Origin of the sequence: Microbacterium sp. Y-01 (genome assembly GCF_003856715.1) — a bacterium.
Taxonomy (GTDB): domain Bacteria; phylum Actinomycetota; class Actinomycetes; order Actinomycetales; family Microbacteriaceae; genus Microbacterium; species Microbacterium algeriense.
The window spans coordinates 395,548-852,229 of the sequence record NZ_CP024170.1 but is presented as its reverse complement, the minus strand read 5'-3'; the positions used below and the strand labels follow the sequence as shown (position 1 = coordinate 852,229).

414 protein-coding genes, 6 tRNA genes and 1 pseudogene (2 of these 421 running past the window's edge) are annotated in these 456,682 nt (G+C 69.9%); 150 read left to right on the top strand and 271 right to left on the bottom strand.

All coding sequences use genetic code 11. The annotated features are described in order from the left end of the window. Both CSX12_RS03960 and CSX12_RS03955 read right to left on the bottom strand, forming a co-directional pair. Nucleotides 1-103 carry the 5' portion of a sugar ABC transporter permease gene (locus CSX12_RS03960; protein ID WP_124894924.1) on the bottom strand. The gene continues 872 nt to the left of window position 1, outside the view, so 103 of the gene's 975 nt are visible here — the first part of the coding sequence; the start codon lies at nt 101-103; its stop codon lies off the left edge, out of view. Nucleotides 104-118: 15 nt separating this feature from the next. Next, nucleotides 119-1,408 (bottom strand): sugar ABC transporter substrate-binding protein, encoded by a 1,290-nt coding sequence (locus tag CSX12_RS03955; protein WP_124894923.1) that lies wholly within the window; start codon nt 1,406-1,408, stop codon nt 119-121. A gap of 150 nt (nt 1,409-1,558) precedes the next feature. Between CSX12_RS03955 and CSX12_RS03950 the strand changes: the two genes are divergently transcribed. The 4 genes from CSX12_RS03950 (at nt 1,559) to CSX12_RS03935 (ending at nt 4,887) form a co-directional block, all read left to right on the top strand. Then, nucleotides 1,559-2,815: an LCP family protein gene (locus CSX12_RS03950; RefSeq protein ID WP_124894922.1), complete on the top strand. Its 1,257-nt coding sequence runs from the start codon at nt 1,559-1,561 to the stop codon at nt 2,813-2,815. A gap of 30 nt (nt 2,816-2,845) precedes the next feature. Beyond that, nucleotides 2,846-3,706 carry a fused MFS/spermidine synthase gene (locus CSX12_RS03945; protein WP_124894921.1) on the top strand — a complete coding sequence of 287 codons (861 nt, stop codon included), beginning with the start codon at nt 2,846-2,848 and terminating at the stop codon, nt 3,704-3,706. Between the two features lie 118 nt (nt 3,707-3,824). After that, nucleotides 3,825-4,352, top strand: coding sequence for a hypothetical protein (locus CSX12_RS03940; RefSeq protein WP_017203741.1), 528 nt, complete (start codon nt 3,825-3,827; stop codon nt 4,350-4,352). 46 nt (nt 4,353-4,398) lie between these two features. Next, nucleotides 4,399-4,887 (top strand): SprT-like domain-containing protein, encoded by a 489-nt coding sequence (locus CSX12_RS03935; RefSeq protein ID WP_026049918.1) that lies wholly within the window; start codon nt 4,399-4,401, stop codon nt 4,885-4,887. A 7-nt stretch (nt 4,888-4,894) separates the two neighbouring features. Here CSX12_RS03935 and CSX12_RS03930 read toward each other — a convergent pair whose 3' ends face one another. Further along, entirely contained in the window at nt 4,895-5,359 is a 465-nt protein-coding gene (locus CSX12_RS03930) for a DUF3054 domain-containing protein (RefSeq protein ID WP_124894920.1), read from the bottom strand. On the opposite strand from CSX12_RS03930, the gene CSX12_RS18830 reads away from it, so the two are divergent. Beyond that, nucleotides 5,358-5,489, top strand: coding sequence for a hypothetical protein (locus CSX12_RS18830; RefSeq protein WP_263971443.1), 132 nt, complete (start codon nt 5,358-5,360; stop codon nt 5,487-5,489). The genes CSX12_RS03930 and CSX12_RS18830 overlap by 2 nt on opposite strands. Here CSX12_RS18830 and CSX12_RS03925 read toward each other — a convergent pair. From CSX12_RS03925 to CSX12_RS03875, 11 genes are all read right to left on the bottom strand, one after another. Then, nucleotides 5,473-6,132 carry a 2-phosphosulfolactate phosphatase gene (locus CSX12_RS03925; protein WP_124894919.1) on the bottom strand — a complete coding sequence of 220 codons (660 nt, stop codon included), beginning with the start codon at nt 6,130-6,132 and terminating at the stop codon, nt 5,473-5,475. The genes CSX12_RS18830 and CSX12_RS03925 overlap by 17 nt on opposite strands. 18 nt (nt 6,133-6,150) lie before the next feature. Further along, the gene (locus CSX12_RS03920; protein ID WP_124894918.1) at nt 6,151-7,611 is read right to left on the bottom strand and encodes an ABC transporter permease; all 1,461 of its coding nucleotides are present in this window, start codon (nt 7,609-7,611) and stop codon (nt 6,151-6,153) included. Further along, entirely contained in the window at nt 7,608-8,369 is a 762-nt protein-coding gene (locus tag CSX12_RS03915; RefSeq protein ID WP_017203744.1) for an ABC transporter ATP-binding protein, read from the bottom strand. The genes CSX12_RS03920 and CSX12_RS03915 overlap by 4 nt, the downstream gene beginning before the upstream one ends. An 83-nt stretch (nt 8,370-8,452) precedes the next feature. Further along, nucleotides 8,453-8,926, bottom strand: a complete 474-nt coding sequence (locus CSX12_RS03910; protein ID WP_124894917.1) for a carboxymuconolactone decarboxylase family protein — start codon at nt 8,924-8,926, stop codon at nt 8,453-8,455. A gap of 39 nt (nt 8,927-8,965) precedes the next feature. Further along, nucleotides 8,966-9,601: a response regulator transcription factor gene (locus tag CSX12_RS03905; RefSeq protein WP_017203746.1), complete on the bottom strand. Its 636-nt coding sequence runs from the start codon at nt 9,599-9,601 to the stop codon at nt 8,966-8,968. Beyond that, entirely contained in the window at nt 9,598-10,773 is a 1,176-nt protein-coding gene (locus CSX12_RS03900) for a histidine kinase (RefSeq protein WP_124894916.1), read from the bottom strand. Before CSX12_RS03900 ends, CSX12_RS03905 begins: the two co-directional genes overlap by 4 nt. Nucleotides 10,774-10,834: 61 nt before the next feature. After that, on the bottom strand, nt 10,835-11,626 hold the full coding sequence (locus CSX12_RS03895; RefSeq protein WP_124894915.1) for a class I SAM-dependent methyltransferase: 792 nt from the start codon (nt 11,624-11,626) through the stop codon (nt 10,835-10,837). A gap of 5 nt (nt 11,627-11,631) precedes the next feature. Beyond that, the gene (locus CSX12_RS03890; RefSeq protein ID WP_017203748.1) at nt 11,632-12,810 is read right to left on the bottom strand and encodes an AMP-binding protein; all 1,179 of its coding nucleotides are present in this window, start codon (nt 12,808-12,810) and stop codon (nt 11,632-11,634) included. A gap of 29 nt (nt 12,811-12,839) precedes the next feature. After that, entirely contained in the window at nt 12,840-13,760 is a 921-nt protein-coding gene (locus CSX12_RS03885; RefSeq protein WP_026049921.1) for a 1,4-dihydroxy-2-naphthoyl-CoA synthase, read from the bottom strand. A gap of 100 nt (nt 13,761-13,860) precedes the next feature. After that, nucleotides 13,861-14,853 (bottom strand): permease prefix domain 1-containing protein, encoded by a 993-nt coding sequence (locus CSX12_RS03880; protein WP_124894914.1) that lies wholly within the window; start codon nt 14,851-14,853, stop codon nt 13,861-13,863. A gap of 1 nt (nt 14,854) precedes the next feature. Next, nucleotides 14,855-15,187, bottom strand: a complete 333-nt coding sequence (locus CSX12_RS03875) for a helix-turn-helix transcriptional regulator (RefSeq protein WP_040568751.1) — start codon at nt 15,185-15,187, stop codon at nt 14,855-14,857. Between the two features lie 143 nt (nt 15,188-15,330). Between CSX12_RS03875 and CSX12_RS03870 the strand changes: the two genes are divergently transcribed. Further along, nucleotides 15,331-16,317, top strand: a complete 987-nt coding sequence (locus tag CSX12_RS03870; protein WP_124894913.1) for an o-succinylbenzoate synthase — start codon at nt 15,331-15,333, stop codon at nt 16,315-16,317. 22 nt (nt 16,318-16,339) lie between these two features. Here the strand turns inward: CSX12_RS03870 and CSX12_RS03865 are convergent, their stop codons facing one another. Further along, complete coding sequence (locus CSX12_RS03865) at nt 16,340-16,963, bottom strand: TetR/AcrR family transcriptional regulator (RefSeq protein ID WP_017203753.1); 624 nt, start codon at nt 16,961-16,963, stop codon at nt 16,340-16,342. 132 nt (nt 16,964-17,095) lie between these two features. Between CSX12_RS03865 and CSX12_RS03860 the strand changes: the two genes are divergently transcribed. The 3 genes from CSX12_RS03860 to CSX12_RS03850 all read left to right on the top strand — a co-directional run bounded on the left by CSX12_RS03860 (nt 17,096) and on the right by CSX12_RS03850 (nt 22,627). Continuing rightward, nucleotides 17,096-19,900 (top strand): MMPL family transporter, encoded by a 2,805-nt coding sequence (locus tag CSX12_RS03860; RefSeq protein ID WP_124894912.1) that lies wholly within the window; start codon nt 17,096-17,098, stop codon nt 19,898-19,900. Beyond that, nucleotides 19,897-21,870: a YhgE/Pip family protein gene (locus CSX12_RS03855; protein ID WP_124894911.1), complete on the top strand. Its 1,974-nt coding sequence runs from the start codon at nt 19,897-19,899 to the stop codon at nt 21,868-21,870. The genes CSX12_RS03860 and CSX12_RS03855 overlap by 4 nt, the downstream gene beginning before the upstream one ends. A 160-nt stretch (nt 21,871-22,030) precedes the next feature. Beyond that, entirely contained in the window at nt 22,031-22,627 is a 597-nt protein-coding gene (locus CSX12_RS03850) for a 2'-5' RNA ligase family protein (protein ID WP_241160559.1), read from the top strand. Between the two features lie 172 nt (nt 22,628-22,799). On the opposite strand, the gene ccsB is transcribed toward CSX12_RS03850, so the two are convergent. The 5 genes from ccsB to CSX12_RS03825 are packed head-to-tail and all read right to left on the bottom strand — an operon-like array spanning nt 22,800 to nt 27,512. Further along, nucleotides 22,800-23,774 (bottom strand): c-type cytochrome biogenesis protein CcsB, encoded by a 975-nt coding sequence (ccsB, locus tag CSX12_RS03845; RefSeq protein ID WP_017203758.1) that lies wholly within the window; start codon nt 23,772-23,774, stop codon nt 22,800-22,802. 9 nt (nt 23,775-23,783) lie between these two features. Next, nucleotides 23,784-25,562: a cytochrome c biogenesis protein ResB gene (locus CSX12_RS03840; RefSeq protein ID WP_100248801.1), complete on the bottom strand. Its 1,779-nt coding sequence runs from the start codon at nt 25,560-25,562 to the stop codon at nt 23,784-23,786. A 34-nt stretch (nt 25,563-25,596) separates the two neighbouring features. Continuing rightward, nucleotides 25,597-26,385 (bottom strand): cytochrome c biogenesis protein CcdA, encoded by a 789-nt coding sequence (locus CSX12_RS03835; protein ID WP_124894910.1) that lies wholly within the window; start codon nt 26,383-26,385, stop codon nt 25,597-25,599. Nucleotides 26,386-26,401: 16 nt separating this feature from the next. After that, nucleotides 26,402-27,052, bottom strand: coding sequence for a TlpA disulfide reductase family protein (locus CSX12_RS03830; RefSeq protein ID WP_124894909.1), 651 nt, complete (start codon nt 27,050-27,052; stop codon nt 26,402-26,404). 55 nt (nt 27,053-27,107) lie between these two features. Next, nucleotides 27,108-27,512: a MerR family transcriptional regulator gene (locus CSX12_RS03825; protein WP_124894908.1), complete on the bottom strand. Its 405-nt coding sequence runs from the start codon at nt 27,510-27,512 to the stop codon at nt 27,108-27,110. A gap of 56 nt (nt 27,513-27,568) precedes the next feature. On the opposite strand from CSX12_RS03825, the gene CSX12_RS03820 reads away from it, so the two are divergent. After that, nucleotides 27,569-28,459, top strand: coding sequence for an NAD(P)/FAD-dependent oxidoreductase (locus CSX12_RS03820; RefSeq protein ID WP_124894907.1), 891 nt, complete (start codon nt 27,569-27,571; stop codon nt 28,457-28,459). A gap of 31 nt (nt 28,460-28,490) precedes the next feature. Here CSX12_RS03820 and CSX12_RS03815 read toward each other — a convergent pair whose 3' ends face one another. Continuing rightward, nucleotides 28,491-29,120: a histidine phosphatase family protein gene (locus tag CSX12_RS03815; protein ID WP_124894906.1), complete on the bottom strand. Its 630-nt coding sequence runs from the start codon at nt 29,118-29,120 to the stop codon at nt 28,491-28,493. 1 nt (nt 29,121) lies between these two features. Beyond that, nucleotides 29,122-29,496, bottom strand: coding sequence for a DUF5684 domain-containing protein (locus CSX12_RS03810; protein ID WP_017203765.1), 375 nt, complete (start codon nt 29,494-29,496; stop codon nt 29,122-29,124). Nucleotides 29,497-29,610: 114 nt separating this feature from the next. Between CSX12_RS03810 and aspS the strand changes: the two genes are divergently transcribed. Continuing rightward, complete coding sequence (gene aspS, locus CSX12_RS03805; protein WP_017203766.1) at nt 29,611-31,392, top strand: aspartate--tRNA ligase; 1,782 nt, start codon at nt 29,611-29,613, stop codon at nt 31,390-31,392. Between the two features lie 117 nt (nt 31,393-31,509). On the opposite strand, the gene CSX12_RS03800 is transcribed toward aspS, so the two are convergent. Beyond that, nucleotides 31,510-32,328, bottom strand: a complete 819-nt coding sequence (locus CSX12_RS03800) for a TSUP family transporter (RefSeq protein ID WP_017203767.1) — start codon at nt 32,326-32,328, stop codon at nt 31,510-31,512. Between the two features lie 66 nt (nt 32,329-32,394). Here CSX12_RS03800 and CSX12_RS03795 point away from each other — a divergent pair, with 66 nt between their 5' ends. From CSX12_RS03795 to CSX12_RS03775, 5 genes are all read left to right on the top strand, one after another. Further along, on the top strand, nt 32,395-32,910 hold the full coding sequence (locus CSX12_RS03795) for a GNAT family N-acetyltransferase (protein ID WP_124894905.1): 516 nt from the start codon (nt 32,395-32,397) through the stop codon (nt 32,908-32,910). A 135-nt stretch (nt 32,911-33,045) separates the two neighbouring features. Continuing rightward, nucleotides 33,046-34,185 (top strand): ABC transporter substrate-binding protein, encoded by a 1,140-nt coding sequence (locus CSX12_RS03790; RefSeq protein ID WP_017203769.1) that lies wholly within the window; start codon nt 33,046-33,048, stop codon nt 34,183-34,185. Further along, on the top strand, nt 34,182-35,120 hold the full coding sequence (locus CSX12_RS03785) for an ABC transporter permease (protein WP_164479531.1): 939 nt from the start codon (nt 34,182-34,184) through the stop codon (nt 35,118-35,120). Before CSX12_RS03790 ends, CSX12_RS03785 begins: the two co-directional genes overlap by 4 nt. Then, a complete protein-coding gene (locus tag CSX12_RS03780) occupies nt 35,117-35,911 on the top strand; it encodes an ABC transporter permease subunit (RefSeq protein ID WP_124894903.1) in 795 nt (264 codons plus the stop codon). The genes CSX12_RS03785 and CSX12_RS03780 overlap by 4 nt, the downstream gene beginning before the upstream one ends. Next, nucleotides 35,908-36,999 (top strand): ABC transporter ATP-binding protein, encoded by a 1,092-nt coding sequence (locus CSX12_RS03775; protein WP_017204633.1) that lies wholly within the window; start codon nt 35,908-35,910, stop codon nt 36,997-36,999. The genes CSX12_RS03780 and CSX12_RS03775 overlap by 4 nt, the downstream gene beginning before the upstream one ends. Nucleotides 37,000-37,121: 122 nt before the next feature. On the opposite strand, the gene CSX12_RS03770 is transcribed toward CSX12_RS03775, so the two are convergent. The 10 genes from CSX12_RS03770 to CSX12_RS03720 form a co-directional block, all read right to left on the bottom strand. After that, complete coding sequence (locus tag CSX12_RS03770) at nt 37,122-37,877, bottom strand: amino acid ABC transporter ATP-binding protein (RefSeq protein WP_017204632.1); 756 nt, start codon at nt 37,875-37,877, stop codon at nt 37,122-37,124. Further along, nucleotides 37,874-38,671 (bottom strand): amino acid ABC transporter permease, encoded by a 798-nt coding sequence (locus tag CSX12_RS03765; RefSeq protein ID WP_017204631.1) that lies wholly within the window; start codon nt 38,669-38,671, stop codon nt 37,874-37,876. Before CSX12_RS03765 ends, CSX12_RS03770 begins: the two co-directional genes overlap by 4 nt. 31 nt (nt 38,672-38,702) lie before the next feature. Continuing rightward, nucleotides 38,703-39,521, bottom strand: a complete 819-nt coding sequence (locus CSX12_RS03760; RefSeq protein ID WP_124894902.1) for a basic amino acid ABC transporter substrate-binding protein — start codon at nt 39,519-39,521, stop codon at nt 38,703-38,705. Nucleotides 39,522-39,693: 172 nt separating this feature from the next. Then, nucleotides 39,694-39,996 (bottom strand): Dabb family protein, encoded by a 303-nt coding sequence (locus tag CSX12_RS03750; RefSeq protein ID WP_124894901.1) that lies wholly within the window; start codon nt 39,994-39,996, stop codon nt 39,694-39,696. Further along, nucleotides 39,993-40,289 carry a glutaredoxin family protein gene (locus tag CSX12_RS03745; RefSeq protein ID WP_124894900.1) on the bottom strand — a complete coding sequence of 99 codons (297 nt, stop codon included), beginning with the start codon at nt 40,287-40,289 and terminating at the stop codon, nt 39,993-39,995. The genes CSX12_RS03750 and CSX12_RS03745 overlap by 4 nt, the downstream gene beginning before the upstream one ends. Next, nucleotides 40,277-40,588 (bottom strand): rhodanese-like domain-containing protein, encoded by a 312-nt coding sequence (locus CSX12_RS03740; RefSeq protein WP_124894899.1) that lies wholly within the window; start codon nt 40,586-40,588, stop codon nt 40,277-40,279. Before CSX12_RS03740 ends, CSX12_RS03745 begins: the two co-directional genes overlap by 13 nt. Before the next feature lie 78 nt (nt 40,589-40,666). Continuing rightward, complete coding sequence (locus tag CSX12_RS03735; RefSeq protein ID WP_003792170.1) at nt 40,667-40,765, bottom strand: AURKAIP1/COX24 domain-containing protein; 99 nt, start codon at nt 40,763-40,765, stop codon at nt 40,667-40,669. Nucleotides 40,766-40,919: 154 nt separating this feature from the next. Then, nucleotides 40,920-41,111, bottom strand: a complete 192-nt coding sequence (locus CSX12_RS03730) for a helix-turn-helix domain-containing protein (protein WP_017204627.1) — start codon at nt 41,109-41,111, stop codon at nt 40,920-40,922. Between the two features lie 75 nt (nt 41,112-41,186). Then, a complete protein-coding gene (locus tag CSX12_RS03725; protein WP_124894898.1) occupies nt 41,187-42,110 on the bottom strand; it encodes a cyclase family protein in 924 nt (307 codons plus the stop codon). A 38-nt stretch (nt 42,111-42,148) separates the two neighbouring features. After that, nucleotides 42,149-43,081 carry a TetR/AcrR family transcriptional regulator gene (locus tag CSX12_RS03720; protein WP_017204625.1) on the bottom strand — a complete coding sequence of 311 codons (933 nt, stop codon included), beginning with the start codon at nt 43,079-43,081 and terminating at the stop codon, nt 42,149-42,151. 101 nt (nt 43,082-43,182) lie between these two features. Between CSX12_RS03720 and CSX12_RS03715 the strand changes: the two genes are divergently transcribed. Further along, on the top strand, nt 43,183-44,076 hold the full coding sequence (locus CSX12_RS03715; RefSeq protein WP_124894897.1) for an ATP-binding cassette domain-containing protein: 894 nt from the start codon (nt 43,183-43,185) through the stop codon (nt 44,074-44,076). Beyond that, a complete protein-coding gene (locus CSX12_RS03710) occupies nt 44,073-44,891 on the top strand; it encodes an ABC transporter permease (protein WP_124894896.1) in 819 nt (272 codons plus the stop codon). The genes CSX12_RS03715 and CSX12_RS03710 overlap by 4 nt, the downstream gene beginning before the upstream one ends. A gap of 12 nt (nt 44,892-44,903) precedes the next feature. Here the strand turns inward: CSX12_RS03710 and CSX12_RS03705 are convergent, their stop codons facing one another. Beyond that, the gene (locus CSX12_RS03705) at nt 44,904-45,320 is read right to left on the bottom strand and encodes a metalloregulator ArsR/SmtB family transcription factor (protein ID WP_017204622.1); all 417 of its coding nucleotides are present in this window, start codon (nt 45,318-45,320) and stop codon (nt 44,904-44,906) included. 105 nt (nt 45,321-45,425) lie between these two features. Here CSX12_RS03705 and CSX12_RS03700 point away from each other — a divergent pair, with 105 nt between their 5' ends. From CSX12_RS03700 to CSX12_RS03685, 4 genes are all read left to right on the top strand, one after another. Further along, complete coding sequence (locus CSX12_RS03700; protein WP_026050012.1) at nt 45,426-46,856, top strand: potassium transporter TrkG; 1,431 nt, start codon at nt 45,426-45,428, stop codon at nt 46,854-46,856. Beyond that, a complete protein-coding gene (locus CSX12_RS03695; RefSeq protein WP_017204620.1) occupies nt 46,849-47,520 on the top strand; it encodes a TrkA family potassium uptake protein in 672 nt (223 codons plus the stop codon). The genes CSX12_RS03700 and CSX12_RS03695 overlap by 8 nt, the downstream gene beginning before the upstream one ends. Nucleotides 47,521-47,592: 72 nt before the next feature. After that, on the top strand, nt 47,593-48,369 hold the full coding sequence (locus tag CSX12_RS03690; RefSeq protein ID WP_124894895.1) for an ABC transporter ATP-binding protein: 777 nt from the start codon (nt 47,593-47,595) through the stop codon (nt 48,367-48,369). Beyond that, nucleotides 48,351-49,943, top strand: coding sequence for a hypothetical protein (locus CSX12_RS03685; RefSeq protein ID WP_124894894.1), 1,593 nt, complete (start codon nt 48,351-48,353; stop codon nt 49,941-49,943). Before CSX12_RS03690 ends, CSX12_RS03685 begins: the two co-directional genes overlap by 19 nt. 282 nt (nt 49,944-50,225) lie before the next feature. Here the strand turns inward: CSX12_RS03685 and CSX12_RS03680 are convergent, their stop codons facing one another. Further along, nucleotides 50,226-50,513 carry a DUF1905 domain-containing protein gene (locus CSX12_RS03680; RefSeq protein ID WP_026050011.1) on the bottom strand — a complete coding sequence of 96 codons (288 nt, stop codon included), beginning with the start codon at nt 50,511-50,513 and terminating at the stop codon, nt 50,226-50,228. Nucleotides 50,514-50,515: 2 nt separating this feature from the next. Then, entirely contained in the window at nt 50,516-51,355 is an 840-nt protein-coding gene (gene proC, locus CSX12_RS03675; protein ID WP_124894893.1) for a pyrroline-5-carboxylate reductase, read from the bottom strand. 59 nt (nt 51,356-51,414) lie between these two features. Between proC and CSX12_RS03670 the strand changes: the two genes are divergently transcribed. After that, nucleotides 51,415-52,386: a cation diffusion facilitator family transporter gene (locus CSX12_RS03670; RefSeq protein ID WP_017204615.1), complete on the top strand. Its 972-nt coding sequence runs from the start codon at nt 51,415-51,417 to the stop codon at nt 52,384-52,386. A 2-nt stretch (nt 52,387-52,388) separates the two neighbouring features. Then, the gene (locus CSX12_RS03665) at nt 52,389-52,808 is read left to right on the top strand and encodes a hypothetical protein (RefSeq protein WP_241160558.1); all 420 of its coding nucleotides are present in this window, start codon (nt 52,389-52,391) and stop codon (nt 52,806-52,808) included. A 19-nt stretch (nt 52,809-52,827) separates the two neighbouring features. On the opposite strand, the gene tadA is transcribed toward CSX12_RS03665, so the two are convergent. Next, complete coding sequence (tadA, locus tag CSX12_RS03660) at nt 52,828-53,283, bottom strand: tRNA adenosine(34) deaminase TadA (protein ID WP_124894892.1); 456 nt, start codon at nt 53,281-53,283, stop codon at nt 52,828-52,830. A gap of 80 nt (nt 53,284-53,363) precedes the next feature. Between tadA and upp the strand changes: the two genes are divergently transcribed. After that, nucleotides 53,364-53,996, top strand: a complete 633-nt coding sequence (gene upp, locus CSX12_RS03655; protein ID WP_017204612.1) for a uracil phosphoribosyltransferase — start codon at nt 53,364-53,366, stop codon at nt 53,994-53,996. Between the two features lie 18 nt (nt 53,997-54,014). On the opposite strand, the gene CSX12_RS03650 is transcribed toward upp, so the two are convergent. The 3 genes from CSX12_RS03650 to nadE form a co-directional block, all read right to left on the bottom strand. Beyond that, nucleotides 54,015-54,821, bottom strand: coding sequence for a hypothetical protein (locus tag CSX12_RS03650; protein ID WP_124894891.1), 807 nt, complete (start codon nt 54,819-54,821; stop codon nt 54,015-54,017). Further along, entirely contained in the window at nt 54,808-58,341 is a 3,534-nt protein-coding gene (locus tag CSX12_RS03645) for a bifunctional RecB family nuclease/DEAD/DEAH box helicase (RefSeq protein WP_124894890.1), read from the bottom strand. Before CSX12_RS03645 ends, CSX12_RS03650 begins: the two co-directional genes overlap by 14 nt. A gap of 86 nt (nt 58,342-58,427) precedes the next feature. After that, nucleotides 58,428-59,246: an ammonia-dependent NAD(+) synthetase gene (nadE, locus tag CSX12_RS03640; RefSeq protein ID WP_017204609.1), complete on the bottom strand. Its 819-nt coding sequence runs from the start codon at nt 59,244-59,246 to the stop codon at nt 58,428-58,430. Between the two features lie 110 nt (nt 59,247-59,356). On the opposite strand from nadE, the gene CSX12_RS03635 reads away from it, so the two are divergent. Beyond that, on the top strand, nt 59,357-59,914 hold the full coding sequence (locus CSX12_RS03635; protein WP_017204608.1) for a hypothetical protein: 558 nt from the start codon (nt 59,357-59,359) through the stop codon (nt 59,912-59,914). 24 nt (nt 59,915-59,938) lie between these two features. Here the strand turns inward: CSX12_RS03635 and CSX12_RS03630 are convergent, their stop codons facing one another. The 4 genes from CSX12_RS03630 to CSX12_RS03615 form a co-directional block, all read right to left on the bottom strand. Beyond that, nucleotides 59,939-62,935 (bottom strand): SMC family ATPase, encoded by a 2,997-nt coding sequence (locus CSX12_RS03630; protein ID WP_124894889.1) that lies wholly within the window; start codon nt 62,933-62,935, stop codon nt 59,939-59,941. Beyond that, complete coding sequence (locus CSX12_RS03625) at nt 62,936-64,105, bottom strand: exonuclease SbcCD subunit D (RefSeq protein WP_124894888.1); 1,170 nt, start codon at nt 64,103-64,105, stop codon at nt 62,936-62,938. A gap of 254 nt (nt 64,106-64,359) precedes the next feature. Next, nucleotides 64,360-64,842 (bottom strand): DIP1984 family protein, encoded by a 483-nt coding sequence (locus CSX12_RS03620; RefSeq protein ID WP_017204605.1) that lies wholly within the window; start codon nt 64,840-64,842, stop codon nt 64,360-64,362. Nucleotides 64,843-64,893: 51 nt separating this feature from the next. Beyond that, complete coding sequence (locus CSX12_RS03615) at nt 64,894-65,202, bottom strand: GNAT family N-acetyltransferase (protein WP_017204604.1); 309 nt, start codon at nt 65,200-65,202, stop codon at nt 64,894-64,896. Nucleotides 65,203-65,535: 333 nt separating this feature from the next. Between CSX12_RS03615 and CSX12_RS03610 the strand changes: the two genes are divergently transcribed. From CSX12_RS03610 to CSX12_RS03600, 3 genes are read left to right on the top strand one after another with little or no spacing between them, the layout of a single operon-like run. Then, complete coding sequence (locus CSX12_RS03610; RefSeq protein ID WP_124894887.1) at nt 65,536-66,234, top strand: winged helix-turn-helix domain-containing protein; 699 nt, start codon at nt 65,536-65,538, stop codon at nt 66,232-66,234. A gap of 50 nt (nt 66,235-66,284) precedes the next feature. Further along, a complete protein-coding gene (locus CSX12_RS03605; RefSeq protein ID WP_124894886.1) occupies nt 66,285-67,244 on the top strand; it encodes a DNA-3-methyladenine glycosylase 2 family protein in 960 nt (319 codons plus the stop codon). Nucleotides 67,245-67,266: 22 nt separating this feature from the next. Further along, on the top strand, nt 67,267-67,464 hold the full coding sequence (locus CSX12_RS03600; protein ID WP_124894885.1) for a hypothetical protein: 198 nt from the start codon (nt 67,267-67,269) through the stop codon (nt 67,462-67,464). A 188-nt stretch (nt 67,465-67,652) separates the two neighbouring features. Here the strand turns inward: CSX12_RS03600 and CSX12_RS03595 are convergent, their stop codons facing one another. From CSX12_RS03595 to CSX12_RS03580, 4 genes are read right to left on the bottom strand one after another with little or no spacing between them, the layout of a single operon-like run. Further along, nucleotides 67,653-68,408, bottom strand: a complete 756-nt coding sequence (locus CSX12_RS03595) for an ATP-binding cassette domain-containing protein (RefSeq protein ID WP_124894884.1) — start codon at nt 68,406-68,408, stop codon at nt 67,653-67,655. Then, the gene (locus CSX12_RS03590) at nt 68,405-69,448 is read right to left on the bottom strand and encodes an iron chelate uptake ABC transporter family permease subunit (RefSeq protein ID WP_241160557.1); all 1,044 of its coding nucleotides are present in this window, start codon (nt 69,446-69,448) and stop codon (nt 68,405-68,407) included. The genes CSX12_RS03595 and CSX12_RS03590 overlap by 4 nt, the downstream gene beginning before the upstream one ends. Continuing rightward, nucleotides 69,441-70,427, bottom strand: coding sequence for an iron chelate uptake ABC transporter family permease subunit (locus tag CSX12_RS03585; protein WP_026050005.1), 987 nt, complete (start codon nt 70,425-70,427; stop codon nt 69,441-69,443). Before CSX12_RS03585 ends, CSX12_RS03590 begins: the two co-directional genes overlap by 8 nt. 49 nt (nt 70,428-70,476) lie before the next feature. Then, nucleotides 70,477-71,472: an ABC transporter substrate-binding protein gene (locus CSX12_RS03580; RefSeq protein WP_124894883.1), complete on the bottom strand. Its 996-nt coding sequence runs from the start codon at nt 71,470-71,472 to the stop codon at nt 70,477-70,479. A 102-nt stretch (nt 71,473-71,574) separates the two neighbouring features. Here CSX12_RS03580 and CSX12_RS03575 point away from each other — a divergent pair, with 102 nt between their 5' ends. From CSX12_RS03575 to CSX12_RS03555, 5 genes are all read left to right on the top strand, one after another. Continuing rightward, a complete protein-coding gene (locus CSX12_RS03575; protein WP_124894882.1) occupies nt 71,575-72,342 on the top strand; it encodes a siderophore-interacting protein in 768 nt (255 codons plus the stop codon). Nucleotides 72,343-72,373: 31 nt separating this feature from the next. Continuing rightward, on the top strand, nt 72,374-72,778 hold the full coding sequence (locus CSX12_RS03570) for a VOC family protein (protein ID WP_017204595.1): 405 nt from the start codon (nt 72,374-72,376) through the stop codon (nt 72,776-72,778). Nucleotides 72,779-73,051: 273 nt separating this feature from the next. After that, nucleotides 73,052-74,221 (top strand): RtcB family protein, encoded by a 1,170-nt coding sequence (locus tag CSX12_RS03565; protein WP_124894881.1) that lies wholly within the window; start codon nt 73,052-73,054, stop codon nt 74,219-74,221. 156 nt (nt 74,222-74,377) lie between these two features. After that, nucleotides 74,378-74,701, top strand: a complete 324-nt coding sequence (locus CSX12_RS03560) for a hypothetical protein (RefSeq protein ID WP_040568871.1) — start codon at nt 74,378-74,380, stop codon at nt 74,699-74,701. 20 nt (nt 74,702-74,721) lie between these two features. Next, entirely contained in the window at nt 74,722-75,525 is an 804-nt protein-coding gene (locus tag CSX12_RS03555; RefSeq protein ID WP_164479530.1) for an acyl-CoA thioester hydrolase/BAAT C-terminal domain-containing protein, read from the top strand. Nucleotides 75,526-75,528: 3 nt separating this feature from the next. On the opposite strand, the gene CSX12_RS03550 is transcribed toward CSX12_RS03555, so the two are convergent. Together CSX12_RS03550 and CSX12_RS03545 are read right to left on the bottom strand one after the other, a co-directional pair. Further along, nucleotides 75,529-76,989: an MFS transporter gene (locus CSX12_RS03550; protein WP_124894879.1), complete on the bottom strand. Its 1,461-nt coding sequence runs from the start codon at nt 76,987-76,989 to the stop codon at nt 75,529-75,531. 55 nt (nt 76,990-77,044) lie between these two features. Continuing rightward, nucleotides 77,045-78,394 carry a M20/M25/M40 family metallo-hydrolase gene (locus tag CSX12_RS03545; protein ID WP_164479529.1) on the bottom strand — a complete coding sequence of 450 codons (1,350 nt, stop codon included), beginning with the start codon at nt 78,392-78,394 and terminating at the stop codon, nt 77,045-77,047. 106 nt (nt 78,395-78,500) lie between these two features. On the opposite strand from CSX12_RS03545, the gene CSX12_RS03540 reads away from it, so the two are divergent. The 4 genes from CSX12_RS03540 (at nt 78,501) to CSX12_RS03525 (ending at nt 81,161) form a co-directional block, all read left to right on the top strand. Further along, the gene (locus tag CSX12_RS03540) at nt 78,501-79,241 is read left to right on the top strand and encodes an NAD(P)H-binding protein (RefSeq protein ID WP_124894877.1); all 741 of its coding nucleotides are present in this window, start codon (nt 78,501-78,503) and stop codon (nt 79,239-79,241) included. 52 nt (nt 79,242-79,293) lie between these two features. Then, complete coding sequence (locus CSX12_RS03535; RefSeq protein ID WP_241160556.1) at nt 79,294-80,304, top strand: FUSC family protein; 1,011 nt, start codon at nt 79,294-79,296, stop codon at nt 80,302-80,304. An 84-nt stretch (nt 80,305-80,388) separates the two neighbouring features. Continuing rightward, the gene (locus tag CSX12_RS03530; protein ID WP_124894876.1) at nt 80,389-80,655 is read left to right on the top strand and encodes a thioredoxin family protein; all 267 of its coding nucleotides are present in this window, start codon (nt 80,389-80,391) and stop codon (nt 80,653-80,655) included. Between the two features lie 95 nt (nt 80,656-80,750). Then, nucleotides 80,751-81,161, top strand: a complete 411-nt coding sequence (locus CSX12_RS03525) for a VOC family protein (protein WP_124894875.1) — start codon at nt 80,751-80,753, stop codon at nt 81,159-81,161. A gap of 4 nt (nt 81,162-81,165) precedes the next feature. On the opposite strand, the gene CSX12_RS03520 is transcribed toward CSX12_RS03525, so the two are convergent. The 11 genes from CSX12_RS03520 to CSX12_RS03470 form a co-directional block, all read right to left on the bottom strand. After that, nucleotides 81,166-82,677 (bottom strand): helix-turn-helix domain-containing protein, encoded by a 1,512-nt coding sequence (locus CSX12_RS03520; RefSeq protein ID WP_124894874.1) that lies wholly within the window; start codon nt 82,675-82,677, stop codon nt 81,166-81,168. Beyond that, nucleotides 82,674-83,702, bottom strand: coding sequence for a DUF917 family protein (locus CSX12_RS03515; RefSeq protein WP_124894873.1), 1,029 nt, complete (start codon nt 83,700-83,702; stop codon nt 82,674-82,676). Before CSX12_RS03515 ends, CSX12_RS03520 begins: the two co-directional genes overlap by 4 nt. Before the next feature lie 10 nt (nt 83,703-83,712). Continuing rightward, entirely contained in the window at nt 83,713-84,816 is a 1,104-nt protein-coding gene (locus CSX12_RS03510; protein ID WP_124894872.1) for a DUF917 domain-containing protein, read from the bottom strand. Continuing rightward, nucleotides 84,813-85,913 (bottom strand): DUF917 domain-containing protein, encoded by a 1,101-nt coding sequence (locus tag CSX12_RS03505; protein WP_124894871.1) that lies wholly within the window; start codon nt 85,911-85,913, stop codon nt 84,813-84,815. The genes CSX12_RS03510 and CSX12_RS03505 overlap by 4 nt, the downstream gene beginning before the upstream one ends. Before the next feature lies 1 nt (nt 85,914). After that, nucleotides 85,915-87,462: a hydantoinase/oxoprolinase family protein gene (locus CSX12_RS03500; RefSeq protein ID WP_124894870.1), complete on the bottom strand. Its 1,548-nt coding sequence runs from the start codon at nt 87,460-87,462 to the stop codon at nt 85,915-85,917. A 43-nt stretch (nt 87,463-87,505) separates the two neighbouring features. After that, nucleotides 87,506-88,846: a cytosine permease gene (locus CSX12_RS03495; protein WP_017204579.1), complete on the bottom strand. Its 1,341-nt coding sequence runs from the start codon at nt 88,844-88,846 to the stop codon at nt 87,506-87,508. Between the two features lie 232 nt (nt 88,847-89,078). After that, the gene (gene thrC, locus CSX12_RS03490) at nt 89,079-90,482 is read right to left on the bottom strand and encodes a threonine synthase (protein WP_124894869.1); all 1,404 of its coding nucleotides are present in this window, start codon (nt 90,480-90,482) and stop codon (nt 89,079-89,081) included. A gap of 81 nt (nt 90,483-90,563) precedes the next feature. Continuing rightward, nucleotides 90,564-91,070, bottom strand: coding sequence for a methylated-DNA--[protein]-cysteine S-methyltransferase (locus tag CSX12_RS03485; protein WP_124894868.1), 507 nt, complete (start codon nt 91,068-91,070; stop codon nt 90,564-90,566). Between the two features lie 146 nt (nt 91,071-91,216). Beyond that, on the bottom strand, nt 91,217-91,981 hold the full coding sequence (gene erm, locus CSX12_RS03480; protein ID WP_124894867.1) for a 23S ribosomal RNA methyltransferase Erm: 765 nt from the start codon (nt 91,979-91,981) through the stop codon (nt 91,217-91,219). 225 nt (nt 91,982-92,206) lie between these two features. Further along, nucleotides 92,207-92,809, bottom strand: coding sequence for a response regulator transcription factor (locus tag CSX12_RS03475; RefSeq protein WP_017204577.1), 603 nt, complete (start codon nt 92,807-92,809; stop codon nt 92,207-92,209). After that, nucleotides 92,806-94,002: a histidine kinase gene (locus CSX12_RS03470; RefSeq protein WP_124894866.1), complete on the bottom strand. Its 1,197-nt coding sequence runs from the start codon at nt 94,000-94,002 to the stop codon at nt 92,806-92,808. Before CSX12_RS03470 ends, CSX12_RS03475 begins: the two co-directional genes overlap by 4 nt. Before the next feature lie 156 nt (nt 94,003-94,158). On the opposite strand from CSX12_RS03470, the gene CSX12_RS03465 reads away from it, so the two are divergent. Beyond that, nucleotides 94,159-94,698 carry a small multidrug efflux protein gene (locus CSX12_RS03465; protein WP_124894865.1) on the top strand — a complete coding sequence of 180 codons (540 nt, stop codon included), beginning with the start codon at nt 94,159-94,161 and terminating at the stop codon, nt 94,696-94,698. A 113-nt stretch (nt 94,699-94,811) separates the two neighbouring features. Next, nucleotides 94,812-95,735: an arginase family protein gene (locus CSX12_RS03460; protein WP_124894864.1), complete on the top strand. Its 924-nt coding sequence runs from the start codon at nt 94,812-94,814 to the stop codon at nt 95,733-95,735. Nucleotides 95,736-95,741: 6 nt separating this feature from the next. Here CSX12_RS03460 and CSX12_RS03455 read toward each other — a convergent pair whose 3' ends face one another. The 4 genes from CSX12_RS03455 to CSX12_RS03440 form a co-directional block, all read right to left on the bottom strand. Further along, entirely contained in the window at nt 95,742-97,034 is a 1,293-nt protein-coding gene (locus CSX12_RS03455; protein WP_124894863.1) for a hemolysin family protein, read from the bottom strand. Nucleotides 97,035-97,128: 94 nt separating this feature from the next. Then, nucleotides 97,129-98,145 (bottom strand): TerC family protein, encoded by a 1,017-nt coding sequence (locus CSX12_RS03450; protein WP_017204572.1) that lies wholly within the window; start codon nt 98,143-98,145, stop codon nt 97,129-97,131. 203 nt (nt 98,146-98,348) lie between these two features. Further along, nucleotides 98,349-98,999 carry a GntR family transcriptional regulator gene (locus tag CSX12_RS03445; RefSeq protein WP_051000936.1) on the bottom strand — a complete coding sequence of 217 codons (651 nt, stop codon included), beginning with the start codon at nt 98,997-98,999 and terminating at the stop codon, nt 98,349-98,351. 150 nt (nt 99,000-99,149) lie between these two features. Then, nucleotides 99,150-99,716 (bottom strand): dihydrofolate reductase family protein, encoded by a 567-nt coding sequence (locus CSX12_RS03440; RefSeq protein WP_124894862.1) that lies wholly within the window; start codon nt 99,714-99,716, stop codon nt 99,150-99,152. A 367-nt stretch (nt 99,717-100,083) separates the two neighbouring features. Here CSX12_RS03440 and CSX12_RS03435 point away from each other — a divergent pair, with 367 nt between their 5' ends. The 3 genes from CSX12_RS03435 to hrpB all read left to right on the top strand — a co-directional run bounded on the left by CSX12_RS03435 (nt 100,084) and on the right by hrpB (nt 105,015). After that, nucleotides 100,084-100,512: a MarR family transcriptional regulator gene (locus CSX12_RS03435; protein ID WP_017204569.1), complete on the top strand. Its 429-nt coding sequence runs from the start codon at nt 100,084-100,086 to the stop codon at nt 100,510-100,512. 172 nt (nt 100,513-100,684) lie between these two features. Then, nucleotides 100,685-102,289: a flotillin family protein gene (locus CSX12_RS03430; protein WP_124894861.1), complete on the top strand. Its 1,605-nt coding sequence runs from the start codon at nt 100,685-100,687 to the stop codon at nt 102,287-102,289. 173 nt (nt 102,290-102,462) lie between these two features. After that, complete coding sequence (gene hrpB, locus CSX12_RS03425; RefSeq protein ID WP_241160555.1) at nt 102,463-105,015, top strand: ATP-dependent helicase HrpB; 2,553 nt, start codon at nt 102,463-102,465, stop codon at nt 105,013-105,015. 18 nt (nt 105,016-105,033) lie between these two features. Here hrpB and CSX12_RS03420 read toward each other — a convergent pair whose 3' ends face one another. The 5 genes from CSX12_RS03420 to CSX12_RS03400 form a co-directional block, all read right to left on the bottom strand. After that, the gene (locus tag CSX12_RS03420) at nt 105,034-105,768 is read right to left on the bottom strand and encodes an ABC transporter permease (protein WP_124894859.1); all 735 of its coding nucleotides are present in this window, start codon (nt 105,766-105,768) and stop codon (nt 105,034-105,036) included. Further along, nucleotides 105,765-106,553 (bottom strand): ABC transporter ATP-binding protein, encoded by a 789-nt coding sequence (locus tag CSX12_RS03415; protein WP_124894858.1) that lies wholly within the window; start codon nt 106,551-106,553, stop codon nt 105,765-105,767. The genes CSX12_RS03420 and CSX12_RS03415 overlap by 4 nt, the downstream gene beginning before the upstream one ends. 252 nt (nt 106,554-106,805) lie before the next feature. Further along, nucleotides 106,806-107,402: a TetR family transcriptional regulator gene (locus tag CSX12_RS03410; RefSeq protein ID WP_124894857.1), complete on the bottom strand. Its 597-nt coding sequence runs from the start codon at nt 107,400-107,402 to the stop codon at nt 106,806-106,808. A 31-nt stretch (nt 107,403-107,433) separates the two neighbouring features. Next, nucleotides 107,434-108,192, bottom strand: coding sequence for an AAA family ATPase (locus CSX12_RS03405; RefSeq protein WP_124894856.1), 759 nt, complete (start codon nt 108,190-108,192; stop codon nt 107,434-107,436). A gap of 67 nt (nt 108,193-108,259) precedes the next feature. Then, nucleotides 108,260-109,762 (bottom strand): L-serine ammonia-lyase, iron-sulfur-dependent, subunit alpha, encoded by a 1,503-nt coding sequence (locus CSX12_RS03400; RefSeq protein ID WP_124894855.1) that lies wholly within the window; start codon nt 109,760-109,762, stop codon nt 108,260-108,262. Nucleotides 109,763-109,888: 126 nt separating this feature from the next. Here CSX12_RS03400 and CSX12_RS03395 point away from each other — a divergent pair, with 126 nt between their 5' ends. Further along, nucleotides 109,889-110,194 (top strand): hypothetical protein, encoded by a 306-nt coding sequence (locus CSX12_RS03395; protein ID WP_124894854.1) that lies wholly within the window; start codon nt 109,889-109,891, stop codon nt 110,192-110,194. An 86-nt stretch (nt 110,195-110,280) separates the two neighbouring features. On the opposite strand, the gene CSX12_RS03390 is transcribed toward CSX12_RS03395, so the two are convergent. Then, the gene (locus CSX12_RS03390; RefSeq protein ID WP_124894853.1) at nt 110,281-112,011 is read right to left on the bottom strand and encodes an FAD-dependent oxidoreductase; all 1,731 of its coding nucleotides are present in this window, start codon (nt 112,009-112,011) and stop codon (nt 110,281-110,283) included. 77 nt (nt 112,012-112,088) lie between these two features. On the opposite strand from CSX12_RS03390, the gene CSX12_RS03385 reads away from it, so the two are divergent. After that, nucleotides 112,089-113,018: a LysR family transcriptional regulator gene (locus tag CSX12_RS03385; RefSeq protein WP_124894852.1), complete on the top strand. Its 930-nt coding sequence runs from the start codon at nt 112,089-112,091 to the stop codon at nt 113,016-113,018. Between the two features lie 84 nt (nt 113,019-113,102). Here the strand turns inward: CSX12_RS03385 and CSX12_RS03380 are convergent. Both CSX12_RS03380 and CSX12_RS03375 read right to left on the bottom strand, forming a co-directional pair. Then, nucleotides 113,103-113,175 (bottom strand) — tRNA-Arg (locus tag CSX12_RS03380). A 64-nt stretch (nt 113,176-113,239) separates the two neighbouring features. Next, on the bottom strand, nt 113,240-113,824 hold the full coding sequence (locus tag CSX12_RS03375; RefSeq protein ID WP_017204558.1) for a hypothetical protein: 585 nt from the start codon (nt 113,822-113,824) through the stop codon (nt 113,240-113,242). 130 nt (nt 113,825-113,954) lie between these two features. Between CSX12_RS03375 and CSX12_RS03370 the strand changes: the two genes are divergently transcribed. Continuing rightward, nucleotides 113,955-114,794: an SDR family NAD(P)-dependent oxidoreductase gene (locus CSX12_RS03370; RefSeq protein ID WP_017204557.1), complete on the top strand. Its 840-nt coding sequence runs from the start codon at nt 113,955-113,957 to the stop codon at nt 114,792-114,794. Between the two features lie 14 nt (nt 114,795-114,808). Here the strand turns inward: CSX12_RS03370 and CSX12_RS03365 are convergent, their stop codons facing one another. The 12 genes from CSX12_RS03365 to CSX12_RS03310 all read right to left on the bottom strand — a co-directional run bounded on the left by CSX12_RS03365 (nt 114,809) and on the right by CSX12_RS03310 (nt 123,800). Beyond that, on the bottom strand, nt 114,809-115,669 hold the full coding sequence (locus tag CSX12_RS03365) for a hypothetical protein (protein ID WP_124894851.1): 861 nt from the start codon (nt 115,667-115,669) through the stop codon (nt 114,809-114,811). Then, complete coding sequence (locus CSX12_RS03360) at nt 115,669-115,914, bottom strand: hypothetical protein (protein ID WP_040568865.1); 246 nt, start codon at nt 115,912-115,914, stop codon at nt 115,669-115,671. The genes CSX12_RS03365 and CSX12_RS03360 overlap by 1 nt, the downstream gene beginning before the upstream one ends. Before the next feature lie 100 nt (nt 115,915-116,014). Continuing rightward, nucleotides 116,015-116,680: a GntR family transcriptional regulator gene (locus CSX12_RS03355; RefSeq protein ID WP_124894850.1), complete on the bottom strand. Its 666-nt coding sequence runs from the start codon at nt 116,678-116,680 to the stop codon at nt 116,015-116,017. Between the two features lie 104 nt (nt 116,681-116,784). Next, nucleotides 116,785-117,423, bottom strand: coding sequence for an NAD(P)-binding domain-containing protein (locus tag CSX12_RS03350; RefSeq protein WP_124894849.1), 639 nt, complete (start codon nt 117,421-117,423; stop codon nt 116,785-116,787). Between the two features lie 67 nt (nt 117,424-117,490). Continuing rightward, complete coding sequence (gene sufU, locus CSX12_RS03345; protein ID WP_017204552.1) at nt 117,491-117,925, bottom strand: Fe-S cluster assembly sulfur transfer protein SufU; 435 nt, start codon at nt 117,923-117,925, stop codon at nt 117,491-117,493. Next, the gene (locus CSX12_RS03340; RefSeq protein ID WP_124894848.1) at nt 117,922-119,229 is read right to left on the bottom strand and encodes a SufS family cysteine desulfurase; all 1,308 of its coding nucleotides are present in this window, start codon (nt 119,227-119,229) and stop codon (nt 117,922-117,924) included. Before CSX12_RS03340 ends, sufU begins: the two co-directional genes overlap by 4 nt. A gap of 50 nt (nt 119,230-119,279) precedes the next feature. Beyond that, nucleotides 119,280-120,080, bottom strand: coding sequence for a DUF1206 domain-containing protein (locus CSX12_RS03335; protein ID WP_017204550.1), 801 nt, complete (start codon nt 120,078-120,080; stop codon nt 119,280-119,282). 69 nt (nt 120,081-120,149) lie between these two features. After that, entirely contained in the window at nt 120,150-120,785 is a 636-nt protein-coding gene (locus CSX12_RS03330) for a GyrI-like domain-containing protein (RefSeq protein WP_124894847.1), read from the bottom strand. 97 nt (nt 120,786-120,882) lie between these two features. After that, a complete protein-coding gene (locus tag CSX12_RS03325) occupies nt 120,883-121,746 on the bottom strand; it encodes an AraC family transcriptional regulator (RefSeq protein WP_124894846.1) in 864 nt (287 codons plus the stop codon). Nucleotides 121,747-121,832: 86 nt separating this feature from the next. Continuing rightward, nucleotides 121,833-121,967, bottom strand: a complete 135-nt coding sequence (locus CSX12_RS03320; RefSeq protein WP_017204547.1) for a methionine/alanine import family NSS transporter small subunit — start codon at nt 121,965-121,967, stop codon at nt 121,833-121,835. Beyond that, a complete protein-coding gene (locus tag CSX12_RS03315) occupies nt 121,964-123,586 on the bottom strand; it encodes a sodium-dependent transporter (protein WP_017204546.1) in 1,623 nt (540 codons plus the stop codon). Before CSX12_RS03315 ends, CSX12_RS03320 begins: the two co-directional genes overlap by 4 nt. A gap of 125 nt (nt 123,587-123,711) precedes the next feature. After that, nucleotides 123,712-123,800, bottom strand: a tRNA-Ser gene (locus CSX12_RS03310). Nucleotides 123,801-123,919: 119 nt separating this feature from the next. On the opposite strand from CSX12_RS03310, the gene CSX12_RS03305 reads away from it, so the two are divergent. After that, the gene (locus CSX12_RS03305) at nt 123,920-124,630 is read left to right on the top strand and encodes a potassium channel family protein (RefSeq protein WP_124894845.1); all 711 of its coding nucleotides are present in this window, start codon (nt 123,920-123,922) and stop codon (nt 124,628-124,630) included. A 32-nt stretch (nt 124,631-124,662) separates the two neighbouring features. Next, on the top strand, nt 124,663-127,257 hold the full coding sequence (locus tag CSX12_RS03300; RefSeq protein WP_124894844.1) for an alpha-L-rhamnosidase: 2,595 nt from the start codon (nt 124,663-124,665) through the stop codon (nt 127,255-127,257). Between the two features lie 31 nt (nt 127,258-127,288). Here the strand turns inward: CSX12_RS03300 and CSX12_RS03295 are convergent, their stop codons facing one another. Beyond that, nucleotides 127,289-128,296 (bottom strand): LacI family DNA-binding transcriptional regulator, encoded by a 1,008-nt coding sequence (locus tag CSX12_RS03295; RefSeq protein WP_124894843.1) that lies wholly within the window; start codon nt 128,294-128,296, stop codon nt 127,289-127,291. A 144-nt stretch (nt 128,297-128,440) separates the two neighbouring features. On the opposite strand from CSX12_RS03295, the gene CSX12_RS03290 reads away from it, so the two are divergent. From CSX12_RS03290 to CSX12_RS03270, 5 genes are all read left to right on the top strand, one after another. Beyond that, nucleotides 128,441-128,821 carry an L-rhamnose mutarotase gene (locus CSX12_RS03290; RefSeq protein ID WP_124894842.1) on the top strand — a complete coding sequence of 127 codons (381 nt, stop codon included), beginning with the start codon at nt 128,441-128,443 and terminating at the stop codon, nt 128,819-128,821. After that, a complete protein-coding gene (rhaI, locus tag CSX12_RS03285) occupies nt 128,818-129,984 on the top strand; it encodes an L-rhamnose isomerase (protein ID WP_017204541.1) in 1,167 nt (388 codons plus the stop codon). Before CSX12_RS03290 ends, rhaI begins: the two co-directional genes overlap by 4 nt. A gap of 4 nt (nt 129,985-129,988) precedes the next feature. Next, entirely contained in the window at nt 129,989-130,837 is an 849-nt protein-coding gene (locus CSX12_RS03280) for an alpha/beta hydrolase fold domain-containing protein (protein WP_241160554.1), read from the top strand. 46 nt (nt 130,838-130,883) lie between these two features. Then, nucleotides 130,884-132,920, top strand: coding sequence for a bifunctional aldolase/short-chain dehydrogenase (locus CSX12_RS03275; RefSeq protein WP_124894840.1), 2,037 nt, complete (start codon nt 130,884-130,886; stop codon nt 132,918-132,920). A gap of 160 nt (nt 132,921-133,080) precedes the next feature. Then, a complete protein-coding gene (locus tag CSX12_RS03270) occupies nt 133,081-134,427 on the top strand; it encodes a rhamnulokinase family protein (protein WP_241160599.1) in 1,347 nt (448 codons plus the stop codon). Between the two features lie 77 nt (nt 134,428-134,504). On the opposite strand, the gene rhaS is transcribed toward CSX12_RS03270, so the two are convergent. The 4 genes from rhaS to CSX12_RS03250 are packed head-to-tail and all read right to left on the bottom strand — an operon-like array spanning nt 134,505 to nt 139,210. Continuing rightward, on the bottom strand, nt 134,505-135,548 hold the full coding sequence (gene rhaS, locus CSX12_RS03265) for a rhamnose ABC transporter substrate-binding protein (RefSeq protein ID WP_124894838.1): 1,044 nt from the start codon (nt 135,546-135,548) through the stop codon (nt 134,505-134,507). A 55-nt stretch (nt 135,549-135,603) separates the two neighbouring features. Continuing rightward, on the bottom strand, nt 135,604-136,656 hold the full coding sequence (locus tag CSX12_RS03260) for an ABC transporter permease (RefSeq protein ID WP_124894837.1): 1,053 nt from the start codon (nt 136,654-136,656) through the stop codon (nt 135,604-135,606). Beyond that, entirely contained in the window at nt 136,653-137,684 is a 1,032-nt protein-coding gene (locus CSX12_RS03255; protein WP_017204535.1) for an ABC transporter permease, read from the bottom strand. The genes CSX12_RS03260 and CSX12_RS03255 overlap by 4 nt, the downstream gene beginning before the upstream one ends. Further along, nucleotides 137,681-139,210: a sugar ABC transporter ATP-binding protein gene (locus CSX12_RS03250; RefSeq protein ID WP_017204534.1), complete on the bottom strand. Its 1,530-nt coding sequence runs from the start codon at nt 139,208-139,210 to the stop codon at nt 137,681-137,683. The genes CSX12_RS03255 and CSX12_RS03250 overlap by 4 nt, the downstream gene beginning before the upstream one ends. A gap of 149 nt (nt 139,211-139,359) precedes the next feature. Between CSX12_RS03250 and CSX12_RS03245 the strand changes: the two genes are divergently transcribed. Next, nucleotides 139,360-140,367 (top strand): LacI family DNA-binding transcriptional regulator, encoded by a 1,008-nt coding sequence (locus CSX12_RS03245; protein WP_124894836.1) that lies wholly within the window; start codon nt 139,360-139,362, stop codon nt 140,365-140,367. 76 nt (nt 140,368-140,443) lie between these two features. Here CSX12_RS03245 and CSX12_RS03240 read toward each other — a convergent pair whose 3' ends face one another. After that, the gene (locus tag CSX12_RS03240; RefSeq protein ID WP_124894835.1) at nt 140,444-142,729 is read right to left on the bottom strand and encodes a glycoside hydrolase family 3 C-terminal domain-containing protein; all 2,286 of its coding nucleotides are present in this window, start codon (nt 142,727-142,729) and stop codon (nt 140,444-140,446) included. 94 nt (nt 142,730-142,823) lie between these two features. Here CSX12_RS03240 and CSX12_RS03235 point away from each other — a divergent pair, with 94 nt between their 5' ends. Continuing rightward, a complete protein-coding gene (locus CSX12_RS03235; RefSeq protein ID WP_124894834.1) occupies nt 142,824-143,405 on the top strand; it encodes a TetR/AcrR family transcriptional regulator in 582 nt (193 codons plus the stop codon). Between the two features lie 134 nt (nt 143,406-143,539). On the opposite strand, the gene CSX12_RS03230 is transcribed toward CSX12_RS03235, so the two are convergent. The 9 genes from CSX12_RS03230 to serS all read right to left on the bottom strand — a co-directional run bounded on the left by CSX12_RS03230 (nt 143,540) and on the right by serS (nt 153,329). Continuing rightward, on the bottom strand, nt 143,540-144,487 hold the full coding sequence (locus tag CSX12_RS03230; protein ID WP_017204530.1) for a carbohydrate ABC transporter permease: 948 nt from the start codon (nt 144,485-144,487) through the stop codon (nt 143,540-143,542). Next, nucleotides 144,484-145,449 (bottom strand): sugar ABC transporter permease, encoded by a 966-nt coding sequence (locus CSX12_RS03225; RefSeq protein WP_192576794.1) that lies wholly within the window; start codon nt 145,447-145,449, stop codon nt 144,484-144,486. Before CSX12_RS03225 ends, CSX12_RS03230 begins: the two co-directional genes overlap by 4 nt. A gap of 6 nt (nt 145,450-145,455) precedes the next feature. Continuing rightward, the gene (locus CSX12_RS03220) at nt 145,456-146,826 is read right to left on the bottom strand and encodes an extracellular solute-binding protein (protein WP_124894833.1); all 1,371 of its coding nucleotides are present in this window, start codon (nt 146,824-146,826) and stop codon (nt 145,456-145,458) included. A 52-nt stretch (nt 146,827-146,878) separates the two neighbouring features. Then, nucleotides 146,879-148,510, bottom strand: a complete 1,632-nt coding sequence (locus CSX12_RS03215) for a glycoside hydrolase family 13 protein (protein ID WP_206427151.1) — start codon at nt 148,508-148,510, stop codon at nt 146,879-146,881. Nucleotides 148,511-148,691: 181 nt separating this feature from the next. Further along, the gene (locus CSX12_RS03210; protein WP_124894831.1) at nt 148,692-149,699 is read right to left on the bottom strand and encodes a LacI family DNA-binding transcriptional regulator; all 1,008 of its coding nucleotides are present in this window, start codon (nt 149,697-149,699) and stop codon (nt 148,692-148,694) included. Between the two features lie 63 nt (nt 149,700-149,762). Continuing rightward, nucleotides 149,763-151,019 carry an LCP family protein gene (locus tag CSX12_RS03205; protein ID WP_124894830.1) on the bottom strand — a complete coding sequence of 419 codons (1,257 nt, stop codon included), beginning with the start codon at nt 151,017-151,019 and terminating at the stop codon, nt 149,763-149,765. A gap of 50 nt (nt 151,020-151,069) precedes the next feature. Continuing rightward, a tRNA-Ser gene (locus CSX12_RS03200) sits at nt 151,070-151,154 on the bottom strand. Nucleotides 151,155-151,197: 43 nt separating this feature from the next. Beyond that, a complete protein-coding gene (locus tag CSX12_RS03195; RefSeq protein WP_017204692.1) occupies nt 151,198-152,019 on the bottom strand; it encodes an HAD hydrolase family protein in 822 nt (273 codons plus the stop codon). Beyond that, the gene (gene serS / locus CSX12_RS03190; protein WP_124894829.1) at nt 152,016-153,329 is read right to left on the bottom strand and encodes a serine--tRNA ligase; all 1,314 of its coding nucleotides are present in this window, start codon (nt 153,327-153,329) and stop codon (nt 152,016-152,018) included. Before serS ends, CSX12_RS03195 begins: the two co-directional genes overlap by 4 nt. Nucleotides 153,330-153,403: 74 nt before the next feature. Here serS and CSX12_RS03185 point away from each other — a divergent pair, with 74 nt between their 5' ends. After that, a complete protein-coding gene (locus CSX12_RS03185) occupies nt 153,404-154,402 on the top strand; it encodes a diacylglycerol kinase family protein (RefSeq protein WP_124894828.1) in 999 nt (332 codons plus the stop codon). A gap of 19 nt (nt 154,403-154,421) precedes the next feature. Here CSX12_RS03185 and CSX12_RS03180 read toward each other — a convergent pair whose 3' ends face one another. The 3 genes from CSX12_RS03180 to CSX12_RS18445 form a co-directional block, all read right to left on the bottom strand. Further along, the gene (locus tag CSX12_RS03180; RefSeq protein ID WP_017204689.1) at nt 154,422-155,168 is read right to left on the bottom strand and encodes a hypothetical protein; all 747 of its coding nucleotides are present in this window, start codon (nt 155,166-155,168) and stop codon (nt 154,422-154,424) included. A 49-nt stretch (nt 155,169-155,217) separates the two neighbouring features. Continuing rightward, nucleotides 155,218-156,678 (bottom strand): cardiolipin synthase, encoded by a 1,461-nt coding sequence (gene cls, locus CSX12_RS03175; RefSeq protein WP_017204688.1) that lies wholly within the window; start codon nt 156,676-156,678, stop codon nt 155,218-155,220. Between the two features lie 86 nt (nt 156,679-156,764). Beyond that, on the bottom strand, nt 156,765-156,938 hold the full coding sequence (locus tag CSX12_RS18445; RefSeq protein WP_017204687.1) for a hypothetical protein: 174 nt from the start codon (nt 156,936-156,938) through the stop codon (nt 156,765-156,767). A 112-nt stretch (nt 156,939-157,050) separates the two neighbouring features. Here CSX12_RS18445 and CSX12_RS03170 point away from each other — a divergent pair, with 112 nt between their 5' ends. After that, the gene (locus tag CSX12_RS03170; protein WP_124894827.1) at nt 157,051-158,166 is read left to right on the top strand and encodes a DUF4192 family protein; all 1,116 of its coding nucleotides are present in this window, start codon (nt 157,051-157,053) and stop codon (nt 158,164-158,166) included. Between the two features lie 17 nt (nt 158,167-158,183). On the opposite strand, the gene lysS is transcribed toward CSX12_RS03170, so the two are convergent. Next, nucleotides 158,184-159,716 (bottom strand): lysine--tRNA ligase, encoded by a 1,533-nt coding sequence (gene lysS / locus CSX12_RS03165; RefSeq protein ID WP_124894826.1) that lies wholly within the window; start codon nt 159,714-159,716, stop codon nt 158,184-158,186. An 80-nt stretch (nt 159,717-159,796) separates the two neighbouring features. Between lysS and CSX12_RS03160 the strand changes: the two genes are divergently transcribed. Beyond that, nucleotides 159,797-161,668, top strand: coding sequence for a DUF2207 domain-containing protein (locus CSX12_RS03160; RefSeq protein WP_124894825.1), 1,872 nt, complete (start codon nt 159,797-159,799; stop codon nt 161,666-161,668). Nucleotides 161,669-161,713: 45 nt separating this feature from the next. Here the strand turns inward: CSX12_RS03160 and CSX12_RS03155 are convergent, their stop codons facing one another. The 13 genes from CSX12_RS03155 to CSX12_RS03095 form a co-directional block, all read right to left on the bottom strand. Beyond that, a complete protein-coding gene (locus tag CSX12_RS03155; RefSeq protein ID WP_124894824.1) occupies nt 161,714-162,406 on the bottom strand; it encodes a DUF2520 domain-containing protein in 693 nt (230 codons plus the stop codon). Nucleotides 162,407-162,408: 2 nt separating this feature from the next. Then, entirely contained in the window at nt 162,409-164,271 is a 1,863-nt protein-coding gene (locus tag CSX12_RS03150; protein ID WP_241160553.1) for a PH domain-containing protein, read from the bottom strand. Continuing rightward, nucleotides 164,268-164,849 carry a PH domain-containing protein gene (locus tag CSX12_RS03145; RefSeq protein WP_124894823.1) on the bottom strand — a complete coding sequence of 194 codons (582 nt, stop codon included), beginning with the start codon at nt 164,847-164,849 and terminating at the stop codon, nt 164,268-164,270. Before CSX12_RS03145 ends, CSX12_RS03150 begins: the two co-directional genes overlap by 4 nt. Next, complete coding sequence (locus CSX12_RS03140; RefSeq protein ID WP_017204680.1) at nt 164,800-165,282, bottom strand: DUF3180 domain-containing protein; 483 nt, start codon at nt 165,280-165,282, stop codon at nt 164,800-164,802. The genes CSX12_RS03145 and CSX12_RS03140 overlap by 50 nt, the downstream gene beginning before the upstream one ends. Continuing rightward, a complete protein-coding gene (gene folK / locus CSX12_RS03135) occupies nt 165,279-165,818 on the bottom strand; it encodes a 2-amino-4-hydroxy-6-hydroxymethyldihydropteridine diphosphokinase (protein WP_124894822.1) in 540 nt (179 codons plus the stop codon). Before folK ends, CSX12_RS03140 begins: the two co-directional genes overlap by 4 nt. Then, on the bottom strand, nt 165,815-166,210 hold the full coding sequence (gene folB, locus CSX12_RS03130; RefSeq protein ID WP_017204678.1) for a dihydroneopterin aldolase: 396 nt from the start codon (nt 166,208-166,210) through the stop codon (nt 165,815-165,817). Before folB ends, folK begins: the two co-directional genes overlap by 4 nt. A 38-nt stretch (nt 166,211-166,248) precedes the next feature. After that, nucleotides 166,249-167,058: a dihydropteroate synthase gene (folP, locus tag CSX12_RS03125; RefSeq protein WP_124894821.1), complete on the bottom strand. Its 810-nt coding sequence runs from the start codon at nt 167,056-167,058 to the stop codon at nt 166,249-166,251. Next, nucleotides 167,058-167,678 carry a GTP cyclohydrolase I gene (gene folE / locus CSX12_RS03120; RefSeq protein ID WP_124894820.1) on the bottom strand — a complete coding sequence of 207 codons (621 nt, stop codon included), beginning with the start codon at nt 167,676-167,678 and terminating at the stop codon, nt 167,058-167,060. Before folE ends, folP begins: the two co-directional genes overlap by 1 nt. Nucleotide 167,679: 1 nt before the next feature. Then, nucleotides 167,680-169,680: an ATP-dependent zinc metalloprotease FtsH gene (gene ftsH, locus CSX12_RS03115; protein WP_017204675.1), complete on the bottom strand. Its 2,001-nt coding sequence runs from the start codon at nt 169,678-169,680 to the stop codon at nt 167,680-167,682. Nucleotides 169,681-169,900: 220 nt separating this feature from the next. Continuing rightward, nucleotides 169,901-170,452, bottom strand: coding sequence for a hypoxanthine phosphoribosyltransferase (hpt, locus tag CSX12_RS03110; protein WP_017204674.1), 552 nt, complete (start codon nt 170,450-170,452; stop codon nt 169,901-169,903). Between the two features lie 56 nt (nt 170,453-170,508). Further along, on the bottom strand, nt 170,509-171,039 hold the full coding sequence (locus CSX12_RS03105) for a hypothetical protein (protein ID WP_124894819.1): 531 nt from the start codon (nt 171,037-171,039) through the stop codon (nt 170,509-170,511). Beyond that, entirely contained in the window at nt 171,039-172,973 is a 1,935-nt protein-coding gene (locus CSX12_RS03100) for an alpha/beta hydrolase (RefSeq protein WP_124894818.1), read from the bottom strand. The genes CSX12_RS03105 and CSX12_RS03100 overlap by 1 nt, the downstream gene beginning before the upstream one ends. Then, nucleotides 172,970-173,236, bottom strand: coding sequence for a hypothetical protein (locus CSX12_RS03095; protein WP_017204670.1), 267 nt, complete (start codon nt 173,234-173,236; stop codon nt 172,970-172,972). Before CSX12_RS03095 ends, CSX12_RS03100 begins: the two co-directional genes overlap by 4 nt. Nucleotides 173,237-173,374: 138 nt before the next feature. Here CSX12_RS03095 and CSX12_RS03090 point away from each other — a divergent pair, with 138 nt between their 5' ends. Continuing rightward, nucleotides 173,375-173,968 (top strand): DUF937 domain-containing protein, encoded by a 594-nt coding sequence (locus CSX12_RS03090; protein ID WP_124894817.1) that lies wholly within the window; start codon nt 173,375-173,377, stop codon nt 173,966-173,968. Between the two features lie 36 nt (nt 173,969-174,004). Here the strand turns inward: CSX12_RS03090 and tilS are convergent, their stop codons facing one another. After that, nucleotides 174,005-174,997, bottom strand: a complete 993-nt coding sequence (tilS, locus tag CSX12_RS03085) for a tRNA lysidine(34) synthetase TilS (protein WP_124894816.1) — start codon at nt 174,995-174,997, stop codon at nt 174,005-174,007. A 74-nt stretch (nt 174,998-175,071) separates the two neighbouring features. On the opposite strand from tilS, the gene CSX12_RS03080 reads away from it, so the two are divergent. After that, nucleotides 175,072-175,734: a TMEM175 family protein gene (locus CSX12_RS03080; RefSeq protein WP_124894815.1), complete on the top strand. Its 663-nt coding sequence runs from the start codon at nt 175,072-175,074 to the stop codon at nt 175,732-175,734. Nucleotides 175,735-175,772: 38 nt separating this feature from the next. Then, a complete protein-coding gene (locus CSX12_RS03075) occupies nt 175,773-176,264 on the top strand; it encodes an inorganic diphosphatase (protein WP_017204665.1) in 492 nt (163 codons plus the stop codon). A gap of 263 nt (nt 176,265-176,527) precedes the next feature. Here the strand turns inward: CSX12_RS03075 and CSX12_RS03070 are convergent, their stop codons facing one another. Further along, the gene (locus tag CSX12_RS03070) at nt 176,528-177,892 is read right to left on the bottom strand and encodes a M23 family metallopeptidase (protein ID WP_017204664.1); all 1,365 of its coding nucleotides are present in this window, start codon (nt 177,890-177,892) and stop codon (nt 176,528-176,530) included. A gap of 209 nt (nt 177,893-178,101) precedes the next feature. Here CSX12_RS03070 and CSX12_RS03065 point away from each other — a divergent pair. The 3 genes from CSX12_RS03065 to CSX12_RS03055 all read left to right on the top strand — a co-directional run bounded on the left by CSX12_RS03065 (nt 178,102) and on the right by CSX12_RS03055 (nt 178,419). After that, nucleotides 178,102-178,174, top strand: a tRNA-Glu gene (locus CSX12_RS03065). Between the two features lie 29 nt (nt 178,175-178,203). Beyond that, a tRNA-Asp gene (locus tag CSX12_RS03060) sits at nt 178,204-178,277 on the top strand. A gap of 69 nt (nt 178,278-178,346) precedes the next feature. Next, nucleotides 178,347-178,419 (top strand) — tRNA-Phe (locus CSX12_RS03055). Between the two features lie 165 nt (nt 178,420-178,584). On the opposite strand, the gene CSX12_RS03050 is transcribed toward CSX12_RS03055, so the two are convergent. Then, nucleotides 178,585-179,802: a Fic family protein gene (locus CSX12_RS03050; protein ID WP_241160552.1), complete on the bottom strand. Its 1,218-nt coding sequence runs from the start codon at nt 179,800-179,802 to the stop codon at nt 178,585-178,587. Between the two features lie 224 nt (nt 179,803-180,026). On the opposite strand from CSX12_RS03050, the gene CSX12_RS03045 reads away from it, so the two are divergent. Beyond that, entirely contained in the window at nt 180,027-182,414 is a 2,388-nt protein-coding gene (locus CSX12_RS03045; RefSeq protein ID WP_124894814.1) for a glycosyl hydrolase family 65 protein, read from the top strand. A 37-nt stretch (nt 182,415-182,451) separates the two neighbouring features. On the opposite strand, the gene CSX12_RS03040 is transcribed toward CSX12_RS03045, so the two are convergent. The 3 genes from CSX12_RS03040 to CSX12_RS03030 form a co-directional block, all read right to left on the bottom strand. Beyond that, nucleotides 182,452-183,294, bottom strand: coding sequence for a transposase (locus CSX12_RS03040; protein WP_124894813.1), 843 nt, complete (start codon nt 183,292-183,294; stop codon nt 182,452-182,454). A 38-nt stretch (nt 183,295-183,332) separates the two neighbouring features. Next, complete coding sequence (locus CSX12_RS03035; protein WP_124894812.1) at nt 183,333-184,667, bottom strand: VCBS repeat domain-containing M23 family metallopeptidase; 1,335 nt, start codon at nt 184,665-184,667, stop codon at nt 183,333-183,335. Between the two features lie 129 nt (nt 184,668-184,796). Next, nucleotides 184,797-185,072: a hypothetical protein gene (locus tag CSX12_RS03030; RefSeq protein ID WP_124894811.1), complete on the bottom strand. Its 276-nt coding sequence runs from the start codon at nt 185,070-185,072 to the stop codon at nt 184,797-184,799. A 124-nt stretch (nt 185,073-185,196) separates the two neighbouring features. Here CSX12_RS03030 and CSX12_RS03025 point away from each other — a divergent pair, with 124 nt between their 5' ends. The 3 genes from CSX12_RS03025 (at nt 185,197) to CSX12_RS03015 (ending at nt 187,695) form a co-directional block, all read left to right on the top strand. Next, nucleotides 185,197-185,502 carry a hypothetical protein gene (locus CSX12_RS03025; protein ID WP_124894810.1) on the top strand — a complete coding sequence of 102 codons (306 nt, stop codon included), beginning with the start codon at nt 185,197-185,199 and terminating at the stop codon, nt 185,500-185,502. Nucleotides 185,503-185,541: 39 nt separating this feature from the next. Continuing rightward, on the top strand, nt 185,542-186,102 hold the full coding sequence (locus CSX12_RS03020) for a hypothetical protein (protein ID WP_124894809.1): 561 nt from the start codon (nt 185,542-185,544) through the stop codon (nt 186,100-186,102). Between the two features lie 195 nt (nt 186,103-186,297). Next, nucleotides 186,298-187,695, top strand: a complete 1,398-nt coding sequence (locus CSX12_RS03015; RefSeq protein WP_124894808.1) for a cell division initiation protein — start codon at nt 186,298-186,300, stop codon at nt 187,693-187,695. A gap of 390 nt (nt 187,696-188,085) precedes the next feature. Here the strand turns inward: CSX12_RS03015 and CSX12_RS03010 are convergent, their stop codons facing one another. The 5 genes from CSX12_RS03010 to CSX12_RS02990 form a co-directional block, all read right to left on the bottom strand. Beyond that, entirely contained in the window at nt 188,086-189,243 is a 1,158-nt protein-coding gene (locus tag CSX12_RS03010; RefSeq protein ID WP_124894807.1) for a hypothetical protein, read from the bottom strand. 158 nt (nt 189,244-189,401) lie between these two features. Beyond that, complete coding sequence (locus CSX12_RS03005) at nt 189,402-190,520, bottom strand: acyl-CoA desaturase (protein WP_206427150.1); 1,119 nt, start codon at nt 190,518-190,520, stop codon at nt 189,402-189,404. Nucleotides 190,521-190,688: 168 nt separating this feature from the next. Further along, nucleotides 190,689-190,973, bottom strand: coding sequence for a hypothetical protein (locus tag CSX12_RS03000; protein ID WP_124894806.1), 285 nt, complete (start codon nt 190,971-190,973; stop codon nt 190,689-190,691). A 201-nt stretch (nt 190,974-191,174) separates the two neighbouring features. Continuing rightward, nucleotides 191,175-192,134: an intradiol ring-cleavage dioxygenase gene (locus tag CSX12_RS02995; RefSeq protein WP_124894805.1), complete on the bottom strand. Its 960-nt coding sequence runs from the start codon at nt 192,132-192,134 to the stop codon at nt 191,175-191,177. A 76-nt stretch (nt 192,135-192,210) separates the two neighbouring features. Then, on the bottom strand, nt 192,211-193,395 hold the full coding sequence (locus CSX12_RS02990) for a low temperature requirement protein A (protein ID WP_241160551.1): 1,185 nt from the start codon (nt 193,393-193,395) through the stop codon (nt 192,211-192,213). A 311-nt stretch (nt 193,396-193,706) separates the two neighbouring features. Between CSX12_RS02990 and CSX12_RS02985 the strand changes: the two genes are divergently transcribed. Both CSX12_RS02985 and CSX12_RS02980 read left to right on the top strand, forming a co-directional pair. Continuing rightward, nucleotides 193,707-195,233, top strand: a complete 1,527-nt coding sequence (locus tag CSX12_RS02985; RefSeq protein WP_124894804.1) for a sugar transferase — start codon at nt 193,707-193,709, stop codon at nt 195,231-195,233. Between the two features lie 4 nt (nt 195,234-195,237). Next, on the top strand, nt 195,238-196,173 hold the full coding sequence (locus tag CSX12_RS02980) for a glycosyltransferase family A protein (RefSeq protein ID WP_124894803.1): 936 nt from the start codon (nt 195,238-195,240) through the stop codon (nt 196,171-196,173). A gap of 67 nt (nt 196,174-196,240) precedes the next feature. On the opposite strand, the gene CSX12_RS18825 is transcribed toward CSX12_RS02980, so the two are convergent. Further along, on the bottom strand, nt 196,241-201,691 hold the full coding sequence (locus CSX12_RS18825) for a PKD domain-containing protein (protein ID WP_164479528.1): 5,451 nt from the start codon (nt 201,689-201,691) through the stop codon (nt 196,241-196,243). Between the two features lie 139 nt (nt 201,692-201,830). Beyond that, nucleotides 201,831-202,850 (bottom strand): glycosyltransferase family 4 protein, encoded by a 1,020-nt coding sequence (locus CSX12_RS02970; RefSeq protein WP_241160550.1) that lies wholly within the window; start codon nt 202,848-202,850, stop codon nt 201,831-201,833. Nucleotides 202,851-202,902: 52 nt separating this feature from the next. Between CSX12_RS02970 and CSX12_RS02965 the strand changes: the two genes are divergently transcribed. Continuing rightward, nucleotides 202,903-204,090: a DUF1972 domain-containing protein gene (locus CSX12_RS02965; RefSeq protein WP_017204648.1), complete on the top strand. Its 1,188-nt coding sequence runs from the start codon at nt 202,903-202,905 to the stop codon at nt 204,088-204,090. Here CSX12_RS02965 and CSX12_RS02960 read toward each other — a convergent pair. Then, on the bottom strand, nt 204,087-205,421 hold the full coding sequence (locus CSX12_RS02960; RefSeq protein ID WP_124894802.1) for a hypothetical protein: 1,335 nt from the start codon (nt 205,419-205,421) through the stop codon (nt 204,087-204,089). The genes CSX12_RS02965 and CSX12_RS02960 overlap by 4 nt on opposite strands. 5 nt (nt 205,422-205,426) lie before the next feature. Beyond that, a complete protein-coding gene (locus CSX12_RS02955; protein ID WP_164479527.1) occupies nt 205,427-206,812 on the bottom strand; it encodes a polysaccharide biosynthesis tyrosine autokinase in 1,386 nt (461 codons plus the stop codon). A gap of 117 nt (nt 206,813-206,929) precedes the next feature. On the opposite strand from CSX12_RS02955, the gene CSX12_RS02950 reads away from it, so the two are divergent. Then, on the top strand, nt 206,930-207,577 hold the full coding sequence (locus CSX12_RS02950; RefSeq protein ID WP_017204646.1) for a hypothetical protein: 648 nt from the start codon (nt 206,930-206,932) through the stop codon (nt 207,575-207,577). A 12-nt stretch (nt 207,578-207,589) separates the two neighbouring features. Here the strand turns inward: CSX12_RS02950 and CSX12_RS02945 are convergent, their stop codons facing one another. The 5 genes from CSX12_RS02945 to CSX12_RS02925 form a co-directional block, all read right to left on the bottom strand. Further along, on the bottom strand, nt 207,590-208,738 hold the full coding sequence (locus tag CSX12_RS02945) for a glycosyltransferase (protein ID WP_124894800.1): 1,149 nt from the start codon (nt 208,736-208,738) through the stop codon (nt 207,590-207,592). 78 nt (nt 208,739-208,816) lie between these two features. Beyond that, the gene (locus tag CSX12_RS02940) at nt 208,817-211,375 is read right to left on the bottom strand and encodes a right-handed parallel beta-helix repeat-containing protein (protein ID WP_124894799.1); all 2,559 of its coding nucleotides are present in this window, start codon (nt 211,373-211,375) and stop codon (nt 208,817-208,819) included. 164 nt (nt 211,376-211,539) lie between these two features. Further along, nucleotides 211,540-212,883 (bottom strand): phenylacetate--CoA ligase family protein, encoded by a 1,344-nt coding sequence (locus CSX12_RS02935; RefSeq protein WP_124894798.1) that lies wholly within the window; start codon nt 212,881-212,883, stop codon nt 211,540-211,542. Next, complete coding sequence (locus tag CSX12_RS02930; protein ID WP_124894797.1) at nt 212,883-213,938, bottom strand: glycosyl transferase; 1,056 nt, start codon at nt 213,936-213,938, stop codon at nt 212,883-212,885. Before CSX12_RS02930 ends, CSX12_RS02935 begins: the two co-directional genes overlap by 1 nt. Then, nucleotides 213,931-214,653, bottom strand: coding sequence for a CDP-alcohol phosphatidyltransferase family protein (locus tag CSX12_RS02925; RefSeq protein ID WP_051000939.1), 723 nt, complete (start codon nt 214,651-214,653; stop codon nt 213,931-213,933). Before CSX12_RS02925 ends, CSX12_RS02930 begins: the two co-directional genes overlap by 8 nt. 114 nt (nt 214,654-214,767) lie before the next feature. Between CSX12_RS02925 and CSX12_RS02920 the strand changes: the two genes are divergently transcribed. From CSX12_RS02920 to CSX12_RS02910, 3 genes are read left to right on the top strand one after another with little or no spacing between them, the layout of a single operon-like run. Further along, the gene (locus CSX12_RS02920; protein ID WP_124894796.1) at nt 214,768-215,697 is read left to right on the top strand and encodes a glycosyltransferase family 2 protein; all 930 of its coding nucleotides are present in this window, start codon (nt 214,768-214,770) and stop codon (nt 215,695-215,697) included. A 54-nt stretch (nt 215,698-215,751) separates the two neighbouring features. Beyond that, nucleotides 215,752-216,408 carry a hypothetical protein gene (locus tag CSX12_RS02915; RefSeq protein WP_124894795.1) on the top strand — a complete coding sequence of 219 codons (657 nt, stop codon included), beginning with the start codon at nt 215,752-215,754 and terminating at the stop codon, nt 216,406-216,408. A gap of 13 nt (nt 216,409-216,421) precedes the next feature. Continuing rightward, complete coding sequence (locus tag CSX12_RS02910; RefSeq protein ID WP_017204638.1) at nt 216,422-217,684, top strand: hypothetical protein; 1,263 nt, start codon at nt 216,422-216,424, stop codon at nt 217,682-217,684. A gap of 21 nt (nt 217,685-217,705) precedes the next feature. Here CSX12_RS02910 and CSX12_RS02905 read toward each other — a convergent pair whose 3' ends face one another. Continuing rightward, nucleotides 217,706-218,926 carry a glycosyltransferase gene (locus tag CSX12_RS02905; protein ID WP_124894794.1) on the bottom strand — a complete coding sequence of 407 codons (1,221 nt, stop codon included), beginning with the start codon at nt 218,924-218,926 and terminating at the stop codon, nt 217,706-217,708. Nucleotides 218,927-219,045: 119 nt separating this feature from the next. Between CSX12_RS02905 and CSX12_RS02900 the strand changes: the two genes are divergently transcribed. Beyond that, nucleotides 219,046-219,498: an adenylyltransferase/cytidyltransferase family protein gene (locus tag CSX12_RS02900; protein ID WP_124894793.1), complete on the top strand. Its 453-nt coding sequence runs from the start codon at nt 219,046-219,048 to the stop codon at nt 219,496-219,498. A 7-nt stretch (nt 219,499-219,505) separates the two neighbouring features. Here the strand turns inward: CSX12_RS02900 and CSX12_RS02895 are convergent, their stop codons facing one another. After that, nucleotides 219,506-219,898 carry an SIP domain-containing protein gene (locus CSX12_RS02895; RefSeq protein ID WP_124894792.1) on the bottom strand — a complete coding sequence of 131 codons (393 nt, stop codon included), beginning with the start codon at nt 219,896-219,898 and terminating at the stop codon, nt 219,506-219,508. 115 nt (nt 219,899-220,013) lie between these two features. Here CSX12_RS02895 and CSX12_RS02890 point away from each other — a divergent pair, with 115 nt between their 5' ends. From CSX12_RS02890 to CSX12_RS02865, 6 genes are all read left to right on the top strand, one after another. Further along, nucleotides 220,014-220,514: a transporter substrate-binding domain-containing protein gene (locus tag CSX12_RS02890; protein WP_241160549.1), complete on the top strand. Its 501-nt coding sequence runs from the start codon at nt 220,014-220,016 to the stop codon at nt 220,512-220,514. Beyond that, nucleotides 220,511-221,488, top strand: a complete 978-nt coding sequence (locus CSX12_RS02885; protein WP_124894791.1) for a cation transporter — start codon at nt 220,511-220,513, stop codon at nt 221,486-221,488. The genes CSX12_RS02890 and CSX12_RS02885 overlap by 4 nt, the downstream gene beginning before the upstream one ends. Beyond that, nucleotides 221,485-222,366, top strand: coding sequence for an alpha/beta hydrolase (locus CSX12_RS02880; RefSeq protein WP_124894790.1), 882 nt, complete (start codon nt 221,485-221,487; stop codon nt 222,364-222,366). Before CSX12_RS02885 ends, CSX12_RS02880 begins: the two co-directional genes overlap by 4 nt. Before the next feature lie 61 nt (nt 222,367-222,427). Next, a complete protein-coding gene (locus CSX12_RS02875; protein WP_124894789.1) occupies nt 222,428-222,691 on the top strand; it encodes a glutaredoxin domain-containing protein in 264 nt (87 codons plus the stop codon). Between the two features lie 29 nt (nt 222,692-222,720). Beyond that, entirely contained in the window at nt 222,721-224,115 is a 1,395-nt protein-coding gene (locus tag CSX12_RS02870) for an MFS transporter (RefSeq protein WP_124894788.1), read from the top strand. A 28-nt stretch (nt 224,116-224,143) separates the two neighbouring features. Continuing rightward, nucleotides 224,144-225,937, top strand: a complete 1,794-nt coding sequence (locus tag CSX12_RS02865) for an aldehyde dehydrogenase family protein (RefSeq protein WP_124894787.1) — start codon at nt 224,144-224,146, stop codon at nt 225,935-225,937. A gap of 6 nt (nt 225,938-225,943) precedes the next feature. On the opposite strand, the gene pip is transcribed toward CSX12_RS02865, so the two are convergent. Further along, entirely contained in the window at nt 225,944-226,918 is a 975-nt protein-coding gene (gene pip / locus CSX12_RS02860; protein ID WP_124894786.1) for a prolyl aminopeptidase, read from the bottom strand. 66 nt (nt 226,919-226,984) lie between these two features. Further along, the gene (locus CSX12_RS02855) at nt 226,985-227,863 is read right to left on the bottom strand and encodes a neutral zinc metallopeptidase (protein WP_124894785.1); all 879 of its coding nucleotides are present in this window, start codon (nt 227,861-227,863) and stop codon (nt 226,985-226,987) included. Between the two features lie 43 nt (nt 227,864-227,906). Between CSX12_RS02855 and CSX12_RS02850 the strand changes: the two genes are divergently transcribed. The 5 genes from CSX12_RS02850 to CSX12_RS02830 all read left to right on the top strand — a co-directional run bounded on the left by CSX12_RS02850 (nt 227,907) and on the right by CSX12_RS02830 (nt 232,857). Continuing rightward, a complete protein-coding gene (locus CSX12_RS02850) occupies nt 227,907-228,896 on the top strand; it encodes a malate dehydrogenase (RefSeq protein WP_124894784.1) in 990 nt (329 codons plus the stop codon). Nucleotides 228,897-228,995: 99 nt separating this feature from the next. Beyond that, a complete protein-coding gene (locus tag CSX12_RS02845) occupies nt 228,996-231,287 on the top strand; it encodes a hypothetical protein (RefSeq protein ID WP_017204359.1) in 2,292 nt (763 codons plus the stop codon). Continuing rightward, nucleotides 231,284-231,877 (top strand): hypothetical protein, encoded by a 594-nt coding sequence (locus CSX12_RS02840; protein ID WP_124894783.1) that lies wholly within the window; start codon nt 231,284-231,286, stop codon nt 231,875-231,877. Before CSX12_RS02845 ends, CSX12_RS02840 begins: the two co-directional genes overlap by 4 nt. Next, nucleotides 231,874-232,155 (top strand): hypothetical protein, encoded by a 282-nt coding sequence (locus CSX12_RS02835; RefSeq protein WP_017204357.1) that lies wholly within the window; start codon nt 231,874-231,876, stop codon nt 232,153-232,155. The genes CSX12_RS02840 and CSX12_RS02835 overlap by 4 nt, the downstream gene beginning before the upstream one ends. Before the next feature lie 225 nt (nt 232,156-232,380). Further along, nucleotides 232,381-232,857, top strand: coding sequence for a recombinase family protein (locus CSX12_RS02830; RefSeq protein ID WP_017204356.1), 477 nt, complete (start codon nt 232,381-232,383; stop codon nt 232,855-232,857). A 60-nt stretch (nt 232,858-232,917) separates the two neighbouring features. Here CSX12_RS02830 and CSX12_RS02825 read toward each other — a convergent pair whose 3' ends face one another. The 12 genes from CSX12_RS02825 to CSX12_RS02770 form a co-directional block, all read right to left on the bottom strand. Further along, a complete protein-coding gene (locus CSX12_RS02825; RefSeq protein ID WP_124894782.1) occupies nt 232,918-233,214 on the bottom strand; it encodes a WXG100 family type VII secretion target in 297 nt (98 codons plus the stop codon). A gap of 115 nt (nt 233,215-233,329) precedes the next feature. Then, on the bottom strand, nt 233,330-237,802 hold the full coding sequence (locus CSX12_RS02820; protein WP_124894781.1) for an FtsK/SpoIIIE domain-containing protein: 4,473 nt from the start codon (nt 237,800-237,802) through the stop codon (nt 233,330-233,332). Next, on the bottom strand, nt 237,799-238,524 hold the full coding sequence (locus tag CSX12_RS02815) for a hypothetical protein (protein ID WP_040568851.1): 726 nt from the start codon (nt 238,522-238,524) through the stop codon (nt 237,799-237,801). The genes CSX12_RS02820 and CSX12_RS02815 overlap by 4 nt, the downstream gene beginning before the upstream one ends. After that, the gene (locus CSX12_RS02810; protein ID WP_124894780.1) at nt 238,521-240,200 is read right to left on the bottom strand and encodes a serine/threonine-protein kinase; all 1,680 of its coding nucleotides are present in this window, start codon (nt 240,198-240,200) and stop codon (nt 238,521-238,523) included. The genes CSX12_RS02815 and CSX12_RS02810 overlap by 4 nt, the downstream gene beginning before the upstream one ends. Next, nucleotides 240,197-241,483 (bottom strand): FHA domain-containing protein, encoded by a 1,287-nt coding sequence (locus CSX12_RS02805; RefSeq protein WP_124894779.1) that lies wholly within the window; start codon nt 241,481-241,483, stop codon nt 240,197-240,199. Before CSX12_RS02805 ends, CSX12_RS02810 begins: the two co-directional genes overlap by 4 nt. Then, complete coding sequence (locus tag CSX12_RS02800; protein WP_017204351.1) at nt 241,483-242,295, bottom strand: protein phosphatase 2C domain-containing protein; 813 nt, start codon at nt 242,293-242,295, stop codon at nt 241,483-241,485. Before CSX12_RS02800 ends, CSX12_RS02805 begins: the two co-directional genes overlap by 1 nt. Next, a complete protein-coding gene (locus CSX12_RS18820) occupies nt 242,292-243,608 on the bottom strand; it encodes an RDD family protein (protein WP_124894778.1) in 1,317 nt (438 codons plus the stop codon). The genes CSX12_RS02800 and CSX12_RS18820 overlap by 4 nt, the downstream gene beginning before the upstream one ends. Then, the gene (locus tag CSX12_RS02790) at nt 243,605-246,001 is read right to left on the bottom strand and encodes a transglutaminase domain-containing protein (protein ID WP_124894777.1); all 2,397 of its coding nucleotides are present in this window, start codon (nt 245,999-246,001) and stop codon (nt 243,605-243,607) included. The genes CSX12_RS18820 and CSX12_RS02790 overlap by 4 nt, the downstream gene beginning before the upstream one ends. Next, nucleotides 245,998-247,260 (bottom strand): DUF58 domain-containing protein, encoded by a 1,263-nt coding sequence (locus tag CSX12_RS02785; RefSeq protein WP_124894776.1) that lies wholly within the window; start codon nt 247,258-247,260, stop codon nt 245,998-246,000. Before CSX12_RS02785 ends, CSX12_RS02790 begins: the two co-directional genes overlap by 4 nt. Further along, nucleotides 247,260-248,231: a MoxR family ATPase gene (locus tag CSX12_RS02780; RefSeq protein ID WP_124894775.1), complete on the bottom strand. Its 972-nt coding sequence runs from the start codon at nt 248,229-248,231 to the stop codon at nt 247,260-247,262. The genes CSX12_RS02785 and CSX12_RS02780 overlap by 1 nt, the downstream gene beginning before the upstream one ends. 52 nt (nt 248,232-248,283) lie before the next feature. Then, nucleotides 248,284-254,340, bottom strand: a complete 6,057-nt coding sequence (locus tag CSX12_RS02775) for an Ig-like domain-containing protein (RefSeq protein ID WP_124894774.1) — start codon at nt 254,338-254,340, stop codon at nt 248,284-248,286. A gap of 146 nt (nt 254,341-254,486) precedes the next feature. Next, nucleotides 254,487-255,056: a DNA-3-methyladenine glycosylase I gene (locus tag CSX12_RS02770; protein ID WP_017204346.1), complete on the bottom strand. Its 570-nt coding sequence runs from the start codon at nt 255,054-255,056 to the stop codon at nt 254,487-254,489. Between the two features lie 40 nt (nt 255,057-255,096). On the opposite strand from CSX12_RS02770, the gene CSX12_RS02765 reads away from it, so the two are divergent. Further along, a complete protein-coding gene (locus tag CSX12_RS02765) occupies nt 255,097-255,699 on the top strand; it encodes a hypothetical protein (protein WP_124894773.1) in 603 nt (200 codons plus the stop codon). Between the two features lie 34 nt (nt 255,700-255,733). Here CSX12_RS02765 and CSX12_RS02760 read toward each other — a convergent pair whose 3' ends face one another. The 7 genes from CSX12_RS02760 to CSX12_RS02730 form a co-directional block, all read right to left on the bottom strand. Further along, nucleotides 255,734-256,777 (bottom strand): NAD(P)-dependent alcohol dehydrogenase, encoded by a 1,044-nt coding sequence (locus tag CSX12_RS02760; protein WP_124894772.1) that lies wholly within the window; start codon nt 256,775-256,777, stop codon nt 255,734-255,736. A gap of 89 nt (nt 256,778-256,866) precedes the next feature. Next, entirely contained in the window at nt 256,867-258,921 is a 2,055-nt protein-coding gene (locus CSX12_RS02755; protein WP_017204343.1) for an acyl-CoA dehydrogenase, read from the bottom strand. 147 nt (nt 258,922-259,068) lie between these two features. Then, a complete protein-coding gene (locus CSX12_RS02750; RefSeq protein ID WP_124894771.1) occupies nt 259,069-260,277 on the bottom strand; it encodes an HTTM domain-containing protein in 1,209 nt (402 codons plus the stop codon). Further along, entirely contained in the window at nt 260,274-261,092 is an 819-nt protein-coding gene (locus tag CSX12_RS02745; RefSeq protein ID WP_124894770.1) for a DUF5819 family protein, read from the bottom strand. Before CSX12_RS02745 ends, CSX12_RS02750 begins: the two co-directional genes overlap by 4 nt. A gap of 80 nt (nt 261,093-261,172) precedes the next feature. Continuing rightward, entirely contained in the window at nt 261,173-265,486 is a 4,314-nt protein-coding gene (locus CSX12_RS02740; RefSeq protein WP_124894769.1) for a choice-of-anchor G family protein, read from the bottom strand. A gap of 281 nt (nt 265,487-265,767) precedes the next feature. Then, nucleotides 265,768-267,522, bottom strand: coding sequence for a glycoside hydrolase family 3 N-terminal domain-containing protein (locus CSX12_RS02735; protein ID WP_124894768.1), 1,755 nt, complete (start codon nt 267,520-267,522; stop codon nt 265,768-265,770). 2 nt (nt 267,523-267,524) lie between these two features. Continuing rightward, nucleotides 267,525-268,823, bottom strand: a complete 1,299-nt coding sequence (locus CSX12_RS02730) for an MFS transporter (protein ID WP_124894767.1) — start codon at nt 268,821-268,823, stop codon at nt 267,525-267,527. A 134-nt stretch (nt 268,824-268,957) separates the two neighbouring features. On the opposite strand from CSX12_RS02730, the gene CSX12_RS02725 reads away from it, so the two are divergent. Then, nucleotides 268,958-270,238 carry a TetR/AcrR family transcriptional regulator gene (locus tag CSX12_RS02725; RefSeq protein WP_124894766.1) on the top strand — a complete coding sequence of 427 codons (1,281 nt, stop codon included), beginning with the start codon at nt 268,958-268,960 and terminating at the stop codon, nt 270,236-270,238. A gap of 15 nt (nt 270,239-270,253) precedes the next feature. Here the strand turns inward: CSX12_RS02725 and CSX12_RS02720 are convergent, their stop codons facing one another. The 4 genes from CSX12_RS02720 to recQ form a co-directional block, all read right to left on the bottom strand. Then, a complete protein-coding gene (locus CSX12_RS02720; protein WP_124894765.1) occupies nt 270,254-270,874 on the bottom strand; it encodes a dihydrofolate reductase family protein in 621 nt (206 codons plus the stop codon). Further along, entirely contained in the window at nt 270,874-271,350 is a 477-nt protein-coding gene (locus tag CSX12_RS02715) for an SRPBCC family protein (RefSeq protein WP_124894764.1), read from the bottom strand. Before CSX12_RS02715 ends, CSX12_RS02720 begins: the two co-directional genes overlap by 1 nt. Before the next feature lie 5 nt (nt 271,351-271,355). After that, complete coding sequence (locus CSX12_RS02710; protein ID WP_124894763.1) at nt 271,356-271,697, bottom strand: metalloregulator ArsR/SmtB family transcription factor; 342 nt, start codon at nt 271,695-271,697, stop codon at nt 271,356-271,358. An 85-nt stretch (nt 271,698-271,782) separates the two neighbouring features. After that, on the bottom strand, nt 271,783-273,834 hold the full coding sequence (gene recQ, locus CSX12_RS02705) for a DNA helicase RecQ (protein WP_124894762.1): 2,052 nt from the start codon (nt 273,832-273,834) through the stop codon (nt 271,783-271,785). A gap of 123 nt (nt 273,835-273,957) precedes the next feature. Here recQ and CSX12_RS02700 point away from each other — a divergent pair, with 123 nt between their 5' ends. Both CSX12_RS02700 and CSX12_RS02695 read left to right on the top strand, forming a co-directional pair. After that, nucleotides 273,958-274,302 carry a GNAT family N-acetyltransferase gene (locus CSX12_RS02700; RefSeq protein WP_124894761.1) on the top strand — a complete coding sequence of 115 codons (345 nt, stop codon included), beginning with the start codon at nt 273,958-273,960 and terminating at the stop codon, nt 274,300-274,302. Then, nucleotides 274,299-275,216, top strand: coding sequence for a pirin family protein (locus tag CSX12_RS02695; RefSeq protein ID WP_124894760.1), 918 nt, complete (start codon nt 274,299-274,301; stop codon nt 275,214-275,216). The genes CSX12_RS02700 and CSX12_RS02695 overlap by 4 nt, the downstream gene beginning before the upstream one ends. Nucleotides 275,217-275,277: 61 nt before the next feature. Here the strand turns inward: CSX12_RS02695 and CSX12_RS02690 are convergent, their stop codons facing one another. From CSX12_RS02690 to CSX12_RS02660, 7 genes are all read right to left on the bottom strand, one after another. Further along, complete coding sequence (locus tag CSX12_RS02690) at nt 275,278-276,735, bottom strand: cation acetate symporter (RefSeq protein WP_124894759.1); 1,458 nt, start codon at nt 276,733-276,735, stop codon at nt 275,278-275,280. Then, nucleotides 276,732-277,106, bottom strand: a complete 375-nt coding sequence (locus tag CSX12_RS02685; RefSeq protein WP_017204331.1) for a hypothetical protein — start codon at nt 277,104-277,106, stop codon at nt 276,732-276,734. Before CSX12_RS02685 ends, CSX12_RS02690 begins: the two co-directional genes overlap by 4 nt. Beyond that, nucleotides 277,103-277,870, bottom strand: a complete 768-nt coding sequence (locus tag CSX12_RS02680; RefSeq protein WP_124894758.1) for a LytTR family DNA-binding domain-containing protein — start codon at nt 277,868-277,870, stop codon at nt 277,103-277,105. The genes CSX12_RS02685 and CSX12_RS02680 overlap by 4 nt, the downstream gene beginning before the upstream one ends. After that, nucleotides 277,842-279,032: a histidine kinase gene (locus CSX12_RS02675; RefSeq protein ID WP_124894757.1), complete on the bottom strand. Its 1,191-nt coding sequence runs from the start codon at nt 279,030-279,032 to the stop codon at nt 277,842-277,844. The genes CSX12_RS02680 and CSX12_RS02675 overlap by 29 nt, the downstream gene beginning before the upstream one ends. A gap of 174 nt (nt 279,033-279,206) precedes the next feature. Further along, nucleotides 279,207-279,452: a YbdD/YjiX family protein gene (locus CSX12_RS02670; protein WP_017204328.1), complete on the bottom strand. Its 246-nt coding sequence runs from the start codon at nt 279,450-279,452 to the stop codon at nt 279,207-279,209. A 1-nt stretch (nt 279,453) separates the two neighbouring features. Then, the gene (locus tag CSX12_RS02665) at nt 279,454-281,739 is read right to left on the bottom strand and encodes a carbon starvation CstA family protein (protein ID WP_017204327.1); all 2,286 of its coding nucleotides are present in this window, start codon (nt 281,737-281,739) and stop codon (nt 279,454-279,456) included. Nucleotides 281,740-282,014: 275 nt separating this feature from the next. Next, a complete protein-coding gene (locus CSX12_RS02660) occupies nt 282,015-285,203 on the bottom strand; it encodes a S8 family serine peptidase (RefSeq protein ID WP_124894756.1) in 3,189 nt (1,062 codons plus the stop codon). A 167-nt stretch (nt 285,204-285,370) separates the two neighbouring features. Here CSX12_RS02660 and CSX12_RS02655 point away from each other — a divergent pair, with 167 nt between their 5' ends. The 4 genes from CSX12_RS02655 (at nt 285,371) to CSX12_RS02640 (ending at nt 289,395) form a co-directional block, all read left to right on the top strand. Further along, on the top strand, nt 285,371-285,916 hold the full coding sequence (locus CSX12_RS02655; protein ID WP_124894755.1) for an ECF transporter S component: 546 nt from the start codon (nt 285,371-285,373) through the stop codon (nt 285,914-285,916). Nucleotides 285,917-285,987: 71 nt separating this feature from the next. Next, nucleotides 285,988-287,673, top strand: a complete 1,686-nt coding sequence (locus CSX12_RS02650; RefSeq protein WP_124894754.1) for an ABC transporter ATP-binding protein — start codon at nt 285,988-285,990, stop codon at nt 287,671-287,673. Between the two features lie 50 nt (nt 287,674-287,723). After that, entirely contained in the window at nt 287,724-288,509 is a 786-nt protein-coding gene (locus tag CSX12_RS02645) for an energy-coupling factor transporter transmembrane component T (RefSeq protein ID WP_124896793.1), read from the top strand. Nucleotides 288,510-288,519: 10 nt separating this feature from the next. After that, nucleotides 288,520-289,395, top strand: coding sequence for a siderophore-interacting protein (locus CSX12_RS02640; RefSeq protein WP_124894753.1), 876 nt, complete (start codon nt 288,520-288,522; stop codon nt 289,393-289,395). A gap of 249 nt (nt 289,396-289,644) precedes the next feature. Here the strand turns inward: CSX12_RS02640 and CSX12_RS02635 are convergent, their stop codons facing one another. From CSX12_RS02635 to CSX12_RS02620, 4 genes are all read right to left on the bottom strand, one after another. Further along, nucleotides 289,645-290,016: a type II toxin-antitoxin system PemK/MazF family toxin gene (locus CSX12_RS02635; protein ID WP_124894752.1), complete on the bottom strand. Its 372-nt coding sequence runs from the start codon at nt 290,014-290,016 to the stop codon at nt 289,645-289,647. Continuing rightward, entirely contained in the window at nt 290,013-290,234 is a 222-nt protein-coding gene (locus CSX12_RS02630; RefSeq protein WP_124894751.1) for a type II toxin-antitoxin system ParD family antitoxin, read from the bottom strand. Before CSX12_RS02630 ends, CSX12_RS02635 begins: the two co-directional genes overlap by 4 nt. 102 nt (nt 290,235-290,336) lie before the next feature. Further along, nucleotides 290,337-291,500 carry an acyl-CoA dehydrogenase family protein gene (locus CSX12_RS02625; protein WP_017204320.1) on the bottom strand — a complete coding sequence of 388 codons (1,164 nt, stop codon included), beginning with the start codon at nt 291,498-291,500 and terminating at the stop codon, nt 290,337-290,339. 151 nt (nt 291,501-291,651) lie between these two features. Further along, on the bottom strand, nt 291,652-292,581 hold the full coding sequence (locus tag CSX12_RS02620) for a M15 family metallopeptidase (protein WP_124894750.1): 930 nt from the start codon (nt 292,579-292,581) through the stop codon (nt 291,652-291,654). Nucleotides 292,582-292,655: 74 nt separating this feature from the next. On the opposite strand from CSX12_RS02620, the gene CSX12_RS02615 reads away from it, so the two are divergent. After that, the gene (locus CSX12_RS02615; protein ID WP_124894749.1) at nt 292,656-293,747 is read left to right on the top strand and encodes an Rv2578c family radical SAM protein; all 1,092 of its coding nucleotides are present in this window, start codon (nt 292,656-292,658) and stop codon (nt 293,745-293,747) included. Nucleotides 293,748-293,789: 42 nt separating this feature from the next. Then, complete coding sequence (locus tag CSX12_RS02610) at nt 293,790-294,329, top strand: YaeQ family protein (protein WP_124894748.1); 540 nt, start codon at nt 293,790-293,792, stop codon at nt 294,327-294,329. 181 nt (nt 294,330-294,510) lie between these two features. On the opposite strand, the gene CSX12_RS02605 is transcribed toward CSX12_RS02610, so the two are convergent. Then, nucleotides 294,511-296,742: a DEAD/DEAH box helicase gene (locus CSX12_RS02605; RefSeq protein WP_124894747.1), complete on the bottom strand. Its 2,232-nt coding sequence runs from the start codon at nt 296,740-296,742 to the stop codon at nt 294,511-294,513. Nucleotides 296,743-297,026: 284 nt separating this feature from the next. Here CSX12_RS02605 and CSX12_RS02600 point away from each other — a divergent pair, with 284 nt between their 5' ends. Continuing rightward, nucleotides 297,027-297,923 (top strand): aldose 1-epimerase family protein, encoded by an 897-nt coding sequence (locus CSX12_RS02600; protein WP_017204315.1) that lies wholly within the window; start codon nt 297,027-297,029, stop codon nt 297,921-297,923. Between the two features lie 130 nt (nt 297,924-298,053). On the opposite strand, the gene CSX12_RS02595 is transcribed toward CSX12_RS02600, so the two are convergent. Next, entirely contained in the window at nt 298,054-301,254 is a 3,201-nt protein-coding gene (locus tag CSX12_RS02595) for an efflux RND transporter permease subunit (protein ID WP_124894746.1), read from the bottom strand. A 16-nt stretch (nt 301,255-301,270) separates the two neighbouring features. Beyond that, nucleotides 301,271-301,858, bottom strand: a complete 588-nt coding sequence (locus CSX12_RS02590; RefSeq protein WP_124894745.1) for a TetR family transcriptional regulator — start codon at nt 301,856-301,858, stop codon at nt 301,271-301,273. A 155-nt stretch (nt 301,859-302,013) separates the two neighbouring features. On the opposite strand from CSX12_RS02590, the gene CSX12_RS02585 reads away from it, so the two are divergent. Beyond that, nucleotides 302,014-302,265, top strand: coding sequence for a hypothetical protein (locus tag CSX12_RS02585; RefSeq protein WP_124894744.1), 252 nt, complete (start codon nt 302,014-302,016; stop codon nt 302,263-302,265). Nucleotides 302,266-302,312: 47 nt separating this feature from the next. On the opposite strand, the gene CSX12_RS02580 is transcribed toward CSX12_RS02585, so the two are convergent. The 7 genes from CSX12_RS02580 to CSX12_RS02550 form a co-directional block, all read right to left on the bottom strand. After that, nucleotides 302,313-303,494 (bottom strand): Gfo/Idh/MocA family oxidoreductase, encoded by a 1,182-nt coding sequence (locus tag CSX12_RS02580; protein WP_206427133.1) that lies wholly within the window; start codon nt 303,492-303,494, stop codon nt 302,313-302,315. 41 nt (nt 303,495-303,535) lie between these two features. Then, on the bottom strand, nt 303,536-304,591 hold the full coding sequence (locus tag CSX12_RS02575) for a LacI family DNA-binding transcriptional regulator (RefSeq protein ID WP_124894743.1): 1,056 nt from the start codon (nt 304,589-304,591) through the stop codon (nt 303,536-303,538). Nucleotides 304,592-304,594: 3 nt separating this feature from the next. Then, nucleotides 304,595-305,482: a carbohydrate ABC transporter permease gene (locus tag CSX12_RS02570; RefSeq protein ID WP_017204308.1), complete on the bottom strand. Its 888-nt coding sequence runs from the start codon at nt 305,480-305,482 to the stop codon at nt 304,595-304,597. Next, nucleotides 305,475-306,434 (bottom strand): sugar ABC transporter permease, encoded by a 960-nt coding sequence (locus CSX12_RS02565; RefSeq protein ID WP_124894742.1) that lies wholly within the window; start codon nt 306,432-306,434, stop codon nt 305,475-305,477. The genes CSX12_RS02570 and CSX12_RS02565 overlap by 8 nt, the downstream gene beginning before the upstream one ends. Nucleotides 306,435-306,438: 4 nt before the next feature. Continuing rightward, nucleotides 306,439-307,707 (bottom strand): sugar ABC transporter substrate-binding protein, encoded by a 1,269-nt coding sequence (locus CSX12_RS02560; RefSeq protein WP_124894741.1) that lies wholly within the window; start codon nt 307,705-307,707, stop codon nt 306,439-306,441. A 112-nt stretch (nt 307,708-307,819) separates the two neighbouring features. Continuing rightward, entirely contained in the window at nt 307,820-308,179 is a 360-nt protein-coding gene (locus tag CSX12_RS02555; RefSeq protein WP_124894740.1) for a CrcB family protein, read from the bottom strand. After that, a complete protein-coding gene (locus tag CSX12_RS02550; protein ID WP_241160548.1) occupies nt 308,176-308,550 on the bottom strand; it encodes a CrcB family protein in 375 nt (124 codons plus the stop codon). Before CSX12_RS02550 ends, CSX12_RS02555 begins: the two co-directional genes overlap by 4 nt. An 86-nt stretch (nt 308,551-308,636) precedes the next feature. Between CSX12_RS02550 and CSX12_RS02545 the strand changes: the two genes are divergently transcribed. Further along, a complete protein-coding gene (locus CSX12_RS02545; protein WP_124894738.1) occupies nt 308,637-310,163 on the top strand; it encodes an FAD-dependent oxidoreductase in 1,527 nt (508 codons plus the stop codon). A 17-nt stretch (nt 310,164-310,180) separates the two neighbouring features. Here the strand turns inward: CSX12_RS02545 and CSX12_RS02540 are convergent, their stop codons facing one another. From CSX12_RS02540 to CSX12_RS02530, 3 genes are all read right to left on the bottom strand, one after another. Beyond that, nucleotides 310,181-310,981, bottom strand: coding sequence for a nitroreductase family protein (locus CSX12_RS02540; RefSeq protein ID WP_124894737.1), 801 nt, complete (start codon nt 310,979-310,981; stop codon nt 310,181-310,183). Nucleotides 310,982-310,985: 4 nt separating this feature from the next. Further along, on the bottom strand, nt 310,986-311,357 hold the full coding sequence (locus CSX12_RS02535; protein ID WP_241160547.1) for a hypothetical protein: 372 nt from the start codon (nt 311,355-311,357) through the stop codon (nt 310,986-310,988). Between the two features lie 142 nt (nt 311,358-311,499). Next, nucleotides 311,500-312,321, bottom strand: coding sequence for a MerR family transcriptional regulator (locus tag CSX12_RS02530; RefSeq protein WP_124894736.1), 822 nt, complete (start codon nt 312,319-312,321; stop codon nt 311,500-311,502). 234 nt (nt 312,322-312,555) lie between these two features. On the opposite strand from CSX12_RS02530, the gene CSX12_RS02525 reads away from it, so the two are divergent. After that, on the top strand, nt 312,556-313,395 hold the full coding sequence (locus CSX12_RS02525; RefSeq protein WP_124894735.1) for a DUF4097 family beta strand repeat-containing protein: 840 nt from the start codon (nt 312,556-312,558) through the stop codon (nt 313,393-313,395). After that, nucleotides 313,392-314,018, top strand: a complete 627-nt coding sequence (locus CSX12_RS02520; RefSeq protein WP_124894734.1) for a PadR family transcriptional regulator — start codon at nt 313,392-313,394, stop codon at nt 314,016-314,018. Before CSX12_RS02525 ends, CSX12_RS02520 begins: the two co-directional genes overlap by 4 nt. 88 nt (nt 314,019-314,106) lie before the next feature. Here CSX12_RS02520 and CSX12_RS02515 read toward each other — a convergent pair whose 3' ends face one another. Next, entirely contained in the window at nt 314,107-314,649 is a 543-nt protein-coding gene (locus CSX12_RS02515) for a universal stress protein (protein WP_017204297.1), read from the bottom strand. Nucleotides 314,650-314,800: 151 nt separating this feature from the next. On the opposite strand from CSX12_RS02515, the gene CSX12_RS02510 reads away from it, so the two are divergent. From CSX12_RS02510 to CSX12_RS02495, 4 genes are all read left to right on the top strand, one after another. Then, entirely contained in the window at nt 314,801-314,986 is a 186-nt protein-coding gene (locus tag CSX12_RS02510; RefSeq protein ID WP_017204296.1) for a DUF3073 domain-containing protein, read from the top strand. Between the two features lie 336 nt (nt 314,987-315,322). Beyond that, on the top strand, nt 315,323-316,636 hold the full coding sequence (locus CSX12_RS02505) for an extracellular solute-binding protein (protein WP_017204295.1): 1,314 nt from the start codon (nt 315,323-315,325) through the stop codon (nt 316,634-316,636). 90 nt (nt 316,637-316,726) lie between these two features. Continuing rightward, entirely contained in the window at nt 316,727-317,701 is a 975-nt protein-coding gene (locus tag CSX12_RS02500) for a sugar ABC transporter permease (RefSeq protein WP_124894733.1), read from the top strand. Next, complete coding sequence (locus tag CSX12_RS02495) at nt 317,698-318,621, top strand: carbohydrate ABC transporter permease (RefSeq protein ID WP_017204293.1); 924 nt, start codon at nt 317,698-317,700, stop codon at nt 318,619-318,621. Before CSX12_RS02500 ends, CSX12_RS02495 begins: the two co-directional genes overlap by 4 nt. Nucleotides 318,622-318,876: 255 nt before the next feature. Here CSX12_RS02495 and CSX12_RS02490 read toward each other — a convergent pair whose 3' ends face one another. Together CSX12_RS02490 and CSX12_RS02485 are read right to left on the bottom strand one after the other, a co-directional pair. Then, complete coding sequence (locus CSX12_RS02490) at nt 318,877-324,078, bottom strand: endo-alpha-N-acetylgalactosaminidase family protein (protein ID WP_124894732.1); 5,202 nt, start codon at nt 324,076-324,078, stop codon at nt 318,877-318,879. 227 nt (nt 324,079-324,305) lie between these two features. Next, nucleotides 324,306-326,117, bottom strand: a complete 1,812-nt coding sequence (locus tag CSX12_RS02485) for a beta-galactosidase family protein (RefSeq protein WP_124894731.1) — start codon at nt 326,115-326,117, stop codon at nt 324,306-324,308. A 94-nt stretch (nt 326,118-326,211) separates the two neighbouring features. Here CSX12_RS02485 and CSX12_RS02480 point away from each other — a divergent pair, with 94 nt between their 5' ends. After that, entirely contained in the window at nt 326,212-327,246 is a 1,035-nt protein-coding gene (locus tag CSX12_RS02480) for a LacI family DNA-binding transcriptional regulator (RefSeq protein ID WP_017204290.1), read from the top strand. A 6-nt stretch (nt 327,247-327,252) separates the two neighbouring features. On the opposite strand, the gene CSX12_RS02475 is transcribed toward CSX12_RS02480, so the two are convergent. The 3 genes from CSX12_RS02475 to purM are packed head-to-tail and all read right to left on the bottom strand — an operon-like array spanning nt 327,253 to nt 331,244. Further along, nucleotides 327,253-328,578 carry an MFS transporter gene (locus CSX12_RS02475; RefSeq protein ID WP_124894730.1) on the bottom strand — a complete coding sequence of 442 codons (1,326 nt, stop codon included), beginning with the start codon at nt 328,576-328,578 and terminating at the stop codon, nt 327,253-327,255. Then, entirely contained in the window at nt 328,578-330,050 is a 1,473-nt protein-coding gene (gene purF, locus CSX12_RS02470; protein ID WP_017204288.1) for an amidophosphoribosyltransferase, read from the bottom strand. The genes CSX12_RS02475 and purF overlap by 1 nt, the downstream gene beginning before the upstream one ends. Nucleotides 330,051-330,056: 6 nt before the next feature. After that, the gene (gene purM / locus CSX12_RS02465) at nt 330,057-331,244 is read right to left on the bottom strand and encodes a phosphoribosylformylglycinamidine cyclo-ligase (RefSeq protein WP_206427132.1); all 1,188 of its coding nucleotides are present in this window, start codon (nt 331,242-331,244) and stop codon (nt 330,057-330,059) included. A gap of 86 nt (nt 331,245-331,330) precedes the next feature. Between purM and CSX12_RS02460 the strand changes: the two genes are divergently transcribed. Continuing rightward, a complete protein-coding gene (locus tag CSX12_RS02460; protein WP_017204287.1) occupies nt 331,331-331,936 on the top strand; it encodes a hypothetical protein in 606 nt (201 codons plus the stop codon). Nucleotides 331,937-332,059: 123 nt separating this feature from the next. Here CSX12_RS02460 and CSX12_RS18440 read toward each other — a convergent pair whose 3' ends face one another. After that, nucleotides 332,060-332,335, bottom strand: a complete 276-nt coding sequence (locus tag CSX12_RS18440) for a potassium transporter Trk (protein ID WP_164479502.1) — start codon at nt 332,333-332,335, stop codon at nt 332,060-332,062. Here CSX12_RS18440 and CSX12_RS18815 point away from each other — a divergent pair. Continuing rightward, nucleotides 332,318-332,485 (top strand): annotated as a pseudogene (locus CSX12_RS18815) (zinc-binding alcohol dehydrogenase); the annotation flags it as partial. The gene CSX12_RS18440 and the pseudogene CSX12_RS18815 overlap by 18 nt on opposite strands. Before the next feature lie 132 nt (nt 332,486-332,617). Here CSX12_RS18815 and CSX12_RS02450 read toward each other — a convergent pair. Continuing rightward, complete coding sequence (locus tag CSX12_RS02450) at nt 332,618-332,929, bottom strand: potassium transporter Trk (RefSeq protein WP_124894728.1); 312 nt, start codon at nt 332,927-332,929, stop codon at nt 332,618-332,620. A gap of 289 nt (nt 332,930-333,218) precedes the next feature. Further along, entirely contained in the window at nt 333,219-336,683 is a 3,465-nt protein-coding gene (locus CSX12_RS18810; RefSeq protein ID WP_124894727.1) for an HtaA domain-containing protein, read from the bottom strand. Nucleotides 336,684-336,889: 206 nt separating this feature from the next. Between CSX12_RS18810 and CSX12_RS02440 the strand changes: the two genes are divergently transcribed. Genes CSX12_RS02440 through CSX12_RS02430 form a run of 3 tightly spaced genes read left to right on the top strand, consistent with a single transcriptional unit; the run spans nt 336,890 to nt 339,842 of the window. Further along, on the top strand, nt 336,890-338,002 hold the full coding sequence (locus CSX12_RS02440) for an ABC transporter substrate-binding protein (protein ID WP_124894726.1): 1,113 nt from the start codon (nt 336,890-336,892) through the stop codon (nt 338,000-338,002). Then, nucleotides 337,999-339,072, top strand: coding sequence for an iron ABC transporter permease (locus tag CSX12_RS02435; RefSeq protein WP_124894725.1), 1,074 nt, complete (start codon nt 337,999-338,001; stop codon nt 339,070-339,072). Before CSX12_RS02440 ends, CSX12_RS02435 begins: the two co-directional genes overlap by 4 nt. After that, nucleotides 339,069-339,842 (top strand): heme ABC transporter ATP-binding protein, encoded by a 774-nt coding sequence (locus CSX12_RS02430; RefSeq protein WP_124894724.1) that lies wholly within the window; start codon nt 339,069-339,071, stop codon nt 339,840-339,842. Before CSX12_RS02435 ends, CSX12_RS02430 begins: the two co-directional genes overlap by 4 nt. A gap of 25 nt (nt 339,843-339,867) precedes the next feature. On the opposite strand, the gene CSX12_RS02425 is transcribed toward CSX12_RS02430, so the two are convergent. Next, a complete protein-coding gene (locus CSX12_RS02425) occupies nt 339,868-340,320 on the bottom strand; it encodes a MarR family transcriptional regulator (RefSeq protein ID WP_124894723.1) in 453 nt (150 codons plus the stop codon). Between the two features lie 63 nt (nt 340,321-340,383). Here CSX12_RS02425 and CSX12_RS02420 point away from each other — a divergent pair, with 63 nt between their 5' ends. Further along, nucleotides 340,384-340,752 carry a VOC family protein gene (locus tag CSX12_RS02420; protein WP_017204282.1) on the top strand — a complete coding sequence of 123 codons (369 nt, stop codon included), beginning with the start codon at nt 340,384-340,386 and terminating at the stop codon, nt 340,750-340,752. A gap of 18 nt (nt 340,753-340,770) precedes the next feature. On the opposite strand, the gene CSX12_RS02415 is transcribed toward CSX12_RS02420, so the two are convergent. Then, nucleotides 340,771-341,139 carry a sterol carrier family protein gene (locus tag CSX12_RS02415; RefSeq protein WP_017204281.1) on the bottom strand — a complete coding sequence of 123 codons (369 nt, stop codon included), beginning with the start codon at nt 341,137-341,139 and terminating at the stop codon, nt 340,771-340,773. Nucleotides 341,140-341,189: 50 nt separating this feature from the next. Between CSX12_RS02415 and CSX12_RS02410 the strand changes: the two genes are divergently transcribed. Beyond that, entirely contained in the window at nt 341,190-341,864 is a 675-nt protein-coding gene (locus CSX12_RS02410) for a CoA pyrophosphatase (RefSeq protein ID WP_017204280.1), read from the top strand. A 46-nt stretch (nt 341,865-341,910) separates the two neighbouring features. After that, complete coding sequence (gene purD / locus CSX12_RS02405) at nt 341,911-343,188, top strand: phosphoribosylamine--glycine ligase (protein ID WP_124894722.1); 1,278 nt, start codon at nt 341,911-341,913, stop codon at nt 343,186-343,188. Nucleotides 343,189-343,460: 272 nt separating this feature from the next. Here the strand turns inward: purD and CSX12_RS02400 are convergent, their stop codons facing one another. From CSX12_RS02400 to CSX12_RS02375, 6 genes are all read right to left on the bottom strand, one after another. After that, on the bottom strand, nt 343,461-344,189 hold the full coding sequence (locus CSX12_RS02400; RefSeq protein WP_124894721.1) for an amino acid ABC transporter ATP-binding protein: 729 nt from the start codon (nt 344,187-344,189) through the stop codon (nt 343,461-343,463). Continuing rightward, complete coding sequence (locus CSX12_RS02395) at nt 344,186-345,670, bottom strand: amino acid ABC transporter substrate-binding protein/permease (protein ID WP_124894720.1); 1,485 nt, start codon at nt 345,668-345,670, stop codon at nt 344,186-344,188. Before CSX12_RS02395 ends, CSX12_RS02400 begins: the two co-directional genes overlap by 4 nt. 135 nt (nt 345,671-345,805) lie before the next feature. Further along, nucleotides 345,806-346,345 (bottom strand): GNAT family N-acetyltransferase, encoded by a 540-nt coding sequence (locus CSX12_RS02390; RefSeq protein ID WP_124894719.1) that lies wholly within the window; start codon nt 346,343-346,345, stop codon nt 345,806-345,808. A gap of 124 nt (nt 346,346-346,469) precedes the next feature. Further along, a complete protein-coding gene (locus CSX12_RS02385) occupies nt 346,470-348,050 on the bottom strand; it encodes an MFS transporter (RefSeq protein WP_277425109.1) in 1,581 nt (526 codons plus the stop codon). Then, a complete protein-coding gene (locus CSX12_RS02380) occupies nt 348,047-348,694 on the bottom strand; it encodes a helix-turn-helix transcriptional regulator (RefSeq protein WP_241160546.1) in 648 nt (215 codons plus the stop codon). The genes CSX12_RS02385 and CSX12_RS02380 overlap by 4 nt, the downstream gene beginning before the upstream one ends. 47 nt (nt 348,695-348,741) lie before the next feature. Beyond that, nucleotides 348,742-349,290 (bottom strand): GNAT family N-acetyltransferase, encoded by a 549-nt coding sequence (locus CSX12_RS02375; protein ID WP_124894718.1) that lies wholly within the window; start codon nt 349,288-349,290, stop codon nt 348,742-348,744. Nucleotides 349,291-349,377: 87 nt separating this feature from the next. Here CSX12_RS02375 and CSX12_RS02370 point away from each other — a divergent pair, with 87 nt between their 5' ends. After that, nucleotides 349,378-350,256, top strand: coding sequence for a phosphoribosylaminoimidazolesuccinocarboxamide synthase (locus CSX12_RS02370; RefSeq protein WP_017204272.1), 879 nt, complete (start codon nt 349,378-349,380; stop codon nt 350,254-350,256). A gap of 193 nt (nt 350,257-350,449) precedes the next feature. After that, nucleotides 350,450-351,805: a solute carrier family 23 protein gene (locus CSX12_RS02365; protein WP_124894717.1), complete on the top strand. Its 1,356-nt coding sequence runs from the start codon at nt 350,450-350,452 to the stop codon at nt 351,803-351,805. 83 nt (nt 351,806-351,888) lie between these two features. On the opposite strand, the gene CSX12_RS02360 is transcribed toward CSX12_RS02365, so the two are convergent. The 5 genes from CSX12_RS02360 to CSX12_RS02340 are packed head-to-tail and all read right to left on the bottom strand — an operon-like array spanning nt 351,889 to nt 358,035. Next, nucleotides 351,889-353,601: a biotin carboxylase N-terminal domain-containing protein gene (locus CSX12_RS02360; RefSeq protein WP_124894716.1), complete on the bottom strand. Its 1,713-nt coding sequence runs from the start codon at nt 353,599-353,601 to the stop codon at nt 351,889-351,891. Next, nucleotides 353,598-355,187, bottom strand: coding sequence for an urea amidolyase family protein (locus CSX12_RS02355; RefSeq protein WP_124894715.1), 1,590 nt, complete (start codon nt 355,185-355,187; stop codon nt 353,598-353,600). The genes CSX12_RS02360 and CSX12_RS02355 overlap by 4 nt, the downstream gene beginning before the upstream one ends. Next, a complete protein-coding gene (locus CSX12_RS02350) occupies nt 355,187-355,987 on the bottom strand; it encodes a putative hydro-lyase (RefSeq protein ID WP_124894714.1) in 801 nt (266 codons plus the stop codon). Before CSX12_RS02350 ends, CSX12_RS02355 begins: the two co-directional genes overlap by 1 nt. Before the next feature lies 1 nt (nt 355,988). Beyond that, entirely contained in the window at nt 355,989-356,753 is a 765-nt protein-coding gene (locus CSX12_RS02345) for a 5-oxoprolinase subunit PxpA (protein WP_124894713.1), read from the bottom strand. Between the two features lie 4 nt (nt 356,754-356,757). Further along, nucleotides 356,758-358,035, bottom strand: a complete 1,278-nt coding sequence (locus tag CSX12_RS02340) for an NRAMP family divalent metal transporter (RefSeq protein ID WP_017204265.1) — start codon at nt 358,033-358,035, stop codon at nt 356,758-356,760. A gap of 173 nt (nt 358,036-358,208) precedes the next feature. Here CSX12_RS02340 and CSX12_RS02335 point away from each other — a divergent pair, with 173 nt between their 5' ends. Continuing rightward, on the top strand, nt 358,209-358,847 hold the full coding sequence (locus CSX12_RS02335; RefSeq protein WP_017204264.1) for a GntR family transcriptional regulator: 639 nt from the start codon (nt 358,209-358,211) through the stop codon (nt 358,845-358,847). 258 nt (nt 358,848-359,105) lie between these two features. Here the strand turns inward: CSX12_RS02335 and CSX12_RS02330 are convergent, their stop codons facing one another. From CSX12_RS02330 to CSX12_RS02305, 6 genes are all read right to left on the bottom strand, one after another. Then, nucleotides 359,106-359,792 carry a TetR family transcriptional regulator gene (locus CSX12_RS02330; RefSeq protein WP_241160545.1) on the bottom strand — a complete coding sequence of 229 codons (687 nt, stop codon included), beginning with the start codon at nt 359,790-359,792 and terminating at the stop codon, nt 359,106-359,108. Between the two features lie 351 nt (nt 359,793-360,143). After that, on the bottom strand, nt 360,144-361,139 hold the full coding sequence (locus tag CSX12_RS02325) for a LacI family DNA-binding transcriptional regulator (protein WP_124896789.1): 996 nt from the start codon (nt 361,137-361,139) through the stop codon (nt 360,144-360,146). A 121-nt stretch (nt 361,140-361,260) separates the two neighbouring features. After that, nucleotides 361,261-362,691, bottom strand: coding sequence for a GH1 family beta-glucosidase (locus tag CSX12_RS02320; RefSeq protein ID WP_206427131.1), 1,431 nt, complete (start codon nt 362,689-362,691; stop codon nt 361,261-361,263). A 5-nt stretch (nt 362,692-362,696) separates the two neighbouring features. Next, the gene (locus CSX12_RS02315) at nt 362,697-363,587 is read right to left on the bottom strand and encodes a carbohydrate ABC transporter permease (protein WP_017204259.1); all 891 of its coding nucleotides are present in this window, start codon (nt 363,585-363,587) and stop codon (nt 362,697-362,699) included. Then, nucleotides 363,584-364,675 carry a sugar ABC transporter permease gene (locus CSX12_RS02310; protein WP_124894711.1) on the bottom strand — a complete coding sequence of 364 codons (1,092 nt, stop codon included), beginning with the start codon at nt 364,673-364,675 and terminating at the stop codon, nt 363,584-363,586. Before CSX12_RS02310 ends, CSX12_RS02315 begins: the two co-directional genes overlap by 4 nt. Before the next feature lie 106 nt (nt 364,676-364,781). Next, a complete protein-coding gene (locus CSX12_RS02305) occupies nt 364,782-366,092 on the bottom strand; it encodes an ABC transporter substrate-binding protein (RefSeq protein WP_124894710.1) in 1,311 nt (436 codons plus the stop codon). Nucleotides 366,093-366,325: 233 nt separating this feature from the next. Between CSX12_RS02305 and CSX12_RS02300 the strand changes: the two genes are divergently transcribed. From CSX12_RS02300 to purQ, 3 genes are all read left to right on the top strand, one after another. Next, entirely contained in the window at nt 366,326-366,859 is a 534-nt protein-coding gene (locus CSX12_RS02300; protein ID WP_124894709.1) for an adenine phosphoribosyltransferase, read from the top strand. A gap of 187 nt (nt 366,860-367,046) precedes the next feature. Beyond that, complete coding sequence (purS, locus tag CSX12_RS02295; protein WP_017204254.1) at nt 367,047-367,295, top strand: phosphoribosylformylglycinamidine synthase subunit PurS; 249 nt, start codon at nt 367,047-367,049, stop codon at nt 367,293-367,295. Next, nucleotides 367,292-367,999, top strand: coding sequence for a phosphoribosylformylglycinamidine synthase subunit PurQ (gene purQ, locus CSX12_RS02290; protein ID WP_124894708.1), 708 nt, complete (start codon nt 367,292-367,294; stop codon nt 367,997-367,999). The genes purS and purQ overlap by 4 nt, the downstream gene beginning before the upstream one ends. Here purQ and CSX12_RS02285 read toward each other — a convergent pair. Beyond that, complete coding sequence (locus CSX12_RS02285) at nt 367,996-369,264, bottom strand: hypothetical protein (protein WP_124894707.1); 1,269 nt, start codon at nt 369,262-369,264, stop codon at nt 367,996-367,998. The two genes, purQ and CSX12_RS02285, sit on opposite strands and share 4 nt — an antisense overlap. 237 nt (nt 369,265-369,501) lie before the next feature. On the opposite strand from CSX12_RS02285, the gene CSX12_RS02280 reads away from it, so the two are divergent. From CSX12_RS02280 to CSX12_RS02270, 3 genes are all read left to right on the top strand, one after another. Next, nucleotides 369,502-370,398, top strand: a complete 897-nt coding sequence (locus CSX12_RS02280; RefSeq protein WP_017204251.1) for an SDR family oxidoreductase — start codon at nt 369,502-369,504, stop codon at nt 370,396-370,398. A gap of 156 nt (nt 370,399-370,554) precedes the next feature. Beyond that, a complete protein-coding gene (locus CSX12_RS02275; protein ID WP_124894706.1) occupies nt 370,555-372,216 on the top strand; it encodes a glycoside hydrolase family 13 protein in 1,662 nt (553 codons plus the stop codon). A gap of 92 nt (nt 372,217-372,308) precedes the next feature. After that, nucleotides 372,309-373,316, top strand: coding sequence for a LacI family DNA-binding transcriptional regulator (locus tag CSX12_RS02270; RefSeq protein WP_124894705.1), 1,008 nt, complete (start codon nt 372,309-372,311; stop codon nt 373,314-373,316). Nucleotides 373,317-373,328: 12 nt separating this feature from the next. Here CSX12_RS02270 and CSX12_RS18895 read toward each other — a convergent pair whose 3' ends face one another. The 3 genes from CSX12_RS18895 to CSX12_RS18435 are packed head-to-tail and all read right to left on the bottom strand — an operon-like array spanning nt 373,329 to nt 375,135. Next, nucleotides 373,329-374,039 (bottom strand): rhodanese-like domain-containing protein, encoded by a 711-nt coding sequence (locus CSX12_RS18895; RefSeq protein WP_346773346.1) that lies wholly within the window; start codon nt 374,037-374,039, stop codon nt 373,329-373,331. Next, nucleotides 374,036-374,974, bottom strand: a complete 939-nt coding sequence (locus tag CSX12_RS18890) for an FAD-dependent oxidoreductase (RefSeq protein WP_346773345.1) — start codon at nt 374,972-374,974, stop codon at nt 374,036-374,038. The genes CSX12_RS18895 and CSX12_RS18890 overlap by 4 nt, the downstream gene beginning before the upstream one ends. After that, a complete protein-coding gene (locus tag CSX12_RS18435) occupies nt 374,971-375,135 on the bottom strand; it encodes a hypothetical protein (RefSeq protein WP_100248813.1) in 165 nt (54 codons plus the stop codon). The genes CSX12_RS18890 and CSX12_RS18435 overlap by 4 nt, the downstream gene beginning before the upstream one ends. 95 nt (nt 375,136-375,230) lie before the next feature. Here CSX12_RS18435 and CSX12_RS02260 point away from each other — a divergent pair, with 95 nt between their 5' ends. Beyond that, a complete protein-coding gene (locus tag CSX12_RS02260) occupies nt 375,231-375,512 on the top strand; it encodes a metal-sensitive transcriptional regulator (RefSeq protein ID WP_124894704.1) in 282 nt (93 codons plus the stop codon). A 12-nt stretch (nt 375,513-375,524) separates the two neighbouring features. On the opposite strand, the gene nhaA is transcribed toward CSX12_RS02260, so the two are convergent. The 5 genes from nhaA to fdxA form a co-directional block, all read right to left on the bottom strand. After that, nucleotides 375,525-376,841 carry a Na+/H+ antiporter NhaA gene (gene nhaA, locus CSX12_RS02255; protein WP_124894703.1) on the bottom strand — a complete coding sequence of 439 codons (1,317 nt, stop codon included), beginning with the start codon at nt 376,839-376,841 and terminating at the stop codon, nt 375,525-375,527. Nucleotides 376,842-376,957: 116 nt separating this feature from the next. Continuing rightward, complete coding sequence (locus tag CSX12_RS02250) at nt 376,958-377,587, bottom strand: superoxide dismutase (RefSeq protein WP_124894702.1); 630 nt, start codon at nt 377,585-377,587, stop codon at nt 376,958-376,960. Nucleotides 377,588-377,614: 27 nt separating this feature from the next. Then, nucleotides 377,615-378,154, bottom strand: a complete 540-nt coding sequence (locus CSX12_RS02245) for a flavin reductase family protein (protein WP_017204244.1) — start codon at nt 378,152-378,154, stop codon at nt 377,615-377,617. Beyond that, nucleotides 378,151-379,497 carry an FAD-dependent oxidoreductase gene (locus tag CSX12_RS02240; RefSeq protein WP_124894701.1) on the bottom strand — a complete coding sequence of 449 codons (1,347 nt, stop codon included), beginning with the start codon at nt 379,495-379,497 and terminating at the stop codon, nt 378,151-378,153. The genes CSX12_RS02245 and CSX12_RS02240 overlap by 4 nt, the downstream gene beginning before the upstream one ends. After that, on the bottom strand, nt 379,494-379,820 hold the full coding sequence (gene fdxA / locus CSX12_RS02235; RefSeq protein WP_017204241.1) for a ferredoxin: 327 nt from the start codon (nt 379,818-379,820) through the stop codon (nt 379,494-379,496). Before fdxA ends, CSX12_RS02240 begins: the two co-directional genes overlap by 4 nt. Before the next feature lie 80 nt (nt 379,821-379,900). Between fdxA and soxR the strand changes: the two genes are divergently transcribed. Next, entirely contained in the window at nt 379,901-380,344 is a 444-nt protein-coding gene (soxR, locus tag CSX12_RS02230; RefSeq protein WP_017204240.1) for a redox-sensitive transcriptional activator SoxR, read from the top strand. 69 nt (nt 380,345-380,413) lie between these two features. On the opposite strand, the gene CSX12_RS02225 is transcribed toward soxR, so the two are convergent. The 6 genes from CSX12_RS02225 to CSX12_RS02200 form a co-directional block, all read right to left on the bottom strand. Beyond that, on the bottom strand, nt 380,414-382,660 hold the full coding sequence (locus tag CSX12_RS02225) for a glycoside hydrolase family 3 N-terminal domain-containing protein (RefSeq protein ID WP_206427130.1): 2,247 nt from the start codon (nt 382,658-382,660) through the stop codon (nt 380,414-380,416). Further along, nucleotides 382,660-383,778, bottom strand: coding sequence for an ABC transporter permease (locus CSX12_RS02220; RefSeq protein ID WP_124894700.1), 1,119 nt, complete (start codon nt 383,776-383,778; stop codon nt 382,660-382,662). The genes CSX12_RS02225 and CSX12_RS02220 overlap by 1 nt, the downstream gene beginning before the upstream one ends. Before the next feature lies 1 nt (nt 383,779). Further along, complete coding sequence (locus tag CSX12_RS02215; protein WP_017204232.1) at nt 383,780-384,868, bottom strand: ABC transporter permease; 1,089 nt, start codon at nt 384,866-384,868, stop codon at nt 383,780-383,782. Beyond that, nucleotides 384,865-385,671: an ATP-binding cassette domain-containing protein gene (locus CSX12_RS02210; protein ID WP_124894699.1), complete on the bottom strand. Its 807-nt coding sequence runs from the start codon at nt 385,669-385,671 to the stop codon at nt 384,865-384,867. Before CSX12_RS02210 ends, CSX12_RS02215 begins: the two co-directional genes overlap by 4 nt. Beyond that, nucleotides 385,668-386,492, bottom strand: a complete 825-nt coding sequence (locus CSX12_RS02205; protein ID WP_017204230.1) for an ABC transporter ATP-binding protein — start codon at nt 386,490-386,492, stop codon at nt 385,668-385,670. The genes CSX12_RS02210 and CSX12_RS02205 overlap by 4 nt, the downstream gene beginning before the upstream one ends. A 285-nt stretch (nt 386,493-386,777) precedes the next feature. Next, nucleotides 386,778-388,448 (bottom strand): ABC transporter substrate-binding protein, encoded by a 1,671-nt coding sequence (locus CSX12_RS02200; RefSeq protein ID WP_017204229.1) that lies wholly within the window; start codon nt 388,446-388,448, stop codon nt 386,778-386,780. Nucleotides 388,449-388,605: 157 nt separating this feature from the next. On the opposite strand from CSX12_RS02200, the gene CSX12_RS02195 reads away from it, so the two are divergent. Beyond that, a complete protein-coding gene (locus CSX12_RS02195; RefSeq protein ID WP_017204228.1) occupies nt 388,606-389,250 on the top strand; it encodes a TetR/AcrR family transcriptional regulator in 645 nt (214 codons plus the stop codon). 20 nt (nt 389,251-389,270) lie between these two features. Beyond that, nucleotides 389,271-390,485 (top strand): amidohydrolase, encoded by a 1,215-nt coding sequence (locus CSX12_RS02190; protein ID WP_124894698.1) that lies wholly within the window; start codon nt 389,271-389,273, stop codon nt 390,483-390,485. Nucleotides 390,486-390,608: 123 nt separating this feature from the next. Here CSX12_RS02190 and CSX12_RS02185 read toward each other — a convergent pair whose 3' ends face one another. Next, on the bottom strand, nt 390,609-391,112 hold the full coding sequence (locus CSX12_RS02185) for a MarR family transcriptional regulator (RefSeq protein WP_124894697.1): 504 nt from the start codon (nt 391,110-391,112) through the stop codon (nt 390,609-390,611). 89 nt (nt 391,113-391,201) lie between these two features. On the opposite strand from CSX12_RS02185, the gene CSX12_RS02180 reads away from it, so the two are divergent. After that, a complete protein-coding gene (locus tag CSX12_RS02180; RefSeq protein ID WP_124894696.1) occupies nt 391,202-391,993 on the top strand; it encodes an SDR family oxidoreductase in 792 nt (263 codons plus the stop codon). Nucleotides 391,994-392,041: 48 nt separating this feature from the next. Here CSX12_RS02180 and CSX12_RS02175 read toward each other — a convergent pair whose 3' ends face one another. Then, the gene (locus CSX12_RS02175) at nt 392,042-392,773 is read right to left on the bottom strand and encodes a GTP pyrophosphokinase family protein (RefSeq protein ID WP_124894695.1); all 732 of its coding nucleotides are present in this window, start codon (nt 392,771-392,773) and stop codon (nt 392,042-392,044) included. Nucleotides 392,774-392,845: 72 nt separating this feature from the next. Beyond that, nucleotides 392,846-393,919 (bottom strand): VanZ family protein, encoded by a 1,074-nt coding sequence (locus CSX12_RS02170; RefSeq protein ID WP_124894694.1) that lies wholly within the window; start codon nt 393,917-393,919, stop codon nt 392,846-392,848. An 82-nt stretch (nt 393,920-394,001) separates the two neighbouring features. Between CSX12_RS02170 and CSX12_RS02165 the strand changes: the two genes are divergently transcribed. Next, complete coding sequence (locus CSX12_RS02165; protein ID WP_241160544.1) at nt 394,002-396,122, top strand: APC family permease; 2,121 nt, start codon at nt 394,002-394,004, stop codon at nt 396,120-396,122. A 96-nt stretch (nt 396,123-396,218) separates the two neighbouring features. Here CSX12_RS02165 and CSX12_RS02160 read toward each other — a convergent pair whose 3' ends face one another. After that, on the bottom strand, nt 396,219-397,625 hold the full coding sequence (locus CSX12_RS02160; RefSeq protein ID WP_124894693.1) for a PLP-dependent aminotransferase family protein: 1,407 nt from the start codon (nt 397,623-397,625) through the stop codon (nt 396,219-396,221). Between the two features lie 22 nt (nt 397,626-397,647). Here CSX12_RS02160 and CSX12_RS02155 point away from each other — a divergent pair, with 22 nt between their 5' ends. Continuing rightward, a complete protein-coding gene (locus CSX12_RS02155; protein ID WP_241160543.1) occupies nt 397,648-398,571 on the top strand; it encodes a DMT family transporter in 924 nt (307 codons plus the stop codon). Further along, on the top strand, nt 398,571-399,170 hold the full coding sequence (locus tag CSX12_RS02150) for an FMN-binding negative transcriptional regulator (protein WP_124894691.1): 600 nt from the start codon (nt 398,571-398,573) through the stop codon (nt 399,168-399,170). The genes CSX12_RS02155 and CSX12_RS02150 overlap by 1 nt, the downstream gene beginning before the upstream one ends. A 31-nt stretch (nt 399,171-399,201) precedes the next feature. Here CSX12_RS02150 and CSX12_RS02145 read toward each other — a convergent pair whose 3' ends face one another. Next, the gene (locus CSX12_RS02145) at nt 399,202-400,365 is read right to left on the bottom strand and encodes an SLC13 family permease (RefSeq protein ID WP_124896786.1); all 1,164 of its coding nucleotides are present in this window, start codon (nt 400,363-400,365) and stop codon (nt 399,202-399,204) included. Nucleotides 400,366-400,525: 160 nt separating this feature from the next. Between CSX12_RS02145 and CSX12_RS02140 the strand changes: the two genes are divergently transcribed. From CSX12_RS02140 to CSX12_RS02110, 7 genes are all read left to right on the top strand, one after another. Then, nucleotides 400,526-400,987, top strand: a complete 462-nt coding sequence (locus CSX12_RS02140) for a DoxX family membrane protein (protein ID WP_164479523.1) — start codon at nt 400,526-400,528, stop codon at nt 400,985-400,987. A 198-nt stretch (nt 400,988-401,185) separates the two neighbouring features. Further along, entirely contained in the window at nt 401,186-401,275 is a 90-nt protein-coding gene (locus tag CSX12_RS02135) for a potassium-transporting ATPase subunit F (protein WP_017201862.1), read from the top strand. After that, nucleotides 401,275-402,954 (top strand): potassium-transporting ATPase subunit KdpA, encoded by a 1,680-nt coding sequence (gene kdpA, locus CSX12_RS02130; RefSeq protein WP_124894689.1) that lies wholly within the window; start codon nt 401,275-401,277, stop codon nt 402,952-402,954. The genes CSX12_RS02135 and kdpA overlap by 1 nt, the downstream gene beginning before the upstream one ends. A gap of 2 nt (nt 402,955-402,956) precedes the next feature. Continuing rightward, the gene (gene kdpB, locus CSX12_RS02125; protein WP_206427128.1) at nt 402,957-405,326 is read left to right on the top strand and encodes a potassium-transporting ATPase subunit KdpB; all 2,370 of its coding nucleotides are present in this window, start codon (nt 402,957-402,959) and stop codon (nt 405,324-405,326) included. A gap of 25 nt (nt 405,327-405,351) precedes the next feature. Next, nucleotides 405,352-405,954 carry a K(+)-transporting ATPase subunit C gene (gene kdpC / locus CSX12_RS02120; RefSeq protein ID WP_124894688.1) on the top strand — a complete coding sequence of 201 codons (603 nt, stop codon included), beginning with the start codon at nt 405,352-405,354 and terminating at the stop codon, nt 405,952-405,954. After that, on the top strand, nt 405,951-408,503 hold the full coding sequence (locus CSX12_RS02115; protein ID WP_124894687.1) for an ATP-binding protein: 2,553 nt from the start codon (nt 405,951-405,953) through the stop codon (nt 408,501-408,503). Before kdpC ends, CSX12_RS02115 begins: the two co-directional genes overlap by 4 nt. Next, complete coding sequence (locus tag CSX12_RS02110; protein ID WP_017201866.1) at nt 408,500-409,171, top strand: response regulator transcription factor; 672 nt, start codon at nt 408,500-408,502, stop codon at nt 409,169-409,171. The genes CSX12_RS02115 and CSX12_RS02110 overlap by 4 nt, the downstream gene beginning before the upstream one ends. Here the strand turns inward: CSX12_RS02110 and CSX12_RS02105 are convergent. Together CSX12_RS02105 and CSX12_RS02100 are read right to left on the bottom strand one after the other, a co-directional pair. Next, nucleotides 409,168-409,983 carry a tryptophan-rich sensory protein gene (locus CSX12_RS02105; RefSeq protein WP_124894686.1) on the bottom strand — a complete coding sequence of 272 codons (816 nt, stop codon included), beginning with the start codon at nt 409,981-409,983 and terminating at the stop codon, nt 409,168-409,170. The two genes, CSX12_RS02110 and CSX12_RS02105, sit on opposite strands and share 4 nt — an antisense overlap. 214 nt (nt 409,984-410,197) lie before the next feature. Further along, nucleotides 410,198-410,764, bottom strand: a complete 567-nt coding sequence (locus CSX12_RS02100; RefSeq protein ID WP_124894685.1) for a TetR/AcrR family transcriptional regulator — start codon at nt 410,762-410,764, stop codon at nt 410,198-410,200. Between the two features lie 95 nt (nt 410,765-410,859). Between CSX12_RS02100 and CSX12_RS02095 the strand changes: the two genes are divergently transcribed. Continuing rightward, a complete protein-coding gene (locus CSX12_RS02095) occupies nt 410,860-411,702 on the top strand; it encodes an alpha/beta hydrolase (protein WP_124894684.1) in 843 nt (280 codons plus the stop codon). Nucleotides 411,703-411,772: 70 nt separating this feature from the next. On the opposite strand, the gene CSX12_RS02090 is transcribed toward CSX12_RS02095, so the two are convergent. From CSX12_RS02090 to CSX12_RS02025, 14 genes are all read right to left on the bottom strand, one after another. Next, complete coding sequence (locus CSX12_RS02090; protein WP_124894683.1) at nt 411,773-413,851, bottom strand: iron ABC transporter permease; 2,079 nt, start codon at nt 413,849-413,851, stop codon at nt 411,773-411,775. Beyond that, the gene (locus CSX12_RS02085) at nt 413,848-414,879 is read right to left on the bottom strand and encodes an iron-siderophore ABC transporter substrate-binding protein (RefSeq protein WP_124894682.1); all 1,032 of its coding nucleotides are present in this window, start codon (nt 414,877-414,879) and stop codon (nt 413,848-413,850) included. The genes CSX12_RS02090 and CSX12_RS02085 overlap by 4 nt, the downstream gene beginning before the upstream one ends. A gap of 24 nt (nt 414,880-414,903) precedes the next feature. Continuing rightward, nucleotides 414,904-415,743, bottom strand: coding sequence for an ABC transporter ATP-binding protein (locus tag CSX12_RS02080; RefSeq protein ID WP_124894681.1), 840 nt, complete (start codon nt 415,741-415,743; stop codon nt 414,904-414,906). Nucleotide 415,744: 1 nt separating this feature from the next. Continuing rightward, entirely contained in the window at nt 415,745-416,707 is a 963-nt protein-coding gene (locus tag CSX12_RS02075; protein WP_124894680.1) for a siderophore-interacting protein, read from the bottom strand. Further along, complete coding sequence (locus CSX12_RS02070; RefSeq protein ID WP_017201874.1) at nt 416,697-417,497, bottom strand: ABC transporter ATP-binding protein; 801 nt, start codon at nt 417,495-417,497, stop codon at nt 416,697-416,699. The genes CSX12_RS02075 and CSX12_RS02070 overlap by 11 nt, the downstream gene beginning before the upstream one ends. Beyond that, a complete protein-coding gene (locus tag CSX12_RS02065) occupies nt 417,494-418,579 on the bottom strand; it encodes an iron chelate uptake ABC transporter family permease subunit (protein ID WP_124894679.1) in 1,086 nt (361 codons plus the stop codon). The genes CSX12_RS02070 and CSX12_RS02065 overlap by 4 nt, the downstream gene beginning before the upstream one ends. 2 nt (nt 418,580-418,581) lie before the next feature. Next, nucleotides 418,582-419,625: an iron ABC transporter permease gene (locus tag CSX12_RS02060; RefSeq protein WP_124894678.1), complete on the bottom strand. Its 1,044-nt coding sequence runs from the start codon at nt 419,623-419,625 to the stop codon at nt 418,582-418,584. A 30-nt stretch (nt 419,626-419,655) separates the two neighbouring features. Then, on the bottom strand, nt 419,656-420,681 hold the full coding sequence (locus CSX12_RS02055; protein ID WP_124894677.1) for an iron-siderophore ABC transporter substrate-binding protein: 1,026 nt from the start codon (nt 420,679-420,681) through the stop codon (nt 419,656-419,658). Nucleotides 420,682-420,849: 168 nt separating this feature from the next. Continuing rightward, a complete protein-coding gene (locus CSX12_RS02050; protein ID WP_017201878.1) occupies nt 420,850-421,053 on the bottom strand; it encodes a cold-shock protein in 204 nt (67 codons plus the stop codon). 74 nt (nt 421,054-421,127) lie between these two features. Further along, the gene (locus CSX12_RS18805; protein WP_124894676.1) at nt 421,128-424,022 is read right to left on the bottom strand and encodes a helix-turn-helix transcriptional regulator; all 2,895 of its coding nucleotides are present in this window, start codon (nt 424,020-424,022) and stop codon (nt 421,128-421,130) included. A gap of 65 nt (nt 424,023-424,087) precedes the next feature. Next, nucleotides 424,088-424,354 (bottom strand): hypothetical protein, encoded by a 267-nt coding sequence (locus tag CSX12_RS02040; protein WP_124894675.1) that lies wholly within the window; start codon nt 424,352-424,354, stop codon nt 424,088-424,090. A gap of 179 nt (nt 424,355-424,533) precedes the next feature. Beyond that, entirely contained in the window at nt 424,534-425,583 is a 1,050-nt protein-coding gene (locus CSX12_RS02035; protein WP_241160542.1) for a hypothetical protein, read from the bottom strand. Nucleotides 425,584-425,699: 116 nt separating this feature from the next. Continuing rightward, the gene (locus tag CSX12_RS02030; RefSeq protein WP_017201881.1) at nt 425,700-426,155 is read right to left on the bottom strand and encodes an SRPBCC family protein; all 456 of its coding nucleotides are present in this window, start codon (nt 426,153-426,155) and stop codon (nt 425,700-425,702) included. 101 nt (nt 426,156-426,256) lie between these two features. Further along, on the bottom strand, nt 426,257-427,213 hold the full coding sequence (locus tag CSX12_RS02025) for a manganese catalase family protein (protein ID WP_124894674.1): 957 nt from the start codon (nt 427,211-427,213) through the stop codon (nt 426,257-426,259). Nucleotides 427,214-427,374: 161 nt separating this feature from the next. Here CSX12_RS02025 and CSX12_RS02020 point away from each other — a divergent pair, with 161 nt between their 5' ends. The 3 genes from CSX12_RS02020 (at nt 427,375) to deoD (ending at nt 429,932) form a co-directional block, all read left to right on the top strand. After that, nucleotides 427,375-428,412 (top strand): FUSC family protein, encoded by a 1,038-nt coding sequence (locus CSX12_RS02020; RefSeq protein WP_124894673.1) that lies wholly within the window; start codon nt 427,375-427,377, stop codon nt 428,410-428,412. Between the two features lie 18 nt (nt 428,413-428,430). Beyond that, nucleotides 428,431-429,099, top strand: a complete 669-nt coding sequence (locus CSX12_RS02015; protein WP_124894672.1) for a DNA alkylation repair protein — start codon at nt 428,431-428,433, stop codon at nt 429,097-429,099. 122 nt (nt 429,100-429,221) lie between these two features. Further along, nucleotides 429,222-429,932, top strand: a complete 711-nt coding sequence (deoD, locus tag CSX12_RS02010; protein WP_124894671.1) for a purine-nucleoside phosphorylase — start codon at nt 429,222-429,224, stop codon at nt 429,930-429,932. Between the two features lie 121 nt (nt 429,933-430,053). On the opposite strand, the gene putP is transcribed toward deoD, so the two are convergent. Then, nucleotides 430,054-431,565, bottom strand: coding sequence for a sodium/proline symporter PutP (putP, locus tag CSX12_RS02005; protein ID WP_124894670.1), 1,512 nt, complete (start codon nt 431,563-431,565; stop codon nt 430,054-430,056). Between the two features lie 155 nt (nt 431,566-431,720). Here putP and CSX12_RS02000 point away from each other — a divergent pair, with 155 nt between their 5' ends. Continuing rightward, nucleotides 431,721-434,303, top strand: coding sequence for a DUF3516 domain-containing protein (locus tag CSX12_RS02000; RefSeq protein WP_124894669.1), 2,583 nt, complete (start codon nt 431,721-431,723; stop codon nt 434,301-434,303). A 1-nt stretch (nt 434,304) separates the two neighbouring features. Here CSX12_RS02000 and CSX12_RS01995 read toward each other — a convergent pair whose 3' ends face one another. From CSX12_RS01995 to CSX12_RS01980, 4 genes are read right to left on the bottom strand one after another with little or no spacing between them, the layout of a single operon-like run. Further along, nucleotides 434,305-434,694 carry a VOC family protein gene (locus CSX12_RS01995; RefSeq protein WP_124894668.1) on the bottom strand — a complete coding sequence of 130 codons (390 nt, stop codon included), beginning with the start codon at nt 434,692-434,694 and terminating at the stop codon, nt 434,305-434,307. Between the two features lie 42 nt (nt 434,695-434,736). Then, entirely contained in the window at nt 434,737-435,687 is a 951-nt protein-coding gene (locus tag CSX12_RS01990; protein WP_124894667.1) for a D-alanine--D-alanine ligase, read from the bottom strand. Then, nucleotides 435,684-436,808 carry an alanine racemase gene (alr, locus tag CSX12_RS01985; RefSeq protein WP_241160541.1) on the bottom strand — a complete coding sequence of 375 codons (1,125 nt, stop codon included), beginning with the start codon at nt 436,806-436,808 and terminating at the stop codon, nt 435,684-435,686. The genes CSX12_RS01990 and alr overlap by 4 nt, the downstream gene beginning before the upstream one ends. Then, entirely contained in the window at nt 436,805-437,470 is a 666-nt protein-coding gene (locus tag CSX12_RS01980) for a M15 family metallopeptidase (protein WP_124894666.1), read from the bottom strand. Before CSX12_RS01980 ends, alr begins: the two co-directional genes overlap by 4 nt. A gap of 87 nt (nt 437,471-437,557) precedes the next feature. Here CSX12_RS01980 and CSX12_RS01975 point away from each other — a divergent pair, with 87 nt between their 5' ends. Both CSX12_RS01975 and CSX12_RS01970 read left to right on the top strand, forming a co-directional pair. Then, nucleotides 437,558-438,229 (top strand): response regulator transcription factor, encoded by a 672-nt coding sequence (locus tag CSX12_RS01975; protein WP_017201892.1) that lies wholly within the window; start codon nt 437,558-437,560, stop codon nt 438,227-438,229. A 13-nt stretch (nt 438,230-438,242) separates the two neighbouring features. Then, nucleotides 438,243-439,307 (top strand): HAMP domain-containing sensor histidine kinase, encoded by a 1,065-nt coding sequence (locus CSX12_RS01970; RefSeq protein WP_124894665.1) that lies wholly within the window; start codon nt 438,243-438,245, stop codon nt 439,305-439,307. 149 nt (nt 439,308-439,456) lie between these two features. Here the strand turns inward: CSX12_RS01970 and CSX12_RS01965 are convergent, their stop codons facing one another. Continuing rightward, the gene (locus CSX12_RS01965; RefSeq protein ID WP_124894664.1) at nt 439,457-440,113 is read right to left on the bottom strand and encodes an NAD(P)H-dependent oxidoreductase; all 657 of its coding nucleotides are present in this window, start codon (nt 440,111-440,113) and stop codon (nt 439,457-439,459) included. Between the two features lie 77 nt (nt 440,114-440,190). Between CSX12_RS01965 and CSX12_RS01960 the strand changes: the two genes are divergently transcribed. Beyond that, nucleotides 440,191-440,529: a helix-turn-helix domain-containing protein gene (locus CSX12_RS01960; protein WP_124894663.1), complete on the top strand. Its 339-nt coding sequence runs from the start codon at nt 440,191-440,193 to the stop codon at nt 440,527-440,529. A 10-nt stretch (nt 440,530-440,539) separates the two neighbouring features. Here the strand turns inward: CSX12_RS01960 and CSX12_RS01955 are convergent, their stop codons facing one another. From CSX12_RS01955 to CSX12_RS01930, 6 genes are all read right to left on the bottom strand, one after another. Continuing rightward, entirely contained in the window at nt 440,540-442,060 is a 1,521-nt protein-coding gene (locus CSX12_RS01955; RefSeq protein ID WP_124894662.1) for an SDR family NAD(P)-dependent oxidoreductase, read from the bottom strand. 180 nt (nt 442,061-442,240) lie between these two features. Beyond that, on the bottom strand, nt 442,241-442,999 hold the full coding sequence (locus CSX12_RS01950) for a glucose 1-dehydrogenase (RefSeq protein WP_124894661.1): 759 nt from the start codon (nt 442,997-442,999) through the stop codon (nt 442,241-442,243). Between the two features lie 33 nt (nt 443,000-443,032). Next, nucleotides 443,033-444,283 (bottom strand): NAD(+)/NADH kinase, encoded by a 1,251-nt coding sequence (locus CSX12_RS01945; protein ID WP_206427126.1) that lies wholly within the window; start codon nt 444,281-444,283, stop codon nt 443,033-443,035. Then, on the bottom strand, nt 444,280-445,863 hold the full coding sequence (gcvPB, locus tag CSX12_RS01940; RefSeq protein WP_124894659.1) for an aminomethyl-transferring glycine dehydrogenase subunit GcvPB: 1,584 nt from the start codon (nt 445,861-445,863) through the stop codon (nt 444,280-444,282). The genes CSX12_RS01945 and gcvPB overlap by 4 nt, the downstream gene beginning before the upstream one ends. Next, complete coding sequence (gene gcvPA / locus CSX12_RS01935; RefSeq protein WP_124894658.1) at nt 445,860-447,239, bottom strand: aminomethyl-transferring glycine dehydrogenase subunit GcvPA; 1,380 nt, start codon at nt 447,237-447,239, stop codon at nt 445,860-445,862. Before gcvPA ends, gcvPB begins: the two co-directional genes overlap by 4 nt. Next, nucleotides 447,236-449,317 (bottom strand): beta-galactosidase, encoded by a 2,082-nt coding sequence (locus CSX12_RS01930; RefSeq protein ID WP_124894657.1) that lies wholly within the window; start codon nt 449,315-449,317, stop codon nt 447,236-447,238. The genes gcvPA and CSX12_RS01930 overlap by 4 nt, the downstream gene beginning before the upstream one ends. A 149-nt stretch (nt 449,318-449,466) precedes the next feature. On the opposite strand from CSX12_RS01930, the gene CSX12_RS01925 reads away from it, so the two are divergent. Together CSX12_RS01925 and CSX12_RS01920 are read left to right on the top strand one after the other, a co-directional pair. Next, nucleotides 449,467-450,123, top strand: a complete 657-nt coding sequence (locus CSX12_RS01925) for a GntR family transcriptional regulator (protein WP_124894656.1) — start codon at nt 449,467-449,469, stop codon at nt 450,121-450,123. 247 nt (nt 450,124-450,370) lie between these two features. Next, nucleotides 450,371-450,565, top strand: coding sequence for a hypothetical protein (locus CSX12_RS01920; RefSeq protein WP_124894655.1), 195 nt, complete (start codon nt 450,371-450,373; stop codon nt 450,563-450,565). Here the strand turns inward: CSX12_RS01920 and CSX12_RS01915 are convergent. The 6 genes from CSX12_RS01915 to CSX12_RS18795 form a co-directional block, all read right to left on the bottom strand. After that, entirely contained in the window at nt 450,562-452,085 is a 1,524-nt protein-coding gene (locus CSX12_RS01915) for a glycogen debranching protein (RefSeq protein ID WP_124894654.1), read from the bottom strand. The genes CSX12_RS01920 and CSX12_RS01915 overlap by 4 nt on opposite strands. 111 nt (nt 452,086-452,196) lie before the next feature. Beyond that, nucleotides 452,197-452,589, bottom strand: coding sequence for a hypothetical protein (locus tag CSX12_RS18645; protein ID WP_241160540.1), 393 nt, complete (start codon nt 452,587-452,589; stop codon nt 452,197-452,199). A gap of 542 nt (nt 452,590-453,131) precedes the next feature. Beyond that, nucleotides 453,132-453,434, bottom strand: coding sequence for an ABC transporter permease subunit (locus CSX12_RS18585; RefSeq protein ID WP_206427124.1), 303 nt, complete (start codon nt 453,432-453,434; stop codon nt 453,132-453,134). 360 nt (nt 453,435-453,794) lie between these two features. Further along, nucleotides 453,795-453,977, bottom strand: coding sequence for a sugar ABC transporter permease (locus CSX12_RS18575; RefSeq protein WP_206427122.1), 183 nt, complete (start codon nt 453,975-453,977; stop codon nt 453,795-453,797). A 425-nt stretch (nt 453,978-454,402) separates the two neighbouring features. Continuing rightward, nucleotides 454,403-454,918, bottom strand: a complete 516-nt coding sequence (locus tag CSX12_RS18800) for a hypothetical protein (protein ID WP_124894653.1) — start codon at nt 454,916-454,918, stop codon at nt 454,403-454,405. Next, complete coding sequence (locus tag CSX12_RS18795) at nt 454,813-455,385, bottom strand: extracellular solute-binding protein (protein WP_164479522.1); 573 nt, start codon at nt 455,383-455,385, stop codon at nt 454,813-454,815. The genes CSX12_RS18800 and CSX12_RS18795 overlap by 106 nt, the downstream gene beginning before the upstream one ends. A gap of 250 nt (nt 455,386-455,635) precedes the next feature. Between CSX12_RS18795 and CSX12_RS01890 the strand changes: the two genes are divergently transcribed. Further along, the gene (locus CSX12_RS01890; RefSeq protein WP_241160538.1) at nt 455,636-455,989 is read left to right on the top strand and encodes a hypothetical protein; all 354 of its coding nucleotides are present in this window, start codon (nt 455,636-455,638) and stop codon (nt 455,987-455,989) included. Between the two features lie 290 nt (nt 455,990-456,279). Here the strand turns inward: CSX12_RS01890 and CSX12_RS01885 are convergent, their stop codons facing one another. Beyond that, on the bottom strand, nt 456,280-456,682 hold the end of the coding sequence (locus tag CSX12_RS01885; protein WP_206427121.1) for a hypothetical protein. 560 nt of this gene lie beyond the right edge of the window; only the last 403 of its 963 coding nucleotides appear in the window; its start codon lies beyond the right edge, outside the window — the gene reads right to left on this strand; its stop codon occupies nt 456,280-456,282.

Here is a 456,682-nt window from a genome sequence, read left to right as displayed (position 1 = left end):
GGGCCGCGACGATCGAGAGACCGCGTCGCTTCCGGCCGCCGGCCACGGAGGCGGAGGGGGACTCCGCCTTCGTGGCCGGCAGTGGCGCTTGCACCATCGACATGGAAGAGCTGCTTCCTTACTTCTGGTTGAGCAGTTCGGTCATCTCGGCGGTGGCGTCCTTCGTCGCGGTCGCGACGTCCCTCTGCCCGCTGAGGATGGCCTGGATCATGGAGTTGGTCGTCTTCTTCGCCTGCACGGCGCCGAAGTTCGGGGTGACCGGGACGGATGCCCCGCCGTCGACCATCTGCTCGGCGAACGGCGCGACCAGCGGGTCGGTCGAGGCGAGGGCCTCTTCCATCGCGGACTGGACGCCGGGGAAGTAGCCGGTCTCGTCCGACCACTGCTCGGCGAACTCGCCGGTGGTCATGAGCTCGACGAACTTCCATGCGAGGTCGGCGTTCTTGGTCGTGTTGAACACCGACAGGTGCGATCCACCGAGCACGGACGGGGCGATGCCGCCGTCCTGGCCGGGGATGACCGCGGCGCCGATCTTGCCCTCGAGGTCGGGGTTCGCCTCGATGAGCGACTTCGGCGTCCACGAGCCGGAGAGCATCATGGCGACGTTGCCCTGCGTGAACGCGTCACGGAGGTCGGTCTCCTTCCAGGTGGTCGCACCCGCGGAGGAGAAGCCGTGCTCGGTCGCGAGACCGGTGTAGAACTCGATGCCCGCCTGCGACTCCGCGCTGTCGAGCTCGCTGGTCCAGGTGTCGCCGTCCTTCGTGGCGATCTCGCCGCCGGCACCCCAGACCCAGGGGTAGACCTGGAACTCGGCGTCACCGGGGACCGGGAAGGGGAGCATGTCGGGCTTGGCGGCCTTGATGGCCTCGCCCGCGGCGACGATGTCGTCCCAGGTCTTGGGAGCCTCGAGGCCGAGCTCTTCGAACACGTCGGCGCGGTAGACGAGCGAACGCACGCCCGCGTACCACGGCATGCCGTACAGCTCGCCGTCGTAGGTGCCGGCGACCTCCAGGCCCTCGACGAGGTCGTCGCGGAGGCCGTCCTCGGCGTCGACGTACTCATCGAGCGGCTCGAGCGCGCCGGCGTCGGCGAACTCGGCGGTCCAGGTCGTGCCGGTCTCGGCAACATCGGGGGTCGTGCCACCGGCGATGGAGGTCACGAAACGGTCGTGGGCGTCCGCCCACTGGATCTCCTCGATGGTGACCGTCGCGCCGGTCTCCTTCTCGAAGGCGTCCGAGACCTTGTCGTAGAAGGCGGTGGCGTCCGGGTTGGTGCCCTTCATGATCCAGACGGTGAGCTCCTGGCCCTCGCCGTCGGCGGAACCGTTGTCGCTGCCGCCGGCGCAGCCGGCAAGGGCGAGCGTGGCCACGGCGCCGAGCGCCACGGCCGGAAGAATGCGCTTGTGCATTGCGGGGATCTCCTCTTTGAAAGTCCTGGCGGGCATCGGGTACTCACCGGGGGTTAGGAAAAAGTATCCACGACTAACTAATTCCCTGCAAGTTCCTCCCACAATCGTCATATCCCCGTAACATCAGGCGTCACGGGTAGGCTCCGGACCATGATTCGACGCGGAGAACACGCCGATCGCCCCACGGTCGCACGCCATGCGACCCTGCCGACACCGAGCGCGGGGGCCACCCTGCTCAAGTTCCTCGGCATCGCCGTCGCGGTCGTCACCGTGTCGGCGGTCGCGGTCGCCGGCTTCCTGGCCGTCGACGTGTTCAACCGCGTCGGCGACGGTGCGGTCGCTCTCGAGGGGGCGCCGGAGGTGGACCCTCCGACGCTGGGCGCCTACCCCGCGGACAAGGCGTTCAACATCCTCGTCATCGGCACGGACGAGTGCGGCGAGAGGGCCACGGCGCTGTTCGCCGAGCGATGCGAGGAAGCGGATGGGCTCAGCCGCAACGACGTGACGCTCCTCGTGCACGTCTCGGCCGCACCCCGCAACGTCACGGTCATCTCCCTCCCCCGCGACCTCGGCGTGCCCGTCCCCGAGTGCACACGGGAGGACGGCTCGGTGGCCTCGGCGATGTGGAAGGCCTCGATCAACTCCGTGTTCGAGCATGCGGGACTCTCCTGCGTCGCGAAGACCGTGAGCGAGCTGGGCGACATCCCGATCGAGTTCGCCGCGAAGATCAGCTTCGACGGCGTGATGGCCGTCACCGACGCGATCGGCGGGGTCGAAGTGTGCGTGGCCGGTGACGGCATCCGCGACCGCCACACCGGCCTGAACCTCACACCCGGCACGCACACCGTCTCCGGCGTCGAAGCCCTCCAGTTCATCCGCACGCGCCACGGCGTCGGCGACGAGAGCGACCTCGCGCGCATCTCCAACCAGCAGCAGTACATGTCCCGGCTGGCCAAGAAGGTGCTCAGCGAGGAGACGCTCACGGATGTGCCGAAGGTCCTGCGCATCGCCAACGCCATCGCCGACAACATCGACCCGAGCGAGTCGCTGAACGACCCCCTCCGCCTCGCACAGTTGGCGCTCGCCCTCAAGGATGTGCGCTTCAGCGACTTCGCGTTCGTGCAGTACCCGAACGTCGAAGACCCGGACGACGACGACAAGGTGGTGCCGAACGAGGCGGCGGCCGAGGCCCTGTGGACGGCCGTGAAGTCGGGCCAGCCGCTGCAGCTGACGGGAGGCGTCACCACGCACCGCGGTGTCGAGCTCGTGACCCCGGCGCCGGGGACCGCACCGGAGACCTCGGAGCCGCCGGCCACCGCGGAGCCCGAGGTGCGGACGACGCTGCCGCCGGACATCTCGGGGCAGACGCTGGAGCAGGAGACCTGCGCGGTGGGCAACCAGCGCTGACGCTCCGAGGCGCGGCGTAGGCTCGATCCCATGGGACGGACGCGCGCACGGGACACGGAGCATCCCGAGGCGCGCCTGGATCACGGCGGGATCGCGCGCATCGTGCCGTCCGAGTTCACGAGCGGCTTCGAGCTCATCGTCGACGGCACTCCGCAGTCGCACGTCGATCTCGACGACCCGACGCACCTCCACTTCGAGTACATCGTGCGCATGGGAGCGGTGATCGATCAGCTGCCCCCGGGGCCGCTGACCGCGGTGCATCTCGGCGCGGGCGCGCTCACGATCCCGCGCTACATCGAGGCGACGCGTCCCGGGTCCCGACAGCAGGTCATCGAGCTGGAGGCACCGCTCGCCCACCTCGTCCGCGAGCACCTGCCACTGCCGAAGGGCGCGGCCATCCGCATCCGGATCGGGGATGCCCGCGAGGGCGTCGGACGGCTGCCCGGCGCTCTGCAGTCGAGCTGCGACCTCGTCGTCTCCGACGTCTACTCCGGAGCCCAGACCCCGGCGCATCTGACCAGCGTCGAGTTCTACCGCGAGCTCAGCGGACTCCTCGCCCCCGGAGGCGTGCTGCTCGTCAACGTCGCCGACGGCCCTGGACTCGCGTTCGCGCGACGACAGGCCGCCACCATCGCCGAGGTGCTCCCCGAGGTGGGCGTGCTCGCCGACACCCAGGTCCTCAAGGGCCGTCGATTCGGGAACCTCGTGATCGCCGCCTCGGCCGCTCCCCTGCCGACCGAGTGGCTGCCGCGGATGCTCGCCGCCGGCCCCCACCCCGCCAAGATCGCCCAGGGCGCCGAGGTGCACTCGTTCATCCAGGGCGCACGGGTCGTGACGGATGCCGACGCCGTGGCCTCGCCCCGACCGGACGCCTCGCTCTTCCTCCGCTGAGTCGCGGGGCCACCCGACCGCGGCGTGTCGCGGACCGGATACGGCGACCAGGGCGCGCCGCCGGGACGACCGCGGAACCGGAAGGCACACTGGACGGGGACGCTGCGGAAGGAGAGCAATGAGTTTCATCCGGGGATACGACCAGGAGACCCTCCGCGAGGTGGTCGATCTCGACGAGTGCGCGACGCGTCTCGCCGAGATCGAGTCGCAGCGCAGCCTGCCTGCGCTGCTGGAGCGGGTCTGGTTGTTGAAGGTTCTCGACCGCCTGGACGAGGCGCTGGCGCTGGCCGACGAGGCCGTCCGCCAGGCGCGCATGGCCGGCACCCGCAAGGACGTCCTCCGCGCGCGTGTGCTCCACGCGACGATCCTCCAGTACCGCGGCGCGCATGCCGCGGCCGAACAGGAGCTGGCGACCTGCGCCGCGGAGGCCGAGGGGCAGCGGTGGCTGTCGATCGCCGCCTTCGCCTACCAGCATCACGGCAAGAACGCCTACGACGCCGGCGACTACGAGACGGCACGCGACAGCTTCAAGCAGTCCCTGTTCCTGCGTCGCGAATCCGGTGCCCAGGACAGCGAGCTCGAGACCGCGCTGCTCGCGATCGAGGCGGCAGAGCGCCGTCGCCCGTCGCAGCTCATCGCCGGCTGAGCCGCGCTGCGAGCCGGTTGTCGGATGCATGGCTTAGCCTGATCGCATGGCGGAACTTGACCGGGTGCGCGTCTGGGGCGAAGCACTGATCACACTGCATCTCGATGACAGCTGGTCCTTCGGCTTCGACCATGCCAAGCGTCGGGCCGGGCAATGCGACTACACGAAGAAGCGCATCACGGTCTCCCGCTACCTCGCCGCACGATTCGACGACGACGAGATCCATCAGGTGCTGCTGCACGAGGTCGCCCATGCGCTCGCCGGGCACGCCGCAGCGCACGGTCCGGCATGGAAGCGGATCGCGCACGACCTGGGCTACGTCGGCGGCACGACCCATCACGGGGAGACCGCCGTCGAGCTCGCTCCCTGGGTCGGCAGCTGCCCTGCCGGGCACGTGACCTACCGACACCGCCGCCCCACGAGACCCACCTCGTGCGCGCGCTGCTCACGCACGTTCGATCCCCGGCACCTGTTCGCATGGACGCGCCGAGAGATCTCGACCGATGCGCGACTCGCCGCGCAGATGCCGCGCTGAGACCGCCTCAGCGGATCGCATCCCCGGAATCGTCAGCATCCGAGACAGCAGCGGCCCCGGTGCCCGTGCTGGGCCCGGCGTCCTCCTCGACGGCGGCGCCCGCTGCACCGGATGCGGCTCGACGACGACGCAGCAGAGCGGCGATCGCGCGCCATCCGACGAGGAACACCCCCAGCACGATCGTCGCCACGACGATGAACGGCACCTCGGCGGTGTCTCCGCTGAGGACGCGGATCAGCATGCCTCCGGCGACCGTCACGACCCAGACCACGGTGCCCCACAGCATCGACCACGGCCGACGGGGTCGGCCGGGCAGGAGCGCCGCGAGCAGATGCCCGATGACCAGCGCGATCAGGAAGGGCCAGGCGGTGAGGAGGAACCCAGCCGGGTCCTCCTCATGGGAAGCGCGACCGATAGCGGCGAAGATCAGCACGAGCACGACGTCGACGATGACAGCGGGAAGGTACCTCATGCCACGACCCTACGTGCCCGGAGCCACGACGGCGCCTCCCTCGCGGCGGACACCGGAGATCGGCTTCTCCGCGGCGATCCGCGCCCCCGGCATCGGCGAGACGGCGGCGGACGTCACTCGAATCGTGTGAAGACCCCTTCGCGCAGCACCGGCACGGCGTCGACCGCGTCCACCACCGCCGCATCGGCCACCGTGGTCGGCGTCAGGCCGACTGCCTCGATCCGCGCGGTCGCCGCGACGCCGCTCGCGAGTTCGCGACCCGACCCGCTCGCGCCGACCATGTGCCGGAGGGCTCCGCGAAGAGCGCGGAAACCCTCGGCGGCGACGGCCGCATCGGGGGCCGTGTGGTCGATGCCGCGGTCGGACAGAGCGAGCACGATCGCCCCGGCCCCGAGCTGGTCCTCGACCGCGAACCGCAGCGCCCCGGACGGCTCGAGCTCGCCTGCGGCGATCACCGCGACCGACGTGCGCGCCTGCCGGCGCTCCTGAATCGTCTGCACCGCGCGGGCGACCGCCGAGGCGTTGCGCAGCCCGCCGATCAGCACGGTCGCCTCCGGGGATGCGGCCGCCGCCAGGGCCGCGCCGTTCCGGGACCACTGCTCGGCTTCCGCGAGGTCGACGTCGACACCGGAGGCGACCGTGTCGATCACGATGGACGAGAAGCGCAGCACGTCGACGACCACGACGACATCCGCAGCGGCGAGTCGGGCGAGGCCCGCGCCGCCCCAGTCGAGGCGGACCTGGTACGTGGACTGATCGAACGGAGACGGCACCCGACCAGCCTAGAGCCGTCAGTCCGCGGCGAGCGCCTCGACCGGTGCCACCCGGGTCGCCAGCCGCGTCGGAGTGGCGGCGGCGACGAGCGTCAGAACCGCCGTGGCGAGGACGATGATCGCCACGGGGACCCACGGGATCTGCGGCGCCACGAGGCCGGCCGGGACGAAGTCGGGCAGCGTGGGCACGGAGCCGAGCAGCGACTGGGCCGCGATCCAGCCGTAGACCACACCCAGGACGAGTCCGGTGAGGGTCGCCGCGACCGTGATGTGCGTGGCCTCCAGGAGCACCATCCGACGCACCTGTCGGTTGGACAGGCCGATCGACCGCAGCAGGCCCAGCTCCCGACGCCGCTGCACCACGCCGATCGTCAGCAGGTTCACCAGGCCGACCGCTGCGATCACCGCGGAGACGGCGACGAGCACCATCATGACCGCGGCGAAGGCGTCCATCGGCGCGAAGAACTCCTCGGGCACCTCACCGGTGACCTGGCTCAGCATGAGGCGCTTGGCGGACTCCAGCGCCACCGCGAACATCGTCACCAGGGTCACGCCCATCACGACGCCGATCGCCATGCGGGACGAGCGCTCCGGGTAGCGCAAAGCGTTCTCCGCCGCCAGACGGGCCGTCGCGCTCGAACCGAACATCTTGCCGACCAGGCGCAGGACCGGCGGCATGAACAGCACCGATCCGAGTGCCAGGCCCGTGAACGAGAGCACGCCGCCGAAGAAGGCGACGACCACGCCGAGCGGCGTGAGGAGTCCGATCAGCACGCCGCCCACGAGCAGCGCGGCGCCGGTGACGAGGAGCACCCAGGCCGCGACGTGCCTGCTCGGCTTGCCCGACACCTCGTCGTGGGTGCGCTCGACCGAGCCGCCCAGCGCCTGCAGCGGGGTCACGGAGAGGACCCGTCGGGAACCGGCCCAGGCTGCCGCCCAGGTGGTGAGCGCGACGCCGACGGCCGGCAGCACGACGAAGGGCTGCGCGAGGGAGAAGTCCGCGGGGGCGTTGTCCATCAGCTGCGCACCCACCTGCACGCCGACGGCCGCCAGCAGGAGTCCGACGACCAGCCCGATGGCGGCGCCCAGCAGGCCCACCACGAGTCCCTGGCTCCCGACCTGCGCGCGCTGCGAGCGAGCGGTGGCCCCGATCAGGCGCAGCAGCGCGATGCGGCGGGTGCGACCGGCGATGATGGTCGAGAACGTGTTCGCGGTGACGATCGCGGCCACGTACATCGCGACGACGGTCAGCAGCACCGACAGCAGGGCGACGACGAATGCGAGCGTCTCGCTGTCGCCGATGAACGGATCCGCCTGCAGCACCGTGCCGATGTAGGCCGTGACCTCGACGAGCAGGACTCCGAAGGCAGCCGACAGCGCGGCGACCAGGATGCTCGCGCCCATTCCGCGATCCCGCAGCCAGGAGAGCCGCGGGCCGGTCGCCCTCGTCTCGGGGACGACGGTGGCGACGGCGGTCATGCCGCCACCTCCGCGGCGAGCATGTAGGCGGAGATCTGCTCGGCCGTCTGGCGCGGGTGATCGGCGACGATACGGCCGTCGCCGAGGTAGAGCACGCGGTCGGCGTGGCTCGCGGCGATCGCGTCGTGCGTGACCATCGCGATCGACTGCCCGTGCTCACGACTCGCGGTCGCCAGCAGGTTCAGCACCTCTCGTCCTGTCTTCGAGTCGAGATTGCCCGTGGGCTCGTCGGCGAAGACGAGGTCGGGCGCCGTCGCCAGAGCACGGGCGATCGCCACGCGCTGCTGTTGTCCCCCGGAGAGCTGATGCGGCCGGTGGCCCAGCCGCGAGCCGAGGCCGAGCGTCTCGATGAGCCCGTCGATGCGCGCACGCTCGATCGCGCTCGGACGGCGACCGTCGAGCTCGAAGGGCAGCAGGATGTTGCCCAGGGCGTCGAGCGTGGGCACGAGGTTGAACGCCTGGAAGATGAAGCCGACCCGGCGGCGCCGCAGGATCGTGAGGTCGATGTCCCCCAGGCCCGTGATCTCGGTGTCGCCGATCCAGGCGCGGCCCTCGGTCGGGCTGTCGAGCCCGGCCATGATGTGCATCAGGGTGGACTTGCCGGAGCCGGACGGCCCCATGATGGCGGTGAACTGGCCGCGACGGATGCCCACGCTCACGTCATCGAGCGCTCGCACCGTCCCCTCGCCGGAGCCGTAGGTCTTCTTCAGATGCTGGACGCGGGCGGCGAGCCCCAGGTCGGTGGTCGTGATCTCCATGGCTTCGACGCTATTTCGGCCACTCCCCACCGGTCATCGCCCTGCGGGCTCATCCGCGTACATCGCAAGGATGATCCGTGCCCTCACACCCACGCGTGCGTGGACACGCCGACCCCGTTCCACGCATTGATCGTGACGATCAGCGCCACGAGCGCGCCGAGCTCGGCCGGGGAGAACTCCGCCGCCGCCGCCTCCCAATCCGCATCGGGGACGTGCGTCTCGGACGCACGGGTGATGCTCTCGGTCAGCGTGAACGCCGCTCGCTCGCGCGCCGTGAACAGGGCGGACTGCCGCCACACCGCCAGCGCGTTGATCCGCTGTGTCGTGTCACCGGCCTTCAGGGCGTCGGTGGCGTGCATGTCGACGCAGTAGCTGCATCCGTTCAGCTGCGACGCCCGCAGTCGGACGAGCTCACGGAGCCGATGGTCGAAATCCACCGCATCGAGCTCGCGCACCATCGCCGTGTCGAGGTGGGCGAGGGCGCGTGAGAAGTGCGGCGCGATGGTGTCGATGTCGAGGCGGACCGGGATGGGCACGGTGGGGGCGATGTTCTCCATGCACGGATCCTGCACCAGGCCACGGACACCGCGCGAGGGTCAGACCAGTCCGTGCTCGAAGGCGAAGACGACGAGCTGCACCCGGTCGCGCAGCCCGAGCTTGGTGAGGATGCGGCTGATGTGCGTCTTCACCGTCGCCTCGCTCAGGTACTCCCGGCCGGCGATCTCGGCGTTCGACAGACCGCGCGCGGCGAGCGCGAAGATCTCCTTCTCGCGATCGGTGAGCGTCGCGTACTGGGGCGGAACCGGCTTCGGCGCCTCGGCGAAGTGCGCGAACAGGTCGAGGGTCGCCGACGCGGCGATCACGCTCGATCCCGCGTGGACGGTGCGGATCGCGGCGAGCAGGAACTCCGGGTCGGCGTCCTTGAGCAGGAAGCCGCTCGCGCCCTGGCGGATCGCCCTGGCCGCGGCCTCGTCGAGATCGAACGTGGTGAGCATGACAACGCGGGGCGGCTCCGGCCTGGCGAGGATCTCCGCGGTCGCGGTGAGTCCGTCCATGACCGGCATGCGGATGTCCATCAGCACCACGTCGGGTCGGGTCGTGCGCACGACCTCGAGCGCCTCCCTGCCGTCGCCTGCTTCTCCGACCACCTCGAGGTCGGGCTGCGAGGCGACGAGCATCCGGATGCCGGCGCGGAACAGCGCTTGGTCGTCGACGAGCACGACTCTGATCATTCGGACACTCCGATCGGAAGCGAGGCATGGACGACGAACTGCGTCCCCCGACGCTCGGCTTGCAGACTACCGCCGGCGAGCTGGGCGCGCTCGCGCATCCCGATGACCCCGTGGCCGCCCTGTCCGACCACCGCCTCGCGCGAGACCGTGTTGCGCACGTCGATGTCCACGCGATCCGGCAGCCAGGCCAGGTGCACGTCGACGGCGCCGTCACCGTGACGGATGGCGTTGGTGAGCGCCTCCTGGAGGATCCGGTAGACGGCGAGCTGGATCGCCCCGGGCGGCTCGCCCGGCGGCATCGGGTCGACGGTCACGCGCGGTTCGATCCCCGCCTGTCGCACCTGGGCGAACAGCGCCTCGAGGTCGGCGAGCGTGGGCTGCGGACCGTCGCCCTGACGATGGCGCAGCTGGGTCAGCAGCATCCGCACATCGCTGAGCGCCCCGCGCGCGGTCTGTGCGATCGTGCCGAGCGCCTCGGTGGCCATCTCCGGCTTGACGGCCGCGGCGTAGCGCGCGCCGTCCGCCTGCGCGATCACGACGGCCAGCGAGTGCGCGACGATGTCGTGCATGTCGCGGGCGATGCGCACCCTCTCCTGCTCCTCGACAGCCAGGGACTCCGCCTGGAGCTGTGCGGCACGGGTGCGGCGTGCCCGCAGGATGACGCGCCAGAGGAGCCCGCACACCCAGGCGAATCCGAGCGCCATCGCCGAGAGCGCGAGCAGCAGCGTACCGGTGGTGACCTGCTCCCACCCCGATCCGGAGCCGAAGCTGACGCCGCTGACGAACACCATGAACAGGGCCGCCACGAGTCCGCCGAGGAGCGCGGAGCCGAAGCCCCACCAGAGCACGCGCCGGGTGCCCCATGCGGACGTGGCGTACAGCACCATCAGGATCGCGAAGTCGATGGGCAGCGGGCCGAAGCCGGCGAGCATCTGCACGATCGCGCCCGCCCACGCCGCGGCGAGCGCGAGCCCGGGAGCGAGCCGGCCGATCGCGACGCCGCCGAACATCAGCACGCTCGCCACGACCATCGCGGCGGCGGCGATCCCGAACGACCCGCCGCCGGGGACCGGCGCGTAGAACACCAGCGACATCGGCGTGAGGACGACGAAGAGCAGCGCCGCCCCGACGATGTCGAGGACCAGCGCCGTACGGGAGAGCGGGCGGATCACTCCCCCACGCTACGCGAGCGCACGGCGTCGGACATCCGTCTGCGGATGTACGCGTTCCGCCTCAGGCGCGCGCGAGGATCTCGCCGTGCGGCACGAGGAACCAGCCGTCGCCGTCCTCAGCCCAGCGCTTCCACGCTTCGCTGATGTCCTCCAGATCGCTCCGGCTCGCCATGCCCTCGTCGACGAGCTGCCGGGCGAGCGCGGACTCGAGGATGCGGTCGGCCCACATCCCGCCCCACCAGGCGCGCTCGGCCGGGGTGGCATAGCACCACGTGGAGGCGGTCGCCGTGACGTCCTGGAACCCGGCGGCGCGTGCCCAGGCGAGCAGTCGGCGTCCCGCGTCGGGCTCTCCCCCGTTCGCCCTGGCGGCCGCGCGATACAGCGCGAGCCAGCGATCGAGCTCCGGGAGCACCGGGAACCAGAGGAATCCCGCGTAATCGGCATCGCGCGCCGCGACGATCCCACCCGGCACGGCGACGCGACGCATCTCCCGCAGCGCCTGCACCGGGTCGGCCACGTGCTGGAGCACCTGGTGCGCGTGCACGACGTCGAAGGAGTCGTCGGGGAAGCCGAGCGCGTGCACGTCCTCGACGGAGAAGTCGAGATTGGTCAGGCCCCGCTCGGCGGCCAGGCGGCGCGACAGCGACAGGGCGCCCTCATCGATCTCGGTGGCCGTGACGTGCGCGACGACACCTGCGAAGTCGACTGTGATGCTGCCCGGGCCGGCGCCCACGTCGAGAAGACGCGTGGCGGCCGTGAGATGCGGGCGGAGGTACTGCGCCGAGTTCGCGATGTCGCGCACGTTGTGCGACCGGAGGACGGATTCGTGGTGTCCGTGCGTGTACGAGGCCATGCGGTTCATTCTGGCAGTCCCCGTCCGGCTCGGTGCAGCGCGGCGACCGCCCTCCTGATCGCCTCGCGGTCGGGCTTGCCGGACGCCAGGACATCGAGTTCGTCCACGACGATGAGACGGGACGGACGGGCGTGCTTGCCGACCTCGTCCGCGACGGCGTCGCGCGCCTGCGCCAGCTGCTCCGACTCGCTGCGCCGCAGCACCTCCCCGCGCGCCGCGACGATGACCGACGCCTCCCCCCAGCGCTCGTCCTCGACACCGATCACGACCGCCTCGTGCAGGCCGGGGATCCGACGGACGACCCGTTCCACCCGGTCGAGCGAGATGTTGACGCCTCCCGAGACGATCACGTTGTCCGCGCGCCCGTGCACACGTACGACGCCGTCCTCCACGAGCCCGAGGTCGCCGGTGCGGTACCAGCGGATTCCGAGCTCGTCGCGCACGAACGCCCGGGCGGTCAGCTCTCCGTCTCCCAGGTACCCCTCCGCGAGCATGGGACCTGCGATGCGCAGCTCCCCGTCGACCGTGCGCACCGCGACCGTGTCGAGGGGCACCCCGTCGTACACGCAGCCACCGCTGGTCTCGGTCGACCCGTAGGTGCGCACCAGGTGCACCCCCTGTGCCGCCGCGCGTTCGCGCAGCGGCTCCGGAAGCGACTGCCCTCCGACGAGGATCGCGCGATAGGCCCGCAGCGCGGAGAGGACCGCCGGGTCGTCCGCCGCGTCGAGCAGGGTCGCGACCTGCGCGGGGACCAGTGACGTGTACAGATCAGGGAGATCGGCACCCGGTGTCCGGCGCTGCAGCGAGCGGGTCGCCTCCGCGAACGACAGCGGCGAGAAGCGCCCCTCGACCGATTCCGGCCGCGTGCCGGCGAGAAGCGATCGCACCAGCACCTGCAGACCCGCCACATAGCCGGCCGGGAGCGCGAGCAGCCACCGCCCGCTCCCGATCCGTGCGGCCGTCGCCTCGGCGCTGGCCCGCAGCGCTTCACCGCTCAGGGCGACGCGCTTCGGAACGCCGCTCGACCCCGAGGTGGCGATCACGGCCGCGATCCCCTCCGCGACGTTCTCCGGTGCGCCCGCGACCATGCCGAGTCCGAGCGCCGGGCCTCCCTCGAGCGCGCTGCGCAGCGCCTCCCACAGCTGCTGCGGGTCCTCGGCATCCGTCGGGATCAGCGCGGTCATCCGGGTCTCCGCTTCCGTCGTGCCAGGGGTCAGTAGTGCCAGGGGAACGACGACCAGTCGGCGTCGCGCTTCTCGAGGAACGAATCGCGCCCCTCCACGGCTTCGTCGGTGCCGTACGCGAGACGCGTGGCCTCCCCGGCGAACACCTGCTGGCCGACGAGCCCGTCGTCGACCGCGTTGAAGGCGAACTTCAGCATGCGGATCGCCGTGGGCGACTTGGTCAGCACGGTGCGCGCCATCTTCAGCGCCTCCCGCTCGAGGTCGGCATGCGGGACGACGCGGTTAACCGCTCCCATCTCGTAGGCGCGCTGCGCGGAGTACTCCTCGGCGAGGAAGAACACCTCGCGGGCGAGCTTCTGCCCGGTCTGGCGCGCCATGTACGCCGAGCCGTATCCGGCGTCGAAGCTGCCGACGTCGGCATCGGTCTGCTTGAAGCGCGCTTCCTCCGCGGAGGCGATGGTGAGGTCGCACACGACGTGCAGGGAGTGTCCGCCACCGGCCGCCCATCCCGGCACCACCGCGATGACGACCTTGGGCATGAAGCGGATCAGACGCTGCACCTCGAGGATGTGCAGACGCCCGACGGCGGCTCGGCTCGCACCGTCGACGATCGCCGTCTCCGCATCCGAGTACTTGTACCCATCGCGACCGCGGATGCGCTGGTCGCCGCCGGAGCAGAACGCCCAGCCGCCGTCCTTCGGGCTCGGGCCGTTGCCCGTCAGCAGCACGGCGCCGATGCGCGCATCCTGTCGGGCGATGTCGAGCGCGCGGTACAGCTCGTCCACGGTGTGCGGGCGGAAGGCGTTGCGCACCTCCGGCCGGTTGAACGCGATGCGGGCGACGCCGCCGTCGCGCGAGACGTGCGCGGTGATGTCGGTGTAGTCCTCGGCACCGGGCGCAAGCACCCATTCGGCCGGGTCGAACAGGTCGGAGACGAAGGCATCGGTCACGGCATCCACCCTATTCCCCGGTTCCCGTCGCCCTTGCTGTCGGTTTGGATGCGCCATGCCGACAGCCGGTGCGACGGGAGGAGGTGATCGTGTCGGACGATCAGCCGCGACGCGCGCGGGCCGCCTTGCGCCAGCCGTCCACGATGTCCCATCCGACCCCCGCCGCGACCCCGAACCCGAGCAGGACAGCGAGGATGCGGAACACTCCACCCTCATCGGCGGCACCCGCCTGTCCCGCAGCGAACCCCTCGCCCCCGGCGGCCTCGACGTGGGCAAGGAAGTCCGGGTTGACGAGCTCACCCGTGAACAGCAGCACGAGGGCCCACGCGAGGAAGGCGACGGCGAGGATCGTGTTCACCACCGCCAACCGCGGGCTCCACCGCCCCGCGCGGAAGAGCACGACGGCGAACACCGCTTCCGCCACGATGATCAGCAGCAGCACGCCGATCCCCCAGGGCCACAGGTCCGGATCGAGGATCGGCAGGGCCTGGCCGTCGACCTGGACGAAACCGCGGAACCGATCCCAGAGGAGCGCGCCGACGGAGATCCCGAGGAACACCAGCGACGCGATCAGCTCGCTCCTGCCCGCGCCGTCCTGCGCGGGCTCCGGCAGCTGGTCCACGTTCCACTCGGTCAGGGCCGCCGTGCTCCCCGGCCGCTCCAGGATCACGAACACCAGGGTCGTCCAGAAGCAGATGTGGAGGATCGCGCCACCTGTCGCGAGGATCGACGTCGAGATGACCTCCCCGACCGGTGCGGCCGAGATCACCTGCCCCAGAGCGACCGCACCGAACACGCACACCGGGACGATGAGGAGGAGGAGCTTCAGCAGTCGCCACCACATCAGGTAGTACCGCGGACCGATCAGGTACAGCGGGCGATCCGCGTACCCGGCGGCGAGAGCGCCGGGATCGCCGAGCTCGGTCAGCACAGCGCGCTCCGCGGCTTCGGGCGCCTCGCCCTGCTCGAGCCTCGCCTCGACGGCGTCGGCGATGGAGGCTTCGAGTTCTGCGCGCACGTCGCCCTGAGCCTCGGGAGGGAGGCTGCGGATCGTCGCGCTGATGTATCGCTCGGTGAGCGTGGTCGTCGTCATTTCAGTGCTCCTCTGCGGTGAGGGATGCGATCGCCGCCGTGAGCGACCGCCATTCGTCGGTGAGGGTGTCGGCCAGGCGGATGCCGGCCTCCGAGGTGCGGTAGAACTTGCGCGGCCTGGCCTCGTCGGTGTTCCACTCGCTCGTCAAGTACTCCTGCTTCTCGAGGCGGCGCAGCAGCGGGTACAGCGTGTTGGCGTCGGTCGCGAAGCCCCGCTGTTCGAGCTGCTCCAGCAGGGAGTAGCCGTACCCGGGGGTGCGCAGCAGCTGCAGGCAGGCGAGCACCACGGTGCCGCGCCGGAGTTCCTGCAGATGCGTGTCCAGCGTCTCGTTCATGCCGATCACATTACTGTGCGTCACACACCATTGTCAACGACACACTGCTGTCGGACACGTCGGTGGATGGGATGTTCTCGCGGAATCGACGCACCCGAGGGGCGAAGCGCGGCCCGACCGACGACACGGAGCAGAATGGGCACATGATCCCGCCCCTCGCAGACCTGCTCGACTCGGCCAGGGTCGTCGCCCTCCCAATGCACAGCCGCTTCCGCGGCGTCGACACCAGGGAGGCCCTCCTCTTCCAGGGGCCGGAGGGCTGGGCCGAGTTCTCGCCGTTCGTCGAGTACGACGACGTGGAAGCGGCGACGTGGCTGGCGGCGGCGATCGACTTCGCGTGGCGCGAGCAGCCGACGCCACTGCGCGAGCGGATCGGCGTGAACGCCACGGTCCCGGCGATCGACGCCGCACAGGTGCCGGAACTGCTGTCGCGGTTCGCGGGGTGCCGCACGGCGAAGGTCAAGGTGGCCGAGCCCGGTCAGACGCTCGCCGATGACGCGGCGCGGGTGCGTGCGGTGCGCGAGGCGATGGGCCCCGAGGGCCGGATCCGGGTGGATGCCAACGGGCTGTGGAACGTGGACGAAGCCGAGCACGCCGTGCACGTGCTCGGCGAGTACGACCTCGAGTACGTCGAGCAGCCGTGCGCCACGGTCCCCGAGCTGGCGGACCTGCGTCGGCGGGTGAAGTACATGGGCATCCCCGTGGCCGCCGATGAGAGCGTGCGGAAATCCTCGGACCCTCTCGCGGTCGCGCGCGCCGGCGCCGCGGACCTCCTCGTCATCAAGGCGCAGCCGCTGGGCGGGATCACGCACGCGCTGCAGATCGTCACCGCAGCCGGACTGCCGGTCGTGGTCTCGAGCGCCTTGGACACGGCGATCGGCCTGTCGCAGGGGGCCGCGCTGGCCGCCGCCCTCCCGACGCTGGATTACGACTGCGGACTCGGCACGGCCTCGCTGTTCCTCGACGACGTGGCCGACCTGCGCCCCGTCGACGGCGAGATCCCGGTGGGACGCCTGACACCGGACGCCGACGCCCTCACCCGGCTCGCGGCGTCCGACGAGCGACGCGAATGGTGGCTCGCGCGTCTCGCCCGCTGTCACTACGAGCTGGCGTCGGCAGAGAGGGATTGATCGGCTGATCCGTCGGCGGTGCTCAGGGGTCGACGAGCAGCTGAACGAGGTGACCGAGCTCCTCGCTCCCGGACTGGCGCAGCTGCGCATCGTCCTGACCGGCCATGGCCCCGCGAACGGTCATGCCCTCCCAGACGATCATGAGCATCCGCGCCGCGACCGCGGCAGGCAGCCGCAACCGAAGGGGGACGGCGGCGGCGATGTCGTCGACGATCTGCGCGATGCTCGCGACCATCTCCCGCTCCTGCGCCAGGTAGGCCTCGCCGAAACGGGCATCACGCAGCGCCCGGATGCGGATCTCGCTCATCAGCATCACCCCGAGGCGATCATCGCCACCGAGTTCCATCACCTGCTGCACGAGCTCGATCGGATCGCACCCCTCGGCGAGCGCGCCCTCCGCCGTCATCTCCTCCACGCGCTGACGCACGGCGCGCACACGCGCGTCGGCGACGCTCGCGGTGAGCATCAGGAACAGCTCGTCCTTCGACTCGAAGTTGGAGTAGAAAGCACCACGGGTGAAACCGGCCCGTTCGCAGACGGCCTCGACGGAGGCGCCGTCCAGACCGGCTTCGGCGAAGACCTGGGCGGCCGCCTCGAGGAGACGGGCGCGCGTGTTCTCGCGACTGCGGGTTGCGGGTGTCGACATCGAAACCTCCTGACCCTTCACTCTCGCATGATTCACACCCTGCACACAGACTCCGCGCGCCGGGTCACCTTACGATACATCTATGTATCGGATACACCTGTGTATCCACCCCGCACCCCCTCGGAGGAACGCGTGTCCACACTCCTGTCGTCGCTCGGACGCTGGTCCTTCCGCCACCCCTGGCGGGTCCTGGTGTCGTGGCTCCTGGCGCTCGGCATCGCGGGCGCTGGTGCCCTGGTGCTCGGCGCCGGCACGGACAACACGTTCTCCATCCCGGGCACCGAGTCCCAGGCCGGCCTCGAGCAGCTCTCGCGCTCCTTCCCGCAGGTGAGCGGAACGAACGCGCAGTTCATCGTGGTCGCGGCCGACGGCGACAAGATCACGGATGCCGAGTACCAGGACGACATCGAGGGCGCGGTCGATGAGCTGGACGACCTCGACGGCGTGCTCGCTGCCACCTCCCCGTACGACGAGATGGTCAAGGGCATGATCAACGACGACGACACCGCCGCCATCGTGCGCGTGCAGTTCGACGGCGAGTCCACCGATGTCTCCGAGGAGACGAAGGATGCGCTGCGCACAGTCGTCGCCGACCTGGGCGCGGATCTCCCCTCAGGCTCGCAGACCTCCCTCGGCGGCGATCTGTTCGCGATCTCCATCCCCGGCGTCACCCTGACCGAGGCCGTCGGACTGCTGATCGCCCTGCTGGTGCTGATCGTGACCTTCCGCTCCTTCGTGGTCGCCGGACTCCCCCTGCTCACGGCCATCCTGGGCGTCGGGATCTCGATGGCCGGCATCTTCACCGCCACCGCCTTCGCCACCGTGTCCTCGACCACCCCGCTGCTGGCGCTCATGCTCGGGCTCGCGGTGGGCATCGACTACGCGCTGTTCATCATGGCGCGCCACCAGGATCAAGTTCGCGCCGGCGTCGACCCGGAGGAATCCGCCTCCCGCGCCGTCGGCACGGCGGGATCGGCCGTGGTGTTCGCCGGTGTCACGGTGCTCATCGCCCTGATCGGCCTCGGCTTCGCCGGCATCCCGTTCCTCACGACCATGGGTATCGCCGCCTCCGCCGCGGTCGCCGTCGCCGTCGCGATCGCGGTCACCCTCACTCCCGCCCTGCTCGGCTTCATGAAGGGCAGGGTCGTCGGTCGCCCGAAGAAGGCCAGGGCGCCGAAGACGAAGGGGAACGCCGACGACTCGGCCGATGACACCGCGCCCTCGAAGCCGGTCGTCCCGGTGAAGGGCAGCGCCCGATGGGTCGGCGGCGTCATGAAGCACCCCGCGCTGGTGTCGATCGCGGTGGTGCTCGGGCTCGGCATCGTCGCCGTCCCCGCGCTCAGCCTCGACCTCGCACTGCCCAACGCCGGCGTGCTCCCGAAGGACAACGAGGCGCGGCAGACCTACGACCTCGTCGGCGAGGAGTTCGGTCCCGGCTTCAACGGTCCGATGATCCTGACCGGAACGATCGTCACCTCCACCGATCCGCTGACGCTGATGGAGGACCTCGGGGACGCGGTCGCGAAGGTCCCCGGCGTCAAGGAGGTCGCCCTCGCGACCCCGAACGAGACCGCAGACACCGGGATCGTGCAGATCGTGCCGGAGACCGCGCCCGACGACCCCGCGACCGCCGACCTCGTGCGCGAGCTGCGCAGCCACCACGATGAATGGCTGGACGAGTTCGGCATCGACCTCAAGGTCACCGGCTTCACGGCCGTCGGCATCGACATCTCCGACCAGCTCGGCAACGCACTGCTGCCGTTCGGCATCTTCGTGATCGGCCTGTCGCTGATCCTGCTGACCATCGTGTTCCGCTCGCTCTGGGTGCCGATCACCGCCGCGGTCGGCTACCTGCTGTCGATCGTCGCCGCTTTCGGTGTGGTCGGGGCCGTGTTCGAGTGGGGCTGGTTCGCGGATCTGCTGCATGTCGCCAAGGTCGGACCGATCATCAGCTTCATGCCGATCATCCTGATGGGCGTGCTGTTCGGCCTCGCCATGGACTACCAGGTGTTCCTCGTCTCCCGCATGCGCGAGGACTTCGTGCACGACAAGGACGCGACGAGCCCGAACCGCGCCACCCGCAGGGCCGCCGCGCTCCGCGCCGTGCGCAGCGGCTTCACCGGGTCGGCGAAGGTCGTCACGGCGGCCGGACTCATCATGTTCGCGGTGTTCGTGGCCTTCGTCCCCGAAGGCGACTCTTCGCTCAAGCCGATCGCCCTCGGCCTCGCCGCCGGCATCGCGTTCGACGCGTTCCTCGTGCGGATGACGCTGATCCCGGCGCTGATGGCGATCCTCGGCGAGCGCGCCTGGGAGCTGCCCCGCTGGCTGGAGAAGGTCCTCCCCCGCGTCGACGTGGAGGGCGAGGCCGTCGAACGCGAGCGGCACCTGGCCGCATGGCCCGGCGACGACTCGGTGGTGGCGGCCGACGACCTCGTGATCACCGCGGACTCGCCGCTCATCGACGACTTCTCCGTCCGCCTGCCGGCCGGAGGCGCCGTGATCGCGACCGGCGGCGATCCCGGGGCGCGCCGCGCTCTCGCGCTCACGATCGCGGGCCGTCTGACGCCGTCCGACGGGCGGCTGCGCGTCGGAGGCCACCTGCTGCCCGGCCGAGCGGCATGGGTGCGATCGCACGTCGGATGCGTCCTCGTGGACGGCGAGGATGCCGCGCTCGACGACCTGACCGAAGCCCTGCGCGGCAGATCCCGCGTCGTCGTGATCGACGGTATCGACCGCCTCACCGATCCCCAGCGCGACCAGGCGACGGCGATGCTGCGCGATGCCGCAGCCGCACGTCCGCTCGCCGTCTTCGCCACCGCCGCCGACCCCGGTACGGCGCGCGCCACCCTTGCCGAGGCCGGATGGCCCGACGTCCAGACTCTCGACACGCGCGCCTCACGACGGGGCGTCGCCGAATCCACCGAGGTGACCGCATGACCCTCCCCATCGAGCGCGCGCGCTCCCGCAAGCCCATCACCTGGCTGACCATCCTCGGCGTGCTGCTGCTGCCCGCGGCCGTCGGCGGCATCCTCGTCACGGCGCTGCAGAATCCGACCGAGAGGCTCGAGTCCATGACCGCGGCCATCGTGAACCTCGACGAGCCCGTGACCATCGACGGCCAGACGACCCCGCTCGGACGCCAGCTCGCGGCAGGCCTCGTCGACGGCTCGGACGACCTCGACTCGAACCTGACGTGGGTGATCTCCAACGAGGACGACGCCGCGGACGGCCTGGCCGACGGCTCCTACCAGGCCGTCATCACGATCCCCGAGGACTTCTCCGCTGCGGCGACCTCGGCCGGGACGGCGATCTCCGACGGCGGGGGAAAGGCCGAGCAGGCCACCATCACCGTGACCACCCCCGACGACGGCCTCGTGGCCGACGACCTCATCACCGGTCAGATCGCCGACGTCGCGGCCTCGACCATGGGCACGATGCTCTCCGAGGCGACGACGGAGAACATCCTGGTCGGTTTCACCACGATCGGCGATCAGATCGGCGATGCGGCCGACGGTGCGCTGAAGCTCGCGAACGGTGCGCGCGATGCCGCCACCGGGGCCGCCGCGATCCCCGACGGTGCGACCCAGCTCGCCTCGGGCGCGGGCGAGCTCAGCTCCGGAGCGTCGTCGCTGGCCTCGGGCCTCGACACGATCGCCGGCAAGACGCGGGAGGCGGCGGCCGGCGCGGCGCAGATCGGATCGGGACTCACCGGTGGCGGTGCGACGCTGCAGCAGAACGTGGGAGGCACCCAGCAGCTCGTCGGCGCGATTCAGAGCGCCTCCGCATCGGCGCAGTCCGCCGCCGCCGGCTCCGCCGGGCTCGCCCAGCAGCTCGGCGGTCTCGCGGCCGCGGCGTGCACCCCGCCGGTCGCTGATCAGGCTCAATGCGACCTGTACTCCGGCCTCGCCACCCAGGCGGGGGCCGTGGCCACCGACGCCGGCACCGCCTCCGGCGTGCTCAACAGCGACCAGGTCGCCGGCGGCGTCGCCGCGCTCCCCGGCACGTTGAGCACTCTCGCCTCGAGCATGACCCAGGCCGGCACCGGTGCGACACAGCTCGCGGGCGGCCTCACCCAGCTCGCCGACCAGGGCATCGCCGCATCCGCCACAGGCGCACGGGGCCTCGCTTCCGGCGCGACACAGCTGTCCGAGGGAGCGACCGCGCTCGCCGACGGTTCAACGGAACTCGCCACCGGACTCGACACCCTCGCGACCGGGACGGGCGACCTCGCGGGCGGACTGCGCACGGCATCCGACTCCCTCCCTTCGTTCAGCGACAGCGAGTCGACGTCGCTCGCCTCCGTGATCGCCGACCCCGTGTCGTCGAACTCTTCGACGAACACGATCTTCGGCCCGACGGCGATCCCGCTGCTCGCCGCGGTCGTGCTCTGGTTCGGGGGACTGGCGACGTTCGTGGTGATGCGCGCCCACACGGCTCGCACCCTCACCTCACGCCGTTCCTCCGCGTCTCTGACCCTGCGAGCGTTCGCTCCCGCCGCGCTGATCGGCGCAGGGCAGGGTCTGCTGGTGTCGCTGATCGTGCAGATCGTGGCGAGCTACGATGCCGGCACTTGGTGGGCTTTCGCCGGCACGGCCGTGCTCGCCGGTGTGGTGTTCGCCGCGGTGAACCAGGCGCTCGTCGCGCTGTTCGGCGGCGTCGGCCGCTGGATCTCCGCGCTCGTCGGAGTGCTCGCCGTCGCGACCGGGCTCATCTCGACCGTGCCCGACTGGCTCGCCGGGATCGGCGCCGCCCTCCCGACGGCTCCCGCGTTCGCCGGCCTGATCACCGCCAGCGGCTCCGCGGTCGCGGCTCTCGTGGTCTGGGGCGTGCTGTCGCTCGTGGCCACCACGCTCGCCGTGACCCTCCGCCGCACGACCTCCGCCAAGGCCCTCCTCGCCCCCGCCTGACCCCTCCCACCCGCACCGCCTCACTCCACCGCCCCACTCCCCCGCACAACTTCGGAGATCGCGCCGGACACGCCGCGCCTCGCCCGGCGAGCCCGGCGTGTCGTCGTCACACTCCGAAGTTGTGCGCGGCACCCGGGGCACAGGTTTGTAACCTCGTTCCATGCGCCGACCGTTCATGGACACCCCGGAACAGCTCGCGAGCCTGGAGGGGCAGCAGTACCTCGTGCTCCGACCCACGGCGGGCGTGCGCGAGACCTATCGGGGCGTGCAGGACGCCGCGCTCGCGCGTCTCGGCATCCCGGTGCGACGTCCACACACCGGGCACGTCACGCTCCGTGGGTTCTCCGAGCTGGAGAGGCGCGAGGAACTCGCCGCCCTCATCCGCGCGTGGGCCGCGCAGCAGCGCCCGATCGAGATCATCGCAGACGCAGTGGACGAGTTCCCCGCGCCGTGGCAGATCCTGATCGTACGCCTGGCCCGGAGCGCCTCGCTCGTCACGGCGTATTCAACCCTGACCGCCGCATTGGATGCCACGGACTTCCGCCGCCTCGGCGAACTGCCGCTGGCGGACTGGACCTTTCATCTGTCGGTGCTCTACGGCAATAGTCTCGACGCCAAGGAGTGGTCTCGATTCGCGCAGGCCGAGTCCCGCGCGTTCGGGTCGGTGCCGGCGGAGGTCATCTCCGAGGCGGAGTTCGTCTGGTACCAGGACGGCCGCGAGCATGCCGAGATCCTGCCCCTCCGCAGCCGAGCCTGAGACGCATCCGCAGAACTTCGGAGACCCGATGACGACACGCCGCGCCTCGGGGGTGAGGGACGGCGTGTCGGCCCGGATCTCCGAAGTTGTGCGGACGGAGGTCTGACGGGGGGGACGGCGGCGCGGGCCGGCGGGCCGGGACGGCGGGACGGCGGCGGGGCGGGGCGGGGACTCAGCTCAGGCCGGAGTAGGCGTGCAGGCCCTTGAAGAAGACGTTCACGATCGTGAAGTTGAAGATCACGGCCGAGAAGCCGACGATCGCGAGCCACGCGGAAGGGTTGCCGCGCCAGCCGCGGGTCGCGCGTGCGTGGATGTACCCGGCGTAGATGACCCAGATCACGAAGGTCCAGGTCTCCTTGACGTCGAAGCCCCAGAAGCGGCTCCAGGCGTAGTACGCCCAGATGGATCCCGCGATGAGCGTGAAGGTCCAGAGGATGAAGCCGATGATCGTGAACAGGTAGGCGAGGCTCTCCAGGCGCACCGACGTCGGGAAGGTGCGGAGGAACCCGGGCCCGGTCTTCGCGGCCCCCTCTCCGACCAGACGCTCTCGGCGCGACTGCATGAGCTGGATCACCGAGAGGGCGAACGCGAGAGCGAAGAAAGCGGTCGCGAGCGACGCGACGAACACGTGGATGATGAGCCACACGCTCTTGAGCGGGTCCATCAGCGGTGAGACCTCGACGTAGAAGTTCGTCGCTCCGAGGCCGAGGAGCACGACGACCAGGCCCGTGATGAACGTGCCGAGGAAGCGCAGGTCGAGGCGGGTGAGCACCACGAGGTACACCGCGATGATGAGCAGCGTGCCGATCATCGCGAACTCGTAGAGGTTGGCCCACGGCACGCGTCCGGCCGCGATACCGCGGGTGACGGTCGCGGCGAGATGGAACAGGAATCCCAGCACGGTGAGCGAGGTGCCGATCCGCGCCATCACGAAGCGCTGCGGTGCTGCGGCCGCCCCGGACGGGAGGGACGAGGCCGTCGTGCTCGCTCCGGCCGCCCCGACGAGCACGGATTCCTTCACGGTCTGCGCATCGGCCGTGGCCTGCGAGCGGCGCGCGAGATCGAAGGCGTAGGCCACGAAGGCTGCCGCGTAGATCGCGATCGCCGTCCACAGCAGGACCGGCGAGATCACGTTGAGCTCGAGCATGGTGTCAGTCTACTTTCGGGTGTCGGTCGCCGGGGCCTCCGGCTCAGCGGGCTGATCCGCCGTCTCGTCAGGGGTCGGCTGCGCCTTCGTGCCGCCTGCTGCGTCGAGCAGTCGCGCGTGCCCGGCGACGAGGTCGTCCACCGCGGCGGCGAGCGTGGGGTCTTCTCCGCGGGCGAGCGCGGCGTACTCCAGCGCCACGGCGCCGTCCTTCGCCGTGGCTTTGACCCAGACGCGGCGGCGCGGCACGAACAGGGCGACCATGAGTCCACCCAGCGCGAGCAGCGCGAAGCCGAGCACCCAGACGCCGGACTCGTCGCGGTGGATCTGCAGCGAGGCGAAGCGCTTCACGGATTCGGACGCGTCCGTGGCGCCGGCGGGCGAGTCGTCCTCGAACGTCACCGATCCGAGACCGTCCGGCAGCTGGGCCGTCTGGCCGGGCGTCAGCTCGATGGACTCCACGTCGGTGCTGCGGCCGGTGAGCTTGGTCATCCCGGTCGTGTCGAGCACGTACACGGACCGAGGAACGCCCTCGTTGATGCCGAGGTCGCCGGTGTACACGTCGAGCGTCAGGGTCGGGTTCGTGAGGTCGCCGTACGCCGAGAAGAAGGCGCCCGTGTCGAGCACGCCCGTCGTCGGGTAGAAGAAGCCGACGAGTCCGACCTGCTCCGCGAGTCCGTCCGGAACCTTGAGCACCCCGAGCGAGGTCATGTTGTTGTCCTGCGGGAGGAACGGCGTGCTGCCCGTGAAGACGACCTTGCCGTCCGGGTCTCGCACGGTCACGGTCGGGGCGTAGCCGTTGCCGAGCAGGAACACATCGTCGTCCGCGACCGCGAGAGGCTCGTTGACCTTGACGGCGCCGGTGCGCTCCTCGCCGTTCTCCTGCACCGTGACGTTCGCGGAGAAGTCGCCCGCCTGCCCGGAGCCGGGTTCTCCGAACGGCTGGTACGTCACGTCGAACGAGTCGAGGCGCATCGAGTACGGAGCGAAGGCGTCGTCGCCGACGAACCGGCCGCGGTTCATGGAGTCGTAGTCGAGCAGCGTGTTCGCGAAGGTCTCGCCTTCGACCAGCACCCGCTGTCCGGTGTAGGAGAATCCGCCGCCGATACCGACCGTGACCAGCACGCCGACCAGCGCGAGGTGGAAGAGCAGGTTGCCGGTCTCGCGCCAGTAGCCGCGCTCGGCGGAGACGGAGAAGGTGCGGCCGCGGTCGTAGCGTTCCACGCGGTAGCCGAGCGCTTTGAGCTGCTTCGTCGCGACGTCGATCGACGCGGCGGCCTCCGCCTCGGCATCGCCCGTCCTGGTGCCGGAGTCCGCAGCGGGGTCGCGTGTGACCGCGCGGTAGTCCTCGAGGCGCTGCAGTCGTGCCGGGGTGCGCGGCGGCCGAGCCCGCAGGGCCTTCGCGTGGTGCTTGATGCGCGGGATCACGCAGCCGACGAGCGACGCGAACAGCAGGAGGTAGATCGCCGAGAACCACGGCGACAGGTAGACGTCGAACATCTTCATCGCGTCGAGCACGGGGAAGAGGTCGGGGTTGTCGCGTTCCCATTGCGTGACGCCGTTCGGGTCGGCCATCCGCTGCGGGAAGATCGAGCCGGGGATCGCCGCGATCGCGAGCACGAGCAGCAGGATCAGCGCGGTGCGCATTGAGGTCAGCTGACGCCATCCCCAGCGCAGCCAGCCGACGAAGCCGAGCCGTGGCTGTGTGATCGAGTCGTCGCCGTCGACATGGTCGGACGGGCGGAGCGGATCGCTGGAGTCGCCGTTCACGGCACCCTTGTTCTTCGTCATGGCCTTCTCAGTGCGGGTGTTCTTCTCGGGACGATCAGAGCGGGAGGATGACACTGCCGATCACCGCCGTCAGCCGGGACATGATGTCGGTCCAGAGACCGGTGACCATCAACACCCCGAGCAGGATCAGCATCACGCCGCCGACGATGTTGACCACGCGGATGTGGCGGCGGAGGAAGCCGATCGCCTTGGTGGCCCAGCCGAAGCCGAGCGCGACGAGCAGGAACGGGATGCCGAGTCCAAGCGAGTACGCCAGGCCCAGGAAACCCGCGCGGACCGGGTCGCCCGCGTTGAACGAGAGCGCGAGGATCGCGGCGAGCGTCGGCCCCATGCACGGTGCCCAGCCGATGCCGAGCGCGACGCCGAGGAGGGGGGCTCCGATGATGCCGGCCTTCGAATCGACGTGGAAGCGGAGCTCCTTCTGCGCGAAGCCGAAGAGTCCGAGGAACACCAGTCCCATCGCGATGATGACGACGCCGAGGATGCGGGTGATCAGGTCGCCCCACTGCAGCAGGAACACGCCGACGGTTCCGCCGAGCACGGTGTAGAGGATGAAGACGATGGTGAAGCCGAGGATGAACAGCAGCACGCCGAGCACGAGCCGGCCGCGGGTCGTGGGCTGCACGGTCGAGGTCGCCTGGCCCTGTCCGCCGGCTGCGGCCGAGGAGGTCGATCGTGGCGCGACGGCGCCGCCGAGGAAGCCGAGGTAGCCGGGCACGAGCGGCAGCACGCACGGGGAGAGGAACGAGACGAGTCCCGCGAGCATCGCGACCGGGATCGCGATCCAGAGGGCCCCGGAGCCGATGATCGCTTCGGGGTTCACAGCACTCCCCTGGTGCTCACGAGTCCTCCGCGAGCGCGTCCTTGACGAGCGTGGAGAGGATGGACGTGCCGTCGATCGGGCCGATGATGCGTGCCGCGACGCGACCCTGCTTGTCGAGCACGAGGGTGGTCGGCGTCGCCGCGATCGGGGTCGCCTTCGCGAAGGCGAGCTTCGCCTCGGCGGTGTCCACGTCGATCAGGCTCGGGTAGGTGACGCCGTACTCCTCGGAGAACGCGGTGGCGGTGTCGGCCTGGTCGCGCGTGTTGATGCCGATGAACGACACGTCGTCGTCGCTGTACTCCTGCCACACGGCCTCGAGGTCGGCGGCTTCGAGGCGGCACGGCGCGCAACCGGCGTACCAGAAGTTCACGACGGCCACCTGTCCCGCGATGTCGGCGCTGTCGAACTTCTCGCCGTCCTCGGTGACGCCGCCGAAGGCGACGGGCTCGCCGCGCTCGGCGACGGGGATCTCGACGATCGCGCCGTCGGCCGCCACGTAGCCGGTGTTCTCGCCGTTCAGGAACGACTCGCTGACCGGATCGGGAGCGCAGGCGCTCAAGCCGATGGCGAGCACCGCAGCGAGCGCGGCACCGACCGCACGGCGCGAGGGCCGGATGCGGGAGGGGCGGCCGCTGCGGATCGGACGAACCGTCGAGTCGAGTGGCACGACTCCGAGTTTACGCAGAGGATCCTATGCACGAGCCGGGTACCCCCGGGGGGATTCAGAAGCGGGCGAGCACGTCGTCCACCCCGGCCCGGAAGCGGGGACACGTGGCGATGTCGTGCGCCCGGCACCCCATCGCGTGCTCGGTCATGGCGCGTGAGAGGCGCATCTCCTCCATCCGCCGATCGATGTCGTCCATGTGCTGCTGCAGAACCTGGTGCCGACCCGCGCTGCCGTCGTCGAGCAGCACCGCGATCTGCTCGAGGCTCATCCCCGCCGCCTTGCTCCGCTGGATCACGGCGATGCGCACGATCTCGTCCTCGCCGTAGCGGCGTCGTCCTGCCGGGTCGCGCGGCGGGCGCAGCAGGCCTACCGACTCCCAGTGCCGCAGCACGTTGGTCGGCAGGTCGAACCGCTCGGCGACCTCGCCGACGGACCACGGATGATCAGCACTTGACTTCATGTTGACATGAACTCACAGACTGGCCTCGAAGGCAACACCCACCCGAAAGGACCACCATGTACGACGCGATCGTGATCGGCGCAGGACCGGCAGGACTCCAGGCCGCGCTGACCCTCGGACGGATGCATCGCTCGACGCTGCTGCTCGACTCCGGCGAGTACCGCAACGGGACCGTCCTGCACATGCACAACATGATCGGCGAGGACGGCACCCCGCCGGCGGAGTTCCGGGCGACCGGTCGGAGCGAGCTCGCCGCCTACGACGACGTGGAGGTCCGGGATGCCCGCGTCGACCGTGTCGAAGCGCGCGAGGACGCGTTCGGCGTGCACCTCGCCGACGGGTCCGAGGTCGACGGCCGCCGCGTGATCCTCGCCACCGGCGTCGCCGACGACCTGCCCGCGCTCCCGGGGCTGCAGCAGCTCTGGGGCGCGGCGGCGTTCAGCTGCCCCTTCTGCGACGGGCACGAGCATGCGGGGAAGCCGATCGCGATCCTGGGCGCCGCACCCCGTGCCGAGCACCTGATCGGACTGCTGGGACGCATCGTGGGCGAGATCACGGTCTTCCCCGTCGACACCGCGTTCTCCGAGGAGGAGCAGCGTGCCCTCGAGGCGCGGGGCGCGCGGGTGGTCGACGCTCCGGCCACCGCCGTCGACGCGCACCCGGACGGCGTCCGCGTCCGCACGGATCAGGAGGAACTCGTCGTCGCCGGGGTCTTCGTGGCGTCGGGAACGATGAGGCAGCGCGCCCCTTTCGCCGAGCAGCTCGGTCTGCGGATGCTCGAGTCGGGCTCGGTCGAGATCGACGACTTCGGTCGCACCTCTGTCCCCGGGGTCTTCGCCGCCGGCGACCTCGCCCACCGCGCGAGCCTCCCCGGGCCGATGGCATCCGTGCTGCTCTCGGCCGCCGCCGGTCAGCTCGCGGCGGTCGGCGTCATCCAGTCGCTCTGACCGTCGTCGGGGTCACCTGGCCGAGAGCGGGTCAGACCGCCCCGACGTCGACCGCACCACCGGTCGCGGCGGGCTCCGCGTAGGCGACCTCGCGCCAGACGTCGCCGACGCGCTCGAAGGAGGTCACGCTCGACAGGGCGCAGCGTCGGGTCCGCGGGTCGTGTCGCAGCGGCAGGCCGGCGACCCGGAGGTGTGTGATCCAGATCGGCGCCTGGTGCGACACCATCACCACGTCTCCGTCCGGTGCGGCATCCCAGGCCTCGTCCATGACGCTCAGCATCCGCTCCGCGATGGACGAGTACGGCTCGCCCCAGCTCGGCAGGGACGGCTGCCGCAGGTGCCACCAGTTGAAGGGGTTCAGCAGGGAGCGTCGCATCTGCGTGCCCTCGAACACGTTGGTCGGCTCGATCAGGCGGATGTCGATCTCCGGCACCAGATCGAAGCCTTCGGCGAACGGCTCCGCGGACTCCTGCGCCCGCTCCAGCGGCGACGAGTACAGCGCCGTCACCGGACGCCCGCCCGACGCGACGTGCGTCGCGGCGGCCGCGGCCATCTCCCGACCTGCGGCGCTCAGGTGGTAGTCGGGCAGCCGCCCGTAGAGCACGCGGGCGGGATTGTGCACCTCACCGTGCCGGACCAGATGCAGGCGCGAAGCCGTCATGTCACGCCCTGCGGTAGCGGGACTCGCCGAACCCGAGGATCAGATAGCCGATGTACGGGAAGACGAACAGCAGGAAGAACGAGAACAGCCCGCCCTTGCCGAAGCGCTCCCCCAGCTTCACCGCGACGATGATGCCGAAGATGAAGCCCACGATCGGGATCAGGTACAGCAGCGCGAGCCACCCGGACATGCCAGCGATCTTGACGAGGAAGACCACGTTCACGATCGGGATGATCGCGAGGATGCCGGGGTATCCGGCCTTGGTGAAGACCTTCCAGAGACCGATGACGACGAGGACGTAGAAGACGAGGGCGATCAGACCCGTCGTACCGGAGAAGATCGCGGCGAAGAGGTCGGAGATGCCGTTGGAGTCCATGATGGGCCTTTCTGTCCTGGCGATCTTACTGAGAGCCGGCACGGGCGGAGGAGGCGACGCGCTCCCCCGTAGAATGGGCGGGTTCCCCATTTCCCAGATCAGAAGGAATACTCCGTGCTTCGCACCCACTCGGCAGGCTCTCTGCGAGCCGAGCACATCGGTCAGACCGTCACCCTCGCGGGGTGGGTCGATCGCCGTCGTGACCACGGAGGAGTCGCCTTCATCGATCTGCGGGACGCCTCCGGCATCGCCCAGGTCGTCATCCGCGACGAGGAGATCGCGCACCCGCTGCGCAACGAGTTCGTCCTGAAGGTGACCGGCGAGGTCTCGCAGCGCCCCGAGGGCAACGCGAACCCGAACCTGCCCACCGGCGAGATCGAGCTCATCGCGACCGAGGTCGAGGTGCTGAACGAATCCGCTCCGCTCCCCTTCCAGGTCTCCACGGCCCTCGCCGACACCGAGACGGTGGGAGAGGAGGCACGCCTCAAGTACCGCTACCTCGACCTGCGCCGCCCGGCCCCGGCTTCCGCCCTGCGTCTGCGCTCGAACGTCTACAAGGCGATCCGCGACGTGCTGCACGCCGACGACTTCACCGAGGTCGAGACGCCCACCCTCACCCGCTCCACGCCCGAGGGCGCCCGTGACTTCCTGGTGCCCGCTCGCCTGAGCCCCGGCAGCTGGTACGCGCTGCCCCAGTCCCCGCAGCTGTTCAAGCAGCTGCTCATGGTGGGCGGCGTCGAGAAGTACTTCCAGATCGCCCGCTGCTACCGCGACGAGGACTTCCGCGCCGACCGTCAGCCCGAGTTCACCCAGCTCGACATCGAGATGAGCTTCGTCGACCAGGAGGACGTGATCGCCCTCATGGAGTCGCTCATCGTCGCGATGTGGGCGACGATCGGTGTCGAGGTGCAGACCCCGCTGCCGCGCATGACCTACGCCGAGGCGATGGCCAAGTACGGCTCGGACAAGCCCGACCTGCGCTTCGGCCTCGAGCTCGTCGACGCGACCGAGTACTTCAAGGACACCCCGTTCCGGGTCTTCCAGGCCGAGTACGTCGGCGCCGTGCGCATGCCCGGCGGCGCCTCGCAGCCCCGCAAGCAGCTCGACGCGTGGCAGGACTGGGCCAAGCAGCGCGGTGCACGTGGCCTCGCCTACGTCCTGTTCAACGAGGACGGCACGCTGGGCGGCCCCGCCGCCAAGAACCTGTCCGAGGCCGAGCAGGCCGGGCTCGCCGAGCTCGTCGGTGCAGAGCCGGGCGACTGCGTGTTCTTCGCGGCAGGCGCGACCAAGGAGAGCCGCGCGCTGCTCGGTGCCGCCCGCGTCGAGATCGGCCGTCGCCTGGGCTATCTGAACCCCGACGAGTTCGCCTTCACCTGGGTCGTGGACGCCCCGATGTTCGAGCCGGCCGCCGACGCGGTGGCCTCCGGCGACGTGGCAGTGGGCGCCGGTGCCTGGACGGCCGTGCACCACGCGTTCACCGGCCCGAAGCCCGAGTTCGAGGACACGTTCGACACCGACCCCGGATCGGCCCTCGCCTACGCGTACGACATCGTGTGCAACGGCTCGGAGCTCGGCGGCGGCTCGATCCGCATCCACCGCGAGGACATCCAGAAGCGCGTGTTCGAGGTCATGGGCATCAGCGACGAGCAGGCCGACGAGCAGTTCGGCTTCCTGCTCGACGCGTTCAAGTTCGGCGCACCGCCCCACGGTGGGATCGCGCTCGGCATGGACCGCGTGCTGCAGCACCTGACCAAGACCGAGTCGATCCGCGAGGTCATCGCGTTCCCGAAGTCCGGCAACGGCTTCGACCCGCTCACCTCCGCTCCCGCTCCGATCACTCCGGAGCAGCGCGCCGAGGCCGGCGTCGACTACGAGCCCGACGACGACGAGGCCTGAGCCGCCGAGACCCCGTCGTGCCGCCGAGACCCCGGGACACTGCCGCTGGCAGCCCGGGGTCTCGTCGCGTATCCGGGGTCTCGGCAAAAGAGGGAAGAGGGAGAAGGAAAAGGGGGGCTACGCGAATGCGGGGACGATGTTCTCGTTCCAGACGTCGACGCCCAGCTTCGCGATCAGAGCGACCACCACCACCAGGAACACCACGCGGATGAAGGTGGTCCCGCGCGAGATGGCCATCCGCGAACCGAGGTAGCTGCCCGCGACGTTCGCGACCGCGAGGATGCCGCCCAGCAGCCACAGCACCGAGCCGTGCGGGATGAACAGCATCAGGGCTCCGGCGTTCGTGGCGAGGTTGACGATCTTCGCCTTGGCGCTCGCCTGCAGGAAGTCGTAGCCGAGCAGCGCCACCAGCGTGATCACGAGGAACGTGCCCGTGCCGGGGCCGATCATCCCGTCGTAGAAACCGATCCCCAGACCGGCGGCGCCCGCCATGATGTGGTGCTTGTGTCCGTGGAAGCGCAGCTGCGTGGCCGCGCCCATCTGCGGTCGGAACGCGGTGAACAGGGCCACGGCGAGCAGCGCGATCACGATGATGGGTTTGAATGCGGCGGGAGGCAGCACGGTCGCGACGGCCGCTCCCCCGAAGGATCCGATCAAGGCGATGATCGCCATCGGCAGCGCCGTGCGGAGGTCGGGCTTCGCGCGTCGGTAGTAGGTGACGCTGCTGGTTGCCGTGCCGAAGACGGAGGCGAGCTTGTTCGTGGCGAGCGCCTGTACCGGCGCGATGCCCGGGATGAGCAGCAGCGCCGGCAGCTGCAGCAGCCCTCCTCCCCCCACGACCGCATCGATCCAGCCCGCGCAGAAGGCCGCCACCACGACGAGCAGCAGGATCCCCCAGGTGAGCTGCTCCAGTCCGAGCACGGCGCCGATATCCACCTCGCCATGATTCCAGAGCCGCAGGGCTGCACTCGAATCCGCCCCCCGCGCTGGCAGACTGGGGCCATGCTCGATGCCCTGCCCCTGCCCCACACGATCGATTCGCGCGCCGGCACCGCACTCCTGCGACGGGCGACAGTTGAGGACACGGATGCGGTGATCGCGTTGCTGGCGGATGATCCGATCAGTGCGGCCCGTGGCGATGTGGCCTCGGCCGAGGACCGGCCGGCGTATGCGCAGGGCCTCCTCGAGATCCTGGCCGAACCCTCGAACGACCTGCTGGTGGTCGAACTCGACGGCGCGGTGGTCGGCACGCTGCAGCTCACCTCCATCCCCGGGATGGCGCGTCGCGGCGCACGGCGGCTGCTGGTCGAGGCGGTGCGCGTGCAGAGCAGTCTGCGTTCCTCGGGCATCGGATCCGCCGTGATGCGCTGGGTCGGAGATGTCGCCGCCCCCGCGGTCGGCGCGTCGATGGTGCAGCTCACCTCCGACGCCGCCCGCACCGACGCCCACCGCTTCTACGAGCGCCTCGGCTACGTGGGCTCGCACCGCGGCTTCAAGTACACCGTGCCGCAGGACTGAGCACCGCCGCACCCGAGCGTCCACCCCCTCGCCACCGTCCGTTCACCGGACCCGCGACGGGCGGCAACCTGCGCCTCATAGTGTCCTCTCGCAACCCGACACCGGCTCACAGCGCCGGACACCGAGAGGACACTCATGGCTCGCTTCACCCGCCGCGCGCGCATCGGCGCCGGTATCGCCCTGGCCACCACGGCCGCACTCGCACTCACGGCCTGCTCCGGAGCGGCCGACGCCTCGGGCTCCGGCGACTCCGACGTGGACGCCGCGGCGGCGACCTCGGTCGCCGACTTCGGCACGTTCGCCGACCTCGAGGCCGCCGCCAAGGCCGAGGGATCGCTCAACGTCATCGCCCTTCCCCGCGACTGGGCGAACTACGGCGAGATCCTTGACCTGTTCGCCGAGAAGTACCCCGAGATCACGATCAACGAAGCCTCGCCGGACGTGTCCAGCGCCGAGGAGATCCAGGCCGCCGAGACGAACAAGGGACTCGACACCGCCCCGGACGTGTTCGATCTCGGTCTGACGGTCGCCCTCCAGAACACCGACACCTTCGCCCCCTACAAGGTGGAGACGTGGGACGACATCCCCGACGAGTTGAAGGAGCCGACCGGTCTCTTCGTCGGCGACTACGGCGGATACATGTCGATCGGCTACGACTCCTCGAAGTTCGATGCTCCCGCCGAGCTGTCCGACCTGCTCTCGGCCGACTACAAGGGCGCCGTCGCGATCAACGGCGACCCGACCCAGGCCGGTGCCGCGTTCGCCGCGGTGGGCCTCGCGACCGTGCAGTCCGACGGAACGCTGGACGATTTCCAGCCGGGCATCGACTTCTTCTCCGAGCTGCAGAAGGCCGGCAACCTGCTCAAGGTCGACGTGACCACCGCGACCATCGCGAGCGGCGAGACGCCCGTCGTGTTCGACTGGGACTACCTGAACGCCTCGCACACGGCTGACAACAAGGACTGGAAGGTCGTCGTCTTCGACGGCACCGGTTACGCCGGGTACTACAACCAGGCCATCAACGCCGACGCCCCGCACCCGGCCGCTGCTCGCCTGTGGCAGGAGTTCCTCTACAGCGACGAGGTGCAGAACCTGTGGCTGAAGGGCGGCGCCCGTCCGGTGCGCATGGAGGCGATGACCGAGGCGGGCACGATCGACGCCGACCTCGCCGCTGCGCTCCCTGAGGCTCCGGAGGAGACCGTGGTCCCGACCGAGGAGCAGTCGACGAACGCCGGCACGCTGCTCGGCGAGAAGTGGGCCGCGGCGGTCCAGTGACCACCCTCACCGCACCGGGGGCGGATGCCACGGCATCCGCCCCCGCCACGGCCGCCGGGCCCTCGCCACGCGCGAGGGCCCGGCGGCCCGCTCCGTCCCTCGCCTGGCTCGGCCTCGTCCCCTTCGCCGCCTACGTCGTGCTGTTCCTCGCGGTGCCGACGATCCTCGCGATCGGCTCGGGCTTCTTCACCAAGGACGGCTCGTTCACCTGGACGAACGTGGCGGCGCTCGCCGATCCGGTCGTGCTGAACACCTTCGCCAACTCCGCCGGCCTGTCACTGCTCACCGCCGTGGTCGGGGCGCTCGTCGGCGCGCTCGTCTGCTACGCGCTGCTCGGCATGGACCCCGAAGGCCGGACCCGCTCGGCGGTGGATGCCGCCGCCGGTGTGCTCGCGCAGTTCGGCGGCGTCATGCTCGCCTTCGCCTTCATCGCGACCATCGGCATCCAGGGCGTCGTCACCGTGTTCCTGAAGGACACGTTCGGCGTGAACATCTTCGAGAACGGCACCTGGCTCTACGAGCTGCCCGGCCTCGTGCTCCCCTACTTCTACTTCCAGATCCCCCTCATGGTCATCACCTTCATGCCCGCCCTCGCCGCTCTCAAGCCGCAGTGGGCCGAGGCGAACCTCACGCTCGGCGGCACCCGCACGAGCTTCTGGCTGCGCATCGGCATCCCCGTGCTCGCGCCCTCGTTCCTCGCCAGCCTGCTGCTGCTGTTCGCGAACGCGTTCTCGTCGTATGCCACCGCCGCCGCTCTCGCCAGCCAGGGTGCCCAGATCGTGCCGCTGCAGATCCGCACGGCGCTCACGAGCGAGACGGTGCTCGGCCGGGAGAACCTCGCCGGCGCCCTGGCGCTCGGCATGATCGTGATCGTCGGCGTCGTGATGGCCCTGTACTCCCTCGTGCAGCGACGTGCGGCGAGGTGGCAGTCGTGAACCGGCTCGCGCCCTCCCGCACGACCAGGTGGATCATCGGCGTGCTCGTGGGCGCGTTCTTCGCGGTGCCCCTGGTGTCCACGTTCCTGTTCACCCTGCGCGACCCCGCCGGCGGACTGTCCTTCGCACGCTGGATCGCGTTGTTCGATCCGGCGGCCGCAGCCACCCTCAAGCCGATCTGGACCGGTCTCGGCAACTCGCTGGTGCTGGCCGTGGTGACGGTCGCCATCGTGCTGCTGCTGCTCGCCCCGACCATGATCCTCGTCAACCTGCGCTTCCCGAACCTCAAGCCCGCTTTCGAGTTCGCGGTGCTGCTGCCGATCTCGATCCCGGCGATCGTCCTCGTGGTGGGCCTCGCACCGATCTATCTGCAGATCGGTCGCACGCTGGGCACCGGCACGTGGACACTCGCCTTCGCCTACGGCATCACCGTGCTGCCGTTCGCGTTCCGGTCCATCCAGGCGTCGATCGACGCGGCCGACCTCCGGACGCTCTCCGAGGCAGCGCGGTCGCTCGGCGCGAGCTGGCCGACCGTGGTGCTGAAGGTGCTCGCCCCGAACCTGCGTCAGGGTCTGCTCGCGGCGTCGCTGATCTCCATCGCCGTGGTGCTCGGAGAGTTCACGATCGCCTCGCTCCTGAACCGCCAGGTGTTCCAGACGGCCATGGTCGTCGTGAACAAACAGGACCCCTACGCGCCGGCCATCTTCACTCTGCTCGCGCTGGTGTTCGTCTTCCTCCTGCTCCTCGTCATCGGCCGCGTCGCCCGCGGCTCCGGAAAGGCCCGCCCATGACCCTCGACCACGCGCTGCCGCGCACCAAGGACAACCTGCTGCTCGCTCAGGCGGGCGAAGGCACCCGTGTCGAGCTGCAGGGCATCGTCAAGAGCTACGCCGGCAATCGGGTGCTGCACGGGGTCGACCTCGACATCGCGCCCGGTGAGTTCGTCTCCCTCCTGGGGCCTTCGGGCTGCGGCAAGACCACGTTGCTGCGCGTGCTCGCCGGCCTCGAAGGCGCGGACGAGGGCGCCGTGCTCCTGGGCGGCGGCGATGTGTCTCGTGTGCCGACGAACAAGCGCGACATCGGCATGGTCTTCCAGTCGTATTCGCTCTTCCCGCACCTGCGGGTCGCCGAGAACACCGCATTCGGTCTACGGCGACGCGGCGTCGGCAAGGCGGAGGCCTCGCGGCGCGCGGTCGACGCTCTGGCGCTGGTCGGGCTGGCCGACTTCGCCGATCGGTTCCCGCACCAGCTCTCCGGAGGGCAGCAGCAGCGTGTGGCACTCGCACGAGCGCTGGTCACCGAACCCAAGGTGCTGCTGCTCGACGAACCGCTCTCGGCGCTCGATGCGAAGGTGCGCGTGCAGCTGCGCGATGAGATCCGCCGCATCCAGCTGAGGCTCGGCATCACGACCGTGTTCGTCACGCACGACCAGGAGGAGGCGCTGGCCGTCTCGGATCGGATCGCGGTGATGAACGCCGGTCGCATCGAGCAGATTGGGTCCCCGGAACAGCTGTACACGAAGCCGTCGACAGCCGGAGTGGCTGCATTCGTGGGTCTGTCGAGCGTCGTGTCGGGCGTCGCCGAGGGCGATCACGTCATGGTGTGGGGACAGCGGCTTCCGCTGCAGTCTCCCGCCGACGGTCCCGTCGACGTGTACCTGCGTCCGGAGAACGTCTACTTCGCGTCCGAGGCCGACGCCGCCGCCGATGCGCTGGTCGAGGAGAGCACCTTCCTCGGAAGCATGCGTCGCACCCTCGTCCGCACGGAGTCGGGAGAGCTCGTCCGCGTGCAGCACGCCCCCGGCATCCACCCGTCCTTCGGCGACCGGGTCCGCATCGCGATCGCTCCCGAGCCCGTCGCCGTGCATCCGCGCGGCTGAGTCGAGACCCCCGCGCGGCTGAGTCGAGACCCCGGGTTCACGTCGAGACCCCCGGCTGCAGACGTCTGCAGCCGGGGGTCTCGACGAATGCCCGGGGTCTCGGCGACACCAGGCGGGGAAACTCAGAGCACGCGCGAGAGGAAGTCCTTCGTGCGCTGATGCTGCGGATTCGCCAGCACCTCACGGGGGTCGCCCTCCTCGACGATGTTCCCACCGTCCATGAAGATCAGCCGGGATCCGACCTCACGCGCGAAGCCCATCTCGTGCGTGACGACGAGCATCGTCATCCCCTCATCCGCCAGCGAGCGCATCACCTGCAGCACCTCGCCGACCAGTTCGGGGTCGAGCGCCGAGGTCGGCTCGTCGAACAGCATCATGTCGGGGTTCATGCACAGCGCCCTGGCGATCGCCACGCGCTGCTGCTGCCCGCCGGACAGGTGCCCCGGATAGGCGTCGGCCTTCTCCGCCAGTCCGACCCGATCGAGCATGGCATGCGCGATCTGCTCGGCTTCCTTCTTGGAGCGCTTCTTCACGCGCTGCTGCGCGATCGTGAGGTTGCCGAGCACGCTCAGATGGGGGAACAGGTTGAAGCTCTGGAACACCATCCCGATGCGAGTGCGCACGCGGTCGATGTCGACGTCCGGATCGGTGATGTCGATGCCCTCGATCAACACCTTCCCGCCGGTCGGCTCCTCGAGGAGGTTCACCGAACGCAGCAGCGTCGACTTCCCCGAACCCGACGGCCCGATCACGCAGACGACCTCGCCCTTGGTGACCCGGAGGTCGATGCCCTTGAGCACTTCGTTGTCGCCGAAGGACTTCACGAGCCCCTGCACGTCGATCGCGGGGGCGTGCACATCAATCAGTTCGGTGATCATCGCTGCCTCGACATCCGTCGCTCCAGCCACGCGCTGAAACGCGTGAGCGGGATCGTCACGATCAGGTACAGGATCGCCGCCATGATGAGCGGCGTTCCGTTCGCGTTCTGCGTGCTCGCATCACGGGCGAAGGTCGTGAGCTCCTTCGACCAGATGAAGGAGCCGGCGACGAAGAGCAGCGACGTGTCCTTCAGCAGCAGCACGAACTCGTTCGTCAGCGGCGGGATGATGATGCGGAAGCCCTGCGGCACGACGATCCAGAAGGTGGTCTTCATCGGGGACATGCCCAGAGATCGTGCCGCCTCGGTCTGTCCCTTCGGCACGGCCTGCAAACCAGCACGGATCGTCTCGGCCATATAGGCGGAGGCGACGAGGATGAGTCCGATGAGCCCCAGGACCACGGGACCCCCGAGTTTCGTCGCGGGCACGCCGAGTCCGATCGGCAGGATGTAGGCGATGGCGAAGATCGTCAGGATCGCGGGGAGTCCACGGAACAGCTCGATCCAGCACGTCGCGATCCATCGGAAAGGGGCGATCTCCGACAGCTTCATCAGGGCGAGCACGACGCCGAGGAGAAGTCCGCCGAGGAACGCCACCGCGGTGAACCACAGCGTGTTCACCAGTGCGGTCGTGATGATGCCCGGAAGCATCTTCGCCGCGACCTCGGGGTTGAAGTACAGCTGCGCGATCCTCGCCCAATCCGTGCTGACCACGGCCCAGATGAGGATCGCGATCAGCACCGCGTAGACGGTGTACCGGTACAGCTTGCTCTTGGTGGTGCGCCTCAACGCCATCGTCGAGGTCCTCCCGCTCTCCCGCCGCCGGTCACTTGGCCGCGAGGTACTCGTCGTAGATCTTCTGATATCCGCCGTCGTCCTGAAGCTCCTTGAGAGCCTTGTTCACGGCCTCACGCAGCTCGTCCTTCTCGCCCTTGGCGAAGGCGAAGCCGTAAGACTCGTCCGTCGGGTAGGTCTCGACGATCTTGTAGGCGGGGTCGTCCTGTTCGTGGACGTAGTTGACGGGCTGGTCCTGCAGGATCGCGTCGATCTGACCCGCCTGCATCGCCGGCCAGAGCTCCCCGTCCGAGGGGTACTGCACGAGCTGCGCACCCGGGGCGTTCTCGCCCGCGTAGGTCTCACCGGTCGTGCCCTGCTGGACACCCACGTTCTTGCCGTCGAGGTCGTCGATGGAGGTGATGTCGGAGTCGGCACGCACGAGAAGCGACTGGAGCGAGTCGACGTAGGGGTCGGAGAAGTCGATGTTCGCCTTGCGCTCGTCCGTGATCGTCATCGCGGAGGCGCCGATGTCACACTGTCCGGCCGCGAGAGTCGTGCCGGACTGCAGCGCGTCGAAGCCCACATCCTGCACGGCGAGCTTCAGGTCGATCTTCTCGGCGATCGCGCTGAGCAGATCGATGTCGAAGCCCGAGTAGCCGGTTTCGGAGTCGGGGTCCTCCACCTCGAACGGCGGGTAGGGCACGTCCGAGCAGACGGTCAGAGTCCCGGCCTCGATCAGGCCGTACTCGTCGCCGGCGGCGGGCTCACCGCTGCTGCCCGCATCGGAGGAGCCGGTGGCGCAGCCGGCGAGGGCGAGCGTGGCCGTCGCCACGAGGGCGAGACCGGCGAAGAGGTTGCGACGAGGCATGTCGGCTCCTGTGAGTCGAGGGCGGTGACGCCCGGTGACGGGTAGGAGAACATCTAAACATGCGGCTCGTCGCGTGACCAATGACATCCGGCTCACGCGTATCACGTTTGTGTTTCGAGTGCGGCGCGATCGACCGGACGAAACCCGGTACCCGCTTCGACGGAACGGCGTCTCAGACTTCGAAATCGACGGCGACGCGGGAGGCGACGACCGAGCGGATGTAGCCGGCCACCTCCTCATGCGCCGGATGCACCTGGTACTCCTCGATCGCCGCGACCGAGGCGAAATCGGCGACGAGGGTGACGTCCCAATTGGCGTCGGGGTAGGCGATGTTCGCGCCGGCGGAGATCGAGAGGAGCTGCGGCACGACGCCGTCCAGGGCGTTCAGGCGACGGGCGACCTCGGCAGCCTGCGCAGCGCGCTCGGTCGCATCCTCGGCGGCCAGCTTCCAGGTCACGACGTGACGGATCGTCATCGGGTCTCCTCCTGCAGGGTCGACTCATCGGCCCGGATGGCCTCTTCGAGGGCGTGCCGAAGCCGGTCCGGCGACAGGCGCCAGTGGGCGTGCAGCTCGCCGTCGATCAGCACGACCGGGATCTTCTCCCACCACAGTTCGTAGAGCGCGGGATCGTCCTGGATGGAGGACTCGACGATCTCGATGCGCTCGGCGGCCGCGTCGGGAAGCTCGGCGACCACGGCGTCGATGATCTCGGATGCCACGTCGCACAGGTGGCAGTCGGGCTTGCCGATCAGGGTCAGCGTGGCCACGCCGAAGGCACCTCCACCGCGCGGCCCTGCGCGATCCACTCCCCCGTGCCACCCTCGACGTTCGTCGCGTCATAGCCACGAGCCTCGAGCGCTTCGACGACACGCGCGGAGCGACCGCCGGCCTGGCAGATCACATCGAACGACTCCGCGGGGAGTTCGTCGAGGCGGTTTCCGATCTCCGACATCGGGATGTTCACGGCGCCGGGGACGTGACCGGCGGCGTACTCGTGCACCTCCCGCACGTCGATGAGCGGGGTGCCGGAGCGCTCGGCGAGTTCGGCGACGGTGATCGACTTCATGACATCCTCTCGGCGGTGGGACACGCGGGCAGAGACACAAAGCGCCCGTCCGAAGACAGGCGCTCGGTGTCTGGCCGCTTACTTCTTGTTGCGGCGCTGGTGGCGAGTCTTGCGAAGCAGCTTGCGGTGCTTCTTCTTCGCCATGCGCTTGCGGCGCTTCTTGATGACAGAACCCACGGAAACCTCACTAAGTCAGTGGCTGGATGTCGCCGATTTCGGACATCCGGGTACGGGCACGGAAAATGCCTCGGGTCAGTCTAGCAAACCCGCAGGCCTCGGCTGTCACACCTCGTCGTCGCCCACCCGGGTCCCCGCCGGAGGGCGCTCGTCGTCAGCCGACGTCGGCGATGGGGCGCTGCAGCGCGTCGGCCACAGCGGATTCGGGCACGCGATAGCTGCGTCCGAAGCGGACAGCGGGCAGCTCGCCCGCGTGGACGAGCCGGTACACGGTCATCTTGGACACGCGCATCAGCTCGGCGACCTCAGCAACCGTGAGGAATCGGACGTCAGGAACCTCGGGCATCCCACGTACCCCTTTCTCGATGAGCACACTCTATGGGGTAGCTGCGACGCGTGTAAACCCGTGGGACTGATGTGATCAGTGGGACTCGGCGACGGTGGCGAACGCGCGCACGGGGAAGGTGCCGAACCCGCGGACTGCCGGTGGCGCCGCCGTGAACCGCGCGCCCCTGGCCGGAACTGCATCGAGCCTCGTCAGGTGCTCGACGACGTGAGTCCCTCCGGCGAGGAGGATGCTGTGCGCCGGGCGCTCCCCTCCGCTCTCGGTGTCGTCGATGTTCAGGGAGTCGATGCCGACCAGTGCGACCCCGGCGTCGACCAGCGACCGCGCCGCCTTCTCGGTCAAGAAGGGTGCCCCTGAGCCGTACCGAGGCGTTCCGAAGTGCCTGTCCCATCCGGTGTCGATGAGCACGGCCGATCCGGCCAGGTCGCGGTCCCCGAACGTCGCGGCTCGGATGCCCCGGTCCTCCGACGTCCACGCGTCACGCACATGGAACACCTCGGCGCGCAGACCGACGAGGGTCCGCAGGTCGAGCGACGCGAGATCACCGCCGTCGGCGTAGCGGTGGAACGGCGCATCCAGGTACGTGCCGGTATTGCCGATCATCGTGATGACGTCCATCGCGAACTCGGTTCCCTCGGCATAGCGGGTGCGCGAATCCTCTCGCGTCAGATACGGCGTGATCGTCGGCGCGGGGAGCCCCGGGTAGGTCACGAGCCCCGCCTCGATCGGATGACTCAGATCGATCACCGTGTCGGCCGCGACGCGGCGGTCGACCTCCACCCCTCTGCTGCCGCGGTGCGGCTCCTCCACGATCCTCAGGTCGGTGAGCGCGACCTCGCTCACGAGCGCGAGCCCGAGGTGGCGGACGAGCAGGGCGGCGACGTCCTCTTCGGAGACATCGTGCCCGGGAAGGTCGAGTCGGAATCCGTCTCCGCTCATACCTCCGCCGTTGGCGAAGACGATCGAGAAGTCGAAGTGCGCTCGGTATTCGGCAGTCATCTCCACATCATGGCGAACACCGAGGGCGCGCGGGGCGATCAGCCCGACTTCCTGGCCCGTGCCAGCCTCTCCCTGGCGTCGATCAGCGCCTGGCGCTCGACCTTGCGCGCCGCGCGCAGGGTCTTCTCCGCCTCCCGCACCGCCTTCTGCGCCTCTTTGAGGCGCCGATCGCCGGCGATCTCCGCCGGATCGAGGGTGATCCACTCCGACGGTTCGGCATGGGGCTCGCCGCGGTCGAGCGCCGCGATGTAGGCGGCGACGCCGTCCAGGGTCCGCTCCACCGCGAACCGGAACGGGTCGGCCTCGGAGAGGAAGACCTGGTCCTCGATCGCGCGCCGGAGGGCGGGGAACTCGGCCGCCGTGATGACCCGATCGAACAGCGACGCCTCGCGGGCCGCGACCTCTTCCGGTGCGAGACCGCTCCCCCGCGACTGCTCGGTGTACCCCGCCTGCACGATCCCGCACCAGCGCGCGTGGCCCGTGACCGCAAGGGCGGTCGCCATCCGCTCTTCGGCTGAGAGCGCTGTGTCCTCGAGCGCCGCGAGTCCGGCGTCCAGCCATGCCGAGCTGTTCGGCGTGATCGGCGAACCGGTGATCGGCAGGGAGAGCATCCAGGGGTGCCGCAGGTACAGCTGCACCTGCTCCTGGTAGAGCGCCATGAGCTTCGCGCGCCACCCCTCCGCCTCCATCAGGCGCGCGGGCGGGAGGCCGGTCGCCTCCTCCTGCATCAGGAGGAGGAGGTCGTCCTTCGCGGTCACGTATCGATAGAGGGACATCGGGGTGAAGCCGAGGCGCGAGGCGACGGCCGCCATCGACACGGCGCCGATCCCCTCTGCGTCGGCGAGCTCGACGGCCGCTTCGACGATCTTCTCCACGCTCATCTCGCGCTTGGGTCCGCGCTGCGGATTCGCCGCGACGCCCCACGCGAGGGCGATGCCCCGAGGCAGCTCCGGGAGCTCGGTGTCGGTCATGGCTTCATTCTACTTCTGTTTATCTTCTAAACAGTGTGTTACCGTCATACACAGTTGCGTTGCTCATACACAGTTTTTGTCATACACAGAAAGGTTCCGCGATGGAGACAGCCATCGAAGTGCGCGGCCTGAACAAGGCGTTCACCCGCAAGACGGTCATCGACGATCTCGACTTCACGGTCGCCAGGGGCGAGGTCTTCGCCCTCCTCGGCCCGAACGGCGCCGGGAAGACGACGACCATCAATATCCTGACGACGCTCACGTCCCCCGATGCCGGCTCCGCGCTGGTCGCCGGGTGGGACGTCCGCGATCAGCCGATCGAGGTGCGACGTCGGATCAGCCTGACCGGCCAGTCCGCTGCCGTGGACGATGCGCTGACCGCCACCGAGAACGTGGTCATGTTCGCGCGTCTCGCGGGACTCGGACGCGCCGCCGCGAAGCGTCGCGCCGCCGCGCTGATCGCCCAGTTCGACCTGGTCGATGCGGCATCGCGCGCCGTGCGCACATTCTCCGGAGGGATGCGGCGCCGACTCGACCTCGCCCTCAGCTTCGTCGTGACGCCAGAGGTGCTCTTCCTCGACGAGCCGACCACCGGACTCGACACCCGGAGTCGCCGCGCGCTGTGGGACATCATCCGCATGCTCGCGGACACGGGCACGACCGTCTTCCTCACGACCCAGTACCTGGAGGAGGCCGACCAGCTCGCCGACCGCATCGCCGTGCTGCACGACGGCAGGATCGCCGCGATGGGGACGCCGGCCGAGCTGAAGGCCCGCGTGGGCGGCGACACCGTCGAACTCCTGGACGACCACGGCGAGATCCGGCGGGAGATCCCCACCGACGGCAGCGTCGCCGGCCTCCGCCGGGCGCTCGACCTGCTCGACGAAGACGGGGAGGACGGCATCGTCGCGCTGCGCCGTCCGACCCTGGATGACGTGTTCCTCGCCGTCACCGCCCCCACCGCCCCGAACCGCACCGAGAAGGAGCTCGCATGAACGCCACCCTCGCGGCGCCGCGCACCGCCCCGGCATCCGCCTCTCCCCGCCCGCGGCTGCGCGGCCTCACCGCCGAGTCCGTGTTCGTGGGCCGCAGCCTTCGCCACTCGCTCCGTGACGGGGAGTCGCTGCTGATGGCCATCCTGCTGCCCGTGATGCTCATGCTCATGTTCACCTGGGTGTTCGGCGGAGCGATCGACCCCTCCGGGGCGTACGTCGACTACGTGGTCCCTGGCATCATCCTCACGTGCGCGGGATTCGGCGCCTCCTCGACAGCGGTCTACGTCGCGAACGACATGCGCACCGGCATCATCGACCGGTTCCGCACCATGCCGGTCCGCGCCGGAGCCGTGCTGACAGGCCATGTCGTGGCCAGCGTGCTGCGGAACCTCATCGCGACCGCCATCGTGATCGGGGTGGGCATCCTCGTCGGCTTCCGCCCCCGTGCGACGCCGCTCGAGTGGATCGCGCTGACCGGGCTCATCGCTCTGTACATCCTCGCGATCACGTACCTGTTCGCGGCGATCGGATTGGCCGCGGGGAGCCCGGAGGGCGCGAACGGGTACGGATTCATCCTGCTGTTCCTCCCCTACCTGTCGAGCGCCTTCGTCCCCGTGGCGAGCATGCCGGATTGGCTGCAGCCGGTGGCGGCGCATCAGCCGATCACTCCCATCGTCGAGACGATCCGCGGACTCCTCACCGACGCACCCCTGGGCGGCGAAGCCTGGTGGGCGATCGGCTGGTGCCTCGCGATCCTGCTGGTCGCGGTGACATGGGGTGCCTGGCTGTTCCGCCGCAAGGCCGCCCGCCGCTGAGTCCGCGGAGCTTCAGGCTCCCAGACGCTTGAGGGCCGACGCGACGACGTGCTTGGCGGAGGCCGCGGCGCGCCCGACGACCTCGGCGGCGTGCGCCGCGCCGTCCGGCAGGGGCGCTCCGGGGTACTGGATGTCCGGGGCGTCATCGCCGAAGGCGTCGACCAGGAACGGGACGAGCCAGTCGTCCACGACCTCGAGCGGCTCGACCGCGAGGCTGTAGAACCGGCGCTGCCCGTCTTCGCGCACCGTGACCAGCTCGGCGTCGCGGAGCACCTTCAGATGCTTGGACACCGTGGGCTGGCTGATCCCCAGATCGGCCACGATCTGGCTGACACTGGTGCCGGTCTCGCCTTCGGACGTGCGCCGCAGGAGGAGCTGGAGGATGTCTCGCCTCGTACCGTCCGCGATCACGTCGAAGATGTCCGTCATGAGTTCAGGGTAGTCGTCCCCGCCACGGAGTACCATGACGAAGGCTCGGCGACTGGCGCCGTGCGACCGCAGGTGCGGTGGAGGCAGGAAACGGAGGGGGCGATGATGTCGGGCATCGTTTCGGCGTCGTCCCCCGGGCACCGTCTCCCCGGTGCGGGCGGATGGTTCAAGCACCTGGTCACGTCATCGCCGTCCCGGTTCGCGATCGCCGTGTTCGCGCTGCTGATCCTGGTCTTCACGGTGCTGTTCTCACTGCCGATCGCCTCTGCCGATCGCACCGTCACCCCCCTGAGCGACGCCCTCTTCACGGCCGTCTCCACGATCTGCGTCACGGGCCTCGCGACGGTCGACATGGCCAACCACTGGTCGCCGTTCGGACACGTGCTGGTGTTCATCGGCGTCAACATCGGCGCGCTCGGGGTGCTGACCCTCGCCTCGCTGATGGGCATGCTCATCTCCAAGCGACTGGGACTGCGGGCCAAGCTGATGGCCGCCGGCGACACGAACCCGCTCCGGGCACACGGCGGCGTCGTGAACGAGAGCCAGACCGTGCGGCTCGGCGAGGTGGGCCAGCTGCTCACCACGGTCGCCGTGTCCGCGCTGATCATCGAAGCCTCCCTCGCGGCGCTGCTCTATCCGGCGCTGGTGATGGCCGGTGTCGACGCCATCGCCGCCCTCTGGGAGGCGCCGTACTTCGCCGCGATGGCGTTCACGAACACCGGCTTCGCGCCCAACGACGGCGGCGTCGCGGTGTTCGCCGACGACTATCTCGTGCTGTCTCTGCTCATGGTGGGCGTCTTCCTCGGCAGCATCGGGTTCCCGGTCATCTACACGCTCGCCAAGCACGTCTGGCATGTGAAGCGCTGGTCGCTGCACTCCAAGCTCACGATCGTCACGACGGTGCTGCTGTTCATCCTGGGCGCGGCGGTCTTCGTCATCCTCGAGTTCGACAACCCCAAGACGTTCGGCTCGATGGACGCCGCCGACACGACCTTCCAGGCGTTCTTCCTCTCGGCCATGACGCGGTCGGGCGGCTTCAACGTCATCGAGATGGACGATCTGAACGGGTCGTCGCTCCTCGCCGCGAGCATGCTCATGTTCGTCGGCGGCGGCTCGGCGTCGACCGCGGGCGGCATCAAGGTCACGACTCTGGCCGTGCTCGCGATCGCAGTGTGGTCGGAGGCGAAGGGCCGCCAGTCGGTGGAGGCCTTCGGACGCCGCATCCCCAGCGACGTGCAGCGCGTCGCCCTCAGCGTCGTCGCCTGGGGCGCCACCATCGTGGCGCTGTCCACCATCGTGATCTCGCAGATCACCAAAGCCGACATCAGCCATGTGCTCTTCGATGTGATCTCCGCGTTCGGCACGGTGGGCCTGTCGACGGGCCTCACCGGAGAGCTTCCGGATTCCGCCTCCTACGTCATGGCCGCGACCATCTTCATGGGCCGCGTTGGTACAGTGACACTCGCCGCGGCGGTCGCCGCGACATCGCGCACGCAGTACTACTCACTGCCCGTGGAAAGGCCGATCGTTGGTTGAAGTCCTCCGGGGCGACGCTCCCGTCCTCGTCATCGGTCTCGGCCGGTTCGGTGCTGCCTGCGCCGGAGAGCTCGACCGCCTCGACCGCGAGGTTCTCGCGATCGACGACAACCTCGAGCTCGTGCAGAAGTGGTCCGACCGCGTCACTCACACCGTGCAGGCCGACGCCAGGAACATCGACGCCCTGCGCCAGATCGGCGCACAGGACTTCCAGGTCGCCGTCGTCGCGGTCGGCTCGTCGATCGAGGCCTCGGTGCTGATCACCGCGAACCTCGTCGATCTGAAGGTGCCGCAGATCTGGGCGAAGGCGGTCTCGCAGTCGCACGGCAAGATCCTCGCCCGCGTCGGCGCGAACCACGTCATCTACCCGGAGCGCGAGGCCGGAGAACGCGTCGCGCACCTGGTGAGCGGGCGCATGCTCGACTTCATCCGCTTCGACGACGACTTCGTGCTCGCGAAGATGTACCCGCCGAAGTTCATCCGCGGCGTCGGCCTCAACGAATCCGGCGTCCGGTCGAAGTACAAGGTCACCGTGGTGGGCGTGAAGAGTCCGGGCAAGCCGTTCCGCTATGCCGAGGCGAACACGATCGTCACCAACCACGACCTCATCATCGTGTCGGGTACCAACAGCGACATCGAGCGCTTCGCCGGCCTCGACCGCTGACGCGCGGCGACACTCCCCCGTCCCCCTCGCGGCGGATGCGCCGACCCTCACCGCCGTGGTGGGATGGGAGCCATGACCGACCGCACAGCGGCTCCTCCCGTCCTCGCCCTCCGCGGGCTCCGCAAGCAGTTCGGGCAGAAGGTCGCCGTCGACGACCTGTCCCTCGACGTCCCCGCCGGATCCATGCTCGGGCTGCTCGGACCCAACGGCGCCGGCAAGACGACGACGCTCGCCATGACCACCGGTCTGCTGCGTCCTGACGCCGGCACGGCGTGGGTGCTCGGGGCGGATGTCTGGCAGGACCCCGCCGAAGCGAAGGCCCGCATGGGCGTGCTGCCGGACGGCATCCGCATGCTCGACCGCCTCACCGGGGCGGAGCTGCTCCGCTACACCGGGCTGCTCCGGGGCATGCCAGAGGCCGAGGTCGTCTCTCGCAGCGGCGACCTGCTCGACGCGCTGGGACTGTCCGACGCGCAGGACACGCTCGTCGTCGACTACTCCGCCGGCATGCGGAAGAAGATCGGGCTCGCGTGCGCGCTCATCCACGCGCCCCGGCTGCTCATCCTCGACGAGCCCCTCGAGGCGGTCGACCCGGTCTCCGGCGAGACGATCCGCCAGATCCTGCGCTCCTTCGTGGACAACGGCGGCACCGTGGTGCTGTCGAGCCATGTGATGGAGCTCGTGGAGTCGCTGTGCGACCGGGTCGCCATCGTCGCGGAAGGACGCCTGCTCGCCCACGGCCCCCTGGACGAGGTCCGTGCGGGGATGTCGCTGCAGCAGCGGTTCCTCGCGCTCGTCGGCGCACACGACCTGGGAACGGAGACGCTCGCATGGTTGCGCTCCTCGTAGGTCTGCGGTGGCGGCAGCTGCGTCACCAGCTCGGCCGCAATCCGTGGATGATCGTCACGCTGATCCTCACCGGGCTGATCGCGCTCGGCTTCCTCGCCGCGCTCTCCGCGGGTCTCGTGGCCCTGCGCTTCGCCGCTCCCGATGCCGCGGTGACCGCGCTCGTCCTGACGGGCGCCGTGATCGTGCTCGGGTGGTGGATCGGCTCGATCCTGGTCAGCGCCGACGACTCCCTCGCACCCGAGCGGTTCGCGCTGCTGCCCGTGACCGCGCGGTCCCTGCTGCCGGGCCTCACGGTCGCCGCAGCCACCACGATCGGCGGCATCGGCACGACCACCGCGCTCGTGCTGATGCTCCTCGGCTGGTCCGTGAGCCTGCCGGCGCTGCTCGTCGCCGTGATCACGATCCCGCTGGCGGTCGCCACGTGCGTGCTCGGCGCCCGCGTCGTGAGCGGACTGCTCGGACGATGGCTGGCGCGCCGCAGCACCCGTGACCTCGTGGTGACGCTCGGCGTGCTGCTCGCGGCCTCCTCCGGGCTGCTGCTCAACCTGGGGATCGGCGCGCTCACCACCGTGACCGACGTGGGAGGGGCCTTCGGCACGGTCGCCGACGTCGTCGCATGGACGCCGGTGGGCGCCGTGTTCGGCGTCCCGGCAGCCATCGCCGGCGGAGACCTCCTCATCGCCGGCCTGCGTCTGCTGATCGCCGTCGCGACCGTCGCGGTGCTGTGGCTGCTCGCTCAGCGGCTGCTGGCTGCGCGGCTGGTCGCTCCGATCCAGAGCAGCGGCGGGGGTCGCGTCCGGTCGGGCGGAGTGCTCGACCGGATGCTCCCGGCGAATCCGGTGGGGGCCGTCGCCGCCCGCTCCCTGCGCTACTACCGCCGCGACCCGCGACAGCTCGTCAACATCGTGATGATGCTGCTGCTTCCGGCGATCTTCGTCGGCATCGCGGTCATGAACGGGCTCCAGGACGAGGCCATCGGGTTCGGGCCGGCCGTCACCCTCATCCCCGCGATCAACGCGCTCCTCGCGGGCTCCATCGTGCAGATGTCGATCGCCTATGACAACGACGCCGTCGCCCTGCACGTCATCACCGGCGTGCGCGGTACCGCGGACAGAGCGGGACGACTGCTCGGATTCGGCCTCCTCGCCGTCCCGGTCACCGCCGTGCTGTGCGTGGCGACATGTCTCCTGGCCGGCCGGCTCGACCTGCTGCCGGCGAGCCTCGGCGCCGCGCTCGGGCTCACGGCGATCGCGGCCGGATCGGGCGCGTGGGTCGGCGGTTTCCTTCCGGGACGCGCTCCCGCCCCGGAAGCCAATCCCTTCGGTCGGGGCTCGGCGGGCGGTGTGCAGTCCCTTCTCGCGATGATGATCATGTCGCCGATCACGCTCATCCTGGGAGCTCCCGCCCTCGGGTTCGCGATCGCCGCGATCTGGAACCCCGCGCTCGGCTGGGTGAGCCTCGTGCTCGGCCTCGCGATCGGCGCTCTCGCCCTATGGGGAGGCGCCGTCCTCGGCGGACGCCTCCTCGACCGTCGCTGGCCGGAAGTGCTCGCGGAGGTCTCCAGCGAGAGCTGACCCGCCCGCCCACGCGGCAACAGGCACTCACGCGAGAACAGGCAATCGCGGGAGCAGCCCACGCGGCAACAGGCAATCGCGGGAGAACAGGCAGCATTTCAGCAGAACTGCCTGTTCCCGCTGGACGGCCTGATCCCGCCCACGCGGGAACAGGCGTGCGTGCGAGAACAGGCGTGCGCGCGAGAACAGGCGTGCGCGCGAGAACAGGCAATCGCGGGAGAACAGGCAGCATTTCAGTAGAAGCGCCTGTTCCCGGGGGATGGCCTGGCGCGACGCGGCGACTCAGACGTCGATGTCGAGGATGAGGTGGACCTCGTCGTCGACGCCGAGACCCTCGCGGTCCTGGAGCGCCTTCTTGATCGGGACGATGTATCCGCCGTCCTTCGGCCAGAGCGCCGTGGTCACCGTCGTGTCACCGATCGTGACGGACGCGGGGATCATCCCCCACCCGTACGTCACGACCGACGCGACATCGTGGATCATCTCGCTCTCGACCGGCGGCACGGTGACGAAATGGAACGGTGCCGGCCCTCGCCAGTACCAGATCACGCCCTCGAACCGCAGCCGCATGCTCAGGCTCCGACGGCGAGCTCCCGCGCCCGGGCGAGCGCGGCCGCGGCGGCGTCGGCGAAGGTCCGGTCGAGATGCGCGTCCTGCAGCACCGCGACGGCGCGCTCCGTGGTGCCCTTCGGACTCGTGACGCGGCGGCGCAGCTCGGCCGGCTCCTCGCCCGAGTCCTCGAGCAGGGCGGTCGCCCCGATGAAGGTCTGCTCGACCATGAGCCGCGCGTCCGACTCTTGGAAGCCCATGTCCACGGCCGCCTTCGTGAACTCCTCGATCAGCAGATACACGTAGGCGGGACCGGACCCGGAGATCGTCGACAGCGCGTCGATCTGCGACTCCGGCACCTCCACCACCGCTCCGACCGTCTGGAACAGGCGACGGACGAGGGCGAGGTCGTCCGCGGTGGCAGCCGTTCCGGCGGCGAGTCCGGTGACGCCCTTGCGCACGGTCGAGGGGGTGTTGGGCATGGACCGGATGACGCGCGCATCCGCGCCGAGCACGTCCGCGAACGTCTGAAGCGTGACCCCGGCGGCCACGCTGACCACGATCGTGTCGGCAGCGAGGTGCGGGGCGATCTCCCGGAGGAGGTCGGGCACCATCGCCGGCTTCACTCCGACCAGGACGATGCGCGCCCCGGCGACGGCCTCCGCATTGCCGTCAGGACGATCCGAGAGCGCGATGCTGGTGACGCCGGCCAGGCCCTGGAACGCCTCCGCCTTCTCCGTCGTCCGATTCGTCGCGGTGATCCCGCCGTCGACGTGGATGCCCGAGGCGACGACGCCCCGCAGGATCGAACCGCCCATCGATCCGGCACCGAGGAACGCGAGGGAGGGAAGCGAGTCAGCCATGTCGTCATCCTACGGCGGGCACTCCGGCATCCGCGGGCGGGCAGTTCTAGACTCGACGCATGAGTGCATCAGGAGGCAACAAGGCCATCGTCGCGGCGTTCCTGGCGAACATGGGGATCGCGCTCGCGAAGTTCGTCGCGTGGGCTCTGTCCGGGTCCGCGTCGATGCTGGCCGAGGCGATCCACTCGGTCGCCGACTCGGGCAACCAGCTCCTCCTGATGCTCGGCGGACGCAAGGCACGTCGTGGAGCGGACCGCGCGCACCCGTTCGGCTACGGCCGCGAGCGCTACGTCTACGCGTTCGTCGTGTCGATCATCCTCTTCTCCGTCGGTGGCCTGTTCGCGATCTACGAGGGCGTGGAGAAACTCACGAACCCCCACGAGCTCGACAAGACCTGGTGGTGGCTGCCGCTGGTCGTCCTGGTGATCGCGATCGGCCTGGAGTCGTTCTCCTTGCGCACCGCGGTCCGCGAGAGCAATCTCGTGCGCGAGAAGGACCAGTCCTGGGTGTCGTTCGTGCGCCGGTCGAAAGCTCCGGAGCTTCCCGTCGTGCTGCTCGAAGATGTCGGGGCCCTCACGGGTCTGACATTCGCCCTGCTCGGCGTCGGTCTCACCCTCATCACCGGAAACCCGGTGTTCGACGCCCTCGGCACCGTGATGATCGGTGTGCTGCTGGTGCTGATCGCGATCGTGCTGGGAGTGGAGACGAAGAGCCTGCTGGTGGGCGAAGGGGCGACCCCGGCCGACCACGATCGCATCGTCGACGCCATCACGGCGGGTGACGAGATCGAGAAGATCATCCACATGAAGACGCTCTATCTCGGACCGGACGAGCTCATGGTCGCCGCGAAGATCGCCCTCAACGCCGACAAGCCGCTGCGCGAGGTCGCCGACGACATCGATGCGATCGAGGCGAGGATCCGGGAAGCGGTACCGGTCGCCCGCATCGTGTACATCGAGCCCGACATCTACCGGCCGGCGATCGACCCGGAGCCCTCGACGGACGTCTTCGTCCTGAAGTCCTCGGACTGACGATGACGCGGTCGAGGCGGGTCGCAGCCGTGGGCCCGGCCGCGTGCCTGACCCTCGTCCTCTCGGCCTGCGTCCCGGACGCCCTGCTCTGGGGCGCGGACGGCGCGGAGGTCATCCGCACGACCGAGCGTCTGGTAGACCTGGCCGTCGCCGGCGATGCCGACTCCTTTGTGTGCGAGGGCCACGACCCCGAGCTAGGGGAGCCCGCCGACTGGGAGGGCCTGTCCGCCGAGGAGCCCGGGAGGTTCGTCGCCGAGCACTGGCCGGACCAGGCGGCCCACGAGCCGGACTGGAGCATCAACCTGTCGCTGGGCGCGGAGAGGGTGACGGCGGGCGAGCAGTTCCCCGGCGACGTGTTCTACCGGACGACCGAGGACGGGCTGTGCCTCGTGGACGTGGTCTGGTCGACCGTCGAGGGCTGAGGTCCGGTTCGCAGCACCCTCAACGACGCTGTTCGAAGAACGCGCGCAGGAGTGCGGTCGACGCGTCGGCGTCCACGCCGCCGATCACCTCGGCGCGGTACGGGAGCCGTCGGTCGCGCAGCACGTCGTACATGGATCCCGCCGCCCCCGCCTTGTCGTCCCACGCGCCGAAGACCACCCGCCCGATCCGCGCCTGCAGGATCGCTCCCGCGCACATGATGCACGGCTCGAGCGTCACCACCAGGGTGTGACCCTCGAGATTCCAGGATCCGATCGACGCCGCGGCGCCGCGCAGGGCCTCGATCTCGGCATGTCCTGTGGGGTCATGGGTCGCCTCACGGGTGTTGCGCCCCTCGGCGATGACGCGTCCCTCGGCGTCGACGACCACCGCGCCGACCGGGATCTCCGACGCCGCTGCCGCCTCTTCGGCGAGCGCGAGCGCACGGCGCATCGCGGAGTCGTCGGCGGCGGTCATGGCTCGAGCCTACGACAGCCGCCGCCCCCGGCCGGCGGTCCGATGTCGTGTGCGCCCCGGCGGCGCATTACCCTGTATCCATGCGTGTTCACGTCGCCGACCACCCTCTCATCACCCACAAGCTCTCGGTGCTGCGCGACGCGCGGACTCCGTCACCGGTCTTCCGGCAGCTCACCGAGGAGCTCGTGACACTGCTCGCCTATGAGGCCACCCGCAACGTGAAGGTCAGCCCCGTCGAGATCACCACTCCGGTGACGACCACGATGGGCGTGAAGATCTCCGAGCCGCGGCCCATCGTCGTCCCCATCCTCCGTGCGGGCCTCGGCATGCTCGAGGGTCTCGTGAAGCTGCTGCCGACCGCGGAGGTCGGATTCCTCGGGATGGTGCGCGATGAGACGACGTTCGAGCCGACGACCTACGCCGAGCGGCTGCCCGACGATCTGAGCGACCGCCAGTGCTTCGCGATCGATCCGATGCTCGCCACCGGTGGCTCGCTCGCCGCGGCCATCCAGTTCCTGTTCGACCGCGGCGCGAAGGACGTGACGGCGATCTGCCTGCTCGGCACCCCGGAGGGCGTCGCGGCGATCGAGGCGATGGCCGGCGACCGCGATGTCACCCTCGTCCTGGGAGCCCTGGACGAGCGCCTCAACGACAAGGGCTACATCGTGCCCGGTCTCGGCGACGCCGGAGACCGGCTCTACGGCACCGTCTGACCCCGGTGCGCGCTCGTCTCAGAGCGTGAGCCGGTAAGCGCGTTCGTCGCCGTAGTGCGTGAACCCCGCTCGAGCCAGGATCGGCGCGGACGTGGAGACCCGTCCTTTCACCAGCGCCGTGCGTGCTCCCCATTCGCCACTCCGTCTCAGCCGTTCGGCGAGGACGGCGCGGTAGGCGCCACGGCCGCGATCCGACTCGAGCGTCGAGGCTCCCCAGAGTCGGACGAAGCCCTCGTCGATCGAGCATCCCGCGGTGCTGACCGCTCGACCGCCGATCCGGCCGAGCACGCGGAACCCCTCTCGCGCCTGCAGAGCAGCGGCCACCTCGGCGAACTCCGTGCGCAGACCCTCTTCATCGAGGGGCTGCTGCTGCCACACCGGGACGTTGACCGCGTCGACCTCGCGGACCTGCTCGAGCGTGCGCACGACCTCGACCGTCACGTCGGCGGAGAGGTCGATGTCGGCACCGTCGACCGGACGCGCGAACACCGCCACGGTGTCGACGTGCTCCGCTCCGCGCCGACGCAGCTCGTCCTCGAGGTCCGGGCGATCGGCGGGGTTCGTCCAGAACGTGAACCGCGCCGCACCCCAGGCCCTCGTGCGCGCCAGGGCATGATCCACGACGGTCGGCGCATCGAGCGCGGAGTCGACCTGCGATGCACGCACACCGCCGCCGAACCTCTCCGGATCCCGCACGAGCAGCAGCTCCTCGCGTTCGTGCACGCTGCCGCGCGGGAACCACACCCAGGCCGCGGCGGCGCGCAGGATCTCTTCCGCGCTGTGCGCGTCCGGGTCGCTGTGTGCGTGGCCGTCAGGCGCCGACATTCTGCGTCTCCTCCGCCCGCGCGACGGCGGACGCGGCGGCGCTCGGCGCGTCGTCCCCCGCACCGACCAGTGTCGCGAAGGCACTCAGGCGGGCGACTCCCTCGGGCGTGTACGGGAGGTCGTCGAGCAGCGCCGGCGAGTGGATCAGGTACGCGACGACCTGCGCGCGGGAGATGGCCACGTTGAGGCGGTTCTGCAGCAGCAGGAACTCCGGACCGCGCGGGGCGTCCCGGCCGCTCGAGGCGGCCAGGGAGGTGATCGAGACGACGGCCTCTTTGCCCTGGAAGTTGTCGACCGTGCCCACGGGGACGTCGGGGAACCCCGCCTCGGAGAGCGCATCGAGCACGAGCTGACGTTGTGCGTTGTACGGCGTGACCACGATGATGTCGCTCGCGGCGAGCGGTCGACGCGAACGGAGCGCGTCGTTGTCCGTGAAGGTGCGTCCGACCAGATCGCGGACCCGCCGGACGACCTCGGCCGCCTCCTCGGCCGACTGCGTGGCATTGCCGCGGTGCCGGAGCGGCACCACGTGCAGGCCGGGATCGATGCCGTCGACCGCTCGGAGGTCGGTGCCTGGCGCGGAGGCGAGCTGTCCCGCGTAGGCGAGCTTCGACACCGGTGCTGCCACGAACGGGTGCATCCGCCAGGAGCGGGCCAGGAAGTAGCCGTACTCCGGCCGCACCACCGGGTCGCCGTCCATGACCCAGCCGAGGGCCGACGTGTCCACCGGCTCCGGGTGAGCCCCCTGGCTCACCTGCGGAAGCTGCTGAGGATCCCCGAGGAGGAGGAGCCGCTTCGCCCCGGCGGCGACGGCGATCGTCGAGGCGAGCGAGAACTGGCCCGCCTCATCGATCACCAGCAGGTCGAGGCCGGCGCGATCGACCCGCTGCGTGTTGCTGAAGTCCCACGCCGTGCCGCCGACGACCGCACCCTCGTCGGCGTGCTCCCCGAGGAATGACGCCATGCCGTTCTTCGGAATCGTCGTGTAGGGAGTCTCGGCATCGGGGTCCTTGGGCGCCTTCGCCACCTGAGCGGGCGGCACCCCGTCGTCGACGACCCGCGCGAGGAGCGTCTCGATGATGGCGTGCGACTGCGCGACCACCCCGATCTTGAATCCGTGCTCAGTGACGAGCCGGGCGATGACCCGCGAGCCCGTGTAGGTCTTGCCGGTTCCGGGAGGACCCTGCACGGCGAGGTAGCTGCGGTCGAGATCGAGGATGCCCCGGACGATCGCATCGATCGCGTCCTCGTCGGCGGAGGGCAGTCCGGCACCGGACACCGTTCGCGGCGGGATGCGGCGCAGGATGTCTGTCGCGGCGTCGTGCGGGAAGCCGGGGGCCGCGTCATGCACAGCGTCGGCCCATTCGTCGATCGCCCCCTGCAGCGAGGCCACGCGAGGTGGCGCCGCGGGGGTGAGCGCGAGCGGAAGCTCGTCCCAGGTCTGTCCCTGCACCGCCGATTCGGTGACCAGGTAGCCGTCGTCGAGCACCTCGGTGACGGTCACGGTATGCGGGACGTGGACCGCGCGCGACGGCACCTCGGTGTCGAACGGAGCGGGGACGCCGTACAGCGCGAAAGGCTGCGACCCCGCGCCGAGAGTGGTGCCCGGCGAGACCTCGCCGCGGATCTCGATGTCGCGAGACATCACCCGACGCCCCTCCCCGATGCTCCACTCCCGACGGACCGTCGACGATGGTGCATCGACGCGGACGACATCACGCGTGCCGTCCCACATCGTCACCGGCTCGCGCAGGCGCTGGAAGTGCGAGACCCAGAAGCTCTTCGACTCCCGGGGGAAGTAGTCGATCGCGGCGGCCGCGAGACGATGGACGAGTCCGTCGCCGCCTGCCTCCCTGTCGCGCTCCGCGTCCGCGAGCAGTGCCACCGACCGCGGTGACGGCTCGTAGATCACCTCGTCGGCGGCATCGGGCGGGGCAGGGGCGACGCCCTTCTCCCGCGCGATGTCGATGAGCCAGTTGCGCAGTCGTCGTGTCGACACGCAGTCGTAGCGGTTGTAGTCGGCGAGGTCCGCGAGCACGGCGTCGGCCTCCGCGTCCTCCCCCGCCGCCGCCAGCTCGCGGGCGGCGACGTACTGCACGATCGAGTCGTCGCCCTTCTGCACGTCGCTGGTGCGCACGTCGGCGCCCATGTAGAGCGGCTCGAGCTTCTTGATCGAGTACGACCGTGATCCGACGCGCACGGTCCTCAGCACGAGCGGATACAGATCGACGAACACGCCCTCGCGCAGCAGTCGGTCGACCTCTCCCTCCCGCACGCCGTGACGCGCGGCCATGGCGACCAGGTGCGAAGTCTCGTACGGGGCGTAGTGGTAGATGTGCATGCCGGGGTGCGCGGCCCGGCGCAGCTTCACGAAGTCGAGGAAGTCCTCCAGCGCCTGCTTCTCGTCCGCGAACGTGTGCGCCCACAGCGCGGAATACTGATCGGCGTTGTCGACCCAGCCGAACAGGTAGTCGATTCCCCACTGGGCCTCACCGTCTGCGGCGGGCTCCGTGTAGAGGGGATCGCCCTCGAAGTCGAAGAAGATGTCGCCGTGGCTGGGCACCGGAAGAGTGTGGATCGCCGGAGCGTAATGCACCTCGTAGGTCGGCACTCCCTCCGCGTCGGCTCGGAGCTGCAGTCGAGCCTGAGCCCGAAGGTTCTCGAATGTGTCGACGTTCATGCCCTCGGGCGGAGTCGACGCGGCAGCCAGGTCATCGATCGTGTCGACACCGGCCGCACGCAGTCGCGCGCGCTGCACCGGGCGCATCCGGGCGACCATCAGCAGATCGCGGTGGGCGATCACCTGCTCTTCGCAGGTGGCGCAGCGTCCGCACGCCACGACCTGCAGGTCGCCACGGTCGTCTCCCCAGGCGAGTGGGGCGCCTGCCCTGCCGTCGGCGATCGCGCGGTCGGCGATGAGCGCGCGCAGTCGCGCTCGACGCACCCGGAACAGCGGGAGCAGGTCGTCCACGTCATGCGTGCTGATCGATCCGTCGCCGAGGATCAGGTCGACCTCATCGGATCTCGGGATGCCCAACCGGTCGAGCTGATCGACGTATGCCGCCAACTGCATGAGCGCCGTGACACGAGCTTTGCGGGCGAGCTTGGAGTCCTGCACCCGCCAGCGGCCATCCACGTCTTTGCGCAGGAAGTCCGCGAACCCGACGAACTCCTCCGTCGCGAAAGCGGCCTGGAACACCACGAGCGCGTCCGAGCGCAGGGCGGCGATGGTCTCTTCGACGGCGGCGGCGAGGGCTGCGGCGTCACTCGATGACACCTTGTCGATGCGGTGCACCCGCTCGTCGCCGAGGTCGGAGAGGTAGCGGGCGAGGACGTTGCGTTCGTGGACATCGCCGAGCTCTGCGGCGCGCTTCAGCGTCGCGTCCTCCGGCTCCTCCACCGCCGGCACCCTGCCCAGCTTCGCGTCGATCGCCCGGCACCAGGCGAACTCGCATTCGGCGGCCGCCTTGAGGTCGCTGGCGCTCCAGATGACGCGCTGCGCCTGAGTGTCGATCCGCACGATGCTCCCGTTCTCTCGGATGCTTCGACACTATCCGCGGCATCCGACACGGGCGAAGCGGCGGCCCGTCTCCTGGGGGGTTGCGGTCAACGCCACCAGGTGTCGTCGGGAGTGACCGGAAGGTGCCGCTTGTGCTCCGTCGCGAGGTACCTCGCCTCGATGAGCCCTGCGACCTCGGGGTCGACGGCCTTGCCCTCGAGGAAGTCATCGATCTGCTCGTAGGTCAGGCCGAGCTCGTCCTCATCCGCCCGGCCCGGCTGACCGTCGAGGAGATCGGCGGTGGGAACCTTGAAGGCGAGGCGGTGCGGCGCGTCGAGGAACTGGAGCAGCGACCGACCCTGCCGCTTGGTGAGGCCGGACAGCGGGAGGATGTCGGCCGCGCCGTCTCCGAACTTCGTGTAGAAGCCTGTCACTGCCTCGGCCGCGTGGTCCGTGCCGATCACGAGCAGGCCGTCGTGGCCGGCGAGCGCGTACTGCGTGACCATGCGCAGCCTGGCCTTGATGTTCCCGCGGTTGAAATCGGTGATGTCACTGGTGACGGCGAACTCGATGTCCTGCTCCACGCCGTCCACGCCGTTCTGGATGTTGACCTCGACGGACGAGTCGGGGGCGATGAACTCGAGGGCCGCTGCCGCGTCGTCCGCATCGTGCTGCACGCGGTACGGCAGACGCACGGCCAGGAACTTCGCCTCGCCGCCCTCCGCACGCACGCGTTCGACCGCGAGCTGCGCGAGACGCCCCGCGAGCGTCGAGTCCTGGCCGCCCGAGATGCCGAGCACGAAGCCCTTGGCCCCGGTCTCGCGGAGGTAGTCGGCGAGGAAGCCGACTCGACGGTCCACTTCGGCTTCGGGGTCGATCTCGGCCTTGACGCCGAGGTCCTCAGAGATCTGCTTCTGCAACGACATGTGATCCTCCGGTCTTGTCCTCGCACCAGTATCCCCCTGATCGCGTTACGAGGGCATGACGCCGCGGCGTTCGCATGCTCCTGCCAGCCACGGCCTGAGAGAATGGGGCAGTGAAACTCCTCGTCGCTGCGCTCGCGTCCGAATTGTCCGCCTTCCCGGAAGAGCTCGAGGGCTTCGACCGGCTCGTCACCGGGCCGGGGAAGCTGCAGGCCACGTACGCGCTCACCCGTGCGCTCGATGCGAAGACCTACGACGAGATCGTGGTGGTCGGAACCGCGGGCGCGATCGATCCGGGGCTCGAGGCGACCGTCCACGAGATCGGCACGGCGTTCCAGCACGACGTCACGGATCTCGACGGCGTCTCCGGCCAGCACGTCTCCCTCCCCGCACGCGTCTCGACCGGGCGCGACGGTGTGCTCATCGCCACGGGCGACCATTTCGTGGAGGATGCGGAGGTCACCGCCGTGATCCGCCCGTCCGGCGCGGCGCTGGTGGACATGGAGACGTACGCCTACATCTGGGTCGCCGAGCAGTTCGGCGTGCCGATCCGGGTCTTCCGCGCCGTGTCGGACCAGGCCGAGGACGGCGCGCTGACCGACTGGCGCGAGGCTGTGGCGCGCTGCAGCGTGCAGTTGCGCGACTTCATCCGCAGCGAATACGGGGTCTGAGCGGCTCGGCCGTCAACGACCGCGTCAGCGGGTCTCGATCAGGCTCGGCCCGTTCGGCAGCGCCCGCACGGTGAGCTGAGCCGGGATCTGCTCCTGCATGGCCTCGACGTGACTGATCACGCCCACCGTGCGGCCGCCTTGGCGCAGCTCGTCGAGGGTGCGCATGGCGACGTCGAGCGTGTCGCCGTCGAGGGACCCGAACCCCTCGTCGATGAAGAGCGTGTCGAGACGGATGCCGCCGGCACGGGCCGTCACCACCTCGGCGAGGCCGAGGGCCAGGGCGAGGGAGGTCAGGAACGTCTCGCCTCCCGACAGCGACTGCGGCGGTCGGGTCTGCCCCGTGAAAGCGTCGAAGACCACGATGCCGAGACCGGATGCCGCGCCGCGCGCGGCGAGGGCGTCCGAGTGCTCCAGCTGGTATCGCCCCGACGACATGTCGTGGAGCCGACGATTGGCCGCTTCCACGATCTCCTCGAGCTCCGCTGCGAGGACGAACGTCTCGAGCGTCATCTTGCGCGTGTTCGCACCCCGACCGGCGATCGTGTCGGCAAGCCCCTGCAGGGTCTCGAACTCGGCGGCGTCATCCGCCGTGCGCGCATGCTCGGCAGCCGCGGATCGGATCAGGTCGGCGAGTCGCTCCGCGTCACCCGCGGAGCGCACCGCCTCGTCGACCGCGTGCTTCCAGCTCGCGCGCGCCTCGGCGGCGGCCAGCTCCGCGGGGGCCACGTCGATCGGCTCCTCCGGCAGCGTCCGCAGTTCCAGGTCGAACAGGATCGCGCGCTCCTTCTCGCGCTGCACCGCATGGTGCGTGATGCGCGCATCGAGGGCTTCCTGCTCGGCCGGCGACCGGAGGGATTCCTCGACCGCGGCGACGACGGGGAAGGCGGTGTCGGCCAGCGCCGCGTCCCGCTCGCTCTCGGTCTCCGCGAGCGCGAGCGTCCGTCTCGCCGTCTCGGCGACCGCCTCGACCACGGCATGAGCGGCCGCGATCTTCGCCGCCGCATCCTCCAGCCGGGCCCCGACGGAGGGGAAATCCCCGCGAGCCTCGGAGATCAGCGTCTGTGCATCTGCGGCGCGCTGGAGGAGCAGCGCGTGGGCTTCGCGCGCCGCGGCCAGCGCGGCGGCCGCCTCCGCCCGCTCCGCCTCGATCTCTCCGGCGCGGACGACGAGCGCGGCCAGACGCGCTTCGAGATCCTTGGCCTCTTCAGCGGCGGCGAGGCTGCGTGCCCGCGCCTCCTCCGCGTCAGCGAGCTCGGCCTCGGCCTGCTCGACGGATCGCTCCTCGGACCGCGCCGTCGCGGCGGCGAGCTCGGCGTGCAGCGCAGCGGACGCGGCGACGAGCTCCCGCTCCTGCTGCGCCGCCGCGTCGCGAGCAGCCTCGGCCTCCTCGATGTCCTCGCCCGAGACCGGATCGGCGTGCGACGCCGGCGCCGGATGCTCCTGCGAACCGCACACCGGGCATGCCGTGTCCGGCGCAAGGCGTGATGCCAGCTCGCCCGCCATGCCGTCCGCGCGCCGCTGACGGAGCTGTGCGAGAACGGTCTGCGCCCTGGCATGGGAGGCAGAGGCCTCGGCGACCTCGGCATCCGCGACGGCCAGCGCCTGCCGGAGACGGTCGGCCTCTCGGGCGGCCGCGCGGCGCGACCGGGCCGTGTCCACCGCTGCCCGGAGATCATCGCCTCGGTCGGCGATACGCCGAGCCTCGTCGCGTTCCGCCGTCAGCGCCGCCGTGGCCTCCGGCAGCGAGGCGCGTTCGCGCTCGCCGGCCGCGACGCGCTCCGCCGCTTCCTCGACAGCGGTCGCTGCTGCCGCCACCGCAGTCGCGAGGGCGGGCTCCTGCTCTTCCAGGTCGCGGGCGCGCTCCCACGCGCCGCTCTCCCGCGTGCGGGCAGCGGCCCATTCCTCCAGGTCGCCGTCGACGGACATCCCGAACGCGTCCCACACGGCACGCGCGGTCCGTTCGTCTTCGACCGCTTTCGCGTGCAGCACGGCGGCGCGCTCCGCCGCCGCGATGGCCGGCCGCAGCGCCTCCGCTGCGCGAGCAGCGGCGAGCTCGGCCCGCGCCTCGGCGATCTGCGGCTCCTCCGAATCCAGCTGCTCGAGAGCGACCCGTGCGCGGTCGCGTTCCTTCTGGGCCTGCCGCTCCTCGCGGGTCTTTGCGAGTGCGGCGTCGGCGGCGGCGGAGCGCTGCTCCGCCTCCGCCTGCTCGGATGCTCGACGCTCCGCGCGGTAGTCGGCACGGGCCTGGGCCCGCCGAAGGGCGTCGAGGCGCTCGTCCGTGGTGAAGACGCGCGTCGCGTTCTTCTCATCTCCGGTCGACTCGTCCTCCGTCCCTTCGCCCCACAGTTCGACGGCGGTGACGAGGCGCTCGGCCTCCTCGACCCGAGCGGCCACGGTCGCCAGCCGCGCGCCGAGCATCTGCTCCGCAGCGCGCCGTCGCTCGTCGAAGCGGGCCTGCACGTCTTCGAACCGCTGAGTGCCGAACAGCCGGCGCAGCAGCACCTGACGATCGCGGCTCCCCGCCAGGAGGAACTCCGAGAAGCGGTTCTGGGCCAGCAGGATCACCTGGAGGAACTGCTCTCGGCTCAGCTGCAGGATCTCGTCGAGCTCGTTGCCGACGTCGACGGCCCTGGCCGCGCGCCCCACCCAGCCCGTCTCGGTCCATTCGTCCAGAGCGACGGCAGGAGCCTGCTTCGTCATGCCTCCCCCGCGCTTCGCCGGACGCAGATACTCCGGAGACCTCGTCACGCGGAACCGGCCCGCCGGCGTGCTGAACTCGACCACGACCTCGGAGATGTCGTCCGGCTCGCAGTGATCGCTGCGCAGGCGCTTCTCTCCCCCGTCGTAGCGCGGGACCCCGCCGTAGAGCCCGAAGCAGACCGCGTCGAGGATGCTCGACTTGCCTGCGCCGGTGCGGCCGGCGATGAGGAAGATCCCGTCGTCGGCGAACGCGTCGAAGTCCACGGTCTGGCGAGACCGGAACGGTCCGAAGCCCTCGATCTCCAGGCGATGCAGGCGCATCTAGACGAGCGCCTCCGCCCGCACGCGCTCGTCGAGCACGGAGCGGATCAGCGCGGCCTCGGTGTCGGTCGCCCCGTTCCCCGCCCGCACGTGCTCGAGGAAGGCTTCTATCCGGTCGGCGTCCGTCACGGCGGTCCGGAGACGCTGCGCGTAGGAACGCTCGCCTGCTTCCGTCGTGACAGCCGGCTGATGCTGCACCATCGCGCAGAACGGGAAGCTCTCGCGCAGTCGTCGCATCGGCTCGGTCTGCGGCACGGCGTCGGTGTAGATCGCACACACCCAGTCGTCCGCGTGCTCGGCGACCATCGCGGGAGCGAGGATCTCGTCGAGAGCACCCGTGAGGGTGACGAGCCGGCGCGGCACGGGGAGTTCGATCCACTCGACGGAGGCGAGGCCGTCGGCATCGAGGTCGACCAGCCACGATCCGCGCGGCTTGTGCTGCTCGCCGAAGCTGTAGTGCAGCGGAGCACCCGCGTAACGCACGCGGTCGCTGAGCTCCTGGCGACCGTGGATGTGACCGAGGGCGACGTAATCGGGGCCGTCGAACACGCTCACCGGAACCACGTCGAGTCCGCCCTGCCGCACCTCGCGCTCGAGTCCCACCGTCGCGTCGACGCCCGCGGTGAAGCAGTGCGCGATCGCCACCGAGCGGCCTTCGTGCTCGCGCATGCCGAGTCGGACCAGTTCCATCGCATGGGCCATGGTCTGCGCCTGCGTGCGGAGCTGACGCCCCGCGCTGTCTCCCTCAGGCCAGTGCTGGCGCACGATCGCGGGCTCGAGGTACGGGATGCCGAAGAAGTGCACGGGGCCGTGCGCGTCGTCGACCGTGACCGGCTGACCGATCGCCAGCGGATCCGTCAGCACATGGATGCCGTCGCGCAGCAGCCGCGACTGGAACCCGAGACGGGCCGCTGAGTCGTGGTTCCCGCTCGTGACGATGACGCGCGCTCCGGTGTCGTGCAGCGAGACGAGGGCGTCGCCGAGCAGCGTGTACGCAGCAGCCGCCGGAGTCGCCGAGTCGAACACGTCGCCGGCGACGATCACGACATCGACGTCATGGCGACGGACCTGCTCCGTGAGCGCCCCGAGGACCTCGGCGAGGGCGTCCATGGTCGAGTTGCCATGGAACGTCCGGCCGATGTGCCAGTCCGAGGTGTGCAGGATGCGCATGTTCACACGGTACGAAGGACCTCGGACATTCCGTCCGAGGCGTGCCGCGGAAGCATGCCACGGCCAGGGAGGAGAAGAGCGGAAGGTCCCCTGACCCTCCCTCGTCGCGACGATCGGCACGCGGTGATGCGAAGTGCGCTGTGCGCGGTCACCTGTGCGGCGTGCGGGGCTGCGCGATGCGGGATCCGGGCTGCCCTCCGCCCGACAGGGCCGGAATTGCCCCTCCGGCAGGGGTTGTGCCCGCTCCGTCGTGACTACCGACTCCCGCTCTCCTCCTCCAGGTCGTTCGACCAGTTCGCCTGCTGGATCCGGTTGTCCAGCTCGCGCAGCTCCTGTGCGACAGCGTCGGCCTGAGCCCGCAGCCGTGCGACGGGGAGCGCCGAGACCTGCCGCAGCTCGGAGCGCATCTGGCGCAGGAACTGGTCGTTCGCGCCCGACGCCGCGGCAGCAGCGTCGGTCAGCACGGAGTGCCGCAGGCGCAGCACGTCGCGCGTCGCCAGCGCGTCGGTCATGGTGCCGTCCGCCCCGAGGTCGAGACGGGCGTTCGTGGCGTTGATCCGCCGGATGAGGTCGCGCAGCTCGGTGAGCGAATCCTCCGCCTCCCGGATCAGCGCGGCGGCGTCCTCGGCCGGCTCCTCGCCCTCCTGGAAGCGGGCGTTCGCGACGATCCGAGCGCGCAGCTGCTCGATGCGACGCTGCAGGTCGGCGCGCGCGGTCAGGGCCTCGGCGAGTCTCATGAGCCCATCCTCGCAGCGAGCGCGGCGTAACAGTGCGTCATACGGGGGATGTCACCGACGTCGCAGCAGTCCGGCATGCTCTGGGTGCGCCGAGAACCAGTCCGCGACGTACCAGCACACGGCGTCGACCTTGCGGTCGCCGCGCTCGATGATGTCGGCCACCGCCCCCTCCACGACCTTCCCGGCGTAGCCGTTGCCCCGGAAAGTCGGGACGGTGAAGGCCCGCGTCAGAGCGATCGTGTGCCCGTCGTCCCGGTAGTCGAGGACGCTCACGAGCTTTCCGTCGCGCATGAGCGTGTACCGCGACGCGTCCTTCTCATCGGTCAGGAGGAAGCCTCCGACAGTGTGCGAGATCGTCATCTCCCCCACGTTACGCCCGCCGGGGCTCACGCGGTCGTTTTGACATGGGCGGTCATGATCGGACATAATCCCCCCATGACCACCAACGCACGCCCTTTGTCCGCCCAGGAGGCGAACGGGACTGCCGGGATGATGATGCCCGGTCGCGTTGGCATGTGTTGCCGAATGTGTCGCTGAACGAACAGCCACCCCGCCTGACCTGACCACTCGTGATCTGCGAGGTCGGCGTCACCGAGCATCCACCCTCTGCTCGCTTCCCGGCTCCGCCGGTCATTCACGCAACGCATCAGAGCCCCTCTCGATCCGGGCTCACGTCCTGAGGACTTCATCATCATGTCGAACACCGCACTTCTCGAGCGTCCCGCCACCGCCGTCCGCACCCAGACCGCCGCCGCTCCCCTGCCCTCCGCAGCAGCAGACCTCCCGGCCGTGCGCTCGCCCCGCGGCTTCGCCCTTTACGTCGGCCTGGACGAGATCAAGGCCGCCGAGGCCGGCGTCAGCCTCCCCCTCCTTGTCGACGCCCTGCGTCGCACGCTCGCCGAACTCGCGCCCGGCGCGGAGACGCACGCCACGGTCGCCCTCGCCCCGCACGGCTCCGGCGGACGTGACCTCGACGTCGTCCGACTGGCGCTGCAGGAGCCGGGCGCGATCGCCCGCACGAAGGCGGCTGCCGAGGAGGACACGGTCGACGAGGAGAGCGGCGTCACCGTCGACATCTCCCGCAAGCGCGTGCTGATCGACGGCGAGTCCGCGGCGTTCACGTACAAGGAGTTCGAGCTCCTGCAGTACCTCGTGCTTCGCGAGGGCCGGACGATCGAGCGCAGCGAGCTCGTCTCCGCCCTCTGGCAGGCGCAGGACGACGAGACCCCCGGAGAGCGGACCATCGACGTGCACGTTCGCCGCCTCCGCGCGAAGCTCGGTCGCTACGAGGACATCGTGCGCACGGTGCGCGGTATCGGCTACCGGTTCGACCGGCACGCCGACGTCGTCATCCGCTACGGCCACGGCACGCCCTCGCCCGACCGCTTCTGACCCTCCGCATCCTCGGAGGCGGTGTCAGGGACGGCGCGTAGGGTGGGCGCATGACCCTCACCGCAGACCCCGCATCGGCCGACGCCGCGGCCGCGGGGGCACCGCGCGAGACGGTCTACCGGCCTCCCCATCCCCTCGACCTCCGGCGCACGGTCGGGATGCTCCGCCGCGGCGGAACCGACCCGACCATGGTCATCGACGGTCCCGTCATCTGGCGCACGATGCGCACGGCGCTCGGCCCCGCCACGCTCGCCCTCCGCATGACGGGAGCGGAGGTCAGGGCCACGGCCTGGGGGCGCGGAGCGGAACTGGCGCTCGACCGCGTGCCCGATCTGTGCGGCGCCCGCGATGACGACGAGGGCTTCGATGCGTCCCGCCATCCGCTCATCGCCGATTCAGCGCGCCGCAACCCCGGCCTCCGCCTCACTCGCGGCGGCGAGGTGTTCGATGCTCTCGCGTGCGCGATCATCGAGCAGAAGGTCACGGGCATGCAGGCCTTCGGCGCCTGGCGCTGGCTCGTGTCCCGATACGGAGAGCGCGCGCCCGGTCCGACCCCTCGCCCCCTGTTCACCGCGCCGTCACCGGAGCAGTGGTTCCGCATCCCGTCCTGGGCCTGGCACCGCGCCGGCGTCGAGCCGCCGCAGTCGCGGACGATCGTTCGTGCCGCCGAGCGCGGCGACCGCATCGCCCGTGCCGTCCATGCGGCGGCGGACGGCGTCGATCGCGACCGGGTGCTCACGAGCCTGCCCGGCGTGGGCGTCTGGACATCGGCCGAGACCCGCATCCGCGCCCTCGGCGACCCGGATGCGGTGAGCGTCGGCGACTACCACCTGGCGCACGAAGTCGGCTACGCCCTGACGGGCAAGCGCACCGACGACACGGGGATGATCGAGCTCCTGGCCCCGTGGGCAGGTCACCGGCAGCGGGTCGTCCGCCTCATCTTCGCCAGCGGCGTGCAGGAGCCGCGCCGCGGTCCCCGGCTCGCCCCGGAGGACCATCGCGACCGCTGACGCCGCCGCCTATGCTGGGGCCATGTCCCGTACCGCGCTGCGCATCTCCGTCACCGTCGGCCTGCTCGTCGTCGGCGTCGTGATCGGGCTCATCTTCCAGAACGTGCGGCTCGGCGTGCTCCTCGCTGCGATCGTGTGGTTCGGATGGTTCCTCGGCTACGAGTCGCGCCGCGGCCACAACGCCGGCGTCAACGACGAGGATCACGGCGTCGAGCTCTGAGCCTGTCGCCCCTGGGTCCCTGAGCCTGTCGAAGGGCCCTGAGCCCGCCGCCCCTGGGTCCCTGAGCCTGTCGAAGGGGCCCTGAGCCTGTCCCCCTGGGTCCCTGAGCCTGTCGAAGGGCCCCTGAGCCTGTCCCCCCTGGGTCCCTGAGCCTGTCGAAGGGCTGCCCCACCCCGGGACCGCCGGCATCAGTAGTAGACGGCGAGCGGGCCCGATGGACCGTCGACCACGCGCACGGGGGTGTCGAACACCCGCGTGAGCACGTCGTCGGTCATGATCGCCTCCGGGGCTCCGAACTCCACGACAGCGCCGTCTTTCATGGCGCAGATGTGGTCGGCGTAGTGACCCGCGAAGTTGATGTCGTGCAGGACGATGACGATCGTGCGTCCGAGTTCCTCCGCCGCGCGCCGCAGGTGCTTCATCATCTGCACGGCGTGCCGCATGTCGAGATTGTTCAGCGGCTCGTCGAGCAGCACGAACTCGGTGTCCTGCGCGAGGACCATCGCGACGTACGCCCGCTGCCGCTGCCCGCCGGACAGCTCGTCGAGGTACCGGCCCTCCAGAGCGCCCAGATCGAGGAAGTCGATCGCGCTGCTGATGATCTCCTCGTCGGCCCTGGTCAGGCGTCCCTTCGAATGCGGAAAACGCCCGAACCCGACCAGCTGGCGCACGGTCAGCCGGGTGACGAAGTGGTTCTCCTGACGGAGGATCGAGACGACCTTCGCCAGATCCTTCGACTTGGTGGAGGCCACGTCCAGACCGGCGATCTCGATCGCCCCGGCATCCATGCCGTTGAGGCGTCCGATCATCGTCAGGAGCGTCGACTTGCCGGCGCCGTTGGGACCGATGAGCGCGGTGATCCCGCCGGCGGGGATCTGGAGGTCGACGGGGCCGATCCCGACCTCGCTGCTGTAGTCACGGCGGACGCCGTCGAGAGCGATCACAGCCTGCCCTTTCTGAGGATGACGATGAGGAAGACGGTGCCGCCGACCAGCTCGATCAGGATCGACACCATGCCCTGCGCGTAGAACACGTTCTTCATGAGGAAGTAGGCGCCGGCGAGGATCGTGAATGCGGTCAGCACCGCCACGGGGAAGATCAGCCGGTGATCGTGCGTGTCGGCGAACTGGTACGCCAGCGTCGCGACGAGGAATCCGAGGAACGTCATCGGCCCGACCAGCGCGGTCGACGTCGCCATCAGCACGGCGACCAGGAACAGCACGATGAACAGCTCCCGTCGGTGATCCAGCCCGAGCGAGCGGGCGGCGTCGGGGCCGAGCGCCATGAGGTTGAGCCGCCGGGAGCGGAGCCACAGCAATGCCGCGGCGCCGACGACGAGCGGGACCGCCAGGGGCAGGTACGACGGATCGGCGTTGGACACGTTGCCGAACAGCCGCGCCGCGAGCACGTCGAACTCGCTGGGGGTGAGCAGGCGCTGCATGAACGTCGCGACGGCTCCCAGTCCGCCGCCGATCACGATCCCCACCAGCAGCATGATCTGCAGGTTGCCGTAGCGTCCGGACAGCAGCCAGCCGTAGAGCGCCACGGCGAGCCCCACCATGATGGCGACCTGGATCGCGAACTGTCCGACGCCTTGGATCGCCACGAGTCCTGCCACGCCGAACAGGTACACGGTCGATGTCTGCACGACGCGGTAGAGCGACTCGAACCCCATGATCGAGGGAGTGATGATGCGGTTGTTCGTGACCGTCTGGAAGCTCACCGTGGCGATGGCCTGAGCGACCGCGACGAGGGCCATGACCGTGACGTCGGTCGCCCGGTGCTGCGCGATGCGCCAGAATCCGGGGGTGCCGGCCGGCATCGGGTTGCCCCACGCGAGGAGTCCGAAGCCGGAACCGAGGGCCAGCACGGTCAGGATGCCGAGCACGATCAGGTAGCGCCGGCGGGCACGCGGAGTCGTGAACGAACCGGCCGAGCGCACGCGATCGCCCCGGGTCGCCTTCGTGAGCACCCCGCTAGCCACGTCGACGCTGCCTGAGCAGGAGGAGGACGAACACGACGGCGCCGACGACGCCGAGGATCAGCGACACGGGGACCTCGAAGGGCATGATGATCGTGCGCCCGATGATGTCGCAGACCGTGACGATAGCGATCCCGAGCAGGCACACCCAGGGCAGATTGCTGCGGAGGTCGTCGCCGCGCACCATCGAGACGATGTTCGGCACGATCAGCCCCAGGAAGGGCAGGTTGCCGACGACGACGGTGACGACACCGGTGGTGACCGCGATCAGGACGGTCCCGAGCAGGATGATGCGGTTGTAGTTCACGCCGACGTTCGTGGCGATCTCCTCGCCGAGCCCGGCGATCGTCAGCCGGTCCGCGACGATGAACACGATCACGCCGATGATCGCGACGATCCAGAGCATCTCGTACTGTCCGCGCATCACCGAGGTGAAGCTGCCCGCGAACCAGACGCCGATGATCTGCAGCGAGTTCGTGGCGAGCGCCAGGTACGTCGAGACCGCACCGACCACGGCGCCGAGCATGATGCCCACGATCGGGACGATGAGCGAGGACTTGAGCGCGACGCGGCGGAGGAAGGCGAAGAACACCATCGTGCCGATGAAGGCCGCGAGCACGGCTCCGGCCATGCGCAGCGGAAGGGACGGCTGCGGCACGAGGATCATGACGGCGAGCAGGCCGAGACCGGCCCACTCCGTCGTGCCGGTCGTGGTCGGCTCGACGAAGCGGTTCTGGGTGAGCAGCTGCATCACGAGGCCCGCCATCGCCATCGAGGCCCCGGCCAGCACCAGTGCGATCGTGCGCGGAACCCGCGTGATCTGGAACATCTGGGCGCCGTCGTCCGCGCCGGCGATGTCGTAGACGCCGGTGAAGAGCGAGATGACGAGGAGGACGGCGACGACGAGCACACCGATGAGCAGCTTGACGTCGAAGAGCCGCCCGGCGGAGCGGGGCGGCGAGGTCAGGTGGGTCGTGGTCATGATGACGGGGCGGCGGCATCCGGGGCGCCCCGGATGCCGCCGCGGAACCTCAGTTCTTCGCGCTCTGCTCGAGAGCGTCGGCGAAGTCGTTCAGGAACGTCGTGTAGGTCTGGATGCCTTCGTTCAGGTAGGTGTCGGTGGGCATGTACACGATCTGCTTCTCCTTCACCGCGGTGACGCCCGCCAGAGCCTCGGAGCTCTCGAGGATCTCCGCCGCCTGCACGTAATCCGGGGTCTCAGCGGCGAACACGGCGTCGCGATCGAGCACGAGGATCCAGTCGGGATTCGAGGACGCGATGGCCTCGACGGAGATCTCGTCGCCCTGGTGGTCGTCGCTCGCGTCGTCGACCTCGAGCGCGGGAGTGAGGCCGAGGATGTCGTAGATCGGGCCGAGCGAGCGGCCGACGGTCGGGGCGAGGTAGCCGATCTCCCCGCCGGACGTGTTCACGGCCATGACGGTGTCCGCGTCGTCGTAGGCGGCCTTGGCGCGCTCGACGGCGGCGTCGAAGTCGTCGACCAGCTTCTGCGCCTCGTCCTGCTTGCCGAAGATCTCTCCCAGGACCGTGACCTGTCGCTTGAGCTCCGCGTCGAACGGCTCGCCGTCGCGGGGGTCGAGGTCGATGATCGTGGCCTCGGGCACGAGGTCGGCGATGGCGGCGTTGTGCTGCGTGAAGCGCTGACCGCTGATGATGAGATCGGGCTCGACGGCGACGACCGCCTCGAGGTTCGGCTCCGTGTGCAGACCGATGTCGACGATCTCGTCGTCCTTCGCATACGCCACCGTCTCCGGCATGAGCGCGACGGCCGCGGCGGAGAGCTCGACGCCCCAGTCCGAGAGCGTCTGGAACGTGCGGTTGTCGAGGGCGACGACGGAACTCGGAGGAGTCGGGATCTCGTGCGTGCCGGTGTTGTCCTCGATCGTGACGGAGTCGGCCGAGGATTCGGTCTCCTCCGGTTCCGCCGTGCTGCCGGATGCGCAGCCGGCGAGGGCGAGAAGTCCGACGAGCGCGACGCTCGTGGCGGTGAGGGTTCTGGGCACGGACATGGAGAGACTCCTGTTCTGCGGGATCGTCGCGCACACGAGGGGCGCCGGTATGGCCGAGGTTAGGGTCACCTGACCTCGGCTCAATTAGGTTAGCCTTACTTCATGAGCGATACGAAATCCGGTTTCTCGATCGAGCGTCGCGGCCTCGAGCTGCGCTTCCGCAACGTCACGCTGAGCGCCAGGGAATGGCTCGCTCCGGACTTCGTGCGCGTGCGCCTCACCGGCAGCGACCTGGCCGGGTTCGAGTCCCTCGGATCCGACGACCACATGCGGCTGTTCTTCCCGGCGGGTCCCGTCGGTTCCGTCGAGGAGCTGCGCGCCTCGCCCAGCCGGGAGTACACGCCCTTGGCGTGGGGCGAGGACTGGCTCGACGTCGAGTTCGCGGTGCACGGCGACCAGGGTGTCGCGGCTCCCTGGGCGGCGAACGCCCCGATCGGCTCGACCATCGGAGTCGGCGGCCCCCGTGGCTCCGCGGTGCTCGAAGGACAGCCCGGGTCGTGGCTGCTCGTCGGCGACGAGACCGCCATCCCCGCGATCCGTCGCTTCGCCACGCTGATCCCGAAGGGCACGCCGGCGCGGATCGTGATCGAGACCGTCGACGCGGCACACCAGGTCGAGATCGAGGCGCCCGTCACGATCGAGTGGCTGCACCGGGGCCAGGCGACCGCCGGCTCGGCACTGAGCGCCTTCCTCGAGGCCCTGACCCCCGGCGACGTCCCGGGCGACGACCCGTTCGTCTTCATCGCCGCCGAGCAGTCGATCGTCAAGCCGGGCCGAGCGCTCTTGCAGCGATGGGCCGTCGACACCGCGAACGCCGTCGTGAAGGGGTACTGGAAGCGCGGCGAAGCCGAGTACCACGCGCCGCACTGACAACGCGCGCCGACGCTGACAGACTGGGCGCATGGCACTTCTCGACCATCTGGGCATCACCGTCGACGACCTGGAACGCGGCCGCGCGCAGTTCCACCCCGTGCTGACCGCTCTCGGCTATCAGAGCGGCGGAGAGGACGACCACTCGATCTCCTGGCACCACGGCGAGGAGACCGAGATCATCCTCTACACGTGGGACGAGGAATCCGGCCCGCACCGGCACGGCCGCGTCGGCTGGCAGCACATGGCCTTCGGGGTGCCGTCGCGCGCCGAGGTCGACCGGCTGCACGCGCTCGCCCTCGACGCCGGCTGGACAGCCGTGCGCGAACCCAAGGAGTATCCGCGGTACAGCGACCGCTACTACGCCTCATTCGTGGAGGACGCCGACGGCATCCGCATCGAGTTCATGTACAACCCTCCGCGCGAGAGCACTTGACGCCCGGGCGTGTCGCGCCCTAGGGTGGCAAGGCTGTGCCGACCGGTGCAGCATGCCAGCCGAGGAGTCGACGGATGACCGCCCTGCGGAACCTCCCCATCGCAGCGGTGTTGCCGCTTCAGCAGAAGCGCAATGACCGCTTCGAGTCGTACCCTCCGGCACGCGCCGTGTGACAGCATCCGCTCTCGCAACGCCCCGTACCGTCAGGTCCGGGGCGTTTCCGTTGGAGACTCCCCTGACCTGTGGCTGAACACCACCACAAGGAAAGGAATCATGGAGAGGCTCTCCGCACGGCTGCTGTCGTGGGCGTCACTGATCGACGAGAAGACACTCGCTCAGGCGCACACCACGGCCCGCATGCCGTTCATCCACCCGCACCTGGCGCTGATGCCGGATGCGCACCTCGGCAAGGGGGCGACGGTCGGCTCGGTCATCCCGACGCTCGGCGCGATCATCCCCGCCGCCGTCGGCGTCGACATCGGCTGCGGCATGATCGCCGTCCGCACGCAGTTCACGAGGAACGACCTCGACGGCCGCGAGCTCGCCAAGCTCAGGGAGCAGATCGAGCGCGCCATCCCGCTGTCGGCCGGCCGGTACAACCGCAAGGTCGTGGCAACCGCCGAGCCGCGCATCGCCGAGCTCGAGCAGCTGGCGGAGAAGAACGGCTTCGACCCCGCGCAGTACGCCGGGAACTGGCGCCTGCAGCTGGGCACGCTCGGATCCGGCAACCACTTCATCGAGGTGTCGGTGGATGAGCTCGACCGGGTCTGGCTGTTCCTGCACTCCGGGTCGCGAGGTGTCGGCAACAAGATCGCGACGCACCACATCGCGGTGGCCCAGCGGCTGGCGAAGCAGTGGTGGATCGACCTCCCCGACCCCGACCTGGCCTACCTCGTCGAAGGCACCCCGGAGTTCACGCGATACATCCGTGAGCTGCGGTGGGCCCAGCACTTCGCGCTGCTGAACCGCGAGGAGATGATGGACCGGGTCATCCGTCAGGTGTCGGAGTTCCTCGGAAGCCCCGTGGACGAGCAGGAGCGCATCAACTGCCACCACAACTTCACGGAGTCCGAGCTGCACTACGGCAAGCGGGTCTGGGTATCCCGGAAGGGCGCGATCCAGGCGGATGCCGGTCGGCCTGGACTCATCCCGGGGTCGATGGGCACCGCCTCGTACGTGGTCGAAGGACGCGGCGACCCGCAGTCGCTGAACTCCTCGCCGCACGGGGCCGGACGGGAGTACTCGCGGTCAGCCGCGCGCAAGGCGTTCACCCACGACCAGCTGCGGGAGGCGATGGCCGGCATCGAGTTCCGCGACACCGACGCCTTCCTCGACGAGATCCCGCAGGCGTACAAGCCGATCGACCGGGTGATGGCTGACGCCGCGAGCCTGGTGTCGATCCGGCACACGCTGCGGCAGCTCGTGAACGTGAAGGGGGATTGAGCAGGACCGGGCGGCGGAGCACTTCCGTCGTCCGGTCTCCTCCTCCCCAACGGCCGGGTTCGACCGGTCGTCCACACTCCCCGGACAGCCAATATCTTCGTTCCGCGCGCTCTGGCAGGCTTGCGGAATCGATGCGACGATGAGGGAGTGGGATTCATGAACGATGCGCAGATCTGGACGATGATCGGATCGTTCGTCGCGCTGATGTTCGGCACCCTCACGCTCGTCTCGACCCTCTTCATCCGTGTACTCCGCAGCGAGATCGGCGGCCTCCGCACCGAGATGAACGGACAGATCACCGGCCTCCGCACCGAGATGAACGGGCAGATCACCGGCCTCCGCAACGAAGTGAACGGACAGCTCACCGGCCTCCGCAACGAGATGAACGCGCGCTTCGATACCGTGAACACCCGGATCGACGGCCTCGACCGCGACGTGCAGGCCATCGTGAAGCGCACCTTCGGGCTCGACCGCGACTGATGCGCCCGGATCACCGCCCGATGGTCTCCTCCCCCGACCTCCACGACGCGTATCCGGAGCGCCCCTGCGGCACCGCTGTCCTGATCCTCGCCGGCTCGAGCGGACGCGTCGAAAACGGGCGGGCGGAGCTGTTCGCGCGCCATGGCGCCAGGGCCCGCGCCATCCGCTGGTTCGGCGGGGTGGACCAACGTCCCGCACCGCACGAGGTCCCGATCGAGCTGTTCGCGGCTCAGCTGGAACTGCTGCGGAAGGACCACGACCGGATCGCGGTCCTCGGTACCTCCTTCGGCGCGGAGGCGGCCCTCGTCACCGCCTCACTGTTCCCCGTCGACATCACGGTGGCGATCGCGCCGTCCTCGGTCATCTGGTCGGGGAACGACGGAGCGGGATGGTCCTCGCACTGGACGCACCGCGGCGCCCCGCTTCCCGCCGTGCGGTTCGATGCGGACTGGACTCCGTCGACCGAGCCGCCCGAGTACCGATCGCTGTACGAGACCAGCCTCGAGCTGGACGCCGAGCGCACGGCGTCCGCGACGATCGCGGTGGAGCGGATCCCCGGGCGTGTGGTCCTGGTCGCGGGCGGCGACGACCGGGTGTGGCCCAGCGACGGATTCGCCGCAGCCATCGCGCGACGCCGGCGGGAGCACGGCCGAGAGACGACGGTGGTCACACACCCTTCGGCGGGGCACCGCGTGGTGCTGCCGGGCGAGTCCGCGCCGACCGGCGGCGTCCGGATGGCACGGGGCGGCACCGAGTCCGCCGATGCCGAGCTCGGCGCGCTCGCCTGGCCGGAGATCGCCCAGGCCCTGCGGCTGCACGACTGAGGCTCAGACCACGGGAGCGATCTCGGCCTCCACCGTCCGATCGGTGAAGGCGGTCTTCGGGACGAAGACGAGGATCACGGCTGCCGCGAGCGCGGTCGCACCGCAGACGATCCACACGGTGAAGTACCCGGCCAGGGAACCGGCAGTTCCGTCGGCGCCGCCGGCCGCGCTCGTGACCCCGTGCAGCAGGGCGATGCCGAACACGCAGGACGCGATCGCACCGCCCACGGTCTTCACCGAGTTGGTGAGACCCGTGGCCACCCCCGTCTGCGTCGCGGGCGCCGCAGAAGCGGCCGCCGCCGGAAGCGCTGCCACGAGCGCGCCCGAGCCGAGCCCGACCACGACCATGTTCGCGATGACCTGCCCGGAGGCGTCGTGGAACGGCAGGAACAGCAGGAAGCCGACGCCCACGAGCACCGATGCCCCCATCAGGGTCCGGCGCGGCGACAGCTTCCGGGCGACCACGGGGAACAGCAGCGCCCCGACGATCATCGCGACGAGGTAGACGCCGATGATCAGGGAGGTCGCGAAACCGCTCGTGCCGAGACCGTACCCGTACACGGTCGGATCGGTGCGCGCGAAGGTCGACAGCGGGGCCTGCGCGCCGAGCACGCTGACTCCGAAGAGACCGGCGGTCAGGAACACGGGGCCCAGCGCGGGCGAGCGGAACATGCGCACGTCGATCAGGGGGTCCTGGCAGCGCAGCTCCCAGCGCACGAACGGGATCACGAGCACGATGCCGAGGGCGACCACGGCCCAGGAGAGCGGGTTGGTCAGACCTCCTTCGAGGCGGAGCAGGCTGAGGCCGCCGGTGAAGCAGAGGAGAGCGAGCGAGATCAGCACCAGGCCGACGGTGTCGAAGACTCCTCCCGTGGGCTCGGGCGACTCCGTGACGCCGAACAGGATGACGAAGAAGCACACGACGATGAGCACGGCCGGAACCAGGAGGACGACGGTCAGCGGCAGCACGTCGATGAGGGCGCCGCCCACGAGGGCGCCGATGATGGCGCCGGCCTCGAGCGCCGCGACCAGGAGTCCTGCCGCCTTCGCCGTGATCGACGAGCGTCCGTCCAGGCGGCGCGACCGCGACCAGATGAGCGCGATCTCGAGCGGGAGCCAGACGACGTAGAAGCCCATGAGCGCCCACGCCGCGAGGAACACCCCGAACGAGTCGGTGAACGGCAGGACCAGGGCGGCCGCGGCGGTGACGGCCGTCGAGATGAGCAGCATCCGCTTGTGGCCGACCATGTCCCCGAGCTTCGCGAATGCCGGAACGACGAGCGCCGACAGCATCAGCTGCGCGCCCTCGAGCCAGTTCACGTCCGCGTCGTGGATGCCGAGATGCCGGGCGATGTCGCTCAGCATCGGCGTGTAGTAGCCCTGGAGCACGCCGCTGGTGAACTCCACGAAGGCCAGGAAGCCGACGACGACGGCGAGGGTGCCCAGTGTTCGGGTGCGCGTCATCGCGTCTCCTGCTTCTCGTTCGGATCCTCCGGCGCACGGCGGGAGGCGGGTGAGATCACCCTAGCCGTTCGAGGAGTGCGCGATGGAACCGCTCCCCGCGCTCCAGGGCCGCGATCTCGACGCTCTCGTCGACACCGTGGATGGACGCGCGCTGGGCGTTGGACATGTCCAACGGAGCGAACCGGTAGACGGCCGGTGCGAAGCGATGGAAGTGCCGGGAGTCCGTGGCCGCCATCATGATGTACGGCACGGCGGGGACGCCCGGATGAGAGACCTCCAGGGCCGCGGCGAGCAGGGCGAACTGCGCGTTGTCGGTCGAGGACTCGGGCGACGGCTCACTCGCCTCGACGACCTCGACCTGCACGAGGGGGTCTCGGATCCGTCGCCGCAGACGGTACACGGCCTGCTGCGTCGTCTCTCCCAGTGCGATGCGCAGATTGATCGTGGCCGAGGCCTGAGAAGGCAGCACGTTCGCCGCGGTTCCTCCCGCCTGCATCGTCGGCGCGACGGTCGTGCGCACGAGTGCCGCCGGTTCCCCGCCCAGCGCGGCGAACACCCGCGCGGTCAGCGGCGGCGCGGATCCGAGCAGGCGCAGCAGATGCCGGGCGGGGCCGGGCGTCTGTGCCGCGAGCTGCGACAGCATCCGCAGGATCGCGCGCGACGCACGGGGACGGAAGGTCCCGGGGCCGAGGCGGTCGACGGCTCTGGCGATGCGACGGACCGCGGTGAGCGAGGGCGGGGCGGAGGCGTGACCTCCCTCGCCGCGCGCGGAGAGCCGCACCGTCAGCACCCCTTTCTCGCCGACGCCGATCATCGCGGCGCGGCCCGGCACGAGCGGGAGGGGCGCGTCCACGACGGCGCCGCCTTCGTCGACGACGAGCCATGGCACGATGCCGCGGTCGCGCAGCACGTGGGCGATCTCCTCGGCGGCCTTCCCGTAGGTCTCCTCGTTGCCCCCGAACGACAGGTACACGTCGCGGCTCGGGACGAATCCGTCGGCCAGGAGGTTCTCGACCGCCTCGAGCACGATGATCAGCGGCCCTTTGTCGTCCAGGGCGCCGCGGCCGTACACGGAGCCGTCCGCGATCACTCCCGCGAACGGCGGATGGCTCCAGGCGTCGCTCTCATCGACCGGGACGACGTCGTAGTGGGCCATCAGCACCACCGGCCCGCCGTCGGCTCCACGGGCGCCCGCCCAGCGGAAGAGCAAGCCGAAGTCGGTGTGGCGCTCGAGGGTCAGCTTCTCGTGGACGAGGGGATAGAGCTCGGCGATCAACGCGACGAACTCCTCGAACGGACCGGGACCGCGCTGCTCGAGCTCCGCGGAGACCGTCGGGATCCTGATCATCTGCGAGAGACGCTCGGCGATGCCGGGGCGCACGGTCGTGGAGGTCACAGTCGTCATCGTAGCGAGGGCCGCGGGTCTGCAGGAGAGCGGGCCGATCCGCCGCGTCGCCGCGTCGTCGCCGGCGCGGAAGGAGGAAGATGTGTCGGGACGAAGGAGCACGCCCATGAGGATCGCTGTCGCAGGAGGAACCGGTGTCGTCGGACGCCGCACCGTCGAGGCCGTACGCGCAGGTGGTCACGATCCGATCGTGCTCAGCCGCTCGCACGGCGTCGACCTCGTGACGGGCCGCGGTCTGGCGGGAGCTCTGGACGGCGCGGACGCGGTGATCGACGTCGCGAGCATCGAGACGCTGAAGGCGAGCACCGCCATCGAGTTCTTCACCGCCGCGACGGGCAATCTCCTCGCCACGGCGGCGGACGCCGGGGTCGGGCACATCGTGGTGCTGTCGATCGTGGGCATCGATCGGATCCCCTACGACTACTACGCGGGCAAGATCGCCCAGGAGAAGCTCGTGCAGGCGTCGGCGATGCCGTGGACGATACTGCGGGCCACACAGTTCCACGAGTTCGCGGAGCAGATGTTCGCGCGCGCGAAGATCGGTCCCCTGCATGTCGCTCCGCGCGCACGCACGCAGCCGGTCGCCGCCGACGAGGTCGGGAGGCGGTTGGCGGAACTCGCCGCCGGCGGCGCGCAGGGGCGGGTGCGCGACCTCGCCGGGCCGCGCGAGGAGCAGCTCGCCGACATGGTGCGCGCCTTCGCCCGTCGCACCGGATACCGGGGCTGGATCCCGGCCCTGAACGTGCCGGGCCCCCAGATGTCGGGCATGCGAGCGGGGAAGGCGCTCCCCGGCGCGGACGCCGATCTCGGACGGCAGACCTTCGCGGAGTGGCTCGCCGCGCGGTGAGTCGCCGCGTCCCGTCGACGGCCGAGGCTTCCCGGGGGACGAGAATGGAGGGGTGAGCCTCTTCGCCTTCGCCCCGTCGCGCGGCCGCAGGTGGCCCCTCGCGCTGCAGGCCGCACTCGGCATCAGCGTCCCGATCGCCGTGATGACCCTCGCCGGCGAGCCCGCGCTCGGCTACATCGCGGCCAGCGGCGCGTTCACGGTGCTGTTCCTCGGCTCGGCGGCGGTGGTCGACCGCGCTCGCGCTCTGCCGCTGGTCGCCGCCGGGCTCGTGGTCAGCGCCGCGCTCGGCGTTCTGGTCGCCGGGAACGCGGTGCTCGTGGGCATCGGAGTCGTGCTCGTCGCCGTCGCGTCCGCGGCGATCGCGTTCGGCTTCCGATTGGGCCCGCCCGGCCCGCTGTTCTTCGTCCTCGTGTTCGGCCTGTCCGCGCACGTCGTCGACTCCTCCGCCATCGCCCCGCTCACATACGTCGCGGCCCTCGCCGCGGGGTGCGTGTTCTCGTACCTGCTCGCGCTCACTCCCCTCCTGCTGCCCCGCTCGCGGGCGGTGACGCCGCGACCGCTTCGAGATCTGCTGCCCGGCCCCGCTCTCTCCCCGGGATCGCGGGTGCTGGTGCTGCGGGTCGCGGTCGTGGCGGTGCTCGGTGTGCTGCTCGGTCTCGTGATCGATCCCACGCGCACCTACTGGATCGTGGGCTCCGCCGTCGCGGTCGTCGGCGTCGCCGCCGCGCGTCGCGCCGCGTTCGAGCGCGGACTGCACCGCATGCTCGGAACCGTCGTGGGTGCCGGCCTGTACGCACTTCTGGCGCTGCTGCATCCGGCCGGGCTCTGGCTCGCGCTGCTGCTGGGCGCGCTGCAGTTCACGATCGAGCTCGTCGTGGTGCGCCATTACGCACTCGCTCTCGTGTTCATCACCCCGCTCGTGCTGCTGCTCACGGGAGCCGCGACCGGAGACATCGGCTCGATGGACGTCGCCGGAGAGCGGATCGTCGACACTCTCGTCGGCGCCGCCCTCGGAGCGGCCTCGGGTCTGCTGCACCCGCGTGCCGTTGCCCCGTCGACCTGAGCCCGGATCGACCGTTCCGGGAACAGCGCGCTCCGTCGCGCGGTTGCATCTCGCAGAGCACGCGCCGAGCCGAGAGGGGAGCACATGGAGTTGACGCTGGTGTCCTCCTCGTTCTGCGGCGCCTGCGCGCGCACGAGGACGGTGCTGGGCGACGCCGCACGCTACCTCCCCGGTGCGTCGGTTTCGGAGATCGACGTCGCACGGGAGCCTGACCTCGCGGACCAGCTCGACATCCGTTTCACCCCCACCGTGATCATCCGCGACGACGCCGGCGCCGAGGTGTTCCGCGCCGAGGGCGTGCCCACGGTTCCGCAGGTGCTCACGGCAGCGCTGCGGGCCCTGCCCGACTGACGATCTCGAGCCCTCTTGCGAGGCGGCGGAACCCGGCGCAGACTGAGCGTCGACGGTGCCGGCCGCGACACGTTCCGCTCGATTTGGAGATCCTCATGCCCGCTCTCAACCCGTATCTCTCGTTCCGCACGGAAGCCCGCCAGGCGATGCAGTTCTACCAGAGCGTGCTCGGCGGCGATCTGGACATCAGCGTGTTCGGGGACTTCCCGGACATGGTGCAGGATCCCAGCCAGAGCGAGCTGGTCATGCACGCTCAGCTGAACACTCCGGACGGCCTCGTCCTGATGGCATCCGACACCCCGGACGGGATGACCTACGAGAAGCCGCAGGGGATCTCGGTGTCCCTGAGCGGGAACACCCAGGAGCGGACGCAGGAGGTCTGGGATCGGCTGTCCGAAGGCGCCACGATCACCATGCCGTTGGACACCCCGCCCTGGGGAGGCACCTTCGGGATGCTCGTCGACCGCTTCGGCATCGCCTGGATGCTGCACGGCGACCCCGAGTGAGGGCTCAGCCGGGCAGCACGGCCCGGCAGGCGAGGTGCAGCGCCAGCCGCGCCTCGGGGTCGCTCATGTCGATGCCGAGCAGCTCCTGGACACGGCGGATGCGCACGGCGACGGTGTTCCGATGCAACCCGAGCGCTGCGGCGGTCGCGGCGATCCCCGACTCGTGGTCGAGGTAGGACGAGAGCGTCGTGAGCAGCTCACCTCCGCCCTCCCGGAGCGGAGCGAGCAGCGACTGGGCCGCCGGGACGAACGTGTCGTTGCCCGTCCAGGCGAGCAGAAGCTGCTCGAGCCCGAGGCTGTCCACCCGCACGAACCATCCGGTGGCCGACCTCGCAGCAGCGATCCGAGCGGCATCGCCCGCCTCGTCGAGCGTCCCGGCCAACCCCTCCGGTCCGCCCTGCAGCGAGCCGACACCCGTGGCGACCGCGAAATCCCGCAACGCGCTGAGGTGCAGTTCGCGAAGCGCGGCGACCGACCGCTCGACGCGATCGGGACCCGGCGCCTCCGGGAAGGAGAGCCAGCCGCTGATTCCGCGCCCCGCCGTCGTCGCGTGCGCTTCGGCGTCGATCGCGCTCAGACCGGCGGTGATCGAACGGAGCAGGGAGAACGGGTCCACCCGCCCGCGCGCCACCATCCGGAAGCCGATGTGGTGACCTCCGGTGCGCCAGCCGCGCTCCGCCATGCGCCGCTCGACGTCGGCGTCGACCGCACCGCGGAGATCGACGAAGTCCCTCAGCAGACCGGATGAGGCGGCGACGTCGTTGACCGCGGCGATCTCGTCGATCAGGATGCGCGCGGCCACCGCCGGCATCGCGACCTCCGCGGCGACCGAGAGCGACTGCAGCTGCGATTCACCGAGTCCCCGCCCGAAGAGCACGAGCCGCAGTCCGGTGCGTCCGGGACTGTCGACGCGGACGGAAGCCGCCGCGGACTCCCCGGCCCGGGCCCCGTCGATCCAGGAGTCGAACCGGATCGCGGCGTGCAGATCGGCGTCCAGGTGCGCTCCCGCCTCACGGAGCACTCCGGCGGCGTCGATCAGCGCCACCCCGAGACCCAGATTCGCAGCGAGATGCCCGAGGAGATCACCGAGATCGTCGGCGGCGTACTCGAAGGACTGCGCGATCTTGCGCACCTGATTGAGCGTCAGCGCATCACGGGCCTCGATGAGCATCCAGCAGGCTCTGGCCAACTGGACGGGACGGTCGACGTCGAGGAGGCACAGCCCGATCCGGTCGGCGAGACGCAGCGATCCCGCGTCGATCCCGGCCGCTCCGGGGAGCCCGAGTCCGGTGTAGCCGCGGTCCCTGACGCGCCGGAGCATCGCATCCTGCTGCCAGGTCGTCGCGGGCGCTGTACCGGTGAGGATGGCGAGCCGGCCGTCGCCGTCGGCGGGCAGGTCCTCCTCCGCCGCCTCCACCGAGACCGCGTCCCACCCGGTCGCGGGACCGCCGACGTGGCGCAGCCCCCCGTTCTCGCCCTGGGCGAGGAGGGCGCTCAGGGACAGTGTCTCGCTCATGCGGCATCCAGGTCGGCGAGCCCGTAGGCGGAGGGGACGACCCGGGCGCGCCGGTCCGGTCGGGCGTTCCACCAGTCCGGAGCGGGCAGGCCCAGGACCGCGACATGGCGCGCGAGTCCGAGGTCGGTGACCTCGAGGATCTCCCGGGACACGGCGTCCAGGATGACGATGATGGTCGGCGCGGAGGCCACGAGCACCCCGTCGCTGAGCACCGCGAGGGTCTCGGACCGCGTGATGACGCGGTGGATCGCGCCACCGTGTCCCGAGATCTCCACCGCGTTGACATGAGGATCAGCCGGGGAGGTCGCGATCGAGGCGATCCGGCCCTCGGCGAGGACCTGTCCGCCGAGCTCCTCGGCGAGGACGGGGAGCGGCGCGGTCGCCGCGGCCAGGAACGAGCGGCCGAGCCCCAGCGCGCGGGCCAGGTGACCCTCGATCGCGTGCTCGTGCAGGTCGCCGACCGTGAAGCCGGCGAGGACGGCGCACCCCACCCCTCCCGCCTGGATGATGGCGGAGCGGACGACGCGCTCGGCATCGATCGCACGGGTCGCCTCCACGAGCGCCACGCCGTCGGCCCCCGTCTCGCACGCGAACACGAGTCCGGGCACGCGATCGACGAACAGGGACATCTGGTCGAGACCGGGAACCGCCCGACCGGTGCAATCCGCGTCGACCACCGTGTGGGAACCCGCCAGGGTGAGCGGGGCGAGCCCGTTCATCCCGCCGCCCTCCAGGGAGCAGACCGCGGGCACCGGGTGTCCGAGCCATCGCTCGACGGCTGCAAGCAGTGACGAGAACGGCGCCGCACCGGGCATCCGCTCGCTCAAGAGCATCGTGGAGCCGACGAACGCGACCCCGAGGCATGGCGTCGCGGGGTCGAGGGACGACGCATCCGCGACGTCGATCGGCCAGCCGTCGGACGAGCCGAGCATCAGCTCGAGCATCGTGGTCGATCCGCCGCCGCCCGATCCGAGGAGCGCGTACCCGCGGGCGAGGGCACCGAGGTCGTCGCGCGCCAGCTGCATGAGAACCAGCCTAGGGCGCGGCCAGCTCTTCCACGGGGACGAAGTCCTCCGTGAGACCGAAGGCCGACGGACCGAACGCCGCGAGCGCCTCCGGGCTGCGCATCATGTCCGGCGTCGAGATGCCCAGCACGCGCACCCGCTGGCCGTACCGCAGCCCCTCGGTCGTGATCGGCTCGGCCGTCTCGTGGTCGACGACGCAGATCAGGTCCGGCACGATCGCCACGAGTGCGCCGGAGCGACGCGCGATGAGGTTCTCGTTCTGGAAGGAGATCTCGAACACGTCGCCGTCTTCGGCGCCCAGCGGAGCGATGACGGCCCGCCCTTTCGCGAAGCCGTCCGTGGTGCGGCGTTCCACGTCGACGACCTTGCCGACGCAGAGCTCGCGCAGATGCGGGTAGAGCGTCGTGGACAGCGTCTCGGCGATCGCCTCGAACGGAGAACGGTGCTCCTCGCGGGCGAGCCGGATGGCACGGCCGAGCGCCAGCGCCATCGAGATCGTGCGGGGCACGGCGGTGCGGCGCACGTCCGCTCCGCTCATCGCGTACTCGGCGATATGGCCCACACCGCCGAGGCGGATCGTGATGCCGCGGGCCAGCCACTCCATCTGGCGGTCGTCGTCGCCGGTGTCGATCACGACCTTCTCGCCCCGCTCACCGGCGAGCGCCAGCGGCGAGCCGTGCACGCCGTAGACCGCGAAGGTCTCCATCGACAGCTCGGGGAAGGCGCGTCCCATGCCGTCCGCGTCGACGACCGGCAGTCCGGTCTCCGCGGCGACGATGAGCGGGATCATCGAGTTGATCCCGCCGCACTCGATCGGCATGGTGGCATCGGCCTTCCGCCCGAGGTGGTCCTCGAGCGTGCGCAGGGCGAGGGTGGGCTCCGTGCCGGCGGGGATCTTCTCGACCATGACGGTCGGCGCCCCCATCTGCGCGGTCGGGATCACGAAGAGATCGTCGGCGAGGTCGTCCGGATCGAGGATCGTGATGCTCCCCTCGCCCAGCACGCGTTCGACGAGCATCTTGCCGATGTAGGGATCGCCTCCGCCGCCGGTGCCGAGGAGGGTCGCACCCCGGGCGAGGTCGGGCAGATCCGCGGCTGTCAGCTGCCAGCTCATGCCGCCGCTCCTGCCGCGGCGGCCCCTGCCGAGACCGTGCCGTCGAACCGGTGCGCCGGGATGTCGTAGCCGAAGTAGCCGGGACCCACCATTGCGAGGGCCGCGTCCGAGTGCCACCGCTCGTCAGCCGGGGCCGCGATCACGCGGACCCGCTGCCCGTAGCGCAGACCCTCCGTCGTGACGGGCTCACCGGACTCGCCGTCGAGCACCATGATGAGGTCGGGCGTCGTCGCGAGCACCTGGCCGTCGGCTTCCGCGACGAGGTGCTCGTTCTGGAACTGCAGCGTCAGCGAGGCCCCGCCGTCGCCGTCGATCCGCGCACGCCCGCGGGCGAAGCCGGTCGTCGTCGCGCGGTTCACGTCCGCGACCTTGCCGCCGAACAGCTCACGGCCGCCCAGCAGCTCCACGACGGCGGCGACCGGGTCGGTCTTCTCCTCACGGGCGACCGCGATCCGCTGTCCGATCTCGATGCAGCGCGACAGCGACCCCGCGACGAGCGACTCCCGAGCAGCGGCACCGGACATCGAGAAGCCCGAGATCATCACGGAGCAGCCCATCTCGACGCAGGCGACGCGGGCGATGCGCTCCGTCCAGGAGTTGTCCGCCGTCTGCAGCACGCCGGTGTTGCCCTTCTCATCGCTGAACGCGAGGGGTGAGGCCGTCACGCCGTACAGCGTCGGCAGCACCATCTGCAGCTCGGGGAACGCGCGCCCCATGCCGTCCGCGTCGACGAGCGGAAGACCGAGGGCGGCGGCCGCCGCGATCGGGATGGTCGAGTTGACTCCGCCGACCTCGGCGCACGCGATGTGCGTCACCGGACGACCGAGGTAGATGCCGAGCGCCTTGACCGGCTCGATGACCTCGGCGAGGCTCGGGAGCTTCTCGACCATGACGGTGGGCGCGCCCATCATGGCCACGAACAGCACGAGGGCGTCGTCGGGCACCTCGTCGAGGCCCACGACCGTGACGTCGCCGGCGGACAGGGCCTGACGGGCGAGGAGAGCGCCGATGTACGGGTCGCCTCCCCCGCCGGTGCCGAGGACGGCGGCGCCGCGGGCGAGTCCGTCGATGTGCGCGGGAGTGATCGTCCAGCTCATGTCAGGCCCCCATGTCGAGGTCGCCGACGGCCTTGACGCGGATGCGCGTGGCGTTGCCCGGCAGGTACGGGATGGGAACCTCGTCGAAGTCGATGATCGACACGGTGGACGGCTTCGCGCCCGCCGCGATCGCCTTGTCGACGGCTTCGGCGCGGACCTCCGCGAGAGTCTCCTCGCGGCGACCCGGCTCGATCGCGTAGACCTTGTCGATCTCGCCGCCGACCTGAGCGATCGAAGCCCCGATGGCGTTCGCCACCGCGTAGTTCTCCGGCCGGTGGACGGTGCCGAACAGCGGAAGCTCGTCGGGGAGGAGGATCGAGCCTCCGCCCACCGCGACGACGGCGATCGGGTCGGGCGAGGTGCGCATCCGGTCGACGGCTTCGGACACGCGCTCCGCGATGCGAGCGAGCACGCGCTCGACGAAGGCGGGATCGAGGTGCGCGACCCTGCTCGGATCCCCCACCTGCGCGCGGCCGGCCGCGACCGCGATGTCGGTCGCGGTCAGCGTGGAACCTCCGAACACCAGGGCCTCGGTCGTGAGCTTGTACCCGACCGAGGCAGGTCCCACCTCTGCGGTCTCCTCGTCCACAATGCTGCCGCCGCCGATGCCGAGCGACAGCACATCGGGCATCCGGAAGTTGGTGCGGATCCCGGCGACCTTGACCTCGTTCGCCGTCTCCCGGGGGAAGCCGTTGATGAGCAGACCGATGTCGGCCGTCGTGCCGCCGACGTCGATCACCGCGCAGTCGTCGAGGCCACTGGTCGCCGCGGCACCGCGCATGGAGTTCGTCGGCCCGGAGGCGAACGTCGCGACCGGGTAACGCCGCACGTACTCCTCGTCCATCAGCGTGCCGTCGTTCTGGCTCAGGAAGATCGGCGCCTCGATGCCCTGGGCGCGCACCGCCGAGGTGAGCCCGTCGACGATCTCGGAGGCGAGCTCCCGCAGAGCCGCGTTGATGATCGTCGCGTTCTCGCGCTCCAGCAGTCCGATCCGGCCGATCTCATGCGACAGCGAGATGGCGGCATCCTCTCCGAGGACCTCGGCGACGATCTCGGCCGCGCGCACCTCGAGATCGTGGTTGACGGGGCTGAACACCGAGGAGATGGCGACCGAGCGGATGCCGTGCGCCTTCATGTCCTCCGCGTGAGCGCGCATCTCGTCGGGGTCGAGCGGCGAGATCGGGCGACCGTCGAACTCGTAGCCGCCGTGAGCGAGATAGCTGCGCGCCTGCGTCGCTTCGACGAGCACCTCCGGCCAGTCGATCAGCGGTGGCAGCGCCCGCGTCGCGGGCAGGCCGAGACGGAGCGCGGCGACCGGAGCGAGGCGACTCGCCTGCACGAGCGCGTTGATGAAGTGCGTCGTGCCGATCATGACGGCATCGATGTCGGCGCCCTGGAAGGAGTGCCCCGCGCGCAGGTCCTCGATCGCCTGCACGATGCCGCTCGTCACGTCGGGCGTCGTGGAGTGCTTCACCCCGGCCAGGGTGCGGGTGCCGTCCATGAGGACGGCGTCGGTGTTGGTGCCGCCGACGTCGATGCCGATGTGCATGATTCTCGCTTTCGTGGAGGTGGTTCTGTTCCGGGCGGTCCGCTCAGACCGCGGCGGGAGCGCTGTCGGCCTGGTGCGCCTGCCGTGTGGTCGCGACGCCGACGCCGCGCACCCAGCCGAGCTTGCCGGCGACGATGTAGAGCACCATCGACAGGAAGAGGCTGAGCAGCGACGGGATGCCCCAGGTCACGAAGTAGCCGACCAGCGACGAGACCAGCCAGACGATGATGGTCGCCGGGACGATGCGCGGGGCGGTCAGCGGCAGCGTGCCGGCCTCTCGGGTCGCGTCGAGTTCGGGCCGCCAGCGGCGCACCACGTAGTACTCGGCGACCATGATGCCGGCGATCGGCGGGAACGCGACGCTGAGCACGACGAGGAACTCGGTGAACTGACCGAGGATGCCGACGGCTGCCAGCACCGAGCCGACGACACCGAGGACGATGGTCGTGGTGACGCGGTGCAGGTTCTTGCCGAAGGCGGTCGAGATGAAGTTCACCAGGCCCAGGGTCGAGGAGTACAGGTTCCAGTCGTTGATCTTGAGCGTGCCGGTGAGGACGATGAACAGACCGATGAAGCCGACCGACGAGGTCACGATCGCGACGATGTCGCCGGTCGCCGCCGCGTGGGCGAGGAGCACGCCGGCGAGACCGATCACGAACTCGCCGAGGGAGACGCCGAGCACCGTCTGCTTGATGACGTCGGCCCGCGAGCGGTTGAACCGGGTCATGTCGCCGGTGATGATGGCGCCGACGATGAGGCCGCCGGCGACGATCCCAGTGCCTGCCCAGACGCTCATGGTCGGTCCGGGTGCCGGGCCGGTCAGCAGCTCACCGATGTCGTGGCGCGTGAGCTCGGAGATGACGGACCAGCCGACGAGGATGAGGAACAGCGGCACCGTGATGTTCGCGAGCCACTGCATCCCGACGAAGCCGAACGCCACGATCGCGGTGACGGCGAGGCCGAAGATGAGGCTCCACGCCCAGACCGGCAGCGCGCCGGGCATCAGGGCATCGAGAGACTGCGCCGAGATGGCGGACTGGATGCCGAACCAGCCGATCAGACTGATGCCGATCGCGAGGCCGACCAGGGAGGCGCCGATCTCGCCGAAGCCGGTCCAGCGCGCCAGGAGTGCGGTGTTGAGGCCCTCGCGCTGGCCAATGAAGCCGACCACGCACATGATCACCTCGAGGATGATCGAGCCGAAGAGGAAGGCGAGGACGGCCTCGCCGAAGGTCATGCTGTAACCGAGGGTCGCGCCGAGGAGGAACTGCGAGAGGGCCGAGACCTGTCCGAATCGCTGAACGGCGATTCCGAACCAGGGCTTGCGGGCCTCGGGCGTCACTCGGGAGAGCGCGAAATCGTCTGCGTGCGCCGTGCGTGCCATGGGAGTCCTTCGGGAGGAGGAGGGAACGGGTTGCCCGCCACGGTACTCACCCCGCCGCCTTCCCCGACATGTGCATCTCGCCCTGATCTCCCCTCCCCCTGTGCACACTGCCCTCCCCCCCTCTCCCCCTCTCCCCCCCTCTCTTCTCGCCGAGACCCCGGGCTCACGCCGAAACCCCCTGTCTCCGGCGTGGGCGACAGGGGGTTTCGGCGCGAAAGCGGGGTCTCGCGGATCAGTGCAGGGCGTTCGCCTCGATGAAGGCGCGGAGAGCGAGCGCGTCGTCGGGCATCTCGGTCACGTGCTGGGGGGCGTCGAGCATCTGCTGCAGTTCGGGCGAATAGCCGAGCTCGACGCCGATCGCCTCATGGATCGTCTCGGCGAACTTCTCGGGCTTCGCCGTCTCGAGCACGAGCATCGGCACCCCCGGCTCGACGTACTGCCGCGCGACCTTCACGCCGTCGGCGGTGTGCGGATCGATGACCTCCCCCGTGGCCTCGTACACCGCGCGGATCGTCGCGAGTCGGTCCGCGTGGGTCGAGGTTCCGCTCACGATGCCGAACTCCTCGATGAACCGCTCCTTGTCGGCGGAGAAGTCGAAGTGCCCCTGGGCCTCGAGGTCGTCCCACGCTCCCACGACGCGGGCGGGATCGCGGTCGACCAGCTCGAAGATGAAGCGCTCGAGGTTCGACGCCTTGGAGATGTCCATCGACGGGCTCGAGGTCGCGAGCGTCTGCGCGGCGCTGCGCGGACGGTACACGCCGGTGCGGAAGAACTCGTCGAGCACGTTGTTCTCGTTCGCGGCCAGGACGAGGCGCCGGATCGGCAAGCCCATCTGCTTCGCGTAGAACCCGGACAGGATGTTGCCGAAGTTCCCTGACGGCACCGTGAACGACAGCTCGGTCCAGCCGCCGGCGTCGGTCGCGCGCAGCCATGCCCAGAAGTAGTACACCGTCTGGGCCGTGATGCGCGCCAGGTTGATCGAGTTGACGGCACCGAGATGCTGGGCGCGCTTGAAGTCGAGGTCGCCGGCGAGCTTCTTCACGAGGTTCTGGCAGTCGTCGAAGACGCCCTCGACCGCGATGTTGTGCACGTTCGCGTCGTCGAGCGAGAACATCTGCGCCCGCTGGAACGAGCTCATGCGGCCCTGCGGCGAGAGCATGAACACGGCGACCCGCTCCTTGCCGCGGAGGGCGTGTTCCGCTGCAGAGCCGGTGTCGCCCGACGTGGCGCCCAGGATGTTCAGCACCGCGTCGTTGCGCTCCAGCGTGTACTCGAGCACCTGGCCGAGGAACTGCATGGCCATGTCCTTGAAGGCGAGCGTCGGGCCTTCCGAGAGCCCGACCAGGGTCAGCTCGTCGTCGACCGCCCGCAGCGGCACGACCCCGTCGGGGAAGCCGGCATAGGCGGCATCCGTCATCCGCGCGAGGTCGGCGCGGGGGATGTCCGTCGCGAACAGGCCGAGCACCTCGGTCGCCAGCTGAGGGTAGGTCAGCGCACGCCAGCGCTCGAGCGTCTCGCCGTCGACGGTCGGCATGATCTCGGGCACCGCCAGTCCGCCGTCGGGCGCGAGGCCCTCCAGCAGCGTCTCGCTGAACGACTGCGGCTGCATGCCGCCGCGGGTGGAGATGAACGGCACGTTGGCTCCTCGGCTCGGGACTCGGCACGTCCATTCTCGCAGGCGGTTCCGTGCGGAACGGACGCGATGACGCCCGCCGGCTCAGAACAGCGAGGTGGGCAGAGCGCCCTCATGCTCCAGCAGCCAGCGCTTGGTCTCGAGACCTCGCCCCGTGTCGCCGCCGGAGTACCCGCCCAGCCCGTCCCCGGCGACGACCCGGTGGCAGGGCACGATCAGCGGCACGGGATTGGCGCCCATGATCGATCCGATGCCCCGCGCCGGAACAGCGGTGCCGCTGCGGGCGGCGAGTCCGCCGTAGGTGACGGTCTCCCCGTGCGCGACGGTCTCCTGCAGGGCGAGCAGCACGGCTCTGGTCGCGGTGGTCTGGACGCCGAGGTCGACCGGCACGTCGAAGCGCTGCAGCGCGCCGTCGAAGTAGGCACGGAGTTGCGCGAGTGCTTCAGCGAGCAGCGGATCGGCGCCGGGGTCCGCCGCGATGACGCTTCCTTCGGGCGCAGTCGACCGCCACGTGACGCGGGTGATCGCCGCGCCGTCGCTCTCGACCCCGATGACCCCGACGGGAGTCTCGAGCGTTCCGAAGGCCGACATGCGTCGAGAGTACCTCCCGTGCAGGACACGCGGACCGGCGGGGGAATCACGGTGGCGGCGAACCGTCTCGGCGGGAGAGGGTATGGCGCCTCGTCGCTTCCGGCGCGACGAGCTGCGAGCGCGCACGGATCGCCGGCCTCGACACGTCACCCACGGCTGACCTGATGCCAGAGGGCGGCCCACTGCTCGGGGCGCAGATCGCGGGGAAGGCGTTGCTCCCCCGCCCCGGCAGCCGCCACCGCACGTCGAGCCCCGCCCATCGGGATGCGAGCGGCGGCCGCCACCACCGCGGCGAGGCTCCCGCCCCGCCCCGTGAACATCGCCCGGACGAACGCGTCGTACCGCTTCCGATCCGAGACAGGGACGAGCGGCGAACCCCGACGGGTGATGGCGAGCAGACCGCCGTCGACGCTCGGCCGGGGAGAGAATCCCCACGCGGGAACCCGGCCCTCCAGGGAGAACTCGAACCACGGGGCCGACTGCGCGGTCATCAGGGTGCCGCCACCGACGCCCGCCCGTTTGCGCGCGACCTCCCATTGCGTGAGCAGCACCGCCTCGTTCCAGCGACCGTGGGAGAGCAGACGCCGCAGGATCGGCGTCGTCACGTGGAAGGGGATGTTGCCGACGACGACCTCGGCGTCGAGCGGATGGCGCGTGGCATCGGCCACCTCCACACGGACGTCGGGCAGCGCCCTGCGCAGACGACCGACGCGATGCTCGTCGAGGTCGATCGCGGTGAGGGGCCGGCCCAGCGCTGCGAGCTCGCGCGTCAGGACGCCATCGCCGCAGCCGAGTTCGAGGATGCGGCCGGACGTGCGCTCGACGAGGACGGTGATGCGAGCGAGGGTCGGACGGTGGGTGAGGAAGTTCTGGCCGAGTTCGTGACGGCCGCCATGGATGGATCGAGGCATGAGTGCGCTCCAGAGGAAGAATCGGAGCACCTCGACGGAGGCGAGGACGCGTGGGAGCGTCAGTGAGGATCGCCCGTCCCGAGGTGCGATGACATCTCGGTGGACGGCGCGCAGATGCGTGCGGAGTGCGAGCGCGCCGTCAGGCGCGGCGGTCGCGGAACACGAGGGTGCGCCCCATCACGGGCGCTGCGCATATTGTTCCCATGTCCGCCAGCATATCGGCACTCAGATCCAGCCGCGCTCCTCGGCCATGAGCACCGCCTGCTGACGGGTCTCGACCGAGAGCTTGCCGAGGACGACCGAGATGTGGTTCCGCACGGTCCCCGGCGCGAGGGAGAGCGCTCGAGCGATCTGCCCGGTCGTCTCGCCGCGACGGCCTGCCCGCAGCACGTCGAGCTCACGGTCCGTGAGGGGCGAACGCTCGTCGCTCAGAGCATCCGCGGCGATCTCGGGATCCACATAGCGCGCGCCGGCGGCCACGCGGCGGATGACCGCGGCCACCTCGTCGGCGCCTCGGGACTTCGGCAGGAATCCGGCCACCCCGGAGGCGAGGGCGCGGCGCAGCACGCCGGGTCGCGCGTGCCGGGTGACGACGACGCACCGGGTCGCGATCGCCCTGTTCAGCTTCTCGGCCACCTGCACGCCGTCCAGTCCCGGCATCTCGAGGTCGAGCAGGCACACGTCCGGATGCAGCCGCAGCGCCTCGGTCACCGCCTGCTCGCCGTCCGCGCACTCCGCGATGACCTCGATGTCCGGCTCCAGGCGCAGCAGCGCCGCGAGCGCGGAACGGATCATGGCCTCGTCGTCGGCCAGCAGCACGCGGATCATCGCCCCTCCTCGGTCTCGGCGGGGACGGTGACCACGACCACGAACTCGTCCGCCTCCCGTCGCACCTCGAGCGTGCCGTGCGCCTCCTCGATGCGCCGACGGACACCGTCCAGGCCGGAGCCGTCGTACTCGAGCTCGGCGCCCGGCACCGTGTCGTTCCCGATCTCGTAGCGCCAGCTGTCCGTGGTCCGCGTCAGCAGGAGGCGCGCTCGCCGCCCGGCACCGTGTCGGAGGACGTTCGTCGTCGTCTCCCGGATGACCGGCCCCAACGCGGAGGCCGGGGCCGCATCGGCATCCGCGTCGATCGCGGCCTCGACCTCCAGCCCTGCGGCGACCAGCAGGTCCCTGGCGTTGGCCAGCTCATCCCCCAGCGGAACCGAGCGGAAGCGGGTCGCGAGATCCCGCGTCCCCTGTCGCGCCTCGTCGACGCTGACCCGTGCCGCACGGAGCTGCTCCATCCCGGCATCCGCATCGATCGGCAGCAGGCGCTCCGCGAGTTCGAGCTGCAGCGCCACGACCTGGAGGTGGTGCCCCTGCAGGTCGTGCACATCGGTCGCCACGCGCAGACGCTCCTGGGTCGCGGCGAGCTTCGCCTCGGAGGCTCTCGCGCGGTCGAGCGTCACCAGCACGTCCCACCACCAGAGCGAGCTGACACTCATACCGGGGAGCAGCGCGCCGTAGACGACGGGAATCCACCAGGGGAGCCCGCCGTTCAGTCCGGCGGCGGAATCGACCACGGCCAGTGCGGCGAGGATGAGGGTCGCCGCCAGGACGACGCGGACGCGGACGCCGCGCGGCCAGCTCAGGAGCACGAAGAACTGCACGATGGGCATGGCGGCGAGCTGCCAGCTGCTCACCAGGGCGCCGGCCGTGAGGCCATAGGCGGCCGCGACGAGGAACGGCACCGCCAGGCTCCGCCACATCGCCTCCGGCCCGCTGTCGACGCGGCGTCGGTAGTGGACGAGCAGCATCAGCGTCGACGCGCACCAGACCACGCCCCCGATGCCGACGAAGAGCACGACGCCGCCGCTCACATCCTCCGCGGCGGCGATCCCGGCCCACGCGACGACGAGCATCAACTCGATGAACAGGACGGCGGTGACGGTGTACCACCAGGTCGCGGTGATGCCCCGCGCGAGTTGACGGGCGCCGAGTGCCGGCTCGGCGACGGAGGACGGGGGGATGCTGCTCACGCTCCCACGATACGGCCGTGACACTTGTCACCCGTCGAGGGCGCGATCCACCCGGAAAGGGGTGACGGGCCGACACTGCCGCGCGCGTCGGAGTTCCAGTGGACTGGTGTCATCGCGACGGAGACTCCGATCGCATCGAACCACGGGAGCACCCCCATGAACCTCATCGAGACCTTCCAGAACCTGGTCGCCCAGGTGCCCGAGCTGGTCCAGCCGCTGATCGTCGCCCTGGCCGGCGCCGTCCCCTTCGTCGAAGGCGAGGGCGCCGTGAGCATCGGGATCATCGGCGGCATCGCTCCGGTCGTCGCCGCGATCGCCGCCATGGTCGGCAACTTCCTGTGCGTCGTGGTGCTGGTGCTGGCGAGCTCCGGCGCCCGCGCCGCTGTGGTGAACCGTTCGCGGGCCAAGCAGGTCGCGCTTGCCGGCGGCGGAATCGGCACCGAGACGGAGCACGCACCGGACGCCGGACGCGGCAGTGTGCGCCGGGAGAAGTTCCAGCGCGCCTTCGAGCGCTACGGCGTTCCCGGCGTCAGCCTCCTCGGCCCCCTGCTGCTGCCGACGCAGTTCACCGCGACCATGCTGGCCGCGTCGGGCATCGGCAAGGGACGCATCCTCTTCTGGCAGGCGCTCGCGATCATCGGATGGACGACCATCGTCGCGTTCATCGTCGGGAGCGCGGTCTACGCGATCCGCTGATCACCCGGGTGGGGGCGCGCGGTCGGCGCCCTCACCCGACCGATCCGCTGTCGCAGCGCTACCGTGCCGCGTCATCGGTCGGCGATGTCCGACCCCCCGGCCAGGATGACGGCATGATCACGCTGCTCTCGGCCCCGTCCAATCTCGGTCTCCGCCCACCCGAGCACGGCAGCGTCCCAGGAGCTGCGAAGGCACCGGAGGCGTTCCGCGAAGCGGGACTCTTCCGCCGCTTCGGGGAACTCGGCGCCCGCGAGAGCGGAGTGGTCCTGTCGGGACGCTACGTCGACGACGACGACACCCGCGCGGCCGGCCTCGTGCGCAACCAGGAGGCGATGCTCGATCACACCCGACGCCTGGCGGAACGGCTCGGCCGGCTGCTCGATGCCGGTGAGGCACCGCTCGTGATCGGCGGCGACTGCGCGATCCTGCTCGGAGCCGGGGTCGCGACCGCACGCCGCGGCGGGATCGGGCTCGTGCACGTCGACGGGCACACCGACTTCCGTCACCCGGGCAACAGCGACGAGTGCGCGAGCGTGGCAGGCGAGGCTCTCGCGGCCGCGGTCGGCAGGCACTGGCCGGCGATCGCCGACATCGACGGGCTCGCGCCCTACTTTCCCGCGGAACGCACCGCGCACATCGGTCACCGGGACGACGACGAGGAGCAGGAGGAGGTACGTGCCCTGCTCGGTCGCGTCACGCCCGCGTCCGACGTCATGGCTCTCGGCGCCGCTCGTGTGGCCGCCGACGCCGTCGCCGTGGCCGGCTCCGCCTACTGGCTCCAGGTCGACGTCGATGTACTCGACCCCGCGGTCATGCCGGCGGTGGACAGCCCCGATGCCGGCGGGATCGGGGCTGTCGAGCTCACCGCGCTGCTGCAGGGACTGGCTCCGCACGCGGTCGGCGCCTCCATCACGGTGTTCGACCCCGATCTCGACCCCGACGGGCGGTACGCGCTCCTGCTGGCCGACGTCCTGGTCGACGGCCTGCGCGACCTCGGCAGCCGGGTCCGCCGCGATGGAGGCGGCGTCCCCGGCTGACCGCGGTCAGGCGTCGCTCGAGCTCGCCGGCTCGGCACTCGCGTGGGGCGTGACGCGCACACGCGAGATGCGTCGACGGTCGATCTCCGCGACCTGGATCGTCGCTCCGGGCACCTCGACCGTGTCACCGACCACGGCGAGCCGCCCGAGCTGCTCCGTGACGAGTCCGGCGATGGTGTCCGATGAGCCCCGGGGCATCGCCAGGCCGGTGGCCTCTTCGAAGTCCTGCAGATTGAGACGCCCGTCGATGCCCTCGTCCGAGGTGATGAAGACCTCGGCGTCGTACTCGTCGAAGATCTCCCCCACGACCTCCTCGACGAGGTCCTCCAGGGTCACCAGCCCATCGGTGCCGCCGTACTCGTCCACGACCACCGCGATGTGGTGACCCTCGGCTCGCATACGGGTGAGGGTGGGCAGCACCCGCGCGGTCGACGGGATGTAGGGGATGTCGCGGACGAGGGCGTTCAGCGCGCGCGTCGGGTCCTCGGCGGCCGCCTCGAAGAGATCGCGCACGTGCACGAACCCGGTGATGTCGTCGATCGAGGTGTTCGAGACCGGATACCGCGAGAACGGGAGGTCCCGCACCTGCGACAGGGCGTCTCCGACGTTCGACGCCTCGTCGAGGGCGACGACCTCGGGCCGCGGTCGCATCACCTCGCTCACCTGCCGCCCTCGCAGGGACAGCACGTCGTCGAGGATGCGACGCTCATCGTCGGGCAGCCCCTGATGGCTCGCGACGATGTCACGCACCTCTTCGTCCGTCATCTCATCGCTCGTCTTGTGCGGGTCGCCGCCGAGCAGACGCACGAGGGCATTGGTCGACACCGACAGCAGCCAGATGACCGGGCGCATGACCGTCGCGAACCCGTTGAGCGCCGGCGCGACCGCGTAGGCGAACTGCGCGTTGCGCTGGATCGCGAGTCGCTTCGGCACGAGCTCACCGAGCACCAGGGAGAGGTAGGCGATGATCAGCGTGAGGACCAGCGTCGCGAGGGTCAGCGACAGCGCGGGCGCCAGACCCCATGACTCCAGCACGGGTGCCAGCGACGGCGCGATCGACGTCGCACCGTAGGCGGCGGACGCGAAGCCCGCCACCGTGACGCCGATCTGCACGGCCGAGAGGAAGGTGTTCGGGTTGCGGGCGAGGGCGGCGACCTTCGCGCCGCGGCGGCCTCGTTGGCCGATCGCGTTGATCTGGCTCTCGCGCAGGGTGACCAGCGCCATCTCCGTCGCAGCGAAGACACCGCCGATCAGCACGAACACGAAGACGAGGGCGATGTTCCAGAGCAGGTCGCCCATCAGCGGGCCCCCTCCCCGGTGGCGGGGTGAGCGCCCGGCGTGAGCCGGGCGCTCGTACTGTCAGAGTCCGAAGAGTCAGAACAGCGCTGCGCGCTCAAGAGTGCTCCTTGTCGGTAGGGGTGGTGTCGGTGGTGGAGGTGACGGCGCCCGGCGTGCGACGCGTCTTGAGCAGGCTCGCGACGGTCGCCACCGCGATGGTCGCGGCGATGAACAGCAGCGAGAACCAGATGGGGATCTCGGGCGCCCACTCGACGCCCTGGCCGCCGTTGATGAACGGCAGTTCGTTCACGTGCAGGGCGTGCAGGACGAGCTTCACGCCGATGAACGCGAGGATGACCGCGAGGCCCTGAGCCAGGTAGACGAGACGCTCCAGGAGTCCGCCGATCAGGAAGTACAGCTGACGCAGCCCCATGAGCGCGAAGGCGTTCGCCGTGAAGACGATGTATGCCTGGTCTGTCAGGCCGTAGATCGCGGGGATCGAGTCGACCGCGAACACCAGGTCGATGAAGCCGATCGCGATGATCGTGAGGAGCATCGGGGTGACGAAGCGCTTGCCGCTCTTGACCACGGTCAGCTTGTCGCCGTTGTATTCGTCGCTCACCGGGAGGTGACGACGGACGAACGTCATGAAGCGCCCGTTCGCCGGGTTGCTCTCGTGGTTGCTGAACGCCTGACGGTAGGCGAGCACGAGCAGCAGCGCACCGAACAGGTAGAAGATCCAGGAGAAGTTCTCGATCAGCGTGGCGCCGACGGCGATGAAGATGCCGCGCAGGATCAGGGCGATCACGATGCCGATCATCAGCACCTTCTGCTGGTACTTCTTGGGCACGGCGAAGCCGGTCATCACGATGAGGAAGACGAAGAGGTTGTCGATCGACAGCGCCTTCTCGGTCAGATAGCCGGCGAAGTACTCCCCGCCGTATGTCCAGCCCGAGACGACGCCGATGCCGACGCCGAACAGCAGCGCGAGGCTGATGTAGAAGATCGACCAGCGGGCCGACTCGCCGATGGTCGGCTCATGCGGCGTGCGCACGTGCGCGAAGAACTCGTATACGAAGAACGCGATCGTGACGGCGATCGTGATGATCCAGATCAGGGGGGTGACGTCCAAATGCGGGCTCCAGACTCGGGGTACGACAGTACCGCCAAAGTCTTCTCCATTCCATGGAACATGGAACCGGTGGCCCGGGATGCGACGTGCATCCGTAATGACGACCCCACCGTGTCGGAGTACTCCCCTTGGGAGATCTCAGAATAGAAGACGACCCTTTGCTGTTCCTGTGGATCAGCTGCGAACGGACAAGGCCCTCGGCGTCAGTCCAGCTCGGAGCGGGTGAGGTCCTGCTCCTCCGCACGGTCGATGGTGCTCGGGAGCACCTCGTCGAAGAAGCTCACGAGCACGGTCCTGGTCTTCACGGCGTCGCGCTCGATCATCGCCGCGCGGAGGGCGCCGACGAAACCGTCGACGGCCTCCCAGTCGACGGCGTCGCGCGCATGCTGGCTGAAGCGGCGGATCTGCGGTCCGAGACGCTCGATGATGACGGCGCGCGCGTCGTTACCTTCGATGCGGGCGAAGCCGGTGGCGATGCCCCGCAGCGCGATGCTGAACCCGGCGACGTCGCGCGCCTTGGCCGATGACGACATCGCGTCGGCGAGCTCGGTGAGGTAGGCGACGTCGTCGTCCTGGATCAGCGGCATCACGTGGCGCACGGAGCCGATCCAGATGTCGCCGAAGAGATCCACCGCGTTGCGGACCTGGTCGAGGTCGATCGGCGCCACGCGCGTGTAGCGGTTGCGCTGCATCTCCACGAGACCGTGGTCGGCGAGCCGGTCGAGGGCATGGCGGATCGGGGTCTTCGAGGTTCCGAGCCGCTCCGCGAGCTCGTAGTCGCGCAACCGCTCACCGGGCCGCAGCTCTCCGGTGATGATCGCGTCCTGCAACCGCGCGTAGGCCTCGTCGCTCATCGACCGACGCTCGAGGGGTCCGCCTGACAGTGCCACATGTCCTCCACTCGAACACGACAGTAGAGCCTGAAGTTCTACCTCCTATGCAATGTATCGCATCGCGCGTAATACCCGTGAAAAATCGGAGTCGCTGTCCTCTGCCGAGTCCGATCACGCGCCCGGTGGCCCGTCGAGGACGGTGGGCACGTATTCGAGCAGCTGCGTCCGCCGGTCGAACGTGCGCGATTCAACGAGGTCCATCGCGACGTCGGGGTAGCCGTCGAAGATGCGCTCGTGACCGGTGGCCCCGGTGATCACGGGGAAGATCACCAGGCGGTAGCGATCGACGAGACCCGCCATCAGGAGGGATCGGCTCAGCGCGATGCTGCCGATCGTGCGCAGCGGCCGATCGGACTCCTCCTTCAGCGCTCGCACGTACTCGACGGCGTCGGTCCTGACGAGGGTCGAGTTCACCCACGCGAGAGGCTCCTGGAGGGTGGCGGAGAACACGTGCTTGCGGATCCCGTCGAGCACGTCGGTCCCGGGCTCTCCCTCGGCGGTCAGCGCGGACATCACCCGGTAGGTCCGTGCGCCCATGAGGAGGGGACCATCCTTGTCCGGATGCTCATCGAGCCACTGAAGGTATTCCGGGCTCTCCAACCCCCACCACCCCGGCCAGCCGGTCGCAGACGCGTAGCCGTCGAGGGAGCAGATGAAATCGATCGTCAGGGCCTGCATCGCCGACTCCTTCGCTGTCCGCGCGCCCCGCCGTCGGGACGTGTCGTTGCGGTCGAATGGATGCTTCGCGCAGAGTCTAGATCGGACTGCCGCGTGCCGCGAGGGGCACCGGGGCGCTGGCGCGTGAGGCCTCAGCGCACCGTGTCGATGCTGCGCCCGTGCGCCGGCTCACGCAGTTCGGCGACGGTCGAGAATTTCCGTGATCAAACCGTTGCATTCGTTACCTCGCCGTTATACAGTGATCGCACGGTGAATGTTTGCTGTGGCATCCACCGCATGTGATTGCAGGACACTCTTGGTGCAAGGGACAAGGGCCGGTCGGGAGCCTCTCCGACCGGCCCTTTACTGTTCGCACTATTCTGTGAGGATGACCGATCGCAAGCTCGCCCTGGAGGCCTGGGAGAGCCTTTTCCGGGCGCAGCACGAGCTGTTCACCGAGATGATGGCCGACTTCGATCACAGCGACGTCACCCAGGCCGAGTACGACGTGCTGCTGACGGTCACTCGGTCGCCGGATATGACCGCCCGGCTGCGCGACATCACAGCGAACATGCTGATCAGTCAGCCCAGCGTCTCGCGACTCGTCGATCGCATGGTCACTCGCGGTCTCGTCGCCAAGTGCGCCGACCCGGACGACGGCCGGGGTGCGTTGATCCGCGCGACGGACGAGGGTGCGCGCGCTTTCCGCTCGCTCGCCACCGTGCACGGGCGCTCGATCGCCGACCGCATGTCGCGCCTGGACGACGACGAGCTGCGCACCCTTCGCGATCTCGCGGAGAAGCTCCGCGCCCGCTGAACCGCGCGCTTCCTCCTCACAGCGGGATCAGCGCGAGTTGCTCACATTCCGTGAGGCGAACGCCGTCGGCGCCGTCTCCCGATCGGCTTTTCTGGCAGGGTGGATCACGGATGCCCGCAACGGATGCGGGCACATCGGACCGCCCCCTCGGGGGGAACCAGGGAGGTCATCCATGGAGATCGCCGGAATCGTCGGCATCCTCATCATCGTCGGGATCGCGGTCGTCGTCGCGGTCGTCCTGCTGCTGATCCTGCTGCTGTTCGCACGCAGCTGGATCAAGGTCGCTCGTGCGGACGAGGCACTCGTCATCTCGGGCCGCAAGCAGAAGATCCAGCGCGCGGTCATCGCCGCCGACGGCACGACCAGTTCCGAGATGGCGGAGTCTCCCGTCACGGTGATCGTGAACGGCAAGTCGCTGGTCAACCCGATCACGCAGCGGCACGAGATCATCTCCCTGCGCTCACGCCAGGTCTCCCTCAACGCCGAAGCGCAGTCGCTCGACAGCGTGACGCTGAACGTCGACGGCGTCGCGATCGTGAAGATCGGCTCCGACCCGCTGTACGTCCGCCGCGCGGCCGAGCGATTCGCCTCGCAGGACAAGGCGATCGAGCAGTTCACGACCGAGCAGCTCGAAGGTGCGCTCCGCGGCATCGTGGCGACGCTCTCCGTGGTCGAGCTGATGCGGGAACGGAAGAAGTTCTCGGACCAGATCGCCGCCGATGTGTCGCAGGAGCTCGCCGAGCAGGGCCTGATCCTCGACTCCTTCCAGATCAAGGGGATCACCGACAAGGTCGGCTACATCCAGTCCCTCGGTGCGCCCGAGATCCAGGCGAAGCGACAGGCCGCCGAGATCTCGCAGACGAACGCCGACCGCGCGATCAACCAGAAGAACATCGCCAACCAGGAAGCCAACCTGATCGAGCAGACCGCGCTCGACACGAACACGGCCAACGCCGACTCCGGCATCGGCCGCGCGCGTGCCGAGGCCGAGCAGGCCGAAGCCCTGGCCCGTGCTCAGGCGGAGCAGGCCGTGCTGCAGCAGCAGGCCGAGAACAAGCAGGCTCAGCTCGATGCCGACGTCAAGCGTGTCGCCGATGCCCAGCGCTATGAGGCGGAGACGCGCGCTCAGGCCGAGCTCTACACGCGCGAACGAGCGGCCGAAGCCGCCGCGATCGAGCAGGTCAAGCAGGCAGAGGCCCGCACCCGCATCGCCGAGCAGCAGGCACAGGCCGACAAGGCCCGCGCCGAGGGTGAAGCCGCCGCGGCGATCGCCAAGGCCAGCGGTGAAGCGAACGCCCTCCGCGCCCAGGCTGAGGCGGAGGCAGAAGCCCGCCGCCTGCGCGCGAGCGCGGAAGCCGACGCGATCCGCGCCGAGGGTGACGCCCGCGCTGCCGCGCTCGAAGCAGAGGCGAAGGCCATCGCCTCGAACCAGGATGCGTTCCTGTCGCAGCGCGTGCTCGAGGTCCTGCCGTCGATCATGGCCGAGTTCTCCAAGGGCTACGCCGCGATCGGCAACGTCTCGATCATCGGCAGCTCCGGGGAGGACGGCGCCTCGAACGTCGTCGGCGCCGACAACGCGAAGGCACTGCGCTCGGTGTTCGACAGCGTCCACTCGGCCACGGGTCTCGACCTCGCCGGCATCATCCAGGGACAGGCCGTCGGACGCGGCATCGGAGAGGGCGTCGCCGCGGCATCCACCGTCACCGCACAGGCGGAACGGCCGGCGACCACGTCTACGCCGCCTCAGTCTGCGACGCCGGCACCCGCTGCGGAGTAGCCGACGCAGCACAGAAGACAGCGCAGCATGACCGGATGCCGCGACCGAACCGGTCGCGGCATCCGTGCGTGCCGCTCGTACCACCACCGCTGAGCCCCTCCCGGACGCCGGTGTCCCACCGCCCGAAACGGCCGACTGGTTCCGGCGATCCGAAGAGCGGGCAGACTGGACGGGTGACGCCCGCCGCCTTCGACCTCGACGCCATCGGCGCTGGCCTCTCGTTCGCGGCAGCCCTCGACGAACTCTCCGCAGCGCTCGACGAGAGCGGATCCGTGGTCGTGACCGCCCCACCGGGAACCGGGAAGACGACACTCGTGCCACCCCTGATCGCCTCCCGTGGCGCGGGTCGTGTCATCGTCACCCAGCCGCGCCGCGTCGCCGCACGCGCGGCTGCTCGACGACTCGCCCACCTCGACGACTCCCCCCTGGGCACGCGCGTAGGATTCACGGTCCGCGGCGAGCGCTCGACGCGACCGGAGACGCGGGTCGAGTTCGTCACGGCCGGCGTGCTCCTTCGACGGATGCTCGACGACCCGGGTCTCGTGGGCGTCGATGCCGTGATCCTCGATGAGGTGCATGAGCGCGCCCTCGAGACGGACCTCCTGATCGGACTGCTCTCCGAGGTGCGCGAACTGCGGGACGACCTGGTGCTGGTCACCATGTCGGCCACGGTGGACGCCGCGCGCCTCGCCGCCGTCATCGGCACCGACGACCGCCCCGCACCGATCGTCGATCATGCCGTTCCCGCCTTCCCGCTCACCGAGCGTTGGGCGCCGAGTCCCGTGCCGCGTCTGGACGAACGCGGTGTCACCTGGAGCTTCCTCGACCACGTCGCCGGCGTCGCGACCGCGGCCGCCGCGGAGCTGGTCCGTGATGACCCGGCAGCGGACGTGCTGGTCTTCGCGCCGGGCGTCCGTGAGGTGTCGGAGATCGCCGGACGCATCCGCGCCGCGAGCAGCGCCTTCGACGTGCGGGAGCTGCACGGCCGGATTCCCCCACCCGAACAGGACGCGGTGATCCGGGGCCGCACGGCCGGAGATCTGCCCCGCATCATCGTCACGACCTCCCTCGCGGAGTCCTCGCTCACCGTCCCCGGGGTCCGTCTCGTCGTGGACAGCTGCCTGTCGCGACAGCCGCAGCGCGACGCTGCCCGCGGCATGACAGGACTGGTCACCACCGCAGCCTCGCGCTCCTCCTGCGTACAGCGTGCCGGGCGCGCCACCCGCCAGGGTCCCGGCACCGTGATCCGCTGCGTGGATCAGAGCACATACGCGGCGGCTCCGGCGCGACCTGCGCCGGAGATCGCCGTCGTCGACCTCGCCGACGCCGCTCTGCTGCTCGCCTGCTGGGGTGCTCCCGGCGGGGCCGGCCTTCGGATGATCGACCCACTGCCCGCCGAGAACCTCGCGGACGCCACCGCCGTGCTGCGCGGCCTCGGGGCGATCGACGATCGAGGCCGCGCGACGCCGGAGGGCCGCGCCCTCGCACGCATCCCGACGGACCCGCGCCTCGCCCGGGCTCTGCGGGACGGCAGCCGGATGGTCGGGAACCGACTCGCGGCCGAGGTCGTCGCGCTGCTCGGCGGCGACCTGAGGATCGCCGACGCCGACACCGCCCGGGCGCTGGTCACCCTGCGAGGCGGAAGAGCCCCCGACGCCCGCCGATGGCGGGACGACGTCCGCCGCCTCGAGCGCATGGTCGCACCGACCCCGGGCGTCGACTCCGATCTCGACGGCGTCGGGCTCGTGATCGCCCTCGCTTTCCCCGAGCGCATCGCCCACCGCGTCGAGCGCACCGCAGAAGGAGCGACGTTCCTGCTGGCGTCCGGGACGAGGGCCGCCGTGCGCGGTCCGTTGGCCGCGGTCGAATGGCTCGCGGTCGCCGACGTCGCGCGAGCCCCCTCGCGGGCCACAGCCGGATCCGGAGCGATCATCCGCTCCGCCGCGCTGCTGACGGAAGACCGGATGGAGCAGGCGGCGAGCCACCTGATGACCGACCGTGTCGAGGCGCAGTTCGTCGGAGGTCGCGTGCAGGCACGGCGCGAGCGACGCATCGGAGCGATCCTGCGCACCGCGGTGCCGGTTCGCGCATCGATCCAGGAGGGGAGGGATGCGGTCCGCCGAGCACTCCACCGCGACGGACTCGGCGTGTTCACCTGGTCCGATGGCGCGAGCGCGTTGCGCCGCCGGATGTCGCTGCTGCGACGCGAGCTGGGTGCACCCTGGCCCGACGTCTCCGATACCGGTCTGGTGGAGGCACTCGACGAGTGGCTCGCGCCGGAGCTCGACGCGCTCGCCTCCGGCTCTCCCGCGGGACGCCTGGAGCTGACCTCGGCGCTGCGCCGTCTGCTGCCGTGGCCCGAGGCGACACGCTTCGACGAACTGGTGCCGGAGCGCCTCGAGGTTCCCAGCGGATCCCGCATCCGCATCGCCTACCCCGACCCCGACGACGAGACCGCACGACCGGTCGTCGCGGTCAAGCTGCAGGAGTGCTTCGGGTGGGCGGACACACCCCGCCTGGTCGACGGACGGGTGCCGGTGCTGTTCCACCTGCTGTCCCCCGCGGGTCGCCCCCTCGCCGTCACCGATGACCTCGCCTCGTTCTGGTCCGGGCCGTATCGCCAGGTGCGCGCCGAGATGCGCGGACGCTACCCGAGACATCCGTGGCCGGAGGACCCCTGGGCCGCTGTGCCGACCAAGCACACGAAGAATCACCCGGCGCGCTGAGGCGCGTCCCATCTCACCTCAGCGCGTGCGACGCCGCAGGGTGAGGGACGCCAGCACCAGAGCGCCGACGGCGAAGGCCACAACGATCAGGAGCGGACCGAACACATCCCATCCCTCGTCCCCCGCCGTGACGGCGTTGATCGTGTCGATCGCGTAACTCAGGGGCAGCCAGTCCGAGATGGCATACAGCACATCGGGCATCTGATCGCGGGGCATGAACAGTCCGCCGAGGATGATCTGCGGGAAGACCAGCAGCGGCATGAACTGCACCGCCTGGAACTCCGTCTGCGCGAAGGCGCTCGCCAGCAGGCCCAGCGCCGTGCCCAGAAGCGCATCGACGATCGCGACGAGCCCCAGTTGCCACAGCGGCCCCTCGACGTCCAGGCCGCACACGCCGACCGCGAACGACACGGTGATGATCGCCTGAAGCAGCGCCATGACTCCGAACGCGAGGGCATAGCCGAGGATGAAGTCGGCCTTCTCCAGCGGCGTCGTCATGAGGCGCTCGAGAGTGCCGGAACGGCGCTCCCGCAAGGTGGTGATCGAGGTGATCAGGAACATCACGATGAACGGGAACAGCGCCAGGATGGCGCCTCCGAAGCGATCGAAGACACCCTCCTGATCGCTGAACAGCCACGCGAACAGACCGACGAGCAGACTCGGCGCCACGAGCATGAGGGCGATCGAGCGCGGGTCGTGCCGCAGCTGAGCGAGGACGCGCCCCGCCGTCGCGAGCATCCGACGGCCGTTCATCGCTGATCTCCGTGACCGCGCGTCTCACGTCTCGATCGCCGTGTCCGGCCGTCCTCAGGGCGCTCGGCGGCTCGATCGCGTTCGATCAGGGCGAGGAAGGCGGCCTCGGGATCGGCGGTGCCCGTGTCGTCCAGGAGGGCCGCCGGTGTGGTGTCGGCGATGATGCGCCCTTCCCGAAGGAGCAGCAGCCGATCGCACCGCAGTGCCTCGTCCATGACGTGACTCGACACGAGCATGGTCACTCCTCGGTCAGCGAGACCTCGGAAGAGCTCCCACAGCTCGACCCGCAGGACCGGGTCGAGCCCGACCGTCGGTTCGTCCAGCACCACGAGCTCCGGCGACCCGATCAGCGCCATCGCCAGCGAGACCCGGCTGGCCTGACCGCCGCTGAGCGAGTCCACCAGCTGCCCTGCCTGAGGACCGAGCCCGACCTCCGCGATGACACGGTCGATATCCGCCTTCGGAGCCTTGAGCAGAGCCATGAAGTACGCGAGGTTCTGCCGCACGCTGAGATCTCCGTACACCGCGGCGCCTTGCGTGCCGTAGGCGACGCGATGTCGCAGCTGCCGCGATCCACCCGGCTGCCCCAGAACAGTCACCTCGCCCGCGGAGATCTTCTGCACACCCACGATCGCGCGCATCAGGGTGGTCTTGCCGCACCCGGACGGGCCGAGGAGCCCGGTGATCTGGCCGCGCGGGATGGTGAGATCGACGCCGTCGAACACGCGCGTGCCTCCGCGGTCCACCCGCAGCCGCGTGATGTCCACAGCCGAGTTATTCATCATGCGATGAATTATCCGCCTCCCCCTCCCCCTCGTCAACAGCCGCCCTTCCCCTCCCGCCCCCCACTCCGCACCCCAGCCCGCACCCCAGCCCGCACAACTTCCCGCACAACTTCGGAGTCCTGAACCGACACGCCGATGCGGAGCCGTCCAGGCGCGGCGTGTCGCCGTCGATCTCCGAAGTTGTGCAGGCGGAGGGCCTGCGACGGCGAGGCGGCGGGAGGGGCGACGGGAGGGGGCGGGGAGGAGGGGGGGTCAGTCGAAGAGGTAGCGCTGGAGGGTGGGGCCGACGCGGGCGACGAGGTCGTCGATGGACGCTGTCGCTATCGGGGAGAGTTTCAGCACATAACGAGTGAGGAGCAGTCCGGCGACCTGCGAGGCCACGAGCGTGGCGCGAAGCTCCGCGTCGGGGACGCCCAGCGCCGCAGCGATCCGGCCCACGAGTTCACGCGAGAGGAAGCCCGCCAGCAGCGGCGTCGTCAGCCGGCTCCCGATCGCGGTGCGCATGAGCATGACACCTCGTCGCTGGATCTCCGGCTGCTCGAAGCTCTCGAGGACGTATCGGATCAGCCGCTCCCCCACCTCTGCGCGGGGACCGGCGACGATCCTCGGCACGTCGACGTCGGGGCGCAGCGGGATGCCGACGGCCTCGGCGAACAGATCGGCCTTGGTGCCGAAGTAGTGGTGCACCAGCGCGGAATCCACCCCTGCGCGGGCCGCGATCGAGCGGACGGTCGCGCCGTCGTATCCCTTCTCCCCGAAGTCGTCGACCGCGGCCCCGATGATGCGCGTGCGGGAGTCGGATCCACCCCGCGGGCGCCCTCGTCGACGCGGCGTTCTGTGCTCGGTCATGCCCGTCAGCCTACGACTTCACGCGGCCGGATCAGTCGAGCAGATGCCGCAGATAGCGGGCCGGCTGATCGAGGAAGGAGCGCCAGTGGTTCACGATCTCGAGGTCTCCCCACTCGGCCGGCCGCATGCCCCAGTCGCCCACCTCGAGGATTTTCGCGCCGGGCAGAGCGGCCAGCACCGGCGAGTGCGTCGCGCACAGCACCTGTCCGCCGTCGTCGGCGATGCGCCGGAGCACGGCGATGAGTGCCAGCGTCGAGTTGAACGACAACGCGGCTTCCGGCTCGTCGAGGCAGTAGAAGCCGGGCTCATCGAATCGACTCTCCAGCAGGGCGAGGAAGGACTCGCCATGACTCATCTCATGGAACGGGACGTCGGCACCACGCGTCGAAGGATTGTCCTCGAGGTACGTGTAGAACGAGTGCATCGTCTCGGCGCGGAGGAAGAACCCCCACCGGCTCGCCCCGACGCCGCGCTGCAGTCGAAGCCAGTCGGACAGGGGCGACTCGGTCCGGCGTGTGCGATGCCACGCCTGGCGAGAACCGCCCTCGGGAGAGAGCCCGTACGCGATCGCGACCCCCTCGACGAGGGTGGACTTGCCGCTGCCGTTCTCCCCGACGAGGAACGTGACGCCGGGATCGAGGTCGATGCCCTCGCGCAGAAACTGGGCGACCGCGGGGATGTTCGTGGGCCAGTCGATCCCGGGTGTCGGGGCATCATCGTTCGGACGGACCGACACCACGGGCTGCTGCCGCCGACGCCGCGAGGTCGGGTCCCAGAACGCATCCATCATGTCCCCTCCCCGTGACGCCTCGTCGCAGGCTACCCGCCGTCACCGACACGGAGGCTGTGGAGCACGGTCAGCATTCGATGACGTTGACCGCCAGCCCGCCTTCGCTCGTCTCCTTGTACTTGGTCGACATGTCCAGGCCGGTCTGGCGCATCGTCTCGACGACCGCGTCCAGCGACACGTAGTGGCTCCCGTCGCCGCGCAGCGCGAGACGTGCGGCGGTCACGGCGGTCGAAGCGGCGATCGCGTTGCGTTCGATGCACGGGATCTGCACGAGTCCGCCGATCGGATCGCACGTGAGCCCGAGATGGTGTTCCATCGCGATCTCGGCGGCGTTCTCGATCTGCCGATTCGTGCCGCCCATCACAGCGGTGAGCCCGCCGGCAGCCATGGCGCACGCCGACCCGACCTCGGCCTGGCATCCGCCCTCGGCCCCGGAGATCGACGCGTTGGCCTTGAACAGCGACCCGAGTGCTGTCGCCGTGAGCAGGAAGCGTCGGATGCCGCGACGACGGTTGGCCTCGGCCACCAGAGCTTCGTCCACGCCGTCCGGTTCCGCGACGGCGCCGTGCGGAGACGTCGCGTCGAAGCCGAGCAGGGCGCTGCCGACGAGCTCGCCGTAGGGCGTGACGGCGTTGCCCGCACCGAGCCCGGAGTCCGCGAGGAATCGCCACCAGTACATCGCGACGGCGGGGAGGATCCCGGCAGCGCCATTGGTCGGAGCCGTGACCACGCGACCACCCGCGGCGTTCTCCTCGTTGACGGCCAGAGCGAAGGCGCCCAGCCATTCGCCCGGCAGCTCGCGGTGCCCTTCGGCCTCGACCTCTTCGAGTTGCCCGCGGATCACACCCGCCCGTCGCTTGACCTTGAGGATCCCGGGAAGGACGCCCTCGGCGTGCAACCCGGCGTCCACGCATCTGGACATCGCCTCCCAGATCGCGTCGAGCCCGGCGGCGACCTCCTCTTCGCTGCGGACGGAGGTCTCGTTGAGCCGGGCGAGTTCGGCGATGGAGAGTCCGTGCTCGTCGCACAGGGCGAGCAGCGACGCCGCGTCGGCGTAGGAGTAGGGGAAGCCGGCGGTGGTGAGCTTCGCAGCCTCGCCGTCGCGGCGGATGAAGCCGCCGCCGACCGAGTAGTAGGTCTCCTCGATGAGGACGGAGCCGTCTTCGGCCCACGCGGTGAGGGTCATCGCGTTCGGGTGCCCTGGCAGGCGGGTGCGCGGCGCGAAGACGATGTCTTCTTTCGCGAACGGCACCGCATGGCTCCCGTCGATCGACAGCATCCCGCCCGGGGGGAAGTCCGTCCAGGCCGACCGCACTTCCGCTGGATCGCAGGTCTCCGGCGCGAGCCCCCGCAGCCCCGCGACCACGGCATCCGGGGTCCCGTGCCCGATCCCGGTCGCACCGAGCGATCCGTATAGGGTGCTGCCGACGCGTGCCACCTGCGGCAGGACCCCTGTTGCGGAGAGCCGGTGCGCGAAGTCGAGCGCCGCCCGCATCGGTCCGACCGTATGGGAGCTCGATGGTCCCACTCCGATGGAGAAGAGGTCGAAGGCCGAGACGTACGCTGTCACCCCTCCAGGCTACGCCGCTTCGCACGCTCCGGTTCACCGGCGTTAACCCGTCGGCCGCGTCAACCCCCTTCAACGTCCGACGGCGGCGGGGCATCCTGGTGTCACGACTCCGAGGAAGGGAAGACCATGAGCGACAGCACACCCGAACCGACCGAGACCCCCGCGCAGGACGGCAGCACGCCCGAGGCTCAGGTTCCCACGCCGACGCCCTCCTCCGACACGTCGGAAGGAGAGGTCACGACGCCCGACGAGGCCTCGTCGACGGAGGACGCGGACCCGGAGGAGGTTCCGAGTACCGAGGAGCTCGAGGAGCCGAGCACGGAGAAGGATCCCGGTGAGGAGCCCAAGGCTCCGCCGCGCCAGGAGTCCGAGCCCGACCACGAGGCCGTCGGCATCGGCGTCATCGACTCCGAGGACCCGCAGTCCCCCTGACCCGCTCGCCCCTGGTCTCCCCCGCGCCCGGCCCGAGCCCAGGGCAGCGGGAGCGGATCAGCGGGCGCCCGGCGGGGAAGGGCACGTCACTCCACGAGCTTGCCCTCGGTGTCGACGTCGCGCATGAGCTCGGCGATCTCGCCGGGGACGGGAGGGATCTGCTCCCGCGTGACACCTGACGTCGGCGACCACACCAGGTTCACCTGCAGGGTCGGATCGGTGTCGGGGAAGTCGCTGCGGTTGTGGCACCCGCGTGTCTCCCGACGCTCGCGTGCTGCCTCGAGCGTGGCCCTGGCCGCAAGCGCCGATGCCTTGAGGTCGAAGGCGTGCGCGAGGTCCTGGAATCCGGCGATGTCGGGGTGGATCCCGATGTCCTCCATGCGCCCCTCGATCATGTCGAGGTCGGCGAGTCCGGCGTTCAGCCCCTCTTCCGACCGCACGACACCGGCGTACTCGGTCATGAGGTTGCGGATGGCCCGTTGCAGCGCGCGCACGTTCTCTCGGCCGTCCGCGGCGAGCAGGTCGTCGATCTCGGCCCTGGCCGCGGCCACCGCTTCGGAGGAGCGACGCTGCGCATCCAGCCCGGCCGCGTGGGCCATGGCCGCCTGCCCGACGATTCGTCCGTACACCAGCAGCTCGATCAGCGAGTTGCCGCCGAGCCGGTTCGCGCCATGCAGTCCGCTCGAGGCCTCGCCGATCGCGTACAGGCCCTCGACGTCGGTCCGGTGGTCTTCCGGCCGCACCCAGACGCCGCCCATCGAGTAGTGCGCGGTCGGGGCGATCTCGATCGGATCGGTGGTGATGTCGAGCATCTGCAGCTCCATCATCGTCTGGTAGACCCGTGGAAGCCGGGTCATGATGGTCTCGCGTGGCAGGTGCGACACGTCGAGCCAGACGCCGCCGTTCTCGGTGCCGCGTCCTTCCTGGATCTCGGTGTAGGCCGCGAGCGCGACGCGGTCACGTGTCGACAGCTCCATCCGCTCGGGGTCGTACTTCGCCATGAACCGCTCGCCCAGCGCGTTGCGCAGGATGCCGCCCTCCCCGCGGGCGGCCTCCGAGATGAGGGTGCCGGCGGCGTTCTCGGGCTCGATGATGCCGGAGGGGTGGAACTGCACGAGCTCGGGGTCGCGCAGGCGAGCTCCCGCATCGACCGCGAGCCGGAACGAGTCGCCCGTGTTCTCGTCACGACGGGAGGAGGTGCGCCGCCAGATGCGGTTGTGCCCGCCGGCGGCGAGGATCACGGCGTCGGCGTGGATGAGGTAGCGGGTGCCGTCGGCCTGGTCGAAGCCGTAGGCGCCGAACACGACGTTGTCGCGCACCAGGAGGCGGGTGATGTAGACGTGGTCGAGGATGGGCACGTCCAGCTGCTCGGCTTTGCGCACGAGGGTGCGCTGGATCTCGAGGCCCGTGTAGTCCCCCGCGAACGCCGTGCGGCGGAAGGTGTGCGCGCCGAAGAAGCGCTGCGAGATGCGTCCGTCGTCCTCCCTGGCGAAGTCCATGCCCCAGCGTTCGAGGTCGCGGATGCCGCGCTCGGCGCCCTGAGTCACGATCTCGACGGTGTGCGGATTGGCGAGCAGGTAGCTCTCCTTGATGGTGTCTGCGGCGTGCTGCTGCCAGCTGTCTTCGGCGTCCATGGTGCCGAGCGCCGCGTTGATGCCGCCGGCTGCGAGGGAGGTGTGGGCGTCGTGGCGAGGGCGTTTGCCGACGGCAAGCACATCGACGCCGCGTTCGGCGACCTCGATCGCCGCGCGCAGCCCGGATCCGCCGGTGCCGATCACGAGGACCGTGGTGGAGATCTGTCGTTCGGGTGCATTCATGATCTCGACGCTAGTTAGGCGATCCTAATAACTCCAATGCATAGTTCGACTGGAAACCATGCGGGTAGGCTATGGATATGAACCTCGAGCAATTGCGCGGGTTCGTCGAAGTGGCCCGCCTCGGGCACTTCACCCGCGCCTCCGAGCACCTGCACCTCGCCCAGCCCTCCCTGAGCCGACAGATCTCGACGCTGGAGCGCGAACTCGGCGCCGAGCTGTTCCACCGCGCGCGCGGCCACATCGCACTGACGGCCGCCGGCGAGACGCTCCTCCCCCGCGCTCAGCGCATGCTCGCCGAAGCGGACGCCATCCGGGAGGAGATGGGCGAGCTGGCGGGACTCCGCCGCGGACGCGTGCGCCTCGGCGCCCCTCCCACGCTCTGCATCAGCCTCGTCGCCGAAGCCCTCAGCTTCTTCCACGGCGCCTACCCCGACGTCGATCTGCATCTCACCGAGAGCGGGTCGCGCCTGCTGGTCGAGCAGCTGGCGGTGGGTGCGGTCGACATCGCGCTCGTGACGCAGTCCGATGCGACGCCCCCGGCCGGGGTCAGCCTGACGCATGTCCCCCTGCTCACGGAAGAGCTCGTCGTCGTGTCCTCGGCCGCCTCGCCACCCGTGACCCACGGACCCTCGATCAGCCTGGACCACCTCGCCACTCTGCCCCTGATCGCGTTCGACGAGAGCTACGAGCTGCGCGCCACGATGGATGCCGCGTTCCGCGCGGCCGGCCTCACGCCGAAGCTCGCCCTGGAAGGGGCCGAGATGGATGCGGTGCTGCGCTTCGTCGAACGGGGCGTGGGGGTCGCGGTCGTTCCGGCGATGGTGCTCTTCGACCGCCCGTTGCTTCGTTCGGCGCGGCTCTCCCACCCGGCGATGACCCGCACCGTGAGCCTGGCCCACCGATCGGATGTGACCCCGGCGGTCGCCGTCGCGGCCATGCGCCGGGCCATCGTGTCGACCGCGGCGGCCGTCGCGGAGCGGGACCCGGCCATCACGAGCCTGCTCTGACTCGGGCGGACAGGAAGGCTCCGGGAAAAGCGAAGATCCCCGCCGCTTTCGCGACGGGGATCTCCGTACTGTCTCAACACAGTGTGCGCCCGAAGGGACTCGAACCCCTAACCTTCTGATCCGTAGTCAGATGCTCTATCCATTGAGCTACGGGCGCCCAGCCCGCTCAGCGGGCCGTGGAACAGCCTACAACAGTCCCGAGAGGAAAGCGAAACGAGGGGTCACTCGTCGTCCGCGGCGGCCTTCTGCTGCTTCTTCCGGCGCTTGGCCTTCGCCCGCTGCTCCGAGGAGAGAGCCTGCAGATCGACGAGGCGCAGAGCCTGCATCCTCGCCTCGCGCATGCGCGAGTAGTCGGGGTCGTGGTCGGGGCGCATGCCCTCGACCCGCAAGCGGCGGTCGAGGTTGTGGCGCACGTCGGCCCAGGCGGCATCGCGCGCCTCCTCGACGATCCGCTCGAGGCTCGCCCGATCCTGCATCATCTCGCGCAGGCGCTGAGCCACTCCGGTGGACTGCTTGGCGCGGCGGCGCAGGTTGCGCACGTCGCGGTCCCGGTAGTCGTGCGTTCCGACCGGGTCGGAGTGCCGGCCTCGCGCGCGCTTGCGCAGTGCCGTGACCGTGGCCGCGGCCTCTTCGGACTCCTCCGCCATCGCCCGCAGCGCCTCCCGCGCGTCGTCGATGTACTTCTCGGTGTCGAACACGCCGCCCTCGGCGATCGTGCCGATGAGGATGTGGTTCTTCACGGCGAGGCGCGCGGCGGCGGTCGCGATCGCGACGCCTTCGGCGATGGCATCCGCTGTCCGTCCCACCGGCACCTCCTCTCCACGAGCGTACCGGTATCACTGGGGCCCGGTGTCGGCCAGAATGGTTCGCAATCAGCATGCCCCATCCATCCGACATCCGCGGTTCCGCTCTCGGATGCGCGCCCGCAGGAGTCCCATGAAACGCCTCGACCTCACCGGGAGCACGACCGTGATCACCGGGGCCGCGCACGGCATCGGAGCCGACATCGCGCGCCTCCTCGCGGCGCGCGGCGCGCACCTCGCGCTGATCGATCATGACGGGACCGGACTCGCCGCGATCGCCGCCGAGCTCCGCGGCGTCCGGGTCACGACGCACGTCGTCGACCTCCGCGACGACGACGCGGTCTTCGCCTCCGCAGCGGCCATCACCGCGGAGCATCCGCGCATCAACGCCCTGATCACGTGCGCCGGCTCCTCCATGCTGGGCAGTCTCGAGCAGCTGACGATGGAGGAGATGCGCTGGCTCACCGACGTGAACCTCTGGGGCACGGTCTCGGTCACCAAGGCTCTGCTTCCCGCCCTCAGCGCCGCACCCGCGGCGCACATCACACACGTGGCCAGCGTGTACGCCCTCGCCGCTCCGGCCGGACGGATCCCGTATTCGCTCAGCAAGTTCGCCGTCCGGGCGTTCTCCGAGGCGCTCCGGCACGAGCTGGAGGGCTCGTCCGTCAGCGTCGGCGCCGTGTATCCCGCGGGTGTGCGCACCGGGATCATCCTGCACGGCCGGTACGCCGCCGCGATCGATCCCGCGGTGGCCGCTCGAGCCGCCGCCGCCCAGGCGGCGATGTACCACACCGACCCCGCTGACGCCGCGGCGCGCATCGTCCGGGCCACCGAGCGTCGGGCCGCTCGCACGATGGTCGGACGGGAGGCGCGCCTGATCGACGTGCTCACGAGGGTCGCACCGTCGTCGTACTGGCGCGTCATGCGGCGCCCCCTGCGCGCAGCGATCGACACGACGACGCCGCTCTCCTGATCGCGGCCGGTCTGTCAGCGGACGGCGCCCACCCAGATGCCGGATGCCCAGGCCTGCTGGTCGCCGTTGCAGCCGACGGATCCGGCGTAGCCGCGCACCACGGCCATGCAGTTGGCGAGGAACTCGGGGTCGCCGCCGAACAGCGAGCCGTAGGCCGACGACGACGTGAGAGCTCCCCACACCCGGAACTGGTAGATGTGGGCCAGCTCGTGGGCCATCGCCCAGTTCAGCCGGCCGCTGCTCCAGTTCACGATGTCCGCCCGGTACTTGATGTACCCGTTGCTGTTGGCGCACGCCGGAGCGTTGCCGCCGGCGCACGAGGAGGACTCGTAGAGTCCGACCCCGCCGCCGCCGACCAGGTCGAGAGCCGCCCGCACCCGCGCGTAGCCGCTCGGCCCGCTGGAACTCCAGGCGGGACCTCCGGGTCCGGAGCTCTGCGCGGCCTGCCACGAAGCGACCTGGGTGCCGATCTTCTCGGCGAGGGCGTGGACGGTCGCGGTGGCCGCGGCGACCGTGTCGGGGTTCTCCTTCTCAGCCAGCACGGTCTGCTGAGCCGAGAGCGCCGCGGCGCGGTGCGCCGAGGTGTCGACCATCCCGGTCGCCCCGCTGAGCGCGGTGCTCAGCGCGGCGATCTCGGTGAGGAATGCGGGGCGCGCCGCGAGCACGGACGCCCTGTCGGCGGAATCCTGCTCGGCCCTCTCGACGGAGCCGGCCAGGTGGTCCGTGCGCTGGGCCGCGTCCTGACGCTGGTCGGCGAGTGCGCGGAGCTCCGCCACCGCCTCCGCCCGCTCTGCGTCGAGGCCCTCGGCACGGGCGAGGACTCCCGCAGCCAGAACGACCGCCAGCGCGACGGTGACCGCCAGCGCGCGTCGCATCACGGCAGGAACCCGGTCGTGTCAGCGAGATCCGCGTCCTGCTGGGCGATCTGCGCGCGGAGCTCGGTGAGCCGCTCCGCGAGTTCGAGGTTCTGACCTCGCGAGTCGTCCAGAGCGCGCTCGACGCGGACGATCTCCGCCTTGACCGCGGCGAGCGCCGTCAGACGCTCCTGATCGGCGATCGCGACGAGCGCGACACCGCCGACCAGCAACAGGCATCCGACAGCGACAGCAAGACTTCGCATCTCGCTCCCCAGGACAGCGCAACAGTTCCGGACCCACTCCGATCGCACCAATATACAACCGGGGCCGCGTCTGTCGTCCCCGATCTCGCCCGACGGCTCGTCAGATCACGAGGTCGCCGTCGCCGGCGAGCCGCCGCTCGGCGGCCGACTGACCGCTGGCCAGGTGCGCGGGAACGATCCGGCGCAGCGCGTCGGCATCGCGGGCGATGACCGCGTCGAGGATGATCCGGTGCTCGTCCGCCATCGCGACGAGGTCGTCATGCTGTCCGAAGAGCCAGCGAAGGCGCGTGAGGAACACCGCGATGAGCTCCGCGAGCATCTCGTTCCCGGCGAGCTCGACCGCGATCTCGTGGAACTCCGCCGCCGCGATCCGAGCGGTCTCCGAGTCGTCCACCAGCGCGGCAGCGAGCTCGCGCTCGTAGGCGTCGCGGAGGCGGGCGATCCCCGTCTCATCGTGGCGCTCGGCCGCGAACACGAAGATCAGGGTCTCGATCGCCTCGCGGACCTCGGCGAAGTCACGGATGTCGCGGTAGGTGAACTCGCGCACCACCGCCCAGGTGCGCGGCCGGGCGACCACCACGCCCTCGGCGACGAGGGTGCGGATGGCCTCGCGCACGGGAAGCCGTGACACGTGGAGCTCGGCGGCGATGTCCCGCTCCACCAGTCGGGATCCGGGCGCGCGTCGGCCGAGGATGATGTCGTCGCGCAGAATCCTCGTGACCCTGACCGACTCCAGCTCGCCCCGTGCCCCCACAGCCCCCGCCATCTGGGCATTCTTGCACTTCGGTCGGGGATCCTCAACTTTGGTATCCCAACACGCCCGGGGCGGTGCGGGCGGGTCGGTCACCCCGCCCGCACCGGAGAGGCGCGTCAGGGCAGGCGGTTGGCCTTCGCCAGGTTCGCCGTCAGTTCCTCGGCGTTCTGGCGCACCACGTATGCCGGGCGGTCGCGCTCGGCCCGCCAGGACGCGCTCAGCGGACCGATGTTGACGGTGTCGAAACCCGCCTCGTCGTAGAACCGCGTCACGAAGGCGACAGCCTCGTCGTCTCCCGCCGTGGCGAGGGCACGCCGGTTCGGGGTCCCCGCCGGCGCGCCGTCGGTCGTGATCTCGGACGCGAAGATGTGGTTGAACGCCTTCGCGATCTTCGAGGAGGGAAGGGCGCGCTGCACGAGCTCCGAGGTGGTGGTCTCGCCCTTGTCCAGCGCTTCGATGTGGCCGTCGCGCTCGAAGTAGTAGTTGTTGGTGTCGAGCACGATCTTCCCCGCGAGCTGTTCGGCCGGGAGCTGATCGATCGCACGCAGGGGCACGGTGACCACCGCGACGTCCGCGGCCGCTGCCGCTTCCTCCGCCGTGGCGGCCTTCGCGCGGGGTCCGAGTTCCGCGACGAGGTCGGCGAGCGTCTCCGGCCCGCGCGAGTTCGCGATCACGACGTCGTAGCCGTTCGCCACCGCGACGCGCGCGACCTGGCTGCCGATGTTTCCTGCACCGATGATTCCGAGAGTTGTCATGCTCGCCCCAACGCGCGAGAGCGACGACTATTCCCCGCTGACTCCGTGCGGGACAAGTCGACGGCCGTCAGCTGCGGGCGAGCGCGTCCTCCGCGGCGACCCAGGCGAGCATGGCGCACTTGACGCGCGCGACGTATTTCGAGACCCCGCCGAGAGCGGCCGCATCGCCCAGCAGCTCCTCGTCGGGCTCGATCTTCCCGCGGGAGCGCATCGCCTCGCGGAAGGCCGCGATCCGCACCTCGAGCTCCGCCACCGTGAGTCCTTCGGCCAGTTCGGCGAGCAGCGACGCCGACGCCTGAGAGATCGCGCAGCCGTGGCCCTCCCACGCGATCGCCTCCACCGAGCCGTCGGCCGCGCGATGCACCTGCAGCGTGATCTCGTCGCCGCACGTGGGGTTGAGCTGGTGGGACTGCGCCGCGATCTCGTCCCGCAGACCGTAACCGTGCGGCGTGCGGGAGTGGTCGAGGATCAGTTCCTGATACAGGTTCTGCAGGTCGCTCATGCGCCCCTCCGGAAGAACTCGATCGCTCCGGCGACGCCGTCGATCACGGCGTCCACCTCGGCGTCCGTGGTGTACAGGTAGGTGCTCGCCCGTGTCGACGAGGTCACACCGAGACGCCGGTGCAGCGGCTGGGCGCAGTGGTGGCCGACGCGCACCGCGATGCCGAGGTCGTCGAGGTACTGACCCACGTCGTGCGAGTGGATGCCGGCGACGTCGAAGCTCGCCAGGCCCACGCGCGGCAGGTCGATGCCGGCGCCGAGCACGCGCACTCCGTCGATCGCACCGAGACCCTCGACCAGAAGGCGACCGAAGGCGGCTTCGTGGGCGGCGATGCGCGGCATCCCGACGGCCGTCAGGTAGTCGATGGCGGCGGCGAGCGCGATGGCCTGGGACACCCGCTGCGTCCCCGCCTCGAACCGCTGCGGCGGCGGAAGGTACTCGGCCTCGGTCGTCGTCACCGTGGTGATCATCGAGCCACCCGTCAGGAACGGGGGCATGGCGGCGAGCAGGTCGCGACGCCCGTAGAGGGCACCGATGCCGGTGGGGCCGAGCATCTTGTGCCCCGACAGCACGGCCAAGTCGACCCCGAGCGCGCGCACGTCCAGCGGTAGGTGCGGCGCCGACTGGCAGGCGTCCAGCAGCGTCAGAGCGCCGACCTCTCGCGCCAGGGCGACGAGGCGATCGACCGGGTTGACCACGCCGAGGACGTTGGAGACGTGCGTGAACGCGACCAGCTTCGTGCGTGGGCCGATCAGTTCGGCGGCGATGTCGAGGCGAAGGGCGCCGTCGTCGTCGAGGGGGATGACCTTCAGCGTGGCACCCGTGCGCGCGGCCAGCTCCTGCCACGGGATGAGGTTCGCGTGGTGCTCCATCTCCGTGGTGACGATGTCGTCGCCCGCGCGGAGCCGGAGGGGCTCGGCCTGCGCCCCACCGCGCCCGAGGGAGGCGTTCGACAGGGAGTAGGCGACGAGGTTGATGGCCTCGGTGGCGTTCGAGGTCCAGACGATCTCGTCCTCGTCCGCCCCGACGAAGCGGGCGACCGTGGCCCTGGCGTCTTCGAAGAGCTCCGTCGCCTCGGCCGCGAGCGTGTGCGCACCGCGGTGCACCGCCGAGTTCCTGGTGGTCGCGAACTCGCGCTCGGCGTCCAACACGGCCGACGGACGCTGCGAGGTCGCCCCCGAGTCGAGGTAGGCGAGAGGATGCCCGTTCACGTCGGTGCCGAGGATGGGGAAGTCGGCGCGGATGCGCCGCACCTCGTCCTCGGTCAGGGGGGCGACGACGTCGACTCCGGGAGAAGCGCTCATCCCTCCAGTCTCCCATCCGCCGAGCACCCTGGGGCGGCGGAGGCGTTCGGTCACATCCGCGCGAACCGCGCCCTGGCAATGCAGAAGACGCCGTAGATCGCGAAGCCGGCCCCGACCGCACCCAGGACGAGACGACCGAACGGCAGGTCCAGGAGACTGTGCAGCGCGGCGTCCAGCCCGGCCGCCTTGTCGGGGTCCTGCGTGACGGCGGCCACCACGAATAGCACACCGGTCACTCCGACGGCGACGCCCTTGCCCAGGTAGCCGATGACGCCGAGAGCGATGATGCCGCCGCGCGCTGCGCCGGTCGGCATGTCGAGCAGTTTCTCGAACGATCGCATGATCGCGCTGACCACGAATCCGACGCCCACGCCGATCACGGACAGCCCGACGATCACCAGCAGCGCGACGCCTCCCGGTGCCGCGAGCACCACCTGACTGAGCGTCTTCGAAGCCTCCTCGGACTCCGCATGCCCGCCGACGGCGTAGACCAGCGCGAGTCCCCCGATGACCAGGTAGGCGCCCGCGATGCCGAAGAGCTTGAGGCGCTGTCCCCATTTCTTCGTCTCGGCGGGGTCGGCGGCGAGGAACGCGCTCGCGATCTGCCAGACGGCGAGGGCGATCAGCCCTGCGGCGATCAGCAGGAGCAGCAGACCGCCGATCGGATTGTTCCGCACCTGCTCCATCGCCCCGTCCTGGTCGGCGTCACCCGATCCGCCGGCGGCGATCGAGATCGCGATGGAGCCGATGATGACGTGGATCAGTCCGAGCACCACGAACCCGGCACGGGCGATGCGTCGGAACGCCGTGGAGTCCTTCGCCACGCGCGCCGCGTGCTTGACCGTGCTCATGAAGGGAAGGGTATCCCGGCGGAGCGCCGCCGAAGAGGGGGTTGCATTCCGGCGTTCTCGACCGGAGACCTAGTCGGCGGCCGCGACCGGCTGCCGGAGGATGGTGCGCAGCTTCGCCGGGTCGGTGCGCCGCACGTCGCTCAGGTAGATCTCGTGATGCCGGCCCGTCATCCTCAGGCCGTTCTCCGGGATGAAGCGGTGATGCAGTTCGTCGAGCACCGGCCCCTCGTCGTCGAACGGCCCGACGTGCAGCGTCTGCACGCATCGTCCCTCGGCGAGCGTCTCCAGCCGCACCCTCGACAGCGCGGGGAGCGGCTCCTTCTTCTTCTCGGCCTTGCGGGCGACGGTCTCGACGGCGTCGGCGAACATCGGCCTCGTCACGTGGTCTCCCACCAGGAGCAGGAGCGTCCATTCCCACGCGGATTTGTCGCGCCGAGAGGTGAACGACTCCATGTCGTCGGCGTGCCACAGCCCTTCGAGCGGCATGACCACGGTGTCGATCCCGAGCTCGGTCCGGCTGGCGAACTTCAGCGTGTAGGCGAGGGGGAACAGCGCCGACACGGCCTCCGCGTACGCGGGCGCCGTGTTCGGGTCTCCGCTGCCGTCGATCATCAGATACTGCAGCGGCGGCACGTCGAGGACACGGAACTCTCCCCGCTTGGCGCGATACGCATCGATGGTCTTCTTGGGGTCGATCGCCGCCATGACGGGCCTCCTGACTGGTGCGCTCTGGTCGTGGGCCCAGTGTGACAGGGAGGTCCGACAGCGGGGAGGAACGGACCGTCGCTCCCCGCTGTCGCCGTCAGGCGTGCTCGACCGGCAGCCAGAGCTCGCACGAGGCGAAGTCGCCGCTGAACTCGAGATAGCGCACGATCGAGGGCCCCGGTCGCAGCCGCCAGGGATTCGACGGGAACCACTCGGTCGCGGTCGCCGCCCAGAGGTCCTGCAGAGTCTGCGGGAACGGTCCGCGTGCCGCGAAGACCGCCCACGACCCCTCCTCGACAGACATCGCATCGAGGTCGTCCGGCACGGGCGTCGAGGCCGACAGCGCGACACCGTGCAGGTAGGTGAGCATGCTGCCCTCCGGTGCGTCCGGGTCGATGCCGGCGGTGACGGCGAGGATGCCTGCCGGCTCCGCGTCGCCGAGCGCCTTGAGCCGCTGGTGCTCCTCTGCGGGGAGAGCCGCGATGTGCGCCTGGATGTGCGGATTGACTCCCTGGTGGATGAGCGGGACCTCGACGGCGTGGCCGGTGAGGACGAATGCGGGCTGGTGGACGATGGTGACATCCATGCGGGTGCTCCCTTCGACGCTCAGGCGGAACCGGAGCGTGGGTTGTGTGCGGAGAGGACCCCCGTCTCGCCGCGCATCCGCGGGCCCGATCCCGTGCACGGCACGGAACGCGCGGCCGAACGCCTCGGTCGAGCCGTACCCGTGGCGCACGGCCACGTCGAGCAGGTTCCCCGCCCCGGACGCGAGCTCCGCACCGGCGAGCGTCATCCGACGACGGCGCACGTACTCCGAGAGCGGCATGCCGGCCAGCGCCGAGAACATCCGTCGCAGGTGGTACTCGGTCGTCCCGTGCGCGTGAGCGAACGCGTCGACGTCGAGCTCCGCGGCGTGATCCGATTCGACCAGGTCGACCAGGGCGTTGAGCGTGGCGATCATGAGGTCCTCCTTTCCTCACCATCGTCTCCGCGTCGCCTCGCGCGCACCCGACTTCTCCTGCCGGATGCGATCGGCTCGCCGCGGCGTCAGAGCTCGACGGGCGGCGCCGGCTCCGACTCCGCTGCTTCCGGGTGCCGCGCGAGGTTCACGATGGCGGCGATCAGCCCGCCCCATACCGTGACCATGGCGATGATCATCATGATGATCGCGATCGGGCTCATGCTCCCGCTCCCTTCGTGGTCGTCCCGAGCGTCGGGATGGCCGAGGTCTCCGCGTCGGGCGCGTACTCCTCCTGAGCCAGGAACCGGTCGTACTCAGGGTCGTCCTTCGCATGGGAGCGTCTGCTCCACGGCACGGCCGACAGCAGCAGCGCCAGCACGACCAGGGCGACCACCATGCCCCAGCCGAACACGGCGAGGAACCACACCGGGTAGCCGCTGTACGGCTCGGAGATCTTCGCGATCAGCTCGCTGATGAAGAGGTAGCCGAGCACGATCGGGGCGAGCACGCCGACGAGCAGCTTCCAGACGGTGCCCACGCGGAAGCTGGAGCGGCGGTTCAGGTGCTCGACCAGCGCGGGGAGCTTGTGCAGGAGCCAGGCCACCACGATCACGGCGATCAGCGCGACGGCCATGATCCCGAAGGAGTTCACGAAGGCGTCGACGGTGTCGAGCACCGTCAGCGCCGTCGTCGTCGAGAACAGCGCCAACGACACGAGCGCGAGCGGGATCGCCACGGTGAGCGTCGTGCGGACCCGGGCCCAACCGAGCTTGTCCTGCAGAGCCGCGACGATCACCTCGAGGATCGAGATCAGCGAGGTCACCCCGGCGAAGACCAGCGCCCCGAAGAACAGCACGCCGATGATGGAGCCGCCCGTCGCCTGCGAGACGATCGTCGGGAACGCCACGAAGGCCAGACCGATGCCGGAGGTCGCCACCCCGGCGACATCCGTGCCCTGGGCCTGGGCCATGAACCCGAGTGCTGCGAACACGCCGATGCCGGCGAGGATCTCGAACCCGGAGTTCGCGAAAGCGACCACGAGACCGGAGCCGGTGAGGTCGGTCTTGCGCTTGAGGTACGAGGAGTAGGTCACCATGATGCCGAAGGCGACCGAGAGCGAGAAGAAGATGTGTCCGTATGCCGACGCCCAGACTCCCGGATCCGCCAGCGCCTCCCAGTTCGGGGCGAAGAACGCGTCGAGACCGTCCATCGCGCCGGGCAGGAACAGCGACTGCACGACGAGGATCGCGAACATCACGGTCAGCAGCGGCATCAGGATCATGTTCGCGCGGCCGATGCCCCGCTTCACGCCCAGCGCCATGATGACGATCACGACCAGCCACACCACCACGAGGGGGAGACCCACCTGCGGCACGAACTGGGTGGAGACGCCGACGTCCGCGACGGACTCGGAGCGCAGGAAGTCACCGGCGAAGAAGGCGTCCTCGTTCCCCGGTCCCCAGGTCAGCTGCGCCGAGAACCAGGTGTACATGGCCGCCCACGCGATGATGACCGCGTAGTACACGGCGATCACGACGCAGATGAGGACCTGCCACCACCCCAGCGGCTCCGCCGCGCGGTGCAGGCGGCGGAATGCCAGCGGCGCCGAGCCGCGGAACCGGTGTCCGATCGCGTAGTCGAAGAACAGCAGAGGGATGCCTGCCGTGAGCAGGGCGCACAGGTACGGGATGAGGAACGCCCCGCCGCCGCCCTCGTACGCGACGTAGGGGAATCTCCAGATGTTCCCCAGGCCGACAGCCGAGCCGATCGCGGAGAGGATGAACACGTTCCGAGAGCCGAAGGCCTCGCGTCTCGGGGTCTGCGTCGTTGCGGTGGGCATGCGGGCGAGACTACCGGAGGGCCGGACCCGATTCCCACTCGACACCGGTTTCGCCGACCAAGAGCCCGGCGCGCGACGACCGCTGAGTCAACGAGAAAACCCCCGCCGGAGCGGGGGTTCTTCTGCGGAGACGAGGGGATTTGAACCCCTGGTCCCCGTGAGGGGACTCCACCTTAGCAGGGTGGTGCACTCGGCCGGACTATGCGACGTCTCCAGGCACCCGACCCGAAAGTACGGATGCACCTAGCCATCATAACGGGTCTGATGATCGGACACGAACCGAGCGTGTCCCCACCTCCCCGCCGAGCCGGAACCGCCTGGGATACTGACCGCATGACCGGGATGCCGTTGGCGTCGGGCGGACCATCCGTCGAGGCGCGCGAGGGACTGTGGACGAGGCGGGCGACGGGATACGGCGTGGTGCTCGCGCTGCTGGTGGTGTCTTACGGACTCTGCGCCGTGCAGCCGAGCACCGATCCGAGTCCGTGGGCGTTCCTCCCGATGCTCGCGACCGTCGCCGTCGTGTTCTCCGTCACGGGAGCGAGTCGGATCGCGCAGCGGGTGTCCTGGGTCGTGCTCTCCGCCGCCGGTCTCGCGGCGATCGTGGCCGGAGCGCTCGGCGCCGACGGTCCCGTGCTGGCCATCCCGCTGTCGGCCGCGTCGATGATCGCCCTGCTGGTCGCTCCCTGGGTGATCATCGCGCACCAGGTGACGCGTCGCGGGCTCGACCTCGAGGCGCTCCTCGCCGCGGTCACCGCCTACATCCTCGTCGGCATGTTCTTCGCGTTCGTGTACAACCTGATGTCGCAGATCGCCCCCGATCCGCTGTTCGGCTCCGGGAACCCGGATTCCCTCGGCAATCAGCTGTTCTTCTCGTTCACGGCGCTGACGACCACGGGGTACGGCAACCTCGTGCCGGTCGGCACCGGCGGTCAGGCGGTCGCGATCGCCGAGGCCATCACGGGGCAGCTGTTCCTCATCACGGCGGTCGCCCGGATCATGCGCGGCTCGAGCGCAGGGCGCGGCACGCCCACACCCGCCTGAGAGGAACGCCCCCGCTCGGCGAGGATGAGAACATGACCACCGTCTCCGCGCCCCGGATCGAACACCATCGGGAGCCGTTCGGCATCGGCGAATCCCGTCCGCGTCTGAGCTGGACGCTGTCGGATGCACCGGAGGGCTGGCACCAGGCGCGCTACGCCGTGACCGTGATCCGTCCGGGCGCCGAGGAGACGTTCGAGGTCGCTTCCGCCGAGCAGGTGCTCGTCCCGTGGCCGAGCCGCCCGCTGGGCTCCCGGGAACGGGTGGGCGTGCGCGTCGCGGTGCAGGGCGCCGACGGCGTGTGGTCCGCCGCCGGCCCGGAGACCCGCGTCGAGACCGGGCTGCTCCGCGCCGAGGACTGGACGGCGCGACCGGTCGGAGCCGATCTCGACGAGGACCCGGAGAGCGACGCCCGTCGCGCGACCCTGGTGCGCCGAGGGTTCCGCGTCGATGGAGAGGTCGCCGACGCCCGGCTCTACGCCAGCGCGCACGGCCTGTGCGAAGCCGAGGTCAACGGCCGCCGGGTCGGCTCGGACACCCTCTCTCCAGGCTGGACCGTCTATCGGTCGCGCCTCCGCTACTACACCTACGACGTGACGGACCTGCTCGCCGAGGGCGAGAACGCGATCGGGGCCTGGCTGGGCGACGGCTGGTATCGCGGGCGGCTCGGCTGGCGCGGGGGCACCAGGAACATCTTCGGGAGCGACCTGTCGTTCCTCGGACAGCTGGAGATCACCTACACCGACGGACGGCGGCAGACGGTCGCGTCCGATGCGACGTGGCGGGCGACGCTCTCGCCGATCCTGCGGTCGGGCATCTACGACGGCGAGGACTACGACGCCCGCCGGGAGATCCCCGACTGGTCGACGGGCTCTTTCGATGACAGCGGCTGGCTCCCGGTGAGCGTGCGCGCCCGCGACCCGCGCACGCTGGTGGCTCCCACGGGGCCTCCGGTCCGCATCACCGAGGAGGTGTCGCCGCTGGCCGTGCTCACCGCGCCCAGCGGCGCGCGCATCCTCGATTTCGGACAGAACCTCGTCGGCCGCATCCGCATCCGCGTCTCCGGTCCGTCCGGCGCCACCGTGTCGCTGCGCACGGCCGAGGTGCTGCAGGACGGCGAGCTCTACACGCGTCCGCTGCGCAGCGCGCGATCCGCGGACCATTACACGCTCGCCGGGAGACCGGAGGGCGAGGAGTGGGAGCCGCGGTTCACGTTCCACGGGTTCCGGTACGCCGAGGTGTCGGGATGGCCCGGTGACCTCGACGCCGACGCCGCAGCGGGCGCGCTCACCGCCCGGGTCCTCCACACCGACTTCGAGCGGACCGGCTGGTTCGCGTGCTCCGACCCGCTGGTCGAGCAGCTGCACCGCAACGTCGTCTGGGGCATGCGGGGAAACTTCGTCGACATCCCGACCGACTGCCCGCAGCGGGACGAGCGCGTCGGCTGGACCGGTGACATCCAGGTGTTCGGGCCGACGGCCGCGACGCTGTTCGACGTCGCCGGGATGCTGACGGGCTGGCTGCGGGACGTCGAAGCCGAGCAGCTGTCCGACGGGACGGTGCCGTGGTTCGTTCCGGTGATCCCCACGCACAAGGTGTGGTCGCCGATCCGGCCGGGCGCCGCCTGGGGCGATGTGGCGACGCTGCTGCCCTGGACCCTGTATCGGCGGTTCGGGGATGCCGGCGTGCTCGACGCGCAGTTCGACAGCGCCAGACGCTGGGTCGACAAGGTCGAGTCGGTGGCCGGAGCCGACCGCGTCTGGGACGAGGGCTTCCAGCTCGGGGATTGGCTCGACCCTGCGGCTCCCCCGCAGGATCCGGGCGCGGGGCGGACCGATCGCCACCTCGTCGCGACGGCGTACTTCGCCCGGTCGGCCCGAGCGGTCGCCGACATGGCCGGTGTGCTCGGCCTGGGCGCGGAGGCCGCGCACTACGGCTCGCTCGCCGACGAGGTCACCGCCGCCTTCCGCGCCGCCTACGTCCGCCCGGACGGCACCATGACCTCGGACGCCCAGACCGCCTACGCGCTCGCCATCGTCTTCGACCTGCTCCCCGACGAGAAGCATCGCGCCACCGCAGGAGCCCGCCTCGCCGCCCTCGTGCGGGCTGCGGGCAACCGCATCGCGACGGGATTCGTCGGCACACCGCTGGTGTGCGACGCCCTCACCCTGACCGGACACGCCGACACCGCCTACGACCTGCTGCTGGAGCGGGAGTGTCCGTCGTGGCTGTACCAGGTGGTGCAGGGGGCGACGACGGTCTGGGAGCGGTGGGATGCGCTGCGCCCCGACGGCACCGTGAATCCCGGAACGATGACCTCGTTCAACCACTACGCCCTCGGAGCCGTGGCCGACTGGCTGCACCGCAGCGTGGCAGGGCTGGCCTCTGCGCAGCCGGGCTACCGCCGCATCCGCTTCGCCCCGCGGCCCGGCGGCGGGCTCACACGCGCCTCGGCACGACAGCGCACGCCCTATGGTGAAGCGGCCATCTCCTGGGAACTCCACGGCGATGAGCTCGCTGTCGACGTCGTCGTCCCGGTCGGGACCACCGCCGAACTCGACCTGCCGGGCGCTGCCGTCGAGCAGCTCGGCCACGGTGCGCACACGAGGTCCGTGCGCCTGCCGCTCTGATCGTCCGACGCCCCCGGTTCGACGCGCGATCTCAGCCGGTCGTGGACTGTCGCACGACCAACTCGGGGCGGAAGCGCACCCGGCGCTCGTAGTCGCCGTCCGGATCGCTGATCGACCGCAGCAGCAGCTCGACCGCAGTGCGACCGATCAGCTGCGCCGGCTGCCGTACGGAGGTCAGCGGGACGACGGTCGCGGTCGCGAAGTCGATGTCGTCGTAGCCGACGAGGGCGATATCCTCCGGCACGCGCACGGTGCGCAGCATGGTCAGCGCCTGCAGCAGTCCGACGGCGAGCAGGTCGTTCGCGGCGAAGATCCCGTCCGGGCGCTCCCCCGCCGTCCGCGCCGCGATCCGCTCGCCCGCCTCCCGCCCGTGCAGAACCGTGAGGGCGGGCATCCGGATCACCTCCAGGCTCGCGCCGGGCACCTCATCGACAGCGCGTCGGGCGCCCTGGAGTCTGTTGGCGACCTGGGCGATCTCCGCGGGGCCGCCGACGAAGGCGAGCCGTCGGCGACCGATGGCCAGCAGATGTCGGGCGGCGAGCAGGCCCCCTTCGACGTCGTCGACCGAGACGGAGCAGAACGCGGATCCGGGCACCTCGTGGTCCACGAGCACGACCGGGGTGCCTGCCGCCTGCACGCGCACCAGCTTGTCGACGTCTTCGGAGGACGGGGTGATGAGCACGCCGTTGACCCGCTGCTCGCGGAACAGATCCAGATAGTTGTCCTCGCGCGCGGGGTTCTCGTCGCTGTTGCCGAGCAGCACCGCGAGGAGGTCCTCGTCAGCACGGGCCTCCGCGCCGCGCGCGACATCCGCGAAGAAGGGGTTGCCGGCGTCGGGGACGACGAGCCCGATGCTGCGGCTGCGCCCTGCGCGCAGTTGGCGCGCAGCGTCGTTGCGCACGAATCCGAGCTCGGCGATCACGGCCTGCACCCGGGTGACGGTCGCGGCCGCGACCTTGTCCGGCTGGTTCATGACGTTCGAGACCGTGCCGACCGACACTCCCGCCGCCGCCGCGACGTCCCGTACGCTCACTGCCACACCTGCTCCTCGCCGCTCTCGGATGCTGTCCGTGAGTGTACGGCACCTGCCAAGGGCGGCCCGATCTTGACGGGTATGCGGGTCGCCGCATAGCATGGCGGTTGAAACGATTCATGCCACAGGAGTCAGAAAGGCGGAGGCATCATGGAGCGCATCGGCTTCCAGCTGACGATCCGTCCCGAGCTGCTCGACGAATACCTCGAACGCCATGCCCCCGTATGGCCGGAGATGCTGGCCGAGATCGCTCGCGCCGGCCGGCGCAACTACACGCTGTTCCTCGGCGAGGGCGGCACGCTCTTCGGCTACTACGAGACCGATGACGACGCCGCCGCGCAGGCGCACCTCGCCGCGTCGCCGATCGCCGCCCGCTGGGAAGCCGAGATGAGCAGGTTCTTCGTCGATCTCGACGGCCGCCCCGACCAGGCGACCACCCCCCTCACCGAGGTGTTCCACCTCGAAGACCAGCTCGCCGCCGTCGGCGAGACCGCCCTCATCCGCATCGACGACGAAAGCAGCGCACCGTGAGCATCCTCTCCCCCGACACCCTCGCAGAGCTCGAGAAGCAGAGCATCGAGCTGCCCAGCTGGGCGTTCGGCAACTCCGGGACCCGGTTCAAGGTCTTCGGAACCCCCGGCACTCCCCGCGACCCGTACGAGAAGATCGCCGACGCGGCGCAGGTCAACGCCTACACCGCCCTCGCCCCCTCCGTCGCGCTGCACATCCCGTGGGACCTGGTCGACTCGTTCGACGATCTGCGCAAGCACGCCGAGGACCACGGCGTCACCCTCGGCACGGTCAACTCCAACACGTTCCAGGACGACGACTACAAGTTCGGCGCCCTCACCCACGAAGACCCGGCGATCCGACGGAAGGCGATCGATCACCACCTCGCGTGCATCGACGTCATGGATGCGACGGGCAGTCGCGACCTCAAGATCTGGCTCGCGGAAGGCTCGAACTACCCGGGTCAGGCCGACCTGCGCGGACGCCAGGACCGACTGCAGGAGTCGCTGGAGAAGATCTACGCCCGACTCGGCGACGATCAGCGCCTCGTGCTGGAGTACAAGTTCTTCGAGCCGGCGTTCTACCACACCGATGTTCCGGACTGGGGCACCTCGTACGCCCAGGTCAGCGCCCTGGGAGACAAGGCCATGGTGTGCCTCGACACCGGCCACCACGCTCCCGGCACGAACATCGAGTTCATCGTGATGCAGTTGCTGCGCCTCGGCAAGCTCGGGTCGTTCGACTTCAACTCGCGCTTCTACGCCGACGACGACCTGATCGTCGGCGCGGCCGATCCGTTCCAGCTCTTCCGCATCCTGTTCGAGGTCATCCGCGGTGGCGGCCTCAACAACCCCGACGTGGCGTTCATGCTGGATCAGTGCCACAACGTCGAGGACAAGATCCCGGGTCAGATCCGCTCCGTGCTGAACGTGCAGGAGATGACCGCGCGCGCTCTGCTCGTCGACCGGGACGCGCTCACCGCCGCCCAGAAGTCGGGCGATGTGCTCGCCGCCAACGCCGTGTTCATGGATGCGTTCTACACGGACGTGCGTCCGGCGCTGGCGCAGTGGCGCGAGTCGCGCGGACTCGCGGCCGACCCGATGGCCGCGTACGCCGCATCCGGTTACCAGCAGCGGATCGCCGAGGAGCGCGTCGGCGGCGTGCAGGCCGGATGGGGTGCCTGATCCGATGACCGCACCGTACATCGCCGACCACATCGTCGACGGTCCGCACGGGCCCCTCCGCATCCGCGTCTACACGCCCGAAGCGCCGAACGGCCTCGGCCTGGTGTGGGCGCACGGCGGCGGCTTCGCGGGCGGCGATCTCGACATGCCGGAGGCCGACGCGGTCGCCAGAGCCTTCGCGGATCGCGGCATCGTGGTCGCCAGCGTCGACTACCGCCTGGCGCCGATGACCGCGGACTGGACCACGCGCCTCGGCTCTCCCGAACGCGGCGGCACGCACTACCCCGTCCCGCATGACGAGGTCGTCGCGGCATTCCGCTGGGCGTCCATGTCGAGCAGGGCACCCCGCGGGTGGGCGATCGGCGGAGCGAGCGCGGGAGGCAACCTCGCCGCCGGCGCCGCGCTCCGTCTGGTCCACGAGCAGGGTCCGACACCCGCCCTCGTCGTGCTCGCCTACCCGACTCTCCAGGCCGTGCAGGATGCCCCCGACGCCGATCTGCGCGCCCTGCTGGATGCGGATCCGGCGGCCGACGTGTTCACTCCGGATTTCGTGCGCGGCATGTACGAGAACTACCTCGGGGGCGACACCGACGGCGCTGAGATCTACGCCGTTCCCGGCGTCGCGGAGCCGAAGGATCTCGCCGGCTTCCCACCGACGATCATGATCAACGACGAGACCGACGAGCTGCGGGTCTCCGGCGAGGCCTTCGCCCGCACCCTGACGTCAGCGGGCGCCGAGGTGACCGTGGCGGTCGAGCCCGGCACCACGCACGGCCACCTCAACCGTCCCACAGAGCCGGCCTTCGCCAGGACGATCGAGCAGTTCGCCGCTCGCATCCTGCAACTCCCCTGACTCCCAGCCGCACCTGGGCACCTTCTCCCACGAACCGAGGACTCGCATGACCACCGACACCGCTGCCGAACTGATCGCCCGCTCGAACCGCCTGGGCGCCGACCCGAAGAACACCAACTATGCCGGAGGGAACACCTCCGCCAAGGGCACGGCCACCGATCCCGTGACGGGGCAGCCCGTCGAGCTGCTCTGGGTCAAGGGCTCCGGCGGCGACCTCGGCACGCTGACCGAGAACGGACTCGCGGTGCTCCGCCTCGACAGGATGCGGGCCCTCGTCGACGTCTACCCCGGGGTCGACCGCGAAGACGAGATGGTCGCGGCGTTCGACTACTGCCTGCACGGCAAGGGCGGCGCCGCCCCGTCGATCGACACCGCGATGCACGGACTCGTGGACGCCGCGCACGTCGACCACCTGCACCCCGACTCCGGCATCGCGATCGCCACCGCCGCCGACGGCGAAGCACTGACCACGACGATCTTCGGCGACAAGGTGGTCTGGGTGCCCTGGCGGCGTCCCGGCTTCCAGCTCGGCCTTGACATCGCCGCGATCAAGAAGGCGAACCCGCAGGCCATCGGCTGCATCCTCGGCGGTCACGGGATCACGGCGTGGGGCGACACCTCCGCGGACGCCGAGACCAACTCCCTCTGGATCATCGACACTGCGGCGGAGTACATCGCCGAGCACGGGAAGGACGCTCCGTTCGGCGGTGTGCGGACGGGCTTTGAGGCGCTTCCGGAAGCGCTGCGGCGCGAGCGCGCGGCAGCCCTCACCGGCACGATCCGCGGCATCGCCTCCACCGACAAGCCCATGGTGGGCCACTACACCGACTCCCCGGAGGTGCTCGACTTCCTCGCCTCCGAGAAGGCCCCGGCGCTGGCCGCGCTCGGCACGAGCTGCCCCGATCACTTCCTGCGCACCAAGGTGAAGCCGCTGATCCTCGACCTCCCGGCGAGCGCGAGCGTCGAGGAGCAGATCGCGCGTCTGCACGACCTGCACGAGCAGTATCGCGCCGACTACCAGGCGTACTACGACGCGCATGCCACGGCCGACTCGCCGGCCATCCGGGGCGCCGACCCGCTCATCGTGCTCGTCCCCGGCGTCGGCATGTTCTCCTACGGAGCGAACAAGCAGACCGCCCGCGTGGCCGGCGAGTTCTACGTGAACGCCATCAACGTCATGCGTGGTGCCGAGGCGCTGTCGGCCTACTCCCCGATCTCGGACGCCGAGAAGTTCCGCATCGAGTACTGGGCACTGGAGGAGGCCAAGCTGCAGCGGATGCCGAAGCCGAAGTCGCACCAGGGACGCATCGCGTTCGTGACGGGCGCCGCTTCGGGAATCGGCAAGGCGATCGCCACGCGCCTCGCCGCGGAGGGAGCCTGCGTCGTCGTCGCCGACCTCGACCTCGAGAAGGCGCGGGCCGCCGCGGCTGAGCTGGGGAGCGCCGACGTCGCGATCGGAGTGGCCGCGAACGTCGCGGATGCGGATGCCGTGCAGGCAGCCCTCGACGAGGCGGTCCTCGCCTTCGGCGGCGTCGACCTCGTCGTCAACAACGCCGGATTGTCGCTGTCGAAGCCGCTGCTGGAGACGACCGAGAAGGACTGGGACCTGCAGCACGACGTGATGGCGAAGGGATCCTTCCTGGTGTCGAAGGCCGCCGCCCGGGTGCTCATCGACCAGACGCTCGGCGGCGACATCATCTACATCTCGTCGAAGAACTCCGTCTTCGCCGGCCCGAACAACATCGCCTACTCCGCCACCAAGGCCGACCAGGCCCACCAGGTGCGCCTCCTCGCGGTCGAGCTGGGCGAGTTCGGCATCCGCGTGAACGGCATCAACCCCGACGGCGTCGTGCGCGGTTCCGGCATCTTCGCCTCGGGGTGGGGCGCCAACCGCGCCGCGACATACGGCGTGAAGGAAGAGGACCTCGGCCAGTTCTACGCCAACCGCACGATCCTCAAGCGCGAGGTCGTGCCGGAGAACGTCGCGGACGCGGTCTACGTGCTCACGGGCCCCGAGCTCAGCCGCACCACGGGCCTGCACATCCCCGTCGACTCCGGCGTCGCCGCGGCCTTCCTCCGATGATCACCTTCCACCGAGCGCACGGGAACCCGTCGAGTGCACGGCCTGCGCTCGCGGCGAAGCCGTGCGCTCGACGGGATGCCGTGCACTCGAGCACAGGGCGCGGGGCGTGAGCGTGCGGGCGGTGGCGGCGGTCGACCTCGGCGCGACCAGCGGCCGAGTCATGATCGGGCGGATCGGCGACGGACGACTCGACCTCGAGCTCGTGTCGCGGTTCCCCAACGGGCCCGTCGAGCGCGCGGACGGACTGCACTGGGACTTCACCGCGCTGTACGAGCACGTGGTCGCCGGGCTCGCGGAAGCCGTGCGACGCGAACCCGGCATCGAGAGCATCGGGATCGACTCGTGGGCCGTGGACTACGGACTCCTGCGAGACGGCGAGCTTCTCGCCGAGCCGTTCCACTACCGGGATGAGCGCACGGCGCGGGGCGTCGAGCAGGTGCACACCGTCGCCGCGTTCACCGAACTGTATCGGCGCAACGGCCTGCAGTTCCTGCCCTTCAACACGCTGTATCAGCTTCGCGTCGACGAACGCCTCGCCGAGGCCGACACCGCGCTGCTGATCCCCGACCTGATCGCCTTCCTGCTCACCGGATCGGCGGTGGCCGAACGCACGAACGCCTCGACCACCGGCCTGCTCGGGGTCCAGGATGCCGAGTGGGATGCGGCGCTGGCCGAGCGCCTGGGCATCCCCCGCAGCATCCTGCCGCCTCTCGTGGATCCGGGTGCGACGATCGGAGCACTCCGCCCCGAGCTCGCCGCGCGCATCGGCGAACAGCTTCCGGTGATCTCGGTGGGCTCGCACGACACGGCCTCCGCCGTCGTGGCCGCGCCCCTGTCGACGCCGCGTTCCGCGTACATCTCCTGCGGCACGTGGGGTCTGGTCGGCGTCGAGCTGAGCGCCCCGGTGCTCACGGATGCCGCGCGCGAGGCGAACTTCACGCACGAGCTCGGGGTCGACGGTCGATACCGCTTCCTGCACAACGTCACCGGACTCTGGCTCCTCAGCGAGACCGTGCGGGCCTGGGAGGCGGACGACGGAGCACCGATCGACCTCCCGGAGCTGCTGTCGGCCGCCTCCGAGGTCACCGACGCGGTGGCGCTGTTCGATGCGAACGATCCGAGCCTCAGTGCGCCCGGCGATATGCCGGCACGCATCAAAGCCCTGCTCGGGGACGAGGCCCCGGCCACCAGGCCCGCCTTCGTGCGGAGCATCGTCGAATCGATCGCGGAGGCGTTCGCGCAGACCGTGCGCACCGCCTCTGCTCTCACCGGACGCGAGCTCGACAGCATCCACCTCGTCGGCGGCGGCTCGCTCAACCGCCTGCTCTGCCAGGCCACCGCCGACCGCACCGGGCTGCCCGTGCTGGCGGGGCCGGTCGAGGCGACAGCTCTGGGCAACGTGCTCGTCCAGGCGCGCGCGCTCGGAGCTGCACCGTCGACGCTGGAGGAGCTGCGTGCCCTCGTCTCGCACACGCACTCCCCCGCGCGCTTCACCCCTCGACGCTGACACCGCCGCGTCCGCGCGCGGCCGCACGCGGAAGGGGCGCCGGAGCCGAAGCTCCGACGCCCCTTTCCGGCGCCGACTCAGAAGTCGAAGTCGCCGATGTTGTCCGCGTCGAACACGAACGGGTCGCCGAGCACGACCACGCCGTCGGCGCCGACCGTGTACTCACCGAGGTCACCGGCTTCGAAGGTGTCGCCCTCGGCTCCGGTGATGTCCCCCTCGATGAGCGCCTTCGCGGCGAAGGCCGACAGGTAGCCGAGGTCCGCCGGGTTCCACAGGGCGAACGACGTGACCGTGCCGTCCTCCACGTATTCGCGCATCTGGTTCGGGGTGCCGAGACCGGTCAGCGCGACCTTGCCCTTGTAGTCCGAGGTGGACAGGTAGCGCGCAGCGGCCGCGATGCCGACCGTGGTCGGCGAGACGATGCCCTTCAGCTCGGGGTGGCTCTGCAGCAGTGCGGCCGTCTTGTCGAACGAGGTCTGGTCGTCATCGTCGCCGTACACGGTCTCGACGATCGTGATGTCGGGGTACTCGCTCGCGGCGTACTCCTTCATCAGCTCGATCCAGGCGTTCTGGTTGGTCGCGTTGGCGGAGGCCGACAGGATGGCGATCTCGCCGGAGCCGCCGATCTGCTCGGCGACCTGGTCGATCTGGGTCTTGGCGATGCCCTCGGAGTCGGCCTGGTTGATGAACACGTCTCGGCATTCGGGGTTCGTGTCGGAGTCGAAGGTGACGACCTTCACTCCGGCGTCCCTGGCCTCGTTGAGAGCGTCGCAGATGGCCTTCGGATCATTCGCCGACACGACCAGTGCGCCGACCGCCTGCTGGGTGGCGGTGTTGATGTAGCTCACCTGCGCGTCGGGTGTCGCTTCGGCGGGTCCCACCTCGGCGAACGTGCCGCTGAACTCCTCGACGGCCTTCTTGCCTCCCTCGCTGGAGGTATCGAAGTACGGGTTGCCGAGGTTCTTGGGCAGGAATGTGATCGCCAGGTTGTCGGACCCGCCGTCGCCGCCGGATCCGGAGCCGCCCGACCCGCTGCCGGTGTCGGCGCAGCCGGTCAGCACGAGCGCTGCGGCGACGGCCACGGCGGCGAACGCCGAGACTCTCTTGCGTGCAAACGTCATTGTTCTTCCTTTCGTGATGATCACCGCCGGCGGGTGCCGACAGCGAGAGGCCGCCTCATGGTGCGGGAGAGGCTGCGACGCGGAGGGGCGGTCCGGCCTTCGCACGGACGCGCTGGGCCCAGGCGAGGACGCTGGCCGCGACGACCGAGAAGATCAGCAGACCGCCGGTGATGATGTTGATGACGTCGGAGGTGACGCCGGCGAGGCGCAGGCCGCTGCCGAGCACGCCGATCAGGAGCACGGCCGCGACGACTCCGTGCAGGTGCCCTCGGCCGCCGAAGACCGAGACCCCGCCGAGCACGACGGCGGCGATCACCTGGAGCTCGAGTCCGGTGGCGTTGTCGCCGCGGGCGCTGCCGAAGCGCAGCGTGTAGAAGATGCCGGCGAACGCCGCGACCGCGCCGGAGAGGATGAACAGGATGAACTTCGTCTGCTCGACGTTGACGCCGGAGAACCGCGCGGCGTCCTTCGAGAGCCCGATGGCGTAGATGCCGCGGCCGAACGGGGTGAAGTGCAGCACGACCACGAAGATCGCGAGCAGCACCAGGAAAGGGATGACGATGTACGGGATCGTGGTGCCCGCGATCTTCGCCTTGGCCAGGGCCGTCCACATCTCGGGGAAGTCGGTGACGGCGGTCGTTCCCAGCAGACCGACGGCGAGACCGCGGAACAGCGCCAGGGTGCCGATCGTGACCGCCAGCGACGGCAGTCCGACCACCGTCACGAGGAAGCCGTTGAAGGCTCCTCCGACGACGCCGACCGCGAGCGCGGCCAGCGCGGCGACCTCGAACGGCGCGCCGGATTCGGTGAGCACGCCCGTGACGACGCTCGCCAGGCCGACCATCGAGCCCACGGACAGATCGATCTCTCCCGTGATCATCACAAGGGTCATCGGCAGGGCGATCAGGAGGATGGGGGCGACGTCGAGGAGCAGATAGTTGACGGTGATCGGCTGCGCGAAACCGCGGATGGATGCCGCCGAGACCACGACGACGAGCACGAGCAGGGCGATGATGGCGAATTCGCGGTTGAGGAGGACGCGCCGCCAGAGCGGGCGGTCGTAGTCCCGGATCACGCGGGTCGAGGTGGTGGATGTGGTCGTGGTCATGAGTCGTCCCTCGCCTCGATGAGCTGCCGTCTCTGTCGGACGGCGAGGACGCGATCCAGCACGATCGCGCCGATGATGAGCACGCCGACCACGGCCCGCTGCCAGAAGTCGGGGATCCCGAGGATCGGCAGCGCCCTGTTGATCGTCATCAGGAGCATGGCGCCGATCGCCGCTCCCCAGACCGTGCCCACCCCTCCCGTGATCGCGATGCCGCCGATCACGGCCGCGCCGACCGCATCGAGCTCCCAGCCCGAGCCGACCTGCGAGCTCACGGATCCGTAGCGGGCCACGTAGAAGACGCCTGCGAGTCCCGCGAGGGCACCGGAGAGGACGAAGGCGCTGAGCACCCGACGAGTCGTCTTGAGTCCGTACAGCTCTGCGGCGGCGGGGTCCGAGCCGATCGCGTAGTACTCGCGGCCGCCGCGGGTGTTGCGCATGTACCAGGCGGCGAGCGCGAGCACGATGATCGCCACGATCGACAGCACGGGGATCGTGAGGATCTGCTGGGTGCCCAGTCCCAGGAACTCGCGAGGAAGGTCCGAGGGGTGCACCTGGTCGCTGCCCGTCCACAGCACGTTGATGCCGCGGTAGGCATACAGCGTCCCGAGGGTGATCACCATGGCCGGGACCCGGGCGAACGCCACGAGGGCGCCGTTGATCAGGCCGAGCACCCCGCCGAACACGACGGCCGCGAGGACGACGAGCGGGATCGGGATGCCGGGCACGTCGATGAACAGCCGGCCGGTGAGGAAGGCGGTCAGGCCCATCACCGATCCGACGGAGAGGTCGACGTTGCGGGTGATGATGACGATCGCCTGTCCCACCGCCACGAGCATCAGGATCGACGGCGTGAGCAGGAGGTCGCGCCAGCCGTCGGCACTGAAGAGGAAGTTCGGGTTCTTCACGGTGGCCGCGACCACCACGAGGATCAGCGCGGCGAGGATCCCGAACTCCCGGGCGCGGCCGATGCCGCCGGGCTTCTTGGCGATCGCCGGCGCGGGCGCGGCGGGGGCGGTGGTCGTGCTCATGCGTGCTGCTCCGATGCGTGGGTGGCGGCGAACATGACGTTCTCGCTGGTGGCGTCCTCGCGCGCGAGTTCGGCGGTGATCCGCCCCTCCCTCATCACGAGCACGCGGTCGGCCATGCCGAGCACCTCGGGAAGCTCCGACGAGATCATGAGGATCCCCATGCCCTCGCCCGCCAGCTGCGACAGCAGCCGGTGCACCTCGGACTTGGTGCCGACGTCGATCCCGCGCGTCGGCTCGTCGATGATCAGGACGCGCGGATCGGTGGCGAGCCACTTGGCGAGCACCACCTTCTGCTGATTGCCCCCGGAGAGGGTCGCGGCGACGGTGTCGAGCGCATGCGCCTTCACCTCGAGCCGCGACGCCCACACCCGCGCCGCCCGGTTCTCCATGCCCGTGGTGAGGAGTCCCCACCGGGCGAGGTTCCGGCGGATCGCGAGCGTGATGTTGCCGCCCACGCCCGCGTCGATCACGAGTCCCTGTTTGCGCCGATCCTCCGGGACGAGCGCGAGGCCGCGGCGCATGGCCGCCGTCGGGTTGCGGCGCGGGACCGCGTTCCCCTGCATGCGCACCTCCCCCTCGCGATAGGGGTCGACGCCGAACACGGCTCGGGCGACCTCGCTGCGACCTGCTCCGACGAGACCGGCGAGCGCGACGATCTCTCCCGACCGGACGGTGAAGGAGATGTCGTGGAAGACGCCGGGGCTGGTGAGTCCGCGGACCTCGAGCAGCGGCTCGCCCACGGCGGCCTCCTGCTTCGGGAAGAGCTCCGTGACGTCGCGCCCGACCATCTGGCGCACGAGATCGTCGACCGTGGTGTCGGCGATGGGCGTCGTGTCGATGTAGGCGCCGTCGCGCATCACGGTGACCGTGTCGCACAGGTCGAACACCTCGTCGAAGCGGTGCGAGATGAACAGGATGGCCCGCCCTTCGTCGCGCAGGCTCCGAGCCACCGCGAACAGACGCTCCACCTCGACGCCGCTGAGGGCGGCGGTCGGCTCGTCCATGATGAGCACGCTCGCGTCGAGGGAGATGGCCTTCGCGATCTCGATGATCTGCTGGTCGGCGATCGAGAGTCCCTCGGTGATGCGATCGGGGTCGAGTGCGACACCGAGGCGCCGGAAGATGCGGTCCACCTCGGAGCGCATGGCCTTGCGATCGATGCGTCCGAGCGCGCCGGTCGGCTGTCGTCCCATGAAGATGTTCTCGGTGACCGAGAGGTCGGGGAACAGCGTGGGCTCCTGGTAGATCACGGCGATCCCCGCCGCCTTCGACTGCGCCGTGCTCGTGAAATCGACGTCCTCGCCGTGCAGGCGGAAGTCGCCGGAGTCGCGACGGTACAGACCCGCCATGATCTTCACGAGCGTCGACTTGCCCGCACCGTTCTCGCCGATGAGGGCGTGGATCGATCCGGGGCGGAGTGTGAGGCTTCCGGAGCGCAGTGCGATGACCGGTCCGAAGGACTTGACGACGCGATGCAGTTCCAGCGCGGTGGGGGGAGCACTGCGGACGGGTGCTTCGTCGACCACTGGCTTTCCTCTCCGTTGAGGGGGATGATGTTCGGGTTGAATCCGACCTGAATCGATTCAGGTGTGTTTCAGGCTAGTGTATGTGACGCGGGCCTCAGGTCAAGCCCTGATGCCTGAACCGTGATCCGCCCGATGACGAGAGGACAGCCGTGCCGGTCAGCATCCGCGATGTCGCCCTGCGCGCGGGGGTGTCCGTGGGGACGGTCTCGAACGTCCTGAATCGGCCGGAAGAGGTATCGAACGACTCCGTCGCGCGCGTGAGCCGCGCCATCGAGGAGCTCGGCTATGTGCGCAACGACGCCGCCCGCAAACTGCGCGCCGGTGTCAGCACCACCGTCGGCTTCGTCGTGCTCGACGGCCAGAACCCGTTCTACAGCGACGTGGTCCGCGGCGCCGAGGACGAGGCATCCAGCCACGGCATCGCGATCCTCTACGGCAACACCGACGAAGACCCGTCGCGCGAGAAGGTGTACCTCGACCTCTTCCGGGAGCAGCAGGTGCGCGGCCTGCTGATCGCCCCCTACGGCGACGTCATGACGCAGCTGCGCCGGTTCCGGGCGAGCGGCATCGCCACGGTCCTCGTCGACCGGTTCAGCGCCGACAGCGGGTTCTCCTCGGTCTCGGTCGACAGCGTGGCGGGCGGTCGACTCGCGGTCGAGCACCTCATCGAGGCCGGCCGACGCCGCATCGCCTTCGTCGGCGGCCCCTTCGACATGCGGCAGGTCACCGATCGACTCGCGGGCGCCCGTGCTGCGGCCGAGAACGCCGCCGTCCACGTCGACCTCGAGGTCGTGCCGACGGCGGCCATGACCGTGGCGGAGGGCGCAGCGGCCGGAGCGCGGCTGCTCACCCGTCCCCGCCGGGAGTGGCCGGATGCGCTGTTCGCCTCGAACGACCTGCTCGCGCTCGGCCTGCTGCAGTCCCTGGTCTCCGGCGGTCGCGTGCTCGTCCCCGACGAGATCGCCCTGATCGGCTTCGACGACATCCCGTTCGCGTCAGCAGCGGCCGTGCCGCTGTCGTCCATCCGCCAGCCCAGTCGGATGATCGGACGGACAGCTCTGCGGATCGTGCTCGAAGAGGCAGCCGATCCGGAGAGCATCCCCCGGCAGACCGTCTTCCCCCCGGAGCTGATCGTGCGGCGCTCCACCACCGGCTGACGGCAGGAGCGGGAGAGCCGAGCCCGGTCGCGCGTGCGGAGCGGACTCGGCTCCCAGCCGAGAGGCGTGCCGCCGGTCAGCCCGCAGTGGGGGCTTCGGCGTTCGCAGCGGAGATCAGCTGCTCGATCTGCTCGAACGACACCGGCAGACCCGGGAAACCGGCGAGGCGCCCGATCGGGAATGATGCCATGATCTTCTGCATCGCCTCGTCGTTGGGCATCATGGAGGCGCCGGCCGCGTCGCCACCGGTCCCGCCCAGCATCCCGCCCATCGCCTGCTGCACGATCGGACCGGCGACCGGATGTGCGAGGAGGTCGCCCACGGACGAGTTCATGGTGAGTTCCTGATGAACCTCGTCACCGGAGACGTCGACGGTCGCGGTCGCGCGGATGTCTCGGCTCGACGCGGCGACGTCGACTGTGTAGGCACCGCCTTCGACGACCCAGCGGTCGACGCGGATGTCCCAGTACGCGAGGTCTTCGCGCCGCACGACCAGCTCGACCGTGCGGGTCTCTCCCGCGGCGAGCGGGACCGAGGCGAACGCCTTGAGCTCGCGGGGGGCGCGCTGCACGATCGACGTGGTCGGGGCGACGTAGACCTGCACGACCTCCCTGCCGTCGCGGTCGCCCGCGTTCGTGACGTCGACGCGCACGAGCACGTCGCCGTCGCTGTGGACCTCGGCTGTCGCCGCCCCGTAGTCGAAGGTCGTGTACGACAGGCCGTGACCGAACGGGAAGGTCACCTCGAGGCCCTTCGCGTCGTACCAGCGGTAGCCGACCAGCAGGCCCTCTCCGTAGCGGACGTGGCCGAACTCGCCGGGGAAGTTCCCGAACGAGGGGTTGTCCTCCAGGCGCACCGGCACCGTCTCGGTGAGCTTCCCGGACGGGTTGACCGCACCGTAGAGCACATCGGCGACAGCACCGCCGCCGGCCTGCCCGAGCAGCCAGCCCTCGACGATAGCGGGCACCCGCTCCGCGAAGGGCAAGGCGACGACTCCACCGTTGGAGAGCACGACGACGACGCGGGGGTTCGCCTCGAGCACCGCGTCCAGCACCGCGAGCTGCTCGGCGGGCAGGTCGATGTGGTCGCGGTCGAAGCCCTCCGACTCCTCCGCCGCGGGGAGACCGAGGAACAGCACGACCACGTCCGCCGCCGTCGCGACCTCGACAGCCTCGGCCCGCAGATCGTCCGCGGAGCGTCCGGACGCGGCGATCGCCCCGCCCTCGACCGCGAAGCCGGGAGCGTGGCTGACGTTCTCGCCGCCGAAAGCCCGCATCTCCTCGAGCGCCGTGTCGACACGCGTCGGGTTGATCAGCGAAGAGCCCGCTCCCTGGAACCGCGGCTCGGTGGCGAACGCACCGATCACGGCGACCTTCTGATCGCCGGCGAGCGGCAGCAGCGCACCGTCGTTCTTCAGCAGCACGATGGACCGACCAGCGGCCTCCCTGGCGAGCGCGTGGTGCACGTCGACGTCGAGAGGCCCGGCAACGGCAGGACGCCGGCCGGCTTTGCGCACGAGGTCGATCGCACGACCGGCCGCGGTGTCGAGCACGCTCTCGGCGAGTTCGCCCGCACGCACGGCTGCGACGAGCTGCGCATCCGTCCGGCCGCCGGAGGAGGGCATCTCCAGGTCGAGTCCTGCGGCGACGCCGGCGACGCGGTCGTTCACGGCTCCCCAGTCGGAGACGACGAGGCCGTCGAAGCCCCAGTCGTCCCGCAGCACGCTGGTGAGCAGCCAGGGGTCCTCGGAGGTCCAGACGCCGTTGAGCTTGTTGTACGAGCACATGACCGTCCATGGCGAGGCGTCCTTCACGACGCGCTCGAATCCGCGCAGGTAGATCTCCCGCAGCGGACGCGGGTCGACGTCGGAGCTCGCGCGCATGCGGTCGAACTCCTGGTTGTTCGCGGCGAAGTGCTTGAGCGAGGTGCCGACGCCCTGCGACTGGATGCCGCGGACGGACGCGGCGCCGAGCACTCCCGACACGATCGGGTCCTCGGAGAAGTACTCGAAGTTGCGGCCGCACAGCGGCGAGCGCTTGATGTTGATGCCGGGTCCGAGCACGACGGCGACGTCCTCGATCGCGGCCTCCACGCCGATCGCGGCGCCCACGCGCTCGATGATCTCCGGATCCCACGATGAGCCGATGCCGACCGCGGGCGGGAAGCAGGTCGCCGGCACGCTGGAGGCGAGGCCGAGGTGGTCGGTGGCGCCGGACTGCTTGCGGAGTCCGTGCGGGCCGTCGGTCATCATCACCGAGGGGATGCCGACGCGGTCGATCGCCTTCGTGGTCCAGAAGTCCGCGCCGCTGGTGAGCGCCGCCTTCTCCTCGAGCGTGAGGTCGGAAGCCGAGTTCTCGGTCATGGTGGTCCTTTCGCGGGCGACGTCGATGTCCTTGCGAAAACCATATGCTCTTCAGTATTAGATTTCAAACAGCATTCAGGATTAGTCTCGGAGCATGGCACGACGGGGTTCGTACGCGAAGGGCGTGGCGCGACGGGAGGAGATCCTCGAGAGCGCGCTCGACGTGATCGGACGCAAGGGCTATCAGAACGCCTCGCTCAAGGAGATCGCCGAGGTCGTCGGTGTGACCCCCGCTGCCCTCCTGCACTACTTCGGCTCGAAGGAGGAGCTCTTCACGGAGGTCCTCCGCAAGCGCGACGAGCACGACGGGCTGGATCCCTCCGCCCTCAGCGCGGACGATGCCCGAGGCGCCTTCCTCGACGTGATCCGGCACAACACCGAGGTCCCCGGACTCGTCGCCCTGTTCTCGCGGCTCGCGGTCGATGCAGCGGACCCGGCGCATCCCGCCCACCCGTACTTCCTCGACCGCAGTGCACGCCTCCGCGAGTCCATCGCCGACAACTTCGGCGGTGAGCAGCAGCCCTCCGCCCTCGACCCCGACACCCTCGCCCGCGTGATCCAGGCCGTGTCCGACGGACTCCAGCTGCAGTGGATGATCGATCCGACGGTCGACATGCCCGGCATCATGGCCGCCCTGATCGACGCCCTGCTCCCTCCGACGGCACCCGGGCCCTAGCTCTCCGGCACCCTCTCCCGTCCACTCGGGGGACACCTGTCGGGCGGATGTCCGGATGTCGGGCGATTGCCCCAGATCCGGTCCTGCATCCGCCCGCCCGCCCGACATCCGTGCGGGCGGACCGACGCCGTGCACTACCCCTTCACGGCACCGCCGAGACCTGCCGAGCGCAGGAACACCGACTGGAAGACGAGGAACATCGCGATCGGGATGAGAGTCGCGATCGCCAGCGCCGCCAGGAACACATCCAGTTCGGTCTGCGATTGCACGGCGGGAAGCCGCACCGACAGCGGCTGCACCGCGGGGTCAGGCAGCACCAGCATGGGCCACAGATAGTCCTTCCACGCGGCGATGATCGCGAAGACCGAGACCACCCCGAGGATCGGCTTCGACATCGGCAGCACGATCGACCAGAACAGCCGGAAGGGCCCGGCGCCGTCCGTACGCGCGGCCTCGAACACCTCGCGCGGCAGGCTGTCGAAGAACCGCTTCACCAGCAGGATGTTGAAGGCGTTCGCGCCCATCGGCAGCCACACCGCGAGGTAGTTGTTGAGCAGACTCACATCGCCCGGCAACGGCGGCCGGACGATCGTCAGGTACAGCGGCACCAGCAGCACGATCCCGGGGATGAACAGCGTCGCCAGCACCAGCGCGTTGAGGATGGGCGCGTAAGTCGGGCGCAGCACCGAGAGCGCATAGCCCGCCGTCGTCGCGATGAACAGCTGCACGAACCAGGCCCCGAGCGCGATGATCACCGTGTTGAGGAAGTACTGGTCGATGTGGATGTCGTTCCACGCGGTCGAGAGGTTCTCCCAGTCCATGCCGTTCGGCCACAGCGCGAACGGCTGCTGCAGGGTGTCCTGCGTCGGCGTGATCGCCGACTTCGCGAGCCACAGGATGGGACCGAGTCCGGCGACGACCAGGCCCACGGCGAGGAACACGTGCGTGAGCGTCATCCCGATGCGGATGCCGGGGCGCCGACGTTCGGAGTCGGAGATGACGGTGCGATCGCCCGCACTGTCGGCGGCCTTCTCCGCGGCCTTCTCCGCGGCGCGGGTCGAGAGGCGGGTGGTGAGGCTCACGTCGTGCTCCAACGGTCGGTCAGCTTGAAGTACAGCCAGGAGAGGAGGGCGAGGACGATCGCCAGCAGCACCGAGACGGCCGTGGCCTCGCCGTAGTCGCCGCCCAGGCTGTTCCGGAAGGCCTTGTCGTAGATGTACAGCAGCACGGTCTTGGTCGCTCCCGCGGGGCCGCCGCCGGTGAACAGGAACGGCTCGAGGAAGACCTGAGCGGTCGCGATCACCTGCAGGATCAGCATGATGAAGAGGATGCCGCGCAGCTGCGGCAGCGTGACGTGCCAGACCTTCTTCCAGATCCCGGCACCGTCGACCTCGGCCGCGTCGTAGAGCTCGGGTGGCACGCCCAGGAGTGCCGCGAGGTAGATGATGATCGATCCCCCGGCTCCGGCCCAGGTGGCCTCGAGCACGAGCGAGGGCATCGCCTGCACGGCGTCCTGGATCCACGGCTGCGGAGGGATGCCCACGAACCCGAGCACGGTGTTGAACACACCGGACGGGTCGGCACTGTAGAAGAACTTCCACAGCAGCACGGCCACGACCGGGGGAATCACGACCGGGAGGTAGGCGAGCGCGGAGTAGATGCCCTTGCCGCGGCGCACCTCGCTCATGAGCACGGCCATCAGCAGCGGCAACGGGAACCCGAAGAGCAGGGCGAGCACGGCGAACCACAGCGTGTTGATCACGGCGCGACCGAGTTCGGGGTCGCCGATCACGGCGAGGTAGTTGTCGAACCCGACCCACTCGGAGACGATCAGGTTGGTCTTCTGCAGGCTCATGACCACCGACTGCACGATCGGCGACCACGAGAAGAACACGAACACGAAGAGCATCGGGAGCACGAACAGGAGGTTCGCGAGCCCGCCGCCGCGGAACCAGGTGAGGGGTGAGCGGCGGCGGGAGCGGCGCACAGCGGGCGGCGGAGAATCCTCCACCGCCGCCCGCTGCTCGGGGAGCGTCATCGTCATGAAGGTCTACTCGTCGAGCTTCGCCTGCGCATCGCTCTGCGCCTGAGCCAGGAGAGCGTCGATGTCGGCGTTCTGGTCGGTCAGGACCTTCTGCACCACGGTGTCGAGCAGGGCATAGACCTCCTGCGTCTTGACCTTCGGCTCCCCCACCGGCGTCTGATCCCAGATGCGGTCGCTGAACGGCGCCATCTGGTCGACCGGCACGTTGATGTAGTCGGCGATCCACTCCTGCGACTCGTCGTACAGCTCCCGGCTGAGCACCGGCAGCAACGGGGTTCCGACGGCCTGACCCGACTCGTTCAGGGTCTTCGCGTCGAGCACCGCGGCATCCTTGTCCATGAGCTTCTGCATGTAGTACCAGTCGATCCAGGTCACTGCGGCTTCCTTGGTCGCGTCATCGACCGTGGGGCTGATCACGGCGATGTCACCGCCGCCGAGCGTGCCGGGATCGTCGCCTTCCATGGGCACGACGGTCATGCCGTAGATGTCCGAGTCCATGCCGAAGTCGCGCACGAGAGCGGTGTAGATGTCGGAGCCGGAGGTGTACATGCCGATGTTGCCCGCGGCGAACTCCTGGTTGATGGTCCCCCAGTCGAGGTCGACCTTCGAGCCGAAGGCGTTGTCCTCCCACTTCACGTCGTGCAGGAACTGGAGGGAGGCCTTGGTCGCGTCGTTGTCGATCGTCGACTCGGCGGTGCCGTCCCCGTTGTCGGTCTGCGTGCGGCCACCACGGGCCACGGTCTGCGACGTGAGCTGCCATCCACCGGTGTTGTTGATCGCCATCTGCGCGTAGCCGGCCTTGCCGGTGGCGTCCGTGATCTTCTTGGCGGCCTCGCGGATCTCGTCCCACGTCTCCGGAGGGCTGTCGGGGTCGAGCCCCGCCTGCTCGAACAGATCGCGGTTGTAGTGCAGTGCTGCGGCGTAGGCCTGCCGCGGGAAGCCGTAGATCTTGCCGTCGGCGCCGGTGACCCCGTCGAGGATGATGGGGTTGAACTTGTCCGTGTATCCGAGCTCTTCGATCGCGTCGGTCACATCCATCAGCTGCCCGTTCTCGAGCAACGTCTTGGAGTCGGTGAACGGCACGGTGAAGACGTCGGGCAGGCTTCCCCCGGCGAGCTGCACGGCGAATGTGGGGCCTTCCCACTCGTACTCGACACCGATGATGTCGATGTCGGGGTGCTCCTTCTCGAACTGCTTCTCCTGGGCGGCGAACGCATCGTACGCGGCCGTATCCGCCCCGGGCGGGAACGTCGCGACGCGCAGCTCGAGGCGTCCGTCGGCGCCGTCCCCGTCGCCGGCGGACGTGCAGCCGGCAAGGGCGCCGACCGTCGCGAGCACGGCGATGCCGGCGGCCATGGCCTTCGTTGGTGACTTCATTGTCTGTCCTTCCATGTGGTGCTGAACGGGTGGTGCAGGATCACGACGGCGCTCACTGCGAGCGCGCGGGGGTGGCCCGCAGAGCGAGCCAGGCTGTGGAGTCGGGCGGGAGCACGCCGTCGAGCGGCGCGCCGGAGAGGAGGACCTCATGGTGTGCAGGCAGCGGCACGGCGATCGCCCCGAGGTTGGTGACGCTGAGCGTGTCGTCACCACGGCGGAAGGCGAGGACGTCGGCGCCCAGTTCGAGCCACTCCAGGTCGTCGCCGGCGAAGTCGTCGATCCGGCGGCGCAGGGCGATGGCCCGACGGTAGAGGTTGAGCATCGAAGCAGGATCCGCGTCCTGCGCATCGACCGTGAGCGCGGCCCAATCGTCGGGCTGGGGAAGCCAGGGGGTGCCGCCGAAGCCGTAGGGACTCGCCGCCCCCGTCCAGGGCAGGGGCACGCGACAGCCGTCCCGCCCCGGGTCGACCCCGCCGGAGCGGAAGTGCATGGGGTCCTCGATCGCGTCGAGCGGCAGCTCCACCTCGGGCAGACCGAGTTCGTCTCCCTGGTAGATGTAGAGGCTGCCCGGCAGGGCCGCGACGAGCAGCGCAGCGGCGCGGGCTCGCCGTGCGCCGCGAGCCGGGTCGGTCGGGGTGCCGAAGCGCTTGCGCTCGAACGCGAACGAGGAATCCGCCTGCCCGTAGCGCGTGACCGGACGCGTGACGTCGTGGTTCGAGAGCACCCACGTCGCCGGGGCACCGACCGGCGCATGCTCCGCGAGGGTGCGGGTGATGGAATCGCGCATGGCACGCGCGCTCCACGGCTGCGTCATGAAGCCGAAGTTGAAGGCGGTGTGCATCTCCCCCGGCCGCAGGTACCGGGCGAATCGCTCGGCATCCTCGAGCCACACCTCGCCCACGAGCACCCGCTCCCCGTCGTACTCGTCGGCGACCGCACGCCACTCGCGATAGATGTCGTGCAGCTCGTCACGGTCGATGTGCGGATGGTCCACCGTGGGCGCCGAGCCGGCGGGGAGGTCGGGAAGGGCGGGGTCCTTGACGGGAAGAGCCGCCGAGTCGATCCGCACACCCGCGACCCCGCGGTCGAACCAGAACCGCAGGACGTCTTCGTGCTCACGCCGCACATCGGGGTGGTTCCAGTTCAGGTCCGGCTGCTCGGGGGTGAACAGGTGCAGGTACCACTCGCCGTCGCTGCCGTCGGGGTTCCGGGTACGCGACCAGGTCTCGCCCTGGAAGCTCGACACCCAGTTCGTCGGGATGACGTCTCCGTGCTCCCCGCGGCCGGGGTGGAACCAGAACCGTTCCCGCTCCGGACTGCCTGGACCGGCCGCCAGCGCTCGCTGAAACCACTCGTGCTGATCCGAGATGTGGTTGGGCACGATGTCGACGATCGTGCGGATGCCCAGTGCGAGCGCCTCCGCGATCAGCTGCTCGGCTTCCTCCAGGGAGCCGAAACGGGGATCGATGCGGCGGTAGTCCTGCACGTCGTACCCGCCGTCGGCGAGGGGGCTCAGGTACCACGGGGTGAACCAGAGCGCGTCCACCCCGAGGCTCTTCAAGTACGGGAGCCTCGAGCGGACACCGGCGAGATCGCCGATGCCGTCGCCGTTTCCGTCCGCGAAGCTGCGCACATACACCTGATAGATCACGGCTGTCCGCCACCAGCCGTCGCCGACGGGCATGGTCAGCGTGCGGGCGGGTGCCGCCGTGCGCAGAACGTCAGTGTCCACGGAACTCCTCGTCGTCGGTGGCGATGAGTCGAATGTAGCTTTCCCAACCACTTAACGCAAGAAGTAAACGAAATGTCGCAAATTTGCGATGCCTTGCGGGCGCAGCAATTGGCGCCCCCTCAGGGACCTGGGGTCAAAGGGGCAGGGGCCCCGTGGAGGCGCGCAGCACCAGTTCGGGCTCGAAGAGGAGCTCGTCGCTCGGCTGAGCAGTGCCGGCGATCTGAGCGAGCAGGAGGGCGATCACGGCTCGCCCCATCGACTCGATCGGCTGCCGGACCGTGGTCAGCGGCGGCTCGGTGCAGCTCATCAGCGCGGAGTCGTCGAATCCGACGATGCTCACGTCACCCGGCACCGACAGTCCGGCACGCCGGGCCGCACGCACCGCCCCGAGCGCCATCGGGTCGCTCGCGCACACGATCGCCGTCGCACCGGCGGCGAACAGTCGCGAAGCCCCCGCCTGGCCGGACTCGAGGGAGTACATGCCGCGCACGACGAGCTCGTCCGCCAGCGGTGTACCGAGCGATTCGAGCAGACGTCGCGCCGATTCGAGCTTGCGGCGGGACGGGATGTGATCCTCCGGCCCGAGCAGCAGGCCGATCTTCCGATGCCCGAGCTGGTGCACGTGCAACACCGCCTGTTCCGCGGCGGCGGCATCATCGGTCGACACCGTGGCGAACGGCAGCTCCGGCACACGGGCGTTGACGAGCACGGTCGGGAGGTTCACCTGGCGCAGGCGCTCGTAGTGCTGATGCGCGGCGTCCGCCTGCGTGTAGTTCCCCCCCAGAAAGATGACACCGGACACCTGCTGCGCGAGGAGCAGGTCGACGTAGTCCGACTCCGTCACACCTCCGGCGTTCTGCGTGCAGAGCAGCGGCGTGTACCCGTTCTGGGTGAGCGCTCCGCCGACGATCTCGGCGAAGGCGGGGAAGATCGGATTCTGCAGCTCGGGCAGCACCAGGCCCACGAGCCGGGCGCGCTCTCCGCGCAGCTTCGTCGGCCGCTCGTAGCCGAGGACGTCGAGTGCGGTGAGGACCGCTTGGCGCGTGGCGTCCGAGACCCCGGGCTTCTCATTGAGCACACGACTGACCGTCGCCTCACTCACTCCGACCTTGCGGGCCACCTCGGCGAGTCGCTTCGACATGCAGTCAGTGTACGCAAGCCCTTGCAAGAGTGCGCAAAGGACTTGCGTGGAGTCGCGGGGTCCTCAGCGAACGTTGCCGTTGGAGCAGGTCTCCTGAGCGGCCGAGTTGCCCTTGATCGAGTCGGGGAGCGCCACGACGTTGTCGGGGGTCGCCGCGGGATCGGGCGTCGCCGACGGGTCGACCGGCGTCTCCTCGACGGGCGTCGTCGGCTCCTGCACCACCACGCCGTCGTTGCTGTTGTTCTGGTGGGTGATCTGCAGCTGGGCGTTCTGCTCGATCGCCTCCCAGAGCGCGGTCGCCGCCTGGTAGTTCGGCACCACCTTGTTTGGGTTCGCGGAGTCCGCACCCGTCGGGTACTGCACGAAGACGATGTCCTCGAACGGGACCGACTTCACCGCCAGGGCGATCTGGACCAGCGTCATCGGGTTGTTCGCGAGGGAGGTGCTGGCCTCGAGGTTGTTCAGAGCGGTGTTGGCCAGCTTGAGCATGACGGGCACGTTCCCGAGCACTTCGCCGCTGATCATCTTGCGGGCCAGGCTCGACATGTACTGCTGCTGGTTGCCGATGCGTCCCAGATCGCTGCCGTCCCCGACGCCGTGGCGGGTGCGCAGGAACTGCAGCGCCTGCAGTCCCTCGACCGTGTGCGTTCCGGCGGCCATGTCCAGGCCCGTGTAGCGGTCCTTGATGGGGTTGGCGAGGCAGACGTCGACACCGCCGATGGCGTTGGTGATCTCGATCACACCGCCGAAGGTCACGGATGCCGCGAACTGCACCTCCTGGTCGGTGAGCTCGGAGATGGTCTTGACGACGCAGTTCAGGCCGCCGTCCGTGTAGGCGACGTTGAGCGGCTGCTTGCTCATCGCCGAGTGGGTGTTGCCGTCCTCGTCCACGCACTCCGGGATGGGGAGCATCAGGTCGCGGGGGAAGCTGACCACGGTGATGCGACGCGGCTCCTGCGAGACGTGCACCAGCAGGTTCACATCGTTGAGCGTGCCCTCGGCGTCGCTGCCGGTGCAGCGGTCGCCGAACAGATCCGCGTACTTCTCCTCGCAGGTGTCCACACCCGTGAGCACCAGGTTGAAACCGCCCTCGTACTCGCCGATGTCCGGCGGTACGGCCTCCTGGCCTTCGAGCTCGACGGCGTTCGCGGAAACCGTGCTGGAGAGGTCGTAGAAGACGTACGCGCCGACGCCGAGACCGCTGACGAGGACGACCGCGAGACCGATCGCGATGAACTTCAACAGCTGGCTGACGGTGCTGGGGCTCTCCAGCTGACCGTGCCGGGCGATGGTGCGGCGGCGCCGGGGGTTCTCGCTCACTCGGGCCCTTTCGGATTCAGCATCGGTGCGGGGGCACCGTGCTCAGCATGCGGAGGGTGTGGGATTCGAACCCACGAGACATCTCTGCCCACTGGTTTTCAAGACCAGCTCCATCGGCCGCTCGGACAACCCTCCCGACAGACGCCGTCTGTCGACCAGGCGTGAGTCTAGCCGAGTTCTATTCTCCCGTGCTGACCTGGGCGGGCGCTGGAAGCGTGTCCAGAGCCTGCGCGAGTCCGCCGTCCACGACATCGGCGGTCACCTCGCCCGCCGCGTCCTTCACCTCGGAGGGCGCCTGCCCCATGGCCACTGCACGACCGCCGAGGGAGAGCGCCCAGCCGAACATGCCGATGTCGTTGCGTCCGTCTCCGGCGACGAGGATGCGCTCCGGGGCGAGCCCGAGCTCGGTGCGCACCTGCTCCAGGGCCGTGCCCTTGTCGACACCCTGGGGGGCGATGTCGAGCCATGCGGTCCAGCCGATGGCGTAGGAGACCTCGTTCAGACCAGCGTCGGCGACGAGGCGGTGGAAGTCGTCCTCGTCGTGGCCGGGCGAGACGACGACGATGCGCGAGACCGGGAGCGCGCCCAGCTCCTCGAAGTCGACCTGGCGGCCGCCGTCGAGCGTCCAGTCGTCGAGCTGCTCCGTGAACAGGCGCTGCCCCGAGGCGAGCTCGACCATGTATCTGGCGTCCGGCAGCCGGTCGCGCAGCAGGGAGAGGACGGGCGTCGGATCGAACGTCTCCACCTTCCAGCGCTCCCACTCATCGCCGGATCGACGCATCGTGACGGCGCCGTTGGAGCACACGACGTAGTCGGCGGTCAGGCCCAGCTCCTCGACGTAGCGGCGCGTCGCCATCCAGCTGCGCCCGGTCGCGATCGTCACGAGGTGACCGGCATCCCGGACGCGGCCGATGGCCTCCGGCACGCCGGGGCTCATGGTCTCGTCCTGCAGCAGGATCGTGCCGTCGACGTCGAGCCCGATCAGCCAGGAGTCCGTCACCGGGCCGCCCGCCCCTCGGTCAGCGGGCGGATCACATCCAGCCCGCCGAGGTAGGGACGGAGGATCTCGGGCACGCGCACCGAGCCGTCGGCCTGCTGGTGCGTCTCGAGCAGCGCGACGATCCAACGCGTCGTGGCGAGCGTGCCGTTCAGCGTGGCGACGTGCTGCGTCTTGGCGGTCCCCTGTGCAGCGTCGGCGGCATCGACCGTCGGGCGGTACCGCACGTCCAGACGGCGCGCCTGGAAGGTCGTGCAGTTCGAGGTCGAGGTGAGCTCGCGGAACGCGCCCTGCGTCGGAACCCAGGCCTCGATGTCGTACTTGCGGGCGGCGCTCGAACCGAGGTCTCCCGCTGCCACGTCGATCACGCGGTACGCGAGGCCCAGGGAGGTCAGCATCTCCTCCTGCAGCGCGACGAGACGCAGGTGCTCCGCCTCGGCGTCCTCGGCGGTCGTGTAGACGAACATCTCGAGCTTGTTGAACTGGTGCACCCGGATGATGCCGCGGGTGTCCTTGCCGTGCGAGCCGGCCTCGCGACGGTAGCAGGTCGACCAGCCCGCGTAGCGGAGGGCGCCGTCGGCAAGGTCGACGATCTCGTCCTTGTGATACCCGGCGAGCGCGACCTCGCTGGTTCCGACGAGGTACAGGTCGTCGTCCTTGTCGAGGTGGTAGACCTCATCCGCGTGCTCGCCCAGGAAACCGGTGCCCTGCATGATCTCCGGCCGCACGAGCGTGGGCGTGATCAGCGGGACGAAGCCGTTCTGGAGCGCCTTGTCGAGGGCCAGGTTCATGAGGGCGATCTCGAGGCGCGCCCCGATCCCGCGCAGGAAGTAGAAGCGGGCGCCGGAGACCTTCGCCCCGCGCTCCATGTCGATCGCACCGAGCATCTCGCCGAGTTCGAGGTGATCGCGCGGCTCGAAATCGAACGCCGGCACCTCGCCCACACGGCGGAGTTCGACGAAATCCGCCTCTCCGCCGGCAGGAACGCCGTCGATCACGACGTTCTCGATCCGAGCGAGCGCGACGGATGCCGCCTCGGCTGCTTCGTTGGCGGCGTGCTGGGCCTGCTTGACGCGTTCGGCGAGGTCTTTCGCCTGCGCCACGAGCGCGGCCTTCTCCTCCTTGGACGCCTTCGCGACCTGCTTGCCGAACGCGTTCTGCTCGGCGCGCAGCTCCTCGAACGCGGCGAGCGCGGCGCGGCGCGATCGATCGGCCTCGAGTGCGACGTCGACGGTGCTCTGGTCGTTTCCACGAGCAGCCTGCGAACGGCGGACGATCTCCGGATTGTCGCGGAGGAGTGCGAGGTCGATCATCCGTCAAGTCTACGGTGAACGCCCCGACGTGCAGGATGGGGAGCCCGACGCGGATGGCGGTTTAGAGTAGCGCCATGACCACGAGCGCACCCGTCCAGCGACAGGCGGCGCTCGTCTACAACCCCATCAAGGTCGACGGCAAGAACCTGCGAGCCCGTGTGCGCGACCTCTCGCGTGAAGCCGGGTGGGAGCATCCGGCCTTCTACCCGACGACGGTCGAGGATGCCGGGCAGCTCGCCACGGCGCAGGCTCTCGAGCGCGGGGTGGATGTCGTCCTCGTGGCGGGCGGCGACGGCACGGTTCGTGCGGTGTCGGAGGCGATCGCCGGCACGGGAGTGCCGCTCGCGATCCTGCCGAGCGGCACCGGCAATCTCCTGGCCCGCAACCTCGGGCTGCCGCTCGGCGATCCGGACGAGATGATCCGCGCCGCCCTCGGGGACTTCCGGCATCCGATCGACATCGGCTGGGCGCGCATCACGCGCGAGGACGGCACGGAATCCGAGCACGCGTTCGTGGTGCTCGCCGGCATCGGCCTGGATGCGGACATGATCGCGAACACCCGATCCGATCTGAAGAAGTCCGTCGGGTGGATCGCTTACGTGGACGGAGCCGCGCGATCCCTGCCGAGGGCGAAGCCGTTCCGCACGGTCTACCAGATCGATGAGGGCCGGCTGCACACGCATCGGGCGTACAGCGTGCTCTTCGCCAACTGCGGCACGCTTCCCGCGGGCATCGCGCTGATCCCCGAGGCCTCGATCACGGATGCCGCGCTCGACATCGCCGTCATCCAGCCCACCGGGGTGCTGGGCTGGGTCGCGGTGTGGCGGAAGATCTGGTGGGACAACTCCGTCCTCCGACGGTTCCGCGCAGGCCGACGCGTGCTGGAGCGCCGCGGCCGGAACGCGTCAGTGCACTACTTCCGCGGGGCTGCGGCCGAGGCCGCGGTGCCCGAGTCGACCCCCGTCGAGCTCGACGGCGATGAGTTCGGCTCCGCAGTGCGCATCACCTGCTGGGCTGACCCCGGCGCGCTGCTGCTGGCGTTGCCGAGCGGCCACCCCGTCGCGATGATCTGAGCGAGCGGTGCCCTCCGGGTCAGCGGACCTCGACCGTTCCGTCGAGCCCCCCGCCGACCATCGTCAGGGTGAAGGTCTTGTCGTCGTCGACCGTGTCGTCGCCGAAGGCGAGGATGGTCGCGCGGGGCACCATGTCCATGGTGCAGACCTGATTCCCGTCGGTCGCAAAGGTCACCGTCCCGGCGTCGCCGGACCCCTCCACCGACTCGACGACCGGAAGGCAGGTCGACGACCCCCATGTCAGCAGCACGAGGCCGCTGTCGTCGAACCAACCCGCGGAAGGCAGGTACTCGGTGGGCGTGCCCGGTGTGCCGGAGGCGTCCGGGTCGCCGTCGAGGTCAACGTCGTCCGTCATGTCGCCGTACGTGATGCGGAGTTCGATGTCCTTCGTCGGATCGACACCCTCCGGAAGGGCCCCGATGCTGGCACGCGGGGCGAGGTCGGCGGTGCACGCCTTCTCGGTGGCGCCGTCGCCTTCGGGCTCGACGAGCGTCGCCGTCACGGTCTGCCCCTCCGCGGTGACCTGATCGACCTGCGGCACGCACGTCGAGGATCCCCACGTGACGACCGCGAACATGCGTCCGTCGTCGAGCAGCGCACCCTCGATGTCGTCGTGGTCCTCGCCGCTGCCGGCATTGCCGGGTCCGCTCGACGGATCCGAGGTCGAGTGCGGTGCGGCTCCACCGGGGCCGACGGTGCAACCGGCGAGGAGGAGGACGGCCACGAGGGCGGAGGACGCGGCGACGGCGAGCCTGGTGGGGGTCATTCCCTCAGGCTACTCGCGCCGCGGAACCGCGGGTAGCCCGCCCGCCCGCCTACTGCAGCGCGGAGGTGAGGCGAGCCAGGTTGTCGAGGACCGTCGAGCGCAGCGGCTGCTCCATCCACTCCTCCAGCGTGAGCTCACGGCTGAGCGAGCGGTACTTGTCCTCGACCTCGCGCATCTCGTCGACGAACTCCTCGCCGCGCACGAGCATCGACACCTCGAGGTTGAGACCGAACGAGCGCATGTCCATGTTGCTCGAGCCGATGACGGCGACCTCGTCGTCGATCGTCAGCGTCTTGGTGTGCAGGATGTAGGGCTTGCGGTACATCCAGATGCGCACGCCCGCCTTGAGCAGCACCTCGTAGTAGCTGCGCTGGGCGTGGTAGACCATCGCCTGGTCGCCCTCTTCGGAGACGAAGAGCTCGACATGGACTCCCCGGTCTACGGCGGCGGTGACGGCGAGCAGCAGAGCCTCGTCCGGGACGAAGTAGGGGCTCACGATCATGATCTTCTTCTTCGCCGCGTACAGCAGCGCGAGGAAGAGGCGGAGGTTGTTCTCGACCTCGAACCCGGGACCGGACGGCACCACCTGACAGTCGAGGTCTCCGGAACCGATGTTGGCGTGCGCGATGTCGATCTCCTCGAGCACGACATCCGTCTCGCTGTACCAGTCGCTGAGGAAGATCGCGTTGACGCTGAGCACGACCGGTCCGTCGAGGCGCACCATGAGGTCGACCCAGTGCAGACCGCGCTTGATGTTCTTCTTCAGGTTGTAGGTCGAGTCGGTGATGTTCTGCGAACCGAGGAACGCGACCACACCGTCGACGACGAGCAGCTTGCGGTGGTTGCGCAGGTCGGGGCGCTGCATCTTCCCCTTGAGCGGCTGCACCGGGAGCATGAGGTGCCAGTCGGCGCCCATCGCGTTCAGTCGCGCGATCGTCTGCCGGTAGCGCGGCTTGCCCCTGTTCGCCCAGTGGTCGAGCAGCACGCGCACTTCGACTCCGCGCGCCGAGACCTCCTCCAGCGCGCGGAAGAAGTTGTCGGTGGAGTCGTCCGACTGCAGGATGTAGAACTCGACGTGCACGTACTGCTGGGCCGTGCGGATGGCCTCGGCCATCTCGTCGAGCGACTCCTGATAGTCCGAGATCAGGTGCGCGCCGTTGTCACCGGAGAGCGGCAGGGCACCGAGCCTCTGGTTCATCTGCACGATCGGGCCGAACCAGGCGGGGGCGTTCGGGCGCAGGGTGCCGAAGTGCAGGTGCTCGCTCGTCTCGGCGATGTACTCGTTGATCTGGTCCTGCTTCCGCCGACGCGCGCGCGGGAGGCGCGGATTGCCGATCACCAGGAAGAGGAACACTCCGACGAAGGGGATGAAGAACACGGCGAGCAGCCATGCCATCGCCGCCGTGGGGCGACGGTTGCGTGGGATCACGATGATGGCCGTGACACGGATGATGATGTCGAGCACCAGGAGGAAGGCGGCGATCCACCAGCCCCAGGTCTCCGCAGTCATCGTGCTCCCTCGCCACCGCAGTGACCATAACGTCCGAGGCGCACCGGGCACGGTGCGCTGGCTTCACAGTAGCCGATGGGTCGGACTCAGACGCGCGGCGGCAGGCCGCGTGCGGCGCGCTCCTCGGCCTCGATCTGCGCGTGCACCTTGCGCTCGGTGCGATCGAACCGGAGGATGCCGCGGACCACGACGAAGAACACGATGCTCACCCCGACGGTCGGCAGTAGCGACCATGCCACGGCGACCCAGATGTTCTCCATCCCTCCATCGTACGCGAGCGACTCTTCGTGCACATTCGCGCGTTCCCAGGATCTGCGTCCACAAGCGTCCGTTCCGCCGTCGCCGCGCGTGCGATTCGACGACACTCTCGGGATGACAACCGTTCTCCACGCCACCGATTCCGCCGCCTTCCTCGGCATCGTCCCCTCGCTCGCCGGTTTCACACCGCGGGAGAGCGTCGTGCTGCTGCCCTTCCACGGCAGCCGCACCGACGGAGCGATGCGCCTCGACCTCCCCGACGACGACATCGACCTGGACGCATACGCCGATGCGGCCGTCGGCCTCACGGCGCGCGTGCCGGAGACCGACGCCATCGCGGTGGTCGTGTACACCGACCAGGAAGCGCATCCCACGCGCGACGGTCTCGTCCTCCCGTATGCGGTCGTCGTCGATGAAGTGCTGGGCTGCGCCGAAGACGCCGGACTCCGCATCGTCGACGCGCTGTGCGTCACTCCCTCGGGCTGGGCGAGCTTCCTCGAGGCCGAACCGCAGCTGCATGCGCTCGAGCACATCCGCCCACTCCCCTCCGCCGCCGGCGATGACGTCCGCGGCGACCAGTCGGCGGGGGTGGACCTTCCGGAGGTCGACTTCGCGGAGAAGGAACGCGTGGGAAGGGCGGTCGTCGAGCTCGCAGCCGTTCTCGACGCGAGCGCGACAGGGCGTGTGAGCGGCCGCGAGAACCCGCAGCTCATCGCCGCGCTCGTGCTGCTGGAGGACATCCCGGTCTTCTTCGAATCCGCTCTCGCGGCTCCCGATGACCTTCCGCCGTTCGCGACGGCGGCACTGCTGTGGTGTCTCGACCGGCCGTTCCTGCGTGACGTCGCGATCGCGCAGTGGGCGACTGATCTCTCCGGTGGAGTCCGAACACTGGGGGCGCAGACGGCGTTCGCCCACGCGGGTCGTGCATTCCCCGACGACCTGGGCCGGGTCTTCCTCGGACAGGGCGCGATGCCCGACACCGAGCGACTGCGCGACGCGCTCGCCGTCGTCCGTGGCGCAGCTGCCCGCGCACCACGATCCTCCCGACCCGCACCGCTCACGGTCGCCGCATGGCTGGCCTGGGCACTCGGCCGGGCCACTCACGCGGGACGCTACCTCGAGATGGCACGGGAGATCGACCCGGACTACTCGCTGGCGGTGCTTCTGGAAGCCCTGATCGGCAACGCCGTGCTTCCGGAATGGGTGTTCCGACGGGGGCAGCGGCGGTGACGAGGGGCGAGCCGACGCTACTTGACGAGGGGGAAGAGGATCGTCTCCCGGATCCCCAGTCCCGTGATCGCCATCAGCAGCCGATCGATGCCCATGCCCATTCCCCCGGACGGCGGCATGCCGTGCTCGAGAGCGCGGAGGAACTCGTCGTCGACCGGCATCGCCTCGACGTCACCACGGGCGGCGAGCTTCGCCTGCTCGACGAAGCGCTCGCGCTGGATCACGGGATCGACGAGCTCGGAGTACCCGGTGGCCAGCTCGAAGCCGCGGATGTACAGATCCCACTTCTCCACCACTCCCGGGATCGACCGGTGCTCCCGCACGAGCGGCGACGTGTCGACCGGGAAGTCCATCACGAACGTCGGTCGGACCAGGCCGCCCTTCACGAAGTGCTCCCAGAGTTCCTCGACGAGCTTGCCGTGGGTCGCCTGCGGGGGCAGGTCGACGCCGCTCTCCTCGGCGAACGCGATCAGGTCCTCGACGGAGTCCTGCGGGGTGACGGTGCGACCGGAGGCCGCCGAGAGAGACTCGTACATCGAGATGCGGTCCCACTCGCCGCCCAGGTCGTACTCCGTGCCGTCGGCCCAGGTCACCGTCGTGGAGCCGGCGACCTCGATGGCCGCCTTCTGCACCAGCTCCTGCGTCAGCGCGGCCATCTGGTTGTAGTCGCCGTAGGCCTGATACGCCTCGAGCATCGCGAACTCGGGGCTGTGCGTCGAATCGGCGCCCTCGTTGCGGAAGTTGCGGTTGATCTCGAACACCCGCTCGATCCCGCCGACGACCGCGCGCTTGAGGTACAGCTCCGGCGCGATCCGCAGGTACAGCTCGGTGTCGAAGGCGTTGGAGTGGGTGATGAACGGCCGCGCGGAGGCCCCGCCGTGCTGCACCTGCAGCATCGGAGTCTCGACCTCGAGGTAGTCGTGGCTCGCGAAGGTCGCTCGCAGGCTCGCGTTCACGGCGGCGCGCGCGCGGACGGTGGTGCGCGCCTGCTCGCGGACGATCAGGTCGAGGTAGCGGCTGCGCACGCGCCCTTCCTCGCTGAGCTCGGCGTAGGCGTTGGGAAGCGGCAGGATCGCCTTGGCCGCGATCGCCCAGTCGTCGGCCATGATCGACAGTTCTCCGCGACGGCTGGAGATGACCTCGCCGTGCACGAAGACGTGGTCACCCAGGTCGACGTACTCCTTCCAGTCGGCCAACGACTCCTCGCCCACGTTCGCGAGGGAGATCATGGCCTGGATGCGGGATCCGTCACCCGCCTGGAGCGTGGCGAAGCAGAGCTTGCCGGTGTTGCGGCTGAAGACCACGCGCCCCGCGACCCCGACGATCACGCCGGTCTCGGCGCCGGCCTCGAGCTCGCCGTACTCGGCGCGCAACGAGGGAATCGTGTGGGTGACGGGGACGGCGACCGGGAACGCTCCCCCGCCCGGGTCCGTCCGCTTCTCGATCAGACGCTCGCGCTTCGCGAGTCGCACGGCCTTCTGCTCGTGGACGTCCTCTTCGGAGGAAGGGTCGGTCGAGGCCGATTCGGGCGCGGCGGACGCGTCAGTCATGTGGGGGGCTCCTTGGAAGTCCCTGCCAGTTTACCGAGGCGGCGTGCGGACTCTCCGCCCAGGCTGGGTAGCCTCGAACAATGGGCCATCCACGGATCCTCCGCGCGTTCGCTGTCCTCATGCTCGCCTTCGGGGCGGTGGTCATGCCCACCGCCGCCACGGCAGCCCCGGCCGAGCACACCTCGGCCGTCGCCTCGCAGGCGCAGACGGCGGTCACGGCCGACGATGAGGACGACTTCTCCTACAGCTCGTGGACCTCCGCGTACGAGGTCGGGCTCGATGACGAGGGCCGCGCGCGGATGCACGTGACGGAGACCCTGGTCGCCCGGTTCCCGGAGACGGACCAGAATCGCGGCATCGTCCGAGGCCTCGCCACCGAGTACCAGGGAGCGAGCACGGAGACCACGGTCCTGTCGGTGACCGATGAGACCGGCGCAGCGGTGCCGTACGAGACCGAGGAGGACGACGGACTGCTCTTCGTCCTCACGGGAGACGACGACTACGTGCACGGCCTGACCACCTACGTCATCGAGTACGAGATGCGGGACGTGATCCTGGCGACTGAGCCGGCTGCCGGGTCGTCGAACCCCTCGGTGGACGAGTTCTACTGGAACCTGCTGCCCCTCGACAGCACGCAGCCGATCGACCGGTTCCGCGCCGAGATCGTGTTCGACGCCGAGATGAGCACGAAGCTCACCGGCGACACCCGTTGCTACACGGGACCGGCAGGGTCGACGGAGGAGTGCGAACTCGCTGGGCCCGGTACCGAGGACGGACGGGCGACGTTCGACGTCGAAGCCGCGGAGCTTCCGGCCGGAGACGGGGTGACGGTCGCCGTCGGCTTCGAGGCGGGCACCGTCGCGCAGCCTCTCGCTCGCACGCCGGATCCCGTGGGCGACGTCGCCCCGGTGGCCGCGGCCGTGGGCGCGGTGGGTGTGTCCGTCGGCAGCTGGGTGGCCGTCTCCGCGTTCGCCCGTCGTCGGCGCACGGCGACCGGGGTCGTCGTCGCGCAGTACGACGTACCGGATTCCCTGCCGCCGTTGGTCGCAGCGGCCCTCGTGCCCGGCGCCAAGGATGTGATCCCGGCGGAGATCGTCCATCTCGCGGTGCGCGGAGCACTGCGCATCGAGGAGGGCACCGCATCCGAGGAGCCGCGGCTGCGCCGCATCGCCGGGGCACCCGCTCCCGACGCTCTCGACGCACAGGCGCTCGACGCGCTCTTCCTCGGTGCTGCTCCGGAAGGAGTCGTCGATCTGCCCGCAGCGGACGAGGCCTTCGCGGCGCGCATGACGGCTCTGCAGCAGGGCGGCCTGCTCGAGGCGGAGTCGCGCGGCCTCACCGAGAAGGCGCGGAGTCGCGGTGCCGTGATCGTGCAGTGGTGCGCCATCGCGATCGCCCTCGTGGGCCTGACGCTGGGGATCGTGGCCGCGAGCACGGGCCGTCTCTCCGCGATCCCCGGCCTCGTCGCCGCCGCCTTCGCCGTCCTTCTCGTGCTGCTCTCCAGCCTCTATGCGTTCTCCCGGCACACGGTCCCCACCGCCGAGGGTGCCCGCGTCTCCGAGTATCTGCAGGGCGTGAAGGAGTTCATCCGCGTCGCGGACGCCGACCGTCTTCGCATGCTGCAGTCGTACACCGGTGCCGAGCGCCGTCCGGACGGCACCGCCGACGTCATCCACGTGTACGAGAGGCTCCTGCCCTACGCGATCCTGTTCGGTCTGGAGGACGAATGGGGTGATGTGCTGGAGCAGGCATACGCACGGGAGCAACGCGGTGCGGCCTGGATCGGCGATCCCGGCTCCTTCCTGCTGCGAGCGCAGCTCGCATCCTTCGTCGCGTCGTCGCACTCGGCTGCGACATACTCGGCGCCGTCCAGCTCGTCGAGCACAGGTGGATCGTTCGGCGGCGGATTCTCCGGAGGGGGCGGGGGAGGCGGGTTCTCCGGCGGGCGCTGAGCGACCGCCGGGCTCAGCTCAGCGGCGCCTCAGCGGAGCGGTGCCTCAGATCAGGGGCGGTTCGTCCGAGGCTTCGCGCAGCGCGCGCTCCACGGTCGACTGCACGAGCGCCGACAGGTAGCCGCCGGGGTTCTCGACCCCGATCTCGCGGAGGCGTGCGGTCGACTGACCGATGATGGATCGCGAGAACTCGGTGGCCGTCGCGATCGCGTCCGCATACGCGGGGCGGTCCTCTTCGGCGATCACCACGGGCTCGCACCCCATCTCCACCGCGAGCGCCTGTGCGATGGGCAGCACGGCGGCAGGCGCGGTCACGGCCGCGAAGCCCGCCTGCAGCTGTCGGAGGTCGATCGAGGTTCCGGTGAACGTGATCGCCGGATGAACCGCGAGCGGGATCGCCCCGCGCTCGGCGGCCGGACGAAGAACCTCGATGCCGTACGCCGGGTCGGTGTGCAGCACGAGCTGGCCGATCTGCCAGCCGCCCACCTCGGAGATGCCGGAGACGAGCGACGGCAACTGCTCGGACGGCACGGCGAGGATCACGAGCTCCGCCCGACGGACGACCTCCAGAGCGTCCAGGACGGGGACGTCCGGCAGCACCGCAGAGGCGCGTTCATCGTCGGAACCGCTCGTGATCCCGACGACCGCGTGTCCGGCTCCGGCGAGCGCCGCTCCGACGACCGGACCGACCCGACCGGCGCCGATGATCCCGACGCCGAGGCGTCCGTCACGGACCACGCTCACTCCCCCGGCGCAGCGGGTGAAGCGGGCGGCGCAGGCGGGGCGACCGGAGGCGCAGCAGGCGGAGCGACCGGAGGCGCGGGCGGCGGGGCGACCGGAGGCGCAGGCGGCGTCTGCCCCGGCGCGGTGAAGACCGGCGGCGGGCCCGTGTAGGGCGGCGGGGCCACGGGCGCGGCCACGGCCGTCGGCGTCGACGCGTGCTCGCTCCACCGATGGGTCGTATCCCGAGACGCCGCCTCCGCGGCGGCTCGGCTGACATCGTCCAGGAGCGCCAGCGCATCGGCGCGCTCGAGCCCGGAGAGGTAGCCCGTGATAGGCCCGGGCACGGTGTGCACCTGCGCTCCGGACACGCGCTGCGCCCGGTCGATGGGTCCCTGGCTCAGCGAGACGCCCTGGAGCCGCGCCAGCGGGAACACCGCGAGCTTCCGCCAGATGTTCCCGCGTCGGAGGATCAGGCCGAACTCCTCGACGAGGTAACCGTGACGCTTCCAGGAGACCGGACGGCGCCACCACGCGCGACGGGGCATCCGACGGTACGCGTCGCCCTCGCTCGGCCCGACCACGCCCTGATCCCAGAGCGAGGAGATGCTCGCGGCGGGGACATCCGGCAGCACGAGGGCGAGCACGCGCTCGACGTCCGCGCGCTTGCCGACCGGGAGGACGACGTTGAACTGCTGGCCGCTCCCCGACGACTGCTGCGCCGCGCTCTTGCCGCTCATGCGGTTGATCTTGATCATCCACCAGCCGAAGGGACGCCACAGCAGCGACTGCGAGACCTCGACGGCGAAGATGCGCCCTGGCGGCAGCGTCTCGGTCACGGTCGTCAGCAGTCCGTAGGTGATGCGCACGCCGTCGGGCGTCGGCGCGATCGAGTACCGCAGCGACTTGGAGATCTGCGCCCAGGTGATACCGACCACGGCGATGACCATCGGGATGCCCATCCCGAGCCCGATGCCGAGGAGCACGACGCCGCCGTCCGGGTCGCCGTCGACGAGCATGCCGATGAGCGTGCTGCCGATCGCGACGGCGAAGATCACTCCGAAGAAGACCAGCCACAGCAGGCCCGAGATCAGCTGCGATCCGACGAGTCGACCGGTCGGGATCTTGACCACGCTCTCCGGCACCACGTCGGCGAGGTCGACGCCGGCGATGAGGTCGTTGACCCCCGCGTTCATCGAGCCGACGAGCTGCGCGCGCGCGGACGCGGGCGCCGCAGCGGCCGCTCCCGCGGCGTCGGGGTTGAGCGCGGCGTGACGCGCCGCTCGCGCGCCGGAGGCCAGACGCAGGATGTCCGCACGCACCGACTCGGCGCGAGGCGTCGCCAGGTACTCGAGCTCGACGTTCGCGTCATTGCCGGCACCCACGACTTCGAGCTTCGCCAGTCCGATGATGCGAGCGGGGAACGGTCGGGTCAGGTTGACTCCCTGCACCCGGTCGAGCGGCGCCCGCCGGTGCGAGCGGAAGATGATGCCCTTGCGCACCTCGACGTGGTCGCCGGTGATCCGGAACTGCTGGAAGCGCCAGACGAACCAGAAGATCGCCACCAGCACGAGGACGAGTCCGAGCACGCTGAGCAGAGCGACGAGGATCAGGTTGTTCGCCAGTACCCAGTCGACTGGATCGCCGCCGGTGTAGTCGCCGTAGTGGGCTTCCTCGGGCGTGAACAGCGCGACGAGCCAGTTGATGACGCGATCGCGCATGTTCGCGACCACGATGCCGGCCACGATGATCAGCGCCAGACCGCCCTTGAAGAGCGGGGTGAGCGGGTGCATCCGGTGCCACTCGCCGTTCGCGAGCGTGGTCGACGGCTCCACGGCGGATGCCTGCGGGCTCGGCGTCAGGGGAGGCTGCGGCTCGCTCACAGGCCGGTCCGACGCGTCTCGGCGACCTGGATGAGGGTGTCGCGCAGCGCTTCCGATGCCGCCTGCGTCAGGCCCGGGATCTGCACGCCGGTGGTCGCGGCGGCCGTGACCATCTTCAGCTGCGAGACCCCGAAGGCGCGGTCGAGGGGCCCCTGGGTGATGTCGACCAACTGCATGCGTCCGTAGGGGACGGCGATCATCCGCTGCCAGAGGATGCCCTTGCGGAACACGATGTCGTCCGCACGGAGCATGTAGCCGATCGCCTTCGCCTGACGGGGCAGGATCACCAGCGTGATGACCGTGATCAACAGGATCACGCCGGCCGGGATCCATACCCAATCCTGCTCGAGCACGACGTTGAGCACGACGGCGACCGCGACGACGATCGCGATGAAGATCACGTTCTGCACGATCTGCGAGACGACGTAGCGCGGCGAGATCTGGTGCCATGTGCCGTCGAGCTCGAGCCTGGCCTCGTTCCGCGCGGTGCGCAGCTTCGCGTAGGTCCCCTGGTCGAGGGCGTCGAGGTCAGTGCCCTCCGCCGGGTTCAGGGGCGCGGTCTCTGGGTTCTGAGTCATCAGGATCCTTCGGCAGGGTGCAGAACTGTTCAGCGACGAGCGCGGCGACGACGAGGACGATCGCGCTTCCGATGAGGGCCAGCATGGCCACAGTCGACCCTACCGGGGGTTCGATCGGCCGTGTCAGGAGGAACAGCTGCAGCCCCGCGCCGAAGCCGGCCAGAATCGCGCCGAGCAGGCTCGATGCACGGGCGAGCGTCGCGGCCCGCAGAGCCCGGAACGGATCGATGCGGACGCCCGACCGGACGCTGCGCCGGACCGGCCAGGCCACTCCGAGGGACGCCGCCGCGATCAGCAGGAGCAGCACCGGCAGCAGCAGGGACGGGGTGAAGGTCGCGCGACCGCCCGCCGTGAGCAGGTGATCGAGAAGGAAGCCGCCGCCGGCGCCGAGCAGGGCGAGGACGACGAGCAGTCCGGCCGAGGTGCGTCTCATTCCTCGCCCCTGGCGCGGAGGGACGCCGCGAGCTCGGCGACCCTGCCCCACCCCGGCAGCACGGCGTCGGGGTCGACGTCCAGCCAGGGTTCGAGCACGAACAGGCGCTCTGCGGCGCGCGGATGCGGCACCTGCAGCCGCGGTTCGTCCGAGACGAAGTCGCCGTACGCGATGAGGTCGAGGTCGAGGGTGCGGTCGCCCCAGCGCTCTCGACGCTCCCGCCCGTTCTCGTCTTCGATCGCGTGCAGCATGCCGAGCAGGATCTCCGGCGCCAGACGCGTGGTCACCAGCGCGACCGCGTTCACGTAGCCGGGGGCGTCGGGATCCGGCCCGTCGAGACGCAGGGCGACGGTCTCGAACAGGGCGGACAGGCGCACGTCGCTGACCAGCGGCAGCCGTGCGATGCGCTCCGCAGCAGCGCGGATCGTCTCGTGTCGGTCGCCGAGGTTCGCGCCGAGCGCCACGACCGCGACGGTCTCCGGTCGCGCGGGGCGAGGACCGGGCAGCTGCGGGGGTTTCGCGAGGCTGCGGCTCATGCGGTGATGTCCTCGAGCCACTCGGGCCCGCGGCTGCGGTGCACGGTCACCGCGACATCGGCGAAGTTCCGGTCGATCGGGGCGTGCGGCTTGTGCACGGTGACGGTCACGTTCTGCACGCGGGCGTCCTGCAGCGCCACCGCGGCGATCCGCTCGGCGAGGGTCTCGATCAGGTTGACGGGCTCGCCCTCGACGACTCCCGCCACCTTCTCGGCCAGTTCGCCGTAGTGCACGGTGTCGGCCACGTCGTCCGAGGCGGCGGCCTGCTCCAGCGACATCCGCAGCCGGAGGTCGACCACGAACTCCTGGCCGTCCTCTCGCTCATGCGCGTACACGCCGTGGCGGCCGAAGACGGTCAGACCGGTGAGGACGATCTCATCGAGGAAATCCATGCCTCTAGCGTACGGGGGCGACCCCCAGGGCGCGCCCCTCAGCCTTCCCAGGCGTGCGCGACGGCGAGGGCGTCGCGGGTGGCGGCCACATCGTGCACGCGGACCGCCCAGACGCCGGCCCGCACAGCGAGGGCGCTGGTCACGGCGGTGGCGAGGTCTCGCCGCGCCTCGGAGACCTCTTCGTCCTGGCCGCCTTCGCCACGCAGCACCTCCGCGAGGAACCGCTTGCGCGAGGTGCCGATGAGCACGCGCGGGCCGAGCGCGATGATCTCGTCGAGCCCGCGCAGCACGTCCCAGTTCTGCGTGCCCGCCTTCGCGAAGCCGATACCCGGGTCGAGGATCAGGCGCGAGGGAGCGATCCCGGCGGCTGCTGCTTCGCCCATGCGCTCCTGGAGCTCGCCGGCGACTTCGCGGGCCACCCGGCGGTACTCGGCGTGCGCGTACATGTCCGCCGAGAAACCGCGCCAGTGCCCGATCGCGAAATCCGCTCCGGACTCCGCGACGGCCGCCCGCATGTCCGGATCGGCCAACCCGCCCGAGACGTCGTTCACGATGCGGGCGCCTGCGCGGACCGCCGCTGCGGCGGTCTCGGCGCTCAGCGTGTCGATGCTGACGGGCACGCCGGCCGCGGCGAGCTGTTCGATCACCGGGATCACGCGCTGCTGCTCGACATCGGTGCCGACGCGCTCGGCTCCGGGCCTGGTCGACTCTCCGCCGACATCGAGCACGGCGGCCCCGTCCGCGCGCAGCCGGAGACCATGGGCGACGGCCGCGTCCACGTCGAAGTACCGTCCTCCGTCGCTGAACGAGTCGGGCGTGACGTTGACGATGCCCCAGATACCCGTCATCAGAGAGCGGACCCGTCGCGGGACGCCCCCGAGCCGGCGGACAGTCCGATGAGCGTGATGAGCTCGGTGCGAGCGACCGGATCCGCGTAGACGCCGCGCGCGGCGATCGTGAGCGTCGAGGCTTCCGTCTGGCGTCCGCCGCGCATCGTGACGCAGCCGTGGCTGGCGTCGAGCACCACGAGCACGCCGCGGGTGTCGAGGTGCTCGGCGATCGTATCGGCGATCTGCTCTCCGAGGCGCTCCTGCACCTGCGGTCGCGCCGCAAGCACCTCGACCACGCGCACGAGGGCACCCAGTCCGACGACCTGCTCGCCCGGCAGATACGCGATGTGCGCGTGACCGGCGAAGGGCAGGAGGTGGTGTTCGCAGACCGAACGGAAGCGGATGTCACGCAGCAGCACCGCCCCGGACGGGAGGGTGTCGGGCGCAGGGCCTCGTGTCACGCTGATGGTGTGCGCGAGCGGAGCCGCTGGGTCCTCCCCCACTCCGGAGAAGAACTCCGTGTACAGCTCGGCCATGCGCGACGGCGTCTGCTTGAGCCCCGGTCGATCGGGATCCTCGCCGATCGCCTCGAGCAGCTCCCTGGTGAGTCGCTCGACGCGCTGCCTGTCGACGGTCACGTCACGCCGTTGCGGGCCGCGGGTGACCGGCTCCGGCCGACCCCTGCTGGGTGCGCGGTGCGCTGCTGGGCGCCTCGACCGATGCGGCGAGCGAGACGTCCTTCTTCGGCACGTCGATCGGCGGACGCTCGGAGACCGGGCGGTCCTCGCTCGACAGCCACAGCGGGCGCTCGGGGAGCTTCTTGACCTCGGTGAAGATCTCCGCGATCTGGTTGTGGTCGAGGGTCTCCTCCTCGAGCAGCGCGAGGGCGAGCTTGTCGAGGATGTCGCGGTTCTCGCTGATCACGGCGTAGGCCTCGTTGTGGGCCTGCTCGATGAGCGCGCGCACCTCGGCGTCGACCCGCTCCGCGACCTTCTCGGAGTACTCGCGGCCGCGGCCCATGTCACGGGCGACGAACATGTCGCCGCCCTCGGTGCCGAGCTTGACCGGGCCGACCTGCGTCGTCATGCCGTACTCGATGACCATCTTGCGGGCGATCGAGGTGGCCTTCTCGATGTCGTTCGACGCACCCGTGGTGGGGTCGTGGAAGACGATCTCCTCCGCGACGCGGCCTCCCATCGCGTAGGTGAGCTGGTCCTGCAGCTCGTTGCGGGTGACCGAGTACTTGTCGTCCAGCGGCAGCACCATCGTGTAGCCGAGCGCCTTGCCGCGCGGCAGGATCGTGATCTTCGTCACGGGGTCGGTGTAGTTCATCGCCGCCGCAGCGAGAGCGTGGCCGCCCTCGTGGTAGGCCGTGATGAGCTTCTCCTTGTCCTTCATCACGCGGGTGCGACGCTGCGGACCGGCGATCACGCGGTCGATGGCCTCGTCGAGCGCGCGGTTGTCGATGAGCTGGGCGTTCGAGCGCGCCGTGAGCAGCGCGGCCTCGTTCAGCACGTTCGCCAGGTCGGCACCGGTGAACCCTGGGGTCTTGCGGGCGACGACCTCGAGGTCGACGTTCTTCGACAGCGGCTTGCCCTTGCTGTGCACCTCGAGGATCTTCTGGCGACCCTTGAGGTCGGGGGCGTCGACGCCGATCTGGCGGTCGAAGCGGCCGGGGCGCAGCAGTGCGGGGTCGAGGATGTCCGGTCGGTTGGTCGCCGCGATCACGATGACGTTCGCGTTCGGGTCGAAGCCGTCCATCTCGACGAGCATCTGGTTCAGGGTCTGCTCGCGCTCGTCGTTGCCGCCGCCCATGCCGGCACCACGGTGACGACCGACGGCGTCGATCTCGTCGATGAAGATGATGGCCGGCGCGTTCTCCTTCGCCTGGCTGAACAGGTCGCGCACGCGGGAGGCACCGACGCCGACGAACATCTCGACGAAGTCGGAACCGGAGATCGAGTAGAACGGGGCGCCGGCCTCACCCGCGACGGCGCGGGCAAGGAGGGTCTTACCGGTTCCGGGAGGGCCGTACAGCAGCACGCCCTTCGGGATGCGGGCGCCGATGGCCTGGAACTTCGCCGGATCCTGGAGGAACTCCTTGATCTCGTGGAGCTCTTCGATGGCCTCGTCCGCGCCGGCGACGTCGGCGAAGGTGACCGTCGGAGTCTCCTTGTTGACGAGCTTGGCCTTGGACTTGCCGAACTGCATGACCTTGCCGCCGCCGCCCTGCATGGACGACAGGAGCCACCAGAACAGCAGGCCGAGCAGCACGAGCGGAAGAAGGAGCGAGAGGAAGCCGTCGAACCAGGTCGCGCGCGGGACGGCGTCGTTGAAGCCGTCCTTGGGGGCTGCCTCGTTGATCGCGCTGACGACCTCGTCGGCACGCGCATCGACGTAATAGAACTGCACGTTCTCGGAGCCTTCGAAGGGCTTCGAGAGCGTCATGTCGACCCGCTGATCCCCGTCGGTGTTCACGACCTCGGTGACCGTCGTCCCGGACAGGAGCTTCAGTCCCTCCTGGGTCGTGATCTGCTTGGGCGCGCCCAGATTGGAGATCAGCAGGAATCCGCCGAAGAGAAGCACGCCGATCAGCGCGACGTAGATCAGCGGATTCCGGGTGAGCTTCTTCACATCCATGATCGGATCAGCGTATCGCGCGCGCCCTAGGCGGGCGCTGTGCGTTCACCCACGGCGCAACGCCCGTCGCTGCCCGCGGGTCGCTGAGCCTGTCGAAGCGTGGGTCGCTGAGCCTGTCGAAGCGTGGGTCGCTGAGCCTCTCGAAGCGTGGGTCGCTGAGCCTGTCGAAGCGTGGGTCGCTGAGGCTGTCGAAGCGTGGGTCGCTGAGCCTGTCGAAGCGTCAGCTGTAGACGTGGGGCGCCAGCACGGCGACGTCCCGCAGGTTGCGGTACCGCTCCGCGTAATCCAGCCCGTAGCCCACGACGAACTCCACCGGGATGTCGAAGCCGACGTACTTGCAGTCGATCTCGACCTTGGCTGCCTCCGGCTTGCGCAGCAGCGCGAGCACCTCGATCGACTCCGCGCCGCGGGACTCGAAGTTCTCCAGCAGCCAGCTCAGCGTGAGGCCCGAGTCGATGATGTCCTCGACGATGAGCACGTGCTTGCCGTGCAGGTCGGTGTCGAGGTCCTTCCGGATCTGGACGACACCGCTGGACTTCGTACTGGCGCCGTAGCTCGACACGGCCATCCAGTCCATCGGGGCGTGGAAGGGCAGCGCCCTTGCGAAGTCGGCCATGACCATGACGGCACCCTTGAGCACGCCGACGAGGATGAGGTCTTTGCCCTCGTAGTCCTTCGCGACCTGCGCCGCGAGCTCGTCGAGCTTGGCGTGGATCTCCTCCTCGGTGACGAGGATCTGTGCAAGGTCGTCCTGGATCTCCGCGGCGCGCATGGATCGATTTTAGGCGACGCGGCGGTGTGCTCCGGTCCCGGGCTGCGACCGCCCCCTCAGGAGTGGATTTCGTCGTGGTCTCCGCGCGTCGTCTTCGGACTGAGCACGGAGATCTCGACCGTCTCGAACTTGCCCTCCTCGGAACGAACCCACGTCACCTCGACGTACCAGTCGTCCTTCGCATAGGCGTCGGCCGTCCTTCGGCCCTCTGCCGTCTCGCGGGCCTTCGTCTGTTCCCACCCGTCGTCGAGCAGGCCGTTGGCGATCGCCTTCGCGGCGTCCTCCGAGGCGGCGGGCCGCTGGACCGGTTCGATGTACGCATCGACCTGCCACCAGACCGAGTCCTGCGGAGAGGGGTCGGCGGAGACCGGATTCTGCAGCATGCGCCCCGACGACTCGACGTCGGGGGGAGTCGTCGGAGCGAGGTCGGCCGGGACCAGGGCGATCAGTTCGTCGGCCAAGCCCTCCGCCTCTGCCTGATACTCGTCGAGTCGACTGTCTGTCTCGGTCACCATCGTGCAGCCTCCCAGCGTCAGGGCCACGAGAACGCCGGCCATCAGCGCGACGGCACGTGCGGTCATCTTCATCATTCGATCCTCGCGTACTCCGGTTCGAAACCCGACTTGTCGATGCCGTCGATCTGCACCGGGGCCTGCACGATGGGTCCGGCTCCCGGCACGACGATGGGTCGCGGGTTGTAGACATAGTCCGGCGCGAAGAGCATGGCGTCGCCGCCGGTGATGACAGCGATGATGTTGTCGAACGCCACCGATCGGGGGTCATACACGGAGCTGTGGCTGTCGATACCCCGCGGCGTGCCGTTCCCCTCGACGTTGTAGTCCTCGAGGTCAACCAGGCGATCACCGTTGTCGTCCTTGATCCACCCCGTCTCCAATCGGGTGACACCGTCCGCGGTCAGCGGCGACTGCCCGTGCATCTGCTCCGGCCCGTTGCCCTGGATCAGTCCGACGACGAGATCACCTCGCGCCATCATCGAGTAGTGCGGGACTCCGGAGGTCTGCGGGAAGTCCTCGATACCGCTCACCCCAGCGCCCATACCTGCCGCTGAGACGTAGAGGATGCGGTCGGCGACGAGACCCGCTTTCTCGGCGAGCCCGACGGTCGCCCCTCCGTAGCTGTGGCCCAGCACGGTGAGGGACGAACCATCCGGCTTGTCGATTCCGGCGACGAAGTCGACCAGCTTCGGCGCGAGGTCCCGCGAGAAGGAGGCGTCGGTCGGTCCGGGCAGTTCCAGTTGCGGGAACGTGCCTCCCGCCCACTGGAACACCGCGGTGTCGGGGCCGGCCGACCGGTAGAGCTGCGCACCCGTTCCGTCACCGAAGCTGGTCATGGTCGTCGTGGTCCCCGGGACCGACACGGCGACGTTGCGGATCCACGCGGGGATGTCTCCGGTGATCGGATCGATCGGGCCGTGGTACGTGGCCACCGCGTCCGCGCCCGGGTCGAAGACGACGACGCGCGCGCCTGCCCCGCTCTCGGTGTGCTTTCGCTCGCTCTCGTCCCACCACGTGTAGTCCTGGTCGAGCAGGCTCTGCCAGTAGTCGATGGGCTCGCGCAGCTTCGCGATCTCGTCGAGGTAGCCCTTCGCCTCCCAGGCGTCGGCGCGGTCGCCGGTCTTGAGGCTGTCGACCAGCGCCTGGAGCCGGGCGATCTCGGCTTCCCTTCGCGCGATCTCATCGCGAATGTTGGTGTGGTTGGCCGTGACGCGGTCGCGGATCGGGATGCCGTTGAGGTTTCCCAGGATGAGGGATGACGCGGCCAGGAGCGCCGCCCGCGTCTCGTCGTCCATCGCGTTCCACGTCTCGCGGATGATGTCGGGGTCGCCGAGACCGGCGAGGGATTCCGCCGTGATCGCGTTGACGTTGCCCGCCCACGCGAGGCTCGCGGCGACGAATCCGCCAGGGCCGACCTTCCCGCCCTGGGTGACGGCGGTGATGAGGGGTACGGCGGCGAGCGCGCTCACGGCCTTCTGATCGATGGCCGCGCGCTGCTCCGCGAGGGCGTTGTAGGAGGCGAGCGCGGTGCGGTAGCCGTCGATCGCGTCCTGCCAGCGGCGCAGGTAGCCGGGGTCGTCGAGGTACATCCATGACGGAAGCACCGCGTCCCACGGAAGCGCCCAGCCGGTGACGAACTCGCTGGCGGCGTTGAGTGCCTCCGCGCGTCGGACGAAGATGTGGTCGTACGCGTTCTGGGCGGTCCGGAGGCGCCGCGCGGCCTCGCTCTTCAACGCCTCGAGGTCTGTCGCGTACGTCGACACGGCGGCGGAGATCCCGTCGAGCCCTTGGGCCGTCTCCCCGAGGCGCTGCGCGAGGAGCACGACTCTGGTGCCGAGTTCAGCCGCCGCCGACGAAGTCATCGAGGTGAGGCTGGCGAGGGCCGCATCCGCGTCGCCCTTGCGCTCCCGCGAAGAGCTCGCACGGGTGGTGAAGGCGGTCGCGTAGCCGTTCACCGCCCCGACATCGCCCTTGGCCGGGTCGTCGACGATTCCCGGAAGGCTCATCGTGCCGCCTGCGCCAGGGTCTCGTCGGACGCTGTGAACGTGGAGGCGACGGAGGCCGTGTCGGCCGCGGAGTTCGTCGCCGTCTGCGCGAGTGCGGAGAGGATCTGCGTCAGCAGCGACTCGGCCTCGCCCAGCGCGCCTTCGACGGAGGGCGAACCGGTGCCGGCGAAAGACAGGCACGACGTGATGACCGGCGCGGCACCTGCCGTCAGCCGCGCCTGCGCCGTGTCGAGCGCGTCCTTCTGGACATCGAGATCGGACATCGGTACTCCTTCCCCCCGGAGCTTCCACCATAGGGCCGCGTGTTGCACGACGGCGATGGGGAGATCTCCCCATCTCCCGCCATCCGCACTACTGTGATCGGTGACGCGGGCGGACGCCCACCGACGGAAGGAATCCTCATGGCTCTTGATGACATCCTCACCCAGGTGCCGATCGACGACATCGCCGAGAAGCTGGGCGTCTCGCGCGACGAGGCGAAGGTCGCGGTCGAGCAGGGCGGCGCCGTGCTCCTGGGCGGACTGGCGAAGAACGCCGAGACCACCGAGGGCTCCGCGGCGATCGAGGCCGCGCTCAAGAAGCACTCCGGCTCGACGCCCGCCAGCACGGTGGACGACATCGATCAGGCCGACGGTGGCAAGATCGTCGCGCACATCCTCGGCTCGAAGGAGAAGGAGGTCACGAAGGAGCTCACGGAGTCGGAGGCGACCCCCGGAATCGACTTCGGCAAGCTCCTGCCCATCCTCGCCCCCATCGTCATGGGTCTCATCGCGAACGCGACGAAGGACAAGAGCGCCAAGACCGACGCCGGGGCGGAGAGCTCCGGCGGCATCGGCGACGTGATCGGCGGCATCCTCGGCGGCGGCGACAAGGTCGGCTCGGGCGGCGGCATCGGCGACGTCATCGGCGGACTGCTCGGCGGCGGGAACAGCGGCTCGGGCGGCGGCATCGACCTCGGCGGCATCCTCGGCGGACTGTTCGGCGGGAAGAAGTAGCCCGCCCTCCGCGCTCCGTCTGGGCGAAGCTCCCGATCAGCGACCGGATGCGGTGATGACGATGCGTCCGCCCCTGCGGGCGGCTGCGCACCCGGGCAGGTCGATCGGCCCCTGACCCCGCCAATCGGTGACGAGCCGGGCGACCTCGAGGGTCTGCGCGCGGGTGAGGGCGACCCCGAACTCGCTGTCGACGACGAGGCGGATGATCCTGTTCCGCAGGGCGGCGGGGTTCGCGGCGAGCGCGGCCACGCTGACGGAGATGCCGGCCTCGGCGTGCTCGACGATGTCCTCGATCGTCTCGTGGATCATCTCGTCGAAAGCCTCGGCGTCTTCACGCAGCTGCTCGGCCGTCCGGGCGAGAGCTTCTGCGATACCCGGACCGAGTTCGGTCTCGAGCACCGGCAGCACACGCTCGCGCACGCGCACTCTGGCGTACCGTGCGTCGGCGTTGTGGGGATCGCTCCAGGCCGTCAGGCCGGAGGTCGCGCAGAACGCCTGCGTCGTCTCCCGGCGCACCGCGAGCAGCGGTCGGATCCACTGCAGGCCGTCGTCATCCTCGCGGACCGGGGCCATGCCCTGCAGGCTCGCGGCTCCGGAGCCTCGCGCGAGACCCAGGAGCACCGTCTCGGCCTGATCGTCCAGGGTGTGACCGAGGAGCACGGCCGCCGCCGACACGTCCAGGGCGGCGTCGCGCAGAACCCGGTACCGGGCGTCGCGGGCGGCGGCCTCCGGACCGCCTGCCCCGTCGACGGCCACCCGCACCACGAGGGCATCGAGGCCGAGGTCGCGCGCGGCGCCCGCTGCCGCCTCCGCGACGGCGGCCGAGTCATCCTGCAGACCGTGATCGACCGTGAGGGCCGCCGCGCGCAGCCCGCATCGCGGCGCCTCGAAAGCCACGGCCGCGGCGAGCGCCAGGGAATCGGCCCCTCCGGAGAGACCGACGATCACGGTCGACCCCTCGGGAAGCTCGGCGAGCGCGGTGCGCACGGCCAGGCGGATCTCAGCGATGACAGGAGGGAGAGACGGCACGCTTCCACGGTAGGGCACGGCCGTCGCGGGGCCGAGCGGATGCAGCGCCGCATCGGCCGGACTATCCTGACGCCGTGACCGACAACGCGCGTACGCGACCCTTCCGCACCGAGCGGTTCAAGGCCTTCGTCGACGCCGTCGTGGCCATCGCGATGACCCTGCTCATCCTGCCGCTGCTGGAGGCCGTCTCCGATGCCGCCTCCGGAGACCTCACGACCGCGGAGTTCTTCCGCGAGCACTCGGGGCAGTTGGTCAGCTTCGGGCTGAGCTTCCTCCTCATCGCCATGTTCTGGATGGGGCACCACAGCCAGTACCGCGACGTCGAGTGGATCACGGTGCCGCTGCTGTGGATCAACGTCGCGTGGATGGCGACGATCGTCTGGCTGCCCGTGCCGACCGCGATGCTCGGCCAGCTGGACTCCGATGCGCTCCAGGCCGTGGTCTACATCGGGACGCTCATCATGACGCAGGTCACGACGCTCGCGGGCTGGCTCTACCTGCGACGGCACCCCGAGCTCACGACGGCGCCGCCGGCGGTCCTGCGCGCCGGCGTCGTCGGCGACCTCGCCGCGATCATCCTGTTCGCGATCGCGCTCGTGATCGCGGTGTTCACCGCGCCGAACGGGTACGTCGCCCTGTTCATCCTGCTGTTGAACGGTCCGCTCTCCCGGCTGCTGAACCGCGTCATGCTCCGCCGCGAGGGCGGATCGGACGCCGAGGCGCCGCCGGTAGGCTAGTCCGCGGCATCCAACCGAACCTTCTGAGGAGCACACGCATGGGCGCACACGACGCCGTCATCGAGATCCCGCGCGGCAGCCGCGTGAAGTACGAGGTCGACCACGAGACCGGACGAGTGCACCTCGACCGCGTGCTCTACACGACCTTCGGCTACCCGGCCGACTACGGCTACTTCGACAACACGCTCGGCGAGGACGGCGACCCGCTCGACGTGCTCGTGCTGCTCGACCACGCCATCTACCCGGGCGTCGTCGTCGAGGTCCGCCCCGTCGCGGTGCTGAAGATGAGCGACGAGGCCGGCGGAGACGACAAGCTCGTCGCCGTGCTGTCGAAGGACCCGCGGTGGGCCCACATCCAGGACATCGACGACATCGCCGAGTACACGAAGAAGGAGATCGCGCACTTCTTCGAGCACTACAAGGACCTCGAGCCCAACAAGTGGGTCAAGGTCGACGAGTGGGGGAACGCCGCCGAGGCGCAGCGCATCCTCGACGAGGCCATCGTCCGCTTCGGCGAGCAGGGTCACTGACTCCGCTGGGTCGCTGAGCCACCCACGCTGGGTCGCTGACCCACCCACGCTGGGTCGCTGACCACCCACGCTGGGTCGCTGAGCCACCCCCGCTGGGTCGCTGAGCCACCCCCGCTGGGTCGCTGAGCCACCCCCGCTGGGTCGCTGAGCCACCCCCGCTGGGTCGCTGTGCCACCCATGCTGGGTCGCTGAGCTTGTCGAAGCGAAGACCCCCGGTCCCGCAAGGGAACCGGGGGTCTTTCGCGTCTGGGGTTCGAGGTCGCTCAGGCGGAGACGCCGCGCTGCGCGAGGAACTGCACCGGGTTGACGGCGCCGCCGTTCACGTAGACCTCGAAGTGGAGGTGGCAGCCGAACGAGCGGCCGGTGTTGCCGGCGTAGGCGATGACCTGTCCGGACTGCACCCACTGGCCGGAGCGGACGAGGATGCCGCCATCGCGGATGTGCGCGTAGCCGGTGCCGATGCCGCCGCCGTGCTGGATGCGGATGTAGTTGCCGTAGCCGCCGTTGCCGCCGGCGTAGTCGACGGTTCCGGACTGCGCGGCGTAGATCGCTGCGCCGCAGCCGTTGGCGAAGTCGGTGCCGTAGTGGAAGCTCGACGAGCATCCCTGCGGCCCGCACTGCTGAGAACGGGGGCCGTAGCCGGAGCTCTTTCCACCGCCGTGGGGACGGCACCAGCCGCCGCTGCCCTGGCTGCCGCCTCCGCCGCCTCCACCGCCGCCGTTGCCTGCGGCGGCTGCTGCCGCTTCGCGGGCCTCGCGCTCCCGACGTGCCTTCTCCGCGGCTTCGACGCCGGCCTGGTATCCGGCGACGGTCTTCGCGGTGTTGTCCTTGAGGGCTGCGAGCTGCGCCTGCATGGTGGCGAGGTTCGCGGACTGCTCGTCGAGCGCGGCCTGTGCGGCATCCGCGGCCTGCTGGGCGACGACCATCTTCTCTTCGGCGATCTTCTGCAGCCGGTCGCGCTCGTCGCGGGCGACGATGGCCTGGTCGCTGAGCGACTGCGCGGAGTTGCGGGCCGCGACGGCGTCGTCGTAGACCGACTGGTTGTACTCGAGGAGCTTGTCCATCGTGCCGAGGCGGGCGAGCAGCTCGTCGGCGTTGTCCGGGGAACCGGCGAAGAAGAGTTCCAGCGAGGTGTCGTCACCGCCGTTGCGGTACAGCTGGGCGGCGACCTGACCGGCCTTGCGGGCAGACTCGTCGGCCTTCGCCGCCTGCTCGTCGGCCTTCGCCTGAAGAGTGTCCGCCTCCGTGGCGGCGGCGAAGTAGCTCTGCTGCGCTTCGTAGAATTCGTCGGAGGCGACCTTCGCGGCGGCCTGCGTCTCGGCGACCTTGCGGGTCAGCGACTGGATCAGGCCCTCGATACGGCTGACCTCGGCGGCCTTCGCCGCCTCGCTGTTCTTGGCGCGCTGCACATCGTCCCAGCTCGGGTACGAGGCGGCGTACGCGGCGGAGACGCCGTTGGAGATGCCGAACGCGCTGAGGGCGACGACGCTGAGCACCCCGATGCCGAGAGCTCCGCGACGGCTGACACCGGCCTTGTCGAACGCACGACGTTCGGTCGGACTGGGCGCGCAGCCGCAATCCTCGGATGCCGCCGCGACAGCAGCATCCAGCGTGATCTTGTCGTTCACACGGCCCCTTCCGCCGGTTTCACAGTTGCCACACTAACAACAACTTTCACATCCGCACCAGGGTGGATCGTCGGCGATCCGGGCAGCGCCGACCCCTCATCGTCCCCCCGGAACACGCCCGGGAGGCGGCGGCGCGCCCTCGATTCGCGATTTGCGCAGAACATCCCTTATGCTTGAGCGTCGGCAAGGAAGTCCCCCGGGACTGACTCGGCCCCATCGTTTAGCGGCCTAGGACGCCGCCCTTTCACGGCGGTAGCACGGGTTCGAATCCCGTTGGGGTCACACCTTCCGATACAATTGAAAACAAGTATGGCCCTGTAGCGCAGTTGGTTAGCGTGCCGCCCTGTCACGGCGGAGGTCGCGGGTTCAAGTCCCGTCAGGGTCGCTCCGTGCGACGAGCTCTTTCTTCGGAGAGGGCTCTTCGTCTAGGACGCGACAGGTTCGCCGGTCGCGCGGCTCTGTAGCTCAGTTGGTAGAGCGTTCGACTGAAAATCGAAAGGTCACCGGATCGATGCCGGTCGGAGCCACAAGGCTGATCATTACAATCAGCCCAGAAACCCTCGCCTAGCTTCTACATGGCGGGGGTTTTGCTTTGCCCCTGGTGAGGATTCGGTTTCTGGCCGGGACCGGACGGTCACACCTCGTCCGCCTTCGGCACCGGAGCGGCGCGCTGTTGGTGGGAGGGAGTGGCCTCAACCCACCATCTCAACCTGGATCCGCCGGTCGAGATCGTCGAGTTCTGCCAGAAGCTCGGCGGCGACCCAGACACGATCTCGCTTGCGGCCCGTGATCTCCTGGATGAAGCCGGTATCCGCGAGTTGCGCGATCGCTCGGTAGGTCTGCTGCTCCGACGCGCCTGAGCGCTTCTCGATCTCCGCGGCAGCCATGACCGGGTGATCGTAGAAGGCGGGAATCAGGGCTGCGACAGCGGAGTCCGCCCGCGGCCTGAGCTCGGCGGCCCACTCATCAGGCAGGGTCTTGATGCGGGCAATGGACTCGCGCGAGCACACGGCAGCCACGCGGGCCGAACGCGAGAACAGGTCGATCAGCGGGGCCGGGTCACCCTGTCGGTACGTCCCGAGCGCGGCGAAATAGTCATCGCGCTTGGCGAGAAGCCCGCTGGCAAGGGGCACCACGGCATTTCGGGTGACTCCGCGGCGCCGAAGCACCGCCGAGACGAGCGCACGCCCGATACGGCCATTGCCATCAGTGAATGCGTGGATCGACTCGAATTGCGCGTGACCGATCGCCGCCTGCACCATCACCGGAACATCGTCGCGGTTGAGGTACTCGACGAGATCCTCCATGAGCGACGGCACGCGTTCCGGCGCCGGCGGCACGTACAGGGCATCACGAGGCGAGTAGTCGCTTCCACCGATCCAGTTCTGCATGTCTCTGAGCCGCCCCGCGTAGTCGGCCTCGTCGCGGTCGCCCTTCATGAGCGCCCGGTGTGCGGCGAGAAGACTGTCCAGCGAGAACCTTCCCCGGATGGCGACTTCCGACACCAGATCGTGCAGCGCGGTGCTCGCGGCCACCATGCTCGTCGCCGAACTGTTCGAACGGTTTCCCGCGAGGGCCTTCGCGTAGTCCACAGCAGTGGCGGTGATGCGTTCGATCTTCGACGAGGCAACGGACTCGGTCCGCATCATGAACCGGCTCATCGCAGCCGAATGTCCCTCCGCGTCGGTGTCCGCCTGCGCTACCGCAAGCAGAGCCGACTCCGAGACCACGATCGTCGCGATAGGCGGGACGTAGTCGAGGGATGAGATCTTCGACGGGACCGCGGCGTCCACGGACGTCAGCATGCGATCAGCACGAGTGCCACCGCGGGCCTGTTGACGCCATGGGCGCGTCTCGACGGTGTGCGCCGGCCAGACGCCGTGCCCCATCTCCCTCGTGACGATGTCCATAGCCCCGAGTATTGCATGAACTAATCAGGTTTAGAGCGCATAAACCTGATTAAGCGCACCGGAAGCCGCATGGAGCAGGCGCGCACCGGCTCAGACGCCTCAGGGATGGCACCGGTACTGTCGGAAGCGAATGGTCGCCGGCGGAGGGCTCACATGACTGTCATCGCATCACCCCACGAGCGGAGATCGCTCGACGTGCACGCCCTCCATCTGCGGAGCACCCTGTGACGGCACCGGGCACCTCCCCCGCCGGCCCGCGCTTCGAGGTCGATCCCTGGAGCATCGCCCTGGACGGGCTGGACGCCTCGCGCCTCGCGCACGACGAATCCGTCTTCGGCTTGTCGAACGGCCACGTCGGATGGCGCGGCAACCTCGACGAGGGGGAGCCCCGCGGCGTCGCCGGCAGCTACCTGAACGGGGTGTTCGAAGAGCATCCGATGCCGTACGCCGAAGAGGGCTACGGCTATCCGGATTCCGGCCAGACCGTCATCAACGTGCAGAACGGTCAGCTCATCCGCCTTCTGGTGGATGACGAACCGTTCGACGTGCGGACCGGCGAGCTCGTGCATCACCGACGGAGCCTCGGTTTCCAGGACGGTGTCCTGCATCGTGAAGCCGACTGGATCTCGCCGACGCACCGGCGGGTGCGCATCGAGTCGGCGCGCCTGGTGTCGTTCTCCCGGCGCGCCGTCGCGGCCGTGCGCTATCGCGTGCACGCCGTGTCTCACGAGGTCGCGATCACGATCCAGTCCGAGGCCCTGCCGAACGAGCCGCTCCCGATCACCCATTCCGATCCGCGCGTGCAGGAGCTCCTCACGACGCCGCTGGTCGGCCTCGACTCGGATGTGATCGGCACCACGGCGACCCTCGTGCACCGAACACGGGAGAGCGGACTGTCCGTGGCCGTGAGCATGGACCACGCCGTCACGACCTCCGGATCCGCCGAGCCGGCCGTGACGACGGTCGCGTCTCCGGAACTCGCGCGCACCACCGTCCGAGTGGTCCTCGCGCCCGGGGAGCACGTCGAACTGATCAAGGTCGTCGGCCATGAGTGGTCGGCGACGCTGTCCCCCTCCGGCCTGCGGGACCGCGCCGAAGCCGCCGTCACGGATGCCGGACACGCGGGCTGGGACGAGCTCGTGCGCGAGCAGCGCGCGCGCCTGGACGACTACTGGGCCTGCGCGGACGTCGAGGTCGAGGGCGAGCCGCGGCTGCAGCAGGCCGTGCGCTACGCGCTCTTCCAGGTGTTCCAGGCGTCCGTCCGCGCGGAGCTCCGCTCGGTTCCGGGCAAGGGGCTCACCGGCTCCGGCTACGAGGGTCACACCTTCTGGGACTTCGAGGGGTTCGTGCTCCCCGTCCTCACCTCCACCGCACCGCATGCCGCGGAGCAGGCGCTCCGCTGGCGGCACTCGACGCTCGGACACGCCCGCGAACGCGCGCAGCACCTGCACCTGCGCGGTGCCGCGTTCCCCTGGCGCACGATCGACGGGCGGGAGAGCTCCGGATACTGGCCCGCGAGCACGGCGGCCTTCCACGTCAACGCCGACATCGCCGGCGCGGTGCTGCACTACGTGCGGGCGACCGGCGACCAGGCCTTCGAGCGCGAAGCGGGACTCGAGATGCTCGTCGAGACGGCCCGGCTCTGGGTCTCCCTCGGCCACGCGGACTCCGCGGGCGTTTTCCACATCCACGGTGTGACCGGACCCGACGAGTACTCCGCCATCGTCGACGACAACGTGTACACGAACCTCATGGCACAGCGAAACCTGCGCGGAGCGGTCGCCTCGGCGCGGCGGCATCCGGAGGTGGCCGGTGCGCTCGGCGTGGACGAGGCGGAGCTCGACGAGTGGTGCCGGACGGCGGACGCGATGTGCGTTCCGTTCGACGAGGCGCGCGGCGTGCACCCCCAGTCGGCCGGATTCACGGAGCAGGAACGCTGGGACTTCGAGAGCACGAGCTCCGAGGAGTACCCCCTGCAGGAGCACTTCCCCTACTTCGACCTGTACCGGAAACAGGTCGTGAAGCAGGCGGACCTGGTCCTCGCCCTGTTCTTCGCGCACGAGGCGTTCACACCCGAGGAGAAGGAGCGCGCCTTCGGGTACTACGAGGAGCTCACGGTCCGGGACTCCTCGCTCTCCGCCGCGGTCCAGGCGATCATCGCCGCCGAGGTGGGGCAGCTCGACCTCGCCTACGACTACCTGGCGGAAGCGGCCACGCTCGACCTCGACGACCTGCACGAGAACACGAGCGACGGTCTGCACATCGCCGCCCTCGCCGGAGTGTGGACGGCGATCACGGCCGGCCTCGGAGGGATGAGGGACACCGACGACGGACTGCGGTTCTCGCCCCGTCTGCCGGACCGCGTTCGCGGGTTGAACTTCGGCGTGCGGATCCACGGGCAGGTGCTCCGCGTTGAGGTCCTGCCCGCGACCGTGACCTACGTTCTGAAGGAGGGACCGTCCCTGACCGTCCGTCACTTCGACGCCGAGGTCGAGCTCCACGCGGGGCATCCCGTCACCCGGGAGATCCCCCGCGCGCGAGATCGCGGAGCACGGCCGTCGCAACCCCGCGGCCGGGCGCCGCGCGACGCCTCGGTCGCGTTCGCTCTGTGACGGTCCGCGTCGACGAAGCGCGCGGCGTCCCGGGCGGCTACAGCGACGCCAGGTCCGTCCTGGCGCGCTCGACCGCGTCCCCGGTCTCCTCGACGCGCTTCGCCGCCTCCGCCTGAGCCGACTCCAGCTCGGGAAGCTCCTGCTCGACGCGGCGGACCTCCGCGCGGGCGCGCTCGAGCTGCGCCTCCAGGTCCGCCACCCGCTCCGACAGCTCGTCCGCCGTCGACCGCAGCTTCTGCAGCGCGGAGTCCTTCCTGCCGAGCTCTCGCTCTGCGACGGCCTGCTCCTTCTCCGCAGCGGCTACACGGCGCTCCGCCTCCCGCCGCTTCCTCCGGGCCTGCAGTTCGTCCGGCGGCTGCGGCGGCGGCGCGGCATCTCCCTCATCCAGCTCTCCCGCCACCGCGTCGCGGATCTCCTCCTCGCTCGATGACGGAGTCAGCGCGCGCACCAACCGCCCCGAGGCCACGGCGCTCGCTGCCGTGGGGTCGAAGAACGCCGCCGAGATGCTCTGCTCGACCGACTCGAGAGTCGCCGGCGTGATGCGCTCACCTCGGGACGCGGCGAGCTCGGCCGCCGTCGCCGCCAGCCGTCGGGTGAGGGCGCGCCGGTCCCGGCCGAGCTTGGCCAGCGCCGGCGCGTCGAGGTCGTCCTGCGCCTCGCGGAGCTCCCTGGCCAGCTGCAGCGCCTCCCCCAGCTGCCCGGACCGTTCCTGCGCGAACACGTTCACGACCCAGGCCGCGATGGAGGGCTTCTTCAGCGCGCGGATGCGGGGCGCGAGGGCGCCGGCTTCCTCTGCCCGGGCTTTGCGGGACGCGACGAAGGCGTCCGGCTGACCGGAGTAGAGCGCGGCCGCGATCTCCTCGAACGTGGGATCGGCCATGCGCCAACGATACGCCGCCGCGCGGCTCGGACGCGGAGCTACTCGATCGTGAGGTGGTCAGCCCAGTCGGCGCTGACCAGCTTCCTGGTGCCGAACGTGCCGTCGCCGAGTCCCGGATAGAGGAAGAGCTGCGCCGAAGGCGTGCGGACGAGGAGATCAGCGCGGCCGTCTCCGTCGTAGTCGACGCCTCCCGTCGCTGCCGTGAACTCCTGCCAGCCCGATCCGACCGCGCGCCGCGCGGCGAAGCCGTTGGGTACGCCGGCGTAGAAGTACAGGGTGCCGTCGAAGTGGAGACCGATGATGTCGCCCCAGCCGTCGTTGTCGAAGTCGCCGCCGATGACGAAGTGGAACGCCTGCCAGCCGCTGCCGACCGTCGTGTGCGGACTTCCGAACTTCCCCGCCCCGTTTCCGGCGTAGATGATCAGCACCCCGTTGCGCGAGACCCCGAGGATGTCCTGCTTGCCGTCCCCGGTGTAGTCGGCCCCGGAGGCCACGTGCATCATGTCCCACCAGCCGTCGCCGATGGCCACCGGTGAGCCCAGCGCGCCTCCGCCCTTGCCGGGGTAGAACTCGAGGATGCCGTCGGACCGGGCGGCGAGCACATCGGCCTTGCCGTCGTTGTTGAAGTCGGTGTGCGTGACATGACGTCGCGTCCCACCCCAGTTGGCGCCCAGCAGCGTCGTGGCCGGCTGGAAGCCGCCCGCCCCGTTCCCGCCGCGCAGCCGCAGGTCGCCGTTCCCGGCGACGATCAGAAGGTCGGCCTTCTTGTCGCCCGTGTAGTCGGCGGCGGCGGTCGGGGACTTCGGGCCGGGACCCGTGGCGAGTCCGGGGACGGTCAGCGGGATGGTTCCGCCGCGCGAGACGTTCGCGAGGCATGTGAAGCCGTTGTTCACCGCGGTGTAGACCGCACCGTTCAGCCGCAGCTCGAAGTGCAGGTGGTAGGCGGGAGAGTTGCCGGTGTTGCCGACGACGCCGATCTGCTGACCGCGGCCGACGCGGGTGCCGGGAGCGTAGATCCCCGGAGAGGCCATGTGCGCGTAGCGCGTGACGTAGCCGCCGGGGTGCTCGATGTCGGTGTAGTTGCCGTACCCGCTGTTGACGGTGCGCGACTTGATGACGCCATCGTATGCGGCGACGATCGGGGTTCCCCCCGCGCCGGAGATGTCGATGCCGTCGTGCGCGCGGTAGTTGCCGCGGCAGCCGTCCCCGACCTTGGACTGGATGTTCCCGGAGGCGGGATAGACCATCCGGCCGTCGGTGGCCGCGGAAGCAGGGGTGCTCGCAGACATCGACGGCACGAGCGAGCCGATCACGACCGCGAGCACGGCGATCATCCCGATGCGGGCGAAACGCAGGCGGGACGGTCGCTTCATCTCGGCGTTCTCTCTTGTCCGGCGGCCCCAGGGACGTGATGCCCTCCGCCGTCACCGTACCAGGGCGGACGAGCCCCCGCCGTGCGCGCCGCCGGGGAAGCCGGTGATGCGGTCCAGGGCAGAAGCCTCTCAGAGCAGGTCGAAGTCGCCGCTGTCGTACGGCGCGCTGTCGTCGCCCGTGTCACGGCCGTCGAACTCGACGGTCTCGACGGAGATCGCGACCTGCGTCGCCGCGGAGATGAGCAGACTCACCGCACGATTGCCGACCACCACGAATTCGACGAAGCCGCCCCCGGCGCGCATCGCCTCTTCGATCCGACGCCGCAGGTCCGGGACATCCTGGCCTTGCGCCAGGAAGAACTCCGCCCCGTTGAACGCGATCCGGGTCCGCTCCATCGTCTGCATCTGGCCTCCTCCTCATACCCGGGATGTCGTTCGGGCGACGGTACCGATCGGGTCGCCCGCACAGAAGGGGATTGCGCGATGGCCCGAGAAGAGGCAGAGCGCGTTCTGGGTGTACCGTGCAAGCATGGGAAGACTCCGCTATGACGGGACCTCGGATCCGATCCTGATCGAGGACACGACGCTCGCGCATCTGAAGATCGTGGTCGCCACGAAGCTGCGTCGGCAGGAGAGCTTCATGATGACGTGGCGCCCCGTCGGCGACGGCGTCGACAAGCGCGCTTCGGTGTGGATCCACCCAGCCATCCCCCTGCAGTTCGGGTTCGAGAGCGCCGATCCGCCTCCTGTCGACGCGCGTCTGGTCGCCGACATGATGCATGCGCTCAACGCCTCGGGCGAGCTCGTCCTCGATCATCTGATCGACCCTCGCTGACGACCGGCACCCCGTCACCGACCCGGAGCTCCACCCGCCGTGGCAGCCGACCTTCTTCCGTTCCTCCTCCTCGGAATCCTGATCCTCGCGCTGCTCATCGGCTGGCCGATCATCAAGCGCCGGTCGGACCGCGCCGCGGGCATGGCGGGTCGCAGCTGGGGACGGCGGTTCCTCGATACGAAGCGCGCCGAGGCGCTCGCCACGCTGGGCTCCACTCTGGTCGTGCATGCTCCCGAGCCCGTGGCACGAGAGATCATCGCCGCGGCCGTCGCGAAGCAGGAGCAGCACTTCACCGTCCGCAGCGACGGCGGTTACGGCATCCGATTCGTGGAGCCCGACGACACGATCGTGCGACTCGTGCGGGTTCCGGACGGCACCCGCATGCAGGTCGAGACGTTCCGCGAGTACCTCGACGGCCCGCGGACCGTACCGCTCTGGGAAGACCTGCGCTCCCGCGTGACCTCCGCGGCAGCGGCTCGCAGGATCCCTGTCTCCACAGGCGAGCAGGGCGGCTTCCGACAGGAGGGTCTGATCGACGGGCGCGACGCGCGCTGGGCGCGGGAGGACGGAACCTCATCCGGGCCGGGGCCCGGGCGGTGACCTCCTCGCCCGAAACCGCACTCACATCATCCGGCGGACGCAACTAGGCTGGGAGGCGCGCCCCGCCCGCCGGGCCTCCGCCGGGTCATGGCGGTGGCGTGCGCCCTCACGACCTCCTCCGGTCCACATCATGATCCCGCCGCGCCGGGACGGAGTCCTGCTCCGGTGTGGCCACGCCAGAAAGGCATGAACCCCATGAGCGAATCCTCCGGAACCGCCGACCGCGACGGCGAGCGCTCGCCGGACTTCTTCGACCAGCTGATCGAGACCACCCCGCGCGACCAGCAGGGCGCGTTCACCGTCGGCTTCCGCGGCTACGACAAGGGCGAGGTGGATGCCGCGCTCTCCGCGCTGCGCAACCAGCTCAAGCAGGCGGCGGCCGACGTGGCCGAGGCGCAGGCTCGCGAAGAGGACGCCGTGGAAGCCGTCCGGGCAGAGGAGCGTGCAGCCAGAGAAGCGCTCGAGGCCGAGCTCGCCGCGGCCAACGCGAAGGCGTCGGATGCCGAGCAGCAGGTCGCGACCCTCACCTCCGAGCTCGTCGACGCCCCGCAGGCCGATGGCGAGGAGGCGCCGTCGCGTCAGCAGTTCGAGGCGATCCTGCGCGTCGCGGAGGAGCAGGCGAACGTCCTCATCCAGAACGCCGCTGTGCAGGCCGACCGGCTGATGACCTCCGCCCGCGAGGAGGTCACGGCCCAGCGTGCCGAGGCTCAGGCCGACGCCGAGCGGATCACAGCCCAGGCCGAGCGTGACGCCGATCAGGTGCGCCTGAAGATGGACACCGAGTACACCGCGCACGAGGCCCGCATCGAGCGGGAAGCCGCGCACGCCGCCGAGAAGGTGAACCAGGCCGCGCAGGAGGCCACGGCGATCCGGACCGAGGCCGAGAAGGGCGCCGCCGCCCTCCGTTCTCTCGTGACCCGCGAGACGACGCAGCTGCGTGCGGACGCGGAGCGCGAGGTGCGCGAGATGAACGCCCGCGTGCTGGAGTTCGAGGAGACCCTCACCCGGCGTCAGGACGATGCGCAGCAGGAGTTCCTCGTGCTGCACAACCAGGCCGTGGCGCACGCCGAGCGCATCACCAACGACGCCAACGAGCAGGTCGCCGCTTCTCTCGAGCATGCGCAGCGCATCTCGGCCAGGGCCGAGGACTACGAGCGGCTCACCCGCTCGCAGGCTCAGGCGATCGAGGCCGACGCCCAGGTGCGCGCCCGCGAGACCCTGGAGCGCGCCCGCGCGAAGGCGCAGAAGATCGTCGACTCGGTCACGGGCCACACGACGGCCGTGCTGCGCGACGCCGAGGACCGCACGCGGCAGCTGCGCTGGCAGCAGCAGCAGCTGACGAGCTTCATGGCCGAGGTGCGCGAGCTCATCCGCCCCGACGGCATCTTCTCCGACGACACCGTGCCGGCCGAGATCACCGCAGCCGACGACGCGGACAGCGCGTCGACGCCCGCCGTCTCCTCGGACGAGGCCCCCGCCGCTTCCGAGGAGAGCTTCCTCGGCGACGAGGTCCTCGAGGATGAGCTCGACGACGGCCCGCTCGAGAAGATCACGATCGATGTCGTGGAGACCAAGAAGAAGTCCTCCAAGTAGTCGCACGACGTGTCTCCGTCGCGGCTCTGCGCCCGACGGAGAACACGTGCCCCGAGGGACCGTGGGCGCGGTCAGCTGGTGGGCTGCTGTGCGGCCACCGAACACTGTCGAGGCGTGGCGGAAAAAGTGAGCCCGACTGCAAGTGTCGTGGCCATGATGCCGAGACTCCCGGCGCCCAGGAGCACAAGACCCGCTGGCCACACAGCGAGAGTCCGGCTTTCCTCGGTGTCCACACCCTTTGCGCTCGCAATCAGATGCCAGACGGTGATGTCCCCTACTGCCGTCAGAGTGATCCCTGTGACGAATATGGCGAGCGGGAACACCCAAGCAAGAACCCAGATGGTCAGGCGCACGGACCCGGGAGCGCGTACGAGCATCGCGATCACTTCCCTACAGCGAAGCCCTTACGGGGCTGAAAGCAGAGAGGGTCGCGGATGTGCCGACCAACTTCCAATTGGGCGTACTCATGCCGAGCGTTTTGTACCCCGCCCATTTCTGGACCTTATATGCAGCTCGGGTGCCGACCGTCCATGCCTTGAACGTAGTCCGGGCAGGGGCGATGCCGGATGTCCACGAGACGCGCCCTGACACCGAGTAAGACGCGTTCATTCCGATCTGGGCACTCACCCAAGCAGATGTTGCTCCGAACGCTGCGCTCACTGACGACTCAACCTTGTACGAGGCGGAGATAGTGCACCTCCCACCCCCGCCACCTGCCTGGATCTTGCAGACTCCTAACTGCTTGGACTTGTTGGTCCAGTTGTTCGTCTTGACGAGGTCGGTGATTTTGTACTTCGTCATCTTCACGCTCACGGCCGGGTCCGCAACCACTGGATAGGCGACCTCATCGACGGCCACCGTCTCTACGATCTGAGTGAGCTCATTACCCCTGATCTCAAATCGAGTTGGGATCGCTCGATTCTCGGCGTCCCTCGCCCATGGGGATCCGACCATGGCCACTTCCTCGCCAACCGAGTCCAGCACGCTTACTCCGCCGTCCTCACGCATCGTCAACGACCCACCGGCGTCGACAGTGACTCGGTAGGAGAAGGAGGTTGGTGCCGTCTCTTCGTTCAGTACGGACAGAATCTGAGCCACTCCGTTGTTGCGTATCACCGGGACAATGCGGGAACCGTCGCTGAAATCGAAGGAGGCCGCTGCTCCTTCCGCATCGGCGGCCTCGACCTGCTCGGCCTCAGGAAGCGAGACTGCGACTTCAGGTCCTCCGTCTGCTTGAAGGGTCATAGGCGCCGAGGACTCTTCGGGGACTACCGCGGTCACCCCATCAACGGCTGCGGTGTTGCCAGTTCTGTCTCCCGCGACGACGGGTGCAGCGTCCAAGAGGATCTCGTCAAGCAACGGCACGTCGGGATCGGTCTGCTCCTCTGCGATTGCAGGAGACACCGCCCCCATGACCAACGAACAGACAACGAAGCCCGCCATCAGCGGTGACCACAGACAGCGGAGTGTCATCGATTTCCGCCCAATCGCGTTCGTGCGGGCGACCCGCAGAAAGCACGCAGCAGCTTCCAGGGTTTCCATCGTCATCGTCCCTCTCGATAGTGACTAAAATGTCACCTTCAAGCTAGCGATGCGAAGAGAAGCGGGCAACCCACCTTGTCGCCTAACTCCAACGACAGAGGCGCGAGCAGGCTTACCTGCTCGCGCCTCTGTCGTTCCCGGATCGGGTCCGGGTGGAGTCTGGGTTACGCCCGACCGAACTGCGCCGATGCGGGGCAGTCGAACGGATCGGCACCGGCGGAGAGACCGACCCGGTTCAGGTACTCGATGACGATCAGGTACGACCGTCCGAGGCTGGTCTCGGTGTACGGCACGTTGTTCGCGGCGCAGTAGTCGCGCACGATCTCGCGTGCCTTCGACAGGTGCAGCCGCGGCATGCTCGGGAAGAGGTGGTGCTCGACCTGATAGTTCAGTCCGCCCATCAGCCAGGTGGCCCACCATCCACCGCGGATGTTGCGGGAGGTGCGCACCTGCTTGGTGAAGAAGTCGAGGCGGGCGCTCGGGTCGATGATGGGCATGCCCTTGTGGTTCGGGGCGAAGGACGCCCCCATGTAGACGCCGAACACGGCGAGCTGCACGCCGAGGAAGGCGAAGGCCATTCCGAGCGGGAGCATGAGGAAGACGGGGACCAGGAGGATCGCGAAGCGCAGCGCGATGATGCCGAGCTCGGTCCAGCGGCCCTTGACGTTCGGCTTCGTCAGCAGGTGCTTGAGGCCGATGTAGTGGAGGTTGAGTCCCTCGAGGGTGAGCAGGGGGAAGAAGAGCCAGCCCTGCTTGCGGGTGATGAGCCGGACCAGACCCTTCGACTGCGCCGCATCCGTCTCGAGGAACGAGATCGTGTCGACCTCGATGTCCGGATCCTTGCCCACCTGGTTGGGGTTGCCGTGGTGTTTGGTGTGCTTCGAGTCCCACCACGAGTAGCTCATGCCGATGCTGCCGGCGAGGATGCGGGCCAGGCGGAAGTTCGACGGGCCGGAGCTGAGGATCTGCCGATGCGCCGCCTCATGGGCGAGGAAGGCGATCTGCGTGAAGACGATACCCAGGCCAGCCGCGATGAGCAGCTGGAACCAGCTGTCGCCGAGCAGGATGAACCCGGTGACGAGTCCGCCCAGCGCGAGCACGATCCCCGCGGCGACGGAGGCGTAGAACCACTGCGCACGTCGCAGCAGTCCCATCTCCTTGACCACCTGAGACACCTGCTTGTACGCCTGTGCCATCGGGGGGAACTCCGCATTGCCGGAGTAGGTCTGGCGAACCGGACCGAGCGTCGACGCGTTCGTGTCGATCTGTATGAGGGAGATGATCTTCTCCTGACGATCGGAGCCCTTGAGCTGTGGAAGCCCAAGGCGATCGCCCAACGCTTACCTCACAGTAGCCCGCGCCGCATACGCGTCAGGGAATACATCGGGGACCCTTGACGGGCGGCATTTCCTGTGCAGGAGAGGCCGCCCGTCGTGTGCCGGAACGGTCGCTCAGGCGCGGGCACGGCGCGGCCGGCGGCGCCAGGCTCGCGGCAGGATCGGCGTGAAGACGGACTCGCGGCGAGCCGGCTCGTGCACCTCTTCGAGCGCGCGGAACGCATCGTCGAGGGAGTCGAAGGCGCCGAGTTCGGTGCCGCGGTTGTCGCGCACGAGGTGTGCGGCGCCGTCGAACTCGACGAAACCGGCGAATTCGCCGCCGCGGGTCGCGACGTGCACATCGGTGTCGGCCTGCTTCCAGGTCAACGGATCGGACGGGGGAACGGTGGTGGTGCTCATGGTGATGCTCATTGCTGTGTGGCGGACACGCGAGGCGCTCCGCAAGATGTGAGACCGAGGGCGGATTCCGCACGCATCGATGTGCGCGGTCCGTGATGGCCCTGATCAGTGGCGACGTGGCGGCCGAGAGGGGGCGATGCACACACGTTGCATGATCAGCATAGCAGATCGCCTCGGCCGCCACCCGGACGGCCCGCGTGTTCAGCGCGACGGCTGTCCGCCGGTACCGCCCTGACCACCACTCGGCGCCGAGCCCGCGGCCGGCTCCGTGGTCGTGTCGACACCCACGACGAGGACGGCCCGATAGCCGTCGGAAACGTTCCCGGTGACCGTGGCGACCTGGAGGGCGCCGGCGTCGTCGCCGAACACGTTGTCGCTCGCGAGCGTGATCTGCGACAGGTTCCGCGCGGATCCGTCGTAGGCGCTCTCCGCGTACACGGCCGAGCATGCCTGTTCCGGCAGAGCCAGCTGGGAGGTCGCGATCGCCGACGTGGAGTCCGTGATCGACGACACGTCCGGATAGACCTCGAAGTGGATGTGCGGCCAGCGTCCGGAGTAGCAGCCGGGGAAGATCGACGTGAACGACACCCTTCCGTCGTCGTCCGCGACCTGCACGCCGCGCAGGTAGGTGACGTCCTCCAGTCCGGAGGAGTACATCGAGTACTCACCCTGCGCCGTGCAGTGCCAGGCGTAGACCGCGACCCCTGCGAACGGAACGCCGCCGGCGGCGAGGTCCACGATCCGCAGCTCGAACGTGAGCGGCACACCCTCCGCCGTGGCGCCGCCGTCGATGGACGAGCGGATGTCCTGCCGCACGATCCCGGAATCCTCCAGGACGTCGGGGCCGTTCGATCCGTCTCCGGGATACGGCCCCGCCGTCTCATCCGGGATCTCGGCGGTCGTACCCGATGCACCCTCGGAAGCGTCTCCGGTCGACGCCGCGGTCGGGCTCGCCGACCCTCCGGACGCGGCGGGCGCGCATGCCGCGAGGACGACGGCGCCGAGGCCGAGACCGGCCAGTCCGAGCAGACCGCGGCGGCTCATCAGGGTGCGGATGTCGAAGGCCGCCCCCTGGTCGACGACCTCCTCATCCGCCCGGTCGAGCAGGCGCCCCTCGTACGCGGGGCCGTCGGGGGTCTGGATCGGTTCTGGGATGCTCATGAGCGGTTCCTCCTCGTTCGCCTGGGGTGGTGACCACCAGCGTCGCGGACGATCCGATCAGGACCTTCTGCCTCTCCTATGACTCGACTATGCCCTCCCGCGGCACCGGGGGTCGAAGGACGAGGACGACGACGATGACGGCGAGGATCAGGGCCGTCAGCGTGACCGGGACCGGCAGGACGGGGTCGAGCAGCACGAGCAGCGCGCCGAGCGGCACGACGGCGTTCACGACCCGGTCGGCGTTGTCGCGGATGGCGATCCACCAGATGCCGAGGAGGAAGATCGCGATCGGGATCGTGACCGTGAAGGACGCGGCGACGTTGGAGAGGTGGCTCTCGCCGGTCAGGACATCGAGTTCCACCTCGATGCCCGCCGAGAAGGCCGCGGCGGCGGCGAACACGAAGTAGTGCGTGTAGCCGTAGCGCAGCGAACGCCGGAAGCTCGTGATCGCCCGGTGGTGCGGCGGCCAGAAGTAGATCCACCACAGCGCGGCGGTGACCACGAGGGTGAGGACCGAGATCGCGATCAGCGGGCCGAGACTCTCCACCTTCTCCAGGGCGTCGACGATCGCGTTGGCCGAGGCGAGCAGGCTCTCGCCGAGCACGATCAGGGTGAAGAGCCCGTAGCGCTCGGTGATGTGGTGGGGATGCCAGGGCGTCCGCTTGCGGTACTCGGCGAAGATCGGGACGCCGATCTCGATCAGCGCGAACAGCACGAAGGCGACGATCTGGAGCGGGCCGACCGGGATCAGGAGGAAGAGGATCCACAGCACCTGCACCGCGGCGATGCCGAACGCATAACGCCGAGCGGGCGATCGCAGCTCTCCCCCGGCGCGAGAGGCCCGCAGCCACTGCGCCACCATCGCGATGCGCATCACCACGTAGCCGAGGACCGGGAGTCGGAAGTCACCGTGTTCGAACGCGCGGGGGATGCCCGCGGCGAACACCAGGACGCCGCCCATCTGCACGATCGTCGTGACGCGGTACAGCCAGTCGTCCGTGTCGAACGAGGTCGCGAACCAGGTGAAGTTCATCCACGCCCACCAGATGGCGAAGAACACCATCGCGTAGGACGTCACCCCGTGCAGGAAGTCACCGTGACTGAGGGCGTGGTGCAGCTGCGCGGAGGCGATGCTCACGGCGACCACGAAGACGAGGTCGAAGAACAGTTCGAGCGGGCTCGCGGTGCGGTGCGGCTGGGCGGGATCGCGCGGCAGCATGGTGCGAAGCTGGAAGCGGGAGGAGGAGGCGTTCGCGGTCACCGCGAAAGGATAACGCCCGCGGAACGACCCGGGGAGAATCGGATTCCTCCATTCATGAGATTTATCTTCCCGTCGGGCACATCTTCCGCTACAGTGATGAAGGTCTGCAGTGCCTGCTGTCAGCGAACACCGTGTGGGACGGTGTGATCGCACTCCGTGATGTGGGAATCACGAAGGGTTTCAGCAGGACCCGAGGGGTCGGGACGCAGACGACGCCGTGAACGTGGGGTTCATGGTCTGGGGAATCTGGGGAATCACAAAATGTCGCACTGGGGATATCTGCGTACATTCACGGCTCAAGGGGCCTCGGCATGACTTCCGTCGAGGATGCCCTGAGCATCACTCGTACGGCGTTCGTGCCGGTCGCCGCTCCGCGAGCCACCAAGTCGGTGACGCGCACGGTGGTCACACCGCGCGCTTCGGCGACCTTGGAACGGCGCCGTCAGTGGGAGCGCCGCTATCGGATGCGGCTGCGGACCACGGATGCGGCTGTCATCCTGTTCGCCGTCGGTCTGACGGCGGCGGTCCAGCTGGCCACCGGCGTCAGCGGGTTCGAGGTCCTCCGCGACGGCATCCCCCTCGCCGCGCTGTGGTACCTCATGCTCAGCGCGCTGCACACGCGGGACGCCGCGTTGTTCCGCGCGAGCGCCACCGAGTACCGCGGCGTCGTGCACGCCAGCGGACTCGCCTTCGGGATCATCGCCATCGTGGCGGTGCTGCTCGCATGGAAGTCGATGCAACTGATGCTGCTGCTGGGGCTGCCTCTCGGTGTGCTGACACTTCTGGTGACCCGGTGGATGTGGCGGCATTGGCTGCAGACGCAGCGCTCCCAGGGGAGGTTCGCCTCCCGTACTCTCGTCGTCGGCAACAGGGACGACGTGGAGTACGTGGTCCGGACGCTGCACCCGATCGGCGCTTCCGGCTACCAGGTGGTCGGCGCGACGCTCCTCGACGGCAATGCCCGCGACATCGTGATCGACGACACGAGGTTCCCGGTTCTGGGGAACGTGAACTCCGTGTCGTCGATCGCGGCCGAGGTCGGCGCCGACACGATCATCGTGGCGAGCCGTCCCGAGGGCGAGCCGGAATTCGTGAAGCAGCTGAGCTGGCAGCTCGAGGGGACGGCTGCCGAGCTCGTGCTGTCGAGCCGACTGACGGATGTCGCCGGGCCGCGCATCTCCTTCGCGCCGGTCGAGGGCCTGCCCCTCATCCAGGTGCAGATCCCGACCTACGAGGGCGGGCGACACCTCCTCAAGCGCGCGCTCGACATCGCCGTCGCCACGGTGGCGCTGATCCCGATCGGCCTCGTGGCGCCCGTGCTGGCGCTGCTCATCAAGCTGGACTCGCCCGGTCCGGTCTTCTTCTTCCAGGAGCGCGTCGGCCGCGACGGTCGCCGCTTCAAGATGGTCAAGTTCCGCTCGATGAAGACGGATGCCGAGCAGCAGCTGGCGACCCTGAAGGCGCAGAACGAAGGCGCCGGGCTCCTCTTCAAGATGAAGGACGACCCGCGGGTGACCCGTGTCGGCCGGGTGCTGCGCAAACTCTCCCTCGACGAGCTGCCGCAGTTCTGGAACGTGCTCGTGGGCGACATGAGCGTGGTCGGGCCGCGGCCGCCGCTGCCCAGCGAAGTCACCGCGTATGACGGCACCGTGTTCCGCCGCCTGTACATCAAGCCCGGGATCACCGGCCTGTGGCAGGTCTCCGGACGCAGCGACCTCTCGTGGGACGAGAGTGTGCGCCTCGACCTGCGCTACGTCGAGAACTGGTCCGTCATGAACGACCTGCAGATCATGTGGCGCACGGCCAAGGTCATGGTGCAGCCCAGCGGGGCATACTGATTCCATGAGCAATGCGTCGCCTCGGGGCGAGGATCGGTCCATCCTCGTCGCCGTCACGACCTTCCGCCGCACCGAGCTCCTGCCGGCCCTGGTCGCCGCCATCCGCGCGGGCGCCGGTGAGAGCGGACAGCACATGCGCATCGCACTGGTCGACAACGACCCCGAGCGCTCGGCCGAGACGTCCGCCGCCGAACTGGGCGTCGACTACGTCGCCGAGAGCACACCGGGCATCGCCGCCGCACGCCAGGCCGCGCTCGACGCGGCCTCCGACGGCGAACTCGTGGCGATGGTCGACGACGACGTCCTCCCCCAGCCCGGCTGGCTGGACGCCCTGGTAGACGTGTGGGAAGACACGGGTCATCCCGCGGTGGTGATGGGCTACGTCGAGTACGTGTGGCCGGAAGGCACGGACCCCTGGGTCGTCGCCGGAGGCTTCATGAGGCGGCGACGCCGCCGCACCGGACAGCGGCTCGATGCGCTGGCGACCGGCAATGTGCTCATCGACGCGTCGCAGGTCGCGCGCCTCGGGATCCGCTTCGACACGAGTCTCGGTCTGGCCGGCGGAGAGGACATGCTCTTCGGTCGTTCGGTCCTCGCGGCCGGCGCGTCGATCGTCGCGTCCGCCGACTCCGTGGTGCGCGACGAGGTCCCTGTGGAGCGGACCACGCGCGAGTTCGTCCGACGGCGGACGATCTCCCAGGGGCAGATGCGCACGCGCCTGCTGACGCGTGACGGCTCGCTCGTCCGGCAGCTCGCCCTGCGCGCCATACATCTGGTGGGCGGCATCGTGCGTCTGGTCGTCTTCTCCTGCCGGGGTCTCGTGGCGCGCTGGCGCGGCAGGACCGAGGAAGAGGCCGTGTTGCGCCGCCGTACCTGGTTCGCCCAGGGCCGCATCCTCGGAGCCGTCGGACGCATCACCCCGGAGTACGCGCGGACGTGACGTCCTCGGCGCGGTGACGCAGAAGGGGGCGGGGCCGTGACGGCCCCGCCCCCTTCTCGTCGGTCCCCTACTGGGGGACCACCACCGCGAAGCGCTCGAACGAGAGCTTGGTGGCGGCGTTGGTCGATGCCGAGCTGATCGACGTCTTGATGCCCACGCCTCCTGCGGCCTGCATGGCGGCGGTGGTGTCGGTGCCCTGGAGCTGCCAGCCGGCGGGCTCCGTCTGCCCCTCCACCCACACCTTGGCGGCGAGGGTCGTGGGGTTGGTCCCGGCGACGGACAGGCGCGCGTGGAGCACCTGACCCGGCGTGTAGGTCGTGGGCAGGACGTAGCTGTTGCCGATCGCCGTCTCGTCTCGCAGGATGTAGAGGCGGATCACCCCGGCCGGCTCGAGGCGCACCCGCGCGGAGTACGTCGACGTGCCTACCGTGCGCCCGTGGAGCGTGATGCTCGCTGTCCCTCCGGCGGAGGCGACGTCAGAGGAGAACGTCGCGTCGAGCACGGTGCTCGTCCCCGAGACCCCCAGGCGTGCCTCTCGCGTCTGCGACGGTGCGAGCGTCACGACGCCCTTCCCGCCGGCCGTGCTGAATGCGGCGTTGCCGCCGGACAGCGCCCAGGCTCCGCCGAGGTCGGCAGCACCCCACCCACCGGTGGTCGCGCGGTCGAACTCATCGGTGGCGAGGGGCGTCGGCCCCGCGGGGTCCGGCGGCGTGACCACGGGTGCGGTCACGGTCACCGGGTTCGTCACGGAGTGGGTCGCCCCGTCGTCGTCGGTCACGGTCAGCGTGACGTTGTACGTCCCCGAGGCCGCGTAGGCGTGCGACGCGGTCGCCCCCGATGCCGTCGCGCCGTCGCCGAACGTCCAGGCGTAGCCCGTGATCGTCCCGTCCGAGTCGCTCGAGCCGCTGCCGTCGACGTTCGCCGTGAGTCCGTTCGTCGTGGAGACGAACGCAGCGGTCGGCGCCTGGTTCGGCGGTGCCACCACGGCCCCGGTGACGACCTTGTAGTCGTCCACCGAGATGACCGACGAGACGGTCGAGACCGAGCTGATCGCGGCCTTGATGCCCACCGACCCCGCTGCCTGCAGGACGGCGGTGGTGTCCGTCGCCTGCAGCTGCGGGCTCGCCGGCTCCGTGGTTCCCGTCCGCCACACCTTCAGCGAGAGCGTGGTCGGCGAGGTGCCCTGGACGCCCAGCAGGACCGAGAGCTTCTCGCCGGCGGCGTATGTGCCGGGGATCACGACGCTGTTGCCGATCGCCGTCTCGTTGCGGAGCAGGTAGAGGCGGATGGCGCCGTTCGCTTCGATCTTGACGCGTCCGGAGTACACGTCGTTGCCGACCTGGCGGCCGTTGACCGTCAGGTTGAAGGCACCGCCGTTGGTGGCGCTGCTCGAGGCGATCGTCACGGAGGTGATCGTCTTGGTGCTCGACACGCCCGACAGGCGCGCCTCCCGCGTGGCCGCCGGAGCGAGCGAGATCTTTCCGACGCCGTCGGCGACCGAGAAGGCCGCGGCGCCCCCGGACGTCGTCCATGCGCCGCCGACCTCGGCGGAGCCCCAGGCGGAGGATGCGGTCCGTTCGAACGCGTCCCTGGCGATCACGTCTTCGGTGGCCGCCGGGGTGACGGCGACCGAGGCCGTCGTCTGATGCGTCGCACCGTCGTCATCCGTGACCTTCAGCGTGACCGTGTAGGTACCCGGGGTCGCGTAGGTGTGGTTCGCCGTGGCACCGGTCGCCGTCGCTCCGTCGCCGAAGTCCCAGGCGTAGGCGACCACGGTGCCGTCGGCGTCCGTGGATCCGCTGCCGTCGACCGCGATCGACATGCCGTCGGCGCCGCGGACGACGTTGGCGACGGCCTTGGGCGGCGCGTTCTGCGCCTCCACCGCGATCGACTTCGTCGTGGTCGAGGAACCTCCGCGGTCGTCGGTCACCGTTAGCGACACCTCGTAGGTGCCCGACGCGGCGTACGCGTGGGTGGCCGTGGCCCCGGTCGCGGTGGCGCCGTCGCCGAAGTTCCACGAGTAGGCGGCGATCGTGCCGTCGCTGTCGGAGCTGGTCGACCCGTCGAACGCCACGGAGAGGAACTGCACGGTCTCCGTGAAGGCGGCCGTCGGCAGCGCGTTCGGGTCGCGGGCGATGACGTCGTGGCTGACGGTGGAGGTGAGTCCGCCGGCGTCCTTCACCGTGAGGGTCACGGTGTAGGTGCCCGCCGCGTCGTAGACGTGGGTCGGAGTCGCGCCGGTGCCGGTGTGCCCGTCGCCGAACTCCCAGGAGTACTGGGCGATCGGACCTTCGGGGTCACTCGACGTCGACGCGTCGAACGCGACGGAGAGGTCGGTCGGAGCCGACGTGAACTGCGCCGTCGGGAGCTGGTTCAGCTGCCCCGTCTTGCCCAGCTGGAAGTGCTGCAGCACCTGGCTCGAGGTCAGCGGCTGCGAGTACACGGCCGCCTCATCGATCGTCCCGACCCAGAACGGGTCGCCCTCCCAGGTCGTGTCGCCGCCCACACGCCAGTACCCGGCGTAGTTGTCGGCGGTCGCCAGCGTGTTGGAAGCGACCTGAGCGCCGTCCACGAAGAGCTGCATGCCGCTCGCCGACTGCTGACCCACGACGTGGTGCCACTGGCCGTCCCGGTAGGTGCCCGGCGCGGTGAGCACGTACGTGCCGCCGCTGTAGACGCCGAACTTGAGCTGGCCGGACGAATCCATGTAGATGTGCCGGTCGTAGTTGCTGCTCGGGTTGGCGTTGTTGGAGTTGCTGTTGCCGAAGCCGATCAGCTTTCCGCCCCCGGTCGAGGTGGTCTTGAACCAGGTCTCGATCGAGTAGGTGTTCGGCGACGCGTACTGCTGTGCGCTGACCACCGTCTGGCGGTTGTTCCAGCTGGAGAGGAACTTCGACGACGTGAAGCGGATCGCCGGGTTGCTCACCCCGGACAGTGCTCCGGCCTGATTGCGCTGGATGCTGGCGGACCCGCTGGTCTGGTAGGTGCCGTTGCTCCCGTCGCGGCCGGAGTCCTTCGCGACCGTTCCGCTCGTCTCTCCCAGGCGCCAGTAGAGCGTCGGGTCGAGGTCGTAGACGGACTTGCCGTAGGCGTCGGCCGGAGCCGCAGGCAGCGACGACGTGCGCCCGGAGGCGACCCAGTGCGCGTCCACCGCGTCACGGGTGAGCGCGGAGTCGTAGACCGCGACGTCCGCGATGCGACCGTTGAGGTAGTTCGACGACCCCGCCGACGGCCAGCCGCCCTGCGAGTCGCCGCCGACCCTCCAGTAGCCGGAGTAGCTCTGGCCGGTCGTGGTGTCGTTGCGGGTGCCGATGCGCACGCCGTCGACGTACAGCACCATCCCCGACCCGTTCATCGTGGCGACCACCTGGTGCCAGTTGCCGTCGTTGAACCCGGCGTTGCTGGTGATGGTCCTGGCGGAACCCGGGTACACGCCGAACGTGACCTGACCGGTGTTGCTCAGGTAGATGTGGCGGTCGTAGCTGCCGGAGAGTCCCGTGGCGTTGTTGCCGAAGCCGACGATCTTGCCGCCGCTGGTGCTCGTGGTCTGGAACCAGGCCTCGACCGAGAACTCGTTGGGTCCGACCTCGGCGACCGAGCTGGACGACGTTCCGTTGCTGCCGTTGAAGGCCGTGGACGACGAGGTCTGACCGACGGCCTGACCCGCCTGGCCGCGGGTGGTGCCGCCGGCGAGCGCGAGGTCGTTGCCGGCCACCCAGTCGATCGCCGACGTGCCGGACGCCTCGTTCAGCGGCCAGTAGTACTTCGGCTGCGAGGCCAGGATGGCCTCGTTGTAGGCGTTCGACGTGCCCGCGTCGGCGATCTTGACCGACGTCCAGTCCGACGTGGTCGAGTTGCCGTTCGGGTCGGTGACCTTCACGCGGTACTCGTAGGTCTGCCCCGCGGTCACGGCGGTGTCCGAGTAGGTGAGGCGCGGGCGGACCCAGTAGGTGGAGTCCGCAGTCGTCGTGTACACGGGCTGCGCCACGTCGCGGCGGAAGACCTCGTACGTCAGCCGCGCGTTGTCGGCGTCGTAGTTCGCCGACCATGCCACGCGCGCCTGCCCGGCGCGGAAGGACTGCGTGCTGATCGGGTAGGCGCCGCCCTTGATGGTCGGGCCGACCTTGTTCGGCGCGGCGTTCGGCTTCGCGAAGCGGACAAGGCCCTGCTGGGCGGCGCCGCTGACCGCGGTGAACTCCCCGCCGTAGACGAGGTAGTCGCCGCCGCCGGTGACCGACCACGCGGCCTGGCTCATGCCGGACACCGTTCCCGGCTGCCACGTCGGGTACCAGTGCAGCAGGCGCGCGGCGGGGTTGCCGGTGAAGCTGCGGTAGCCGTAGGGGTCCGGAGTGAGCGTGCGGTCCGACGGGTTCTTGTCGAACGCGAGCGAGAAGTTGAAGTTCCACGGGTCGAGCTGCGGGAACTCCCCGATGTTGCCGCAGTAGTGCGAGTGGGCGGCGGTGTACAGCACGCCGCCGGTCGGGTACACCGAGTAGGTGTCGCCGTGGCAGTCCTCCATCCACACCATCGAGCCGTCGCTCCAGTTGGCGCGGAACGAGCCCTCGAAGTCGTCCTCGGTCTTCGAGCCGCCGAAGTCATAGCCGCTGCCGTAGACGCTGTCGCCGTCGGAGGCGAGCGAGTAGATGGACGCGCCGGTGCCGCCGTTGCGGATCACGCTGTTGATCGCCCACGGGAGGCTCGCGCCGGTGGTGGCGTCGAGGGCGGCCATGCCGCGCCCGGGGTTCGTCGAGCCGTTGGTCGAGGTGAACGACCCGGCGATGACGACCTTGGACTTGTCGGGCGAGACGACCACCGAGCGAACGCCGTAGCCTCCGGCGAGCACGGGGTTGAAGTCGAGCACCGCGCCGGTGGAGGCGCTCAGCGCGGCCACTCCGGTGCGGGCGGTGTTGTTGACGTTCGAGAACTCGCCGGTGACGTACACGGTCGTGTCGGTGGCGACGATGCCCTGAACGATCGTGTTGGTCCCGGGGGTCCAGTTGGCGATGAGCTGTCCGGTGGCCGTGTTGAACGCCGCGAGCCGGTAGCGGTTCTGGCCGTCGACAGCGGTGAATCCGCCGCCGATGTAGAGCCGCGAGCCGTCGGGCGAGACCGCGGCCGCGAGGACGCGGCCGTTCACCTGCGGGTTGAACGAGGCGTCGAGCACACCGGTGGCGAGGTCGTAGGCCAGCAGGTTGGATCGCGGCGTCTCGTTCGTTCCGGCAGCGGCGCCGGCAGGGCGCGCGCTCGTGAACTGGCCACCCGCGTACACCTTGTTGCCGCCGACGGCCTGCGCCCAGACGATGCCGTTGATCTGCGTCGTCGGGAGCGGGTCGGCGCTCACGGTCGCCGGCAGAGCGGGATCGGTGGGCACCGTGTCCGCCTGAGCGGCCGGTGCGGTGATGGCGGCGCCGAGGAGCGCGGTCACCAGAACGGCGACGACTCCCATCGCGACGCGGCGGAACGGTCGTGCGCGCGATTCTTCATCGCGTTCGATTGCATCGAGTCGCTGGACTCGCATGGCGCCTCCCCATAGGCACATGCCGAAATATCGGCGAATGATGGATTCCCTCGCGTCCCCCAAAGACGCATCCGCGCTCAGACTAGCGCACGGTGCCCGCGTGGCGCTATTCGATTTCTCGAATTCGCGATAAAGCGGGTCAGTGCTCCGGCAGGAGGATCGCCGCCAGGTGCGCGCACATGTGCGCCGTCGTGAAGGTCGCCTCCACCGCCGCCCGGCCCGCGACGCCCATCCGCTCGGCGCGATCGCGGTCGTCGACGAGTTCCACCAGGCGATCCGCCAGCGCCTCGGCATCGCCCACGGGGACCAGATGCCCCGTCTCCCCCTCGGCGACGTACTGGGTCATCCCCGGGGTGTCGGTGTTGACCACCGGGCGACCCGTCGCCAGCGCCTCGAGCGTCACGGTCATTCCCGACACGTGCAGGTTCGGCCTCGTCGCCGTCGCCACCACGCTCGCCGTGGCGTACAGCTCGCGCAGCTCACGGTGACTCATCCGATCCACCACGCGCACGCCGTCGGGAGCGCCGCTCGCGGAGGTCTGCACGATCAGCTCGACCTCGGGGCGCTGCGCGTGCACGAGCTCGAACGCACGGAACAGCGTCTGCGGGTCGCGATCGCGGTCGTTGCCGATGCTCAGGATGCGCGGCCGGTCGGGGAAGGGCCGCGCCGCGAAGAAGTCGGCGTCGATCCCGAAGGGCACCGCCGTCACCCGAGGGCCGTTCCCGCCCACCAGGTCGCGCAGCGGATCGACCTGCCCGCGGCTGAGCACCCACAAGTCCTCCGCCCCCCGCAGCACGTCGATCAGCCGCGTGGGGACATGTCCCCGCTGCACCATGTCGGTCAGCCAGATCACTCCGGAGGCGAACCGGCGCCGTGGGCGCGTCACCTGCATCCGGAAGGCGGCGTTCTCATCCCAGGTGAAGGCCATGCCGTCGACGGGACGAGGCCCCAGGCCGGTCCGGGCGCGCAGGCGAGACAGCCGGCCGGGAGCGGGGAGGTCGATCACGTCCACCCTGGCGAACCGGCGGAGGCCGTCGAGACCGTACTGCCACGCGCTCGGGACATCGCCGACCGAATGGCGCAGCTCCCACGCGCTCACCGACTGCTCGGCGGGGAAACCCCAGGCGAGGGCGGCTTCGGAACGGGGCGCTGACGACACCGCCCCAGACTAGCGCCACGACCGCGCCGGGCCGCTCGGGCATACTGTTGCGATGCGCTCCCAACCGTCGCCCTCGTCGCCCTCGCTCCGCATCGCGCTGATCGGCACCCGCGGCATCCCCGCCGCCTACGGCGGGTTCGAGACCGCCGTGGAGGAGGTCGGGCGCCGGCTCGTGGAACGCGGTCATCGCGTGCTCGTGTACGGGCGCGACGCCGGCACCAGCGGCGACGTGCACCTGGGCATGCGCCGGGTGACGCTGCCGGCGGTGCGGCAGAAGGCTCTCGAGACGCTGAGCCACACCGCCCTGTCGACCGCGCACGCCGTCACGAAGGCCCGCCCCGACGCCGCCTTCGTGTTCAATGCGGCCAACTCGCCGTTCCTGCCCGTGCTGCGGGCGCGGGGCATCCCGGTCGCCCTGCACATGGACGGACTCGAGTGGCGCCGCTCGAAATGGGGCGGTCGGGGGAAGGCGTACTACCGCTGGGCCGAAGGCTTCGGAGTCCGCACGGCCGATGCGATCATCGCGGACGCCCCCGGGATCGCCGACTACTACCGGCATCAGTTCGACGTGTCCAGCGAGCTGATCCGCTACGGGGCACCGCTTCTGGACGACGCCGAGACCGACGGCATCCGCGCCCTCGGTCTCGAACCGGGCGGATACCACCTCGTCGTCGCCCGCTTCGAGCCCGAGAACCACGTCCGCGAGATCGTCGAGGGGTACGCCGCATCGACCGCGGCCAAGCCCCTCGTGGTCGTCGGATCCGCCCCCTACGCGGCCGACTACACCGCCGCGATCGATGCACTCGCCGCGGCGGACGAGCGCATCCGCCTCCTCGGCGCGGTGTACGACCAGGACCTTCTCGACGCGCTGTACCACCACGCCTTCACCTACCTGCACGGCCACTCCGTCGGCGGGACGAACCCCTCGCTCCTGCGAGCGATGGGCGCGGGCACCGCGGTCATCGCGTACGACGTCGTCTTCAACCGGGAGGTGCTCGACGGCCAGGGCTGGTACTTCGGCGACCCGACCGCGGTGGCGACGGCGCTGGAGGCCGCCGAAGCCGATCCCGCTGCCGTGGACTCGGGTGCACGCAGCCTGCGAGCCCGAGCCGCGGAGGACTTCTCCTGGGACGCGGTCGCCGACGCGTACGAGCAGCTGGCCCTGCGCCTCGCGCGCGGGGAGTCCATCCATCCCACCGCCCGCCGCGCTCGACGGCGCGAGCAGGAGTGGCCCGGCTAGCCCTGCTCGACCACCGGAGCAGGGTCCTCCGAGCGCTCGGGCGCCAGCAGGCGCTCCCGATGCCGGTGGATGTAGATCGCGTACGGGATCACCTGGCACACGACCAGGGCGAACGCGACACCCAGCAGGGGGCCCACGATGCCCAGCACGGGCGTCAGGACGAGCGACAGGACGATGCTGACCGCGGCCATCGCGAGCGTCGGGATCACCTGGAAGCGGATGCCCGGCTTGTCCATGATGAACATTCCCAGGGGATACACCGCCGCGGTGAGCATGATCATGCAGCCGAACGCGAGGATCGTGGAGGTGCGGACCTCGAGCTCGCCGCGCGTGATGAACTCGAAGAGCCACGGGCCGATGAGCCACACGAACGCGGTCGCCCCGGCGACCGCTCCGCCGAACAGCAGCGAGAGCAGGGCGGGTCCCCGCCGGAGCTCGCCGCGGTGGCGTCGCCGGGCGAACTGCGGCCACAGCGCGACGCCGGCCGCCATGACCAGCCCGTTGAGCGCGAAGAAGACCTGCCCCGCCACCCCGTACTCGGCGACGTCGGTCGGCGTCCCGTACTGCGCGAGCACGTAGCGCTGCGAGCCCACCGCGATCGGGTACGTGACCATCTGGGCGAGCATCGGCCAGCCGACGTCCATGACCCGGACCCCGGGCACGCGACGCCAGCGCAGCAGCACCCGGAGGGCGTCCGGGATGAGCGGCGCCGTCGACCGCGTCACGAGCAGGAAGCCGATGATCGCCGTCAGCAGGGAAGCCGCGTACGAGGCGACGGCCAGGAACGAGTCGAAGTCGCGTCCGCCGAAGGTGAGCATGAGCCACGCCCCGGCCAGGGTGACCGGCGAGATGAGGCCCTGCACGAGGATCACGAGATGATTGCGGCGCTGCCCGAGGAGGATGCGGAACCACACGCCGAGCGTCACGGTGAGGCTGAACAGCGTGATGCACAGGAAGGCCGCGAGCGGGGCGCCGGGGATCGCTCCCGCATCGCCGAACAGCGCCCGCCATCCGCCCGTCACCAGCAGAACGGTGTTGATGACCATGAGTGCCGAGGCGAACATCAGGAGGATGCGTCCGACCGAGGTCACCTGCAGCCGGAGCTTCCGGTCCGTGCGCACGTCATCGCTCGTCGCGACCGCGTTGACGAGCACCGCTCCGCTGCCGAGGTCGGTGAAGGTCAGCAGCGAGGGGATGGTGATCAGCAGCGTGTAGAGCGCGTAGTGATCGACGTCGGTCTCACCCAGGATCATCCGCGTCGTGATGACGCCGCACACGAGGGAGATGACCATCGTCACGGCGCGCGCGCCGAGAGCCAGCAACGAGTTCATGGCGGCTAACCGCGGGCGTTCCGTCGTCCGAGACGCGGGCGCAGGCCCTTGCCGCGCTCGTCGGTGTAGTACGGGTTCTTCGCGGCGCCGCGCACTCCGTTGAGCACGATCCCGACGACGGGCGTCCTGGTCGATTCGAGGGACGACAGCGCACGGGCGAGGTCCGTCCCCTTCGTGCGATTCGCCCGGACGACGAAGAGGGTGCCGTCGGCCATGGTCGACAGCCACAGTGCGTCGCTCACCGACAGCACGGGCGCCGTGTCCAGGATGACGTAGTCGTACTTCTCCCTGGCCTCGTCCACCACTCGGTGCAGTTCCCCGCTGGAGAGGAGCTGACCCGGGTTCGGCGGCTGGGCGCCGGCGGTGAGGATGTCGAGCCCAGGGCGTCCCCACTGCTGCACCGCCTCATCGAGCTCGATGTCGCCGATCAGCACCGTCGTCAGACCGACCGATCCTTCGAGCTGGGTGTATCGCGCGGTGCTGGGGCGACGCAGATCCGCCTCGATGAACAGGACGGAGCGTCCGCCCTCGGCCAGCGTCAGGGCGAGTCCGAGTCCGACCGACGACTTGCCCTCCTGCGCCGAGCACGAGGTGACCAGGATCACCCGACGGTTCTTGTCGACGTCGACGAACTTCAGGCTGGCCGACACCTGGCGCATCGCCTCGGCGACGCGGCCGTCCGGCTGTGCGCGGATGATGCGGGCCAGGGTCTGGTTGTCCGCCGCCTCGGGGATCTCTCCGAGCACGGGGACCTCGGTGATCTCCTCGAGCGCACCGGCTGTGGCGACCCTCGTCGCGAAACGCCGACGCAGGATCGCGAAGACGACGCCGGCGACGAGTCCGGCGGCGACGCCGAGCGCCACGTTGTTGCGCGTGTTCGGGGAGATCGGGACGGTGGGCGTCCGCGCGGGCGAGATCGTCTCGATGCGCACGGCCGGCTTCTCGTCGGCACCGAGCGGAGAGACGTTGCCGACCGCGACGGCGAGCTCGCTCGCGATCGCGTTGGCGGTCTCCTGCGCGCTCTCCCCGCTCGTGTCGGTGACGCCGATCTCGATCACGACGGTGTTGAGCGGCACGTTCACGTCGACCCGGCGGGCGAGCCGGTTCGGCGTCTCGTCCAGACCCACCTCTTCGATCACCGGGTCGAGAACGGTCGGCGAGACGACAAGGAGCGTGTAGGTCTGCACGAGGCTCTGCACGTAGTTCGACCCCTGCAGCAGCTCGCTCGTGCTCTCGCCGCGCGTCGGGATGACCATGACCTGCGCCTCGGCGCGGTACTCCGGATCGACGAGCTGGGAGTAGCCGTAGGCGGCCCCGCCCCCGAGAAGCATGAGAACGATGATCACGACCCAGTGGCTCCTGAGCGACTGGAAGTAGTCCTGCAGTGTCATGTGTCCCCGTCCCCCTCGGCACGACTGCGCGATGGTCCGCGGTGCCTCACAGCACCCCATTATCGCCTATGTTGGAATCGAGGGCCGGTGATGCCGGTTCCGCATCGAGGGGAACACGTGACGCACAGGCTCATCTTCGTCTGCGAGGCGAACATCTGCCGGTCGCCGCTGATGGAGCAGGCTCTCCGCGCGCGCGTCGACGCGGAGTCCTGGGAGATCAGCAGCGCGGGCACGCGCGTCGGTCCGGGAGACCTGCCGATGTGCGAGGTCTCGGCCGAGATCGCTGCGGCATCCGGCGCCGACACCGCAGCCCACCGGTCCACCGCGATCGACGTCGGTGACCTGCAGGTCGCGGACCTGGTGCTCACCGCCAGCAGGGCGGAGCGCTCGGTCGTCGCACAGCTCGTTCCGGAGGCCAGGTCGAGGACCTTCACCCTGCGAGAGGCCGTGCATCTCGGCGCGGATCCGCTCGACCCCGACGAGCTCGCGGTGGTGGCCGCGTTCAGCGCCGCCTCGGCCGCGGACGACCTCGCGGCCTACGCATCCGCCCTCCACCATCGCCGCGGCTTCGTGCAGCCGCCGAGCAGCGGACGGACCCTCTTCGGGAAGCGGCGCCCGCATCCCTTCGACATCCCCGACGCGCACCACGGGAGCGCCAGGGAGCATCGCGCGATGCTGGAGCGGACAGCGCTCGACATCGCCGAGCTGGAGCGTCAGCTGGACGCCTTCCTCGTTCCGCCCGCCACCGGCCGCGCCGCGCGCTGAGGACCGCAGGTCTCAGGCCTGCGGAAGGGATCCCAGGAACGTCGCGACGGCGCGCCGGTAGGCGTCAGGGGCGAAGCGCTCGCGGGCGGCGTCCCGATCGCCGATGGCCGCGGCCCGGCGCAGGTCCCAGCCCTCGTTCACCGCGCGGAGGGCCCGAGCCAGCTCGTCGGCATCGCCCGGTGTAACGAAGGTCGCACTGCCGTAGGGCCCGACCGCTTCTCGAAGTCCGGGGATGTCGCTCGCGACGACCGGGCGGGCGGCCAGGATCCCCTCGACGGCCGTGTTTCCGAACGACTCGTCCTGTCGGGACGGCACCACGAGGACATCGATCTCGGCGAGCAGCGGCCAGATGTCGGATCGGAAGCCGAGGTACGCCACGCGATCCTCGACGCCGAGCGCGGCGGCCCTCTCCCTCAGCTCGCGGTCGAACCCCTCGTTGCCGGCGAAGACCGCGCCGACGAGCCGGAGCTCGGCGTCGATCCCCTCGCGACGCAGCGCGGCGAGCGCCTCCACCGCCGCATCCGGACCCTTGCGGTGTGAGAGACGGCCCACGTATCCGATGCGGATCCGGTCGATGCGCGCACGCGGCGGCTCGACGTCATCCGGGGAGGCGACCCCGTTGAGGATGACCGTGGCCCGACGGCCGAGCGCGGGGAGCACGGCCCCTACGGTCTGCAGCGTGAAGCGGCTGTTCGCGATGATGCGGTGCGAAGCGAGATGCGGAGCGTACAGGGCGAGGTTCACCAGCCGGGAGGCCGAGGCCTCGGCCTCGTGCACGTGCGTGACCGTCGGCACCCGACTCAGCCGCCCGATCAGCGGCCAGGACGGCAGGACGATCGTGCTGACGTAGAGGGCCCGAGGACGCAGACGACGCACGATCGCGACGGATGCGGCGATGCCGCGGACCGCATCCCTGGCGGAGCGGAGCCAGTTGCGCGGGTGCAGAGAGGACTTCCGGAGCACGAACATCGGCGGGATCAGGACCTCCGCCCCGATCGCCTGCAACTCCCCGACGAGAGGCCCGCGCTGCGGAACCGCGACGACGACCCGCTCGTCCCTCTCCCGCAGAGCGCGCGCGCTCTCCAGGAGCATGCGGTCGGAGCCGAAGAGCTCCCAGCCCGGGTGCACGAGCAGGTACGGGACGCGGTCGTCGTCAGTCACGATCCCATTGTGCCCGGATGCGTCGTGCGCCGTGCGTCCCGGCTCGGCCGCGGTGCTGCGGCCGAGCCGGGATCGCCGTCAGCGACCGCTCCCGAGCAGGACGGTGCCGTCGGCGAGGCCGAGCAGCGCCGCGAGCGTGGCGGACAGCGGCCGCGCGATCGCGGCGTTCGCCGCGATGTCGTCGGCCATCGCCGCGAACGGTTCGGCCGTCGCGGTCTGGGCGTTGCGCCATCCCGGGTTCTTCGCCGCGGCCAGCTGGGCCGGGGTGCGGAACGTCTCGTACACGTCGCCGGACCCACCCCAGGTGACCATCGACGGGCCGCCGGCGGCGCTGCTGAACAGGTTCCCGTCGATCGTCACGTTCCACGTGTCGACGGCGCGTCCGGTGGCCGTGTCGTGTGCGAAGATCGCCCGCGGCCCCCCAGCGCCGAACACGTTGTTGCGGATCGTGATGTTCCGCGTGATCCACGTGACGGTGGGGTCCACGCCGGGCACCCGGGGATCGCGCCCCACCTTGTGCGTGGCCTGGCGCCGTTCGTCCTGCATCAGGTTCAGGTCGTGCCGGGAGTTGTTGCCAAGATCGTTGTTCGAGATCAGCACGTTCTCCGTGTCGAAGATGCGGATGCCCTCCCGGTTGTCGAACGCCTGGCTGCGGGCGATCGTCACCTTCGAGGACAACTCGGCATGGATCCCGATCTCCGTGTTGTCGTTCGAGGTCACATCGAGGATCTTCACGTCGTAGCAGGACTCGTCGAACCACGTGCCGCTGCCGATGTTGCGGCTCGTGTCGACATTGCTCATGACGATGCCGCGCGTACGCGTCACCTTCACGCCGCCCGCCACGGGCGATCCGTTGAAGTGCTCGGTGTTGTTGTCGGTGACCAGCGAGTCCGAGAAGGTGGTGCCGTATGCCGTCGTGATCGACATGCCGAGCAGCCCGTTCCGGCGCACGGTGAGGTTGTCCACGGTCGCGCGGTCGTTTCCGACGAACAGTCCGATCGTGGCGTTGTCCTCGATCACGAGGTCTCGCAGCGTCACCCCGACGTTGTGCATCCGGACCGTGCCGAGCACGTCGTACGAGGTCGCGTAGCGACGCACGCCGAAGCCCTGGAGGACGGAGTTCGCCGAACGCACGTTGAGCGCCTGTCCGAGGTCGCTCGCTCGCACGTTGCGGCCGGTCGGGTCGGTGCCGAGGATGAGCCGGTCTGCCGCATCGTCGACCGCGAACGTGCCGGGGACGACCTGCGCCGCCGTCGCCACCTGTCGCAGCGGCACCCCGTCGACGTAGAGCTGATCGGGGTGGTTCGCCATGGGGTAGTTCGGGTCGACGAACCAGCTGGCGTTGCCGTTGAGCATGTCGTCGTCGAACTCCGCCTTCCATCCCGAGCTCACCCAGGTGGCGCCGGACTTCGACCAGTTGCTCACCCGCGAGGAGCCGTCGAACCACACGGCCTCACCGGGGTAGGCCTGGATCTTCATGGTCTTGCTGAAGGGCACCTCGACGGACTCGTGATACTCGCCGGCGCGGACCACGATGGTGGAGCCGGCCGGGGAGGCGTCGACGGCGGCCTGCACCGAGCGGAAGGGCGCGGCGGCGGATCCGTTCGCGGCCCCGGTCGTGCTCTTGACGTCGACGAAGACGGCTCCGGCCGGTACCGCGTACTGGGCGGTGCCGACAGCGGCTGCCCCGCGGGCGGGTGAGCCCGTCCCGGGCTGCGGCTGGGGCTGCGGCTCCGGCTGCGGCTCCGGCTGGGGTTCCGGCTGCGGTTCCGGCTGCGGTTCCGGCTGCGGCTCCGGCTGCGGCTCCGGCTGCGGCTCGGGCTGCGGCTCCGGCTGCGGGGCCGGAGTCTCCGAGCTCAGCGGCCCCTGCGCGGTGGCGGCCTCGATCGAGTCGATCTGCAGATCGGTGGGCGCCGTCGCACTGGTGGAGGCGTACCCCCACACCGCGAAGCCGCCGGATCCGGACAGGCGCTCCCGTGAGGAATCCGTGACGGCGAGCTGCGGGGCACCCGGCGCGGTCCCTGCCGGGGTCAGGCGAGCCTCGAACGTCACATCGTCGGTGCCGGTGACGGTGGCGTCGAACGTGTACCACCCGTCTCCGAGGATGCTCACCGGCAGGGAGACGGACTTCAGCTCGGCCTCCGAGCCGCCTCCGGTGCGGATCACCGAGAGCTGGGCACGCCCGTCCGCATCGGTCAGCAGGCGGATCCGGTAGGCGGAGCCGTCGCTCTGCACCCGGGTCGTGTACGCGTAGTACCCGCGGCCGCCGCTGCGGTCGAGGCGGAGGTCGGCGGAGATGCGCACGTCCTGGACCTGGACGGAGCGCGGGGTGAGGTAGGCCGATTCGCCGGGGTTCAGCGTGATCGCCGCTGCGCCGTCGGCGACGCTCGCGACCGCGGCCCGCGACGACCACGACGAGTAGTCGATGCCGTTGTCGGAGGTGCCCCATCCGGCCGGGGCGGTGCGGTCGAAGTCATCGGACAGCAGCACGCCGGGGGAAGCGGTGTCGTCCGCGACAGCGGGCGCGGCTCCGAGCGCGCCGAGCAGCAGCGCCGCCGTCGTGGCTGCCGCCGTGACGAGGGCAGCGGTTCGAGGATGGGAGGGGTGGGAATGGATCGGGTGACGTCGCGAACGCAACAGGGTCTCCTAGGGGTTTCAGCCCGCGTACACCGCGCCCCTCCAACCAGCCCCCTCCGGGCGAGATGGTGTGCAGTATCGGTACGCACCGCCTACCCGGAAGGGCGACGGCCAGGGCACAGTCTATACACGAACCGACGCGGATCGTTGTGGAACCGAGATATTCAGGACGGATCCGCAGGGTCCGGCACGACCACCATGCTGCGGATGAACCGCATCTTCCCGCCCACCTGCGGGATGCTCTCGACCCGCTCGACGGTCACGGGGACGAGACCCTTCGTCGCGTGGCGGAGCTTCTCGGTCGCCGCGTGGATCCCCGCCTGCGCATCGGGGGCGTCACTCGGGATGCACCGCAGAGTGACCGAGTAGTCGGCGTCCTGGACGATCTCGAACTGCCGGATCGACAGCGGCGCGTCGTCGAAGATGTGCCCGAGGGCTCCCGCGATGGTCGTGCCGTCCGGCAGGCGGACCGCGTCGGAGGATCGGCCGGAGATGGCCCCGAGGCGGGGTAGGCCGCGACCGCACGTGCAGGCGCCGGAGCGGTAGCTGCTGATGTCGCCGAGGCGGTATCTGACGATGGGGAAGACGCGATTCGTGAGGTCGGACACGATGACCTCGCCCTCGACGTCCTCCGGCACCACGTGGTCCTCATCGTCGACGATCTCGATGCGTCGGACGTCCGCGAAGACGTGCAGCCCGTTCTGCGCGGCGCATTCGCCCGCCATCCACGGGATCTCGGCCGAGCGGTAGTGGTCGAAGCACGGCGCACCGAACGCCTCCTCGATCTCCGCCCTGGTGCCGGGAGACAGCGGCGCCGCCGTCACGGCCACGGCCGCGGGCGGCGTGACGGTGAGCCCCATCCGCTTCATGCGACGAACGGTGTCGAGCACTCCCCCGCCGTAGCCGATCAGGAAGCGCGGGCGCAGCCTGTTCCACCGCTCGACGAACTCCCGGACGGAGGCGTCGGTGATCTGGAAGGCGTCCAGCTGCACGCGTCGAGACGGAAGCCAGCCGAGATCGTGGCGGATCCGGGCGGCGCCGGTCAGCACATGCCGCGTCACGATCCCACGGTCATCCCAGGGCTTCACGCCCCACCAGTCGAAGAGGCGCCATTCCAGCGCGCGAGCGGGGAACCGCAGATCACGCAGCAGGTGCAGCGGCAGACCGGTGCTGCCACCGGTCCGGGACACGACGCTCGTCCGCGAGTCGGCCTCGTCGGTGCGGATGCGCTCGAAGTTCTCGCGCAGCATCGCCTTGTCCACGATCGGCAGCGCCGCGAACGCCGCGGGATCCCGCAGGTCGTCGTCCGTGATCCCGTGGGCGGAGTAGAGGTCGCGGTAGAACGCGCTGTGCCCGAAGGCGAACCGGGCATGCGCGATGGACCGTTCGGCGCTCACCTGGGCGATCCGCTCCGGGGAGAGGGCATCCATCGCGAGGAACTCGCGATACGCCTCGGTGCTGCTGCGACCGCCGACCGCGGTCTTGAGTCGGAATGCCGCTTCGCGCATCATGCCTCCACCGCCCGCCCGCGGGGGCGCACCCGCGCCAGCCGAGCCCGCAGCGCCTCACGATAGGCCGCCGCGTGCGCGGCACCCGCGTCGTCCCACTCCCGACGCGACAGGTCGGGGCGATCACCGCTGATCGCCCGCACGGCGCGGAGGGCCTCCAGGAGGGCGTCCGCATCCACCTCCCCGTCGTACATCTGCACCCACTCCGGTCCCACCTCGGCGGCGAGCGCCTCGTTCGGCGCGTTGCGCGGGACGAGCACCGGACGATCGAGGGAGAGAGCGGCCAGCACGCTGCCCGAGTTGTGCATGAAGCGGTAGGCGAGCACGATCAGCTCGGAACCGGTCACGAGCTGCACGAGCTCCGCATCGCTGAGGAACTCCAGCTCCAGGACCACGTTCGGCAGGTCCGCAACACGGGTGCGCAGATCCTCGGCGAGCTCGGCGCTCGACGCCTTGCCGCCGACGATCATGCTGATCTCGGGGTCCCTCGCCACAGCATCGGCGTAGGCGTCCACGAACCCGGAGACGCCTTTGTAGCGGCGCACGCCGCCGAACGTGCCGAGGCGTCCGCGCAGACGCTCCGCGCGGGGCTGCACGCCGTACCAATCGCGGTAGTGACCGTGCAGGATGACCGTCTGCGCCGTTCCGGCGGGAAGCGGGGTCGTCTCGTTCAGCACGATGCGGTGATCGGCCTGCCGGTCGATGCGTCGCAGCAGCCACAGCCGAGCGGCGTTGTCATCCGGCAGGTCGAGGTTGTGCACCGTGCGCACCACGGCGATGCGGCGTGAGAGCCCGTGCCGCAGGGCCAGCAGCCCGGTGAGGGCGTACTTGCCGACGGAGGACACCGCGCTCGACCCGTGCAGCTTCACCTCGGGCCAGTGCCAGTGGAACACGTCGTATCGGCCGAGCAGGGCCTCACGCCAGGAGAAGCGGACGTGCTCGATGCCGTCGGTCGCAGCGAGCGCCTCATCCAGCATCGTGATGTACGGATTGGTGGTCACCCGGGGCGCCCCGAAGGACTGCATCACGCGCAGCGGCCGCCGCGGATCAGACATCGGCGGCCAGTCCTCGGATCGAGCGGTACCAGCGCAGCGCCGCGAGCAGGAGCATCAGCACGTTGATCACCGCGAGCGCGGTGTAGATCCCGACGAACACGGGCTGCCACCACAGCAGCGCGAAGACGAGGCAGAGGAACCCGTAGTCGGTCGGGATGACGGCGAGCGAGTAGAGACCCCCGGATCGCCACGCCTCCCTTGGTGCCTCCGCAGGGCCGTGCGGGTGCTCCAGCCGATGCACCCGGCGCAGGAAGTCGGCGGCGATGATGCCGAAGAAGAACACGTTGGCCGATGCCGCGAACACGAGCGGCACGAGCAGCCAGCCGTCGGGCAGGTCGAAGAAGCGGAACCAGCAGACGAGCACGGCGAGGTGGATGGTCGCGAGCTTGATCGAGTCGAAGAAGTGATCGAGCCACTCCCCCGCGAGCGAGCCGGTTCCGGTGAGGCGAGCCAGCTGGCCGTCGGCGGAGTCGAGAGCGTAGCCGAGCACGAGCAGGACGGCGATGAGGATCGACGACCAGACCGTCGGCGGAAGGAGCGCGATGAGAGCGACACCCGTGAGCGTGAACACCGCGCTCACGATCGTGACCTGCGTTGGCGTCATCCGCAGGGCGTACGCGGTGGCCGCCATCGGACGACCGAGCGGCCGGTTGATGTAGCGCGAATACGCGGCGGCGCCCTTGGACGATTTCTGCGCCTCTTTCAAGCGACTCATCGCCGCACGGATCTCTGACACGACAACTCCCCCAGGCGGCGTCGAATGTAGCCTTCACTATATCTACAGGTTCGAGCGCGCCCCCGCGAGGTGTGCGGCCGGAGAGGAGCAGGAGTGAGCGAACGCGCACTCGCGGTCATCGTCGTCAATTACGGCTCGGCCGCCCTGCTCTCCACCAACCTCGTCGCGACCGCTGCGGCCCTTCCTGAGGCGCGGATCGTCGTCGTCGACAACCGTTCGACCGCCGAGGAGCGCCGACGGGTGGAGGAGCTGTGCGCCCTCCACGGCTGGGACCTGGTGGCGATGGACGCGAACGCGGGATTCGGCGGCGGCGTGAACGCCGGAGCGACCCACGCGTTCGAGGCCGCCGGGGCCTCGGATCTGCTCCTACTCAACCCCGACGCGCGCATCGATGCGTCATCGACCGCCGCCCTGCTCGATGCCACCTCCGACGGCATGACGCTCGCGTCGCCTCGCGTGGAGGACGCGGAGGGCAGGACCTGGTTCGCCGGCATGGACGTGTACCTCGCCGACGGCTCGATGGGCGGCCCGCGGCGGCGGCGGGAGCAGCCGTCCGCCCGTCGGCTGCCCTGGATCAGCGGGGCCTGCATGCTGATCCCGCGCGCCGTCTGGGACCTCTCGGGGGGCTTCGACGAGGAGTACTTCCTCTACTGGGAGGACGTCGACATCTCGGTGCGAGCGGCGGAGCGGGGTGCCAGGCTCCTCGTGGTGGAGGACGCGATCGCCGTCCACGACGAGGGCGGGACGCATCGGGGGCAGCGTCAGCGCCCGGAGGCGAAGTCCGAGCTGTACTACTACTACAACATCCGCAACCGGCTGCTGTTCGCCGCGCGCCACCTCGACGCCGCCGACGCCGAGGCCTGGAACCGGACGGCCTGGCCGAACGCGCGGCAGGTCCTGCTCCGCGGCGGAAGACGACAGTTCCTCCGCTCGCTCGCGCCCCTGCGTGCCGCATGGCGCGGAGTGCGCGACGGAAGGCGGCTGATGGCAGGCGCTCGGTCGCGCCGGGGTGCTGAGGTCTAAACTCGGATCACCGTCTCTCGCGACCGCGAGGACGCAGGGGCGAGGTGGGGTCACATGGTCGAAGCGCACGACGAGAAGAAGCCGGCTCGCAGCCGCACCTGGATCGTCCTGGCGGTCCTCATCGCGGTGATCGCGCTCGCGGTGGCCGCCGCCTTCATCGTGCCGCCGCTCCTGGCGCCGTCCGGGCAGCCGGCTCCGAGCGGGTCGCCCAGCGCGACCCCGACGGTACCGCCCCGCGACATCGTCGGAACCGACGCGCCGCGCCCCAGTGAGACCCCGTCTCCTGCTCCCTCTGCCAGCGATTCGCCGTTCGCCGAGCTCACGCCCGTCGCACCCGACGCCACGGTCGTCACGGCGGACCGGATCGACATCTCGCTGTCGCGCATCGAAGCCGTCCAGGGCGAGGCCGCCCTCGCCGGAGAGACCTCAGGACCGGCGATCAGAGTCACGGTGCGCCTCGTCAACGAGGGCTCCGACCCCCTCGACCTGGAGTATGTGACGGTGAATGCGTACTCCGGGAAGGACCGCACCCCCGCCGGCACGCTCACGCAGCCGGGAGGGGCGCCGTTCGAAGGATCGCTCGCGCCCGGCGACTCCGCGGAGGGCGTGTACCTGTTCACCGTGCCGGAGTCGGATCGCAAGGACGTGACGGTGACCGTCGACTACCTCCTCGGTGCGCAGGTCGCCGTGTTCCGCGGCGACCTCCGCTGAGGCGGGGGCAGCGATGACCGGCGCCGACAAGTACACGACCACCTCGATCATCGCGGCGGTCGCGGCGGCGGCGTCGGCAGTCCGCTACACCTTCGGCCCCGGCATCAGCATCTCGGTCGTCATCGCCGTCGTGCTGCTTCCGGTGTGGTGGCCGGTGCTGCGGCAGTACCGGTTCGCGAGACCGCTGATCGTCCTCGCGGCTCTCGCCGCGGTCTCCGGGGCCCTGCTCACGGTGTTCGAGACGATGCGGCCGACATCCACGAGCCTCCTGATCGAGCAGTCGCTCACGCTGCTGTCGCTCGCCGGCGGCATCGGCGTCCTGCTGTGGGCGCGCACGGAGCTGGGTTTCGGCGGCACCGCCGTCGCGTTCGGCGTCGGCGCGCTCGCGAACGTCGCGCTCACCGGCGGGAACCCGGCGAACCTGTGGAAGTACTCGCTCGCGGTGCCCGTCATCATCATCGTGCTCGGCTTCACGTCGACGACCCGACGCCGCTCCCTCGACCTGCTCGCGCTCGCGGCGCTCGCGGCCGTGTGCCTGTTCTCGGACTCCCGGTCGATGACGTCCTTCCTGCTCCTGGCCGGCGTCATCGTGCTCTGGCAGATGTTCCTCCCTCCGGGGAGCCGGCGCCCCCGTCCGGCGCAGACCCTCGTGCTCCTCGGCGCTCTGAGCCTGGCAGCCTTCAGCCTGCTGCAGGCCCTGATCCTCGAGGGCGTGCTGGGAGACGCCGCCCAGCAGCGGACACAGGCGCAGATCGACACCTCCGGCTCCCTGATCGCGGGAGGACGCCCCGAGCTCGGTGCCGCCACCGCACTGATCAGCGCCCGCCCGCAGGGATTCGGCAGCGGCGTGCTGCCCACCTCCGTGGACGTCTGGATCGCGAAGACGGGCATGAGCGAGCTGAACTACGACCCGGACAACGGCTACGTCGAGGGCTACATGTTCGGCGGCCAGTTCGAGGTCCACTCCGTGCTCGGCGACCTGTGGCTGCGCTTCGGTCCGCTCGGGGCCGCCTTCGCCGTCGCCCTCCTCGTCGGGGCGATCTACGCCGTGGCCCGTGCGGTCTCCCTCAAGGCGGCATCCGGCCTCGTCGTGTGGCTGACCCTGCTGGGCGCGTGGGACACGTTCTTCAGCCCGCTGCTGACCTCCTCGCGGACGCTGGCGCTGCTCTTCGCCCTCACGGCCATCCCGGTCGCGGAACTCGTGCGACGCCGGCCGGACCGCCCGCGGCGGTCGGATCGGCTGGCCTCACAGGGCGGGCCCGTCGGAGCGGAGTGACACCGCCGACGGGCGTATCCCTCAGAGCTCGCCCGGCTTCATGACCTCGACGTCGATCGCGCGGATCACCCGCTGCGCGGCCGTGTCGGTCGGGGGCTCGGACGACGCCTGGTCGCCCTTGCGCCGACGGGTGGGGGCGTAGACCACGAGCGAGTGGAACAGGAACCGGGCGAAGAACGCCACGATGAGGGAGAGCGCCGTCGCGAGCACGCTGGAGATGTGCCAGGTCTCGACCATCAGAGCCATCACGGGGATGCGCAGCGCCGCCTCGACGTTGTTGAACGCGAACGAGCTGGCGAAGCGGATCCCGACCCCGCGGGCATCCGTCTTCATGTCGGCGAACACGAAGCGCTCCTGCAGCAGGAAGTTGCCGATGATCGTGACCTCGGCACCGACGATCGCCGCCCAGACGTAGGGCACGCCGGCGGCGGTCAGTCCCCACATGATGCCGAGGTTCGCGACCGCCCCGATCACGCCGATGAGGGCGAAGAGCGACATCTTCCCGAAGCGCAGCCGCGCGAGATGGGCGATGAACGTGCCGCCCTGACGCAGGCTCGCCTTGGACGTGCCGTGCCGCCGCTCGGCGAACTCCATCGGCACCTCGGCGATGCGCAGGTCGTTGCGCGCGAGGATCTCGAGGAGGATCTTGAACCCCTGGGGCTTGAGCGCCGACGGATCCAGGCGGGTGCGGTCGACGAGGAAGAAGCCCGTCATGGGGTCGGTGCTGCGGGCGAGGCGACGAGGGAACATCGCCCGCGTCAGCCACGTTGCCACCCGGGAGACGCCGAAGCGCACCGCCGTGCCCAGGCCGCTGGTGTCGCCGCCGCCGATGTAGCGGGACGCGGCGACCACGTCGGCGCCGCCGTCGGCGTGCCGGACGAGCAGGGTGGGGAGAAGCTCCGGCGGATGCTGCAGGTCGCCGTCCATCACGATGCACACGTCGGAGGAGGCGGCCTGGAGGCCGACGACGACGGCGCCGCCCAGCCCTCCCGTGTTCTGCGTCCGGTGGATGACCCGCACCGGGAGCGGGGCGTCCGCCGCGACCCGCGCGATCTCGGCCGCCGTGTCGTCCGCGCTGTCGTCGACGAAGAGGATCTCGGCGTCCCACCCGGCGAGCGCGGCCGCCGTGCGGGCGACCAGTTCGGCGACGCTGTCGCGCTCATTGAACGTCGGCACGATGATCGTCACCGGTGTCCCCACGTCCGCCCCCTGTTCCGCGTGCGCCTCGCGCCCGGCCTCCATCGTTCCACGGGTTCCTGTGCAGAAGGAAACCGGGCCTGCTAGACTCTCGATTCGCGGCTGTGGGAGTCGCGAAGCGGATGGGGATCCGCTCACTGGGGAATCACTGATCTGGGGAGATCATGGGGACGCGTATCGGCTATGCCGTTGGTGCTTTCGACCTGTTTCACGTCGGGCATCTCAACCTTCTTCGTCACGCCAAGCAGCACTGCGACGTTCTGATCGCGGGCGTCGTCAGCGACGAGATGCTGCGTCAGGTGAAGGGCATCGAGCCCGTCATCCCGACGGCGGAGCGTGCGGAGATCGTCAAGCACATCTCGTTCGTCGACGACGTCTACGTCGAGACGACGCCGTCGAAGATGGACTCGTGGCGCGACGTGCAGTTCACGCACTTCTTCAAGGGCGACGACTGGCGCGGCACCGAGAAGGGCCTGCGGCTGGAGTCGGAGTTCGCGGCGGTGGGCGTCGAGGTGGTGTACTTCCCGTACACGGCGCACACGTCGAGCTCGACCCTGCGGCGCGCTCTCGACGCGATCACCGCGGGAGCTGCGGCACCCGCGGCCGCCCTGCGCTGAGCCGCCGTCAGTTCGCGACGCCGAGAAGGCTCCGCGCCATCCGCGCCACATGCGGCGGGGTGTGCGGCCCGAGCCACACCGTCCACTGCGCGGGCGGCTCGGAGCACGTCCACTCCACGCACCAGGCGTGCACGGCGTTCGCCAGCCGTTCACCACGGTGGTGCGCTCGGGTTCCGTCTCCGCGGACGAGCCACCGGACGGAGACCCCGTCGGGCACGTCGATGTGGCGGAACTGGATGCGCGCGGCCGCCTCGAGCAGGATGACACCCTGCACGTCCCATGGCAGGCGGGAGGCGATGCGCGCGATGAGCGCGGCGTCGGCCGCGTCCCCCGCGATGAGCACCGTGCCGTCGATGCTCTCCCAGTCGGGCTCCTCCAGGTGCTCGCACGCGTTGCTCATGCCTCGAGTCTAGGTAAGGCTACCCTTACCCACAAGAGGTCGACTGGGCTAGCCTGATCGCGGCGCCGTCGTCAACCGCTTTGCGGCGACCAGGACCGCGGGCCATGCTGGCTCCGTGGACAGATCCTGGACTTTCCGCCGGCACCGCCAGCGGAGGTGGGCGACGGCGGCCATCGGCCTCATCCTGGCCGGCGCTCTCTCCGGCTGCGGACTCACGATCCCCGCCGACCCGGACGGCACACTCTCCTCCGTCTCCGGCGGCGAGCTGCGCGTCGGCACCTCGCCCGACGGCGACCTGGTCGAGGTGACCCGCGGCGATCCGACGGGGACCGTTGTCGACCTCGTGGATGCCTTCGCCGACAGCATCGAGGCCGAGCCGACGTGGACGGTCGCGTCGGAGGAGACGCTCGTGCGGATGCTGGAGGCGGGCGACCTCGACCTCGTGGCCGGCGGGATCACGCCCGACACTCCGTGGATTGACAAGGCAGGAGTGACCAGGGGCTACCCGGGCATCGAAGGAGCGGACGGGCGAGAGCTCGTGATGCTGGTGCCCCTCGGCGAGAACGCCTTCCTGTCCAAGCTGGAGTCCTTCCTCGACGCGGAGGTCGGCTCATGACCGAGACGAAGCAGTTCGGACGGACGACTCTCCCCTCCGAGCAGGAGCAGGCGATCAAGAAGGCCGTCCGCTGGGAGGTCTTTACGATCGTCTACACCTCGATCACGATCGCGGTGATCGCCCTCGTCGTGGGCGAGTCCCAGGCGATGCGCACCGCGTGGATCGAGGACATGCTGTCCCTCATCCCGCAGATCGCGTTCCTGACCGCACTGCTCTTCGTCCGGCGGCGCCCGACGAAGAAGCACCCGTACGGCCTGCACCGCGCGATGGGCGTCGGACACCTCGTCGCCGGTGTGGCCCTCCTCGCGGTGGGCCTCAACCTCGCCATCGAGGCGGTCACAGGACTCATCGCCGGCGAGCACCCCACGATCGGCACCGTGCAGCTGTTCGGCCAGACGATCTGGCTGGGCTGGCTGATGGTCGCCGTGATGGCCGTCGTCATCGTCGGCCCGGTGTTCCTGTACGGCCCCGCGAAGTCGAAGCTCGCCCCGGTCCTGCACAACAAGCTCCTCTACGCCGATGCCGACATGGCCAAGGCCGACTGGCAGACCACGGTGGCATCGATCGTCGGCGTGCTCGGCGTGGGCGTCGGGGTGTGGTGGCTGGACGGCGCGGCGGCCCTGTTCATCTCGCTCGGCATCATCTGGGACGGCTTCCGCAACACCAGGACGGCGATCGTCGACCTCATGGATCAGCGCGCCCGCACGTATGACAGCAAGAACCCGCACCCGCTCGCCCGTGACATCGTGTCGTACCTGCGCAGCCGACCCTGGGTGGCCGACGCGGGCGTGCGGATGCGCGATCAGGGCCAGGTCTTCCACGTCGAGGCGTTCGTCGTGCCGCATCGGAGCAAGGTCTCGGTGGAGGACATCGACGCCGCGGCGGCCGGGATCGCCGACATCGACTGGAAGATGCAGGACGTGGTCGTGATGCCGGTCGGCGACCTGCCCGACGAGGCGGACACGGGCAGATGACGGTCGAGGAGCCGCTCTTCCCCGGGTTCGCCGAAGCGCGGATCCCGACCGGCGACGCCGAGATCTTCGTACGGTACGGGGGATCCGGTCCGGCCGTGATGCTCCTGCACGGGCATCCGCGGACCTCGGCGACCTGGCATCGCGTGGCGCCCCTGCTCGTGGAACAGGGCTTCACCGTGATCTGCCCCGATCTGCGCGGCTACGGGCGCTCCCGCGGGCCGCGGCCGGTCCCGGATCACTCGGCGCACTCGAAGCGCGCGGTCGCGGCCGACATGGTCGAGGTCGCCCGGCGGCTCGGACAGGAGCGGTTCCACCTCGCCGGCCACGACCGCGGCAGCTACGTCGCGCTCCGACTCGCCATCGACCATCCGGACCGCGTCGATCGGCTCGCGCTCATGGACTGCATCCCGATCACCGAGCACCTGCGACGGGCGGACGCGCGATTTGCCACGAGCTGGTGGCATTGGTTCTTCTTCGCGCAGCCCGACATCCCCGAACGCGTCATCAACGCCGACCCCGACGCCTGGTACGCCGCGAAGGCCGACGCCGAGACCATGGGTGCCGCGAACCATGCGGAGCTGCGGGCGGCGGTCCACGACCCGGAGGTCGTGCGGGCGATGCTGGAGGACTACCGCGCCGGCCTCACCGTCGACCGCGAACACGAGGAGGCCGACCGGAGCGCCGGGCGCCGGATCGACGCGCCGACGCTCATCCTCTGGTCCGCCCACGACGACCTCGAGTCGCTGCACGGGGACCCGCTCGAGATCTGGCGGGGCTGGGCCACGGACGTCAGGGGCCACCGCGTCGACAGCCGCCACCACATGGCCGAGGAGGCCGCACCCGACGTCGCCGCCTCGCTCGGACGGTTCTTCTCCTGAGCCGCTCCCGTCACAGGCCGCTCCCAGCGCCACCCCCGCCGGGCGGCCGTAGGCTGGTCGTATGACTGCTCCCGCTTCCGACACCATCACGATGTTCGGCGCCGACTGGTGCCGCGACTGCATCCGCACGAAGAAGCAGCTCGACGAGCTCGGCGTCGCCTACACGTACGTCGACCTGGTCGCCGAGCCGGCCGCCGCGGACGTCGCGAAGGAGATCTCGGGACGCACGAACATCCCCGTCGTGGTGTACCCCGACGCCTCGCACCACGTCGAGCCGTCGAACGCGGACGTCGAGTCGAAGCTGCGCGAGCTCTCGCTGATCTGATCGTCTCGGCGCGCCGCTACACTGGCGCGATGAGCACCGAAGCTCGACCCGAACGGGCGTCCGTCCGCCTCTCCGCGCGCACCGTCGCCCTGTACGCGATCGGCTCGCTCGGCACCGGCGGATACGCCACTCTGCCGGGTCTGGTGCTGACGTACTTCCTCACCGACAACCTCGGTGTCGCCGCGCTGGCCGCCGGACTCATCGTGACCGCGGCGAAGGTCTGGGACGTGCTGATCGACCCCCTGATCGGAGCCGCATCCGATCGGCAGCTCGCCCGCACCGGCTCCCGCCGCGGCTTCATGGTCACGGGCGGGCTCGCGCTCCCGGCGTTCTTCGCGCTGACCTTCGCCGTGCCGCCGTCCTGGGGTCCGGTGGCCGGCGCGATCTGCGTGCTGCTCGCCTTCCTCGCCACGGCGACGGCGTTCAGCCTGTTCCAGGTGCCCTACGTGGCACTGCCCGCCGAACTCACCGGCAGCTACGACGAGCGCACCCGGCTCCTCGGCTGGCGGGTGGTGGTGCTCACCGCAGCGATCCTCCTCTTCGGCGCCGGAGGCCCTGCTCTGCGCAACGCCGGCGACGACCCGGTGACCGGGTACCTGCTGATGGGCATCGCCTCCGGGATCGTGATCGGCGTCGGGATGCTGATCGCGTCCCGCACGGCTGCGGCTGCGGCTCGACGGATGTCGTCCGGACGCGAGGCCGAGACGATCCCCTCCACGTGGCGCGATCAGTACATGTCGGGCTTCCGCGCGCTCGGGCGCAGCCAGCCGTTCCGCGCCCTGCTGGGCACCTTCGTGCTGCAGGCGCTCGCGACCGGCACGATGCTCGCCGGAGCCCAGTACGTCGCGACCTGGGTGCTCCGATCCGAGGACGCGGTGACCTTCGTGTTCGTCGCCCTCGTCGGCCCGGCACTGCTGGCCACCCCGGGCTGGACGCTCATCGCCCGTCGGCTCGGAAAGGAGCGGGCGTTCGCCGGCGCCAGCGTGCTGTTCACGATCGCCGCAGCCTCGCTCGTCCTCGCGGTGTGGGCGCCCGGCCCCTGGATCTACGCCTCGGTCGCGGTCGCCGGCATCGCCTACGCGGGCCTCCAGTCGCTGCCCATGGCGATGCTGCCCGATGTCATCACGCACGACGAGCGCACCAGCGGCACCGGACAGGCCGGCACGTTCACGGGGATCTGGACCGCCGGCGAGACCATCGGCTTCGCTCTGGGCGCCACCGCGGTGTCGCTGACGCTCGCCGCCACCGGGTACGTCTCCACCGTCGCCGGGGAGACCGTGGATCAGCCGGACGCGGCCATCGCCGGCATCGTCCTGAGCTTCAGCGTCCTCCCCGCGCTGCTCATGATCGCCAGTCTGCTGACGCTGCGGGGGTACCGTCTGCGGCGGGACGACATCGAGGCGCCGATGACCTCCGACGCCTAAGCTGGGATCCCGTCCGAAGGAGACGCCGATGACTTCTGCGACCACGCCCACCGACACGGCCCCCGCGACGACCGCCTCGAAGCCCGAGACGCCGGCTCTCAGCGAGGCGGAACGCGACCGTCTCGACGCGGCGATCCGCGACCTCGCGACCGGAGCACTCACCTGGTCGGCATTGACGCTCGCTCAGCGGGTGACGCTGCTGCGGGCCGTGCGCAGCGGGGTCGCCGCGACGGCCGAGGACTGGGCGAACACCGCCGCCGCGTCCAAGGGGCTCGATGCCGGGCACCCCCTCCGGGGAGAGGAGTGGCTCAGCGGCCCGTACAGCGTCCTCGGCGCGCTCGATGCCTACATCGAGACCCTGAAGCGGCTCGCCGAGGGCACCAATCCCCTCGACGGGATCCGGGTCGATCGCGCCCCCGGCGGGCGGACCCGCGTGCACGCGTTCCCCCTGACCGGCATCGATCGCTTCCTGCTGTCGGGCTTCACGGGAGAGGTCTGGCTGGAGCCCGGCGTCACGCCCAGCACGGCCCGTGCCGCGGCCGGCCTGGCACAGCGCACCCCCGGCGACTCCGGCGGGGTCGGTCTGGTGCTCGGCGCCGGCAACGTCACCTCCATCCCCGTGCTCGACGTGCTCTACGAGCTGCTCGCCCACAACCGCACCGCACTGCTCAAGGTGAACCCCACACAGGACCCGCTCGTCCCGGTGTACAAGCGCGCCCTCGCCGCCCTCATCGAACCCGGGTTCCTCCGCATCGTCCGCGGGGGGCCGGCCGCCGGCGCCCACCTGACCCAGCACCCCGACATCGCGCACGTGCACATCACGGGTTCGGCGGCCACGTTCGACACCATCGTGTGGGGGCCGTCGAAGGGCGACGGAGCCGCGACGACGAAGCGTCGGCGACGGGAGAACCGTCCGCTGCTGAAGAAGCCCATCACGGCGGAGCTCGGCGGCGTGTCCCCCATCATCGTGGTCCCCGGGGCGTGGACCGCCGCCGACCTCGCCTACCAGGCCGAGCACATCGCGACCATGCGGCTGCAGAACTGCGGGCACAACTGCATCGCCGGACAGGTCGTCATCATGTCGTCGGACTGGGACCAGGCCGACGCCTTCCGTGCCGCCCTGCGCCGGGCGTACGCCAACGCGCCGGAGCGCCCGATCTGGTACCCCGGGTCTCCGGCCCGCATGCAGACGGCCACGGACGACTACCCCGACGCCCTGGTGCTCGGGGATCGCCTGCTGGTGGAGATCGACGACACCGACGACCCGACCGCCCTCGAGAACACCGAGTACTTCGCGCCGGTGCTCGGCGTGGTGGCGCTCCCCGGCACCGGGCAGGAGTTCCTGGACGCCGCCGTCGCCCACGCGAACGAGAGACTGCAGGGCACGCTGGGCGCGAACCTGCTGATCGACCCGGCAACGGAGAAGGCGCTCGGCAGCGGCTTCGAACGCGCGATCACCGCCCTGCACTACGGTTCGATCGCCATCAACGGCTGGACCGCGTTCGGCTTCATCACGCCGACCCTGACCTGGGGAGCATTCCCCGGCGGCACGATCCAGGACGTGGGCAGCGGCCTCGGCGTGGTGCACAACGCCCTGCTGCTGGACCGGGTCGAGAGGTCGGTGCTGCGCGGCCCGTTCCGGCCCTTCCCGCGGTCGCTGCCGCTCGTCAACGGCGGGGGGCGCCTGACCATCCTCCCCAAGCCGCCGTGGTTCGTCTCCGCGCGCACCGGCGCCGCCGTGAGCGAGGGCCTGACGCGGCACCGTGCCACCGGGGGCGTCGGCGGACTGCTGAAGACGCTGACCAAGGCGCTGCGGGCGTAGAGCGGGTCACGCCTCCGGACGGAACCGGTCGGTCGCGGCACGCAGGGCCGCGCTGATGCCCGGCTCGCTCGCGGAATGACCGGCGTCGTCGATGATCTGGAAGTCGGCCTCCGGCCACGCGCGGTGCAGCTCCCACGCGGTCATCATCGGCGTCACGACGTCGTGACGGCCCTGGACGATCACCGTGGGGATGTGCCGGATGACGTCGACCCCGGCGAGGAGCTGCCCCTCCTCCCACCAGCCGCCGTGCACGAAGAAGTGATTCTCGATGCGCGCGAAAGCGACGGCCCTGCGCGGGTCCGCCATGTCCTTCATCTGCTGCGGATCGGGCCGAAGCGTCACCGTCGCAGCCTCCCACGCGGCCCAGGCCAGAGCGGCCGGCTCATGCACGGCGGGGTCGAGGTCGAACAGTCGTCGGTGATACGCCTCGATCATGCGCGAGCGTTCCAGCACCGGGATCGGGGCGATGAACTCCTCCCAGCGATCGGGGAACAGCGCCGCCGCCCCACCCTCGTAGAACCACTCCAGCTCCACGCGGCGCAGGGTGAAGACGCCCCGCAGGATCAGTTCGCTGACCGCGGCCGGGTGCGCCTGGGCGTAGGCGAGCGCCAGGGCGCTGCCCCACGATCCGCCGAACACCTGCCACTGCTCGATGCCGAGGTTCTTGCGCAGCAGTTCGAGGTCGGCGATCAGGTGCGCGGTCGTGACGTGGCGCAGGTCCGCGTCCGACGCACTCGCGTGCGGCGTGCTGCGTCCGCAGCCGCGCTGGTCGAGGAGCACGATGCGATAGGCCGCGGGGTCGAAGAAGCGCCGCTGCCAGGGCGCTGTCCCACTGCCGGGACCGCCGTGCAGGAACACCACGGGCTTCCCTTCCGGGTTGCCGCTGACCTCCCAGTACACCCGGTGCCCGTCGCCGACGAGCAGCTCCCCCGTCTCGTACGGCTCGATCTCCGGATAGAGCCCCGCCGTCTTCTCGTCCATAGACCCCCCAGCCTGTCGTGCGGTCCTGCCGGATCCACGCTATCTGATACCGAGCGGACCCCCGGCCTACAGCTCGCCTTCGTCGAGCGTGAAGAGCTGCCCGCAGACGTCGAGGCCGTTGGCGTACCCCTCCGCGAACCAGCGCTGCCGCTGCTCGCTCGAGCCGTGCGTCCAGCTCTCCGGATTCACGAATCCGGACTGCTCCTGGATGTGGTCGTCGCCGACGGCGAACGCGGCGTTCAGCGCGTCGATGCGCTGCTCCTCGGTCGACGGCTCGAGGTAGCGGTCTCCGTCGGCGTCGGTCTGCTCCGACATCCGCCCGATCCAGGCGCCGGCGTAGCAGTCGGCCTGCAGCTCGGTGCGCACGCCGTTGCTGCCAGGCCCGGTCCCGTTGTTCGGGTGGTCGTCCATGGCCCCGGTGATGTACTGGATGTGGTGACCCCACTCGTGGCCGACGATGTACAGCTGCGCGAGGTTGCCCGCCGAGGCGCCGAACTGCTGCTGCATGAGCTGGAAGAAGGTCGGGTCGATGTACACGGTCTCGTCGCCGGGGCAGAAGAACGGACCGACCGCGTTCGATGCGGTCCCGCACGCGGTCGACGTCGAGCCATCGACCACGATCAGCTGCGGGGCGCGGTAGTTCTCGACGTTGTCGGCCCAGAACGCGTCGAGCGCGAGCTGAGCACCCGCCATCCGGCAGTCCACGTCGGCGTTCGCGTCGGCGCCGGTGTCGCAGTTCTCGATCGCGGAGCCGCCGACCGGCCCGCCGCCGCCGCTGGGAGCTCCGCCGCCGAGGAGCCCGGTGAGGTCGATGCCCAGCAGCGGGCCCGCGATGAGCGCGATGATGCCGAGCACACCGACACCAGTGCCGCCGGCGATGGCAGCTGTGCGTCCGCGTCGACGGGTGGTGTTGCCCGAGAGGTCGGCGTCGGGATTGAAAGTCATGCGTCGAGGGTACTCCGGGCGCGATCGGTCGTAGGCTCGGGACATGACCACCACGATCACCATCACCGGCGCGGGCGGGCAGATCGGCTACGCCCTCCTCTTCCGCATCGCGGCGGGCGACCTGCTCGGCCCCGACGAGAAGGTGCGGCTGCGGCTGCTGGAGATCCCCCAGGGCCTGGGGGCGGCCGAGGGTGCGGCTCTCGAGCTGCAGGACGGCGCGTTCGGGCTGCTGGAACATGTCGAGGTGACCGATGACGCGGCGGTGGGCTTCGACGGCTGCGACCTCGCGCTGCTGGTGGGTGCTCGCCCGCGCGGCCCCGGCATGGAGCGCGGCGACCTGCTGGCCGCCAACGGAGGCATCTTCGGTCCGCAGGGGTCGGCCATCGCCGCGAACGCCGCGTCCGGCGTGCGCGTGACCGTGGTCGGCAATCCGGCCAACACCAACGCGCTGATCGCCTCGGCGTCCGCCGACGGGGTGCCGGCGGACCGGTTCACGGCGCTGACCCGGCTCGATGAGAACCGCGCCCGCGCGCAGCTCGCGCTGACGCTCGGCACGCCGGTGCACACCGTGCGCCGCGTCCCGATCTGGGGCAACCACTCGGCGACGCAGTTCCCCGACGTGTCGCACGCGACCGTCGGCGGCAAGCCGGCGCGGGAGGCACTGGAGCAGATCGTCGGCGACGTTCCCGCCTGGCTCGAGCAGACGTTCATCCCGCGCGTCGCGAAGCGCGGGGCCGAGATCATCGATGTCCGCGGATCGTCGTCGGTCGCGTCCGCGGCGAGCGCGACGATCGATCACGTGCGCGACTGGGTGCGCGGAACCGAGGACTGGACGTCGGCGGGCGTCGTCTCGCGCGGCGAGTACGGCGTGCCGGAAGGACTCGTGTGCTCGTTCCCGGTCGAGGCGGTCGATGGGCAATGGCGCGTGGTGGAGGGCCTGGACGTGGACGACTGGGCGCGGGCCCGGATCGACGCCTCCGTGGCGGAACTCGTCGAGGAGCGCGAGGCGGTGCGATCCCTCGGTCTGCTCTGACACCTCTCCCGGGCATGGGGAGTTCTGCCCATCGCAGACTTTTCCCCGGCCCCGGTAGATTTGCAGCGGACGGGAGAGCCGTCGAGGAGGGGCGACGACATGGCACAGTGGGACGAACTGCATCCGGGACGCGGGAGCACGGGCGCCGCGAACGATGCGGCGACGCGGGTGAGCAACCGGAGCACCGGCACCGAGACGGTGCGTACGGCGCTGGCGAACGCGGCCACGGCCACCACGGAGGCGATCTGGGCCGGCGACGCGGGCGCCGCGTTCCGCACGTCCCTGACCAAGCCGCAGACCCTGTGCGACGAGTTGAAGACCGAGTTCTCCGCGGTGCAGACCGCGCTGACCGCCTACGCGACCGAGGTCGATCGGATCCGGGTCGCGACGACGGCCGCGCACCAGGCGTACGCGACCGGATACGCCACCTGGAAGGCCGCGGAGCAGGAGGAGAGCCTCTTCCCGCTGTCGACCTACACGTTCAACGCCCCGAACCCCACCCTGCAGCCCGGCCTCTTCGTCCCGAGCGGCACCAAGCCAGGGCTGTCCGAGATGCGCGCTGCGGCGAACCAGCTCAAGACGCTCGCCACGCAGCGCCAGGCGGCCGACGATGCTCTCGTCGCCGCCCTCGCCCCGCCCGCGTCCTCGCGATGGGATGCGATGCAGTCGGCATTGAACTTCGCGGGCATCGATGACATCGACGATCTGACGTACGACAACCTCGGCGACGCCTTCGCGAACGTCGCGGACGAGATCGCCGAGGGCGACCTCACCGACGAGAACGTGCAGGCGATGCAGGACTTCTTCGACGTGTGGGGCGACGACACGTTCGTCATGTCGCAGTTCTTCCTCGAGGTCGGCGGAGAGAACACCGTCTCGATGATCGACAACCTCGGCGACGCGGTCATGGTCGACGGCCTCGCCGGAGCGACCGCCCTCGCGCTGGCGACCTCGATCCGGGGCGGCCTCTCCACCGGCTCGCAGATCTGGATGCCCTCCACGTCGAGCGACTTCGCCGAGAGCATGCTCACCGGTGCGTCGTCGAGCGTGGGCGGCGCCGTCGCCGCGATCGGCTTCCTGTTCTCCGACGAGAAGAACCACCCGCTCGGCGTGAACCTCACCGTCGCGATGGCCGACGAGATCGACCGCATCGAACGCGACCCGTCGAGCATGCAGTACGGCAACTGGACGGACTTCTCCCCGAACGCCGGCGGTCGCACCCTCGCGTTCCTGGAGGGCGAGCAGACCGGCCTCGACGGCAACCGCGTCGACGACCTGGCCGGCCGCATCTTCTCCACCCTCGGCACCTACCCCGACGCCGCGCTCGACTGGCTCACCTCGACCGACGACGACCCGTTCGGTGATGGCGACCTCGGCACGGGACGTGTGGACTACTGGTTCGGTGAGCGCGACTGGAGCGCGAACACCACCGGAGACGGCTTCGAAGGCCCGAGCGCCCTGTGGGCAGGTGCCCAGCAGGCGGCCGGCGGCCCCGCGGATGCCACGCACACGTACAACCCGGAGACGTGGGAGCGCGTGGCTGCCCTCACATCTGACGTGGTGCGTTCCCTCATCGAGAACGAGTCGTTCCTGCCGGAGAATCTCACCAGCATCGGCCAGGTGCGTCTCGCGGAGGGCATCTCGCTCTCGATGCCGTACTTCGCCGAGGCGGCCACCGAATCCGACGACCTCTCGGGAACGCGCGACTCGATCCAGACCATTCTCATCGGCACCGACCTTGAGCGAACCATCCCGGATGTATCCCCGGATCAGCTCGCCCAGCTGCTCGGCACGGCCTCCTGGTCCGACGGCGAGACGTCCTCGGCCGGAGCGCAGGCGATCACCGCCTCCGTGCAGCAGTATCAGGACGCGTTGATCACGCTCGCCGACCTCCGCGGTGACGCGGACTTCACACAGGAAGCGATCACACGTGTCGTCGCCCTGCAGAGTTGGTTGGATGGCGCACCAGCCGGCACTGATCTCGCCGAGGCGACGCGCCACGATGCCGCGGTGCAGGCGGCCATCGACGGGGTGAGCACGGTTGTCGGGCTCATCCCGATCCCCGGCCTCGGCGACGTGCTGGTGCAGGGGGGAAGCACGCTGATCGACATCGGTCAGGATGTCGTGGTCGGCCAGGTGACCGAATTCGCGGAGGGCCAGGCGACGTCTGCGTGGGGCAATGCGCACGAAGTACTGTTGCAGGAGCAGGAGAACAATGCTGCCGGTCGCGAGGCCGCGATGATGGAGAGCGTCCGGCAGCTGCTGGACGATCTCGGAATGACCGAGGGCCTGTCCGCCACGGAGGCGGAAGAGCTCGCCCGGCAGCACTTCTGGGTCTACGACATCGGTACGGAGGCCTTCACGTCATGGGCAGAAGGACACGCAGAATGAAGCGCGCACACGCAGCAATCGGTCTTGCCGTCATGGGGATCGCCCTCGCCGGGTGCACTCCTGCTGCTGAGGCGCCCGAGGTCACGTGGCAGAGCGGCCCTCCCTCCGGGGAATGGGAGAGCGACCCGTGGGTCGAAGCGGTGCGTGCCTCCGATCTCGCACTGAACACCGCGCTCGTCACCCGTGATTACACGAGCGAAGAGCTCCGTTCGACCACCTCCTCTTCGGCGATCAAGGCTTTCTCGTCCGCCCAGACGAGCGCCGCGAAGGGAAACCGCCACTTCACCTCACCCGGCCCCACTCCGATGATCCCCCTCGATGTCGAGGAGACCGACGGCGAGGCCATCGTGCGGATGTGCCAGGCCCAGGACTGGGTACTCACCGCCGACAAGCCCACCGCGCCCACCGAGCTTCAGGGGCAGGTGGCCGAATTCCGGGTGGTCATGCGCGATGGCGGCGAGCGTCGTTCGGAAGGCGCCGCCCTCAAGCTCGAGGAGTGCGACCTCGACGGTGTCAGCATCGGTCTCTTCGACCCGCAGCCGGACCCCAGCGAGACCTACTCTCCGGACGATGTGAAGGAGCCGTCATGACCGACCTCCAGTTCGACTCCGAAGCCGTCGGCGCGACCGGCAGCACCCTGCAGAGCACCGCATGGGGCTTGAGCCTGGACGTGGACCTCGCCCTCGGCGCCTGCGGGAGCTCGGCCGTCTCCGCCGCCGCCGACACCTGGGCCATGTGGGCCAAGGGCACACTGCTGCAGCTGCAGAGCATGACCGCCGGCGCCGGCGTCGTCGCCCGCGATGCGGCGACCGCCTTCGAGACGCAGGAAGCCGAGATCACCAGCGCCGCCAACAGCGGCACGCCCTGAGGAATGCGCACCGACGACGTGAAGTCGCCGTGATGACAGAGTGCCGATGGCCGAGTGCACGGCATCGCGTCGAGTGCACGGCTTGACCGCGAGCGCAAGCCGTGCACTCGGCGGGAGCCCGTGCACTCGGCGGAAGGTGTTCGCGGAGACCGTGACGATGCGGGTGGCCTGCACGGAGGGGGCGGACAGGGCACAATGGAGGTGGAGTGAGGTGGAGGTGCGCCGATGAGCGAGACGATCGATCCTGTAGCGAGGAATGCCGCGGATGAGACCCTGACGAGCCCGCTGCACCTTCCGCACGCCGCGGCGGAGTGCCCCAAGTGCTTCACCGAGTTGCAGGAGAACCGCAACTTCTGGCTCGCCCGCCCCGACGGCTCCCGCCTGGTCGGCCTGGTCGTCTCCCGCGACGACATGCCCTCGATCGTGGAGCAGCGCGCCGACCTCACGCGCTTCGGGGTCCCCATCGAGGGATTCCGTCACCCGGCGCCCGACATCCTGGAGAGCTGGAGCGACCGCCTCTCCCGCCTCATCAACACGCTGAACCCCGGCGACGTGCTCGTGGTCGCGACGATCGCCGCGCTCGGGCGGAACAGCGAGGAGGGCGCCCGCACGGTCGCCGAGCTCCGCCGTCACGGGATCATCGTGAAGGTCCTGAACCACAACGCGCGCCACCTGGCCGACGCCGCCGCCGCCGTTCACTGATCGGCACCAGGACGCAGAAGAGGGGATGCCGGATCGGCATCCCCTCTTCTCGCTGAAGCGTTACTGGCGGATCTGCGCCGCGAGCTGCTCGTCCGTCGACTGCAGCGACTGGGCTGCGACGTCGAGGAAGCGGGCCATGCCCTCGATACCGGCGATGGTCGCGGTGGCGCCCTGGTTGAACTGCGCGTACGAGGCGTCGAACGCGCCCGACGCCGACGTGGTCACGAAGCCGCCCGAGACGAGCTCCGACACGTAGGCGCGGAGGTTCTTCAGCTGGGTCTCGATGTCCTGCTGGCCCGTGCGGAGACGGCCAGCAGCGTCCTTCATGTCGGCGTAGCTGACTTTGAGGTTCGTCATGGTGTTACCTTCCGGTCGCCCCGGCGGGTGCCGGAGGTGTTCTTGTTCTTCGAGACTAACGAAGCGGATGCCGCGTGCAAATGGGGAGAAGTCCCCATCATCGCGACACGCCGGATCAGACGGTCTCCGGGATCACAAGCGGGAACTGCACGCGGACGACCTTGCCGCGCTGCGCGAGCACCGCACGACCCACCGGGAACTCGCCGCGTCCGATGCGCGGCAGCGGCGACTTCAGCACGAGTTCGCCGTCGATGGTCTCGGGTTGCAGGACGACTCCGCGTCGGGCCTGCTTGATCTCGCCGAGGAGTCCGAAGTTGCTCGTCCACTCGCTCGTGTCGCCCGTGAACAGCAGCAGCAGCTCGCCGCGGGTGGCTCGTTTGACGAGGTCCGACAGCGGCATCTCCAACAGCGACGACGCGAACTCGGCGACGCCCTCGACGGCCACGACCGGCTTCAGGCCCTGCTCCGCCTTCTCCACGATCGCGGCGACCGCGGCGGTGCCGCTGATGCCGTCCGCGGCGGTCGCGGTCCACGACACGGCGTGCCGCGCGGGCGACCGGGTGGAGCCGAGGAAGAGCGTCGGCGTGTCGGGACGGGCCCGGAGCACCTGCTGCGTGATCGCCGCGAGCGCATTGCTCTTGCCGCTGGCGGGCGGCCCCGCGATCACGAAGGTGCCGGTCGGCTCGATCCCGAAGGGCCCGAGGTCGGCATCCGACAGACCGACGACGAGCTGATCGCCGATCGTGGCCGGCACGTCGTCCAGGCGGTAGCTGAGCGGCAGCGCCCGCACCGGAGGGGCGTCGGGCACGCCGCGGCGCGACATCGAGGCCGCCATCCGCTCGATCGCCAGCGACTGCTCCTTCATGCTGCGCGTGCCGCCGATGATCGCGATCTGCGCCTCGTTCTCGCCCACGATCGCCCGCCCGGGAACGGACTCCGGGGTCAGCACATCCTTGGGGACGTTGAGGATGTTGTAGGCGTCGGTGTCGGCCATGCGCAGCACCACCCGGCGCTGCAGCATCGCGTTCAGCGCGCTCGGGATGCTCTGGAACCGGTCGGCGGACAGCACGACGTGGATGCCGACCGCGCGGCCGTCCGAGAGCACCTCCTGCAGCGCGTTGTATGTGTCCGTGCGACCGATCACGGCCTCGTAGTCGTTGCGGAACGCGGCGAAGCCGTCGATGAGGACGACGATGCGCGGCTCGTCGGACTTGCCCGACAGCGCCCGGTACTCGGTGAGCGTCGCCGCGCCCACCGCGGAGTATGCGTCGCCGCGCCGGTCGAGTTCACTGCGCAGCGTGGCGAACAGGCGGGCGACGCGCTCGGCGTCGTCCCCGGAGATGACCGAGCCGACGTGCGGCAGCGGTTCCAGCATGCGCAGCGCCCCGGAGCCGAAGTCGAGGCCGTACACCTGCACGGGGCCGCCGCGCGGGGTGATGCCAGCCGACACGGCGAGGGTGCGCAGGGCGGCGCTCTTGCCCGAGCCGCTGGTGCCGTAGATGACCATGTGGCCCTCGGTGTCGGGCAGGAAGTGGAACGGCACCTGCTCCTGACGCTCCGGCTGATCGACGACTCCGAGCAGCAGGGCGGCGTCGGTGCGCTGCGGGAGCTTCAGCTGGTCGAACGTCGGGGCGAGCTCGTCCAGCCACGGCCGGCGCGGCTTCTCGACCTGCGCGGCCTGCGCGGCGAGCACCATGGTGCTGACGAGTCGCTGCTGGTCGTTCGGCCCGAGATCCTCGTCGACGACCACCGCGTTCTCGTCGATCGGCAGCTCCCACGGACCCTGATCCGTGGTGCCGAACGCCGTGATCGCGACGTCGACCCCGTCGCTCTCGCCGAGGCTCCATCCGCCGGAGTAGGCGGACTGGAAGAGCGTCATGCGGCCGGGACCGGTCTTCGCGATACCGCGACCGGGCGTTCCCGGGTCGAACAGCGCCGCGTCCTTCGTGCCGATCACGTCGTTGCTGTCGGTCTCGTCCGCCATGCGCAGCGCCACGCGGAGGTTGGTGTTGGCGCGCAGGTTGTCCTTGATGACGCCGGCCGGTCGCTGCGTCGCCATGATGAGGTGGATGCCGAGGGACCGGCCCCGCTGGGCGATGTCGATCACACCGTCCACGAACTCGGGGACCTCCTTGGCGAGCGCCGCGAACTCGTCGATCACGAGCACCAGGGCGGGTGGCGCCTGCGGGTCGCCGGCACGCTCCAGCTCGAGGATGTCCTTGGCCTTCTTCCGGTTGAACAGGTGCTCCCGGTAGTGCAGCTCCGCCCGGAGGCTCACGAGCACGCGGCGCACGAGGTGCTCGTTCAGGTCGGTCACGATGCCGACGCAGTGCGGCAGGCTCACGCAGTCGGCGAAGGCCGAACCGCCCTTGTAGTCCACGAAGAGGAATGTCAGGCGCTCCGGGCTGTACTCGGTCGCCATGCCCAGCACCCAGGCCTGCAGGAACTCGCTCTTGCCCGAGCCTGTGGTGCCGCCGACGAGGGCGTGCGGACCCTGTTGGCGAAGGTCGAGCTGCAGCGCCCCCTCGGCCCCGGCACCGACGAGGGCGCGCAGCTTCGGCTGGTACCGTCGCGCGGATCCGCTCTTGCGGCGGGAGTGGAGGGAGTCGTTCTGCGTCCAGCGGTCGACCACGCTCTCCGGCTGCGTCGCCATGTCGCGGCCGAGCAGGTGGAGCATCGAGATCGTGCGCGGCACGTCGCTGCGGTCGAGCGCGACCTCTCCGGCGTCGGTCAGGCGCGCGAGGGCTCGGGCGAAGACGGCGAACTGCTCGCGGGTGAGCTCGTCGACGGCGAGGTTCTCGACGACCTCGCCGAGCCGCACGAAGTGGGCGCTGTCGGTCGCGCCGAGCTCGACGAACGTGCGGCAGGAGGCCGGCAGGGCGGCGGCGTCCTCGGTGAGCCACACCGGGAAGATCCCCCGCATCGCGGCGCGCTCGGACAGCTGGATGAGACGCCCGCGGTCGACGGGGGCGTCCGGGGCGATGAGCACGACGATGGCCGGCTTCGGGACGGAGTCGTGGCGGCTGCGCGAGTCCTCGCCGACCTTCGATCCGCTGTTCGTCGCCGCCTTCTCGGATTCGAGCGCGCCGAGCTCCACGGCGTCGCCGTTGCGGGTCGAGCGTGTCGCGATGAGCTCCTCGAGCCGCGCGACGATCTGCCCGGCGGAGGTCGGGCCGTCGCCGATCGGCTGCACGCCGAGCACCGCCTGCGCCGACCAGGCGTGCGGCAGCCATTTGGCATCGGCCAGCTGGGCACCCCAGCGCGGACCCCAGAGTCCGACCACGCCGACGTCGGCCGGGGCGTGCAGCCCCGTGAGCTGGGCGAGCAGAGCGCGGGCATAGCCCGTGGACCGTCCGCCGAGACCGGCGATGCCGAGGGCACCGACGTCGGTGAGGTCCTCCAGGATCGGCACCTGGGGCACGATCCGCGTGGCGTCGACCACGGCGTCGAGCTTCTCCACGTATTCGGGGATGGCGCGATCGCGGCCGTTCGAATCCTTCACCGAGCTGCGGGAGGCGGTGTCGCCGATGCCGAGGCGCACGTGCAGGAACGACCAGTGCTCGGTGCGACGCGTCCACACCAGGGGACCTGCGGCGAGCGCGGCGTCGCTGACCTCGCGGAGCAGCGGCACCTCGCGGCGACGGACGTCGATCTCGCGCTCCCGCTCGCTCCGCAGCCGAGCGTCGAGCCGCTCCAGCTGCTCCTCGAAGCGCTTCTTGTCCTCTTCCAGCTCCTGCTTCTGCTGGTTCTTCGTCGTCAGCCAGGTGCCGATCATGAGCAGCGGCGACAGCGCGACGAACATGATCGAGAGGAGGTTCTGGGTGACCGCGTACATCGCACCGCCCATGAGCAGCGGGGCGACCAGCGTGAGCAGGGGGAAGGGCTGCTTGCGCGCGGGGACGGGCAGGTCGGTGCCGTCGAGGTCCTCGCCGAGGTAGCGCTCCTCCACGCGCGGCGAGCGCACGAACTCGACCTGGCGGATCGAGGCCTCGACCGTGGTGGGCGCGGTGGACCCCGCCTCCACCTTCACGCGGACGGGGGTGTCGCCCAGCACCACGGCGAGCTCGCCGTCCGCTGCGACGAGACGCACCACGGAGGCGCCGTCGATGATGATCCCGTTGGCGGAGTTCAGGTCGATGAGCTCGACCCGGTCGCCGATCTCGAGCCGGGCGTGGCGCTTGGACACGAGCGGGTCGTCGATCACGACATCGCAGGACTCGTCGCGACCGAGCACGATGGTGCCTCGGGTGAGCGCGATCGACCGCGCGCCCGGACCGGCTCCGACCTCCATGCGTCCGACCACCGGACGCTGCTCGTAGGACGCGGGCACCACGCGGACGGTCGCGCCGTGGGCGAGGCCGACGTGCGCGAAGGTCGACTCGGGGGCGAGCAGATCCCCCGGTCCCGACACCACCGAGCTGTACGCCTCGAGAGTGACCGCGGTGGGGTCGGCGTGCGCGAAGGATCCGAGCGGGTCCGCGCGCACGATCATCGCCGCGATCTCGCCGATCGTCGCGGTGTTCTCGGCCGTGACCTCGATGTCGCTGGATGCCGCGCCCTGGCGCAGCAGGGTCAGCCGTACCTTCACTCGTTGTCTCCCTCTGCCTCACTCGGCTGCGGGGCATCCAGCAGCGGGAGGTCGTCCTTGCTCACCATGCGCGAGGCGATGACGTGCTCGACCAGTCGTGCCCGCCGGTTCGTCGCGAAGCTGCGCTGCCCGCCGCGCATGCCGGGCACGCCGATCCGGTCGAGCTTGTCGCACACGTTGTCGAGCTTCCGGTTGAAGCGCGTCACCGTCCAGCCGAGGCGCTCCGCGGCCTTCGCCGACGACGGGATCTCGCTCATGCCGGTGCCGTCGCGACGCAGCTGCGGCTCCGCGAGCGCGAGGATCAGCAGTTTCTGGCTCAGGGTGAGCGGCACGTCGCCGATGGTCGAGGCGCCGCCGTCGTCGTGCTCGCGCTGCGTCGCCCGGAAGGTGGGCTCCGCGGCGTGCAGCACGAGCTCATAGGTGGTCGGGCCCGCGCTGAACACGATGGTGGTCGTCTCGAACACCAGCGGGAGGCGGGCGCCGGGCGCGAGCCTGGCCTGGACACCGCCGGCCGAGTCGGTGACCGTGGCGGTGAGCCTCGTGCCGATGTTGGCCAGCCACCACAGTCCCTCGCCGTCGCTGATCTCCAGGAAATGGCGATGCAGGAAGAGGTTGTCGTCGAGCTCGAGGTCGCCCTCGCGGCCGACGACGAATCGACGGCCGGGCTCGATGGGGAAGTACTCCCCGGCGAACTCGACCGTCACCCCCGCCGGCGCGGTCATCGGACGCACCCCGTGGTCGGTTCGGACGCGCGACCGTCATCGCGACGCAGCATGACCTCGATGCACACCTCGCCCGGGGAGGCCGGTGCGAATGTGACCGTCTCGTCGGCGGCCTGCTTCACGGCGCTGTCGGACGCGCCCCCGGTCTCGGTCCAGATGTAGCTGTCGCCCTCGCGCGGGTCGGGGTTCGTCCAGGTGAACGTGACCTGGTCCCCCGCCCGCGTTCCGGCGACGTCCGTCACGCGGGGAACCGCGTCGGACACCGGATCCTGCGGGTCGACCGCCTGTTCGCTGCTCTCCGGGTCGGGCTGGGGCTCGAGGCCGGCGACGAGGGCGTTCAGGCCGACGATTCCTCCCACGACGATGACGACGGCCGCGGCGGCCAGTCCGATCCACAGTCCCTTCCGACTCCGCGGCGAGCGCTCCTCCACGGCTGCCACCGGGGCGGCGGCGGGCGTCGGGGCGACGGCCGGTGAGACCGGCGCCTCGGGCTGCACGACCTGCGGAGGACGCAGGATCGTCCGGTCATCGCGGTCTTCCGGCGTCGGCAGCACGACGGACGGTGCAGGCGACGGCGCGACCGGCGCGTCCGCTGCCGACCGCGGCGTGCGTCGCTGCGTCTGCTCGACGGACGGCTCCGGCCGCGCCGGCATGTCGAAGCGCGGGGCGTCCGGGACAGCGACCGACGGTCCCTTCGGCTGCGTCAGCGCGGAGGGCCGGGTGGCTCCGTGCATCCCGGGGTCGATGCTGACGATCTCCCGCACGCGGGTGAGGCCGTCGCCGTCGTCTTCGAGGTCATCCGCCGGCGGGTGGTCGTCGACGATGTCGATCGGCGTCACGGAATGGGAGAGCTCGATCTGCACCTTCTGCAGGGCGCGGGCGAAGGCCACCGCGCTCGGGAACCGGTCGTCGGGATTCTTCGCCATCGCGCGCTCGAGGAGCCGCTGCAGGCTGTCGGGTGAGTCCGGCCGCGCCAGAGAGGGCAGCGCGGCCCGCTCGATGCGCTCGATCAGGTCGGCGCTGGAATTGCGCTCTCCCGGGCGCTCGAACGGTGAACGGCCCGCCAGCAGCGTGTAGAGCGTGGCGCCCAGCGCCCAGACGTCGGTGCGCGGACCGCTCTGCGGCGGCTCGGCGAACGACTCCGGCGGCGACCACGGGATCGACATCCCCGAGGACTCTCCGGTCGCGCCGGTCGTGGAGGCGATGCCGAAGTCGGTGAGGGCCGGACGGTTGTACTCCGTGACGAGGATGTTCGCGGGCTTGATGTCGCGATGCAGGACGCCCGCCCGGTGCGCGGTCTCCACGGCACCGGCGACCTGGATGCCGACGCGCAGGGCCTCGGCGACCGAGAAGGGCTCCTTGCGCGAGCGGATCTGCAGGTTCGGACGCGGGCAGTACTCCATGACCAGGTACGGGCGTCCGTCGCCGGCGACGCCGGCCTGATAGATCGTGACGATCGCCGGATGCGTCGAGAGCATCGCCATGACGTTCGCCTCGTCGGCGAACTCCTGGGCGGCACCGCTGGAGATGCGGTCGGCGAGGAGCACCTTGACCGCGACGCGTCGCCGGGGCATCTCCTGCTCGTACAGGAACACATCGGCGAACCCGCCCGTGCCCAGCGGCTCGACATACGTGAAGCCGGGGAGGGCCGGCGGCGGCGAGGGGCGGCGATTCACGGGAGGTCCTCGAAGGCGACGGTCACCCCGTCGCCGAGGTCCACCACATCACCCGACAGGACGAGCGTCTGCTCGCCGGGGTGCAGGCGCATCGGGTCGGCTCCCGGCCGCAGCAGGGTCGATCCGTTCGTCGTGTGCAGGTCGATGACGACGACCGTGTCACCCTCCGGCCGGATCTCCAGGTGGCTGCGGGAGATGTCCTGTTGTGGGCTCTCGACCGCGATCAGGTGCGGCAGATTGGCGCCGCTCGCCCGCGTGGACCGCGGACGACGCCCGATGATGACCGTCCGATCGAGCGCGACCACCTGCCCGGATGAGACCCGGATGCGCCCGGTCGACGCCGGCGCCGCCGGAGCTTCGACCGGGATGACCTCGGTGGGTGCGTCGGGTGCGGGCGGTGCCGTCTGGCGGATGCTGCGGAGCTCCTCCGCGGAGATCGTGGCGCCGTCGTGATCGCCGCTCGGCGCCTCGGCCTCCGCGGCGGGGGCCTCCGGCTCCTCGCTCGGTCGGACCGCCGCGTCCTCGATCGGGGTGTGCACGGTCTCCCCCCACAGGTGATCGAACTCGTCGGCGGGCGGCGCGAAGGTCGCCTCGCTCGGCACCAGCGTGGCGTCGACGATCCCGTCACCGGGCGCGGAGTCCGCGTCGGGCACAGGCACCGGGACGACCGCCGGCGCAGCAGGCGGCACGGCGGCAGGGACGGGCACGTCGACCACAGGAGCCGGGGTCGGCGGTGCCGGAACGGCCGGAACGCCGGTGTCCGTGGCGGATGCGCCGGCCGCGTCGTTGCGGTCGATCACCGGGACGGGACCGGCGGTGAGCGGAGCCGCTTCCGCGTCTGCGGGCTCGATCTCGGCGCTCACGGCGGCCGCGAAGACGATCCCGCTCTGCACGGGGAGGGCTGTGGCCGGCGCGTCGTCGTCGATGGTGATCTCCATCGTCGAGACCGCGGGGACGAACCGCTCGCTCCACGTCGTGACCTCGGCGCCGGAGAATCTCTGCTCCTGCGCGTCGGCGCCGGTGACCTGCACCGTGAGCGGGCCGCGCACCGCGATGCGGGCGTCCGTCCCCTCCAGCACCGCAGCCACGAACGAGGGCATGTCGGCGAAGGATCCCGCGAGTCGCGTGGTGAGCACGTCGATGACGGTCGCGAGGCTCCGCTCCTGGGGAAGCCGCTCCCACAGCTCGGCGACCGTGTCGCCGGGGGCGTCCGGCGGCAGCGCCACCAGGGCTCCGGGGATCACGATCAGGTACCACTGTCCCGGTCGGTAGATCGTCTGCATCAGCGAACCCCTCCTGCTGCGGCCTCGCGCGGGCGCGTGTCGGCGTCGATGTCGTCGGTCTGGAGCAGGGCACCGCGCCGCGACGCGACGGAGACGGCATCCACGACCACGACCGTCACGTTGTCCCGCCCGCCCGCCTGCACCGCTTCGTCGACGAGGATGTCGGCGGCACGCTGCGGGTCGGGCTCCGATCCGAGGATCTGCTCGATCCGCGCGTCGGAGACCTCGGTGGTCAGCCCGTCCGAGCAGATGAGCATCCGGTCGCCGAGCTCGGCGGGGAAGAGCCAGTAGTCCGCGTCGCCGGTGCTGCTCGCCCCGATCGCGCGCGTGATGATATTCCGGCGACGGTCCGTCGCGGCCTCCGCCGCGGTGAGCTCGCCCGCCTCGATCAGCTCCTGCACGACCGAGTGGTCGACGCTGATCTGCTCGAGCTCGCCATCGGCGAAGCGGTACGTGCGGGAGTCGCCGATGTTCACGGTGAGCCAGTACCCCATGCCCTCGACCGAGGCGACCACGACGCCGCTGAGCGTGGTTCCGGCGCGGCCGTTCGCGGCTCCGGACAGCGCCTCGACCGCGAGCCGAGCCCGAGCCAGGGTGTCGAGCAGGTCCTCGAGCTCGAGGTCCTCCCGGCCGATGTGGCGAGCGAACTCGTCGATGACGGTGGCGCTCGCGCGCTCCCCCGCCTCGTGTCCGCCCATGCCGTCGGCGACGAGGAACAGCGGCGAGCTCGCCATGTAGGAGTCCTCGTTGAGCGGACGCCGGAGCCCGGAGTGGGTCGCCGCTCCTGTGGCGACGACGAGAGGGACGGTCATGCGTATCCTCCGACCATGACGACGCGGTCGCCGATCTCGATCACGTCTCCCAGCTTGATCGGCACACGCTGACCTGCGGGGCACGCGAAGCGCTGACCGTCGCGGACGATCGTGAGTCCGTTCGTCGAGTGCCGGTCGACGACCCATCCCCCCGAGGTCTCGGCGGCGGCCTCGAAGTGCGTCTTCGACAGCGAGAGCGTCTCGTCCCGGACCGGCACGACCAGCGCGCCCTCCTCCGGGGCGGGGTTGCGTCCGAAGACCGTGCGGCGGGAGACGGGGATGCGCGTGCCGTCATCCCAGGTGAACACCAGCCGGTGCCCCGGGATGCTGATCCGCGTCTCCTCCAGGTCATCGGCCGGCTCCGGTGTCGGTGCGGCAGCGACGGGTGCAGCGGGGGCCGGCGCGCCGGCCGGGGCCGAGGGAGCGGACGCGGGGGCTGCCGCCGCAGCGGGGCCTGCCGCCGGAGCGGGCGGGACGGGCGGAGCCGGAGGAACCGGCGGCGCCGCCGGGACAGCGGCCGCGGGAGGTTCGGCGACCGGCGCCGGAACGGCGGGCGCGGGAGGAGCTGCGGGCGCGGGCGACGGAGCCGCGGCGTCTGCTTCGGACCGCGCGGAGCGACGGGAGGGCGGAGCGTCCTGGGTGATGCCGGGGACGTACGCGATCATGCCGGAATCCTGCGCGGGGGCGGCGAAGTCGCGTGCCACGGGCGCCGCATCCGGCGTCGGGGCGGTCGTCGGGGCCGCCGGCGCCGCGGGGGCGAAGCCCGGCATGGGCGCGGGAGGAAGCCGTTCGAACGACGGCGCCGGGAGCAGCGGCGGCGCCGGCGGCTCCGGCGCCTCCTCGACGACCGGCTCGGGCGCAGGGATCCGCGCATCCAGCATGAGCGACGAGGCGACCTTGTCGTGCCACCCCTGGAAGCGCCCTGAGCCGTCGAACAGGGGGCTGAAGTATCCGACGACGATGGCGGCGGCGAGACCGAAGATGATGTTGCGGAGCAGACTGCGGCCGAACCCGAGCGGCGTCCCGTCCGCTGCCGACACCAGCCGCAGACCCTGCGACCGCATGCCGATCGAGCCGGCGCCTGCCTGCATGAGCGTGTAGACGATGAACCAGGCGAGCAGCAGCAGCCCCACGATCGGGCCGCCGATGAACAGCGTCATGATCGACGCTTCGAGGCTTCCCGACAGTGTGGAGGCGAGGATCAGTGCTCCGCCGAGCACGACGCCCAGCCCGCCCGCGATCAGGGCGTCGATGAGGTAGGCGATCGCGCGGCGGGAGATCGGCGCGATCTGGTCGAGCGCGGGCTGCGTCATGGGGTCTCCCTCTCCGAGGACGGCGGCGGCGTGCTGTCTTCGATGGTGCCAGGTTCGCGGCGCACGCGCGCGGTCGCCGCCTCCTTCAGATTCTGCAGGCCGCTCGAGATCGCGGTCCCGCCGAGCAGCGAGCGCATGCTCAGGCGCGCCTTGATGCGCTTCCAGAAGCCGGCGTCCTTCCCGAGCCCTCCCACGATCTCGTCCACCTCGTTCCAGAACGTCTCGACGTCCTGCGGAGTCGGATCGGCGGGGCCGAACACGTCGGCGTCCGCGCGCTCGGCGAGGGCGGTGACCTGCGGAACCGTGAGCGCGGAGGCCACCACGGCCGCCTCCTCGACACGGGTGCCCCCGGGGGCGATGCGCGCGCCGTAGTCGATGGCGCGGTCGGTGAGCTCGTCCCAGCCGCCGCTGATGCGGTCCGAGGTACGGGCGGCGGCGCGGCGCGAACGGCGCCTCGCGGCCTTCCACGCTCCGATCACGATGAACGGCGAGGCGAGCAGCGCGATCACGGCCAGGGAGATCCCGCCGATCAGCAGGATCAGCCCGATGATGCCCGCGAGGTTCAGGCTCTCGTCCTCGGACTCGCGGTCGTCGGGGAGCGTGGGCGGCAGGTCGACGGGCTCCTGCGGCGGGGGCGGCGGCTGCAGGACCTGCGGCTTGGGGTCGACGCGCGGCTTGGTGTTCTGGTCGTTGGGGACCTGGTCCTCGGGCGGCGTGGGGTTGAAGGTCACCCAGCCGATCCCGTCGAAGTTGACCTCGACCCAGGCGTGCACGTTGTCGCCGGTGGCTTCGAACACGGCCTCGCCCGCCTGCTCCTCGTCGGGGTAGTACCCCATGACGACACGGGCGGGGATGTCGATCTGCCCGGCGAGCAGGGCCATCGCGACGGCGTACTGCTCGTCGTCGCCGATCATCTGGTCGGCGCCGACGAGGGTCGAGATCCGCTCTGCGGTGTGTCCTGCCCGGGAGAGCACCTCCCCCTCGAGACCGTGGCTGAAGAAGCCGCCTTCGGCCAGGAAGTTCTCCAGCGCCCTGACCTGCTCGATGGGGGTCTCGGCGCCGGCGACCGTCTCGGCGGCGAGAGAGGTGAGCTCCTCCGGCACGTTGCTCGGCTTCGGCATGGTCACGGATCCGAACGCGACCTCGGCGAGCTGCTCGTCGTCCGGCGTGGCAGGCATGACGGCATCCACCGTGTAGTCGTCTCCCGCGCCGAGCCCCGGAGTGGCCACGGCTGTGCCCGTCTCGGTGTTCACGTATGTGCCTCGGCGCAGCTCCTCGGCGTCGTCGCCGGCGAAGCGGATCTCCGACAGCGCTCCGGCCGTGGGCATCCAGACCCCGCGGTACCCGTCGATCTCGATCCTCAGCGTCACCGGGACGCCTTCGGCCTCGGGCGACATGTTCGAGCGCAGCGGGGTGAACGCGCTGGACGAGGTCGGTCCGCCGTCGGTGACGTTGTAGACCATGCCGTCGAACTGGTCCATGACGGCTGTGCGGATGCGGGCGCCCTTCGGCAGCCCCTGCACGGTGAAGAGGGTCTCGTCGGCTTCGTCCCGCACGTTCTTGCGGAAGGCCTGCAGCGGGCTGGGGTAGTCGCGGATGTCGAACGGCGGGATGATGACGTCGCGGAACACGTGCCGGGGCTGAGCGGGGGTCGCGACCGCGCTGGTGGCGACGCCAGCGCCGCCGGCGATCGCGAGCACCGCGGCCCCCGCGAGCAGCCGACGCGTGCGCATGTGCGCGGCGCGGGACGGATCGACCTCGCTCACCGAGACCGCGAGGTTCTGCGGGGCCCACAGCTGGCGGAGGGCGAGCCAGACCATGCTGACCACGGCGAACACGAGGCCCTGCACAAGAGGGAATGCGGGCTCCGGCGTGCCGAGCGCGATCACGAGCATCAGCAGCACGCCGGACGGCAGCAGCGCCCACGCGACCTGGGACAGGCGCAGCGCGAGCGACGCGGTCAGGGTCGTGACGACGAGCGCGAGCAGGAACGGGACGATCAGGTGCCCGTCGGCCGCGGAGACCGGGGCGACCGTCGTGAGCATCTGCTTCCAGGCCGTGACGGTGCCCAGCGCGAGCAGCCGCAGCGTCTCCAGCGACGGGATGACGCCGAGGATGGCGGTCTGCGGCAGCGCCAGGGCGCCGCCGAACACGAAGTAGGCGCCGACCGTGAGGCCGGCGATGATCAGGATGCCCCAGCGCCGCCAGGCGGCGACCGCCGCGATGGCGAGCCCGAGCAGGACGCCGCCGATGACGGCGGGAAGGAACGACGGTCCGGCGAACGACGGCCAGAACCCGACCAGCGCGGTCACGCTGAGCAGCGCGGTGGCGGTCAGATCGAGGATCCAGCGGCGCGGGGCGAGGCCAGCGGGAGCGGAGGCGGGCGCGGTCATGCGAGCACCTTCTGCAGGGCGAGGGGGATCTGCTCGAGCGCGCCGACCGTGACGACGTCGGCGTCTCCGATGCGTCGCAGGGCGGGGGCGGCCGCGGTCGTGTCCGTCACGACGGCGAGCACCTTCGCCCCGAACGGCAGGCGCGAGCACGCCAGCCGCAGATCGTCCGAGCGCACGCGCGAGCCGCACACCAGCACCACGACGCTCGCGAGCGGCATGGTCGCGGAGACGATCCCGGCCAGGTCGGCGATGCCGCCCTCCCTGGCCTTGCTGTTCTCGACGGCGGCGAGGGAGTCGAGCAGCTGCTTGCCCGTTCCGGCGGGCAGCTCGCGGCCCTGCACCCGCACGTCGACGCGCTGCGAGTCGCGGAGAGCGCGGAGGCCGATGGAGCCGGCGGCCGAGATGCCGAGCTCGAAATCGTCTTCGGTGGCGTAGTCGGCGAGCGACCGCGACAGCGCGATCACGAAGTGCGATCGCCGGGTCTCCTCGTACTGGCGGACCATCATCGTGCCGGTGCGCGCCGTGGAACGCCAGTGCACGTGGCGCAGGTCGTCGCCCGGCTGGTACTCGAGCAGCGCGTGGAACGACACGTCGTCGCGCGACAGGTCGGCGGCGGGGAGGCCCTCCAGGTCGCGCAGGTACCCGAGCGACTGCCCGTCGAACAGCACGGTGCGCGGGTGCACGTAGAGATCGACCGGGTCGTCGCGACGATGCGCGCGCTCGAACAGACCGAGGGGGTCGCCGCGCACGACGCTGACGGGTCCGACCTTGACCACACCGCGCTTGTGGGTGGGGATGGCGAACAGCTCCTCCGCCTCCTCTCCGGGCGCGAGTCGCTGGATCCCGAACTCTCCGCGGCCCGAGCCCACCGGGAGCACCACACGCGACGGGAGGATCGCCCTGGTGCCGCGGTTGGCGAGGGTGAGCGCACCGACCGCGCGCTCGCCGACGACCACCCGGGTGCGCGCGAGGTCGAGGGCGACGTCGTAGGCGGTGCGCCCGATGAGGAACAGCGCGCACAGGGCGACGGCCATCGCGATCACGACGGCCGCGACGATGAACTCCGCCCAGCCGGCGATCTGCCCCAGCACCCAGAAGGCGATCGAGAGGGCCATCAGCACCCACGCCAGCGGACGGATCGCCGCGGTGATCTTCCGGAGGCGCACCAGCACACGCGCACCGACGACGGCCGCGATGTCACGCCAGTCGGCGTCGCGCTCCGTCTGCGGCGGCGACGCCGGAAGTGCCTCCGCGGTCATCAGGCCGCCGCTCGGGCCTGCGGGGCCGGCACGGCGTCGAGCACGCGCGCGATCACGGTGTCGCTGTTCGTGCCGGCGAACTCGGCCTCGGCGTCCAGCAGCAGACGGTGCTGCCACACCGGACGCGCGAGGGTCTTGATGTCGTCCGGGAGCACGAAGTGGCGCCCCTGCGCGGCCGCCCACACCTTGGCGATGCGGATCATCGCGATCGCGCCGCGGACGGAGACGCCGAGCCGGATCGCACTGTCTTCGCGCGTCGCCTCCGCGAGCTCGGCGACGTAGCGCAGCACGGCGGGCTCGACGTGCACCGTGGCGGCGAGATCGGCCATGTCGGCGACCGCGCTGGTCGTGATGATCGCGGACAGGCCCGCGGAGGGGTTGCGGTCCGAGGCGCCGGCGAGGATGCTCTCCGTCACGGCGAGGTCGGGGTACCCGATCGACGTCTTGATCAGGAACCGGTCGAGCTGGGCCTCGGGGAGCTTGTACGTCCCCGCCTGCTCGATCGGGTTCTGCGTCGCGATCACGAGGAACGGGCGCCCGGTCTCGTGCGTGACGCCGTCGACCGTGACCCGCGACTCCTCCATGACCTCGAGCAGCGCGGACTGGGTCTTCGGCGACGCGCGGTTGATCTCGTCGGCGAGCACGATCGACGCGAAGATCGGGCCCTTGTGGAACTCGAAGCGGTGCGACTGCTGGTCGTAGATCGTCACGCCCGTCACGTCCGACGGCAGCAGGTCCGGCGTGAACTGGATGCGGGCGCTGGTCCCCTGCACGGTCGCCGCGAGCGCCTTGGCGAGGCTGGTCTTGCCGGTTCCCGGTGCATCTTCGAGGAGCACGTGCCCCTCGGCGAGCATCGAGGCCAGCACGAGGCCGACGATCTCCTGCTTGCCCTGCACGGCCTTGTCGACGTTGTCGACGAGGCGCTGGAAGGTGCCCTGGAACCAGGCGGCCTGCTCGGGGGTCATTGTCATGAGGATGTCGTTCCTTGTCGTGGGAGAGTTCGGGTACCGGGAGCGGGAGCCGTCACGGCCAGGTGGTGGCCTCGGACCAGCCGACGCCTTCGATGTCGGCCTGCAGCGTGCGGTTCATGCCGCCGTGCCAGCAGGAGAGGCGGATCGTGCCGTTCGCGGGCACGTCGTACCAGTTGTAGGTCGACGTCTGCCCGGACGCGGAGCGGTACGGGGTGCCGTTCTCGAGGCAGCGGATCCGGTATCGGCCCGCGTTCACGTTCGCCGTGTTCAGGTTCAGGTAGTAGCACGTGTCGGGGTTGCAGTTGCCGGAGTCGGTCCCCTGCGACGCCCACCACCGCGGCTGCGGCTTGGCCTGCGCCGTGGCACCGCGCGTGGGGCTCTCATCGGACCAGGCGCCGGTGTTGTCCATCGCCCGGGCCTTGATGCTGTGGTACTCGCTGTACGTGCCCACGTTCACCGAACCCGACATGCCGACGTTCTGCCAGCCGCCGCCGTCCACGCTGATCTGAACGACCTGGATGCTGCGGCCGTTGGGCGATCCGTTCGCGTTCCAGTTGAGGCGCACGTCCGTCTGGAGCGACTCCGCGCTCACGTCGGGGGCGTGCGGCTTCCCGTGCGGGTTGCCCGTGGCCGAATTGGACACGGCGCCGGAGTACGTCGATCCGTCCACGTTCGCGACAGCGCGCACCTCGACCGTGTAGTTGACGCCGTTCTCGAGCCCGCGGAGGACCTTGTCACCGGGCACCGTTCTCCAGTCGCCGCCGTTGAGCCGGTACTGGTTCGTGATCTCGCCAGCGGTGGCGCCGTTGCGCGATCCCTCGTTGTAGGAGATCGTCAGGGAACGGTCGCCCTCGTCCGCGATCCGCAGGCTGGTCGGCGCACCGGGCGCCACCACGCCGCGGCGCGGGGCGGAGGGCGCGCTCATCTCGCCCCAGCCGGCCTTGTTGTTGGCCTGGATGCGGTAGGTGTAGGCCGTCTCGGAGTTCTCGACGACGATGGCCTGACTCGTGGCCTCGGGGCCCGGCGTCAGCGTCCGCACGACCGAGCCGCCCCGCAGCACCTCCAGCCGGTAGCCGCGGATGGCGTCGCCGTTCTTGTCGGGCGCCGTCCAGCTCACGCGCATCTGCGCCTGGCCGCCGACCGGGGAGAGCTCCTGGGTCGTGGGTGCGGCGGGCGCGAACGGCGGCCCGGCCGGGATCTCGGATGCGGACCATCCGCTCCAGCTGGACGGGTCGGGCGCGCGGTTGTGCGCCTGCACGCGGACCTGGTAGTCCGAGCCGTTCTCCAGGCCCTCCCATGTGGTGGAGTTGCCCGTGACCTCCTTCTGCGTGATGCCGGAGGGCGGTGCGGGCGAGATCTCGAGCGTGTACCGGTCGACGGGGGATCCGGGCGTCGACGGCGTCTGCCATGCCACCTTGAGCGACTTGTCCCCGAACGCGAGCGTCGGCGGGTTCGGGGTGTCCGGTCGCGCGTCCGGTCGTGCGGGGGCGGACGCCGCCGAGGGGTCCGACTCGCCGACGCGGTTGGTCGCGGTCACCTGGAACGTGTACTCGACGTTGTTGGTGAGGCCGTCGAGCGTGCACGTCGTGGACTGGCAGTCCTTGGTGTAAGGACTGCCGCCCAGCGATCGCACCGTGTACTTGGTGATCTCCGCACCGTTGTTCGCCGGCGCCGAGAACGACACCACGACCGTGCGATCCTGCTCGGTGACGATGGCCGGCACGCCCGGGGCGTCCGGAACGTCCTGCACTGTGACGACGATCTGACCGTTGACCTCGCGGTCGGAATCCTCCGTCGCGTCCTGGATGCGGTAGCGGACGACGAGCGTGCCCACGAAGGAGTCGCCCGGTGTGACGGTGACCTGGTCGGCGGTGAACTCGACGTCGCCGACGCCGGACTCGGCCACGGCCGACACGATCTTCAGCGGCGTCTCCGGGAACGGGTTGTAGTCGTTGGCGAGAGCAGGGACCACGATGGTCTTGCCCGCATCGGCCTCCGCGATCGTGTCGGTGTTCGCCGCGGGCATCGAGCGGGTGGACGCCGTGACCATCACCTCGACCGTGCCCTCGACCGGCTCGGTGGTGCCGTCGGAGATGCGCAGCTTCAGCGTGACCGCTGTGCCCTTCTTGGCGTTCGACGCTGCCTCCACGACCAGCTTGTCGCCGCCTTCGATGCGGGCGGAGATGCCCTTGCCCTCGCCGCCGACGAGCGCGTAGTCGTGCTTGCCCTTGTCCTCGGGGTCGGGGTCGTCCGTCAGCGCGGCCAGGTCGAGTGACGTGGCCGGCTCGCCCGGCGCGACGTTGACCTGCCCCTGCACGAACGTGGGCTGCTGGTTCTCGGGCGGCAGGACGTTGATCGGGATGCTGAGCGTCGCCTTGCGGCCCTCCGGGTCATCCGGGCCGGTTCCGTCGGTGACCTCGAACGTGAGGGAATCGGGGCCGAAGTACCCCGCGGCGGAGGTGTACACGAGCGTCCGCGCGTCCTTCAGCAGATCGGCTCCGTCGGCGTGGTTCGCGCTGACCTTGGCCTTCTCGGTGATGACGACCTCGCCGCCGCCGGCGACCGTCACGTATTCGGAGAGCGGCAGCGTCTCGGTCTCGCCGCTGACCACCTCGAGCGGCTTGGTCGAGGTGAGGGTCGGGCGCAGGTCTGCGCGCGAGGGCACGAAGATGAACGCCGAGGCCGCCAGGCCGTCGCGGTCGGTGAGCGTGTAGCGGATGAGCTGCAGCTCCTCCGTGACGGTGACGCGCACCTTGCCGTTCTCGAGCGGGGTGCCGCCCTCGCCGATCTCGACGTCGAGGGCGTCGGTGGTGCCGTCCGGGTCCTCGTCGTTCGCGAGGATGTCGAGGTCGGCGGTCAGGCCGCCGTCCTTGAGGTCCGCGGGCTGCAGGCGGTCGTCGCGCGCGACGGGCGCCTGCAACGGCACCTCCTCGTCGACCGTGATCTGGAGCGTCGCCATCGCCGTCGCCCCGCGGGCGTCCGCGACGGTGTACTGCAGCGAGGTCTCGGTCTCTCGATCCGGAGCCTGCACGAGCACGCGGTCGCCGGAGACGCGCGCCTCGAGCCCGTCGGGCACCTCGAGACCGTCTTCCACGAGTGCGAGCTTGTCGCCCTCGGGGTCGGAGTCGTTCGCGAGCACGGGCACCGCGATCTCGCGGCCCGGTCGCACCACGACGGCGTCCTTGACCGCATAGGGCGGCTGGTTGACCTGCTCGGTGGGGGCGATGCCGACGCGGATCGTGGCGATGCCCTCCTTGCCGAGCCGGTCGCGCACGCGGTACTTGAACACGTCGACGCCGCTCGCACCGTCCGCGGCCTCGTACGTGAAGTAGTTCGGCCCCACGGTGATGCGCCCCTTCGAGGGGCTGGACTCGATGCCGACGAGCTCCACAGAGTCGCCGTCGGTGTCGATGCCGTCGAGCGGCACCGCGATGTTGACCTCGGTGCCGGCGAGGGCACGCGCCACGATGTCCTGAGGACGCGGGGCCGCGTTCTTCTCCTCGTCGATCGGCAGGATCTGCACCGTGACGTAGCCGGCCGCCTTCTGCTGACGGGAGTCGGAGACCTCGTAGGTGAGGTAGACCGTCTTCGCCTCCGGCCCGGCCTTGAAGCGCACCGTGTCCTGCGAAACGAACGCCTCACCGTCCTCGGGATCGACGAACGGCTCGATGAGCTCGGGTTCCACGTGCATGGCGTCGTCGCTCGGGTGCGTGTCGTTGTCGAGCACCGGGATCGTGACGACGTCGCCGACGCGCACGGTGGCGGTGTCGGGGTTCGCGACCGGCTGGAGCAGCTTCTCCGGCGCCGGGATCGGGATCACGACGACCTCGCCGTCGGCGGACTTCGAGCCGTTCGAGATGCGGTACTTGATGCGCACCTGCTCCTCGAGGGCGCCCTGGTCGGTGATCCGGAGGGTCTCGTGGTTGAGGACCGAGACCGAGATTCCGCTCTGGGGTTCGACGGTCACGGACTGAACGACGAGGATGCCGCCGCCCGGGTCGGTGTCGTTGTCGAGCACGCCGAGCAGCACGTCTCCGCCCGTGGGCAGCAGAGCCACGTCGCGGACGGCGACCGGGGGAAGGTCGGTCTCCGACTCCGGCATCACGTCGACGCGCACCAGACCCTCGCCGTTCTTGGGGCCCGTGGTCACCTGGTACTGCACGTAGTAGACGCCCGGCTTCTCGGCCATGAAGGAGAAGGTCTTGTTCGGGGTGTTCGGGATGATCGTCGCACCCGGGGTGTCGAGCACGCGGCTCAGACGCAGCGGCTCGCGACTCGTGCTCGTGTCGTTCGCGGTCGGCGCGACCGTGACCTGCTCGCCGGCCCGGGTGATCACGTGGTCGGCGTTGGTCTTCGGGTTCGTGGAGCCCTGTGGCCGGACGTCGATCGCGATCGTCGCGGTGCCGAGGTCGCCGAACGCGTCGGCGACGGTGACCTGCACATCCTTGCGTCCCTGCAGACTGGCGGTCGCCTTGTAGGTGAGCTGCCCGTCCTTGCTGAAGTCGACCTCGTCGCCGGGTGCCGCGATCACGTCCTTCAGATAGATGTCGTCGCCGTCGGGGTCGATCCAGTCCGGGAGGATGTTGTACGAGATCGTCCCGCCGGTCTCGACGGCGAGAGACGTCTTGCGCTTGGGCTTCGGCGCATCGTTCTTGCTCCACTCGCGCACCGTGAGCGAGACCACCGCGGTGTCCTTGCCCTTGCGGCCGTCGTCGACCTCGTAGGTGAAGCTCGCGGTGCCGGTGGCCTTCTCGTCGACCGCGATCTGCAGCGCTCCGCCGTTGTTGATCGGCTGCACGGTCCCGATCGACGGCTGGGCCTCGGCCAGGGCCGCGACGAGGACGTCGCCGTCCGGGTCGTTGTCGTTGTCGAGCACGGGGAGCAGCGTCGTGGCGCCGGGGCGCACGCCGTAGGAGTCGTCCTCCGCGATGGGCGGCGTGTTCTCCTCGCTGCGCTCCGGGAGCGTGGTCTCGACGGTCTCCTCGGTCGAGTCCTCCTCGTTCTCCGTCTCGCCCTCGGGCGGCGTCAGGTCGTTCCAGTTGTCGACGCGCTGCAGGCTCTCGTTGGCCAGCCAGGCGGCACCGCCGACTGCGTCGTTGAGGATGATCACGTCGCGGTTGACGCGGAACGTCAGGCTGGCGGAGTTCTCGGCACCCTCGATCGGGGCGTTCACGTCGTTGGCGTCGCCGGGGCATTCGCGGATGAAGGTCGCCGAACCCGCCCAGGCCCCGTAGGTGCAGCCGCGGAGCCATACCGGCGCCGCCGCCGTTCCTGCGCCGCCCGCCGACGTCTCGGTGGGCTCGCTGCCGTCGAGCGGGACCCGCACGAGCGCCGAGGGGGTGGCGAGGGCGACCGCGTCGGTCTCGGCCGACGCCTGCTGCAGCACGGCGTCCACCGCGCCCTGGATCTCCGTGCGGAAGCCGCCGGGCGTGGTCATGAACCCTGCCGCCCTGTCCAGGACGACGGGCGTCCGTCCGACGGAGGTGATGCTCGGCCGCTCGGCCAGGTCGAGCTCGCCGACCGATGCCGTCGACGGGTCGCCAGGGGCACCCTCGTGGTCGACCGGGACAGTGACGACCTCTCCGCGTTCTGCGGAGAGCGCGAAGACGGTGCCGTCGTCGGCGACGACGACGTCGGACTTCTCCCCCAGTTCGACGACGGGCTCCGCGGCCTCGATCTCGAAGGAGGAGATCCCCTTCACGGGCACGACCCAGAGATCACCCGACTTCTCGTCGAGGATGGCGGCGGTGTTCGCGCCGAGGGCCACCTTCGCGTCGGAGGGGATGAGGGACGAGTCCCCGAGCGACACGCGCGCCGGGTCCACTGCCGTCAGCGTCGAGGCGCTCTCGTCGACGACGACGACGTTGGCCGCGGCCTGCAGGATGTCGTAGTTCTCGCTGGTGGTGCGCAGACCGCCGTCGAGGATCGTCGATTCGTTGTTGAAATGTCCGACGAGCAGACTGGAGGTCTTGGTGATCCAGACGCCGCCGTCGTTGAGATCCACCTTGGTGGTGGGGAACCCCTCATAGGTGAACGCCATGGTGGTGATGGCGATGACGCCGACGGTGACGCCGGCCGCGGACGCCAGCGTCTTGGGTCGCGCGCGCATCCATGACAACGCCTTCATACCCGGTTCCCCCCAGGGTGACACTCTCGGATTTCTCGATCGCGGGTCCGACCGACCCACGGAGCACCCGTTCATCCTAACCGTGTCCCGGAATACTGCTCGATGGGGAGTTGTCCCCATCGTTCCCCTCATGCCCGCCAGCACCCCGCGATGTGATCGTCGACCATCCCGGCCGACTGCATGAGGGCGTACATCGTGGTCGGTCCGACGAAGCGGAACCCGCGGCGCCGCAGCTCTTTGCTCAGCGCGGTCGACTCCGGCGTGACGGCGGGGACGTCCGCGAAGGCCGCCGGACGGATCGGGGACGGCGGCGGGGCGAAAGACCACATCAGCGCGTCGAGCTCGCCCTCCGCCATGGTGCGCACGATGCGGGCGTTGCCGATCGTCGCCTCGATCTTGGCGCGGTTCCGGATGATGCCGGGATCGGCCATCAGCTGCGCGACGTCGCTCTCGTCGAACTCGGAGACGAGCTCGGGCTCGAAGCCGCGGAAGACCTCGCGGAACCGAGGGCGCTTGCGCAGGATCGTGATCCAGGACAGTCCCGCCTGGAAGCCCTCCAGCGACATCTTCTCGAACAGGGCGCGGTCTCCGTGCAGCGGGGTGCCCCACTCCTCGTCGTGATAGCGACGGTATTCGTCGTCGTCACCCACCCAGGCGCAGCGGTCGCGGGCGTCGGGGCCCGTGATCAGAGAGGTCATGCCCTCAGGCTATCCGCGGCCACCGACCCCGGATCCCATCGTGCATGATGGTTCCAGAGTCGCTCCCCGACGCGGACGTGAACGCGGAGCGCTCGCGGAGACCCACGCGTACCGCTCGCTGCGGAAGGATGCACTCATCGCTCATCACGATCCGATCCAGGCGGAGCCGGCCCGGCGTCGTCGACGCCTCCGGTGGCTCACCGGGCTCGCGGCGACCGCAGTGCTCCTCCTCGTCGCCGTGGCGGTGCTGACGCAGCGGTTCGGCTACACCACGAACGTCACGATCCCTCTGAGCTACGTCAGCGACAGCGGTCAGACCTACTCCTGCACGTACGACTACCGCACTCCCGACCGTCTGCCGATGCCCGCAGCCATCGCCGAGCAGATGAACGAGCGGGACTGGTCCGGGACCGGTCAGCTGATCTACGACTGGGCGAAGACCCACCCCGCCGAGCACTGGACGACGGAGGAGGACCTGCCCGCAGACGACCCGCGCTCGACGAGGGCGGATGCGTCGTGGGGCCTCGCGATGGACAGGTACGTGACGTTCCCGCCGTGGCTCGTCGACGGGGAGGGCGGAGCCGAGTACGAGCTGCGGTGGGAAGCGCGCCCCGGCAGCGACTGCGAGGACGGCCTGCGCTGACCCCGGTGGGCCGCCCGCCGCGACGTCCAGCGGTTCAGACGAAGGTGGCGGCGTCGATCACGAACCGGTAGCGCACGTCGGACGCGAGCACGCGCTCGTACGCCTCGTTGATCGCCGACGCCGGGATCACCTCGATCTGCGCGGTGATCCCGTGCTCGGCGCAGAAGTCGAGCATCTCCTGCGTCTCGCGGATGCCGCCGATGTTCGAGCCGGCGATCGAGCGGCGTCCGGCGATCAGCGACCCGGCGTTCAGGGCGAGGGCCTCGGCCGGGGCACCGACGCACACGATCGTGCCGTCGACATCGAGCAGCCCGAGGTAGGAGCGGAGGTCGATCACGGCGCTCACGGTGTTGAGGATCACGTCGAACGAGCCGCGCAGCTTGCGGAAGGTCTCCCGGTCGCTCGTCGCGAAATAGCGATCGGCCCCGAGACGCAGACCGTCGTCCTGCTTCGCCAGCGTCTGCGAGAGCACGGTGACCTCGGCGCCCAGCGCGTGCGCGATCTGCACGCCCATGTGCCCCAGCCCGCCCAGCCCGACGACGGCGACGCGCGTCCCGGGTCCGACCTTCCAGTGCCGCAGGGGCGAGTACGTCGTGATGCCCGCGCACAGCAGCGGCGCCGCGGCATCCAGCGGCAGGGCGTCGGGGATGCGCAGCACGAAGCCTTCCGTCACCACGACCTGCTCCGAGTAGCCGCCCTGGGTGATGGTGCCGTCACGATCGACCGCGCCGTAGGTGCCGACGGCGCCCTGCGTGCAGAACTGCTCATCGCCGCGGAGGCAGTACCGGCATTCTCCGCACGAGTTCACCAGACAGCCGACGCCGACGCGGTCGCCGACGGCGTGCTTCGTGACCTCGGCGCCCACGGCCGCGACCGTCCCGGTGATCTCGTGCCCCGGAGCCAGCGGGTACTGCTGCGGACCCCAGTCCCCGCGGACGGTGTGGATGTCGGAGTGGCAGATGCCCGCGAAGGCGATGTCGATGAGCACATCGTGCGGGCCGAGCTCCCGACGCTCGATCACGGTCTTCTCGAGCGGGGCGGCTTCGGCGGGGGCGGCGTAGGCGGTGACGGTCGACATGATGCTCCTCGGGTCGGTACTCGCCGAGACTATCCCCCGGCGCCGATGAGTGCGCCGAGCGCCCTGCTGATCCGCACGTGCCGAACGCGTCAGCGCTTCTGCCGCTTGAGCACCTTCTCCTCGATCGGGGCCTTGCCCGTCGCGGCGAGGTCCGCGTAGTAGGCGCGGGCCTCGTCCTGACGCTGCTTCTCGATGCCGCTCGCGATGGGCGCACGCACGTGCTCCGGCTCGTAGCCGAACGCGTTCACGAGGTCGAGCGCGTAGGGGCGCAGACGTGCGCAGAGGCGATCGATGTAGCTCGACACCGCCGCGGCGCGCTGCATCGACAGCCGGCCATGGATGAGGTGCCAGGCAAGGTGCTTCTCGATGAGCTGCAGGCCGAACAGGTCGCGCAGCCAGGTGAGCACCTTCTTCGTCTGCGGGTCGTCGATCCGGCGCAGCGCATCGGTGAACGCCTCCCACTGCAGCAGCTCGCCGTGCGCACGCGCGGCTTCGATGAGCTCGGCCTGGTTCTCGTTGAACAGACGGGCGCCGAGCGCCTTGTCCTTCCCGCCCGCGCGCAGGCGTCCGGCGATGTCGGCGACCATCTGCTGGACCCGTCCGGCGAGCAGGTCGTGCTGCTGCTCCTCGCGGAGTCCCCGCTCGACCGAACGGCTCACCTGGCCGAAGTCCGACACGGCCTGGCCGAGCTGGCGGAGGCCGGCGCCGTGGAACAGCTTGCCCGCCGTCATGCCGACGGCGAACTTCGCGAGCGCCGCGGCATCCTTGCCCTGGAACTGCTTGGCATAGTCGGTCAGCAGCCGCTTGCCGACGAGCTGCAGCAGCACGTTGTTGTCGCCCTCGAAAGTGACGTAGATGTCGAGATCCTGGCGGAGTCCGACCAGACGGTTCTCGAACATGAAGCCCGAGCCGCCGCAGGCCTCGCGTGCCTCCTGCAGCGTGTCGAGGGCGTGCCACGTCGACAGCGGCTTGAGCGCCGCGGCGAGCGTCTCGAGGTCCTCACGGTCGTCGGGGGTATCGGTGCGACCGGAGAAGACCCCGTCGAACTTCTGCAGGAACTCGTCGTGCGCGAAGATCTGCGCGTACGTCGTGGCCAGGCGCGGGAGCAGACGGCGCTGGTGCTTGCCGTAGTCCATGAGCACGACCTCCTGCCCGTCCGCGCCGTCGAACTGCCGGCGCTGCGTGGCGTAGGTGATCGCGATGTGCAGGCCGAGCGCCGAAGCCCAGGATGCGGCGCCGTCGAGCGAGACACGCCCCTGCACGAGGGTGCCGAGCATCGTGAAGAACCGGCGGCCTGGACTGTCGATGGCGCTGGAGTAGGTGCCGTCCGCGGCGACGTCGCCGTAGCGGTTGAGCAGGTTCGTGCGCGGGATGCGCACCTGATCGAACGAGAGCCGGCCGTTGTCGATGCCGTTCAGCCCGCCCTTGAGGCCGTCGTCCTCGCGCCCGATACCGGGCAGGTCGACGCCGTCCTCGCCGCGCAGCGGCACATAGAAGCAGTGCACGCCGTGGTTGACGCCGTTCGTGATCAGCTGGGCGAAGACGGTGGCCGCGATGCCGTGCAGCGCGGCATTGCCGAGGTACTCCTTCACGGCGCCGCGGAACGGCGTGTGGATGACGAACTCCTCGGTCTCCGGGTCGTACGTCGCTGTGGTGCCGACGGCGGCGACGTCGGAGCCATGGCCGATCTCGGTCATCGCGAAAGCGCCGGGGATCGACAGGTCCATGACTCCGGGGAGCCACTTGTCGTGGTGCTCCTCGGTGCCCAGCTGCAGGATCGCGGAGCCGAAGAGGCCCCACTGCACGCCCGACTTGATCTGCAGGCTCGGATCGGCGACCACGAGCTCTTCGAATCCGGCGATGTTGCCGCCGTTGTTCTCCTCGCCGCCGAAGCGCTTCGGGAACGCGCGGTGGACCGCCTTGTTGTCGACGAGCAGGTGCAGCTGGCTCAGGACCCGCTCGCGGTGCTCATCCTTGCCCAGCTCGTCCTTGCGCCAGAACGCCGAATCCTTGATCATCTCGCGGGCCTGACGCCGGACGTCGCCCCAGGTTCCCATCAGCAGATCGTTGACGCGGGCGACATCGATCGCGGGGGTCGCCTCGACGATCGGGGCGTTGGCAGGACGGACGGCGGCGTCGACCATGAGCGTTCCTCTCAGAGGGAAGTAGGGATACGACCATGGTAGGTCTGCGACAACCAGCAGCGAACTGCCCTGTCCCTTTCCTCCAATGCGCGGCAGGCACAGGGCCGCGCCCTGTTGTCGTCAGACCACAGTCGACCGGTCCCGCCCTCAGCCTTCCGCGAGCGCCGGCGTCGGCGGGGCGGCCTTGGCCTCCTGCCACCGCCGCTTCGTCCCGGCGCTCAGCCGCGCCCAGGTGCGATCGCGGATGAAGATCGAGTCGATCGCGATCATGGTGAGCGAGAACCAGGGCAATCCCATGAGCACCGCGATGCCGATGTGGAAGGACAGGATGCCCAGCAGGCCGATCAGTCGCGTCGGCCGTGTCAGCAGCATCAGCGGGAACGCGACCTGCAGGATGATCGACCCCCAGCTCGCGATCGTGACCATCGGTCCCCACGTCGTGACGAGGTCGCTCAGCACCGGCCAGGTTCCGAACCGCGCGGTCTGCAGCGGGTTGTAGACCGCGTACCCCTCCTCCCATGGCGACCCGCCCGCCTTGTACAGGGCGCCGGAGGCGTAGACGAAGCACACCTGCGCCGTGAGGGCGACCAGAGCGAGGTTGTGGAACATCGTCCCCAGCAGTGCGGGCTGACTGTCCGGCGGGAACCACTCACCCGCACGGGCGCGTCGACGGGCGTCCAACGACCAGCGCGCGGCGGGGTCGGCGAAGAACAGCAGCAGCAGCGCGATCCGGAACATGTTGTCGCCCTGGTCGCCCACCATGTCGTTCGCCTCGATGAACCCGACCCAGAGGCAGAAGAAGATCGGCAGCACGATGCGGAAGCGCCAGCCCAGCACGAACAGCACCGCCAGCACCCCGAGGAGCAGGTAGAGCGCCGTGTACAGCACGTCGTTGCCCATCGTCGCGTGGAAGGCGCTGAACACCCAGATCTTCGGGAAGTCGCTCACCGGCTCCGCGAGCTCGCCGTTCCAGGCCGATCCCGAACCGAACGTGTACAGGCGGGTGCTGAAGTTCGCTGCCAGCAGGCCGATCGCCGTGACGCCGAAGAGGATGCGCGTGACGGCGAGGCCGTACAGAGCCTTCTTCCCGTTGAACAGCCAGTCGCCGACGAACGCCGAGATGCGGTCGACGGCCGAGAGCACCATCGCCCAGAGGCCGCCGATCATCGACGACGCGAACGTCAGCAGCCGGGTGAGGAACGACCGCGGGGGCGGGCTGTCGGTGCGAGCGGGCTCGGGAGCGGGAGCAGGCGGAGGGGAGACCGGGGCCGGGGCCGTGATCGTCGTGCTCGACCGCGCCGTGTCCTTCTTCTTCGGCTCCGACTTCCGGGGCGCCGTCCTGACCGGCGCGCTCACGGCTGGATCCTCTCGAACTGGCTGCGGAACGTGTCCGCGAAGTTCTCGCGACTCTGGCCTTCCTCTTCTATGGGCAGCCGCCACCCCGTGGTCGAGAACGTCGGATCCGGACGCTGCGCACCAGGGTCGTTGCGTTCCTCATACGGGACCACGTTCTGTCGGCTCACGCGGTACTGCACCTTGACGACGGCATCCGCTCCCCAGATCGCGTAGGCCACCTGGGTGGCGTAGGCGGTGGAGAGGTGCTCCTCGGCCATGTACGCCTCCGTCGAGGGGTTGTCCCCCTCGAGCTCGTCGAAGGAGCGCACCATCCACTCCTCCCAGCCGTCCTCGGCGAAGTCGAGGCCGACGATGGCCTGCTGATCGGCGCTCAACTTGTTGTACGCGTTCATCTGCCCGCTCGCCACCTCGCTGGATTGGATCCCCGCGCGGGGCGGGAACAGGTTGTAGCGGATCATCGACAGCTCGACGTCGGTGGCGCTGACCCAGCCGGTCTCGACCTCCGCGCCGTCCTTCTCGATCACGGCGCGCACGTTGAAGTGGTAGTCGCCGTTGATCGGCTCCGGTGCGAAGACGCTCCACGATTGGCCGAACATCGGCAGCATGTATCCGGCGAGAACCTCCTGCGTCGGAATCTCCCGTAACGCCGAGTACGGGGCGATCCAGAGGAAGGACGCGGCGATGTGCCACAGCGTCAGCAGGCAGGCGGCGAAGGCGATGAGCTTGACCCACCAGGTCGGGCGCGGCCGCACCACGGCGGCTGCGCCCGAACCGGGCAGGTCGGTTTCCGGTGAGGACTCGGGTTTCGTGTTCATTCACTTCCCTCTCACCGCTGAGGGCCGAGGCCGCCGTGGGGAAACGGCCTCGGCCACCCAACGTTCGTGCGACGTGATGTCTACTCCGTCTGGACCAGCGGCCGCCGCGACCTCGCGAGCCGCAGCGCCCCCAGCCCGAGCATCAGGAGCAGGACGGCCAGGGCGACCGCACCACCCTGGGCCTGGCCACCGGTCGTGGCGAGTCCGGACGCGACGACCTGGAATGTCGCGGACACACTGCCCGACGTCGCTCCGGTGAGCGTCACCGTGTGGGCGCCCAGGTCGCTGGAGGACGGGATCGTCCAGGTGAAGGTGACGGTGCCCTGCGCGTCGGCGACCTGGGTCCCCAGTGGGACCGGAGCGGACGTCATCAGCCCCGTCACCGTCTCCCCCGGCTGGAAGCCCGTGCCGATCGCGGTCTGCTGTGCCCCGCGCTCCAGCACCGGCGACCGCAGAGTGATCGCGATGGCCCCGTTCGGGTCGGCTGCCGCGTCCGCCGAGGCGGATGCCGTGGCCGAGGCCGAAGCGTCCGCTGCAGCCGTCGCCGAAGCCGTGGCCGAGGACGAGGCGTTCGCTGCGGCAGCCGCCGCGGCGTTCGGGTCCGCGTCGGCCGAAGCCGAGGCGTCCGCCGCGCTCGTGGAGGTCGCGTCGTTCTGCGCCGCCGCCTGCGCCGCTGCCGCCGCGGAGGCGTCGGCCGCCGTCGTGGCCGTGCTCGACGCATCCGTGGAGGCATCGGTGGTCGCCGCAGCCTGAGCCGCCGCACTGGCCGTCACGTCCGCCGCAGCGGAGGCCTGGCTGGTCGCATCGGCGAGGGCCGCAGCCACCGCCGCCGCCTCAGCCGAGGCGTTGCTGTCGTCATCCGCCTGTGCCGACGCCGCCGCCGATGCGGAGGCGTTCGTGTTGATCTCGGCTGAGGCATCCGCCGCGGCGACCGCATCCGCGGAGGCATCGCTCGACGCACTCGCGATGGCTGCGGCACTCGCATTCGCCGCGGCGCTCGTGCTGGCGTCGGATGTCGCCGAGGCTTCGGCAGCGGTGTTCGTCGTCGCGTCGGCCAGAGCCGCCGCCTGGGCGGCGATCGCCGCGCCCGCGTTCGCCTCGGATGTCGCATCCGCCGATGCCGCCGTGGAGGCCGTCGCCGTCGCCGCCGCCTGGGCCGCGGCTTCCGCCGACGGATCGGCCGCTGCCGACCCCTCCGCGGTCGCATCGGCGAAGGCCGCAGCCTGGGCCGAGGCTTCGGCGACGGCCGCCGTCGAGGCATCGGCGTCGGCCGACGCAGAGGCCGAGGCCGCGGCATTGGTGTTGGCCGATGCCTCCGCAGAGGCATCCGTCGAGGAATCCGTGGTCGCGGCCGCTTCGGACGATGCCGCCGAGTTCGCTTCGGCAGCAGCCGAGGCCGCCGCGTTCACGTCGTCGGACGCGTCCGCCTGCGCCGCCGCCTGCGCCGCGACCGCCGCCGAGGCGTTCGCGGTCGACGTCACGTCGGTCGAGGCGGTCGTGGAGGCGTCGGTCGTCGCCGCGGCCTGCGCCGCCGCGGTGGCATCCGCGGTCGCTGCCGCCGAGGCGGCCGACGTCGCGTCGGCGAGCGCGGCTGCTTCCGCGGCGGCCTGCGCCGAGGGATCACCGTCCGCCGTCGCATCGGCCGACGCGGATGCCGAAGCCCCCGCGTTCGTGTTGACGCCAGCCGGATCAGCCGCGGTGACCTCGGTCGTGTCGGTCGCGGTCGCTGCGCCCGCCGTCGCGGTCAAGGTGTGGCCGGCAGCAGGGGCCGTGTCGGCCGGCACCGGGTAGTTCGCCGTGAAGGCGCCGAACGCGTCGGTCGTGGCGGTCACCGGACCGCCGACGTTCCCGCCGCCCGGAGCAGTCAGCTGCAGGGACACCGAGGAGTTCGCCGGCCAGCCAGAGCCGGTGACGGCGAGGTTGGTGCCCGCGGGGACCTGAGCTGCGGCGTCGACGACGACCGGTGCCGCGGTGACCTCGGTCGTGTCCGTCGCGGTCTGCGTACCCGCGGTGGCCGTGATCGTGTAGCCGGTTCCGGCGGGCGTGCCGGCGGGGACGGGGTAGTCGATCGCGAAGACGCCGAGCCCGTTGGTCGTCGCCGTCTGCGGGGTGCCGATGAGGCCACCACCCGGAGCCGTGAGCTGCACGGTCACCACGGTGTTCGCGGGCCAGTTCGCGCCGGAGACGGGAAGGTCGGTGCCTGCTTCGACCGTCGCCGCCGCGTCCACGGTCGCCGTGGCAGGCGCCGCGGTGACCTCCGTCGTGTCGGTCGCTGTCTGCGTGTCGACCGACGCCGTCACGGTGTAGCCCGTCCCGGCGGGCGTTCCGGCCGGGACCGGATACGACCCGGTGAACGCGCCCGAGGCGTTGGTCGTCATGAGCACCGGTGCGCCGATGTCCCCGCCGCCCGGTGCCGTCAGCTGCACCGACACCGGGGTGGCGGCCGGCCAGCCGGCGCCGGAGACGGCGAGGTCCGTTCCCGCCTGCACCGTGGGAGCCGCATCCACGGTCGCGGCCGCGGTGACCTCCGTCGTGTCGGTGGCCGTGGTCGTGCCCGCCGTCGCGGTGACGGCGTATCCGGCACCCGGCGTCGCGGATGACGGGACGGGGTAGGCGAGCGTGAAGCCACCGGCAGCGTCCGTCGTCGCGGTGACCGGCGCGCCGACGTTCCCGCCGCCCGGAGCGGTCAGCTGCACCGACACCTGGGTCGTCGCCGGCCATCCGGAACCGTTGACGGCGAGGCTCGTCCCGGCCTGCACCGTCGCCGCCGCATCGATCGCGGCGACGGCCGCGGCTGCGGCCTTCACCGTGGAGGAGCCGAGGTCGAGGGCGACCCCGCCGCCGACGGCGGGGAGCAGGTCGATCGCGAGCGCACGCACCGTGAAGCTGTCGCCGGGGATGTCCCCCGTCGCCGGCTGCTCGTTGATCGTGATGGTCGCCACCCCGGAGAGCACACCCTGGAGCACCGGGTCGAGCGTCGTGAGCACCGGGCCGGTCAGGGCGGCGAGCGCCGGCTGGACGAGCGGGATCACGCTCGTGAGCGCCGTGTCGACGAGAGGACCGGTGGTCGTCGCGACGGCCGTGGTGACGGCGCTGACCACGGGGTTCAACAGCACCCCGAGGTTGAGCCCGGCGAGGGTGATGTCGGTCGTGACGGCCGGGACGGGAGTCGCGGTGCCCGCGAACTGCGCGAGCGATCCGATGACCGTCACATCGCCGGAGACGAGGGGCGTTCCGGTGAGCGGCACCGTGAGATCCACCCCGACCGCGAGCGTGACCTGGAGCGCGTCCAACGTCGTCGCGAGGATCGAGGAGACCTTGCCGTTGAGGCTGTTGGGATGCGTGCCCGTGAGCGCGGAGGTGATCCCCTGCTGGATGGCGGCGATCGTCGTCGCCGAGAGCACCGGGGTGTTCGCAGGCAGGGAGTTGAGGTCCGCTCCCGCCCCCGTCTCGACGAGGATCCGCGCCAGGTCGACGGAGATCGTTCCCGTGCTGAGGTTGACGATCACCGATCCTGTCGTGTTCTCGAGCGGCTGCAGCAGCACCTCGCTCGCGACGGTCTGTCCGACCGTGTCGAGGCCGGCGATCGAGACGGTTCCGCCGGTCGCCTCGAAGGCCGCGACGAGCGGCACATCCGGGATCGCGTTGATCGTGTCCACGAGCGTCGTCGTCAGTGCGGTCAGGGCACCGCCGGGTCCGGCGAGGTCGCTGACAGGCGTGACGGTGCCCTGGATCGCCGCGGCGAGCGTGGTCGACAGGCCGGCGACGAGGTTGCTGTGCAGGTCGAGGTTCAGGTCCGCGATGCGGTACTCCGAGGTGGCGGTCCCGGCGTTGGACTCGGCGCGGGACGCGAGTGCGCCGATGCCGACCGAGGCCTGGTCGAGGACGGCGTCGGTGAGCCCCGCGACAGCCAGCTGATCGAACAGGTCGGTGAGCTCGAGCGTCGCGGGATCGGTGCTGCCGTCGATGGCGCCGGTGTCGATCGCGCCGCCCGAGGTGATCGTCCCCGAGGATGCGGTCGACGTCGTCTGGGTGGGCGAGACGCTGAAGCTCTGGGTGGCGCCCAGGTCGCCCAGCTGCAGCAGACCGGGTGAGGTGCCGTCGGTCAGCAGCGGGATGTTCAGCGTGCCGACGTCGATGCTCAGCGCCTCGAGCAGAGCCAGGTTGAGACCGCCGAGCTCCGAACCCGGCGCCGCGGGATTGCTGGTCCGCGTGTGGCCCAGCGCCGCGATGTCGAGCCCGCCGAGCAGCGGAGCCGGCAGTTGGATGATCTGCCCCTGCGCGACCGACGGATCGTTCGGATTCGCCGCATCCAGCGCGTTCGCCGCCGTCGGCATCAATGCACTGGCGAGGACCACGGCGCCGACGGTCATGCCGGCGATGGTCCCGCCCATGGCTCTGCGTCTTTGCAGAGTCCTGCTGTCCAGCTGTTCCATTCGCTACTCCCGAGTGATGCGATCTTCCGCGTCACAAGGCCCCCCCACGGGTCGACAGGTGTCGGCCGAGCGATGTTGGAGACAGTATTGCGGTGCCCCACGGGATATGTCCAGCACTTGTCCAGAAATCCATCCACGAGGGGCTCCCCACGAGACATTCCGCCATCGTCCGACCGGGCGGCGACGACAGAACCGCCCCGCAGACCGGAGTCGGCGAGGCGGTTCGAGGGGTCCGACGGCTACAGCGCGAGCCCGTGGCCGAATCGGAACAGCGGGTCGGCGGTGTCGAACGGCACGTCGGGGCGCGATGCCTCGACGGCGGCCATCGAGCGCGGGAGGTCGAAGGGCAGCGCGCCCTGTGCCGGCGAGGCACCGCTCAGGACGTCGAGCAGCGCCGGGGCCGATGCACCCCAGTTCACGGTCAGCGCTGCCGCGACCTCCGCGATCGGGGTGAGGATCGGCGGACGGTCGGCGAGCACGTCGACCACCGTGGGAACGGCGGCCGCGACCTCACGGACGTGCGCGATCACCGCCTCCGAGAACTCCAGGGAACCCGCGTGGAAGAAGTTCTCGAACATCGTCGCGCGTTCCTCGAACGGAGCCTGCAGACGCAGGATCGCGAGGTCGGCCTCGGCCGGCGTGTCCACGACCTGCCCGAAGGCGGCCGCGACATCGGCGTCGATCCCCTCGACGTAAAGCTTCCGCCCGGGCGGGAAGGGCAGCACGTCGTCGTTGGCGAGCACGGTGATCGAGGCGCGCTGCGCCTCCTCCCCTGCGGCACGGAAGTCCGCACGGCCCACGATCTCGTCGGCCGCATCCTCATCCACGAAGGGATCGTCGAACAGGCCCAGCTCGAACTTCTCGCGCAGGATGCGTCGAGCCGAGATGTCGAGTCGCTCTTCGGTGACCTCGCCGTCGGCGATGAGCTCGAGCAGCAGCTCCGGGTTCGCCTCTCCGCCGAACTGGTCGACGCCGGCATCCAGCACCTTCTTCATCCGCTCTCGGGGCGTCATGTCCTCGACGCCCCAGGCGCGGGCGGGGAAGGGCTGGCCGAAGATCTCGGAATCGCTGATCAGGCCCCAGTCGGTGCAGACCAGACCGTCGAATCCGTAGCGCTCGCGCAGCAGCCCGGTGATCACGGACTTGTTGAAGCCGAAGCCCACCTCCTCGTACTCCGTGCCGACGGGCATCCCGTAGTACGGCATCATCTGCCGGGTACCCGCGGCGAGCGCATCCTCGAACGGCTTCAGGTGAAGCTCGAACTCGCCGCCAGGATAGACCTGCTCGCGACCGTAGGGGAAGTGCGGATCCTCACCGTCCTTCTGCGGACCACCCCCGGGGAAGTGCTTGGTCATGGTCGACACCGAACCGGGCCCGAAGGACTCCCCCTGGAACCCCCGGATGTACGCCGCGCCGAGACGCCCGGCGAGCTCGGCGTCCTCCCCGAAGGTCGCGGTCTGCCGTGCCCACCGCGGCTCCGTCGCGAGATCGACCTGCGGGTGCAGGGCGACCCGCAGCCCGACGGCCGTGTACTCCTGGCGGGCGATGTCGGCGAAGCGCTCGACGAGCTCCTCATCGCGGGTCGCGGCGAGCCCGAGGGTCTCCGGCCACTGCGAGAACGGACCGGCGAGGATCGACGCGCCGGGGTTCTCGCTGAACGAGTGCCGGGGGTCGGTCGAGAGCGTCACCGGGATGCCGAGCCGCGTGGAGGCGGCGAGGCGCTGCAGCGCGTTGTGCCACGCGGCGATCTCCCGACCGCTGGGCGCGCCGCCGAGCAGGTTGAAGTGCGTCATCCGCTTGGATTCGAGGAACTCCCGCGCCGACGGCGTCGCGAACACCGGGTTGGGTTCCTCTAGATCGCCGATCGCGATCATGGTGTGGAAGAAGAGTCCGGCCTTCTCCTCGATCGTCATGGCGTCGAGCAGCAGCTGCACCCGCTCGTCGACCGAGAGGTCGGTGTCGAGCCACGGGCGGGCGATGGTGGTCTCGGTCATGGTCACTTGACTCCCTTGATGCGGTAGACGAGCACGGCGCCCGCTAGGGCGACGAGCGCACCGAACAGGTACCACGTGGTGTAGCCGCCGAGCGGCGTTGCCGCCCCGATCGCGATGATGCCCGGCGCGATGGCCGGGGCGATCGACTGCGGCAGGGCGTTGGCGATGTTCAGCACGCCGAGGTCCTTCGCTACGTCGTCGGGGTTCGGCAGCACCTCGGTCGCGAGGGCGAGGTCGACCGAGAGGAACGATCCGGCACCGAGACCGATGATCGCCTGCGCGATGATGACGGTCGTGACGTCGGGGGCGATGGCGAGGATGACCAGACCGACCACCATGATGACTCCGGCGACGGCGACGAACGGACGGCGCTTGCCGATCCTGTCGGAGAGGAAGCCGCCGAGCGGGGAGGAGATCGCCATCGCCGCCATCGAGGCGAGGTTGGCGGCGAGGATGATGCCGACGGCCCCCTGCTCGTCGAGGCCGAACTTGGTGACCAGGTACAGCGGGAGGAAGGTGGCGATGCCGGCGTAGCCGAACATCACGAAGAACTTGGTGAGCCAGGTCCACCCGAAATCGGGGTGCTTGCGCGGGTTGAACACGAACGAGCCGAAGAACATCCCGATCGTGAACTTCTCGGCGGGCTTCTCGGTGAGGCGGCGGTCCTTGAGGGTCAGGACGAAGACGATCACCAGGATCAGCGCGATGACGCCGGGCACGACGAAGCGCTCGAAGTCACCGGGCAGGAAGTTCACCAGGAAGCTGCCGGCGAGGATGCCGATCGGGGTCGTGATGCCGATGATGCCGGACACCTTGCCGCGGCTGGAGACGGGAACCTGGTCGGGCAGGGTGGCGTTCGCTGCGGCGAGCACGGCGTTCATGGCCGTCTGCACGAGGCACCACGAGAGCAGCACCATCCAGACGGACGTCGCCGCGCCGATGAGGACGAAACCGCCGAGCCCGACGATCGCGCCGCCCAGGATCCAGGGACGACGCATGCCCCAGCGCGATGTGGTGCGGTCGGACAGTCGCCCGACGAGCGGGTTCGCGACGAGGGCGAAGATCGCGCCGACGCCCATCACCAGGCCGAGGCTCCCCTCGGTGTTCACGGGATCGATGTGCTGGACCTTGAAGGCCATGGACACCATCACCGGGGTGAGCAGGGCGAGGTACACGCCGAAATTGACGGCGGCGAGACCCGGCGTGTACCCGCGCGGGGTCTTCGACGGCGTGGTCCCCGGGGCCTTGAAGCCCGTGGTTCCGACCGCGGCCGCGGCAGCGGCGGATGACAGCTCTGTCATGACAGTCCTTTCGATTCACCGCACATCTTCGGGCGATGCGGTTCTGGGATGACCATACACGAATATCGACCGCTTGGTAACTGAAATTAGACCGCTTGGTAATGAGCGAGGATAGGATGCGGGAGGAGGATGCGATGACGACGACGGCACCGGCCGGCTCGCGGCAGGCTCGCGCCGCCGCCACCCGGCAGCGCATCCTCTCCGCCGCGCACGAGCTGTTCGTCACCCGCGGCTATCGCTCGACCTCGCTCCGGGACATCGCGGCCGCCGCGTCGGTCAGCCACCCCGGACTGCTGGGCCACTTCGCCTCGAAGGACGACCTGCTCGCCGAGGTCGTCGCGGAGCTCGAGGCCGAGAACGAGACGGTGTTCAGCGCGATCGCGGCCGCCTCGGAGCCGGGAGAGCTGGTATTCGCCGCCCTCGCCGCGCGCAACGCCCGCACCGAGGGGTACCTCGAGCTGTTCGCCGCCCTCACCGGTGAGGCGTCGGCGCCCGGGCACCCCGCGCACGACCGGATGCGCGAACGCTACTGCCGCCTGCGGGCGCTGAGCGTCGACGTCCTGCAGGATGCGCAGGATCACGGGGTGATCGCGGCCGATCGCGACGTCCGTGGCGAGACGGTGCGGCACACGGCCGGATGGGACGGCCTGCAGCTGATCTCGCAGTATCTCCCCGACCGGGTGGACGTCGTCGAGATGCTCGAGGACCGGGAGAACCTGTGGGCGTCACCGCTCGCCTGGCGAGACCCCGACGATGACCCGACGCCCGAGCTCGACGCACCCGCCGGCCCGCTCCCGGAGCTGCCCGTCGCCGCCGTCCCCGAATCCGACCCCGGCTACGCGGTGGGCCGCCGACGCCGCACGCAGATCGTCGCGGATGCGATGCGCCTGTTCTCCCGCGACGGATACGGCGACACGAGTCTGCGGGACATCGCGACCGCCGTCGGCGTATCGAAGTCGACCCTGCTGCACCACTACTCCTCCAAGGAGCTGCTGCTCAGTGCCGTCCTCGCCGAGAGGGACAGCGCGATCAACGACAACCAGTCCGTCGCCGGCGCCGCCTCCGCCGCGGAGCTGCTGCGCGGGATCCCCGGCGGTGCCGCGCACAGCGCGCGGGAGGAGCCAGGGCTGATCGAGGTGTACGCCGTCCTGTCGTGCGAGGCGGTTCCGACCACGCACCCCGCCCACGCCTACTTCCGGACGCGGTTCGCGAACACGATCGACTACTTCACCACCCTGTTCGAGCTCGCCCAGCGCGACGGCGACCTGCCGGCGCACCGCGACCCCGCGCACGAAGCCGTCTGGCTGATCGCGATGTGGGACGGTCTGCAGTACCAGTGGCTGTACGACCGGGGCGCGGTCGACGTCGCCGCGCACCTGCAGGCGCACTTCGACGACGTGCTCCCGCGGCGCTGAGACGATGCTGGCGGATCAGCGCAGGCGGACGGCGTAGCGCAGATGCGTCGTCTGCGGGGAATCTTCTGCGCCCACCAGGTCGAGGGACAGCCGTTCCGCGTCCACGCCGTCGAACAGACGCACCCCCGCCCCGAACAGTACCGGCGAGAGAGCGACGTGGAACTCGTCGACCAGACCGGCATTGAGAGACTGGACGATCGTCTCACCGCCACCCGAGATGCGTACGTCGAGGTCGCCGGCAGCGGCGTGCGCCTGGTCGAGCGCCGACTCGATGCCGTCGTTCACGAAGTGGAACGTGGTGCCGCCGCGGCGCTCCCACGGCTCGCGCTCCTCGTGGGTGACAACGAAGACCGGCGTATGGAAAGGCGGATCCTCCGGCCACGCGTGCTCGCCGGCGTCGAACATCCGCTTCCCCATCACACTCGCCCCGGTGCGCTCGAACGTCTCGCGCACGATGTCGTTGTCACGCCCCTCTTCCCCGCCGTCGCCCAGCTGCAGGTTCTCGCGGAAGAACCGCTGCCGGAACACCCATTTCTGCAACTCCATCCACTGCCGCCCCATCAACTCATCCGGCGACTCCGGGGCGATGAACCCGTCGAGAGACATCGAGACGCTGAAGAACACCGTGCCGGCCATCAGCGCTCCCCTCGCGCGATCGCCATATCCGCGACGTGGATGGCGAGGTTGGCCAGGGTCTGCCGACCACCCTCGAGTGCGCCATGTCGCTCGATCGCCCGGTCGCGCAGTTCCGGTGTCGGAAACACCGTGCGCATCTCGATCCGGGTCCGATCGCGGTCCGGCACGAACGTGAGGTGCGATTCGAATGCATCAGGATCGTCGCGGTGCTCACCATGGAGCATCACGATCCGCTCCGGCGCGACGATGTCGGTCCAGACGATCCACTCCGGGTAGTCGGTGCCGTCCGGTCCGTGCATCACGAACTCCCATTCGCCACCGACACGGAAATCGAACGATCGCGTCGTCGTGGTGAAGCCCGTGGGCCCCCACCACTTCGAGAGGTGCTGCACCGCGGTGAACGCCTCGAACACCAGCGTCGGCACGGCGTCGATCACGCGCGAGATCACGATCTCGCGATCAATCGTGCTGTCCATCTCCTCTACTCCTGTCTTCTTTCCGCTTTCAGATCCTGCACGTAGGCGTCGAGCCGGTCGAAGCTCTCGTTCCAGAACCGCTCGAAGCCACCCGTCCACTCATGGACCGCCCGAAGCCCGGTGGCGTCGAGCCCGTAAACACGCTGCTTGCCCTCGCGGCGGTCCCATACGAGACCGACCTCGCGGAGCACACGCAGATGCTTGGAGGCACCCGGCTGGGTCATCCCCAGCGCCTCGGACACCTCGGTCACGGGGCGGTCACCACTGCGCAGCAATGTCAGGATGTCCCGGCGTCGCGGTTCGGCGATCGCGTTGAAGACATCGGATGTGGTCGCCGCTCGTGCCATGTCGCTAACATATACCCATATAGGCAAGTGTTCAAGACGTCACTAGCGATCTCGAAGCCCCCAGCGTCGAGGTCAGGCGCCGAGGTCAGGCGGCGGCGATCACCGCGAGGACGCCCTCGCCGTAGGCCTCGCGCTTCTTCGCACCGATGCCGGTGATGGCGTCGAGGTCGGCGAGAGAGCTCGGTCGATGTTCCGCGAGCGCGCGGAGCGTGGCGTCGCCGAACACGATGTACGCCGGGACCCCCTGCTCCCGGGCGGTCTGGGCGCGCCAGGTGCGCAGCGCCTCGAACAGCCCGCGATCCCCGGCATCCAGCGCATCAGCAGCACTGGCCTTGCGCGCCCGCGAAGAGGAGGCGGGCCGGCCGATCGTGTCCTTGCGCAGAGGTACAGCGGTCTCGCCACGCAGCACCCCGGCCGCCAGCTCGCCCGGAGCCAGCGTGCCGTAGTCGCCCTGCGCGACGAGGATCCCTCGGGCGAGGAGCTGCCGGACGACGCTGCGCCAGTCCTGATCCGAGAGGTCGTTGCCGATGCCATAGGTCGCCAGCTTGTCGTGACCCTGCTGCCTGATGCGCTCGGTCGAGGCCCCGCGGAGGATGTCGATCAGGTGCCCGGCGCCGAACGCCTGGTTGCGCTCGCGCTTGAGCCGCACGATCGTCGAGAGCAGCTTCTGGGCGGGCACGAGCCCGTCGAAGGTCTCGGTGTCGTCGAGGCACGTGTCGCAGTTGCCGCAGGGCGCGGACTCCTGCCCGAAGTAGCCCAGCAGGTTCTGTCGGCGGCACTCGACCGTCTCGCACAGCGCGAGCATGGCGTCGAGGTGCTGCCCCATCCGCATCTTGAACGTGCGGTCGCCAGGGCTCTGGTCTATGAGCCGGCGCTGCTGCACCACATCGCCGAGTCCGTACGCCATCCACGCCACCGAGGGTTCGCCGTCACGACCGGCGCGGCCGGTCTCCTGGTAGTACCCCTCGACGGACTTCGGCAGGTCGATGTGCGCGACGAAGCGGACATCGGGCTTGTCGATGCCCATGCCGAACGCGATGGTCGCGACCATGACCACGCCGTCCTCGCGCAGGAACCGGGACTGGTTGGTCGCGCGCACCTCCGCCGGGAGACCCGCGTGATACGGCAGGGCGTCGAGCCCCTGGGCGGCGAGATACGTGGCCGTCTGCTCGACGGACTTGCGGCTGAGCGCGTACACGATGCCGGCAGCGCCCTCCGGCTGCGAGCGGATGAACTGCACGAGCTGCTTGCGCGGATCGACCTTGGGGACGATGCGGTACTGGATGTTCGGACGGTCGAAGCTCGCGACGAAGTGCTTCGCCGTGTCGAGCCGCAGCCGCTCGGTGAGCTCCTTGTGCGTGGCCCGCGTCGCCGTCGCGGTGAGCGCCATGCGCGGAACACCCGGGAACCGCTCCCCCAGATCTCCCAGCGCGAGGTAGTCGGGCCGGAAGTCGTGGCCCCACTGCGACACGCAATGCGCCTCGTCGATAGCGATCACGCTGAGCGTTCCACGCTGCAGCAGCGCCGTGGTCTGCGGGCTGGAGAGCCGCTCGGGGGCGACGTAGATGAGGTCGAGCTCGCCGGCGACATAGGCCCGCTCGACCTCCCGCCGCTCGTCGATCGCCTGGGTCGAGTTGAGGTACGCGGCATTGACGCCGTTGGCCCGGAGCGCGTCGACCTGATCGTGCATGAGCGCGATGAGCGGGCTGATGACGAGCCCCGTGCCCTCGCGCACGAGCGCAGGCACCTGATACGTGATGCTCTTGCCGCCACCGGTCGGCATCAGCACGACGGCGTCTCCGCCGGAGATGACCTGCTCGACGATGTCGGCCTGATCGCCGCGGAAGTCGTCATAGCCGAAGACGGTGTGCAGCGCCTCGCGTGCGGTCGGATAGCGGCTCGGCGTCGCGCGGCGCTCGACGGGCGGGCGCGCGGTGGCGGGCGAGTCGACGGCGGTGACGGGGCCCCGTCCCCAGTCGAGCGGGGGCTCGAAGCCGGCCCCCTGCGGCTCCCAGTCCATGGGCTCCGGCGGGTACGAGGACTCCCAGCCGTCGTCGTACCCTTCGACAGGCTCAGGGACCCATCCGTCAGGCTCAGGGACCCATCCTTCGTACGGGTCACGGGGAGTCTGCGGCATACCTCCAGCGTAACGACCCCCGCCGACGCGGGCGGCGTGTCATCCACAGCGTCCGGTGCCGGGACCGCCCCCTGCCCGCGCGCGCGGGCGTAGGTTGGGAGGCACACGCAGAAGGAGCAGCCGATGACCGACATCACCGTGACCCGCAACGACGAAGACTCGCGCTTCGAGATCCGCTCCGACGACGTGCTCGCCGGCTTCGCGGCGTTCGACCTGCGTCCCGGATCCATCCGCTTCCTCCACACCGAGATCGACCCGGCGTTCCAGGGCCAGGGCCTGGCGGGCAAGCTCGCGTCCGAGGCCTTGGCGGATGCCGTCGGGCGCGGTGAGGCGATCGTCCCCCTGTGCCCGTACATCGCGAAGTACCTCGAGACGCACGACGTCCCCGGCGCCGAGGTCCGCTGGCCGAAGTCGCCGTCCGGTCACGGCGGCTCGGTCGCCGAGGATCCGACGGGCCGGGCGGAATGATCGGGCAGCACCGCCTCATCCTCGAGCCGCGCGAGGTGCCGCTCGGCGGTGTGCGCGGCATGAACGTGCTGCGGGCGCTGCCGCACCGCAACCTGCCGACGATCGGCGCCTGGTGCTTCCTCGACCGCTTCGGACCGGCCGATACCCGGATGCGCGTGGAACCGCATCCGCACATCGGTCTGCAGACCGTGACCTGGCCGCTCGTGGGAGAGATCCGGCACCGCGACTCGCTCGGCAGCGACGCCGACCTCCGACGCGGCCAGCTGAACCTGATGACGGCGGGCAACGGCATCTCGCATTCGGAGTACTCGATCGGCGAGGACCCGATCCCGCTGGACGCCCTGCAGTTCTGGGTGGTGCTCCCCGACGCGGCCAGACACGGTGCGGCCGGCTTCGAGAGGCACACGGAGCTTCCGGGGCTGACCGTTCCCGCCGCAGAGGGAGCGGATGCCGAGGTCACGGTGGTCCTGGGCGACTTCGCCGGCGTGCTGTCGCCCGCCACCGTGCACACCCCGATCGTCGGCGCCGAGGTCGTGCTCGCCCCGGGGTCCCGCGTGCGGCTGCCGCTGCGGCCGGACTGGGAGCACGCACTGATGCTCGTCGAGGGAGACGCGGTGGTGGCGGAGCATCGACTGGACCGCAACGGACTGCTGTACCTCGGCGACTCGCGCGAGGAGGTCGAGGTGTCGAGCGGGGAGGGCGCCCTGCTGTTCCTGCTCGGCGGCGAGCCCTTCGAGGACGACATCGTGATGTGGTGGAACTTCGCCGGGCGCACGCATGACGAGATCGCCGCCGCACGCGAGGAGTGGGAGGGCGCATCCGACCGCTTCGGGGTGGTCCCCGGTCACGACGTGCGCATCCCGGCTCCTCCGCTCCCGCCCGTCCGCCTCATGCCCCGTTCCCGCAAGCTCTGACCCCTCCCTCCCCATCCCGCCTGTCTCCATACGCTCCCGGGACCGGCGGTCGGGGTCCGGGTCAGCCGCGCTCGGGGGTGTGCACTCGCGCGAGGAAGCGCTCGGTCCGGGGGGACGGGCCCCGCGGATCGACGAGCGACACGACCACCGTGATGCCGGCGGCGAGCGGTATCGTCCACGCGGCAGGCTGCGCGAGATAGGGCGCGGCCGCTCCCACTCCCCCGACCGCCGCGTGCACGAGCAGCGCGAGCCCGGTCGCGACACCGCCGGAGACCATCCCGGCCACCGCTCCCCGCGCCGTCAGACCCCGCCACCACACGCCCAGCAGCACCACGGGCGACAGCGTCGATGCGGCGAACACGAACACCACGCCGACACTCGAGCCGAGGCCCGCCGGGGCCGTGAGCAGCGCCACGGCGAGAGGGACGAGCGCGCACAGCACGGCCGACACCCGGAAGGAGCGCACCGACCCGGAGAACACGTCCTGGCTGATGACGCCGGCGAGGGAGACCACGAGTCCGGCCGAGGTCGCCAGGAAGGCCGCGAACGCGCCCGCCACGATGAGCGCGGTCAGCAGCTCGCCGAGCACCCCCGGGAAGACGCGCGACGGCAGCAGCAGGACCACCGTGTCGGCCACGCCGGGCGCCGCGAGGTCGGGGGCCGCGATGCGCGCCAGGAGCCCCATGGTGCTCGACACGGCATAGAACGCACTGACCATGCCGATGACGATGACGGTGGTCCGTCGCGCCGACACCCCGGTCGGGCTCGTGTAGAAGCGCACCAGCACGTGCGGCAGACCCATCGTCCCCAGGAGCAGGGCGAGCAGGAGCGACGCCGTCTCGTAGGCGTCGAACCCCGACGGTCCGGCCTCGACCGGGAACACCAGCTCGGGATCGAAATCGTGGGGCCCGCCGCTGAGCGCGAACGCGATGAACACCACGGGCACGAGCAGAGCCGTGAGCTTGAGCCAGTACTGGAACGCCTGCACGTACGTGATGGCGCGCATGCCACCGGCGGCGACCGCGGCCTCGACGAGGACCGCCACGGTCACGGCCCCGACCCACTCCGGCAGACCGGCCACGACGAGCAGAGTGATCCCTGCGCCGTGCAGCTGCGGCACGATGTACAGCCAGCCGATGACGAGCACCGCGATGCTGGTCACCCTCCGAGCCGTGACCGACTCCAGCCGGGCCTCCATGAAATCGGGGATCGTGTAGGCCCCGCTGCGACGCAGCGGGGCGGCGACGAAGGCGAGCACCAGGAGGTATCCGGCGGCGTACCCGATCGGGAACCAGAAGCCGCGGGCGCCGTCCAGCAGCACGAGCCCGGACAGCCCGAGGAAGGTTCCGGCCGAGAGGTACTCTCCGCTGATCGCCGAGGCGTTCCACACCGGGCGCACCGTGCGGGAGGCGACGAAGAAGTCTCCGGTCGTCCGGGAGATGCGCAGACCGTAGACGCCGATGAGCAGTGTCGCGACGATGACGAGGGCGACCCCGATGAGGTCGAGGACCACGTTCATTCGCGGTCCCGGAGCGCGCGGTAGCGACGCTCGTTGCGGGCGGCTGTGCGGACGTACAGCACCCCGAAGACGAGGATGATCGGGTAGAACGCATAGGCCTGGAGCAACCACGACAGCGGCAGTCCCCACACCAGCACCTCGCCGATCTGCGGGATGAGGGCGATCGCGAGAGTCAGGGCGATCACCACGACCACGAATCCGGCGACGGTGCCGAGCGCCAGCCGGAGTTGGCTGCGCATCAGGGCCCTGGCATAGACGGCGTCTGCCTCATCCACCGGTGCGCCCGGGAGCGCGATGCCGCGGGTGAAGGGGGCCGACCGGCGATCGGGGAGGTCGGCGGTCACGCGGACGCGCTTCGGCTTCTCCGTCATCCCGCACTCTCCCCGCGCAGGAGCGCCTCTCGCACCGCGGGTACGAGCCGCCGACTGACCGGCAGCGACACGGTGTCGATCGTGACCGCGGGCTCCGCACCGGAGAGCCGGGCAGCGGTCACGGCAGCCGTGCGCACCAGCGACGATCGGTGGATGCGCAGGAACCCGACCTCGGCCCACCGCGCCTCCAGCTCGGAGATCGGGATGCGCACCAGGTGCCCGGCGCCCTCGCCCGTGTGCAACCGCGAGTAGTCCCCCTGCGCCTGCACCCAGCGGACGTCGCTCCGGCGCACGAAGCGCACCACCGAGCCGACCGTCACCGGCAGCATCTCGTCGTCACCGGGGATCGCGGCGTCGGCGAGCTCGATCGCCCTGTCGACCGCCTGACGCAGACGCTGCACCCGCACGGGCTTGAGCAGATAGTCCGCCGCGCGGAGCTCGAACGCCTCCACGGCCTTGGCGTCGTCCGCGGTGACGAACACCACGGCGGGCGGCTCCGCCAGAGTGAGCAGCGCTCGGGCGAGCTCGGTGCCGGTGAGTCCCGGCATGTGGATGTCGAGGAACGCGATCCGCACGGCGCGCTCGGACAGCAGCCGCAGCGCCTCCGCGCCGGAGGACGCGGTGAGGATCTCGCCGATGCGCGCATCCGTACGCAGCAGGTGCACGAGCTCGTCCAGCGCCGGCTGCTCGTCGTCCGCCACGAGCACGTCGATCACGCGATCACCTCGCCCGTCGTCATGCGAGTCCCTCCGCGCCAGGGTCATGCTGCGGCTGCGACTTCGGCACCCGCAGGCGGACCAGTGTGCCCGCGTCGGTGTTCGTCTCGACCACGAGGCCGCCGTCGCCGCCGTAGAGCTGGCGCAGCCGCGTGTCGACGTTGCGGAGCCCGACGTGCAGGCCGTCGTCTCCGGCGGTGAGGGTGACCCGCAGCCCCTCGGGATCCATGCCCACGCCGTCGTCCTCGACGGTGATCTCGGTGTGCGTGCCGTCGTCTCTCGAGGCGATGCGGATCTCGCCTCCCCCCTCGCCCGGCTCGAGGCCGTGACGGACGGCGTTCTCCACGAGAGGCTGGACCGACAGGAACGGGATCACCGTCGCGAGGGTCTCCGGAGCGATCTGCAGCGTCACCCGCAAACGGTCGCCGAATCGCGCCCGCTCGAGTTCGAGGTAGGAGTGGATGCTGCCCAGCTCCTCGGCGAGCGTCGTGAACTCGCCCTGCCTGCGGAAGGAGTATCGCGTGAAGTCCGCGAACTCGAGGACGAGCTCCCTCGCGCGGGCGGGGTCGGTGAGCACGAACGAGGCGATCGCCGTGAGGGCGTTGTAGATGAAGGGCGGCGAGATCTGTGCGCGCAACGACCGCAGCTCTGCCTCGGCCAGCTGGGTGCGCGACGCATCGAGCCCACCGAGCTCGACCTGAGCGGCGCACCAGTCCGCCACCTCCTCGGCCGCGCGGACGAGCGCCGCCCGCACGGGGGCGGCGAAGGCGACGACCACACCGGCCACGGTTCCGTCGACGAGGATCGGAGCCCCGACCGCCTCCAGGTCGTCTTCTCGTCCCGACGCGGGGAACACCTGTCGGCGACGGGAGGCCCTGACCTGCGACGAGATGCGGACCGCGGCCGACTCCAGCCCGTCGGACGGACCGTCGAACGACACCGTGTCATCCGCCGCCACGATCGCCACGGCGGCGCTTCCCAACAGCACCCGCAGGTGCCGGGCGGCCTTGACGACATCGGGCGAGGAGAGCCCCGCGCGCAGATGCGGGGCGGCGAGACTGGCCTGGTGGAGCGCCGTGAGTGCGGCGCGTTCGGCCTCGCTGCCCAGGTCGGCGGCACCACGCGCGAGTCGACGAGCCAGCAGCAGGAGCACGGAGAGGACGACACCGCCGAGCACGCCGAGGATCGCAGCGAGAACGACGTCGGTCATGACCTCAGCCTAGGCATCGCGTCCCGCCGCTTCGACAGGCTCAGCGACCCACCACCCGAGACCCGCCGCTTCGACAGGCTCAGCGACCCACCACCGCGACCCGCCGCTTCGACAGACTCAGCGACCCACCTTGGGTCCCTGAGCCTGTCGAAGGGCCCTGAGCCTGTCGAAGGGTCAGCAGCAGCGGGCACCGGGGTTGCGGTCCTGGTCGTCCATCCGCTCGCGCCAGAACCGCCGCTCCGTCATCGGCTCTTCGTCGGGGTGATGACGCCGATGATGGGCGACGTACGTGGAGTACGCGGTGTCGCCCATCAGGGTCGTCATGTACCAGCGGATGCCGCGGCCGACTCGGCCGAGAGCGCTCAGCAGCGCCCGCAGCGGGGTGGCGGCGGCATCCGTCCGATCCATCGTGTGGGTCATCTCAGTGCCGCGACGCCGCGCGTTCGTCGGCCAGGATGGGCTCCCACTGCTTCTCCAGCTCCCGCTCCTCGGCGCTGGGCAGGAAGCCTGCTGGTGCGAAGCGGCGCGAGGGCACGGGCGGTTCCTCGGTGTTCTCGCCGCCGCCGTCGCGGATCGCCCGGATCGTGACGATCACCGCCGCGACCATGACGATGATCGCGAGGGTCACGAAGATGATCGACAGCGTCCCCTGCACCGCGGTGTTGCGGATGACGGCCTGGAGCACCTCGGGCTCGCCGAGCGCGGTGTCGCCCGTGTTGAGGGCCTCGAGGTAGCGGAAGTGGTTCGCCCAGTATCCGATCGCCGGCACCGGCGAGAAGATCTTGTAGAGCGATGCGGTGACCGTCACCACGGCGGTGAACGCGAGCGGCAGCGCGATGATCCACAGCCACTTGACGTAGCTGCGGCCGCGCTTGGCGACGATCGCGAGCACCACGGCGAGCGCGATCGCGGCGAGCAGCTGGTTCGCGATGCCGAACAGCGGGAAGAACGTGTTGATGCCGCCGAGCGGGTCGGTGACGCCGAGGATGAGGATCGCTCCCCAGCCGGCCACCATGATCGCGGTGCAGATCCACACCCCTGGACGCCAGGAGACGTCGCGGAACTTGGGGAACCAGGCGCCGATCGAGTCCTGCAGCATGAAGCGGGCGACACGGGTACCGGCATCCACGGCCGTGAGGATGAACAGCGCCTCGAACATGATGGCGAAGTGGTACCAGAACGCCATGAGCGCCTGACCGCCGAGAGCCTGCTGCATGATGTGCGCGAGGCCGAGAGCCAGGGTGGGGGCGCCACCGGTGCGGGAGACGACCGATTCCTCGCCGACCATGGTCGCCGTGCTCGTGAGCATCTCCGGGGTCAGGTTCACCCCGGTCAGGCCCAGCGAGTTCACGAAGGCCACTGCTCCTTCGACCGTGCCCCCGGTGGCGGCGGATGGCGCGTTCATGGCGAAGTAGATGCCCTGGTCGATCGAGATCGCGGCGACGAGCGCCATGATCGCGACGAAGGACTCCATGAGCATGCCGCCGTAGCCGATGAAGCGCGTCTGGCGCTCCTTCTCGATGAGCTTCGGCGTGGTCCCGGAGGCGATCAGGGCATGGAAGCCCGACAGCGCCCCGCAGGCGATCGTCACGAACAGGAACGGGAAGAGCGGACCGGCGAACACCGGCCCCATGCCGTTCTCGCCGAAGATGCTGACGGCGGGGACGGAGATCTCCGGGCGGACCAGGACGATGGCGCCGGCGAGCATCACGATGACGCCGATCTTCATGAACGTCGAGAGGTAGTCGCGCGGAGCGAGCAGCAGCCAGACCGGGAGCACCGCGGCGACGAAGCCGTAAATGATGATGCCCCAGGCGATCGTCGTGCGGTCGAGGTGGAAGATCGCCTGACCCCACTCGGTGCCGGCGACCCAGCCGCCGCCGATGATCGCGGCCATGAGCAGCACGAAGCCGATGATCGAGACCTCGGTCACCTTGCCAGGACGCAGGTAGCGCAGGTACACGCCCATGAAGAGCGCGATCGGGATGGTCATCGCGACCGAGAACACACCCCACGGGCTCTCGCCGAGGGCGTTGACGACGACGAGCGCGAGGATCGCGACGATGATCAGCATGATGAGCAGCGAGGCGATGATCGCCGCGGTGCCGCCGATCTTGCCGAGCTCCTGGCGGGCCATCTGGCCGATGGTGCGGCCACCGCGGCGCATCGAGAAGAAGAGGACCGTGTAGTCCTGCACGGCACCGGCGAGCACGACACCGACGATGATCCAGATCGTGCCGGGGAGGTAGCCCATCTGCGCCGCGAGCACCGGCCCGACGAGGGGTCCGGCACCGGCGATGGCCGCGAAGTGGTGGCCGTAGAGCACCCGACGGTCGGTGGGGACGTAGTCCTTGCCATCCTGCTTGACCTCGGCCGGCGTGGCCCGGCGGTCATCGGGTCGGGTGATGTACTTCTCGATCACCTTCGAGTAGAACCGGTACCCGATCAGGTAGGTGCAGACGGCGGCGAACACGAACCAGATCGCGTTGACGGTCTCGCCGCGGACGATGGCGAGCATGGTCCACGCGACGGCACCCAGCAGGGCGATGGCGGCCCACAGGATGATCTTGGGCAGGGTCCAGCGGTTCGACTTCTCGTGGTGCTCTTCGCTGAGGGCGACGGGCGGGAGGGTCGGGTCGGTGACGATGATCGGGTCGTCGTCGACCAGTCCGGCGCCGTCGCGGCGGCGCGACGAAGGTGCGGTCATGGGGATCTCCTCGGGATACGCGACATTGCGTTCCCCCACGCTAGGAAGATCCCACTCTCGACATGACCGCTCGCCGCGGTTGCTGCGACGAGCGGCGCGGATGGCGCGATGAACGGATGCCGGGCTGTCCGTTCGCCCGCCGCATCAGGCCTTCCCGCCGCATCAGGCGGCTGCCTCACGAATCGGCCTGTTTCCGCGAGATCGCCTGTTTCCGAGCACCACGCAGACGACGCCCCGCGGAAGGGAGGCCGCGGGGCGTCGTGTGTGTGGAGGATCTACTCCGGCTTCGCCGTCTCCGGCGCACTCGTCGGAGGCGCGTCCGTCGGTGATGCCTCGGGTGCCGGGGTCTGCGGAGCCGGAGTCTCCGGTGCCGGGGTCTCCGGCGCCTCGGTCTCCGGCGCCGCGGGGGCGGCGGGGGTGTCGACCGTGAGGACGGTGCGGACGTCGGAGTCGCCGTACTGCACGAGCCCGAGGTAACGGGCGCCGGCGGTCAGCCCGGTCCAGCTGAGCTCGTACGAGGTCTGCTGTCCGCGCACAGCGGCGATCGGGTTCGGCGTGGCGGTGAGGTCACCCTCGCCGTCGGGAAGCACGTTGGCGTAGGTCATGTCCCACGTCGTCGGACCCGTCGTCGAGTAGATGTTCGCCACCACGAGGTACGTCCCCGGGGTCGGTGCCGGGATGGTGACCTGCTCGTCCGCCGAGCCGGTCGCCGAACGCCAGCGCTGGTAGTACTGCAGGTCGTCCGGGCTCACCACCCGATACACGGTGAGGTCGAGGTCGCTGCCCTTGTCGTCGGACGAGTCGAGATCGAACCGGGAGAGCGTCGTCCCCTCCGGCACGTCCACGATCCAGGCCACGTCCTTGTTCGCGTCGCCCGAGTTCTCGTCGCCGGAGTGCCCCTCGACCGGGTTGTCCGGATCGGTGAGCAGCTGGAACGGCGTCAGGCCCGAGAGTCCGAGCGCGAGGTCGCCGGTGAGGCCGGGAGTGATGTCGACCTCGGTGCTGCCGTCGACGCCGCTGCCGCTGACCTCCGCCGGAGCGTCGGCCGTGACCGGGAACAGCGCGATCGGCGAACGGACCGAGTTCTTCGCACTCGTCCACGTGAGCGTGCCGGTGGCCCACTGCTCCACCGGGGCGCTGACGTTGTCGAACGTGACCGTGAAGGTCTTCGTCTGACCGGCGCGGTCGAACTTCAGCTGCTGCGGCGTGACCTTGACGTTCACGCCGGGGACCGAGGCCTTCGCCGTGAACGTCCCCTTCTCGGTCGAGGTGACCGTGCGGGTGACGGTCTGCGCGCTGGTCAGGGAGCCGATCGAGATCGACGCCTGGTTCAGGTCGCTGCCGTCGATCGGGTCGATGCCGGGGAAGTCGGACAGACCCTTCCCGTCCAGGAACGCGGCCCAGTCCTTCACGCCGTTGAGGTACAGCAGACCGGGGTTCAGGTACCGCTTCGGGTCGACCTGCCCCGCACCCTGCTCGAACGGATCCGTGTTCTTCGAGCCGTCCGCGAGCACGGTGTCATAGGCGGTCGTCATCAGCGCCGACTTGATCTCGGCCGGCGTCGCCTTCGGGTGCTCCCCGAGGTACAGCGCGCCCAGACCCGCCACATGGGGCGAGGCCATCGACGTGCCGGACAGGATGCCGAAGGTCGGCTCCTCACCCGGAGCGTTCTCGGTCGCCGCGAGGATCGCGACGCCGGGAGCCGCGACATCCGGCTTCATCACATCGCTGCCGTCGGCCAGCATCGGTCCGCGGCTCGAGAACCCGGCGATCTGCGGCGTCGGGGTGGTCACACCCGTGGTGTTCTCGCCGACGAGGGTGATGGGGCGATCGACACCGCCCTGCACGTACGCGAGCACGGCCGCGCGGTGCACGGCGTTCAGGTGCACGGTGGGCACGGCGTGGAAGTCGTTGTCGAGCGAATCGGCACCGCCGGGCACGTTCACGAGGACCATGCCGATGCCCCCGGCATCCTTCACGACCTGCGACTTCTCGGCGCGGGCGTTGCCACCGCGATCGCAGACCACGATGTGGCCGGAGACCTTGGCGGGGTCGAGGGCGCCAGGCAGGCAGAGCTGCGCATCCGTGACGGCTGCCCCCGCGGCTGCGGCGTCCCCGGCGTAGATCGACGGGCCGGTGACGCTCTCGCCGAACGGCACGCTCACCGAGGCGCCGGCCTGCTCGAACCCGTCGAACTGCACGGTGCCCTCCCAGGTCGGGATGGTCGATGCGGCGACCGTCGTGTACCAGGGCGAGGCGTGGTCTGCGGTGACCGGATCGGGACCGTCGTTGCCCGCGCTGGTCGCGACGAACACGCCGGCGGCCGCGGCGTTGAAGAACGCGATGTCCTCCGGTGCCAGGACGGTGCTCGCCGCCCCGCCGCCGATCGAGTAGTTGATGACGTCGACGCCGTCGGCGACCGCCTGGTCGATCGCGGAGACGAGGTCGCTCAGTGCGCAGATGTCGTCGTCGGTGACGGTGACGTCGGGGCCCACGTAGCAGGCCTTGTACGCGGCGATCTTGGCGCCGGGTGCGACGCCGGAGATCGTGCCGAAGTCGACGCCCTCGACCTCGGCCTTCACCTTGAAGTTGCCGGCGGCCGTGCTCGCGGTGTGCGAGCCGTGTCCGTCGCCGTCACGCGGAGACAGGTAGTCGTACTGGAAGTCGAAGCCCGCGGCCTCCGCTCCGGCGAAGAAGTACTGTCCGCCGATGAGCTTCGAGGAGTAGTCGCTGTGATCCCAGTCCTGGCCCTCGACCATCGCGGCCTGGAACTGACCGCCGTCCGACTTGTCGAAGTACACGTAGGTGCCGTCGGTGTAGGGCTGGTTTCCCTTGTGGCGGCTCTGCTGCTTCTTCTGCTTCTTGATCTTCTTGCCCTCGAACGAGGGGTGCTCCGGCGCGATGCCGGTGTCGATCACTCCCACGACGACGCCTTCGCCGGCCTTCTCCACGCCGCCGGTCTGCTGCCAGACGCCGCCCTTGCCCTTGCGGTCGTCTCCGAGTCCGAGGAAGTCGGTCGAGGTCTGCGCGTCGGGGTGGCGGATCTCATCGGGGTAGACGCCGAACACGTCCTTCGAGGCTCGGAGCGCATCCACCTGCTCCCCCGTGAGGTCGGCGCTGAACCCGTTGAGCACGACCTGGTACGTCGTGTCGGGAGTGACGCCGATGTCGCTGACGAGGTCGGTCTGCTCGTTCTCGAGGTGCTTGAGGTACCGCTGCGAGTCCTGCGACTGCGTCTCGAGCTGCTCGCCCTCGGCCGGCTTGGTGGCCTTGAGCCCCTTGACGTCTCCCTCGTAGCTGGCGAGAGGATCCGACTTCATCACGACGATGTAATGACCGGGGGTGCCCGCGACGGGGACAGGGTGCGTCACCTCCTCCGTCGCGTAGCCCGCAGTTGCCGTCGATGCGATGAACAGCGTGGCCAGGGTGGTGGCTGCCGCCATCCGGAGGGGTGTTCGACCCATGTGGTGCTCCCGATGATCACTGTGCAGCCCTCTTGCCGCACAGCGGCCAACATATGCCCGGCTCCGCCGATCGACGCGAGATCTGGCCGATCGGTCACCTCGGCCTCGCCGATTGGCCAGGGTTATGCACGGCCGGGCACCCGATTGGTCGACACTAAACTGGATCGGTGGCCCGTACCCCCGTCCTGTCGACCAGAGTGCTGCTCGTCTGCGCGGCCCTCGGCGTCGCCACGGGCATCCTCGGCGGCATCGCCGGATGGGTCACGCCGGTCCTGCTCGCGAGCCCTCTGCTGTTCCTCTACGGCCTGGTCCTCGGCTCTCACGTGCTGCCGGGCATCATCGCGCAGGAGGTGCTGCGTCTTCCGCTGGTCGCCCTGATCACGCACGTGTTCGCGGCCCTGATCGCGAGCGCCTTCAACCCCGCCTGGGCGCTGCGCTTCATCGGCACGGCTCTCCTGTTCGGACTGATCCAGGAGGGCGTCGCGGCACTCACCCGCTATCGCTCCTGGGGACCCTGGCGCTTCTTCGTCTCGGCCGCGATCATCGGCGTCATCGTCGCGGTCGTCGTGTTCTTCGCCGCGCACCTGTCCGTCATGCCGGTGTGGGCGCAGATCCTCTACCTCGCGATCTCGGTCCTCGGCCCGATCGCGTGGACCGCCGTCGGACTCGCCGTCGGCTCGGCCCTGCGGAAAGCCGGCGTCGCCCACCGCTGAGCGCACGTGGCGGATCAGGTTAGGCTCAGCTAAGTTAGAGGCGAACGATCCGCCGACCCCGGGACTCCGCCGTGCGCCCATCCGCGCCCCTGCTCAGCGTGCGTGAGGTCTCCCTCACCCACGCGGAAGCCGAGCGTCCCTCGCCGCGGGACGTGAGCTTCGACATCCACCCCGGCGAGGTGGTGCTGCTGCTCGGCCCGTCCGGATCGGGAAAATCCACGCTCACCCTCTCCCTCAACGGGCTCATCCCGCACGCGCTGCCGGCGACCATGACCGGAAGCGTCCGCGCGGGCGGCATCGACACGGCGACCGCGCAGACGGCCACGCTGAGCACCCACGTCGCCATGGTCTTCCAGGACCCGGACGCGCAGATCGTGACCGGAACCGTCTACGACGAAGTGGCGTTCGGCCCGGAGAATCTGCTCCTCCCGCTCGAGGTCGTCCGGACCAGGACAGAAGAGGCCCTGCGCCGAGTGGGCCTGTGGGAGCGCCGTCGGGAGAACCCCGACCACCTCTCCGGGGGAGGACGGCAGCGACTCGCGATCGCGTGCGCCCTCGCGATGGGGTCGCCACTGATCGTGCTCGACGAGCCGACGGCCAACCTCGACCCGCAGGGCATCGACGACGTGTACGCGGCGCTGACCGAGGTCGTCGCCGCCGGCGACCGGGCGATCCTGCTCGTCGAGCACAACCTCGACGCGGCGATGGGCTTCGTGACGCGCACGATCGTCCTCGACCGCGAGGGGCGCGTCGTGTTCGACGGACCTGCTGCGGAGGTCATCCGCGACCACGCCGACGAACTGGTCGCCATGGGGGTCTGGCTGCCGGGCGCGACCCTCGCCGCGCTCCGGCTGCGCGCCCAGGGACACCGGATCGACCCGCTGCCGCTGTCACCGGAGGAACTCGCCGCGGCGCTCCCCTCGCGTCCGGCGTCGGATGCTTCGGATCGGGCGCACCGAGACGAAGAGCCCGACGCGGCCGAGACGCGAGCCGAAGAGCCCCTGATCCGGGCGCGTGGGCTGACCGTGAAGCGTCGGCGCACGGAGATCCTGCACGACATCGACCTCGACCTGGCAGCCGGCACGCTGACGGCGATCGTCGGCGCCAACGGCGCGGGCAAGACCACCCTCATCCAGGCGCTGGCCGGTGTCGTCCCTCCGCCGCGAGGGCAGGTCCGCATCGACGGCATGGATCCGGGCTCGGCGTCTCCGCGCGATCTGGCCGAGCACATCGGCTTCGTGTTCCAGAACCCCGAGCACCAGTTCATCGCGCACACCGTGTTCGACGAGCTGGCGCACGGGCTGCGCCTGCGACACCTGCCCGACGACGAGATCACGGCCAGGGTCGACGAGATGCTCGCCCGGTTCGGCCTGGAGCACAAAGCCGCCGTCCACCCCTTCCTGCTGTCCGGCGGGGAGAAGCGACGCCTCTCGGTCGGCACGGCCCTGATCACGCGGCCGCGGGTGCTGGCACTGGACGAACCCACCTTCGGACAGGACAGAGCCCGCGCCTCCGAGCTCCTCGATCTGCTCGCCCGTCTGCGCGCCGAGGGGACGACCATCGTCATCGTCACGCATGACCTGCAGCTCGTCGCCGAGCACACCACGCACACGGTGGTGCTGGCCGACGGGCGAGTACGTGCCGCCGGCCGCACGTCCGTGCTCTTCCAGGACGAGAGCCTGTTCACGGGTGCGGGGCTGCGTCTTCCTGCCCTCCAGCGCGTGCTCGCCTCCGCCGACGTCGGGGGCCTGTCGTGACCGCCGACAGTCGCACCGCTGGCGTCGGCTCCGTCGACCCCTACGCCGGGATGGCGGCTTCGTCCCCGAGGCAGTTCCTGTACGCGCTGAACCCGCTCGCGAAAGTGGCGGGGTTCGCGCCGGCGATGATCCTGCTCGTGTTCGTCCGCGATCTCGCGACCCCGGCCGCGTTCCTCGTGCTCGCCTACGCCCTGATCCTGCTCGGCGCCCGGCTGACCGGCCGTGTGCTCGCGCTGCTGCTGCTCGGACTTCCCGCCGGGATGCTCGCCATCGGCGTCGGCTTCTCCCTGTGGGTGGATGCCGCGCGCGTCGCCGACAGCGTGCCCGTGCTGCGGATCGGAGACTGGACGCTGTTCAGCGGAGCCCTGCTGGTCGGCTTCGCCACCGCGCTGCGCCTCGGCTCGATCGTCGCCCTCGCCCTCATCGGCGGGCTCACCACCAGCGGACCCGACCTCGTGCGGGCCAGCGTGCAGCAGCTCCGTGTGCCGTATCGGATCGGCTACACCGCCCTCGCGGCGTTCCGCTTCGTGCCGCGGTTCGGGCACGAGCTCTCCGTCATCAGGGCCGCGCACCGGGTACGCGGCTATCACGGCGGCCGCGGCCCGTTCGCCCGGATCGCTCGCGGCTGGGGCTACATCGTGCCGCTGCTCGCCGGCGCCATCCGCCACGCGGAACGGGTGGCCCTCGCGATGGATTCGCGCGCGTTCGGAGCGCACCCGTCCCGCACCGAGCGCCATCTGGTGCCGTTCCGCGCCCGGGATGTCGTGTTCACGGCGGCGGCCCTGGTCGCTTCCGCCGCCATCTTCCTCGTCTTCTTCCCCTGGCAGCTTCCATGAAAGGCGCCCCATGGCATTCAGCAAGATGGTCAAACCCGCATCGTCCGAGCTCGTGCACCTCACCGTCCTGCGCGCGGAGCGACTTTCGGCGCACTGGCTCCGCGTCACGCTCGGCGGGGGCGAGATCGACCGGTTCCAGCCGATGGGCTTCGACCAGTGGTTCCGCCTGTTCCTGCCGATCGGCGGCGACGCGGGGCTCGAGCGCGTCCCGGCGAAGGCGAACAGGATGTTCGGCTATCTGAAGTTCCTGCGCATCCCCGACGGTGAGCGTCCCGTCATGCGCAACTACACCGTGCGTGCGTATCGTCCGGCGAAGGACGGCGCCGGCGCGGAGATCGACGTGGACTTTGTGCTGCACGGCTCCGCCGCGGACGGCACGGCAGGGCCCGCCTCGCGGTGGGCGGAGACCTGCCGTCCGGGCGAGCACGTGCTCATCATCGACGAGGGCCTCGCGTTCAATCCGCAACGGGGGACGGATCGCGTCGTCCTCGTCGGCGACGAGACCGCGCTTCCGGCGATCTCCGCGATCTGCGCCTCCCTGCCCGAGAACGCGGTCGGCACCGCGATCATCGAGGTCCCGGCCGACGAGGACGCAATGGCGTTCCCGCATCCGTCCGGAATCGAGGTCGTGTGGATCGTCCGCCCCCACGGCACCGCCCCCGGCGCTCTCGCGCTCGAAGCTCTCGGTCGCACCGCACTGCCCGAGGCACCGTTCCACGCCTACGCGGCCGGCGAGCAGGCGCTCGCCTCCGGGGCGCGCAAGCACCTCGTCGGAGAGCGCGGCGTCGACAGGAACGCGGTCAGCTTCTGCGGCTACTGGAAGATCGGCGCCTCCTCCCCCGCGTCGAAGGCGGCTCGCGAGGCCGCAGCGGAGCCCCTGGCATGACCGGCTCGGCGGAGACGGACGGCACCGCGCGACCCGCGTCGCCACGGCCTGCGCGATTCCGGTTCCCCACCGCTACCCCCCCCCGCACAACTTCGGAGATCCAGACCGACACGCCGGGCGGAAGGATGCCGTCACGGTGTGTCGACCACAGATCTCCGAAGTTGTGCAGGAGCAGGCCAGGAGCGTAAGCATGAGAAGAACGGACGGGACGGGGCGGAGACGGGGATGGCGCTCGGGAGGTCCGCCTGTTCAGAGAGCGAGGTGCAGGCGGAGGGTCTCGTCGATCGCGCCCATCAGCTCGGCAGGGACCCAGCCCACCGGCTTCACGATGCGCGCGACCGCCACCGTCCTCACCTGCTCCGCCTGCGCCTTGGAATCGTGATGCAACCCCGTGGTCTCAGCCGGGAGCTTCACCTGGAACGGGTAGACCTTCGTGGCGTGGGACGTGACCGGCACGACGGTGACCGTGGCCCCCGACGACCTCAGGGCCGCAGCGTTCGCCGTGTTGTTGCTCACCACGACGGCCGGGCGGGTCTTGCGCGCCTCGGAGCCCACCGCGGGATCGAAGGCTACGAGGACGATCTGTCCGCGCCGAAGCAGCGGGATCGTCGTGTCAGTCACGCGGACGCCAGCCCGTCGCCGATCGCGGTATCCCATTCGTCGTCGTGGCCCTCGGCGTAGGCCTCGGCATAGGCATCCGCCAGGCGACTCTCTCGGAGGAGACGCACCGCGTCGTGCACTGCCGCCGAGCGGGACGGATAGCGCCCTTCCAGCGCCTCGGCGTCGAGGAAGGCGAGGTCGGCTGCCGTGAGGCTCAGGCTGACTTTCGCGGTAGGCATGCCGACATGCTACCTCCGGTACGACGATGGTGCTACCGGCATCGGCGCCCTCCCGACACCTCCCTCACCCCGCCTCCCAGGGCGGTGTGAGGGAGGGTGGGGTCAGCGCTTGCCGGCGATCTGGCGACCGACGATCTCGCGCATGATCTCGTTCGTGCCGCCGTAGATGCGGTGCACGCGGGCGTCGAGGAAGGCCCGGGCGATGGGGTACTCGGTGATGTAGCCGTAGCCGCCGTGCAGCTGCACCCCGGCGTCGAGCACCTCCCACTCGCGCTCGGTGGCCCAGAACTTGACCTTCGCGGCCTCCTCGGCCGAGAGCTTGCCGTCCTTGTACGCGAGCAGCGCGCGGTCGATGTAGGCCCACAGCGCGTCGACCGTGGTCGCCATGTCGGCGATCGTGAAGCGGCTGTTCTGGAAGTCGATGATCCGCTCGCCGAACGCCTCGCGGTCCTTCGTGTACGCGACGGTCCAGTCGAGGGCGGCCTGCGCGGCAGCGGCACCCGCGACGCCGATCGACAGGCGCTCGAGGGGCAGGTTCATCATGAGCTGGATGAAGCCCATGCCCTCCTTGCCGCCGATCAGGTTCTCCTCAGGGACGAACACGTCGCTGAACGAGAGCTCGGCCGTGTCGTGCCCCTGGAAGCCCATCTTGTGCAGCTTCTTGCCGTGATCGAAGCCCTCCATCCCGTTCTCGATCAGCACCAGGCTGAACGCGTCAGGACGGTTGCCCTCGCCGGTCTTGACGAAGGTCACCACGAGGTCGGCGGTCGCACCGGACGAGATGAACGTCTTCGCGCCGTTGACGACGTAGCCGCCGTCGACCTTCTTCGCGGTGGTCTTGATGCCGCGGAGGTCGGAGCCCGCACCGGGCTCGGTCATGGCGAGCGCGCCGATGACCTCGCCGGTGGCCATGCGCGGCAGCCACTTCTCCTTCTGCTCCTGCGTGCCCATGTGCACCAGATAGGGGACCGCGAGGTCGTCCTGGATGCCGAACGCACCGGCGAGCGACCCGGCACCGGCGGCGATGACCTCTTCGTTCACGACCGCCCGGAAGCGGTAGTCCTGCAGCATCCCGGCGCCGCCGAACTCCTCGGGAACCGATAGGCCGATGATCCCGGCCTCGCCGGCCGCGAGCATCGTGGCGCGGTCGACCTCCCCGTCGGCGTTCCACTTCTCGATCGCCTCGTTGTTCACGTGGCGCTTGACGAAGTCCTTGACCAGGTCCCGGAATGCCTCGTGATCCTCGTCGTAGATGTCGCGTTCCATGCCGTCCTCCTGAACGTCTCGTGCATCGTTGCTCCGGGAATTCTATGCCGCGAACACGGGGCAGCCCCGGAGATTGTGAGAATGCATCTCACGAGTGGTGACACTCGGTACCGTCGTTGTGGAAAGCCGCAACGCGCCCCGGTCGCCGTGCTCAGTGCGCGTAATCGGGAGCGGGAGGCAGCCCGAAGAACTCCTCGAGGGTGTGGAAGCCGCCGTCGTGATAGGCCGCTGCGAGGTCGACCCCGACGTATCGAAGGTGCCACGGCTCCGGCGCATAGCCGGTGACGGGTGTCCCCGCCTGTTCGTACCGGACGATGAACCCGTACTCCCATGCATGCGCCGCCACCCAGTCGCTCTGGGGAGTGCCACCGAATCCGTCCAGACCCCCGCACGCCGAATCGCAGGCGACCACGTCCAGCGCGAGCCCGGTCTGATGCTCGCTGTGCCCCGGACGGGCTGATCCGGCATCCGCAGTCGACTGACCCTGGGCCCGCACGTGCGCATCGTAGGTCGTCACCTGCAGCCCGTATGAGCGGTATCCGTTGTTCGCTCCGATACGTCCGGCACCCGCGGCTGCCGCGTCCTCCGCCATCCGCCCCACTGCACCCGCGACGTCCGCGCGCACGCGACCGGAGAGCGTCGTCATCTGCAGAGGCACCGAATCCAGCGGCGCGGGCTCGTAGTCAGGGGGATCCAGCGGCAGGCTCTTGTTCACGACCACCCAGACGCGTGCGGGGTCGGTGAGCGAGACGCAGGGCGCGTTCCCGGCGACGACCGCCTCGCGGAAGCGGGCACCACCACCGAATCCCGCGATGGTGGCCGCGTCGTCGCCGTGTGCGATGGCGTCCTGCACGCCGGGGTCGGAGCAGGGATCTGCGGCGGTCGTCGCCGCGACGTCGACGGGAGGAACCTGCAGGACAGCGGCCGGCTCCGGCATCGCCCCCGCGTCGGCCGGCTCGAGGGGCGCCGTCACGAGCGACAGCAGCATCCCGATCGCGGTCACGGCCACGCCGATGGGCAGCGCGGGGCCGCGGATCGGAGAGCGCGGAACCGCGTGCTGAGCAAGCGGCGGGGTGGGCATTGCCTCATTCTTTCATTCGAAACTATGTCGCATCATGGCTTGCAGTCTCTTCGATCTTCTGTTCGAATGGAGGAATGCGCTGGCAGGGACAGAAGGTCGGAGAGACGGATGCCGCGGCGCTCCCCGGCCTCGAAGACCGGTCGAGCGTCCTGCGATCGGTGACCACGCCCGAGTTCGCGGGGATGACGTTCCACGAGGTGCTGTCGAAGTCGGCGCTGAACCACGTGCCCGGTGCGTCTCGCATGCCCTTCGCGTGGACCATCAACCCGTACCGCGGCTGCTCCCATGCCTGCGTCTACTGCTTCGCCCGCGGAACCCACGAGTACCTCGACCTCGACGGCGGCGCGGACTTCGACTCGCAGATCGTCGTCAAGGTCAACGTGGTCGAGGTGCTCGAGCGTGAGCTGCGCAAGGGCAGCTGGGCGCATGAGACCGTGGCGCTCGGAACGAACACCGACCCGTACCAGCGGGCGGAGGGCCGCTACAAGCTCATGCCGGGGATCATCGAGACTCTCGCCGCCTCCGGCACCCCGATATCGATCCTCACCAAGGGCACGCTCATCCGCCGCGACATCCCGCTGCTGGTGAAGGCCGCGCAGCGGGTACCGGTGGATGTGCAGATGTCGATCGCGATGTACGACGACGAGCTGCAGAAGGCGATCGAACCGGGAGCCCCGACGACGCAGGCCCGGCTCGACACGGTGCGTGCGCTGGCCGACGCGGGCTTTCCCGTGACCGTGTTCCTCATGCCGATCATGCCGCACATGACCGACTCGCTGGCCGCGATCGACAGCGCCCTGGTCCGCATCAAGGAGGCCGGAGCGCGCTCGGTGATCTACGGTGCGCTGCACCTGCGCCCTGGCGTGAAGCCGTGGTTCTTCGAGTGGCTCGGCGCGCACCGCCCCGACCTCGTCTCCTCGTACCGCGGACTGTACCCGGGTGCTTCGGCCGAGGCGCCGAAGGGGTATCGGCAGTGGCTCGCCAAGCGTGCGCGTCCTCTCATCCGCATGCACGGGCTCGACGGCCGGCACGAAGACGACTATCCCCGGCGCGGGTTCCGGCCGGGGCAGGGGCACGTGCAGACGAGTGCTCCCACGGCGGGCCCGGTGATCTTCACGCCGAGCGCGCGGGCCGCGGCCTCCCCCGCCCAGCCGATGCTGTTCTGACCCGTCCGGCACCGTCCTCTCGGCCGCGTAGGCTCGATGACCATGGCCATCGGTTCCACAGTCCACACGTTCGAGGTGCAGCTCGCCGACACGGATCGAGGCGTCTACGAGGACTATTCGCTGCGCGTGGCGCGCCATCCGTCCGAGACCGACGCCTACATGCTGACCCGCGTGCTCGCCTACGGTCTCGAGTTCGCGGAGGGCATCGCGTTCGGTGGGAGCATCTCGTCGACCGAGGAGCCGGCCGTCCTCGTGCGGGACATGACAGGGCTGATCACCGTCTGGGCGGAGATCGGAGCGCCGGACGCCGAACGGCTCCATCACGGGAGCCGACTGGCGGAACGGACCGTGGTGTACACCCACCGCGACCCGTCGAAGGTGATGGCCCCCTGGACGGATAAGCGCATCCACCGCCGCGAGGACCTCCGCGTCCGCAGTTTCGATCCCGGCTTCATCGACACCGCCGCCGCTCTGATCGAGCGCCGCAACACCATGACCCTCACCGTGACCGAGGGCGTCCTGTACCTCGACCTCAACGGCACGAGTCTGACCTCCGCGGTGCACGTGCACGAGCTCCCCTGACGCACCGCGTTCCCCCCCCCGTTCCATCGCCGAGTGCACGCGTTCTCGCCGAGCGCACGGCTTCTTCACGCGCACATCCCGTGCGCTCGGCGGCATCCCGTGCACTCGCGGCCGGCTGGTCACGCGCACGACGAAGGCCCCGCCCCGCGAGCGAGCGGGACGGGGCCTTCGGGGAGGAGGGTCAGGCGGTCAGGGTGGCGGCGGTCGGCACGCGACCCGCGATCTCCTCGATCACGTCGTCGTCCAGACGGGCGTTCTCGAACGGGGCGTCGATCTCGGCGCGGTCGAGCAGCTCGGTCATGCGGCGCTGGCGCTGGCGCGTGATCAGCGTGACGACGCGACCCGAACGACCGGCACGACCGGTGCGACCCGAGCGGTGCAGGTACGTCTTGTACTCGTCGGGGGCGTCGGCCTGGACGACCAGGTCGATGTCGTCGACGTGGATGCCGCGGGCGGCGACATCGGTGGCGACGAGCACGTTCACGCGACCGGAGGTCAGACGCTCGAGGTTGCGCGTGCGCTTGGCCTGGTTCAGGTCTCCGTGCAGCGAGACGGCCGGGATGCCGGCGTCGTCGAACTGCTCGGCGAGCATGTCGGCGTAGGCGCGGGTGCGGGCGAAGACGAGCGTCTTGCCGTCACGGTCGACGAGCGACGTGAGGATGTCGGCCTTGTCACGGTGCTCGATCACGAGCACGCGGTGCTCGATCGTGCTGGACTCCTGGTCTTCACCGGCAACTTCGTACACGGCCGGGTCGACGAGGAATTCGTCGACGAGAGCCGCGACCTCGCGGTCCAGCGTGGCCGAGAAGAGCAGCTTCTGGCTGCCCTCCGCCGTGTGACGCAGGATGCGCTGCACCGGCTCGACGAAGCCGAGCTCGCACATGTGGTCGGCCTCGTCGAGCACCGCGATGCGGCAGTCCGAGAGGTCGAGCTTGCCCTGGTTGATGAGGTCCTCGACGCGGCCGGGGGTACCGATCACGATGTCGACGCCCTTCTTCAGCGCACCCACCTGGCGGCCCTGCGGCACGCCACCGTAGATCTGCGTGGTGAACAGGCCGACGCTGCGGGCGATCGGCTGGATGGTGCGGTCGATCTGCAGGGCGAGCTCGCGCGTCGGTGCGAGGATGATCGCGCGCGGCGACCGTCCGAACTCGCGACGCTTGCCGGCCTGCGACTGCAGCACGCGCTCGACGAGCGGTGCGCCGAAGGCGATGGTCTTGCCGGATCCGGTGCGGCCGCGGGCGAGCACGTCGCGTCCACCGAGCACGGCCGGGATGCTGGCCGCCTGGATGGGGAACGGAGTCGCCGCCCCCATGTTCGCGAGGGTCTCCACGATGTTGGAACCGAGCCCGAGGTCGCCGAAGGTCACACCGTCGACCTCGACGGCCGCCACGGACTTGGCCTCGAGGCGCTCGTGCACCACGTCGTCCGTCGGCTCGAACGCGGCCTTGGGCTTGGCGTTCCAGTCGTTGCGGGTGGGACGCTCGTCACGGCGCGGACGCTCGTCACGGCGCGGACGCTCGGTGCGGTAGGCGCCGCCGGTCGAGGGACGCTCGCGCCCACCCTCGAACGAACGCTGGGTGCGGTCGCGGTCGAAGGCACGGCGTGCGCGGTCGGCGTCGTAGGAGCGCTCGGGGCGCTCGCCGGCGCGGTCGTTCGTCCTGCCACGGTCGCCGGAGCGGTCGTCGCGGCGCGGACGGTCGTCACGGTCGAAGCGCGGACGGTCGTTCCCGCGGTCGTTGTACCGGGGGCGGTCGCCGCCACGCTCGCTGTCGAAGCGCGGCCGGTCGTTCCCGCGGTCGTTGAACCGAGGACGCCCGCCATCGCGGTGGTCGTTGTCGCGGAAGCCCTGGCGCTGGGATCCGCCGGAGCGGTCATCGCGACGCGGACGGTCGTCACGATCGAACCGGGGGCGGTCGCCGCCACGGTCGTCGCGGTAGGTCCCGGGGCCGGTCGGGCGCTGCCCGGCGCGGTCGTCCCGGCGTGCGCGGTCGTCGAAGCGTCCGGAACCGGCACGGTCGCCGAACCGGGGACGCTCCGCGCGCTCGTCGAAACGGGGGCGCTCGTCGCGGCGGTGCGGCGCGTCCCGACGGCCGGACTCGGCCCGATTGCGGATGCCGCGGGCCTCGTCGCGACCGGCACGCTCCGAGGCGCTCCAGCGACGCTTGGGGGCGCCGGACTCTGCCTCTTCGGGACGGTATCCGCGGTGACCGGCACTGCGGCTGCCCGGTCGACGGTCGTAGCCGCCCGCCGCAGGTGCGGAGCGGCGGTCGCCGGCATCCGCGCGTCCGCCGCGCTCGTCGCGTGCGGGACCGCCGTTGTGGCGCTCGTGGAAGGAGGTCTTCTTCGCGCCGTAGCGCGGTTCGAAGTTGGCGGACGGACGCCCGCCGCGGGGCTTCTTGTTCTTCGGCATTGCGGTGTCTTTCTGTGTTCTCGCACGAGAACAGCGCCGCGCGCACGCGCAAGCACCCTGCGCAGGATCGATGGTCGACCAGCGGGGTTCCGGACTGTCAGCGGCCGGGGCCATTCATGTGATGGTTGATTAGCGTCGAGCGACGCTCACCATCGGCCCCTTGACTCACACTTCATACACAGAAAACGTCCGCGCCAACGCGCGGGTGTCCGAAGCCGACCGTACAAGTGTAGCCGGTGCGCCTGGGAGAGTGCCGACCGCGCGTGTGGTCATACGATGTCGAAGTGAACTCCGCATCTCCCACCGGCACCCAGATCGACCTTCGCCTCGGCGACGTGACCGCGCAGATCGCGCAGGTCGGGGCATCCCTCCGTGCGCTGCAGATCGGCGGGGTCGACCTCATCTCGCCGTATCCCCTCGATCGTCCGACGCCGTCGTGCTCCGGAGTGGTCCTGGTTCCGTGGCCGAACCGGGTGCGGGACGGGCGGTGGGACGACGACGGCACGGCGCGCGCCCTCGCCATCACCGAGCCGAAGCTGAACAACGCCAGCCACGGCCTTCTCCGCTTCACGGCGTACGAGATCTCGCAGACCGCGTCCGAGGCCGTCCTGCGCGCGACGATCGTGCCGCAGACCGGGTACCCGTACCTGATCGAGACGGAGGTCGTGTACACGGTGGCCCCCGACGGCATCGAGGTGACGCACACGCTCACGAACCGGTCCGATTCCCCGGCTCCCGTCGCGCTCGGCACCCATCCGTTCGTGACGATCGGCGACGTGGATCCGCATGATCTGGTGCTGCGCGTTCCGGCACAGACGGCCTTCGTGACGGACGACCGCATGCTGCCCACAGGCACGCGCCCGGCTGAGGCGGCTCTGCGAGACGGAGTCCGCGTCGGCGATGTGTCCCTGGACACCGGCTTCACCGACCTCGCGCGCGACGCGGACGGACGCGTGCGCCACTCCCTCACCGCCCCCGACGGCCGCCGCGTGACGCTGTGGCAGGGCGAAGGCTTCGACTACGTGCAGGTGTACACGGCGACGAACTACCCCGGCACTCCGCTCGCTGTCGCGATCGAGCCGATGACGGCTCCCGCCGATGCGTTCAACAGCGGTCTCGGCATCCGTCGCCTCGCTCCCGACGAGACCTGGACGCTCCACTGGGGCATCGCCCTGAGCTGAGGCCGCCCCACTCGGCGAGTGCACGGCTCGACGCCGAGTGCACGGGATCGGTGCGTGCGGAACCCGTGCACTCGGCGCGAAGCCGTGCACTCGGCGCCGGAGACCCCCGCAGGACCCTCCGGCGCACGGGCTACTCGCCGCGCTCGCGGAGTTCGCGTCGCGTGATCTGCGGGGCGTGGGGCAGACCGGACGCGTCGATCAGGACGGCGTCGCCCGCCCCGGGCGCTGCGGGACCCACCGGAGCATCCGGGCTCGGCGTGCCCGCGTCCCCGGAGCCTCCGGCGCGGCGTGCGGCCCGTCGCTCCTTCGCCCCCTCGACGAGGTTGTAGAGGGTGGGCAGCACGATCAGCGTCAGCACCGTGGAGGAGATCAGGCCGCCGATCACGACGATCGCGAGCGGCTGCGAGATGAATCCGCCGTGGCCGGTGATGCCGAGCGCCATCGGCGTCAGCGCGAAGATCGTCGCCAGCGCGGTCATGAGGATCGGCCGCAGACGCTTCTCCCCGCCGGCCTTCACCGCCTCGACGGTCGACAGCCCCTTCTCGCGGTACTGGTTGACGAGGTCGACCAGCACGATCGCGTTGGTGACCACGATGCCGATGAGCATCAGCACACCGATCAGCGAAGCGACGCCCAGGGGAACACCCGTGACGATCTGCAGCAGGATCGCACCGGTCGCCGCGAACGGCACCGACACGAGCAGCAGCAGCGGCTGACGCAGCGACTTGAACGTCGCGACCATCACCACGTAGACGATCAGGATGGCCGCGAGCATCGCGAGTCCGAGCTGCGAGAACGAATCGGCCTGCTGCGAGGCGACGCCGCCGACCTCTGCGGATGCGCCGTCCGGAAGCTCCGCCGCGGCGAGCGCCTCGGTCACGGACTGGGTTGCGGTGGCGAGGTTGTCGGATGCCGGCGGCACGGTGATCGTCGCGGTCCGGCGACCCTGCTCCGTCGTGATGGACGTGGGTCCGTTGCGCTGCTCGACGGTCGCGATGTCCTGCAGCTGCACGATGCCGGCAGCGGTCGGGATGGCGAGCTGCTGCAGCGCCTCGATCGTGGTCGGCGGCTCGGGGTTGACGATGTACACGGTGAGCGCCGTGTCGTCGATCTCGACCGATCCGGCCTGCTGCGGGCGCATCGTGTTGGACACGATGGAGCCGACGGCGACCTCGGAGAGGCCGACCTGGGCAGCCGCCTCGCGATCGACGACCACCGCGATGTAGGGCAGGGCGGCGGCGAGGTTGTCGGTGACCTGACCGATGCCGTCTCGTCCGTCGAGCTCGTCCACGACCGCGGAGGTCGCGGTCGTCAGGTCGTCGCCGGTCGAGGCCGACACCGTGATCTCGATGTCGCTCGAACCGAAGCCCGCGGAGGCCGCGACGCTGACCTCGCCGACCTCGTCGCCGAGTCCGTCGATCGCGTCCTGCACCTCGGCGCGCAGCTTCTCCTGGTCGGCGTCGCCGTCGGTGAGCACCGAGTAGGTGATGCCGGCACCGCCGGAGAACGCGTCGCGCAGGGCGGATCCGCTGGATCCGATCGACGCCTGCACGTGCTCGATGCCGTCGATGTCGAGAAGCGCATCCTCGACGGACACCGCGGCGTCGGACTTCGCCTGCAGGCTCGCGGTCGGGCCGAGATCCTGCGTCACGGTCATGGTGTTCTGGCCCGAGTCGCTGAGGAAGTTGATCTTCATCAGCGGGGCGGCGGCGAGCGTGGCGCCGAGCACCACGACCGCGAGGATCACCGTGATGCCGGAGTGCTTGAGCGTCCAGCCCAGGATCGGCCGGTAGACGCGCTGCAGCTGCGTGGGCGGTGCGTCCGGGTGCTCGGGGTCGATCGCATTGCCGTGCTCGTCGAGCAGGGGCTTGCCCGGCTTGAGGAACCAGTAGGCGAGCACAGGGACGATCGTCAGCGCCACCAGGAGCGACGCGACCATGGCGATGGTGACGGTCATGGCGAACGGCCGGAACAGCTCGCCGACCATGTCGCCGACGAACACGATCGGCAGGAACACGGCGACGGTCGTGATGGTCGACGCGGTGATGGCCATCGCGACCTCGCGCACGGCGAGCCGGATGGCGTCGCCCTTGTCCGCATCGCCGACGTAGTGGCGCTTGATGTTCTCGATCACCACGATCGAGTCGTCGACCACGCGCCCGATCGCGATCGTGAGGGCGCCGAGCGTCAGCACGTTGAGCGAGTATCCGAACGCCTGCAGCCCGATGAACGTGATGAGCACGCTGGTCGGGATCGAGATGGCGGTGACGAGGGTCGACCGGATCGACATCAGGAAGACGAGGATGACCAGCACGGCGAAGACCAGGCCGAGCAGACCCTCGGTCGCGAGGGTCTCGATCGACTGCACGATGAACGGCGCCTGGTCGAAGATGACCGTGAACTCGGCGTCGGGGAAGGCGTCTCCGATCTCGTCGAGCGCCGCGATCACGCCGTTGGAGACCTCGACCGTGTTGGCGGCGGGGAGCTTGGTGATCGAGATCGACAGCGCGTCCTTGCCGTCGACGCGCGAGATCGAGGTCACCGGGTCGGACTCCTGCACGACGGTCGCGACGTCTCCGATGGTGAGCGCCGAGCCGACGAGCGGGAGCGCCGCGATCTCCTCCACCGAGGTGATCTTCGCGCCGGTCTGCACCGTGAGCGTCTGTCCGTCCTGGGTGATGTCACCGCCGGGGAACAGGGTCCCGTTCTGCTCGAGCGCGGAGCTGATCGCCTGTGTGCTCTGGCCGGATGCCGCGAGTTTCGCCATGTCCGGAGTGATGGTGACGCGCTGGCCGACGCCGCCGACGATCTCGGCCGCGTTCACCCCGTCGACGTCTTCGAGCTCGGGGATCGCGACGTTCTCGAGCTGCGCCTGCGCGTTGTCCGCGTCCTCGAATCCGGTCACCGCGACCTGGATCACGGGGAAGTCGTCGATCGACACCGACAGCACCTGCGGGCTCACGTCTTCCGGCAGGGTCGAGGAGATCCGGTTGATCGCCTGCTGGATCTTCTGCTCGGCGGTGGCGAGATTCGTGCCGTAGGAGAACATGGCCTGCACGATCGACGCGTTGGTCGTGCTGGTCGCGGTCGTCGACTCGAGGTCGGGCACGCCCTGGATCGCGGCTTCGATCGGCGTGGAGATGTCGTTCTCGACCACCTCGGGCGAGGCTCCCGGGTACGTGGTCATGACCACGAGCGCCGGAAGCTCGAGCGAGGGGATGAGCTCCTGCTTGAGGTTGGTGAGCGCGAGCCCGCCGAACACGGCCGCGACGATCGTGATGAGGGCGATGAGAGCGCGGTTCTTCAGGCTCAGGATGGCGAGTTTCGACAAGGCGGCTTCCTCGGTGTCAGGGTGTGGCTGTCGCTGCGGAGGGGGTGGAGAGGGGATCTCCGAGGATCCGCGCCAGTGCGGTCTCGATGAAGGACTGTTCGAGGCGGGCGTCGCGGACCTGCATGCTCCACATGACACCGTCGATGAAGATCATCGCCGCTCGGGCCCGGTCTTCGCCATAGGTCGGCTCGAGCAGTTCGACGAGCCGATCCGACAGGTGCCTCGCGAGCTCGCGGAGCCGAGGGTCATGCACGGCTGCCGTGACCACGGCGCGGTCGGCTTGGACGGCGCGGTGGTCATCCATGCTCTCGAAGACGAGCGCAGCGATCACGTCGGGACTGTCGCCCCGCTCGGCGATCGTCTGCCGGACGCCGTCGAGACGCGCGTCCACCTCTTCCGCGAGTGCCCGGAACGCCGCCGCCCTGAGGTCGTCGAGCGTGGCGAAGTACTGGGTCGTCGCCCCGAGGGGCACGGCGGCGCGGGCGGCGACCATACGGTGCGTCACGGCGTCGGCACCCACCTCGACGATGAGTTCTGCCGCGGCGGTGACGATCTCCCGACGGCGCGCTTCAGGGTCGCGACGACGCCGCTCCCCGTGCTTCATCCCGCCCCCTTGGACATCCGTACATGTACGTTTGTACATTCGCTCCGATGTGAGGACGCTGAGAGCCCATTCCGGAATTCCGCGATGAAGCAGCCCGGGAAGGCGGGGGATACGCGAAACCGTGCGACCGTGGTGCGGAGCCAGGGAGGATCATGTTGAGCAGATCACTCAGAGCCACGATCTGGGGAGCGGCATCCGCGCTGGTGTTCGCGGGCATCCTGTTCGTACAATCCGCGTTCGGTGATGCGGTGATCGAATCGGATCAGGGACGAGGCGCGCCGGGGTCTGGCGTGGTTCTCTGGATCGCGTTTGCGCTGCTCACGGCAGCGCTGATCGTGACCCTCTCCCTGTTCTTCCGAAACCTCGCTCTCGCGCTCGAAGCCCGCCGCAGGCCTGATCCACGCTGAGCGCCGCAGGGATATCCGATCCGGCGACAGCGGCTTCGCTCACCCCGTCACGCCCGCACGGCCTCGACCTGGCCGCGCTCGAAGTAGGCGACGAGGTCGGGGTCCAGCGGCGGAATCTCGATCGCGGAGCCGTCACCCCGCAGCGACGCGGTCGCGAGGATCCCCGCCGCCACGGCCTCGCGCGCGGCGACGGGCGAGGTCTCGGTGAGCCCGCCGTGCCGGACGAAGCGCAGGAACTCCGCGACGAGCAGGGCGTCCGCACCGTCGTGCCCGGCGTCTGGCACCTCGGGAACGATGAAGGTCTCATCCGCCGCCGCCGCTCCGGCATGCCGCCGATTCCACAGCTTGACCTCGCTGCCGGCCACGTCGCCGAAGTTCTCGATGCGCCCCTCGGTGCCGATCACCGTGTAGTTGCGCCAGTAGTCGGGCGTGAAGTGGCACTGCTGGTACGACGCGAAGATCCCGCCCTCCAACTGCATGTTCACCATCGAGATGTCCTCGACGTCCACGACGGGGTGCAGTCCCGTCAGCGCGGTCGGCGGCCAGTTGTCCATGCTGAACCAGTCCGGCATCCGCTCGCCCGTGCGGTCGCGGCGGTCGGTGATCTCGCCGTAGACGCTCAGCGCTCCCATCGCCGAGACACGCTCGCTGTAGGCGCCGGCGAGCCAGTGGATGATGTCGATGTCGTGGGCGCCCTTCTGCAGCAGCAGTCCCGTCGTGCGGCGGCGATCCGCGTGCCAGTCCTTGAAGTAGAAGTCGCCGCCGTGTCCGACGAAGTGCCGCACCCACACGGCCTTGACCTGTCCGATGCGTCCGCTCTGGATCAGCCCGCGCATCAGCGTGATCACCGGCATGTGACGCATGTTGTGTCCGATGTAGAGTCCGGTGCCGGTGCGGCGTGCGGTCTCGAGCATCCGGTCGGCGTCGGCGAGGTCGATCGCGAGGGGCTTCTCGCAGAACACCGGCACCCCGGCTTCGAGGGCGCGGATGCTGAGCGCGGCGTGCGTGTCGTCGGGGGTGAGCACCATCACGGCGTCGACGCCCGAGGAGAGCAGTTCGTCGAGCGAGTCGGTGATGAGCGCGTCCGGCATGAGGAGACGGGCGTCCTCACGAGCGCGCAGGGCGAGGTCGCACACGGCGGTGATGCGCGAGCCGTGCCCTGGCCGATGCACCTCCTCCTGGAGGGTCGAGCGCGCGCCGAAGCCGATGATGCCGATCTGGAGATCCACGATGGTCCTTCTGTGTGATGAGTCTGTGCGGGATGCCGAGGTCAACGGGCCCGCGGTGCGGGGGCGTCGAGGTCGGTGGATCCGCCGGGGAAGAGCGTCCATGCGAACTCGTGCAGGCGCCCGGATGTCGGGTCGGTCTCGAGGGCGCGGTCGACGATGATGCGCGCCTGCCGCTCGTAGAAGTCGGTCGGGCCGACGGTCGTGAGGGTGGGCGCGATCAGGCGGGCGTCCGGGGTGTTGCCGACGCCCACCACCGCGACGTCGTGCGGCACGCGGAGGCCGAGCATGTGCGCGGCGTTGATGGTGGCGATCGCGGCGAAGTCGGTCGTGGCGTACACGGCGTGCGGACGGTTCTCACCCGTCAGCAGTTCGACCGCGGCGGTGAAGGCGCTCGCCTGGGTGTCCGCGTAGGTCACCGTCCACGCAGGCTCGGGCACGATGCCGGCGGCAGCGAGCTTCTCGACATACGGCGTGTAGCGAGTCACCTGCTCCTCGGCGAGGCGCACGGCCCCCTCCGCGGCGATGCATCCGATCGCGGTGTGCCGCTCCAGCAGATGATCCATCGCGATCTCGCAACCGGGGATCGCGTCGGAGCGGATGACGTCGAAGCCGTCCGGTTCCAGATGCTCGGAGAACACCACCAGGCGCTGTCCGCGGCGTACGAGGTCGGCGAGGTCCTTCCGCGCCGCGTCGTCGAGCCCGACACCGTCGAGGTAGGCCACGTCGCTCTCGACCCGGTCGAGGGCCGCGTGCCAGTCGCCGTCCGCGAGGATCAGCGTGGTGAGCCCGTGCCTGTTCGCCTCGGCGTTCACGGCATCGGCCACGGCCAGGGACCAGGGGTCGCTCAGCATGTGCAGCGACAACTGCACCATGCCGCTGCGACCGGTGCGGATCGCCCGCGCCGCGCTGTTCGGTCGGTAGTTCAGCTCCTCGGCGGCAGCCATCACCCGCGCCGCCGTGGCTTCGGCGACGCCGGCCCCGTTCGCCCCTGAGCGACCGGAGAACACGTACGACACCGTCGCCGTCGACACTCCCGCCCGCTCGGCGACCATCCTCAGGGTCGGACGACGCGGCACCTGATGCTCGCTCTTGGCCATGCCTCAGCCCTTCGATCCGCTGAACGCGATGCCCTGGATGAACTGTCGCTGCAGCACCATGAAGGTCACCAGCATGGGCAGCGTCGCCAGCAGCGCGCCCGCCATCAGCACCGGATAGTCCGTGCCGTGGATGCCGACGAGCTGCGACAGGCCGACCGACAGCGGCATCTTGGCGGGATCGGTCGTCACGATCAACGGCCAGAGCAGATCGTTCCAGGACCACAGCACAGTGAACACCACAAGTGCGATGATGCCAGGCTTCGCGAGCGGAACCATGATCCGCCAGAAGGTCTGCCACGGATTCGCGCCGTCGATGCGAGCGGCCTCCTCGAGCTCGGCGGGCATCGACATGAAGAACTGCCGCATCAGGAAGGTCCCGAAGGCGCTGAAGATGCCGGGCACGATGAGCGCCTGCAGCGTGTTGAGCCAGCCGAGCGACTGGATGATCTCGTACTGCGGCAGCAGATAGAGCTGCGACGGCACCATGAGCACCGACAGGAACACCACGAACAGGGCGTTGCGGCCGGGGAACGGGATGCGTGCGAACGCGTAGCCAGCCATGGTGCAGAGCACCACCTGACCCACTGTGCGCCCGACCGTGAGCCACACCGAGTTCAGGAACATCTGCGCGAACGGCATCGAGTCGAACACCTCGGCGAAGTTGGTGAACACCCATTCGCGCGGCAGGAACGACGGGGGCACCTGCACCGAGTCGGACAGCGTCTTGAACGAGGTGAGCAGCTGCCAGACGAAGGGGAAGACCATCAGCACCGCGCCGACGAGGAGCACGAGGTGCACGATCCAGAGACCGCGGTTCTTGGGCTTCCCTGCCCCGGAGCGCGCGGGCTTCGCGCCCACGATGGCGCGCGTGTCGAGCGAGACGTCACTCATAGTGCACCCACTTCTTCTGCAGACGGAACTGCACGATCGTGAGGATCAGGATGATCACCAGCAGCAGGAAGGCGACGGCAGCCGCGTAACCGCGGTCGTTGTCGAGGAAGCCCGCCTCGTAGAAGAGGTAGACGACGGTGCGGGTGTTCGGCATAGCCGGGTTGCTGCGTCCGAGCATCATGTAGATCAGGTCGAACACCTGCAGCGCCCCGATCACGCTGATGACGCTGACGAAGAAGATCGACGGCGACAGCAGCGGGATCGTGATGGAGAAGAACTTGCGCACAGGACCGGCGCCATCCAGGTCGGCCGCCTCCATGATCGTGTCGGGGATGCCCTGGAGCCCGGCGAGGAAGATGACGATGTTCGTGCCGAGTCCCGCCCAGATGCCGACGACGGCGATCGCGATCAAGGCCGTGTTCGGATCGGTGAGCCAGCTGCGCCCCTCGATGCCGACGGCGGCGAGCGCGGCGTTGAGCACGCCGTAGTCGCCGTTGTAGATCATGCGCCAGATCAGCGCGATCGCCGCGGGCATGGTGACGACGGGGATGAAGTACAGCGTGCGGTAGGCGCTGCGCCCCTTGAGTCCTGTGGTGTTCAGCAGCGCGGCGATACCGACCGCGAGCGGGATGCCGACGAGCGCGATGACGGTGTAGATCGCGGTGTTGCGCAGTGCCCCGATCAGTTCGGGGTCCTGGAACAGGCGCGTGTAGTTCTCGATGCCCACCCATTCGGATCCGCCGAACGGACCCGACTTCGTGAACGAGATGATGAGCGTGCGGACGGTCGGCCAGAGGTAGAAGGCCGCGATGCCCAGCGCCGTGGGTCCGAGGAAGACCAGTGCCCACCAGGGTGACGCTCCGGGACTCCGTCGACGGCGGCGGGGGGCGGATGCCGGGGGCGCCGGCATCCGCTCCGCACTCTCGACCGCGCGTGGCGCGATGACGGTCATGAGGTCACTCCTGCTCGGCGTCCAGGGCCGCCTGCATCTGGGCGGCGAGGTCCTGGAGACCCTCCTTCGGCGAGACCGCACCCGACCAGACCTGCGAGAGCACCTCGCTCTCGATGCTCGTCCACGCCGAGGTGTTCTTCGACACCGGGTAGGGCACGGCGTTCTCGAGCGCGTCGATGTAGACCTGCAGGTCGTACTGCGGCAGGGCGTCGACCCAGGCCTGCTGCGTCCCGTCGAACGCGGGGATCACGGTGCCGGTCTCGGCCTGGATCTTCGCGGCCTGCTCCCCGGAGGCGAAGGCGGCGAACTGCTTGGCCTCGGCGAGGTGTGCGCTCTTGGCGTTGGCGACGTTGCCGACGCCGTGGATCACGCTCTGGTTGCCCTCCGCTCCGGCGGGAAGCGGAGCGACGTCGACGCTGCCGCCGATGTCGGCGTTGTCCGCATAGGCGATGGCCGCCCACGATCCGTTCTGGAACATGGCGACCTTGCCGGAGAGGAAGAAGTCCTCGGGGTTCGTGTCGGTCATCTGCTGCGCCGTGGGCGAGGACCCCGCGGCGATCAGGTCGGTCCACAGCTCGATGCCGGCGAGCGCCTCCGGCGACCCGTAGCCGCTCTTCGTGCCGTCGGCGGAGATCACCTCGCCGCCGGCCTGCGCGATCGAGTTGTAGAAGTTCTCCTGGCCGTACTGGCTGGCGGCCACGCCGAACTGCCCCTTCGCGGGGTCGGTGAGCTTCGCCGCTGCGGCCGTGAAGTCCTCCCACGTCCAGTCGGCGGAGGGATACTCCACACCGGCCGCGTCGAACAGCGTCTTGTTGTACCAGAGCGCGACGGTGTCGAAGTCCTTCGGCGCTCCGTACAGCTCGCCGTCGTAGGTGTAGAGGTCGATCAGACCCTCCGGGTAGTCGCCGGCGTCGATGCTGCCGTCATCGAGCGGTGCGAGCTGTCCGTTCGAGGCGTAGAGCTGGAAGTTCGGGCCGTTCATCCAGAAGACGTCCGCCGCGGAGCCACCCGTCGCGGCGGTCTGCAGCTTGGTGAAGTACTCCTTGTACGGGGTCACCTGGATGTCGATCGTGACGTTCGGGTGCTCCTTGGTGAACGCGGCGGCGATGTCCTCCATCGCGGGCTTCTGGTTCTCGTCCCAGATGGCGTAGCTCAGAGTGACGTCTCCGCCGGATTCGGCACCGGCCGACCCGGAGGAGCAGGCGCTGAGGGCGAGGACGGCGACCGCGGATGCGGCGAGGGCGCCCAGGGCGCGGCGGGTCGTGCGGGGCATCGATGTCTCCTTCGACAGGTGCGGAACAGCGGGGACCGGACGTGTTAACCGTTTAGCGTTAAACGATTAGCAAGGAGAGTACCCGGAGGCGCACGAGCACCGCAACCCTCGATTACAGAATGGAGCCGAGAGCCAGCCCGAGCCCTGCCGCGAGCAGGCCGAGCAGCAGCATCCCCACCGCGTCGAACGCCGCCGCCGGTCGCTCGCCGTCGCGCCACAGCGCCACCGCGTCGAGCATGGCCGTGCTGAAGGTCGTGTACCCGCCCAGCAGCCCCGCGCCCAGAAGGACCGCGGCCCCGGGCAGTGCGGCGGTGACGAGTCCGAGCGCGAACGAGCCGCTGAGATTCACCAGGAGGATGCCCCACGGGAAGCGACGGCCCGCGAGCCGGGCGATGCCCAAATCGACGAGGTACCGCAGCACCGCTCCGACTCCTCCGGCGAGCGCCGTCCCGAGGAAGAGCAGGGGGCTCATGCCGCCCTCCGTGCCCGCGGTCTGCCGAGGCGGAGTCCCAGCGCTGCAGCGGCGAGACCCAGCACGAGGCTGCCGGCGGCATACGCGAAGGCGAGCAGCGGCGCGTGCGTCCACAGCGCGAGCGTGCCCGTCATGAAGGCGCTGTAGGTCGTGAACCCTCCCAGCACGCCGGTCCCGAGCAGCAGCCGCAGGTCTGTCGCTGCCGGAAGTCGTGCCGCGAGCACCCCGATCAGGAAGGCGCCGACGATGTTGGCGAGCAGCACGGCGACCGGGAAGCCTCCACCGTCGGGAAGCGCGAGGCTCAGGCCGAGTCGTGCCGCGGTGCCGACCGTACCGCCGAGGGCGACCAGGAGCAGGCGGCGGACTTTCACGTTCGCCACTGTAGTCGCGCCTGACAGCCGAGCGACGCGATGTCAAGGCCGTGGAGTCGCCGCACCACCCGCCGTTGACTGCTGCCATGAGGCCTCTGTGGAAGCTCGACCAGACTCTGCCAGCCGGATCCCCGTTCGACCCCGGTACCCGACACGACGTCGTGATCGTCGGCGCAGGGCTCACCGGCCTGTCCACGGCAGTGATGCTCGCCCGTGCCGGCCTGGACGTCGCGGTGATCGAATCCGGTGAGGTCGCCGAGCTCGCATCCGGCGGCAACACCGGCAAGCTCTCTCTCCTGCAGGGCAAGCAGCTCGCCACGATCCGCCGGCATCATTCGGCATCGCTCGTGCAGGCGTATGTCGACGCCAACCGCGCCGGCATGGACTGGCTCCTCGGATTCGCCGACTCGGCCGGCGTCCCGTACACCCGGCGCACCGACCACACGTATGCGCAGGGGGCGGACGGCATGACCGCCGTCAACGACCAGCACGCCGCCGCCCGCGAGGCCGGACTGTCGACACGGCTGCTCCACCAGCACGAGCTCTCGACGCCCTTCCCGGCCGCCGGCGCCGTGGCTCTCGACGACCAGGTGACGATCGACCCCGTGGCCGTGGCACATGCCCTGGCAGCGGAGCTCCTTGCGAGCGGCGGAACGCTGCACACCGGCATCCGCGTCACCGGCGCGCACGCCCTGCCCGACCCGCGGGTCGAGACCACGGCGGGGCCGATGTTCGCCGAGCACATCGTGCTCGCCACGGGGACCCCGATCCTCGATCGCGGACTCTACTTCTCCAAAGTGCAGGGGATGCGGTCCTACTGCGTCTCCTTCCAGGTCTCCGGAGGCGTCCCGGATGGCACCTTCATCTCGGCCGACAGTCCGACCCGCTCGATCCGGCCGGTCTCCACCGCCGACGGCCCCGGGGGCACGGCGCAGCTGGTCGTGGGCGGCAACGGCCACCCGGTGGGCCGCTCGGACGGCGAGACCGCCGCGATCGAGGACCTCATCTCCTGGACGCGCCTGCACTTCCCCGACGCGGAGGAGACACACCGCTGGTCCGCGCAGGACTACCAGTCCCACAACCTGATCCCCTTCGTCGGCGCACTGCCCCGCGGGCTCGGGCACATCCGGCTCGCGACCGGGTACGCCAAGTGGGGGCTGTCGAACGCGCCCGCCGCGGCCCTGCGCCTCACCGAGGAGATCATCGGCACGCGACGGAGCGAGCGGCCGTCGTGGATGATCCGCATCGGCACGCGCCTCACGGTCCCCGCCGACCTCGCTCGCGGGGCCGTGGAGGGCGGCAAGGTCGCAGCGGCGGCGACGAAGGGCTGGGTCGAGGCGGAGAGCCGGCCGGTCCCCGTCCCGCAGCCCGACGAGGGCGAGGGCGTCGTCGCCAACCGCGGCGGTCGCCCGGTCGCGATCTCCACCGTCGACGGGGTCACGCGCGCGGTCAGCGCCGTCTGCACCCACCTCGGCGGCGTGCTCGACTGGAACGACGCCGAATGCACGTGGGACTGCCCGCTGCACGCCTCCCGCTTCGCAGCGGACGGCACCAGGATCGAGGGCCCCGCGCTCCGCGATCTGGATGAGATCCCTCGCGTCGCCGAGGGGTGAGACCTAGACGCCGCGCGCTAGCGGAGCGGCTCGTCCCAGCCCTGCTGCGGGGCGTCGCAGTCCTCGCGGAACACGTACTGCGAGACGAGCTTGCGCTGGCTGCTCGACCAGTCGATCGCGGGGCGCCTCTGCTCCGGCGGCAGGTATCCGAGTCGGTACACGGCCATGAGCTCGAGGTCATCCGGCACCCGCAGCAGCCGCACGATCTCGTCCCAGCGCCCCGGCGCCTCCATCGGGAACGAGATGAACTGGATGCCCATGCCCAGCTCGACCGTCGTGAGCCACACGTTCTCCATGGCCGCGCCCATGCTGAACACGGAGTAGAACGACGACAGCTGCCCCGGTCGGTACTCGCTGCGGTCGAGCATGACGCCCAGCAGCAGCGGCGATCCGGCGACGAGCTTCCGGTTCTCCGACCCCAGCGTCTTGGGCACCCCGAAGGTGTTCATCAGGGCCTGGCCGCGTTTGGTGAAGACCTGCGACGTGAACGGCCGAAGCGGTGCGGGGAGCTTGTCGAACAGCATGCCGCTGCGCTTCTCCTCCATCTCCGCCTCGCTGAAGCGGAAGTACGGCTTGTACCGCTCGAAGAACGTGCCGTTCGACATCGCCTCGGTCATGCTCTCGCCGGAGATGCGCGCGATCTCGTCGATCGTGTCGCGGCTCTCGATCACGACGAACCGCCACGGCTGGCTGTTCAGCTGCGACGGCGCGCGACCGGCCGCTTCCAGGAGGATGCGCTGATGCTCCTCGGAGACCGGGTCGGGCAGGAAGGCGCCGTTCGTGGTCTTGCGGCGGCGGATGGCGTCGAGCAGTTCCATGTGTTCACTTCCGGTCGGCGGAGCGCGAGAGCACGAGTCCCGCGAGGACGAAGGGCGCCGCCGCGAGGGCGACGAGCGGATGGCGGCGCGTGTGCGTGCCGAGGTACGGGATCGCGGCGAGGGGTGCGGCGGCGGGCAGGAGCGCGAGTGCGGCGCGGCGGCTCGGTCGGCGCGGCGACCCCCAGAGGCCGGCGCTCAGCGCCACAGCGGTCGTGAGGCACGTGGCGATGTACAGCAGGTGATGCAGCCACCGGAAGTTCCGGGTGTCCACGACCCGGGCGGCGACGGCTGCGCCGAGAGCGCAGTTCGCTCCATAAGCGGTGGCCGCGGCGACGAACAGCGGCGCTGCGTCCATGCGCCGGTGTCCGTGAGCCATGCCCCGACCCTACGCCTCGCCCACCCCCCGATCGCCCCCCTTGCGCCCCGCCCGCCGGTTCGGTACCACCCCGGTTCCGGTCGCGATATGACAGCCAAATCGGCGCCGATGGCTGGCATATCGCGACCGGAGCGGGGTCGGCTCAGAGGTTTCCCTCCGCATACACGCGGAGGGCGTCGCGGACGAACTCCGCCCCGTGCGTCCCACCGGACGACGTGGCGTAGTTGGCGCCGAAGCGCGGATCAGCGACGTACATCTCGCCGAGTCCGACGACGTACGCCTTGACCGATGCGTCCGGACCCTGCGCCTGCCGAGCGGCGGCCGCAGGGGTGCCCGGGATGCCGGTCAGCCACTCGACGTGGCGTCGCGCGAGCTCCTGCGCCTCGGTCGACGCAGGGTCGATGCCGCTCTCCGCGGCTGCGACCCAGTCTCGCCCGAGGTCGGACACGCGCTGCTGCCAGTCCGCTCGCTCGGCGTCGGTCATCCCGCGCCACCAGCTGTCGCTGTCGGCGTAGGCCTTCGCGCCCCAACGCTCCTCCACCTCCTCCCGATGCCGGGTGTGGTCGAAGCCGTCGAACATGTTCTCTGCCATGAGGTTCTCACCTCCTCTCAGTGCTGTGATGGTGGTCTCGACCGACGCGATCTGCCGCGCCAGCCGGGTCTGTTCCTCGCGCAGCAGCGCGAGATGCGTTTCGAGTGCTCTCGCCTCGCGCTGCTCTGCACCCTGCGTGACCGAGTCGGTCGGCGGGCCGAGGACGTCGGCGATCTGGGTCAGTCCGAGTCCGAGCTCCCGCAGTAGCAGGATCCGCTGCAGGCGCACGAGCGCCGCGCTGTCGTAGTGCCGGTAGCCGTTGTGCGCGATGCGCGAGGGCGGCAGCAGTCCGATGTCGTCGTAGTGACGCAGCGTCCTGCTCGTGGTGCCCGCGAGTCGTGCGATCTCCTGGATCGACCAGTCCCGTCTCATTCCTGCCTCCCTTCCCTGACCTCTGCTTCTCTCTACCGCCGACTCTATTTGTTGACGTTGCGTCAAGGTCAAGCTCGAACATCAGGCCGCTCCGGTCGCGATATTCCAGCCAAAAGCCCCGCCTATGGCTGGAATATCGCGACGGGAACGGGGATGGGGTTGACACAGACGAGATATATCGTGTTATCGTCGGAGAACACGATATATCGTGACCCTCGAAACCAGGAGAAGCACATGACCGAGAAGTGGCTCATCGCCCCCGGCGAAGAACGCGTCATCGACATCGAGTCCGTCACCCGCCTCAAAGTGGGTCTGGTCGGCGGGCAGGTCGATGTCATCGCCCACGACGAACCGGGCATCCGCATCGAGGTGCACGGCGTCACCACCAAAGACCTCCGCATCGAAGCCCACGACGGCGAGGTGGAGATCGACCACCCGCAGCTGGGATGGGACAACTTCCTCGAGGTGTTCCGGAACTTCGGATCCGGCGGCCCCCGTGCCGAGGTGAGCGTCGCCGTCCCGCGGTCCGTCGCCCTGAACCTCGGCGTCGTCAGCGCCGGCGCGCTCGTGTCCGGACTCCGCAACGACACACGCCTCAACACCGTGTCGGGTGACATCATCGTCGACACGCTCATCGGCGACCTGACGGTGAACTCCGTCTCGGGAGACGTGCAGGTGCGCGGCCTCACCGGCTCGATCAGCGCGAACAGCGTCTCGGGCGACGTGGCCGTCACGGGTGCCGTGCGCAAGGCCACGATCGACATCGTCTCGGGAGCCACCCTTGTCGACGCCGCGGGCGATGTGAACACGATCACCGTGAACTCGGTCTCCGGCGGAACCACCGTCCGTCTCGACGAGTCGCTCGCGGCGAACTACGTGATCCGCACGCTCAGCGGACGCCTCCTGATCGACGGCGTGGAGCGCAGCTCCTCCGGCCCCAGCAACTTCACCGGGACGACGGGCGAGCTCGCGGGACGCTTCGTCGATCTGCGCGCGAACTCCGTCTCCGGCGGGGTCACGGTGCTCCGCCGCACCCCGGCATCCATCGAGGACGACGCGGAGTGGGAAGCATGAGCCCCGCAGTCTTCTCCCACGGCGACCTGCGCCTGTACCTGCTGTCCCTGCTCGCCGAGTCGCCCCAGCACGGCTACGGCATCATCCAGTCGCTGACCGATCGCACGGGCGGCACGTACACCCCCAGCGCCGGCACCATCTACCCCCGGCTCGCGAAGCTCGAGGAGGACGGCCTGGTCACCAAGACCGTCGACGGTCGCACCACGATCTACGCGATCACGGAGGCCGGGCGCACGGAACTGGCCGCGCGGGAGAACGACCTCGCCGGCATCGAGGCTGGTCTCACGGATTCGGTGCGACTGATCGCGACGGAGGTGCGCCAGAGCGTCCAGGACGCGATGAAGAGCCTTCGGGCGGATCTCGCCGCTGCGGAGAAGGACGACCGGACCGCGGCGAAGAGCCGCCCCCGCACGGCATCCGACGACTCCCGGCTCCTGAGCCGCGAGGAGATGCATCGGGCGGACGCGATCATCAACGCGTTCCGTGCCCGTGTGCGCACCGACCTGCGCACGCATGTCGCGAAGGGCGGATCGCTGCCCGCTTCCGTGGTGACGGACCTCGAGTCCGCGCTCGACGAGGCTGCGCGGGGTGTGACGGTCGCCCTGAGCTCACCCGGCCACTGACCCGAGCCGCTCCCGTCGCAGAAGGTGTCGGTACCCGCGAGGGTCACCGGCACCTTCTGCCACGGGAAGGGAGGCCGACGGGCGAGTGCTACTCGGGCCAGATCTCCTTCTGCTCGTCCGGAACGGACTCTCCGAGCGGGACGACGAGGATCGAGCGATGCTGTCGATGCGCGAGCCGCGCGGCGACGGAGCCGGTGAAGAACTCCCTGATCGACTCGCCGATGCCGCGTTTACGCGTGCCGACCACGATCAGCTGCGCGTCGAGCTTGTTGGCGAGCTGCTTGATGGCGAGCGCCGGGTCTCCGACCAGCTGTCGCGCCGTCCAGGTGACATCCGTCCCCGCGAGCATCTTCGCCGCCGCGGCCTCCACGGCCTCGAACTCGGCCGCACCCGCGTCGAAGTTGATGTCGATGGGAGCGGAGTGCACGTAGCCGTCGGGGTCCTCGTAGGTGACGAACCGCGTCACGTCGACGTGCGCGATCACGAGGGGCGCGCCGAGCAGTCGCGCGTAGCGCACGGCCTCGTGGATCACATGCGGGTCCTGATCAAGCTGCATGCCGACGATGACGGCCCGCTGCAGCGCCGCGTTCTGTGCGGCCTCTTCGGAGGGAGTGGAGGTGCTGTCGGTCATGAAGATCGTTCCCTTCACCAGCCTGGCGTCAGCCAGAGGGTCTTACCCGCGTGCTATTCTGAATGCTACTCTTACCGGCCTCGAGCCGGTGTCGTGAATAATGCCCCGGGCCTCATCCGCCCGCGGCTTGACTCGTGAGGGGGTCTCGCGCATGGGCCGTGGCCGTCAGAAGGCGAAACACACCAAGATCGCCCGCGAACTCAAGGCGTACAGTCCGTCGGTGAACTACTCCGCGCTCGAGCGCGAGCTGGCTCACCCGACGGACGAAGACGCTTACGTCGACAAGTGGGCGGACGACTATGCCGACGAAGACGAGGACGAACTAGAGAAGGCCTGACAGCCGATCTGGAAGAAACACCCGCACGCTGTGCGGGTGTTTCTTCGTGTCTGCACGCGGTTTCCGTTCCGGCCGCGAGCGGAACGCAGGGCGCGCCGGCCCGCCCTGGCGAATCGCGCCCCGGCGACGCACGCGCGCAGAGCGTCACCGCGCCAGGTCGTCGGAGCGCGAATGTCAGCGCTCTCCAGCATTCCAGAAGATCCCCCAATTTCGTGGTGCTCCAGCGCTTGTGAGCGCAAACATTTTCTGATTTGATGTGCATGTGATCGACGACGCTCCGGCGTCAGCCCCCGCACCGGGCGGTCCGAAGAACATGACCTCAAAGAGGAGAACAGCATGGCAATCACCCCTCGCTTCACCCGCACCGCCGCGATCGTCGCTGTCGGCGCGGTGTCGGCCTTCGGCCTCGCAGCCTGCTCGTCCGGCGACTCCGGTGGCGGCTCCGCCGACGGCGAACCCGTCACGATCGAGTACCTGCACCGCCTCCCCGACGGCGAGGGCATGACGCCCACCTCCGAGATCGTCGCCCGCTGGAACGCCGATCACCCCGACATCCAGGTGAAGGCGACGAAGTTCGACGGCAAGTCGAGCGACATGATCCTGAAGCTCGAGACCGACGTGAAGGCCGGCAACGGCCCCTGCCTCGCGCAGACGGGATACTCCGAGGTGCCGCAGCTGTTCGTCAAGGGGCTGCTGCAGGACGTGGCCGACGAAGCCACGAAGTACGAGGACGACTTCTCGGCCGGAGCGTTCAGCGCGATGAAGGTCGGCGACGCCATCGTGGGCCTCCCCCAGGACACCGGCCCCCTGGTGTACTTCTACAACGAGGCCGAGTTCACGGCGCTCGGGCTCGACGCTCCGAAGACGCTCGACGATCTGACGGCCGACTCGGCCACGGCCACCGCGGCCGGCAAGTACGTCACCGCCTTCACGTCCGACGAGGCACAGAACTGGCTCGCCGGCCAGTCGGCAGCGGCCGGCGACACCTGGTTCAGCACCGCCGGCGACGAATGGAAGGTCGACGCCCAGGGCGCGGGCTCCGAGCGTGTCGCCGCATTCTGGCAGGGCCTGCTCGACAGCAAGCAGACCCTGGCGACCGAGCGCTGGGGCGAAGGCTTCACCGCCGCACTGAACGACGGCAGCCTCATCGGCCACATCGGCGCCGCATGGGAGGCCGGCTTCCTCCTCGACTCGCTCGACGGCACTCCCGCCGAGGGCCAGTGGCGCGTCGCCCAGCTCCCCGACTTCGGAGCCGGCGCGATGAGCGGCCCCGACGGCGGCTCCGGCGTCTCGGTCATGAAGGGCTGCGAGCACCCGGCGGAGGCCATGGAGTTCAACGACTGGTTCAATACGCAGGTCGACGACCTCGCGTCGCAGGGCCTCGTCGTCGCCGCGAAGGGCAGCGTCGAGACCCCGGAGAAGATGCTGCGCCAGTTCGGCGGACAGGACGTCCTCGCCGAGCTCGCCACCGCGACCGAGAACCTGAACCCGGACTTCCCGTACGCGCCCGGCTTCTCGACCCTCTCGAAGATGAACGAGACCGCCGCGGCCGCCGTGGCCGGCACGGCAAAGGTCGCGGACATCTTCACCACCGCGCAGGACACGGCCGTCGCGTCGCTGAAGGACCTCGGCCTCCCGGTCGCGGAGTGAGCGACCGAGAAGGCATCATCGGATGATCGACGGCGGAGTGCACGCGCAATCGTGCACTCCGCCGTCGTCTCGAGATCGAGAGGCGACACCATGGTCACAGTGACCGAGACGCGGACGACACCGGCTCCGGCACCCCGCACTCCCTCAGCCCCCGCGCGCCGACGCGGCTTCGGCACACGACGCGAGGGCCTGACGGGCTGGCTGTTCATGACGCCGTTCGCCCTGCTGTTCCTCGTCGTCTTCCTGGTGCCGATCATCGTCTCCGTGCGGTCGGCGTTCTTCGCGCAGGTCCCCTCCGGTGGGGGGCTTTACGGGGGCGGCGAGCTGGTCGACACCTTCGTCGGCCTCGAGAACTTCGTCACGGCCGCGACGAACGGAGCCTTCTGGACCGGCATGGGTCGGGTCATCCTCTACGCCGCCCTGCAGATCCCGGTCATGATCATCGCCGCGCTCGCGCTCGCTCTGCTGCTGGACTCGTTCATCGTGCGTCGACCGACCCTGTTCCGGCTCTCCTTCTTCCTGCCGTACGCCGTGCCGGGGATCATCGCCGCGATGATGTGGCTCTATCTCTACACGCCGGAGGTGTCGCCCTTCCTCCCCTACCTCCCCGAGGGGACGGACTTCATGGCGCCGGGGACCATCCTGTTCTCGATGGCGAACATGACCACGTGGACCTACACGGGCTACAACATGCTCATCTTCCTCTCGGCGCTGCAGGCCGTGCCGCGCGACCTGTACGAGGCGGCGCGCCTGGACGGAGCATCCGGCTTCCAGATCGCGATGCGCATCAAGGTGCCGCTCGTGCGCGGTGCCGCTCTGCTCGCCGTGCTGCTGTCCATCATCGGCACGATCCAGCTGTTCAACGAGCCCGTGGTCCTGCAGGCGGCGAACTCGTGGATGGGCAAGGACTTCACGCCCATGATGCTCACCTACAACACGATGATGGGCGAGCTCTCGCCCTCCGGCAGCGGCCCGGCGTCCGCCTACTCCCTGCTCATGGCTCTGATCGCGGGAGTGCTCGCGATCGTGTACGCGCTGCTGCAGCGCCGGAAGGGCGACGCATGACCACCACGCGCCTCGTCACCACAGCCCCACCCGCATCCGTGCGTCGACCGCGACGCCCCCGCGATGCGGACGCTCCGCCGCCCTCGATCGCTCCGGGACCAGCGGCTCGCGCGTTCGGCATCATCGCGCTCGTCGTCGCCACGCTGTATTTCCTGGTCCCGGTGTACTGGCTCATCGTCGCGGCGACGAAGAACAACGCCGACCTCACCTCGACCTTCGGCTTCTGGTTCGCGGACTGGAACCTCGACACCAACTACGACAGCCTGATGAGCTGGACGCAGGGGCTGTTCTGGCGGTGGGTCGGCAACTCGATGCTGTACTCCGTGAGCGCCGGCGTGATCGGCACCCTGTTCGCTGTCATGGCCGGCTATGCGATCGCGAAGTTCGCCTTTCCGGGCAAGCGCATCGCGGTGGGGGTGATCATGGCCGGACTCCTGCTCCCCGTCGCGCTGCTGACCGTGCCGCTGTACATCGAGTTCCACGCCCTCGGACTGACGAACACGATCTGGGCGATCATCATCCCCTCGGCGGTGTCTCCGTTCGGTGTGTTCCTCGGCATGGTCTACGCGCAGTCGTCGGTGCCGACCGAACTGCTGGAAGCTGCCCGCATCGACGGAGCGGGGGAGGCGAGGATCTTCTTCACGATCGTGCTGCGGCTTCTCGGCCCGGCGATGGTGACGATCTTCCTGTTCATCTTCGTCGCGACGTGGAACAACTTCCTCCTCCCGCTGATGATGATCTCGAGTCAGGATCTGAAGCCCGTCACCCTCGGCCTCTACGGCATGGTGAGCTACTTCTCCCCGGACAAGGGCGCCGTCATGCTCGGAGCGCTGCTGGGCGTCATCCCCCTCGTCCTGCTCTTCTTCACTCTGCAGAAGTACTGGCGTTCCGGCCTCGCCGCCGGCGCCGTCAAGGGCTGACCTCCCCGCTCTCCCCACCCCCCACCCACCCCACGTGTCCGCCCTCGGCCCCTGCCGAGGGCGGACTTCTGCGTTGCAGGAGCCTCGCAAATCCCGCGCGCGGGCATGACGAGTGCACGGGAAGCCCGCGAACGCACGGGACATCCACGTGGAGAAGCCGTGCGCTCGACGAGAAGCCGTGCACTCGACGGGGAGGGAGCGGCACACGAAAGGCCCGGAGGCGGGATGCCTCCGGGCCGTTCGTGCGCCAGCTGGTCAGCTCAGGCGACGCCTCCGCAGCCACAGGGTCAGGCCGAGGCCCATCGTGAGCAGCGCCGTGAGAGCCGCACCGGTCCAGATCGCCCCGTCGGCACCCGTCGTCGCGAGGCTTCCCCCGCTGCCGCCACTGCCGCTGCCCGTCGCAGCCGTGACGGCGAGGTCACCCCGAGCCAGCTCGACACCCTGGGCATCGGTCGCGACGAGCGCGTGCGCGCCGGCCGGAGTCGACGCCGGGATCGTGACGGTCGCGACCGCGTCGCCTTCTGCTGACACGGTCACCTCGCCGATCCGCACGGGCTCGGAGTGCAGCCACAGCTGCACCAGCGCATCGGCCTCGAAGCCGCTCAGCTGCACGGTCACGCTCGATCCCGCGACGACCGAGCTGATGGAGGCCGTGACGGTCGCCTTCTTCCCCGGCTTCGCCTTCTTGACCTTCAACGGTGCGCTTGCGAGTTCGGCGCCTGCCGCATCCCGCACGATGACCCTGTGCTTCCCGACCTCGGCGTTCGCGGGGATCAGCAGCCGCGTCGTCAACGCGCCCTCCGCATCGACCGTGGCATCCGTCAGTCTGGTGCCGTCGAGCCAGACCGACACCGTCGACCGCGGCGCGAAGCCCGTGAGCGCCATGCCCACCGTCTCTCCGGCACGCACCGTGTCGGTGTCGAGCCCGAGCTTCGGGTCGATCACCGGGTTGCACGCGCTCAGGTCATCCGCAGGACGGGTCGCCGGAGCGTGTCCGGCCCGCGGTGCGGAGGAGCCGTAGACGGCCATCTCGGCGACCGCGGCGAACTGTGTCCCCGAGAGCGAAGAGAGCGCCGTCACGCGGATGTAGCGAGCCGTGGTCTCCGCGAAGTCCACGTCCTGCCACTCGGCCACGTTCTTCCACTCCCCCGAGGCGACGGGTGTGTACGCCTGTCCGTCCGTCGACACCGCGACCTCGTATCCCTTGATGGGCCCGTTCTGGTTCGCACCTCGGCGCAGGTACGAGATGCCGTCGACCTGCTCGGCAGCACCGAGGTCGAACGTCAGCACGTGCGGGTACGAGGTGGCCGCCGAGCTCCACCGGCTGTGCCAGAACGTGCCGGCGTTGCCGTCGAGCATGTTCGCGGCAGCGCCGTCTTCGCCCGAGGTCTCCTCCGAGCTCGCCGTCGCGGTGATCTGCGCGTTGGGGATGCGGGCCCGCGAAGACACCGACACCTCCTGCGTCGTCCCGACCGTGCGCACATCGCAGTCCGCGAGATACGTCGCCGCGATCCCGATGCCGACCGTCGTACCTGCGGCGTCCGCGGGCGCCGTGACCAGCCAGGTGGTCTCCACGCTGTCGCCGGCCGCGACCTCGTCGAACAGGTTCGATGAGTCATCGGCGACCTCGACCACGTAGCCTTCGGGCACCTCGAGCTGCACGCCGATGTTGTCCACGGCGATCGACTCGCTGTTGGTGAAGGTCGTGGTGAAAGCGGTCTGCGTGCCGGGGCTGAGCACGGCGGCCTCGCCGGACACCGTCGCGCAGGGCGTTCCTCCTGGCGTCTCGCCGAGGTCGGTGACCGTGAAGTCGTCGAGCACGAAGTCCACGTCCGGACCACCCACCCGCTCGAGTCCCACCCAGGTGTAGTCGCCGCATCCGACGATCACGTCCTGGGAGAACTCCGTCGTCTGCAGCGCCTGCGTGAGGCCGGTGCGACTGAGCGTGGTCGTGGTGACCTTCCCGCCCGCGACCGCGTCCGTGCCGGTGAGCCAGCGGTAGGCGCCGCTCGCGCCGACCTGGTAGTCGAATCCGATCCGATAGGTGTGCCCGGGCTGCAACGAGACGAGCGTCGGGTCGGTGCGGTAGACGACGCCGCTGTTCTCGGAGTGCGACATCAGCGAGTGCTCGCCGTTCAACGTCGTGTCGACGGCCATCCCGGCGAGGGCGCCGGCGTCATACGGCTTCGCCGTGTTGCGCCAGTCGCTGCTCGTGTAGGGGTCGTGTCGCCGGGAGATGCTCGTGCGCGGATCGTCGATGCCGTTGGCGTCGCCCTTCACGAACGGCCCCCAGCCCGCCGCGTTGCCCTCGAAGTCGTTCGAGTACACCGTTCCTGCCGCGAACGGCGCCGTGGTGTCGGCGGAGACGCGGGCGTTGTCGACCCGCACCTTCGCCTCTCCGGCCGCCGCCGCGACGGACACGCTCACCTCGCCCGACGCGGGGGCGAGGAAGGACACCGCGCCGCGCTGGTAGTACTGCCCGGCCTTGGAGTCGGCGCGCATGTAGTTGTACGTCGGCGAGAGGTTCCACGTTCGGTCGACTACGCCGGCGCCGGTGTCGACCGCGACGGTGACGTCACGCGTGGCGGTCGGATCGATCTGCACCTGCGCCGAGAACGCGTACCGCTGTCCCGGCGTGAGCCCGGTCACCGTCTGGGATATCGAGGAGGCGGAGGCTCCGAGGACGGCGATGTTGTCGCCCCGGGACTCGTTCTTCGCGGCGCCCACGTCGGTGCGCTCGAGCGTCACATCACCCTGCGGATGCCACACATCCAGCGAGCCTGCGTTGAAGCCGGGATCGTCGAGGCCCGCATCGTGGTATTCGACGGCCGCGCGCTGCGCTCCACCCTGCGGAACGACCACGTACGCGGTGCCCTGCTCGCCCTGGACGGTGAGCGTGCCGTTCACGGCGTCGACCGTGCCGACCTTCACTCGCCCCTGATCACCGAGTTCGAACACGTCGAAAGCCGTGTTCCCCTGGAACGCCGCCGTGAGGTCGAAGGTCTTCTCCCCACCGGACGCGCTGTAGAAGTACATCTTGTCCGCGTCGACGGGCGAGCCGGAGTCCTGATTCGACGCGAGCGACTGCCACGGGAGCAGGTAGGAGTCGCCGCGCAGCACGGTCGCGCCGTCCATCGTGACGACCCTGGTGTCGCCGTCGATGCGCACCGCCACGTCATCCGTGAACGTCGCCTGCGCACCTGCGTCATACGTCAACAGGTCGAAGTGCTGCAGGAACTTGGTCGGCAGGCTCTGCGTCCAGATGTTGTCGACGAAACCGTCCCAGTTTCGGTTGCCGACCCAGCCCTCGGCGTCGACCAGGCGCTGCTGGCCGAGCAGGGCGTCGTCGTTCCAGACGTCGGCCTGCCCGTTCTGGATGAAGCGGACCATGGTGGAGTTGATGCCCTTGTTGGTAACGCCGCCGTAGCCCAGATCATTCGGCCAGTGGGACCAGACCGTGCTGTCGACGAACTTGTCGCCCCACTCGGTCGCGACCTCGAGATCCATGGCATTGAGCTCGTCCGCGAGCTCCTCCGCGACCCAGCCGTTGGAGTAGTACACGTCGATGTAGACGCCGCTGAGGCCGGGCACCTCGTCGCGCAGCTGCTGGAAGCGGTCCAGGACCCGCCCCGTTCCGAGATCCGTCTGCTGGTTGATGTAGTACGACTGGTCGAGCCAGTTCCAGCCCGGCTTGTAGGGCGCCGTGCCGTCGAGGATCGCGGAGTCGAACGCGTTCGCCTGGGGGTAGATCTCCGTGGCGTTGACGTGCACGCTCATGTCGGCGTTGAGCTTCGCGCCCTCGTCGACGAGGGTGTTGAGGTCGGCGAGTCCGCCGGCACGCTCGTTGTAGTTCCCGCCGTAGTCGGTGTTCGCCGAGTCGTGGCCCTCGCTGCCGAACCCCTTGTTGAGCACCCACTGCCCGAGACCGTCGGTCTGGTTCGCGATGCGTTTGGTGTTGTCCAGCGTGAGGTCGAAGTAGTTCGTCGCACTGGAGGCGAAGTTGAACGGGATCCTGCTGACGACGCGCTCCGCGACCCGGTCGGCACCGAGCCGCGGAGTGTCGACCTCGCGGTACCGGATCGCAGCGTCCTGCCAGTCGACCTCGGCGTCGCCGTTGCGGTCGGCGGCGAACAGCACGGTCACCCGCGGAAGCGCGTAGGTCGTGACCCGGCTGTCGACGGCGGCCGTGGGGTGGATGAGCCAGGCGCTGGATCCGATCTCGGCCGTCCGCCCCGCCGCCTCCGTCACCCGCGTCGTCAGACGGGTGTTCCAGGAGGCTGTGCCGCCGGAGGCCTGCGTCGTCGCGTTGGTGATGACGCTGCCGACGAGGGCGCCGGTGCCGAGGAAGGCGAAGGCCGCCCCCTTCTGGCCCGTCGGCGTCGCGGCGTTCACGGCGATGTGCTCGTCGGCGTTCTTGGTGCTGTCGGGGCTGATCACCGTGCGGTCGAGCACGGCGCCGGCACCGGCCGATCCGGAGAGGAACGCGTTGTCCGGAAGGCCGAGCGTATTGACGACGGCCGTTCCCTCGATGGCAGTGACCTCGAAGCCCACCGTGCCGTCTTCCGCCACACGGATGCTGCTCCGCACCGTGACATCGATGCCGGTCAGCTGGGAGACGTAGTCGATGCCCGTCGCAGACGGCGTCGACGTGGTCGTGGCCGCGTAGGCCTTGCCGTTCACCGCCCACGTCTTCGCGGACGTGCGCTGTCCGTCGATGCTCTCCGTCCCGATCCGGTAGCCGGTGATCTGCGGGAACCCGGTGGCGACCACGGCGGTCGTGCCGCCGTTCGCGATCTCGACCGTGTCCACCGTCTCTCCGGGGCCGGGATTCTCCGGCTCCGTGACGATCGGAGGCAGCTGTTCATCGGACAGGATCTCGATCTCGCCGGCTCCTCCGCCGGTGGTTCCCTGTGCGTCGATGATCAGGAGGGCGACGAAGCGGCCGTCCTTCGCGGTGCCGAGTTCGATGCGCTGCTTCTCGCCGTCGGCAGTGGGCGCATGCAGAGTCGCTGTCGCGGCTGCGGATCCCCAGCCGCCGTCGGCCGGTGACGTGCGAGCGGCCTCCGCATCGTCGGTGACGTAGACCTCCACGGTCTTCGCCGCCACGCTCTGTCCGCGCTTGACGGAGTAGTCGAGGGCCTTCACCGAGAGCGACCGCTGCAGGTCGACGGCGATCCAGTGCGGGAACGGCGCGCTGGCCGCGTACCTCGAGGTCCATTGCGTGGTGAAGTCGCCGTCGAAGGCGCCGAGAGCCGTACCGTCGAGCGCTGGTGGCGCCGGCCACGGGTCGGACTCGCTCGACACCGCGTGCAGGCGGTAGTCCGCCTTGGGAACGGGGATCAGTTCGGCTGCCTGCGCCGCCGGCGCCTGGACGAGCACGCCGCCGAAGGCGAGGGCCGTCGCCAGCAGGGAGCTGACAGCGACCGCCGTCCGGGGCGGTCGGGGGGATTTCGACACGTCTTGCCTCTCGATCGGAGCGACGGTCGGGAGAGGGGACGCCCCGATGCGCCGCAGGTGGGTGTCATCGATAAGAATCGATGTTTGCGCTATCACCGTAGAGCGAGACAGTCGCTTAAGACAAGAGATCGGTGCGCGGAAGCGCAAACATTGGCCGAAGGTCATGCCCGCGGAGACGCCGGAGCCGCTCGCGCACCATGTGCGGAGCGGCTCTGGACGGGACAGCCTCAGGAGCCGATGAACTCCTCGGTCTCCCCGAACGAGGGACGCTCGCGGATCTCGACCCGCGAGCCGAGCCCGTCGGTGTCGAGCACCACGACCTCGTTCCGCCCCTCGCGCCACAGCGGCGCCGGGCCGTACAGCGTCTCCTGCGGGCCGACGCTCCAATAGCGCCCGAGCAGGAAGCCGTTCAGCCAGACCATGCCCTTGCTGCCGTCGGGGAAGGCGAGCCACGCGTCGAGCGGCTCGGCGATGTCGAACGACGCGACGGCGGCGCCGTCGTCTCCGCCCGCTCCGACGAGGTCAGGAGCCGTCTGGGGGATGGCGCGATGCGTCCAGCCGTTCACGAAGCGCCGTCCGATCATCACGCCGCCCATGATGCCCTTGCCTTCACCGGTGTACGGGCCGTAGTTGATGCGCCCGAGGCTCTCCACCAGGAGCGTGAGCCGCCCGCCGCCGCCCTCGACGGGAAGAGCGAGGGTCGTCTGACCGTCTCGTTCGAGCACGCCGAGGCGCCGGTCGTCGAGAAAGACGACGGCGCGATCGTGCAGGCCGTCGACCGTGAGCGTCGCGTCCTCCGGGAAGGACACCTCGGCCTCGTAGGCCACCAGCCCGTCCTCCGCGCCGAGCTGCTCGAAGGTCAGCGGCCGAGGCGACGGCTCTCCGACGGCAGGGGTCGCGCGGACGACATCGAGCAGCGAGGCCACGGGCTCCAGCGCGGTCGAAGCAGCACGCTGACGTCGGGGCTGCGGCGGCACGGGCGGGAGCTCTCCGGAATGGAAGGGCGCGAACAGCGCACGCAGCGCATGGAACTTCTCGCCCAGCGTGCCGTCCTCCCCGATCGGCGCATCCGAGTCGTAGCTCGTGACCGTCGGCTGCAGCACCTCGTCGTGATTGGCGCCGTTCCACAGCCCGAAGTTCGTGCCGCCGTGCGCCATGTACAGGCTGACCGAACCGCCCTCGTCGAGCAGCTCGCGGACGGTGCCGCCCATGCTGTCGGCGGAACGGACGTGATGCCGCTCGCCCCAGTGATCGAACCAGCCGCCCCACAGTTCGCTGCACATCAGAGCCTCGCCCTCGCGACGCAGAGCGGCGGCGACGGGGACGCCGGTTCCGAAGGTGAACGTCGTCATCGCCCCGGGGACACTGCCGTGCGCGATCATGTCGGGGGTGATGCCGTCGGCGGTCGTGAGCATCTCCACCATGCCGCGTCGACGCAGTCCCTCGCTCAGGTGGGCCAGGTACGCCGCATCGCTGCCGAACGAGCCGTACTCGTTCTCGACCTGGATCGCGACGATCGGTCCCCCGTGCGACGCCTGGAGCGGGACGAGTCGCGGGATGAGCTCGTCGTACCACGCATCGACCGCGGCGAGGAAGTCGGCATCGCTGGTGCGGAGGGCGGCCACCCGACCGGACACCCAGAAGGGGATCCCGCCGTTCGACCATTCCGCGCAGATGTACGGGCTGGGACGCAGGAAGACGTCGAGTCCGACCTCCCCGGCGAGCCGGATGAACCGCTCGACATCGCGCCATCCATCGAAGCGGATGTCACCCTCGACGCGCTCGTGGAAGTTCCAGGCGACGTAGGTGTCGACCGTGTTCGCGCCCATCGCCGCGAGTCGCCGGAGCCGGTCCTCCCAGAGGTCGGGGTGCACGCGGAAGTAGTGGATGGAGCCCGCGAGGATGCGATGAGCGACGCCGTCGCGAAGGATCTCCCCGTCGCGCCAGGACAGGGCCGGCGCGCCGATCGGCGCCGCGGAGGCCGGGGCGACGACAGCGAGGGAAGAGCCGTCGTGAGCCGAGGCGAGAAGGTCAGGCATAGCGCTCCAAGCACGAGTGTTTGCGTTCACATTATCGCATCGCCGATGTGCTCGCCTCCCGATTTTCCGCCGATTGATCGCTACCATTGGGCACATGTCACCTCGTCGCCCGAGAGACGACCGCGCCCCCAGCCAGGTCGACGTCGCCCAGCTCGCCGGAGTCTCGACCCAGACGGTCTCGCGAGTCATGTCCGGGCAGGACAACGTGCGGCCGGACACCGCCAAGCGCGTGCTCGCCGCCGTCGAGGAGCTCGGCTATCGGGTGCACGCCGCCGCCGCATCGCTCGCCTCCGGGCGCACGCGGGTGCTCGGCGTCATCGTGGTGTCCACCGACCGGTACTCCTCCGCCGCGCTCGGCGTCGGCATCCAGCAGGCCGCGGCAGCGAACGGCTACACCGTGACCACCGCAGCCGTCGCCGACCACGCCTCAGCGGAGTCGTTCCTGGAGGCGTTCGATCGCCTGGAGCGCCAGGGAGCGGAGGGCATCATCCTCGGTGTGCCGGTCGAGCTGGAGAGTCCGGCGATGAAGACCCGCACCGAACGGACCCCCGCGACCCGGAGCGAGCGCACCTCGCTCGACGAGAACGCCCCGCTCGCTGTCGACCAGAGGGCGATCGCGCGACTGGCCGTCGAGCATCTGCTCGACCTGGGGCACGAGACCGTGTGGCATGTCTCGGGAGACGACTACTGGACAGAGACCCAGCAGCGCAGCGAGGCCTGGGAGCAGACGCTGCGCGATCGCGGCATCGCACCCCCGCCGGTCATCCCGGGCGACTGGACTCCCGAATCGGGGTACCGCGCAGGGCGCACGATCGCGGCGATCCCGGAGGTGACGGCCGTGTTCGTCAGCAGCGACGAGATGGCCTTCGGACTCATCCGCGCGCTGCACGAGGCCGGCCGCAGCGTGCCGGAGGACGTCTCGGTGGTGAGCGTCGACGACATCGCCCTCGCCGCCTACGCCTCACCCGCCCTGACGACCGTCCGTCAGCCCTTCGAGGCGATGGGCCGCGCGGCCGCCCTGCGCCTCATCGCCCAGATCGAGGGTCATGAGGCGCTCGGCGAGGTGCCTTCGACCGATCCGCAGCTCATCGTCCGGTCGTCCACCGCGCCGCCGCGCGCCCGTCGCTGACGGAGTTCACCAGCGCCCGTGCCGGCGCTCCCACTCGTCCTCGACCGTGCGCCGACGACCCGCGACGATCCCGGCAGGGATCGACACCACGAGCACGGCGCCGACGACGAGGAGCGGCACCTGCCACCCTCCCGTGGTCTCGTGGAGCATCCCGACCAGCAGCGGGAAGACCGCCGCGATCGCGTAGCCGAAGCTCTGCACGAAGCCGCTGAGGGCGACTGCGCTCTCGGGGGTGCGCGCTCGGATGCTGAGCAGCACGAGACTGAGCGGGAACATGATGGCGGTGAGCCCGAAGATGCTGACCCACAGCGGCAGCGCGACGGTCGGTGCGAACAGGAGCCCGAGAAGACCGACCAGTCCCGCGCCGACCGCGACGAAGAACAGCGGCCGGGTGGCCTGGAACCGCACGACCAGGATCGGCACCAGCATCGAGCACGGCAGCCCGATCAGCGCGAACAGCGACAGCAGGAACCCGGCCGTCGCGGGAGTGACCCCGCCGATGTCGACGAGCATCGTGGGAAGCCAGGCGAACGACACGTAGGCCATGGTCGATGACGTGCCGAAGACCAGAGCCAGCGCCCAGGCGAGCGGAAGTCGCCAGAGCCGACGGAACACCTGCGGGCTGGCCGACTGCGTCGTGATCGGACCGGTGGAGGCGGCGACCGCGTCGCGCACGTCGTCGACCCCGTCGGTCGGATCCGGCACCAGGAGCTCGGTCGGCATCGGGCGGTCGTCCGCGGAGCGGCTGCGGATGAGGAGCGTGACCCACGGCACCAGGGCCAGCGCCGCGACCACTCCCCACATGCCGAGCGAGACCCGCCAGCCGAGCGAGTCGGCGACCGGGACGGCGACCAGCGGCGGCAGGAACGTCGAAGCGGCCAGCGTGGTCGAGTACGCGGTCATCATGACGCCGAGACGGTCGGGGAAGTACTTCTTCACCAGGGGCGGCAGCAGCACGTTGCCGGACCCGACGCCCGCGAACACCACTGCTGTCGCCGCGAGCAGCGTCCAGGAGTCCGGCGCGAGACCGCGCAACAGCATCCCGGCCGCCATGAGCACGATCGCCGAGACAGCCATCCGCTCGAGGCCGAACCGCCGCTCGAACAGCGGAGTGAGCAGGCCGAACAGGGCGAAGCAGACCGGCGGCGCCGCCCCGATCAGGCCGACGACCACCGGCGACACGGGGAAGTCGGCGGCCACGTGATCGAGCACCGGGGACAACGAGGCCACCGCAGACCGCAGGGAGAACGCGACGAGCACGATCCCGATCAGCGCGAGAGCCCGACCCTGCCAGAGCGGGCGCCCCATCGACGAGTTCGGGGACCCGGACATCAAGAGGTCTGCGACCCCTCCACCCACGCCAGGTACTCGTCGGACACGGTGCCGGTGACATAGCGGCCGTCGAAGCAGCTCATGTCGAGGTCCTCCAGAACGGAGCCCTCGGTGATCGCCGCCTTGAGGTCCTCGACCTCCTGGTAGACGAGGTGGTCGCAGCCGAGCTCCTCCGCGATCTCCGGAATGGTCCGCCCGTGCGCGATGAGTTCGTGGCGCGAGGGCATGTTGATCCCGTAGACGTGCGGGTGGCGCACTGGCGGAGCCGCGGAGGCGAAGGTCACCGAGGCGGCCCCGGCGTCCCGCGCCATCTGGATGATCTCCTTCGAGGTCGTCCCGCGCACGATCGAGTCGTCGATCAGCAGCACGTTCTTGCCCTGGAACTCCGTGGACATGGCGTTGAGCTTCTGGCGCACGCTCTTCTTGCGCACCGCCTGCCCCGGCATGATGAAGGTCCGGCCGACGTAGCGGTTCTTGTAGAAGCCCTCGCGGTACTCGATGCCGAGCTTGCGGGCGACCTCCATGGCTGCCGGACGGGACGAGTCCGGGATCGGCATGACCACGTCGATCTTGTCCATCGGGACGTGCTTCGCGATCGTGTCCGCGAGCTTGTCGCCCATCCGCAGACGCGACTCGTAGACCGAGATGCCGTTCATCACGGAGTCGGGTCGGGCGAGGTAGACGTACTCGAACGCGCACGGCGCCAGGTGCGTCTCCGTCGCGCACTGCTTGGTGAACAGCTCGCCGTCGTTCGTGATGAACACGGCCTCGCCGGGCTCGACCTCGCGGACGACCTCGTAGTCGCCGTTCTCCAGCACGAGCGACTCGCTCGCAACGACCCACTCGTCGCGCCCTTCCGCACCGGGGACCGTGGAGGGACGGCGACCGAGGATCAGGGGGCGGATGCCGAACGGGTCACGGAACGCGAGCAGACCGTAGCCGGCGATCACGGCGATCACGGCGTAGGCGCCCTCGATGCGCTCGTGCGTGCGGGCTACTGCTTCGAAGATGCGCTCGGGGTCGAGGTCGACGGTCGAGGTCGTGTTCTGCAGTTCGCCGGCGAGCACGTTCAGCAGCAGCTCGGTGTCGCTCGAGGAGTTCAGGTGACGGCGGTCGCGCTTGGCCATGTCGGCCGTGAGCTCACGCGTGTTGGTGAGGTTGCCGTTGTGGATGAGGATGATGCCGTACGGCGCGTTCACGTAGAACGGCTGCATCTCCTCCTCGTTCGACGCCGTGCCCTTGGTGGCGTAGCGCACATGACCCAGACCCACGTTGCCGAGCAGCGCGCGCATGTCACGGGTGCGGAAGGCCTCGCGGACCATGCCCTGCGCCTTGGCGTTGTGCATCACGCCGTTCGCCTCGGCGGTCGCGATGCCCGTCGCATCCTGGCCGCGGTGCTGCAGCAGCAGGAGTGCGTCGTAGATGTCCTGATTGACCGGGGCAGAGCCCACCATTCCGACGATGCCGCACATGGGCTTCTACTTCGCTCCGTCCGCGTAGGCGCCGACCAGGCGCACCGCTCCACCGTCGACGCCCTTGGCGCCCTGTTCGAATTCGCCGGAAGGACGCGGGCCGAAGCCGACGTTCCCGACCTGCCAGGAGGGCATGCCCTCGGCGTTCAACGCCGCGATCGCGGCATCCTTCCTGTCGGCGGCGACCACGGCGAGGAAGCCGATGCCGAGGTTCCAGGTGCCCTCCGCGGATTCCAGGGTGGAGCCGGCGATGTCGCTGAGCACGCGGAAGACCGGGCTGGGCGACCACGTGCTGCGATCGACCTCGACCCAGCTGCCCTGCGGGAGGACGCGTGCAAGGTTCGCCGCGATGCCGCCGCCGGTGACGTGAGTGAGCGCGTGGACTCCTCCGACCCCGTGGGCCCCTCCGGCCCCTTGGGCCCCTTGGGCCCCTGAGCGTGTCGAAGGGGTCGAAGGGGTCGAGGCGAGCTGGTCGATCAGCCGCAGCAGCGGGAGCGTGTACAGCCGCGTGGGTTCGAGGAGAGCCTCGCCCCAGGTGGTGCCGAAGTCGGCCGCGTTGTCGGCGTACGAGATGCCGGCACGGGTGATGATGTGACGGACGAGCGAATAGCCGTTGGAGTGCAGTCCGCTGGAGGCGACGGCGATCACCGCGTCACCGTCCTGCACGAGCTCGGCGCCGAGGACCGCATCCGCCTCGACGACTCCGGTCGCCGCGCCCGCGACGTCGTAGTCGCGCGGACCCAGCAGACCCGGGTGCTCCGCGGTCTCGCCGCCGACCAGCGCCGTGCCCGTCGCCGCACACGCCTCGGCGATGCCGCGCACGATGTCGGCGATGCGCTCCGGGACGACCTTGCCGCAGGCGATGTAGTCGGTCATGAACAGCGGCTTCGCGCCCACCACCACGATGTCGTCGACGACCATGCCGACCAGGTCCTGCCCGATCGTGTCGTGCTTGTCGATCGCCTGCGCGATCGCGACCTTCGTGCCGACGCCGTCGGTGCTGGTCGCCAGCAGCGGGCGGCGGAAGTCACGCAGCGCGCTGGCGTCGAACAGCCCGGCGAAACCGCCGACGCCGCCGAGCACTTCAGGGCCGTGTGTCGCCCGCACGGACGACTTCATCAGCTCGACGGCGAGATCACCGGCAGCGGTGTCGACGCCGGCTTCGGAATAGGGGTTGGTGGGGGAGGCAGCCACCCTCACAGCCTACCGTCCGCAGCCGGTCCGACTCTCCGCACGGACGGACCTCGGATCCGAGGGTCTTCCCCGCCTACGATGGGGCCATGTCCGACAAGCCGCAGTGGCTCATCCGCGAAGATGCGAGCGTCCCGGTGCTCGTCGCGCTCGCGCTGCGGCAGGCGCTGGGGATCAGGGTGCCGGACGACCTTCCCACGCTCCGCGAGCTGGGGGTCAGGGCTCCGGATGCCCCGGACGCCTCGCCGGCGGTCGAGGCTCAGTGGCGCGACTACTGGGACATGACGGTCGAGCCCCGGGCGCATCCGTCGGGCGTTCCGCTCGAGCTCATCGACGGCTTCGACACCCTCGTCGCGCTGCCGGCGACCGGCGCGGAGGAGCTCGCCGCGGCGATCGCCCCGCACGCGGAATCCGCTCTCCGCTACGCGCGCGCCGCGCACGACCGGTACGTCTCCTCGATGAAGAGCCACACCGGAGGAGACGCCTACCGCGCGTACGCCAGCGCCATCGCGGAGTTCGAGCGCGAGATCGGCCGCCGCGCCCACTCGTTCGAGCTCAACGTCCAGGTGCTCCCCTTCTCTCAGCGGGGCATCTGGTGGGTCGGCGCCCTGACGGTCGCAGTGACCGACGGCCTTCGCCGCGACGTCGTGGCCTTCGATGCCGCCATCCGCCCCGTGATCGCCGAGCTGGCCTAGCTCCGGCGCCCCGCGCGATCCGCCGAGTGCACGGGAACCCGCCGAGTGCACGGGATGCAGACGCGCGAAAGCCGTGCGCTCGGCGGGAAGCCGTGCGCTCGGCGGCGCTGGGCGGCGCGGGGATCAGTCGTCGATGACCGTCTCGCGGTCGACCTGCACGACGCGGTCGTGGCGCCGGGCGACGCGCTCGAGGACGAGGCCGACGACCCCGCCCAGGGCGAGGCCGATCGGCACGGTCCACAGCAGCAGGAAGCCGAAGACCTGACCGGGAGGGTAGACGACGTCGAGCGCCTGCGATTCCTCGAAGCTGCCCGTCCAGGTGAGGATGGCGGCGGCGATGATGCCGACCACGACGCCGATGCCCATGAGCACGCCGCCGAGATCGGCCGCCGCGCCCACTCGTTCGAGCTCAACGTCCAGGTGCTCCCCTTCTCTCAGCGGGGCATCTGGTGGGTCGGCGCCCTGACGGTCGCAGTGACCGACGGCCTTCGCCGCGACGTCGTGGCCTTCGATGCCGCCATCCGCCCCGTGATCGCCGAGCTGGCCTAGCTCCGGCGCCCCGCGCGATCCGCGCGATCCGCCGAGTGCACGGGAACCCGCCGAGTGCACGGGATGCAGGCGCGCGAAGGCCGTGCGCTCGGCGGGAAGCCGTGCGCTCGGCGGCGCTGGGCGGCGCGGGGATCAGTCGTCGATGACCGTCTCGCGGTCGACCTGCACGACGCGGTCGTGGCGCCGGGCGACGCGCTCGAGGACGAGGCCGACGACCCCGCCCAGGGCGAGGCCGATCGGCACGGTCCACAGCAGCAGGAAGCCGAAGACCTGACCGGGAGGGTAGACGACGTCGAGCGCCTGCGATTCCTCGAAGCTGCCCGTCCAGGTGAGGATGGCGGCGGCGATGATGCCGACCACGACGCCGATGCCCATGAGCACGCCGTACCGCGGCACGCGGCGCACGGTCGCTTCGACGGTCTGGTCGGAATCGGTGGGGGCCATGCATCCATTGTCCCACCGTCGGGCCGGAGCGCGCACCGGTCTCCCCCTCGCCCCCGCCCCGCCCGCTCCCGCCCGCCCGTCCCGCCCGCTCCCGCCCGTCCCTGCCCGTGCATCTGTCGGACGGTTTCACGGATGCAGGGCGGGACGCGGCTGATCCGTCCGACATCCGGACATTGGCCCGACATCCGTGCAGAGCCACGAGCGGACGTGCCGGATGGACGAGACGGGGGACGGGAGGGGACGGGATGGGAGCGGGTGGGAGGGCCCTCCGTGTGGAGGGCCCTCGGGGTCAGGCGGTGGGGGTCGCCTCGGAGTCGTCCGCGCGGTTGCGGCGGGCGATCAGCACTCCCCCGGTCGCGGCGAGCGCGACGACGACGAGCCCTCCGACGATCCACGGCCACACCGGCGCGCCCTCCGCCGTGGCGGGTTCGGTCGCGGCGGTGACGGTCGCCGTCGTCTCGGCCTCGGCGTCGACCTGCTCCTCTGTGGCGATGCCGCAGTCCGCGTTCACCGGGATCACGGCGGAGACCGGATCGAGGGCCTCACCGGCGGCGTACGTGCCGAAGGCCGCGGCCCCCGCCTCGGTCAGCGTCGTCGGGAGCGCGTCGAGCGAGAGCGCCCCGTCTGCGACCGCTGCGTCGCCGAGGGGGAACTCCGCGAGGCGGACGCCCTTCTGATCGACGCTGTCCCCGCCCTGGGTGGTGCCGGTCACGTCGAACACGATGTACCCGGTGTCGCCGGCGAGTTCGAGCCGTGCGTTCGCGAGGGTCGTGTTCAGCGCTCCGTCATGGCCGGTGAAGGTGATGCTGCCGCCGTAGGAGATCTGCCCGGTGAGTGTCTCGTCGTCGAACGAGCCCGTGCCAGCGCCCCACGCGTAGGCGGGGTACTCGTAGGAGACGTCCGTGAGCGCCCACCCTCCGCGGGCGATGCCCTCGATGTAGGTGCGGAACGACTCCTTGTATCCCCAGGTGAGCGAGGCACCGTCGACCGTGCACGCACCCATCACGGTCGTGGCTCTGTCCAGGGTGAAGACGAGCCCGCGGTCGACCGACCCCTGGAAGGTCAGGGTGTGCTCGCCGTCCTCGAGACCGGCGGGGAGCGACCCCGTCCAGGTCGCCACGCCGTCGGCATCCGCGGTCACCGTGTCGAGCAGCACCGGCGAGGAGTACACGACGACCTGGATGCCCTTCTCGCCCGCCTGGAATCCGGATGCCGACACGACGGCCTGCCGGCCGGCTGCGAGGGCCGCGAGGTTCTCCTCGTCGATGTCGATCCCGGCCGTCGCGGGTGCCGCGGCCGGAAGGGTCTTCTTCACCGCGACGGCGGCGACGGCGACGGTGCCCGTGGTGCCGGTCGGCGCCGCGGCGACGGAGCCGATCGTGAACGACACGGGGTTCAGCGTCGTGCTGTAGCCCGAGAGCACGCGATCGCGTCCCGCGGCCGTCAGCGCCGCCGGAGCCGCGGCGTACGAGACCGCGCCGTTCGCCGTGGTGCGCACGGCACGGGTGAGGTCGAGCGTCGCGAACGGGATCTGCTCCCCGCCGTTGGTGACGGTCAGGGTCGCGGAGCCCGCGGAGGTGATGCGGATCTGGGGGTTCGACACCGTCACGTCGAGGACGCCGTGGTGTCCGGTGAAGCGCACGGAGCCGCGATACACGACGCTGCCGAGACCCGTGCCCGGGTCGAAGTCGCCGCCGACGGTCTGCCCGAACTGGAACTGACCGCCGGAGCGCGTGGCTCCGTTCGACACCTCGATGGCGCCCTGCGCGATCGGGCCCGTGACATAGTTCGCGAACGACGAGGAGATCGCCCAGCGCAGCGAGCCGCCTGGCACGCTCGCTGGCGGGGTGGCGGGCTTCGCCGGGGTCGTCGGCTTCGTGGGCTCGGTGGGCTTCTCGGGCTCCGTCGGAGTCTCGCCGCGCAGCGCCTTCCAGTGGGCGTCCGTGATCGTCACGGCGCCCCGCGCGTGGATGGTGTCCGCCGTCGGCATCGTGTGCTGCTGCCACACGATCACCTCGTAGGACTTCGCGGGGTCGAGGCTCTTCGCCGCCGCGGTGAGGTCGACGGAGAAGACGCCGAAACCGATGTCGCGCACGTACTGCATCGCGAGGAACCCGCCACCGGCGGTGACATCCGCCTCCGTGCCCGCCTCGATCAGCGCGACGTAGACGCCGGAGACATCCGCGAGACCGGATGCGGATGCTGTGACGGTCAGACCGTCCTTCGCGGTCGCGGACTTCACGGCGACTGCGACGGCGGGGCCGGGAGCCGCCGGCTGCAGCGCTTCCCAGTGCGCATCCGTGAGGACGACGGTGGTGCGGGCGTAGATGGTCTCCGCGCCCGGCATCGTGTGCTGCTTCCAGACGATGACCTCGTACGCCTTGGTCCGGTCCAGTGTCTCGGCGGCAGCCGTCAGGTCGACGCTCAGCGCGCCGCCGGTGATCGGCCGCACGTACTCCATCGCGAGGAATCCGCTGCCGGTGGTGACCTGGGCCTCCGTGCCCTTCTCGATCAGCGCGACGTAGGCGCCGGGGATCGCTCCGAGGTTCGACGCGGATGCCGTGATGCTCAGGCCGTCCTTCGCGTTCGCGCTCTTGACCGTGGCTGTCACGGCGGAGTGCTCGCCGTAGTTCAGGGCGACGCTGCGCTCCTGTGCGGCGTTGACGACTCCTCCTGCCGCGTAGGTGTAGACGCCGTAGGAGCCGGGCGTCGCCGTGGTGTCCTTGAGCGTCAGCGTGGTCTGGAACGTGCCGTCGGCGGCGATGTCGACCCACTGCGCGCGAATCGCAGCCTGGTACTGCGCCGGGACCTGATCGAGCACGCCCTCGGCGAGCGCCCACACCTGAGCGCCGACGGCTCGGCTCGACGACGCGGCACCTGCGGACGGCTGCCACACGGAGGCGAAGTTGCCGAACACCACGTACGTGCCCTGCGGCAGATGCTTCGGGCTCGGAGCACCGCGGCCGCCGACGTTCGCCGTCGGGTCATAGCCCGAGCCCTTCACGACGACCTCGTCTCCCGCTGTCAGCGCGACACCCGCTGCCGGCGTCGTGCCGTCGGCCAGGAACACGTCGAGCTTCGCGGATGCCGGTTCGGGCTCGCCCGGGTCCGTACCCGGCTCGGTCCCCGGCTCCGTGCCCGGATCGGTACCGGGATCGGTCCCGGGGTCCGTGCCCGGGTCCGTGCCGGGGTCGGTGCCGGGATCGGTGCCGGGATCCGTTCCCGGCTCCGTGCCAGGATCCGTTCCCGGCTCCGTACCCGGCTCCGTACCCGGCTCGGTCCCCGGCTCCGTGCCGGGATCCGTTCCCGGCTCCGTGCCAGGATCGGTCGGTGCCGGGCCGAACACCGCGTCCCACTGCTGCGCCGAGACGGAGACGTCACCGCGACCGTAGATCGTGGCCTCACTCGGGTTCGAGTGCTTCTGCCACACGAGCACCTCGTAGGTCTTCGTCCGATCCAGAGACCCGGCGGGGGCGACCAGCGCGAACGAGCTCTCCCCTCCGGCGACGGTCGGCATGATGAACGCCGCGTATCCGCCGCCGCCGCTGAGCCCCGCCTCGGTGCCCTTCACGATGAGCGCCGCATAGGCCCCTGCGACCTCCGGCAGCCCCGCCGCCTGCACCTGCACGCTCAGGCCGGCGGCGTCGGACGAGGAGACGGTCGCCGCGACGGTGGCCCCGTCGGCACGCGCGGGCGGCACGATCACCGCTCCGGCGGCGATCAGGAGGAACGAGACGAGGGCGGCGAGCAGCACGCGTATGCGTGAGCTTGCGGACGATGCTGTGGCAGTGGGATTCACGATTCTCCACGGCTCCGGGCACGCAGAAGGCACGCGTGCCGCGGTGCCGCAATGCGGTCGAACGACAGGGAAAGTTTGGTTAGGCTTGGCTAAGCAAGCCGCCGATCCCGAGCGTAGGGCGGCAAGCTGGTGCGCGTCAAGTTTTAGGATAGCCTTGCCTAATGCGTCGCGTCCTCGCTCTTCTCTCCGTCGCCGCTCTCGCCCTCGGACTCGCCGCGTGCGCCGATGCGGGTCCGAGCGACACAGCACCCGCTTCCGCGTCCGCCGACGACATCTGCCCGCAGGCGTCGGTCCCGCTCGCCGCGCTGCCCCTGGTGGCGGACGTGCGCGCTCACACGGGTCCATCCACCGCATGCCTGTCCAGCCACGCGATCGAGCCCGTCGACGACGAATCCGCTCCGCAGCTCCCGGTGACGCTGATCGACAGCGAGGGCCACGACGTCGAGATCGACGACGTCGACCGCATCCTGCCGATCGACATCTCCGGCACCATCGCCTCGACCGTCTTCGCCCTCGGGCTCGGGGATCAGGTCGTGGGCCGCGATGCGTCGACGACCTTCACGGGAACCGAGGACCTGCCCGTCGTCACCCAGGCGGGGCACACGCTGAATGCGGAGGCCATCCTCGAACTCGCCCCGACCGTGGTCCTCACCGACACCACGATCGGCCCGAAGGAGGTCCGGCAGCAGCTGCGTGACGCGGGGATCGCGGTGGTCGTGATCTCCAGCGACCGCCGCCTCGACACCACGGACGAGCTGGTGACCGAGATCGCCACGGCCCTCGGCGTGCCGTCGCGGGGCGAGGCCCTCATCGCGCGCCTCGATGCCTCCGTCGACGAGACCCTCGCCGAGATCGCAGCGGTCACCCCCGCGTATGCGGCCGACCGGGCGCGGATGCTGTTCCTCTACGTGCGCGGCAGTGCGAACGTCTATTACATCTTCGGGGAGGACTCCGGCGCCGACTCGCTGATCGACGCGGTCGGCGGGATCGACGTCGCGGCGGAGATCGGCTGGGAGGGCATGAAGCCCATGACCGCCGAGGCCCTCGTCGCCGCACGACCCGATGTCCTGGTGATGATGACCGACGGCCTCGAGTCGGTCGGCGGGATCGACGGACTCATCGAGCGGATCCCCGCCGTGGCCGAGACCCCTGCCGGAGCCAACCGCCGGGTGATCGACATGGCGGACAGCGAGATCCTCAGCTTCGGTCCGCGCACCGCCGATGTGATCGGCGCGCTGGCCCGAGCGCTGTACGCCCCCGAGTCGGCGCAGTGACCGGCGAGGTCGTCACCCCCACTCCGGCGCGACACCGCGGGCTGCGCTTCGGACTCGTCACGGTCGGTCTGATCATCGCTCTCGGGATCACCGGTGTCGTGTCGATCACGAGCGGACAGTACGACCTCTCCCCCGCATCTCTCCTCGGGGTCCTCCTGCGCGGCATCGGCATCGACACGGCCTGGGCGCCGGAGGCAGCCACCGACCACGGCGTGATCTTCAACCTGCGGATGCCGCGCATCGTGCTCGGGCTCCTCGTCGGCGCAGCCCTGGCCGTCTCCGGTGTGCTGATGCAGGCGATCTTCGGCAACCCGCTCGCGGACGCCGGCGTGGTCGGTGTCTCCTCGGGCGCCGCGCTCGGAGCGGCCGCCAGCATCACGTTCGGCCTCGCGACCTTCGGGATGTGGACCACACCTGCCTTCGCGTTCCTCGGCGGTCTGATCGCGGTGTTCTCGGTGTACTTCATCAGTCGTTCCGGCGGACGCACCGAGGTCGTGACCCTCCTGCTCACGGGCATCGCGATCAACGCGATCGCCGGCGCGGGGATGGCGTTCCTCACCTTCCTCGGCACCACGTCCACGCGCGAGCAGATCGTGTTCTGGCAGCTGGGTTCGCTGAACGGCGCTCTGTGGTCGAACATCCAGCTCGTCGCACCGCTCGTGCTGATCGGGATCGGCGTCGCACTGATCGTGGCACCCAGCCTCGACCTCTTCGCCCTCGGCGAGCGCACCGCCCGCCACCTGGGCGTCCGCGTCGAGCTGCTGCGCGTCACGGTCATCGTCACGGTCGCGTTGCTGGTGTGCGCCGCGGTCGCGTTCGCCGGCATCATCGGCTTCGCGGGGCTCGTCGTGCCGCACCTGATGCGCATGATGATCGGTCCGGCTCATCTGCCCCTCGTGATCGCCTCGGCTCTCGGGGGTGCGCTGCTCATCGGGGTCGCCGACCTCGTCGCGCGCACCGCCGTGCCGCTCGCGGATCTGCCGATCGGCATGATCACCTCTCTCGTGGGCGGGCCGTTCTTCCTGTGGCTGCTCGTGCGCACACGCCGTCGCTCCGGAGGGTGGGCATGACCGTGCGGCTCCGCGGGACGGGGCTCACCGTGCAGGTCGGCGACGGACGGAGGATCCTCGACGACGCCTCCATCGAGATCCACGCCGGGGAGGTGCACGCGCTCGTCGGCCCGAACGGCGCGGGCAAGTCGACCCTGTTCGGGGTGCTCGCCGGTGATGTCATGGCGCAGACCGGAACCGTGGAGCTCGACGGGCGGTCGATCGACCGGATCAGGCCGCGCACGCTCGCCCAGCAGCGCGCGGTCCTCCTGCAGGAGAACACCGTCACGTTCCCGTTCAGCGCCGAGCAGGTCGTGCGCATGGGACGGACGCCCTGGGCGCGCACCCCCGAGGCCGAGGAGGATGACGGGGTCGTGGCGGCGGCGATGGCGGAGACGGAGGTGACCGGGCTCCGGACCCGAGCGGTGCCGTCGCTGTCCGGCGGCGAACGCTCCCGCGTCGCGCTGGCTCGGGTGATCGCGCAGAGCACCGGCATCCTGCTGCTCGACGAGCCGACGGCCGCGCTCGACCTGAAGCACCACGAGGATGTCATGCGGCTGATCCGGAGTCGGGCGGACACCGGCGTGGCCGTCGCGATCGTGCTGCACGACCTCAACGCCGCACTCGCCCACGCCGATCGCGTCACGCTGCTCGCCGACGGCCGGGTCACGGCGACCGGGGCCGCGGCCGCGGTGCTCACCGCCGCGCGGATCGAGCAGGTCTACGGGCAGGCGGTCGACGTGTTCCCGCACCCCGCGACCGGGGTGCCGCTCGTGGTGGCGCGCCGCTGACCCGCCCGCAGGCGGCGGCCGGGCCCTACGCGTCCCCGTCGCGCAGGGAGCGGATCATGCTCCGCAGGATCTTCAGCGCTCCCGCCCGCTCCGCCTCGGTCATCCCCGACAGCATCCTGACCTCGACCGAGCGCACCGCCGCGCTCGCCTGCTCCAGGCTCTGACGCCCGCGAGGGGTGAGCCGGGCCGGGAGGGCCTTGCCGACGGGCGCCGCCTCCGGACGGGTGACGTAACCGTCGCGCTCGAGCGCCTGGAGCAGCACATTCATGGACTGCCGTGTCACGAAGGCTCCGCGGGCGAGCTCGGAGTTCGACAGGCCGGGCCGCTGCGCGAGCAGCTCCAGGCAGGAATAGTGCGTGATGGTCATCCCGAGCGGGCGCAGCACCTCCTCCATCGCGACACGCAGAGCGCTGGACGCCTCCTTCAGCAGATAGCCGAGCGAGGTGTCGAGGTCGATGCCGGCGCGATCTTGACTCATGTCAGTATTCTGACATACGCTGGTTCGTGTCAGAAAACTGACACGAACCAAAGGATGCCACCCATGCCCGTCACCGGCCCCGACTTCCTCTCCCTGCAGGCACGCGACCTCGCCGCCTCCCAGGCGTTCTACGAGCGCTACCTCGGCCTCGTCCGCTCCCCTTCCGGACCTCCGCACGCCGTGGTGTTCGCGACGACCCCGATCGCCTTCGCCCTGCGGGACATCGCTCCGGGCACCGACCTCGCCGGCGTCGACCAGCCGGGCATCGGCGCAGCCATCTGGCTCCATGCGACCGACGTGCAGGCCATCCACGACGCCCTCGTCGCCGACGGCCACACCATCGTCATGGACCCGATCGACGGCCCCTTCGGGCGGACCTTCACGTTCGCCGACCCGGACGGCTACCGGATCACCCTCCACGACCGCGCCTGATCCCGCGGCCCTGCCCCGCTACGGCCGGAGCGGAAGCACGCCGGCGAGGTCGGCCCGCGTACCGGAGGCCTGGATGCGTCCCGAGGACGCGGCATCCGCCCACGCCTCCGCTCCGGTCGACACGGCGATCCAGGTCGCGGCATCCATCTCGACGACGTTCGGCGGCGTGCCGCGGGTGTGGCGCGGACCCTGGATGACCTGCACCGCCCCGAACGGCGGCACCCGCACCTCGACGCTGTTGCCCGGTGCCTTCTCGTCGAGCAGCTGCAGCAGGTAGCGCACCGCGGTGGCGAGATCGGTGCGAGCGGGCTTGGCACCGGCGGCGTTTGCTGCCCGCACGGCATCGAGGGCGGACCGCCCGTCGACGATGTCGATCTTCTTGGCCATTCCCCCACCATAGAACCGCGACCCCGCACCCTGGTCATAAGCTCGGAGGCATGAGCATGCATCCGCAGGGCGCCAGAGCGGACTTGCTCGCCGCCGCGGAGGATCACTCCTGGAGCGTGCCGATCCCGCCGCTCGCCGATCCGGGCAGCGCGCACGACGCCGCCGTGCTCATCCTGTTCGGGGTGCTCGACCAGGTCCCGGCGCCGACGGTCGAGGCCGCGGTCGCACGCGACCTCGACGTTCTGCTCCAGCGCAGGGCGCCCACCCTGTCCTCGCACCCCGGACAGGTGTCGTTCCCCGGCGGACGCGCCGAGCCGGAAGACGCCGACCTCGTCGCCACCGCGCTCCGCGAGGCCGAGGAGGAGACGGGCCTCGATCCCGCCGGCGTCGAGGTGCTCGCCACCCTGCCCGTGATCCCGCTCGCCGCGAGCAACCACCTCGTGACTCCCGTGCTCGCATGGTGGCAGTCGCCGTCGCGCGTGGTCGCCGTGGACCATGCCGAGACCGTCGAGGTGTTCCGCGTTCCGGTCGCGCAGCTGCTGGATCCCGCCACCCGTTTCACCTCGACCCTGACACGGATGGGGCGCACGTTCCGCGGACCGGCCTTCGACGTCGACGGAACCATCGTGTGGGGCTTCACCGCGATGGTGCTCGACGCCCTCTTCGACGCGGCGGGCTGGACCGTGCCGTGGGACGCGACGACCGAGCGGCCGATCGAGCTCTGACGCCACGCACCGAAACGCGGCAGGTGAGCCTCGGTAGTCTGGACGGGTGAAGATCCTCGTCCTCGGTTCCGGTGCCCGTGAGCACGCGATCATCCTCGCCCTGCGGGCAGAGCAGACGGAGCACGAGATCTTCGTCGCTCCGGGCAACGCCGGCATCGCGCAGGATGCCACCCCCGTCTCGCTCAACCCTCTCGACGGAGCAGCGGTCACCGCTTTCGCGCACGAGCACGCGATCGACCTGGTCGTGATCGGCCCGGAGGCTCCGCTCGTCGCGGGAGTCGCCGATGCCCTGCGTGTACGCGGCATCCCGGTGTTCGGACCGGGCAAGGCGGCCGCGCAGCTGGAGGGCTCGAAGTCCTTCGCCAAGCGGGTCATGGATGCCGCCGGGGTTCCGACCGGGCGCGCCGTGCGTGCCGCGACCACCGCAGAGGTCGACGCCGCCTTCGATCAGCTGGGCGCCCCATTCGTGGTCAAGGCCGACGGTCTGGCCGCAGGCAAGGGCGTGATCGTCACCTCCGACCGCGCCGAGGCGCTGGCCCACGCCGAACAGTACCTCCCCGCGGGTCCGGTGCTGATCGAGGAGTTCCTCTCCGGCCCCGAGGTCTCGCTGTTCTTCCTGAGCGACGGCGACACCGTGCGCGCGCTCAGCCCCGCGCAGGACTTCAAGCGCGCCCTCGACGGCGACGCCGGGCCGAACACCGGCGGCATGGGCGCTTACTCCCCGCTGCCCTGGCTTGCCGAGCAGTTCGGCAGCGAGCAGGCCTTCGTCGAGGAGGTCACCCGCGACGTCGCTCTTCCCGTGGTGCGCCAGCTCGACGCCGAGGGCACCCCGTTCATCGGACTCCTCTACGCCGGGCTGATCCTGACCCCCGCCGGCGTGCGCGTGATCGAGTTCAACGCCCGCTTCGGCGACCCCGAGACGCAGATCGTGCTCCCCCGACTGGTCACGCCCCTGTCGCAGCTGCTGTTCGCCGCGGCATCAGGCACGCTCGAGGACCAGCCGGACCCGGTGTTCAGCGACGACGTCGCGATCACGGTCGTGCTGGCGAGCGAAGGCTACCCCGAGTCGCCGCAGACCGGTCGTCCGATCGAGGGCCTGGAGGATGCCGTGTCCGTCGAGGGCGTCCGCCTCGTCCACGCGGCGACCGCGAGCCCCGATGCCCCGGGCGGATCGCTCATCGCGACGGGCGGCCGCGTGCTGAACGTGGTGGCTGTGGCCGCGGACTTCCGCACCGCGCGCGACCGCGCCTACGAGGCGATCGGCCGCATCCGCCTCGACGGCTCCCACTACCGCACCGACATCGCCGCCCGCGTCGCCGAGTAACCCGCCCTCCGGCACAGCCGCACCCCCGTCGCCGAGCCCCGTCGCCGAGCCCCGTCGCCGAGCGCGTCGCGGCATCGCCTGCGCACCGCCTGCACAACGTCGGAGATCGCAGCCGTCCGCCGGCAGACCGCTGGCACAACTTCGGAGATCGCAGCCGACACGCCGTCAGACCGAACGGATCGTCGGCGTGTCGCGTCGGATCTCCGAAGTTGTGCGGCTCCGAAGTTGTGCAGCTCCGAAGTTGTGCGGCTCCGAAGTTGTGCGCGCCGGGGTCAGAGGACCTTGGAGAGGAAGTCCTGCAACCGCTCGTTCTTGGGGGATCCGAAGAGCTCGGCGGGGGCGGCCTCTTCGACCACGACGCCGCCGTCCATGAAGACGGTCCGGTCGGACACCTCACGGGCGAAGCCCATCTCGTGCGTCACGAGCACCATCGTCATGCCGCCATCGGCCAGGTCGCGGATGACCTGCAGCACCTCGCCGACCATCTCCGGGTCGAGAGCGCTCGTCGCCTCGTCGAACAGCATGATCTCGGGATCCATCGCCAGCGCCCTGGCGATCGCCACGCGCTGCTTCTGTCCGCCGGAGAGCGACGCCGGCTTGGCGTCGGCCTTCTCCGACAGCCCCACCCGCTCCAGGAGCGACAGCGCCCGTTCGCGCGCCTGCGCCTTCGACAGCTTCCCGCACTCGACGGGGGCGAGCGTGATGTTCTCCAGCACGGTCATGTGCGGGAACAGGTTGAAGTGCTGGAACACCATGCCGATGCGCTGGCGGACCTCGTCGAGCTTGACGCTCTTGTCGGTGAGGTCGACGCCGTCGATGATGACGTGTCCGGACGTGGGCTCTTCCAGCTTGTTCAGGCACCGCAGGAGGGTCGACTTGCCCGAACCGGACGGGCCGATCACCGCGACGACCTCCCCGTCCGCCACCACGAGGTCGATGCCCTTGAGCACCTCGTTGTCGCCGAAGGACTTGTGCAGGTCTCTGACCTCGATCTTGCTCATGCGTTGAACGTCCTCTCCAGGCGATTCGCGAGCAGCGTCAGCAGCGTGATCACGACGAAGTAGATGATGGCGACGACCGTCAGCACCTGGGCCGACAGGTACGTCGAGGCGATGATCTGGCGCGAGACGAAGGTGAGTTCGGCGAGGCCGATGACGCTGATCAGCGAGGTGTCCTTGAGGGTGATGATGCCCTGGTTCACGAACGACGGCACCATGATGCGGAACGCCTGCGGGAGCACGACCTTCTGCATGGTCTTCCAGTGGCTCAGGCCCAGCGAGCGCGACGCCTCCGCCTGGCCGGGGTCGACCGCCTGGATACCTCCGCGGATGATCTCCGTCATGTACGCGCCGGTGTTCAGCGACAGGGTGATCGCACCGGCCACGAACGGGTCGAACTTGAGGTCGGGGATCAGCTGCGGGATGGCGAAGAACACGAAGAACGCCTGGATCAGGATCGGCGTCCCCCGGAAGATGTAGACGTAGGCGGTCGCGATCCAGCGGAACGGCGCGATCTTGGAGATGCGCCCGAACCCGAAGATGACGCCGAGGATGAACGCCGCGATCACCGCGACGATCGTGGCGAGGATCGTGAGCCACAGACCCTGCATGAGCGCGGGCCAGTAGGTCACCGCGACGGAGATGATGTCGGTGGGCTGCGCCTCCTGCGCGTCGTCACCCGACGCGAGGTAGGTGTCCACGATCTCGTCGTACTCGCCGGAGTCCTGCAGGTCGGCGAGGCCGGCGTTGAACATCTCCAGGAGCTCGGCGTTCTCGCCCTTGTTGACCGCGAAGCCGTACTCGCCGCCGAGCGCGGGCTCGCCGACGAGTCGGAAGCCCGACCCCTGCTGGATGCCGTAGGCGAGCACCGGGAAGTCCTCGAAGTAGCCGACGGCCTGACCGGCCTTCACGGCGTCGACCATGTCGGTCGTGTCCTGGTAGGGCGTGACGCGGAAGCCGTACTCGTCGGCGTTCTCCTCGGCGAAGGTCTGCCCCTGCGTTCCCGTCTTGACGGCGACGGTCTTGCCGTCGAGGTCGTCCAGGGACTCGATGTCGCTGGACTCCAGCACGCCCAGCTGCACGCCGCTCGTGAAGTACGGATCGCTGAAGTCGAAGGTCTGCTGACGAGCGTCGGTGATCGACATCCCCGCCATCACCGCGTCGACCTGGTTCGACTGCAGCGCCTGCACGGCGGCGTCGAACCCGAGCTGGCGGATCTCGACCTCGAAGCCCTGATCCTTCGCGATCGCGCGGAGCAGGTCCATGTCGATGCCGACGAGATCGCCGTCCGCGTTCGTGAACTCGAAGGGTGCGAACGTGGTGTCGGTGCCGATCACGTACTTCTCGCCGTCGTCCGCGGCGTTGGCCGGCGCGACCCCGGCGAGCACGGCGCCGACGGCGACGAAGGCCGCGAGCGCGGTCGCACCGACGGTACGGGTCAGGCGGCGCAGGCGGCCGGGCGCGGAGGATGGATTTCGGCTCACGTCGAGCTCCTCGTGGTTCGAAAAGGGGCGACCCGGCGGTCGCCGACCATCCACCCTAACCCTGCGCGGACGGACGACCGGAATTCCGGTGAGGCCCGTGGCCGTGCGGATCCCCGCCTTCCGGAGCCTTCGAGATCAGCTCTCGGCGAGCTCGATCCAGTACCGCCGCACCTGCGGCTGCCCGGGCTCCGGGGCGTCGCTCACATCCTCGAGCACACCTCCAGCGCCCTCGATCGTGCGGATGGACCCGACGTTGTCGTCGTCGCACGTGAGCAGCACACGGTCGTACCCCTCGGCCGCGGCGCGGCGCAGCGCGAGGCGGAGAGCCTCGCGCACGATCCCCTCGCGTCGGCGGGACGGGATCACGGAATAGCCGATGTGTCCGCCGAACCGGCGCAGATAGTCGTTGAGCTCGCGACGGAAGGAGAGGAAGCCCACCACCTGATCGTCGTCGGTGATCCAGAAGTAGTCGCAGGGGACGTGACCATCGGGAAGTTCCGCACCGGGCGTCGCATACAGCTCGGCCCGCGCGATGAACGCCTCGCCCGCAGCCCGGTCGGGGACGAAGCCCTCCTCCAGACCGCCGCCGTCCACATGTCCGCCCTCGAACTCGCCCACGGCGGAGGCCCAGGAGTCGAGGAGGTCGATGGTCGGTCGGGTGAGTGCGATCGTCATCGCCTCAGCAGACCAGATGCCGGGCCCGTCCGCAAACCGCGACGGCGCAGATCCGCACCGAGGTCGCAGCGGATCCGGAGATTCCCTGCGACCCGGTGCGGATCTGCGACGTGATGCCGAGCGACTACTCGGCGGACGGTTGCACGGCGCGCGCGTCGGGAGCCGAAGCATCCGCCCTGTCGTACCGGCCGAGGAACAGCGAGGCGATCAGGGCGACCAGGATCACGCACGCGGGCAGCAGGATCGACTGCGCCATGCCGGCCGCGAACCCATCGGCCACCTGCGGGGGCAGCGAACCTCCGCCGATGCCTGCCGGCGCATCGGACAGCCCCGGCAGGTTCGCCTCGAGCCGCGACTGCATGAACGCGGCGATGGAGGCCGAGCCGATGACGGATCCGATCGTCCGTGTCGTGTTGTAGATGCCCGCGCCCGCGCCCGCCTGACGCGGCGGCAGCTTGCGGGTCGCCGTCGTGGCCAGCGGACCCCACATGCCCGCGTTGCCGATACCCATCAGCGCCGAGGGCAGCAGGAACATCCAGATCGGGGTGTCCATGTTGATCAGGGCCGAGTACCAGACCAGCGCACCGGCGACGCAGAGCAGACCCGGGATCAGGATGATGCGCGGGTCGACGCGATCCAGGATCTTTCCGGCGACCGGAGCCAGGACGCCGGACAGCACGGCCATCGGGATGAGGAGCAGCGCCGCCTGCGTGGGGGTGAGTCCACGGGCCGTCTGCAGGAAGAACATCATCGGCAGCGACATGCTCGTCACCGTGAAGCCGACCGCGGCGATCGCGACGTTCGCCCCGGAGAAGTTCCGATCGCGGAAGAGCTCGAGCGGGACGAGAGGTTCACTGCGGGTCTTCGCCTGCTGGAAGATGAACAGCCCGAGCACCACGAGACCGACGATGATCAGGCTCCACACGGAGACGGGACCCCAGATCACGCCCCAGTCGTACTTCTCGCACTCCTGCAGCCCGAACACGATGAGGAACAGGGCCACGGCGCTCAGGATCACGCCCACGACGTCGAAGCGGTGCGGGTGCGTCGCGAGCTTCGGCACCAGGCGCCAGGCGAGCACGAACGCGACGATGCCGACCGGGATGTTCACGAAGAAGATCCACTCCCAGCCGAAGCCGTCGACGAGCAGACCGCCGACGAGCGGACCGACCAGGGTCGCGACACCGGCCGTCGCACCCCAGAGGCCCATCGCAGCGCCCCGACGCTCGGGCGGGAAGGTGCGCGTGATCACGGCCATCGTCTGCGGCGTCATGAAGGCGGCACCCAGGCCCTGCACGGCGCGGGCGGCGATCAGCATGCCGAGCGAATCGGACAGACCGCACCAGAGCGAGGCGAGCGTGAAGACCGCGAGCCCGATCAGGTAGATGTTCTTCGGCCCGAAGCGGTCGCCCAGGCGTCCGGTGATCAGCAGCGGCACGGCGTAGGCGAGCAGGTAGGCGCTCGTGACCCACACGACGTTGTCGAGGTTGTTGGTGTTCGGGTCGAGCGCCGCCTTGATGGCCGGGTTCGCGACCGAGACGATCGTCGTGTCGACGAGGATCATGAAGAAGCCGATGACCAGCGCCCAGAGGGCGGGCCAGGGACTGGTGGGCTTGTGCCCGACGGAGTAGGTGCCGGTCGACGGACCGGAGGTCGAGGGCGCGGACACCGGCGGGCGGTCTCCGTCGCGAGGGGAATCGGTCATTGCTGTGCGGCCTTTCGCTGAGCGCGGTAGCGGTCTGAGTTCGGGAATGCCGTGGGACCCCACGGCACGGCTTGGGCTTCGAGACGGTCGAGAAGGGAGTCGAGCCAGCGGAGCTCGGCGTGCAGGAGGGCCTCCTGCCGCTCGATCTCGACGAGGACCTGCTCCGGCACGCTCTTCTCCCGCGCCCCGCGGAGACCGTCACGGTGGCGGGCATGATCCTCGACGAGTGCGCTCCTCCGGGCGCGCAGCAGGTCGACGGTCTCGTCGCGCTCGAGGTTGTGCGCCTCGGCGAGCGCGATCCGGAAGTCGGCGGGGCGGTCGATGCGCGGCAGTTCGCGTCGCACCCAGGTGACCACGGCGTCGCGTCCTGCGTCGGCCAACGTGTAGGTCGTGCGTTCGGGTCGGTTGCCCTCGCGATCGATCCCCAGCTCCTCGATCAGTCCGGCCCGATGCAGGCGAGAGACCGTGTGATAGAGCGTCCCGTTGGTGATCGTGATCAGCCGATCATCGTGCCGGGCACGCATGAGCCGCACCATCTCGTAAGGGTGCATGTCGCCTTCTCGCAGCAGCGCGAGAACCATCACTCCCATGGGAGTGAGTCGATCGACGGCATCCTTCTTCATGTTCCACCTCAAATAGTCCATGTGGACTATACGCTCTTTTCCGACGACAGGCCAGACCCCGCAGCTGCCTACCCGGCGGCAGCCGCGAGCTGCGCTCCGGTGAGCGGACGGTCCGCGTACACGAGGCGCCGGACCGACGGATCGGGGTTGCCCGCGTCCGCGGTCCGATGCACGAGAGCGAGCCCCGCCTTCTCGGCCACCCGGGCCGAGGCACGATTGTGCTCGACGAGATACGCGATCACCGGACGGGCGGGGTCGACTGCGTGCGCGCGTTCGACCGCGGCCGAGGCGAGCTCGGTGGCGTAGCCCTTGCCGTGATGATCGGCCGACAGCCGGTATCCGAGGTTCCACACCTCGCCACCCAGCAGCGTGCAACCGCCGTTGCCGATCAGCTCGCCCGTGGCGCGCAACCGCACCGACCACGAGCCCAGCCCCGCGGTCTCCCAGCTCTCCTCCCAGTGCGCCATCCGGGCTGCGGTCTCCTCGCGCCTGCGGTGCCGGAGACTCGGGTAGTGCGTCCACACCCGAGGGTCGCTCGAGATCGCGAAGAGGTCCTCGAGGTCGTCGGCCGTCGGTCGCGAGAGGCGCAGTCGAGGCGTGAGCGTATCGGCGGTCATGCGAACAGGCTAGGACCCCCCTCCGACGGCGCGGGGGCGACGGACATCTCGGCGGGCGCGACCGCCCGGAACCGGGATAATGGGCGGGTGAGCACTCCTTCTGAAGGCACGGCACAGAGCATCCCCGGGTGGCGACACCTCTACTCCGGCAAGGTCCGCGACCTGTACGCCTCGGAGGATCCCGCAGACACGCGCATCCTCGTCGTGGCGTCCGACCGCGTGAGCGCCTTCGACTTCGTGCTCGAGCCCGGCATCACCGACAAGGGGGCGCTGCTCACGCGGCTCAGCCGCTGGTGGTTCACGCAGCTCGCCGACTTCCCGAACCACGTCGCCGAGGGGGAGCTGCCCGACGTCGTCGCCGACCGCGCCATGCTCGCGCAGTCGCTGGAGATGCTGCCGATCGAGTGCGTCGTGCGCGGCTACATCACCGGCTCCGGATGGGTCGAGTACCAGGAGAGCGGGACGGTGTGCGGAATCCCGCTGCCCGCCGGACTGAACAACGGCGACCGGCTGCCCGAGCCCCTGTTCACCCCGGCCTACAAGGCGCCGATGGGCGAGCACGACGAGAACATCACGTTCGACCGTGTCGTCGAGCTCGTCGGCGCCGAGCGCGCGGCCGAGCTGCGCGACGCCTCCCTCGCGATCTACGCCAAGGCCGCAGCCATCGCCGAGGAGAAGGGCCTGATCCTCGCCGACACCAAGTTCGAGTTCGGCACGGACGCCGACGGAACCCTGCGCCTGGCCGACGAGGTGCTCACGAGCGATTCGTCCCGCTACTGGGATGCCGAGGCCTGGCGCACCGGCACGACTCCCGGCGAGCGGATGGCGAGCTTCGACAAGCAGATCGTGCGCGACTGGCTCGCCGCCAACTGGGACAAGCAGGGCGAGCCGCCGCTGCTCCCGGACGACGTGGTCGAGCGCACCGCCGACCGCTACCGCGAGCTGATCGAGCGCCTCGGCGCCTGACACCCGTCAGCGCCGACCAGACCGACTTCCTCGACGAGACGCACGTCGGCATGGACGAAGTCCCGGCCCTCCTCCAACGCGGCGAGGCGCCGCCGAACGGCATCTTCCACCGCGCCGATCGTTCAGTGAAAACTCAGGAATCGATAGTGTTGCTCCGGCACTCCTGCCATCCCCCGAACCCTGAGGAGCCCGCATGGCCCTGTGGAAGCTGCACGGAAACGGCCGCACGGTCGAACCCGGCGCCGTCGTCGCCCCCGAAGAGCGTCTGAGCTGGCCCGCGACGATCGCGATCGGCGCTCAGCACGTCGTCGCGATGTTCGGCGCCACGTTCCTCGTGCCGACCCTGACGGGCTTCCCCGTCTCGACGACACTGCTGTTCAGCGGTCTCGGCACGCTGATCTTCCTGCTCATCACGAAGAACCAGCTCCCCAGCTACCTGGGCTCGTCGTTCGCCTTCATCGCCCCCATCACGGCGGCCGTGGCCGCGGGCGGCACCGGCTCCGCACTGGCGGGCGTCGTCGCGGTCGGCCTGCTCCTCGTGGTCGTGGGACTCGTCGTGCAGTTCGCCGGGCTGCGCTGGGTGGACGCGCTGATGCCTCCCGTGGTCGCGGGAGCGATCGTCGCCCTCATCGGGTTCAACCTGGCCCCGACCGCGTGGAGCAACTTCGCCCTCGACCCGATCACCGCGACGATCACCCTCGTCGCGATCATCCTCTTCGCCGTCCTCTTCCGAGGCTTCCTCGGCCGCATCTCGATCTTCCTCGGCGTCGCGGTCGGCTTCATCTACGCGGCCTTCGCCGGTTCGTTCGACGTTCCCAATGAGCTCCGCGGGGGCAAGACGCCGGCCGAGCTGATCTCCGACGCCCCGTGGATCGGGCTGCCGCACTTCCAGTTCCCGGACTTCGTCGAGCCGAACACCTGGTCGACCATCGCGATGTTCCTGCCGGTCGTGCTGGTGCTGATCGCGGAGAACGTGGGTCACGTGCGCGGCGTCGCGACCATGACCGAGGATCCCTCGATCAACAAGCACACCGGACGGGCGCTCATCGCCGACGGCGTCGCCACGACCGTCGCCGGCGGCTTCGGCGGGTCCGGCACCACGACCTACGGCGAGAACATCGGCGTCATGGCGGCGACCCGCGTCTACTCGACAGCCGTGTACTGGGTCGCCGGACTGTTCGCGATCCTGCTGGCGTTCTCCCCCAAGGTCGGCGAAGTGTTCAACTCGATCCCGGCGGGCGTGCTCGGCGGTGCCACCACGGCGCTGTACGGTCTCATCGGCATCATCGGCATCAAGATCTGGGTCGACAGCCGCGTGGACTTCTCCCGCCCGGTGAACCAGTACACCGCCGCGGTCTCGCTCGTGATCGGCATCGCCGGGTTCTCGATGCAGCTGGGCGACTTCGCCTTCGGCGGCATCGTGCTCGGCACGGTCGCGGCCCTTCTCATCTATCACCTGGGCAACCTGATCGCCCGCGCCCGCAAGACCGGCGCCGACGACCCGCGTCCCCTCGAGCCCGTCGGCCCCCTCGGCGGCGACCCCGAGTAGTCCTCACCCCACCCGCACTCCCGTGTCCCGCACTCCGGCGTGCGTGCGGGGCCGGGGGTCCGGGGCGGGGAGCCCGGCCTAAGTCAGGCGATGGTGGCGAGGACCGCGTCGGCGGAGACCGCGGCGGCGAGGGCGACACGCTGCGACAGGGTGCCGGCGCGGTGCGCGGTCACGGTCGTCTCCATCTTCATGGCGTCGAGCACCGCCACCGGATCGCCCTCGGCGACACTCGCACCCTCATCGGCCAGCCAGCGCACCAGCGTTCCGGGCACGGGCGCGCGCAACTCGGACGGATCTGCAGCGGGTGCCGCGTTTGCAGGTTTCCCGGACGCGGCGAATCCCGCGAGCAGCGCCACCGGCAGACCGAGCATGACGCGACGACCGTCGATCTCGACGGGGAACCGCTGCAGCGCGGCATCCGGGACCGCGGCCGGACGCGACTGCACCTCGCCCTTCGGCAGGAGTGTGCTCTCGATCCACTGCGTGTGCACCGCGAACGTGTCGGTCGCGAACGCCTCGTCGTCGAGAGCGACCAGGTCGAACGGGATGACGGTCGCCGGCCCCTCGACGGTCAGTTCCCGCAGGGCGCGTCGGGCCCGCACCAGCGCGTCGTCCCGGGATCCGGCGTGCACGATCAGCTTGGCGATCATCGAGTCGAAGGCCGGCTGCACGACATCGCCCTCCTCGATCCCGCTGTCCCAGCGCACACCCGGTCCTCCCGGGATGCGCAGACGATCGACGCGGCCGGGACTGGGCAGGAATCCGCGCCCGGGGTCCTCGGCGTTGATCCGGAACTCGAAGGCGTGCCCGGCGGGCTCCGGTGTGTCGGTGAACGACGGGCCTTCGCCGAACGCGATGCGGAACTGCTCGCGCACGAGATCCGTTCCGGTCACGGCCTCGGTGATCGGGTGCTCGACCTGCAGACGGGTGTTCACCTCGAGGAAGGAGATCGTGCCGTCGGCGGCGAGCAGGAACTCCACGGTCCCCGCCCCGCGGTACTGCACCTCGGCGCAGATCGACCGCGCAGCGTCGTGGAAGCGCGCACGCTGCTCCGCCGTCAAGCCGGGGGCCGGTGCCTCCTCGATGAGCTTCTGGTTGCGGCGCTGCAGCGAGCAGTCGCGGTCGCCGACCACGACGACGCCGCCGGCCCCGTCGCCGAGCACCTGGACCTCGATGTGCCGCGGACTCTCCAGGAAGCGCTCCACGAAGCACTCGCCCCGGCCGAACGCGGCGACCGCCTCCCGGGTGGCCGCGTCGAAGGCCTCGGCGACGTCGGACAGCTCGCGCACCACCTTCAGGCCGCGTCCGCCACCGCCGAACGCCGCCTTGATGGCGATCGGCAGTCCGTGCTCCTCGGCGAAGGCCACCGCCTCCGCAGGGCCGGACAGCGGCTCGTCGGTGCCCGCGGCGAGAGGAGCCCCGACGCGCTGGGCGATCTGGCGCGCGGTCATCTTGTCCCCCAGTGCGTCGATGCTCTCGGGCGAGGGGCCGATCCAGACGAGCCCCGCGTCCTCGACCGCACGGGCGAACGCTGCGCTCTCGGACAGGAAGCCGTATCCCGGATGCACGGCGTCGGCGCCGGACCGGGCCGCGGCGTCGAGCAGCGTCTCGACGGACAGGTACGTGGCGGCGGCGGTGTCTCCGTCCAGTCCCACAGCCTCATCCGCCAGGCGCACGTGCAGGGCATCCGCGTCCTGATCGGCGTACACCGCCACGGAGGTGTATCCGGCTTCGGCGCAGGCGCGGACGATGCGCACCGCGATCTCGCCGCGGTTGGCGATGAGCACCTTGGTCATGAGGACTCCTTGAGGACGAAGCGGATCCGCGCCCCGGGCGGGAGCTGGCCCGCGAGGTCGAGGCTGCGATCGGTGACGGCTCCGATGATCGGGTAGCCGCCGGTGAGGGGATGGTCGGGGAGGAAGAGCACGGGCTGCCCGTCCGGCGGAACCTGGATCGCCCCGGTGACCGCCCCTTCGCTGGGCAGCTCTCCCGAGCGGGATCGTTCCAGCGGCACGTCGCCGTGGAGCCGGATGCCGACGCGGTCGGAGCGCGGCGTGATGGTCCACTCCTGCGTCGTGAGCGCGTCGAGCGCAGCGGGCGTGAACCAGTCGTCCCGGGGGCCGAGCGTGATCTCCAGGTCGACCAGGTCGCCGGGAGCCGGGAGGGCGCGCGGCACCGGGAGCGGTTCGACGGAGTGCGGGGCGTCGGCGCCGATCGCGACCGCGTCGCCGGCGGCGAGCGCGGCCGGCCCCAGCCCGGCGAGGGTGTCGGCTGCGCGGCTGTCGAGCGCGGGTGCGGCGGCGATGCCGCCGCGGACGCCGATGACGTAGCGGAGTCCGTGGCTCGGGTGGCCGAGGGTGAGCTCGTCGCCGTCGACCGTGGCGAACGGCATGCCGGGGGCGACGTCGCGGCCGGTTCCCTGGGCGTCGGTGAGGAGCAGGTCTCCGACGGCACCGGTGACGACGGCGACACCCTCGCCGTGGAAGCGCAGGACGGCGCCGCCGACGCTCTCCAGCACCGCGGCCTCGGCTCGGTTGCCCACGGCCCGGTTCGCGTCGCGCATCGCCTGCCTGTCCGCGGCGCCGGAGGCCGAGACGCCGAGCGCCGCGTAACCGGGGCGGCCGGCATCCTGCACCAGCAGCTGCAGCGAGGGGCGCACCACCTCCACCGCGGGTGAGCGCGGATCGTCGGACGGCGTGGGCGCCTCGCTCCGGTCGTCGCGCGGGTTCGGGCCGCCCGCAGAAGAAGGTGACCCCGATCCCGCCCTGATCGCGTCGCGCTCGGCGCGGGTGAAGCGCACGAGCGCCCCCGGGGAGAGGAGTGCCGGCGGATCGCGGTCGATGTCCCACATCGCCGCATCGGTCCGACCGATCAGCTGCCAGCCTCCGGGGCTCTCCCGCGGATACACCCCGGTGAAGGCCCCGGCCAGTGCGACGGAACCGGCGGGGACGCGGGTGCGCGGAGAGGATCGTCGCGGCACGTCGAACAGCGGATCCCCGCTCACCACGTATCCGAAGCCGGGCGCGAAGCCGGAGAAGGCGACCTGCCAGTCGGCGGCCAGGTGTCGGCGGATGAGCTCGTCCGCCGAGACGCCCAGCAGAGAGGCGGCCTCGTCGAGGTCTTCCCCGTCATATCGGACCGGCACCGTCACCTCGCCGGCGCTCGGGAGGTCTCCGGTGCCGATCTCGGTCGCCGCGAGCACGGCGGCGAGCTCCGACGCGGAGGTGCGCAGGGGGTCGAACCGCACGAGCACGGTGCGTGCGCCGGGGATGCGCTCGACCACCCCGGGCACGCCGTCCCAGGCGAGGTTCAGCCGCATGGCCTCGTCGAGGTCGTGCGCCTCGACGAGCAGGGCCCGGTCGGATGCCGTGAGGATGCGCATCAGACGAGGAACTCCGCATCGGGGACGTCGGTGATGAACATGTATCCGGGAGCGTGCGTGACGGCGAACGGCGGCTTGGACGCCATGATCGCCGCCTGGGGGGTGACGCCGCACGCCCAGAAGACCGGGATCTCGCCGTCGCGGAGTTCGGGCGCATCCCCGAAGTCCGGGCGCGACAGGTCGGCGATGCCCAACGAGGCAGGGTCGCCGACGTGCACCGGAGCGCCGTGGACGGCGGGGGTGCGTCCGGAGATCTGCACCGCGTCCGCGACCCGATCGGCGGCGATGGGCCGCATCGACACCACCATCTCGCCCCGCAGCCGCCCGGCGGGGACGCAGTCGACGGAGGTGCGGTACATCGGGACGTTGCGACCGAGCTCCTGGTGCCGGATCGGGATGCCCGCCTGCACGAGGCCGGTCTCGAAGGTGAAGCTGCAGCCGATCAGGAACGCGACCAGGTCGGGGTGCTCGTCCCACGCCGCGCGCGCGTCGGCCACCTCCTCGGCCAGTTCGCCGTCGCGCCAGATGCGGTAGCGGCCGATGTCGGTGCGGATGTCACTGCCGGGCGCGAGCGCGGATTCGACCTGCCCCTCCTCGATGACCTCGAGCACGGGGCACGGCTTCGGATTGCGCTGCGCGTACAGCAGCGTCTCGAAGGCCCAGTCGGCGGGCACGGCGATCAGATTGGCCTGGGTGAGCCCGGGGGCGACGCCGCTGGTCGGCGCTGCGCTGCCCGCGCGATGGGCGGCACGGGCGGCGCGGGCGTCGGCGAGCTGCTGCGCTGTGGCGAGGACGCTCATGTCAGGCCTGCACGAAGGATGCGATCGCGATGCCCTCGGCCTGCAGCAGGCGCTTGGTCTCCGCCGCCATCTCCACCGAGCCGGGGCTGTCCCCATGGACGCAGATGGACTGCGCCGCCACCCGCACATCGGTGCCGTCGATCGCGCGGATCACCCCGTCGGCGGCGAGGCGCACCATGCGCTCGGCGACCTCGGACGGGTCGTGCAGCACCGCCCCGTCCTCGGTGCGGGAGACCAGCTGGCCGTCGGGCTGGTAGGCGCGATCGGCGAAAGCCTCGGCAGCCACGGCGAGACCGGCCTTCTCGGCGACGTCGAGCACGACCCCGCCGGCGAGACCGAGCAGGACCAGGCTCGGGTCGATCGCGCGGATCGCCGCCACAACGTCCTTCGACTGCCGTTCGTCGCGCGCGATCGTGTTGTACAGCGCCCCGTGCGGCTTGACGTACGCGACCCGTCCGCCCACCGCGGCCGCGAGTCCGAGCAGAGCGCCGAGCTGATACTCGACGTGCCCCTGCAGGGTGGTCGAGTCGATGTCGACCTTCGTCCGGCCGAAGTTCTCGTAGTCCCGGTAACCGGGGTGGGCGCCGATCACGACCCCGCCCCGGACGGCGGAGGCCAGGGTCTCCCGGATGCCCTCGGGGCTTCCGGCGTGGAAGCCGCAGGACACGTTCGCGCTCGTGACGAGACGGAGCATGCTCTCGTCATCGCTCACGACCCGATCGGGGACGTTCTCCCCGAGGTCCGAGTTCAGGTCGATGGAGGTCATGCGATCACGCTCCGATTCCGAGGAAGGCGAAGATGGGGCCGACCGAGACGACACCCATGTACCAGGTGAGCAGGGTGACGACCGTGCCGGCGATGAGCAGCCACAGCGGGTACTTCTTGGCGCCGAGCAGGTCGCGACGGAACCATCCGATGTACATGAACACCGTCAGTCCGATCGGCAGGATCAGGCCGTTGAACCCGCCGACGAAGACGAGGATCGCGGCGGGAGCGGTGCCGATCGAGAGGTACACGATCAGGGACACGACGATGAAGGCCACGGTCGCGAGCTGCAGCGACCAGCCGCCCGTGAACCGCTTCGCGAACGTCGACAGGAAGGTCGCCGAGGTGTAGGCGGCGCCGATGACCGAGCTGATGGCCGCGGCCCAGAAGATCGCGCCGAAGATGCGCAGGCCGGCGTCGCCGAGCACCGCACCGAAGGCCTGGCCCGCGGGGTTCGCACCCTGACCGGAGAGATCGAGGGTGACGCCGGAGGCCACGACTCCGAGAATCGCGAGGAACAGGACGTAGCGCATGATGCCCGTGACGAGGATGCCGTTCGCAGCCGCGCGCATCACGGGACCGGCCTGCTGCGGCCCGGTGTGCCCGGAGTCGAGGTAACGGTGCGCACCGGAGTAGGTGATGTACCCGCCCACGGTGCCACCGACGATGGTCGTGATGGTGGCGAAGTTCAGCTCGTCCGGGACGAAGGTCTGACGCAGGGCCTCCCCGATCGGCGGCTGGGCGACGAAGGCCACGATCAGCGTCATCACGATCATGCCCAGACCGAGGACGACGAGCACGATGTCCATCACGCGGCCCGCCTTCTTGATCAGGAAGATGATGATCGCGAGGACGCCGGTGAGGACGCCGCCGAGCTTCGGGTCGATGCCGAGCAGGGCGTTCAGGCCGAGGCCACCGCCGGCGATGTTGCCGATGTTGAACGCCAGGCCGCCGATGACGACGAGCACCGCGATCACATGTCCGGAGTAGGGGATGGCGCTGTTGGCGAGCTCGCCCGCGCGCTTGCCGGAGGAGGTGATCATGCGCCAGATGTTCAGCTGCACGGCGATGTCGACGAGGATCGACACGAGGATCGCGAAGGCGAAGGCCGCCCCCATCGTGGCGGTGAAGGTCGCCGTCTGCGTGATGAACCCCGGGCCGATGGCGCTGGTGGCCATGAGGAAGATGGCGCCGATGACGGCGCTGCGGCCTGCGCGCTTCTTGGCGACGGAGACGCGGGCTTCGTCCTCCGGCGAGAGGGAGGCAGTGGACTGTTCAGACATGGAGGGGGATTCCCATCGTCGTTGGTGGGTGTCGGGTGACCCCCAGTGTAGAACGGATACAACCCGATTGTTCAACAATAATGTTACGCCCGTGCTACAACGCCGTTGCTTTCGTGTGTGCATCCTCGCCTCCCGCGCAGACGATCCGGCGGACGCCCGCCTACGATGAAGGCATGAACCAGCAGGGCGTGCTCGCCGACGTGCTTCGTCAGCGGATCATCGACGGGGATTTCGCGCCGGGATCCCGCCTGTCGGAATCGGCCCTCGCCGAGCAGTTCGACGTGTCGCGCAACACGCTCCGCGAGGCGTTCCGCGTCCTGGCCGAACAGGGACTCGTCGAGCACATCCCCCACCGCGGCGTCTCGGTCGCCTCGCCCACCATCGCCGACGTGATCGACATCTACCGCGCCCGGCGGGTCATCGAGTGCACGGCGCTGCGCCAGTCCGAGCCGCAGCACCCGGCGGTGCAGCGGATGCGCGACGCGCTCGCCGAGTCCGAGGAGCAGCTCCCGCGCGAGGACTGGCAGCGGGTCGGCAGCGCGAACATGGCCTTCCACGACGCGATCGTCGCCCTGGCGGACAGCGCCCGTCTCGCCAGGACCTACCGCGACGTGGCCGCCGAGCTGCGGCTGGTGTTCCTCGAGATCGACGACCCCCGTTCGCTGCACGAGCCCTTCGTCCGCCGCAACCGCGCCGTCCTCGAAGCGCTGCTCGAACGGGGACCCGACGCCGCGGCCGAGGAGCTCGAGCGCTACCTCACCGCCTCGGAGCGCAGCGTGCTGGGTGCTTTCGCCCGCATGGGTCACGCCTGACCCCGCACCATCAGCGAAAACCGGCTCACCCTTTCGACCAGTCATGCCCTGGTGATTGTTGACCTGAGTACAGAAATCTGTGAACGAGCCGTGAGATCGCTTGCCGCCGCATGGACGGCGTGCTTACCGTGAGCGGACTTCGGCGGGATCCGCGGCACAGAGTCGCCCGGCTCTCCGGTCGAGGACATCCTCCGCCGGAGCTTCCTCCGATCAGCCGGATCCGGTCGCTGTCGACCGGGTCCGGCTGTGCGAACGGAGTCAGGCGGACGAACCGGCGACCGGACCCTCGGAGCGCAGCGCCGCCGTGGCGCGGGGACGCGGCTCGCCGTCGCGGAGCGGAGCCGGCGGGGCGATGGCCGCGCGGGGTTCCGGCAGCCCGTAGCGGCGATGGAGCCAGCGCCGTGCGTCCTCGAGGGGATAGGTGTCGCCGAAGACGGCCGACTTCACGAACACTCCCTCGATGGTGCTCCGGAGCATGATCTCCTCCAGCGCGGGGTCCGCGGCGCCGCGCGCGCGGAACAGATCCCGCACCGCATCCTCGGCCGCGGTCGCTCCCGCTTCGTGCCGCGCCTCGGACTCGGCGAACAGCCGATGCGTCGCCGGCTGCTGCTGCATCGCGAGGACCGCCCGCTGCAGCGGGATGGCATACGCCGTGGCCGTGAGCGCCCCGTCGATCACCGCAGCCAGCATCTCGTCGGGAGTCCCCTCGACCCGGGCGAACCCGAGCACGGTCTCGAACCACCGATCGATGACGGCCGCGACCAGCTGTTCCTTGCCGCCGAAGTGGTAGTTCACCAGCCCCTGGGCGACGCCGGCTCTCTCGGTGATCCCCGCGATGCTGGCACCGGCGACGCCTCGTTCGGCGAAGACCTCGATCGCCGCCTGGAGGATCCGCTCCCTCGCGCGTTCCCGGGCCAGGCGGTTGTGCTCGTCGGAGCGCGCCATGGGCATCCACCTCTCCCGACTCCACCGCTCGTTTTCCCCGATCGCCCCCTGCCCTATAGATTACTTACTGAACGCCTGTTCAACCTATGACCTTCTGCGCGACTCTTGATCTCGGCTGACGCGCTCAACCCCGCACAACTTCGGAGACTGGAGGCGACACGCCGCAGCATCCGCCCGGGCGCCCGGCGCGTCGGTGCGGAACTCCGAAGTTGTGCAGCACAGACGCACGGGTGCGTCCCTGGCCCGGAGGGGGCGCCAGGGGCGCGCCCGTGTTCACCCCAGGGTCAGGGGCCGGACGGGCGGTCCCAGCGAGAGGGTCAGGGGGCCGGACGGGCGGTCCCAGCGAGAGGGTCAGGCGGACGCGCGGACCACGAGCTCGGTCGGCAGGATCGTGGTCATGGGCGGATCCTCGCCGGCGAGGCGGGACAGCAGCACCTGCGCCATGGCCTCGCCCTGCGCATACATCGGCTGGCGCATGGTGGTCAGGGGCGGGTCCGTCGTGAGGGCGACCGAGGAGTCGTCGAAGCCGACCACCGCGATGTCTTCGGGCACGCGGACGCCGGCGGCGCGCAGGGCCGTCATGGCTCCCCGTGCCATCAGGTCGCTCGCGATGAAGATCGCATCCGGACGTCCGCCGTCGAGCAGACGTCGCGCGGCCTCGGCGCCGCTGGCCTCGCTGTAGTCGCCCTCCTCCTCCGCGTACGGAGTGAGACCGGCCTCGGCCAGGGCGTCCCGGAACCCCTGCACGCGATCCTCCGAGGCCACCATCGTGAGCGGCCCGGAGATCGTCGCGATGCGCGTGCGACCGATCTCGATCAGCCGACGGGTGGCGTTGCGGGCGCCGGTCACATTGTCGACGTCGACGACGTAGTCGCCTTCGTGCCGCCGCACAGGTCGACCGCCGTACACGACCGGCACCGCATCGGCGATCCGGTCGATGAACGCGTCGCTGGTGTGATGCGACACGATCAGCGCCCCGTCCACACCGCCGTTGCGCACGAAGCTGGTCATCTTGTCGCCGGGATCGTCGCTCGCGATGAGCAGGTTGAGAAGGTAGTCCGATCCCCCCAGCGCGCCCGTGATGCCCGCGACGATCGCCGCGAAGAACGGATCGCCGAAGAAGCGCGTGGTGTCCTCCGGGACGATGAGGGCGATCGCATGCGTCTGCCGCGACGCCAGCGAGCGCGCCGCCCGGTTGGGGACGTAGTTCAGCTCGTCGATCGCGGCGCGCACCGCGGCAAGGGCCTCCGGGCTCACCGCGGTCGAGCCGTTCACGACGCGCGACACCGTCGACCGCGAGACTCCCGCGGCCGATGCCACCTCTTCGATGGTCGCTCGGGGCGACATCAACGTACGCACTCTTCCATCGCCCCATTCTCACCGGTCGGCGCGGCTCGGGTCGCGATCGAATCGCGGAGTCGTCGTCGTGTCCGGTCGACGGAGCCCTCCGTCCGACCGGAACCGCGGATCAGAGCGCGCGCGCCGCGATGATCCGCGAGTACTCGCTGCCGGAGTCCTTGACCGTCCGCTCCTGGGTGTCGTAGTCCACGCGCACGATGCCGAACCGCTTGTCGTATCCCCAGGCCCACTCGAAGTTGTCGAACAGCGACCAGTAGAAGTAGCCGCGCACGTCCACGCCCGCGTCGACGGCGTCCAGCACCGCGCCGAGGTGCAGTCGCAGGAACTCCGTGCGGTCGGCGTCGTGCACCCGCTTCTCGCCGTCCTCGACCACCACGACGTCGTCGTAGGCCGCGCCGTTCTCCGTCATGGAGAGGACGGTGCCTGCCGGTTCGGCGTACTCCGTCCAGACGCGCTGCAGCAGGCGGGTGAGCCCCTCGGGCTGCACCTCCCAGTTCTGCGCGGTGCGCGGCAGTCCTCGCTCGACGGCGTGGATGCCCTCGTTCGACGGGTACGGACTCCGCACAGGGCGGGCGGTCGCGGGTCCGCCCGAGACGGGGGCGTCTGCCGGAGCCGTACCGGACACGAGGTCGCCGTGGTAGTAGTTCACGCCCTGGGTGTCGATGTGCTGCGAGATCAGTTCGAGGTCGCCGTCGCGGACGGCCGCCTCGAACTGCGCGACGGCGTCGGCGTCCACCGCGCGGATGTCCTCCACGATGTCGGCCGGGTAGCTGCCGCGGTAGATCGGGTCGAGGAACCAGCGGTTGAACTGCCCGTCCACGCGCCGGGCGGCGTCGCTGTCTGCCGAGTTCTGCGGATCGGCGGGATCGGCGACCGTGTGGTTCAGCGTGATGCCGAGGTTGAGGGAGGCGTCACGTCCGCGCAGCTCCTGCACGGTCGCGCCATGGGCGAGCAGCAGGTGATGCGAGGCGAGCAGCCCCTCCGCGATGCTGGTGTGGCCAGGGGCGTGTTCCCCTCCTGTGTAGGAGAGGAACGACGAGCACCACGGCTCGTTCAGCGTGGTCCACACGTTCACCCGGTCGCCGAGCGCATCGTGCATGGTGCCCGCGTACTCGAGGAAGCGGTCGACCGTGTCGCGGTCCGTCCATCCACCGCGCTCCTGCAGCGCCTGCGGCATGTCCCAGTGATACAGCGTCAGCCAGGGGAGGATGTCGGCGGCGAGGAGCTCGTCGACCAGGCGCTGGTAGAAGTCGACGCCGGCCGCGTTGACCGCTCCCCCGTCCGGACGCACCCGCGACCACGAGGTCGAGAAGCGGTACGTCTGCAGCCCGAGCTCCTTCATGAGCGCGACGTCCTGCGGATACCGGTGATAGTGGTCGCACGCGACATCGCCGTCATCCCCGCCGATCACGGCGCCGGGCACCCGGGCGAACGCATCCCAGATCGACGCGGTGCGGCCGTCCTCGAACGCCGCCCCCTCGATCTGGTAGGCGGCCGTCGCGGCGCCGAAGAGGAAGTTCTCGGGGAAGGGGCGGGTCATAGGGGTCATCCTTTCACCGCGCCCGCCATGATGCCACTGACCAGCTGCCGACCCGCGACCACGAAGAGCACGAGCAGCGGAAGGGTCGCGAGCACCGCACCGGCGAGCACGATCGAGTAGTCGATGTAGTAGCCCGACTGCAGCTGGCTGAGCGCCGTCTGCAGGGTCGGGTTCTGCGGGGAGAGCACGATCAGCGGCCACAGGTAGTCCGTCCACGCCGTCATGAACGTGAACAGGCCGAGGATCGCCATGGCCGGTCGCGCCGCGGGGAGCCCCACGGTCAGGAAGGTGCGGAACTGGTTCGCCCCGTCCATGCGCGCGGCCTCGATCAGCTCGTCCGGGATCACGTCGACCAGGTACTGCCGCATGAAGAAGACGCCGAACGCGGTGACGAGCGTGGGCACGATGACGGCGCCGATGGAGCCGGTCCAGCCGAGCTCGCGCATCAGCATGAACAGCGGGATGATGCCCAGCTGCGTCGGGATCGCCATCGTGGCGATCACGAAGATCATCAGCCCGTCGCGGCCCTTGAACCGCAGCTTCGCGAAGGCGTAGCCGGCGAGCGTCGAGAAGGTCACGACCGAGATCGTGATGATGCCCGAGATCAGGAACGAGTTGCCGAGGGCCAGCCAGAACGGGATCGCGTCGAACACCTGCGCCGCATTGGCGAGGAAGTTCCCGCCGGGGATCAGGGGCAACGTCTCCCCGCGGGTGGCGTTCGTGCCGCTGGCGACCACGACCGACCACCACAGCGGATACACGCTGCCGATGATGAACGCAGCGAGGAGCCCGTAGGTGAGGAACCCGGGACGGCTGCCGATGCCGGCGGTGCCACCCGCGGCTCCGCGACGGCGACGGATCTTCTCGGGGACGCTCAGCGCCTGCGTGGCGGTCATCGCGCATTCTCCTCGGTCGTGATGGCGAGCGTCGTCCCGGCGGCGGCCGAGGCGGCCGCGGTGTCGACGGTGCGTGCGCGGCGGCGCGCAGCGCGGTTCCTCTTGGGCGCGTCCCCGGTGGAGATGCGTCGCGAGATGAGGAAGTTGATGACGCCGATGCCGACGATCAGCAGGAACAGCAGGATCGCGACCGCGGAGGCCTCGCCGAGGTTGCGCCGGAAGAACGCGAGCTCCCACAGGAACAGCACCGTGGTCTGGAACTGCCGGTCGCTGCCGCCGATGCCGCCCGCGGTCGACACGTCGAACAGTCGCGGTTCGGCGAAGATCTGCAGGCCGCCGATGGTCGCGGTGATGATCACGAAGATCAGCGTCGGACGGATCGTGGGGATCGTGATGGAGAAGAACCGACGGGCGGCGCCGGCTCCGTCGAGGGCGGCGGACTCGTAGAGGTCGCGCGGCACGGCCTGCATCGCGGCGAGCAGGATGAGGGCGTTATAGCCCGTCCAGCGGAAGTTCACCATGACGGCGATCGCGATGTGCGACAGCGCGGTGTTGTGCTTCCACTCCTGGTCGGCGATGCCGATGAGGTTGAGCAGGTTGTTGGCGAGGCCGTCCGCCTCGTTGAAGATGCTCGAGAAGATGATGGCGACGGCGACCGGGGTGACCACGAACGGGATCAGCACGCTCATGCGCCAGAACGTCGGCGCGCGGAGGCCGCGGTCGAGGAGGTAGGCGATCACGAGGGCCACCGCCAGCTGGGGGATCGCGGAGAGCAGGAAGATGCTCAGGGTGTTGCCGATGGAGTTCCAGAACATCGCATCGCCCAGGATCTCGACGAAGTTGCCGAACCCCACGAAGTCGCCCTCGCCCTTGAGCAGGTCCCACTCGTGCACGGCCACCCACACCGTGTAGAGCAGCGGGAACAGCCCGACCAGCCCGAACAGCAGGAAGAACGGCGAGATGTAGAAGTACGGCGAGGCGTTCTGATCGAACCGCGAGAGGCGGTGGCGCCAGGAGCGCTTCGGCGGCACATCCGACGTCGCGGATGCCGCTCGCTGCTGCTCCGCGCGCGGGGCGGTGAGAGTCATGGGGGTGTCCTTATCCCGGGGTCCGAGGGTTCCCGTCGCAGTTTCTGTCGCCATCCGTGCGCGGAGGCGACAGAAACTGCGACGGGAGGGGAGTCAGCGACTCAGGTCAGCCGACGAGGTCGTTCAGCAGGCCGATGGCCTGGTCCCAGGCACCCTGCGTATCGGTCTCGCCGCGGTCGAGGCTGCTGAGAGCCGGACCGAACACGTTCTCCTGGATCACCGAGTCATCAGCGCCCTTGAACTGCGCGACGACACCCTTGGCCCGCTCGGCGAGGATCGCACCGGTCGGCGCATCGTTGAAGAACTCGTTGGGCGTGGCCTCCTCGGCGAGGGACTCCTGCGCCTTGATGGTCGACGGGAAGTTGCCGGCCGCAGCGGACTGCTTCACCTGCTGCTCGGGCTGCGTCAGCCAGTCGGCGAGCTCCGCCGCGGCTTCCTTGTGGGCCGAGGTCTCCGGGATCGACAGGAACGCGCCACCCCAGTTGGCCGCGCCGCCGGGGAACACGTCGGCGAAGTCCCATCCGGTCGACGCGTCGCCGCCGCCGGCCTCGACCTGGCCCTGCACGACGCCGAGCATCCAGCCGGGGCACACGAAGGTCGCGAACGTGCCGTCGACGAACGACTTGCCGCCGTTCCAGTCCCAGGCGGTCTGCGCGGCGGACTGGCCGCCCTCGGTCGCGGCGCCCAGCAGCTCGAAGCGCTCCTGGAGCTCGTCGTTGCCCTCGACGTTCAGCTCGCCGTCGGCGGTGTAGTAGCCCTCGTCGAGCTGGTTGACCATGGCGTTCCAGACGAAGCCGGAGTGGTCGTACCAGGCCTTGCCGGTCTTGGCCGTGTAGTCGGCACCGACCTTGAAGTAGTTCTCCCAGTCGCCGTTGAGCAGCTCGGCGACGGACTCGCGGTCGCTCGGAAGGCCGGCGGCCTCGAACGCGGCGCCGTTGTAGCAGATGCCGCTCGGGCCGATGTCGGTGCCGTAGCCGATGACCCGGCCTTCCGCATCGGTGGCCTGGCCGTACTTCCAGTCGACCCAGTCGTCCTTGCGGTCCTCGATGCCGTAGTCGCGCAGGTCGACGAAGGTGTCGGACACGTCCATGATCGCGCCGAGCCAGCCCTCCTCGATCGCGACGATGTCGCTGAGGCCGGAGCCGGCGGCGATCTTGGTGAAGGCGTCGGTGCGGGCGTTGCCACCCGTGTCGATGTTGGTCGCCTCGATCTTCACGTTCGGGTGCGCCTTCTCGTACTCCTTGTACAGGTCGTCGTAGCCGAAGGTGCCGAAGGTGGTCACGGTCAGCGTGACCTCTTCGTCGCCGTTCGCGTCGCCGCTGTCGCCGTTGTTGCCGGAGCAGCCGGCGAGGGCGAGGGCGGATGCGGATGCCACGGCGGCGATCGCGAGGATCCGGTGGCGGGCACGTGTGTTCACAGTTCACTCCTTTGTGGTGGTCGTGCGGTGTGATGCGTCGGGACATCGTGGGAGCGCTCCCACGCGTTGAGCAGCCACTCTATGGGAGCGCTCCCACGGTGTCAAGCCAGCTCTGCAGGCGACGGATCACCGATGCCGCGACGATCCGCCGAGCAGCGGCCGGGACATCGTCTGCGGATCGTCACCGCGTCGGCGAATCGTCAAGCCCTTGCCGACCGGCGTACCCTTGTCCGGTGCCCGAAGCCACCCTGTCTCCTGCCCTCGTCCGTGCCGAAGCCCTGATCCGCAACGTCCCGGACTACCCGCAGCCGGGGATCATCTTCCGCGACATCACGCCGCTCCTCGCCGACGCCGAGGCCCTCCGGGTGACGACGGAGGCGATCATCGAGCCCTTCGCCGGGCAGTTCGACGTGATCGCGGGCATCGAGGCGCGCGGCTTCATCCTCGCCAGCGCCGCAGCCATCGCCGCCGGAGTCGGGCTGATCCCGATCCGCAAGGCAGGCAAGCTGCCCCGGCCTGCAGCATCCGTCGACTACGCCCTCGAGTACGGCACCGCCACGATCGAGATGCACGACGACCTGCCGGTCGGATCCCGCGTGCTGCTCATCGACGACGTCCTCGCGACCGGAGGCACCCTGGCCGCAGGCCGCCAGCTCGTGGAGCGTCTCGGCAGCCAGGTCGCCGGCATCTCCGTCCTCTTCGAGATCGACGGCCTCGGCGGCCGCGAGGCCGTCGGCGACCTCCACACCGTCTTCCACTCCGCCTGACCCCCTCCCCCCTCCCCGACGCCGAGTGCACGGGTTCTCGCCGAGTGCACGGCTTCTGCGCGGGAGGAGGCGGTGCACTCGGCACCAAGCCGTACACTCGGCGAACCGAACGGGGACGCCGGAGAGACGGGGACGGGCGGGGCAGTAGACTGGGTTCGCCCCTCCGCCCGCGACTCTTGGAGCCGTCATGCCCACCATCGTCGTCGACGTCATGCCCAAGCCCGAACTGCTCGACCCGCAGGGCAAGGCCGTTTCCGGCGCCTTCGCCCGCCTCGGCGTCGAGGGCTTCACCGACGTCCGCATCGGCAAGCGCTTCGAGCTCACCGTCGAGGGCGAGGTGACCGACGAGGTCCTCGCCGAGGCCCGTCGCATCGCCGACGAGGTGCTCTCGAACTCCGTGATCGAAGACGTCGTCGGCATCGAGGTCGCGGAGTGACCACGCGCATCGGGGTCATCACCTTCCCCGGTTCGCTCGACGACCGCGACGCACAGCGCGCCGTCCGCATCGCCGGGGCAGAGCCGGTCGCCCTGTGGCACGGCTCGCACGACCTCGAGGGCGTCGATGCGCTCGTCCTCCCCGGCGGCTTCAGCTACGGCGACTACTTGCGCGCCGGCGCCATCGCCGCGCTCTCCCCGATCATGGCCGAGGTGAAGGACGCCGCAGCCAAGGGAATGCCTGTGCTCGGCATCTGCAACGGCTTCCAGATGCTGGTCGAGGCGCATCTTCTTCCCGGCGGGCTGATCCGCAACAACCACCAGCACTTCGTCCGCCGCGACCAGAAGCTCACGGTCGAGAACGCCGACACCGCCTGGACCAACGCCTTCCGCACCGGCCAGGAGATCGTGATCCCGCTGAAGAACGCCGACGGCGGATACATCGCCGACGAGCAGACGCTCGACCGCGTCGAGGGCGAGGGTCTCGTGGCCTTCCGCTACGCCGGCGTGAACCCGAACGGCTCCCTGCGCGACATCGCGGGGCTGACGAACGAGGCGGGCAACGTGGTGGGGCTGATGCCGCACCCCGAGCACGCCACGGAGCCCGGCTTCGGCCCGGACACCGCCGCCGCCATGCGCAGCGGTGTCGACGGCCTCGACTTCTTCACGAGCGCGATCGCCGCCGTCGCCCGCGTCGCCGCCTAGGCTCGGCCGACCGGGAGGCGGAAGGGGTTGTCGCCCGTCGCGGCGAGCAGGTACCAGGCCGTCGCGCCGGTGTGCAGGCTCGCGTAGTAGAGGTCGCCGAAACCGGAGTCGAGCCCGTCGTTCGAGGTCGCGACGATGCCCTTGCCGTCACCGTTCGGGGCATCCCGCTGCGCCAGGCGGATGCTGCTCAGCAGGGTGTCCACCGCCGCGGCGTCGCCCGGTGCGTCGCGCAGCCCGAGCGCGAGCGCGAGGTGTCCACCGCCTTCGAACCACGCCTTCGACACGTCGACCTCGCTGATCGATGGGCCCGTGTACGGGCCGTCGGTCGCGATCAGATGGGCGAGCGTCCAATCCAGGGCCGTTCCGTAGCGCGGGTCACCCGTGGCGAGCGAGCTCCACGTCTGGGCATCCAGCGGGATGGGACGCGTGTTGATCGTGGAGCCGTCGAGGCCGGTGCCGGTGTTCACATGTCCGTCCGCGTCCTGCATCGCCGCGACGAACTCTGCAGCGACAGCCGCCCGATCGGTCCACACAGGGTCGCCGGTGAGCTGGCCGAGCTGGGTGAAGAAACCGGCGATGTCGCTGTTGTGCTCGGTGGACTTCCACGTCAGAGAGGTGCCGTCCTCGAGCTGGCCGCCGGTGTATCCGTAGGGCGCACGGGCCATGTCGGCGGTGTTGTCCTGGATCCACCGGCCGACGCGGAGCGCGCCGTCGAGGTAGCGCTCGTCTCCGGTGACATGCGCGAGCCGCGCCAGCGCCATGCCCACCCAGGCCTGGTTGCCGGTGAAGGTGCCGGGTCCGGTGATCTCCACCCGCCCCTGCCGGATGCCGTGGGGCTCGTACGACGCCCGGGTGCGGCCGTCTCCGATCGGGTCGTTCTCCTGGACGAACAACAGGGTGTCGCCGATCGCGCGCGCCCGACGGAGATCGTCCGGCAGCCCACGGGCCGTGTACGCGATCACGACGAGGGCGTCGTCGTAGACGAATGACGGCGTGAAGTCCCAGGTCGGGGTGGTGAAGAAACCGCCCTGGTAGCTGCGCGGCAGGCAGTGTCCTTCGCCGTCGCAGAACTCGTCGACACGCGCGTCCAGGAACTCGTACGCCAGCGCGACCGAGGCGGCAGGGTCGGTCACCGGGTCCGCCGGAGTCTCGTCCCGCGCCGCGAACGCATCCGACACGGCCGGAGCCGCGCCGACGAGCACGGCGCCGAGCACGAGTGCGGCGACGGCGGCCCAGGGTGCGCAACGGCGGACAGAACCGGACATCGAGACCTCTCGGACGGAAGACCCCCGGGGACATGCCGCGAGCGACACGGGGGGATGTGGGAAGCCTGTCATCACAGGGGGCGGCCGGTGAAGTGTCTTTCGGCCAGACTTCGCCGCGGGATGTCGATGCGCGCCCGCGCGTAGCAAAGCGCTGCGGAGCGTGCAAGGCGTTTGTCTCGGCGTCGGGCGGCGCGCACGATGGTCATCCCGTCCCCGACCTCCCGGAAAGGACTCCCCATGTCCCGTGACCAGTACACCTTCACCGACCCGACCGCGCTGTATGCCGACATCGAGCCGCAGAAGCAGCACATGCCGGAGCCGGGCCTCGATGCCGACCTGACCCCGCAGGCCGACCTCGGCGAGGAAACCTACCGCGGCACCGGACGCCTGACCGGGCGCAAGGCGCTCATCACCGGCGGCGACTCCGGCATCGGCGCGGCCACAGCGATCGCCTTCGCGCGCGAGGGCGCCGACGTCGCGATCTCCTACCTCCCCGAGGAGGAGCAGGATGCGAGCCGCATCGCCGACATCCTCCGCGACGCCGGCGTGACGGTCGCCGCGATCCCCGGGGATCTGCGCGACCCCGAGTACTGCCGCACTCTCGTCGCCGAGACGGTCGGCGCTCTCGGAGGCCTCGACATCGTCGTGAACAACGGCGGCAAGCAGGTCTTCCAGGAGTCGCTCACCGACATCACCGACGAGCAGTTCGACGACACGTTCAAGACCAACGTCTACGCCATGTTCTGGGTCACCAAGGCCGCACTGCCGCACCTGTCCCCCGGGTCGACCATCATCAACACGACGTCGATCCAGGCGTACTCCCCCTCGGACATCCTCGTCGACTACGCCTCGACGAAGGCGACCATCAACGCCTTCACGAAGGGCCTCGCGCAGCAGCTCGCCCCGAAGGGCATCCGCGTGAACGCCGTCGCACCGGGGCCGATCTGGACGCCTCTGCAGCCCAGTGACGGTCAGCCGCAGGAGAAGATCGCCGAGTTCGGCAAGGACACGCCGCTCGGTCGCATGGGCCAGCCGGCCGAACTCGCCCCCGCCTACGTCTTCCTCGCCTCCGCGGAGTCGAGCTACGTCGCCGGCGAGACGCTGAACGTGAACGGCGGCATGCCGACCCCGTGAGTCCTGATCGGCGTCAGGCCGCGAGCGCGGGCGGCCAGACGCCGATCAGCACCGCCATCACGAGGACCGTGACGAGCGCGTCGGCCGTGACGGCGACCGAACCGATTCGATACGCGCTCTGGCAGGAATGTAAGCGTTTGCAGTAGCCTGATTCGCATGGCACAGCTTGAGCAGATCGCAGCCCCCGGTTCCGAGTGGTGGCGCAGCGCCGTCATCTACCAGATCTACCCCCGCTCCTTCGCGGACGCGTCGGGCGACGGCATCGGCGACCTCCCGGGGATCACGAGCCGCCTGGACTCCCTGCAGGAGCTGGGCGTCGACGCGATCTGGCTCAGCCCGTTCATGACGAGCCCGCAGCGCGACGCCGGCTACGACGTGGCCGACTACCGCGACGTCGACCCGCTGTTCGGCACGCTCGCCGACTTCGACCTCATGCTCGCCGAGGCCCACGCCCGCGACATCCGCGTGATCGTCGACCTCGTCCCGAACCACTCGTCCGACCAGCACCCCTGGTTCCAGGAGGCCCTCAAGGCTGCACCGGGGAGCCCGGAGCGCGCGCGCTACATCTTCCGCGACGGCCGCGGCGAGAACGGCGAACTGCCTCCGAACAACTGGGAGTCCGTGTTCGGCGGCGGCATGTGGCAGCGCGTGACCGAGGCCGACGGCACGCCCGGCCAGTGGTACCTGCACATCTTCGACGCCACCCAGCCCGACTTCGACTGGAACAACGAGGAGGTGCAGGAGGAGTTCCGCTCCATCCTGCGCTTCTGGCTCGACCGCGGTGTCGACGGCTTCCGGGTCGACGTCGCCCACGGCATGATCAAGACCGAGGGCCTGCCCGACTACACCCCGCCGACCGACGCCGACTCGATGGGCGGCGGCGAGTCGAACGTGCCGTACTGGGGCCAGGACGGCGTGCACGAGATCTACCGCGACTGGCACCGGGTGCTGGCCGAGTACGACGGCGACCGCGCCCTCTGCGGCGAGGCCTGGATGCCCACCCTCAAGCAGACCGCGCTGTGGGTGCGTCCGGACGAGATGCACCAGACGTTCAACTTCCCCTACCTCATGACGGAGTGGGACGCGAAGGCCCTCGGCGACGTGATCCGCGAGTCGCTGGACGAGTTCGGCGCCGTCGGAGCCCCGAGCACGTGGGTGCTGTCGAACCACGACGTGGTGCGCCACGCGACCCGCCTCGCCCTCACCTCCGAGAACCCGCAGGGCGAGGGCATCGGCCCGAACACCCCGGACAAGCCGGACACCGTGATCGGACTGGCCCGCGCCCGTGCGGCCACCACGCTGATGCTCGCGCTTCCCGGTTCGGCCTACCTCTACCAGGGCGAGGAGCTCGGGCTTCCGGAGGCCATGGAGATCCCGGACGAGTTCCGTCAGGATCCGACCTGGTTCCGCACGAACGGCAAGCGCTACGGACGCGACGGCTGCCGCGTGCCGCTGCCGTGGGAGGCCGAGGCTCCGGCCTTCGGGTTCAACGACACCGGGTTGTCGTGGCTGCCCCAGCCGGCGGACTGGGCGGGCTACGCGCGGGACGTCGAGGAGGTCGACCCCGCGTCCACGCTCGCCCTGTACAAGCGGCTCCTCGCCGGTCGCCGCGAGTACGGCTTCGGCGCGGGCTCGCTGGTCTGGGAGGATGCCGGTCCCGACACGGTGGCGTTCCGCCGCGGCGACGTGCACGTGATCGCGAACCTCGGCACCGCGCCGGTCGAGCTGCCCGCGGACGCCCTCGTGATCCTGCAGAGCCAGCCCTTCGACGGTGCAGCCCTCCCCGTCGACACGGCTGTCTGGTACACCACCGCCTGATACATCCCACCCGCTCCCGTCGCACTTTCTGTCGCTCTCAGCCTCCGCGGGCGACACGAAGGCGACGGGAGCGGACCAGAACGAAGGAACCCATGGCGAGCATCGATGAGGTCGCCCGGCTCGCCGGGGTCTCCACCGCCACCGTCTCGCGCGCGCTGAGCGGACGAGGCCACGTGTCCGAGTCCGCCAAGGAACGGGTGCAGGCCGCGGCGCAGTCGCTCGGCTACGTGGTGTCGTCGCGGGCGTCGAGTCTCGCGTCCGGCCGCACCCGCAACGTGGGAGTGGTCGTTCCCTTCCTCGACCGCTGGTTCTTCAGCACCGTGCTGTCGGGGGTCTCGTCCGCTCTGATGCGCGCCGGCTACGACATCACGCTCTACAACATCACCGCCGACAAGGACGTGCGTCGCCACGTGTTCGACACGTTCCTGCGGCGGCAGCGGGTGGATGCGGTCATCGCCGTGTCGATCGAGCTCGACGACGAGGAGACGCAGCATCTGCTGGAGCTCGGGCTCCCCGTGATCGCGATCGGCGGCCCCAACCCCAAGCTCGACACCCTCACGGTCGACGACGTCGCCGTCGCCCAGCTCGCGACCGAGCACCTGATCGGACTCGGGCACACCGACATCGCGCACATCGGCGCGAACCCCGAGTTCGACATCGACTTCCACATCCCCACCAACCGGCGGCTCGGGTTCGAGAAGGCGCTCGCGAAGGCGGGGCTCCCCCTGAACCACGCCTTCCTCGAGCCCGCGGACTTCACGGTCGAAGGCGGTTACCGCGCGGCGAAGCAGCTGCTCGGGCGACCGGGCCCCCGCCCGACCGCCGTGTTCGCCGCGTCGGACGAGATGGCCATCGGCGCTCTGCTGGCGGCCCGCGATCTCGGCTTCAGCGTGCCGGAGGAGCTGTCGATCGTCGGCATCGACGGCCACGAGCTCGGCGAGTTCTTCCGCCTCACGACCGTCGACCAGTTCCCGCTCGGCCAGGGAGAGCGGGCCGCCGACGCCGTGCTGGCGAAGCTCGCCACCCCGGACGCCGTGCACATCCCGTCGGCGCTGCCGTTCGAGCTGAACGTGCGCGGCACCACGGCGCGGCTCGTCTGACCGGGGGTCCTCTCAGCGGGACGCCCCGGTCGCATCGCACCAGGTACGGTAGCCGCCGTCGAGGTTGCGCACCTCTCGGCCGTGCTGGAGGAGCAGTCGCGTGGCGACGTGTCCGCGCAGCCCGACCTGGCAGTGCACCACGAGCGGCCCGGCGGGAAGCTCGTCGATCCGCTCCCGCAGCTCATCCAGCGGAATGCTGCGTGCACCGGGGATCGCCCCGGCCGCGAACTCCGCGGGCGAGCGGACGTCGATCAGCGTCGCCCCGGCGGCGACCGCGTCGTCGAGCTCGTGCCACTGCAGCGAGGGCGTGGTGCCGGTGCGGGTGTTCTCCGCCACGGAGCCGAGGATGTTCACGGCGTCCTTGGCCGAGCCGAACTGCGGGGCGTAAGCCAGTTCGAGGTGCGCGAGCTCTGCAGCGGGCAGTCCCGCCTGCATCGCGGTCGCCACGACGTCGACGCGCTTGTCCACACCGTCGCGTCCGACGATCTGCACGCCCAGGATGCGGTCGGACGCCGGGTCGGCGAGCAGCTTCATCGACAGCGTCTCGGACCCGGGATAGTAGCCGGCGTGCGACGCAGGGTGCACGTGCACCGCGTAGAAGTCACGCCCCGCGGCGCGAAGCTGCTTCTCACTCCACCCCGCCTTCGCCGCCGCCACGCCGAAGACCTGCACGATGCCCGTCCCGACGGCGGGCCGGGCGGCCTCCTGCCGCCCGGCGATCACGTCGGCGACCAGGCGTCCCCGTGGCGGTTCGCCAGACCGGCCATGGTGATCAGCGCTTCGCCTCCTCCGATCAGATCCTGCTTCTCGACGCCGTCGCCCACCGCAAACACGTCGGGCGCGCTGGTCCGGCACGATGCGTCGACGGCGATCCCGCCGGTCGCACCGATGCGGATCCCGGCCGCCGACGCCAGGCCGACCTCCGGGATGACTCCGGACGCGTCGACGATGAACTCCGCCGGCACGACCGATCCATCGCTCAGGGTGACGCCGGTTGCAGCGACCTCCTGCACGCGGACGCCGAGGCGCACGTCGACGCCGTGTGCGCGCACCTCCGCGAGGATGGGGGCGGCCATCTCCACGTCGAGCGGGGCGAGCAGCTGCTCCCCGCGCTGCACGAGCGTGACGGACGCGCCGCGGGCCACGAGGTTCTCGACCGCTTCCAGTCCGGTGTATCCGCCTCCGACGACCACGACGGGAAGCCCCGGACGGGTGAGCGCGGCCTCGATCACGTCGGCGTCCTCGACCGTGCGCAGACTGCGGGTGGGCGTGACCGCGTCCGGCTCGTCCCGGCGGGGGCGTGCGCCCGTGGCCAGGATCAGCCGGTCGTACGGCTGCGTGATCCGACGACCGCTCCCGTGGTCGACGACCTCGACCACCTTGGCCGTCGTGTCGATGCGCTCGACCTCGTGTCGCACGCGCACGTCGAGCCGGAAGCGCCGGTGCAGTGAGGCGGGCGTCTGCAGCAGCAGGGCCTGACGGTCCTCGATGACGCCACCCACGTAGTACGGGAGGCCGCAGTTCGCGTACGAGACCTCGGGGCCGCGCTCGAACACGACGATGTGCGCGGACTCGTCGAGCCGACGCAGCCGTGTCGCGGCGGACATGCCGCCGGCGACACCGCCGACGACCACCACGGTGAGCGGAGCCGCGGTCATCGCTGGAACAGCCGGGAGAGGAAGCCGCCCTGGTTCTGCTCCTTCGGATGCCCGGCGCACCACTGGGCCGCCGGGACCGTACGGCGCACGTCGGCGACGTGCTGACCGCACCCCGCCCAGGTCGTCTTGCCACAGGTCTTGCATCGGACTGCTCGGCACATGGATCCGCTCCTTCTCGTCGTTATACCCCCCTGGGTATAACGGACTATACCCCAGGGGGTATGATGGTGCGCACAGCCGACCCTCAGGGAGTGCCATGTCATCCACCGACGCCGAGACGCAGCGCAAGATCGCCAACCGGCTCAAGCGCGCCCAGGGACAGCTCGGCGCCGTGATCGCCGCCGTCGAGAACGGGAGCGACTGCCGAGCCGTCGTCACCCAGCTCGCCGCCGTCAGCTCGGCCCTCGACAGGGCCGGTTTCCAGATCATCGCGTCCGCGATGAAGGACTGCCTCGTCGACGCCGAGGCCGAAGGCGAGCCGGGCGCCGACGAGGTGTCGCTCCCGGAACTCGAGAAGCTCTTCCTCTCGCTCGCCTGATCCGCCCCGCGGCTACTCCTCGCGCTGGTACACATCGGGCACGCCGTCCCCGTCGGCGTCGACCGCCTCCTGCGCCGCGATCGCCCGGTACCGGCGGTTCCGCGCGCCCAGCAGGACCGAGGCGCCGACCGCGGCGAGGACCGAGGCGAGGAGGATGGCGACCTTCGCCGCATCATGCTCGAGCCCGCCGGGGAAGCTGAGCTCCGCCACGAGCAGCGAGACCGTGAATCCGATGCCGGCGAGCATGCCGACGCCCACCAGATCGATCCACCGCAGCCCCCCACCCAATCGACTGCGCGTCGCCTTCGTCGCGATCCAGGTGGCGAGCACGATGCCGACGGGCTTGCCGAGCACCAGACCGCACACGATCGCGATCGCCACCGGATGCGTCACCGTCTCCACGAAGCCGTCGCCGACCACCGCGACGCCGGCCGCGAAGAAGGCGAACACGGGCACCGCGAAACCGGCGGACAGCGGCCGGAACCGGTGCTCGAACTCCTCGGCGAGACCGGTCCGCTCGACCCCGTCGGCATCCGTCTCCCCGGAGCGGACCGGGATCATGAAGCCCAGCGCGACGCCCGCGATCGTCGCATGGATGCCGGATGCGTGCACGAACGCCCACACGACCACGCCGATCGGAAGCAGGATCAGCCAGGCCGCGAAGCGGTTGCGCGCGAAGAACCCCTGCCGCATCTGGGCCAGCGCCGCGTAGAGGGCGAGACCCAGGATCGCGGCGGGGAGCGGCATCGGGTTCAGGTCGTCGGTGTAGAAGATCGCGATGATGCCGATCGCGATGAGGTCGTCCACCACCGCCAACGTCAGCAGGAACAGGCGCAGTCGCGCGGGCAGGTGCGAGCCGATGATCGCGAGCACGGCGACGGCGAACGCGATGTCCGTCGCCGTCGGCACCGCCCAGCCGCGCAGCAGCTCGGGGTCCGGCCCGATGACCAGCACGAAGATGGCCGCCGGCACGACGACGCCGCCGACCGCCGCGGCCACCGGCACGATCGCGGTTCGCCGGTCGCGCAGGTCGCCGACCACGAACTCGCGCTTGAGCTCGAGGCCGACGAGGAAGAAGAAGATCGCCAGCAGGCCATCGGCGGCCCAGGCGCCGAGACTGAGGCGCAGATGCCACGGCTCGTAGCCGACCTCGAAGTCGCGGAGCGCGAAGTAGCTCTCCGCGAGCGGCGAATTCGCCCACACCAGGGCGATCGCGGCCATCACGACGAGCAGGATGCCGCCGACGCTCTCCTTGCGCAGGAGCGTGCCGATACGGCGGACCTCGCGGTAGCTGCCGCGGGCGGGGAAGGAACGACGGGTGTCTGTCATGGGAGCTCCGAGGTGTCGACGAACATGGTGTCGACCAGGCTTCCCGACGCTCCTTCCTCCACCCTAGACGGTCACGCCGGTGCGTGCCTGAGCGGACGCGGTGCGCCCCGGCAGGATCAGGAGGCGACGATCAGACCCTGCGTCGCCGTGCGTGCGGCCTCGAAGCGACGCTGCACGTCGGGCCAGTTGACGAGGTTCCAGAACGCCTTGACGTAGTCCGCGCGCACGTTGAGGTAGTCCAGGTAGTAGGCGTGCTCCCACACGTCGAGCTGCAGCAGCGGGGTGACGCCGAGGGGCGCGTTCCCCTGCTGGTCGAACAGCTGGAAGATCACGGGACGCGCACCAACGCCGTCCCAGGCGAGCACGGCCCAGCCCGAGCCCTGCACGCCGAGCGCGGTCGCGGTGAAGTGCGCGCGGAAGGCGTCGATCGACCCGAAAGCGTCGACCAGCGCGGCCTCGAGCTCGCCCTCGGGAGCGCCGCCGCCCTCGGGCGACAGGTTCTGCCAGAACACCGAGTGGTTGATGTGTCCGCCGAGGTTGAAGGCCAGGTCCTTCTCGAGCTTGTTCACGTTCGCGAGGTCGCCGGCGCTGCGGGCGGCTGCGAGCTGCTCGAGGGCGGTGTTCGCGCCCGTCACATACGCCTGATGGTGCTTGGAGTGGTGCAGCTCCATGATCTTGCCGGAGATGTGCGGCTCGAGCGCGGAGTAGTCGTACGGCAGCTCGGGGAGCGTGTAGAGAGCGGACATGTCGTGTTTCCTTTCGGTGATGCGGGTTCAGAGGGCGGTGTCGTGCGAGAGGGCGTGGAACCGGCGGTCGAGGTACACCAGCGGGCGAGCGGCGCGCCCCGGCAGCACCTCCAGGACCTCGGCGATCACGACCGTGGACGAGCCGACGGGGACGTTCTGGATCGATCGGCACCGCAGCGCCGCGCGGGCCTCCGCGAGATGCGGCTCTCCCGTGGGCAGCGTGGTCCAGCCCTGCTCCGGCGTGAAGCGCTCGGATCCGCTGATCGCGAAGCTCTGCGCGAGAGCGGAGTGCTCGTCGTCGATCAGGTGGACGAGGAAGGTGTCGGCCCCGAGGATCGCGCCCGCACTGCCGGTGGCCCGGGTGACGGAGAACACGATCGCGGCGGGATCCACCGCGACCGACGACACGCTCGAGGCGGTGAGGCCGACCGGTCCGTCGGGAGTCTGCGCCGTGATGATGGCGACGCCGGCGGGGTGCGTCCGGAACGCGGCCTTGAGCCCCTCACCCACCGGGGTGGGGACGGGCGCCGCGGGATGCGGGGTGGGCTGGGGGACATCGGTGGTCATCGGACGGTCTCCTTCACGGATTCGAGGTGCGCGTGGCCGAGCATGGTGCGGCGGTCGACGATCTTGGTCCGCTCCCTGCCGCGGGCTGCGCCGGCGCGGCGCTCCGCCTCGTCGATGCGCAGCCAGCCTTCCCGGTCGACGGCGGCGCCGAGGTGCGCGAGCGGATCGGCTGACTCGACCGATCCGGCCTCGGCCGCAGCCAGGTCCTCGACGAGGTGCGTGACGGTCTGCGCGGCATCCGACTTCGTCGAGCCGATGAGCCCGATCGGACCGCGCTTGATCCAGCCGGTCGCGTACAGGCGCGGGATCGGGGCCCCGTCGCCGTCGAGCACGCGCCCTTCGGCGTTCGGCACGATGCCGCGTTCGGCGTCGAAGGGCACGCCGGGCACCGGGGACGACAGGTACCCGATCGCGCGGTAGACCGCCCCCACGTCGTAGCTCACGAACTCGCCCGTGCCGACCATGCGGCCGAGGGGATCGGACGCCGTGCGCTCGAACTCCACGCTCTCGACGCGGTCCGTGCCGCGCACGCGCACCGGCCGGTGGCGGAAGTGCAGGTGGATGCGCCGCGATGCGGCCGACCGCGGACGCTGCGCCCATTCGGTCAGGGTCCGCACGATGATGCGCCGCTGGGAGAACTGCTCCAGCATCCGCTCGGCGTGGGCGTCGAGGACGAGATCCGCGGGGTCGACGATCACCTCCACGTCATGCTGCTCGCCCAGCTCGCGCAGTTCGAGCGCCGAGAACCGCACGTCGGCGGGACCGCGGCGGGCGAACAGATGCACGTCGCGCACGCGACTCGCGGCGAGCTGATCGAGGATCGGATCCGGGGTGTCGGTGGATTCGAGAGCCGCCGCGTGCTTGGCGAGGATGCGGGTCACATCGAGGGCGACGTTGCCCGCGCCGAGCACGGCGACGGACTCCGCATCCAGACCCCAGTCCCGTGGCACATCGGGGTGGCCGTCGTACCAGGCCACGAAGTCCGCAGCACCGAAGGAGCCGGGCAGCTCCGCTCCCGGAACCTCGAACGGCACGTCGCGGTCCGCTCCGGTGGCGATGACCACTCCGTCGTAGGCGGCGCGCAGCTCGTCGACGGTGATGTCGGCCCCGACCTCGACGTTGCAGCGCAGCCGGATCGAGGGGTGCCCGACGACCTCGTGCAGGGCGTCGATGATCTTGCGGATCCGGGGATGGTCGGGGGCGACGCCGTAGCGGACGAGTCCGTAGGGCGCCGGCAGCTTCTCGATCAGGTCGATCTTCGCGTCGGGAAGCTGCGTCAGGAGGATGTCGGCGGCGTAGATGCCCGCGGGGCCGGCTCCGACGACCGCGATGCGCGGGCTCATGCGTGCGCCTCCTGCGGGGGAAGCACCGAGATGAGCGGGTGGTCAAAGGGGAGCATCCCGGTCTTCGCGGCACCGCCGGGCGAGCCGATCTCGTCGAAGAACTCCACGTTCGCCTTGTAGTAGTCCTGCCACTCGTCGGGCAGGTCATCCTCGTAGAAGATCGCCTCCACGGGGCAGACGGGTTCGCAGGCGCCGCAGTCCACGCACTCGTCGGGGTGGATGTACAGCGAGCGCTCGCCCTCGTAGATGCAGTCGACGGGGCACTCGTCGATGCAGGCCTTGTCCTTCACATCGACGCACGGCAGGGCGATCACGTAGGTCATCGGTCGGTCTTCGTTCGGGTCACGGTTTCCACCGTAAAACCTCAAGTATACTTGAGGTCAAATCGAGGAAGGTCGACCGGATGAGTCCGCACGCACCCGACGAACCGCTGTCGATCGGCGAGATGACGAGGCGCACCGGCGTCGCGGCATCCGCCCTGCACTTCTACGAGTCCCTCGGCCTCATCGCGTCGACCCGCACGCCCGGCAACCAGCGCCGCTATGCCCGGCACATGCTGCGTCGCGTCTCGCTCATCACGGTCGCCAAGCGCCTCGGCATCCCGCTCTCCGACGTGCAGACGGCCTTCGCCGACGTGCCTCTGACCGAGACTCCGAGTCATGAGGACTGGCAGCGGGCCTCGCGGAGGTGGAAGCGCGAGCTGGAGAAGCGCCGCGAGGGCATCGAGCGCCTGGAGCGCGAGCTCACCGGCTGCATCGGCTGCGGCTGCCTGTCGATGAAGGCCTGCGGCCTGCTCAACCCCGACGACGCCCTCGGCACGCAGGGCGCCGGCCCCCAGCGTCTCTGACCCCCGTTCCGGTCGCGATATAACAGCGAAACCGGGCGGTTTTGGCTGTCATATCGCGACCGGAACGGGTCAGACGACCTGGAAGGTGGCGGAGAGGAGCACCTCGTCGCGGGAGCTCGGGCCGACCAGGAGCTCGAACGCGCCGGGCTCGACCAGACGGTTGCCCGCAGCATCCACGATCGTGCAGTCGGACACCGGCAGCTCCAGGCGCACCCGCACCGACTCACCGGGAGCGAGGTCGACCTGGCGGAAGGTCTTGAGCTCCTTGTCGGTCCAGCTCACGCTGGTCACGGAGTCGCGCACGTACACCTGCACCGTCTCGCGCACGGGCCGCTCGCCGGTGTTCGACACCGTGACGTGTCCGACGATCGTGTCGGACTCCCCCAGCGAGGTCTCCTCGAGCGACAGATCGGAGTACTCCACGGTCGTGTACGACAGCCCCTCGCCGAACGCCCAGGCGGGCGACTGCGTGAGGTCGGCGTACCGGTCGCCGTGCTGTCCGCGGATCTGGTTGTAGTACGTCGGCTGCTGACCCACGTGACGGGCGAACGAGATCGGCAGGCGCCCGGACGGCTCGGCCGCTCCGGAGATGATGTCCGCCAGTGCACGCCCACCCTGCATCCCGGGGTTCGCCGCCCAGATCACGGCAGCCGCCTTCGACGCGGAGGCCGGGAGCACGAGCGGCTTCGAGGCGAGCAGCACGATCACGACGGGCTTCCCGGTCGCGATGAGCGCATCGATCAGGGCGTTCTGCCCGCCGATGAGCTCGAGCGTCGCGGTGGAGCGCCCCTCGCCGACGAGCTCGATCCGGTCGCCGACGACTGCCACGACGACATCCGAATCGGATGCGGCGGCGACGGCCTCGGCGATCAGCGTCGCATCCGGCTCGCACGGCTTGACGACCGGCGGGCGCGGCTGATGGTCCGGGAAGAACGCCCCCTGCGGGTCCTCTTCCAGGGTGAGGATGTCGGCACCGCGGGCGTGGGTGATGCTCCAACCGTCGATCGACCGCAGCCCGTCGAGCACGGTCGTGATCATCTCGCGGGGCTGTCCGTCGAGCCAGCCCGCCTGGCCGGAGCCGCCGGCCCAGTCGCCGAGCTGCGTCTGCGCGTCGTCGGCGAGTGGGCCGGTGACCGCGACCTTCAGCGCGGACCTGGGGTCGAGTGGCAGCACGCCGTCGTTCTCGAGCAGCACGAGCGAGCGGCGGGCGACCTCGAGGTTCAGCTCCGCGTGCTCAGCGCTGCCCACCACGGCGTCGAGCTCGGTGCCGGGCAGGCGCGGGTTCTCGAAGAGCCCCAGCTCGAACTTCAGCGTCAGGATGCGGGCGGCCGCCGCGTCGAAGGCGTCCTCGGCGAGCAGGCCCTTCGCCACGGCATCCAGCGCTCCTTCGAAGAAGGCCGGCGTGGTCATGATCATGTCGTTGCCCGCCCGCACGGCCGCCGCGGCCGCGTGCGTGATGTCGGGCTGGATCCGCTGCTCCCACACCATGCGACCGACGTTGTCCCAGTCGGTGATGAGCGTGCCGGTGTAGCCCCACTCCCCGCGCAGCACATCGCTGAGCAGCCAGTCGTTGGTGGTGATCGGCACACCGTCGGTCGTCTGGTAGCCGAGCATGAACGTGCGGCACCCCTCGCGGGCGACGCGCTCGAACGGCGGCAGGAACCACGAGCGCAGCTTGCGGCGGGAGATGTCGGCCTCGCTCGCGTCGCGCCCGCCCTGGGTCTCGGAGTACCCGGCGAAGTGCTTGGCCGTCGCGAGGATGGCCGTGGGGTCATCGAGACCGTCACCCTGATAGCCGCGCACCATGGCCGAAGCCAGCTCGCCGATCAGGAACGGGTCTTCGCCGAAGGTCTCGTCGATGCGACCCCAGCGCAGATCGCGGGCGATGCACAGCACGGGCGAGAACGTCCAGTGGATGCCGGTGACCGCAACCTCCTCGGCCGTGGCACGAGCGACGCGTTCGACGAGCGCGGAGTCCCACGACGCGGCCATGCCGAGCTGCGTCGGGTAGATCGTCGCCCCCGGCCAGAACGAGTGCCCGTGGATGCAGTCCTCGCCCACCAGCAGCGGGATGCGGAGGCGCGTCTGGGCCGTGAGCTCGTTCGCCCGCAGGATGCGCTCGGGCGAGGTGTGCAGGATCGAGCCCGCGTGACGGCGAGCGATGTGGTCGTCGATGTCGTCGCGAGCGTCGAGCTGGAGCATCTGCCCGACCTTCTCCTCCAGCGTCATGCGGCTGAGGAGGTCGGCCACGCGCTCGGGGATCGAGAGAGCGGGGTCCTGGTACGGGAGCTGCGTGGTCAGGGTCTGAGAGGTCATCACTTCGTGTTCTGTGTCGAGGTCTTCGCGGAGTCGTCGGGAGTCGCCGACGTTACGGGATCGGGGGTGGTCTTCGGCAGGGGCACGCTGCGGACGGCCGTGACGGCGTCGTTCACGTTGAGCCCCTTCTTCTTCATCGCCCTGGCCCGCTCTCCCGCCGAGCGCAGGCGCGGGTTGACGTACTCGTCGATGCCGAAGTTGATGAGCGAGAGCGCGACGCCGATGATCGCGATGCAGAGCCCGGCCGGCACGTACCACCACCACAGACGCGGGAACGCGCCGTTCTGCTGCGCCCAGAACAGGACGGTCCCCCAGTTCAGGTTGCTGACCGGGATCACCCCGATGAAGGCCAGGGTCGTGAGGCCGAGGATGGCCGCGGTCACGGTGCCGACGAAGCTCGAGGCGATGAGCGCCATGAGGTTCGGGAGCATCTCGACCGTGATGATGCGGCGCAGCGGCTCGCCGTTCGCGCGCGCGGCCTGGATGAAGTCGCGGTTGCGCAGCGACATGGTCTGCGCGCGCAGCACGCGGGCGCCCCACGCCCACCCGGTGAGCCCGAGCACCGCGGCGATCACGATCAGCGGCGGGTTCTCGAACTGCGAGGCGATGATGATGATGAGCGGGATGCCGGGGATCACCAGGAACACGTTGGTCAGCGCCGAGAGCGATTCGCTCTTCCAGCCGCGCACGTAGCCGGCGATCACACCGATCGTGATCGCGATGATCGTGGCGATGAAGGCCGCGAGGAAGCCGACGACGATCACCCCGCGGGTGCCGTAGATGATCTGGCTCAGCACGTCTTCGCCCATGTGCGTCGTGCCCAGCCAGTGCTCCCAGGAGGGCGGCTGACGCAGCGCCGTGCGGTCCTTCTGGGTCGGTCCGTACGGGGCGATCCACGGGGCGAGGATCGCGATGAGCACGAACACCCCGAGGATGATGAGCCCGGCGATCGACTTGGGATTGCGGAACATCGCGAACGCCTGCGCGAGCTGCGACCAGAACGTCTTGCGCGGCGGCGCTCCCGCCGGCGGGGTGCGCAGTGTCGCGGTCTCGGGCATGCCGGAGACGACGGCCGATCCGTCGGGCGCTGTCGTCGCTGCGGTGGTGGGAACGGTCATGTCAGGACTCCATCTGGCGCGTGCGCGGGTCGAGGTAGGCGTAGACGACATCGGCGAGGATGTTGGCCACGAGCACCGACAGCGTGATCACGAGGAACACACCCTGCATGAGGGCGAAGTCCTTGGCGTTGGTCGCGTCAAGCAGCAGCTTGCCGACACCCGGATAGCTGAAGACCATCTCCATCACGATGGTGCCGCCCACGATGAAGCCGATCGACAGCGCGAAGCTCTGGATCTGCGGCAGCACCGCGTTGCGGGCAGCGTAGCCCCAGAGCACCCGCTTGTTGGGCATGCCCTTCGCCTGCGCGACCGTGATGTAGTCGTCGTCGAGCACGGTCAGCATCATGTTGCGCATGCCGAGCACCCAGCCACCGAGCGAGGCGACCACGATCGTCAGTGCCGGCAGCGTGCCGTGCGCGATCACCTGGCCGATGAAGTCGAGACTCCATTCCGGCGACTGCCCCTTGTCGTAGGCATGCGATGAGGGGAACCACTTCAGGGTCGAGGAGAAGATCGCGATCGCGATGAGTCCGAGCCAGAAGTACGGGATCGTGTTGAAGAACGTCGTCACCGGGATGATCGCGTCGAGCCTGCTGCCCCGCTTCCATCCCACGACGGCTCCGAGCAGCGTGCCGATCGCGAACGAGATGATGGTCGCGATGCCGACCAGCCCGAGCGTCCAGGGCAGGGCGGCGGCGAGCACCTCGGCGACGGGCCGCAGCCCGTGCAGGGTCGAGATGCCGAGGTCGCCGCGCAGCAGCATCCCCCAGTATTCGAGGTACTGCTGCCAGATGGACTTGTCGGTGTCGATGCCGAGCAGGATGCGGAGGGCGTCAGCCGCCTCGGGACTCACGTTGCGGTTGCGGGCGAGGTAGGAGCTGACCGCGTCGCCCTTCATGAGGCGGGGCAGGAAGAAGTTGATCGTGATCGCCGCCCACAGCGTGAACAGGTAGAAGGCCGCGCGACCGGCGAAGAAGCGCCACGGCACCGGCCGCCTGGTGCGCTCTGCCGTGGTCGCCGTGGTGCCGACCTCGAGGGCATCGCGGGCGACGAGGTCGTTGTCGTCGAGCTGGGGGAATGCGGTGCTCACAGCGTGCCTCCGTTCGATGCCGCCGCGGCGAAGTGCTTCTCCGGATCGGGAGAGGCCGCGCGCAGCTCGCGGGTGTAGGGGTCCTGCGGGTTGAGGATCACATCGTCGGCAGTGCCGTACTCGACCACGCGCCCCTGGTTGAGGACCATGATCTCGTCGCTGAAGTGCCGGGCGGTCGCCAGGTCGTGCGTGATGTAGAGCACACCGAGCCCCTCTTCGCGCTGCAGGTCGGCGAGCAGGTTCAGCACGCCGAGCCGGATGGAGACGTCGAGCATCGACACCGGCTCGTCGGCGACCAGGAGCGAGGGACGCGAGGCCAGGGCACGGGCGATCGCAACGCGTTGCCGCTGGCCGCCCGACAGCTCGTGGGGGCGACGGTCGATCACCGCGTCCGCATCGAGGCGCACCCGGTCGAGGAGCCGACGCACCTCGTTCTCGGTGTCCTTCTTGGGCACCACATCGTCGAGGCGGATGGGCCGCTCCAGGTGGTAGCGGATCGAGTGGTACGGGTTGAGCGAGGCGAACGGGTCCTGGAACACCATGCGCAGTTGCTGGCGGTAGGTCCGCAGGCCCCTGCCGCGGCGCGGGATCGGCGTGCCGTCGAGCAGCACCTCGCCGCTGGTCGGGGTCTCGAGCTGGGTGAGGATCTTCGCGATCGTGGACTTGCCGCTGCCGGACTGTCCGACCAGGCCGATCGTCTGGCCGGACGTCAGCGTGAAGCTCACGTCGTCGAGAGCTTTGATCTGGCCGGCGCCGCGCACGTTGTACGCCTTCGTGACGTGACGGAATTCGAGGGTGGTCATCGCACCAGCACCCCTCTCTCCCCGGTGAGCCGGGGGAACGACGACAGCAGGGTCTTCGTGTACTCGTGCTCGGGCTGCGTCCAGATGCGCTCTGCCGTATCGAGCTCGATGATCTCTCCCTCGCGCATGATCGCGATCCGGTCGCTGATCTCCAGCAGGAGCGGAAGGTCGTGGGTGATGAAGATCACCGAGAAGCCGAACTCGTGCCGCAGCTGGGAGATCTGCTTGAGGATCTCCCGCTGCACCAGCACGTCGAGCGCGGTCGTCGGCTCGTCCATGACCATCAGCTGCGGACGCAGCGCGAGGGCCATCGCGATCATGACGCGCTGGCGCATGCCGCCGGAGAGCTCGTGCGGGAAGGAGCGGATGCGCTGGCGTCCGACCTTGACGATCTCGAGCAGCTCCTCCGCCTCGGCACGCCGCTGCCTGCGGTTCATGTCGGGGCGGTGGATCTCGAACACGTCCTCCAGCTGCGAGCCGATCGTCGCCACGGGGTTCAGGGCGTTCATCGCGCCCTGGAACACCATCGACACCTTGTCCCAGCGGAATCGCTGCATCGCGTCGACGTCCAGCGCGTTGATGTCGATGTCGACACCGGTCACGTCGTGGAAGGTCACGCTGCCGCCGGTGATGACGGCCGGGGCACGCAGCAGGCGCTGCACCCCGTAGGCGAGCGTGGTCTTGCCGCAGCCGCTCTCCCCGGCGAGGCCCAGGATCTCGCCGCGCTGCAGTTCGAGGGTCACGTTCTTCACCGCCTCGACGGGCGGATCGACGTCGTACACGACGGAGAAGTCGCGCACGGTGAGCAGGGGATCTGGCATGGGGTGTCCTCGGTGTGGATCGCGGGTTCGGCCCTTCGACGGGCTCAGGGACCCAGAGATGGTGGCCCTTCGACGGGCTCAGGGACCCAGGGATGGTGGCCCTTCGACGGGCTCAGGGACCCAGGGATGGTGGCCCTTCGACGGGCTCAGGGACCCAGGGGGTGACAGGCTCAGGGACCCAGGGGGTGACAGGCTCAGGGACCCAGGGGTGACAGGCTCAGCAACCCGGATGGGTGGCTGAGCCTGTCGAAGCCCCGCCGTGGGTGGCTGAGCCTGTCGAAGCCCTCACTCGGCCGGGGTCAGCTTCGTGAGGATCTGCACGATGTTCTGCTGCGTCGGGTCGGCAGACGCGTACGGGTCCTCCTCCGACGGCCACCCCACGTAGTTGCGGGTGTTGAACTCGCCCAGCAGCGGGTGCGCGCCGAGCGGGATCGCCGGCACCTGCTCGACGAAGATCTGCTGCAGGGTGTCGAGGGCGGCGGTGCGCTCCTCGTCCGACGACGCGTTGGCGTAGGTGTTCAGCGCTTCGGTGGCCACCGGGTCGTCGAAGCGGCCGAAGTTGAAGCCGGCCTTGCCCTCGGGCGAGATCCAGCGCGGGTCCATGGTCGAGGTGTAGAGGCCGTAGGCCGTGCCGCTGTCCTCCAGCCAGTGGATGATCGCCGAGAACGTGCCGTTGTCGCGCGGGTCGGCCCATCCGCCCCAGTCCGGCATGTCGATCTTGACCTCGGCCCCGATGGACTCGGTCACGTCCTCCGCGATGAGCTCCTGCGCCGTGTTCCAGTCGCTCCAGCCGGAGGGGACGGACAGCGTGAAGGAGACGGGAGCGCCGTCGGGGTCGATCAGCGCGTCGTCCTTCCAGGTGTACCCGGCCGTCTCGAGCAGGTCGCGCGCCTTCTCGGCGTCGACCTCGTACTCCTCGCCCTGGAACTCGGGCTGGATCTCGTCCTCGAGGATCGACGACAGTCCGGTCACCGACCAGACGGGCTCGCTGGCGCCTTCACGCGCGATGTCGACGTAGGCGTCGCGGTCGATCACCCAGGCGAGAGCCTGGCGGAAGGCCGGGTCGTCGAACGGCTTCTGCTGCAGGTTCATGAACAGCGTGGCCGAGCCCGTCGTGGGCGCGGCCCAGAACTTGTTGTGCTCGGGGTCGGCGTCGAGGAACTGCTCCTGGATCTGCGGGATGAACGCCTGCGCCCAGTCGGCCTCGCCCTGCGCGAGAGCGGTGGTGAGCGCCGTGTTGTCGCCATAGGAGACGTAGTGCAGCTCGGGCACGGCGAGGTCGCCGCCCCAGTAGTCGTCGCGCGCCTCGAGGGTGACCGACTCGGTCGACCAGTTCGACAGCACGTAGGGGCCGGTGCCGACGAGGTCGTCGCCCTTGACGGGGTTCGTGGCGGGGTCGTCGAGGTTCTCCCAGATGTGCTTCGGGACGATCGGCACATGCAGCACGCGCGCCTGGTTGACGTACTTCGACTCGCCGAAGGTCAGCACCACCGCGTCGCCGTCGATCTCGGCGCTCTGGAACTTGAGACCGGCGGTGTCCAGCGCCGGCGTGGAGACGAGTTCGTAGCTGTACACGATGTCGTCGGCGGTGAAGGGCTCGCCGTCGCTCCAGGTGACATCCTTGCGGGGGACGACCGTGAGGACGGTGTAGTCGTCGTTCCACTCGATGCTCTCGGCGAGCCAGGGCGTGACGCCGCGGTCACCGGTCTGGTTGACGAGTCCGAGCGTTTCGAAGATCACCTTGCCGTAGCCGTACTTCGAGGCGGACGAGTCGCCGACGTAGGGGTTGTTCGACTCGGTGGTGATCGCTCCGTCGGGCTTCGCGATGGTGAGGGCCGCCGATCCGGCGCCGCTGCCGGAGTCGTCATCCCCTCCTCCAGCGGAGCATCCGGCGAGGGCCGAGATGCCGAGTGCGGTGATCGCGGTCACGGCGATCAGAGACTTCCTGAGCTTCATTGCTTCTCCTTGGCACGGGTCTTTGTGCTGCGTCGCCGGAGGACGGGAGCCCGCCGACGGTCGTGATTTGCTTACTGTCGAGAAAGTAAGCTGTGGTGAGGTTACCGAGTAGTAAGTTGGTTCGCAACCACAGCTCGACGACGGAGAGGAAGACGCGGTGGCAGACGGCGACCAGACAGTGCGCGTGCGCCCGGCGACCCTCGCGAAACGCGAGCAGATCCTCAAGGCCGCGATCGAGATCTTCGGCAACAAGGGCTCGACGAACGGCACCCTCGCCGACGTCGCGGAGCAGGTCGGCATCACGCACGCCGGGGTGCTCCATCACTTCGGCTCGAAGCAGAAGCTGCTGCTGGAGGTGCTGGCCTACCGCGACCAGGACGACGTGGCCGGCCTCGCCCAGAAGCACATCCCCGGGGGACCGGAACTGTTCCTGCACCTCGTGCGCACCGCCTTCACGAACGAGAAGCGCCCCGGGATCGTGCAGGCGTACACGGTGCTGTCGGCCGAATCCGTCACTGACGACCACCCGTCCCGGCCGTTCTTCGAGGAGCGCTACACCACCCTGCGCCGCGAGGTCACGGCCGCGTTCCACGAGCTGTGTGCTCAGGAGGGCGTCTCCGATCCGGACACGATCGCCTCGGCGGCAGCGGCGATCCTGGCCGTGATGGACGGACTCCAGCTGCAGTGGCTGCTGCACCCCGACGTGATCGGACTCGGCGACGCCAGCGCGTTCGCGATCGAAGCCATCGTCAACGCCGTCCTGCATCCAGGCCCCGCCCTGAACTCCTATTCCCGCACCTGACGCCCGGCTAGGCTCGGGCCATGACGATCGACCTCGAAGCGCTCTACATCGACCTGCACCAGCATCCGGAACTCTCGTTCCAGGAGACGCGCACCGCGGGCATCGCCGCCCAGCACCTGCGCGACCTGGGCCTCGAGGTCGAAGAGGGCGTCGGGGTCACGGGTGTCGTCGGCGTCCTGCGCAACGGCGACGGCCCGGTGGTGTGGGTGCGGGCCGACATGGACGCACTGCCGGTCGAGGAGCAGACGGGTCTGGCGTACGCCAGCACTGCGAAGGGCGTCGACCCCGCGGGGACGACCGTTCCCGTCATGCACGCCTGCGGACACGACATGCACGTGACCGCGATGATCGGCGCCGTCGAGAGACTCGTCGCCGAGCGTGACGAATGGACGGGAACGCTCGTCGTGCTGATCCAGCCCGCCGAGGAGTACGGCGCCGGGGCGCGCGCGATGCTCGACGACGGGATCCTCGACCGCTACCCGAAGCCCGACGTCGTGCTCGGCCAGCATGTGACCCCGCTCCCCGCCGGCGTGATCGGCGTGCGCAGCGGGACGCAGATGGCGGCATCCGACGGACTCACCGTCACCCTGCACGGCCGCGGCGGGCACGGCTCGCGCCCCCACGCCACGATCGACCCCGTCGTGATGGCCGCGGCCACCGTGATGCGCCTGCAGACCATCGCCTCGCGCGAGATCGACCCGCAGGGCGTCGCCGTGGTCACGGTCGGATCCATCCACGCCGGACTGAAGAACAACATCATCCCCGCGGAGGCGAAGCTCGAGCTCAGCCTGCGCTATCCGAACGAAGAGGTACGCGAGAAGGTGCTCACGAGCGTCGAGCGCATCGTGCGGGCGGAGGCCACGGCATCGGGTGCGGAGCGTGAGCCCGAGATCCGCACCGACCACACGCTCCCCGCCACGATCAACGACGACGAGGCGACGGCACGGGTGTCCGCGGCGCTGCAGCGCGCACTCGGCGAAGCGGCCGTGATCGATCCCGGCATGTTCACCGGCAGCGAGGACGTCTCGTGGTTCGCGCGGGATGCCGGGGCGCCGCTGGTGTTCTGGTTCTGGGGCGGCGTCGACCCGACGCGTTTCGCCGAGGCCGCCTCCGCAGGCCGCCTGGAGCAGGACATCCCGACCAACCACTCGCCGTTCTACGCTCCGGAGATCCACCCCACGATCGAGGTCGGCGTCACCGCGATGTCGGCCGCCGCCCGCGAGTTCCTCGGCTAGGCCGCCGTTCGGACGCGCGTCCGGCATCGCGCTCCCGTCGGAGAAACGCGTCCATGTCGCACTCTCTGTCGGGAAATGGGCGACGGCAGTGCGGATCTCCGTGGCCGACCGCTGACTGCGGCGTCAGCCCTCGTCGGAGGACGCCGGCGGGCGCCAGCCGCCTTCGTCGCGGAGGGCACCGGCGATCCGCCGGGAGATCTCACGCAGCTGTCGGCGCTGCACCGCCGTGAGCCGATCGAGGACGAGCTCGCGCACGAGTTCCGCGTGACCGGGGGACGCCTGGTCGACCTTGGCGCGGCCGCTGTCGGTGATGTGCGCGAGCGTGAATCGGCCGTCGCTCGGGTCGGGGGAGCGCCGCATCCACCCCTTGCCCTCCAAGCGGGTAGCCGCACGGGACAGCCGTGACAACGTGCTGTTCGCGTAGGACGACAGCACGCTCATCCGCAGCCGCCCCTCCTCGGCATGGGCGAGCGCATAGAGCACGCCGTACTCGAAATGGGTGACCTGCGCGTCCCGCTGGAGCTGGGCATCGAGCGCTGAAGGCAACCACTCGAGCACCGTCGCCATGGCCGACCAGGTCTCGAGTTCCTCCCCCGCCAGCGGCGGGATCGCGCCGTTCGTCGTCATCCCCACAGCGTATCGCCTCACGCGATTTGACTTGACCAGGAAAGTCAGGCTGACTTGCTCAGGAAAGTCATTACGCAGAGGAGACACAGATGGAACTCGAACTCACCGGCAAGAGGGCGTTCGTCAGCGGATCGACCGAAGGGATCGGATACGCGATCGCTGCCGGGCTCGTCCGCGCCGGCGCCGCCGTGGTCGTCAACGGGCGCGACGAGCAGCGTCTCCGCGCCGCGACCGAAAAGCTGCGGGCCCTCCGGCCCGATGCGGACGTCAGCGGGATCGTTGCCGACTTCGCCGACGCCGAGCAGGTACGCCACCTGCTCGGCCGACTCGGCGAGATCGACATCCTGGTCAACAACGTCGGCATCTTCGACGTGCGGCCGTTCACCGACATCGACGACGAGGAGTGGCAGCGGTACTTCGACGTGAACGTGATGAGCGGAGTCCGCCTCTCCCGCCACATGCTCGGCGGGATGCTCGCCCGGGGCTGGGGACGGATCGTGTTCGTCGCGAGCGAGTCGGGGATCGACGTCCCCGCGGACATGACGCACTACGGTGCGACCAAGGCGGCGATGCTCGCCCTTGCGAACGGACTGTCGAAGTCGACGCGCGGAACCAGCGTCACGGTCAACAGCATCGTCGGCGGCCCCACCTACTCGGAGGGCGTCGCGCGCGCCGTGGAGCAGATCGCTCTGGCACAGGGGCTGCCCGCATCCGAGCTGAAGCAGGCCATCGCCGCGCGCAACACGACCTCGCTTCTGGAGCGGTTCATCGAGCCGGAGGAGATCGCGCAGCTGGCGCTGTACCTGGCGAGCCCGAGATCGTCGGCGACGAACGGCGCCGCCCTGCGCGCCGACGGCGGGACGCTCACGACGATCCTGTGACGCCGCCGCCCCGTCCGAGCGCGGCGACCTCCGCCTCGCGGCCGGGCTCTAGACGCCGACGACCCGCGGCGGAGAAGCGACCGGGGGTGCAGGCGGAGCGGGCGGCGGCGGGGGCGCGAGCTGACGCTGCGGCACGCCGTGCGCCTCGCGGTGCAGCCGCTCCATCCGGCTGTCGAGCTCCGCGGCGGCATCCGCGGCATCCGACAGGCTGTCGACGAGATGAGCCGGCACCTGATTCGAGAACTTGTAGTAGATCTTGTGCTCCAGGCTCGCCCAGAAGTCCATCGCGATCGTGCGGAACTGCACCTCGACCGGCACCGAGAGCGCACCGGTCGACAGGAAGACGGGCACCTCGATGATCGCGTGCAGGCTCTTGTAGCCGTTGGCCTTCGGCTGCGCGATGTAGTCCTTGACCGTGCGGACCGTGACATCGTCCTGCGCCGTGAGCAGATCGAACAGCCGGTACACGTCGGCGACGAAGCTGCAGGTCACCCGCACGCCGGCGATGTCGGTGATGTCGGCGCGGATGCGGTCGAAGTCCGGTTCGTCGATGCCCTTCCGGGCGAGCTTCTCGACGATGCTGTCCGGCGACTTCAGACGGCTCTTCACGTGCTCGATCGGGTTGTACGCGTGGTCGTGCGTGAACTCGTCACGGAGGATCGAGATCTTCGTCTCGACCTCGCGCATCCCGAACTCGTACTCGCGCAGGAACCGCTGCAGTTCGTCGCGCAGTTCGCGGGCCTGGTTGATCGTGGCCTCGGTGACGTGAACAGTCGTCATGACCGTGACGTTACGCGTTCGTGATCGGAAACCGCTGTGGATCCATCCGGGATACGGGAAGGCGGGCGAGGCTCAGGGGCGGGCGTGCGGGCGCGCGGGGGTGCGGGCGTCGGCGAGGTGCTGGTCGGAGAGGACCCCCGGGAGTCCACGGCCCGCGCGGGTGGTGAAGAGCATCACGATCGCGACGAGGATCAGGAGCGAAGACGCGAGATCGAACAGGCCGCCGCCGAGTGCGAGGGCGCTCAGGCCGCCGATGCCGCCGGCCCAGCGCAGGAGGCGCGCGAACGGTGCCGGAAGACGCGAACCCGAGTAACGCAGCTGCACGGCGATGTCACCGATCGAGCGGCCGGTCGACAGGATCAGCACCAGGAAGACGCCGGCCGGCGCGATCGTCCCCACCGCGGCGGCGATGGAACCGTCGAGCACGGCCTCCCGGTCGCGCACCACGTACTCGAGCCAGAGCTGCACGGCGACGCCGGCACCGAAGCTCACGAAGAAGTACGCCAGACCGTCGCACAGCATCGCGAGCGCCCGACGGCCGCGCGTCACCGGTCGGGGAAGGTCCGCATCCGGCTTCGCCTCAGACCCTCGCATCGACCGCGGGACGACCAGCGCGATCGTGCAGCCCACCACCGCGCCGAGCGTGTTCGTCATCAGGTCGCCCACGTCGAAGAAGCGATACGCGCAGGGGTAGACGCCCCACACTCCGGTCAGCTGCGTCGTCTCCACCAGGAGCGACAGCCCGAACCCCGCGGCGAGCGCCACGAGGATCCCGCGGCCGGCGAGCACCCGCACGAAGAAGCCGAGGGGCACGAACAGCAGCACGTTGAACACCAGCTGCAGCAGGGCGGGCTGCCGCAGCGGATTGCCCGGCGCCGCGAACGCCTTCTGCACGTCGCGGACGACCGACATCGGGTCGGTGATCGCCCCGACGCAGCGGATCGTGTCGGGGTCGGGCAGCGGAAGGAGCGTGTACGTCCAGATCGCCCAGAAGTAGATGAGGGCCGCGAGCCACAGGAGTGTGCGGCCGAGTCCGAGGCGCCCGCGGCGACGGTAGCTGACCGCCACGAACGGCACGAACAGCACGACGCCGACCGCCACGCCGATCGCTATCGCGATGAACGCGAGCAGTACCTGATCCCCCACAGCGTGCCAGTGTAGACGCCCCGTAAGGATTCCGTGAGGAGCGGCGATCCGCCCGTAGGGATTCCGTGAGGATCGCGTGAGGATGCCGCTCCAAGGCGTAGTGTCGCCGGACGTGTCAGACGAAAACAGGGAGAGCGTGGATGCGCCGCCACGCGCGAAGCGCATCCTCATCGGGGAACCGCTGACGAGCCAGCAGGTCGACGACCAGCTGCTGCCCAAGCGCATGGCCCTGCCGATCTTCGCGTCGGATGCGCTGAGCTCTGTGGCCTACGCGCCGCAGGAACTCGTGATGATCCTGCTGATCGGCGGACTCACCTTCCTGTCGTTCACACCGCTCGTCGCGATCTCCGTCGTCGTGCTGCTGGTGGTGGTGGTGCTCAGCTACCGTCAGCTGATCAAGGCGTACCCCTCCGGGGGCGGCGACTACGAGGTGGCATCGAAGAACCTGGGCGAGGTCCCCGGTGTGATCGTCGCGGCTGCGCTCCTGGTCGACTACGTGCTGACCGTGGCGGTGTCCGTCGCCTCGGGCGTGGACAACATCATCTCGGCGGTTCCGGGGCTCGACCCGTTCCGCGTCGAGCTGGCTGTCGGCTTCGTGATCCTCATCATCATCGTGAATCTCCGCGGCGTGCGCGAAGCCTCGCTCGTGTTCGCGATCCCCACCTACGTCTTCATCGCCTCGGTCGGGATCATGATCGTGACCGGCCTGATCCGCACCTTCCTGGGCGACGCCCCCGTTGCCTCGAGCGCGGAGTTCTCGGTGCAGGCGGAGAGCCTGAGCCAGGCGGCCGTGATCCTGCTGATCCTGCGCGCCTTCTCGAGCGGATGCTCGGCGCTCACCGGTGTCGAAGCGGTCTCGAACGGGGTGCCGGCCTTCCGCGCCCCGAAGGTCCGCAACGCCCAATCGACCCTGGTGCTGATGGGCACCATCGCGATCTGCCTCTTCTCCGGGCTCACCGCCCTGGCGCTGATCACGGGTGTGCACTATGCGGAGAACCCGTGCGACCTGATCGGCTTCGACTGCAGCAACCCGCAGCCGAGCCTGATGGCGCAGATCGCCTCCGCCACGTTCGGCGGCGGAAGCATCCCGTTCTTCATCGTGCAGGCGGCGACCGCGTGCGTGCTGCTGCTCGCCGCGAACACCGCGTTCAACGGCTTCCCGTTGCTGGGCGCCGTCCTCGCCCGCGACGGCTACGCCCCCAAGTCGCTCAACACCCGTGGCGACCGTCTCGTGTTCTCGAACGGCATGATCCTGCTCGGGATCGCCGCGATCGCGGTGCTCGTGGTGTTCCAGGCGAAGCTGACGACCCTGATCCAGCTGTACATCATCGGCGTCTTCGTGTCGTTCTCGCTCGGCCAGATCGGCATGGTGCGCCACTGGCGGCGCGTGCTGCGCGGTCCGAGGGAGAGCACGACCGGTTCGGGGATCGACGGAGCATCCGCCTCCGACCGCCGTTCCGCGAAGGTCGGACTCGTGATCAACTCGGCCGGCGCGACCCTGACCGTGCTGGTGCTCCTGATCGTGACGATCACGAAGTTCACGCACGGCGCCTACCTGGTGTTCTTCGCCATCCCGATCCTCGCGTTCCTGATGATGGGGGTGAAGAGGTACTACCGCGACGTCGAGCACGAGATCGCGATCGACGACACCACCCGGTTCGGGGCGACCGGCGACCTGGCCATCGTCCTCGTCAACCGGCTGCAGAAGCCGGTGATCAAGGCCATCGACTACGCGATCGCGGCCAAGCACGGGAAGACCCTCGCGGTGCACGTGGCCGTGGCCTCCGACGACGCGGCCGCGCTGCAGAAGGACTGGGCCGACCACCTGGTGCCGATCCCGCTCGTGATCGTCGAGTCGCCGTACCGGTCTTTCGCGCAGCCCATCACCCAGTTCATCAAGCAGTACCGCGAGAAGCACGGCTCGTCCGTCGTGACCGTCTATCTGCCGCAGTACATCGTCGGCCACTGGTGGGAGACGTTCCTGCACAACCGTCGCGCCCGCCGGCTGGCGAACCAGCTGATGCTCGTGCACGGCGTCTCCATCACACTCGTGCCGTGGCTGCTCGACTCGTCGGAGCTCATCTACGGCCGCCGCTCCCGCCCGCTGCCGGGTCAGGAGCGTGCCGGTCGCCCGGTGGTGGTCTCGGGACGGCGCGCGCATCGGCCCGCCGGCCCGCCGCAGGACGGCACCCCCGAGGCCTGAGCCGCGCGGTCGCGCTCTGCTCCCGACCTGTCACCCACCCGCTTTCGTCTGCCCCGTTCCTCCTGCTCCCGTGAGGCGGGGCCAGGCGGGCGGGGGTCAGGATCCGGCGAGCACCGCGCCGAGGATGTCGGCGGCCTCGGGGAAGCGGGCAGGATCCGCGTTCGCGTAGTTGAGTCGCACGTACGACCCGGAGGGCTCCGCGGGGAACCACTCGGACCCGGGCGCGATGATCAGCCCCCGCACTTCGCACTCGCGCACCACCTGCCCGACGTCCGCTCCGTCGGGCAGTCGCACCCAGAGGTTCAGCCCGCCCACCGGCACGCTCTCCACCCGCGCGGAGGGTGCGTGCGCGGCGAGGCTCGAGATCAGCAGGTCGCGACGCACGCGCAGGTGCTCGCGGAACCCCCGCAGGTGCGTGCGCCACGCCGGCTGGGTCACCACGTCGAGCGCCGCGGCCTGCAGCAGCCCACTGACGTACATCGACTCGGCTGCCCGGTCGGCGAGGATCCGGTCGCGGGCCGGTCCGCGTGCGATCACCGCCGCGACGCGCAGAGCCGGAGACGCGCTCTTGGTCAGCGAGCGCAGGTAGACCACGTGTCCGTCGTCGTCGGAGGCGGCGACGGGGCGCGGCTCGGTGTCGATCCCGAGGTCGTGCGCCCAATCGTCCTCGATCAGGAAGGCGCCGTGACGACGGACGGCCTCGAGCACGGCCTGCCCCGTCGCGATCGGCCACTGCGCCCCCGTCGGATTGGCGAACGTGGGCTGCGCGTAGAACGCCCTCGCGCCGGTCTGCGCGAACGCCCGTTCGACGTCGTCCGGATCGGGCCCGTCCGGACCCGACGGGATCGGCACCAGCACGACCCCCGCCTGGGCCGCGGCGAGCATCGCACCCCAATAGCTCGGCGACTCGATCAGCAGCGGTTGTCCGACACCGACGATCGCCCGGAAGATCGAGCTCAGTCCGCTCTGGCTGCCCGAGATGATGAGGGCGTCTCGCGTCGAGGCGGGAACGACTCCGGGCGGGGCGGATGACGCGAGCTCGCCCGCGAACCAGGCCTGCAGCTCGGGGAGACCCGCCGCGGGAGAGCGGGTCAGCGCCGCATCGGACCGCGCCGCCCGCACGAGCGCCTGCCGTACGAGTCGCTCGGGGAGGAGGTCTGCCGCGGGATAACCGGAGTGCAGGCCGATCGCGTCGGGGGCCACCGTGCGCTGTGTCGAGGAGAGGCCCCCGAGGCCCGAGGGTGGCGTGCCGAGGGCCGCCGTCTGCCAGCCGTAGTCGACGGAACGGGCGGCGGGGACGGCGCGCACGAAGGTCCCGGCACCCGGACGCGATTCGACCAGGCCGAGCCGGACGAGCTGCCGCATCGCCTTCTGCACGGTGACGGGACTCGCGCCGTACTCCGCCGCCAGCGCGCGGTTCGACGGGACCCTCGCGCCCGGGGAGGCGGAGGCGATCCACGCGCGGACCCCCTCGACGATCCGGGCACTGCTATCCTGACTCATGGAAGCCAACAGTAGCGTTATCGTGTCGCGATCGACAGTGCTATCGCCGCGCGCGGGACTGTGGTGGGGGGCGCTCGGCGTCGCCGCGTTCTCCTTCACCCTCCCGCTCACACGCGTCGCCGCGGGCGATCTCTCCCCGCTGTTCATCGGCTCGGGCCGCGCCGTCGTCGCGGCACTCCTCGCGGCCATCGCCCTCGCCGCGGCTCGGCAACGCATCCCCACCGGAGCGCAGTGGCCCCGACTCGTGGTCGTGGCCGGCGGAGTCGTCGCGGGGTTCCCACTGCTGACCTCCTTCGCGATGACCACCGCGCCCGCCCGTCACGGCGCCGTCGTGATCGGCCTCCTTCCGGCCGCGACAGCGGTCGCCGTCGTGCTTCGAACGCGCGAGCGCCCCGCCCGAGCGTTCTGGGTGTTCGCGGGCCTCGGTGCGGTCGCGGCTGTCGTCTTCGCCGCCCTGCAGAACGGCGGACTGGGTGCGCTCACCGCCGCCGACCTGCTGCTGTTCGGCGCCGTCATCGCCGCGGCGATCGGCTACGCGGAAGGCGGCCTGCTCGCCCGCGAACTCGGATCGTGGCAGACCATCTCCTGGGCACTCCTGGTCGCCCTGCCCGTGATGACGCCGCTGGCCGTGGCATCGGCGGTCGCAGAGCCGCCGATCGCGACGCCTGTGCCATGGCTCGCGTTCGCGTACCTCTCCGCCGTGAGCATGTACCTCGGTTTCTTCGCCTGGTACCGCGGCCTCGCGATCGGACCGATGGCGCAGGTGAGTCAGATCCAGCTCGTCCAGCCCGTGATGACCATCGCCTGGGCCGCCCTCCTGCTGCAGGAGCCGGTCGGCTGGGCCACGGCGGTGGGCGGGTTCGCCGTCATCGCGTGCGCCGCGCTGGCCGTCCGCACCCGCCTGACCCCCCGCCGATCGAACGACCACCGAACTGAGGAATCCTGATGCGCCACACACCCCGGTATCTGATGACCGACCCCGACGAGGTCAAGCGCCTAATCCGCGGCAATCCGTGGGCGACCTTCGTCTCGCCGGCGAGCGGGGGCCTGGTCGCCTCGCACTACCCGGTCCTGCTCGTGGAGGATGCGGACGACATCGTGATCGCGAGCCACTTCGGGCGACCGGACGAGCAGCTCCACGAGCTCGGCCGCCACGAGCTGCTCGTGATCATCCAGGGTCCGCACGACTACGTGTCCCCGAGCCTGTACGCGCCGGGCGACCTGGTGCCGACGTGGAACCACGTCACCGCGCACCTGTACGGCACGCCGGAGATCCTGAGCGAGGAGGAGAACTACGCCATGCTCACCCGGCTCACCGACCACTTCGAGGACGGCAGGGAGCACGGCCGACACCTGTCCGAGGACGAGCCGGGCACCCGCCGCGCCGCGAAGGGCACCGTCGGTCTGCGCCTGCGCGTCGACCGATTCGATGCGCGCGCCAAGCTCAGCCAGAACAAGTCCCCCGGGGTGCGCGAGAACATCATCACGCGCTTCGACGACACGAACGCTGCTCTCGCGCAGGAGATGCGCCGGGTCGCCCCCTGACCCGGCCCCACCCGTTCCCGGGCGGGTGGGGCTAGCCCGACACGAGGACCAGGACGAGGACGGCGGTGCAGACCGTGGACACCGCGGCCACCGCGCCCCACAGCATGAAGCGGCTCCACCGGATCGTGACCCCCAGCGCGACGATCCGGTGGTGCCAGAGCAGCGTCGCGAGCGATGCCCACGGCGTGATGAGCGGTCCGAGGTTCACGCCGATCAGCAGCGCCATCAGCGCCACGGGATCGCCGGCCGCGGGCTCGATCACCAGATAGGCCGGGAGGTTGTTGATCGCATTGGCGCCCGCAGCCCCGAGCGCGGCGAGCCGGAACAGGTCGCCGGGAGAGTCCCCCGATGCGGTCGGCGCGGTGAGGAAATCGAGGAGTCCCTGCGCATGCGCGGCCTCGACCAGCACGAACAGCGCCGCGGCGAGCGCGACCGCCTGCCACGGAACGAGTGAGAGCCGCAGCGCACGGCGGCGGCGGACGGCGAACAGCACCACGAGCGCGAGTGCCGCCCCGGTCGCCGGTATCCACACGTCGTGCGTCAGGGCGAGCAGGGGCATCAGCGCGAGGAGGATGCCGGTCGCACTCCAGAACAGCGTCGGATCGGCGGGTCTTCGCGGCACCGGGGTCTCGTATGTGCCGAACACGGTGCGTCGATGCAGGAGCGTGAGGATCGCGACCGGCACGAGGATGCCGGCGAGCGTGGGCGCCCAGCTCAGGGCGAGGAACGCCGTGGGCCCGTCGCCGATCGCGGGAGCTGCGAGCAGGTTGGTGAGGTTCGACACCGGCAGGGCCAGCGACGCGGTGTTGGCGAGCCACACCGTCGCCAGCGCGAACGGGATCGGAGACACCCCCACGCTCTGGGCGAGCACGACCACCACGGGCGTGACGATCACCGCCGTGGTGTCGAGCGACAGGAACACGGTGCTCACCACGGCGAGGACGACCACAAGCATCCACAGCACGACGACGCGGCCTCGACCCCAGCGTGCGAGGCGCTGCGAGACGACGTCGAACACCGCGGCGTCGCGGGCGAGTTCGGCCACGACCGTGATCGCGATGACGAACCCCAGCACGGGCGCGATCCGCTCCCCCAGGGCACCGGCATCCGCCCGCGGCAGGAGCCCCGTGATCACGCACAGGAGGGCGGCCGCGACGAGACCGGCGACGACCCCCGTCCCCGCACTGATCCGCACCCTTCGCACTCCCACCTGGTGAGCATAGGGCCGATCCTCCCGCGACGCGTGATCTCCCCGGCGCTGACGAGTCTCACCAGTCGACGGAGCGCTTCGACACAGGATGTGCACGGAATCGAGCGAGGAGCGTCGCGAAGAGCGGGCTCCGAGGAGGATGCAGATGAGTACTCGCCGAACCGCAGACCTGGCGACGGACATCGGACAGCTCGGCGTCCGGGTGATCATCGCCGTGAGCTTCCTTCTCGCGGTCGCAGATCGCCTCGGCATGCTCGGCGGCCCCGGTGACCCTGGCGTCTCCTGGGAATCGTGGGGAGCCTTCCGCGAGTACACGGCGCGCCTTGTTCCCGTGCCGGTGGATCTCCTCGTGGACGCCGCGGCGGTCGGCGCCACGATCCTCGAGACACTGCTGGCCGTCCTCCTGATCGCAGGATTCGTCACCCGTCTGGCGGCGACGGGAGCCGCGGCGCTCACGCTCGTCTTCGGTCTCAGCATGTTCGTGTTCCTCGGACCGCTCGCCCCCTTCCGGTACCCCGTGTTCCTCTTCACCGCCGCGGCCGTGCTGCTCGCGGGACTTCCGCGCCACCGCTGGAGCCTGGACGCCGCACTCCGCGCTCCCGTGTAGAGGCTCCCGTCGCGCGGGGAGCGACGGGCGTCAGAAAGGTGCATGCATCCGCCGCGGAGGCGTAGGGGAAGCGTGAGGATCGCGGGATCGGACTCCGGGCGGGAGTTGGATCGGATCCGTGCTCGACATCATCTACATCGCGCTGACTCTCGCGCTGTTCGCCCTCGTCTCCCTGGCGGCCAAGGGGGTGGAGCGACTGTGATCGTCTTCGAGATCCTCGCCGCCGCCCTCGCGGTCGCCGCCGTCGTCTACCTCGTGGTCGCGCTCGTCGCCCCGGAGAGGTTCTGATGGACGCGACGATCTGGTTCGGCATCCTGCAGGTCGCGGCCGTCGTGGTCGTGCTCGTGCTCCTCTACCGCCCCCTCGGCGACTACATCGCCCACGTGTACTCCTCGGCGCGTGACCTGCGGGTCGAGCGCAGCCTCTACCGGCTGATCGGCGTCAGCTCCTCATCGGAGCAGACGTGGCGCGCCTACGCCCGCAGCGTGCTCGCCTTCTCGGTGGTCGGGGTTCTCCTGGTCTACGGTCTCCAGCGACTCCAGGCCTTCCTCCCCCAGTCGCTCGGGCTGCCGGCCGTGCCGGAAGGGCTGTCCTTCAACACCGCCGCGTCGTTCGTGGCCAACACCAACTGGCAGTCGTACTCCCCCGAGCAGACCATGGGCTACACCGTGCAGCTCGCGGGCCTCACGGTGCAAAACTTCGCCTCCGCGGCGGTCGGCCTCACGATCGCGATCGCCCTCATCCGCGGTCTCGCCCGCCGGGGGTCGACCACGATCGGCAACTTCTGGGTCGATCTGATCCGCGGCCTCGGCCGCATCCTCCTCCCGATCGCGCTGCTCGGCGCCGTCGCCCTGCTCGCGGGCGGCGTGATCCAGAACTTCGCCGGCTTCACCGACGTCACCACGGTGTCGGGCGGTACGCAGACCATCCCCGGCGGCCCTGTGGCCTCCCAGGAGGCCATCAAGCTGCTCGGCACCAACGGCGGCGGCTTCTTCAACGTCAACTCCGCGCACCCGTTCGAGAATCCGACCGGCTTCACGAACCTGTTGCAGGTGCTGCTGATCCTCGTGATCCCGTTCTCCCTCCCCCGCGCCTTCGGCCGCATGGTCGGCGACCACCGTCAGGGCTACGCGATCGCCGCCGTCATGGGCACGATCTTCCTCGTCTCGACCTTCGCCCTCTCGGCGCTCGAGCTCGCGGGCCGTGGCACGGCGCCCGAACTCGCGGGAGCCGCGATGGAGGGCAAGGAGGTGCGCTTCGGCATCCTGGGTTCAACCCTGTTCGGCAGCGCGAGCACCCTCACCTCGACGGGCGCGGTCAACTCGATGCACGACTCGTACACGGCGCTCGGCGGCATGATGCCGATGCTGAACATGATGCTCGGCGAGGTCGCCCCCGGTGGTGTCGGCTCGGGGCTGTACGGCATGCTCGTGGTCGCGATCATCGCGGTGTTCGTCGGCGGACTGCTCGTCGGACGCACGCCGGAGTATCTCGGCAAGAGGATCGGGCCGCGGGAGATCAAGCTCGCCAGCCTGTACATCCTGGTGACGCCGACCCTGGTGCTGGTCGGCACCGCCATGAGCTTCGCGATCCCCGGCATCCGCGAGGACGTGGAGTCCACCAGCATCCTGAACCCCGGAGTGCACGGCATGAGCGAGGTGCTCTACGCCTTCACCTCGGCCTCGAACAACAACGGCTCCGCGTTCGCCGGACTCACCGCGAACACCCCGTGGTTCAACACCGCCCTCGGTATCGCGATGCTGCTCGGCCGGTTCCTGCCGATCGTGCTCGTGCTGGCCCTTGCCGGCTCGTTCGCAGCGCAGGAGCGCATCCCCGCCACCTCGGGAACCCTGCCAACGCACCGACCCCAGTTCGTCGGTCTGCTCCTCACGGTGACGGTCATCGTCACCGCGCTCACCTACTTCCCCGTGCTCGCACTGGGCCCGCTCGCTGAAGGACTCGTCTGACCATGACCCTCATCACCACCCCCTCCGATCCGCATCCCGCGGTCCCTGAGCCCGTCGAAGGGTCGGCACCCGCGGCCGCCCCGCGCTCCTTCGGCTGGTCGCAGCTCGTGCAGGCCCTTCCCGGCGCCGTGCGCAAGCTCAACCCGGCAGCTCTCGTCCGCAACCCCGTCATGCTCCTGGTGTGGGTCGGCGCGGCGTTCACCACGGTGCTCGCGATCGCCGAGCCGTTCCTCGGCGGCCCGTCCGACTCGGGCGGCACCCCGGTGCCCGCCCCCTTCACCTGGGGGATCGCGATCTGGCTGTGGCTGACGGTGCTGTTCGCGAACGTCGCGGAGTCTGTGGCCGAGGGCCGCGGCAAGGCGCAGGCCGCGAGCCTGCGCAAGACCCGCACCAGCACGATGGCCCGCCGCGTGGTCGACTACGACGGCACGACGGATGCGGCGGCCGAGCACGCAGCGACCGCCCAGATCTCGTCGGCCGAGCTGCAGCGCGACGACATCGTGATCGTCACGGCGGGCGAGCTGATCCCCGGCGACGGCGACATCGTCTCGGGCATCGCCACGGTCGACGAGTCGGCCATCACGGGCGAGAGCGCCCCGGTGATCCGCGAGTCCGGTGGAGACCGCAGTGCGGTGACCGGTGGCACCCGGGTGCTGTCGGACCGGATCGTGGTGCGCATCACCTCGAAGCCGGGCGAGACCTTCGTCGACCGCATGATCGCGCTCGTCGAAGGTGCCAGCCGTCAGCGCACTCCCAACGAGATCGCGCTGAACATCCTGCTCGCGAGCCTCTCGATCATCTTCGTGGTCGTGGTGCTGGCCCTGAACCCGATCGCGTCGTACGCCGCATCCCCCGTCAGCATCCCGGTGCTCATCGCCCTGCTCGTCTGCCTTATCCCGACCACCATCGGGGCGCTGCTCTCGGCCATCGGCATCGCCGGGATGGACAGGCTCGTGCAGCGCAACGTACTCGCGATGTCCGGTCGTGCGGTCGAGGCCGCGGGCGACGTCACCACGCTGCTGCTCGACAAGACGGGCACCATCACGTACGGCAACCGCCGCGCCCACGAGGTGCTGGCTCTTCCGGGAGTCGATGCGGACGAACTGCTGCGCGTCGCGGCGTTGTCGTCTCTCGCGGACCCCACGCCGGAGGGAGCCTCGATCGTCGAACTCGCCGCCGCGCAGGGCATCCGGGTGACAGCGCCGGATGACGCCGTGGTCGTTCCGTTCACGGCACAGACCCGCATGTCGGGGCTCGACCTCGCCGACGGCACGCAGATCCGCAAGGGTGCCGGCTCCGCTGTCCGCGCCTGGCTCGGACTCGACGGCGACGACCTCGAGCTCACGAGCCGCACCGACGCCGTGGCCGAGAGCGGCGGCACACCCCTGGTCGTCGCGGTCAAGGGCCCTTCGACAAGCTCAGGGACCCATCCTGAGTGGGTCGCTGAGCCTGTCGAAGCGCCGAGAGAGTGGGGCGCTGAGCCTGTCGAAGCGCCGAGAGAGTGGGGCGCTGAGCCTGTCGAAGCGCCGAGAGACTGGGTCGCTGAGCCTGTCGAAGCGCAGAGAGACTGGGTCGCTGAGCCTGTCGAAGCGCCGAGAGACTGGGTCGCTGAGCCTGTCGAAGCGCCGGACGCCCGCATCCTCGGCGTCGTGCACCTGAAGGACATCGTGAAGGACGGCCTGCGCGAACGCTTCGACGAGCTGCGGGCGATGGGCATCCGCACCGTCATGATCACGGGCGACAACCCGCTCACGGCCGCCGCCATCGCGCAGGAGGCCGGCGTCGACGACTTCCTCGCCGAAGCCACCCCCGAAGACAAGCTGGACCTCATCCGGCGGGAGCAGGAGGGAGGGCGCCTGGTCGCGATGACGGGTGACGGCACGAACGACGCCCCCGCCCTCGCGCAGGCCGATGTCGGCGTCGCGATGAACACCGGCACCTCGGCGGCGAAAGAGGCGGGCAACATGGTCGACCTCGACTCCGACCCCACGAAGCTCATCGACATCGTGCGCATCGGGAAGCAGCTGCTCATCACGCGCGGAGCGCTCACCACGTTCTCGCTCGCGAACGACATCGCCAAGTACTTCGCGATCATCCCGGCGATGTTCATGGGAGTCTTCCCCGGACTCGCCGCCCTCAACATCATGCAGCTGCACTCGCCGGCATCCGCTGTCACCAGCGCGATCATCTTCAACGCGATCGTGATCGTGTTCCTGATCCCGCTGGCCCTGCGCGGAGTGAAGTACCGTCCGGCGAGCGCCTCGCAGATCCTCCAGCGCAACCTGCTGGTCTACGGTCTCGGCGGTGTGATCGCCCCGTTCCTCGGCATCAAGCTCATCGACCTCGTCGTCAGCCTCATCCCGGGCTTCTGACCCGGCTCGGAAACGGAATCCAGACATGTCATCCACTCGCACCACCCTCCGCACCACCGGTGTCGCCGTCCGCGCGATGCTCGTCCTCACCCTCGTGCTCGGCGTCGGCTACACGCTCCTGGTCACCGGCGTCGGCCAGCTGCTGCTCCCCTGGCAGGCCAACGGCTCGGCGCTCCCCGACGACAGGGGCAGCGCGCTGATCGGACAGTCCTTCGCGGATGCCGACGGCGAAGCGCTCCGGCAGTACTTCCAATCGCGCCCCTCCGCCGCGGGTGACGGGTACGACGGCGCCGGCTCCAGCGGCAGCAACCTCGGACCCGAGAACGCCGACCTGGTCGCCGCGATCGCGGAGCGCAAGGACGTGATCGCGGAACGCGAAGGCATCGACCCGTCCGAGGTGCCCGCCGACGCGGTCACCTCCTCGGGGTCGGGTCTCGACCCGCACATCAGCGTGGCGTACGCCCTGCTGCAGGTGCCGCGCGTAGCCGCGGCCCGCGGGCTGTCCGCGCAGGAGGTGCGCGACCTCGTGGAGTCTAGGATTCAAGGGCGGGATCTGGGATTCCTCGGCGAGGAGCGCATCAACGTCGCCGAACTCAACCTCGCGCTCGATGATCGGGAGGGCGAATGACCGGAGAACCGCTCCGTCGACCTCCGTCGCGTCGCGGTCGGCTCCGGGTGCTGCTCGGGGCCGCGCCTGGCGTCGGCAAGACCTACGAGATGCTCGCCGAGGGACGGCGGATGCTCGACGAAGGCCATGACGTCGTGATCGCGATCGTGGAGACGCACGACCGCGCGGCGACCAGGGCGCAGACGGTCGGCATCCCGGAGGTTCCCCGGCGCGTCGACACCCACCGCGGCATCACTCTGACCGAGCTCGACATCGACGCCGTGCTCGACCGCGCCCCCGAGATCGCCCTCGTCGACGAGCTCGCCCACACGAACGCCCCCGGCTCCCGCAACGCGAAACGCTGGCAGGACGTGGACGAGCTGCTGGACGCCGGCATCGACGTGGTGACCACGGTCAACGTGCAGCACATCGAGTCACTGAACGCCGTGGTCGAGAAGATCACCGGCGTCGCGCAGCAGGAGACGATCCCGGATGCCGTCGTCCGCGCCGCCGACGAGATCGAGGTCGTCGACCTCGCACCGCAGACCCTGCGCGACCGGCTCTCCGCCGGCCTCGTCTATCCGGCCGAGCGGATCGACGCCGCCCTGTCGAACTACTTCCGCCTGGGCAACCTCACCGCCCTGCGCGAACTGGCGCTGCTCTGGCTCGCCGACGAGGTCGACAGCGCGCTGCGCAGCTACCGCGCCGAGCAGGGCATCGAGGGGGCGTGGCAGGCCAGGGAGCGGGTCGTCGTCGCGCTGACCGGAGGCCCGGAGGGTGAGACGCTGATCCGCCGCGGCGCGCGGATCGCCGCCCGCTCAGCCGGGGGCGAGCTGCTCGCCGTGCACATCTCGGCGCAGGACGGTCTGCGCGACGAGACGCCGGGAGCCCTCGCCGCACAGCGCACGCTCGTGGAGTCCCTCGGCGGCACGTACCACCAGGTCGTCGGGGACGACATCCCCGGCGCGCTCGTCGAGTTCGCCCAGGGCGCGGATGCCACGCAGCTGGTCATCGGCGTGAGCCGCCGCGGTCGCCTCACGGCCGCGCTCACCGGTCCCGGCATCGGCGCCGAGGTCATCCGCCGGTCGGGCGACATCGACGTGCACATCGTCACGCATGCCGCGGCCGGCGGTCGGATCGCCCTCCCGCGCATCACCGGCGGCGCGCTCGGCTGGCGGCGACAGGCGCTCGGGTTCGGAGTCGCGCTGGCGATCGGTCCGCTGCTGTCGTGGATCATGTTCACCTTCCGCAGCCCGGAGTCCATCACGGCCGAGGTGCTGGCGTATCAGCTGCTCGTGGTCGTGGTGGCCCTCATCGGCGGCATCCGTCCTGCTGTGTTCGCCGCGGTGCTCTCGGGCGTCACGCTGGACTTCCTCTTCGTCGCACCGCTCTTCACGATCACGATCGCGCACCCGCTGCACGTGCTCGCCCTCGCGCTCTACGTCGTCATCGCGATCCTGGTGAGCATCATCGTCGATCAGGCCGCGCGTCGTGCCCGGACGGCTCAGCGCGCTGCCGCGGAGGCCGAGCTGCTGGCCGCCGTCGCCGGCAATGTGCTCCGCGGCGACAACGCCGTGCTCGCGCTGGTCAGCCGCACCCGAGAAGCGTTCGGACTCAGCGGCGTGCGGCTGATCGCACCCGACGGCGAGGTGCTCGCGAGCGACGGCGAGCCCGTGGCCGACGGACGCGCCACGACCATCCCGGTCGGCGTGGCCACGGGCGGCGGTCCCCGCGCCGTGCTGGAGCTGAACGGCGAACCGCTCGCCGGACCCGAGCGGCGGCTGCTGGATGCGATCGTCGCCCAGCTCTCCGCGGCAATCGAGCACACCGACCTGCGGGCGACCGCGCGGGAAGCCGAGGCGCTGGCCGAGACCGATCAGGTGCGCAGCGCCCTGCTGTCGGCCGTGAGCCACGATCTGCGACGCCCGCTGGCCTCGGCCGTCGCGGCCATCGGCGGCCTCCGCGCCGCCCACCGCCTGTCGGCATCCGATCGCGAAGAGCTGCTCGCGACCGCCGACGAGAGTCTCGCGACGCTGTCTACGCTCGTCACGGATCTGCTCGACGTGAGCCGCGTGCAGGCCGGGGTGCTCGCCGTGTCGTCGTCCCGGATGGATGCCGCCGGCATCGTGCTCGCGGCCGTCGACGAGCTGGGCCTCGGCCCCTCCGACGTCGAACTGGCCCTCGACCCCGACCTTCCGCCGCTGCACGCCGACCCCGTGCTGCTCCTGCGCGTGCTGGTCAACGTGATCGCCAACGCCCACCGGCACGCCCCCGACGGTTCACGCGTCATCGTGTCGACGAGCGCCCTCGGCGACCGCGCCGAGATCCGCATCATCGACCGCGGAGACGGCGTCTCACCCGAGCGACGCGACCGCATCTTCCAGCCGTTCCAGCGCTTCGGCGACACCGACAACACGACAGGGCTCGGTCTCGGTCTCGCCCTGTCGCGCGGATTCACCGAGGGCATGGGCGGTACCCTGACACCCGAGGACACCCCGGGCGGGGGCCTCACCATGGTCATCTCCCTGCCGCTGGCTGCAGGACCCCGCGACACGGAAGGCTCGGAGTGAAGCTGCTCATCGCCGACGACGACCCGCAGATGGTGCGCGCCCTGCGCATCACCCTCGCCGCACACGGCTACGACGTCGTCGTGGCACCGGACGGCGCGGCCGCCATCGCGACCGCCGCCCAGACGCACCCCGACCTCATCATGCTCGACCTCGGCATGCCCCGCCTCGACGGCATCGAGGTCATCCAGGCATTGCGCGGATGGACGAACGTGCCGATCATCGTGGTGTCCGGCCGCACCGGCTCCGCCGACAAGGTCGAGGCTCTCGACGCGGGCGCCGACGACTTCGTGACCAAGCCCTTCCAGGTCGACGAGCTGCTGGCGCGGCTGCGGGCGCTGTCGCGTCGCTCCGTCCCGGCAGGCGGGGAGTCCACGGTGGCCTTCGGCGACGTCGTCGTCGACCTCTCGACCAAGACCGTCACGCGCGGCGGCACGCGCGTGCACCTGACGCCGACGGAATGGCGGATGCTCGAGCACCTGTCCCGGCATCCCGGCGCGCTGGTCACCCGCCAGGATCTGCTGAAGGAGATCTGGGGCAGCGAGCAGGTCTCCGATTCCGGCTACCTGCGCCTGTACATGTCGCAGCTGCGGAAGAAGCTCGAGCGGGAGCCCGGAGCGCCCGCCCACCTGCTGACCGAGTCGGGGATGGGCTACCGGCTGGTGCTCTAGCGACCCAGCGGGGCGCGGTCGTGCGCACCGGCGACGCGACGCCGACGGAGCACGGCCACGACACCGGCGAGCACGAGCAGCACCGCGACGACGATCGCCGTCACCGCGGTGGGCGTGCTCTCGGGCTCGCCCGTCAGCCGACCGACCGCGAGCCAGGCCAGGCCCCAGGCGGTGGCCAGGGCGGGGGCGATGCGCCCGGTGGACCACGCCGCCGCGACGCCGATCACCAGCACCACGGCCAGCACCGCGACCGCCCAGACATCGGCGGCCTCGCCCCAGCTCGACGGGGCGATCTGGGTGAGCCAGGCGGCGGTGTTGGCCACAGTCGCGATCGTGACCCAGCCGAAGTGCAGTCCGTTCGCCCCGTCGGTGAGGATCCGGTCGACGAGGTTGCGGGCCGGGAAGCGTCCCAGGATCACGATCACCCGAGCGAGGACGGCGACGAGCGCCGCTATGACCAGGACGGTCAGCCACAGCGTCAGGTAGCGAGCGGTGACGAGCCACAGCCCGTTGAGCACCATGGATGCCGCGATCCATCCGCCCACCGCCTCCTGCCGGGCGTCCTGCCGCTGGGCCGGGAGCGCCTGCCACACGGTGTAGGCGATCAGCCCGAGGTAGATGAGCGACCAGATCGAGAACGCCGGTCCGGCCGGGGCGAGGTACGACCCCTCGGCCGACAGCGCACCGTTCTGCAGCTCGTCGACGGACGCGCCGCCGAAGGCCCCTCCGCCGACCGCAGCCGCGATCAGCATGAAGACGGCCGCGGCGATGATGAGCGACTGGCGAGCGATGCCCCTCGTGCGTGATTCCATGCCCCGACCCTAGGTGCCCTCCCCGTCGCCCACACCCGCCTTGACAGCCGACAGCCATGTCGCTAACCAGGTTAGCCATATGGCTCGAGCGGACGGACGGCGTGGACAGATGTCGGACGGATGAGCACCCGTCGGGCTGCACGCCGCCGCTTCGCCCGACATCCGTCCGAACGCCCGACATCCGTGCGGGCGGCGGTGGGATCAGCGCCGAGGGTCAGGAGTGGGGGACGGCGGCGTCGATCAGGACCTCGGCCGCGCGCCGCGCGTGCACCGCGGCATCCGGATCGGCCGAGATCGCCGCCGTGCTCTGGGCACCCTCGGCGAGGATGGACAGCTGAGCCGCCAAGGCGGCGGGAGCACCGGTCGCTGCGACGAGCTCCGCCATGTACTGCTGGAACGACGCCTTGTGCGCCCGGACGATCGCGGCGACCTCGCGATTCGTGCCGCCGAGCTCGCCGAACGCGTTGATGAACGCGCACCCGCGGAAGTCGTCGGCGCAGAACCAGTTCTCGAGGTATCCGTACACCGCGAGGAGTCGCGTGCGCGGGTCGTCGCCGGCATCCGCCACTGCGCCGGAGAGTCCGGCTTCCCACTGGGAGTGCTTGCGAGCGAGGACGGCCGTGACGATGTCGGTCTTCGCAGGGAAGAGCGAGTACAGCCGGCGCAGCGACACGCCGGCGGCAGAGCGGAGCTCGTCCATACCCACGGCGGCGTAGCCCTTGCGATAGTAGAGCTCCTCCGCGGCGGAGAGGATGCGCTCGCGGGCGTCGTCTTCGGTCATACCCAGAAGTTTACTTGACACGAGAACGAACGTTCTCTATGTTGATCATATCGAGCGAGAACGATCGTTCTCACCGGAACCGAAAGGACAGGATCATGGGTTACATCACCGTCGGAAACGAGAACAGCACCCCGATCGAGCTCTACTACGAAGACCAGGGAGCCGGCCAGCCCGTCGTGCTGATCCACGGCTACCCGCTCGACGGACACAGCTGGGAGCGCCAGACCAGGGAGCTCCTCGCCCAGGGCTACCGCGTCATCACCTACGACCGCCGCGGCTTCGGCCAGTCGTCCAAGGTCGGAGCCGGCTACGACTACGACACCTTCGCCGCCGATCTGAACACCGTGCTCGAGACCCTCGACCTGCGCGACGTCGTTCTCGTCGGCTTCTCGATGGGCACCGGAGAGCTCGCCCGCTACGTCGCCCGCTACGGACACGACCGCGTCGCCAAGCTCGCCTTCCTCGCCTCGCTCGAGCCGTTCCTCGTGCAGCGCGACGACAACCCCGAGGGCGTGCCGCAGGATGTCTTCGACGGGATCGAAGCTGCCGCCAAGGGCGACCGCTTCGCCTGGTTCACGCAGTTCTACAACGACTTCTACAACCTCGACGAGAACCTCGGATCCCGCATCAGCCAGGAGGCCGTCACCGGCAGCTGGAACGTGGCCGTCGGCAGCGCCCCTGTCGCCGCCTACGCGGTCGTCCCCGCCTGGATCGAGGACTTCCGCGGAGATGTCGAGGCCGTCCGCGCCGCCGGCAAGCCCACGCTCATCCTGCACGGCACGAAGGACAACATCCTTCCGATCGACGCCACCGCCCGCCGGTTCCACCAGGCCGTTCCGGAGGCCGAGTACGTCGAGGTCGAGGGCGCCCCGCACGGCCTCCTCTGGACCCACGCCGACGAGGTCAACGCCGCGCTGAAGTCCTTCCTGGCGAAGTAACCCTCGTTCGAATCGCCCGAATGGCCCCGTTTCCCCCGGAGATGGGGCCATCCGGGCGATTCGACGCGGGTCAGCGGGAGCGCCAGAGCAGCCAGACGAAGTACGGGGCGCCGATCAGCGCGACCACGAGACCCGCCGGAAGCTGCGCGGGGGCGATCACCGTCCGGCCGATCGTGTCCGCGATGCCCACGAGCAGCCCGCCGAGGAGCACCGCCGTCGGGATGACCCGCGAGTGCCGGGCCCCCACCAGGGCCCGCGCGGCGTGCGGGGCCACGAGCCCCACGAAGCCGATGACCCCGATCGCCGTCACGCTCAGCGCCGCGAGGATCGCCGCCACCAGCAGCAGCGTCAGCCGGACGGGCTCCAGGCGGATGCCGACCAGTCGCGGCGTGTCCTCATCGAGCGACAGCACATCGAGCTCCCGGCGACTCATCACCACGAACGGCACCGCGATCACGAGGACGATCGCGAGCGGGATGACCTGCTCCCACACCCGCCCGTACGTCGTCCCGGAGAGCCAGGTGTAGATCTTCGGGGTGTCCCACGGATTCGACCGCAGCAGGAAGAAGGTCGTGAGGGAGACCGTGAAGTACGACACCCCGATGCCGATCAGCAGGAACCGGTCCGCATTCAGGCCGCCCCGCCACGACAGCAGATAGACGAGGGCGAAGGCGAGCAGCGAACCGGTGACGGCTCCCGCGATCATCCCGCCCGTCGACGACGTGATGCTCGTGAGCACCAGCACCGCGCCGAGCCCGCCGCCGCCGGTGACGCCGAGGATGCTGGGGTCCGCCAGCGGGTTGCGGCTCACGCCCTGGATCACGGCGCCGGAGAGCGCGAGCGCGGCGCCGGCGACCACGGCGGCCACGATCCGCGGCGCCCGCTCGTCGAGGGCGAAGGCGATCGGCGCGGGAGCCTGCCCCTGCAGCCACAGCGCGATGTCGCCGGTGAGCAGCCAGGTATGGCCGGCCAGCAGTCCGAGCAGCAGCACCCCGACCACGCCGAGGGCGACGAGGGCGAGGGTGATCCGGAAGCGCAGACGGCTGCGGACGCCGAAGCGCACCCGCGGAGGCTCGCGCGTGGGGCCGGCGTCGCGGAGGCGTCGGGCCATGAGCACGAGCACGATCGCGCCGAGCAGCGTCGTCGCGACGCCGGTCGGGATGAGGATCGCGGCCTCCGCGCCGATGAGCGCGCGCAGGAGGGCGTCGGAGAGGATGACGACGAGCGCGCCGAGGAGGCCGGCCGCGGGGATCAGCAGCACATGGCGGTTCAGGCTCGGCACCACCCGGGTCAGCAGGCGCGCGAGCACCGGCGCGCACAGCCCGACGAATCCCATCGGCCCGGCGAGGGTCACCGCGACCGCCGTCAGGGTGACCGCGAGCAGGATCCCGATGGCCCTGGTCGACCGGATCGGCACGCCGAGCGACGAGGCGGTGTCGTCTCCCAGCGACAGGATGTCGAGGCGCCGCGCGAGGACGAGGGCCAGCACCGTGACGACTACGACGACCGGCGCCGCCTGCAGGAACGCGGTGAGTCCGAGCTGCGACAGGCTCCCGCTTCCCCACGCCAGCAGTCCCTTGGTCTCCTCGTCGAACAGGATGAGCAGGGTCGAGGTCGCGGCCTGGAAGGCGAGCGCCAGCGCGGTGCCCGCGAGGATGAGGCGGGTCGTGGACGACCCCGCCCCGCCGGCGAGTCCGAGCACGATGCCCGCGGCGACGATGCCGCCCGCGAACGCCACCGCGCCGGAGGCCCACACCGGCACGGCGATCCCGAACGCGGCGAGCGCCGTGACGGCGAGGTAGGCTCCGGCGGTCACCCCGAGCGTGTCCGGCGACGCGAGGGCGTTGCGGGCGAGGGACTGCAGCAGGATGCCGGCGACGCCGAGGGCCACGCCCACCGCGACGCCGGCGGCGAGCCGCGGCACCCGCGAACCCCAGAGGACGTCGGTGTCGGCGAACACGGCGCCGCTCGTGCCCTGCGTGAGGTGCCAGCAGGCGACCGCGACCAGCACGACGGCGAGCGCGATGAGCACACCGACGCCCGTCCACACCGCCGGTTTCCGACCCTCCGCCCCCACGGGGACGGCGGACGGCGGAGCGGCGGGCTCCGCGGTCGCCGTCGTGTCGTCGAGGCGGAGGGTCTCCGTCACTTCGAGAGCACCTCGACGTAGCCGTCGATGATCTGCGCGGTCGAGCGCGGGCCGCCGAAGGTCCAGATGCCGGCCGGGAACGCGGTCAGGCGGTCCTCCGCCACCGCGGGGAGCGAGGTCCAGGCGGGGTTGTCCGCGAGGGCGTCGACGAAGCTCTCCGAATCCGGGTCCTCGGTGCCGGTGTAGAACAGGTTCGCGTCGCCGACCGTCGTCATGCCCTCGACATCGGTCTGCCCGAGGCCGTACACGGGGTCGACCTCCCCGGTCCAGGCGTTCGTCAGCCCGAGCTCCTCGCCCACCTCGCCGACGAGCGAGCCCTGGCCGAACGGACGCAGCGCCACGTTGCCGCCGTCGACCCAGCCGTCGAAGAACACGAAGTCGGTGGTGGCGAGGTCGCGGTCGGCGAGCTCGGCCTTCGCGGTGTCGAGGTGCTCCTGGAAGGCGTCGGTGACGACCTCGGCGCGCTCCTCGCGGCCGGTGACCTGCGCGATGAGGTCGAAGGTGTTCAGCATCTTGGCGATCGGGTCCTTCGCATCGGCGCCGACCGTCGCGAGCACGGGCACGTCGTAGGCCTCGAGCTGCGCGACGATGGGGTCGTCCGCGGCGTTGACCTCGACGATCACGAGGTCGGGGTCGGTGCCGAACAGCGTCTCCAGGTTCGGCTCCTGGCGGGTGCCCACGTCGACGACGCCCTCCGGCAGCTCCTCGGCCGTCACCCAGGTGCTGTAGCCCTCGGCGTCGGCCACCGCGACCGGCGTGACGCAGAGCGACAGGGCGTCCTCGATCTGCTGCCATTCGAGCACCGCGATGCGCTCGGCCGGCTTGTCGAGCTCGACCGTGCGGCCGAGGTCGTCGGTGACGGAGACCGCCCCGGTCGAGGTGCTCGTCGTGTCGTCCGTGCAGCCCGCGCTCGTCGAGGTCGGGGCGTCCGATCCCTGGGCGGACGGCGTCTGCGTGGTGCCACAGCCGGCGAGCGCGAGGGTGAGGGCGCCGCCGAGGGCGAGCACGGCGAGGGGGGTCTTCTTCATCGGTGGTTCCTTCAGGGGTCGGGATCAGGAGGCGGAGGGAGTGCGGAGGCGACCGTGGTGGCGGCCGCGCGGACGCACCCGCACCAGGCCGGTCTCCTCGTCGAGGGCGGTGTCGATGCGCAGGCCGTACACGTGCGACAGGTTCTCGCCGGTGAGGACTTCGGCGGGAGCCCCCGCCGCGTGCACCCGCCCTCGGTGCATCAGCACGACGTCGTCGGCGACCGAGGCGGCGTGGTCGAGGTCGTGCAGCACGACGCCGAGCGCGGTGCCGTGGTCGTCGGCGAGCTCCCGCACCAGGTCGAGGGTCTCCACCTGGTAGCGCAGGTCGAGGTGGTTGGTCGGCTCGTCCAGCAGCAGCACCCCGGTGTCCTGGGCGAGCGCGGTCGCCAGCCACACGCGCTGCAGCTCGCCGCCGGAGAGCTGGTCGACCGGGCGGGCGGCCATGGTGGAGAGGCCGGTGAGGGCGAGGGCACGCGCCACGGCGCCACGGTCGGCGTCGCTCACGCCGGAGAAGCGTCCGCGGTGCGGGTGCCGCCCGTACGCGACGACGTCGGAGACCTCGATCCCCGACGGGTGCGGCCGGGACTGCGACAGCATCGCGACGGTCTTCGCGAACTCCTTGGCGGAGAGGGCGGCGGCGTCGCGCTTCTCCGCGCCGCCGACGCGCACGGTCCCCGCCTCGATGCGGTGCAGCCGCGCGAGGGCGCGGAGGACGGTCGACTTCCCGCTGCCGTTGGGCCCGATCAGCGCGGTCACCCGGCCTGGCGCGAGGCGCAGGGAGACGTCGTGCACGACGCGGGTGCGGCCGTAGCCGAGGACGAGGGATTCCCCCTCCAGGCTGTGGCGATCCACGGTGTCGGTCATCTCAGCCCCGCATGGCGACGCCGCGGCGCCAGTAGCCCATGAACGCGACCTGCCCGCGGTCGATGCCGAGGTCCTTGACCAGGTGGCGGCGCAGCGTGGTGACGACGCCGCTCTCCCCTGCGATCCAGAAGTAGCGCTCGGCCGGAGCGGTCCGCGGTGCGAGGTCCTCCCCGAGACCCGAATACTCCGGGGTCTCCCACAGCAGGTCCTCACTGTCGATGTCGGTCACGCTGATCGCGTCGGTGGCATCGGCGTCGCCGAGGTATCCGAGCACCGCGGGGATGAGGCGCAGACCGTGCGGCTCCCCCGCATCCCGCGGCAGCCAGTGCACCTCCACGCCCGCGGGCGCCTCGATGCGCAGGATGTCGGCGGGCGAGGGCACCTCGATGAAGGCCACGCCGCGCAGGTCGCGGGGGGCGTCCTCCAGGATGCGGGCGATCGCCGGAGCGGCCGTCTCGTCCCCGGCCAGCACGACCGAGTCGGCGGTGCCCGGCGCGTACTCCGCTCCCCCGTGCGCATCGACGTCGACGCCGCGGCGGGGTCCGACGAGGTACAGTTCCTGCCCGACCGCGGCCCGGCTCGCCCACAGCGATGCGGGACCGGTGAGCCCGGGCTCGAGGTGCAGCACGAAGTCGATGTCCACCTCCGTGCCACCGTCCGCATCGAGCCGCAGCTCCCGGACCGAGTAGGTGCGCATCGACCCGCGCTCGGCCTCCGGGACGGCGAGGAACGCCTGCCACCAGCTGTCCGAGCTCCGGTCGAGGTCGGGGAGCACGCCGGATGCGGGCGGGAAGACGAGCTTGACCCGGCTGTCGAACACCTCGCCGGGGGTGCCGAACTCGAACAGCTCGTCGCCGCCGAAGGTGACCCGCACGAAGGACGGGGAGACGCGGGCGACGGCCCGCACCTCGGCGCGGGTGAGGATGTACGTCGGGCGCTCGGTCGTGGTGGTCTCAGCGGACATGGTGCCTCCCGATGGGTGTGACCATCGGCTTGCCGGAGACCGGGTCGATGGTGATCTGATTGGCGAGGCCGAAGACCTCTTCGACGAGTTCGGCGGTGACGACGTCCTGCGGGGCTCCGACGGCGTGCACGCGTCCGTCCTTCATGGCGACCAGCTCGTCGGCGTAGCGCGCGGCGAGGTTGAGGTCGTGCAGCACCATCACGATGGTCGTGCCGCGCGAGACGCTCAGGTCGGTGAGCAGGTCGAGCACCTCCACCTGGTGGGCGACATCGAGGAAGGTGGTCGGCTCGTCCAGCAGCAGGATGTCTGTCTCCTGCGCGAGGGCCATCGCGATCCACACCCGCTGCCGCTGGCCGCCGGAGAGCTCGTCGACGCTGCGGTCCGCGAGCTCGGTGATGCCGGTCGCGTCGAGGGCGTCGGCGACCACCTCGTAGTCGTGCGTGCTCCACCGGGCGAGCATCTTCTGATGCGGGTGCCTGCCGCGGCCGACGAGGTCGGCGACGGCGATGCCCTCCGGCGCGACGGGAGACTGGGGAAGCAGCCCGAGGATGCGCGCGACCTCCTTGGTGGGCCGCGTGTGCACCGACCTCCCGTCGAGCACGATCTGTCCGGCGGTCGGCGACAGCAGCCGGGCGAGCGAGCGCAGCAGCGTCGACTTGCCGCATCCGTTCGCCCCCACGATGGTCGTGATCTTCCCTGGTGCGATCTGCAGGTCGAGTCCGTCGATGACGGTGCGGTCGCCGTAGGCGAGCGTCACCCCGTCGGCCGACAGGCTGTGGGACACGGTCATAGCGAACCCCCGGAGCGGTTGGTGCGGATGAGCAGGTAGATCAGGTAAGGCGCGCCGACGACACCGGTGATGACGCCGACCGGGTAGCGGGTGCCGAAGACGAACTGGCCGACCAGGTCTCCGCCGAGCACGAGCACCGCGCCGACGAACGCCGACGGCAGCAGCAGGTTGGCGCCGGGGCCGGTGATGCGCGCGGCGATCGGTCCCGCCATGAAGGCGACGAACGCGATCGGCCCGGTCGCCGCGGTGGCGAACGCCAGCAGGGCGACCGCACCGAGGATGAGCAGGAGCCGCGTCGCGTTCACCCGGATGCCGAGGCCGGCGGCCGAGTCGTCGCCGAGCTGCAGGGCGCCCAGCGCGCGGCCCTGAGAGAGCATCAGCGGCACGATCACCGCCGCGGCGATCGCCATCGGCAGCACCCGCTCCCAGGAGGCGTTGTTGAGGCTTCCGGTCAGCCACTGCATCGCCGTCTGGATGTCCCAGTTCGCCGCGCGCGACAGCAGGTACGAGATGACGCTCTGCAGCATGGCGGCGACGCCGATGCCGATCAGGATGAGGCGGGTACCGGCGAAGCCGCCCTTGATGGAGAGCAGGTAGATCGCCAGGGCCGTGACGATCGCGCCGCCGAGGGCGAACAGCGAGACGACCGGACCGTTGAGTGACAGCACCACGATCCCGAACACCGCGGCCGCGCCGGCTCCGTTCGAGATGCCGATGATGTCGGGCGAGGCGAGCGGGTTGCGCAGCATGGTCTGGAAGCACACGCCGGCCATGCCGAAGCCGATCCCGGTGAGGACGGCCAGGACCGCGCGCGGCAGGCGCAGGTCGCCGACGGTGAAGGAGGCGCCGGGCACGGTCTCGCCGAGGATGACGCGGATCACCTCATCGGGCGTGTAGAACGTGTTGCCGACCATCAGGGCGACCGCGAAGAGCACGAACAGCACGATGCCGAGGACGATCGTCGCGACGGCGTGGCGACGGTGACGCGAACGCCGTCCTGCCACGATGCGCGCGACCCTCGTCGCGGCGGGCTCATCCACCCGCTCGAGCGTGTGCTCGGTGTGCTCGGTGTGCTCCGTCATGCTCACAGCTCACGCACCTTCTGCCGGCGGACGATCCAGATGAAGAACGGGGCGCCGATGACGGCCGTGATGATGCCGACCTGGATCTCCTCGGACGACGGCGCGATGACCCGGCCGACGATGTCGCTCGCGGTCAGCAGCGCGGCTCCGGCGATGGCCGAGAACGGCAGCAGCCAGCGGTGATCGGTCCCCACGAGCATGCGGCACACGTGCGGGATGATCAGGCCCACGAATCCGATGGGCCCGGCGATCGCGGTCGCGGCTCCGGCGAGGATCACCGCGCCGAGCGCGGAGATCATGCGCGTGCGGAACACGTTCTCGCCGAGCCCCTTGGCCATCTCGTCGCCCAGCGCGAGAGAGTTCATCCCCCGCGCGCACAGGAAGCAGATGAGGGCGCCGACGGCGAGGACCGGGGCGGTGAGGGCGATGCGCGGCCACTCCGCCCCGCCGACCCCGCCGATCTGCCAGGACTGGAAGGTCTGCAGCAGGTCGACCCGCGGCAGCATGACCGCGCTGATGAGCGAGGCGAAGGCGGCGGAGGTGGCGGCGCCGGCGAGTGCGAGCTTGAGCGGCGTGGCTCCGCCGCGCCCGAGCGAGCCCACGGCGTACACGAACACGGCGGCGAGGCCTGCCCCGGCGATCGCGAAGGCCATCTGGCCGTACGGGTTCGCGAGACCGAAGAACGCGATGCCGAGGACGACGGCGAGCGACGCGCCGTTGGAGACGCCGAGGATGCCGGGGTCGGCGATGGGGTTGCGCGTCACCGCCTGCATGGTCGCGCCGGCGAGGGCGAGCGCCGCCCCGACGAGGAGGGCGAGCACCGTGCGGGGGATGCGCTTGACGATCGCGGCCTGGGCGATGGTATCGGTGTGTCCGTTGAGCGCGGCGACGATGTCGTCGACCGTGACCGCCCGCACCCCGAAGGAGATCGACATCACGCACAGCACGAGGAGGACGACCGCCCCGATGACCAGCCAGAGGGTGCGCCGGAGCACCGGACGCCGCAGGTCTGCGGCGTCCGGTGCGAGGACGGTTGCTGTGGTCACTACGTCACTCCGCGGAGGCGGATCGAGCGATTACGGAGCGAGCGGTGCGGCCAGGAGTCCGAGGTAGTCGCTCAGCCCCCACGGGATGGACAGCGGCGACGGGTTGGCCGACGCGGCGATCGGGGTGGCGTCCGGCAGGACCGCGATGCGACCCTCGGCGATGGCGGGGATCTTCGACAGCAGCGGGTCGGCCTGCAGCAGGGGGATGATCGAGTCGTCGCCGTAGGTGATGAACAGGTCGACGTCGTCGAACTTCTGCGCCTCCTCGGCGCTGACGCTCAGGTAGAACTGCGTGCTGTCCTTGTTCTCCTCGACGATCGCCGGCAGCGGCAGTCCGAGTTCGTGCAGGTACCCGGGGCGCGTGTCGATCGCGGTGTAGTAGCCGACCTGGCTGAGGTCGGTCGGATCGATGTAGGAGAAGAGGACCTTCTTGTCCTTCAGGATGCTGTTCTCCTCGAGCGCCTTGTCGGCATCGGCGTGCAGCTGCTCGATGAGCGCCTCGCCCTCCTTCTCGAGGCCGAGCGCCTTGGAGTCCAGCTCGATCATGTCGTCGACCGACGTGCCCCAGGCGACCTTGGGGAAGGCGACGACCGGAGCGATCTTGGAGAGGGTGTCGTACTCCTCCTGCGTGAGGCCGGAGTAGGCGGCGAGGATCACGTCGGGCTCGGTGTCGGCGACGGCCTCGTAGTCGATGCCGTCCGTCTCGTCGAACAGCACGGGGGTCTCGGCCCCCAGCTCGTCGAGCTTCTCCTCGACCCAGGGCAGCACGCCGTTGTCGTCGTCATCTCCCCAGGTGGCCTTGCTCATGCCGACGGGCACGATGCCCAGGGCCAGCGGCACCTCGTGGTTCGCCCACGCGATCGTCGCGACGCGCTCGGGCTTCTCCGAGATCGTCGTCTCGCCGTAGACGTGCTCGACCGTGACCGGGAACGCGTCGTCGGAAGCCGGGTTGCCGCCGGACGGGGCCGTCGACTCCGGCGCGGAGGAGGCGCAGGCGGAGAGGCCGACGGCGAGCGCGGCGGCCGCGCCGATGGCGAGGATTCGAGAGATGCGCACAGGCGTTCCCTTCGGTGTGGTTTCGGGTGAGCGGCGCAGAACGCGCCTCGGCCTTTGGTAAGCCTGGCCTAATCTAACACGGAGGTTAGGTGAACCTCACCTCGACCACATGCGAAAAGCCGGCCGGATCCGTGAGGATCCGGCCGGCTTCAGGAAGTCAGCGCGCGCTCAGAGAGCGCGGATGTTCGCCGCCTGCATGCCCTTGGGGCCACGCTCAGCGTCGAATTCGACCTTCTGGTTCTCGCGGAGCTCCTTGAAACCGGAGCCGGCGATAGCCGAGTAGTGGGCGAAGAGGTCGTCCGAGCCGTCATCGGGAGCGATGAAGCCGAAGCCCTTCTCCGAGTTGAACCATTTCACAGTGCCAGTGGCCATGTGTTTTCTACTTTCTGTTGAACGGCTGTTCTCACAGCCTGCACCGTGCCGGAACATCCGACACGCGCGCTCTGTCACGCTACCACGACAGGCTGACGGTCAGTCCGGAGATTCGGATTCTTCTGCCGGAGTGCGGCTTCGGTGCGCGTGCTCACGCCGAGTTTGCGCAGCACGGCCGACACGTGCACGCTCACGGTCTTCACGCTGATGAACAGCCGCTCGGCGATCTGCCGGTTGCTCAGCCCCTCGGCGATGAGGTCGAGCACCTGCCGCTCGCGTGCCGTCAGGGCGTCGGCCTCGGTCCCGGCGGAGGACTGCGGAACGAGGCGCACGGCCAGCCCGGCGTTCGTGGCGAACCGCTCCACCGCGAGCTGCAGCTGCACGTGCCCGAGGGATTCGGCGATGCGGGCGGCCTCCGCCAGGACGAGCGAGGCCGCCGTGCGATCGCCCTCGCCCACGTGCAGCCGGGCCCGTTCGATGTGGAGCACCACGCGGAAAGTCACCGGCACATCGTCTCCGGCCGCACAGCGGAGGGCGTGATCGAGTGCGTCGGCGGTCGGGTCGAGCAGGGCGTGGAGCACGATCGACCACGCGTCGCCCTGGAGCTGCGCGGGCTGAGCGAGCCACGCGGCGCTGATCTCCTCGCGCGCCGCTGCCGTGTCGACGCCGTCCGCCCGCAGCTCGGCGATGAGCGCCGCCCCCTCCAGCAGCAGTCGGCGCTGGTGCAGCAGAGCGGGCCGCTCGTCGCGGATCATCTCCCGGATCGTGTCGAGCGCATCCCCGAGGTCGCCGCGGCTCTCCGCCACCGCGACCTGCATCATCACCCGGTCGTACCAGATCTGCCGCTCCGAGACGCCCGTCTCCTCGAACGCGGGCAACCAGTCCTGCAGCAGCTCCGCCGCCTCCGTCGCGCGGCCGCGCCACGCCAGCACCCGCACGCGGGTCATGCTCATGTACATCCGGAAGACCCGCAGCGTGCCCTGCATGAAATCGCGCGCGAGCATCTCCTCGACGCGGTCGATCTCACCCAGCTCCAACAGCGGCACCACCATGTTCTGCGCCATGATCGAACCCGAGGTGCGCTCGACGCGGAGTTCTCGTGCGCGGCGCAGCCCCTCCTCCGCCACGTCGACCGCCTCCCGGTAGCGCCCGAGCAGCGTCAGCAGGTCGGAGTAGTTGACGCGGTACCGCATCTCGGCGGTCGACCCTGCGGCGAGGTCGCGGGCGCGCTCGTACTCGCGCACACCCGCGTCGACCTGCCCGAGGTGAGCCAGGGATCCCCCGCGCACGTTCGCGGCGATGGACAGCTGATCCGTGGTCGCCGCCCCGGCCGCCGCCTGTTCGGCTTCGTCGGCGAGCCGGATGGCCTCCACCCGGTCGCCCGCGATCATGCGGCGACTCGCGAGCTGGTTGAGCAGCTCGGCGCGGAACACCTCGTCGTGCACATGCTCTTCCGCGATGGCCAGCGCCTCCTGCAGGAGCGGGATCGCACCGAGACGCCCCAGGTTCACCAGGTACAGCGCCTTGTTGCGCAGCAGCCGCGCGTGCAGCCGCGGATCGACGGTCTGCGGATCGACCTCGGCCAGGGCGACGTTCGCCACCGCGAGCGCGCGCTCGCCGTCGCCGGCGTTGCGCAGGATCGACCCCAGGACCAGAAGCAGGTCGAGGCGGGCCGTTCCCGCCGCCTCGGCGGCATCGGGGACCAGCGGCCACAGCTCGAGCACGAGCTCGCCGAAGCGCGCGGCGCTCGCGAACGCGTACTGCGCCTTCGCCTGACGCATCGCTTCCGCGGCGGCGATCAGCGCCTTCCGATCGTCCTGCGCGAGCTGCCAGTGATACGCGAGCGCGGCGGCGTCACCGCTCTCGGATTCCGCGCAGTGGGCCTCCAGCGCCTCGGCGTACGAGCGGTGCAGGCGCGCGCGCTCCCCGGGAAGCAGGTCGTCGTGCACCGCCTCGCGCAGCAGGGCGTGCCGGAAGCGGTAGTCGTCGTCGACCACGACGAGGATGCCGCTGCGCGTGGCCTCGCGGATGGCCTCGTCGAGCCGCTCCTCCGACATGCCGACCAGACGCGTGATGAGAGGGTGCGACAGCGGACGCTCCGCCCCGGACGCGACCTGGACCACCCGGCGCGCGTCGTCGCCGAGACGGTCGAAGCGGGCGAGCAGAAGGTCGCGCAGGCTGTCGGGGAGCGGCCCCTGCGAGCATCCGGCGATCTCCTCGATGAAGAAGGGCACGCCCTCGGCGCGCTCCTGCATCCGGTCGAGCGCTGACGCCGTGAGCGGGGTGCCCGTGATCTGCTCGGCCAGCTCGCGCACCGCCGTGTCGTCGAGCCGTCCGAGCGTCAGCCGCTGGAGCAGCCGCGCCCTGGTGGCCTCGCCGATGAAGCGGCTCACGGCATCGCCGCGGCGCACGTCGTCGGTGCGGCACGTCAGCAGCAGCAGGATGCGTCCGCGCCCGAGCGCCCGCAGCAGGAAGGACAGGATCGCGAGGGTCGACTCGTCCGCCCAGTGCAGGTCTTCGATCACGAGCACCTGCGGGGCGCGCTCGGCCGCCGCCTCGATCAGGGAGGCGATCGCGTCGCGGAGGCGCTCGGGGCTGGTGCGCTCCCGCTCGGTCGGCGCATCGACGAGCTCGGGCAGCAGCATGCCGAGTGCCTCGGCGCCCACGCCGACCGACTCACGCACGTGTTCCACGCCCATGCGCGCGACGATCGATCGCAGGACGCCGGTGAGAGGGCCGTACGGGGTGCGCGAGGCGCCGAGGTCGAGGCACCATCCCACGTGCACGTCGGCGGTCTGTCCGATCTCGGCGGCGAACTCGCGCAGCAGCCGCGACTTGCCGATCCCCGCCTCGCCCTCCACGAGCACGGCGGCCGGGGCGCCGTCGCGGACCTCTGCGAACACCCGGCGCAGCTCGGCGAGCTCAGCCGCACGGCCGACCATCGCGACGCTCGACAGAGAGGAGGACATGGATTCATCGTCCCACCCCCGACCGACATTCGGGGCGCCTCCCGGCTCCGCGGCGATGACGGCCGTCACCGTGCGGAGACGGCGGCGGTGTCGCACGGCCTGGCGCTGCGGTCGACCGTGATCCGCGCGCTCGCCCCCGCCTCCCGCGCTCCGGTCCGCCGGGCTGCGGGACGCGCGAACAGTCGCTGCAGCATCCGCCGCAGCGCCCCGGCCGGACGCGGCACGATCTGGTCGGCGTGCTCGGCGAGGAAGAGGCGTCGGGCGGCGGCGCGCTCCAGCTCCTCCTGCTCGAAGCGGGTGAGCTGCTGGCTGAGATACGGGTGCTCGTACATGGGTTCTCCTCGACGATCTGCTGTATCCCTAGATTCCGCTCTGAGTCCCCCTCGTCACATCGGACGGATGCCCTATCTTTCGGAGCTCTCCCCATAGGGATGCCACCGGGAATCAGGCGGTCACGCCACATCAGGCGGGTGGACGCGCGAACGGCCTGATCCCGCGTGATCGCCTGACCTCACGCGTGCGACCGCAGCGTGCGGCGGGCGGAGGGCCGCGACTGCGGCGGAGTGAGGATGGCGAGCACCCGGACCAGCGTCGCCATCCACAGCAGCCCGAGTCCCACGACCACGGCCTCGAGCGCGGTGGCCGAGTACAGACCGAACGGGATCCACAGCAGCACGGCGACCGCGACGAGCACGCCGACCCCGACGGAGGTGAGCAGCAGCGCGCGCGGGGTGTCCGGCACCACGGAGGTCGTCCACGCCGCGGCCGCGACGAACAGCACCAGGCTCGCGAACGCGGCGATGTCATGCGGGACCGGCACGCGGTGCAGCGGCAGCAGTCCGACTGCGGCGAGCGCGAGACCCGTGACCGCCCACAGCGCGACCACCGCCGCCACGCGCCCGAGAGCCCCGTCGCCGAGCAACCGGTGCAGATCGCGGCCGATGTAGGAGCCGACGGTCGCGACCAGGAGTCCCGCCACGACCAGGGTGCCGTTGAACGCCCAGCCGACCCCGAGCTGGGAGAAGTTCGCCTCCCACCAGCGCGGATCCGCCGCGGTGACCATGGCGAACAGCGTGCCGATCACGAGGAACCCGAACAGGAGCGCTGCGAGGTCGGCGGTCCTCAGCTCGACGCCCGCTCCGAAGGCGAAGCGTCCTCCGACGGCGGAGGCCACGCCGGTCAGGATCCCGCCGCCGACCGCCGCGAGCCGGAGCCCTTCGAGCCCGGCCGACAGAACCTCCGCGGCGAGCAGCACACCCACCGCGGTGACCGCGCCGAACGCGATGGTCACCGCACCGGTCGACAGGTCGGACACCACCGCCTGCCACCGCGGCATCGGGGTCGTCTCCCCACGGCGGTGCATCAGCGTGCTCGCGAGGAACGCGGCGGCGGCGACGGCACCGGCGACCGTCGCGGCGGGCACGGCGAGCGATGCCTCGCCGGTCAGCGGACGCGCATCGCCGCGCAGGAGAAGCCCGCCGACGACCGCGCCGAGCACGAAGCAGATGACGGTCGCCCAGACCGCCGTCGTCTCCGCGCGCAACCGCTCATCCCGGTCCATGCGCCCATGCAAGCACGCGCCCCCGACGGCGGGAAGCCCTTCCTCTGACCCCCCTGCCGCACGAAGAAGGCCCGACGGCGCACTGCCGTCGGGCCCTCTCTGCATCTGATCTCCGGTCAGGCGTCCACGTCTCCGCGCCAGGCGCCGGTCTCGACACCGCGGCCCTCGATGAACTCCTTGAAGTTCTCCAGGTCCTTCTTCACGGCGTGCGATCCCGCACCCACCAGTGAGCCGAGCTTCTCGAGCAGCCCCTCGGGCTCCCAGTCCAGCTGCACGCTCACGCGCGTGGAGGTGTCGGTGAGCTTGTGGAAGGTCACGACCCCCGCGTGCTCCGTCTCGCCGCCGACGCTGTTCCAGGCGACCCGCTCGTCCGGGTGCTGCTCGGTGATCTCGGCGTCGAACTCGCGCGTCGCGCCGCCGACCTTCACCTTCCAGTGCGTGTGCGTGTCGTCGATCTGGGTGATCGACTCGACCTCGTCGAGGAACTTGGGGAAGCTCTCGAACTGCGTCCACTGGTTGTATGCCGTGCGGACGGGAACGTCGACGTCGATGGTCTCGATGATCTGCACCATGGGATGCTCCTCACTGTTCGTCGTTCGTGTGGTTCCATTCAGCCGGTGATCGCGAAGATCGGCGACGGGGTTGACATCCGCCGCCGATCCCGCGAATGTGCTCAGCTGGTCGACATCCGACCGAACGTCGCATCGATGTCGGCCATCTCCATCTCGGCGGTCGCCTCGATGAGGGCCTGCAGGTCGGCGTCCGCGCCGGGCGAGAACTCCTCCGGACGCTCAGGAGCGATCGTCGACGGCACACCTTCGGGCGCCTGCTCGTCGGCGACCAGATGCGTGCCGTCTCCCGACGGGGACATCCCCTGGAAGATGCGACCGGCCTCCGACCTGTCGTCGAGATCGAACGAGTACTGCTTGCTCTGCAGCCCCAGATCGAGCAGGCGCTTGACCTCGGGGAAGCTCTCGGCGTTCGTCTTGGGGATGGGCAGGCTGGTCCGCCAGTTCACACCGAGCGTCTCCAGTGCCTTCGCGTACGCGTTCTCGTGCGCCTGATCGCGGACGATGAGGTACGAGATCGTCGAGCGCGCGGTCTTGTTCGCCGTCATCTCGTACAGCCGGCACTTCTGCAGGCGCCCGGTCGACTCGAGCATCAGGTTGTAGAGCAGGTCGAGCACGAGGTTGCCGGAGTTGTAGACGTAGCTGCCCATCCACGGGTTCCCCGCCGCGTCGACCGGCAGCGCGCCCTGCGCCCCCACCAGGTAGTGGTGGATGTTGCTGTGGTCGAGGGCGATCTCCAGCGGGACAGCGCCGCCGGCTCCGGGAGCGTCGACCGGGGCGTCCTTCTTGCCCTGATACGCGGGGGAGCCGTCGAGCAGGCGCGAGATGGTGGTGCCGATGAGCTCGACGTGGCTGATCTCCTCGGTGCCGATCCCCTGGATCAGGTCGCGGTAGGGCTTGCCGGCTGGGCCGCGGAAGTTGATGCTCTGGAAGAGGTACTGCATCATCGTGCGCATCTCGCCGAACTGCCCTCCCAGCCCTTCCTGCAGGGCGTTCGCCGCCGCGGGATCCGGCTCGTCCGGCTCGATCTCGTTGATGAGCTGCTGCAGATGGAAGTACATGTCGGCCTCCTCGGCGTCGGGGATGAACGGCCCACTCTGTGCCCCCGCCGCCGATCCACCACCCCGATGGACGGCATACGCCGCGGCGCGTATCATGCCCCGCCGCGGGCGCTCCGCTCCGGCGTGGGCGACGTCGCACCGGCGGGACTACCGTGGAGGACATGCGCATCCCCGCCGCGATCCGCGCCTCGAAGCGCTCCCCGCTGCTGCAGGTGGTCAAGTCCGCCGCGGCGACGATCGCCGCGTGGCTCATCGCAGGGTGGGTGTTCCCCGCGCAGCTGCCGGTCTTCGCGGCGATCGCGGCGCTGCTCGTGGTGCAGCCCAGCGTGAACCAGTCGCTGTCGAAGGCCCTGGAGCGCAGCATCGGGGTGATCGTCGGCGTCGTGATCGCCGTCGCTCTCGGCCTGCTGCTCGGGTCGCCGAGCTGGATCGTGCTGCTCGCGATCGTGGTCGCGATGCTCGTGGCCTGGATCTTCCGCGCATCGCCGGGAACCGGCAACCAGGTGGCGATCTCGGCCATGCTCGTTCTGGCCCTGGGTTCGTCGAGTCCGGAGTACGCCTTCGCCCGCATCGTGGAGACCCTGATCGGCGTCGTGATCGGCATCGTGGTGAACGCCCTGATCGTGCCGCCCGTGCTGGTCGAGCCGGCACGCCGGGACGTCGGCCTGCTGGGGCGGGAACTCGCGGCGAGCCTGGACCGCCTCGCCGACGCGCTGCCCGAACCCCAGACGCCGGCGCGGCTGCAGGAGCTGATGCTGGAGGTGCGACTGCTGCGCCCCATGAAGGACGCGGCGGAGGCATCCATCGCCGCCGGGGAGGAGTCGCTCACCCTGAACCCGCGGCGCTCGACGCACCGGGCCGACCTGAAGGAGATGCGGGCGCTGCTCGACCGGCTCTCCCCCATCGTGACGCAGACGATCGGCATGACCCGCGCCTACTTCGACCACTACGACGACTCGATCGGCGAGGAGCCGGCGGTCGCCGCCATCGCCGAGCAGCTGCGCCGCGCCGGGCACGATGTCCGCCTCGCGGTTCAGATCGCCGCCGCATCACCGGAGCCGGAGGCCATGACCTCCGCGATCCCCGCGCTCACGGCTCCGCTCGTGATCCGGCCGCCGTCTTCGCAGCACTGGATCCTGATCGGCTCCCTCATGGAGGACCTGCGCCGGATCAGAGGCGAGCTGCTCGACGAGGACTGACCGTCCTACGCTGGTGGCATGGCGGACATGACCGTGACCGAGGCGCTGGGCGAGCTCGCAGCGCTGGAAGACCCCAAGATGCGCGCCGCGAACGAGAAGCGCGGCGACGACCACGGCATGAACCTGAGCAGGCTGCGGGCGCTGGCGAAGCGGATCAAGACCGATCAGCCGCTCGCCCGGGAGCTGTGGGCGACCGGCGAGACTCCGGCCCGGCTGCTGGCGCTGCTGATCTGCACTCCGCGGGCGTTCACCGCGGACGAGCTCGACGCGATGCTGCGTGAGCCCCTCCCGCCGAAGGTCGACGACTGGTTCGTGAACTACGTGCTCAAGAAGAGCCCGCACGCGGAGGAGTTGCGTCTGCGCTGGTTCGACGACGCCGATCCGACCGTCGCGGCCGCCGCCTGGTCGCTCACGACCGTGCGCGTGACGAAGGACTCCGCCGGCCTCGACCTCCCGCACCTGCTGGACCTGATCGAGCGCGACCTGAAGGACGCGCCGTCGCGGCTGCAGTGGGCGATGAACGAGACCCTCGCCAACATCGGCATCTTCCATCCCGAGCTCCGCACCAGAGCGCTCGAGATCGGCGAGCGGCTGCAGGTGCTCGCCGACTACCCGACCGCACCCGGCTGCACCTCGCCCTTCGCGCCGCTGTGGATCGGCGAGATCGTCCGCCGCCGCGAGGGCTGAGCACGCGCGGCATCCCCCGCGGGATCAGGCATTCGCGCCGGATCAGGCACTTCTCCCGCGTATCCGCCTGATCCCGCTGCATCGCCTGAGTCGGCGCACGCGGACCTGGCTACGCTGAAGCCATGAGCACGCACATCGCCGCCGCACCCGGTCAGATCGCCCCCATCGTCCTGTTCCCCGGCGACCCGCTGCGGGCGAAGTGGATCGCCGAGACGTTCCTCGACGACGCGGAGCTGTACAGCCAGACGCGCGGGATGCTGGGCTTCACCGGCACCTGGGAGGGGCACCGCGTTTCCGTGCAGGGCTCGGGCATGGGGCAGCCCTCCATGGCGATCTACGCGAACGAGCTGTTCACCGAGTACGACGTGCAGACCATCGTGCGTGTCGGTTCGTGCGGCGCCCTGACCGAGCGGGTGAAGATCCGCGACATCATCATCGCGAACGGCGCCAGCACCGACTCGGGCATCAACCGGGTGCGCTTCCACGGACTCGACTTCGCCCCCGTCGCCGACTTCTCGCTGCTGCGGGCCGCGGTGGAGGCGAGCGAGTCCGAGCCCCTCGAGTCGACCGTGCACGTGGGACAGCTGTTCTCGAGCGACCAGTTCTACAGCACCCGCCCCGAGCTCACGGAGCCTTTCGTGCGGCACGGCATCCTCGGCGTGGAGATGGAGGCCGCCGGGCTCTACACGCTCGCGGCGTTCCATGGTCGCCGCGCCCTCGCGATCTGCACGGTCAGCGACCACATCGTCACCGGCGAGGAGACCACCGCGCAGGAGCGCGAGCAGACGTTCGGCGACATGATCCGCATCGCGCTGCGCGCCGCCACCTCCTGACGCATCCCGCCGCCCCGCGGCATCAGGCGATCACGCCGCATCAGGCGGATGCTGACGAAAGTCGCCTGATGCGGCGGGATTGCCTGAGCTCGACAGGCGCGAAGGCGCGGCGGGACGCGGATCAGGGGGTGTCGCCGACGGCATGAGGGCGCGGCAGCGCCACCATCGCCCCGGTGTCCGTGAACTCCTGCTGGATCTCGTCGTCGTGCCGGTACGTCACCAGGCTCACGGCGACCGCAGCGATCAGGGCGAACACGAAGGCGGGAAGCAGTTCGTAGAGCCCGGTATCCAGTGCCTTCCAGATGAACACGGTCGCCGCGCCGACGAACATCCCCGCCAGAGCGCCCCAGTTGGTGAGCTTGCGCCAGTAGAGGCTCAGCAGGATGACCGGGCCGAACGCGGCTCCGAACCCCGCCCACGCGAAGGAGACGAGCCCGAGGATCGTGTCGTTCGGGGTGATCGCCAGCACCGCCGCCACGATCGCGACGCCGAGCACCCCGAGTCGCCCCATCAGCATGAGCGTCTTCTGCGACGGCGGCGTGCGCCGGAAGACCCCGTACAGATCCTCCACCAGCGCCGAGGAGCACACGATCAGCTGGCTGGAGATCGTGCTCATGATCGCGGCGAGCACAGCCGCCAGCACGAGCCCGGCGACGAACGGATGCAGCAGCGTCTGCGACATCAGCAGCACGACCGTCTCCGGATTGGCCAGATCGACGCCCGTCTTGGCGATGTAGGCGACGCCGACGAGACCCGAGAGCACCGCGCCGCCGAGGGAGACGATCATCCACGAGATGCCGATGCGCCGGGCGCTCTTGGCCTCCTGCGGCGAGCGCAGCGCCATGAAGCGCACGATGATGTGGGGCTGCCCGAAGTATCCGAGACCCCACGCGAGCGAGGAGACGATGGCGAGGATGGTGCCGCCCGTGAGCGCGGTTCCGGAGAGCAGCGAGAGGTGGTCGGGCGCGACCTCGTTGATCAGCTCGCCCGTCTCCGCCAGGCCGCCGATCGCGACGATCGCGGCGACGGGGATCACGATCAGCGCGATCACCATCATCAGCCCCTGGACGACGTCGGTCAGCGACGCGCCGAGGAACCCGCCGAAGAGCGTGTACGCGAGGGTGACCCCCGTGACCAGCAGCATCCCGGTGAGGTAGTCGCCGTCGAACGAGCTCTCGAAGAAGACTCCTCCGGCCACCATGCCCGAGGAGATGTAGAGGGTGAAGAACACGAGGATGACGACGCCGGAGACCACGCGCAGCAGTCGCGTCGTATCGCGGAGGCGGTTCTCGAAGAAGCTCGGCACCGTGATCGAGTTCCGGGAGACCTGCGTGTAAGCGCGGAGCCTCGGAGCGACGAGCAGCCAGTTCAGGTAGGCGCCGATCGTGAGGCCGATCGCGATCCAGGCCTCGATGAGTCCGGAGACGTAGATCGCGCCGGGGAGTCCCATCACCAGCCAGCCCGACATGTCGGAGGCCCCGGCGCTGAGCGCGGCCACCCACGGCGGCAGGTTGCGTCCGCCGAGCATGTAGTCCTCGTGGTCGCCGGTGCGCCGGAAGGCGATCCAGCCGATGAGCAGCATCGCCGCGAAGTACACCCCGAGTGCGGCGAACGTGTAGATCTGGTCAGACATCGTCGTCCCTCCTTCGCGGTGCGGCCACCGCGTCCGGTCGTCCGTCGATGATGCCACGGGCGTGTGCGGCCTCCTAGCGAGCGACGCGCGAATATACCGGGCCAGGGCTCTCCGGCGCCGAGCCCCCCGACGCCGGATGGGATGATCGATGGATCATGCCTTCCCTCCTCGACGCCGCCCCTCCCGCCGGAGCAGACGCGGACACGGTCTACCTGGCGTTCGTCGAATGGGCGGAGTCGACGGGCATCCGCCTGTACCCCGCTCAGGACGAGGCGGTCATCGAGATCATCTCGGGCAACAACCTGATCCTGTCGACCCCGACCGGTACGGGGAAGTCGCTCGTCGCGGTCGGCGCCCACTTCGCCGCGATCAACGCCGGCGTGCGCAGCTTCTACACCGCGCCCATCAAGGCCCTCGTGAGCGAGAAGTTCTTCGCCCTCGTCGACGTGTTCGGTGCCGAGAACGTGGGCATGATCACGGGCGACTCCTCCGTCAACGCCGACGCCCCCATCATCTGCTGCACGGCCGAGATCCTCGCGAACCTCGCCCTCCGCCAGGGCGCCGATGCGGAGGTCGGGCAGGTCGTGATGGACGAGTTCCACTTCTACGGCGACCCGGACCGCGGATGGGCGTGGCAGGTGCCGCTGCTCGAGCTGCCGCAGGCGCAGTTCATCCTGATGTCGGCGACCCTCGGCGATGTCACCGAGCTCGCCGCCGACCTCACCCGCCGGACCGGACGCGAGACGGCCACGGTCACGGGGGTCGAGCGGCCGGTCCCGCTGCACTACTTCTACGAGACGACCCCGATCCACGAGACGATCGACGACCTGCTGAGCACCGGGCAGGCGCCGGTCTACGTCGTGCACTTCTCTCAGGCCGCCGCGATGGAACGCGCTCAGGCGCTGTCGAGCACCAAGGTCGCCACCCGAGAGCAGCGCGACGAGATCGCCGCCCTGATCGCCGAGTTCCGCTTCACGACGGCGTTCGGCAAGACGCTCTCCCGCTTCCTCCGTGCGGGTATCGGCGTGCACCACGCCGGCATGCTGCCGAAGTACCGGCGGCTGGTGGAGCAGCTCGCCCAGCGCGGCCTGCTGCGGGTGATCTGCGGCACCGACACCCTCGGCGTCGGGATCAACGTGCCGATCCGCACGGTGCTGCTGACCGCGCTCACGAAGTTCGACGGCACCCGGATGCGACAGCTGAACGCGCGCGAGTTCCATCAGATCGCCGGCCGTGCGGGTCGCGCGGGCTACGACACCGCCGGCACCGTGGTCGCCCAGGCGCCGGAGCACGAGAGCGACAACGTCGCGGCGGTGAAGAAGGCTGGCGACGACCCGAAGAAGAAGCGCAAGATCGTCCGCAAGAAGGCACCGGACGGTTTCGTGTCGTGGGGCGAGCCGTCCTTCCGCAAGCTCATCGATGCCGTTCCCGAGACGCTGACCTCGCACATGCAGATCACCAGCGCGATGATGCTCAACGTGATCGCCCGCGGCGGCGACGTCTTCGCCAATATGCGCGCACTGGTATACGACAACCACGAGCCGCGGAAGCGCCAGCGCGAGCTCGCCCTCCGCGCGATCGGCATCTACCGGACGCTTCGCGAATCGGGCGTCGTCGAGAAGACGCCAGACGGCGACATCCGCCTCACGGTCGACCTGCAGCCGAACTTCGCCCTGAACCAGCCGCTGTCGCCGTTCGCCCTCGCCGCGTTCGAGCTGCTCGACCCTTCGACAGGCTCAGGGACCCAGGGGACGACAGGCTCAGGGACCCAGGGGACGACAGGCTCAGGGACCCAGGGGGTCGGGACCGGGTCGTACGCGCTCGACATGATCTCGATCGTGGAGTCGACGCTCGACGATCCGCGCGCCGTCCTGAGCCAGCAGGAGTTCCTCGCCCGCGGCGAAGCGGTCGCGGCGATGAAGTCCGAGGGCATCGAGTACGACGAGCGGATGGAGCTGCTCGAGCAGATCACCTACCCGAAGCCGCTCGACGAGCTGCTGACCGCCGCCTTCGAGGTGTTCAGCACCGCGCAGCCGTGGATCCGCGACTTCGAGCTTCACCCGAAGTCCGTCGTCCGCGACATGTACGAACGAGCCATGTCGTTCGGAGAATATGTCGCCTACTACAAGATCGCTCGCTCCGAAGGGGTCGTGCTGCGGTACCTCTCCGACGCCTACCGCGCGGCCTCGCAGACCATCCCGGAGGAGCTCAAGGACGAGGATCTGCGCGACCTCATCGAGTGGCTCGGTGAACTCGTCCGCCAGGTCGATTCCAGCCTGCTCGACGAATGGGAGGAGCTGATCGCCGGCGTCGACAACGGTCGCTTCGACCCGCATGCGCCCGACGAGCCGATCGTCCCGCCCGCCCCCAAGCGGCTCACGAGCAACATCCGCGCCTTCCGCATCCTGGTGCGCAACGAACTGTTCCGCCGGGTGCAGCTCGCGGCGAGGGAAGACGTGGATGCCCTCGCCGAACTCGATCCGGCTTTCGGCGCCGAAGCCTGGTCGGACGCGCTCGACGGGTACTTCGCCGACCACGACGAGATCCTGACCGGCGCGGACGCCCGCAGCTCGAAGCTGCTGATCCTCACGGAGGGGCCGACCGCGTGGACCGCACGGCAGATCTTCGACGACCCCGCCGGCGACCACGACTGGGGCATCTCCGCGACGGTCGACCTCGCCGCGTCGGACGAGGCCGGTCAGGCCGTGGTCACGGTGACCGGAGTGGACCGGCTGTAGCTCAGGCCTGCATCACCGCGAGCACGTTGCCCGCGGGGTCGCGGAACCAGGCGATGTCCGGGCCCTGGCCGTTCCCGCGGACGATGCCGCGCGAATCGGACGGGAACTCGTCGTCGCTGTAGATCTTCGTCTGCACGCCTCGGTCGTTGAGCTCGTCCACCGCGGCGTCGACGTCCGCCACCGGGAAGTTCAGGATCGTGAAGCTCGCCGGGGTGTGGTTCGGCTTCGCGTACACGAGGATCGAGCCGCCGCGAGGCAGCTTCAGATCGAGGAACCCCATCGCATTGACCTCCACCTCGAGCCCGAGGGTCGTGCCGTAGAACTCCTTCGCCGCATCGATGTCGTCGACGCTGAATCCGCTGAACGCGTTGTCCGTCGTGAAAGCTGCCATGGGTCCAGCATCCGCCTCCGCCCGCCGCTTGTCGAGGCCCTCTCACACCGCGGCGCGCACGAGCCGTCCCACGAGGTCGACGTAGTCCACGCCGGCGGCCGCGAACATCCGCGGCACCTGCGAGGCCGCGGTCAGCCCCGGCATCGTGTTGACCTCGTTCAGCACGGGCCCCCCGTCGGTGAGGAAGAAGTCCATCCGCGCGACGCCGTCGCATCCCAGCGCATCGAACAGGGCGATGGCCGCCCGCTTGAGCGCGGTGCTCTCCGCCGCAGTGAGCTGCGCCGGCACGGTGAATCGTGCGCTGCCGTCGTACTTCGTCGCGGTGTCGAACAGTCCGGCGGTGTGGATCTCCAGCGGAGGGGCCGCCCATCGGATGCCGCCCTTCTCGCGCAGCACGGCCACGTCGATCTCGCGCCCCCGCACGACCTCCTCGACGAGGATCCGCCGGTCGAAGCGCGCCGCCTCGCGCAGCGCCTCCAACAGCCGATCCTCCTCGGTGACCAGGCTCACCCCGTGGCTCGATCCGGCCGACACCGGCTTCACCACGACGTCCCCCTCGAACTCCACGTCGCCGATGTCGTCGGCCGCGATGAGGCGTCCCCGCGCGGTGCCGAGTCCGACGGCGGCGGCCACGAGCTTGGTGGCCCACTTGTCCATGCCGATCGCTCCCGCCCGCAGCGCGGACCCCACCACGCGAACCCCGGCGAGCGCGCACAGGGCGGCGAGGGCACCGTCCTCCCCGAGCGCGCCGTGCACGGCAGGGAACACCACGTCCGTGCGGGCGAGCAGGGGAAGAGCCTGCGCCAGCGAGTCGGCGACCGTGCCCCCGTTCGGCAGGCCGTCCGCACGCCACACGCCCTCCCGGTCGATCGTGACGCTCGTGACCTCGTGGTCTCCCAGTCGCAGGGCGGCCGCGACGGCAGCGGCCGAGGCGAGCGACACCTCGTGTTCGGCGTTCTGCCCGCCGCCGATGACCAGCACCTTCGTCGTCATGCCGCACTCCTCTTCACGCGGTTCCCGATGCCCGTGACGATCGTGTGCGGGATCGTTCCCGCCCACCGGGCCCATTCCTGGATCGACGGCACCGGCCCTCCCTCCGGTCCGAACACGGTCGCCACCTCACCCCGGGGGAACATCACCGGCCCCGTGTCGACGACGATCTGGTCCATCGAGACGCGTCCGACGATCGGATGCCGCACGCCACCGATCGCCACACCGGCTCCGGGTGAGAGTTCGCGGGGGATGCCGTCCGCATATCCCACGCCGATCACACTGAGGTGCGTCTCCCGCTCGGCGACGTGGTCGCCGCCGTAGCCGACCGCGGTCCCCGCCGCGATCCGCGCGCTGTGCACGACCGGGGCCGTCCACCGCGACGCTCCGGCCAGCTCGGTCGTCTCGGACGGATCGATGCCGACCAGCCCCGCCCCGATCCGCACCATGCCGAAGTGCGTGGCGGGGTCGGTGAGCGCGCCCGCTGTCGCGGCCAGATGGACGATGACCGGTCCGAAGCCCGCCCGCAGCACGGCATCCCTCCCCTGACGCATGCGCAGTACCGCCGCGGCGTTCGCTGCAGGGTCGGCCTCGTCCGCTCGCGGCAGGTGCCCCATCACCCCGACGACCTCCACCCTGCCCCGCCCTGCCCTGGCGACGCGGAGCAGCTCCGGCCACTCCCCGAACGGGCACCCTCCGCGGGCCATCCCGGTGTCCAGGTGCAGGTGGATGCGCACGGGCTCGGCCGCATCCGCGATCAGTCGGCGCAGCTCGTCGACCGAGCCGACCGCGACGTCGATCCGCGCGTGGGCGGCCGTCGTCGCGTCGACCCCGGCCGGGTTGAGCCAGGTCAGGATCGGCACCTCGAGTCCGGCATCGCGGAGCGCGACGCCCTCCGCGACATCGGTGACCCCCAGCCACGCGGCGCCCGCATCGACGGCCGACCGGGCCACTGCGGCGGCGCCGTGCCCGTATCCGTCCGCCTTGACGACGGCCATGATCGGGACGGCGGTCCGGCTTCGCACCCGCTGGACGTTCTCCGCGACGGCTTCCGGCAGGGTGCGCAGCATCGGCGCCTGCAGGCGGGTGGGCGTCGCGCGCGGCGGCAGGAGAAGGGCGGTCATGGCTGCATCCTCGGGTCTTCGGTGGGGTCGGTGTACATCTCGGGGCAGCCGTCGGTCACGGCCTCGGGGCGGAGCTCGTAATGCCAGGACTCGTTGCCGTAGATCTGGCAGAGCCCGTAGCGCCATCCGCGCTGGGCGATCCAGTCGAGCGTGGGAAGCGGACCCAGGTCGACCGCATCTCCCGACACGTGGGCCGAGGTCTCCGCGGTCGCCACCCAGCGCCGTGCCTCGGCCTCGGAGCCGTACTCGGCGATCGCGTCCTGCAGCAGCCGCTCCTGCAGGGCCGGCGAGCGCCAGCCGCTGTTCACGAGGAACGTGACGCCGTCGCCCTCCGCGTCGGTCGCCGCCCGCTGCAGCGCCGCGAGGAGGGCGGGGTCGAGGTTGCCGACCGCCACCCGGTCCACGTCGAAGACGGTGGGCTGGTCGCCGTCGCGGATCACCCCGTCGGCTTCGCTCGGGGCGATGACCGTGCCGTCGATCTGCTCGGACGGCGCCGGAGGCGGGGCGGTGGACGTGCCCTCCTGGACGGCATCGGCGGATGCCGCAGCCAGCGACTGCTGCACGGCGAACGCGATGACCACGGCGGAGGCGAGCGCGGTCAGCACGACGGCGATGCGGCGTCGGCGGCGCCGTGAGGAGTGGGGGATGGTGCGGGTGTTCATGCTCCCAGTGAAGAAGGGCGCCGGTTGCGAGGGCGTATGCGCTTTTCCATATGCTCCCGATATGCCGAGGTGCGTAGGATCGCTGCCATGCGTGTGCTGATCGTCGAGGACGAGCCCTACCTCGCCGAGGCGGTGCGCGACGGCCTGCGCCTGGAGGCGATCGCCGCCGACATCGCGGGCGACGGCGACACCGCCCTGGAGCTGCTGAGCATCAACTCCTACGACATCGCCGTGCTCGACCGCGACGTGCCCGGTCCCTCCGGCGACGACATCGCCCGGTGGATCGTGGCGTCCGGCAGCGGCATCCCGATCCTCATGCTCACCGCTGCCGACCGCCTGGACGACAAGGCGAGCGGCTTCGAGATCGGCGCCGACGACTACCTGACCAAGCCGTTCGAGATGCGCGAGCTCGTGCTGCGACTGCGGGCTCTCGATCGTCGACGCCAGCGTTCGCGGCCCCCCGTGCTGGAGGTGGCCGGGCTCCGTCTCGACCCGTTCCGTCGCGAGGTCTACCGCGACGACCGCTATGTGGCGCTCACCCGCAAGCAGTTCGCCGTGCTGGAGGTGCTCGTCGATGCCGACGGCGGCGTCGTCAGTGCCGAGGAGCTGCTCGAGCGCGCCTGGGACGAGAACGCGGATCCGTTCACGAACGCCGTCCGCATCACCGTCTCCTCCCTGCGCAAGCGGCTCGGCGAGCCCTGGATCATCCTCACCGTGCCCGGTGTCGGGTATCGGATCGGAACGGACGCGGATGCCTAGACGCCGCCCAGGGATGAGCGCCCGCCTCAAGCTGACCCTGAGCTATGCGGGCGTCGTCGTCGTGTCCGGGGTGCTGCTGCTCGCTGTGGTCGTCCTCTACCTCCTGAGGTACGTCCCCGACACCGTCAACGTGTTCCCCAACCGGAGTGATCTGACGAGAGCCTTCGTTCCCGTCGTCACGATCGCGATGATCGTCCTGCTCGCGATCGGCCTCGGTGGCGGGTGGATCCTCGCGGGGCGGATGCTGGCCCCTCTCGAGCGCATCGGCGACGCGGCGCGGCTCGCGGCCCAGGGATCGCTGTCCCACCGGGTGGCGCTCCCCGGTCCGCGGGACGAGTTCCGGGACCTCGCCGACGTCTTCGACTCGATGCTCGAGCAGCTCGAGGCCCACGTCGCCGAGCAGCAGCGGTTCGCGGCCAACGCCTCGCACGAGCTGAGAACCCCGCTGGCGATCACACAGGCCATGCTCGAGGTCGCACGGGACGACCCCGACCGCGACGTCGATGCGCTCATCGCACGGCTGCAGGAGGTCAACGGCCGCGCGATCGACTTGACCGAAGCCCTGCTCCTGCTCAGCAAGGCCGACCAGCGCACGTTCCGTCGCGAGGTCCTGGATCTGTCCCTGCTCGCGGAGGAGGCCGTCGAGGTCCTGCTGCCGCTCGCGGATCGCCGGGGCGTCTCGGTGGAGGTAAGCGGAGCGTCGGCACCCGTGCTCGGGTCGTCCGCGCTGCTTCCGCAGCTGGTCACGAACCTCGTCGTCAACGCGATCGTGCACAACCTGCCCTCGGGCGGCTCGATCGCCGTGCGCACGCATGCGCTGCCGCACGCGGTCGCGCTCGTCGTCGAGAACACCGGCGATGTGGTGCCCGCCCACCGCGTGGCGACCCTGGTGGAGCCGTTCCAGCGGGGAGCGGACCGCACCCGCGACGAGGATCACGGCGGCGCAGGGCTCGGCCTCGCGATCGTCGACCGCATCACGCAGGCGCACGGGGGCACCCTGGTGCTCACGCCCCGCGCGGAGGGCGGCCTCATCGTGACGGTCTGGCTCCCGCACCCCTATCCCGCCGCCCTGTCCTGACCCCCCACACCCGTGCCGGGTCCGTGCCGGGTGCCGGGTGTCGGATGTCGGACGGTTTCACGGATGTCGGACGGTTTCACGGATGTCGGACCGGAACGCGGTTTCCGGTCCGACATCCGTCCGTCCGCCCGACAGGTGTACGGAGAGACTCAGGCCACGCGAGGATCGCGCGTCGCGGCGAGCTCCCGGCCGTAGGTGCGGGCGTCGGCCTCGGCGTTCTCCTTGAGCTCGCGCGCGGTGTCGGCGAACGCGTCGAGCGCCGGGTTGACGCCGACCAGTGTGAACGGGCGCTGCACGACCCGCAGGTCGAGACCCCAGACGTCTTCGAGCACACGGCGCAGCCAGCCGGTCGAGTGGTCCCAGCCCTCCTTGGGCGAACCGGGAGCGTAGTTGCCGCCGAGGACCGTGACGAGCGTGGCGGGCTTGCCGTTCAGGGCGGTGCCGGTCGGATCGATGCGCGGGTCGGTGTGGGCCAGGTCGAACCAGGTCTTGAAGTGCTGCGAGACGCCGTAGTTGTACAGCGGCACCGCGAACAGCAGCGCGTCGGCGCCGATGAGCTCGTCGGCGAACTGCGTCGCGAGGGCGCGGGCCTCGTTCTGCGCAGGGGTCCGCTGGGCCTCGTCGACGAAGCCGCCGGTCACGGCATCAGCCCACGCGGTCGCGGGCACGGGGTCGCTCGCCAGATCGCGGCGGGTGACGGTGGAGTCGGGGTGCGACGCGGTCCACTCGGCCTCGACGATGTCGGCGAGCGCACGGCTGGCGGACGACGCGGGAAGGATGCTGGCATCCAGGCGGAACAGGGACATGGGCCTACCTCTCGTTTTCGTAGTCGCTAGGTTTTTCTTAGCGGCATCGGTTAACGTAGCACGGGTAGGATGGGCGCATGTCCGAGATCGACGAAGAGCGTCAGGTGTGCGATACCGCCGTCACCCTGGCCTTCACCGTGCTCGGGAAACGGTGGAACGGCATGATCGTGTCGTCGCTCGGCGGCGGCCCCTCGAGCTTCGTGACGCTCCGCCGCGCGGTGGGCGGTATCAGCGACACCGTGCTGTCCGACCGGCTGGCCGAACTCGCCGACGCCGGGCTGGTCGCCCGCACCGTCGACGCCGGCCCTCCCGTCGCGGTCTCCTACGCGCTCACGTCCAGCGGCGAGGGACTCCTGCCGATCCTCGATCAGCTCGGCCGCTGGGCCTCGGCGAACCTCGCCGAACGCGCCCACTAGCCGGAGGCGCTCACCAGGGGCTGGGTTCGTAGTCCTTCAGGAAAACGCCGTGGATGTCCTCGCCGGCCTCGCCGCGCACGATCGGGTCGTACACGCGCGCGGCGCCGTCCACGAGGTCGAGCGGGGCGTGGAAGCCCTCTTCCGCGAGGCGCACCTTCGTGTAGTGCGGGCGCTCGTCGGTGATCCAGCCGGTGTCGACGGCGGTCATCAGGATGCCGTCCTTCTCGAGCATCTCGCCGGCGCTGGTGCGGGTGAGCATGTTCAGTGCGGCCTTGGCCATGTTCGTGTGCGGATGTCCAGGGCCCTTGTAACGGCGCGAGAACTGGCCTTCCATGGCCGAGACGTTCACCACGTACTTGCGGTGCGCATCGGACGCGGCCATCGAGGCACGCAGGCGGCTGATCAGCAGGAACGGCGCCGTCGTATTGGCGAGCTGCACCTCGAGCATCTCGAGCGGATCGACCTGATCGATCGACTGCACCCAGCTGTTCACGCGGTTCACGTCGGGCACGAGTCCGCCGGCGTCGATCGCGGTGCCGTCGGCGTGCTTCTCGAGCGAGGAGGATCCGGGAGCCATCGCGAGCCGCGCGAGGTCTTCGGCCGTGAGCGCCTGGCCGCCCTGCTCGGCGACCGTGCCGCCGAGGGCGGCGACGGAGAGCAGCGGGTGCGCGTCGACCGAAGCCTGCAGCGCCTGCGGGTGCGGGTCGGCCGTGTGCCCGAACGTCTCCATCTCGGGCAGCGGTCCGTCGGGAAGCGGCTGCAGCTCGGCATCCGCGAGAAGCGAGTACGCGCCGGGTGAGCGGCGCACGGTCTGCGCGGCGTTGTTGATCAGGATGTCGAGCGGGCCCTGGGCCGCGACCGAGTCGGCGAGACCGATCACCTGGGCGGGGTCGCGCAGATCGATGCCGACCACCCGCAGCCGGTGCAGCCAGTCTGCCGAGTCGGGAAGAGCCGAGAAGCGGCGCACGGCGTCGCGCGGGAACCGGGTCGTGATCGTGGTGTGGGCGCCGTCGCGGAGCAGCCGCAGCGCGATGTGCATGCCGATCTTGGCGCGGCCGCCGGTGAGCAGGGCACGCTTGCCGGTGAGGTCGGTGCGGGCGTTGCGCTTGCCGTGACTGAAGCGGGCGCAGTCCGGGCAGAGCTGGTGGTAGAAGGCGTCGACGAGCGTGTAGGGCTGCTTGCAGATGTAGCAGTTGCGCGGCTTCAAGAGCTCGCCGGCGATCGGGGCGTCGACCACGCTGGTGGCGAGGTCGTTGCCGCGCGTCTCGTCGTCGATGCGGTCCGGCGCCCCGGTGGCGGTGCGGGCGACGACGGCCTTGTCGGCCTCCGCGATCGCGTCGCGGATCTCCTTGCGCCGCACGCGCTTGACGGCCTTGAACATCGCCGCGGTCGCATGGCGCACGGCGACGAAGTCGGGGTGCTCGTTGTCGATCTCGTGCAACTCGGCCAGCACGCGCAGCGTCGTGGCGAGGTCTTCGGGGTCGATGCCCGGTCCGAGGTCGGGTGCAGCGTCGGAGGGGGCGTCGGTCATTGTCCTGATTTTACGCGAGTGTCCTGGGCATCCGCCCGGCACCGAGCACGCCCGCCGTCGGTTGCCGGGCGTCGGTCGTCGAGTGCACGGCTCGTCGCCGAGCGCACGGCCTAACGACGCGACGAAGTCGTGCACTCGTCGAGATCCCGTGCACTCGACGCCCGCAGTCGGGACCCGCGACTACGCGATGCCTCCACCGTCCACGACGAGGGCCGAGCCCGTGACGTAGGAGGAGTCGTCGCTCGCGAGCCACACCACCGCCTGTGCGACCTCGCTCGGCTCGCCCATCCGGCGGAGCGGGCGGTCGGCCGCCTCGGCCAGGAACGCATTGGTGTCCTGCGCGAGCTGACGGGCCTCGTCGCGCAGCATCCCGGTGTTCACATCGCCGGGGTTGACCGAGTTCACACGGATGCCGGCAGGGCCGTGGTCGATCGCGAGCGCGCGGGTCATGTTCACGACCGCGCCCTTCGAAGCGCAGTAGGAGATGGCCTGGCCTCCGCCCTTCAGGCCCCAGCCCGACCCCGTGTTGATGATGGAGCCTCCGCCCGCCGCCTCCATGATCGGCACGACGTGCTTGCACATCAGGAAGATCGAGCGCACGTTCACACCGAACACCCGATCCCACTCCTCCACGGTCGTCTCGACCGCTGTGGTACGACGGATGATCCCGGCATTGTTGAAGACGACGTCCACGCCACCGAGCTCTGCGACAGAGGTGGCGATCACTCGTTCGATGTCGGGCTCGCTCGCCACGTCAGCCGCGATCGCGACGGCGGTGCCGCCGGCCGCTCGGATCTCCTCCGCAACCACTTCGGCCGCATCCGCATCGAGGTCGACGACGGCGACGGCAGCGCCCTCGGCGGCGAGCGCGAGCGACGTGGCACGGCCGATGCCGCCCGCGCCGCCGGTGACGATGGCCTTCTTGTTCTCGAGACGCATGGGGTGTCCTTTCGGGTTCGTTCAGAAGAGGAGTCAGACGGTGGTCAGGTCGGGAGCGCTCACGGCGTACAGACTGCTGGTGCCGACACCGGTGATGATGCGGATGTGTCCGGTGAGTCTCGCATCGAGTTCCGGATCGCCCGTGTCGACGAGGAGCGGGCGACCGTGCAGATCGATGAGCTTCTGCTCGGGTGTGACCACGAGGAGGGGGTCGTCGCCGAGAGCACGCAGCACGGACGCGGAGAGCTGCTGGTTGCCGCGGCCGAGCAGGAACCCCTGCCCGCCGATCACCGTGACCACGGCCTGCGCCGGTCCCTCGGCGATCTCGGCCAGGATCTCCTGAGCGCTCGCGCCTCGGAGGAGGACCCTTCCGTCGAGCACGATATCGACACCGAGCGGGGATCCGTCGACCCCCAGCTGCCGGGCGATCTCTGCGGTGGTGCCTCCGGGACCGAGCAGATAGCGGACTCCGGGTCGCATGCGCGCGACAGCACCCCGGGCCGCAGCCTCGACGGCCGCCGCCTCGGTGGCAGGGGTCGGTGCCTTGCGCGCCTGCGTGCGGCCGCTCCGATAAGGAACGCTCAGCATGCCGTAGAGCGTCGGGTCGACGCGGGCGTGGCGCATCGCGGCTTCGTCGATGTCGAGCACCTCGCGCTCCTCGGTGGGGAGACCCCCTCGGTCGATCCAGTCCGCCGCTGTCGCCCCCGCTGCCCGGGGGCTGACGGCGAACACGGGCGAGTACATCTTGACTCCCGCCGGCACTCCGAGAATCGCGGGCTTCGGTTCCTCACTCTCCGCCTCCTCCACGGATTCGAGTCCGGCACACGCATCCCGCAGGGTCCCGTCACCGCCCACCACGAGGATCAGGTCGGCCCCGGCCGCGGCGAGCGCCGTTATCGCGGCTGATGTGTCGGCAGCATCCGTCCCCGCGCCGCCTCGGTCTTCGCCGAGTGCACGGGCGCCCGCCGAGTGCGCGGCCTCACCGCGCGATGAAGCCGTGCATTCGACCGCAAGCCGTGCACTCGGCGAAGTGGAAGGGGGGAGAACGTGCGGCACGAGTCCCGCGGCGCGGACCGCATCGGCGCCCATCGCACCGGGAACCGTTGCCACCGCGAGACCGGGATGCCGGTCGGCGAGGGTCGTCAGGGCGAGGATCGCCCGCTCCTGCGCACGCGAACGGGCGCCGCGCGCGAGGGCGAGGCGCTGCACGTCCGCGCCGTCGGAGCCGGCGAGGCCCGCAGGCCCGCCGACACCGGCGACAGGGTTGACGACGAGTCCGATCACGGGGCGACGGACTCCGCGGGGAAGTATTTCCGCTGATACGCGCGCCAGGTGATCGCCCACCGCTGGGGGTCGTCGAGGTCGTCATGATGCGTGTGGTGGACGGTCTGGTTGTGCGGAGCGGTGCGCACGACCTCGGGGGTCTCCCGTGCCTCGCGCGCCACCTCGGCCAACGTCGCCGCATACTCGTCGAGCTCCGCCATCGAGTACGACTCCGTCGGCTCGAGCGTGAACGGCTGCGGCACCACGTAGGGGTGGTGACTCGTCCAGTAGTGCATTCCGAAGTCGGACATGCGCACGCCGATCTCCTCCGACGAGATGCCGGTCTCCTGGTACAGCTCCTCCCACGAGTAGCGCACCTGCTCGATCCGGCGGCGACCCGTGGCATACGGCGCCGATGCTCCCGGAATCGCGAGCACACGAGCCATCAGGTAGTTGTTGTTCAGCACGGCGGTCTCCGCGGCGGCCAGCAGCCCCGGAGCCCCCAGGGCCATGATCCAGGAGTAGGCCTTCACGAGGGCGGGGATGACCCCGAAGAACGGGCCGACCGCGCCGATCGACAGCTCTCCCGCCTCGGCCACCCCGAAGGTCCCGTCATCGGCGCGCACCACACGCGGTCCCGGCAGGAACGGAGCCAGGGCCGCGCTCACCGCGTTCGCACCGGATCCCGGCCCGCCGCTGCCGTGCGGGGTGCCGAAGGTCTTGTGCAGGTTGAAGTGGCACACGTCGAAGCCGGCGTCGCGGGCGCGCGTGATCCCGAGGATGCCGTTCGCATTCGCCTGGTCGTACGAGGCGAGGGCACCGACGGCATGAGCGGCGTCGACCCATTCCCGGATCGCCGGATTGTAGATGCCGGTGTCCTCGGGGTTGGTGACCATGATCGCCGCGGTGCGGGGCGACAGGGCGGCCTTCAACGCATCGAGCGACGGATAGCCCTCGGCATCGGGGTAGACCGTGATGACCTCGTAGCCTGCAGCCTTCGCGGCGGCCGCGTTCGAGGGGTGACTGAAGATCGTCGTGATGACCTCGCGACGCTGCTCGCCCTCGCCGTTCGCCTCGTGGAAGGCGCGGATCATCGCGATGTTCGCCCAGATCGCCGCCGAGCCGCCCTGCGTGTGCAGCGACACCTCGTCCATGCCGGAGATCTCGGCGAGCACCCGCTCCAGCTGCCAGACGATCTCGAGCACGCCCTGCGCATCGGCCGGATCCTGGTGCGGGTGCATCGCGGTGAGCTGCGGGGTGTTCGCGAGCTGGTCGTTGATCTTCGGCGCGTACTTCATGGTGCACGTGCCCTGGCCGATGTCGACGTTGAGGTCGGCGCCGAGGTTCTCCTGCGACAGTCGCAGGTAGTGCTTGAGCACGCGCATCTGCCCCATCTCGGGCAGCGCGGGACGAGACGGGCGACGCAGGGAGGCCGGCAGCGCAGCGACCACATCGCCCACCACCTCGCGCACACCCGGCTCGACCTGCGACACCAGCACGCCGCGTTCACCGGGCGTGGTCAGCTCGAAGATGATCGGCTCGTCCCAGCGGGCCTGCTGGAATCGACGGAGCGCCGGCTTGGGCGCGACGGGGAGGCTCACTTCTGCTCCTCTGCGAGTTCGGGGGCGACGACTGCGGCGAGCGCGCCCGCCAGGGTGTCGATGTCGGCCTGTGAGGTGAGTTCGGTGACACAGACGAGCAGGCGGTGCTCGCCCACGACCACGCCGGGTTCGATGCCCCGGGCGCGGAGCGCCGTGACGACCTCCGCGGCAGGTACGGGCAGAGACACCGTGAACTCGCGAAGGTGCACGGCGTCGTCGTCGAGAGAGACGCCGGGAACGGCAGCGAGTGCCTGCTGCGCGTACCGGGTGCGGGCGAGCAGCACCTCGCCGAGCTCGGCCATACCGGCCGGACCCATCAGCGCGAGGTAGACACCGGCGGCGATGCCCCACAGGGCCGCGGCCGTGCCGACCCACTCCTTCCCCTCCTCGCGGTGCGCGAACGAGGTACGGTCGTAGGCCACGTCGCCGAAGCCGTACTCGCCCGGCACGTCGGTGGTGGCGAGCCCGAACAGGCGCGAGGGCATCTCCATGACGAACGCGGGGTCGTCGTGCACGGCGATGAAGCCGCCGTGGGCGCCACCGAACCACTGATGCAGGCCGAGGGACTGGATGTCTCCGGTGACGATGTCGGCACCGGAGGCCGAGGGCGGGGTGAGCACGCCGTAGCCGATGGGATCGGTGCCGACCACGAGCACGGCTCCGGCGGTGTGCGCGGCGTCCGCGATCTCCTGCAGCGCCGCCTCCACGGCGCCGGTGGCACTGGGCGTCTCGACCCACACGGCGGCGACATCGTCGCCGAGTGCGGCCCTGACCCCCTCCACGTCCGCCGTGCCGTTCACCGACGGCACGTGCTCGAGCGTCAGGTGGGCCCGCACGTAGTCGTGCACCTTCGCGAGCTTCGCCGGCAGCACGTCGCTGACGACCAGCACGCGCCCGCGGCCGGTGAGACGCCCCGACATCGTGAGGCCCGTCGCCGTCGCCTGGTAGCCGTCGTAGACGGGGACGTTCACGACGTCCATCTCCAACAGCTCCGCCATCAGCGACTGGTACTGGAACAGGGCCTGGAAGCGGCCGTGGTCCTCGTAGGGTTCGCCGGCGTAGGCGGTCAGGAACTCGCTGCGACCGATGACCTCGTCGACGACTGCCGGCACGTAGTGGTTGTAGGTGCCCGCGCCGAGGAAGCTCAGCCGCTCCTCGGTCGAGCGGTTCTTGGCGAGCAGCCCGCGCACGTGACGGGCGAGGTCCTGTTCGGCGAGGAACGGCGCCGGCAGGTCCAGCGATCGGTCGAGACGCAGCGTTTCGGGGACGTCGGCGTAGAACTCGTCGACAGACGCGGCGCCGACGGCCGCGAGCATCGCCGCGCGCGATTCCGGCGCGGTGTTGGGGATGTACGGATGCACGAACGGGGCGGTCATGCGTCCTCCTTAGGCGGGATGAGGGTGGCGAAGGGGATGGAGTCGCCGCGGGGTGCGGCGAGCACGGCGACGCCGTAGCGATCGAGCTCCAGACGGTCCGCGTGACCGATGCCGGTGAGCAGGTCGGTCGCCGGCGAGGGGATCTCGAACGCGACGGGCCTGCGACCGTGATTGAGGTAGAACGTGTAGTCGGTGGTGTCGTCGGACCGGGTGACGACCTCGACGTCGACGTCCGTCCGCTCGCGTGCGGGCAGGCCCGTGGCGCGCAGCACGTCGCGGAACACCGTGAGCAGACCGTCCGGTTCGAACATCGCGCTGACGTACCAGGCCGACCCTTCCCCCGCCGCGCGACGGGTCACCGCCGGCAGGCCGTCGAGCTCACCGCTCGCATACGTCCCGCGTACCTCGACATCGTCGTCCACCTCGATCCACTCGCTCCACGCCGGCACGGTCAGGGACTCGCCAGCGAAGTCGATGCGCTCCGTCAGTCCGTCGGCGATGGGCCACTGCTCGTCGACCTCGATGCCGAGCAGGTGGCGCAGGAGCCCGGGCGCTCCGCCGTCGTGCACCTTCTCGGTGGCATCCACCACGCCCGAGAACGGCCCGACGACCAGATGTCCGCCGCGTTCGACGAACGCCTGCAGCGCCTCGGCCTGCGACTGCTCCACGATGTAGAGGTTCGGCACCACGACCACGTCGTACGCGTCGAACGGACCAGTGGCGCGGACGGCGTCCACCGGCTGGCCGAGCGTGTAGAGAGCGCGGTGCCAGGCGCGGGCCTGCTGCGCCCACTGCAACCGTTGCGAGGGGAGCGACTCGGCGGCACTGATGCCCCACCACGAGTCCCAGTCCACGACGAGGGCGACACGCGATCGCACGCGGGTCCCACGCACCGGCTCGAGCGTCTTCAGCTCGTTTCCGAGCGCCTTGGTCTCACGGAAGCTGCGCGAGCGCTCGCCACGATGACCGAGCATCGAGGAGTGGAACTTCTCCTGGCCGTATTTCGCCTGGCGCCACTGGAAGAACATCACGGCGTCGGAGCCGTGCGCCACGGCCTGCAGGCTCTCGACGCGGATCTTGCCCGGAGCCTTGGGTACGTTCACGTCTCGCCAGCTCGTGGCGCTCGCGGACGACTCCAGCAGCAGCCACGGCTGTCCGCCCTTGAGGGAGCGCATCAGACCGTAGTTCAGGGCGGCACCCACGTGCGAGGTCGGATCGGCGGGCTCGGGGTAGGCATCGTCGGTCACGACGTCTTCGACCGCGGCGAAGTCCCAGTAGTTCAGATCGCGGAACATGCTCATGAAGTTCGTGGTCACCGCGATGTCGGGCGTGACCTCGCGCAAGACGTCGATCTCCACCTGGAACAGCTCCAGCAGCGCGTCCGACGAGAAGCGCTCGAAGTCGAGCAGCTTGGTGGGGTTGACCGGCCCCGGAGCCTTCTTCGGGGTCTCGATGTGCTCCCACGAGGTGTACCGCTGACCCCACACGTTCACGCCCCAGGCTTCGTTCAGACCGGCGAGGTCGCCGTAGCGGTCCTGCAGCCAGCGGCGGAAGTGGCGGGCCGACTCGGGGCACCAGCAGCGCGACGTGTGATCGCCGTACTCGTTCGAGATGTGCCACATCGCGAGACCCGGGTGCTCTCCGTAGCGCTCGGCCATGGCCCTGGCCATGCGGGCGACGTTCTCGCGCCAGATCGGCGACGAGGGGCAGTACGTCTGGCGGGAGCCGAACTCGAGCCGGTGGCCGTCCGCATCCCACGGCGCCATCTCGGGGTGTGCGCGCAGCAGCCACGACGGCGGAGTCGCGGTGGCGGTGGCGAGGTCGATCGCGATGCCCGCTTCCCACAGGAGATCGATGATGCGGTCGAGCCAGGCCCAGTCGTAGACGCCGGGCTCGGGCTCCAGCTGCGGCCAGCTGAAGATCGGCAGGCTCACCATGTTCACGCCGGCTTCGCGCATCAGACGGATGTCTTCGTGCCAGGTCTCCTCCGACCACTGATCGGGGTTGTAATCGCCGCCGTAGGCGAGGGCGTCGAGGCGGACGCGTCGGGTGGGCTGGTCGCCACCGGGTGCGGGCACGAAGTCTCCTCTCTGAGTCGTCACCGGCCGATCCGAGGGTGCAGTGGTGCGAATCCGAGATCGGCTGTATTCTGTATACAACACACTAGGACGTCGTCCGAGGCCCGTCAACCCATAGGCTGACGGGCAGGAGGCAGAAGAGGGGACGCATGGCGATCGAACGCAAGAACCTGCGCTCGCAGGTTCGACAGGAGCTGCTGACCCGCATGCGCTCCGGACTCGTGCAGCCCGGCGAGGGTATCAACGAGGTGCAGCTCGCCACCGAGCTCGGCGTCAGCCGCACCCCGCTGCGCGAAGCACTCATCGCCTTGGAGTCCGAGGGGCAGATCGAGAGCGAGAACGGCAAGGGCTTCCGTTTCGTCCCGCTCAGCGCCTCCGAGTTCCGCGACCTCGCCCCCGTGATGGCGGCCCTGGAGAGCCTCGCACTCGAGCTGAGTCCGCCCGATGAGCTGCGTCGCATCGGCGCACAGCTCAAGGAGATGGCTGATGCCTTCGCCGACGAGCTCGTCGAGCACCAGCTCGTCATCACCAAGGACGACGAGTGGCACAGCGTGATGCTCTCGGCCTGCCCGAACAGCCGGCTCCTCGCCGTGATCGACAACGTGCGCAGCTCGTTCCACCGCTATGAATCGCTGCTCGTCCCCGAGGACGTGAAGGTCGAACGCGTCGCCGCCGAGCACGCCGAGATCGCCCGCCACCTCGCCGACGGCGACATCCCGGGCGCCGTCGAGGCCCTGAAACTCAACTGGATGCACGGCATGGAGCGCATCCTCGACAACGCGACGAGCTCCTACTTCACGGCGTGAGGTCGCTTCCGGCCGTCAACCCGAAGCACTCAGCTCACGACGTCAGTCCCACCCTTCGGGCGAGAGCTCGTGTCCGGAGTCTCGAAGAGATCAGTCCGCGAGGTTGCGCAAGGACGTCCTCACCCTCCCGTGCCGACACACCGACCAGCGCCGAGCGTGGGACCATAGAGACAGTCCCACGCTCCTCAGGTTGACCATGTCTCCGAGAGCGAGAAGGCTACCCTGGGGGCACCGGAAGGGAGGCGACATGACGAGAACCTCGGCACTGCGGATCGGCGGCTTCGTGGCGATCGTGCTCGCCGCGATCGGCGCTCTGGCATCGTTCTCCGTCGTCCGTGCGGGCGGCGTCGACGGCGCTGTGTACCTCGTCGTGAACATCGCGTTGGCCATCGCCGGCGTGGTCCTGCTGGTGCTGGCCGCCCGGAGTTCCGAACGGCATTAGGCCCGCGACAGCTCGACGGCGAGGTCGATGAACAGCGCTGCTGACCAGCCGAACGCGGTGGTCGCCCGCTCGGTCTTGAGGCCCGTGTGCGGGTTGAAGTACTCGTGCGGACCGCCGCCGTGGATCACCAGGGCCACCGTCTGCTCTCGGAGGTGCCGCGCCCGCTCGGGGTACCCCGATGCCTCCAGCCCTTCGGCGATCAGCATGCTCGTGTTCACCCACACCGGGCCGCGCCACATACGCTCGTCCGAGAAGTCGGGGTCGGATGCCGCGACGGTCGGCAGTCCCCAGCGGAGGGCGAAGCGCGCGGGATCATCCACGGCCGCACGCAGCGCCTCCGCGATCCGAGCCGGCAGGGTGCCCGTGAGCAACGGCATCAGTCCGACGACGGTGTCGCTCAGCTGGGGCTCCCCGCCGCCGAACGCGAGGAATCGACCCCGCTCGTCATCCCACATGCGCAGCAGCAGCTCCTGCGTCGTCGCTGCGCGCTCGCGGAACCGTGCGACCTGGGCATCCGGTTCATACCTCTCGAGCAGCGCCGCGAGCTCCAAGTCCTGCCGAACGAGGTACGCCCCCAGGTCGGGAGCCGCCGTCGGCAGCGGGCCGTCGAAGATCGGGCTGTCGTCGAGCCCTGAGGAGTACGGATGTCCGTACTCCGGCATCCCGTCGCGATCGAGGTCGCTCTCCGCGAACCACCAATCCTGGGACCGCACGATGCGTGCCAGCTGGGTGCGTGCGTAGTCGGGGGCATCGTCGATCTCGAGTACCTTGCGCAGCGCCCAGGCGGCGAGGGGCGGCTTCGTCAGGGGAACGGGCGCACGCGGGTCGGCGATCTGCGATCCGGCCCGGCGCAGGTTGTCGCGGTCGCTCTCAGGCAGGTCATCGCTCGTCGCGAGCACCCCGAGCTCATGCACCACGTCGGGGAGCTGGCCGTCGGGCTGCGGAAACCGGAACGCGAGGTCGAGCTGTTCTCGCGCGAGTTCCGGGTCTCCGTGCCGCAGCCCGACCGCGATGAAGTACGCATCCCACTGCCAGAGACCGACGTAGCCGATCTTCGATGGCACGATCGCCCTGGCATCGCCCAGCGACGGCAGCTCGACGATGTTCGCTCCCAGCACCCACCAGCAGAACGCGGCCATCTCCTGCAGGTCGTCGCGCACCGTCGGGCACTTCGCGAACCAGTCCCTCCAGATCACGTCGGTCGCGGCGAGCGCCGCGGCGTGGTCACCGGCTTCGACCGAGACGGCGCGGTCGGCGATGATGAGCAGACGGATGCCGGCACCGAGCAGGTGCTCCTCGACGCGGCCGTCCGGGCGCCGCAAGCGCACCCGCAATCCGGGGTCGCCTCCGATGCTCAGCGTCGACGGGTCGGCGAATGTCAGCGTCGCCACTCCCCCGAACGTCACTCGCGCGGGATGCACGTCGGTCACCGACAGCACCCGGCCACGGGCATCCACCACGGTCAGCGCGTCGATCACCCGGCATTCCGACAGCCGGCGCTCATACTCCGAGGTGTGCACGCGCACACCATCGCCATCGTCCGCGCGAACACCAGCACGCGCGAGCGCGGGCAGCGTGAAGGGGGCCGAGATCAGGTCCAGCGACGTCCGCGAGGGCGGCGATGTCCGTCATCAACGTCCTCCCAGGCCCGATGCGGCCATGCTGTTGAGGATCTTGCGCTGTCCGATCACGAACACGATCAGCATCGCACGGTCGCGATCGCCGAGGCGGCCATCACCAGCCCGTAGTGATCGAACCGAACTGCCCCTGGAACGAGTCAGAAGCAGGGGCACCGTGAACAGGTCGGGGTGTTCAGCAGCACCAGCGGGAACAGGAAGGCGTTCCAGACGCCGAGCGCGGTGATGATGCTGAGCGCCGCGAGCCCGGGCTTGAGGTTCGGCAGCACGATGCTCCAGAAGATGCGCCAGCGGCCGGCGCCGTCGACGAGCGCGCCTCTCGAGTTCACGGGGCAGCGCGAGCACGAACTGCCGCATCAGGAAGACCGCGAACGGGTTGGCGATCATGCCGGCACGATCAGCGCGAGGTGCGAGTCCACCCACCGAGCTGCGACATCAGCAGATAGAAGGGGATCAAGGTCACCTGCGCCGGGATCATCTGCGTCGCCAGGAACACGATGAACAGCACCTTGCTGCCCTTGAAGCGGATGCGCGCGAACGCGTACCGGCCATCGACGCCGTGATGAGCGTGCCCACGACCACAGCACGGCGATGTAGGCGCTGTTCAGGTACGCCTGGCCGAACGGCACCGCATTCCACGCATCCGCGTAGTTCTGCACGGTCCACGGATTGGGCAGGAATTCGAGCGGGTTCTTGAGCAGCTGCGGGCAGCGTCTTGAACGACGTGAGCAGCATCCACACGAATGGGAAGACCATCGCGATGCCCGCCAGGGCGAGCACCAGATGCAGCAGCGTCGAGCCGGCCCGGCGGCGCGCGCGGTCGGCCCCTGGTCCGCCACGGCCACGCTGACGATATCCGGGGGCGGTGATGGCGACCGTCGAGTCGGTCGGCGGGCCGACGGGCTGAGTCAGGGAGGGAGTCTGGATGCTCATGCGGGTTCATCCTCGTAGTGGACGAACTTCTTCTGCGCGCCGAACTGGATCGCCGTGATGACGAGCGTGAGCACGAGCAGGATGATGCTGGCCGCGCTCGACAGCCCGAACTCGAACCGCCCGAAGCCCAGATCGAAGATGTGGTAGACGATGGTGCGCGTCGCGTTGTCCGGTCCTCCGCCGGAGACCAGCACGTACACCGTGTCGAAGGTCTGCAGCGAGGAGATGAACGCGATCACCGAAGAGAAGAAGATGATCGGCGAGAGCAGCGGGAGGCGGATGCTGAGAACAGCCGCCACGCGCCGGCACCGTCGATGCGGGCCTCGATGACCGAGGGCGAGATGTTCTGCAGGCCCGCGAGGAAGATGATGACGTTGAGTCCCATCGATGACCAGATCGTGACGATGCACACGGCGAGAAGGGCGAGCTTCGGGTCCTGCAGCCAGTCCGCGGGGTGACGCCGAAGACCGTCGAGATCGTGCTGGAGAGCAGGCCGTCCGAGCGGACATCTGCTGCCAGATCATCGCGACGGCGACGGTGGAGGTGACCACGGGGGCGAAGAACAGGATCAGGTACAGCGTGCGGGTCTTGAGCCGCTCGAGCGCGATCGCGGACGATCACCGCGAGCGTGAGGCCTATCGGCACCGTGATGACGGCGATCAGCAGCGTGTTGATGATCGAGCGCCCGAGCAGGGGATCTGCAGCTGCTCGACGAAGTTGGCGAGCCCGACCCACTTCAGGTCGCTGAGCCCATCCCACTCCGCGAACGCGAGAACGAGACTCGCGGCGAAGGGCAGCACGACGAACAGCCCCATGCCGATCAGCTGCGGCGCGACGAACACATAACCCCACCGACGGTCGCGGCGACGCCACGCGGCTTCCGCGCGGAGGGCGGGACGGATGCCGCAGGACCGGCCTGCGGCATCCGTCCGTTCTCGGTGAGAGTGGTCACTCCTACTTCTCCGACCGTTCCTTGATCACGTCGGCGATGGCGTCGAGCGTGGCCTGAGCGTCGGTCTTGCCCTCGTAGAGCTTCTGGAACTCCTCCGCGATCGCGACGGGGAGCCCGGCGACCCTGGCCTCCGCCGGGTAGTCTCGAAGCCGATGTCGCGCATGTCGAGGAACGTCTGCGCGTGCGCCGGGTAGTCGCCTTCCAGCACCACGTCGTCCGCACCCTTGATGGAGGGGACGGCGTTGCCGCGCCTCCAGACGGAACGTCTGGCCTTCGCCGACAGGAACTCGGTCCAGAACGTGAACGCCGCGTCCTTCACCTTCGTCTTGCCGTTGATGGCGAGGAAGCTCGTGGCCACGCCGGTGGGTGCCGCCTCGCCGTCAGGGGTCGGCAGGGCACGATGTCGTAGCTGTCCTGCTCGCCGGTCGCACTCACCGTGCCGATCGTGTATCGGCCCTGCACGAAGAAGCCCGCCTTGTGCGTGACGAACATGCTGTCCGCTCCCGCACCGTCCGGCAGGGTGTCGGCGACGACGAAGGTGCCGTCCTGGAACAGGTCGCCGAACTGCTGCATCGCCTCGACGGTGTCGGCGTCCTCGTTCGCCACGAAGGCGCCGGAGTCGTCGTACGGTGCGTCGAGGCCCTGCGACGAAAGCCAGCTCCAGTGGGTGGCCCAGTAGTTCCAGTACATCGTGCCGGCGAGCCCTGCGTCGTGCAGCTTGGCGTTCATCTCGAGGAACTTGTCGGTCGTCCACTCGCCGTTCTCGGCCAGCGTCGCCGGATCCTCCGTGATGCCGGCCGCGGCGAGCGCCTGCTTGTCGTACCAGAACACGTCGGGGTTGGAATCGTTCGGGGCGGCATACACCTCGCCTTCGTGTTCGGCGGCCCGAACAGGCCGGGGAAGAAGTCGTCCTTCTTGGTCTTGCTCTCCTTCGATGCCATCAGGTCATCGAGCGGCATGAGCCGGTTGGAGTCGACGAACTGGCCGATCATGTCGTCGCCGACGTAGAAGACATCGGGTGCGGTGTTGCTCGTGAGCTGCGCGAGGAGCTTGGAGTGGTAGTCGCCGTAGCCGGCGACGGGCTGCAGCTTGACCGTGATGTCGGGGTGGCGCTCCATGAAGTCCTTGTTGAACTCCTGGTATCGGGTGAGCTCGTCGGCGGTTCCCCAGGTCGACCACACGACCGTTGCGGTACCGTCAGCCGCGACGCCACCCCACCCCACCGCCGCTGCACGCAGCGAGTCCGAGAACCAGAGCGCCTGCGGCACCCACTGCCAGATACCGCGTCGCGTTCGCACGAGCCATCTCGCTACCTCTTTCGTCATTGGAAGATCACGTCGGGACGCCCCTGCAGGCGTACTCGTATTCTGTATACAGAACGCAATCCTGTCAAGGACAGCTGCCCTCGAGAACGGGATGGCACGGTGTCACGATCTCTGCACGAGCAATGGCGCAGACTGTCCTCATGACGATCCCCACCTCCTCGGACCAGGGCTCCTGCCGACGCCGTTCACCGCCGCCGACATCCGCGATACGACGGGAGCGGGCATGACCGTCCACCTGCTGCTGGAAGGCCCCGACGGTCCGCTCGGCGAGCACGTGAACCGTTTCCACGACACCGACGATGAGGGCGCCACCCTCGACCGCTGGGCCGTCGACGATCCGAAGGCCATCGTGTCGAACCGGGTGACCTGGGTCGAGCTGCAGAGCCATGCGGCCTTCGACGCGGAGACGACCAGCGTCTCGACGGTGGCCCTGAGCACTCCGCTGGGCGATCTCACCTGTCGGCGCTACGACACCGCGGACGGCGTCTTCTGGTTCTCGATCGACCACCCCGGCATGCCGGTGCAGCACGAGTCCGACGGCCTCCGCACGACCGTGCTGAGCATCGAGCGCGACTGACCTCAGGGACGACGAAGGGCGGGCCGCGCTGGCCCGCCCTTCGAGGGGACTCAGTGGCCGCGGCTCCCACGACGACGAACTCGTTCGGCACGACATCCAGCGTGGCTTCCGCCGCCACCTCGCCGGTGTGCAGATCGACCGCGAGGATGCGCTTCTTCGCCGGCTCGGTCACGTACGCGACATCCCCCACCACGCGCAGGCCAGGGTGCGGCTGCTGCCACTCGTCGGACTCTCCCACGGATCGATGATCTGCCACGAGTCCAGCGGCGCGCCGGCCTCGTCGAGCACGGTCAGCGCCCCGTCCGCGCCGAGCACGACGACGTCATCGTGGGCGCTGCGCCCGACCCCGCGCCACGTGTACTCCACGCCGTCCGGCAGGTCGACGACCGACAGCGTCGGGAGTCCGCGTCGATCCGGACGAGCTGCGACAGCAGGTATCCCTCCGCATCCGGATCGGTCTTGTAGTCGCCGAAGGCGATCGAGCTGGTCTCGGACACGTAGGCGTTCCCGGTGCGACCGAACGGGTCGGGCGCCTCGATCTTGGTGAACGCGCCGTCGTCGAAGAGCAGCACCCCGTCCTCGCATCCGAACATGACGACCTCGTCCTTCAGGGCTCCTTCGCCGTGCACGCTGGGGCACTGCTCGTTGCGGGCGAGCTCGGTGCCGCCGGCAGCCAGATGCCGGACACCCGAA

Bases quoted from the DNA above. Each gene is read 5' to 3' on its own strand.
- CSX12_RS02450 (WP_124894728.1), bottom strand. From the start codon at position 332,929: ATGGCCCCCACCGATTCCGACCAGACCGTCGAAGCGACCGTGCGCCGC.
- CSX12_RS03505 (WP_124894871.1), bottom strand. From the start codon at position 85,913: ATGAGCTGGACGATCACTCCCGCGCACATCGACGGACTCGCCCGCGGC.
- CSX12_RS02285 (WP_124894707.1), bottom strand. From the start codon at position 369,264: ATGTCCGGTTCTGTCCGCCGTTGCGCACCCTGGGCCGCCGTCGCCGCA.
- CSX12_RS03550 (WP_124894879.1), bottom strand. From the start codon at position 76,989: ATGACGCGCACCCGAACACTGGGCACCCTCGCCGTCGTCGTCGGCTTC.
- CSX12_RS02380 (WP_241160546.1), bottom strand. From the start codon at position 348,694: ATGGACTATTTGAGGTGGAACATGAAGAAGGATGCCGTCGATCGACTC.
- CSX12_RS03920 (WP_124894918.1), bottom strand. From the start codon at position 7,611: ATGACCGCCGTCGCCACCGTCGTCCCCGAGACGAGGGCGACCGGCCCG.
- CSX12_RS03730 (WP_017204627.1), bottom strand. From the start codon at position 41,111: ATGCCCGAGGTTCCTGACGTCCGATTCCTCACGGTTGCTGAGGTCGCC.
- CSX12_RS02020 (WP_124894673.1), top strand. From the start codon at position 427,375: ATGCGCATCCCCGCCGCGATCCGCGCCTCGAAGCGCTCCCCGCTGCTG.
- alr (WP_241160541.1), bottom strand. From the start codon at position 436,808: ATGACCGCCCTTCTCCTGCCGCCGCGCGCGACGCCCACCCGCCTGCAG.
- CSX12_RS03090 (WP_124894817.1), top strand. From the start codon at position 173,375: ATGGCTCTTGATGACATCCTCACCCAGGTGCCGATCGACGACATCGCC.
- CSX12_RS02570 (WP_017204308.1), bottom strand. From the start codon at position 305,482: ATGAGTGACGTCTCGCTCGACACGCGCGCCATCGTGGGCGCGAAGCCC.
- CSX12_RS03405 (WP_124894856.1), bottom strand. From the start codon at position 108,192: ATGATGGATGCGTTCTGGGACCCGACCTCGCGGCGTCGGCGGCAGCAG.
- rhaS (WP_124894838.1), bottom strand. From the start codon at position 135,548: ATGACGTTTGCACGCAAGAGAGTCTCGGCGTTCGCCGCCGTGGCCGTC.
- CSX12_RS03270 (WP_241160599.1), top strand. From the start codon at position 133,081: ATGATCGGGCGGATCGGCGACGGACGACTCGACCTCGAGCTCGTGTCG.
- CSX12_RS03700 (WP_026050012.1), top strand. From the start codon at position 45,426: ATGTCGGGCATCGTTTCGGCGTCGTCCCCCGGGCACCGTCTCCCCGGT.
- CSX12_RS02895 (WP_124894792.1), bottom strand. From the start codon at position 219,898: ATGAGCAACGCGTGCGAGCACCTGGAGGAGCCCGACTGGGAGAGCATC.
- CSX12_RS02245 (WP_017204244.1), bottom strand. From the start codon at position 378,154: ATGACCACCGATGTCCCCCAGCCCACCCCGCATCCCGCGGCGCCCGTC.
- CSX12_RS02690 (WP_124894759.1), bottom strand. From the start codon at position 276,735: ATGAACGTGGTCCTCGACCTCATCGGGGTCGCCCTCGTCATCGTCGCG.
- CSX12_RS03000 (WP_124894806.1), bottom strand. From the start codon at position 190,973: ATGAGCACCACCACCGTTCCCCCGTCCGATCCGTTGACCTGGAAGCAG.
- CSX12_RS03075 (WP_017204665.1), top strand. From the start codon at position 175,773: ATGGGCGCACACGACGCCGTCATCGAGATCCCGCGCGGCAGCCGCGTG.
- CSX12_RS02875 (WP_124894789.1), top strand. From the start codon at position 222,428: ATGACTGCTCCCGCTTCCGACACCATCACGATGTTCGGCGCCGACTGG.
- CSX12_RS02460 (WP_017204287.1), top strand. From the start codon at position 331,331: ATGTCCGACAAGCCGCAGTGGCTCATCCGCGAAGATGCGAGCGTCCCG.
- CSX12_RS02050 (WP_017201878.1), bottom strand. From the start codon at position 421,053: ATGGCCACTGGCACTGTGAAATGGTTCAACTCGGAGAAGGGCTTCGGC.
- nhaA (WP_124894703.1), bottom strand. From the start codon at position 376,841: ATGACAGACACCCGTCGTTCCTTCCCCGCCCGCGGCAGCTACCGCGAG.
- CSX12_RS03770 (WP_017204632.1), bottom strand. From the start codon at position 37,877: ATGATCACCGAACTGATTGATGTGCACGCCCCCGCGATCGACGTGCAG.
- CSX12_RS02345 (WP_124894713.1), bottom strand. From the start codon at position 356,753: ATGACCTCCATCGACCTGAACTCGGACCTCGGGGAGAACGTCCCCGAT.
- CSX12_RS18445 (WP_017204687.1), bottom strand. From the start codon at position 156,938: ATGGAGAACATCTGGGTCGCCGTGGCATGGTCGCTACTGCCGACCGTC.
- CSX12_RS03650 (WP_124894891.1), bottom strand. From the start codon at position 54,821: ATGTCGGCGCCTGACGGCCACGCACACAGCGACCCGGACGCGCACAGC.
- CSX12_RS02430 (WP_124894724.1), top strand. From the start codon at position 339,069: ATGACCGTGCGGCTCCGCGGGACGGGGCTCACCGTGCAGGTCGGCGAC.
- CSX12_RS02035 (WP_241160542.1), bottom strand. From the start codon at position 425,583: ATGGACCGGGATGAGCGGTTGCGCGCGGAGACGACGGCGGTCTGGGCG.
- CSX12_RS03560 (WP_040568871.1), top strand. From the start codon at position 74,378: ATGAACGATGCGCAGATCTGGACGATGATCGGATCGTTCGTCGCGCTG.
- CSX12_RS02390 (WP_124894719.1), bottom strand. From the start codon at position 346,345: ATGACGATCGCACTCACCCGACCGACCATCGACCTCCTCGACTCCTGG.
- CSX12_RS03455 (WP_124894863.1), bottom strand. From the start codon at position 97,034: ATGGGCGACCTGCTCTGGAACATCGCCCTCGTCTTCGTGTTCGTGCTG.
- CSX12_RS02000 (WP_124894669.1), top strand. From the start codon at position 431,721: ATGCCTTCCCTCCTCGACGCCGCCCCTCCCGCCGGAGCAGACGCGGAC.
- CSX12_RS02575 (WP_124894743.1), bottom strand. From the start codon at position 304,591: ATGGCCAAGAGCGAGCATCAGGTGCCGCGTCGTCCGACCCTGAGGATG.
- CSX12_RS03015 (WP_124894808.1), top strand. From the start codon at position 186,298: ATGAGCGAATCCTCCGGAACCGCCGACCGCGACGGCGAGCGCTCGCCG.
- CSX12_RS03875 (WP_040568751.1), bottom strand. From the start codon at position 15,187: ATGAACGAGACGCTGGACACGCATCTGCAGGAACTCCGGCGCGGCACC.
- CSX12_RS02260 (WP_124894704.1), top strand. From the start codon at position 375,231: ATGTCATCCACCGACGCCGAGACGCAGCGCAAGATCGCCAACCGGCTC.
- CSX12_RS03260 (WP_124894837.1), bottom strand. From the start codon at position 136,656: ATGACCACGACCACATCCACCACCTCGACCCGCGTGATCCGGGACTAC.
- CSX12_RS02865 (WP_124894787.1), top strand. From the start codon at position 224,144: ATGACTTCTGCGACCACGCCCACCGACACGGCCCCCGCGACGACCGCC.
- CSX12_RS03810 (WP_017203765.1), bottom strand. From the start codon at position 29,496: ATGGACTCCAACGGCATCTCCGACCTCTTCGCCGCGATCTTCTCCGGT.
- CSX12_RS02310 (WP_124894711.1), bottom strand. From the start codon at position 364,675: ATGACTCTCACCGCCCCGCGCGCGGAGCAGCAGCGAGCGGCATCCGCG.
- CSX12_RS02115 (WP_124894687.1), top strand. From the start codon at position 405,951: ATGACCGGAGAACCGCTCCGTCGACCTCCGTCGCGTCGCGGTCGGCTC.
- CSX12_RS03670 (WP_017204615.1), top strand. From the start codon at position 51,415: ATGAGTGCATCAGGAGGCAACAAGGCCATCGTCGCGGCGTTCCTGGCG.
- CSX12_RS02515 (WP_017204297.1), bottom strand. From the start codon at position 314,649: ATGACCGACAGCACCTCCACTCCCTCCGAAGAGGCCGCACAGAACGCG.
- CSX12_RS02685 (WP_017204331.1), bottom strand. From the start codon at position 277,106: ATGACGGAGAAGCCGAAGCGCGTCCGCGTGACCGCCGACCTCCCCGAT.
- CSX12_RS03665 (WP_241160558.1), top strand. From the start codon at position 52,389: ATGACGCGGTCGAGGCGGGTCGCAGCCGTGGGCCCGGCCGCGTGCCTG.
- CSX12_RS03485 (WP_124894868.1), bottom strand. From the start codon at position 91,070: ATGTCGGCCTTCGGAACGCTCGAGACTCCCGTCGGGGTCATCGGGGTC.
- CSX12_RS03390 (WP_124894853.1), bottom strand. From the start codon at position 112,011: ATGAATGCACCCGAACGACAGATCTCCACCACGGTCCTCGTGATCGGC.
- CSX12_RS03185 (WP_124894828.1), top strand. From the start codon at position 153,404: ATGACCACGAGCGCACCCGTCCAGCGACAGGCGGCGCTCGTCTACAAC.
- CSX12_RS03430 (WP_124894861.1), top strand. From the start codon at position 100,685: ATGGAGATCGCCGGAATCGTCGGCATCCTCATCATCGTCGGGATCGCG.
- CSX12_RS03910 (WP_124894917.1), bottom strand. From the start codon at position 8,926: ATGGAGAACATCGCCCCCACCGTGCCCATCCCGGTCCGCCTCGACATC.
- CSX12_RS02280 (WP_017204251.1), top strand. From the start codon at position 369,502: ATGTCCCGTGACCAGTACACCTTCACCGACCCGACCGCGCTGTATGCC.
- CSX12_RS03040 (WP_124894813.1), bottom strand. From the start codon at position 183,294: ATGGCCGATCCCACGTTCGAGGAGATCGCGGCCGCGCTCTACTCCGGT.
- CSX12_RS03510 (WP_124894872.1), bottom strand. From the start codon at position 84,816: ATGAGCTGGCAGCTGACAGCCGCGGATCTGCCCGACCTCGCCCGGGGT.
- upp (WP_017204612.1), top strand. From the start codon at position 53,364: ATGCGTGTTCACGTCGCCGACCACCCTCTCATCACCCACAAGCTCTCG.
- CSX12_RS02315 (WP_017204259.1), bottom strand. From the start codon at position 363,587: ATGACCGCCACGCAGGCGCTGAGCGTCCCCGAGAAGATCCGTCGCCGT.
- CSX12_RS03305 (WP_124894845.1), top strand. From the start codon at position 123,920: ATGACCGGGATGCCGTTGGCGTCGGGCGGACCATCCGTCGAGGCGCGC.
- kdpA (WP_124894689.1), top strand. From the start codon at position 401,275: ATGGACGCGACGATCTGGTTCGGCATCCTGCAGGTCGCGGCCGTCGTG.
- sufU (WP_017204552.1), bottom strand. From the start codon at position 117,925: ATGAGCGACCTGCAGAACCTGTATCAGGAACTGATCCTCGACCACTCC.
- purS (WP_017204254.1), top strand. From the start codon at position 367,047: ATGCCCACCATCGTCGTCGACGTCATGCCCAAGCCCGAACTGCTCGAC.
- CSX12_RS03140 (WP_017204680.1), bottom strand. From the start codon at position 165,282: ATGAGACGCACCTCGGCCGGACTGCTCGTCGTCCTCGCCCTGCTCGGC.
- folB (WP_017204678.1), bottom strand. From the start codon at position 166,210: ATGGATTTCCTCGATGAGATCGTCCTCACCGGTCTGACCGTCTTCGGC.
- CSX12_RS02805 (WP_124894779.1), bottom strand. From the start codon at position 241,483: ATGCAGACGATCTACCGACCGGGACAGTGGTACCTGATCGTGATCCCC.
- CSX12_RS18890 (WP_346773345.1), bottom strand. From the start codon at position 374,974: ATGACCGCGGCTCCGCTCACCGTGGTGGTCGTCGGCGGTGTCGCCGGC.
- CSX12_RS03025 (WP_124894810.1), top strand. From the start codon at position 185,197: ATGGGAAGACTCCGCTATGACGGGACCTCGGATCCGATCCTGATCGAG.
- folP (WP_124894821.1), bottom strand. From the start codon at position 167,058: ATGACGGGTATCTGGGGCATCGTCAACGTCACGCCCGACTCGTTCAGC.
- CSX12_RS03580 (WP_124894883.1), bottom strand. From the start codon at position 71,472: ATGTCCGTGCCCAGAACCCTCACCGCCACGAGCGTCGCGCTCGTCGGA.
- CSX12_RS02590 (WP_124894745.1), bottom strand. From the start codon at position 301,858: ATGAAGCACGGGGAGCGGCGTCGTCGCGACCCTGAAGCGCGCCGTCGG.
- CSX12_RS02960 (WP_124894802.1), bottom strand. From the start codon at position 205,421: ATGAACTCGTTGCTGGCTCTCGGCGCGCGCGCCGTGACGATGGTCATC.
- CSX12_RS02870 (WP_124894788.1), top strand. From the start codon at position 222,721: ATGAGCACCGAAGCTCGACCCGAACGGGCGTCCGTCCGCCTCTCCGCG.
- CSX12_RS03420 (WP_124894859.1), bottom strand. From the start codon at position 105,768: ATGAACGGCCGTCGGATGCTCGCGACGGCGGGGCGCGTCCTCGCTCAG.
- CSX12_RS03460 (WP_124894864.1), top strand. From the start codon at position 94,812: ATGATCACGCTGCTCTCGGCCCCGTCCAATCTCGGTCTCCGCCCACCC.
- tadA (WP_124894892.1), bottom strand. From the start codon at position 53,283: ATGACCGCCGCCGACGACTCCGCGATGCGCCGTGCGCTCGCGCTCGCC.
- CSX12_RS02785 (WP_124894776.1), bottom strand. From the start codon at position 247,260: ATGACCGCGGAGGCACTTCCGGCGTCGCCGCCGCAGACGGAGCGCGAC.
- CSX12_RS02480 (WP_017204290.1), top strand. From the start codon at position 326,212: ATGTCACCTCGTCGCCCGAGAGACGACCGCGCCCCCAGCCAGGTCGAC.
- CSX12_RS03850 (WP_241160559.1), top strand. From the start codon at position 22,031: ATGCGCCGACCGTTCATGGACACCCCGGAACAGCTCGCGAGCCTGGAG.
- CSX12_RS02100 (WP_124894685.1), bottom strand. From the start codon at position 410,764: ATGACCGAAGACGACGCCCGCGAGCGCATCCTCTCCGCCGCGGAGGAG.
- CSX12_RS03930 (WP_124894920.1), bottom strand. From the start codon at position 5,359: ATGAGGTACCTTCCCGCTGTCATCGTCGACGTCGTGCTCGTGCTGATC.
- CSX12_RS03880 (WP_124894914.1), bottom strand. From the start codon at position 14,853: ATGACGACGACCACGCTCACCGAGCGATACATCAGCGCGACGATCCGC.
- CSX12_RS03105 (WP_124894819.1), bottom strand. From the start codon at position 171,039: ATGAAGATGACCGCACGTGCCGTCGCGCTGATGGCCGGCGTTCTCGTG.
- CSX12_RS02910 (WP_017204638.1), top strand. From the start codon at position 216,422: ATGACCGGCGCCGACAAGTACACGACCACCTCGATCATCGCGGCGGTC.
- gcvPA (WP_124894658.1), bottom strand. From the start codon at position 447,239: ATGACCGCCCCGTTCGTGCATCCGTACATCCCCAACACCGCGCCGGAA.
- CSX12_RS02980 (WP_124894803.1), top strand. From the start codon at position 195,238: ATGAGCAATGCGTCGCCTCGGGGCGAGGATCGGTCCATCCTCGTCGCC.
- CSX12_RS01890 (WP_241160538.1), top strand. From the start codon at position 455,636: ATGACCGTCCACCTGCTGCTGGAAGGCCCCGACGGTCCGCTCGGCGAG.
- CSX12_RS02800 (WP_017204351.1), bottom strand. From the start codon at position 242,295: ATGACCGTCCCTCTCGTCGTCGCCACAGGAGCGGCGACCCACTCCGGG.
- CSX12_RS02740 (WP_124894769.1), bottom strand. From the start codon at position 265,486: ATGGGCGGGACCATCGCCGGCATGACCGTCGGCGCCGTGGTCCTCGCC.
- CSX12_RS02080 (WP_124894681.1), bottom strand. From the start codon at position 415,743: ATGACCGACACCGTGGATCGCCACAGCCTGGAGGGGGAATCCCTCGTC.
- CSX12_RS02830 (WP_017204356.1), top strand. From the start codon at position 232,381: ATGAGCGAGACGATCGATCCTGTAGCGAGGAATGCCGCGGATGAGACC.
- CSX12_RS02640 (WP_124894753.1), top strand. From the start codon at position 288,520: ATGGCATTCAGCAAGATGGTCAAACCCGCATCGTCCGAGCTCGTGCAC.
- putP (WP_124894670.1), bottom strand. From the start codon at position 431,565: ATGTCTGACCAGATCTACACGTTCGCCGCACTCGGGGTGTACTTCGCG.
- CSX12_RS03100 (WP_124894818.1), bottom strand. From the start codon at position 172,973: ATGAGCCTTCCGGGAATCGTCGACGACCCGGCCAAGGGCGATGTCGGG.
- CSX12_RS02415 (WP_017204281.1), bottom strand. From the start codon at position 341,139: ATGGCCAAGAAGATCGACATCGTCGACGGGCGGTCCGCCCTCGATGCC.
- CSX12_RS03870 (WP_124894913.1), top strand. From the start codon at position 15,331: ATGATCCCGCCCCTCGCAGACCTGCTCGACTCGGCCAGGGTCGTCGCC.
- CSX12_RS03840 (WP_100248801.1), bottom strand. From the start codon at position 25,562: ATGACGAAGAACAAGGGTGCCGTGAACGGCGACTCCAGCGATCCGCTC.
- CSX12_RS02645 (WP_124896793.1), top strand. From the start codon at position 287,724: ATGGCGGCTTCGTCCCCGAGGCAGTTCCTGTACGCGCTGAACCCGCTC.
- CSX12_RS02475 (WP_124894730.1), bottom strand. From the start codon at position 328,578: ATGTCCGGGTCCCCGAACTCGTCGATGGGGCGCCCGCTCTGGCAGGGT.
- ccsB (WP_017203758.1), bottom strand. From the start codon at position 23,774: ATGCTCGAGCTCAACGTGATCTCGCCGGTCCTGCTGTGGACGGCGATC.
- CSX12_RS02665 (WP_017204327.1), bottom strand. From the start codon at position 281,739: ATGACCGCACCTTCGTCGCGCCGCCGCGACGGCGCCGGACTGGTCGAC.
- CSX12_RS03625 (WP_124894888.1), bottom strand. From the start codon at position 64,105: ATGCGCATCCTGCACACCTCGGACTGGCACATCGGCCGGACGTTCCAT.
- CSX12_RS02030 (WP_017201881.1), bottom strand. From the start codon at position 426,155: ATGGTGCAGATCATCGAGACCATCGACGTCGACGTTCCCGTCCGCACG.
- CSX12_RS03520 (WP_124894874.1), bottom strand. From the start codon at position 82,677: ATGAGCGAGACACTGTCCCTGAGCGCCCTCCTCGCCCAGGGCGAGAAC.
- CSX12_RS18645 (WP_241160540.1), bottom strand. From the start codon at position 452,589: ATGATCGCCAACCCGTTCGCGGTCTTCCTGATGCGGCAGTTCGTGCTC.
- CSX12_RS02755 (WP_017204343.1), bottom strand. From the start codon at position 258,921: ATGGTCGACGCCGCCGTCCGTCCTGCCAACGCCCCGATCGTCGAGGCG.
- erm (WP_124894867.1), bottom strand. From the start codon at position 91,981: ATGCCTCGATCCATCCATGGCGGCCGTCACGAACTCGGCCAGAACTTC.
- CSX12_RS01970 (WP_124894665.1), top strand. From the start codon at position 438,243: ATGAGCGCCCGCCTCAAGCTGACCCTGAGCTATGCGGGCGTCGTCGTC.
- CSX12_RS02770 (WP_017204346.1), bottom strand. From the start codon at position 255,056: ATGACCTCTCTGATCACGGGCCCCGACGCCCGCGACCGCTGCGCCTGG.
- CSX12_RS03440 (WP_124894862.1), bottom strand. From the start codon at position 99,716: ATGCAGGCCCTGACGATCGATTTCATCTGCTCCCTCGACGGCTACGCG.
- CSX12_RS02205 (WP_017204230.1), bottom strand. From the start codon at position 386,492: ATGCCAGATCCCCTGCTCACCGTGCGCGACTTCTCCGTCGTGTACGAC.
- CSX12_RS01920 (WP_124894655.1), top strand. From the start codon at position 450,371: ATGACGAGAACCTCGGCACTGCGGATCGGCGGCTTCGTGGCGATCGTG.
- CSX12_RS03445 (WP_051000936.1), bottom strand. From the start codon at position 98,999: ATGAGCGACGAGGCCTACGCGCGGTTGCAGGACGCGATCATCACCGGA.
- CSX12_RS03320 (WP_017204547.1), bottom strand. From the start codon at position 121,967: ATGAGCCCGATCGCGATCATCATGATGATCATCGCCATGGTCACGGTA.
- CSX12_RS02535 (WP_241160547.1), bottom strand. From the start codon at position 311,357: ATGGCTCACGGACACCGGCGCATGGACGCAGCGCCGCTGTTCGTCGCC.
- CSX12_RS02540 (WP_124894737.1), bottom strand. From the start codon at position 310,981: ATGGAACTGCTCGACGCCATCCGCCGCCGCAAGACCACGAACGGCGCC.
- CSX12_RS01975 (WP_017201892.1), top strand. From the start codon at position 437,558: ATGCGTGTGCTGATCGTCGAGGACGAGCCCTACCTCGCCGAGGCGGTG.
- CSX12_RS01980 (WP_124894666.1), bottom strand. From the start codon at position 437,470: ATGAACACCCGCACCATCCCCCACTCCTCACGGCGCCGCCGACGCCGC.
- CSX12_RS03330 (WP_124894847.1), bottom strand. From the start codon at position 120,785: ATGGCGGCGATCGACCCCAAGAAGACCATCGATGCGTATCGCGCCAAG.
- CSX12_RS02095 (WP_124894684.1), top strand. From the start codon at position 410,860: ATGGGTTACATCACCGTCGGAAACGAGAACAGCACCCCGATCGAGCTC.
- CSX12_RS02225 (WP_206427130.1), bottom strand. From the start codon at position 382,660: ATGACCTCTCAGACCCTGACCACGCAGCTCCCGTACCAGGACCCCGCT.
- CSX12_RS02270 (WP_124894705.1), top strand. From the start codon at position 372,309: ATGGCGAGCATCGATGAGGTCGCCCGGCTCGCCGGGGTCTCCACCGCC.
- CSX12_RS03325 (WP_124894846.1), bottom strand. From the start codon at position 121,746: ATGATCGCCACGCTCAACGCCCTGGTCGACCTGGTCGAATCGGATCAC.
- CSX12_RS02775 (WP_124894774.1), bottom strand. From the start codon at position 254,340: ATGCGCGCGCGACCCAAGACGCTGGCGTCCGCGGCCGGCGTCACCGTC.
- CSX12_RS01925 (WP_124894656.1), top strand. From the start codon at position 449,467: ATGGCGATCGAACGCAAGAACCTGCGCTCGCAGGTTCGACAGGAGCTG.
- CSX12_RS03145 (WP_124894823.1), bottom strand. From the start codon at position 164,849: ATGACTCAGAACCCAGAGACCGCGCCCCTGAACCCGGCGGAGGGCACT.
- CSX12_RS03035 (WP_124894812.1), bottom strand. From the start codon at position 184,667: ATGAAGCGACCGTCCCGCCTGCGTTTCGCCCGCATCGGGATGATCGCC.
- CSX12_RS03365 (WP_124894851.1), bottom strand. From the start codon at position 115,669: ATGCGACGCGCGCTGGCGGTCACCGTCGCGCTGGCGGTCGTTCTGGCT.
- CSX12_RS01965 (WP_124894664.1), bottom strand. From the start codon at position 440,113: ATGTCCCTGTTCCGCCTGGATGCCAGCATCCTTCCCGCGTCGTCCGCC.
- CSX12_RS02850 (WP_124894784.1), top strand. From the start codon at position 227,907: ATGACCACCACGATCACCATCACCGGCGCGGGCGGGCAGATCGGCTAC.
- pip (WP_124894786.1), bottom strand. From the start codon at position 226,918: ATGGACGAGAAGACGGCGGGGCTCTATCCGGAGATCGAGCCGTACGAG.
- CSX12_RS03275 (WP_124894840.1), top strand. From the start codon at position 130,884: ATGACCACCGACACCGCTGCCGAACTGATCGCCCGCTCGAACCGCCTG.
- CSX12_RS02210 (WP_124894699.1), bottom strand. From the start codon at position 385,671: ATGACCACCCTCGAATTCCGTCACGTCACGAAGGCGTACAACGTGCGC.
- CSX12_RS02190 (WP_124894698.1), top strand. From the start codon at position 389,271: ATGACGATCGACCTCGAAGCGCTCTACATCGACCTGCACCAGCATCCG.
- CSX12_RS02495 (WP_017204293.1), top strand. From the start codon at position 317,698: ATGACCACCACGCGCCTCGTCACCACAGCCCCACCCGCATCCGTGCGT.
- CSX12_RS03540 (WP_124894877.1), top strand. From the start codon at position 78,501: ATGAGGATCGCTGTCGCAGGAGGAACCGGTGTCGTCGGACGCCGCACC.
- CSX12_RS03475 (WP_017204577.1), bottom strand. From the start codon at position 92,809: ATGATCCGCGTGCTGCTGGCCGACGACGAGGCCATGATCCGTTCCGCG.
- CSX12_RS03225 (WP_192576794.1), bottom strand. From the start codon at position 145,449: ATGACGATGACGCTCCCCGAGCAGCGGGCGGCGGTGGAGGATTCTCCG.
- CSX12_RS03740 (WP_124894899.1), bottom strand. From the start codon at position 40,588: ATGAAGTCGATCACCGTCGCCGAACTCGCCGAGCGCTCCGGCACCCCG.
- CSX12_RS03170 (WP_124894827.1), top strand. From the start codon at position 157,051: ATGACAACCGTTCTCCACGCCACCGATTCCGCCGCCTTCCTCGGCATC.
- CSX12_RS02675 (WP_124894757.1), bottom strand. From the start codon at position 279,032: ATGACCGACGTCGTTCTCGCTGCGATCCTCGGCGTGCTCGGCGGTGTC.
- CSX12_RS02680 (WP_124894758.1), bottom strand. From the start codon at position 277,870: ATGACCCTGGCGCGGAGGGACTCGCATGACGACGGGCGAGGTGATCGC.
- purF (WP_017204288.1), bottom strand. From the start codon at position 330,050: ATGTGCGGCATCGTCGGAATGGTGGGCTCTGCCCCGGTCAATCAGGAC.
- CSX12_RS02025 (WP_124894674.1), bottom strand. From the start codon at position 427,213: ATGTACTTCCATCTGCAGCAGCTCATCAACGAGATCGAGCCGGACGAG.
- CSX12_RS02410 (WP_017204280.1), top strand. From the start codon at position 341,190: ATGAGCATGCATCCGCAGGGCGCCAGAGCGGACTTGCTCGCCGCCGCG.
- CSX12_RS02525 (WP_124894735.1), top strand. From the start codon at position 312,556: ATGACCGAGAAGTGGCTCATCGCCCCCGGCGAAGAACGCGTCATCGAC.
- CSX12_RS02710 (WP_124894763.1), bottom strand. From the start codon at position 271,697: ATGGCACGAGCGGCGACCACATCCGATGTCTTCAACGCGATCGCCGAA.
- CSX12_RS03180 (WP_017204689.1), bottom strand. From the start codon at position 155,168: ATGACCCCCACCAGGCTCGCCGTCGCCGCGTCCTCCGCCCTCGTGGCC.
- CSX12_RS02105 (WP_124894686.1), bottom strand. From the start codon at position 409,983: ATGGAATCACGCACGAGGGGCATCGCTCGCCAGTCGCTCATCATCGCC.
- CSX12_RS02240 (WP_124894701.1), bottom strand. From the start codon at position 379,497: ATGAGCCCGCGCATCGCGGTCGTCGGAGCCGGCCCCGCGGGCATCTAC.
- CSX12_RS02815 (WP_040568851.1), bottom strand. From the start codon at position 238,524: ATGACCGCGCCGGCGGGGGTGACGGTCGAGTTCGCCGGGGAGTACTTC.
- CSX12_RS02560 (WP_124894741.1), bottom strand. From the start codon at position 307,707: ATGCCCCGCACGACCCGCCGCGCCCTGGGCGCCCTCGCCGCATCCGCG.
- CSX12_RS02275 (WP_124894706.1), top strand. From the start codon at position 370,555: ATGGCACAGCTTGAGCAGATCGCAGCCCCCGGTTCCGAGTGGTGGCGC.
- CSX12_RS03525 (WP_124894875.1), top strand. From the start codon at position 80,751: ATGCCCGCTCTCAACCCGTATCTCTCGTTCCGCACGGAAGCCCGCCAG.
- CSX12_RS02615 (WP_124894749.1), top strand. From the start codon at position 292,656: ATGCGCTGGCAGGGACAGAAGGTCGGAGAGACGGATGCCGCGGCGCTC.
- CSX12_RS02220 (WP_124894700.1), bottom strand. From the start codon at position 383,778: ATGACCGTTCCCACCACCGCAGCGACGACAGCGCCCGACGGATCGGCC.
- CSX12_RS03825 (WP_124894908.1), bottom strand. From the start codon at position 27,512: ATGAAGTCAAGTGCTGATCATCCGTGGTCCGTCGGCGAGGTCGCCGAG.
- CSX12_RS02340 (WP_017204265.1), bottom strand. From the start codon at position 358,035: ATGTCTGAACAGTCCACTGCCTCCCTCTCGCCGGAGGACGAAGCCCGC.
- hpt (WP_017204674.1), bottom strand. From the start codon at position 170,452: ATGCGCGCCGCGGAGATCCAGGACGACCTTGCACAGATCCTCGTCACC.
- CSX12_RS03680 (WP_026050011.1), bottom strand. From the start codon at position 50,513: ATGCGGCTGCGGTTCGAGGGCGTGATCTGGTACTGGCGAGGGCCGGCA.
- CSX12_RS03815 (WP_124894906.1), bottom strand. From the start codon at position 29,120: ATGACGGCTTCGCGCCTGCATCTGGTCCGGCACGGTGAGGTGCACAAT.
- CSX12_RS02040 (WP_124894675.1), bottom strand. From the start codon at position 424,354: ATGTACGAGCACCCGTATCTCAGCCAGCAGCTCACCCGCTTCGAGCAG.
- CSX12_RS02885 (WP_124894791.1), top strand. From the start codon at position 220,511: ATGACCGAGACGAAGCAGTTCGGACGGACGACTCTCCCCTCCGAGCAG.
- CSX12_RS18435 (WP_100248813.1), bottom strand. From the start codon at position 375,135: ATGTGCCGAGCAGTCCGATGCAAGACCTGTGGCAAGACGACCTGGGCG.
- CSX12_RS02925 (WP_051000939.1), bottom strand. From the start codon at position 214,653: ATGAGTCGCTTGAAAGAGGCGCAGAAATCGTCCAAGGGCGCCGCCGCG.
- CSX12_RS03915 (WP_017203744.1), bottom strand. From the start codon at position 8,369: ATGGAGATCACGACCACCGACCTGGGGCTCGCCGCCCGCGTCCAGCAT.
- CSX12_RS02760 (WP_124894772.1), bottom strand. From the start codon at position 256,777: ATGTCGACCGTCACCGCCTACGCCGCCCCCGCCGAAGCCGCCCCGCTC.
- CSX12_RS02835 (WP_017204357.1), top strand. From the start codon at position 231,874: ATGACCGACCTCCAGTTCGACTCCGAAGCCGTCGGCGCGACCGGCAGC.
- CSX12_RS02620 (WP_124894750.1), bottom strand. From the start codon at position 292,581: ATGCCCACCCCGCCGCTTGCTCAGCACGCGGTTCCGCGCTCTCCGATC.
- CSX12_RS18820 (WP_124894778.1), bottom strand. From the start codon at position 243,608: ATGACGCAGCCCGCGCTCGACCAGATCGCGCCGATCTCCCGCCGCGCG.
- CSX12_RS03610 (WP_124894887.1), top strand. From the start codon at position 65,536: ATGTCGAACACCGCACTTCTCGAGCGTCCCGCCACCGCCGTCCGCACC.
- CSX12_RS03410 (WP_124894857.1), bottom strand. From the start codon at position 107,402: ATGACCGAGCACAGAACGCCGCGTCGACGAGGGCGCCCGCGGGGTGGA.
- CSX12_RS03465 (WP_124894865.1), top strand. From the start codon at position 94,159: ATGAACCTCATCGAGACCTTCCAGAACCTGGTCGCCCAGGTGCCCGAG.
- CSX12_RS02180 (WP_124894696.1), top strand. From the start codon at position 391,202: ATGGAACTCGAACTCACCGGCAAGAGGGCGTTCGTCAGCGGATCGACC.
- CSX12_RS03710 (WP_124894896.1), top strand. From the start codon at position 44,073: ATGAACGCCACCCTCGCGGCGCCGCGCACCGCCCCGGCATCCGCCTCT.
- CSX12_RS02070 (WP_017201874.1), bottom strand. From the start codon at position 417,497: ATGACCGTGTCCCACAGCCTGTCGGCCGACGGGGTGACGCTCGCCTAC.
- CSX12_RS03385 (WP_124894852.1), top strand. From the start codon at position 112,089: ATGAACCTCGAGCAATTGCGCGGGTTCGTCGAAGTGGCCCGCCTCGGG.
- CSX12_RS18805 (WP_124894676.1), bottom strand. From the start codon at position 424,022: ATGTCCTCCTCTCTGTCGAGCGTCGCGATGGTCGGCCGTGCGGCTGAG.
- CSX12_RS02955 (WP_164479527.1), bottom strand. From the start codon at position 206,812: ATGACACTGCAGGACTACTTCCAGTCGCTCAGGAGCCACTGGGTCGTG.
- CSX12_RS02720 (WP_124894765.1), bottom strand. From the start codon at position 270,874: ATGGCCGGCACGGTGTTCTTCAGCGTCTCGATGTCTCTCGACGGGTTC.
- CSX12_RS02725 (WP_124894766.1), top strand. From the start codon at position 268,958: ATGACGACGACGGCACCGGCCGGCTCGCGGCAGGCTCGCGCCGCCGCC.
- CSX12_RS03290 (WP_124894842.1), top strand. From the start codon at position 128,441: ATGGAGCGCATCGGCTTCCAGCTGACGATCCGTCCCGAGCTGCTCGAC.
- CSX12_RS02670 (WP_017204328.1), bottom strand. From the start codon at position 279,452: ATGACCCACACGATGGATCGGACGGATGCCGCCGCCACCCCGCTGCGG.
- CSX12_RS02375 (WP_124894718.1), bottom strand. From the start codon at position 349,290: ATGACCGCCGATACGCTCACGCCTCGACTGCGCCTCTCGCGACCGACG.
- CSX12_RS18830 (WP_263971443.1), top strand. From the start codon at position 5,358: ATGCCACGACCCTACGTGCCCGGAGCCACGACGGCGCCTCCCTCGCGG.
- CSX12_RS02995 (WP_124894805.1), bottom strand. From the start codon at position 192,134: ATGAGCATCCCAGAACCGATCCAGACCCCCGACGGCCCCGCGTACGAG.
- fdxA (WP_017204241.1), bottom strand. From the start codon at position 379,820: ATGACCTACGTGATCGCCCTGCCGTGCGTCGATGTGAAGGACAAGGCC.
- CSX12_RS02715 (WP_124894764.1), bottom strand. From the start codon at position 271,350: ATGGACAGCACGATTGATCGCGAGATCGTGATCTCGCGCGTGATCGAC.
- CSX12_RS02900 (WP_124894793.1), top strand. From the start codon at position 219,046: ATGGGGACGCGTATCGGCTATGCCGTTGGTGCTTTCGACCTGTTTCAC.
- CSX12_RS02350 (WP_124894714.1), bottom strand. From the start codon at position 355,987: ATGAGCGTCCTCGCCACAGCGCAGCAGCTCGCCGACGCCCGCGCCGCC.
- nadE (WP_017204609.1), bottom strand. From the start codon at position 59,246: ATGTCGTTGCAGAAGCAGATCTCTGAGGACCTCGGCGTCAAGGCCGAG.
- CSX12_RS02780 (WP_124894775.1), bottom strand. From the start codon at position 248,231: ATGACAATGACCCCCGAGCAGGCCGCCTGGTTCCAGGGCACCTTCCAG.
- CSX12_RS03300 (WP_124894844.1), top strand. From the start codon at position 124,663: ATGACCACCGTCTCCGCGCCCCGGATCGAACACCATCGGGAGCCGTTC.
- ftsH (WP_017204675.1), bottom strand. From the start codon at position 169,680: ATGGATGTGAAGAAGCTCACCCGGAATCCGCTGATCTACGTCGCGCTG.
- CSX12_RS03685 (WP_124894894.1), top strand. From the start codon at position 48,351: ATGGTTGCGCTCCTCGTAGGTCTGCGGTGGCGGCAGCTGCGTCACCAG.
- CSX12_RS03160 (WP_124894825.1), top strand. From the start codon at position 159,797: ATGGGCCATCCACGGATCCTCCGCGCGTTCGCTGTCCTCATGCTCGCC.
- CSX12_RS03370 (WP_017204557.1), top strand. From the start codon at position 113,955: ATGAAACGCCTCGACCTCACCGGGAGCACGACCGTGATCACCGGGGCC.
- CSX12_RS03940 (WP_017203741.1), top strand. From the start codon at position 3,825: ATGAGTTTCATCCGGGGATACGACCAGGAGACCCTCCGCGAGGTGGTC.
- folK (WP_124894822.1), bottom strand. From the start codon at position 165,818: ATGAGCCGCAGCCTCGCGAAACCCCCGCAGCTGCCCGGTCCTCGCCCC.
- CSX12_RS01995 (WP_124894668.1), bottom strand. From the start codon at position 434,694: ATGGCAGCTTTCACGACGGACAACGCGTTCAGCGGATTCAGCGTCGAC.
- CSX12_RS03530 (WP_124894876.1), top strand. From the start codon at position 80,389: ATGGAGTTGACGCTGGTGTCCTCCTCGTTCTGCGGCGCCTGCGCGCGC.
- CSX12_RS02825 (WP_124894782.1), bottom strand. From the start codon at position 233,214: ATGACGAACCTCAAAGTCAGCTACGCCGACATGAAGGACGCTGCTGGC.
- lysS (WP_124894826.1), bottom strand. From the start codon at position 159,716: ATGACTGACGCGTCCGCCGCGCCCGAATCGGCCTCGACCGACCCTTCC.
- CSX12_RS02440 (WP_124894726.1), top strand. From the start codon at position 336,890: ATGCGTCGCGTCCTCGCTCTTCTCTCCGTCGCCGCTCTCGCCCTCGGA.
- CSX12_RS02160 (WP_124894693.1), bottom strand. From the start codon at position 397,625: ATGAGTCAGGATAGCAGTGCCCGGATCGTCGAGGGGGTCCGCGCGTGG.
- CSX12_RS03855 (WP_124894911.1), top strand. From the start codon at position 19,897: ATGACCCTCCCCATCGAGCGCGCGCGCTCCCGCAAGCCCATCACCTGG.
- CSX12_RS03220 (WP_124894833.1), bottom strand. From the start codon at position 146,826: ATGAAGTCACCAACGAAGGCCATGGCCGCCGGCATCGCCGTGCTCGCG.
- kdpB (WP_206427128.1), top strand. From the start codon at position 402,957: ATGACCCTCATCACCACCCCCTCCGATCCGCATCCCGCGGTCCCTGAG.
- CSX12_RS03240 (WP_124894835.1), bottom strand. From the start codon at position 142,729: ATGACCGAGAACTCGGCTTCCGACCTCACGCTCGAGGAGAAGGCGGCG.
- CSX12_RS02610 (WP_124894748.1), top strand. From the start codon at position 293,790: ATGGCCATCGGTTCCACAGTCCACACGTTCGAGGTGCAGCTCGCCGAC.
- CSX12_RS03795 (WP_124894905.1), top strand. From the start codon at position 32,395: ATGCTCGATGCCCTGCCCCTGCCCCACACGATCGATTCGCGCGCCGGC.
- CSX12_RS03950 (WP_124894922.1), top strand. From the start codon at position 1,559: ATGATTCGACGCGGAGAACACGCCGATCGCCCCACGGTCGCACGCCAT.
- CSX12_RS03690 (WP_124894895.1), top strand. From the start codon at position 47,593: ATGACCGACCGCACAGCGGCTCCTCCCGTCCTCGCCCTCCGCGGGCTC.
- recQ (WP_124894762.1), bottom strand. From the start codon at position 273,834: ATGCCGCAGACTCCCCGTGACCCGTACGAAGGATGGGTCCCTGAGCCT.
- CSX12_RS03615 (WP_017204604.1), bottom strand. From the start codon at position 65,202: ATGACGATCTCGCACACTGTCGGAGGCTTCCTCCTGACCGATGAGAAG.
- CSX12_RS02420 (WP_017204282.1), top strand. From the start codon at position 340,384: ATGCCCGTCACCGGCCCCGACTTCCTCTCCCTGCAGGCACGCGACCTC.
- CSX12_RS02555 (WP_124894740.1), bottom strand. From the start codon at position 308,179: ATGAGCCCCCTGCTCTTCCTCGGGACGGCGCTCGCCGGAGGAGTCGGA.
- CSX12_RS03095 (WP_017204670.1), bottom strand. From the start codon at position 173,236: ATGTCCGATCTCGATGTCCAGAAGGACGCGCTCGACACGGCGCAGGCG.
- CSX12_RS02065 (WP_124894679.1), bottom strand. From the start codon at position 418,579: ATGACGGAGCACACCGAGCACACCGAGCACACGCTCGAGCGGGTGGAT.
- CSX12_RS03050 (WP_241160552.1), bottom strand. From the start codon at position 179,802: ATGGACATCGTCACGAGGGAGATGGGGCACGGCGTCTGGCCGGCGCAC.
- CSX12_RS02530 (WP_124894736.1), bottom strand. From the start codon at position 312,321: ATGAGACGGGACTGGTCGATCCAGGAGATCGCACGACTCGCGGGCACC.
- CSX12_RS02730 (WP_124894767.1), bottom strand. From the start codon at position 268,823: ATGACAGAGCTGTCATCCGCCGCTGCCGCGGCCGCGGTCGGAACCACG.
- CSX12_RS02325 (WP_124896789.1), bottom strand. From the start codon at position 361,139: ATGTCGCCCCGAGCGACCATCGAAGAGGTGGCATCGGCCGCGGGAGTC.
- CSX12_RS02365 (WP_124894717.1), top strand. From the start codon at position 350,450: ATGGCCCTGTGGAAGCTGCACGGAAACGGCCGCACGGTCGAACCCGGC.
- CSX12_RS03600 (WP_124894885.1), top strand. From the start codon at position 67,267: ATGTCCCGTACCGCGCTGCGCATCTCCGTCACCGTCGGCCTGCTCGTC.
- CSX12_RS02630 (WP_124894751.1), bottom strand. From the start codon at position 290,234: ATGCCTACCGCGAAAGTCAGCCTGAGCCTCACGGCAGCCGACCTCGCC.
- CSX12_RS03350 (WP_124894849.1), bottom strand. From the start codon at position 117,423: ATGACAACTCTCGGAATCATCGGTGCAGGAAACATCGGCAGCCAGGTC.
- deoD (WP_124894671.1), top strand. From the start codon at position 429,222: ATGAGCACGCACATCGCCGCCGCACCCGGTCAGATCGCCCCCATCGTC.
- CSX12_RS02545 (WP_124894738.1), top strand. From the start codon at position 308,637: ATGAGGCCTCTGTGGAAGCTCGACCAGACTCTGCCAGCCGGATCCCCG.
- CSX12_RS02185 (WP_124894697.1), bottom strand. From the start codon at position 391,112: ATGACGACGAACGGCGCGATCCCGCCGCTGGCGGGGGAGGAACTCGAG.
- CSX12_RS03585 (WP_026050005.1), bottom strand. From the start codon at position 70,427: ATGACCACGACCCACCTGACCTCGCCGCCCCGCTCCGCCGGGCGGCTC.
- CSX12_RS02250 (WP_124894702.1), bottom strand. From the start codon at position 377,587: ATGTCCGCTCTCTACACGCTCCCCGAGCTGCCGTACGACTACTCCGCG.
- CSX12_RS02140 (WP_164479523.1), top strand. From the start codon at position 400,526: ATGAGTACTCGCCGAACCGCAGACCTGGCGACGGACATCGGACAGCTC.
- CSX12_RS02015 (WP_124894672.1), top strand. From the start codon at position 428,431: ATGGCGGACATGACCGTGACCGAGGCGCTGGGCGAGCTCGCAGCGCTG.
- CSX12_RS02605 (WP_124894747.1), bottom strand. From the start codon at position 296,742: ATGCCGAAGAACAAGAAGCCCCGCGGCGGGCGTCCGTCCGCCAACTTC.
- CSX12_RS02700 (WP_124894761.1), top strand. From the start codon at position 273,958: ATGACCGACATCACCGTGACCCGCAACGACGAAGACTCGCGCTTCGAG.
- CSX12_RS03760 (WP_124894902.1), bottom strand. From the start codon at position 39,521: ATGCCTCGTCGCAACCTCTTCGCCGGTCTCGCCCTCGTGGCGACGGCC.
- CSX12_RS03705 (WP_017204622.1), bottom strand. From the start codon at position 45,320: ATGACGGACATCTTCGACGTGATCGCGGACGGTACGAGGCGAGACATC.
- CSX12_RS03630 (WP_124894889.1), bottom strand. From the start codon at position 62,935: ATGCGCCTGCATCGCCTGGAGATCGAGGGCTTCGGACCGTTCCGGTCT.
- CSX12_RS02165 (WP_241160544.1), top strand. From the start codon at position 394,002: ATGCCGCTCCAAGGCGTAGTGTCGCCGGACGTGTCAGACGAAAACAGG.
- CSX12_RS03315 (WP_017204546.1), bottom strand. From the start codon at position 123,586: ATGCCCACCGCAACGACGCAGACCCCGAGACGCGAGGCCTTCGGCTCT.
- CSX12_RS02880 (WP_124894790.1), top strand. From the start codon at position 221,485: ATGACGGTCGAGGAGCCGCTCTTCCCCGGGTTCGCCGAAGCGCGGATC.
- CSX12_RS02150 (WP_124894691.1), top strand. From the start codon at position 398,571: ATGCGCCACACACCCCGGTATCTGATGACCGACCCCGACGAGGTCAAG.
- CSX12_RS03945 (WP_124894921.1), top strand. From the start codon at position 2,846: ATGGGACGGACGCGCGCACGGGACACGGAGCATCCCGAGGCGCGCCTG.
- CSX12_RS02660 (WP_124894756.1), bottom strand. From the start codon at position 285,203: ATGGGTCGAACACCCCTCCGGATGGCGGCAGCCACCACCCTGGCCACG.
- CSX12_RS02385 (WP_277425109.1), bottom strand. From the start codon at position 348,050: ATGACCGATTCCCCTCGCGACGGAGACCGCCCGCCGGTGTCCGCGCCC.
- CSX12_RS02505 (WP_017204295.1), top strand. From the start codon at position 315,323: ATGGCAATCACCCCTCGCTTCACCCGCACCGCCGCGATCGTCGCTGTC.
- CSX12_RS03555 (WP_164479530.1), top strand. From the start codon at position 74,722: ATGGTCTCCTCCCCCGACCTCCACGACGCGTATCCGGAGCGCCCCTGC.
- CSX12_RS02625 (WP_017204320.1), bottom strand. From the start codon at position 291,500: ATGGAACGCGACATCTACGACGAGGATCACGAGGCATTCCGGGACCTG.
- CSX12_RS03255 (WP_017204535.1), bottom strand. From the start codon at position 137,684: ATGAGCACGACCACCGCCCCCGCCGCGCCCGCGCCGGCGATCGCCAAG.
- CSX12_RS02965 (WP_017204648.1), top strand. From the start codon at position 202,903: ATGCGCTCCCAACCGTCGCCCTCGTCGCCCTCGCTCCGCATCGCGCTG.
- CSX12_RS18825 (WP_164479528.1), bottom strand. From the start codon at position 201,691: ATGCGAGTCCAGCGACTCGATGCAATCGAACGCGATGAAGAATCGCGC.
- CSX12_RS03820 (WP_124894907.1), top strand. From the start codon at position 27,569: ATGTACGACGCGATCGTGATCGGCGCAGGACCGGCAGGACTCCAGGCC.
- CSX12_RS03955 (WP_124894923.1), bottom strand. From the start codon at position 1,408: ATGCACAAGCGCATTCTTCCGGCCGTGGCGCTCGGCGCCGTGGCCACG.
- CSX12_RS02085 (WP_124894682.1), bottom strand. From the start codon at position 414,879: ATGAAGAAGACCCCCCTCGCCGTGCTCGCCCTCGGCGGCGCCCTCACC.
- CSX12_RS01950 (WP_124894661.1), bottom strand. From the start codon at position 442,999: ATGCGTCTCGAGAACAAGAAGGCCATCGTCACCGGCGGCGCGGGCGGC.
- CSX12_RS02425 (WP_124894723.1), bottom strand. From the start codon at position 340,320: ATGAGTCAAGATCGCGCCGGCATCGACCTCGACACCTCGCTCGGCTAT.
- CSX12_RS03750 (WP_124894901.1), bottom strand. From the start codon at position 39,996: ATGACGATCCGTCACGTCGTGACCTGGAAGCTGGCCGCCGAGGATGCG.
- CSX12_RS03280 (WP_241160554.1), top strand. From the start codon at position 129,989: ATGACCGCACCGTACATCGCCGACCACATCGTCGACGGTCCGCACGGG.
- CSX12_RS02905 (WP_124894794.1), bottom strand. From the start codon at position 218,926: ATGGAGGCCGGGCGCGAGGCGCACGCGGAACAGGGGGCGGACGTGGGG.
- CSX12_RS02915 (WP_124894795.1), top strand. From the start codon at position 215,752: ATGGTCGAAGCGCACGACGAGAAGAAGCCGGCTCGCAGCCGCACCTGG.
- CSX12_RS01990 (WP_124894667.1), bottom strand. From the start codon at position 435,687: ATGACGACGAAGGTGCTGGTCATCGGCGGCGGGCAGAACGCCGAACAC.
- CSX12_RS03215 (WP_206427151.1), bottom strand. From the start codon at position 148,510: ATGCCCGTCGGCGACGGCTGGTGGCGGACAGCCGTGATCTATCAGGTG.
- CSX12_RS02485 (WP_124894731.1), bottom strand. From the start codon at position 326,117: ATGCCTGACCTTCTCGCCTCGGCTCACGACGGCTCTTCCCTCGCTGTC.
- CSX12_RS02335 (WP_017204264.1), top strand. From the start codon at position 358,209: ATGAACCAGCAGGGCGTGCTCGCCGACGTGCTTCGTCAGCGGATCATC.
- CSX12_RS03545 (WP_164479529.1), bottom strand. From the start codon at position 78,394: ATGACGACTGTGACCTCCACGACCGTGCGCCCCGGCATCGCCGAGCGT.
- CSX12_RS03335 (WP_017204550.1), bottom strand. From the start codon at position 120,080: ATGAGCACGGTCAAGCACGCGGCGCGCGTGGCGAAGGACTCCACGGCG.
- CSX12_RS03030 (WP_124894811.1), bottom strand. From the start codon at position 185,072: ATGCAGACGATGGAGCGGACCCGGATCGCGTTCAACGGGGCGGAGTTC.
- CSX12_RS02935 (WP_124894798.1), bottom strand. From the start codon at position 212,883: ATGCGCGAAGCGGCATTCCGACTCAAGACCGCGGTCGGCGGTCGCAGC.
- CSX12_RS03775 (WP_017204633.1), top strand. From the start codon at position 35,908: ATGACCCTCGACCACGCGCTGCCGCGCACCAAGGACAACCTGCTGCTC.
- CSX12_RS02075 (WP_124894680.1), bottom strand. From the start codon at position 416,707: ATGTCCGCTGAGACCACCACGACCGAGCGCCCGACGTACATCCTCACC.
- CSX12_RS02330 (WP_241160545.1), bottom strand. From the start codon at position 359,792: ATGGCGCGCTCCGACGAGCACAACCGCCTGGCCCGGGAACGCGCGAGG.
- CSX12_RS01955 (WP_124894662.1), bottom strand. From the start codon at position 442,060: ATGACCGACGCCCCCTCCGACGCTGCACCCGACCTCGGACCGGGCATC.
- CSX12_RS02355 (WP_124894715.1), bottom strand. From the start codon at position 355,187: ATGCGCATCCTCACGGCATCCGACCGGGCCCTGCTCGTCGAGGCGCAC.
- CSX12_RS02790 (WP_124894777.1), bottom strand. From the start codon at position 246,001: ATGACCGCGCCCGCCTCCGCTCCCGCTGGCCTCGCCCCGCGCCGCTGG.
- CSX12_RS02500 (WP_124894733.1), top strand. From the start codon at position 316,727: ATGGTCACAGTGACCGAGACGCGGACGACACCGGCTCCGGCACCCCGC.
- CSX12_RS02565 (WP_124894742.1), bottom strand. From the start codon at position 306,434: ATGACCGTCATCGCGCCACGCGCGGTCGAGAGTGCGGAGCGGATGCCG.
- CSX12_RS03415 (WP_124894858.1), bottom strand. From the start codon at position 106,553: ATGATGAATAACTCGGCTGTGGACATCACGCGGCTGCGGGTGGACCGC.
- CSX12_RS02840 (WP_124894783.1), top strand. From the start codon at position 231,284: ATGAAGCGCGCACACGCAGCAATCGGTCTTGCCGTCATGGGGATCGCC.
- CSX12_RS03765 (WP_017204631.1), bottom strand. From the start codon at position 38,671: ATGGCGTTGAGGCGCACCACCAAGAGCAAGCTGTACCGGTACACCGTC.
- CSX12_RS01960 (WP_124894663.1), top strand. From the start codon at position 440,191: ATGTCCGAGATCGACGAAGAGCGTCAGGTGTGCGATACCGCCGTCACC.
- CSX12_RS02695 (WP_124894760.1), top strand. From the start codon at position 274,299: ATGATCGGGCAGCACCGCCTCATCCTCGAGCCGCGCGAGGTGCCGCTC.
- CSX12_RS03905 (WP_017203746.1), bottom strand. From the start codon at position 9,601: ATGATCAGAGTCGTGCTCGTCGACGACCAAGCGCTGTTCCGCGCCGGC.
- CSX12_RS03395 (WP_124894854.1), top strand. From the start codon at position 109,889: ATGAGCGACAGCACACCCGAACCGACCGAGACCCCCGCGCAGGACGGC.
- CSX12_RS02400 (WP_124894721.1), bottom strand. From the start codon at position 344,189: ATGAGCAAGATCGAGGTCAGAGACCTGCACAAGTCCTTCGGCGACAAC.
- CSX12_RS03210 (WP_124894831.1), bottom strand. From the start codon at position 149,699: ATGTCGAAGCGACTCGCCGAGGTGGCCCGCAAGGTCGGAGTGAGTGAG.
- CSX12_RS03605 (WP_124894886.1), top strand. From the start codon at position 66,285: ATGACCCTCACCGCAGACCCCGCATCGGCCGACGCCGCGGCCGCGGGG.
- CSX12_RS03515 (WP_124894873.1), bottom strand. From the start codon at position 83,702: ATGCAGCTGGCGCGCGACGACCTCGGTGCCCTCGCCCGCGGGTACGCG.
- CSX12_RS03935 (WP_026049918.1), top strand. From the start codon at position 4,399: ATGGCGGAACTTGACCGGGTGCGCGTCTGGGGCGAAGCACTGATCACA.
- CSX12_RS03575 (WP_124894882.1), top strand. From the start codon at position 71,575: ATGAGCGATACGAAATCCGGTTTCTCGATCGAGCGTCGCGGCCTCGAG.
- CSX12_RS03010 (WP_124894807.1), bottom strand. From the start codon at position 189,243: ATGACGATGGAAACCCTGGAAGCTGCTGCGTGCTTTCTGCGGGTCGCC.
- CSX12_RS03235 (WP_124894834.1), top strand. From the start codon at position 142,824: ATGGCACGACGGGGTTCGTACGCGAAGGGCGTGGCGCGACGGGAGGAG.
- CSX12_RS03725 (WP_124894898.1), bottom strand. From the start codon at position 42,110: ATGACTGCCGAATACCGAGCGCACTTCGACTTCTCGATCGTCTTCGCC.
- CSX12_RS02930 (WP_124894797.1), bottom strand. From the start codon at position 213,938: ATGTCTGATCCGCGGCGGCCGCTGCGCGTGATGCAGTCCTTCGGGGCG.
- CSX12_RS03890 (WP_017203748.1), bottom strand. From the start codon at position 12,810: ATGACCGCGCTGATCCCGACGGATGCCGAGGACCCGCAGCAGCTGTGG.
- CSX12_RS02855 (WP_124894785.1), bottom strand. From the start codon at position 227,863: ATGACTTTCAATCCCGACGCCGACCTCTCGGGCAACACCACCCGTCGA.
- CSX12_RS02520 (WP_124894734.1), top strand. From the start codon at position 313,392: ATGAGCCCCGCAGTCTTCTCCCACGGCGACCTGCGCCTGTACCTGCTG.
- CSX12_RS02985 (WP_124894804.1), top strand. From the start codon at position 193,707: ATGACTTCCGTCGAGGATGCCCTGAGCATCACTCGTACGGCGTTCGTG.
- CSX12_RS02845 (WP_017204359.1), top strand. From the start codon at position 228,996: ATGGCACAGTGGGACGAACTGCATCCGGGACGCGGGAGCACGGGCGCC.
- CSX12_RS02200 (WP_017204229.1), bottom strand. From the start codon at position 388,448: ATGAAGCTCAGGAAGTCTCTGATCGCCGTGACCGCGATCACCGCACTC.
- CSX12_RS03500 (WP_124894870.1), bottom strand. From the start codon at position 87,462: ATGCACATCGGCATCGACGTCGGCGGCACCAACACCGACGCCGTCCTC.
- CSX12_RS03720 (WP_017204625.1), bottom strand. From the start codon at position 43,081: ATGACCGACACCGAGCTCCCGGAGCTGCCTCGGGGCATCGCCCTCGCG.
- CSX12_RS02320 (WP_206427131.1), bottom strand. From the start codon at position 362,691: ATGACCCGCCCCTTCCCCGAGAACTTCCTCTTCGGCGCCGCGACGGCC.
- CSX12_RS03355 (WP_124894850.1), bottom strand. From the start codon at position 116,680: ATGGCGGGGGCTGTGGGGGCACGGGGCGAGCTGGAGTCGGTCAGGGTC.
- CSX12_RS03495 (WP_017204579.1), bottom strand. From the start codon at position 88,846: ATGGCACGCACGGCGCACGCAGACGATTTCGCGCTCTCCCGAGTGACG.
- proC (WP_124894893.1), bottom strand. From the start codon at position 51,355: ATGGCTGACTCGCTTCCCTCCCTCGCGTTCCTCGGTGCCGGATCGATG.
- CSX12_RS03435 (WP_017204569.1), top strand. From the start codon at position 100,084: ATGACCGATCGCAAGCTCGCCCTGGAGGCCTGGGAGAGCCTTTTCCGG.
- serS (WP_124894829.1), bottom strand. From the start codon at position 153,329: ATGATCGACCTCGCACTCCTCCGCGACAATCCGGAGATCGTCCGCCGT.
- CSX12_RS02745 (WP_124894770.1), bottom strand. From the start codon at position 261,092: ATGAACACGAAACCCGAGTCCTCACCGGAAACCGACCTGCCCGGTTCG.
- CSX12_RS03715 (WP_124894897.1), top strand. From the start codon at position 43,183: ATGGAGACAGCCATCGAAGTGCGCGGCCTGAACAAGGCGTTCACCCGC.
- CSX12_RS03360 (WP_040568865.1), bottom strand. From the start codon at position 115,914: ATGCGAAGTCTTGCTGTCGCTGTCGGATGCCTGTTGCTGGTCGGCGGT.
- CSX12_RS03570 (WP_017204595.1), top strand. From the start codon at position 72,374: ATGGCACTTCTCGACCATCTGGGCATCACCGTCGACGACCTGGAACGC.
- CSX12_RS02735 (WP_124894768.1), bottom strand. From the start codon at position 267,522: ATGACCGAGACCACCATCGCCCGCCCGTGGCTCGACACCGACCTCTCG.
- CSX12_RS03340 (WP_124894848.1), bottom strand. From the start codon at position 119,229: ATGAGCGCTTCTCCCGGAGTCGACGTCGTCGCCCCCCTGACCGAGGAC.
- CSX12_RS03620 (WP_017204605.1), bottom strand. From the start codon at position 64,842: ATGAGACTCGCCGAGGCCCTGACCGCGCGCGCCGACCTGCAGCGTCGC.
- soxR (WP_017204240.1), top strand. From the start codon at position 379,901: ATGAGTCCGCACGCACCCGACGAACCGCTGTCGATCGGCGAGATGACG.
- CSX12_RS03790 (WP_017203769.1), top strand. From the start codon at position 33,046: ATGGCTCGCTTCACCCGCCGCGCGCGCATCGGCGCCGGTATCGCCCTG.
- CSX12_RS02175 (WP_124894695.1), bottom strand. From the start codon at position 392,773: ATGACGACTGTTCACGTCACCGAGGCCACGATCAACCAGGCCCGCGAA.
- kdpC (WP_124894688.1), top strand. From the start codon at position 405,352: ATGTCATCCACTCGCACCACCCTCCGCACCACCGGTGTCGCCGTCCGC.
- cls (WP_017204688.1), bottom strand. From the start codon at position 156,678: ATGACTGCGGAGACCTGGGGCTGGTGGATCGCCGCCTTCCTCCTGGTG.
- CSX12_RS03565 (WP_124894881.1), top strand. From the start codon at position 73,052: ATGGAGAGGCTCTCCGCACGGCTGCTGTCGTGGGCGTCACTGATCGAC.
- CSX12_RS03865 (WP_017203753.1), bottom strand. From the start codon at position 16,963: ATGTCGACACCCGCAACCCGCAGTCGCGAGAACACGCGCGCCCGTCTC.
- CSX12_RS03895 (WP_124894915.1), bottom strand. From the start codon at position 11,626: ATGGCCTCGTACACGCACGGACACCACGAATCCGTCCTCCGGTCGCAC.
- CSX12_RS02510 (WP_017204296.1), top strand. From the start codon at position 314,801: ATGGGCCGTGGCCGTCAGAAGGCGAAACACACCAAGATCGCCCGCGAA.
- CSX12_RS02360 (WP_124894716.1), bottom strand. From the start codon at position 353,601: ATGACCAAGGTGCTCATCGCCAACCGCGGCGAGATCGCGGTGCGCATC.